Raw genomic sequence first — 454,355 nt, forward strand, 5'->3', positions numbered from 1 at the left:
GATCTGGGAGCAGTGGACCGCAACATCTACGTCGTCACCGTCGTCCTCGGCTCGGCCGCGACCGGCACCCTGATCGCCCCGGTGGCACTGCACCGCTTCGTCACCGGGCACCGGATGAAGCCCCAGACGGTGGAGTGGGCCTCCCGCCTCACCATCACCGGGCTGATCCTGCTGCTGTGCACGGTCACCTGCGCCCTGCTGCTGATCCTGCGCGTGGTGCTGCACGACGGCCTGGCCTGGTGGATAGTCGGCGCGCTGTTCATGTGGTTCGTGGGCGCCTGGTTCCTGCTGCCGGCCTGGGCCCGGCGTGTCGGCCCGCGGCAGGGGGAGCAGAAGGGGCGCGCGTAGCCCCTGCCACCCGTACGGGCCCTCAGGCCGCCTCGGCCCGGGGGCCCTCGTCGTCCGGGCGTCCTTCGAGCGCGGTACGGCGCTCGGGGGCCGGCGGTGTGGAGATCGCGTCGGCCGCGGCGCACGAGGCCAGCAGATCGCGCATCGGCACCGCTCCGGCGCCCGGCGGGCGCCCGGGCGCTCCGGCGCGCGCTTCCTCGGCGGTCGTCCCGGACTCTCGTTCCTCGGCCTCCATGGGTCCTCCCGTGGCTCATGGGGCGGGAGTGGTAAGGCGTACCTAACCACCCTCTCCGGCCTCCATGTGAACACGCCGGAGGCACCGCGCGCAACATCTTGCCGACACGGTGTCGGAACCCGGGCCCTGCCCGGTACGCGCCGCGTGCCGTGCCGTGCGGGGGTGCGGGTACGGGCGGGGGTGCGGGTGCGGGTGCGGTCCGTGCGGGCTCCGGCCCCTACCCGTTCTCCCCCGGCTCCGCGAGGACGGACAGGTCCTGGTCCGCCCAGCGCCCGCCGACGCCGGTCACCGTCACCGTCCGCGCGTCCTCCCCGGAGCCGTCCCCCGCTCCGTCCCCCGCTCCGTCCTCGGCGCCGCCGGCCGTCTCCGACCCCACCGAGCGCTCGATGACCACGTGCAGCCTGTCCTCCGACAGCTCCTCGACCTTCCCCTCGCCCCACTCCACGACCACCACCGACTCCGGCAGCGAGACGTCGAGGTCCAGGTCCTCCATCTCCTCCAGGCCGCCGCCGAGCCGGTAGGCGTCCACGTGCACCAGCGGGGGGCCGTCGCCGAGCGGGGGGTGGACCCGGGCGATGACGAAGGTGGGCGAGGTGACCGCGCCGCGCACGTCCAGCCCCTCGCCCAGCCCGCGGGTGAGGGTGGTCTTGCCCGCGCCCAGCTCACCGGTGAGCAGGACGAGGTCGCCGGGCAGCAGCAGCCGGGCCAGACGCCGGCCCAGCTCCCGCATCCGGTCAGGGGTCGCGACGCGGATCCTCGCGGTCCGCCCGGGGTTCCGGGAGTCCCCGGTCTCCCGGGGACTCGGGGTCTCCCGGGGACTCGGGGTCTCCCGGGGACTCGGGGTCTCCTGGGGACCCGGGGGGTTCTGCCGGCTCTCCGGAACGGCCCCGGGGGTGGCCCCCGCGGCCCGGTGGTGCGGTGTGTCCATGTGGGTGGATGGTACGCGTCAGCAGTTCGGCCAGGCGGTCGTTGACCGCCTCGGGGTGCTCCAGCATCACCAGGTGCCCCGCCCCCTCCACGACCACCAGGTCCGCGTGCGGCAGCGCCCCGGCCATCGCCTCGCTGTGCTCGCGCGGGGTGAGCAGATCGCGGTCGCCGGTGAGGATCAGCGCGGGCCGGCCCTCCTCGAAGGCGGCCAGCGCGGCCGTCTTGTCGTGCTCGGCGAAGGCGGGGTAGAAGTCGGCGACGACGTCGACCGGGACCGACTCGATCAGCCGTTCCGCGAAGCGCGCCACCCCCGGGTCGACGTCGCGGGTGCCGAACGAGTACCGCTTGACCAGCCCCGTGAAGAGGTCGGCGGTCGCCCGCCGCCCCCGCTCGACCAGATCGGCCCGCGCGGCCAGCGTCCTGAGCACCCCCGGCGCCATCCGCCGCAGCGCCCGGGCCCCGGCGGCGGGCAGCCCGTAGGTCACCTCCGTGAGGTTGCCCGCCGAGGTGCCCAGCAGGGCCACCGCGGCGACGCGCTCGGCGACGTACCCGGGGTGCTGGTGGGCGAGCGCCATCATCGTCATCCCGCCCATCGAGTGGCCGACGAGGACGACCGGCCCGGTGGGGACGGCGGCGTCGAGCACCGCCTTCAGATCGCGTCCGAGCCGGTCGATGGTGACCGTCTCGCCCGCCCGCCCGCGCCCGGAGCGGCCGTGGCCGCGCTGGTCCCAGTAGACGGCGCGCAGGGCGGGGGTGGGGGGCGCGGTGGGCTCGGCGCCGCGCAGGGCGGCGCGCTGGAAGTGCCAGACGTCCTGGGCGAGGCAGTAGCCGTGGCTGAAGACGACCGTGGGCGCGCCCTCGGGTATTCCGCCCTCCGGTTCGTCGGCCTCGTAGTACAGCTCGGTGCCGTCGTCGGCCACGGCCCGGCCGGGGGTGCCGCGCAGCGAGCCGTACGGACCGGCCGTGTCCAGGGCCAGGCGCGCCCTGCGGCGCACCGCCCGGTGCACGGTCAGCCGCTCGACGGCCACTCCCGCGGCCACTGTGGCCGCGGTCAGTCCGAGCACCGCGCCGGCCACTCCCGCGCGGCGCGCCCACCCCCTGCCGCCCACGTCCGTCATGCCTGCGTCATGCTTCCGCGTTCAGGTGGACGCGCGGCACCCGGGCGCCGACCCGGGTCACGATCTCGTACCCGATGGTGCCCACCGCGCGCGCCCAGTCCTCAGCCGTCGGCTCACCCGCGTCGCCCGGCCCGAACAGGACCGCCTCGTCGCCCTCCGCGGCCGTGTCGCCGCCCAGGTCCACCACGAACTGGTCCATGGCCACCCGGCCGGCGACCGTCCGCCACTTGCCCGCCACCAGTACCGGTCCGCTCCCCGAGGCGTGCCGGGGGACGCCGTCGGCGTAGCCGGCCGGGACCAGTGCCAGGGTGGTCTCGCCGGGGGTGGTGTAGTGGTGGCCGTAGCTCACCCCGTGTCCGGCGGGCACCCGCTTGACCAGGGCGAGACGGGCGCGCAGGGTCATCACCGGCCGCAGTCCGAAGTCCGCCGGCACTCCGACCTCGGGCGAGGGCGAGAGCCCGTAGACCGACACTCCGGTGCGGACCAGGTCGAAGTGCGCCTCGGGAAGGGTGAGGGCGGCGGGCGAGTTGGCGATGTGCCGCACCTCCGGGTCGAGCCCGGCGCGGGCCGCGGTGGCCAGGGCCTCCCGGAAGACGGCGAGCTGGGCGGCGATGGAGGGGTGGCCGGGCTCGTCGGCGCAGGCGAAGTGCGACCACACCCCGGCGACCCGCACCGTGCCCTCGGTCTCGGCGGCGCGGGCCGCGGCGGTCAGCGCCTCCCAGCCGGCGGGCGGGCAGCCGCTCCGGCCCAGCCCGGTGTCGATCTTCAGGTGGACGCGGGCGGTACGGCCGCAGGCGCGGGCGGCGGCGGTGATCTCCCGCAGCGCCCACGGGTCGCTCGCCGACACGTCGACGTCCGCCTCGATCGCCTCGCGCCAGGGCCCGCCGGGCGTCCACAGCCAGCACAGCAGCCGGCCCCGGTCCCCGGCGGCGCGCAGCGCCAGCGCCTCCTCGGGGGTGGCCGTCCCCAGCCAGCCCGCGCCCGCCTGCCGCGCGGCGCGGGCGCAGGGGATCATGCCGTGGCCGTACGCGTCGGCCTTGACCACGGCCATCAGCTCGGCCCCGGCCGCGCGCTCGCGCAGGGCGCGGACGTTGGCGCGCAGCGCGGCCAGGTCGATCTCGGCCCCGATCCGGTGCAGGCCGGGGCGGGGCCGCGCTGCCGCGCGAGGGGCGGAGGGCTCACTTGCGACGTCCATCGCCCCCAGTGTCTCAGGTCCCCTTCCCGCCGCCGCCCCGCCCGTCCGGCGTGTGCGGCCCGCTCCCGGCGAGGCGCCGGGCGCCCGGGCCGGCCACCGTTCACCGCCGCGAGACCGGGGGCGCCTCCGGCGCCTCAGGTGTCCGAGACGTCCCGCCAGGCCGGGCGCAGTGCCTCGGCCACGTCGAGCGCACTGGTCAGCGGTGCCGCGCGGCGGCCCGCCAGGCCGTGGACGTAGGAGCCCGCCACCGCCGCGTCCACGGGCGCCAGACCGCAGGCGAGCAGCGAGCCGGCCAGCCCGGAGAGCACGTCGCCGCTCCCGGCCGTCGCCAGCCAGCCGGTGCCGGTGGGGTTGACCCGCAGCGGGCCGTCCCCGCCGGGCGGGGCGACCACCGTGGTCGAGCCCTTGAGCAGCACCGCCGCCCCGTACCGCCGCGCCAGCTCCCGCGCCGAGGCCAGCCGTGCCGACTCCACCTCCGCGCGTCCGATGCCCAGCAGGGCCGCGGCCTCACCGGCGTGCGGGGTGAGCAGGACGGGGGCCGTGCGCCCCCGCAGCCGCCCGGCGTCCACCAGCCGCAGCCCGTCGGCGTCCACCAGCACCGGTACGTCCGAGGCCAGCGCCTCGCGCACGCTCTCACGCGCCTCGTCCCCGTCGCCGAGCCCCGGCCCGACGACCCACGCCTGCACCCGGCCCGCCTGCGAGGGCGGGCCGGAGGAGACCAGCGTCTCGGGGAAGCGGGCGATCACCGCTTCGGCCGCGGGTCCGGCGTAGCGCACGGCGCCCGCGCCGCCGCGCAGCGCCCCAGCCACCGCCAGCACCGCCGCGCCCGGGTAGCGGGCGGAGCCGGCCGCGACGCCGACCACGCCGCGCCGGTACTTGTCGCTCTCGGCCGACGGGCGGGGCAGCAGGGCGGCCACATCCGCGTGCTGCGCGGCGCGCACCACCGGCTCGGCCGCCTCCAGATACGGGCCCAGGCCGATGTCGACCAGCCGCAGCGCCCCGGCGTGCTCGCGCGCGGGGTCGACCAGCAGGCCCGGCTTGTACGCCCCGAAGGTCACCGTCGCCGCCGCCCGCACCGCCACACCGCGCACCTCGCCGGTGTCGGCGTCCACGCCGCTGGGCAGGTCCACGGCGACGACGGGCACCCCGGCCGCCACGACGGCGTCGGTGATCTCCACCGCGTCCGGCCGCAGGCCTCCCCGGCCGCCGATGCCGACGATGCCGTCCACCACCAGATCGGCCCGCCGCAGAAGCGCGGGCACGTCGGCGGGCACGCCCTCCAGCACGGTGTGGGCGGTGGGGGACGCGACGGCCCGGCCTCCGGCCGCCCGCAGCGCGGCGAGCCCGCCGGCGTGGACCCTCTCCGGGCTGAGCAGTACGGCGGTCACCCCGGCGCCGCGCCGGGCCAGGTACGCCCCGGCGAAGAGCGCGTCCCCTCCGTTGTCGCCGCTGCCCACCAGCAGGACGATCCGGGTGCCGTAGACGCGCCCGAGCATCCCGGCGCAGGCGGCGGCCAGCCCGGCGGCGGCGCGCCGCATCAGCGTCCCGGCGGGCAGGCGCGCCATCAGCTCCCGCTCGGCGGCCCGTACGGTCTGCACGCTGTAGGCATCTCTCATGCCCTCAGTGTGACCGCCCGCCGCCGGGCCCACCCGGGAACCGGCCGCCCTTCGGCGGCCGGTTCCCGGCGATCGGTCCCCGGTGGCCTGCCCCGGCGTTCTGCCTCCCGCGATCAGCCCTCGGCGATCACGACGGCCGTCGCCACCCCCGCGTCATGGCTGAGGGAGACGTGCCAGCGGCGCACGCCCAGTTCGGCGGCGCGGGCGGCGACGGTGCCGGTCACCCGCAGCAGCGGCTGCCCGTGCTCGGAGGCGTGCACCTCCGCGTCCGTCCACACCAGTCCGCCGGGCGCGCCCAGCGCCTTGGCCAGGGCCTCCTTGGCGGCGAACCGCGCCGCCAGGGAGGCCACCGAGCGCCGCTCCCCGCCGGGCAGGGTCTGCTCGGCGGGGGTGAACAGCCGCTCGGCCATGGCGGGGGTGCGGGCCAGCGCGCCGGCGAAGCGGTCGATCGAGGTGACGTCGATTCCCACCCCGACGATCATCCGCGTCCCCCCGCCCGCCGGGCGCACCCGCTGCGCGCCGTCCGACCGCTGCGCGGGTTCACTCCACCGTCACCGACTTGGCCAGGTTGCGCGGCTGGTCCACCTCGTTGCCGCGGGCCGTGGCCAGCTCGCAGGCGAAGACCTGCAGCGGCACGGTGGCCACCAGCGGCTGGAGCAGGGTGGGCGTGGCGGGGATGCGCACCAGGTGGTCGGCGTACGGCACGACCGTCTCGTCGCCCTCCTCGGCGATGACGATGGTCCGCGCGCCCCGGGCCCGGATCTCCTGGATGTTGGAGACGATCTTGTCGTGCAGCACGGAACGGCCGCGCGGCGACGGTACGACCACCACCACCGGCAGGTCCTCCTCGATCAGCGCGATCGGGCCGTGCTTGAGCTCACCGGCCGCGAAGCCCTCGGCGTGCATGTACGCCAGCTCCTTGAGCTTGAGCGCGCCCTCCAGGGCGACGGGGAAGCCCACATGGCGGCCGAGGAAGAGCACGGTGTCCTTGTCGGCCAGGGAGCGGGCCAGCTCCCGCACCGGCTCCATGGTGGCCAGGACCTTCTCGACCTCCGTGGAGATCTGCGACAGCTCCCGGATCACCGAGTGGATCTCGTCGCCCCACTTGGTGCCGCGCACCTGGCCCAGGTAGAGGGCGACGAGGTAGCAGGCGACCAGCTGGGTCAGGAACGCCTTGGTGGAGGCGACCGCGACCTCGGGCCCGGCGTGGGTGTAGAGCACCGCGTCGGACTCGCGCGGGATCGTGGAGCCGTTGGTGTTGCAGATGGCCAGCACCTTGGCGCCCTGCTCACGGGCGTGGCGCAGCGCCATCAGGGTGTCCATGGTCTCGCCGGACTGGCTGATGGCGATGACGAGCGTGCGCTGGTCCAGGATCGGGTCCCGGTAGCGGAACTCGCTGGCCAGCTCGGTCTCGCAGGGGATGCGCGTCCAGTGCTCGATGGCGTACTTGGCGATCATCCCGGCGTGGTAGGCCGTGCCGCACGCCACGATGACGACCTTGTTCACCTCGCGCAGCACGTGGTCGGGGATGCGCACCTCGTCCAGGGCCAGCCGGCCGGCCTCGTCGATGCGGCCCAGGAGGGTGTCGGCGACCGCCTTGGGCTGCTCGGCGATCTCCTTGAGCATGAAGTAGTCGTAGCCGCCCTTCTCGGCGGCCGAGGCGTCCCAGTCCACGTGGTAGGCGCGGGTGTCGGCGGGGGCGCCGTCGAAGTCGGTGACCGTCACCCGGTCCCGCTTCAGCTCCACGACCTGGTCCTGGCCCAGCTCGATGGCCTCGCGGGTGTGGGCGATGAACGCGGCGACGTCGGAGGCGAGGAAGTTCTCGCCCTCGCCGACACCGACCACCAGCGGCGAGTTCCGCCGGGCGCCGACGACGGTGTCGGGCTCGTCGGCGTGGACGGCGACGAGGGTGAAGGCACCCTCCAGCCGGCGGCACACCTGGCGCATGGCCTCGGCCAGGTCGCCGCAGGAGGAGAAGTTCTCGGCGAGCAGGTGGGCCACGACCTCGGTGTCGGTCTCGGAGGCCAGCTCGTGGCCGCGCTCGGCCAGTTCGGCGCGGAGCGCGGCGAAGTTCTCGATGATGCCGTTGTGGACGACCGCGACCCGCCCGGAGTTGTCCAGGTGCGGGTGCGCGTTGGCGTCGGTCGGTCCGCCGTGGGTGGCCCACCGGGTGTGGCCGATGCCGGTGGCGCCGGCCGGCAGCGGGCGCTCGTCCAGCAGCTTGCCGAGGTTGCCCAGCTTCCCGGCCTTCTTCGCGGCGGCCAGCCCGCCGTCGGCGAGGACGGCAACGCCCGCCGAGTCATAACCGCGGTACTCCAACCGCTTCAGTCCCGCGATGACGACGTCGAGGGCGGACTGCCCTCCTACATAACCAACGATTCCGCACATGCGATGCAGCCTAAGGGCAGTCGGGGGCGGGAAGTGTCAGCGCCCTCGCCCTATTCGTCCGACCGCCCGCTTGACGATCTCCAGGTACTCCGCCTCCTCGCACCCCGGCCTGCCGCCCGGCCGGTAGGTGTCCAGCACGTCGTCCGGGTGCTCTCCCAGGTCCTCTTCGGGCAGCTCGTCCAGGAGTTCCTCCCACGCCCGGGCGTCGCACGCCTCGGCGGAGGTCCGCACGGTGAAGCGGCGCCGCGCTGTGCGGGAGCGCCGGAACGGCAACGGCATACGGATCCCCTCCGGACCGGTGGTACGCGGCCCCGCCGGAGCGGGCAGGAGCCCGCGCGGCGGGTGCACACACATGGAGCAAGCGTGCGAATGCGGTCAACGTATCCGCGCCGGACCGCCACGTACACCCCCCTCGCACACACATCTGTGCTGCTGATCACATGGGAACGGCCGTGAGACCGGCCGCGCGCGGCCCGACAATGGGCCCGTGTCCACCCCCGTCACCGCCTCCTGGCCCTCCGCCGCGTCCGGCGCCCTGCCGCAGCAGCGCCGCGGCCGGCCGTCCGACGCGAGCCCCTTCGTCGACCTGGGACGGGCCGAGTGGAGCGCCCTGCGGGAGAAGACCCCGCTGCCCCTGACCGCCGCGGAGGTGGAGGAGCTGCGCGGGCTCGGCGACGTCATCGACCTCGACGAGGTGCGGGACGTCTACCTGCCGCTGTCCCGGCTGCTCAACCTCTACGTCGGCGCCACCCACGGGCTGCGCGGCGCGCTCAACACCTTCCTGGGCGACGCGGGCGGCGGGCACGGCGCCCAGCGCGGCACCCCGTTCGTCATCGGGGTCGCCGGCAGCGTCGCGGTCGGCAAGTCCACGGTGGCCCGGCTGCTGCGTGCGCTGCTGGCCCGCTGGCCCGAGCATCCGCGTGTGGAGCTGGTGACCACGGACGGCTTCCTGTTCCCGAACGCGGAGCTGCACCGGCGCGGGCTGATGTCGCGCAAGGGCTTCCCCGAGTCCTACGACCGCCGAGCCCTCACGCGGTTCGTCGCGGACGTCAAGTCGGGCCGGGAGGAGGTCACCGCCCCCGTCTACTCGCACCTGATCTACGACATCGTCCCCGGCGAGGTGCTGACGGTGCGCCGCCCCGACATCCTGATCGTCGAGGGCCTCAACGTCCTCCAGCCGGCCCTGCCGGGCAAGGACGGCCGCACCCGGCTGGCCGTGGCCGACTACTTCGACTTCTCCGTCTACGTGGACGCGCGCACCGAGGACATCGAACGGTGGTACCTGGGCCGCTTCCGCAAGCTGCGCGAGACGGCCTTCCAGAACCCGTTCTCCTACTTCCGCAGGTACACGCAGGTGTCGGAGGAGGAGGCGCTGGACTACGCGCGCGGGATCTGGCGGACGATCAACCGCCCGAACCTGGAGGAGAACATCGCCCCGACCCGGGGCCGCGCCGGCCTGATCCTGCGCAAGGGGCCGGACCACAAGGTCCAGCGCCTGTCGCTGCGCAAGCTCTGACCGGACGCCGGACGCGCGACACCGGGAGGCGGGGACGGCCGGTGGCCGCCCCCGCCTCCCGCCGCCGTAGCGGGCCGCGCGCCCGCGCGGACCGCGCCGGACGTCAGCCCAGCGCCGACTTGACCTCGTCCGCCAGCCGCTCCGCCACCGCACGGGCCTGTTCGAGATCGGCCGCCTCGACCATCACCCGCACCAGCGGCTCCGTGCCGGAGGAGCGCAGCAGCACCCGGCCGGTCTCGCCCAGCTCCTTCTCCGCCTGGTTCACGGCGGTGGCCAGCCGGGCCGAGGAGCCGACCCGGGTCTTGTCCACGTCCCGCACGTTGATCAGCACCTGCGGCAGCCGCCGCATGACGCCCGCCAGCTCCGCCAGGGGCCGGCCGGTGGCGGCCACCCGCGCGGCCAGCATCAGACCGGTCAGGGTGCCGTCGCCGGTGGTGGCGTGGTCCAGGGCGATCACGTGCCCGGACTGCTCGCCGCCCAGCGAGTAGCCGCCGCGCTTCATCTCCTCCAGCACATAGCGGTCGCCGACCGCCGTCTGGAGCAGCTCCACGCCCTCGCGCTCCATCGCCAGCTTGAAGCCCAGGTTGGACATCACCGTGGCCACCACGGTGTTCCCCCGCAGCGTCCCGGCCTCCTTCATCCCCAGGGCCAGCACGCTGAGGATCTGGTCGCCGTCGACGTCGTTGCCGTCCGCGTCCACGGCCAGGCAGCGGTCGGCGTCGCCGTCGTGCGCGACGCCCAGGTCGGCGCCGTGCTCGACGACGGCCGCGCGCAGGCCCTCCAGGTGGGTGGAGCCGCAGCCGTCGTTGATGTTGAGCCCGTCGGGCTCGGTGGCGATGGTGACCACCTCGGCGCCCGCCCGCGCGAACGCCTCCGGGGAGACCCGCGCCGCCGCGCCGTGCGCGCCGTCGATGACGACCTTGAGCCCGTCGAGCCGGTTGGGCAGGACGCCGACGAGGTGGGCGACGTACTTGTCGAAGCCCTCGTCGTACTCCTTCACCCGGCCCACCCCGGCACCGGTCGGGCGGTCCCAGGGCTCGCCGGAGGCGTGCTCGCGGTAGGTCCGCTCGATGCGGTCCTCCAGCTCGTCGGCGAGCTTGTGGCCGCCGCGGGCGAAGAACTTGATGCCGTTGTCGGGCATGGGGTTGTGGCTGGCGGACAGCATCACGCCCAGGTCGGCGCCGAGCGCGCCGGTCAGGTACGCCACGGCCGGGGTCGGCAGCACGCCCACCCGCAGCACGTCCACGCCCGCGCTGGCCAGCCCGGCCACCACCGCGGCCTCCAGGAACTCCCCGGACGCGCGCGGATCACGTCCGACCACCGCCACCGGGCGATGGCCCTTGAACGTGCCCGCCTCGGCGAGCACGTGCGCCGCCGCGACCGACAGACCGAGCGCCATTTCGGCGGTCAGGTCGGCGTTGGCGACTCCGCGCACACCGTCCGTACCGAAGAGTCGTCCCACCGTGGTTCCTCCGAGTTCCGAGCTGAGCTCTCCGGGCCTGCCGCGGGCCCGGTCCATCCAGATATACGCCCCTTGGCGGCGGATGCGGCACGGCCGTGCGCCCGGCATGCCGACGGTCGCCCCACCGGACGCGCCGGTCCGGGGACGAGCGGCGGGCCCGAAGACGAGCGCCCCGACGCACCGTGACGGTGCTGTCGGGGCGCTCGCCAGCGGATCCCAGGGGTTCCAGCGGACAGCCGGGCGCGGATCAGCGCTTGCTGTACTGGGTGCCCTTGCGGGCCTTCTTCAGACCGGCCTTCTTCCGCTCGACCGCGCGGGCGTCGCGGGTCAGGAAGCCGGCCTTCTTCAGCGGGCCGCGGTTGTTCTCCACGTCCGCCTCGTTCAGGGCGCGGGCCACGCCCAGGCGCAGCGCGCCGGCCTGGCCGGAGACGCCGCCGCCGCTGATGCGGGCGATGACGTCGTAGCGGTTGTCCAGCTCCAGAACCTTGAACGGCTCGTTGACTTCCTGCTGGTGCACCTTGTTCGGGAAGTAGGCCTCCAGGGTGCGGCCGTTGATCTTCCACTGGCCGCTGCCCGGCACGATGCGCACGCGGGCGATGGCGTTCTTCCGGCGCCCGGTGCCGGCGCCCGGCTGGGGCTCACCGAAACGGGACGCGAGGGACTCGGTGGTGTACTCCTCGACACCCTCGGGGGTCTCGGTGGTGTACTGCTCGACCTCTTCGATCGGGGTCTCGGCGGTGGTCTCGGCCACGGTTCTCCTCAGCTCTCTTCAGTCTTGGTTGTGGCCGGACTACTGCGCGACCTGGGTGATCTCGAACGGGACCGGCTGCTGGGCGGCGTGCGGGTGGTTCTCGCCCGCGTAGACCTTCAGCTTCGAGAGCATCTGGCGGCCCAGGGAGTTCTTCGGGAGCATGCCCTTGATGGCCTTCTCCACGGCCTTCTCCGGGTTGTTCTTCAGCAGGTCGTCGTAGCGGACGGACCGCAGACCGCCGGGGTAGCCGGAGTGGCGGTAGGCCAGCTTCTGGGTCCGCTTGTTGCCGGAGAGGTGCACCTTGTCGGCGTTGATGATGATGACGAAGTCACCAGCGTCAACGTGCGGCGCGTACACCGGCTTGTGCTTGCCCCTCAGAAGGGTGGCGGCCTGGGAGGCCAGACGGCCCAGGACGACGTCGGTGGCGTCGATGACGTGCCACTGGCGCTGGACGTCGCCGGGCTTGGGGCTGTACGTACGCACGGTCGTAGCCTTCGCTTCTTCAGTGAGTGTTTCCTGACAAGGTCACCGGAGATCACGACAGCCCTGACCTCGCGCCGGTGACGCAAGCCGATGCGGGTCGCTGGTCATCGTCCTGGTGGACCAGGCGTAGCGGCCTCTCACGTGAGAACGAGCAAGCCAATACGCACAACGAACCAGCAGGATACCGGCCGTCCTCCGCATGGGTCAAAACGCCCCTCGCCGAGCGCCCCCGCGCCCTCCCGCGAACCCCCTCAGCACGCCCGCGCCACCCGCCCTTCGTCCCTCCCCCATGGCCCTCCGGGCATGGGAGGTGCCCCCATGGGCTCCGGCGCCTCCCGCACCCTGCCGTCCGCGCCGAAGACCAGGAAGCGGTCGAAGGTGCGGGCGAACCAGCGGTCGTGCGTCACCGCCAGCACCGTCCCCTCGTACGCCTCCAGCCCCTGCTGGAGCGCCTCGGCGCTCTCCAGGTCCAGGTCGTCGGTCGGCTCGTCCAGCCCTCCGGCTCCGGGTGGACGGGGGCACCTCCCGGCGGTAGCCGGGAGAGCCTCTGGGCGAAGCGGCCGGGCACCACCCTCGCGCCCAGCTTCCACTGGCCGGTCCGGGCGACGTCAGCGAATAAGATGCGGGGCATGAGCTTTGGGCAGGGGGGGCCGGGCTGGGGCCCGGGAGGACCGTCGGGGCCGTCCGGTCCGCCGGAGCCGTTCGGACGGCCGGGGCCTTCAGGACCACCCGGGCCGTCGGACCCGTCCACACCGGACTGGGCGGCGCTGGCCGAGCGGAGCGAGCGCGCCCGCGCCCGGCGCCGCCGCTGGCTGGTGATCGGCGGCGGGGCGGTGGCCACGGCCGTCGTCGCCGCGATCGTGGCGGTCGCCGTCGTCAACGAGGGCGGCTCGGGCTCCAGGCCCTCCGCCGCCCCCTCCCCGACGCCGTCGGCCGCCGAGGCGCCGCCCGGACCCGAGCAGCCCGAGCCCACCTTCTCCTCCGAGCCCCCTCCCCCGCCGCCGGACCCGCGGGACTTCCTCTCCAGCGCCGAGAAGGACACCGCCCCGCTCGGCGCGGACACGCTCTTCCCCGGCGACTCCATGAAGGCCAACGGCCGCGCCTACGACAGGGGCGCCACGGCCACCACCGAGAGCTGCGCGTCCGGCACCCAGGGCGCGCTCGGCGCGGTGCTGACGGACAACGGCTGCCGCGAGCTGATCCGGGTGACGTACACGCGCGAGGGGGTGGCCGTCACCGTCGGCGTCGCGGTCTTCGACGACGCCGGGGCCGCACGGAAGGCCAAGGAGCAGTCCCGGCCCAACATCGCCTCGCTGCCCGGATCGGGTGTTCCCACCTTCTGCCGGGGCGGCGTGACGTGCCGCACCTCCGCCAACGCGCTGGGCCGCTACGCGTACTTCACCGTCTCCGGCTACACCAGCGGCAAGGACGTCACCGCATCCGAGACCGCCGCCCGCCAGGCCGGCCTGGACGCCGCCGACTTCGCCTTCGCCCGCATCCTCGAACGCGGCCGGGAGCAGGCGGCGGCCTCGGTCACGGGCGGCTGACGGAACGCCGCGCCGCCCCGGGCCCGTCCCGGGGCGGCGCGGGGACGCCGGTCCCGCGACGTCAGTCCTGCTGGGCCCCCGGCGGGAGCGTGCGCAGGGTCACCTTGGTGGCCGTCTTCTGCTGGAAGGCCCAGTCGAGCATCCTCGTCGCGTCCCGGTACCGGTCGGAGCTGTTGAGTATCACGCCGACGACCGTGCGCCCGTCACGCGTCGCCGCGAAGACCAGGCAGGGGCCGGCCTTGGAGCCCGTACCGGTCTTGATGCCGATCACGCCCTTGTACGAGCCGAGCAGCTTGTTGGTGTTGTACCAGGTGTACGTGCGGCCGTTGGTCGCCTTCTGGACGGTCTTGGTCGACTTGACCACCGTCTTGAACGTGGAGTTCGCCAGCGCGTGCCGCGCCAGCTTCGCCATGTCGCGGGGGGTCGAGTAGTTCTCTCCGCTCTTTGAGATGCCGTCGAAGGAGTCGAACTTCGTGTTCTTCATCCCCAGGTCGGCGGCCTTCTTGTTCATCTTGGAGATGAACGACTTGGTGCGGGCGGCCACCGTGCTCCCGCTGCCGAAGGTGTCCGCCAGCGCGTACGCCGCGTCGCAGCCGGAGGGCAGCATCATCCCGTACAGCAGCTGGCGCACCGTGAGCTTGTCGCCCGTCTTCAGGTCCGCGGTGCTGGCCCCGTACCTGGTCACGTAGTCGCGGTAGGCCTTCTTGACCGTGACCTTGCGGTCCAGGTCGACGCCCTTGGTGGTCACCACGACCGCCGCGGCCATGATCTTGGTCGTGCTGGCCATCTCGCGCCGGGTGTCGGCGCCCTTGCCCCACAGGGTCTTGTTGGGACCGCTGTCCAGCAGGAAGGCACCCTTGGCGGCTATCCCGGACGGTCCCCCGGCCGCCTGGGCGGGCGCCGCCGTCGGGCCCGCGAGGAGTACGGCGCAGGCCGCCGCCAGCACCACGCCCGCCCTGCGGATCCCCCTTGTGCGAAGTCTCAATGGATGCTCCGTCATCAGTGGTCGTCGGGCCCGCACGGCGCGGGCCCGACTACTGGACGACCGAGCGGCGGCGGTGGTTGCCCACCGGAACCGGCCAACCGTCAGCAGCACCCCGCCCCGGCCACCGCACCGGCGCCCGGGAGGGTGCGGCGGTTGCGCGCCTCTGCGTTGCGCGCGGCCAGCATCCCGTCGGCCGGGTAGCCGACCTCCTCCAGGGTCAGCCCGTGCGGCCGCACCACGTGCACCGCCGAGTCCCGCACCCCGGCCGCCAGCACCCGTCCCGGCCACGACGGAGGGCGGTGGCCGTCGCCGACGAAGAGCAGCGCGCCCACCAGCGAGCGCACCATGTTGTGGCAGAAGGCGTCGGCGACCACCCGGGCCTCCACGATGCCGTCGGGGCGGCGCCGCCAGCTCAGCTCCCTGAGCGTCCGTATGGTCGTCGCGCCCTCGCGCCGCTTGCAGTAGGCGGCGAAGTCGTGCTCCCCCAGCAGCCGTTCGGCCGCCTCGTTCATGGCTTCCACGTCCAGCGGCCAGTCGTGCCACAGGACGTGACCGCGCTGGAGCGGGTCCACCCCTCCCGGGTGGTCGCAGACGCGGTAGGCGTAGCGGCGCCAGACCGCCGAGAAGCGCGCGTTGAAGTGGGGCGGGGCCTCACCGACTCGGTGCACCCGTACGTCGTGCGGCAGCCGCCCGGCCAGCCGGCGCAGCAGCCGCTCCCGGTGCGCCTCCCACAGCGCGGCGGGCAGATCGACGTGCGCCACCTGGCCGCGGGCGTGGACGCCCGCGTCGGTGCGGCCGGCGACCGTCAGCTCGAAGACCTCCTCCGAGCGGGTCACCACCCGCAGCGCGTCCTCCAGCTCGCCCTGCACGGTGCGCCGCCCGCGCTGCCGCGCCCAGCCGGAGAACTCCCTGCCGTCGTACGACAGGTCCAGCCGGACCCGTACGTACCCGGGCTCCACCTCGTCGCTCACACCGTGATCCTCTCGGAAAGCGCCTGAACGGCGGCGGACCCGCTCCCGGGAGGAGGCGGGTCCGCCGCGTCGTGCTCCGGGTGCCCCGGAGCGGAAGGAGCGCCTCAGGCGTCCTTCTTCTCCTCGGCCGGAGCCTCGGACTCACCGGCGGCCTCGGTCTCGGAGGCCTCGGACTTCTCCTCGGCCGGGGCCTCGGACTCGCCGGCGGCCTCGTCCTTCTTGAGGTCCTTCAGGGCCTCGTCGCCCGCGGCGTCCTTGGCGGAGCGCTTCGTGGCGGCCTCGGCCTCGCCGACGGCCTCCTGCTGCACCGTCAGGGCCTCCACCAGCTCGATGACCGCCATGGGCGCGTTGTCGCCGCGACGGTTGCCGATCTTGGTGATGCGGGTGTAACCGCCGGGGCGGTTCTCGTAGCGCGGGCCGATCTCGGTGAAGAGCGTGTGCACGACGCTCTTGTCGAGGATCGTCCGCATCACCTGGCGGCGGTTGTGAAGGTCGCCCTTCTTCGCCTTGGTGATCAGACGCTCGGCCACCGGGCGCAGGCGGCGGGCCTTGGCCTCGGTGGTGGTGATGCGGCCGTGCTCGAAGAGGGCGGTGGCGAGGTTCGCCAGCATGGCCTTCTCGTGCGCGGCGCCGCCGCCGAGGCGGGCGCCCTTGGTGGGCTTCGGCATGGTTCTTCTCCTCGATGTCTGCACCGGCCGTATCAGGTACCGGTGTCAGTGTCCGTACGGGCTTGTGCCCGCCGGAGCCGGGGCGCGCGACCGCGGTCGTGGCCGGTCGTACGCTCCGGAAAGCGTGGGCCGACCGGGCGCGGGCGGATGCCGCGCCCGGTCGGGATGCCGGTGGGGACCGGCGTCAGTACCGCTCGGTGCCGGTCAGTACTGCTCGGTCTCGACGAAACCGGAGTCCGCGTCGTCGTCGGCGCCGAAGGCGTCCGCGGCGGCGGTCGGGTCGAATCCGGGCGGGCTGTCCTTGAGGGTCAGGCCCATGCCGGCCAGCTTCGCCTTGACCTCGTCGATCGACTTGGCGCCGAAGTTGCGGATGTCGAGCAGGTCCGCCTCGGAGCGGGCCACCAGCTCGCCCACCGAGTGGATGCCCTCGCGCTTGAGGCAGTTGTAGGAGCGGACGGTCAGCTCCAGCTCCTCGATCGGCAGGGCCAGGTCGGCGGCGAGCGCGGCGTCCGTCGGGGACGGGCCCATGTCGATGCCCTCGGCGTCGACGTTCAGCTCGCGGGCCAGGCCGAACAGCTCGACCAGGGTCTTGCCGGCGGAGGCCATGGCGTCGCGCGGGCGCATGGACTCCTTGGTCTCGACGTCGACGATCAGCTTGTCGAAGTCGGTGCGCTGCTCGACACGGGTCGCCTCGACCTTGTAGGTGACCTTGAGGACCGGCGAGTAGATGGAGTCGACCGGGATGCGGCCGATCTCCTGGCCGGCCTGCTTGTTCTGCACGGCGGAGACGTAGCCGCGACCGCGCTCGACGGTCAGCTCCATCTCCAGCTTCCCCTTGCCGTTCAGCGTGGCGAGGACCAGGTCGGGGTTGTGCACCTCGACACCGGCCGGCGGGGCGATGTCGGCGGCGGTGACCAGACCCGGGCCCTGCTTGCGCAGGTACATCACGACCGGCTCGTCGTGCTCCGAGGAGACGACCAGGCTCTTGATGTTGAGGATCAGGTCGGTGACGTCCTCCTTGACGCCCGGCACGGTGGTGAACTCGTGCAGGACCCCGTCGATCCGGATGCTGGTCACGGCAGCACCGGGGATCGAGGACAGGAGCGTGCGGCGCAGGGAGTTTCCGAGGGTGTAGCCGAAGCCCGGCTCCAGCGGTTCGATCACGAACCGGGAACGGAACTCGTCCACGACCTCTTCGGTCAGTGAGGGGCGCTGAGCGATCAGCATGGGGATGTGCCTCCAGTCTTCGGCAACCGCTATTTGATGCCGAGCACCGGGCGGGAGCCCGGTCGTCTACTGCAAGGGTACGGGCGGTGCGGCCCGTGCGGGCCGCACCGCCCGTGACCGTGAGCCGGTACTCCGGATTACTTGGAGTACAGCTCGACGATCAGCTGCTCCTGCACCTGGGTGTCGATCACCTGGCGCTCGGGCAGCGAGTGGACGAGGATCCGCATCTTCGACGGGATGGCCTCGAGCCACGCGGGCACGGTCTTGTCCCCGGCCTCCGCCTGCGCCACCTGGAAGGGGGTCAGGTTGCGGGAGGACTCGCGGACCTCGACGATGTCGTTGGGAACGACGCGGGCCGACGGGATGTCGGTCTTGCGGCCGTTCACCGTGATGTGCCCGTGGCGGACGAGCTGGCGGGCGTGGTCGCGGGACTTGGCGAAGCCGGCCCGGTAGACCACGTTGTCCAGACGGGACTCCAGGATCTGGAGCAGGTTCTCGCCCGTCTTGCCCTGCTTGCGGTTGGCCTCGTTGAAGTAACCGCGGAACTGCTTCTCGAGGACACCGTAGATGCGGGCGGCCTTCTGCTTCTCACGCTTCTGCAGCAGGTACTCGCTGTCCTTGGTGCGCCCGCGTCCGTGCTCACCCGGGGGGTAAGGACGGATCTCGATCGGGCACTTCGCGCTCTCGCACTTGGCTCCCTTGAGGAAGAGCTTCTGCTTCTCCCGACGGCAACGCTTGCAGTCGGCCCCGGTGTAACGCGCCATGTTCGTGTATCTCCTACTTCAGCTGGATCAGACGCGGCGACGCTTCGGCGGGCGGCAGCCGTTGTGCGGGGTCGGGGTGACGTCCTGGATCGAGCCCACCTCGAGGCCGGTGGCCTGGAGGGAGCGGATCGCGGTCTCACGGCCGGAGCCGGGACCCTTGACGAACACGTCGACCTTGCGCATGCCGTGCTCCTGCGCACGCCGGGCGGCCGACTCGGCGGCCATCTGCGCGGCGAACGGCGTCGACTTGCGCGAACCCTTGAAGCCCACGTGACCGGCGGAAGCCCAGGAGATCACGTTGCCGGTGGGGTCGGTGATGGAAACGATGGTGTTGTTGAACGTGCTCTTGATGTGAGCGTGCCCGTGGGCGACGTTCTTCTTCTCCTTGCGGCGCACCTTCTTGGCGCCGGCCGTACGGCCCTTCGGAGGCATAGAAAAATACTCCTATGGAGGTGGTCGGTCCTGCGATCCGGACCACTGGCGGTGTCCGGTGAGGACTACTTCTTGCCCGGCTTCTTCTTGCCGGCGATCGCGCGACGCGGGCCCTTGCGGGTGCGGGCGTTGGTGCTGGTGCGCTGGCCCCGGACGGGCAGGCCGCGGCGGTGGCGCAGACCCTGGTAGCTGCCGATCTCGACCTTGCGGCGGATGTCGGCCTGGATCTCGCGGCGGAGGTCACCCTCGGTGCGGATGTTGGCCTCGACATACTCGCGGATCCTGACGAGCTCTTCCTCGGTCAGGTCGCGGACGCGGGTGTCCGGGTTCACACCGGTGTTCGCAAGCGTCTGCTTGGAGAGCGTGCGACCGATGCCGAAGACATAGGTGAGAGCGACCTCCACGCGCTTGTCGCGCGGGAGGTCGACGCCTTCGAGGCGTGCCATGAACGTGGCTCCTGGTTTCGTTGGAGGTCTTCCGCAGCACCGTTCCCGTAGCGAGTACGAGCCGGGTCCCCGGCCTCCGTCCGGGGGTGTCGTCCCCACCGGCGTTAACAGGTGTCACGGCGGGGGGTCGGGTGTCTGCGTATCTACATGTCGCTTGCGTCGCGCGAAGAACCGCGAGAGGTGCGAGGCGTGGAGGTCTTGCGTCAGCCCTGGCGCTGCTTGTGGCGCAGGTTGTCGCAGATGACCATGACCCGGCCGTGGCGGCGGATCACCTTGCACTTGTCGCAGATCTTCTTGACGCTCGGCTTGACCTTCATGGGATGTGAGGTTCTCCGGGTCAGGCCACCACTCCGCACGGGCGGAGTGAGGGCGAGATCTACTTGTAGCGGTAGACGATCCGCCCGCGCGTCAGGTCGTAGGGGGACAGCTCCACCACGACACGGTCGTCGGGAAGGATACGGATGTAGTGCATCCGCATCTTGCCGCTGATGTGCGCGAGGACCTGGTGCCCGTTCTGGAGCTCCACCTTGAACATCGCGTTCGGGAGAGACTCGACGACGGTGCCCTCGATCTCGATGGCCCCTTGTTTTTTGGCCATGCTTGAGCGCTTCACCTTCCGGGATCGGCTACCTGGGTCAGCCCGTGGGTGCGCGCAGGCACACATGGACCGACGAGCCAGTCTACGGCACGGCTCCGGGAAAGACGAATCGGGGATGTATGCCCATCGTGGGAGATCTTTATGCGGTCCGGAGGAACTTCCCGGGCTCACCGCCCGGCTCACCGCGGGACCGGTGGTGGCGCGGCCGGGGTGTGCGCTCCGTACACCCCGGCGAGGGTGGACGACGGCCGGGGGCCGCGGGGCCCGGGGGCCCGGTCAGTCCAGCGGGTCGGGGGCGGTGGTGATGCCGTACTCCGCCAGCTTCGCCCGGCCGCCGTCCGGCGCCGTCAGCACCAGCGGACCCTGCTCGGTCAGCGCGACGGAGTGCTCCCAGTGGCAGGACCAGGTGCCGTCGTTCGTCTTGACCGTCCACTCGTCCTCGAGGACGTGGGTCTTGGCGGTGCCCAGGCTGACCATCGGCTCGATCGCCAGGCACATGCCCGGCACCAGCTTCGGGCCCCGGCCGCGCCGGCGGTCCACGTAGTTCAGCAGGTGCGGGTCCATGTGCATCTGGCTGCCGATGCCGTGGCCGCCGTAGTCCTCGATGATGCCGTAGCGGCCGGAGGCCGGGCGGGGCTGGCGGCGGATGTAGCCCTCGATCGCCTTGGAGATGTCCACCAGCCGGTTGCCCTTGCGCATCGCCGCGATGCCGGCCCACATCGACTCCTCGGTGACCCGGCTCAGCTCGTGCACCTCGGGCGAGTGGCCCTCGCCGACGAAGACGGTGATCGCCGCGTCGCCGTGCCAGCCGTCGACGATCGCGCCCGCGTCGATGGAGATGATGTCGCCCGACTCCAGCACCGTCTCCCGGTCGGGGATGCCGTGGACGACGACGTCGTTCACCGAGGTGCAGATGTTGCCGGGGAAGCCCCCGTAGCCGAGGAAGTTCGGCTTGGCGCCGTGGTCGGCGAGCACCTTCGCGGCGACCTCGTCCAGGTCCTTGGTGGTCGCGCCGGGCACCGCGGCCTTGCGGCAGGCCGCGTGCATCGCGGCGACGACCAGCCCGGCCGCGCGCATCTTCGCGATCTGCTCGGGGGTCTTGATCTCCACCATGACGGCTGACGCCTTCCAGCTCGCGGTTGTCTGTGGCACATCCGGCCCGGCGCGCTGCCGCCGGGCCCGTTCACTACACGATACGGCCGCGGTGCCCGCCCCGGGCACCGCGGCCTTCTCGCCGTTCCTCGCCGGGGTCAGGCCCCGGGCTGCCCGGCCGCGTGGCCGAGCGCCTCCATCGCGCGCCGGGTGACCTCGGACACCTTGCCGAGCGCCGAGATCGTCACCACCAGGCCCTGGGCCTTGTAGTAGTCGATGATCGGCTCGGTCTCGGTGTGGTAGACCTCCAGGCGCTTGCGGACGGTGTCCTCATGGTCGTCCTCGCGCTGGTAGAGCTCGCCGCCGCAGACGTCGCAGACGCCCTCGGTCTCCGGCGGGGTGTACACGACGTGGAAGATGTGGCCGCTGTCGTTGCGGCACATCCGCCGTCCCGCGATCCGCTTCACGACCTCGTCCTCGGGGACCTCCAGGTCCAGCACGGCGTTCAGCCGGGTGCCGGACTCGCGCAGGATGCCGTCCAGCGCCTCGGCCTGGCCGATGTTCCGCGGGAAGCCGTCGAGCAGGAAGCCGTCGGCGGCGTCGGGCTGCTCCATCCGGTCCCGGGCCATGCCGATGGTGACCTCGTCGGGTACGAGCTTGCCGGCCCGCATGTACTCCTGCGCCTTCTGCCCGAGCTGGGTGCCCTGGCTGATGTTGGCGCGGAAGAGGTCGCCTGTGGAGATGTGCGGAATGGACAGGTTCTCGGCCAGGTACGCGGCCTGCGTGCCCTTGCCCGCGCCAGGCGGTCCGACGAGGACGATTCGCATCAGCGGAGGAACCCTTCGTAATGGCGCTGCTGAAGCTGGCTCTCGATCTGCTTCACGGTCTCCAGACCGACACCCACGATGATCAGGATGCTGGTCCCGCCGAACGGGAAGTTCTGATTCGCGTTGAACAACACCAGCGCGACGGTGGGCACCAGAGCGATCAGACCCAGGTACAGCGAACCGGGCCACGTGATGCGGTTCAGCACGTAGCTCAGGTACTCCGCGGTGGGACGTCCGGCCCGGATGCCCGGAATGAAACCACCATACTTCTTCATGTTGTCGGCAACTTCTTCGGGGTTGAAGGAGATGGCGACGTAGAAGAAGGCGAAGAACACGATCAGCACGAAGTACGTGATGATGTAGTACGGGTGGTCACCCGTGACGAGGTGCCGGTTGATCCAGTCGGCCCAGCCCGCCTGCGAACCGCTGAACTGAACGATCAGCGCCGGGATGTAGAGCAGGGACGAGGCGAAGATGACGGGGATCACACCCGCCTGGTTCACCTTCAGGGGGATGTAGGTGGAGGTGCCGCCGTAGGAGCGGCGCCCGATCATGCGCTTGGCGTACTGCACGGGGATGCGCCGCTGCGCCTGCTCGACGAAGACCACCAGGCCGACCATCGCCAGACCCGCGAGGAGCACCACGCCGAACTCGATCCAGCCGTCCGCCAGGTGGCCCTGCACCTTGATGGCCCACAGCAGACCCGGGAAGCCGGCGGCGATCGAGACGAACATCAGGATCGACATGCCGTTGCCGATGCCGCGGTCGGTGATCAGCTCACCCATCCACATGATCAGCGCGGTGCCGGCGGTCATGACGATCACCATGGTGATCGTGGTGAAGATGGAGTCGTCCGGGATGATCTGGTCACGGACGGTGCACTGCGCGAAGAGGCTGCCGCTGCGGGCCGTCGCCACCAGGCCGGTGGCCTGGAGCACACCGAGCGCCACCGTCAGGTAGCGGGTGTACTGCGTGATCTTCGCCTGGCCGGACTGCCCCTCCTTCTTGAGGGCCTCCAGCCTCGGGATCACCACCACCAGCAGCTGCAGGATGATGCTCGCCGTGATGTAGGGCATGATCCCGAGCGCGAAGACGGTCAGCTGCAGCAGCGCGCCACCACTGAACATGTTGACCAGGCCGAAGAGGCCGGCGCCGGCGCCCTCGGCCTCTTTCACGCACTGGTTGACGTTCTCGAAGCTGACACCCGGGACGGGGATGTGTGCCCCGAGGCGGAAGAGCACCATGATGCCAAGGGTGAACAGCAGCTTCTTGCGCAGGTCGGGCGTCTTGAACGCCCGGGCGAACGCGGTGAGCACGGTGCCTCCTGCGCCCCCCGCGTCGCACGCGAGAGGTTACGGTCGTGAGGATCAACGGATAAAACGGTTCAGATTCCACAGGAGGGGCCCTGTGGAGGTCAATAACGCACGACACCTTACCGGCGACCGTGCCCCCCTTGGAACGACCAACCGGGGACGCCCGTTCCTGGGCGCCCCCGGTTGCTCAGTTCACCGTGCTCAGACGAGCTCGGTGACGGTGCCTCCGGCAGCGGTGATCTTCTCCTTGGCGGAGCCGGAGACCTTGTCCACGGTCACCTGCAGCGCCACGGAGATCTCCCCGTTGCCCAGCACCTTCACGAGCTGGTTCTTGCGAACCGCACCCTTGGCGACCAGGCCCTCGACGGTGACCTCGCCACCCTCGGGGTAGAGGTCCGCCAGCTTGTCCAGGTTCACGACCTGGTACTCGGTGCGGAAGGGGTTCTTGAAGCCCCTGAGCTTGGGCAGCCGCATGTGCAGCGGCATCTGCCCGCCCTCGAAGCTCTCCGGAACCTGGTAACGGGCCTTGGTGCCCTTGGTGCCACGACCGGCGGTCTTGCCCTTGGACGCCTCACCGCGACCGACACGGGTCTTGGCGGTCTTGGCGCCCGGGGCGGGCCGGAGGTTGTGGACCTTCAGCGGCTTCTGCTCCGCCATGTCAGTCGACCTCCTCGACCGTCACGAGGTGGCGGACGGTCTGCACCATGCCGCGGATCTCGGGACGGTCCTCCTTGACGACCGAGTCGTTCACTCGCCTGAGGCCGAGGGAACGCAGGGTGTCGCGGTGGTTCTGCTTGCTGCCGATGTAGGACTTGGTCTGGGTGACCTTCAGGCGTGCCATCAGGCGCTCACCCCAGCCCGCGCCCGCAGCAGAGCGGCGGGAGCAACGTCCTCCAGCGGCAGGCCGCGGCGGGCGGCGATCTCCTCGGGGCGCTGCAGGCCCCGCAGAGCGGCCACCGTGGCGTGCACGATGTTGATCGGGTTCGACGAGCCGAGGGACTTGCTCAGCACGTCGTGGATGCCCGCGCACTCCAGCACGGCGCGCACCGGGCCGCCGGCGATCACACCGGTACCGGGCGAGGCCGGCTTGAGCAGCACGACACCCGCGGCCTCCTCACCCTGGATCGGGTGGGGGATGGTGCCCTGGATCCGGGGGACCTTGAAGAAGTGCTTCTTGGCCTCCTCCACACCCTTGGCGATGGCGGCCGGCACCTCCTTGGCCTTGCCGTAACCGACACCCACGGTGCCGTCACCGTCGCCCACCACGACCAGCGCGGTGAAGCTGAAGCGACGACCACCCTTCACAACCTTGGCGACGCGGTTGATCGCGACGACCCGCTCGACGTACGCGGTCTTCTCGGCGGCCGCGCCACCGTCCCGCCGGTCCCGTCGGTCCCGCCGCTCGCCGCCACCGGCGCCGCCACCGCGGCGCTGGGGTCCAGCCATTGGAATTACCTCTCTCTATGCGTCCGCTTGCGTGGGGACCGGCTCAGAACCTGAGCCCGGCCTCGCGGGCGGCGTCGGCCAGGGCGGCGATCCGCCCGGCGTACTTGTTGCCGCCGCGGTCGAACACGACGGCCTCGATGCCCGCGGCCTTGGCGCGCTCGGCGACCAGGGACCCGACCTGCTTGGCCAGGGCGGTCTTGTCGCCCTCGGCGCCGCGGATCGAGCTGTCCAGCGTCGACGCCGAGGCCAGCGTGTGGCCCGCGATGTCGTCGATGACCTGCGCCACCATGTGACGGTTGGAGCGCGTCACCACCAGGCGCGGACGCTCGGGGGTGCCCGACACCTTCTTGCGGACGCGGATGTGGCGCCGCTTGACAGCGGCGGCCTTGCGCGCGCTGCCCTTCGCGATCTTCACACCGTATGCCATGGCTTACTTACCAGCCTTTCCGACCTTGCGGCGGATGACCTCGCCCGCGTACTTCACGCCCTTGGCCTTGTACGGGTCGGGCTTGCGCAGCTTGCGGATGTTCGCGGCGACCTCGCCGACCTTCTGCTTGTCGATGCCCTCGACGCTCAGCCTGGTCGGGGACTCCACCTTGAAGGAGATGCCCTCGGGAGCCTTCACCGTGATCGGGTGGCTGTAGCCCAGGGAGAACTCCAGGTCGGAGCCCTTCGCCTGGACGCGGTAACCGACACCGCTGATCTCGAGCTGCTTGCTGTACCCCTGGGTCACGCCAGTGATCATGTTCGCCACCAGCGTGCGGGACAGACCGTGCAGGGCCTTGTTCCGGCTCTCGTCGTTCGGGCGGGTGACGTTGATGACGCCGTCCTCACCCTTGGCGACCTCGATGGGCGCGGCGACGGTGTGCGAAAGGTTGCCCTTGGGCCCCTTCACGTTGACCGTCCGGCCATCGATGGTGACATCCACACCGGCGGGAACCTGGATGGGGAGCTTGCCGATACGCGACATGAGCTTTACCTCCGTTCCCTTCCGTTACCAGACGTAGGCGAGGACTTCCCCACCCACGCCCTTCTTCTGAGCCTGCTTGTCGGTGAGGAGCCCGTGGGAGGTGGAGATGATCGCCACGCCCAGGCCGCCGAGCACCTTCGGCAGGTTGGTGGACTTTGCGTAGACCCGCAGACCCGGCTTGCTGATCCGCTTGATGCCGGCGATCGAACGCTCGCGGTTCGGACCGAACTTGAGCTCCAGGACGAGGTTCTTGCCCACCGGGGCGTCCTCGACCTTCCAGCCGGTGATGTAACCCTCCTGCTGGAGGATCTCCGCGATGTGCGACTTGATCTTGCTGTGCGGCATCACGACGGTGTCGTGGTAAGCCGAGTTCGCGTTTCGCAGACGCGTCAGCATGTCTGCGATCGGATCGGTCATGGTCATGTGATGGCCTTCGGCCTCTCTCGCCGGGGTTTCCTGTCTGCTCCGTCCCTCTCCCCGTACGCGGAACGCGACGGGACGGGTGCGGTGCGGGGACCTACGGCGTAGTAAGACGGTCATGGGCGGCGAGCGCCCAACCCACAAGCCTAGGGCACGCGGGGAGGGCGTTCGCCGGCCAGGATGCTCTTACCGAGAGTTCCTGCGGTCCGCTGGCGCGGACTTACCAGGAGCTCTTGGTGACGCCCGGCAGCTCGCCGCGGTGGGCCATCTCACGAAGGCACACACGGCACAGGCCGAACTTGCGGTAGACGGAGTGGGGTCGGCCGCAGCGCTGGCAGCGCGTGTACGCGCGCACCGAGAACTTCGGCTTGCGGGCGGCCTTGGCAATCAGAGCCTTCTTCGCCACGGCTCACGCCTCCTTGAAGGGGAATCCGAGGTGACGCAGCAGGGCGCGACCCTCCTCGTCGGTGTTCGCCGTGGTGACCACGGTGATGTCCATGCCTCGGACCCGGTCGATCTTGTCCTGGTCGATCTCGTGGAACATGACCTGCTCCGTGAGACCGAAGGTGTAGTTGCCCCTGCCGTCGAACTGCTTCGGCGACAGACCGCGGAAGTCGCGGATGCGCGGCAGCGCGAGCGACAGCAGGCGGTCCAGGAACTCCCACATCCGGTCGCCCCGCAGGGTGACGTGGGCACCGATCGGCTGGCCCTCGCGCAGCTTGAACTGCGCGATGGACTTCCGGGCCTTGGTCACGGCCGGCTTCTGGCCGGTGATCGTGGCGAGGTCGCGGATGGCGCCCTCGATCAGCTTGGAGTCGCGGGCGGCCTCGCCCACACCCATGTTGACCACGATCTTGGTGAGACCGGGGATCTGCATGACGTTCTCGTACTTGAACTCGTCACGCAGCTTGCCCGCGATCTCCTCGCGGTAGCGCGTCTTCAGACGCGGCTGCACGTTCGTGGCGGTAGTCATCAGATGTCCTCACCGGTCCGCTTGGCAACGCGGATCTTGTTGCCGTTCTCGTCGAAGCGGTAACCGACGCGGGTGACGACCTTCTTGCCGTCCTTCTCCACGACGAGCTGAACGTTGCTCACGTGGATCGGGGCCTCGGTCGTCACGATGCCGCCGGTCTTCGAACCGCGAGCGGTCTGGCCGGCCTTGGTGTGCTTCTTGACCCGGTTGACACCCTCGACCAGGACACGGTCCTCGCGGGGGTAGGCCTCGATGACCTTGCCCTGCTTGCCCCTGTCCTTGCCGGTGATGACCTGGACCAGGTCGCCCTTCTTGATCTTCATCGGTTACAGCACCTCCGGCGCGAGGGAGATGATCTTCATGAACTTCTTCTCGCGCAGCTCACGGCCCACCGGGCCGAAGATACGGGTGCCGCGGGGGTCGCCGTCGTTCTTGAGGATGACGGCGGCGTTCTCGTCGAAGCGGATGTACGAGCCGTCGGGGCGGCGGCGCTCCTTGACGGTGCGCACGACGACGGCCTTGACGACGTCGCCCTTCTTCACGTTGCCACCGGGGATCGCGTCCTTGACGGTGGCGACGATGACGTCACCGATGCCCGCGTAGCGGCGGCCGGAGCCACCGAGAACACGGATGCAAAGGATCTCCTTCGCGCCCGTGTTGTCGGCGACACGCAGCCGCGACTCCTGCTGGATCACGTCTATCTCCTGATCGTCTGCCGGTTCCCGGCGGGTGCGCGCTCGCCGCGCGCACCCCGCCGAGCCTGGCGGAACTCGTCCCGAGAAGGGATCTCGGGAATTACTTGGCCTTCTCGAGGATCTCGACGACGCGCCAGCGCTTCGTCGCGGACAGCGGCCGGGTCTCCATCAGGAGAACGCGGTCGCCGACACCCGCGGCGTTCTGCTCGTCGTGCGCCTTGAGCTTGTTCGTACGGCGGATGACCTTGCCGTACAGGGCGTGCTTGACGCGGTCCTCGACGGCGACGACAACGGTCTTGTCCATCTTGTCGCTGACGACCAGACCCTCGCGGGTCTTGCGGAAGCCGCGGTTCTGCTCTGCAGTCTCAGTCACATTCGTCTCGCTCATCAGGCGCTCTCCACCGTCTCGATGCCGAGCTCGCGCTCACGCATCAGGGTGTAGATCCGGGCGATGTCCTTGCGGACGGCCTTCAGCCGGCCGTTGTTCTCCAGCTGTCCGGTCGCCGCCTGGAAACGGAGCTTGAACAGCTCCTCCTTGGCCTCGCGCAGCTTCACGACGAGCTCCTCGTCGCTGAGCTCGCGCAGCTCGCTCGCCTTGGTACCGGCCGCCATCACGACTCACCTGCCTCGCGCCGCACGATCCGGCACTTCATCGGAAGCTTGTGAGCAGCGCGGGTGAGCGCCTCACGAGCAATCTTCTCGTTCGGGTAGGACAGCTCGAACATCACCCGACCGGGCTTGACGTTCGCGACCCACCACTCCGGCGAACCCTTACCGGAACCCATGCGGGTCTCGGCGGGCTTCTTGGTCAGCGGACGGTCCGGGTAGATGTTGATCCACACCTTGCCGCCACGCTTGATGTGACGGGTCATGGAGATACGAGCTGCCTCGATCTGCCGGTTCGTCACGTAGGCGCCGGTCACGGCCTGGATGCCGTACTCGCCGAAAGCAACCTCGGTGCCGCCCTTGGCCATGCCCTTGCGCTTCGGGTGGTGCTGCTTGCGGTGCTTGACCCTGCGGGGGATCAGCATGACGGTCAGGCCTCCTTCCCGGCAGAGCCGGTGCTCTCGGCGGCCGGAGCGGCAGCGGCGCCCTCGGCGGCCTTGGGCGCCTCGGTCCGCTCCTGCTGCGGCTTGCGGCCGCGGCCGCCGCGCTCGCCACCGCGGCGCGGGCGGTCGTTGCCACCGCGCGACGGGCGGTTGCCGGCGCGGGCGGCGGCGTTCTCGGCACGGACCTCGGCGATGTTCTTGACGTCGCCCTTGTAGATCCAGACCTTCACACCGATCCGGCCGAAGGTCGTCTTGGCCTCGAAGAAGCCGTAGTCGACGTTGGCGCGCAGGGTGTGCAGGGGGACCCGGCCCTCGCGGTAGAACTCCGAGCGGGACATCTCGGCACCGCCGAGGCGGCCACCGCACTGGATCTTGATGCCCTTGGCGCCGGCCTTCATCGTGCTCTGCATCGACTTGCGCATCGCACGGCGGAAGGAGACGCGGGAGGACAGCTGCTCGGCGACGGCCTGGGCCACCAGCTGAGCGTCCGTCTCCGGGTTCTTCACCTCGAGGATGTTGAACTGGATCTGCTTGCCGGTCAGCTTCTCCAGCCGACCGCGGATGCGCTCCGCCTCGGCGCCGCGGCGGCCGATCACGATGCCCGGACGGGCGGTGTGAACGTCGACGCGGACGCGGTCACGGGTGCGCTCGATCTCCACCTTGGAGATGCCGGCCCGCTCCATGCCCTGCGTGAGCAGGCGGCGGATCTCGACGTCTTCCTTGATGTAGTCCTTGTACAGCTTGTCGGCGTACCAGCGGGACTTGAAGTCCGTGGTGATGCCGAGCCGGAACCCGTGCGGGTTGACCTTCTGCCCCATTACCGGGTTCCTTCCTTGCTGCTGACGACCACCGTGATGTGGCTGGTCCGCTTACGGATCCGGTAGGCGCGGCCCTGGGCGCGCGGCCGGAACCGCTTCAGGGTCGGGCCCTCGTCGACGTAGGCCTCGGAGATGTAGAGGCTGTCGACGTCCGTGTGGTCGTAGTTGTGCGCGGCGTTGGCGATGGCGCTGTCGAGCACCTTGCCGACGGGCACGCTCGCGGCCTGCGGGGCGAAACGCAGGACCGCCTGAGCCTCCGTGGCGTCCATGCCACGGATGAGGTCCACCACGCGGCGGGCCTTCATGGGCGTGACGCGGATGTACCGCGCCTGGGCCCTGGCTTCCATGGTTGTCCCTTCGGTGTCAGTCATTGGTCTTCGCTACTTCCGCAGATCAGCGACGACGCGACTTGCGGTCGTCCTTCTCGTGGCCGCGGAAGGTGCGGGTCGGCGCGAACTCGCCGAGCTTGTGGCCGACCATCGACTCGGTGACGAACACCGGGACGTGCTTGCGGCCGTCGTGCACCGCGATCGTGTGGCCCAGCATGGCCGGGACGATCATCGAGCGGCGGGACCAGGTCTTGATGACGTTCTTGGTGCCTGCGTCGTTCTGTGCGTCCACCTTCTTGATCAGGTGGTCGTCGACGAAAGGCCCCTTCTTGAGACTGCGCGGCATCGAAAACCCGCCTCCTAGCGCTTCTTGTTCGTCTTGCGGCGGCGGACGATGTACTTGTTGCTGGCCTTCTTCGGCGAGCGAGTACGTCCTTCCTTCTTGCCCCACGGCGAGACCGGGTGACGACCACCGGAGGTCTTGCCCTCACCACCACCGTGCGGGTGGTCGACCGGGTTCATGACCACACCGCGGACGGTCGGGCGGACGCCCTTCCAGCGCATACGGCCGGCCTTGCCCCAGTTGATGTTCGACTGCTCGGCGTTGCCGACCTCGCCGACGGTGGCGCGGCAGCGGACGTCGACCAGGCGGATCTCACCGGACGGCATGCGCAGGTGGGCCATGCGGCCCTCCTTCGCCAGCAGCTGCACGGAGGCACCCGCGGAACGGGCGAACTTCGCGCCGCCGCCGGGCCGCAGCTCGATGGCGTGGATGGTGGTACCGACCGGGATGTTGCGCAGCGCGAGGTTGTTGCCCGGCTTGATGTCGGCGCCGGGGCCGTTCTCGACGCGGTCGCCCTGCTTCAGGCCGGCCGGCGCGAGGATGTAGCGCTTCTCGCCGTCGACGTAGTGCAGCAGCGCGATGCGCGCGGTGCGGTTGGGGTCGTACTCGATGTGCGCGACCTTGGCCGGCACGCCGTCCTTGTCGTGACGACGGAAGTCGATCACGCGGTAGGCGCGCTTGTGGCCGCCGCCCTGGTGGCGGACGGTCACACGACCGGCGTTGTTACGGCCGCCCTTGCTGTGCAGGGGGCGGACCAGCGACTTCTCCGGCGTGGACCGCGTGATCTCGACGAAGTCGGCGACGCTGGAGCCACGACGGCCCGGGGTCGTCGGCTTGTACTTGCGGATACCCATTTCTCAGTCCTCGTCCGATATCGGACGGTGCGACCTCCGTTAGGAGACCGGACCGCCGAAGATGTCGATACGGTCGCCCTCGGCGAGGGTCACGATGGCGCGCTTGGTGTTGGCGCGCTTGCCGTAACCGGTGCGGGTGCGCTTGCGCTTGCCCTGGCGGTTGATCGTGTTGACCCCGGTGACCTTGACCGAGAAGACCGCCTCGACGGCCTGCTTGATCTGGGTCTTGTTGGCACGCGGGTCGACGACGAACGTGTACTTGTTCTCGTCCAGCAGCGCGTAGCTCTTCTCGGAGACCACCGGCTTCACGAGGATGTCGCGGGGGTCGGAGAAGGTCTTGCTGGTGACGGTGGTCTCGGCCATCAGGCCTCGCTCCCTTCGTGCTGGGCGGCCTTGCGGCCGGCCACGAAGCTGTCGAGGGCGGCCTTGGTGAAGACCACGTCGTCGGAGACGAGCACGTCGTAGGTGTTCAGCTGGCCCGGCTCCAGGATGTGGACCTGGGGCAGGTTGCGGGCGGACAGCCACGCGGCCTCGTCGCTCCGCTCGGCGACCAGCAGCACGTTCTTGCGCTCGCTGATCTTGCCGAACAGGGTCTTGGCGGCCTTGGTGGAGATCTCGCCCTCGACCACGCCGGTGACGACGTGGACGCGGCCGTGGCGCGCCCGGTCGGAGAGGGCACCGCGCAGGGCGGCGGCCTTCATCTTCTTGGGGGTCCGCTGCGAGTAGTCGCGCGGCACGGGGCCGTGCACGACGCCACCGCCGGCGAACTGCGGGGCGCGGGTCGAACCCTGGCGGGCGCGGCCGGTGCCCTTCTGGCGGTACGGCTTCTTGCCGCCGCCGCGGACCTCGCCGCGGGTCTTGGTCTTGTGCGTGCCCTGGCGGGCAGCGGCCAGCTGCGCGACGACGACCTGGTGGATCAGCGGAACGCTGACCTGCGCGTCGAAGATCTCCGCGGGGAGCTCGACGGTCCCGGCCTTGTCGCCTGCCGGCGAAAGGATGTCAATGGTGCTCATCGGTTACCTCAGGCCCCCTTGGCCGCGGTACGGACCAGGACGAGGCCGCCGTTCGGACCAGGAACCGCGCCCTTGATGAGCAGCAGGCCCTTCTCCGCGTCAACGGCGTGGACGGTCAGGTTCTGGGTGGTGACCCGCTCGTTGCCCATGCGGCCGGCCATGCGCAGGCCCTTGAACACGCGGCCCGGGGTGGCGCAGCCACCGATGGAACCGGGGGAGCGGTGCTTGCGCTGCGTGCCGTGGCCGGCGCCGAGGCCGCCGAAGCCGTGGCGCTTCATGACACCGGCGGTGCCCTTGCCCTTGCTCTTGCCGGTGACGTCGACCTTCACGCCCGACTCGAACACCTCGGCGGTGATCTCCTGGCCGAGCGTGTACTCGCCGGCGTCGGCGGTACGCAGCTCCACCAGGTGGCGGCGCGGGGTGACGTCGGCCTTGGTGAAGTGGCCCTTGAGGGGCTTGTTCACCTTGCGCGGGTCGATCTCGCCGAAGGCGATCTGGACGGCCTCGTAGCCGTCCTTGTCTGCGGTGCGCACCTGGGTGACGATGCAGGGGCCGGCCTTGACGACGGTGACCGGGACGACACGGTTGTTCTCGTCCCAGACCTGGGTCATGCCGAGCTTCTCGCCCAGGACACCCTTGATCTGCTTGGTGGTCATCTCTACCGGGCCTCTCAGAGCTTGATCTCGATGTCGACGCCGGCCGGCAGGTCCAGGCGCATCAGCGAGTCAACGGTCTTGGGCGTCGGGTCGAGGATGTCGATCAGGCGCTTGTGGGTGCGCATCTCGAAGTGCTCGCGCGAGTCCTTGTACTTGTGCGGCGACTTGATGACGCAGTACACGTTCTTCTCTGTGGGCAGCGGCACCGGGCCCGCGACCGACGCACCAGTACGGGTCACCGTCTCGACGATCTTCTTCGCCGAGGTGTCGATGACCTCGTGGTCGTAGGCCTTGAGCCGGATGCGGATCTTCTGTCCCGCCATGGCTACTTCGTAGTCCTGTCTCTCGTCACGCTCTGGGACCCGGCGGGACCACGCTCTCCTCCGACCCACGCGGTCGGGCGTGTCGCATTCCCGCCACCATGGAAATCCTTGAATTTCCCTGCTTGGGGATGCGGTGCGCGAGACCGCGGAACCGGGGGAGGAAACCCACCGGGCGCCTGGTCGGTACCCCGCCCACGCTTCCCGGAAGATTCCCGTACTTCCGCCCCTGACGAGGGGCGACGAATACATTGGGACTCGCTTCCGGTCCTCCCGGCGGGAGGCGCGCAGCATCGGCACTCAACCGAGCAACCCGGACAGTCTGCCACACGGGGCATCGCCGATGCCAATCGGACCCATGACGGTACCCCGCCGGGGCACCGCCGAACCATGCCGGTTCCACCGTCCTCCGGCACGACGGCGGCACACCGGCGGCGCGGCGGCGGCGCAATGGCGGCTCTGCCCCTGTCTCCGCACCCCGCCGTCCGGCCGGGGCCGCCCTCAGCCCACCGGCAGCCAGTCCAGCACCAGCAGCCCCAGCGGCACCGCGCTCCACACCAGCAGCGGCAGCCCGGCCCCCCGTCCCGTGGCCGCGCGCGGCGGGCGCAACGCCGGATGCCGGGCCATCAGCGCGAGACGGTCGGCTGCCCGCTGCCCGGTGGCGGGCAGCCGCAGCAACCGCCGGAGCGCCGGCGGTGCGAACGCCCCGGCGATCACCCTCTCGCCGTCCGCCATCCCGAACTCCAGCGCGCCGTCGCGGCGGTGCTCCACCGTGCGTATCCAGCCCCAGGGCAGCCGGCGCGGCCCGAGCCAGCGGCGCACCAGCACCCCGTCCGCGTCCGCGGTGATCCGCCACAGCGCCATCCGGCAGCACAGCCACGCCCAGACCAGCGCGGCCCACACCCGGGCGATCCAGTCCCCCGGCGACTCCCCGGAGCCCGGCTCCGCACCCCACAGCAGCATGCCCGCCGCGAACGCGGCCCCCGCGGCACGGCCACCCCACCCGGCCCGCAGGACCACCGGTCCGTTCGCGGGCGGCATGTGCGGCAGCAGCTCGGCCAGCCGGCGCTCCCGCTCCAGCCGCCGGGCCCGCCGGGCCTCCCGGGACTTCTGTCGCACCCCCCTCATCGGACGGTCTCCTTCCCCTGCGGCAGCTCGACCCCCGGCGGCGTCAGCTCCTCCTCCACGTACTCCCGGAAGTCCCTCTCCTCGTCCGGGTCCGAGAGGTCGAACAGCGGACTGTCCGGCCACAGCGGCCGCCCGCCGATCCAGGGCACGACGGTGCCGGGTTCGTCGGACGCCCAGCGCAGCTCCGCCGTCCCCTCCAGCGGGAGCCGGGCCGCCGTCGGCGCGCGACGCGGGCCGCGGTCCGCCTCCAGCAGGGCGAACGGCCGCCTGCCACCGCCCGGTTCGAAGAACACCAGTTGCGGTGCGGTGCGCGGGTCCCCGGCGTCGGGCAGCAGCAGGTAGTCGGCGGTCCGGGCGCCGCTCCCGCGGGCCGCCCGCACCAGCCGGCGCAGGCGCCGCGCGGCATGCGCCGCGCACCATACGCCGCGTATCAGCACCAGCGCCGCGACCGTGCCGCTGACCACCAGGCCCTGCCCGAGCCCCTCGTCACCGGCGATGCGGGCCGCCGACGGGGAGTCCACGGCGTACTCCACGGTGACCTCGTCGCCCTCGCGCGGGCCCGGATCCTCGTGCGCGACGTCCGTGGTGACCGTGCGGCCGTCCGCCGTGCGGAAGGCGACCTCGGCGTCGCCCGGTACCAGCCAGGGCCCGAGCGGGGCGTCCTCGTAGCGGTACTCGACGGTGGCCCGTGCGGTCGCCGTCTCCGCGCCCCACAGCCTCACCGCCGAGATCCACCACCAGCCCGAGAGCGCCGCGGCGGCCACCAGGACGAGCAGCCCGATCCAGGGCACCCCGGTCGTCAGCACCATGCCCCGCAGCCGGGGCGAGCGCCACCAGGCGACGGCGCGGACGTCGGGTTCGCGCGGCGGGGTCCGGACGGGGGTGTCCAGACGGGAGCGCAGCAGCCGGGCCAGGGCCATGAGGTGCTCCCGGTCCAGTGGGTCCGGCGTCTCGCCCGGCCGGGACGCGGCCGCCCCCAAGGCCTTCTCCGGGGGCATCGGGGCAGCGGAGGAAACCGGAGATCCGGGAGGGGCCACAGACACGGGAGAGGCCGGGGCGGGCCGGGGGCGTGTGCGGACGCGCGTCGTCAGACCCCGGCCGGACAGCGCACGGCTCGCGACGCCCGCCGCCGCGAGTCCCAGGCAGGCGGCGGTGGCGCCGCCGAGCAGCCAGGGGCTCGCCTCCCGGTCGAACGCCGCGCCGCGCAGCGGCCAGGCCGCCGCGCTGACCTCCAGGGACTGCCCCTCCTCCACCGCATCGTCGTCGCAGTCCACCCCGGCGGTGCGCCGGGTGCCGTCCCAGGGGTCGGTCCAGGCGACGTGGCAGGTGAACTCCTCGGTGCCGGTGACCGTCGCACGCACCGTCGCCCCCGCCCCGTACGCGCAGACCAGCAGGCCGGCGCCGACCAGGCCCAGCGCTCCGGCGGTCGCGCTCCACCACGGCACCACGGCCGCCGCCCGCCGCAGGGCGGACGGCTCGGGGCTCCCGCCGTCGCGCAGATGGCGGCGGAGTCTGCGCAGCCGTGCGGCTCCGCCCAGGGACGCGGAGGCGGTGCCCGCCAGCCCCACCGCGCCGGTGACGGTGAGTGCGAGCGTCAGCATGAACGGCGAGTCCTCCAGATCGGCCGCCTCGCCGCGCAGCGGCCACGGCCGGGCGGCGATCCGCAGGGGGTCGCCGGCGCGCTCGCCGCCGTAGCAGTCGACGCCGGCGGTCCGCGTACCGCCCGTCCAGGGGTCCTCCCAGCGGACCGAGCAGACGCCGTCGCGCCTGCCGGTGACCTCCGCGGTCACCTCCTCGCCCAGGACGAAGGTGTGGAGGCCGAGGACGCCGAGCACGACCGCCAGCCCCAGCCCCGCGGCGGCGACCCCGGGCACCCGGAGCGACCGCCACCACGGGACGCGGAACGCCTCCGGTCCCGCCCGTCCCGCGCCCGGCGCGGCGGTCAGCTCGGCCACCAGGGTGTCCAGCCGGTCGCCCGGCACACCGATGCGCACGGTGCCCGCGCCGCCCGGCATCTCGTAGACCACCGTGGCCCAGTCGGTGCGCAGCAGACCCCCGCCGGCCCGCCCGAAGCGGGCCGCGTCCATCACCCGGCCGCCGCGCGCCACCGCCACCGGAGGCCGTACGCCGCCGACGAAGTACAGCGGACCGCCGTCCCCTCCGGCGGGGAACCACAGGTCGCCCCCGACCCGGCGGGCCGGATACGACACGCCGTTCCCGCTGAACAGGGCGCGTGTCCGCACCGCCTCCGCGCCGCCCGGCGCGCGGCGCGGAGGCCCGTCGCGACGGTCGGCCCAGGCCCCGACCAGCAGGCCGGACAGCACAGCGCACCCCACGAAGACGAAGAACCCCACCCCTGGCATCCGCCCACCCCTGCAAACGACTCCGGCGGAAGCGCCTCGCACCACCTGCCGCACGCTCCGGGAGGAAGAATCCCAGCAGGCCGTATGAGCAGGCAATCTTCTCCCCGCAGTCTCCGCGACGGCTCGCCCCGCCCCGGCGTTCGCCGGACCGTCGCCCGGGTCCGTGGCTCCGGGCCCCCGGAGGTTTCCCGGGAGCTCCGTGTCACCCCTCTGCGGCATGATGACCGTACGGCCACAGCGCGGACTGGCCTATTTGCGGGGGGAGTTGGGCCGTGGGGTATGTGCTGCCCGAGGGCGCCGACGCAATGCTCGACATCATCGGCGTGGGCTGGCCCAACGTCGACGAGGACGACTACCGCGACATGGCCAGGGAGCTGCGGGACTTCGCCGATGGCGTCGACGAGGACGCCCAGGCCGCGCACAAGGGCATGGAGCGGCTGATCTCCTCCGGGCAGAGCGAGGCGCTGAGCGCGCTGAACGGCTACTGGGGCAAGGTCAACGGCAAGCATCTGAAGGATCTGGGCGATGCCGCCCGGGTGCTGGCCGACGCGCTGGACGGGGCGGCCGGCCTGATCGCGGGCCGCAAGGCGGTGGCGGTCGGCGAGCTGATCGCGCTGGCCGCCTCCATCGGCATCGGACTGGCCGCCGCCCCGTTCACCGCCGGACTGTCCACCCTGCTGAGCGCAGGCGCGATCCAGGCGTGCCGCGTCGCGGTCAAGCGGGCGCTGAAGGAGGCCGCGGACCTGGCGGTGGAGGAGATCGTCACCGCGATGTCCGAACCCGCGGTGGCCGCGCTGGAGAACATGGCCGCCGAGCTGGTGGTGCAACTGGCCGCCAACGGGCTGGGCACCCAGGACGGCGTCGACATGGACAAGGTCGGCGACGCGGGCAAGGAAGGGCTCCAGCAGGGGTGGAACCTGGCCTCCGCCGACGGCGGCGGCCCGGGCTCCGGCCTGCCGCGGCTGGGAGGGCTGATCGGCACCCTGGACATCGACGAGGGCGAGCACGACCGGGCCGCGACCAGGCTCAACACCGCCGCCACCTCCCTCAACGGCCGCACCTCCGGCAGGCTGGGCAAGGCGCGCGGGCACCAGGGCCGCACCCGCGGCCGGGACGAGATCTCCAACCTCGTCAACGAGGTCGCCGACCGGGGCATGGACGCCCTGGAGAAGGCCACCAAACAGCTCGGCGACCACCTCGGCGGGGCCCTGCCCAGGGGGGTGCGCGGCATCGCCGACTCCCACAAGGAGAACGACCGCCGCACCAAGGACTCCTTCGACAGGATCAAGACCGGCGACGGCACCGACGGCGGCAGGGGGAAGGGCCCGGGCGGGGGCGGGCCGGGCGGAGGCGGGCCGCCGGGCGGCGGAGGCGGGGACGACGGGCGGCCCGAGCGCCGCCCCATGAACCCGCAGCCCGACTGGCACGGGCGCAGCGCCGGAAAGATGCGGCACCACCGGGGCGACGCGCTGCATGTGGACCACCTGCCCCGGGAAGAGCGCGTACGGGTTCTGGAGGAGGAGTCGCTGACCCTGGCCAATGCGGCGCGCGACGAACCGGTGAGGGAGAAGGGCGACTACCCGGTCGGAAAGGACCGGATCTCCAAGGCATGCTCGGGTAGCCTCCTGCACGACGGGGTCATCACTTCACACACCAGCACCACCAAGAAGCACGGCATGAAGATTCCCGATACCCACCCCGCCGTCGCGGAAGCGTTGAAGCAGGTGGAAACCGAACTCACCGAAAAGGGGAAGAGGACGGGAGCCGGGCATGGCAAGTGCGCTGAGGTGTCACTCATTTCCGACCGGCTGCACCAGATCGATCCTGACGGGGCGAGGATCCGTACGGTGGAGGACGCGCGCGAAGCGCTGTCGGGAGCCATGGTCCACACCCGGCAGATCGGTGAATCCGTGACCTCCGAGGAAAACCTCGCTCATGGTGACTACAAGAAGCCATGTCGTTCCTGTGAGCACATGCTCCCCATCCTCGGGGTGACGGCCCACAAGTGAGGAAAGAGAAAGACGGAGAGGCGATGAGATTTCCTTCGTCTCGGCAAGAGGCCGAGGCATGGTTCCGCCAGTACGGATGGAGTCCTGAGCGCGACATCGGCGCCGAAGCGGACGCACTCGTCCAAAAGGCTCGGGAACAGGCCGCCGAATACGGCGTCTCCTATGTCGTCTCCGAGTATGCGCGTGACTTCATCCGGAGCTTCGGGGGGCTCAGGATTCTCTTTGACGACAGCCCCGAGAACCACTTCGTGGCGAAGCCGGGTTTTGCGTACAAGGGGGACGCCGAAGGAATCGAGGAGTTCTCCGGGGAGCTGGGGGAGAGTCTCTTCCCGTTGGGCTTCGACACCTATGACGGTGCCGTCATGCTGGTGGACGGCAGAGGGCGCTTCTTCCTCATGCACCACACGGGCAACTACTACCTGGGCGATGATGTGCTGCAAGCCGTCACGAATTTCATGACGGCGGACATGCAGGATGCGGAGGACTTCTATGTCTGACGGCGTTCCCGGTGTCGCCGCCTCCCTGCTCGTCCGGGGCACGGTCGTGAGCCAGACGAACCTGACCGGGGACGGGCGGCCCGAACTGCACCCGGCGGTACGGGAGTTCTTCGACTCGCTCCCCCCTGAGCACCGGGAGCCGTTCATCGGCCACTGCGCCGAGTCCGCGCTCGTCTCCGACCAGTTGTGGCGTCTGGACCAGGAGCGCGCGGACGGCCGTACGACCACCCTCGACAAGGCGCTCCCGCACTTCGAGGGCTCGGCGATCATGTCCCGGAAGATCCGCGAGCAGGGCGACCCCGAGCACGGGCAGCCGACCCCGCCTTGTCGTTCGTGCACCGCCCTCCTGGAGAGGCTGTCCGTGCAGATCCTCAGTGCGTGAGGCCGGACCCCGTGGATCTCATGGACGCCATGGACCCCGTGGAGGAGCACCCGGCGCTGCGGGCCGGCGGCTGGAGTCCCGGCCGGGACGTGCAGGATCAGGCGATGACGGCGCTGCTGGAAGTGCTGAGCATGGTCTCCCCTGCTTCGGGCCCGCACCCGGCCCGATGGGAGCTCTTCCCTGCGGCGGAGCGGGCGCTCCGGGAGTTCCACGGCCTGCGTATACCGCCCGCCGGGGCGGGGAGGGACTGTGCGGCCACCGGGGCCGTCGTCGATCCGGCTCTGGCCCGGCACGCCCACCGGACGTTCGGCGAACTGGCCGGGGCACTCGGCCTACGGCTCTTCCCCTTCGGCCGCACGGACGGCGACTCGCTGCTCGCCGTGGACGAGGCGGGCCGCCTGTTCGCCGTGGACCACGGCGGATGGTGGCTGCTGGGCGATTCTCCGGGTGCCGGGCTCGAAGCACTGGCGCACGGGCATGCGCCGCACCGCCTGGAGAGCCGCCGGTGGCGGTGGTGGATTCCCCGCGGCGGGGACGGCCCGGTGGCCGAGGCGCTGCGAGCGGCCATGACCGCCGTCTACGTCCTGCACCGCCACGGCGTTCGCAGCGCCAGGACGCTGGGCGTCCGCGTCACGGCGCTGCGCGGCTTCGGGGCCGTGTCCTTCGATGAGCGGTTCGATCTGCACCCCACCTCGCTGGAGGAGAACGCCGGCCTCCTGGCTCGGGAGGTATCGGGCTCCCTGGAGAATGCCGGGGCCGCCCTGCGCGGGGCGGAACTCGCCGTCCTGGTGCTCCCGCCGCCGGACACGGCGATGCCCCTGGCCTCGGTCGACTGCCGGATCGCCGTGGACGGCTCGGCGGACGCCGCGCCCCTCGCGCTCGACCTGGCCGCCGGCCCCGGGGCGTCCGCCGGCACTGCCGAAGCCGCGGTGTCGGCCGCCGCCCGCGCCTTCGGTGCCTGGGCGGACGCCTGAACAAGGCGGGACGGGCTCTCCCAGCCGTCGCACGGCGACGCGTCCCGCACCCGGCCGGGTGCGGGACGCGTCGCCGTTGAGGTCAGTGCCCTGCCGTGCGCGTCAGGAAGTCGGCCCACGCACCCGGCGCGAAGGCAAGCTGCGGGCCCTGTATGTCCTTGGAGTCGCGAACGTGGACGGCGCCAGGGGTGGCCGCGACCTCGACGCAGTCGTTGTTGTTGCTGCCGCTGTAGCTGCTCTTGACCCACTCCAGCACGGAACCGTCTCCAGCAGAGGGCTTGGGCGTCATGTCATCTCTCCCAGCAGTTTCTCGATGAAGGCCAGCGACTCCCGTGGGCTGAGAGCCTGGGCCCGGATGATCCCATACCGCAGCTCAAGGACCTGCACTTGTTTGGGATCGACCACCAGGCGAGTGCTGAGCTGCGCCTCGGAGTAGCCCACCGCCGTGCCGTCCCTGAGCTTCAGCACCTGAATCTGCCCCGCCATCCCCGCATGGTCCTCGCGGTTCGTCGGCATCACCTGAATCTCGACGTGCCGCAACCGGCCGATCTCCAGCAGATGTTCGAGCTGGCGGCGCAGCACAATTCTGCCCCCGATCGGGCGCCGGAGGGTCACCTCTTCCTGGACAAAAGTCAGAGTTGGCGCGTACTTCCGCACGATGACCTCTTGTCGGGCCATGCGTGCGGCCATGTACCGCTCGAAATCATCCTCGGAGTAGGCGGGGCGACGCATGTCGAACAGTGCGCGGGCGTACTCCTCCGTCTGCAACAGCCCGTGGATGTTGTGCTCGTTGTAGGCGCCCAGCTCGACGGCATCGGCCTCCAGCTTGGCCAGATCCCGCACCTTCTTGGGGTAGCGGGCCTCCTCCACGTCCTTCTTCATCGCGGCGAGCTTGCCGCCCGCGCCCACGACCTCGTCCGCCTTGCCCAGGAACTCCGGGTGCGGCAGGCGCCTGGCCCGTTCGACCGCCGAGACCATGCCCAGGCTGTAGCCGATGGCGTCGCCCAGCTCCTGCTGCGTCAGCCCGGCCGACTCCCGCCACAGCTTGACCTGGCGGCCGGCGGCCTTCACCACCGGCGCGTACTCGTCGTCCCAGTCCGGCTCCCAGGGCGTGCCGTCCGCACTGTCCGTCGTGTGGCTCCCGCGTGCCGCGCCCTCGTTGTCCACAGCCATGTGCACCAGCCCCTCCGTGTTCGCCGTGCCCGTGTCCAACAGCGCCCGAACCGGAGCCGTCACGCCATACAAGCCGCACAGTCCCGTCCCGCATTCGCACAGCCACTCCCCGTTCGAACGCCGTCACCGAGAGTCACATTAGGCACAGGGGGTCCGTTACCGCACTCATCCGGCGGAAAATCCCTCGAACAGGAAATTCCACTTCAGACAGTCGCTCTACCGGAGACGACACGACGGCGAAGCCCCTGCCCGCCGTGCCGGTGGTCGCGTCCACCAGCACTTCGGACAGGGGCCTCAGTGGTCGGCGTCCCCTACCGGGTCACGCCCTACGAGTAGTTCCAGCGCTGCCCGTCGGCGCGCTGCTTGCAGTAGATGATCCGGCCGGCGGAGTTGTGCGTCTGCATACCGAGGTGCTTGTTGGCGCAGAACTGGCCGGCCTGGTAGCAGTTGCCCGCCGGGGAGGTCAGCTCGCACTGGCCGTTCCACTCGGCGGCACCGCCGGTCCCGCCCGGACCGCCCGTGGAACCGGAACCGCCGCCGGAACCGCTGTTGGCCGGAGGCGGCGGGGTGTAGTCGGGGTCGTTCTTCCGGTCCTTGTAGGTGCCCTCGTCCGATGGGCAGGAGCCGCCCTCGACGAGGGTCAGCACCGCCTCGGTGCCGGGCTTGACGTCCTTGCCCGCCGAGGGCGACTGGAAGCAGACCTTGTAACCGTCCGCGTCGCCCTCCACGTCGGAGGCGGAGACGGACACGTCCTTGTACGCCGACTCGACGTCGATGTCGTCCTCGTCCAAGCCCACCTTGGCCAGCGCCTTGACGGCCTTGGCGTAAACCTCTCCGGTGACGTCGGGAATCCGGGGCCAGGTGAGCGGGCCGCCGTCCTTCTTCGGGCAGAGAGCGCCCTCCCGGACGGCTCCGTAGTCGACGGTGCCGTAGCCGATCTCCTCGAAACACACCTTCCATTTCCCGGAAGGCTCGGCGTCGCCCTTGTTGGCGTTGTGGACGGAGACCTCGTAACCGGCGTCCTCGGCGGCTTCCCTGGCTGCCTGCAGGGCCTCGCCCCTCTGGGAGGAGATCCGCTCCGGCTCCGCCGTCACGGTGGCGGTCGCGGTCGCGGTGACGGTGACGGTCTCCTTCGGCTCCGCCCCGGCGCCGCCGTCCGAGCAGGCCCCGAGCACGAACGCGCCGAACACGCCGAAGGCGATGAACCTCCCGCGGATCGCGGCGCGACCCCCCGTCCGCTTTCCCCGTCCCGGAAGACTCCGGATCATCCGCCGATCATGCGCTTGCTGTCCGCGCGATATTTTCCGCGCAGCGTGAAACAACGTCATTCCGCCCCCCTGGCAGTGCCGTTCGTGCGGCGAACGCTAGCCGGGCGGAGCCTCCCGGGGCAGGCGATACGCAAAACCGGTTCTCACCCGTTTCGAGCGCCGAGGGTCGAATGCCGCGCGCAGCGGGGCGGGACGGGTCAGCGCTCACGTACCGGCCGTACAGACCGGTACACGAGCCGGACAGGAAGCTCCTGAGCACGCGTCAGGTCTGGCCGGGGCGGACACGAGTGGACACGCTGGGTGACGTGACTCCAGAGACCACCCGAACCGAGAGCCCCGCCCCGGCCCCCGCCCAGGGCCTCTCCGTGCTCCTCTCCCCCACCCGCCGGGGAGCCCGGCTGGCACGGCTCCTGACCGTCGCGCACCTGGCCGACCAGGGGCTGCCCACCGAGGTGGCCGCGCAGATCACCGCCGAGCTGGCGGGCAACGCCGTCCTGCACGGGCGCGTGCCCGGCCGGGACTTCCGGCTGGGCCTGCGCGTCACCGGGAACGGCGGTGACGGTGGCGGCGTCACACTGCGCATCGAGGTGTCCGACGCTCGCGGCGACCGCCTCCCGGCCGTGCCCGGTCCGCCGGCGCCCGAGGACGCGGAGGGCGGGCGCGGGCTGCTGCTCGTCGAGGCGCTGGCCGACCGCTGGGGCGTGGAGACCTGGCCGCCACCACGCAAGACGGTCTGGGCCGAACTCGATCTCCGCCCCTGACCCCACCGCATGTACCGCACCCGCGCCATCCGCACGTACCGCCCACGCACCGCCATGGACACGTACCCGATGACCAGTGAGACCGCCCGCGCCGCGCGCAACCGCCTCGGCGACCTCATCGACCGCGCGCTGCGCGGCGAGCACACCGTGATCACCCGCAACGGCAAGGAGGCCGCGGCCGTCGTCCCCGTCTCCCTCCTGCGCAGGCTGCGCCTGCTGGAGGACGCAGCCGACCGCCGTGCCGTCCTGGACGCCCTCCACGAGCCCGCCTACGCCCTTGACGAGGTGCTGCGCGAGACGCTGGAGCGCGCCCGATGACGTACGACGTCCGCCTCGCCGCCACCGCCCGCGACCGGCTCCGCGCACTCGACCGGGAACGGGCCCTGCGCATCCTGGGCCGACTCACCGACCTGCTCGCCGACCCGTACGCGCCGGACACCACCGCCCTGCCCGGCTCGTACGAGAGCGAGCGGCGGCTGCACGCGGGCGACCACCGCGTGGTCTACACCGTCCACGACCGCCGGCAGCAGGTGCACGTCGTCCGCATCGCCCACCGCGACGAGGTCCACCGGCCCTCCTGACCCGGCGGCCCGTGCGGCGCCCGCGGGGTCTCCGCTCAGGCGGCGGAGGGGGCGGCCGGTCGGGGCGTTCCCGCCGGACGGGTCGTCGCCGTCGCGGCGCGGGGTGAAGACGAACGCCGCCGTCAAGCCGCCGATGAGCTCACCCAACTGGGCCAGGAGATGGGACTGATCCGAAGCATGGCCTTCGTCGCCCTGTACGACGCCAGCGTGCTGTACCCGAGCACCCTGCGTGACCTGCTCATATCCATAGCGCAGGACGGCCTCGTGCAGGCCAAGTGGACCGATCGCGTCCTCGATGAGACGTTCGGCAACCTGAAGGCCAAGCGACCCGATCTCGACTCCGCCCGGCTCGACCGGACCAGACAGGCGATGATGAGGGCCGTGGGCGACTGCATGGTCAGGGGTTACGAGCCCCTCATCGGGGCCGTCGAGCTCCCCGGCCCGGATGACCGCCACGTCCTCGCGGCGGCCGTCCGGGCCAAAGCCCAGGTCATCGTCACGTTCAACCTCAAGGACTTCCCTTCCGACGTCCTGTCGGCGTGAGACGTGGAGGCCAAGCACCCCGACGCCTTCATCGAGGACCAGATCGACCTGGATCCGGCCGCTGTATATGCGGCGGTGCGGCAGATCGCGGACAGATGGAAGAACCCGCCGGGAACCGTGGAGGACGTGCTCGGACGGCTGGAACGAGACGGCATGGTCGCCGCAGCCGCGGCCCTTCGAGCTCTCTGAACGGGCAACGGCCGTGCCGGCCTTAGCCCGGGCCGGGGGTGGATCGCGGAAGGCGCGGCAGGGCCCTCACTTCACCTTGTGCTTGCAGCCCAGGACGTCCTTGCCGTCCTGGTTGTCGTCGACCTTCTCGCCGTCGACGGTGATGGTGCAGGGTGCGGGCCTGAGCATGCCGTCGTCGCCCGGGACCGAGCCGGGTACGACCGACACCAGGACGCCGACCTCCTGCTCCGCCTTCGTCAGGGAGAGCTCGACCGTCTTCTTCCACGGGAGCGTGACCTGCTCGGTCCTGTTCCCGTCGGCGGTGTAGGCGATCTGCGTCTTTCCGGTGCCTTGGACCTCAAGGGTCACCTCGCGCACCACCTCGCCGCCCTCGCCCGCGCCTCCGCCGCCCGTACCACCGCCCGGCTCCTCGCTCCCGGAGGCCGACGGGGCGGGCTTCCCCTCGGCTCCCCCGTCGTCCCCGCCGCCGCATCCCGTCAGCAGCACACCGGACACGATCAGGGCCAGTCCGGCGGTCGTCCTGCGCATCCCCGCTCCCCTCGCGAATCGGAACCGCCCGGGGCGTCCCCGGACCGCACCGGCGATCCTAGTCAGCCGGGACCGGCCGAACGGCCTTGGAGGGCGGGCCTGTTCGCCGGCCGGAGCAGCAGTGGAACCGGCTCGCGCCGGAAGGGGTCGGCGGGCAACGGAAAGGGCCCGTACGACTCACGTCGTACGGGCCCTTTCGCCGACCGGGAGGTCAGCGGTGCCTCAAGAGGCGGACCGGGTCACTTGACGATCTTGGTGACCTGGCCGGCGCCCACGGTCCGGCCACCCTCGCGGATGGCGAACTTCAGGCCCTCCTCCATGGCGACCGGCTGGATGAGCTCGACCTTCATCTCGGTGTTGTCGCCCGGCATGACCATCTCGGTGCCCTCGGGGAGGGTCACCACGCCGGTCACGTCCGTGGTACGGAAGTAGAACTGCGGGCGGTAGTTGTTGAAGAACGGGGTGTGACGGCCACCCTCGTCCTTCGACAGGATGTAGGCCTGGGCCTCGAACTCGGTGTGCGGGGTGACCGAACCCGGCTTGATGATGACCTGGCCGCGCTCGACGTCCTCGCGCTTGATGCCGCGGAGCAGCAGACCGACGTTCTCACCGGCCTGGCCCTCGTCGAGCAGCTTGCGGAACATCTCGATGCCGGTGACCGTGGTGGAGGTCTTCTCCGGCTTGATGCCGATGATGTCGACGTTCTCGTTGACCTTCAGGACACCGCGCTCGATACGGCCGGTGACGACCGTACCGCGACCGGTGATCGTGAAGACGTCCTCGATCGGCATCAGGAACGGCTTCTCGACGTCACGCTCGGGCTCCGGGATGGACTCGTCCACGGCCTTCATCAGGTCGAGGACGGACTGGGCCCACTGCTCGTCGCCCTCGAGCGCCTTCAGCGCCGAGACGCGGACGACCGGAACCTCGTCACCCGGGAACTCGTACTCGGAGAGCAGCTCACGGACCTCGAGCTCGACGAGCTCCATGATCTCCTCGTCGTCCACCATGTCGGCCTTGTTCAGGGCGACGACGATGTACGGAACGCCGACCTGGCGGGCCAGGAGCACGTGCTCCTTGGTCTGCGGCATCGGGCCGTCGGTGGCGGCGACCACGAGGATGGCGCCGTCCATCTGGGCAGCACCGGTGATCATGTTCTTGATGTAGTCCGCGTGACCCGGGCAGTCGACGTGGGCGTAGTGACGGGACTCCGTCTGGTACTCGACGTGCGCGATGGAGATGGTGATACCGCGCTGACGCTCCTCAGGAGCCTTGTCGATGTTCTCGAACGCCGAGACCTCGTTCAGGTCGGGGTAGGCGTCGTGCAGCACCTTGGTGATCGCCGCGGTAAGGGTGGTCTTACCGTGGTCGATGTGACCGATGGTGCCGATGTTGACGTGCGGCTTAGTCCGCTCGAACTTCGCCTTCGCCACTGGGGTCCTCCTGTGGACTGGTGCTGTACTCCCCCGCGCTCCGCGGAGGGGTTCAGGTGGTCGTGCCGAATCGGTCAGGACCCCGAGGGGACGCCCTTGACCGCTTCGTATCTGGGTGGGCGGGCTGCCGGGGCCCGTCACCGCGCGGCGCGCGCCCGGTGACGGGAGACCCCGAAGGCCTTGTTGTGCTCCAGCCTAATGGGTGGATAGCGCCACGAAACGTGCGCTACTCGCCCTTGGCCTTCGCGATGATCTCCTCGGCGACGTTCCTGGGAACCTCGGCGTAGGAGTCGAACTGCATCGAGTAGCTCGCGCGACCGGAGGTCTTGCTGCGCAGGTCACCGACGTAACCGAACATCTCCGACAGCGGAACCAGGCCCTTGACGACCTTGGCGCCGGCGCGGTCCTCCATGGCCTGGATCTGGCCACGGCGGGAGTTGATGTCACCGATCACATCGCCCATGTAGTCCTCGGGCGTGGTGACCTCGACGGCCATCATCGGCTCCAGCAGGGCCGGGCTGGCCTTGCGGGCGGCCTCCTTGAAGACCATGGAGCCGGCGATCTTGAACGCCATCTCGGAGGAGTCGACGTCGTGGTAGGCGCCGTCCAGCAGCGTCACCCGCACGCCGGTGAGCGGGTAGCCCGCCAGCACGCCGAACTCCATGGCCTCCTGGCAGCCGGCGTCCACCGAGGGGATGTACTCCTTGGGGATGCGGCCACCGGTGACCTTGTTGACGAACTCGTAGCCGTCGCCCTCGAGGGGCTCGACCGCGATCTGCACCTTCGCGAACTGGCCGGAACCACCAGTCTGCTTCTTGTGCGTGTAGTCGACCTTCTCGACGGCCTTGCGCAGGGTCTCGCGGTAGGCCACCTGCGGCTTACCGACGTTCGCCTCGACCTTGAACTCGCGCTTCATCCGGTCGACCAGCACCTCAAGGTGCAGCTCGCCCATGCCCGCGATGATGGTCTGCCCGGTCTCCTCGTTCGTCTTGACCTGGAAGGACGGGTCCTCCTCGGCCAGACGCTGGATGGCGACACCCAGCTTCTCCTGGTCGCCCTTGGACTTCGGCTCGATGGCGACCTCGATCACCGGGGCCGGGAAGTCCATGGACTCCAGGATCACCGGAGCGGACGCGTCGCAGAGGGTCTCGCCGGTGGTGGTCTGCTTCAGACCCATGACGGCGACGATGTCGCCGGCACCCACGCTGTCGATCTCCTCACGCTTGTTCGCGTGCATCCGGTAGATCTTGCCGATGCGCTCCTTCTTGCCCTTCACGGAGTTCAGCACCTGCGTGCCGGACTCCAGGCGGCCCGAGTAGACCCGGATGAAGGTGAGCTTGCCGAGGTGCGGGTCGCTCGCGATCTTGAAGGCGAGAGCGGCCAGCGGCTCGTCCTCGGACGGCTTGCGCTTGATGACCTCGTCGGCGTCGGAGGGGGACTGCCCCTCGATCGCCTCGATGTCGACCGGCGACGGCAGGTAGCGCACGACCGCGTCGAGCAGGGGCTGGACGCCCTTGTTCTTGAACGCGGTACCGGTGAACACCGGGGTGACGGTGGTGCCCTCGCCCTTGCCGGACTCGATGGTGATACGGCGGATCGCCGAGTACAGCTGCTCCTCGGAGGGCTCCTCGCCCTCCAGGTACAGCTCCATCAGCTCCTCGTCGTTCTCGGCGACGGTCTCGAGCAGCTTGCCGCGCCACTCCTGGGCCTGCTCCTGCATGTCGGCCGGGATGTCGACGACGTCGTACATCTCGCCCTTGGCGGCCTCCGCCGACCAGACCAGGGCCTTCATGCGGACCAGGTCCACGACGCCCTGGAAGTCGGACTCGGCGCCGATCGGGAGCTGCATGACCAGCGGCTGCGCACCCAGGCGGCCCACGATCATCTCGACGCAGCGGAAGAAGTCCGCGCCGGTGCGGTCGAGCTTGTTGACGAAGCAGATACGCGGAACGCCGTAGCGGTCCGCCTGGCGCCACACCGTCTCGGACTGGGGCTCGACACCGGCCACCCCGTCGAACACCGTCACGGCACCGTCGAGCACGCGCAGGGAGCGCTCCACCTCGACGGTGAAGTCGACGTGGCCCGGGGTGTCGATGATGTTGATGGTGTGGTCGACGTTGTCGAGCGGCCAGTGGCAGGTCGTCGCGGCCGACGTGATGGTGATGCCGCGCTCCTGCTCCTGCTCCATCCAGTCCATGGTGGCAGCGCCGTCGTGGACCTCACCGATCTTGTAGCTCACACCGGTGTAGAACAGGATCCGCTCGGTGGTGGTCGTCTTGCCCGCGTCGATGTGGGCCATGATCCCGATGTTGCGGACCCTGGCCAGGTCAAGTGAAGTGGTAGCCATAAGGCTCAGTCTTCTCTCGGTTCTCGATGGGGGAAGCGACTACCAGCGGTAGTGCGCGAAGGCCTTGTTGGACTCGGCCATCTTGTGGGTGTCCTCGCGCTTCTTCACGGCGGCGCCGAGCCCGTTGGAGGCGTCGAGCAGCTCGTTCATCAGACGCTCGGTCATCGTCTTCTCACGGCGCGCGCGGGCGTAGCCCACGATCCAACGCAGCGCGAGAGTGGAGGAACGGCCGGGGCGGACCTCGACCGGAACCTGGTAGGTGGCGCCACCGACGCGGCGGGAGCGGACCTCGAGGGTCGGCTTCACGTTCTCGAGCGCGCGCTTGAGCGTGATGACCGGGTCGTTGCCGGTCTTCTCGCGCAGGCCCTCCATGGCGCCGTACACGATGCGCTCGGCGGTGGAGCGCTTGCCGTGCAGCAGCACCTTGTTGATGAGGGAGGTCACCAGAGGAGAGCCGTAGACCGGGTCGATGATGACCGGCCGCTTCGGGGCGGGGCCCTTACGAGGCATGCTTACTTCTCCTTCTTGGCGCCGTAGCGGCTGCGAGCCTGCTTGCGGTTCTTGACGCCCTGGGTGTCGAGGGAGCCGCGGATGATCTTGTAGCGAACACCCGGCAGGTCCTTCACACGACCACCGCGCACGAGCACGATGGAGTGCTCCTGCAGGTTGTGGCCCTCACCCGGAATGTAAGCGGTGACCTCGATGCCGCTGGTCAGACGCACACGCGCGACCTTACGCAGGGCCGAGTTCGGCTTCTTGGGGGTGGTGGTGAAAACGCGCGTGCAGACGCCGCGGCGCTGGGGCGAACCCTCGAGTGCCGGCGTCTTGTTCTTCTCGACCTTGTCCTGTCGGCCCTTGCGGACCAACTGCTGGATCGTAGGCACCGTTTCTCCGGTTTCTGTGTGCCAGTCTCGGTACAACTAACCCGGGCCACTCTCCGACCCACGCGGTCGGGTGTGTCGAAGGCTGCACACTCCCGCGATGCGGGGCCCACTGGGTGAGAAGCATGCAGATTTCGGTGTCCCCGTCCTCACATCCCGCGGCGTCTTGGCGCACACGAGAGCGCAGGGGATACCCCAGGCACAAGGTCAGAGCGTACCTACCGCATCGGCTCCGGTCAAAACAAATGCCCATGCCACCGTAGTGGGCGCGGAGCGGTAGTGGAAGAGCGCCCGAAGTCCCCCGCGACTCCCGCGAACCGCCTTCCGGCTCCCTCTCACGACCCCCTCCGCACAGCGGGCCGGCCCGCCGGAACGCTCACGGCGAGGCGGCCGCGATCACCACGATCGCCAGCAGTACCAGCGCGGCGAACCCGATCGTCAGCCAGCCCAGGACCAGGCCGGCCATGGCCATCCCGTCGCCCTTCTCGCCGGTGCGGCGGATCTCGGCGCGCGCCTTGTGCCCCAGGATCACCGCGGGAATGGCGGTCACCCCGTAGAACGGCGTGAGGACCCCGCAGACCAGGGCTCCGACCGCGGAGTTGTTCGTCTGGGGCGGGGGCGGCAGGAAGGTGCGCGGCACCGCAGGCTGGTACGGCTGAGCGTACTGCGGCGCGGGCGCGGGCACCGCCATCGGCCCCTGCGGCAGATCGGCGATGAGCGCGTGCAACTCCCCGTACGTCTGCGCCTGGTGGGCCCGGCCCATCCGCTGCTCGTACTCGGCGAGGCTCAACCGGCCCTCGGCGTAACCGGCCTTGAGCACGTCCACGGTGCGCTCCCGGTCCGCGTGGGACGCGCGCATCATCGGCAGTTGCGACGCCTGGTGCGCGGCCTGCGAGGGCTGCGGCAGGTGCGGCCCCGCCTGCCTCGGCGGCCCGCCGTACCCGCCCTGCTGACCCGGCTGTCCCCATGGCTGGTACGACACCGGCTCCACCTCCCCACGTTCGGGCTGCCCCCATCATCCATGACGCCGGCGCCCCTTGGGGAGTTCCAGGCCGCCCGGAACACACCGCGCGCACCGGCTGGACCGACCGGAACGGCGGGAACGGCGGGAACGGCGGGAACGGCGGAGAACACCGCGGGGCGGCCCCTCCGAGGAGGGACCGCCCCGCGGGCTTGTCCGACAGCCCGTGTCAACGGGCCGTGTCAACGGACCGCACGGCCTCGCTCAGCCGTTGTACGGGCCGTAGTCGTAGTCCTCCAGCGGGACCGCCTGGCCGGAGCCGGTGCCGAAGGGCGAGTAGTCGATGTCGTCGTAGCCGACGGCCGAGTACATCGCGGCCTTCGCCTCCTCGGTCGGCTCGACCCGGATGTTGCGGTAGCGGGACAGGCCCGTACCGGCCGGGATGAGCTTACCGATGATGACGTTCTCCTTGAGGCCGATCAGGGAGTCCGACTTGGCGTTGATCGCCGCGTCGGTCAGGACCCTGGTCGTCTCCTGGAAGGACGCCGCCGACAGCCAGGACTCCGTGGCCAGCGAGGCCTTGGTGATGCCCATCAGCTGCGGACGGCCGGAGGCCGGCTGGCCGCCCTCCGCCACGACGCGGCGGTTCTCGCCCTCGAACTTCGAGCGCTCGACCAGCTCGCCGGGCAGCAGCTCGGCGTCGCCGGACTCGATGATCGTCACACGGCGCAGCATCTGCCGGATGATGATCTCGATGTGCTTGTCGTGGATCGACACACCCTGCGAGTTGTAGACCTTCTGGACCTCGCCCACCAGGTGCACCTGCACCGCGCGCTGGCCGAGGATGCGCAGCACGTCGTGCGGGTTGGTGGCGCCGACCGTCAGCGGCTGGCCGACGTCGACGTGGTCGCCCTCGGAGACCAGCAGGCGGGCGCGCTTGGACACGCCGTAGGAGGTCTCGTCGGAACCGTCGTCGGGGGTGACGACGATCTTCTTGGTCTTCTCGGTCTCCTCGATCCGCACGCGGCCGGCGGCCTCGGAGATCGGGGCGACACCCTTGGGGGTGCGGGCCTCGAAGAGCTCGACGACACGCGGCAGACCCTGGGTGATGTCGTCACCGGCCACACCACCGGTGTGGAAGGTGCGCATCGTCAGCTGGGTGCCGGGCTCACCGATGGACTGGGCGGCGATGATGCCGACGGCCTCGCCGATGTCCACCAGCTTGCCGGTCGCCAGCGAGCGGCCGTAGCACATGGCGCAGGTGCCGACGGCGGACTCGCAGGTGAGGACCGAGCGGGTCTTGACCGTCTCCACGCCGTGCCGCACCAGCTCGTCGATGAGCACGTCGCCCAGGTCGGTGCCGGCCGGGGCCAGCACCTTGCCGTCGACGGTGACGTCCTCGGCGAGGCAGCGCGCGTACACGCTGGTCTCGACGTCGTCCGCCTTGCGCAGCACGCCGTCCGCGCCCTTGGAGGCGATCACGAGCTTCAGGCCGCGGTCGGTGCCGCAGTCCTCCTCGCGGATGATCACGTCCTGCGAGACGTCCACCAGACGACGGGTCAGGTAACCGGAGTCGGCGGTGCGCAGCGCGGTGTCCGCCAGACCCTTACGGGCACCGTGCGTGGAGATGAAGTACTCCAGCACGGACAGACCCTCGCGGAACGACGCCTTGATCGGCCGCGGGATGGTCTCGTTCTTGGCGTTGGACACCAGACCGCGCATACCGGCGATCTGGCGCATCTGCATCATGTTTCCGCGGGCGCCCGAGTCGACCATCATGAAGATCGGGTTGGTCTTCGGGAAGTTCTCCGCCATGGCCTCGGCGACCTCGTTGGTCGCACGGGTCCAGATGCCGATGAGCTCGTTGGAGCGCTCGTCCTTGGTGATCAGACCGCGCTCGTACTGCTTCTGGACCTTCTCGTCCTGCGCCTCGTAGTTCGCGATGATCTCCTTCTTGGCCTCGGGGACCACGACGTCGGAGATCGCGATGGTGACGCCGGAACGGGTCGCCCAGTGGAAACCGGCCGACTTCAGGTTGTCCAGCGCCGCGGCGACGACGACCTTGGGGTAGCGCTCGGCGAGGTCGTTGACGATCGCGGAGAGCTGCTTCTTGCCCACGGTGTAGTCGACGAACGGGTAGTCCTCGGGCAGCAGCTCGTTGAAGAGCGCGCGGCCCAGGGTGGTGCGCAGCCGGAACGGGTCGCCGGACTGCCACTCCGGCTCGCCCTCCTCCGCGACCGGCGGGGTCCAGCCGCGGGGCGGGACCGAGCCGACGGGGAAGCGGATGTCGATCTTCGCCTGGAGCGACAGCTCCCGGGCGTCGAACGCCATGATCGCCTCGGCGACCGAGTTGAACGACCGGCCCTCGCCCTTGACCTCGCCCTCCACCTCGTCGGTGGTGAGGAAGAACAGGCCCAGCACCATGTCCTGGGTCGGCATGGTGACGGGGCGGCCGTCGGCCGGCTTGAGGATGTTGTTCGAGGACAGCATCAGGATGCGGGCCTCGGCCTGCGCCTCCGCGGACAGCGGCAGGTGCACGGCCATCTGGTCGCCGTCGAAGTCCGCGTTGAACGCGGTGCACACCAGCGGGTGGATCTGGATGGCCTTGCCCTCGACCAGCTGCGGCTCGAAGGCCTGGATGCCCAGGCGGTGCAGGGTCGGCGCGCGGTTGAGCAGCACCGGGTGCTCGGCGATGACCTCTTCGAGCACGTCGTACACGACCGTGCGGCCGCGCTCGACCATGCGCTTGGCCGACTTGATGTTCTGCGCGTGGTTGAGGTCCACCAGGCGCTTCATCACGAACGGCTTGAACAGCTCCAGCGCCATGGCCTTGGGCAGACCGCACTGGTGCAGCTTGAGCTGCGGGCCGACGACGATCACCGAACGCGCCGAGTAGTCGACGCGCTTGCCCAGCAGGTTCTGGCGGAAGCGGCCCTGCTTGCCCTTGAGCATGTCGGACAGCGACTTCAGCGGACGGTTGCCGGGGCCCGTGACCGGGCGGCCGCGGCGGCCGTTGTCGAAGAGCGCGTCGACGGCCTCCTGGAGCATGCGCTTCTCGTTGTTCACGATGATCTCGGGCGCGCCGAGGTCGAGAAGCCGCTTCAGACGGTTGTTGCGGTTGATGACACGGCGGTACAGGTCGTTCAGGTCGGAGGTCGCGAAGCGGCCACCGTCCAGCTGCACCATCGGACGCAGGTCCGGCGGGATGACCGGCACGCAGTCCAGCACCATGCCCTTGGGGCTGTTGCGGGTCTGCAGGAAGGCGGAGACGACCTTGAGGCGCTTGAGCGCACGGGTCTTCTTCTGGCCCTTGCCGGTCCGGATGATCTCGCGGAGCTTCTCCGCCTCCTCCTCCAGGTCGAAGGTCTCCAGCCGCTTCTGCAGCGCGGCGGCGCCCATCGAGCCGTCGAAGTAGGTCCCGAAGCGGTCGCGCAGCTCGCGGTAGAGCAGCTCGTCGCCCTCCAGGTCCTGGACCTTGAGGTTCTTGAAGCGGTTCCAGACCTCGTCCAGGCGGTCGATCTCGCGCTGGGCGCGGTCGCGGATCTGCTTCATCTCGCGCTCGGCGCCCTCGCGCACCTTGCGGCGCACGTCGGCCTTGGCGCCCTCGGCCTCCAGCTCCGCGAGGTCGGCCTCCTGCTTCTTGGCCCGGGCCTCCAGGTCGGCGTCGCGGCGCTGCTCGATCTGCTGGCGCTCCACGGAGACGTGGGCCTCCAGGGAGGGCAGGTCGCGCGTGCGGCGCTCCTCGTCCACCCACGTGATCATGTAGGCGGCGAAGTAGATGACCTTCTCCAGGTCCTTCGGGGCGAGGTCGAGCAGGTAGCCCAGACGGGAGGGCACGCCCTTGAAGTACCAGATGTGGGTGACGGGGGCGGCGAGCTCGATGTGGCCCATCCGCTCACGGCGCACCTTGGCGCGGGTCACCTCGACGCCGCAGCGCTCGCAGATGATGCCCTTGAAGCGGACGCGCTTGTACTTGCCGCAGTAGCACTCCCAGTCCCGGGTCGGACCGAAGATCTTCTCGCAGAAGAGCCCGTCCTTTTCCGGCTTGAGGGTGCGGTAGTTGATGGTCTCCGGCTTCTTGACCTCGCCGTGGGACCACTGACGGATGTCGTCAGCGGTGGCCAGGCCGATTCGCAGCTCGTCGAAGAAGTTGACGTCGAGCACTCTCGTCAATCCCTCTCAGGGTTTGTGCCCCTCGCGTCGGTGGGACCGAGGAGCTCTGTGGTGGTCTGAACGGGGGTCCCGGGGAGGCCGGGGAGCCGCCCTTCCGCCTCGGGCGGGAAGGTGCGGCGCCCCGGCCGGCCCGTCAGACCTCTTCGACGCTGCTCGGCTCTCGCCGGGACAGGTCGATGCCGAGCTCTTCCGCGGCGCGGAAGACGTCCTCGTCGGTGTCGCGCATCTCGATGGACATGCCGTCGCTGGACAGCACCTCCACGTTGAGGCACAGGGACTGCATCTCCTTGATGAGCACCTTGAAGGACTCGGGGATGCCGGGCTCGGGGATGTTCTCGCCCTTGACGATGGCCTCGTAGACCTTCACGCGGCCGGTGACGTCGTCGGACTTGATGGTCAGCAGCTCCTGGAGGGCGTACGCGGCGCCGTATGCCTCCAGCGCCCACACCTCCATCTCACCGAAGCGCTGGCCACCGAACTGAGCCTTACCGCCCAGCGGCTGCTGGGTGATCATGGAGTACGGGCCGGTCGAGCGGGCGTGCAGCTTGTCGTCGACCAGGTGGTGCAGCTTGAGGATGTACATGTAGCCGACCGAGATCGGGTCCGGGAACGGCTCGCCGGAGCGGCCGTCGTAGAGCCGGGCCTTACCCGAGGGCAGGACCATCCGCTCGCCGTCGCGGTTGGGCAGGGTCGCCGTGAACAGACCGGCGATCTCGTCCTCGCGGGCGCCGTCGAACACCGGGGTGGCGACGTTGGTGCCGGGGGCGACGTCGTCGGCGCCGATCGAGGCGAGCCGCTTCTGCCACTCCTCCTCGATCCCCTCGACCTTCCAGCCCTGGGAGGCGAGCCAGCCCAGGTGGATCTCCAGGACCTGGCCCGGGTTCATCCGGGACGGGACGCCCAGCGGGTTGAGGATGACGTCGACCGGGGTGCCGTCCTCCATGAACGGCATGTCCTCGATCGGCAGGATCTTGGAGATGACGCCCTTGTTGCCGTGGCGGCCGGCGAGCTTGTCACCGTCGGTGATCTTGCGCTTCTGGGCCACGTAGACGCGGACGAGCTGGTTGACGCCCGGAGGCAGCTCGTCGCCCTCCTCGCGGTCGAAGACGCGGACGCCGATGACCTTGCCGGTCTCGCCGTGCGGCACCTTCAGCGAGGTGTCGCGGACCTCGCGCGCCTTCTCGCCGAAGATCGCGCGCAGCAGCCGCTCCTCCGGGGTCAGCTCGGTCTCGCCCTTCGGGGTGACCTTGCCGACCAGGATGTCGCCCGCCTCGACCTCGGCGCCGATGCGGATGATGCCGCGCTCGTCGAGGTCGGCCAGGACCTCCTCGGAGACGTTCGGGATGTCCCGGGTGATCTCCTCGGGACCCAGCTTGGTGTCGCGGGCGTCGACCTCGTGCTCCTCGATGTGGATCGAGGAGAGGACGTCGTCCTGGACGAGGCGCTGCGACAGGATGATCGCGTCCTCGTAGTTGTGGCCCTCCCACGGCATGAACGCCACGAGCAGGTTCTTGCCGAGCGCCATCTCGCCCTGCTCGGTCGAGGGGCCGTCGGCGAGGACCTGGCCGGTCACCACGCGGTCGCCCTCGTCCACGACGACCTTCTGGTTGAAGGAGGTGCCCTGGTTGGAGCGGAAGAACTTGGCGACCCGGTACGTGGTGTACGTGCCGTCGTCGTTGGCCACGGTGACGTAGTCGGCGGAGACCTCCTGGACCACGCCGTCCTTCTCGGCCTTGATCACGTCACCGGCGTCGACCGCGCAGCGGTACTCCATGCCGGTGCCGACCAGCGGGGCCTCGGCCCGGATCAGCGGGACGGCCTGGCGCATCATGTTGGAGCCCATGAGCGCGCGGTTGGCGTCGTCGTGCTCCAGGAACGGGATCATGGCGGTCGCGACCGACACCATCTGGCGCGGCGAGACGTCCATGTAGTCGACCTCGTCGCCGGGGATGAGGTCGACCTCGCCGCCGCGGCGGCGGACCAGGACGCGGTCCTCGGCGAACCGCATGTCGTCGGTCAGCGGCGCGTTGGCCTGGGCGATGACGTAGCGGTCCTCCTCGTCGGCGGTCAGGTAGTTCACCTCGTCGGTGACCACGCCGTCGACCACGCGGCGGTAGGGGGTCTCCACGAAGCCGAACGCGTTGACCCGGCCGTAGGAGGCCAGCGAGCCGATCAGGCCGATGTTCGGGCCTTCGGGGGTCTCGATCGGGCACATGCGGCCGTAGTGCGAGGGGTGCACGTCGCGGACCTCGAAGCCCGCCCGCTCACGGGACAGACCGCCGGGGCCCAGCGCGGACAGACGGCGCTTGTGGGTCAGGCCCGACAGCGGGTTCGTCTGGTCCATGAACTGCGACAGCTGGCTGGTGCCGAAGAACTCCTTGATGGAGGCGACGACCGGCCGGATGTTGATCAGGGTCTGCGGCGTGATCGCCTCGACGTCCTGGGTCGTCATCCGCTCGCGGACGACGCGCTCCATACGGGCCAGACCGGTGCGGACCTGGTTCTGGATGAGCTCGCCGACGTTGCGCAGGCGGCGGTTGCCGAAGTGGTCGATGTCGTCGGTCTCGACGACGATCGTCCGGCCGTTCTCACCGACCGTCTCGGTCTCGCCGGCGTGCAGCTTGACCAGGTACTTGATCGTGGCGATGACGTCGTCGACGGTCAGCACGCCGGCGTCCAGCGGCTGGTCGCCGCCGAGCTTCCGGTTGATCTTGTACCGGCCGACCTTGGCCAGGTCGTAGCGCTTGGGGTTGAAGTAGAGGTTCTCCAGCAGCGTCTGCGCGGCCTCGCGCGTCGGCGGCTCGCCCGGACGCAGCTTGCGGTAGATGTCGAGCAGCGCGTCGTCCTGGCCCTGGGTGTGGTCCTTCTCCAGGGTGGCGCGCATGGACTCGTACTGGCCGAACTCCTCCAGGATCTGCTCGGTGGTCCAGCCGAGCGCCTTGAGGAGGACGGTGACGGACTGCTTGCGCTTGCGGTCGATGCGGACACCGACCATGTCGCGCTTGTCGATCTCCATCTCCAGCCAGGCGCCGCGAGACGGGATGATCTTGGCGGAGAAGATGTCCTTGTCGGACGTCTTGTCGATGTTGCTGTCGAAGTAGACGCCCGGCGAGCGCACCAGCTGGGAGACCACGACACGCTCGGTGCCGTTGATGACGAAGGTGCCCTTGTTGGTCATGAGCGGGAAGTCGCCCATGAAGACCGTCTGGGACTTGATCTCGCCGGTCTCGTTGTTGGTGAACTCGGCGGTGACGAACAGGGGCGCGGCGTAGGTGAAGTCGCGCTCCTTGCACTCGTCGATCGAGTTCTTCGGCGGCTCGAAGCGGTGATCGCGGAAGGTGAGCGACATCGACCCGGAGAAGTCCTCGATCGGGGAGATCTCCTCGAAGATCTCCTCCAGACCGGACTTGGTGGGGACATCCTCACCGCGCTCCAGCGCCGCCTCGACGCGAGCCTTCCAGGCGTCGTTGCCGAGCAGCCAGTCGAAGCTCTCGGTCTGCAGCGCAAGGAGGTTCGGAACCCCGAGGGGCTCCTTGATCTTCGCAAAGGAGATACGCAGCGGGGCGGTGCTGGCGCCGTTGTTCGAATGGGCGGTCGAGGCGTTGCGCGAGGCGGCCAAGAGGGGGTCCTTCCGAGGGCTCGGACTCACTACGCGCGCCGTGCCCCTGGTGACGGGCAGGGGACAGTTAATAGGCAGCGCAAAGGGTCAGTGTAGCCACAAGGCCCACTGATGTCCAGTGCGGTATCCGGAGACCGGCACGCGGTACCAATCTCTCCCTCCGGAGGGGCGAGCCCCTCGCCAGTTGTTCAACGCCTGCCGCAAGGTTTCCCACTTCGCCGGCGATCCATGCCTCGGATTGTGGATCGGTGTGACGACGCGTCCTGAGAATTGCGCGCTACGTGCGGTTCGTCAAGGCCCCACCCTCTTCCGAACCACAGGGAGCGTACGGCCCGACGGCGTTGATCACCATACCCGCAGGCCCTCGCCAGGCGATACGGCCATCGCGGAAACGACCGAAGGCGACCACCCGCACGGGTGATCGCCTTCGGAAGGAGGGGAGTCAGCGGACTCCCGAAGTGACCCGGGTCACTCGGTTCACTTGACCTCGACGGAGGCGCCGGCGCCCTTGAGGGACTCGGCGGCCTTGTCGGCGGTCTCCTTGTTGACCTTCTCCAGGACCGGCTTCGGGGTGCCGTCGACCAGGTCCTTGGCCTCCTTCAGGCCGAGGGAGGTCAGCTCGCGCACGACCTTGATGACCTGGATCTTCTTGTCACCGGCGCCGGTGAGGATGACGTCGAACTCGTCCTTCTCCTCGGCGGCCTCGGCCGGGGCGGCGGCACCGGCGCCACCGGCGGCGGCGACGGCGACCGGGGCGGCGGCCTCGACGTCGAACTTCTCCTCGAAGGCCTTCACGAACTCGGAGAGCTCGATGAGGGTCATCTCGCTGAACTGCTCGAGCAGCTCTTCCTGGCTGAGCTTCGCCATGATGGCGGTCCTTCCACTAAGTCGGCTGGTGCCGGGTTGTTCATGTCGGCGGGCGTACAGGGGCCCGCTGCGACCGAGTGCGCCTGGGGCGGGTTACTCGGCCTCGGCGGGAGCCGGCGTACCGGCACCGCCCTGCTCCTGCTTGGCGCGAAGGGCGTCCGCGGTGCGGACGAACTTCGACAGCGGGGCCTGGAAGGTCGCCGCGGCCTTGGCCATGGACGCCTTCATGCCACCGGCCAGCTTGGCGAGCAGCACCTCACGGGACTCGAGGTCCGCGAGCTTCTTGATCTCGTCGGCGCTGAGCGCCTTGCCCTCGAGGACACCGCCCTTGATGACGAGCTGGGGGTTGTCCTTGGCGAAGTCACGCAGACTCTTCGCCGCCTCGACCGGGTCACCGGTCACGAAGGCGACGGCGGTGGAGCCGACGAAGAACTCGTCGAGCTCGGTGACCCCGGCCTCGTTGGCCGCGATCTTGGTAAGCGTGTTCTTCGCCACACGGTACTGAGCGTTCTCACCGAGAGAACGGCGCAGGTCCTTGAGCTGAGCGACGCTGAGACCGGTGTACGCGGTCACAACGGCGGCGTTGGAGTTCTGGAACTTCTCCCTGATCTCCTCGACAGCTGCGACCTTGTCGGGACTCGCCATGAGCCTCGGCCCTCCTTTCCGGGTGATGCGATCCTCGACCGTGCCTTTCGGCAGGGTCATGACGCCGGACCGCCCACGTCGGGCGCACGAGGAAGGGGTTTTGCGCAAAACGAAACGCCCCGGCGCAGGCGCACGGGGCGTGACTCGACCGGCACACACGCCGGGAGTCCTCCACTGTCACCTGCGCAGGTCGCCCGCTCCAAGCGGATCCTTCGGCCACCGGCCCCGGATCTGCGGAAGATCTGGAGCACGGCAACGACCAGCGGTCTTTGGCTTCTGTGGAAGAGTACGCGAACGCCGTCACGGCAGGCAAATCCGAGGGGCCGGACTCCGCCGCCGCCCTTCCCGGAACTCCGCCCACGCCCTCGAAGACCTCCGCCGGGCCGGCCGGGCCGCCCGCCGGAGGCGCCTTCACGGAGAGCGGGGTGACGCAGTCACCGCCTCCTCGCCGACCCGCTCGATGACGGGCGGGGCCGGGAGCAGGGCCGTCTGCCGGGCGGGATCCCGGTCCGCGTCCGGCAGACCGCCCGTCACCGGCTCCGGAGCCCCGCACCGTCCGCGCGAAAGGGCCGGGCCCCGCCTCCCTCTCGGAAGCGGGGCCCGGCCGCCGTACTGGACCGCCCTCGGGGACGCGCGCCGGATCAGGCGGCGACATCCTCCTCGGCGAGGAGGTTCCGGGTGCGGTTGGGGTCGACGGGGACGCCGGGACCCATCGTGGTGCTGATGACGGCCTTCTTGATGTACCGGCCCTTGGCCGCGGACGGCTTCAGCCGCAGGACCTCTTCCAGCGCCGCCGCGTAGTTCTCCACCAGCTGCTTCTCGTCGAACGAGACCTTGCCGATGATGAAGTGGAGGTTGGCGTGCTTGTCGACGCGGAACTCGATCTTGCCGCCCTTGATCTCGGTGACGGCCTTGGCGACGTCCGGGGTGACGGTGCCGGTCTTCGGGTTCGGCATCAGACCACGCGGACCGAGCACACGGCCGAGGCGGCCGACCTTGCCCATCAGGTCCGGGGTGGCGACGACGGCGTCGAAGTCCAGACGGCCCTTGGCGACCTCGTCGATCAGTTCGTCGGAGCCGACGATGTCGGCGCCGGCGGCCTCCGCGGCCGCGGCACGCTCACCGGTCGCGAAGACCAGGACCCGGGCGGTCTTACCGGTGCCGTGCGGGAGGTTCACGGTGCCGCGCACCATCTGGTCGGCCTTGCGCGGGTCGACACCCAGGCGCATGGCGATCTCGACGGTCGCGTCGAACTTGGTCGGGGAGGTCTCCTTGGCGAGACGGACGGCCTCCAGCGGGGCGTAGAGCCGCGTCCGGTCGACCTTGGCGTCCGCGTTGCGGAGAGCCTTGCTGCGCTTCACTTCTGCTCCAGTTTTCTGGTGTACGGAGTCGTGGTCCAGGGGGCCAGCGCCTGACCCTGCCACTTCCATCTGTCTGTGCCCGGCCGCCTGTCCGGCTCGCCCGCCCCGAGGGGGAGGGACAGAACCGGGCGTGCCCGGCGGGTACCGCGAGCGGAGCCGCTCAGCCCTCGACGGTGACGCCCATCGACCGGGCGGTGCCGGCGATGATCTTCTCGGCGGCGTCCAGGTCGTTGGCGTTGAGGTCGGGCATCTTGGTGGTGGCGATCTCACGCACCTGCTCGCGCGTGATCTTGGCGACCTTCTTGGTGTGGGGCTCGCCGGAGCCCTTCTCCACGCCCGCGGCCTTGAGGATCATCTTCGCGGCCGGCGGGGTCTTGGTGATGAAGGTGAAGGAGCGGTCCTCGTAGACCGTGATCTCCACCGGGATGACCCAGCCGCGCTGCGACTCGGTCGCGGCGTTGTAGGCCTTGCAGAACTCCATGATGTTCACGCCGTGCTGACCCAGCGCGGGGCCGACCGGCGGGGCCGGGTTCGCGGCGCCGGCCTGGATCTGGAGCTTGATCAGCCCCGTGACCTTCTTCTTCTTGGGAGGCATGTTCTCTCCGGGTCCTGGTGAGAGGTGTCGAATCCTCCGGCGGGCTGATCCACCCGTACGGAGGCATACCGCACCACGATAGCCCGTATCACGGTGCGGTCGGAAACCGGCCAGGCCGGGCGGCCCCGGAGGGCTGCCCGACCTGGCCGGAAATCGGTGACCGGAAGAACCGCGTCAGTTCTTCTGGATCTGGTCGAAGCTCAGCTCGACCGGGGTCTCGCGGCCGAAGATCTCGACGAGGCCCTTGACCTTCTTCGAGTCCGGGTTGATCTCGTTGATCGTCGCCTGGAGGGTCGCGAACGGGCCGTCGGTGACGGTGACCGAGTCCCCGACCTCGAAGTCCAGCACCTGGACCTCGACCTTGCGGCTCGGCGCCGGCAGACCGGCCTCGGCGGCGGCCTCCGCGGCGGCGCGCTCCTCCGCCTCGGGGGCGAGCATCTTGACGACCTCGTCCAGGGTCAGCGGGTACGGGTCGTAGGCGTTGCCCACGAAGCCGGTGACGCCCGGGGTGTTGCGCACGACGCCCCAGGACTCGTTCGTCAGGTCCATGCGCACCAGCACATAGCCGGGGAGCTTGTTCTGGCGGACGTTCTTGCGCTCGCCGTTCTTGATCTGGACGATCTCTTCCTCGGGGACCTCGGCCTGGTAGATGAAGTCCTCGACGTTCAGCGAGACGGCGCGCTGCTCCAGGTTGGCCTTCACGCGCTTCTCGTAGCCCGCGTAGGTGTGGATGACGTACCACTCGCCGGGGAGGTGACGCAGTTCCTCGCGGAGGGCGGCGACCGGGTCGACCGGCTCCTCCGCCTCCTGTGCCGCCTCGGTCTCGGCCTCGTCGGCGGACTCGGCGGGGGCGGCCGCAGCCTCGGCCGACTCGTCCTCCCCGGCGGCGTCGGCAGCTTCGGCCTGGTCGACGCCGTCCGCCGCCTCGTCCGCCGTCTCGACGGCGTCGGGCGCGGTGTCGTCACCCTCGACGGGGTCGACGGCGTCGTTCAGGTTCGGGTCAGACACGGTGGCTGCTTCTTCCTGGCTTCAAGGGGTCGAACATGCGGAAAAGTGCCCCGGAGGGGCACTCCGCGGGCGGATCAGCCGAAGACGAACTTGACGACCTCGGTGAACCCCCAGTCAATCACGGTCACCAGGCCGATGACGACGAGGACGAAGATGATCACCACGGTCGTGTAGGTGGAGAGCTGCTTCTTGGTGGGCCAGACGACCTTGCGCAGCTCGGCGACGATCTGCCGGTAGAACAGGGCGAGACGGCCCAGCGGGCCCTTCTTCGCGCGCTTGCCACCGCGCCGGGGCTTGTTGTCGTCCTGCGACCGCCCGGGCTCGGGGACCTCGATGGAGTCCGTGATCTCCGCCACTCGTCCTCACCTGATCCGGGTCCTGGCCGCGTGCCGTGCCGCGTCCGGCCCGGCCGTACGGCGGTGCGTCCAGTTACGTACACGTGCACGCATCCCTGGTCCAGATGCGTGAAGCAGGGCCGGAGGGACTTGAACCCCCAACCGCCGGTTTTGGAGACCGGTGCTCTACCAATTGAGCTACGACCCTTTGCCGTTCCCAACCTACCGCATCCGATCGGTGCCGCGGAGTGCGCGGCCCGTCGGTGATCGGCCGGGACCAACGACGGTGAGTGTACGTGCTTCCCGCGCCGCCGTCGAACACGTAACCCGTATCGCCCCCGAACCTCCGGTTCCTCCCGCCCGTCCGCCGGCGTCCTCCGCCGCCCGCTCCCCCTCCGGGCCCCCTCCGGCCCGCGTGCCCCGGCGACCCCCCTTCTGCGACGATGCCCCCATGACCGCTGCAACCCCTTCCAACCAGTCACCCACCGAGCGCCGGGTCTCGGCCCGCGTCGGCTCGATCTCCGAGTCCGCCACGCTCGCCGTCGACGCCAAGGCCAAGGCCCTCAAGGCCGCCGGGCGGCCGGTGATCGGCTTCGGCGCGGGCGAGCCCGACTTCCCGACCCCCGACTACATCGTCGAAGCCGCCGTGGAGGCCTGCCGGAACCCGCGCTTCCATCGCTACACCCCGGCCGGCGGGCTCCCCGAGCTGAAGGAGGCCGTCGCGGCGAAGACGCTGCGCGACTCCGGGTACTCGGTCGAGGCGTCCCAGGTGCTGGTCACCAACGGCGGCAAGCAGGCCATCTACGAGGCATTCGCCGCCATCCTCGACCCGGGCGACGAGGTCATCGTCCCCGCGCCGTACTGGACCACCTACCCCGAGTCGATCCGGCTGGCCGGAGGCGTCCCCGTGGACGTGGTCGCCGACGAGACCACCGGCTACCGGGTCTCGGTGGAGCAGCTGGAGGCGGCCCGCACCGAGCGCACCAAGGTGCTGGTGTTCGTCTCCCCCTCCAACCCGACCGGCGCCGTCTACTCCCGCGCCCAGGTCGAGGAGATCGGCCGCTGGGCCGCCGAGCACGGTCTGTGGGTGCTCACCGACGAGATCTACGAGCACCTGGTCTACGGCGACGCCGAGTTCTCCTCGCTGCCGGTGGTCGTGCCCGAGCTGGCCGACCGGTGCGTGGTCGTCAACGGCGTGGCCAAGACGTACGCCATGACCGGCTGGCGGGTGGGGTGGATCATCGGCCCGAAGGACGTGGTGAAGGCCGCCACCAACCTCCAGTCGCACGCCACCTCCAACGTCTCCAACGTCGCCCAGGCCGCGGCGCTGGCCGCCGTCTCCGGTGACCTGGAGGCCGTGGCGCGCATGCGTGAGGCGTTCGACCGCCGCCGCAGGACGATCGTGCGGATGCTGAACGAGATCGACGGCGTCACCTGCCCCGAGCCGGAGGGCGCCTTCTACGCCTACCCGTCGGTCAAGGGCGTGCTGGGCCGGGAGATCCGCGGCCGGCGTCCGCGGTCGAGCGTGGAGCTGGCCGAGCTGATCCTGGAGGAGGCCGAGGTCGCGGTCGTCCCCGGTGAGGCGTTCGGCACCCCGGGCTACCTGAGGCTGTCCTACGCGCTGGGCGACGAGGACCTGGTCGAGGGCGTCTCGCGGATCCAGAAGCTGCTGGCCGAGGCGAAGGCCTGATCCGGCCTGATCCGGTCTGACCCGGCCCGGGCCCTTGCGGAGCCCCGAACACGCACGGGCGGGCCCGCGGAGCACGGCCTCCGCGGGCCCGCTCGCGTGTTCCGGCCCGCCCCCGATCGTGGCCGGTGACTTCCGGGCGTGTCGCGGGTGCGGCAAAATCTTCGGATGGAAAGCGCTCGTGACGTCCGCAAGCTCCCGAAGGCCCATCTCCACCTGCACTTCACCGGGTCCATGCGCCCGGGCACACTCCTGGAGCTCGCCGACAGACACGGCGTCCACCTCCCGGACGCGCTGAGCAGCGGCCGTCCCCCGAAGCTGCGGGCCACCGACGAGCGCGGCTGGTTCCGCTTCCAGCGGCTGTACGACGCCGCCCGCTCCTGCCTGCGCACGCCCGACGACATCCGCCGGCTGGTCCGCGAGGCCGCCGAGGAGGACGTGCGGGACGGCTCGCGCTGGCTGGAGATCCAGGTGGACCCGACCTCGTACGCGCCGCGCCTGGGCGGGCTGATCTCGACGATGGAGATCATCCTGGACGCGGTGGAGAGCGCGTCCAGGGAGACCGGGCTCGGCATGCGCGTGCTGGTCGCCGCGAACCGCGTGAAGCACCCGCTGGACGCCCGCACCCTGGCCCGGCTGGCCGTGCGCTACGCCGACCGCGGCGTGGTCGGCTTCGGCCTGTCCAACGACGAACGGCGCGGCTTCGCCCGGGACTTCGACCGGGCCTTCGCCATCGCGCGCCGGGGCGGCCTGCTGGCGGCCCCGCACGGCGGCGAGCTGTCGGGACCGGAGTCCGTCGCCGACTGCCTGGACGATCTGCGCGCGGGCCGCATCGGGCACGGGGTGCGTGCCACCGAGGACCCGCGGCTGCTGGCGCGGCTGGCCGCGCAGGGCGTCACCTGCGAGGTCTGCCCGGCGTCCAACGTGGCGCTGGGGGTGTACGACCGGCACGAGGACGTACCGCTGCGGGCCATGTTCGAGGCGGGGGTGCCGCTGGCGCTGGGCGCCGACGACCCGCTGCTGTTCGGTTCCCGGCTGGCCGCGCAGTACGAGATCGCGCGGCGGTACCACGGCTTCACGGACGACGAACTGGCGGAGCTGGCCCGCCAGTCGGTGCGCGGCTCGCGCGCGCCGGAGGACGTCCGGAAGGCGATCCTGGCGGACATCGACGCCTGGCTGGTGGAGGAGCCGGAGCAGGCCCCGCCCTCGCATCCGTCCCTCTCCCCGCACCCGTCGCCGGGAGTCGCCTGAGACCGTCCGGGCAGGGCCCTCAGAGCGAGCAGCCGACGGTCACCGGCTCGTTGACCAGCGTCACCCCGAAGGCCTCGCGTACGCCGTCGCGGACCTCCCGGGCCAGGGCGAGGAGGTCGGCGGTGGTGGCCGAACCCCGGTTGGTCAGGGCGAGGGTGTGCTTGGTGGAGATCCGGGCCGGGCCGTCGCCGTAGCCCCTGGTGAAGCCGGCTCTGTCGATCAGCCAGGCGGCGGAGGTCTTCACCAGGCCGTCCCCGGCCGGATAGGCGGGCGGGACGGTGTCCGGCCCCAGCCGTTCGGCGACACGGGCGAGGAAGGCGGCGTGCTCGGCCTCGGTGAGGACGGGGTTGGTGAAGAAGGAGCCGGCCGACCAGGTGTCGTGGTCCTCCGGGTCGAGCACCATGCCCTTGCCCGCGCGCAGCTTCAGGACGGTCTCGCGGGCCCGCTCCACCGGCACCCGCTCACCGGTCTCCACGCCCAGCGCCCGGGCGGTCTCGGCGTAGCGCAGGGGCGCCGAGAGGCCGCCGGCGTCCTCCAGTTCGAAGCGGACGCGCAGCACGACGAAGCGGGTGGGGTCGGCCTTGAAGCGGCTGTGCCGGTAGGAGAAGCCGCACTCGGCGGCGGGGACGGTGACGGTCTCGCCGGAGCGGCGGTCGTAGGCGACGACCTCGGTGATCGTGGAGGAGACCTCCTGGCCGTACGCGCCGACGTTCTGGATGGGCGTGGCGCCCGCCGATCCGGGGATGCCGGCCATGCACTCGATGCCCGCGAGCCCGGCCTCGACGGTGCGGGCGACGGCCTCGGACCAGTTCTCGCCCGCCGCCAGCTCCAGGCGGGTGCCCTCCAGACGGAAGCCGGTGGTGGCGATGCGCAGGGCGGTGCCGGCGAACCCCTCGTCGGCGATGACGAGGTTGCTGCCGCCGCCGACGACCAGCAGCGGGGTGCCGTCGGCGTCGGCGGCCCGTACCGCCTCGGTCACCTCCTCGTCGGTGGTGGCCGTGACCAGGCGGGCCGCGGGGCCGCCCAGGCGGAAGGTGGTCAGCGGGGCGAGGGGCGCGTCGTGGAGTTCCTGCACGCGCTCAAGAGTACGAGAGCGGCCGTACGCGCGACCGTACGGCCGCTCCTCCCCGGCGTGTACCCGCGGCGGCGGCGCTCAGGTGCGGCGATGCCCCGGCACGGCGGCGCTCAGGCGAGCCGGACCACCGCGCGGGACATGCCCAGCACCTTCTGCCCGGCACTGGTGACCGTGAGGTCCACCCGGACGGTGCGGGCCTCGTCGTCGAGCTTGGCGGCGACCTTGCCCGAGACCTCGATCACGGCGCCCGCGCCGTCGTCGGGGACGACGACGGGCCTGGTGAAGCGCACGCCGTACTCCACGAGCGCGCCGGGGTCGCCGGTCCAGTCGGTCACCACGCGGGCGGCCTCGGCCATGGTGAACATGCCGTGCGCGATGACGTCGGGGAGACCGACCTCACGTGCGAACCGCTCGTTCCAGTGAATCGGGTTGAAGTCGCCGGAGGCGCCCGCGTACCGCACGAGCGTGTCGCGGGTCACGGGGAAGCTCTGTGCGGGCACCTCCGTGCCGACCTCGACGTCCGCGTACGCGATCCTCGCCGTCATCCGCCTCACTCCCCCTGCTTCCCGGCCGTGTCGTCGGCCGCGCGGGCCACCAGCTTGGTCCAGGCGGTCACCACGTGCTCGCCCGCCTCGTCGTGCACCTCGCCGCGGATGTCCAGGACGTCGTTGCCCGCCAGGGACTTGACCGCCTCGATGGTGGAGGTCACCGTGAGCCGGTCGCCGGCGCGCACCGGCCGCGTGTAGGCGAACCTCTGGTCGCCGTGCACCACCCGGCTGTAGTCCAGTCCCAGCTTCGGGTCCGCGACGACCTGCCCGGCCGCCTTGAAGGTGATGGCGAAGACGAAGGTGGGCGGGGCGATCACGTCGGGATGGCCGAGTTCCCCGGCCGCCTCCGGGTCGGTGTACGCGGAATGGGTGTCACCGATGGCCTCGGCGAACTCGCGGATCTTCTCCCGGCCGACCTCGTACGGCGCGGTGGGCGGATAGCTCCGCCCCACGAAGGACTGGTCGAGCGCCATGGCCCGGTACCTCCATACGGCTTGCTGGTGGTTGCTGATCGGACGGCTCGGACGGGCGCAAAGCCGTGAGGCCGCCCCCGCGAACGGGGACGGCCTCACGGCTTTGCGTGTCTGCGCGCGGCGGCCTGGCCGGTCGCGGCGTTTATCGCGTCTCGCGGTGCGCGGTGTGCGCGTTGCAGCGCGGGCAGTGCTTCTTCATCTCAAGACGGTCCGGGTTGTTGCGCCGGTTCTTCTTGGTGATGTAGTTCCGCTCCTTGCACTCCACGCAGGCCAGCGTGATCTTCGGGCGGACGTCGGTGGCAGCCACGTGAGTGCTCCTTGACGGCTGGGACGGGTTTAACGCAGAAAGAGTAGCCGATCGGAGGACCGACCCCGCAATCGGCTACTGGGTTTGGTAGCGGTGACCGGACTCGAACCGGTGACACAACGATTATGAGCCGTTTGCTCTACCGACTGAGCTACACCGCCGCGATGCGGGCACCCCCCGCCTCTCGACGGGGAGCATCACACACCAGAGCCCCAATACGGAATCGAACCGTAGACCTTCTCCTTACCATGGAGACGCTCTGCCGACTGAGCTATTGGGGCGAGCGATGAAGACATTACACGCTCCGGGCTCCGAACGTGAAATCCGTATCGGCCGCACCTCCGTACGGCGGTGCCGTCCGGGGGCTCGCACCCTCCTTCCGGCGTAGCGGAGCGGCCACCGGTACGACTATTGGGTCCCCACGTGATGGCGGCGCGCCCCGGGCCCGCCCTGGTCCTAGGCTTCGGTGCACCCCAGCGATCATGAGCGAAACGCGGGAGCCCCATGCCCGACAGCCAGCCGCAGGAACCGGCGCAGCCCGATCGCGACGCACCCCCTCCCCCGGGCCCTCCCGGCGGCCCCCGCGGCACCGCCCCGGGCGCCGCTCCGGAGGGCGTCCCGCCGCCGGCCTCACTCGTACTGTGCGGCGCCCGGCTCACCGACGGCCGCACCGTGGACGTGCGGATCGGCGGCGGGCGGATCGAGGCGGTCGGCACCGCCGGCAGCCTCTCCTCCCCCACCCCTCCGTGGGCCACCCGGATCGACCTCGACGGCTATCTGCTGCTGCCCGCGCCCGCCGAGCCCCACGCCCACTACGACACCGCGCTGACGGCGGACGGCGACGCGCACGGCGCCCCCGGCGTCTCCCCGTACGGCCCCTGGGACCCGTACGACCCCGGGTGCGTCCAGCGGCGCGCCGCCGAGGCCGCGCTGCTCCAGCTCGGCCACGGCGCGACCGCGGTGCGCACCCATGTACGCGTCGGCGACGTCGCCGGACTGCGCGCCCTGCGGGCCGTGCTGCGGGCCCGGCGCGCCCTGCACGGGCTGACCGACCTCACCGCCGTCGCCGTACCCCGGCTGCTGACCGGCGCGGCGGGGGCGGACGGCCTGGCGATGCTGCGCGAGGCGGTGGGCATGGGGGCAACGGCGGTGGGCGGCTGCCCGGACCTCGACCCCGACCCGGCCGGTTACACGGAGGCCGTGCTGGAGGTGGCGGCCGAGCACGGCTGCGCGGTGGACCTGCACACCGACGGCTCCGACCCCGTCCGGCTGTCCCGCCTCGCCTCGGTGGCCGGCGGGCTGCGGCCCAGGGTGACCGTCGGACCGTGCGACGGCCTGGCCCGGCTGCCCCGGGAGACCGCGGCCCGCGCCGCCGAGGCCCTCGCGGCGGCCGGGATCACGGTGGTCTGCCTGCCGCAGGGCGGCTGCGGCCTGCCGCCGCGGGCGGACCGCGGCCCCGCACCGCGCCGGTGCGGCTGCTGCGAGCGGCGGGGGTGCGGGTCGCCGCGGGCAGCGGCGCCCTGCGCGACACGGCCAACCCGGTGGGCCGCGGCGACCCGCTGGAGGCCGCCTACCTGCTGGCCTCGCACGGCCAGGCCGACCCGGAGGACGCCTACGAGGCGGTGAGCGCGCGGGCGCGGGAGGCCATGGGGCTGCCACGGGTGAGGATCGAGGCCGGCTTCCCGGCGGAGCTGCTGGCCGTGCGCGGCCGCACGCTCGCCGGGACGCTCTCGCTGGCGTACAGCCGCCTGGTCGTCCACCGCGGCCGGGTGGTGGCCCGCACCAGCGCGGTGCGCGAGTACTGCGACGCCACGGACCCGGGCGGCCCCGCGGACACGGCGGCCCCGGAGCCGGGCGGCCCCGCCGCCGAGCTGGGACTCCCCCGCCAGTCGCAGCGCTGACGGCGGCGTACACGGCGGAGGGCGGGTCCGGCGGCGTACGGTCGGGGTATGCGCACAGTCATCGCTGGAGGACACGGTCAGATCGCGCTGCGGCTGGAGCGTCTGCTCGCCGCGCGCGGTGAGGAGGTCGCGGGGCTCATCCGGCGGCCCGAACACGCGGACGACCTGCGCTCGGCGGGAGCCGAGCCGATCGTCTGCGACCTGGAGTCGTCGTCCGCGGAGGAGGTCGCCCGGCACCTGCGGGACGCCGACGCCGCGGTCTTCGCGGCGGGTGCGGGCCCGGGCAGCGGCACGGCCCGCAAGGAGACGGTGGACCGCGCGGCAGCGGTCCTCCTCGCGGACGCCGCCGAACTCGCCGGAGTACGCCGCTTCCTGGTCGTCTCCGCGATGGGCGCGGACGACGAGCCCCCCGCCGACATGGAGCCCGTCTTCGCCGCCTACCTGCGCGCCAAGGGCGCCGCGGACGACGACATCCGCCGGCGCGTCAACCTGGACTGGACGATCCTGCGCCCCGGTCGCCTCACCAACCACCCCGGCACCGGGCGGGTGCGGCTGGAGCCGCACACGGGCCGCGGCGAGATCTCCCGCGACGACGTGGCCGCCGTCCTCCTCGCCCTCCTGGACGACCCGCGCGCGGCGCGGGTGACGCTGGAGCTGGTCTCCGGGGAGGTCCCGATCGACCAGGCGGTCGCGGAACTGGGCTCGGAGGCGACGGAGGTGCCGGACTAGCCTCCACGCCGGGCGGAACGGCGAACGGCCCCCGACCAGTGGACTGGTCGGGGGCCGTCTCCCTCGTGTGGCGGCGCTAGGATTCGAACCTAGGAAGGCTGAGCCGGCAGATTTACAGCCTCCCTTTGGTTGGCCGGACATAGCTACCTTGATCAGCGAAGACACGAGCAGCAACAAGTCGTAGTGGGCCAGTCGTCCACACCTCGTCCATACGACAGCTCCGCCACCGCGCCTAGGCGGTTTCGTCTGGATCATCGGGTGGCCCAGAGGAAGGCGTCTGGCTGTGGCGTCCTGCCAGGTAGATGGTCGTGGTCTTCTCGTAGCGGGTGGCGGTGCCGCGCCACTGCTTATGACGGTTGATGCGCCAGCTTCGGGTGCGCGGCCGAGTTGCTGAGTGGGAGCGGGTGGCGAGCGAGCAGACCGTGGCCGCCGTGCGGGAGCCGTTGCGGGCCTGCTCAGCGGGACTTCAGCTCGGGCCGAAGCGTTCTGCCGGTCGGCCGGACTGCCAAGGGAGCGCGATCAGCTCGGTGCGGGGAGTGGCAGGACGAGGCGGAAAGTGACACCGCAGCCTTGGCCCGGGTCGAGTTCGAGTCGGCCTCCGTGGCCTTCGGCGATGGCCGTGGCGATGGCCAGGCCCAGTCCGGAGCCGCCTCGCGCCCGGGTGCGCGCGGGGTCCGCCCGGTAGAAGCGCTCGAACACGCGCTCCGCGTCGGCGGCCGTCAGCCCCGGGTCGTCGTCCTCGACCTCGATGACGGCGACCCGGGTTCCGGCTGGGAAGGGCGGTGCCATGCTGACGCGTCCCGGCGCGTTGGTGCCACCGGTACGGGTGCCAGCCCGGCCCGCCCCCACGCGGACGTGGATGCGGGTGCCGGGTGAGGTGTGGGTGTGGGCGTTCGACAGCAGGTTCTCGACGATCTGCCGGAGGCGGTGGGGGTCTCCCACGACTTCCACCACATCCAGTTCCCCTTCCCCTTCCCCGGCGTCGGCGGGGCGGTCGGGCAGGGGGACAGGCTCACGGGGTGGCCTGGTCGCTGCAGGGCTGCCGAGCTAACCGCGTCTGCCGCCAGGGACAGCAGGTCCACGTTTTCCTGCTGGTAATCGGGGTGCCGGTCCAGTCCGGCGAGCAGTTGGAGGTCGTCGACGAGCAGGCTCATCCGCTCGGCGTTCTGCGCGATGTGTCGGTCGGCTTCCTGCCGCTCCCTCGCGGTGCGGCGGTCGGAGCGCAGCGCGAGCTGGGCGAACCCCTGGATGGCGGTCAGCGGGGTACGCAGTTCGTGCCCGGCGTCGGCGACGAACCGGCGCAGCCGCCCCTCCGACGCCTCACGCTCTTGCAGGGCCTGCTGCAGTCGGTCGAGCATGGTGTTCGGTACGGCGCCGAGCCGTCCGATCTCGGTCCGCGGATCGGTGTCCGGCAACCGCAGGTCGAGCTGCCCGGCCGTGAGGGCCTCGGCGGCGCGCTCCATCCGGGTCAGCGGCGGCAGGCTCAGCCGGACCACCTCACGGCCCAGCACCCACAGGGCTACCACGGTGACGACGAGCAGCAGGCCGTTCAGCCAGAGGATCTTCGACGTCGCCCCGTCCACGGTGTCGAGCGGCAGCGCGACGACGGTCAGATCGTGTGGTCCGGCCCGGCGCAGGACGCGCCAGTTCCCGTCCCCGGCGTCGGCCGCCACCGAGGCCGGGCTGCCTTCCGTCGGCAGGAGACGGTCGATGCTGTCGGGGAGCCGGGGCCCTGCCTGTCGTCCGAGCCGAGTGTCTGGAGCAGGCGGTTGCCGCGGGCGTCGTAGAAGTAGACGCGGAAGTCCGACGGCAGCGCCCCGGGTTCCGGCTCCCCGGGACGGCGCGTGTCGAGGAAGGCGGGCGCCGGCCGGAAGTCCGCGAGCCACTGGTCGACCCCGTCGAGGAGCCAGGACCGCAGGACGACGAAGCCGATCAGCTCGGCGGCCAGCACGGCCACAGGGTGGCCAGCACGGTGACCCCGAGGAGGAGACGCCGGCGCAGTGAGCGGGGCGTGCGGAGGCCGGCCAACGGTCCGCTGCCCCGTGGCTAGCGCGCGGCCTCGGTCGGCGCGGAGACTCCCGTGTCGGTGCTCCTCACCTGGTAACCGGTGAGGCTCAGCGTCGACTCGAGCAGTGTGCGGATGCTGGGCTCGTCCTCGACGACGAGAAGCCGGTGCTGCCGCTTCTCTTCGGTCCGCTCGGTCATGTCGGCACTACGATCCGTTCTCCCAGCGGGCCCCGGCACTCGCCGTCCCGTCCTGGAGGTGCCCCCGCACCGGGTCTGGTGCGCCGTCGGCGTGTGAGACGCGCCGGGCCCGGTGCGGGGCAAAGCGGGGTCGGCCAGAGGTGTCGTGGCACTTCGCGTGAGGTCAGGACGACGACAGGGTGCCCTTGCGGAGCGTGACCGCCCGGGGGGCCTGCTTGGCTAGGTGGGAGTCGTGCGTGACCATGACGAAGGTGAGTCCGTCCTCCTTGCAGCGGATCTGCAGGACGTCCATGATCTCGTCGCGGGTGGACTCGTCGAGGTTACCTGTCGGCTCGTCCGCGAGTAGTACTTGCGGCTTCTTGACCAGTGCTCGGGCGATGGCCACCCGCTGCTGCTGGCCGCCGGACAGCTCGCTCGGCACGTGGCCCCGCCGCTCTCCCAGCCCGACCGAGGAGAGGGCCTCGGCGGCCAGTTCGTGTCGCTCCTTCGGCTTGATGCCCAGTGGTACGAGGGCCGTTTCGACGTTCTCCTGGGCGGTGAGGGTGGGGATGAGGTTGAAGCTCTGGAAGACGAAGCCGATCTTCTCGCTGCGCAGGCGGGTCAGACGGGCCTCGGGCAGCTTCGCCAGGTCGACACCGTCGAGCAGCACACTGCCGGAGGTCGGCCGGTCGAGGCCGCCGAGCATTTGGAGGAGAGTCGACTTGCCGCCGCCGGTGGGACCCTTGATGACCAGGTAGTCGCCGGTGGCGATGGTGAGGTCCACTCCGGCGAGCGCGTCGACGACGCCCTTGCCGCGGGTGTAGCGCCGGGTGACGCCGGTGAGTTCGTACATGGTGTGGTTGCTCCTGCGGAGAGGGACGAGGACCGGTCAGGCGACGCGGGAGAGGGCGTCGGCGGGGCGGAGCCGGGAGGCACGCCACCCGCCGAAGGCCCCGGCGACGAGGCCGCCCGCGACGGCGAGGCCGACGGCCAGGGTGATCACGGAGAGGCTGACCGGCGCGGTGAGGACCACATCCAGCGTCCGTGCGGCGGTTTCGCGTGCGGCGCCGCCGGGGCCGCCACCGGGACCGCCCATGCCGCCACCTCCACCGGGGCCGCTCATGCCGCCACCGGAAGCGCCCAGCTCCGCGGAGAGCGACGGCCCGAACGCGGTGACCGTCCACGCACCGGCCAGGCCCAGCCCGATGCCCAGCGCACCACCGACCAGGCCCGTCACGACGGCCTCGCCGACGACCTGCCCGGTGACCCGGCGCGAGCGCCAGCCCAGTGCCTTGAGGGTGCCGAACTCCCGGACACGCCGGGCGACGGCGGACGAGGTGAGCAGGCCGGCGACCAGGAACGCCGCGGCCAGGACCACCACGGACAGCCAGCGGCCGACCGTCTCGGCGAGGCCGGACGCGGTGGACAGCGACCCGGAGACGGTGTCCGCCAGGTCCTCGGAGGTGGTCACGGTGGCGTCCGGAACGGCCTTGAGCACTGCGGATTCCACCGCACCGAGCTGCTGCGCGTCGTCGGCCTGCACGTAGACGGTGGTGATCTTGTCCTTGGCGTCGGCCAGGGTCTGCGCCTGGGCGAGCGGCAGGTAGACATTGGCGGCGGCGGCCCCACTGGTCGCCGTGGCCACGCCGATGATCTCGAACTTGGTGTCGCTCACCGTGACCGTGTCACCGGTCGCGAGCTTCTTCTCCTTGGCGTAGGCGTTGTCCACCACGGCCACCTTCGCCGATGTCTCGGACGTCTCGAAGCCGCGTCCGTCGGTGATCTCCGAGGAGGACAGCGGGCCCATCGCCGGATGCGTGACGTCGGTGCCGTACACGGTGAAGCTGTCGATGGAGAAGTCGGCGCCGCCGCCCGTTACCTCACCGTCCGGGCCGCCGCCTGGCCGCTGCTGGAACTGGCCGCGGCTGAACTCGCCGTCGACCTTCACCACATTGAGGCTGAGCCCGCCCACGGCGTTCGCCACACCATCCGCCTCCGCCACGGCGGAGACGGTGGCGGCGTCCAAGGTCTGCAAGCCCTGCACCATGACCCGGTCACTGCTCTGCCGCTCACCGTCCTCCCCGTCACCACGCGCGTCGAAGCGGAACCGCGGCCGCTCGCCACCGGTCTCCGACGGCGGCTCCGGAGCCTTGGTGACGGTCATGTCGGTACCGAGCCCGTAGAGGGATTCCAGTACCTGGTCCTGGGCCTTCCCCATGCCGGTCGAGACAGCGTTGACCACGATGACAAGAGCAATACCGAGAGCCAGCCCCGAGGCGACGACCAGCGCCGACTTCCTCCGGCGGCGCAGCTCGCGGCGCAGATAGGTGAAGAACATGCGCCGCAAGCTAGGCGAGTGGCCTGGCAGCACCGTGAGCGTTGTGTGAGAGAACGCTGAGAGTCTCACCGGGACGGACACTGCTCTTGGCCGGCGGCGAGGGTCAGTTGGATCGTCGGGCGGACCAGAGGAAGATGCCTGCGACGTGGAGTCCGGCCAGGTAAATGATCACGGTCTTCTCGTGGCGGGTGGCGATGCCGCGTCACCGCATGAGGCGGTTGATACACCGCTCGACGGTGTTGCGCTGCTTGTACGCCTCCCGGTCGAAGGCAGGCGGTCTGCCACTGGCTCTTCCGCGCCGCATCCGGTTGGCCCGTTGGACGGCCCGTTCCGGGATCGCCGCGCGGATACCGCGTCTGCGCAGGTGGATGCGGACCTCGCGCGAGGAGTACGCCTTGTCGACCAGGACCACCTCCGGCCTGGCGCGGGGCCGTCCACGGCGGCGAGGCACACGCAGGCTGGCCATCACCTCGGTGAAGGCGGGTGCGTCGCCGGCCTGTCCGGCGGTGAGGACGAACGCCAGGGGCCGGCACCGGCCGTCGGCCGCAGGATGGATCTTCGTGGTCAGTCCGCCGCGGGAGCGGCCTATGGCGTGGTCGTCCGGCTCACCGCCAGGGCCCCTCTTTGCGAGCCCCGGAAGCGTGCCGGTGAGCACGCACGATCGTGGAGTCCACCGAGACCGTCCAGGCCAGGTACTCGTCCGCGTCGGCCTGGGCCACCAGCGCGGTGAACACCCGCTGCCAGATGCCATCGACAGCCGGTTGTAGACGCCCCGTGAGTTGCCGTACCTCTCCGGCGGGTGCACCCATTGGGTACCGGTCTGGAACTTGTAGGCGATCGCGTCGATCACCTCACGATGATCCCGCCACAGCGGCCACCCCGCTTCGGTGTCCGGTCCGGGAGCAACGGCTCGATCCGCGCCCACTGCGCATCGGTCAACGGCACACCCGGACCAACGACCGACTGATCCAAACGAAGAGGAGGTGGATCCGGCGTGCGTGCCGGACCCCGGGCAGGCCGCGAAGCTCTTGGCTTCTGTACGGGACCAAAGTCCCCGTGGCCGCCGCCTGGTCGCCTTCTTCGGCTGCATGTACTACGCGGCGGCACGGCCGGCGGAAGTCATCGGCCTGCGCCTGCAGGACTGCGACCTGCCCCGCCGAGGGTGGGGCACTCTGCGGCTCCGGGAGACTCTCCCGCGCTCCGGGTCGGCCTGGACGGACAGCGGCGAAGCGCACGACCGGCGAGGGCTCAAGCACCGGCCCCGGAAAGCCGTCCGCACCGTTCCGATCCCGCCCGATCTCGTGAACCTGCTTCGGTGGCACGTCACCGCGTACGGCGTCGCCCCCGACGGGCGGCTGTTCCGGACACAACGCGGCGGGCTCATCCAGGACACCGGATACGGCGAGGTGCGGGCGGAAGCCCGTGCGCGTGCTCTCACGCCTGATCAGTGCGCGTCGCTGCTGGCGAAGCGCCCATATGATCTTCGCCACGCCGTCGTGTCCACGTGGCTCAGTTCCGGGGTGGAACCGCAGGAGGTAGCCGCACGCGCCGGCCACAGCGTGGCCGTGCTGTTCCGGGTCTACGCGAAGTGTCTGGACGGCGGCGCCGCCACAGCGAACGCCCGGATCGAGCGGGCGCTGAAGAACGGCAACTAGGAGGGCCGGAAGCTGCCCCACGCCTGCCCCACACGGACTGGTCAGCACCCGAATCAGGGTGAGACACACTGGGAAAAAGCACGCATAGCAGCCAAGGTGCGCCTGTGAACGCCGAAAGGGTCTGCGATCAACATTGCTGCTGGTCACAGACCCTTTCAGTCTTGTGGCGGCGCTAGGATTCGAACCTAGGAAGGCTGAGCCGGCAGATTTACAGTCTGCTCCCTTTGGCCACTCGGGCACACCGCCTGGGATTGCCGCCTCGGGGGCGTTCGCTCCCTGGCAACGCGCACAACCATACCCGATGGTGGGGGGTGGTCCGCCACCTGGTTGTCCGGCAGTGGATCACCGCCGCGGATGACTAGGCTGACGGCGCGGGCCGAGCCGGGCCGCACCCTGACGGATCTACGCACGAGGAGCCAATCCACGATGGCCGACTCCAGTTTCGACATCGTCTCGAAGGTCGAGCGGCAGGAGGTCGACAACGCCCTCAACCAGGCCGCCAAGGAGATCTCCCAGCGCTTCGACTTCAAGGGCGTGGGAGCCTCCATCGCCTGGTCGGGCGAGAAGATCGAGATGCGGGCCAACTCCGAGGAGCGGGTCAAGGCCATCCTCGACATCTTCCAGACCAAGCTGGTCAAGCGGGGCATCTCCCTGAAGTCCCTGGACGCCGGGGAGCCCCAGGTGTCCGGCAAGGAGTACAAGCTCTTCGCGTCGGTCCAGGAGGGCATCTCCCAGGACAACGCCAAGAAGATCGCGAAGATCATCCGCGATGAGGGCCCCAAGGGCGTCAAGGCGCAGGTGCAGGGCGACGAACTGCGCGTCAGCCACAAGAGCCGGGACGCCCTGCAGGAGGTCATCTCCCTCCTCAAGGGCAAGGACTTCGACTTCGCGATCCAGTTCACCAACTACCGCTGAGCACCGGGCCGGCGGTGGACGCCGGCCGCTGGGCGAGGACGGAGGGGCACCCGCCGGACGGCGGGTGCCCCTCCGCGTCCCTCCGGGGCGGCGGGGAGGGCGCCGGGAGATTGGCGGCACCGCACGGCGGGCACCCGGAGACGGGAACTTCCACGCGTACGGGCCCAGGAGGACGTATGGGAAAGAAGGCCGTGCGGGCCGCTCTGCCGGCCGCGTTGCTGTTCGGTGCGCTCTCGCTCTCGGGTTGCGGAGACGGCGGCACCGGGGAGGAGATCTCCGGGACCCTGGCGCGCAACAGCGCGGCCGAATCCGGCGAACTCGCCTTCGACCAGGCCGGGCACGAGATCGACGGCGACCTCACGTGCACCGACGAGGGCACCGGGGAGAACCTGAAGGTCACCTGCGAGGGCACCACCGTGGACGGCGGGCAGGCCCGGATGGTGGCCGACGCCGGCAGCGACCCCCGGATCGAGACGGAGGGCGGCGTCACGTTCGAGGGCTTCACGATCGTCGGCACGGTGGACGGCGAGCAGGTCTTCCGGGAGAACTGCATCGGCGTCGGCTGCTGACCTTCGTGCAGCGGGCCGCTCCCGGCGGCCTGTTGAAACCGGCGGGGCGGGGCAGACGGCAGTGGTGAGCAGTGATGTTCCACGCCGAACCGCCAGGGGGGATCCGCACCGATGGCCGTATCCGCGCGCCGGACGCGTACGCCGGACCGCAAGCCCGTCTTCGACCTGCGGGTGACGGCCCTGGCCTTCGTGCTGGCCGCCGTCGTCCTGCTGGGTGTGTGGTTCGCCGGACGCGTGGCGCTGGACGCGGCCCGGCGGCATCCGGTCGCGGCGGTGGCCGTCTGCCTGATCGCCGTGCCCGCCGCCGTGGCCGGTCTGCGCAGCGGGCGCCGCTTCCGGGCGTCCAGGGCCGCGCGGCGGGCGGCCACGGTCCTGACCGAGGCCGCCGAGACCGCGCTGGACACGCTGGAGGAGGAGGTCCCGGGCGGGCCGGGGAGCGGGGACCGCGCGGGGCGCCCTCCGGAGCCGGCGGAGTACGCGGAAGCGGCGGAGTACGCGGAGCCGGCGGAGTACGCGGAAGCGGGCGGAGGCCCGGGGGCGGCGGTCCGCCCCGGCCGGCCCGACTACGACGCCATGGGGGCGGAGGAGTTCGAGCAGGCGGTCGCGGCCCTGTGCGAGCGGGACGGCTGCCGGGAGGTGGAGGTCGTCGGCGGCGCGGGCGACCTCGGCGCCGACGTCGTCGCCACCGCCCCGGACGGGCGGCGCGTGGTCATCCAGTGCAAGCGCTACAGCGGCACCAACAAGGTCGGCTCGCAGGACGTGCAGCGCTTCGGCGGCACCTGCTACACCGTCCACGAGGCCCAGGTGGCGGCCGTGGTCACCACCGGCGACTTCACCGCGCCCGCCGCGGAGTACGCGGGGCAGTGCGGGATCCTGTGCTTCGACCGGCACGCGCTGGCCGCCTGGAGCGACGGCACCGGACCGGCTCCCTGGGAGGCGGCGCGGGAGGGCGCGGACGAGCCGCCGGCCGGGGCCGGCCGGCACGGCGGCCCGTGCGACGGCGTGTACGGCCGGGACGGCCTGTACGACGAGGGGGCCGCCCGGCCCTGAGGCCCGGCGGAACGGCCTAGCGGGGGGCCGGGCCCCAGCGGTACGACGGGTACGCGGCGTCGCTGCGGACGATCTCGCGGCCCAGCGGCATCAGCGAGACCGGCACCATCTTGAAGTGGGCGATGCCGAACGGGATGCCGATCACCGTCAGGCAGAAGCCGATGCCGGCGGCTATGTGCCCCAGGGTGAGCCAGATCCCGGCGAAGACCAGCCAGACGAGGTTGCCCACGGCGGAGGCGGCGCCCGCGCCGGGCCGCTGGACGACGGTGTACCCGAAGGGCCACAGGGCGTAGACGGCGATCCGGAAGCAGGCGATGCCCCAGGGGATCGTGACGACCAGCAGGAAGCAGACCAGGCCGGCGATCGCGTACCCCAGGGCCAGCCAGAGGCCGGAGAAGACCAGCCACAGGATGTTGAGCAGCGTCCTCACAGGCGCCTCCCGGCCATGCGCTCGAGCCGGGCGATGCGCTCGGCCATCGGGGGGTGGGTGGAGAACATCCTGGACAGGCCGTCCCCGGGGCGGAAGGGATTGGCGATCATCATGTGGCTCGCGGTCTCCAGCCGGGGCTCGGGAGGCAGGGGCAGCTGTTTGGTGCCGGCCTCCAGCTTGGCCAGGGCCGAGGCCAGGGCCAGCGGGTCGCCGGTGAGCTGGGAGCCGGAGGCGTCCGCCTCGTACTCCCGGGAGCGGCTGACCGCGAGCCGGATCAGGGACGCGGCGAGCGGGCCGAGCAGCATGATCAGCAGCAGCCCGACCAGGCCCGGTCCCTCGTCGTCGTCCGAGCGCCCGATCGGGATGAGCCAGGCGAAGTTGACCAGGAACATCACCACCGAGGCCAGCGCGCCCGCGACGGAGGCGATGAGGATGTCGCGGTTGTAGACGTGGCTCAGCTCGTGTCCGAGGACTGCGCGCAGCTCCCGCTCGTCCAGGATGCGCAGGATGCCGTCGGTGCAGCAGACGGCGGCGTTGCGCGGGTTGCGGCCGGTGGCGAAGGCGTTGGGCGCCTGGGTCGGCGAGATGTACAGACGGGGCATGGGCTGACGGGCGGCCGTGGACAGTTCGCGGACCGTCCGGTACAGGCCCGGGGCCTCGAACTCGCTGACCGGGCGGGCTCTCATGGCTCGCAGGGCGAGCTTGTCGCTGTTCCAGTAGGCGTAGGCGTTGGTGCCGAGCGCCAGGACGACCGCGACGAGCAGCCCGGTGCGGCCGAAGAAACCGCCGATGACGATGATGAGTGCGGACAGTCCCCCGAGTAGCAGGGCGGTCTTCAGCCCGTTGTGCCGGCGGTGCACGGTACGCCCTCCAGGTGGTGCGTCAGGGGGGATCCCCCGTGTGGCCCTTCGTTGTGGCGGTGCCTCCGTCCGAAGGCGGATTCGTGGACCCTTCCGATGAGGTCAACGCCACGTGAAGGCGCCGGGTTCCCGGGCCGCCCCGGTCTAAAGCAGCACGTCGGCGGCGAAGCGCAGGGCGAGCTGGGGAGCACCCGAAAGGCCGACGGCGATCAGCCCGGTCAGGGCGATCGCGGCCGTGAGCGGCGCGGCGACGCGTACGGGGGCGGGCGCGGGCGCGGCGGCGAGTGCGGGTGCGGGTGCCCGGAAGAGCTGCGCCGTCCACGCCAGGTAGTAGTACAGGGCGATCACGACGTTCACCGCCATCACCGCCGCCAGCCAGCCCAGTCCCGCGTCCACGGCCGCGGAGAAGACCGCGACCTTGGCGAACAGGCCGATGATCCCCGGCGGCAGCCCGGCCAGGCAGAGCAGGAAGAAGGCGAGGGCGAGGGCGGCCGGGGGGTGGGCGGCGTACAGGCCGCGGTAGTCGGTGATCCGGTTGGCGGCGGCGGTCCGGCCGACGTGGGCGGCCACGGCGAAGGCGCCGAGGTTCACGGCGGCGTACATCAGGGCGTACGCGACGGTCGCGCCGACGGCCCGCCCCGGCTCGTCGGCGTACGCCGCCGCGGCGATCGGCACCAGCAGGTAGCCCGCCTGGCCGACGGAGGACCACGCCAGCAGCCGCACCGCGCTGTGCGCGCGCTCCGGTCGCTGGCGCAGGGCGGCGACGTTGCCGGCGGTCATGGTGAGGGCTGCCAGGACGGCGAGCGCCGGGCCCCAGACGTGGCCGTAGGAGGGGAAGGCCTGGACGGTCACCAGGATCAGCCCGGAGAAGCCGACCGCCTTGCCGATCACCGACAGGTAGGCGGCCACCGGCAGGGGGGCGCCCGCGTAGGTGTCGGGCACCCAGGAGTGGAAGGGGACGGCGGCGGTCTTGAACGCGAAGCCGACGAGGGTGAGGGCGACTCCGGTGGCGGCCAGGGTGTCCAGCCCCGGGGCGGTATCGCGCAGCCTCTCGGCGACCCGGTCCAGGTGCAGGGAGCCGGTCGCGGCGTAGACGAAGCTGACGCCCATCAGGCTGACGGCGGTGGCGGTGACCGAGGAGAGGAAGAACTTCAGGGCCGCCTCGGAGGAGCGCCCGTCCGCGCGGCGCAGTCCGACCAGGGCGAAGGAGGGCAGGGAGGCGACCTCCAGCGCCACGATCAGGGTCGCCAGGTCGCGGGCGGCGGGCAGCAGCGCGGCGCCGGCGGCGGAGGCCAGCAGCAGGAACCAGTACTCGCCGCGCGGCAGCGCCTCGTCCCGTACGGCCGTCATCGACAGCAGGGCGGCGATCAGGGCGGCGCCCAGCACCAGGAACTGGACGGCCAGGGTGAACGGGTCGGCGACGTAGGAGCACACCGCCGGATCGGCGGTGAGGCAGAAGGTGGTGCGGTCACCGCTCCGCAGGGGCAGCAGGCTGAGCGCGGCGAGCGCGAGGACGGCGACGGCGACCGGGCCGAGCAGCGGCTTGCGGCGCTCGGGCAGGAACAGGTCGGCGACCAGGACGGCCAGCGCCCCCAGTGCGGCGAGGGCGGGCGGGGCGATGGTGAGCCAGTCGACGGACTGGACGACCGACCGGACGGGGTCCTGGGCGAGCGCGTTCATCGGCTGACTCCCGGCAGGAGGTTCTGCACGGCCGGATCGGTGAGCCCCAGGAGGACCGCGGGCCACAGTCCGGCCAGGACGGTGAGGACGACGAGCGGGATCCAGGCGGCGAACTCGTGGCCGCGTACGTCCGTCAGGACCGTGCCCGGGGCGGGGGCGGCGCCGGGGGCGTGCGGCGTCCCCATGCAGACCCGGCGCACGACCACCAGCAGATAGGCGGCGGTCAGCAGGGTGCCGAGGGCCGCGAGGGCCATGAAGACCAGGTACGCGGGCCGGCTGAGCCCGTCGGCGGGGTGGTACGCCCCCAGCAGCGCGAGCATCTCGCCCCAGAAGCCGGCCAGTCCGGGCAGGCCGAGGGAGGCGACGGCGCCGAAGGCGAGCAGCCCGCCGAGCCGGGGGGCGCGTCCGTACAGCGCCGCGCCCCCGCCGCGCTCCCCGCCGCCGCCGAGCGCGAGCCGGTCCAGGTCGGTGGTGCCGGTGCGGTCCTTGACCGCGCCGACGAGGAAGAACAGCAGGCCGGTGATGAGACCGTGGGCGATGTTGGCGAACAGCGCGCCGTTGACGCCGGTGCGGGTGAGGGTGGCGACGCCCAGCAGCACGAAGCCCATGTGGCCCACCGAGGAGTAGGCGATGAGCCGCTTGAGGTCGCCTCCCGCACCGGACCGGGACAGGGCGAGGCAGGCCAGCGATCCGTAGATGATGCCGGTGACCGCGAAGGCGGCCAGGTACGGCGCGAGGGTGTGGATGCCGTCGGGGACGACCGGCAGGACGATCCGGACGAAGCCGTAGGTGCCCATCTTCAGCAGGACGCCCGCCAGCAGCACCGAGCCGACGGTCGGGGCGGCGGTGTGGGCGTCGGGGAGCCAGCTGTGCAGCGGCCACATCGGCGTCTTGACGGCCAGGCCGATGCCGATGGCGAGTGCGGCGAGGAGCTGGGTGGTGTGGGTCAGGCCCCGGCCGCCGTCCTCGGCGAGCGCCGTCATGTCGAACGTCGGGCCGCCCTCGGCGCCCAGTCCGACCAGCAGCAGGCCCAGCAGCATCACCACGGAGCCCAGCAGCGTGTAGAGGATGAACCTCCACGCGGCCCGCTCCCGCCCCGCGCCGCCCCAGCGGGCGATGAGGAAGTACATCGGGATCAGGACCGTCTCGAAGGCCAGGAAGAACAGCATCAGGTCCAGCACGGCGAAGGTCGCCAGGGTGCCGGCCTCCAGCAGGAGCACGAGCGCGACGAACGCCTGCGGACGCGGGCCCTCGGGGGGCCGGTGGTAGCTGTACAGGGCGCACAGGAAGGTCAGCAGCGCCGTCAGGACGAGCAGCGGCAGCGAGACGCCGTCGGTGCCGAGGTGGATGCGGACGCCCAGCGCCGGGATCCAGCCGATGTCGGTCTCGGCCTGCATGGTGCCGGGCCGGTCGTGGTCGAAGCCGAGTGCCAGCACCGCGGTGGCGGCCAGTACGGCGCCGGTGACGGTGACACCGTGGCGCAGCACGGCCTGCTCCGGGCTGCGCCCCCGCAGCCCGGGCGGGGCCGGCAGCAGGGCGGCGCCCGCGCCGAGCAGGGGCAGGACGACGACGGCCGCCAGGAGCAGCCGCATCGCGGTGTCGTTCAGGGGGATCACTGGTCACGCTCCGGCGGCGACGAGGGCGGCGGCCACGGCCAGGACGAGGGAGCCGGCGAGCAGGAGACCGAGATAGGTCTGCACGTTGCCGGTCTGGGCGCGGCGCACGGCCGCGCCCAGCAGCCGGGCGGTGCCGCCGGCGCCGCGCACGTAGGTGTCGACGACCTCGCGGTCGAGGAACCGCACCAGCCGTGCCGCGGCCAGGACCGGGCGTACGGCGACGGCCGCGTAGAGGGCGTCGAGGTGGAAGCCGCGGGCGGCGTGGCGGTGCAGCGGGCCCAGGAGGAGCCGGCCGGGGTCGGCCGGGTCGTCGGCGGCGGCGATGTCGCCGTAGACCGCCCGGTGGGTGGCGATGGCCTCGGCCTCGGAGACCGCCGGCTCGGCCTCCGGGTGGGCGGCGACGGCTCCGAGCGGGGCGCGGGCGGCGGCGGTGGCGGTGCTGTGCCGCCAGGCCGCGTACATCACCACGATGCCGGCGGCTGCCAGACCGGTGCCCAGCACGGAGGTGGTGAGGGTGGGGGCGAGGGAGCGGCCGTCGAACCAGTCGGGCAGGGCGCCGTAGAGCAGCCCGGCGGCGATGGTCGGCCCGGCCAGCGCCCACAGCACCGCGTTCATGACCGCCGGCTGCCTGGCGCGGCCGGGCGCGGTGTTCCCGCCGGGCGCGGCGCTCCCCCCGGACGCGGTGCTCTCCCCGGACGCGGCGAAGCCGCGGCCGTGGAAGGCCAGCAGCCACAGCCTGGTGGCGTACGCGGCGGTGAGCGCGGCGGTCAGCAGCCCGGCGAGCAGGACCGTCCAGCCCACGGCGGGCGGGACCGCGTGGGCGGCCCCGCCGGCGGGGTCGAGGGCGGCGTGCTCGGCGGCGGCGAGGACCGCCTCCTTGGAGAAGAAACCGGCGAAGGGGGGCACGGCGGCCAGCGCCAGCAGGGCGACGGTCGTCGTCCAGTAGGCGTCCGGCGCCCGTCCGGCCAGACCGCCGGTGCGGGACATCGCGGCCAGGGAGTTGGTGCCGGCCGCGTGGATGAGCACACCCGCCGCGAGGAAGAGCAGCGCCTTGAACACGCCGTGGGAGATGAGGTGGAAGACGGCCGCGCCGCGGTCGGCGACCGCCAGGGCGCCGGTCATGTAGCCGAGCTGGCCGACGGTGGAGTAGGCCAGGACCCGTTTGATGTCGTCCTGGGCGAGGGCGGCGAGCGCCGAGCCGACCATGGTGACCGCCGCCATCGCGGCCAGGACGGCGAGCGCGGCGGCGGAGGAGGTGAAGACGGGCAGCAGCCGCGCGACGAAGTAGACGCCGGCCGCGACCATGGTGGCGGCGTGGATCAGCGCGGAGACCGGCGTCGGTCCCGCCATCGCGTCCGGCAGCCAGGTGTGCAGCGGGAACTGGGCGGACTTGCCCGCGACGCCCGCGAGCAGCAGCAGCGCGACGACGGTGGGGTGCTCCAGCTCGAAGCCGGACAGCGGAGAGGTCAGCCGGGTCACGATGGTGCTGATCCGGAAGGTGCCGGCCTCGGAGGCCAGCGCCAGGATGCCGATGATGAACGGCACGTCGCCGAGTTTGGTGACGAGGAACGCCTTGAGGGAGGCGGAGCGCGCGGCGGCCGTCTCCCAGTAGTGGCCGACCAGGAAGTACGAGCAGATGCCCATGACCTCCCAGCCGACCAGCAGCACGATCAGGTCGTCGCTGTAGACGACCAGCAGCATCGCGGCCGTGAAGAGGGAGACCAGCGCGGCGTAGGAGGGGTAGCGCGGGTCGTCGCGGAGGTAGCCGGTGGAGTAGATCTGCACGCAGGAGGCGACGGCGGCGACCAGGACGGCCACGAGGGCGGCGAAGCCGTCGAGGTGGAAGGCGAGCTCGACGGGGAGGGCGTCGTTGCCGGTGGGGGCCAGCCGGGTCGAGCCGGTCAGTGCGCCTTCCCCGCCCTGGCGTACGGCGACGGCCGTGGCGAGGGCGGCCGAGGTGAGGGTGGGCAGGACGGCCAGGGGGCGGACGTAGGCGGGGGCGCGGCGGCCGAGGAGGAGCCCGGCGAGGGCGCCGAGGAAGGGCAGCAGCGGGACGAGGACGGCGAGGGTCGTGGTGCTCACGCGGTGGCCTCTCCCCTGGTCAGACGCGTGTCGGTGGGTCTTCCGGCGGGGTCGCGCACAGGGCTGCCGACGGGGTTGTCGGTGGCGTCTGCCACAGTGGTCCCGTCACTCTCGGTAGCGGTCCGGTCGGTTTCGGCGAGGTCGCGGAGTCGGTCGATGTGGGAGGTGCCCCGGTTGCGGTGGACGAGCAGCACGATGGCGAGGCCGATGCCGATCTCGGCGGCGGCGATGGTGATGGTGAAGAGGGTGAGGGCCTGGCCCGCGTGGAGGGTGTCGCGGAGCCAGACGTCGAAGGCGACGAGGTTGAGGTTGACGGCGTTGAGCATCAGCTCGACCGACATCAGGACGAGGATCGCGTTGCGCCGGGCGAGGACGCCGTACAGACCGGTGCAGAAGAGGAGGACCGCCAGGACGGCGGGATAGGCGAGATGCATCAGCGCTCTCCCCCGCCCGCGGCCCGGGTTCCGCTCCCGCCACCGCCGTCGCCGTCGCCGCCGGTCCCGTTCCGCCCGTTCTCGCGGCGGGACAGGACGATCGCGCCGACGAGGGCGGCGAGCAGCAGGACGGAGAGGGCCTCGAAGGGGAGCACCCAGTGCTGGAAGAGGATCCTGCCGGTGACGTCGGTGGTGCCCTGCGGGGCGCCGTCCTCCAGGTCGATCCAGGTGGTGCGGAAGGCGTCCACCACGACGGTGACCAGGACGGCCGCGGCGGTGATGGCGACCGCGAGGGCGACGGGGCGGTTGCCGGAGTCGGCGTCCGGCGAGCGGCCGATGGGCGCCCTGGTGAGCATCAGTCCGAACAGGAGGAGGACGACGACGGCTCCGACGTAGATCAGCACCTGCACCCAGGCGATGAACTCGGCGGACAGCAGCAGGTACTCGACGGCGATCCCGCCGAGCGCCACCACCAGCCACAGGGCGGCGTGCACCAGTTGCCGGGTGGTGACGGCGGTGATCGCGGCGCCGAGGGTGAGGAGGCCGACGAGCAGGAAGAGGATCTCGACACCGGTGGGAGACAGGAAGCCGGGGGTGCCGGAGGCGGCCGAGGCGGAGGCGGCGAGGTTCGCGGTGGCGCTCACGCGTCACCGTCCCGCTGCGGTGTCCCCGGCTGCCCGGTCCTGTGCCGACCGGCCTCTTGCTGCCCGGCCTCACGGCTGCGGGCTCCGGCGGCGAGCTGCTTCTCGGCGGCCTTGCGGGCGGCGGCGATCTCCTTGGGCTCCTCCGCGGCCGGGTCGAGCGGCGGCGGGGCGGGTACGGTCCACATCCACTCGCGCAGCCGGTCCCGCTCGTGGACGAGATCGCGGATGTCCGTCTCGGCGTACTCGAACTCCGGGGACCAGAAAAGCGCGTCGAAGGGGCAGACCTCGATGCAGATGCCGCAGTACATGCACAGGGAGAAGTCGATGGCGAAGCGGTCCAGGACGTTGCGGCTGCGCTCGCGCCCTCCCGGAGCGGCGGGCGGCACCGTCTCCTTGTGGGAGTCGATGTAGATGCACCAGTCCGGGCACTCGCGGGCGCACAGCATGCACACCGTGCAGTTCTCCTCGAACAGCCCGATCACCCCGCGGCTGCGGGCGGGCAGCTCGGGCTGGACGTCCGGGTAGTGCGCGGTTACCGAGCGCCGGGTCATGGTGCGGAGGGTGACGGCCAGGCCCTTGGCCAGGCCGCTGCCGGGGACGGCCATTACTGGATCACCACCTTGACGACGCCGGTGAGCGCGATCTGGAAGAGGGCCAGGGGGACGAGCACGGTCCAGGCGAGCCTCTGGAGCTGGTCCTCGCGCAGCCGGGGGTAGCTCACCCGCAGCCAGATGACGACGAAGGCGAGGACGGAGGTCTTCAGCAGTGTCCACAGCCAGCCGAGGTCGGCGGCGAACGGCCCGTGCCAGCCGCCCAGGAACAGCACCGTGGTCAGGGCGCACAGCACGACGATGCCCGCGTACTCGGCGAGCAGGAAGAGCGCGAAGCGCAGACCCGTGTACTCGGTGTACGCGCCGAAGATGATCTCGGAGTCGGCGATGGGGGCGTCGAAGGGCGGACGCTGGAGCTCGGCGAGCCCGGCCGTGAAGAAGACCAGGGCGCCGGTGATCTGCCACGGCACCCACCACCACTCGAACGCCTCCAGGATGCCGGGCAGCGAGAGCGTCCCGGCGGCCATGGCGACGGAGGCGGCGGCGAGCAGCAGCGGCAGTTCGTACGCCATGAGCTGGGCGGCGGTGCGCAGACCCCCCAGGAGGGAGAACTTGTTGGCCGAGGCCCAGCCGCCCATCAGGGAGCCCAGCACACCGACGCCCATCACGGCGAGCACGAAGAAGATCCCCGCGTCGATCGCCTGGCCGACCATGCCGTCCGGACCGACCGGGATGGCGATCAGCACGAGGAGGTAGGGGATCAGGGCGACGGCCGGCGCGAGCTGGAAGACGCGGCGGTCGGCGTCGGCCGGTACGACGTCCTCCTTCTGCGCGAACTTCACGCCGTCGGCGACGAGCTGGGCCCAGCCGTGGAAGCCTCCCGCGTACATCGGGCCGACGCGGCCCTGCATGTGGGCCATCACCTTGTGCTCGGCCTGGCCCACCACCAGGGGAAGGACGAGGAAGGCGAGCAGGACGGCGAGCAGCCGCCAGGCGACGTCGAGCACGTCCATCAGGCACCGCCTCCCGTCGCTCCGCCCCCGGTGCCGCTGTCACCGGTACCGCTGTCACCGCTGCCGTCATCACCGCTGCCGGTGCCGTCGCTGCCACTGTCGGCGCCGCCGGCGCCGGGCTCCCGCGGGGCCTCGCGTTCCGGTTCCGGGGCGTCGCCCTCGGGGGCGTTCGCCACCGAGGCGCCGCCGCCCTCGCCGAGCGGGACTTCCGTCCGCTCGTCCGTCGCGTGGACGCGGCGGGCGGCCTCGGCCGAGGTCTCGCCGGACGGCTCCACCGGCTTGAGCCAGGGCGCGTCCGTGCTGCGCCGTCCCGGCTCCGCGGCGGCCCGCTGACTGGCCGAGCCCTCCGACGCGCTGCGGGAGCGGCGCGGCGTACGGGCCGCCGGGGCCGACTCCGCCCGCTGACTGGCCGATCCTTCGCTCGCGCTGCGGGAGCGGCGCGGCGCGGCGGCCTCCGGGGAGGCCGCTCCGGCGGCGCGCTGGCTCGCGGAGCCGGCGCTCGCGCTGCGGGTGCGCCGCGGGGGTCGCTCCCCGCGGCGCCCGCCGCCCGGCCGCGTGCCGGGCGGGCGGCGGGCGCGGGGAGCTGCCCCTTGAGCGGACCCCACTCGTTCGGGTCGGGCACACCGGGCGGCAGTGTCTGCCGCCGCCTCGGGCCGCCCTCCGCGGGCTCGCCGGGCTCCTTGGCGCCGGGCCACGCCTTGGCGACACGGGCCGCCAGCACGAAGTCCTTGCGCAGCGGATGCCCCTCGAAACCGTCGGGCAGCAGCAGCGGGGCCGGGTTCGGGTGGCCGGTGAAGGAGACGCCGAACATCTCGTGCGTCTCCCGCTCGTGCCAGGCGGCCCCGGCGTACACACCGGTGGCGGTGGGCAGTTCGGGGCTCTCGTGCGGCACGGTCGTCCGCAGCAGCAGCCGCCGGACCGGTGTGCCCAGCGCGGCCAGGTGCGCGCAGACGCGGAAGCCCTCGCCCGGCTCGTCCACGGCGCTCAGCCAGTCGAAGAACGTGCAGCCCAGCTCGTCGCGCGCGGTGGTCAGCGCCTCGGTCCAGCGGGCGGCCGGCACGTCGGCGGTCAGCAGCCCGTACGCCTCGGCCGCGCTCGCGCCCTCGCCGAAGATCTCCTCGGCGGGCCGGGGCAGCCATCCGGCGGCGGACGGCCGCGGGTCCGGTGGGTTCCGCCCGGTCATGCGCGCCCCTCCCCCGGTGCCGGGCCCGGAGGCGGGGGCGGTGCGACCAGGCCGCTGGTCAGGGCCGCTGCCGAGGGGCCCGGCTGCCCGGCAGGGCCGTCCGGGGCGGCCGGCCCTGCCGGCGCGGGCCCGGCGGCGTTCCCGTAGCGCTCGGCCGTCGACTCGCCGGCGATCTTCTCCTGGAGCTTGAGGATGCCCTGGAGCAGCGCCTCGGGCCGGGGCGGGCAGCCGGGCACGTAGACGTCGACCGGGATGATCTGGTCCACGCCCTTGGTGACGGAGTACGAGTCCCAGTACGGGCCGCCGCAGTTGGAGCAGGCGCCGAAGGAGATCACGTACTTCGGCTCGGGCATCTGCTCGTACAGACGCCTGATCGCCGGGGCCATCTTGTCGGTGACCGTGCCCGAGACGACCATCAGGTCGGCCTGGCGCGGTCCCGGCGCGAAGGGGATGACGCCGAGGCGGATGAAGTCGTGGCGGGACATCGACGCGGCGATGAACTCGATCGCGCAGCAGGCCAGCCCGAAGTTGAAGACCCACAGGCTGTAGCGGCGGCCCCAGTTGAGGACCACCTTCATCGGCTCGGGGGCGAGCCGGGCCAGCCCGCCCAGGCGGCGGGGCTCCGGCGGGGCTGCGGAGACGGGGATGCCGGGTGCGCCGGGGGTGTCGGGGGTCCGGGGGGTCCGGGGGTTCACGTCCATGCCAGAACGCCCTTCTTCCAGGCGTAGAGCAGTCCCACGGCCAGGAAGCCGAGGAAGACGAACATCTCCACCAGTGTCACTCCGCCGAAACCCGGTTCGGCGAAGACCGTCGCCCAGGGGAAGAGGAAGATCGAGTCGACGGCGAAGACGACGTAGAGAAAGGCGTACACGTAGTAGCGGATCTGGGTGTGCGCCCAGCCCTCGCCGACGGGATCCACCCCGCACTCGTAGGTCAGCAGCTTCTCCGGCGTCGGCACCACGGGCCGCAGCAGCCGCCCGGCGCCGAAGGCCGCCGCCACGAAGAGCACCCCGACGACCGCGACCAGTCCGACGACCGCGTAGCCGTGGAAGTAGTCCGGCACGTCCGCCCCTCGCTGTGTGGTGTTCGCATCGGTTACGACGCTCCGTTCGGAAGGGGAGTCTAGGCCCTGGGCCCGCGCACGGGAGCGGGCCTCCACCACACCCGCGCCCGGCCTCGGCCGCGCCCTCGCCCGGTGGTGGGGCCAACCCCACCGCGCACCCCCCACGAACCCCATGGTGGCGCGCCCCCGGCACCCGGCAGTCTTGTGCCCATGACCGCGAGCCCCCCGACCTCCGGCCGCGCCGCGCCCGACGGCCCGCACGCCCCCTACGCCCCTGCCGCCGCGGAGACCGCGGACGCCTCGGAGACATCGGTCACACCGGGTGTGCCGGACACCCCTCACGGCCCGCGGGCCGGCGGGGCCGCCGAGGCCCCCCGCACCGGCGAGGACGACCGGCTGCCCCCGCCGCGGGCCCCGCTCGGCGCACGGACCTGGAAGGAGATCGCGCACCTCCTGCTCAACCTGCCGATGGACATCGCGGGCTTCCTCTACGTCTCCGTGTGGGTCTACTGCGGCCTGCTGCTGTCGGTCACGGTCGTGGGGCTGCCGGTGCTGGCTCTGGGCCTGGCGGGCTGCCGCCTGTTCGGCAGGGCGGAACGGGCCCGCGCGCGGCTGCTGCTCGGGGTGCGGGTCGAGGAGCCGACGCCGATCCGGCACCGGGTGCACGGCGGTTTCTTCCCCTGGCTGTGGACGAGCCTGAAGGACCCGGTCGGCTGGCGGCACGCGCTCTACTCATTCGTCCGCCTGCCCTGGGGCATCGCCACCTTCACCGTCTGCCTCGCCTCGCTCTTCGTCGCCTGGCCCGTCCTGCCGTGGCTGGCGCGCGGGCTGACCCATGTGGACCGGGTGATGGTGCGCTCGCTGCTGTCGCCCTCGGACGAGCTGGAGCGGCGCATCGCGGAGCTGGAGTCGGGCCGGCGGGCGGTGGCCGACACCGCCTCCGCCGATCTGCGCCGTATCGAGCGCGACCTCCACGACGGGGCGCAGGCCCGCCTGGTCTCACTGGCCATGGGCCTCGGGCTGGCCAGGGAGAAGCTGCCGGAGGACCCGCAGGCCGCCGCCAGGATGGTCGACGAGGCACACGGCGAGGTGAAACTCGCCCTCGCCGAGCTCCGCGACCTCGCCCGCGGCATCCACCCCGCCATCCTCACCGATCGCGGCCTGGATCCCGCGCTGTCCGACGCCGCCGCCCGCTGCACCGTCCCCGTGACCGTCTCCGTGGACCTCCCCGCCCGCCCCGCGCCCGCCATCGAGGGCATCGCCTACTTCACCGTCTCCGAACTCCTCCAGAACGTCGGCAAGCACAGCGGCGCCACCGGGGCCTCGGTCGACGTGTGGCGCTCCGGCGACCGCCTCCTCATCCGGGTCGCCGACGACGGCCGCGGCGGGGCCCGCGCCGATCGCGGCACCGGCCTGGCCGGCCTCACCGAGCGCCTGGGCTCCGTCGACGGCCTCCTCCTGGTGGACTCTCCCGACGGCGGGCCCACCACCGTCACCGCCGAGCTGCCCTGGCGCGATCCGGCCGGCGGCTGACCCCGGTTTTCCACAGCCCCCGCGCCGCCGGGTCCCGGTCCTGGGATGCTGTGCACAGGACTCGGACGACGGGGGAGCGGGGAACCGTGGGGGACGTGAAGGACAGGGTGCGGGTGGTCATCGCCGAGGACTCGGTGCTGCTCCGGGAGGGACTGACGCGTCTGCTGGACGACCGCGGCCACGAGGTCGTCGCGGGCGTCGGCGACGGCGAGGCGCTGGTGAAGGTCGTCGGCGAGCTGGCCGACGCGGGCGAGCCGCCGGACGTGGTGGTGGCGGACGTGCGGATGCCGCCGTCGCACACCGACGAGGGGCTGCGGGCGGCCGTCCGGCTGCGCGCCCGCCATCCGGGCCTGGCGGTTCTGGTGCTGTCGCAGTACGTGGAGGAGCAGTACGCCACCGAGCTGCTGGCGGGCTCGGGCCGGGGTGTGGGCTATCTGCTCAAGGACCGGGTCGCCGATGTCCGCGAGTTCGCGGACGCGGTGGTCCGGGTGGCCCGCGACGGCACGGCGCTCGACCCGGAGGTGGTCGCGCAGCTGCTGGGCCGCAGCCGCAGACAGGACGTGCTGGCGGGGCTCACACCGCGCGAGCGCGAGGTGCTGGGGCTGATGGCCGAGGGCCGTACGAACTCCGCGATCGCCCGGCAGCTCGTGGTCAGCGACGGAGCGGTGGAGAAGCACGTCGGCAACATCTTCCTCAAGCTGGGTCTGGCACCGGGCGGCGAGGACCACCGCCGGGTGCTGGCCGTGCTGACGTATCTGAAGTCGTAGTCCGGCGGCGGTCCCGGCCCGGTGGGCGGCGCGGCCGGGCAGGGAACCGCCGCCGGAGGCGCAACCGTGCCGGGGCTCCAGAGGGGCTCCAGGACGCCGCCGGAATATGCGCACGCCCCTGAGTGTCGTCTCATCCGAACGTCCAGCATGTGACCGGCCGCAGGAAGGTCACCCTTACCCACGTACGATGGCTGACGAGCCGCCGCCTCAAGGGAGGTACCAGTCCAGTGACCAGCCAGGTCAGTAGCCCAGCCGATCAGCAGCGCTCACCCGGCTCACCGGCCAAGGAGGTCCGGCGACTGGAGCGGGTCATCATCCGTTTCGCCGGCGACTCCGGTGACGGTATGCAGCTGACCGGTGACCGGTTCACCTCGGAGACGGCGTCGTTCGGCAACGACCTCTCCACGCTGCCCAACTTCCCGGCCGAGATCCGGGCGCCCGCCGGGACGCTGCCGGGGGTGTCGTCCTTCCAGCTCCACTTCGCCGACCACGACATCCTCACGCCCGGTGACGCGCCCGACGTGCTGGTGGCGATGAACCCGGCCGCGCTGAAGGCGAACATCGGCGACCTTCCGCGGGGCGCGGAGATCATCGTCAACACCGACGAGTTCACCAAGCGCGCGATGGCCAAGGTCGGCTACGCCGCCAGCCCGCTGGAGGACGGCTCGCTGGAGGCGTACCGCGTCCACCCGGTGCCGCTGACGACGCTGACGATCGAGGCGCTGAAGGACTCCGGTCTGGCCCGCCGGGACGCCGAGCGGGCGAAGAACATGTTCGCGCTGGGCCTGCTGAGCTGGATGTACCACCGGCCCACCGAGGGCACCGAATCCTTCCTGCGCAGGAAGTTCGCCAAGAAGCCGCAGGTGGCCGAGGCGAACGTGGCCGCCTTCCGGGCGGGGTGGAACTTCGGCGAGACCACCGAGGACTTCGCCGTCTCCTACGAGGTCGCCCCGGCCTCGGCCGCCTTCCCGCCGGGCACCTACCGCAACATCTCCGGCAACCTGGCGCTGTCTTACGGACTGATCGCCGCGTCCCAGCAGGCGGACCTTCCGCTGTACCTGGGCTCGTACCCGATCACCCCGGCCTCGGACATCCTCCACGAGCTGAGCCGCCACAAGAACTTCGGCGTGCGCACCTTCCAGGCCGAGGACGAGATCGCGGGCATCGGCGCCGCGCTGGGCGCCGCCTTCGGCGGTGCGCTGGCCGTGACCACCACCTCCGGTCCCGGCGTCGCGCTGAAGTCCGAGACGATCGGGCTCGCGGTCTCCCTGGAGCTGCCGCTGCTGATCGTGGACATCCAGCGCGGCGGCCCCTCCACGGGTCTGCCGACCAAGACCGAGCAGGCCGATCTGCTCCAGGCGATGTACGGGCGCAACGGCGAGGCCCCGGTGCCGATCGTCGCCCCGGCCACCCCCGGCGACTGCTTCACCGCGGCGCTGGACGCGGCCAGGATCGCGCTGACGTACCGCACCCCGGTCTTCCTGCTGAGCGACGGCTACCTGGCCAACGGCTCCGAGCCGTGGCGGATCCCGGAGCCCGACGAGCTGCCCGACCTGCGGGTGCAGTTCGCGACCGGGCCGAACCACACCACCGAGGACGGCACCGAGGTCTTCTGGCCGTACAAGCGCGACCCGCAGACCCTGGCCCGTCCCTGGGCCGTCCCGGGCACTCCGGGCCTGGAGCACCGCATCGGCGGCATCGAGAAGCAGGACGGCACGGGCAACATCTCCTACGACCCGGCCAACCACGACTTCATGGTCCGCACCCGCCAGGCCAAGGTCGACGGCATCGAGGTGCCGGACGCCGCCGTCGACGACCCCACCGGCGACGCGAGGGTGCTGGTGCTGGGCTGGGGCTCGACATACGGGCCGATCACCGCCGCGGTGCGCCGCCTGCGCGCCGCCGACGAGAAGATCGCCCAGACCCACCTGCGCCACATCAACCCCTTCCCGGGGAATCTCGGCGAGGTGCTTAAGCGCTACGACAAGGTGATCGTCCCCGAGATGAACCTCGGACAGCTGGCCACCCTGCTGCGGGCGAAGTACCTGGTCGACGCCCAGTCGTTCACGCAGGTCCGCGGCCTGCCGTTCAAGGCCGAGCAACTCGCCACCGTTCTGAAGGAGGCCATCGATGGCTGAGACCACGACGGAGGCGCCCACCTTCGAGGCGCTCTCCCTGGTCCCCAAGGCCGACGGCAAGCAGACCATGAAGGACTTCAAGTCCGACCAGGAGGTCCGCTGGTGCCCCGGCTGCGGTGACTACGCCGTTCTGGCCGCCGTCCAGGGCTTCATGCCGGAGCTCGGGCTGGCGAAGGAGAACATCGTCTTCGTCTCCGGCATCGGCTGCTCCTCCCGCTTCCCGTACTACATGAACACCTACGGGATGCACTCCATCCACGGCCGCGCCCCGGCCATCGCCACCGGGCTGGCCTCCTCCCGGCCGGATCTGTCGGTCTGGGTGGTCACCGGTGACGGCGACGCGCTGTCCATCGGCGGCAACCACCTCATCCACGCGCTCCGCCGGAACGTGAACCTGAAGATCCTGCTGTTCAACAACCGGATCTACGGGCTCACCAAGGGCCAGTACTCCCCCACCTCCGAGGTGGGCAAGATCACCAAGTCGACGCCGATGGGCTCGCTGGACGCGCCCTTCAACCCGGTGTCGCTGGCGATCGGCGCGGAGGCGTCCTTCGTGGCCCGCACCGTCGACTCCGACCGCAAGCACCTGACGAGCGTGCTGCGGGCGGCCGCCGACCACCCGGGCACCGCCCTGGTGGAGATCTACCAGAACTGCAACATCTTCAACGACGGCGCCTTCGAGGTGCTGAAGGACAAGGATCAGGCGCTGGAGGCCGTGATCCGGCTGGAGCACGGACAGCCGATCCGCTTCGGCGCGCCGTTCGGGGCGGAGCGGGGAGGTGACGGCCTGGGCTCCAAGGGCGTGGTCCGCGACCAGGCCACCGGAGACCTGAAGGTGATCGACGTCACGGTGGAGGGCACCGACGGTGTCCTGGTCCACGACGCCCACGCCGCCTCCCCGACGACCGCCTTCGCCCTCTCCCGGCTCGCCGACGCCGACACCCTGCACCACACCCCCATCGGCGTCCTGCGCGACGTACGCCGCCCGGTCTACGACAGCCTCATGGCCGAGCAGCTGGAGAAGGCCGTCGTGCAGAACGGCAAGGGCGACCTCGGCGCGCTCCTGTCCGGCAACGACACCTGGACGGTCGTGGGCTGACGGCACATCCGCCCACGTGAGGGGCCGGTCCCGCCTGGCGGGACCGGCCCCTCGGCCGTTCCGGCGGCGCGGGGTCCGGCCGGAGTGCGCCGAGTGTGCGGGGAGGAGCACGATACGTAAGCACCGTATGCCGGAACGGGAATGACAGCAGGGGCGTACGGCGCTACCGTCTTGAGGTCGGCAAGACAGGCCGGTCCGGCCGGACCGGCCGCCCCCGGAGGAGGAACGTTGGAGTCGCAGGGCGAGCAGCGCACGGGATTGTTGTTCGGCTTCGCCGCCTACGGGATGTGGGGCCTGCTCCCCCTGTACTGGGCGCTGCTGGAGCCCGCCGGCGCCACCGAGGTCCTGGCCCACCGGATGGTGTGGTCGCTGCCCACCGCGCTGGTCATCCTGGCCGCGCTGCGCCGCTGGGCGTGGGTGCGCCCGCTGCTGCGCGATCCCCGCAGGCTCGGACTGATAGTCCTGGCGGCCGGGTTGATCTCGGTCAACTGGGGCCTGTTCATCTGGGCCGTGGGGACCGGGAAGGTCATCGAGGCGTCGCTCGGCTACTTCATCAACCCGCTGATATCCATCGCCTTCGGCGTCCTGCTGCTGCGCGAGCGGCTGCGGCCCGCCCAGTGGGTGGCCGTCGGCATCGGGGCGCTGGCGGTGGGGGTGATGACCGTCGCGTACGGCCGGCTGCCCTGGCTCTCGCTCGTCCTGGCCGTCACCTTCGCGCTCTACGGCCTGATCAAGAAGGGCGTCCGGCTGGACGGGGTGGCGAGCTTCGGGGCCGAGACTGCCGTGCAGTTCCTGCCCGCGGCCGCCTTCCTGGTCTTCCTGGGCTCGCGGGGCGAGGCCACCTTCGCCACCGAGGGCACCGGGCACGCGCTGCTGCTCTCCCTCGCCGGACTGGCGACCGCGCTGCCGCTGATCTTCTTCGGCGGGGCGGCCGTACGGCTGCCGCTGTCCACGATCGGCCTGCTGCAGTACCTGGCACCCGCCTCGATGTTCCTGCTGGGCCTGCTGGCCTTCGACGAGGAGATGCCGCCCGAGCGCTGGGCCGGCTTCCTGCTCGTCTGGGCCGCGCTGTGCCTGCTCACCTGGGACGCCCTGCGCACCGCGCGCCGCTCGCGGGCACGGCTGCGGGCGGCGGCCGCGGCGGCGTCCGCACGGACATCGCGGACGGGCGGTGGGAAGGCCGGGGACTCGGAGCCCGAGGAGACCGGGGAGACCGGGGAACCCGGCCGCCGGGCGGACCGCCCGGCGGTGGCCGGTACGCCGTCGGACGCCGCGAAGGGCTGATTCCGGAAGACCCGCCGCGGCCGGTTCCGGCCGTTCCCTCCTTCGGAGAACCTTCGCGGGAGCCCCCGAAGGAGGAACGTCCGGAATCAGCCATTCCGTGATATGCCGCCGACCGGCCGCACGTCAGTACACAATCGTCCGCTATACGGACACTTGTGTCCGAATTCCGCCCTTGACGGCGCATCGACACCACATCAGCATCATGCTCACGTCAACCCCCACAGGAGGCATGATGCCCACTCGCGCTGGACGACGGCTCCCCCGAAGATCCCCCCTCCACCGCGCCGTTCTCGGGGCCGGACTCGCCGGTGCGCTCGCCGCCGGGCTGCTCACCGCGACGACCGCGCCGGCCGCGGCCGGCGCCACCCCGGCCGGTGCCGCCTCGGCCGCGGCGGCACCGGACATCCCGCTCAGCAACGTCAAGGCGCACCTCTCGCAGTTCCAGACGATCGCGAACGCCAACGGCGGAAACCGCGCCCACGGCCGCCCCGGCTACCGGGCCTCGATCGACTACGTCAAGGGCAAGCTGGACGCCGCCGGCTACACCACCACCCTCCAGCAGTTCACCTACAACGGGACCACCGGCTACAACCTGATCGCCGACTGGCCCGGCGGCGACAGCGGCGCCGTCCTCATGTCCGGGGCGCACCTGGACTCGGTCAGCAGCGGTGCCGGCATCAACGACAACGGCTCCGGCTCCGCCGCCGTCCTGGAGACCGCCCTGGCCGTGGCCCGTGCCGGGTACCGGCCCGACAAGCACCTGCGGTTCGCCTGGTGGGGAGCCGAGGAACTGGGGCTGGTGGGCTCGAAGCACTACGTCAACAGCCTCCCCGCCACGGAGCGGTCGAAGATCGACGGCTACCTCAACTTCGACATGATCGGCTCCCCGAACGCCGGTTACTTCGTCTACGACGACGACCCGGCCATCGAGAAGGTCTTCAAGGACTGGTTCGCCGCCAAGGGCATCCCGACCGAGATCGAGACGGAGGGCGACGGACGGTCCGACCACGCCCCGTTCAAGAGCGCGGGCGTCCCCGTCGGCGGGCTGTTCACCGGTGCCGGACGCGTCAAGACCAGCGCTCAGGCGCAGAAGTGGGGCGGCACCGCGGGGCAGGCCTTCGACCGCTGCTACCACTCCTCCTGCGACACCACCTCCAACATCAACGACACCGCCCTGGACCGCAACAGCGACGCCGCCGCCCACGCGGTGTGGACGCTGAGCTCGGGCACCGCCACCCCGCCGCCGGACGGCCGCGTCTTCGAGAACACGGACGACCACCGGATCCCCGACCCGGGCACGGTGGAGTCCCCGATCTCCGTCACCGGCCTCTCCGGCAACGCCCCGGGCGACCTCGAGGTCGGCGTCGACATCAAGCACACCTACCGCGGTGACCTCGTCATCGACCTGGTGGCCCCGGACGGCAGCAGCTACCGGCTGAAGAACAGCTCCTGGGACTCGGGCGACGACGTGATCACCACCTACACCGTCAACGCCTCCTCCGAGGCGGCCAACGGCACCTGGAAGCTGCGCGTCCAGGACGTCTACCGCTCCGACTCCGGCTACATCGACAGCTGGCGGCTCACCTTCTGACCCGTCCGGCCCCCTTCACCTCCCGGGCTCCCCGGACCCCGAGTCCGGGGAGCCCCCGGCCGCCTCCCCCTCCTCGCGGCGGGCGCGCAGCGCCCGGACCTTGTGACGGTTGCCGCAGCGCTCCATCGAGCACCAGCGGCGGCGGCCGGGACGCGAGGTGTCCACGAAGACCAGACAGCAGTCGTCCGACGCGCACTCCCGTACCCGGTGGGCGTACGGGCCGCCGAACAGGTCGACGGCGTCGCGCGCGACGGTCGAGAGCAGATGCGCACCGGTCGCGCCCGGCCCCCACTCCCTGGCCCAGCCCCGCCCGCCGTCCTGCCGCAACCGCACCGGCAGCGGCGGGCGGGACGCGGCCTCGTTGACCGCCGCCACGTCCTGCGGGCGCGGTGCGCGGCCGTGCGCCCGGTCCACCGCCATCCGCCACAGCGCGGCACGCAGCTCCTTGGCCGCGGCCAGCTCCGCCTCCGTCACCTCGATCGAGGGCGCGGGGCGCAGCCGGGAGCGGGCGGCCCAGACCACGAGGTTCGCCGGCTCGTGCAGCACCTCGTGGCGCGCGTACCTCCCGGGTCCGCCCGTCGGCAGCAGCTCGAGGCACAGGGATCCCGGATCGAAGCGGTAGGGCACTCCTTCGGGTGAGTGCAGCACCAGGCCCGTTGCGGACTCCGTCACGTAACCAATATAACTGGTTACAGGCCAGAGGGAAGTCCGGCGAACGGGAGACGGGGCGATGACGGAGACATCGGGCAGGGCGGTCACGGCGGACGAGGCCGCCGCAGCGGGCGGAGCTCAGGAGGTGCTGGGCTGGAAGCTGGTGATCGACTGCGCGGACCCGCACCGGCAGGCCGACTTCTGGGCCGCGGCCCTGGGTTACCGGGTGGAGGACAACAGCACCCTGATCGAGCGCCTGCTCGGCCTTGGCGCCGTGAGCGAGGACATCCTGGTCGAACACCACGGCCGCCGTGCCTGGCGCGACCTGGCGGCGGCACGCCATCCGGAGGACCCGGCCGACCCCGACAGCGGCGCGGGGCTGGGGCGGCGCCTGCTCTTCCAGCGCGTCCCGGAGCCGAAGACGGTCAAGAACCGCCTGCACATCGACGTCCATTCGGGCCCCGGGCGGCGCGAGGAGACCGTCGCCCGGCTGGAGGGCCTGGGCGCGACGGTCATACGGCAGGTGAGAGAGCCGGGTGGCGAGTGGACGGTGATGGCCGATCCCGAGGGCAACGAGTTCTGCGTGGCATGAGTCTGCGTGGCACGAGGAGGCCCGGCCGCCGGCCGGGGCACCACTCAGACCGCGATGTCCCGGCCGGTGAAGCGGGCCCATGCGGCGGAGCCGAAGACGGCCGCGTACAGCCCCTGTAGGCGGAGGTTGTCGAGTAGGTCGTCCCAGTGGACGGGGTCGCGCAGAAGGTCGGCGAAGGACATCCAGTGATGGGGGAAGAGGTAGGGGTGGATCGCGTCCAACTGCGGGATCGCACTGAGGATCTGCACGGTGATCAACAGGCCGACGGTGGTGGCCATGGCGGCGATACCGCTGTTGGTCAGGGTCGAGACGAACAGACCCAGCGCCGCCAGACCGACCAGTGAGACGGCGACGGCGACCGCTATGGCCATCGCTCGCAGCATCCCATCGGCGAGGGAGACCGTGGTCCCGGACAGCAGGGTCACCTCGCCCAGGGGGAAGAGCAGGGCTCCGGTGGCCAGTGCGGAGACCGCCACGGTCAGGGTCGCCGCCAGGCAGAAGGCCAGGATGGCGGTGAACTTGGCGAGCAGCAGCCGCGTGCGGCCGGCCGGAGCGACCAGCAGGTAACGCAGGGTTCCCGCGCTCGCCTCGCCCGCGACCGAGTCACCTGCGACGACCCCGACCGCCATGGGGAGGAAGAAGGGGAGGGTGGCCGCGAGTGCGGTGAAGACCAGGAACAGTCCGTTGTTGGTCACCTGGCCGATGAACGGGGGCCCCTCACCGCCATCTCCGCCCGCCGAGCCGCCGTCCCCGGTCTCGATCCTCACGGCGATCCCGACCAGCAGCGGGACGGCCGCCAGCACGGCGAGCAGCGCCAGGGTGCGCCAGCGGCGGAAGGTGATGGTCAGCTCGCTGCGGAACAGGCCCAGTGTCCACAGCGGAGCGGGGCGGCGCCGGGTCTCATCCAACTCCCGGTCCCGGGCCGGTGCCGGTTCACCGCGCGCCGTCTCGCGCTCCGGAAGCCCTGGAGGCCCTGGGCGGCCAGGGCGCTCCCGGTGCCCCGCACGTCCCGTCTGCTCGTCCTGCGGCAGTTCAGCCCGCGACATCGAAGCCCTCCCCGGTCAGTGCCACGAAGGCGTCCTCCAGGGAGGCGCGCTCGGTGCCGAAGGCCCTCACCCGGACCCCGGCCCGCACCAGGGCGGCGTTGACCTCGGCCGGGTCGGGCGGGTCGGCGGGCGGAAGCTCACCGGTGACGCGGTCGCCGATGACGGTCGGATCGGTCACGCCGTACTCCTTCAGGACCCGTGCGGCGTCCGCGGTGTCCGGGGTGGTGACCGCCAGGCGGCCCCGGGCTCCGGCCGCCAGTTCGGCCACCGGCCCCTGCGTCAGCAGCCGCCCTTGGGCCATGACCGCCGCATGCGTACAGACCTGTTCGATCTCGTCCAGCAGATGTGAGGAGAGGAAGACCGTGGTGCCGTCGCCGGCGAGTTCCCGCACGAGGGAGCGGATCTCGCGCATCCCCTGGGGGTCCAGCCCGTTGGTCGGCTCGTCCAGCACCAGCAGCTCACGCGGCCGCAGCAGCGCCGCCGCCAGACCGAGGCGCTGCTTCATGCCCAGCGAGTACGCCCGTGCCTTCTTCCGGGCGGCGGCCGTGAGCCCCACCCGCTCCAGCGCCTCTCCCACCCGGGCGGCACGGGTGCGGGGATCGGCGGTCGGGTCGGCCGCGTCCAGGCGCAGCAGATTGTCGCGGCCGGAGAGGAAGCCGTACGGCGCCGGGCCCTCGATCAGCGCGCCCACCCGCGGCAGCACCCGCCGGGCCGCGTCAGGCATCGGCTCGCCCAGCAGCCGCGCGCTGCCGCCGCTGGGCCCGATCAGCCCGAGCAGCATCCGGATCGTGGTCGTCTTGCCCGAGCCGTTGGGCCCCAGGAAGCCGAAGACGCTGCCGCGCGGCACCGCCAGGTCGAGGCCGTCCACGGCGAGCTGTCCACCGCGGTACCGCTTGGTGAGGCCGCGGGCCTCGACGACCGCGTCCGAAGCGGGCGATGACTGCATGGTGCTTCCCCGGGTCGAGTGGAGGGTGCGGTGGGGCAGTGCCGCACCGGTCCCGCCGCGCCACCTCGCCGGTGGGCCGCGGGACCGGGCGGCAGGCGCGCTACCTGCCCCCGTCGGCGGAGCCGGCCGCCTTGACCAGGCCCTCGCGGGTGACGGCTCCGACGTACACGGTGCCGTCGTCGGTGATCAGGGCGTTGACGAGGCGGGTGCCGAAGAACCGGCCGGTGCCGAAGTCGCCCTTGACCTCCTCGGTGAGGCCGTCGAGCAGCCTCCGCGCCTCGGGTGCCGCCTCCCGACCGGCGTCCGTACCGGGCACCGGGCCCCCGCCGGGCAGTTCGATCCTGGCGACCGAGCCCCAGCCCTCACCGATGACCTCCAGGCCGGACGGCAGCCCCCCGGCACCGTCCGGGCCCTTGCCGTGGCCTCCCTTGCCATCCTTGTGCGGCATCTCACCGAAGCCGTTCGGTCCGCCGTCGAGCCTCTCCTCGGTGACCTTCGCGCCCTTCGGCGGCTTGAAGTCGAAGGTGCCGGCGTCCGGCTTGGCGAAGTCCACCTCGGTGAAGCCCACGTCGACGGCGGCCTTTCCACCGCCCTTGGGGGTGAGTGTGAACTTCAGCGGCACGCCGCTGTCCGCGTCCACCGCGATCCGCACCGACCCGACCGTGCTCTCCGGCTGCTTCGGCTCGATCAGCAGCTGGTAGGCGTTCTGCCCGGCGACCTTCGCCGTACCGTCGACGGTGACCGAGGTGGTGGCGTCGACGGCCTTGAGGACCTCCTGGGCGGCCTTCTGCGGGGTGGCCTTCTCCAGCCCTCCGGGGGTCTCGCCCCGGCCGGCGCCCCGCTCGGCCTCCTGCGGGAGAACGGTGTGGTGGACGGTTCCGGTGGCGCTGTCGTACGCCCACACGTCGCCGCCGTTGCGGATGAGGCTGTACTCCGCGGCCTTCTCCACGATCGAGAGGCGCTGTCTGTCCGGTCCGTCCACCGCCACGCGCAGGGTGTGGGAGCCGGAGGCCAGCTCGGCGAGCCTTCCGCGCGGGTCGGCGTTCCCGGCGCCGTCCCCGTCGCCCTCCTCCTTGCCGCCGCCGTGACCGCCCGAGCCCATGCCGGGCAGGGCGGGAAGACCGAGATCGGTGGTGATCCTCACCGTCCCGGACAGCTGCTGTGTGTCCGAGGCCGCGATCTTCGCGACCAGTTCCTCGGCGCTGATCTCCGGCAGATCCGGGCTGCCGCCGGAACTGGCCAGTGCCGGTACGAGGCCGACGGCTGCCACCGCCGCTCCGGCCACGGTGGCCGGCACCGCGTAACGCAATGCCTTCTTCATCGGTCGGGTCCGTGCCATGTGTGCCCTTACCTCCGTGATCGGCGGCGGTCGGTCCGTACGTCGCACTCGTCAACCCCTGGCCGCCATTCTCACCCATTCCGGTGCGGGGTGACGGTGTCAATCCCACCAAATTGCTCCGGACAGGGCGTCAGACGACAGGGTCAAGCCGATCTACTCCCGAGGTATGACACCACCGGCGCCACCTCGTCCCACCGGCAGCGCGTACGGCCCGCCGCACCCTCCCCGAGGCGTACGGACCCGGCCGGGCCAGGGGAAACGGGACCCCCGCCGCGATCAGCCCGCGCGGTGGACCACCGAGTCGCACAGATAGGAGAGGGCCTCTTTGGCCGCGCAGTCCGGCAGGGGCGCCAGGGCGTTGCGGGCCTCGTCCGCATAGCGGATCGTGTCGCGCCGCGCCTCCTCCAGCGCCGGATGGGTGCGCAGCCCCGCCAGTGCCTCCGCACGCCGGGCGTCATCGGTCAGATCGCCGTCCAGCAGCGCGCACAGGGCCAGGTCCTCCGGCGAACCGTCGCGGGCCGCGCGGGCGCGCAGGCGCAGGATCGGCAGCGTCACGACGCCCTCCCGCAGGTCCGTGCCGGGTGTCTTGCCGGACTCGTGGGAGTCGCTGGCGATGTCGAGCACGTCGTCGGCCAGCTGGAAGGCGGTGCCGATCCGCTCCCCGTACTGGGTGAGGGTGTCGACGACGTTCTCGTCCGCGCCCGACATCGTCGCGCCGAGGCGTCCGGCCACCGCGATCAGCGAGCCGGTCTTGCCCGCGATCACGTCGAGGTAGTGGGCGATCGGATCGTCGCCCTCCTGCGGTCCCGCCGTCTCCAGGATCTGCCCGGTCACCAGCCGCTCGAACGCCTCGGCCTGGATCCGGACCGCCTCCGGGCCCAGGTCGGCCAGGATGTGCGAGGCCCGGGCGAAGAGGAAGTCGCCGGTGAGGACGGCCACGGAGTTGTCCCAGCGGGCGTTGGCGCTGGCCACCCCGCGCCGCACGTCCGCCTCGTCCATCACGTCGTCGTGGTAGAGCGTCGCCAGGTGCGTCAGCTCCACGACCACCGCCGAGGGGACCACCCCGGGGGCGTGGGGATCACCGAACTGCGCCGCCAGCATCACCAGCAGCGGGCGGAATCGCTTCCCGCCGGCCCGTACCAGGTGCTGCGCGGCTTCCGTTATGAAGGGCACGCCGTTCTTGGTGGCCTCGATGAGGCCCTCCTCGACAGCCGCCAACCCCGCCTGGACATCGGTTTCCAGCGCATGGTCCCGCACGCTCAGCCCGAAGGGCCCGACGACGGTCACGAGGGGTACTCCTGTCTCCGTACGATCAGCGAACGATCACGCGGCTCGTCGCGGCCTTCGCGGTGTGTCGCCGTACCGCCGGGCCACTGTCACCATCATCATCCCTGGCAGCGTAGCCGGTTCCGAGACGATCACAGCCGCCGCGTTGCCTCTGTGACGGAGGCCGCACCCCGGCCCTCCACGGGCCCGCAGCGGGTCGCTTCTGCCGCGGATCACCACCGCGTAGCCTGTTCGCGGCCCTGACCGGCGACGACCTCGAAGGCGAGGCACCTCACCCATGTCCGACGCGACCCCGCTCGAACTGCCCGGAGACCACCTCTTCGGCCCGGACAACCTGCCCTACTGCGTCTTCACCACCGAGGACGACCCCGATCTGCCCCGGATCGGCGTGCGCTACGGCGACTACGTCCTGGACGCGGGCTCCGCGGCCGACGCCTACGGCTCGCCCCACACCGGCCTGCTCCAGAAGCCGAACCTCAACCCCCTGATGGCGGCGGGCCGCCCGGTCTGGCAGGCGGTGCGCGCCGAACTGCGCTCCTGGCTGACCTCCCCCGAGTACGCCGGCACCGTCACGCACAGCCTGGTCCGGCTCGAGGACGTCACCCTCCACCTCCCCTTCGAGGTGGCCGACTACGTCGACTTCTACGCCAGCGAGCACCACGCCACCAACGTCGGGCGGATCTTCCGTCCCGGCGGCGAACCGCTCACCCCCAACTGGAAGCACCTGCCGATCGGCTACCACGGCCGCTCGGGCACCGTCGTGGTCTCCGGCACCCCCGTCGTCCGTCCGCAGGGGCAGCGCAAGGCCCCCGACGAGGCCTCCCCCTCCTTCGGCCCGTCCCGCCGCCTGGACATCGAGGCGGAGGTCGGCTTCGTCGTCGGCACCCCCTCCCGGCTGGGCGAGCCGGTGCCGCAGGCGGCCTTCCGGGAGCACGTCTTCGGCGTCTGCCTGGTCAACGACTGGTCGGCACGCGACATCCAGGCCTGGGAGTACGTGCCGCTGGGCCCGTTCCTGGGGAAGTCCTTCGCGACATCCGTCTCGGCCTGGGTCACCCCCCTGGACGCCCTCGACGCCGCCCGCACCGAGCCGCCGCAGCGCACCCACCCGCTGCTGGGCTACCTGGAGGACTCCGCGGGCGGGGAGCCCGGCGGACTGGATCTGCGGATCTCCGTCTCCCTCAACGGCCACACCATCGCCGAGCCGCCGTTCTCCGCGATGTACTGGACGGCCGCCCAGCAACTCGCCCACATGACCGTGAACGGCGCCTCGCTGCGCACCGGAGACCTCTTCGCCTCCGGCACCGTCAGCGGCCCGGAGGTGCACCAGCGCGGCTGCCTGCTGGAACTGACCTGGTCCGGCCGCGACCCGGTCGAGCTCCCCGATGGCAGGCGGACGTTCCTGGAGGACGGCGACGAGGTCGTCATCACCGCCTGGGCGCCGGGCCCGAACGGCTCCCGCATCGGCCTGGGCGAGGTGTCCGGCCGCATCCACCCGGCCGCCGACCGGTAGCTGTGGTGACGCGGTAGCGCGTCGGCCGGAGCCGGCCGGTGTCCGTCCTCCGGCGGCCGCGGCACGGTGACCGCGCACGGTGACCGGACCGGTCTCCGCCGGAGGGCGCGCCGGTCCGGGATCCGTTCCGGACCGGCGCGCCCTCCGGCCCCACCTGCTAGCTTGACCTGTCCTTGCAATACGCAGTGAACACGCATGGAGGGGGACCACGTGCGCACGTCAGCACGGTACGCGGGAGCGGCCGCCGTCCTGGCCGCAGCCCTGCTGGTGAGCGGCTGCGGAAGCGACGGCGGCTCGGGGGAGACCGAGCCGAAGCCGAGCTCCGAGCAGACCGCCGAGCCCACCGGCAGCCCCGGCGGCGAGGCGGCGACCGGCGGGGTGAACGGCACCTGGAGCGCCGAGGGCGGCGGCAAGGCGATGGTGCTGAGCGTCAGCGGCGACCAGGCGGCGCTGCTGGGCGAGACCACCTGCACGGGCACGGCGGACACCGACGCCGATCCGGTCACCTTCGCCCTCAAGTGCACCGACGGCAGCACCGACCGCACCAAGGGGACGGTCAAGAGCGTGAAGGGCGAGAGGCTCACCGTCGCCTGGGAGTCGGGCACCACCGACACCTTCACCAAGGTCGAGGTCCCCGAAGTGTCCACCGAGATCCCCGAGATCGGCGACCTGCCCAGCGGCCTGCCCAGCGACCTGAAGCTCCCCACGGAGTGAGCGCCCCTGCGGAGCACGGCTCCGCAGGGGCGCCCCCGCGGCGGACCCCACAGCGGGTTCCGGAGCGCGGAACGCCCCCGGCGCGCACGTACGACGGCCGCCCGGCACGGATGCCGGGCGGCCGTCGTACGTGCGCGCGTCCTCAGCGGACGAACACCCCCGCCTGGGAGGCGAGGTCCAGGAAGTACTGCGGGGCCACGCCCAGCACCAGGGTGACCGCCACGCCGACGGCGATCGCCGTGGTGGTCAGCGGGCTGGGCACCGCGACCGACGGTCCCTCCACCTTCGGCTCGCTGAAAAACATCAGGACGATGACCCGGATGTAGAAGAACGCCGCGATGGCCGAGGCGATCACACCCACGACCACCAGCGCCCCCGCGCCGCCCTCCGCCGCCGCCTTGAACACCGCGAACTTGCCCGCGAACCCGGAGGTCATCGGGATGCCCGCGAAGGCCAGCAGGAAGATCGCGAAGACCGCCGCCACCAGCGGTGAACGACGCCCCAGCCCCGCCCACTTGGACAGGTGCGTGGCCTCGCCGCCCGCGTCCCGCACCAGCGTCACCACGGCGAAGGCGCCGAGCGTGACGAAGGAGTAGGCCGCCAGGTAGAACAGCACCGACGAGATGCCGGAGGGCGTCGCCGCGATCACACCGGCGAGGATGAAGCCCGCGTGCGCGATCGAGGAGTACGCCAGCAGCCGCTTGACGTCGGTCTGGGTGATGGCGATGACCGCGCCGACCAGCATCGACACGATCGCGACGCCCCACATCACCGGCCGCCAGTCCCAGGTGAGCCCCGGCAGCACGACGTACAGCAGCCGCAGCAGGGCGCCGAAGGCGGCGACCTTGGTGGCGGCGGCCATGAAGCCGGTGACGGGGGTCGGGGCGCCCTGGTAGACGTCCGGCGTCCACATGTGGAACGGCACGGCGCCGACCTTGAACAGCAGGCCCATCACCAGCAGTGCGCCGCCGACGAGCAGCAGTACGTCGTTGCCCGTCGTCCCGGCGAGCGCCTCGGTCGTGCCGCGGTTGGTGTCCGCGACGACCGAAGCGATCTCCGCGTACTTCACACTGCCCGCGTAGCCGTACATCAGGGCGATGCCGAAGAGCAGGAAGGCGGAGGAGAAGGCGCCCAGCAGGAAGTACTTGAGCGCGGCCTCCTGCGACATCAGCCGCTTGCGGCGGGCCAGCGCGCACAGCACGTACAGCGGCAGCGAGAAGACCTCCAGCGCGATGAAGAGCGTCAGCAGGTCGTTGGCGGCCGGGAAGACGAGCATGCCGCCGACCGCGAAGAGCAGCAGCGGGTAGACCTCGGTGGTGGTGAACCCGGCCCGCACCGCCGCCTTCTCGCCCTCGCCGCCGGGCACGGCCGCGCCCTCGGCGGCGAAGGAGTCCACGTGCCTGCCGTGCGCCCGCGGGTCGAGCCTGCGCTCGGCGAAGGTGAGCACCGCGACCAGCGAGACCAGCAGGATCACGCCCTGCAGGAAGAGTGCCGGTCCGTCGACGGCGAGGGCGCCCATGGCGACCAGCCCCGCCTCGGTGGTGGCCCTCCCGGCGGCGGCCAGCCCGACGACGGCCGCGAAGGCCGACGCCAGGGCCAGGCCCGCCAGCAGCGCCTGGGCGGCGTACCGCGCCCGGCGCGGCAGGAACGCCTCGAACAGGACGCCGACGACGGCGGCGCCGACGACGATCAGCACCGGGGCGAGCTGCCCGTACTCGATGTCGGGCGCGGGGACCATCTCCTGCGCCCGCAGGGTGAGTTCCGTGGTGGTGCTCACTTGGCGGCCTCCACCTCAGGATCGGGGTCGGTCTTCTGCACGTCCGAGAGGGTGTGCTCGACCGCCGGGTTGACGATGTCCGTCAGCGGCTTGGGGAAGACGCCGAGGAGGACCAGCAGGACGATCAGCGGTGCCACCACCGCCAGTTCGCGCTTCCTCAGGTCGGGCATGCGCTCGACCTCGGGCCCGACCGGTCCGGTCATGGTGCGCTGGTAGAGCACCAGCACGTACAGCGCGGCCAGGACGATGCCGAACGTGGCGACGATCCCGGCGGCCGGGTAGCGGGTGAACGTGCCCACCAGCACCAGGAACTCGCTGACGAACGGCGCGAGGCCCGGCAGCGACAGGGTGGCGAGCCCGCCGATCAGGAAGGTGCCGGCCAGCACCGGGGCGACCTTCTGCACTCCGCCGTAGTCGGCGATGAGCCGGGAGCCGCGGCGCGAGATCAGGAAGCCGGCGACCAGCATCAGGGCGGCGGTGGAGATCCCGTGGTTGACCATGTAGAGCGTCGCGCCGCCCTGGCCCTGGCTGGTCATCGCGAAGATGCCCAGGATGATGAAGCCGAAGTGGGAGATCGACGCGTAGGCGATCAGCCGCTTGATGTCGCGCTGCCCGATGGCGAGCAGGGCCCCGTAGATGATGCTGACCAGCGCCAGCACCAGCACCACCGGGGTGGCCCAGGCACTGGCCTCGGGGAAGAGCCCGAGGCAGAAGCGGAGCATCGCGAAGGTGCCGACCTTGTCCACGACGGCGGTGATGAGGACCGCGACCGGCGCGGTGGACTCGCCCATGGCGTTGGGCAGCCAGGTGTGCAGCGGCCACAGCGGCGCCTTCACCGCGAAGGCGAGGAAGAAGCCGAGGAACAGCAGCCGCTCGGTGTTCTGCGCCATCGCCAGCTCGCCGGACTGGCGGGCCTCGATGATCGCCTGGAGGGAGAAGGTGCCCTCGCCCAGCTGGTCGGCGGTGACGGCGTACAGGCCGATGACCGCGGCCAGCATGATCAGGCCGCCGGCGAGGTTGTAGAGCAGGAACTTCACGGCGGCGTAGGAGCGCTGCTTGGCCGCCTCGTCCTCGTCGCGGGCGCCCGCCCGGTCCCCGAAGCCTCCGATGAGGAAGTACATCGGGATGAGCATGGCCTCGAAGAAGACGTAGAAGAGGAAGACGTCCGTGGCCGCGAAGGAGATGATCACCATCGCCTCGACGGCCAGGATCAGCGCGAAGAAGCCCTGGGTGGGCCGCCAGCGCCGGTCGGGCGTCCGGCCTTCGAGGGGATCGGCGTCGTGCCAGCCCGCCAGGACGACGAACGGCACGAGCAGGGCGGTCAGCGCGATCAGGGCGACCCCGATGCCGTCCACGCCCAGTTCGTAGCGGACGCCGAAGTCGGAGATCCACGCGTGGGACTCGGTGAGCTGGTAGCGGTCGCCGCCGGGGTCGAAGCGGAAGGCCACGACCGCGGCGAGGACCAGGGTGGCCAGGGAGACGGCCAGCGCCAGCCACTTGGCGGCGGTGCGCCGGGCGGCGGGTACGGCGGCGGTGGCGACCGCGCCGATCGCGGGCAGCGCGGCCACCGCCGTCAGCAGGGGAAATGACATGGGATCAGACCGCCCTCATCAGCAGGGTCGCGGCGACCAGGATCGCCGCTCCGCCGAACATCGAGACCGCGTAACTGCGGGCGTAACCGTTCTGGATCCGCCGCGACCGGCCGGACAGGCCGCCGACCGCCGCGGCGGTGCCGTTGACGGCGCCGTCGACGACCTTGTGGTCGAGGTAGACCAGTCCGCGGGTGAGGTACTCGCCGGGCTTGACCAGTACCACGTGGTTGAAGTCGTCCTGGAGCAGGTCGCGGCGGGCGGCCCGGGTGAGCAGCGAGCCGCGCGGGGCCACGGCGGGCACGGGCCTGCGCCCGTACTGCAGCCAGGCGGCGCCGACACCGATGAGCAGGGCGACGACCGTGGCCGCGGTGACGGTGAGCGCGCTGACCGGCGGGTGGCCGTGCTCGAAGGGGACGACCGGCTCCAGCCAGTGGACGAACGCCTCGCCCCAGCTGAACAGACCGCCGGCGAAGACCGATCCGAAGGCCAGGACGATCATCGGGATCGTCATGGACCTCGGGGACTCGTGCGGGTGCGGCACCTCGTACTCGCCCCTGGTCTCGGCGGCCGGCTCCACGCCCGGCTCCTTCGGCGAGGGGGTGGGGGCGTTGCGCCAGCGCTCCTCGCCGAAGAACGTCATCAGCATCACGCGCGTCATGTAGAACGCGGTGATGGCCGCGCCCAGCAGGGCCGCGCCGCCCAGGATCCAGCCCTCGGTGCCGCCCTTGGCGAAGGCCGCCTCGATGATCTTGTCCTTGGAGAAGAAGCCGGACAGGCCGGGGAAGCCGATGATCGCCAGATAGCCGAGCCCGAAGGTGGCGAAGGTGATCGGCATGTACTTGCGCAGACCGCCGTAGCGGCGCATGTCCACCTCGTCGTTCATGCCGTGCATCACCGAGCCGGCGCCGAGGAAGAGCCCGGCCTTGAAGAAGCCGTGGGTGACCAGGTGCATGATCGCGAAGGCGTAGCCGATCGGTCCGAGGCCCGCGGCCAGCACCATGTAGCCGATCTGCGACATCGTCGAGCCCGCCAGGGCCTTCTTGATGTCGTCCTTGGCACAACCGACGATCGCACCGAACAGCAGCGTGACCGCGCCGACGGTGACCACCGCGGTCTGCGCGGCGGGGGCGGCGTCGAAGATCGCGCCGGAGCGGACGATCAGGTAGACGCCGGCGGTGACCATCGTCGCGGCGTGGATGAGGGCGGAGACCGGGGTCGGGCCCTCCATCGCGTCGCCCAGCCAGGACTGGAGCGGCACCTGGGCGGACTTGCCGCAGGCCGCCAGCAGCAGCATCAGCCCGATGGCCGTCGCCGTGCCCTCGCTCGTCTCGCCCACCGACTCCAGCACCGGGGAGAAGGCGAAGGTGCCGAACGTGGTGAACATGATCATGATGGCGATGGACAGGCCGATGTCGCCGACGCGGTTGACGATGAACGCCTTCTTCGCCGCCGTCGCCGCGCTGGGCTTGTGCTGCCAGAAGCCGATCAGCAGGTACGAGGCGAGGCCCACGCCCTCCCAGCCGGCGTACAGCAGCAGGTAGTTGTCGGCGAGGACGAGCAGGAGCATCGCCGCGAGGAACAGGTTGAGGTAGCCGAAGAAGCGGCGCCGCCGCTCGTCGTGCTCCATGTAGCCGATCGAGTAGACGTGGATGAGCGTGCCCACGCCGGTGATCAGCAGGACGAAGGTCATCGACAACTGGTCGAGCCGGAAGGCGACGTCGGCCTGGAAGCCGCCGACCGGGATCCAGCTGAAGACGTGCTGGCTCAGGGTGCGGTCCTCGGCCTCGCGGCCGAGCATGTCGGCGAAGAGCACCGCGCCGAGGACGAAGGACGCGGCGGCCAGCGCCGTGCCGATCCAGTGGCCGGTGCGGTCCAGCCTCCGGCCGCCGCACAGCAGCACCGCCGCGCCGAGCAGTGGCGCCGCGACGAGCAGTCCGATCAAAGTCTCCACTGTTCGCTACCCCTTACAGCTTCATCAGACTGGCGTCGTCGACCGAGGCCGAGTGGCGGGAGCGGAAGATCGTCACGATGATCGCCAGTCCGACCACGACCTCGGCGGCGGCGACGACCATCGTGAAGAACGCGATGATCTGGCCGTCGAGGTTGCCGTGCAGCCGGGAGAAGGCGACGAGCGCGAGGTTGGCCGCGTTCAGCATCAGCTCGACGCTCATGAACACGACGATCGCGTTGCGCCGCAGCAGTACCCCGCTGGCCCCGATGGTGAACAGCAGCGCGGCCAGATAGAGGTAGTTGACCGGGTTCACTTGGCGGCCTCCCTGTCACGGTCTCCGTCGCGGTCCCCGTCCCCGTCCACGGCCGGGGAGTCGTCCGAGACGTCCTTGCGTACGTCCGCCGCGTCGCGCACCTCCCGGCCGCCGCCTCCGCCCGGGCCGCCGCGGGCGGTGCTCTCGCCCCGGCCCAGGTACTCCCCGGTGCGCCGCTCCAGCGCCGCCAGGTCGGCCAGGGCCTTGCGGGAGACGTCCCGGACCTGGCCGCGGGAGCGCAGCGTGTCGCTGACGGTGAGCTCGGAGGGAGTGCCGTCCGGCAGCAGGCCGGGGATGTCCACGGCGTTGTGCCGGGCGTACACGCCGGGCGCGGGCAGCGGCGGAAGGTGCTTGCCCTCGCGGACTCGCTTCTCGGCCAGTTCGCGCTGGGTGTCGCGGCGTTCGGTGCGCTCGCGGTGGGTGAGCACCATGGCGGCGACGGCCGCGGTGACCAGGAGCGCGCCGGTGATCTCGAAGGCGAACACGTAGTCGGTGAAGATCGACCGGGCCAGGCCCTGGACGTTGCCGCCCGCGTTGGCCTCGGCCAGGCCGGTGAAGGTGCCGACGGAGGCGTTGCCGATGCCGCCGACCAGCAGGATGCCGAAGCCGAGTCCGCACAGGGCCGCCATCCAGCGCTGGCCCTTGATGGTCTCCTTCAGCGAGTCGGCGGCGGTGACGCCGACGAGCATCAGCACGAACAGGAAGAGCATCATGACCGCGCCGGTGTAGACGACGATCTGCACGATGCCCAGGAAGTAGGCGCCGTTGGCCAGGTAGAACACGGCCAGGACGATCATCGTCCCGGCCAGGCAGAGCGCCGAGTGCACCGACCGCTTCATCAGCACGGTCCCGAGTGCGCCCAGCACCGCGACGGTGCCCAGGATCCAGAACTGCACCGCCTCGCCGGTGGAGGTGGTGGATGCGGCCAGCAGGGTGCCGTTCACTTCTCGCTCACCGCCTCGGAGGCCGGCTCGTCGGGGCCGAAGGTGTCGGCGGCGGCCTGCGGCGCCTCGTTCCCGGGGTTCTTGGAGCGGGCCTCCTGCCGGACCGTCCCCGGAGCGGCCTCGGTGACCAGCCCCCGGTAGTAGTCCTTCTCGGTCATGCCCGGGAAGATCGCGTGCGGGGTGTCGACCATGCCCTCCTCCAGCCCGGCGAGCAGCTCCTCCTTGGTGTAGATGAGCGACTCGCGGGTCCGGTCGGCCAGTTCGTACTCGTTGGTCATGGTCAGCGCCCGGGTCGGGCACGCCTCGACGCACAGGCCGCACAGGATGCAGCGCAGGTAGTTGATCTGGTAGACGCGCCCGTAGCGCTCACCGGGCGAGTAGCGCTCCTCGTCGGTGTTGTCCGCGCCCTCCACGTAGATCGCGTCGGCCGGGCAGGCCCAGGCGCACAGCTCGCAGCCGATGCACTTCTCCAGCCCGTCCGGGTGCCGGTTGAGCTGGTGCCGGCCGTGGAAGCGCGGCGCGGTGGGCTTCTTCTCCTCGGGGTACTGCTCGGTGAGCCGCTTCTTGAACATGGCCTTGAAGGTCACGCCGAAGCCGGCCACCGGGTTCTCGAACTCAGGCATCGTCGGCCTCCCTGGCCTTGCCGGTCTCGCTGGACTCGCCGTCCGCGCCGGCCCCCACGCCCGCGGTCTCCCGCTCGCGGCGCGGCCGCCGGCGCGGTACGGGCGGCAGGGTCTGTCCCGGCAGCGGCGGTACGGGGTAGCCGCCCGCCATCGGGTCGAAGGTCTCGGGTCCGGCCGCCTTCCCGGCCTCCTCCTTCTCCCCGGCGCGCTCGCCGCGTTCGCGGACGGCGTCGTAGACGAAGGACAGCAGGAGCAGCACCAGCGCCGCGCCGGCGACCCAGAGCACGATGTCGCCGAACTCGTAGCCCTCGTTGCGCAGTGCCCGCACGGTGGCCACCAGCATCAGCCAGGCCAGCGAGACGGGGATGAGGACCTTCCAGCCCAGCCTCATGAACTGGTCGTAGCGCACGCGCGGGAGCGTGCCGCGCAGCCAGACGAAGAGGAACAGCAGCAGGTTCACCTTGACGACGAACCACAGCAGCGGCCACCAGCCGTGGTTGGCGCCCTCCCAGTAGGTGCTGATCGGCGCCGGGGCGCGCCAGCCGCCCAGGAAGAGGGTGACCGCCAGGGCCGAGACGGTGACCATGTGGATGTACTCGGCGAGCATGAACATCGCGAACTTGATCGACGAGTACTCGGTGTTGAAGCCGCCGACCAGGTCGCCCTCGGACTCGGGCATGTCGAAGGGCGCGCGGTGCGCCTCGCCGACCATCGCCACCATGTAGATGAGGAACGACACCGGCAGCAGCAGCGCGAACCAGGTGTCGGCCTGCGCTCCGACGATCGTCGAGGTGGACATCGAGCCGGAGTAGAGGAAGACCGCCGCGAAGCTCAGGCCCATGGCGACCTCGTAGGAGATCACCTGGGCCGTGGCGCGCACACCGCCCAGCAGCGGGTAGGTGGAGCCCGACGACCAGCCGGCCAGCACCGTGCCGTAGGCGGCGATGGAGGCGGTGGCCAGGATGTACAGGATCGCCACCGGCAGGTCGGTGAGCTGCATCGCGGTGCGGGTGCCGAAGATCGACACCTCGTTGCCGGGCGGGCCGAAGGGGATCACCGCGATGGCCATGAAGGCGGGGATCGCGCCGATGATGGGGGCCAGGATGTAGACGGCCTTGTCGGCCGCCTTGACGTTGACGTCCTCCTTCAGCATCAGCTTGACGCCGTCGGCCAGCGACTGGAGCATCCCCCAGGGGCCGTGCCGGTTGGGGCCGATGCGCAGCTGCATCCAGGCGACGACCTTGCGCTCCATCACGATGGAGATCAGCACGGTCACCATCAGGAACGCGAAGCAGAACACCGCCTTGAGGCCGATCAGCCACCAGGGATCGGTGCCGAACATCGACAGGTCCTCCTCGGCGAGGACCGTCGCCCCGGTGGCCAGGACGGACGGGCTCATCACGCCTCCACCCCCTTCGTCTCCTCCGGGCCCGCCGCGGCCGGGGCGGTCGCGGGGGCCGCCGACAGCTTCACGAGCCGGCCGGGCACGGTGCCCAGGTCGTCCAGGACGCCGGCTCCCGTGGAGTTCAGCGGCAGCCAGACCACGCGGTCGGGCATCTCGGTGATCTCCAGCGGCAGGGTGACCGTCCCGGCCGGGCCGGTGACGGTCAGCGCCCGGCCGCCCGCGACCCCGACCTCGGCGGCCGTGGCGGCCGACAGCCGGGCGACGGCGGCGTGCCGGGTGCCGGCCAGCGCCTCGTCGCCGTCCTGGAGACGACCCCGGTCGAGCAGCAGCCGGTGGCCGGCGAGCACGGCCTCGCCCGCGGCGGGCCGCGGGACCTGCCGGACGCCGGCCTCCGGCGCGTCGGCGCGGGGACCGTCCCAGACGCCCAGGCGCCGCATCTCGGCGCGGACGGTGCGTACGTCCGGCAGCCCGAGGTGGACGTCGAGGGCGTCGGCGAGCATGTGCAGCACGCGGTGGTCGGACTGGACGAGCCGGCGGGTCATCTGGTCGGGCTTGATGGCGGCCTCGAACGGCCGCGAGCGGCCCTCCCAGTTGAGGAAGGAGCCCGCCTTCTCCACGACCGCGGCGACGGGCAGGACCACGTCGGCCCGCTCGGTGACCTCCGAGGGCCGCTGCTCCAGGCTGACGACGAAGCCGACCTCGTCCAGTGCCCTGCGGGCCAGCTCCGGGTCGGGCAGGTCGGCGACCTCCACGCCCCCGACCAGCAGGGCCGCGAGTTCGCCGTTCGCGGCGGCCTCGACGATCCGGCCGGTGTCGCGGCCGAAGCGGGTCGGCAGAGCGGCCACGCCCCAGACGGCGGCCGTCTCCGCGCGGGCGCTCGGGTCGGTGGCGGGACGTCCGCCGGGCAGCAGCGTCGGGAGCGCTCCGGCCTCGACCGCGCCCCGCTCGCCGGCCCGGCGCGGGATCCACACCAGGCGGGCGCCGGTGGCGGTGGCCGTCCGCAGGGCGGCGGTGAACCCTCCGGGCACGGCGGCCAGCCGCTCCCCGGCGATGATCACCGATCCCTCGGCGCGCAGCGCCTCGGCGGCCTTCTGCCCGGTCTCGTCGAGCCCGACGCCGCCGGCCAGCGCGTCCAGCCACTCGGTCTCGGTGTGGGGCGCGGCCGGCAGCAGTGTGCCGCCCGCCTTCCTCAGGCCCCGGGTGGCGTGGGTGGCCAGCGAGAAGACGCGCTGTCCGTGCTTGCGGTGGGCCTTGCGCAGCCGCAGGAAGACGCCGGGGGCCTCCTCCTCGGCCTCGAAGCCGACCAGCAGCACGGCCGGGGCCTTCTCCAGCGCGGAGTGGGTGACGCCGCTCCCGTCGGCGTCCAGTCCGCGTCCGGCGACGTGGGAGGCGAGGAAGTCGGCCTCCTCGGTGCTGTGGACGCGGGCGCGGAAGTCGATGTCGTTGGTGTCGAGGGCGACCCGCGCGAACTTGGCGTACGCGTAGGCGTCCTCGGTCGTCAGCCGCCCGCCGGTGAGCACGCCGGTGCGGCCGCGGGCCGCGGCCAGCCCCCTGGCCGCGGCGTCCAGCGCCTCGGGCCAGCTCGCGGGCTCCAGCTCACCGGTGTCGGCGTTGCGCAGCAGCGGGTGGGTGAGCCGGTCGCGCTGCTGGGCGTAGCGGAAGGCGAAGCGGCCCTTGTCGCAGATCCACTCCTCGTTGACCTCCGGGTCGTCGGCGGCCAGCCGCCGCATGACCTTGCCGCGCCGGTGGTCGGTGCGGGTGGCACAGCCTGTGGAGCAGTGCTCGCACACGCTCGGCGAGGAGACCAGGTCGAAGGGGCGGGAGCGGAACCGGTAGGCGGCCGAGGTGAGCGCGCCGACCGGGCAGATCTGGATGGTGTTGCCGGAGAAGTAGGACTGGAAGGGCGGTCCCTCTCCGGTGCCGACCTGCTGCAGTGCGCCGCGTTCCAGCAGCTCGATCATCGGGTCGCCCGCGATCTGGTTGGAGAAGCGGGTGCAGCGTGCGCACAGCACGCAGCGCTCGCGGTCCAGCAGCACCTGGGTCGACAGCGGCACGGGCTTGGCGAAGGTGCGCTTGCGGCCCTCGAAGCGGCTGTCGGCCTGCCCGTGGGACATGGCCTGGTTCTGCAGCGGGCACTCGCCGCCCTTGTCGCAGACCGGGCAGTCCAGCGGGTGGTTGATGAGCAGCAGCTCCATCACGCCGCGCTGCGCCTTCTCGGCCACCGGGGAGGTCAGGTGCGTCCTGACGGCCATGCCGTCGGTGCAGGTGATCGTGCAGGAGGCCATGGGCTTGCGCTGGCCCTCGACCTCGACGATGCACTGGCGGCAGGCCCCGGCCGGGTCCAGCAGGGGGTGGTCGCAGAAGCGCGGGATCTCGATGCCGAGCAGTTCGGCGGCGCGGATGACCAGGGTGCCCTTGGGCACGCTGACCTCGATGCCGTCGATCGTCAGCGTCACCGCGTCCTCGGGAGCCTTGGGCGGCTCGGCCTCTCCGCCTCCGGAGGCCTTGGCGTCGGTGGTGACGGTCACGCGTTCACCTCCAGGTGTGCGGTCCTGTCGTCGGCCCACAGGGTCGACTTGGCCGGGTCGAAGGGGCAGCCCCGCCCGGTGACGTGCTGTTCGTACTCCTCGCGGAAGTACTTCAGGGAGGAGAAGATCGGGCTGGCGGCGCCGTCGCCGAGGGCGCAGAAGGACTTGCCGTTGATGTTGTCGGCGATGTCGGCGATCTTGTCGAGGTCGGACATCGACGCCTTGCCGGCCTCGATGTCGCGCATGAGCTGGACCAGCCAGTAGGTGCCCTCGCGGCAGGGGGTGCACTTGCCGCAGGACTCGTGGGCGTAGAACTCCGTCCAGCGGGTCACCGCGCGGACCACGCAGGTGGTCTCGTCGAAGCACTGGAGCGCCTTGGTGCCGAGCATCGACCCGGCGGCGCCGACGCCCTCGTAGTCCAGCGGGACGTCGAGGTGCTCGTCGGTCAGCAGCGGGGTCGAGGAGCCGCCGGGGGTCCAGAACTTCAGCCGGTGGCCGGGGCGCATGCCGCCGCTCATCTCCAGCAGCTGGCGCAGGGTGATGCCGAGCGGCGCCTCGTACTGGCCGGGCCCGGCGACGTGGCCACTGAGGGAGTACAGCGTGAAGCCCGGGGACTTCTCGCTGCCCATCGTGCGGAACCACTCCTTGCCCCGGTTCATGATCGCGGGAACCGAGGCGATGGACTCGACGTTGTTGACGACGGTGGGGCACGCGTACAGGCCCGCGACGGCCGGGAAGGGGGGACGCAGCCTCGGCTGGCCGCGCCGGCCCTCCAGGGAGTCCAGCAGGGCGGTCTCCTCGCCGCAGATGTACGCGCCCGCGCCCGCGTGCACGGTGATGTCCACGTCCAGGCCCGAGCCGAGGACGTCCTTGCCGAGGTAGCCCGCCTCGTAGGCCTCGCGCACCGCGGCGTGCAGACGCCGCAGCACGGGGACGACCTCGCCGCGCAGGTAGATGAAGGCGTGGTTGGAGCGGATCGCGTGGCAGGCGATCACGATGCCCTCGATCAGCGAGTGCGGGTTGGCGAAGAGGAGGGGGATGTCCTTGCAGGTGCCCGGCTCGGACTCGTCGGCGTTGACCACCAGGTAGTGCGGCTTGCCGTCGCCCTGGGGGATGAACTGCCACTTCATGCCCGTGGGGAAGCCCGCGCCGCCCCGGCCGCGCAGACCGGACTCCTTGACGTAGGCGATGACGTCGTCCGGCTTCATCGCCAGGGCCTTGCGCAGGCCCTCGTAGCCCTCGTGCGCCCGGTAGGTCCGAAGCGTCCAGGACGTCGGGTCGTCCCAGAAGGCCGAGAGCACCGGGGCCAGCAGCTTCTCCGCTGATTCGGCGGTCATCACTTGCCCTCCTTCGCCACCGGACCGGCCGGGTTGTCGGGGTCGGAGGCGGCCGTCCTGCGCGGCGCGTCGTGGGAACTGGGGTGGGGGTCGGGCGCCTCGCCGGTCTCGGTGACGGGCTGCCCGGCCGACGCGGGCGCCTCCCCGCCGCGCGGCGAGACCACCTTCGGCCCGCCCTTCTCGCCCTTGGCCAGCCTCAGTCCGGCCAGCGACGCCGGGCCCGCGCTGCCGCTCGCCTCGACGGCGCCGGGCCGCTCGTCGGGGAACCCGGCGAGGATGCGGGCGGTCTCCTTGAAGGTGCACAGCGGGGCGCCGCGGGTGGGCCGCACCTCGCGCCCTGCGCGCAGGTCGTCCACCAGCTTCCTGGCGCTCTCGGGCGTCTGGTTGTCGAAGAACTCCCAGTTGACCATCACCACGGGCGCGAAGTCGCAGGCCGCGTTGCACTCGATGTGCTCCAGCGTCACCTTGCCGTCTTCGGTGGTCTCGTCGTTGCCGACGCCGAGGTGCTCCTGGAGCGCCTCGAAGATGGCGTCGCCGCCCATCACCGCGCACAGGGTGTTGGTGCACACCCCCACCTGGTAGTCGCCCGAGGGCTTGCGCCGGTACATGGTGTAGAAGGTGGCCACCGCCGTGACCTCGGCCGTGGTCAGGTCGAGCATCTCGGCGCAGAACCGCAGCCCGGTGGGGGTGACGTACCCCTCCTCGGACTGCACCAGGTGCAGCATCGGCAGCAGTGCGGAGCGGCTGCCGGGGTAGCGGGCGATGATCTCCTTCGCGTCCGCCTCCAGCCGGGCGCGGACGTCGGCCGGGTAGTCGGGGGCGGGGAGCTGGGGCATCCCGAGCGATACGTCTGTCACCGGTCGACGCCTCCCATCACGGGGTCGATGGACGCGACGGCGACGATGACGTCGGCGACCTGGCCGCCCTCGCACATCGCCGCCATGGTCTGCAGGTTGGTGAAGGACGGGTCGCGGAAGTGGACCCGGAACGGGCGGGTGCCGCCGTCGCTGACCGCGTGCACGCCCAGCTCGCCCTTGGCGGACTCCACCGCGGCGTACGCCTGGCCCGGCGGCACCCGGAAGCCCTCCGTCACCAGCTTGAAGTGGTGGATGAGGGCCTCCATCGAGGTGCCCATGATGTTCCTGATGTGGTCCAGCGAGTTGCCGAGCCCGTCGGGGCCGAGCGCGAGCTGCGCGGGCCAGGCGATCTTCTTGTCGGCGACCATCACCGGGCCGGGCTCCAGCCGGTCCAGGCACTGCTCGACGATCCGCAGCGACTGGCGCATCTCCTCCAGCCGGATCAGGAAGCGGCCGTAGGAGTCGCAGGCGGTGTCGGTCGGGACGTCGAAGTCGTAGGTCTCGTAGCCGCAGTACGGCTGCGCCTTGCGCAGGTCGTGCGGGAGTCCGGTGGACCGCAGGATGGGGCCGGTGGCGCCGAGCGCCATGCAGCCGGCCAGGTCCAGGTAGCCGACGTCCTTCAGTCGTGCCTTGAAGACGGGGTTGCCGGTGCAGAGCTTGTCGTACTCCGGCAGGTTCTTCCGCATCTTCTTCACGAACTCGCGGACCTGGTCCACCGCGCCGGCCGGCAGGTCCTGGGCGAGACCGCCGGGCCGGATGTAGGCGTGGTTCATCCGCAGGCCGGTGATGAGCTCGAAGAGGTCCAGGACCAGTTCGCGGTCCCGGAAGCCGTAGATCATCACCGTGGTGGCGCCCAGCTCCATGCCGCCGGTGGCGATGGCCACCAGGTGGGAGGAGATCCGGTTGAGCTCCATCATCATCACGCGGATGACGCTGGCGCGGTCGGGTACCTGGTCCTCGATGCCCAGCAGCTTCTCCACCGCCAGGCAGTACGCCGTCTCGTTGAAGAACGGCGTGAGGTAGTCCATGCGCGTCACGAAGGTCGTGCCCTGCGTCCAGGTCCGGTACTCGAGGTTCTTCTCGATGCCGGTGTGCAGGTAGCCGATGCCGCAGCGGGCCTCGGTGACCGTCTCGCCGTCGATCTCCAGGATGAGCCGGAGCACACCGTGCGTGGACGGGTGCTGCGGGCCCATGTTGACGATGATCTTCTCGTCGTCGCCCCTGGCGGCGGCGGTGGCGATCTCGTCCCAGTCGCCGCCGGTGACGGTGTAGACGGTGCCCTCGGTGGTCTCGCGGGCGCTCGCCTGCGACGCCGTGGGGTCCGTCGCGTGCGGGGTTGCGTGCGAGGTGCTCATCAGCTGTACGACCTCCGCTGGTCGGGAGCCGGGATCTGGGCGCCCTTGTACTCGACGGGGATGCCGCCGAGGGGGTAGTCCTTGCGCTGCGGGAAGCCCTGCCAGTCGTCGGGCATCATGATCCGCGTGAGCGCGGGATGGCCGTCGAAGACGATGCCGAAGAAGTCGTACGCCTCGCGCTCGTGCCAGTCGTTGGTCGGGTAGACCGAGACGATCGACGGGATGTGCGGATCGCCGTCGGGCACGCTGACCTCCAGCCGGATCAACCGGTTGTGGGTGATCGAACGCAGGTGGTAGACGGCGTGCAGTTCGCGCCCGGAGTCGCCGGGGAAGTGGACACCGCTGACGCCGGTGCACATCTCGAAGCGCAGCGCGGGGTCGTCGCGCAGGACGCGGGCCGTGACCGGCAGGTGGTCGCGGGCGATGTGGAAGGTGATCTCGCCGCGGTCCACGACCGTCTTCTCGATCACCTCCTCCGGCACCAGGCCCTGCTCCTCGAGCGCGCCCTCCAGTTCGTCGGCCACCTCGTCGAACCAGCCGCCGTACGGCCGGCTCGCCGCGCCCGGCAGCCGGACGGTGCGCACCAGCCCGCCGTAGCCGGAGGTGTCGCCGCCCTCCTTGGCACCGAACATGCCGCGGCGGACGTCGATCACCTCGCCCGTCTCACCGCGCGGCGAGGGGACGGCGCCGTTGCCGCCGCCACCGTTGCTCTGCTCGTCGCTCATCGGAGCAGCCCCTTCATCTCGATCGTCGGAAGCGCCTTGAGCGCCGCCTCCTCCGCCTCGCGGGCGGCCTGCTCCCGGTTGACCCCGAGCTTCTCGCCCTGGATCTTCTGGTGGAGCTTGAGGATCGCGTCCAGCAGCATCTCGGGGCGCGGCGGACAGCCGGGCAGGTAGATGTCGACCGGCACGATGTGGTCGACGCCCTGCACGATCGCGTAGTTGTTGAACATGCCGCCCGAGGAGGCGCACACGCCCATGGAGATGACCCACTTGGGGTTCGGCATCTGGTCGTAGACCTGCCGCAGGACCGGCGCCATCTTCTGGCTGACCCGGCCGGCCACGATCATCAGGTCCGCCTGCCTCGGCGAGCCGCGGAAGACCTCCATCCCGAAGCGGGCGAGGTCGTAGCGGCCGGCGCCGGTGGTCATCATCTCGATGGCGCAGCAGGCCAGGCCGAAGGTCGCCGGGAAGACCGACGACTTGCGCACCCAGCCCGCGGCCTGCTCGACGGTGGTCAGCAGGAAGCCACTCGGCAGTTTCTCTTCGATACCCATGTGTACGCCCCTAGTCCCATTCCAGGCCGCCGCGCCGCCAGACGTAGGCGTAGGCGACGAAGACGGTGAGCACGAAGAGCAGCATCTCCACGAGCCCGAACAGCCCCAGGGCGTCGAAGGTGACGGCCCAGGGGTAGAGGAAGACGATCTCGATGTCGAAGACGATGAAGAGCATCGCCGTCAGGTAGTACTTGATCGGGAAGCGCCCGCCTCCCGCTGCCTGCGGGGTGGGCTCGATGCCGCACTCGTACGCCTCGAGCTTGGCCCTGTTGTAACGCTTGGGGCCGACGATCGAGGCCATGACCACGGAGAAGACAGCGAAGGCTGCCCCGAGCGCTCCCAGTACGAGGATGGGCGCGTAGACGTTCACCGCTCCTCGCTCCTTCCAGTCGACGACGCTGCCGGCGGGCCGTTGCGGGCCGTTTTCGGACCGGTGTTCCGTTCACGAAGATCGCGTATATGTGAGGCAGTTCACAAGCCCGAGTCGACTGCATCCTATGCCCGTCCTTCTGTGATCTGCGACACGGGGTCGGCAACAAGTTTGTGATCTCCACCACCTGACGAATGATCATGAAGCCGGATGGACGGCGATCTTCACACGTGAAGCGGCCGACTGATCACCACACGTGACATTCCAGCGCGTCTTCCCTGGTCGGAGTGGGTGGGCCCGTATCAAACGATGCCCGCTACAGGCAAATTTGCCCTGGACATCCGGACTTGGTAAATGGCGCGGAACGCATCTCGGGCGAGACCGGAAGGGGTGACTCCGGAGCTGCCTCCGCACCCCTCCGGGGACCCGGCACGGCAAGATCGTGAATCCGTGCTCAATCTGTGACCTCCACCACGGCCGGCCCCCGCGGCGCGAGCCCGCCTTTGCACGGGGAGGGCCACCCGTGCTAGGCGCGCGGGGCGAAGTGGATCAATCGGACAATGTCATGGTCACGGCCTCTTAACGGGGCAATGATCGACTTCCGGGAGAGGGCACCGGAGCGCCATGCTCCGCCCAAAGTGGGCGCGTACACGCCGAGTGTGGCGTAACACACCTTTGTTGAACGGAACCTCCCACGGCTGATAGCCGTGGTGGCATGTCCCAGACCGCCCACATACCCAGCCACCGGAAACCCCGTCGAGCCGGCAGGAACCCCCTGCTGCGCACGGGCGTCGCCGGTGGCGTCCTCAGCACCCTCGCGGTGACCGCCGCGGCCGCCCCCACCTCCGCCGAGGAGCGGAAGACGGCCGCCGACACCGCGGAGATGCCCGTGCTCGTCCCCGACGCGGCCGCCGGCGCCCTGCAGGCCGCCGACGCCAACCGGACGGTCGCGACCCGGTACGAGACCGAGGCCGCGCGGATCCTGGCCGCCGAGCAGGCCATGGAGCGGGCCGGGGAACTGGCCGAGAGGAAGAAGGCCGAGGCCGAGCGCAGGGCGGCGGAGGCCGCCGAAGCCGCCGAGGCCGAGCGCGAGCGCGCCGCCCGGGAGCGTGCGGCGCGCGACTCCCAGCGCACCACCCTCAGTGCCGCCCCCGCCGCGACCGGCGCCCCCGCCGCCTCCCCACCGGCCGGCAGCGGCAACGTGGCGACCCTGGTCGGCTTCCTGCGCGCGCAGGTCGGCAAGGCGTACGTCCTGGGTGCCACCGGCCCGAGCGCCTACGACTGCTCCAGCCTCACCCAGGCCGCCTTCCGCCAGATCGGGATCAGCCTCCCGCGGACCTCGCAGCCGCAGTCCACGGCGGGCACCCAGGTCTCCCTGAGCAGCGTGCGGCCGGGCGACATCCTCTACTGGGGCAGCGCCGGCAACGCCTACCACGTCGCCGTCTACATCGGTGACGGCCGCTTCGTCGGCGCCCAGAACCCCTCCACCGGCGTCGTCGAGCGCGACATGGGCTACGACATGCCGACGGGCGCGGTGCGCGTGCTCTGACGCCGCTCGGCGCCGGGCACGGCCACGGTCAGGCGCCCAGCGTGCGAAGGGCCGTCCGGGAGACCGGACGGCCCTTCGCACGCTCCTCGGCGCACTCTCCCGGGCGCCGCCGCACGCAGCGGCGCCCGGCGGCGCGCTACGCGCGCGGGGCGACCTTCGTCAGCCCGTTGATGATCCGGTCCATCGCGTCGCCGCCCGTCGGGTCCGTCAGGTTCGCCAGCAGCTTCAGCGTGAAGCGCATCAGCACCGGGTGGGTCAGACCGCGCTCGGCGGCCAGCTTCATGACCTTGGGATTGCCGATCAGCTTCACGAAGGCGCGGCCCAGCGTGTAGTAGCCGCCGTAGGTGTCCTTGAGGATCCTCGGGTAGCGCCGCAGCACCAGCTCGCGCTGCGCCGGGCTCCGCCGGGCGTGGGCCTGGACGATGACGTCGGCCGCGATCTGCCCGGACTCCATGGCGTACGCGATGCCCTCGCCGTTGAACGGGTTGACCATGCCGCCCGCGTCGCCGACCAGCAGCAGCCCCCGCGTGTAGTGCGGCTGCCGGTTGAAGGCCATCGGCAGGGCCGCGCCGCGGATCGGGCCGGTCATGTTCTCGGGCGTGTACCCCCACTCCTCGGGCATCGAGGCGCACCACACCTTGAGGACCTCGCGCCAGTCCAGCTCCTTGAAGGACGAGGAGGTGTTGAGCACGCCCAGACCGACGTTGGAGGTGCCGTCGCCCATCCCGAAGACCCAGCCGTAGCCGGGCAGCAGCCGGTCCTGTGCCCCCCGCCGGTCCCACAGCTCCAGCCAGGACTCCAGATAGTCGTCGTCGTGGCGCGGTGAGGTGAAGTACGTGCGCACGGCCACGCCCATCGGGCGGTCCTCGCGCCGGTGCAGGCCCATCGCCAGCGACAGCCGCGTGGAGTTGCCGTCCGCGGCGACCACCAGCGGGGCGCGGAAGGAGACCGGCGTCTTCTCCTCGCCCAGCTTCGCCTCCACACCGGTGATCCGGCCCGTGCGCCCGTCGGTGATGGGCGCACCGACGTTGCACCGCTCGTACAGCCGGGCCCCCGCCTTCTCGGCCTGCCGGGCCAGCTGCTCGTCGAAGTCGTCGCGCCTGCGGACCAGTCCGTAGTCCGGGAAGCTCGCCAGCTCCGGCCAGTCGAGCTGGAGCCGGGTGCCGCCGGCGATGATCCGCAGGCCCTTGTTGCGCAGCCAGCCCGCCTCCTCGGAGACATCGATCCCCATCGCCACGAGCTGCTTGACCGCGCGCGGGGTCAGCCCGTCACCGCAGACCTTCTCCCTGGGGAAGGCCGTCTTCTCCAGCAGCAGTACGTCGAGCCCGGAACGGGCCAGGTGGTAGGCGGTGGTGGACCCGGCGGGGCCGGCCCCGACCACGATCACATCGGCGCTGTGCTCGGAGGCTGCCTTCGAGGGGGACTCGGTCACGACGGACTCCCGCAAGACTCGGTATTCAACGTGCCGGTCGCGCCGGGCACTGGACGAGTGCAGTGTATGTGGGCGCCTCCGGCCCGCCGGGAAAGGGATGTGCGCGCGAACTCCCCCTCACGCACCGCCGATCGTCTCCCGCGCCCCGCCCCTTTCCCGTTCCCGTTCCCGGTCGCGGTCCTACGGGGCGAACCCCCGGTGCAGGGCGACGATCCCGCCCGTCAGATCGCGCCAGGCGACCTTCTCCCACCCCGCCTCCTGGAGCCGGCGGGCCAGGCCGGGCTGGTCGGGCCAGGCGCGGATGGACTCGGCGAGGTAGACGTAGGCGTCCGGGTTGCTGGACACGGCCCTCGCCACGGGCGGCAGGGCCCGCATCAGGTACTCGGTGTAGACCTTGCGGAAGGGCTCCCAGGTGGGGTGGCTGAACTCGCAGATCACCACCCTGCCACCGGACTTGGTCACCCGCAGCATCTCGCGCAGCGCGGCGTCGGTGTCGTGGACGTTGCGCAGCCCGAAGGAGATGGTGACGGCGTCGAACGCGTCGTCGGCGAACGGCAGTCGGGTCGCGTCCCCGGCCGTGAACGGCATCCACGGCTCGCGCTTCTTGCCCTCCCGCAGCATCCCGAGGGAGAAGTCGCACGGCACGGTGTACGCCCCGGCCGTCGCGAACGGCACCGACGACGTCCCCGTCCCGGCCGCCAGGTCCAGCACCCGCTCCCCCGGCCGCGCGTCCACGGCGCGGGCGACCTCGCGCCGCCACAGCCGGGCCTGCCCGAGGGACAGCACGTCGTTGGTGATGTCGTACCGGGCCGCCACCTTGTCGAACATCGCGGCGACTTCGTTGGGCTGCTTGTCCAGGGATGCGCGCGTCATACGCCCATCCTCCCAGTCCCACCCCCCTGCCCCCGCCCCGGCTCCCCGGCGCACGGGCGCACAGAGCTTTCGGGCACCACCGCGAACCTGCCGGCCACCGCGGGGGCCGCGACCGTTCGGATCCGGCCGATCCGGCCAGGCCACGCCCAAGCCCTTTGCGATGCCACCGACGATTGCGTTACACACTGCTTCCACAGACACACCGAATGCCACCACGGGGGAATCGTGTCGTTCGACGAAGAGTGGGCCCAACTCGTGGCCAAGGCCACACGCGAGCGGGAGGTCCGCACCCGCCTCAACGGGGACAGCGGCGGGGGCGGCGGGGAGAAGCTCCGCGTCACCCCGAGCGAGCTCACCGAACGTGCGGGCAAGGCCGACACCGTCCGAGGCGACCTCGGCAAGGCGGACGACGCCACGATGAGGGAGACGGCACAGGTAGCGGCCGGACTGACCGGTTTCAAGTCCGCAGAAGCCTTCGCAACCTTCACAGAGCGCTGGGAAGAGCAGATGAAGTACCTGCAAGGCCTGCTGAGCGACGGCGTCGCGAAGCCACTGCGCACGGCAGCGAACGACTTCCAACGCGAGGACGAGCACCGGGCCAAGGTGATCGACGGGCTGAAACTCGAAGAAGATGAGACGGGAAAGAAATGACGCTCGGTTACAGCATCGTCAAGAACGCCGATCTCGCCCCGCTGGCCGAGGCTGTCACCAAGTGGCGGAACCTGCCCGGTCAGTTCGACACCATCGCCGCCTCCTTCAGGAACGGGGTGTCCAAGGCTCTGCGCACCTCCGACTGGGATGGGAAAGCGGCGGAAGCGGCCTTCAAGAAGTTCGACGAGGTGGAGAAGCAGTTCAAGAATGCTTCGGAGGAGGCCAAAGACATTCATCGCCTGCTCGACAGCGCGCTGGAGAAATTCCGCTCCGCCCAGAAACGAATCCGTGACGTCACAAACGAGGTTGCCGAGGACAAGAATCTGAAGATTTCCTCCAGCGGCCTGGTGTACCTCGACCCGGATGACAAAAAAGAGCCCGGTCGGCTCGCCACCCTCAAGCAAGCATACGAGGATGTGGTCCGCGGTTACAACGAAAAGATCAAGACGGCGCTCGCTGACGCCACCGAGGCGGATACAGCGCTGCACTGGGCCCTCTCGCAGGACCCCAACGGGCGCTCGTCCGGATTCCACCCTGACATGTTCAACAGTGTCAGGGACGCTCAGCAGGGACGCCGCGAAGCCCGAAAGGACGCCGACACCCTCGTCAAGCTCACTGCTCTCGGAAGGGAAATGACCGACGAGCAACTCACGCAGTTCAACCGTCTGGCCAGGAAACACGAGGGTGATCCCTACTTCGCCGAGCGTTACGCGACCAAGGTCGGCCCCGAGGGAACCCTGCGCTTCTGGCAAGGCATCGCCGATCAGCGGCGCCACTCCGACAAGGACGCGGTGAAGACCCTGGCGGACATCCAGAAGTCCCTGTCCCACACACTCGCCACCGCCTCCCACTCCGAGAGCGACGCCATGCGGGAGTGGAAGAGGGAGATGATCAGGCTCGGGGACGACCGCATCCAATTCACTCATTCAGGCGCGGCAGCGAACCTTCCGAGCCAGGGATCCTACGGTTTTTCCATCATGAGTAGCCTGATGCGCCATGGTGAGTACGAAACCGAGTTCCTCAAAGAGTACGGCAACGAGCTCTACTACTTCGAAAAGGAACACAAGGGCGACCTCAAGGATCTTTGGTATGTCGACGACCACAAAGCCCGCCTCAATTTTGGATCCGACGAAGGCAACGACCCCATGGCCGGCTACTTGGAGGCCCTCGGTCGCAATCCGGAAGCCGCCAAGGCAATGTTCAACTCAGAACCCTGGGCTGCAAACGGAAACCACGAAAACAACCTCAGCCCGTTCCTCGACTACCTGATGCGCGAACGTGACTGGTTCCAGGACCCGACGGCAGGCGAAGACGCTCACAAGGGGTACGGGTACGACGAGTTTGGGCACGCACTGGAGTCGGCAACCCTCGGAATCCCATACGACCGTCCCGATCTCGGCCTGAAACGCGACGACATGACATCGAACATCATGAGCCAAGTTGTCGCAGTCGTCAGCACGGACGTGAGTTTCGCTTCCGACAGGCCCGGAGTGGGAGACAGTTTGGCAAAGATGGGGGCTGGCTACATCGACGACCTGCACTGGGCGATCTCTGACTTCGGGGGCGCGGACTACACAGAAGAAGCAAGAGACTCCGCTTTCCACCACAGAGAAGGGGACGGCCATTTCAGCGTAAATGCCAGCACGGCCGAAAAGTTCCTCGCTTCTGTTGGAGGAAGCGAAGGAGGATACGAAATACTTGCTGCAGCTCAGCAGGAGTACGTCGCCTCCCTGATGAGAGTGCAACCTGAACCGAACGACGAGGCCAAGCTGATCCTCGAAGCAGGATCCAAGTTCAACGGAGTGATTGACGGCGCGCGAACCCTCGAAATCATGAACACATACGGGGACAACAAAGAAGAGGCAGAGCGAAAATTGACCGAGGCTGCAGAGTGGGAAAAATTTGCCGTCAGCCAGGGAATCGGATTGGGCGTCGGGCTTCTAACCCTTCCCTTTGGCGGGCCTACCACTTCTGCGGCGGTAGCTTTCGCGGTTCCCGCCGTGGTGGAAGGGGTGGCGAGTGCCACGGAAACCCAATACGAAGTATCACTGAATCGCCAGCTAAAGGAAAGGATGGATAAATTCGAGGAGGAAAACAGGGTAGATGTCATGGAATTCCACGATCGAGGGAAGGCCCGGTCCGTGGACCCGCTCGACGCTTTCGTGATCGCTCATGGAGTTTCACCAGACAACCCCTGGCTCCAGGAGATCAACCTCGAGGACAGGTACGACACCGGACGCAACGATATTACACCGCTGTTCCGACAGTAGCCTGATCCGCCGACGAAAGAGCCAGTACACGGACAGGCACGGCTCCAAACGGAAGCGCCCGACCAGGCTCCGGCGGGTAAGCAATATTCTCGCCCTGAAGAGAGAACCACCAGAGAGACGACCCGATGGAAAAGAAACTTTTTCGATTGCGCATCGCCTTCGCCTTCGGCAGCATCGCTTTGATGACATCATCTTGCTTCAACGGAGACGGAGGAGATTCAGTCACCGCACAGGACGTATGCGGCGGCCTCTCAGAGACCGCCGCCTCCGCCATGGAAAAGATAACGGCGGCAGAGAAGTTCGGAAAGAGTTCCGTCAGCGACGAAGGGGAGTTCACAGATGCCCTCTTGTCCGACCTGAAGAGAGGAAAGGAAATCAAGGGGAGAGAGTTCTGCCGAGTCCACCCCGAGGGGAAAAAAGAGTCATCCATTCCAAGAATTCACTTCGGGATACGGGATCGAGACGGCATTCCCCCGGACAAAGAAACGGAAGTCATCGGCGAGGAAGATTTCCCGTTCGCTCTGCAGGCGATTTCCACCTACACATCTGCTGACGTATATTTCGAGTGCCGAATCAACAAAGAAAGAAATGACAGAGAACACCCTGTAGTGCATGGAAGGCTTTCCTACGGCCCTCGACTCGTAGGAGGGGAGGGCGGTTTGGATGCAATCCAATTGAATATGGACATACTTCAACATGTGGCGCGCAATGTCGCGGGGGGACTGGGGTGCGAAAACTACGGGGACATCCCCGAGCGGGACGAGCCCTGGTAAGTCAGGCGCGGCGGTGGAGGAGGCGGCCGGCGAGGACCGTGGCGAGGCAGCGGCCGTCGGCGGTGTGGACGGCGAAGTCCGCGCGGGCGCCCGCGGCGAGGGTGGCGGGGCGGGGAGCGGGCAGGACGGTCAGACCAGATCGCTGGACGGCGTTGCGGACCGCGGGGTGACCGAAGGGGCCGACGACGGAGGTGACGCCCTCGCGCAGCAGGCGCTGCAGGCCGCGGCGGGCGCTGTGCCCCCAGCGCACCTCGTCCATCTCCAGGGCGGCCAGAGCCTCGCCCGTCAGCGGTTCGGTGTCGGGGATGCCGGGAAGGCCCACCTCGCGCGGGTCCGGGTGGTAGGCGGCCTCCAGCCACGCCGCCGCGTCCACCGCGCAGCGGCCGGGGGCCAGTTCACCGGGCCAGTGGCGGACGCGGGCGGCCGGGTACGTCCCGGTGAGTTCGTCCGCCGGGCCGATCGCCGCGATCCGGTCGCCCTCGACCGCCACCGCGTACCCGTCCAGCCGCTCGCCGCCCTCGGTGGGGCGGACGGCGAGCGGGGTGTGGATGGTCGGCACGGCGGCGGGCGGGGCGGTCGGCGGGGTCAGCCGGCGTCGATGAGCTTCAGCTCGGGGTGGGCGGTGCCGCCCTCGATCGCGGTGGAGGACAGGTGGGAGACGACGCGGTCGTCCACCGGGTCCTTCGCCGGGTCGTCGTGGACGACCAGGTGCTCGTACGTCGTCGAGCGCTGCGCCGGTACGCGTCCGGCCTTGCGGATGAGGTCGATCAGCTCCATGCGGTTGGAGCGGTGCTTCGCCCCGGCCGAGGAGACGACGTTCTCCTCCAGCATCACCGAGCCCAGGTCGTCCGCGCCGTAGTGCAGGGAGAGCTGGCCGGTCTCCTTGCCCGTCGTCAGCCAGGAGCCCTGGATGTGGGCGACGTTGTCCAGGAAGAGCCGGGCGACGGCCAGGATGCGCAGGTATTCGAAGAGCGTGGCCTGGGTGCGGCCCTTCAGGTGGTTGTTCTCCGGCTGGTAGGTGTACGGGATGAAGGCGCGGAAGCCGCCGGTGCGGTCCTGTACGTCGCGGATCATCCGCAGGTGCTCGATGCGTTCGGCGTTGGTCTCGCCGGTGCCCATCAGCATGGTGGAGGTGGACTCCACGCCCAGCCGGTGGGCGGTCTCCATGATCTCCAGCCAGCGCTCGCCGGACTCCTTCAGCGGCGCGATCGCCTTGCGCGGGCGCTCGGGGAGCAGTTCGGCGCCGGCTCCGGCGAAGGAGTCCAGGCCGGCGTCGTGGATGCGGCGGATCGCCTCCTCCACCGTCACGCCCGAGATCCGGGCCATGTGCTCGACCTCGGAGGCGCCCAGGGAGTGGATCACCAGCTCGGGGAAGCGCTCCTTGATCGCCGAGAAGTGCTCCTCGTAGTACTCCACGCCGAAGTCGGGGTGGTGCCCGCCCTGGAACATGATCTGGGTGCCGCCCAGCGCCACGGTCTCCTCGCAGCGGCGCAGGATGTCGTCCAGGTCCCGCGTCCAGCCCCTCTCCATGTCCTTGGGGGCCGCGTAGAAGGCGCAGAACCGGCAGGCGGTCACACAGACGTTGGTGTAGTTGATGTTCCGCTCGATGATGTACGTGGCGATGTGCTCGGTGCCCGCGTACCGGCGGCGGCGTGCCGCGTCGGCGGCCTGGCCCAGCGCGTGCAGCGGGGCGTGCCGGTAGAGCTCCAACGCCTCCTCCGCGCTGATCCGCCCGCCCCCGGCGGCGCGGTCGAGTACGGACTGGAGGTCGGCGTTATCGGTCACCGGGCGGTCCTCTCGGGCTTGGCGGTCGGGGCGGTCGGGCTTGGCGGCCGGCCGGTCGGCGCGCGGCGGCACGGCGTCCGGTCCAGCGTACGCCAGCGCCTGGGCGGCCTTTCGGCAGGTCAGTCCGGCTCGCCCGGCCCGCCCGGCCGCCGCTCCGGACGGCCCCGGAGCGGTACGGCCTCAGCTCAGCAGATCGACGCGCACGTCGGCCGGGAATCCGGTGGTGGGACCGGTCCGGCGGGCGAACTCGGCGATACCGCCCAGCTGTTCGGGGCCCAGCCGGAAATCCAGGGTGGTGAAGTAGCGCTCCAGCAGTTCGGCGTCGAAGGCCTCCCAGCGGGCCGCCTGCTCGGCCACCTTGCCGACCTCCTCCAGGGACAGGTCGCGGGAGGCGAGGAAGGCCCGGTGGACCTCCCGCACGGTCTCCGGCTCGCGCTCCAGGTAGTCGCGGCGGGCGGCGAAGACGGCGAAGACGAACGGCAGGCCCGTCCACTCCTTCCACATCAGCCCCAGGTCGTGGACCCGGAGGCCGAGCCGGGGCGCGTCGTGCAGGGAGGCGCGCAGCGCGGCGTCGCCGATCAGCACCGCGGCCTGGGCCTCCTGCATCATCAGGCCGAGGTCGGGCGGGCAGGTGTAGTAGTCGGGGGCGAGACCGTGGCGTTCGGCGAGCAGCAGCTGGGCCAGCCGCACCGAGGTGCGGGACGTGGAGCCGAGTGCGACGCGCTCGCCGTCCAGGGCGTCCAGCGGCACCTTGGAGACGATCACACAGGACATCACCGGGCCGTCGCAGCCCACCGCGATATCCGGCAGCGCGACCAGCCGGCCGGCGTTGCGGAGGAATTCCACGAGGGTGATCGGGCCGATATCGAGATCCCCGTTCACCAGCTGTTCACTCAGCTTCTCGGGGGTGTCCTTGGTGAGCTCCAGGTCCAGCAGGGTGCCGGTGCGGGCGAGGCCCCAGTAGAGGGGCAGACAGTTGAGGAACTGGATGTGCCCGACGCGGGGCCGCCTCCGCGGGGGCTCGGCGACGGGCCGGTCAGCGTCATTGGTGTCCACCTTGCGAGGCTATCCCCGCAGGTGCGGCCCACCCCCTCGGGGGTGCTCACCCGGACGGACGCGCCGGAACATGATCACCCTTCCCCTCCGGTGGGCACCGTGCTACGCTCACAGCAAGTTGCAGTTTGGTTTCCCTTGCAGTACAGAGCCTGCGGAGCATGTGACCGCGGGCTCTCGTCGTTTTCAGAGTTCTTAATCGGCTTCTGGAGCAGGGCAACCCTTATAGGCCCAAGGAGGGCTTATGGCTACCGGAACCGTCAAGTGGTTCAACGCCGAAAAGGGCTTTGGCTTCATCGCCCAGGACGGCGGCGGTCCCGATGTGTTCGTTCACTACTCCGCGATCAACGCGAGCGGTTTCCGTTCCCTGGAGGAGAACCAGGCGGTCACCTTCGACGTGACGCAGGGCCCGAAGGGCCCGCAGGCGGAGAACGTCACCGCGGCCTGAGTTGCCCGGCTCGGCCAGACCTCCTGGCCGTGACGGCGTACGGCCGCCCGTGAGGGCGGTACGGCGTCGGCAGACGACCGGATAAGCAGTACCCAAGGAGCCCCCGCCACGGCGGGGGCTCCTGCCTTTCCCGGCCCGGGCCGGGAGGGCCGCCGGCGGGTACGCCGGCGAGCGGTCCTCCGAGGGGCGGGAGCGGGCCGTTCACACCTCCACGCCGGGACGGCCACGGGCCCCTGTCGGCTCCCGGGTGCGGGAGCCGACAGGGGCCCGTGGGCGTTGCGAGCCGCCGGTCAGGCGGTGGCGGGGGCCGGCTCGCCGCCCCGGCGGCCTCCCGTGCCTCCCGTGCCTCCGGCGGAGGCCGCGCCTGAACCGGCGCCGGCATCGGCGTCGGCGTCGGCGATGTCGAAGCTCCGGGCGCTGCGGAAGGCGTCCAGGTCGAGAATCCTCTCGCGGGCCGCGACGACGACCGGGACCACCGCCTGGCCGGCGACGTTGGTGGCCGTCCGGATCATGTCCAGGACCGGGTCGATCGCCAGCAGCAGACCCACGCCCTCCAGCGGCAGACCGAGGGTGGAGAGGGTCAGCGTGGTCATCACGATGGCGCCGGTGAGGCCGGCGGTGGCGGCCGAGCCGATGACCGAGACGAAGGCGATCAGCACGTAGTCGCCGACGCCGAGGGAGACGCCGAAGATCTCCGCGACGAAGATCGCGGCGAGCGCCGGGTAGACCGCGGCGCAGCCGTCCATCTTGGTGGTGGCCCCGAACGGCGCGGCGAAGGACGCGTACTCCCTGGGCACCCCGAGCCGTTCGATGGCCTTCTGGGTCACCGGCATGGTGCCGACCGAGGAGCGGGAGACGAAGCCGAGCTGGATGGCGGGCCAGGCGCCGCGGAAGAACTGCAGCGGGCTGACCCGGGCGGCCAGCGCCAGCAGCAGCGGGTAGACGCCGAACAGCACCAGCAGGGAGCCGATGTAGACGTCGGCGGTGAAGGTGGCGTACTGGCCGATCAGGTCCCAGCCGTACTGGTCGATGGCGCGGCCGATCAGGCCGAGGGTGCCCAGCGGGGCCAGCCGGATCACCCACCACAGGGCCTTCTGCAGCAGGGCGAGGGCCGCCTCGGAGAAGGAGAGCAGCGGTGCGGCCCGCTCACCGATCCGCAGGGCGGCTATGCCGACGACGGCGGCCATGAAGACGATCTGCAGGACGTTCAGCTCGGTGAACGGCGTGACCACGTCGGTGGGGATGATCCCGGTGAGGAAGTCCAGCCAGGAGCCGGCCTGTTCGGGCCGGGCGCCGTCGTTCGGGGACAGCCCGGTGCCGGCGCCCGGGTTCGTGAGCAGACCGATGGTCAGGCCGATCCCGACGGCGATCAGCGAGGTGACCATGAACCACAGCAGGGTTCGGCCTGCCAGCCGGGCGGCGCCCGAGACGTTCCGCAGGTTGGTGATCGAGACGGTGATGGCGAAGAAGACCAGCGGGCCGACGGCCAGCTTCAGCAACTGGACGAAGGTGCCGCCGATCCTGTCGAGGGCGGTGCTGAGCCAGGCGACGTCGCCGCTGCGGGCGACCCAGCCCAGCAGGGCTCCCAGGACCAGGCCGAGGAGTATCTGGGCCCAGAAGGGGACCCTGGAAAGGCCGGTGCGGCGCTTCGGCCCGGTGGAAGCGGCGGGCGCGGTGGAAGCGGTGGAAGCGGTGGACGCGGCGGTCTCGCCGGACTCGCCGGGCGCGCTGGATGGCGTGTTGGAAGACACGGACACACTCCGGTGGGACATGTGACGGGGACTGGATTCTCTGGGTTCTCTGGGTTCTGCGCGTTCTGTGCGTGCGTCGGGACGACGGTGCCGGAGAACCCGGAAAGAGGGAAGGGCGCACCGGAGGGGCCCGGCCGCCGTGGTCGCGCGGGACTCAGCCGATGCGACAGGCCGCGGACAGGCAGCGGCAGAGGTCGACGTGCAGCCGGGCCACGAGCATCGTGCTCCTGGCCTGGGAGGTGGTGCGGGCTGCGGTCGTCATGGTCCTCACGCTAACACCGGGCTCCGGGTCTTCCCGGGGGCCGCCTGGGCGGAACGGTTTCCGCCGACGCACAACGCCCCGCCGGGCAAAGGCATTCCCGGCGGGGCGTCGTGAGGGGGTGTGACGATGGTTACGCGGCGCGAGGGGGACCGGGGCCGGGCCGCGCTTCCGGCCCGGCCGTCCTGCCCGGCCTCCGGCCCGGTCCTCCCGCCTAGTCCTCCTGGCTCTGGTTGGCGGCCAGCTTCCGCTTGGCCCGGTCCACGCGCTCGGCGATCTGCACGGACATCTCGTCGCGCTGCCTGCGCAGCAGCACCAGGCTGAGCGGCGCGGAGACGACCATGGCGAGCATCAGCAGCCACAGCGGGTTGGCCTTGCCGATGGCCTCGGGCAGTACGCCGACGTAGGCGAGCACCGCGACGACCACGAAGCAGGCGAGGAAGACGCCCAGCCGCATGGCCGTGTAGCGGAGCGTCGCGTGCGGCGTGCGGCCCGGCACGGCGCCGGACGCGGTGTCCGGCCCGGCGTCCGGCCCGGTGTTCTTGTTGCCGGTCTCCGAAGTGCTGGTCACGGTGGTGGATCCTTTCGGCGTGGCCGGGTCAGCTGAGCCGGAGCCACATGGTGATGTCGTCCCGGAGGTCGTCGTCCGCGACGCGGATGGCGTCGGGTACGCGTCCGACCTCCTTGTAGCCGCACGAGCCGTAGAAGTGCTCCAGCCCGAGCCCGCCGCGGCAGGTGAGCCGGATGCCCCGGACGCCGTCCATGCCCCGGGCGGCCTCCTCCACGGCGGCCATCAGGGCCCGGCCCTCGCCCCGGCCCTGGCGGTCGGGGCGCAGCATCACGGTGTACAGCCACACCCAGTGTCGCATCAGCCGGTGTGTGTTCGGCGTGAGGAAGGCAGTGCCCGCGACCCGCTCCTCCTCGTCGTACGCCACCAGCAGCCGCGCCCGCCCCTCGGCCATCGCGGTCAGGTGCCGGGTCAGTTCGGGCCGTACGTCCGCGTCGGTCACCGGCGGTACGAAGCCGACGGCTCCGCCCGCGTTGGTCACCTGCGCCCACAGGTCACAGATCCCGTCGATCAGCCGCCGGTCGACGGGAGGGTCGAGTACGTACCGCAGCGTCATCGAGCCGTCCTCACCGGTGTGTTCCGCATCACGTCCGCCGCCGGGTCACAGCCGCATCGGCTGCGGCGACTCGCGCCGCGCCGGGTCCGGGCCGTCGTACTCGCGGACGATCTCGTAGCGGGTGTTGCGCTCGATGGGGCGGAAGCCGGCGTCGCGGATCAGCTCCAGCAGGTCCTCGCGGGTGAGCTTGTCGGGGGTGCCGTAGTTGTCCGCGTCATGGGTGATCTTGTACTCGACCACCGATCCGTCCATGTCGTCCGCGCCGTGCTGGAGGGCGAGCTGGGCGGTCTGCACGCCGTGCATCACCCAGAACACCTTCACGTGCGGCACGTTGTCGAACAGCAGCCGCGAGACCGCGAACGTCTTGAGCGCCTCCGCGCCGGTGGCCATGGTGGTGCGGGACTGGATCCGGTTGCGGACCTTGCCGTCCTTCATGTCCACGAAGTCGTGCTGGTAGCGCAGCGGGATGAATACCTGGAAGCCGCCGGTCTCGTCCTGCAGCTCGCGCAGCCGCAGCACGTGGTCGACGCGGTGGCGGGGCTCCTCGATGTGCCCGTACAGCATGGTGCAGGGCGTCTTGAGGCCCTTGGAGTGGGCGAGGCGGTGGATGCGCGACCAGTCCTCCCAGTGGGTGCGGTGGTCGACGATGTGCTGCCGCACCTCCCAGTCGAAGATCTCCGCGCCGCCGCCGGTGAGCGACTCCAGACCGGCGTCGATCAGCTCGTCGAGGATCTCCGACGCCGGCAGGCCGGAGATCGTCTCGAAGTGGTGGATCTCGGTGGCGGTGAACGCCTTCAGGGAGACGTCCGGCAGCGCCTTCTTCAGCTCCCGCAGCGAGCGCGGGTAGTAGCGCCAGGGCAGGGTGGGGTGGAGGCCGTTGACGATGTGCAGCTCGGTGAGGTTGTCGCCCTCCATCTCCTTGGCCAGCCGCACGGCCTCCTCGATGCGCATGGTGTACGCGTCCTTCTCCCCCGGCTTGCGCTGGAAGGAGCAGTAGGCGCACGAGGCCGTGCACACGTTGGTCATGTTCAGGTGGCGGTTGACGTTGAAGTAGACGACATCGCCGTTGAGCCTCGTGCGCACCTCGTGGGCGAGGCCGCCCAGCCAGGCCAGGTCGTCGGACTCGTACAGGGCGATGCCGTCCTCACGGCTGAGCCGCTCGCCGGCGCGGACCTTCTCCTCCAGCTCGCGCTTGAGCCCAGCGTCCATGCGTCGCCGCCTCCTTGTTCCTGTGTGGGGTCGCGGGTCCTGCGGGCCGTCCTCTGCGGGCGACCCGTCGAGCCTACGCCTGCTCCGCCGCGCGCCCGGGCGGTACCCCGGGCGCACGGCGGAGGCGCTCACTCCTCCTCGGCGGGCAGTACGCCGACCCGGTTCTCCCACTTGGTGGAGAGCACGATGGTGGTGCGGGTCCGCGAGACGCCCTTGGTGCCCGAGAGCCTGCGGATCGTCCGCTCCAGGCCGTCCACGTCGGTGGCGCGGACCTTCAGCATGAAGGAGTCGTCCCCGGCGATGAACCAGCAGTCCTCGATCTCCGCCAGCTCCCTCAGCCGCTCCACCACGTCCTCGTGGTCCACCGAGTCCGAGAGCTGGATGCCGATCAGGGCGGTGACGCCCAGGCCCAGGGAGGGGGCGTCCACGGTCGCGCGGTAGCCGGTGATGACGCCGGCCGCCTCCAGCCGGTTGATGCGGTCGGTCACGCTGGGGCCGGAGAGGCCGACGAGCCGGCCCAGCTCCGCGTACGAGGCCCTGCCGTTCTCGCGCAGCGCCTGGATGAGCTGTCTGTCCACCGCGTCCATGCGTCCTGGTGCCTTCCGTCGTTCGGGCCGTCGTCCGGGCTGTCCGGCTGTCGGATACCGCAAGAGCTTTCCGTAATCGAATCTAAGGCATCCGGGCCCGCCGCCCTACGACTGCCTCTGTGCGCCCCCCAGCTCGCCTTCCCATCGGCGGTAGAGAGCGTGCGGAACGCCCAGTGCGTCCAGCGCACGGCCGGCGACGAAGTCGACCAGTTCCTGGATGTGGGCCGCCCCCGCGTAGAACGCGGGCGAGGCCGGCAGCACCACGGCCCCGGCCTCGTCCAGGGTGACCAGATGCCTGAGCGTCTGGCCGTTCAGCGGTGTCTCGCGCACGGCGACGACCAGCGGGCGGCGCTCCTTGAGCGTGACGCTCGCCGTGCGCTGGAGCAGGTCCTTGGACAGTCCCAGGGCGATGCCCGCCACGGACGCGGTGGAGGCCGGTACGACGATCATGCCCCTGGCCGGGTACGAGCCGGACGACGGCCCCGCGGCCAGGTCTCCGGCGGGCCAGTACCGTACGGTCCCGCCGCCCGTGTCCGTACCCGTCCCCGTGCCCGTCTCCGTGCGGGTGCCCGCCTCCTCGCCCGTCCCCGGGCCGGGTTCGGGGATCGCCACGTCGTACGCGTCCGGGGTGCCGTCCGCTCCCCGGGCCAGCCAGCGCCGCAGGTCCTCGCGCCAGTGGGCGTCGCGGAAGGGGTGGCCGGTCTCGTCCAGCAGGGTCAGCCGGGAGGCCCGGCTGACCACCAGGTCCACGTCCTCGCCCGCCGCGAGCAGCGCGCGGATCACCGACGCGGCGTACGGCGTTCCGGACGCCCCGGACACACCGACGATCCACGGCCGTCGCACACTGTCACTCACGGCACCGAGCCTAACGGCCGCCGCACCGCCCTCCCGCGCCGGCCGGGGCACCCTGGACCCTGGCCGTCTCCGCCCCCGAAGTAGTTGGATCGCCGCATGTCCCGTATGCCCCGCACGCCCACCGAGCACATCGAGCACGTCGAGCACTCCAGGCACGTCCCGGACACCGGCAGCACCCCGCGCACCCGGCGCGCAGGACGCACCCGGCGCACGGGGTGCGCCGGGCGCACCGGGCGCGCGGGCCTGGCGGCGGCCGGCTGCGCCCTCCTGATCGCCGCCTCCACCGCCTGCGGGGGCCCCGGGAGGGCCGACGCCGAGACCAGGGTCCGCCAGTCCGCCGAGAGGCTCGGCGAGTGGGAGACGGTGTCGGTCACCGTGCGCGTCGATGCCCCGGCCGACGAGATACACGCCTTCCTGCGGCGCAACCACGAGCGGGGCATAGGCCCGGCGGTCTCCCGGACCGACGCGCTGCTGCTGTCCCGGATGGAGACGGCGCTCGTGTTCGGCGCGGACAGGCCGCTGAAGGACCTCGGCGAGAAGGACCGGCTCGACACGGCCGCGGCCGTGAACTTCGGCAACCGCGACGTGGCCGCCTACAAGTCGGTGGGCGCCGACTTCTACGTACGCGCCGACTGGACGCGGCTGGCGCACGAGACGAACCGGAGCCGCGACACGGTGGTGCAGGCGGCCGAGCTGGCCCGCTCGGCGGACGAGCTGCCGCCCTCCCTCGCCGCGGCCCGGGACATGTTCGAGGGCCGGTGGGTGCAGATCGATCCCGAGGAGTTCGACCACTTCGCGCGGGCGGTGGGCGGCAAGTACGGCGAGCGCGCCCAGCGGCTGGCCAACAGCGTGGACATCCTGCAGAGCGCGCGGGCCCAGCACCATGTGATCGGCGCGGTGCGCCGGGCCCTGGACGACCACGCCGTCCTGCGGGACGCCGGGCGGGCGGACGGCACCGAGCGGGTCAGGGTGACCCTCCCGGCCCGGGAGGCCGCCGACGGCCTCGCGCGGACGCTGGCCCCGCTGGAGGACCGCTTCGACGGGATCGGGTTCTCCTGGCTGGAGCGGGCGCCGGAGCGGCGGGTCACGGCGGAGCTGACGCTGCGCGACGGCGTCCTGTCGGGAATGACGGTGGACCTGGCGCAGTTCACCGGGGAGACGGGTGCCGGGGAACCGGTGGAGATCCCCCTCGCCATGTCCTTCGCGCCCGGTTCGGCGGTCCCGGTGAAGGCGCCGGAGGGCGCCAGGTGGCTGGCCCCCCAGGACGTGATGGCCGCGGTGCTCTACAAGGAGCTGGGCTCGCCGCGGCCGTGAAGGCTCCGGCCCCCGGGACCCCCGCCCGGAACTCCCGACACGTTCGGTGACGTTCTCAGGATGTACGCGGCGGCGGAACGGGCAGACCGAAGACGGCGCCGTCCGCGGTCGCGGCCGGCGGCCGCGGTGGCAGCGACGGCGACTGCGACTGCGGTATCGAACGGAAGGGACCGGATGGTGTACGGATCTGCGGCCGGGGCGGCCCGCTCCTCACGCGCCTCCAGGGCCGTGTCGGCGGGTGTGCTGATGGTTTCCTGGGTGGCCCTGCTGTGGGTGCTGGAGGCCGTCGACGTGGCCACCGGCAACTCCCTGGACTCCTACGGCATCTCGCCGCGCGAGACGGAGGAGCTGGCCGACGTGGTGCCGGCGGCGTTCCTGCACTTCGGCTGGGACCACGTGGCGGCCAACAGCCTGCCGCTGCTGGTGCTGGGCTTCCTGGCGGCCGTCCGCGGGATAGGCCGCTTCCTGGCCGTCTGCCTGACGATCATCGTCGTCAGCGGCCTCGGCGTCTGGCTCACCGCGCCGGAGAACTCCCTGACGGCGGGAGCCTCGGGCGTGGTCTTCGGCCTCTTCGGCTATCTGCTGGTGCGCGGCTTCGTCGACCGGGACGCACTCGACATCACCGTGGGCATCACGGTCGTACTGCTCTACGGCTCGATCCTGTGGGGCGTGCTGCCCACCGCCCAGGGCGTCTCCTGGCAGGGCCATCTGTTCGGGCTGATCGGCGGGGTGCTGGCGGCGTTCTGGTTCCGCCGCTCGGCACCGGCCGCGCGGGTCCGGCGGCAGATACCCTGACCCGCTCGCCCGGCCGGACGCGCCGCCGGCCGGGCCGCCGCCGCGCCTCACACCGTCAGGCCGCGCAGCACCAGGTCGAGCAGGACGCAGCCGAACAGCGCCATCCCGATGAAGCCGTTGACGGTGAAGAACGCCCGGTTCAGCCGGGACAGGTCGCCGGGCCGCACGATGGAGTGCTCGTAGAGGAACGCCGCCACCACGACCGCCAGCCCGGCCCAGTACGGCGCACCGGCCCCGGTCAGCACTCCGTACCAGGCCAGCAGCGCCACGGTGACGGCGTGGGAGCCGCGGGCCCCGTACAGCGCGGCGGCTATGCCGAATCGGGCGGGGACGGACCGCACTCCGTGGGCCCGGTCGGCGGCCACGTCCTGGCAGCCGAAGATCAGGTCGAAGCCGCCGATCCACACGCCCACCGCGAGGCCCAGGACCACCGCATCCCACGACCAGGCGCCGGTGACCGCGATCCAGGCGCCCACGGGCCCCATGGCCTGCGCGAGCCCGAGTATGGCGTGCGGGAAGTCGGTGAACCGCTTCCCGTACGGGTAGACCACCATCGGCACCACGGCGACGGGCGCGAGCGCCAGGCACAGCGGGTTCAGCAGGGCGGCGGCCCCCAGGAAGGCGGCCAGCGCGGCCAGCGCCCCGGCCCAGGCGGTGCGCACCGAAAGCGCCCCGGTGACCAGCTCGCGCCCCGCGGTGCGCGGGTTGCGGGCGTCGATCTCCCGGTCGATGATCCGGTTGGCGGCCATCGCGAAGGTCCGCAGCCCCACCATCGCGACGGTGACGAGGAACAGCTCCCACCAGTGGACGGTGCCGTCGTCCAGGAACATCGCGGTGAGCGAGGCGATGTAGGCGAAGGGCAGCGCGAAGACCGAGTGCTCGATCATCACCAGCCGCAGGAACGCCCTGACCCTGCCGGCGGGCCGGGCGGGCTGCGGCCCGGCGACGCCCTCGGTGAGGGAGCTCACAGCCCGTACTCCCGCCAGCGGCGGCTGACCTTCTCGGCCGTGTCGGGGTCGGACAGGACCATGTCCGGCCATCCCCCGTCGCGCGTGTAGCCCTCCTCGGGCCACTTGGCGGTGGCGTCGATGCCCGCCTTGCCGCCCCAGAACTGCTGGTAGGAGGCGTGGTCCAGGTGGTCCACCGGCCCCTCGGTGAGGAGGAGGTCGCGGGCGTAGTCGGTGTTGCCCAGGGCGCGCCAGGCGACCTCGTGCAGATCGTGGACGTCGCAGTCGGAGTCCACCACGACGATCAGCTTGGTCAGCGACATCATGTGCGCGCCCCAGATGGCGGACATCACCTTCTGCGCGTGCTTGGGGTACTTCTTGTCGATCGAGATGATCGCGCAGTTGTGGAAGCCGCCCGCCTCGGGGAGGTGGTAGTCCACGATGTCCGGGACGATGATCTTCAGCAGCGGCAGGAAGAAGCGTTCCGTCGCCCGGCCCAGCGGCCCGTCCTCCGTCGGCGGGCGGCCCACGACGATGGACTGGAAGACCGGGCGTCTGCGCATCGTCACGCAGTCGATGGTCAGCGCGGGGAAGTCCTCCTGCGGCGTGTAGAAGCCGGTGTGGTCGCCGAAGGGCCCCTCCGGGAGCATCCTGCCCGGCTCCAGCCAGCCCTCCAGCACCACCTCGGCGCGGGCGGGGACCTGGAGCGGCACGGTCTTGCAGTCCACCATCTCCACCCGCTTGCCCTGGAGGAAGCCGGCGAACAGGTACTCGTCGATGTCGCCCGGAAGCGGCGCGGTGGAGGCGTAGGTGACGGCGGGCGGGCAGCCGAAGGCGATGGCGACCGGCAGCCGCTCGCCGCGGCGCGCGGCGACCTGGTAGTGGTTGCGGCTGTCCTTGTGGATCTGCCAGTGCATCCCGATGGTGCGCCTGTCGTGCCGCTGGAGCCGGTACAGGCCGAGGTTGCGGATGCCGCTGTCGGGGTCCTTGGTGTGGGTCAGGCCCAGGTTGAAGAAGGAGCCGCCGTCCTTCGGCCAGGTGAACAGCGCGGGCAGCTTCTCCAGGTCGACGTCGTCGCCGGTGAGGACCACCTCCTGGACGGGCGCGTCCCTGACCTTCCTCGGCGGTACGTGCGTCATAGCGCCCAGCTTGCCGAACGCCTCGCGCACCCCGACGAAGCCGTGCGGCAGTTCGGGCCGCAGCAGTCCGCCGATCTTCTCGCTGATGTCGTCGTAGGACGACAGGCCCAGCGACTTGAGCATGCGGCGGTCGGTGCCGAAGACGTTCATCGCCAGCGGCATGCCGGAGCCCTTGACGTTCTCGAACAGGAGCGCCGGGCCGCCGGACTTCTGGACCCGGTCGACGATCTCCCCGACCTCCAGGTGGGGATCGACCTCGGTCTTGATCCGTACGAGGTCGCCGTCGCGCTCCAGGGCCCGCAGCAGCGAGCGGAGATCGTCGTATGCCATACGGGCAAGTATCCGACACCGATTACCCTGGGCGTGTCACGGGGCCTCCTCCGACTCCGGCCCGGCACCCCGGACCACGGGCCCGCGCAGGGTCCGGCACCTGCCGCACTACACGCTTCCAGGGGGCGTTGCCCAATGCTCAGGCTTCTTCCGACCGTTCTGATCCTGGCGGTGTGGATCTACGCCTTCATCGACTGCCTGAACACCCCCGAGAACGAGGTCCGCAAGCTGCCGAAGCTGGCGTGGGTCTTCATCATCGTCCTCTTCGGCTCGGTGCTGTTCGGGCCCATCGCCTGGTTCCTGGCCGGGCGGCCGCGCAGGAACGCGCCCTACGGCGCCACCCGTCCCGACGAGCGCCGCTGGGTCGCGCCGGACGACAACCCCGACTTCCTGAAGTCGATCAACGAGCGCGGGCGGCAGCGGCCCGAGGCGCCGGAACCGAAGCAGGAGCAGGAGCCCGGCGAGGAGCACGGCCGGAAGGACGACCGGAAGGACGACCGGAAGAAGGCCAGGGAGGCCGACAAGGAGAACGGCGGGCCGGAGGACACCACTCCGCCCGCCGCCTCCTGAGAGGTCCGCTCCCGCGTCGCACCACGGCGTCACACCACGGCGGGACGGTCACACCCCGCCGTAGGAGTGCAGGCCGTCGAAGAAGATGTTGACGCCGTAGTAGTTGAACAGGAAGCACAGGAAGGCGATCAGCGCCAGGTACGCCGCCCTGCGCCCCTTCCAGCCCGCCGTGGCACGGGCGTGCAGGTACGCCGCGTAGCCGACCCAGGTGATGAACGACCAGGTCTCCTTGGGGTCCCAGCCCCAGTAGCGGCCCCAGGCGTTCTCGGCCCAGATGGCGCCCGCGATGATGGTGAAGGTCCAGAACGGGAAGACGGCGGCGTTGATGCGGTAGGCGAAGCCGTCCAGCGACGCGGAGCTGGGCAGCCGCTCCAGCACGGAGGTGGCGATGGCGCCCGGCCTGCCGCCGGCCTCCAGCTTGGCCTCGTAGCGGTCCCGGAACAGGTACAGCAGCGTGGAGACCGCGCCGAGGTAGAACAGCGCGCCGCACACGATGGCCAGCGAGACGTGGATCCACATCCAGTACGAGTCGAGCGCCGGGACGAGCTGGTCGCTCTCGGTGTAGAAGACCACGATGGCCAGGCCCAGGTCGAGCAGCACGGTGGTGACCAGCGGCAGCCCGATCCAGCGGATGTTCTTCTTCGCCACCAGGAAGGCCAGGTAGGCGCCGACGGCGACCATCGAGAAGGCCGTCGAGAACTCGTACATGTTGCCCCAGGGGGCGCGCTGCACCGACAGGGCGCGGGTGAGCACCGCGCCGAAGTGCAGCAGGAAGGCCAGCACGGTGAGCGAGACGGCGATCCGGCCGTACAGGTCGCCCTGCTCGTCGCCGCCGGCCGCGCCCGGACCGTCCGGCACGCCGGCCCGGCGGCCCGGGGCGGAGCGGGTGACGACCCTGGGGCGCTCCAGCACCTCCGTGCCGCCGGAGGTGCGCACGGTGACGGAGACCTTGCCGGCCTCCTTCCCTCCGGCGCTCGCGGGGTCCCCGGTCCTGCCGGCGCCCTGGGCGCCCGGGGTGGTCAGCGCGGCGGCCGTGCGGGCCACCTTGCTGCGGCTGCCGAACACCCACTCCACGATGTGCGCGACGAAGGCCAGGGCGTACACGGCCATCGCCGACTTGATCAGCAGGTTGCTGAACTCGGCGAGGCTCTCGTTCGCTGCGACGGCGATGTCCACTGGGTTCACTGGTTCTCTCCTCGTGACGAGGGGCCGGCGTCCTCGGTGGCAGCCGGTACGTCTTCTGCGGTCCCCCCCGTGCTCCCCCCGGTGCCCTGCCCGGCAGCCGGGTCCTGCCCGTCCGGATCCCCCTCACCCGGATCCGCCGCGGGCGGCGCGTCGTCCTGGAGGGCGAAGGCCAGGTCGCCCAGCTCCTCGGGGAGCCGTGCGGACTCGCTGCGGCCCAGCCCGGCCATCTCCACCACGGTGACACCGTCCGCGCCGCGCCGGGCGCGGACCCACACCCTGCGGCGCCGCACGAACAGCGAGCCGGCCAGGCCGAGCACGGCGGCGGTGGCCCCGGCCAGCGCCCAGCCCTCCCCGGGCTCCTGGGAGACCTGGAAGCTGGCCCACTGCTCGACGCGGTCGAACGTCAGCGTGCCCGCGCCGTCCGGCAGCTCCACCGACTCCCCGGGGCGCAGGTCGGCCCGGAACAGGTCGCCGTCCTCGGACCTGAACTGCTCCATCTTGTCGGTGTCGAGCTGGTAGACGTTCTGCGGGAGCCCGGCGTTGACGCCCAGGTCGCCGTGGAAGGCGTTGAGGGAGAGCACCGGGTAGTCCAGCTCGGGGAAGGTCGAGTGCGGGCCGCGTTCGGCGTCGATCCCGTAGGTGGGCGTGAAGATGCCCTGGAAGCCCAGCTGCTCCTTCTCGCCGTCCTTGTTCCGGTAGTCGGTGACCTTGATGACGCCCGTGGAGGTCAGGCCCAGGCTCTCCTGCGGCAGGAACGGCACCGGGCCCCGGTACGCCGTCTTCCCCTGCCCGTCGGTGACGGTGACGACCGGCGCGTAGCCGTGGCCGACCAGGAAGACCTTGGAGTCGCCGACCTTCAGCGGGTGGTTGACCTCGATGGAGGTCTTCTTCTCCGCGCCGTCCGTGCCCTCCCAGTACGAGACGTCGGCGCGGAAGGTGCGCGCGGTGCCGCGCTGCGGGCCGGTGCGCTCGAAGGAGGCGTGGAACTCCTCCAGCGTGAAGCCGAAGACGTCCAGGTCGTCGGTGTCGTACAGCGAGCCGGAGGTGAAGTCGTCGTAGTGGACGAGCGTGTTGGAGAACCCGTCGCCCTCCACGACGAGCTTGCCGCCCTCGGAGTTCCACAGCTGCCCCGCCGCGAAGGCGAGCAGCATCACGATCAGCGAGACGTGGAAGACGAGGTTCCCGGCCTCGCGCAGATAGCCCTTCTCGGCGGCGACCGACCCCCCTGGACCGGACCCGCCGGCTCCGCCGGAACCGTCCGGCCCGCCGGGCTCCTCGGTCAGGGACGTGCGGAAGCGGCGCCCGCGCAGCAGCGTCCGCGCCGCCCGGAGCACCCGCTCCGGCTCGGCGTCGGTGCGCCAGGTGGTGTGGGCGGGCATCCTGGTCAGCCGGCGCGGCGCGCGCGGCGGACGGGAGCGGAGCTGGCCGACGAACTGCCAGCTGCGCGGGACGATGCAGCCGATGAGCGAGACGAACAGCAGGATGTAGATCGCGGAGAACCACACCGAGCTGTAGACGTCGAAGAGCTGGAGCTTGTCGTAGACCTCCGCCAGCGTCCCGTTGCGCTCCTTGAAGTCCCGCACGGCGAAGGCGTTCGCGCTGTTCTGCGGGACCAGCGAGCCGGGCACGGCGGCGAGCGAGAGCAGGAAGAGCAGGATCAGCGCGACCCGCATCGAGGTGAGCTGCCGCCAGAACCAGCGGGCCCAGCCCACCGGTCCCAGGGCGGGTACGTCGGTGCCCGGGTCCTCGCGGGGGGCGGTGGAGATCCGGCCGCCCGCCTCCTGCTCGTCGGCGCCGGTCCGGGTGTTCTCGGGAGCGTTCCCGACATCGGCTGTGGGCATCTCAGATCCCTACGGTGAAGCTGTCGGTCCAGGTGCGCATCTCGGTCAGCAGCAGGTCCCACACCCCGGTGAGCATCAGGACCCCCAGCGCGATCAGCATCCCCCCGCCGATCCGCATGACCCACGCGTAGTGCCGCTTGACCGCGGCGAAGGCGCCGATCGCCCGCCGGAAGGCCACCGCCGCCAGTATCAGCGGCAGCCCCAGGCCCAGGCAGTAGGCGACCGTCAGCAGCGCTCCCCGCCCCGCGCTCGCCTCGCTGAGCGCCAGCGCGTTGACGGCGGTCAGCGTGGGCCCCAGGCACGGGGTCCAGCCGACGCCGAAGAGCACGCCGAGCACGGGGGCGCCGGTCAGGCCCACGGCCGGTCTGCGGTGGAAGCGGAACTCGCGCTGCCCGACCCCCTTCAGCAGGCCCGCGAAGAGCAGGCCCATCGCGATCAGGACCACGCCCAGGACGCGGCTGATCGTCTCCTGGTGCTCCAGGAGCGTCTGGCCGAAGTATCCGAAGAGGGCTCCGCCCGAGACGAAGACCGCCGTGAAGCCCGCGACGAACAGAGAGGCGCCGAGCGCCATCCGCCCCCGGCGCGCCTCGGCCAGGTCCGCGCCGCCGATTCCCGTGACGTAGGAGAGGTAGCCGGGGACGAGCGGCAGGACGCACGGGGAGAAGAACGACACCAGCCCGCCCAGCAGCGCGACGGGGATCGCCAGCAGCAGACCGCCCGACAGGACGGTCTCGTTGATCCCCGTGGCGGAGGCGAGGTGGAGCATCCGCCTCACTTCTCCTTGGCCAGGGGGTCGATGATGGAGCGGAGCTCCTCCTCACCGAGCGGCTTCAGGGCCCGGGCCGCGATCCTCCCCTCCCGGTCGAGGACGAGGGTGGAGGGGATGGCCTGCGGGTTGAGGCTGCCCTTGGGGAAGCGCAGCAGGAGCTTGCCCGAGGGGTCGTAGAGGCTGGGGTAGGGGACCTCGTACTCCTCCTCGAAGCGCTGGGCCGGCACCCGGTCGAGGTCCCGGGTGTTGATCCCGACGAACCGCACCCCCTGGTCCTCGGTCTCCTCGGCCACCTTCACCAGATGCGGCATCTCGGCGCGGCAGGGCGGGCACCACGATCCCCAGACGTTGAGGACCACGACCTCGCCCCGGTAGTCGGCGACGTCCAGCCGTTCCCCGTCGACCGTCTCGCCGGAGAGCTCGGGGGCGGGCTCGCGGTCGGCGGGCTTCACCCTGGTGACCGCGCCCGTCCCCTCCACGTAGTTCTTGCCGGAACCGCCGCTCTGCTGCTGACCGCCGTCCCCGCCGCAGCCCGACAGGAGCAGCGCGCAGGCCACCGCGGCGGTGACGGCCGCGGACAGCCGGGAGCGGCCCGGAGAGCCGATGGAGCGAAGAAACATGTGAAAAGTTTCCCATGCGCCCCGCGCGGACGTTCCCCCGCCCCCGTCAAAAGGCCCCACCGGGCGATAACCCGACAACTCCCCCCTCCCTGACGTGATCCGCCTCACACCAGGCGGGCGTCGCCGGACGGCCGCGGACCTCTCCGCCACCGCCCCGCGGCCTCCCGCCGGACGGCGGCGCGAGCCGCTCAGGCCCCGAACCCCGGGCCGTTGCCCCCCGCCTGCCCCCTGGCCGGCTTCGCCCCGGCCCTCAGGTGCGGCGGCACCAGATCGCGGGCGGGCTCGCTGTAGCCGACCGAGACGATCCGGTCCCCGACGAAGGTGAAGGTGGTCAGCGACGCCAGGGTGCACTGCCGCCTGCGCGGGTCGTGCCACAGCCGGCGGCGTTCGACGAAGCTGCGCACCGTCCAGATCGGCAGCTGGTGGCTGACGCACAGCGCCTCGTGGCCGCGGGCGGCGTCCCGGGCGGCCTCCAGCGCCGCCATCATCCGCACCACCTGGTCGATGTACGGCTCGCCCCACGACGGGCGGAAGGGGTTGCGCAGGTGCGGCCAGTTCGCGACCCGCCGCAGGGCCCCGTCCCCGACGCCGAAGGTCTTGCCCTGGAAGATGTTCTCCGCCTCGATCAGCCGCTCGTCGCTGGCCACGTCCAGACCGTGGGCCTTGGCGATCGGCGAGGCGGTCTCCTGGGCGCGCTCCAGCGGGGAGGCGACGACATGGGTGATGTCGCGCCCGGCCAGGTGCTCGGCGACCCGCTCGGCCATGCGGCGGCCCAGGTCGGAGAGGTGGTAGCCGGGCAGGCGCCCGTAGAGGATCCCTTCGGGGTTCTCCACCTCGCCGTGCCGCATCAGGTGGACGACGGTGCGCTTCCCGCCGCCGTGCTGCTCGCGCTCCCCCGCCGTCTCGCCGGTGACCGCCACGTCCGCCGGGTCCGTCATGCCCGCGGGGTCCGCGGACTCCGCCGGGTTCGGGGCGCCCGCCTTCGGCTCGTCCGTCATGCCCCCTCCTCCCCGGCGGTGGCCCGCGCGGCGGCGCGTGCGGCCGCCGGCAGGGCGGCGGCGATCCGCTCGACGGCCCGGTCGTCGTGGGCGGTGGAGACGAACCAGGACTCGAAGGCCGAGGGCGGCAGGTAGACGCCCCGGGCCAGCATCTCGTGGAAGAAGGCGGTGAAGCGGAACGACTCCTGGCGCCTGGCCGCGTCGTAGTCCGCCACGTCCTCGTCGGTGAAGAAGACCGAGAACATGTTGCCCGCGTTCTGCAGCCGGTGGGCCACGCCCGCCTCGGTGAGCGCCTCGGCGACCAGGGCGCGGATCCGCGCCGAGACGGCGTCCAGCCGCTCGTACGCCGCGTCGTCCAGCAGGCGGAGCTGGGCGAGGCCGGCGGCGGTGGCGACCGGGTTCCCGGAGAGGGTGCCGGCCTGGTAGACGGGCCCGGCGGGGGCGAGGTGCGCCATCACGTCGGCCCGGCCGCCGAAGGCCGCGGCCGGGAAGCCGCCGCCCATCACCTTGCCGAAGGTCATCAGGTCCGGCACGACGCCGTCCAGGCCGTACCAGCCGGCCTTCGAGACGCGGAAGCCCGTCATCACCTCGTCCGAGACGTACAGCGCCCCGTTCTCCTCGCACAGGCGCTTGAGCCCGGCGTTGAAGCCGTCGCGCGGCGGCACGACGCCCATGTTGCCCGGCGACGCCTCGGTGATCACGCACGCGATCTCGCCGGGGTGCGCGGCGAAGGCGGCGGCGACCGAGTCCAGATCGTTGTACGGCAGCACCAGCGTGTCCCCGGCCTGCGCGCCCGTCACACCGGGGGTGTCGGGCAGGGCGAAGGTGGCCACGCCCGAGCCGGCGGCGGCCAGCAGGGCGTCGACGTGCCCGTGGTAGCAGCCGGCGAACTTGACCACCTTGGCCCGCCCGGTGAAACCGCGCGCCAGGCGGATCGCGGACATCGTGGCCTCGGTGCCGGAGGAGACCAGCCGTACCTGGTCGACGGGGGCGATGCGGGCGACGATCTCCTCGGCCAGCTCGACCTCGCCCTCGCCGGGCGTGCCGAAGGACGTGCCGCGCGCGACCGCCGCGCGCACCGCCTCCACAACGGCGGGGTGGGCGTGTCCGAGGACCATCGGGCCCCAGGAGCACACGAGGTCCACGTACTCACGGCCGTCGGCGTCGGTGAGGTACGGACCGGCACCGGACACCATGAAGCGGGGCGTACCGCCCACGGCGCGGAAGGCGCGCACCGGAGAATTCACGCCTCCGGGCGTCACGACGGCGGCACGGTCGTACAGCGACTGCGATACTGGGGCATCGTACGGATAGCTCACGCAAGCCATGGTCTCAGAGCCTCGCGCGCATGTGCGGCCGGGCGTTTCACAGCCCGCCAGAAGGGGAGGTCTCTGGAAGTCTCTGAGACGATGATCTGGTTGCGCGGCGGGGGCCGCAAGTGGTCGGGTGGTGACATGCAGCGCGGTGGCGGACTGGGCGAGGGCACGGGGGACCTGGGCCGGGGGCCCAGGCGGGCGCGGGGCCGTCACCGGCGGGACCGCGACGCGAGAGCGGTCGGCGAGACCGCCGGGGCCGGGACCGCCGGAGCCGCCGGGGCCGAGAGCACGGAGACGAGGAGCAGCAAGGGTGGCCGGGTGGGGGTGACCTACAAGTACTTCGGCGCGCCGGACGGCGCCACAGCCGCCCGGGTGCCCATCACGATGCGCCCGGACGAGCTCGGCGGGGACGAACTGGGCCACGGGATGTTCACCAGGATCAAGCCGGAGACGGTGGCCGCCATGGTCCTCACCGGCATCGAGGGCGTCCCCCTGCACAAGGTGCCGCCGCTGGAACTGGTCGTGCTCCACTCCGACTACGCGGTGGTCAGGCTCCCCATGACGGTCGTCGACCCGCTGCGCGGCATCGGGGAGGAGTCGGTGGGCGCCGCCGCATTCATCTGGTCCACCGTCCCCGACCGGGGCGGCCCGCGCGACGCCTTCGACGTCTACCGGCTCCTGCACGAGTGGCAGGACTTCTCCCACCGGCTCCACGAGGCCGGCCACCAGCCGTACTGCCTGGTCTGGCCCTGACGGGCCGGCACCGGTACCGGCCCGCGCTCCCGTGTCCGTCGCACGCTCCGTCCTGCTGTTCGCCCTCGCCGCCCTTCTGGAGATCGGCGGGGCCTGGCTGGTGTGGCAGGGGGTGCGCGAGCACCGCGGCTGGGCCTGGATCGGCGCCGGGGTGATCGCGCTGGGCGCCTACGGCTTCGTCGCCACCTTCCAGCCGGACGCGAACTTCGGCCGTGTGCTGGCGGCGTACGGCGGGGTCTTCGTCGCGGGCTCCCTGACCTGGGGCATGGTCGTGGACGGTTTCCGGCCGGATCGCTGGGACGTCGCGGGGGCGCTGGTCTGCCTGGCCGGGGTCGCACTGATCATGTACGCGCCGCGGGGCGGGTGAACCGGCCGGGGTCCGGGGGCGCCCCCGGGACGGCACAGCATGTACGCGCCGCGGGGCGGGTGAACCGGCCGCCCGTCCTGCGGGGACCCGGCCGGGGATGCCGCCGCGGCACCCGCCACCATGTTCATCCGCGTTCATCCGCGTTCATCCGCACGTGGCACCACCACGTCCACCGCCCTGCGAGGAGCCCTTCATGACCCTGCCCGCCGAGCAGCAGCCCACCGCCGTCGTCACCGGCGCGAGCAGCGGCATCGGTGCCGCCACCGCGCGCCGGCTGGCCGCCGCCGGCTACCGCGCCGTGCTCACCGCCCGCCGCGCCGACCGCGTGGAGGAACTCGCCGCCGAGCTGAACGGTGACGGTCACCGGGCCGAGGCACACCCCCTGGACGTCACCGACCGCGCCGCCGTGGACGCCTTCGCCTCCCGGCTCGGCCCCCTCGCCCCCGGCAGCGTGCTGGTCAACAACGCCGGCGGCGCCCTGGGGCTGGACCCGGTGGCCACCGCCGACCCCGCCGACTGGCGGTCGATGTACGAGGTCAACGTGCTGGGCACGCTGCACATGACGCAGGCCCTGCTCCCGGCACTGACCGCCTCCGGTGAGGGCACCGTGCTCGTGCTCTCCTCCACCGCGGGCCACGGCACCTACGAGGGCGGCGCCGGATACGTCGCCTCCAAGCACGGCGCCCACGTCCTGGCCGAGACCCTCCGCCTGGAGCTGTGCGGGCAGCCGGTGCGCGTCATCGAGATCGCGCCCGGCATGGTGCGCACCGAGGAGTTCTCCCTCACCCGCTTCCGCGGCGACGCCGACAAGGCGGCGAAGGTCTACGAGGGCGTCGCCGAGCCGCTGACCGCCGAGGACGTGGCCGACACCGTCGTCTGGGCCGTCACCCGCCCTCCGCACGTCAACGTCGACCTGCTGGTCGTCCGCCCCCGCGCCCAGGCGTCCAACACCAAGGTGCACCGCGAGCGGTGAGCGGCTGAACGTCCGGGCGCCGCACGAGACGGGCACGGGCGCCCGCCCCGCTTCCGCGGGGCGGGCGCCCGTGCCCGGCCGTTCCGGTCCGTACGCCTCAGAGCCGCTCGGGGGTGCGGATGCCCAGCAGCGCCATGCCCTGCCGCAGGGTGCGGGCCGTCAGGTCGCACAGGAAGAGCCTGTTCTCCCTGACCGCCTCCGACTCGGCCCGGATCACCGGGCACTGGTCGTAGAACGTGGTGTAGAGCGAGGCGAGCTGGTACAGGTAGGCGGCCAGCTTGTGCGGCTCGTACGTCTCGGCCACGCCCGCCAGCGTCTCGGCGAACTCGTCCAGGTGCAGGCCCAGCGCCCGCTCGGCCGGGGCCAGCCCCACCTGCGGGTGCGCGGCGGGCTTCGCGTCGCCCGCCTTGCGCAGGATCGACTGGATCCGGGCGTAGGCGTACTGGAGGTAGACGCTGGTGTCGCCGTTGAGGGAGACCATCCGGTCCAGGTCGAAGACGTAGTCGCGCGACATGGACGTCGACAGGTCGGCGTACTTCACCGCGCCGATGCCCACCTGGGCGCCGCGCTCGGCGATCTCCTCCTCCGTCAGCTCCAGACCGCCCTGCTCCGCCTTCTCCCGCACCACGGCCGTGGCCCGCTCGACCGCCTCGTCCAGCAGGTCCACCAGCCGGACCGTCTCGCCCTCACGGGTCTTGAACGGCTTGCCGTCCTTGCCCAGCACCGTGCCGAAGGCGAGCTGCCGCGCGGCGTCCTCGGGCAGCCAGCCGGCCCGGCGCGCGGTCTCGAAGACCATCCTGAAGTGCAGCGCCTGCCGGGCGTCCACCACGTACAGCAGGGTGTCGGCGCCCAGCTTCCCGACCCGGTCGCGGATGGCCGCCAGGTCGGTGGCGGCGTAGCCGAAGCCGCCGTTGGACTTCTGCACGATCAGCGGGACGGGCTTGCCGTCGGGGCCCTTGACGTCGTCGAAGAACACGCACAGCGCGCCCTCGGAGCGGACCGCGACGCCGCTGTCCTCCAGCTCCTTCACGACCTGCTGGAGATCGTCGTTGTAGGCGCTCTCGCCGACCACGTCCTCGTCGCGGATCTCCACGTCGAGCTGGTCGTAGACCGCGTGGAAGTAGATCATCGACTCGCCGACGATCCTCCGCCACATCTCCAGCGTCGTCCCGTCCCCGCTCTGCAGGAGCACCACCCGGTCGCGGGCGCGCGCCTTGAACTCCTCGTCGGAGTCGAACAGCGTCCGGGACGCCTTGTAGAGCCGGTTCAGCCGGGACATCGCGGCCTCGCCGGACGCGCCGGGGCCGCCGGCCTCCTCGCCGGAGGAGTGGTCCAGCTCGTGCGGGTGCTCGACCAGGTACTGGATGAGCATGCCGAACTGCGTGCCCCAGTCCCCGATGTGGTGCCGCCGGATCACCTTCTCGCCCCGGTGCTCCAGGATCTGCACGATCGCGTCGCCGATCACCGTCGAGCGCAGGTGCCCGACGTGCATCTCCTTGGCCACGTTGGGCTGCGAGTAGTCGATGACCGTCGTGCCCGGCCGCTCCGCGTACGGCACGCCCAGCCGCTCGTCGGCCGCCCGTGCCGCCAGCGTCCGCACGATCGCGGCGTCGGAGACGGTGATGTTGAGGAAGCCGGGCCCGGAGACCTCGATGCCGGCGATCTCGTCCGTCTCCGGCATCGCGGCGACGACCCGGCCCGCCAGCTCCCGCGGGTTGCCCTTGAGCCTCTTGGCCAGCGCCAGCATCCCGTTGGCCTGGAAGTCCGCCCGGTCGCTGCGTCGCAGCAGCGGATCCGCGGAGGCGGCCTCCGGCAGGGCTGCCGAGAGGGCGTCCGCGACGCGCTGGTGGACGGTTGCGGCAAGAGAGGGGACCGAGGCCATGAAGGAGTGCCGTTCCTCTGAGTGGGGTTTTCCGGATCGGTCCAGTATCCCACGCGGCCCACCGCCGGGGCGCGCGCGTTCATCACGGGCGCACGGCCGGCACCGCGTCTGAAACAATGGGACCACCGCCCCCGTGGGCCGCCGTCCCGGGCGCGGAAGCAGGCGACCGGCGCGCGAAGCAGCGCGGGGAACAGCCGAGAACGATCAGGAACAGCCAGGAACAGCCAGGAAAGGGACGTGCCGACCGTGGCTCAGAGCACAGAGGCCGACTGGGTCTCCCGCATCGCGGACGAGGTCATCGCCGAGGCGGAGCGCCGCGCCCCCGGCAAACCGGTCGTCTGCGCCTCGGGCCTGAGCCCCTCCGGCCCCATCCACCTGGGCAATCTCCGCGAGGTGATGGTGCCGCACCTCGTCGCCGACGAGATCAAGCGGCGCGGTGTGCCCTGCGAGCACATCCTGTCCTGGGACGACTACGACCGCTTCCGCAAGGTCCCGGCGGGCATCGAGGGCGTCGACGCCTCGTGGTCCGAGCACATCGGCAAGCCGCTCACCCTGGTGCCCGCGCCCCCCGGCAGCGAGCACCCGAGCTGGGCCGAGCACTTCAAGGCCGCCATGGTGCGGGCGCTGGAAGAGCTGGGCGTCGAGGTGCGCGGCATCAGCCAGACGGAGATGTACACCTCCGGCGCGTACGGCGAGCAGATCCTCTTCGCCATGCGCGAGCGCGCCCGCATCGACGCCGTCCTGGACCGCTACCGCACCAAGGTCACGCCCGAGAGCGCGGCCAAGGCCGCGAAGAAGCAGAGCAGGCCGAAGGACGCCGAGATGTCCGCGGCGGAGATCGAGGCCGCCGAGGGCTCGGGCGCCGCGGGCGAGGACGACGGCAGCGCGGGCGGCGCCGGGTACTTCCCGTACAAGCCGTACTGCTCCGTCTGCGACCGCGACCTGACGACGATCACCGCGTACGACGACGAGAGCACGCGGATGACGTACGTGTGCCGGTGCGGCAACGAGGAGACGGTGCTGCTGTCGGAGCACCGCCGCGGCAAGCTGGTCTGGAAGGTCGACTGGCCGATGCGCTGGGCGTACGAGGGCGTGGTCTTCGAACCCTCCGGCGTGGACCACCAGTCCCCCGGCTCCTCCTACGTCGTCGGCGGGCAGCTGGTGCGGGAGGTCTTCGGCGGCGAGCAGCCCATCGGCCCGATGTACGCCTTCGTCGGCATCAGCGGCATGGCGAAGATGTCCAGCTCGAAGGGCGGTGTGCCCACCCCGCTCGACGCGCTGGAGATCATGGAGGCGCCGCTGCTGCGCTGGCTGTACGCCCGCCGCCGCCCGAACCAGTCCTTCAAGATCGCCTTCGACCAGGAGATCCAGCGGCTCTACGACGAGTGGGACGCCCTGGAGCGCAAGGTCGCCGAGGGCACCGCGCAGCCCGCGGACGCCGCCGCGTACCTCCGCGCCACCACCACGGCCGCCGGCGAACTGCCCCGCACCCCGCGCCCGCTGCCGTACCGCACGCTGGCGTCGGTGGCGGACATCACCACCGGGGACGAGGCGCAGACGCTGCGCATCCTGAGCGAGCTGGACCCGGACAACCCGGTCCGCTCCCTGGACGAGACGCGTCCGCGCCTGGACTGCGCGCAGCGCTGGATCAGCACCCACGTACCGGCCGAGCAGCGCACCCGGGTGCGCGAGGAGCCGGACACCGAGCTGCTGGCCTCGCTCGACGACGACGCGCGCGAGTCGCTGCGGCTGCTGCTGGACGGCCTGGACGACCACTGGTCGCTGGACGGGCTGACCACGCTGGTATACGGCGTGCCCAAGGTCCGGGCGGGCCTTACGCCGGAGGCCAAGCCGACACCGGAGCTGAAGGTGGCCCAGCGCGCCTTCTTCGCGCTGCTGTACAGGCTGCTGGTGGGCCGCGACACCGGCCCGCGGCTGCCCACGCTGCTGCTGGCCGTCGGCGCGGACCGGGTCCGCAAGCTGCTGGGCGCGTAACCCGCCGGCCCGCGCCGTACGCGCCGGGCGGCACCGGAAGGACGCGGACGGGCCTGGTGGGCGGTCAGCCCCCCAGGCCCATCTCGTCGTTGTACCGTTCCCGGAACTCCCGCAGGTACGGGCGGAGGTGACCCTCGCTCAGCAGGCTGCCGTCGGCGTCGGTGACGTTGTGGTGCTCGTGGAGGGCACGGGCCAGTTCCCGGGCGTTGGGGCGCCGGCCGTGCTCGGCCATGAACTCCCGGAACGCGTGGTAGTACACCTCCGTGTACTGGGTGCCGCTGGGCATGCCGGTCGGCCTGGTGGCGTCCGGCTCCGGCGCCGCCTCCCGGCGCGGCGCCGGCACGGGGGCGGGCGCGGTCCGGACGTCGGCGCCGGAGCCGGGGCGGCCCATCGGGCGGCGGCGGCCCCCCTCGTTGACCGGCACCGTCACCCCGTTCCGGGCCGCCGCCTCGGCCGCGTACACGGGGGCGGATGCCTCGGTCGGCACCTCAGCCGGCGCCTCAACCGGCACGGCCCGCGCGTCCTGTACGGCCGCCTGCGCAGCGGTCTCCCACGGCACCGGACCGGGGTGCGGCTGTGCGGCCGCCTCCCGCACGGCCGCCTCCTCCTCGGCGGACCTCCAGGAAGGGGGCAGGATCTCGTGCCCGTCCCGCACGGCCGCCTCCACCGGGACCGCCTCCTGCCCGACCCCCTCGCCGGGCGCCTCCGCGCCCCGGGACGCCCTGCCGGGCGCGGGCTCCTGTTCCGCGGACGTCCCCGGAGGCAGCGCCTCGACCGTGGCGGCCTTCCCGCCCGTGACCGCGCCCCCCTCGCCCGTGGCGGCTGCCTTCCCGCCCGTGGCCGCTGCCTTCCCGCCCGTGGCCGCTGCCTTCCCGCCCGTGGCGGGGAGTCCCTGCGGGTCGATGCCGGCAGCGGCCAGCCCGGCCGGGCCGGTCTCCGCCAGCGGCACCCCGTACCGCGCCAGCCGCAGCGGCATCAGCGCCTCCACCGGCGCCCGCCGCTTCCAGCCGCGCCCGTAGCGCGCCCGCAGCCGCGCCTCGTAGATGAGGCGGTCCTGCTCCATGCGGATCACCTGGTCGTAGGAGCGCAGCTCCCACAGCTTCATCCGGCGCCACAGCCGGAAGGTGGAGGGGAAGGCCAGCAGCCAGCGCGAGATCCGCACGCCCTCCATGTGCTTGTCGGCGGTGATGTCGGCGATCCGGCCGACCGCGTGCCGCGCGGCCTCGACCGCGACGACGAACAGCACCGGGATCACCGCGTGCATCCCGACCCCCAGCGGGTCGGGCCAGGCGGCGGCGCCGTTGAAGGCGATGGTGGCGGCCGTCAGCAGCCAGGCGGTCTGCCGCAGCATCGGGAAAGGGATGCGGATCCAAGTCAGCAGCAGGTCCAGGGCGAGCAGCACCACGATCCCGGCGTCGATGCCGATGGGGAAGAACGGCGCGAAGCCGCCGAAGCCCTTCTGCTCGGCGAGGTCGCGGACGGCGGCGTACGATCCGGCGAAGCCGATCGCCGCGATCACCACCGCCCCGGCGACGACCACGCCGATCAGTATTCGGTGAGTGCGTGTCAGGTCCACTGCTGTGTCCTCGCGAGATCGTCGTCGGCGCCGGTGCCCGCCGCCCGGCCGGGGCGGCGGGAGGGGCGGCGGAAGGGACGGGGAGCGGCAGGTCCCCGAGGGGAAGACAGGTTACGCGCGGCGGGTGGCGGATACGGAGGGCCCCGGCCCGGTCGGCCGCGTCAGCCCGGTCGGCCCGGTCACTTGACGGCCTTGACGGCCTCCTTCGCCGCCTTCTCCGCGCCCTTGCGGATGTCCTCGGCCTTCGGCGTCTTGCCGGTCTCGAAGCCGGCGCCCTGGTAGTCCACGGTCACCACGACGTTGCCGGTGACGGCGACGATCCGCTGCTCGCGGTACTCCTCGGTCTTCTCGCCGTCCTTCTTCTCCGTCTCGAAGGCTATGGACGTCGCCTGGTCGCCGACCCCGTCGAGCGGGGTTTCCTCGACCTTCTTGTTCTCCTCGTCCTGCGAGACGGCGGCCACCTGCCGACCCGCGTACTCGGCTGCCCGCTCGCTGCCGCTGCCGAGCGTCACGTCGGAGTCGAACCGCTTGAGGGAGACGGTCAGCGCCCGGTACTGGTAGTCGTCCAGACCGCTCCACAGGCAGGTGCCGTAGCCGTCGGCGTCCTTGGAGCCGAGGTTCTTGCCCTTCTTCTTCGCCTCGGGCACCACGTCGCCGACCGTGTCCCCCGAGAGGGTCTCGCAGGGGTCGGGCAGGGTGGTGAACTTCACCGGCGCCGGGGTCGGGGACGCGCTGGAGGCGGAGGCGCTGGGCGAGGGCCTGGCGGAGTCTTCGCCATCGGAACCGGAGGAGCAGCCCGCGACCAGCAGCATGGGCACGGCGGCGCAGGCGAGGGTGCGGACGGCGGTGCGCGTGGCGTTACGGTGCATGGTTCCTTCGCTTCCGGATGTGCTGGGCGCCGGGCACGCCCTGTCGGACGGCACGACGGTACGCCACTCGGGCGACGACACCGCAGCAGCCTAGGACGGCCGCGGTCTCCGGAGGGCGGCGCCGGGGCCGGGTGTGTCCGTCGTCTCAGTCCGTCGTCCCGGTCCGTCGTCTCAGTACGTCGTCCCGGTCCGTCGCCCCGGTTCCGTCCCGGCTCCGGCGGGGCGCCGGGCGGGCCCGCGAACGGGCGTCAGTCCCGGAACACCCCGGCGAGCTGGCCGGCCAGTTTCAGCGCCTTCTCCTGCAGTTCGGCGCTGTCGGGCAGCCTGCGCTTGTCCGTCACCCACTGCTCGTACTCGACGGTGACGATGACGTTCCCGGTGCGGAAGACCAGGGTGATGTCCCGGTGGACGCCCGAGTCCGCGGTGACCAGCTCGTCGTCGATGTACGCGGCGTCCCCGACGGCCTCCAGGGGACGCGGGGCCAGCGCCGCGCTGGGCGCGGGCTGCGGTACGGCCGTCCCCGGCTCGCCGCCGGCGTCCTCCCCGCCGCCGTCACCTTCCTCGCCGTCACCGCCGCCGCTTCCGGCGGGCGCGCCGCTCTTCTTCGACGCCCTGCCGGAGTCCTCGCCCCCGTCCCCGGCCTCCTCCGCGCCGGCCTCGTCCCCGTCCGCCCCCTCCCCGGGGCCGGAGGACTCCCCGCCCGCGGGCGGGGAGCTGGGGATGCCGGCCTCCAGCGCCATGTCCTCGTACAGGCGCACCGCACGCTCGTCGTCGCTGACGGCGGGGTCGTACGACACGACCCGCTCGAAATCGACCAGGAGGTGGCGGCTGCCCATGCCGGTGGAACTCTTCCAGCGGCAGCCGACCCGGCGGTCGTTGTCGTAGGTGACGGTCTGTTCGCCCTCGTAGGCCGCCGGGGTCCCGTCGCCGCTCTCCGCGCCGTCCTTCGGGGAGGCGCTCTCCGCGCCCGGCAGCATCGCCCGCAGGAGGCCGGCGTCGACCGCGCCGCAGGGCTCGGGCAGATCGCGGTAGGTGCCGGGCGGAGCCGTGGCGGCGGCGCCGACCGTGCCGGGCTTGCTGTCGGCCGCGGCGCCGCCCGTGCCGGAGCCGCCGGTGCAGCCGACGGTCCCGACGGCCAGCACGGCGACGAGCGCCGTGCCGGTGGCGTATGCCTTCCGCTGCACTGCCCAACTCCCTCGTCCGCGCGAACGCTCGAAAACACGTTGCCGCCGTACGACCACGGCGGAACACAATGTCTATCGCACGATGTCCGTCACGCGCGCCGCGGGACCTACGCTCATCGGTGCATATGCAGTAATACGTCCGCCTTGTGTGCACGGACGTACGCGGTTCGCACCCGATCCGTACGCGATTCGCACGCATGTGGCAGGGCGTGCCCGCACTTCTTCGTCAGGGGGATGAACGAACATGTCGTACACCGAGGTTCCCGGGGCACGGGTGCCGATCCGGATGTGGGCCGACCCGTCCGGCGTCGAGGACGGCGCGATGCGGCAGCTGCGCAACACCGCGACGCTGCCGTGGATCAGGGGCCTGGCGGTCATGCCCGACGTCCACTACGGCAAGGGCGCCACCGTCGGCTCGGTCATCGCCATGGAGGGCGCGGTCTGCCCCGCGGCGGTCGGCGTGGACATCGGTTGCGGCATGTCGGCGGTACGGACCTCCCTGACCGCGAACGACCTGCCCGGCGACCTCTCCCGGCTGCGCTCGCGCATCGAGCAGGCCATCCCGGTCGGTTTCGGCATGCACGACGACCCCGTCGACCCGGGCGGCCTGCCCGACGCCCCCGCCTCCGGCTGGGATGCCTTCTGGTCCCGTTTCGACGGCGTCACCGAGGCCGTCCACTTCCGCCGGGAGCGGGCCGCGCGGCAGATGGGGACGCTCGGCGGCGGCAACCACTTCGTCGAGGTCTGCCTGGACGAGGACGGCGCCGTCTGGCTGATGCTCCACTCCGGCTCCCGCAACATCGGCAACGAGCTGGCCGAGTACCACATCGGCGTGGCCCGCGGGCTGCCCCACAACCAGGGCCTGGTCGACCGCGACCTGGCCGTGTTCGTCGCCGGCACCCCCCAGATGGAGGCCTACCGCAACGACCTGTTCTGGGCGCAGGAGTACGCCAAGCGCAACCGGGCGGTCATGATGAGCCTGCTCAAGGGCGTGATCCGCAGGGAGTTCAGGAAGGCGGCCCCCTCTTTCGAGCCGGTCATCTCCTGCCACCACAACTACGTGGCCGAGGAGCGCTACGACGGCATGGACCTGCTGGTCACCCGGAAGGGCGCCATCCGCGCGGGCGGCGGCGAGTACGGCATCATCCCCGGCTCGATGGGCACCGGCTCCTACATCGTGCGCGGCCTGGGCAACACCGCCTCCTTCAACTCCGCCTCCCACGGCGCGGGGCGGCGGATGAGCCGCAACGCGGCGAAGAAGCGGTTCACCGCGCGGGATCTGGAGGAGCAGACCAGGGGTGTGGAGTGCCGCAAGGACTCCGGCGTCGTCGACGAGATCCCGGCCGCCTACAAGCCGATCGAGCAGGTCATCGAGCGGCAGCGCGATCTGGTCGAGGTGGTCGCGAAACTGCGGCAGGTCGTCTGCGTCAAGGGCTGACGCGTCCGCGCGGCACGGCCGGGCGGCACGGCTCCGCATCCGGGCCTCGCCCGGGTCCGGGCGCACCCGGCGGCTCAGCGCAGCCGCCGGGCCGCCTCCGTGGCCCAGTAGGTCAGGATCACGTCCGCGCCGGCCCGCCTGGCGCCGGTGAGCGTCTCCATGATCGCCCGGTCCCGCTCGATCCAGCCGCGCTGCGCGGCGGCCTCGACCATCGCGTACTCGCCGGAGACCTGGTAGGCCGCCACAGGCACGTCCACCGCGTCCGCCACCCGGCGCAGCACGTCCAGGTAGGGCAGCGCGGGCTTGACCATCACCATGTCCGCGCCCTCGGCGAGGTCGAGCGCCAGCTCGCGCATCGCCTCCCGCCCGTTGGCCGGGTCCTGCTGGTAGGCCTTGCGGTCGCCCGTCAGCGAGGAGTCCACCGCCTCGCGGAAGGGGCCGTAGAACGCGGAGGCGTACTTGGCCGTGTAGGCCAGCAGCGCCACGTCCTGGTGGCCGGCCTCGTCCAGTGCGCGGCGGACGAAGGCGACCTGGCCGTCCATCATCCCGCTGGGTCCCAGCACGTGCGCACCCGCCTCGGCCTGGACGCACGCCATCTCGGCGTACCGCTCCAGCGTGGCGTCGTTGTCCACCCGGCCGCGCTCGTCCAGGACGCCGCAGTGGCCGTGGTCGGTGAACTCGTCCAGGCACAGGTCGGACATGACGACCAGGTCGTCCCCGACCTCCGCGCGCACGTCGCGCAGCGCCACCTGGAGGATGCCGTCCGGGTCGGTGCCGCACGACCCGGTCGCGTCCTTCTTCCCCTCCTCGGGCACGCCGAAGATCATGATTCCGCCCACGCCCGCCGCCACGGCCTCGGCCGCCGCCTTGCGCAGGGTCTCGCGGGTGTGCTGGTACACGCCCGGCATCGACGAGATCTCGACCGGCTCGGTGATGCCCTCCCGCAGGAAGACGGGCAGGATCAGATCGGCCGGGTGGAGCCGGTGCTCGGCGACCATCCGGCGCATCGCCGGGGTGGTGCGCAGCCGCCGGGGGCGCACCACGGGAAAGTCCCCGTAGCCGCCGCGCCCCCCGTCGTAGCCGCTGCCGTAGGTGCTCTTGCCGATCGTCACGATGTCCGTGCCCTCCTCCTGGTCGGACGCTTCTCGCTGGGCCGCTGCACCGCCTCGCCGGCCTCGAGCATCGCGTCCCGGCGCCTGGCGCCGAACTCCGCCAGCGCCTCGGCCAGCTTGTGCACCGACGGCTCCGGCGCCATGACGTCCACGCGCAGCCCGTGCTCCTCGGCGGTCTTCGCCGTCGCCGGGCCGATGCAGGCGATCACCGTCACGTTGTGCGGCTTGCCCGCGATCCCCACGAGGTTGCGGACGGTGGAGGAGGAGGTGAACAGCACGGCGTCGAACCCGCCGCCCTTGATCGCCTCCCGTGTCTCGGCCGGCGGCGGCGAGGCGCGCACCGTCCGGTAGGCGGTGACGTCGTCGACCTCCCAGCCCAGTTCGATCAGGCCCGCCACCAGCGTCTCGGTGGCGATGTCGGCGCGCGGCAGGAAGACGCGGTCGATCGGGTCGAAGACCGGGTCGTAGGGCGGCCAGTCCTCCAGCAGCCCGGCCGCGGACTGCTCGCCGCTGGGCACCAGGTCGGGCTTGACGCCGAAGTCGACCAGCGCCTTCGCGGTCTGCTCGCCGACGGCCGCGACCTTGATCCCGGCGAAGGCGCGGGCGTCCAGGCCGTACTCCTCGAACTTCTCGCGCACCGCCTTGACCGCGTTGACCGAGGTGAAGGCGATCCACTCGTAGCGCCCGGTGACCAGGCCCTTGACCGCGCGCTCCATCTGCTGCGGGGTGCGCGGGGGCTCCACCGCGATGGTGGGCACCTCGCTGGGCACCGCGCCGTAGGAGCGCAGCTGGTCGGAGAGCGAGGCGGCCTGCTCCTTGGTCCGGGGCACCAGCACCTGCCAGCCGAACAGCGGCTTGGACTCGAACCACGCGAGCCGGTCGCGCTGCGCGGCGGCGCTGAGCTCGCCGACCACGGCTATCGCCGGCCGGGAGCCGTTCGCCGCGGGCAGCACCTTGGCGGCCTTGAGGGTCTGGGCGATGGAGCCCAGCGTCGCCGTCCAGGTGCGCTGCCGGGTGGTGGTGCCGTCGACGGTGACGGTCAGCGGGGTGTCGGGCTTGCGGCCCGCCGTGACCAGTTCGGCGGCGGTGGCGGCGACCGCCTCCAGGGTGGTGGAGACCACCAGGGTGGCGTCGCTGGCGCCGACCTCGTTCCACGCCTGGGCGTCGGCGGTCCGCGCGTCCAGGAACCGCACGTCCGCGCCGTGGCCGTTGCGCAGCGGCACACCGGCGTAGGCCGGCACCCCCACGGCGTTGGCGACGCCCGGCACGACCTCGAAGGTGACCCCCTCGGAGGCGCAGGCCAGCATCTCGCTCGCCGCGTCCGCGTCGAGCCCGGGGTCGCCGGCGACCGCACGGACGACCCGCTTGCCGCCGCGCACGGCCCGCATGACAAGATTTACGGCATCGTCGGCACCCGCGGATGCTGTTGACGTGTCGTCACCTGCTGTCTGGAGCGGGGTGTCGACACCTGCCCGCACGTGCGCCCGCACGACGTCGTAAACCTGCGGGTCGGCGATCAGTACATCGGCCTGCGCCAGCGCCTCGACGGCGCGAAGCGTCAGCAGTCCCGGGTCCCCGGGCCCGGCGCCGAGGAAGGTGACGTGCCCGTGGGCGCCGTACGAGTGATCGGTGGTGGGGTTCAATGTGCTCGCTCCCCCATCAGACCGGCCGCGCCCTTGGCGAGCATCTCGTCGGCGAGTTCGCGCCCCATGGCCTGGGCCAGGGAGAGCGCCTCACCGGCGGACGCCGGTACGCGACCGGTGGTGGACAACTGCACCAGTGTGGTGCCGTCGGTCGTGCCGACGACACCGCGCAGACGCAGTTCGGTGACATCCTGCCCCTCCTCCGGGATGTCGGCCAGTGCGCCGACGGGCGCGCTGCAACCGGCTTCCAGAGCTGCGAGCAGGGTTCGCTCGGCGGTCACGGCGGCCCGCGTGCGCGGGTCGTCGAGCTCGGCGAGCAGGGCTGCGAGGTCCGTGCGCGAGGCGGCGCACTCGATGGCCAGCGCTCCCTGGCCGGGTGCGGGGAGCACCGCGCCGGGGTCGAGCAGTTCGGTGGCCTCGCCGATCAGGCCGACGCGCCTCAGGCCGGCGGCGGCGAGGACGACCGCGTCCAGTTCCCCGGAGCGCACGTACCCGATGCGGGTGTCGACGTTGCCCCGGATCGGCACGATCTCGATGTCCCGGCCCAGCGACCGGGCCCAGGCGGCCAGCTGCGCCATGCGGCGCGGCGAGCCGGTGCCGACCCGCGTCCCGTCGGGCAGCTCCTCGAAGGTGAGGCCGTCACGGGCGACCAGCGCGTCACGGGGGTCCTCCCGGACGGGCACGGCCGCCAGCGCCAGCTGTTCGGGCTGGGTGGTGGGAAGGTCCTTCAGCGAGTGAACGGCGAAGTCGATCCCGCCGCCGAGCAGCGCGTCGCGCAGCGCGGAGACGAAGACCCCTGTGCCGCCGATCCGGGCGAGGTGCTCGCGGGAGACGTCGCCGAAGGTGGTGATCTCCACCAGCTCGACGGGCCGGCCCGTGAGGCGCCGGACCCGCTCGGCCACCTGCCCGGACTGGGCCATGGCGAGTCGGCTGCGGCGGGTGCCCAGCTTCAGCGGCGGGGGTGCGTTGGTGCTCATTGCCGCTCCTGTTCGGGGTTACTGACAGCCGCGACGGTCTGCGGGTCGAGGTCGAAGAGCTCTCGCAGCGCGTCGGCGTATCCGGCGCCGCCCGGTTCGCCGGCGAGCTGCTTCACGCGCACGGTCGGCGCGTGCAGCAGCTTGTCGACGACCCGGCGCACGGTCTGGGTGATCTCGGCGCGCTGTTTGGCGTCGAGTCCGGGAAGGCGCCCGTCCAGGCGCGCCATCTCGGCCGCGACCACGTCGGCGGCCATGGCGCGCAGCGCGACCACGGTGGGCGTGATCGTCGCGGCCCGCTGGGCGGCGCCGAAGGCCGCGACCTCGTCGGCGACGATGCCGCGCACCTTGTCGACGTCCGCGGCCATGGGGGCGTCGGCGGAGGCCTCGGCCAGCGACTCGATGTCCACCAACCGTACGCCTTCGAGGCGGTGCGCGGCGGCGTCGATGTCACGGGGCATGGCCAGGTCGAGCAGCGCCATCGGCTCCTCGCGGGAGCCGCGGGACTCGGCGCGCGCGGCGAGCGCCGCCGCCAGGTCGTCGGCCGTCAGCACCAGCCCGGTGGCGCCGGTGCAGGAGACGGCGACGTCCGCGTGCGGGAGCTCGGCGGGCATGTCGTGGGCGGGCACGGCGCGCGCGGTGAGCCCGCCGCCGTGGAGCCCGGCGGCCAGGCGCCGGGCGCGCTCCAGCGTCCTGTTGGCGATCACCAGTTCGGTGACGCCGGCGCGCGCGAGCACCGTCGCGGCCAGGGAGGACATCGAGCCGGCGCCGATCACCAGGGCACGCCGGCCGCGCACCCACTCGGCGACCGGGCGCCCGGCGGCGAGCTGCTCCAGGCCGAAGGTGACCAGGGACTGCCCGGCCCGGTCGATGCCGGTCTCGCTGTGCGCCCGCTTGCCGACCCGCAGCGCCTGCTGGAACAGGTCGTTCATCAGCCGCCCGGCGGTGTGCTGGTCCTGCGCCACGGCCAGCGCGTCCTTGATCTGGCCGAGGATCTGGCCCTCGCCGACGACCATCGAGTCCAGCCCGCAGGCCACCGAGAACAGGTGGTGGACGGCCCGGTCCTCGTAGTGGACGTACAGGTACGGGGTCAGCTCCTCCAGGTCGACGCCGCTGTAGCGGGCCAGCAGGGAGGACAGCTCGGCGACGCCGGCGTGGAACTTGTCGACGTCGGCGTAGAGCTCGGTGCGGTTGCAGGTGGAGAGCACCGCGGCCTCGGAGGTGGGCTCGGCGCCGACCGCGTCCTGCAGGAGCTTGCCGCGCACCTCGGGCGCCAGCGAGGCCCGCTCCAGGACGCTCACCGGTGCGCTGCGGTGGCTCAGCCCCACTACCAGCAGACTCATGCGCGTCCTCCGCTCCGCTCGGACCGTACGGCGTGCGGTGCGCGCGTGACGTGTCTCACGGTCGCTCGTTCGTTCATGCGGGCATCACGGCGGGCACGTCCCCGTCAGGCCCCGGTTCGCTTTCCTCGCCGCGGCGGCGCACGGCCGCGGCGGGCGGGGTGGTGTCGGCACCGCCCTCGCCGGGCGCCTCCTCACCGGCCTTGCGCTGCTCGTGGAAGGCGAGGATCTGCAGTTCTATGGAGAGGTCGACCTTGCGCACGTCCACACCGTCGGGCACGGACAGCACGGTCGGCGCGAAGTTGAGGATGGAGGTCACCCCGGCGGCCACGAGCCGGTCGCAGACCTGCTGGGCGGCTCCGGCGGGGGTGGCGATGACGCCGATGGAGACGCCGTTCTCCTCGATGATCGCCTCGAGGTCGTCGGTGTGCTGCACCGGTATGCCCGCGACCGGCTTCCCGGCCATCGTCGGGTCCGCGTCGATCAGCGCGGCGACCCTGAATCCCCTGGAGGCGAAGCCGCCGTAGTTGGCGAGCGCGGCCCCCAGGTTTCCGATGCCGACGATCACGACGGGCCAGTCCTGCGTCAGGCCCAGCTCGCGGGAGATCTGGTAGACGAGGTACTCGACGTCGTAGCCCACACCGCGTGTGCCGTACGAGCCGAGGTAGGAGAAGTCCTTGCGCAGCTTGGCGGAGTTGACGCCGGCGGCGGCCGCCAGCTCCTCCGAGGAGACCGTGGGCACCGAGCGCTCGGAGAGCGCGGTGAGCGCCCGCAGGTACAGCGGAAGCCGGGCGACGGTGGCCTCGGGGATCCCTCGGCTACGGGTCGCCGGTCGGTGTGTTCGGCCAGTTGCCACAGTGCTCCTGCCGTCTGCGCGAAACGGTGAGCGGCCCCGCTGGACACCCGCTGGACATGCGTCCGGACCGCTCCGTCCCGACCAGGCTATGTCTTTGTGAACGTGTGCACAAAGACGGTGTCCGCTTTGTCCGGCCAAAGTGACCGGTGCCACACGCGCCGGACGGAACCGGATCCCGCCCGGCACACCTCCCACGTATACGCCCGCCGGCCGTGGAACGTCCTGAGAAGCGGTCGAGACGCGGTCGAACCCCCTGCCGCGGACCCTCCCCGCACAGGCCCCGGCAGCGGCTCCCCGCCGCGGTCAGGCCTCCAGCGCCGCGCGCAGCCGCCGCGGGTCCACCCGCCAGAAGTCGTGCTGCGCGCCGTCCACGAGCACCACCGGGATCTGCTCCCAGTACCTGCGGTACAGCTCCTCGTCCTGCGTGATGTCCTTCTCCTCCCAGCGCGCGCCCAGTTGCGCGCACACCTCGCTGACCACCGCGCGTGCGTCGTCGCACAGATGACATCCGGGCCTGCCGATGAGGGTGACGGTCTTCATGACCGCCATTGTGCCGCCGCGCACTCCCCCCGCCGCACCCGCTCCCGTCCCCGGGCCGCGCCCTCTCCGGCGCCCTCTCCGGAAACTTCCTCCAGAATCCCCTTCCGGCACCGCGCGCGGGCGCCCTCCGCGGGCCCGGGGCGCCGGAGGGGACGGGGCCGCCGGCCGGACCCGGAACGCGCTTTCCCCGGTTGGCGCAGTCACCGCCCTGCCGACACCCCTCCGTCACCGGAACCCCACGGAACACTGGCTATGCTCGCGGCATGGCCGCACTTGGATGGCTCGTTCCCCGCAGGCGTTCGGCGACGGCTCGCAGCGTTCTCGCAGGCGAGGCCGCCGCCGAGGCGGCGCGCAAGACCTCGCGGGAGGTCGACGCGCTCGCCCCCGGCGAGGCGGGGAAACCGGCGGAGCCGGAGTTCCCGGTCCACGGGGACACCAGGGCCGCGGCCTTCTTCGACCTCGACAACACGATCATGCAGGGCGCGGCCCTGTTCCACTTCGGCCGCGGCCTGTACAAGCGGAAGTTCTTCCACAAGCGCGAACTGTTCCGCTTCGCCTGGCAGCAGGCCTGGTTCCGGCTCGCGGGCTCGGAGAACGCCGAGCACATGCAGGACGCCCGCGACAGCGCGCTGTCCATCGTCAAGGGCCACCGCGTCTCGGAGCTGATGGAGATCGGCGAGGAGATCTACGACGAGTACATGGCCGGCCGGATCTGGCCGGGCACCCGCGCGCTCGCCCAGGCGCACCTGGACGCGGGCCAGAAGGTGTGGCTGGTCACCGCCGCCCCAGTGGAGACCGCCACGATCATCGCCCGCAGACTGGGGCTGACCGGCGCCCTGGGCACGGTCGCCGAGTCCGTCGACGGCGTCTACACCGGGCGCCTGGTCGGCGAGCCGCTGCACGGCCCGGCGAAGGCGGAGGCGGTGCGCGCGCTGGCCGCCGCCGAGGACCTGGACCTGTCCCGCTGCGCCGCCTACAGCGACTCGGCCAACGACATCCCGATGCTCTCGCTGGTCGGGCACCCGTACGCCATCAACCCCGACAGCAGGCTGCGCGCCCACGCGCGCGAGCGGGGCTGGCGGCTGCGCGACTACCGGACCGGCAGGAAGGCCGCGAAGGTGGGCATCCCGGCCGCGGCCGGGGTGGGCGCGGTGGCCGGAGGCGCCGCCGCGGCCATGGCGATCCAGCGCCGCCGCCGCTGAGGCGGCCCCCGGCACGGCCGCACCGGTCGCCAGTTCGGCCGGGGACCGCCCTCCGGGCACAAGCGAACCGCCGATCGATCAGGAAGTGACACGAACCGGTCGGATCGACATCCCGGTTCGCCGCCCGGGCAACCGTAAACGCATAACAGAGCAAACCTAACCGGCGATTTCGGCAACTAGGTGTAGCACGGTCTGTACGAAGCGTTATTCTCCTCAGACGCAATCCGGTGTCCACACGCCCTTGTGACGGGCGGACGGTCCCGCACTGCACGTGATGGAAGCTCTGCCTCTGGGAGTCCCGTGTACCCACACGTCGGGGTTGACGCCTCGGGCCTGGCTGCGCTGCGCACGCTGGTCATCGACCAGCTGCGCGTCCTCGTCCCCTCCGCGCACGCCGTCCCCGCCCTCGCCGCACCTGTCCCCGCAGGCCCCGTCTACGCCCTGGCCGAGGGAGCCGCCGGCACCGCCGCGGTGGGCCGGCGCGCCCGCACCGCGGCCGCCCCGGGCACCGCCCGGCGTCCGGTGGACGGCGACAGCCGCCGCATGATGGACCTCGTCGAGCGCGCCCAGGGCGGCGAGGCCGAGGCCTTCGGGCACCTCTACGACCAGTACTCCGACACCGTCTACCGCTACATCTACTACCGCGTCGGCGGCCGGGCCACGGCCGAGGACCTCACCAGCGAGACGTTCCTGCGCGCCCTGCGCCGGATCGGCACCTTCACCTGGCAGGGCCGGGACTTCGGCGCCTGGCTGGTCACCATCGCGCGCAACCTGGTCGCCGACCACTTCAAGTCGAGCCGCTTCCGCCTCGAGGTGACCACCGGCGAGATGCTCGACGCCAACGAGGTGGAGCGCAGCCCGGAGGATTCGGTCCTGGAGTCCCTCTCGAACGCGGCCCTGCTGGAGGCCGTTCGCCGGCTCAACCCGCAGCAGCAGGAGTGCGTGACGCTCCGCTTCCTCCAGGGCCTGTCGGTCGCCGAGACCGCGCGGGTCATGGGGAAGAACGAGGGCGCGATCAAGACCCTCCAGTACCGGGCGGTGCGGACCCTGGCCCGACTGCTGCCGGAGGACAGTCGATGACATGCGGTGACGTGCGGTGACTTTCCGTTTCGCGGGAGCCGGCGGGGCGATCGCGCCCCCCTCGGGGCGTAACCCCGTCGGCCGGTGGTCGTTGTGCGGTTTGCAGACTCCCCGCGGCCCGTCGCGTCCGGACTGCGGCGCCCGAGCCGCCGCTCCCGTACGGCCGCGCAACCCTCCTGTGGGGCAGGGAGTCGACTGTGCTGACGAGAGGAGGTGCCGCCCGTGATGGGAGCCGTATCGCCGAGCCGGCGGGCAAACGCCTTCGCCCAGGCCCTCGACGAGCGCGAGTCCGAGGGTACGGCGGCCGACCGGTCCGGGGGTGCCACCCCCGTCTCCCCCGCTGCCCCGGCCGGGGCGGCGGGGGAGACGAGAGCCGGAGCCGCGCTGACGGGCGGACCGTCCGAGGAGCCGACGGCACTGCTGGCGCTGGCCGACAGGCTCGGCGCCCTGCCGAAGCCGGTCATGGACCCCGATGTCAAAGCCGCCCAGCGGGCACAGCTCCTCGCCGCCGTGGAGAACGCCTTCGCCGGAAGCGGCGAGGGCGCCCCGGTCCCCGGCCCGCGTTCCGCCCGCACGGGTCGCGGCGGGGCCCACCGGGCCTCCCCGCCGGGTCCGTTGAGCAGACTGCGTCCCAGGACGAGGCTCACCAAGGGGCTGGCGGCGGGCGGTCTGGGCTTCGGTGTCGCGGCGGGCGCCCTCAGCGGAGCCGCCGTGGCCAGCACCGACGCCCTGCCCGGTGACACCCTCTACGGCCTCAAACTGGGCATGGAGGACCTCAAGCTCGGCATGGCGGGCGACGAGGCCGACCGCGGCAGGGTCCATCTGAACCACGCCTCCACGCGGTTGAACGAGGCCCGGCGTCTGCTGGAGCGCGGCCGGTCGGGCCCGCTGGACCACGAGTCGCTCGGCGACATCCGCAGGACGCTCTCCCTCATGCGCGACGACGTCTCCGAGGGCCACCGGCTGCTCAGCCAGGCGTACGAGCGCGAGGGCGATGTCGCGCCGATCCGCTCGCTGTCGTCCTTCTCCCAGTCCCACCGATCCAAGTGGGACGAGGTACGCGCGGGCCTTCCCGTCCAGCTCACCGACGTCGGCGACGAGGTCAGTTCGCTCTTCGACGCCATAGAGGACGAGGTCGGCCCGCTGAGGCCCCTGCTGGACTCCGGGCAGGAGGATGCGGACTCCGCCGCCGGCACCGACGGCGGCGACCGGCCGGGCACCGGCCGTACGGTCCCGCCGTCTTCGCCCGTACCCGGCGGGAGCGGCGCGGACGGCACGCAGGAGGGTGACCGGGACGGCGAACGGCGGCCCAGTCCGTCCGGTTCGTCCGGCTCCGCCGAGCCGGGCGGGGAGAGGCTCCTGCCCGCCCCCGGCGACCTGCTGGAACCCTCACCCGGTGAGGACGGCGCGTCGGCGTCACCGGACGGCGCCCCCCGGCTCCCCGAGCCGGACATCACCATCCCGCCGCTCCTCCCGAACCTCCTGCCGGGACTGGGCATCGAGGCGGGCGACGACTCCGACTAGCGGACGGGCGGCCGGTGTTCGCGGGAGCACCGGCCGCCCGAAGCGCACACCGCGGGAAGAGGTACCGCCGAGGCGCGCGCCACCGGGGCACGCACCGCCGCGGCACCGCTCAGAAGAACACCGAACGCCGCCTCACCAGCAGCCTGTAGAGGGTGTGCTGGATCGTCTCGCGCACCTGGTCGGTGAGGTTGAACATCAGCATCGGATCGTCGACCGCCTCCGGCGGGTAGTCGTCCATCGGGACCGGCTCGCCGAACTGGATCGTCCACTTCGTCGGCAGCGGCACCATCCCCAGCGGTCCCAGCCAGGGGAAGGTGGGCGTGACCGGGAAGTACGGAATGCCCAGCAGCCGCGCCAGCGTCCTGAAGTCGCCCACCATCGGGTAGATCTCCTCCGCCCCGACGATCGAGCACGGCACGATGGGCGCCCCGGCCCGCAGCGCCGTGGAGACGAAGCCGCCGCGCCCGAACCGCTGGAGTTTGTAGCGCTCGGAGAATGGTTTCCCCAGTCCCTTGAAACCCTCCGGCATCACCCCGACGACCTCGCCCCGCTCCAGCAGCCGCTGGGCGTCCTCCGCGCACGCCAGGGTGTGCCCGGCCTTCCGGGCCAGCTCGTTGACGACCGGCAGCATGAAGACCAGGTCGGCCGCCAGCAACCGCAGGGCCCGCCCCTCCGGGTGGTGGTCGTGCACGGCGACCTGGAGCATCAGCGCGTCCAGCGGCAGGGTCCCGGAGTGGTTGGCGACCACCAGCGCGCCGCCCTCGGAGGGGATGTTCTCGATGCCGAGCACCTCGACCCGGAAGTACTTCTCGTACATCGGCCGCAGCATCGACATCAGCACGTGGTCGGTGAGGTCGGCGTCGTAGCCGAACTCGTCGACCTCGTAGTCCCCGGTGATCCGCCGCCGCAGGAAGGCCAGCCCCTCGGCGATCCTGCGGTCCCAGTCGCCCCGGCCCGCCCGGCCCTCCGCGGGCGCCTCGGGCGCCTCCCGGCCCCCCGCCCCCGTCACGGAAGCGCGCGCCGGACCGGCCTGCGGACCGGCCTCCGGCACGGCCGCGAGCGGCGTCTGCGCGCCGCCCCGTTCCTCCTGGGCGGTACGGCCGCCGTCGCCCCCCGTACGGCGCCCACCGCCCGTCGTCCGCCCCCGGGCGGTCCGTCCCGGGCCGCCGCGCGACCGGTCCTCGTCGAAGGGAATGACCTTGGCGTCAGTCATGGCGGACGACCTCCTCGATGCGGTCCACCGCTTGTGCGAGTTTCTCCGGCGGCAGCAGCCCCGGGCCGCATGCGCGCGCGAAGTCGGCGAAGGTCCCGGCCGTGGTGTACCGCGGCTCGAAGCCGAGGACCTCGCGCATCTGTGTGGTCTCCACGACCCTGCCGTGCGTCAGCAGCCGGATCTGCTCGGCCGAGAAGTCCGTGACACCGACCGTGCGCAGCGCGGTCCCGGTCCACCGGATCGCCGGCAGCAGCAGGGGCAGCGTGGGCCGTCCCAGCCGCCGCGCGGCCTGGGACAGCAGGAGTACCCCGTCGCCCGCGATGTTGAACGTCCCCGAGTTGAGCGTGCCGCGCCGCGGCTCCCCGGCCGCCAGCCGCAGCACCTCGACGACGTCGTCCTCGTGGACGAACTGCAGCCGCGGGTCGTACCCGAGGACGGTCGGCAGCACCGGCAGCCGGAAGTACTCCGCCAGCGGCGTGTCCGCGTCCGGGCCGAGGATGTTGGCGAAGCGCAGCACGGCCACCGCCACGTCGGGGCGGCGGCGGGCGAACCCGCGCACGTACTCCTCGACCTCCACGATGTCCTTCGTGAAGCCGCCGCCGGGCAGCGCCTTGGCCGGCGTGGTCTCGGTGAACACCGCCGGGTCGCGCGACGAGGAGCCGTAGACGTTCGTGCTGGACTTCACCACCAGCCGCTGCACGGACGGCGCCTTCTGACACGCGCCCAGGAGCTGCATGGTGCCGATGACGTTGGTCTCCTTGACCGACGCACGGCTGCCGGGCAGGAGCTGCACCCCGCTGACGTCCAGGTGCACGACGGTGTCCACGTCGTGTTCGGCCAGCACCCCGGCGACCGAGGGCTGCCGGATGTCGGCACGGACGAACTCGGCCCCGCCGAGGTGGTGTCCGGGCGGCACGGCGTCCACCCCGACGACCCGGTCGACGTCGGGCTCGCGCAGGATCCGCCGCACGAAGCGCCCGCCGAGCCGGCGGGCGACGCCTGTGACGAGCACGACCTTGCCCAACGTTGCTCCCTCTCAGCGCGCGGTGGGCCGCCTCCGGGAGGCCCTGCCACGGGTCCCGGCAGCCCTCCGTACTCCTCGTCGTTCCTCGCAGCCCGTCACCCGAACCGGTTGCGGGCGGGTTTCCGGCCACCGTATCGGCTGGCCGCCCCTCCCCGGTGGAACGCCACCGCCCTCCCACCGACACGGCGGTGGGAGGGCGGTGGTCAGTGTGCGGCGCGCCCGCTCACTTCTTGTTGCGGCGCTGAACGCGCGTGCGCTTGAGCAGCTTGCGGTGCTTCTTCTTGGCCATCCGCTTGCGCCGCTTCTTGATAACAGAGCCCACGACTTACCCTCGCTCACTTCGTCACTCGGTGCGGGGCGTCCGAGCCCACACGACCTACGTCGGCCCAGCCTACCCGGCGCCGGGTAGTGCTCGTGACACGAGGGGGCGACAAGCCCGCCGCTCTGCGGTTACGCGCTTTTCTCCGCCTCCACGTACGACCCGCGGAGGTACTCGTGGACGGCCTGCTCCGGCACCCGGAAGGACCTGCCCACCCGGATCGCCGGCAGATGACCGCTGTGCACCAGGCGGTACACGGTCATCTTGGACACTCGCATCACCGAGGCGACTTCCGCCACGGTCAGGAACACGACCTCGTTCAGAGGCCTCTCGGCAGCAGCCATGTCACACCTGAACCTTCCGCACATGTCGGGCACCGGCTTCCCCTCCGGTGTCTCCTGCTCGCATGCGCGCTCCTCCCCAGATTAGGGGCGGGTGATGCAAGTGGGGAAGAGGAGCAGCCATCGGGCTCCTAATGTGACAGACAGGAACGATTGAGCACATAGCGAGCAAGCGGACGGTAGCCGTCCGACGTCTTGCGGTCACCAGCCGGGGCGGCCGTCCGTGCCCGCCCCTCCACTCCGGCGACGCACACCGCGGGATCGCCCCTGCCGCTCGGCCCCGTCTCCCATCGCCCGGCTGACCTGCCCCGCAGCCCGTTCACACCCCCCGGCGGCCGGCCCCGCCGCGGCCTCCGGCCGTCACCGCGGCGTCGAGGACCGTGCGCACGGGGGAGAGCGAGCGGGAGCGCGCGCCCGGCGCACCGGGCGAGGGGCGCGCTCCCTACACCCGGATCAGCGCGACCCCCCGTACGCACCGGAGGAGACGAGGACGTACCCCGAACCGGGTCGCCATGTCGACACATCTCCCCCGCACCGGTGCGAGGGCGGGGGGTCCTCCCGCCGACGGGGTACCGGACAGGGAGCGTAGAAGCCCGGGAACCCGCGGGGCGCGCCCGGTGTCCGGCAGTGCCGGGACACGGCTCGGAACCGGCCCCGCGGCTGCTCAGGGCAGCAGTCCGTGCGCCGGGTACACCGAGCGCCGCGCGGCCAGCACGGCCTGGTCCAGGACGCTCGCCGGGTCGTAGCCGGCCTCCCAGTCCGACCACACCGGCTCGCGCCCGTCCGTCATCCGCCGCGGAGCGTCCTGCCGGGTGCGTGCGTACACCTGCCGCCGCCAGTCCTCCGGGATCACGGTCTTCGGGGCGATCGGCTCGCCCGCCGCGATCGCCACCAGATGCGTCCAGGAGCGCGGTACGACGTCGACGACCGCGTAACCGCCTCCGCCGAGCGCGACCCAGCGCCCCTGCGCGTACTCGTGCGCCCAGTCGTGGCAGGCCTCGGCGGCCACCCGCTGGGCGTCGACGGTCACCGCCAGATGTGCGAGAGGGTCCTCGATGTGCGTGTCGGCGCCGTGCTGGGTCACCAGCACCTGCGGCCGGAAGGAGCGCAGCAGTTCCGGCACCACCCCGTGCAGCGCCCGCAGCCATCCGCCGTCGGACGTGCCGGGCGGGAGCGCGATGTTGACCGCGCTCCCCTCCGCCTTCTCCCCGCCGGTCTCCTCCGGCCAGCCGGTCCCGGGGAAGAGCATGCGGGGATGCTCGTGCAGCGACACCGTCAGCACCCGCGGATCGTCCCAGAAGGCCGCCTGGACTCCGTCCCCGTGGTGGACGTCGACGTCCACGTAGGCGACCCGTTCGGCGCCCAGCTCCAGCAGCCGGGCGATGGCCAGGGAGGCGTCGTTGTAGACGCAGAAACCGGCCGCCCCGCCCGGCATCGCGTGGTGCAGTCCGCCGGCGAAGTTCACGCCGTGGAGGACGTCCCCGCGCCACACCGCCTCGGCGGCTCCGACCGACTGCCCGGCGATCAGGGCCGAGACCTCGTGCATCCCCTCGAAGGCCGGGTCGTCCTCGGTTCCGATGCCGTACGACCCGTCCGCCGACCGGGGGTCCGCGGAGATCCTGCGCACGGTGTCGATGTAGTCGGAACGGTGCACGAGCCTGAGCGTGGAGTCCCCCGCGGACGCCGCGGCGACCACCTTCAACCCGGAGGCGCCGGGCAGCCCGAACGCCTCGACGAGTTCCATGGTCAGCTTCAGGCGCACCGGGTCCATCGGATGCCCGGGCCCGAAGTCGTATCCGGTGACCGCCTCGTCCCACATCAACTGTGCGCCGCCGCTCATACCCGCCACCGTATCGGGAGGCCCGGGGAAACCACACAGCCGCCCGCACCGCCGCGTCCGGGGCCTTCCCGGCCTGCCCCGGAGGGCACCGGCCGGCTCAGGCCAGGAGGAGCGCGGGCAGTTCGTCCATCGTGGAGAACAGCGCCGTCGCCCCCGACAGCCTCTCCCCCGGCGTCATGGCGGTGAATCCGTACACGTCCATCCCCGCCGCTACGGCCGCACGCACCCCCAGCGGGCTGTCCTCGACCACGGCGCAGCGCCCGGCCGGCACTCCCATCGCCTCGGCGGTGTGCAGGAAGAGGTCCGGTGCGGGCTTCCCCCGCCCGACGTCCTGTGCGCTGAACACACGCTTCTCCCCGAATCGCTCGTACAGCCCCGTCTTCCCCAGCGCCACCCGGATCCGCTCATGGCCGCCGGACGAGGCGACGCAGTACGGCACGCCTTCGGCATCGAGGTTCCGCAACACCTCGCTGACACCGGGCACGGGCAGCAGATCACGCCGGAAGGCCTCGAAGACGCGGCCGTGGAAGACGGAGTCGAAGTCATCGGGCAGCCGCTGCCCGGAACGCTCCAGGACCAGGTCGTGGATCCGGTGCATGGCGGAACCCATGTAGTCCCGGATGGATTCCTCGTACGTGGTCGAGTGCCCCAGCTCCGTCAGATAGGCGGCGAGAATCCGGTTGGATATCGGCTCGCTGTCCACGAGGACACCGTCGTTGTCGAAGATCACCAGGTCATAACGCATACGCCACCCAACCCGAACACACCAGAAGTTCCGTGAACGTGAAAAAGCCTCGGTCTCCGAGTCGAAACTCGAAGACCGAGGCTGAACAATCGTTCGGCGGCGTCCTACTCTCCCACACGGTCCCCCATGCAGTACCATCGGCGCTGAAAGGCTTAGCTTCCGGGTTCGGAATGTAACCGGGCGTTTCCCTCACGCTGTGACCACCGAAACACCATGACACACACGCACCGCCGGCCAGACGGGTCGTGGTCTCAGAACCCACACAGTGGACGCGAACATCTACGGACAAGCCCTCGGCCTATTAGTACCAGTCAACTCCACCGGTCACCCGGCTTCCATCTCTGGCCTATCAACCCGGTCGTCTCCCGGGAGCCTTACCCCCTTCAAGGGGTGGGAGTCCTCATCTCGAAGCAGGCTTCCCGCTTAGATGCTTTCAGCGGTTATCCCTCCCGAACGTAGCCAACCAGCCATGCCCTTGGCAGAACAACTGGCACACCAGAGGTTCGTCCGTCCCGGTCCTCTCGTACTAGGGACAGCCCTTCTCAAGACTCCTACGCGCACAGCGGATAGGGACCGAACTGTCTCACGACGTTCTAAACCCAGCTCGCGTACCGCTTTAATGGGCGAACAGCCCAACCCTTGGGACCGACTCCAGCCCCAGGATGCGACGAGCCGACATCGAGGTGCCAAACCATCCCGTCGATATGGACTCTTGGGGAAGATCAGCCTGTTATCCCCGGGGTACCTTTTATCCGTTGAGCGACGGCGCTTCCACCAGCCACCGCCGGATCACTAGTCCCGACTTTCGTCCCTGCTCGACCCGTCAGTCTCACAGTCAAGCTCCCTTGTGCACTTACACTCACCACCTGATGACCAACCAGGCTGAGGGAACCTTTGGGCGCCTCCGTTACCCTTTGGGAGGCAACCGCCCCAGTTAAACTACCCACCAGACACTGTCCCCGATCCGGATCACGGACCCGGGTTAGACATCCAGCACGACCAGAGTGGTATTTCAACAACGCCTCCACACACACTGGCGTGCATGCTTCACCGGCTCCCACCTATCCTACACAAGCCGAACCGAACACCAATATCAAGCTGTAGTAAAGGTCCCGGGGTCTTTCCGTCCTGCTGCGCGAAACGAGCATCTTTACTCGTAGTGCAATTTCACCGGGCCTATGGTTGAGACAGTCGAGAAGTCGTTACGCCATTCGTGCAGGTCGGAACTTACCCGACAAGGAATTTCGCTACCTTAGGATGGTTATAGTTACCACCGCCGTTTACTGGCGCTTAAGTTCTCAGCTTCGCGGCGCCGAAGCACCACTAACCGGTCCCCTTAACGTTCCAGCACCGGGCAGGCGTCAGTCCGTATACCTCGCCTTACGGCTTCGCACGGACCTGTGTTTTTAGTAAACAGTCGCTTCTCGCTGGTCTCTGCGGCCACCCCCAGCTCACCGTGCAAGACGGATCACCAGGCGTGGCCCCCCTTCTCCCGAAGTTACGGGGGCATTTTGCCGAGTTCCTTAACCATAGTTCACCCGAACGCCTCGGTATTCTCTACCAGACCACCTGAGTCGGTTTAGGGTACGGGCCGCCGTGCAACTCGCTAGAGGCTTTTCTCGACAGCATAGGATCATCCACTTCACCACATCGGCTCGGCATCAGGTCTCAGGCTCTCGTGCCAGACGGATTTACCTACCTGGCGCCCTACACCCTTACCCCGGGACAACCACCGCCCGGGCTGGACTACCTTCCTGCGTCACCCCATCACTCACCTACTACCGGATCGGGCCGTCGGCTCCACCAGCACCGCACCCCGAAGGATGCGGGCGGCTTCACGGACTTAGCATCACCGGGCTCGGCCCTTGCGCTCCACAGCGGGTACCGGAATATCAACCGGTTATCCATCGACTACGCCTGTCGGCCTCGCCTTAGGCCCCGACTTACCCTGGGCAGATCAGCTTGACCCAGGAACCCTTGGTCAATCGGCGCAGGAGTTTCCCACTCCTGTATCGCTACTCATGCCTGCATTCTCACTCGTGAACCGTCCACCACTGCCTTCCGGCGCGGCTTCACCCGGCACACGACGCTCCCCTACCCATCGACACCCTCGTTGGAGGTCCATGTGCCGATGACACGACGTCGGCGGTGTGCTTGAGCCCCGCTACATTGTCGGCGCAGAATCACTTGACCAGTGAGCTATTACGCACTCTTTCAAGGATGGCTGCTTCTAAGCCAACCTCCTGGTTGTCTCTGCGACTCCACATCCTTTCCCACTTAGCACACGCTTGGGGGCCTTAGTCGATGCTCTGGGCTGTTTCCCTCTCGACCATGGAGCTTATCCCCCACAGTCTCACTGCCGCGCTCACACTTACCGGCATTCGGAGTTTGGCTAAGGTCAGTAACCCGGTAGGGCCCATCGCCTATCCAGTGCTCTACCTCCGGCAAGCAACACGCGACGCTGCACCTAAATGCATTTCGGGGAGAACCAGCTATCACGGAGTTTGATTGGCCTTTCACCCCTAACCACAGGTCATCCCCCAGGTTTTCAACCCTGGTGGGTTCGGGCCTCCACGACCTCTTACAGCCGCTTCACCCTGCCCATGGCTAGATCACTCCGCTTCGGGTCTTGGGCACGCTACTCAGTCGCCCTGTTCGGACTCGCTTTCGCTACGGCTTCCCCACACGGGTTAACCTCGCAACATACCGCAAACTCGCAGGCTCATTCTTCAAAAGGCACGCAGTCACGACACACCGGCAAGCCGGCGTGCGACGCTCCCACGGCTTGTAGGCACACGGTTTCAGGTACTATTTCACTCCGCTCCCGCGGTACTTTTCACCATTCCCTCACGGTACTCTCCGCTATCGGTCACCAGGGAATATTTAGGCTTAACGGGTGGTCCCGCCAGATTCACACGGGATTTCTCGGGCCCCGTGCTACTTGGGTGGTCCTCAAACGAGCCGCAGGAATTTCGGCTACGGGGGTCTTACCCTCTACGCCGGGCCTTTCGCATGCCCTTCGCCTATCCCTACGGTTTCTGACTCGTCCAGCCGCCGGCAGACGACTGCAGAGAACTCCCACAACCCCGACCACGCAACCCCTGCCGGGTCTCACACGTGACCGGTTTGGCCTCATCCGGTTTCGCTCGCCACTACTCCCGGAATCACGGTTGTTTTCTCTTCCTGCGGGTACTGAGATGTTTCACTTCCCCGCGTTCCCTCCACACTGCCTATGTGTTCAGCAGCGGGTGACAGCCCATGACGACTGCCGGGTTTCCCCATTCGGACACCCCCGGATCACAGCTCGGTTGACAGCTCCCCGGGGCCTATCGCGGCCTCCCACGTCCTTCATCGGTTCCTGGTGCCAAGGCATCCACCGTGCGCCCTTAAAAACTTGGCCTATAGATGCTCGCGTCCACTGTGCAGTTCTCAAACAACGACCAGCCACCCGCCACCCCCACCAGACGGTGGAGTACACCGGGGCCGGCACCGAAGACCCGGCCGGTGCGGCCGTGCCCTCAGACACCCAACAGCGCGCCCGACACCCCCGACCCCCAGCGGTCTGCGGTCCACGCCCCTGAAGAGGGGCAGTACTGGCAGCCACTGCCGATCGGCAGCATCGACTAGTCAACGTTCCACCCATGAGCAACCAGCACCGGACGTGCGCCGATGTACTGGCCCCTTGGCCGGCCCCCTCACGGGACACCGGCAAGAAGTGCTCCTTAGAAAGGAGGTGATCCAGCCGCACCTTCCGGTACGGCTACCTTGTTACGACTTCGTCCCAATCGCCAGTCCCACCTTCGACGATTCCCTCCCCACAAGGGGGTTGGGCCACCGGCTTCGGGTGTTACCGACTTTCGTGACGTGACGGGCGGTGTGTACAAGGCCCGGGAACGTATTCACCGCAGCAGTGCTGATCTGCGATTACTAGCGACTCCGACTTCATGGGGTCGAGTTGCAGACCCCAATCCGAACTGAGACCGGCTTTTTGAGATTCGCTCCACCTCACGGCATCGCAGCTCATTGTACCGGCCATTGTAGCACGTGTGCAGCCCAAGACATAAGGGGCATGATGACTTGACGTCGTCCCCACCTTCCTCCGAGTTGACCCCGGCAGTCTCCTGTGAGTCCCCGTCACCCCGAAAGGCACGCTGGCAACACAGAACAAGGGTTGCGCTCGTTGCGGGACTTAACCCAACATCTCACGACACGAGCTGACGACAGCCATGCACCACCTGTACACCGACCACAAGGGGGCGACCATCTCTGGCCGTTTCCGGTGTATGTCAAGCCTTGGTAAGGTTCTTCGCGTTGCGTCGAATTAAGCCACATGCTCCGCCGCTTGTGCGGGCCCCCGTCAATTCCTTTGAGTTTTAGCCTTGCGGCCGTACTCCCCAGGCGGGGCACTTAATGCGTTAGCTGCGGCACGGACGACGTGGAATGCCGCCCACACCTAGTGCCCAACGTTTACGGCGTGGACTACCAGGGTATCTAATCCTGTTCGCTCCCCACGCTTTCGCTCCTCAGCGTCAGTATCGGCCCAGAGATCCGCCTTCGCCACCGGTGTTCCTCCTGATATCTGCGCATTTCACCGCTACACCAGGAATTCCGATCTCCCCTACCGAACTCTAGCCTGCCCGTATCGAATGCAGACCCGGGGTTAAGCCCCGGGCTTTCACATCCGACGCGACAGGCCGCCTACGAGCTCTTTACGCCCAATAATTCCGGACAACGCTCGCACCCTACGTATTACCGCGGCTGCTGGCACGTAGTTAGCCGGTGCTTCTTCTGCAGGTACCGTCACTTGCGCTTCTTCCCTGCTGAAAGAGGTTTACAACCCGAAGGCCGTCATCCCTCACGCGGCGTCGCTGCATCAGGCTTGCGCCCATTGTGCAATATTCCCCACTGCTGCCTCCCGTAGGAGTCTGGGCCGTGTCTCAGTCCCAGTGTGGCCGGTCGCCCTCTCAGGCCGGCTACCCGTCGTCGCCTTGGTGGGCCGTTACCCCACCAACCAGCTGATAGGCCGCGGGCTCATCCTGCACCGCCGGAGCTTTCCACCCTCCAGGATGCCCTGGAGAGTCGTATCCGGTATTAGCTCCGGTTTCCCGGAGTTATCCCAGAGTGCAGGGCAGATTGCCCACGTGTTACTCACCCGTTCGCCACTCTTCCCCACCGAAGTGGTTCATCGTTCGACTTGCATGTGTTAAGCACGCCGCCAGCGTTCGTCCTGAGCCAGGATCAAACTCTCCGTGAATGCTGTCCCGGAACTCCGGGGCACATCGCGCAGAGCGGCACCGGCGGAAAGGAATGGTCTCCGCGGTGCGCAGCGTCCTCGCTGTGTGTTTCAAAGGAACCTCATCGACTCCTCCGGACCGGAGGAGCGACGGGGTATCAACATATCTGGCGTTGACTTTTGGCACGCTGTTGAGTTCTCAAGGAACGGACGCTTCCTTCGGCACCCCTCCCGGGGCCCCTCCGGGCGCTTCCCTTCGGTGTCTCCGACTCTATCAGATCCCTTTTCGGTCTCCGCATCCCCGGCCGGCGGGGTCCTGCTCTATTTCCTCTCGCGCCGTTTCCGGCGCTTCCACCACCGTAGCGGATTTCCCGTCCGGCTCCTAATCGAGCCGCCCGGACCCGAATTCCGGCACGCCGGAATTCACCCCCGGAAGGGATTCACGCTGAGTGAGTGGCCGCCACCGAAGGCGACAGAAGAGCTGCCCGGTGTCGGATCGACTCCGTGGCAGCTCGGAGAACAGTACACGACCGCGAGCGGTCCATCAAACAGCCCTAGCCGTTGCCGCCGGAGGCCAGCTCCCGGCTGCGGTCGCGGGCCGCTTCCAGGGCCGCGATGAGGGCGGCGCGTACGCCGTGCCGCTCCAGCTCGCGGATGGCGCTGATCGTGGTGCCCGCCGGGGAGGTGACCGCCTCGCGGAGCTTGACCGGGTGTTCACCGCTGTCCCGGAGCATCACCGAGGCGCCCACGGCGGCCTGGACGATCAGGTCGTGCGCCTTGTCCCGGGGGAGGCCGAGCAGGATGCCCGCATCGGTCATGGCCTCCACCAGGTAGTAGAAGTACGCCGGGCCCGAGCCGGAGAGCGCCGTGGCGGCGTCCTGCTGGGACTCCGGAACGCGCAGCGTCTTGCCGACCGGCTGGAAGATCTCCTCCGTGCGGACGAGGTGGGCCTCGGTGGCGTGGGTGCCGGCGGAGATGACGGACATGCCCTCATCCACCAGTACCGGGGTGTTGGGCATGACGCGGACGACCGGAGCACCCTGGGCGAGGCGTTCCTCGATGAAGGCCGTCGGAATGCCGGCAGCGGCGCTGACGACCAGGCGGTCGGCGGGGACGTGGGGAGCCAGCTCGTCGAGCAGGGCCGCCATGTCCTGCGGCTTGACCGTCAGGATGAGCGTGTCGGCCGTCTTGGCCGCCTCGGCGTTCGTGACCGCGGTCACGCCGTGGCGGGTGCGCAGTTCCTCGGCGCGCTCCGGTCGGCGGGCGGTGACCAGGAGGTCGGACGGGGACCAGCCGGCGCGGATCATGCCCGACAGCAGGGCCTCACCGATCTTGCCGGCTCCGAGGACGGCGATCTTCTGGGTCATGGGACGGCTCACCTTGTCCGGGTCCAGTGCGTGCGTGCTGCACTCGGTGCGTGCTGCGCTGCAATCCTCGCACTCTCGGCGGCGCCTCCGCCGGTCCGTCCATCTGGCGGTCAGGGGGTGCGGCGGCGGAGGGTGGCAGCGCCGAGGAGGAGGACGAGGAGGGCGCTTCCGGCGACGATCGCGATGTCGCGGACGAGGTCGCCGGTGACGCCGGAGTTGCGCAGCACCTCGTTCATGCCGTCCACCGCGTAGGACAGGGGCAGGACGTTCGAGACGGCCTCCAGGACGGGCTGCATGGTGTCGCGCGGTGTGAGCAGGCCGCAGAGCAGGAGCTGCGGCAGGATCAGCGCGGGCATGAACTGGACGGCCTGGAACTCGGTGGCGGCGAAGGCGGAGACGAACAGGCCCAGTGCCGTGCCGAGCAGGGCGTCGAGCAGGGCGATGAGGAGCAGCAGCCAGGGGGAGCCCGCGAAGTCCAGGTCCAGGAACCAGATGGTCACCCCGGTGGCCAGGGCCGCCTGGGCGACGGCCAGCAGACCGAAGGCCAGTGCGTACCCCAGGATCAGGTCGGCCTTGCCCAGCGGCATGGACAGCAGTCGCTCCAGGGTGCCCGAGGTGCGTTCGCGCAGGGTGGCGATGGAGGTGACCAGGAACATCGTGATCATCGGGAAGACGCCGAGCAGCGAGGCACCGATGCGGTCGAAGAGCTCGCGGTCGTCGGCGTAGACGTAGTACAGCAGGACCGTCAGCAGCACGGGGACGAGCAGCAGCAGCGCGATCGTGCGGGGGTCGTGCGCGAGCTGGCGCAGTACGCGGCGGGCGGTGGCCAGGGTTCGGGTCGCGCTCACCGGTTCTCCTCCGTGTCGGTCCTCTCGTCCTTCCCGCCCTCGCCGTCCCCGCCGTCCCCGTCGCGGGCGGTGTCGACCAGACGGAGGAAGGCGTCCTCGACGCTCCGGGTGCGGGTGCGGGCCCGCAGGGCGTCGGGGGTGCCGTCGGCCAGGAGGCGGCCGGCGCGCATCAGCAGCAGGCGCTCGCAGCGGTCGGCCTCGTCCATGACGTGGGACGAGACGAGCAGGGTGGTGCCGCGTTCGGCCGCGAGGCGGTGGAAGAGGCCCCACAGGTCGCGGCGGAGGACGGGGTCGAGGCCGACGGTGGGTTCGTCGAGGACGAGCAGCTCGGGGGAGCCGAGCAGGGCGACGGCCAGGGAGACCCGGGAGAGCTGCCCGCCGGAGAGGTTGCCGGCGAGGGCGTCGGCGTGGGAGGTGAGGTCGACGTCGGCGAGGGCGCGTTCGACCTGTCCGCGGCGTTCGGCGCGGGGCAGGCCCAGGACGGACGCGAAGTACTCCAGGTTCTGGCGGGTGGTCAGGTCGGTGTAGACGGAGGCGGCCTGGGTGACGTATCCGACGCGGGAGCGCAGTGGTGCGGCTCCGGCCGGGTGGCCGAGCACGTCGAGGGTGCCGGTGACCTTCGCCTGGGTGCCGGCGACGGCGCGCATCAGTGTGGTCTTGCCGCAGCCGCTGGGGCCCAGCAGACCGGTGACGGTGGAGCGTGGGACCTCGAAGGAGAGGCCGTCGACGACGGTGCGGCCACCGCGGACGACGGTGAGGCCGTCGGCCCGGACGGCAGGCCCCGCATCAGAATTCACCATGCGTTGAATAATGCTCTCGCGCCGGCCCGGGCGTCAAGCGGGGTGGGACCGGACATGCCGGCGCCCCCGTCCGGGACGGACGGGGGCGCTGTGGTGGTGCCGGGGAGTGGGTCACCCGGGGCGGGCACCCGGGGCGCCGCCGGAGAAGCCGGGGGAGCTGCGTGAGGGACCGCGACCGCTCACGTGCCCCGGTCGCGGTCTCCGTCAGCGCCTGCGGCCGGGCCTCCCGGAGCCGCGGCGGGCGGCCGGGTTGCCGCGGCGCGCGGCACGGACGGCATCGCGGCGCTCGTGCCGCGCGACGGCCCGGTCGTACTCGGCGCGCCGCAGCTTCTCGCCGGGGGCCTCGACCAGACTGCGCGCGGCGTAGGCGAGCAGGACGCCGAGGAAGCCGATCATCTTGATCGGGCGCATCGCCGCGTCGTCGGAGCGGGCCTCGCCGGGTTCGCGGGTGTAGTCGGTGAGGGTTCGGCTGAAGGCCATGGAGCTGGACAGTCCCAGGGCGACCACGAGCAGGACGCCGACCACGCCGCCGCCCGCGAAGGTGCTTCCCTCGTACGCCAGCCGCAGCGTCCAGGCTCCGGCGGCGGCCAGCAGCAGCGCGCCGAGTCCGAGCGCGATCCGGCGCAGGAGGTAGCCACCGGAGTGGTCCACCCAGGTGGTGCCGTAGAACCGGATCGGCTCGGGCTCGGGGCGCTCCCGCTTCTCGCTCATGGTGTCGATTATGCGCGCGGGGGCCCGGGGGGGTGCCGGGGGCGGGGTCAGCCGAGCTTGGTGACGTCCCGCACCGCGCCCTTGTCGGCGCTGGTGGCCATGGCCGCGTAGGCGCGCAGGGCGGCGGAGACCTTGCGGTCGCGCGCCGCCGGTGCGTACCGGCCGCCGAGCGCCTCGCGGCGGGCGGCGAGGGTGGCCTCGTCGACCTTCAGCTCGATGGTGCGGGAGGGGATGTCGATGCTGATCAGGTCGCCGTCCTCGACCAGGGCGATGGTGCCGCCCGCGGCCGCCTCCGGGGAGGCGTGGCCGATGGACAGGCCCGAGGTGCCGCCGGAGAAGCGGCCGTCGGTGATCAGCGCGCACTTGGCGCCCAGGCCGCGGCCCTTGAGGAAGGAGGTCGGGTAGAGCATCTCCTGCATGCCGGGGCCGCCCCTGGGGCCCTCGTAGCGGATGACGACGACGTCGCCCTCCTTGACCTGCTTGCCCAGGATCTTCTCGACGGCCTCCTCCTGCGACTCGCAGACCACGGCCGGGCCGCTGAAGGTCAGGATGGACTCGTCGACGCCGGCGGTCTTCACCACGCAGCCGTCGACGGCGAGGTTGCCGTGCAGGACGGCCAGTCCGCCGTCCTTGGAGTAGGCGTGCTCCACGTCGCGGATGCAGCCGCCGGCCGCGTCGGTGTCCAGGGACTCCCAGCGCTCGGACTGCGAGAAGGCGCTGGCGGAGCGGACGCAGCCGGGGGCGGCGTGGAACAGCTCGACGGCCTCGGGGGACGGGGAGCCGCCGCGGATGTCCCAGGTCTTGAGCCATTCGGCCAGGGAGTCGGAGTGGACGGTGCGGACGTCCTCGTTGAGCAGGCCCGCGCGGTACAGCTCGCCCAGGATGGCGGGGATGCCGCCGGCCCGGTGGACGTCCTCCATGTAGTACGAGCCGTTGGGCGCGACCTTGGACAGGCACGGCACGCGGCGCGAGATGGCGTCGATGTCGGTCAGCCCGAAGTCCAGCCCGGCCTCCTGGGCGGCGGCGAGCAGGTGCAGGATCGTGTTGGTGGAGCCGCCCATGGCGATGTCGAGGGCCATGGCGTTCTCGAAGGCGGCGCGGGAGCCGATGGCGCGCGGCAGGACGGTCGCGTCGTCCTGCTCGTAGTGGCGCCTGGTGATCTCCACCACCGTGCGGCCGGCGTTCTCGTACAGCGCCCGGCGGGCGGTGTGGGTGGCCAGCACCGAGCCGTTGCCGGGCAGGGAGAGGCCGATGGCCTCGGTGAGGCAGTTCATCGAGTTGGCGGTGAACATGCCCGAGCAGGAGCCGCAGGTGGGGCAGGCGTTCTCCTCGATGAGGGCCATGTCCTCGTCCGAGACGGCGTCGTTGGCCGAGTCGGCGATGGCGCTGATCAGGTCGAGCTTGCGGACCGTGCCGTCGACGAGGGTGGCGCGGCCGGACTCCATCGGCCCGCCGGAGACGAAGACCGTGGGGATGTTCAGGCGCATCGCGGCCATCAGCATGCCCGGGGTGATCTTGTCGCAGTTGGAGATGCAGATCAGGGCGTCGGCGCAGTGGGCCTCGACCATGTACTCCACGGAGTCCGCGATCAGGTCGCGGGAGGGCAGGGAGTAGAGCATGCCGCCGTGGCCCATGGCGATGCCGTCGTCCACGGCGATGGTGTTGAACTCGCGCGGGACGCCGCCCGCCTCCTTGATCGCCTCGCTGACGATCCGGCCGACCGGCTGGAGGTGGGTGTGCCCGGGCACGAACTCGGTGAAGCTGTTGGCCACCGCGATGATCGGCTTGCCGAAGTCCTCGCGCGCTACGCCGGCGGCCCGCAGGAGGGCGCGGGCGCCCGCCATGTTGCGGCCGTGGGTGACGGTGCGGGACCTCAGCTGGGGCATGGTGCTCCACTCCTTCGTGAACCGTGGGAAGACCGTCGGGCGCGGCCTTCGGGCCATGGCTGACGAGCGTACGCCTCCCGCTCAAGATCTGGACGAAAAGTCCGGATCGTAAGACATGAGGGGCGCTGGATTCACCCTCCGCGCGGTTGTTCGCCGAGGGGTGCGGCGGGTCCGGAGGGGCCGGTCAGATGGTGCTGGACGGCCGGCGCGAGGCGGGCGACCAGGTCCTCGGGCTCCGCGGAGGCCAGCGGCTCGATCCCCAGGACGTACCGCATGATCGCCACGCCCACCATCTGCGCGCCGGCCAGCTCCACCCGCAGCTCCCGGTCCGGGGCGTCCAGACGGCGCGCCACCCGGGCCATCAGCTGCCGCGTCACCATGCCCCGGAAGATCCGGGCGGCGGTCTCGTTGCTGAGCGCCGAGCGGACGACGGCCAGCAGCGGCGCACGGCTGGCCGGGTTCTCCCAGACGCCCAGGAAGAAGCGGACCAGCTCCTCGCCCAGGCCCTCCGGGCCGCGGGGGGCGAGACGGCCCAGCCCCTCGGCGGCGGGGGCGAAGGAGACCTCGGCGGCGGCCTCGAAGACCTGCTCCTTGGTCCCGAAGTAGTGGTGGACCAGAGCCGGGTCCACCTCCGCGCCGCGGGCGATGGAGCGGATGGACGCCTTGTCGTAGCCGCGCTCGGCGAACTCCGCCCGGGCCGAGGCCAGGATGCGGTCGCGCGCCGCCTTCCCGGCCCCGGCCCGGTCGGCCGACGCCGGGCGGCCGCGGCGGCGCGCTGGACGCGGGGCGTCCTCCGCGGACCGGGCCGCGCCCTGCGCGGGCCGGGCGCCGGCGTCCCGCCCGCTCACGGGCCGGCCTTCCGGGGCACGGAGGCCAGGTGGCGGCGGGTGAAGGCCAGGGCCTCGGCGAGGTCGGCCTCGCGCTCGGCCGGGGACATCGCGCGGCGGGTGTTGACCTCGACCACCACGTGCCCGTCGAAGCCGCCCGCCGCCAGGTGCTCCAGGACCTCCGCGCACGGCTGGTCGCCGCGCCCGGGGACGAGGTGCTCGTCCTTGGCGGAGGCGGTGCCGTCGGCGATGTGGATGTGCGCCAGGCGGTCGCCCATGCGGTCCACCATCGCCAGGGTGTCGTTGCGGGCGGTGGCGGTGTGGGAGAGGTCGAGGGTGAAGTGGCGGTAGTCGTCCTCGGTCGGGTCCCAGGCGGGGGCGTAGGCGAGCATCTCGCGGTCGCGGTAGCGCCAGGGGTACATGTTCTCCACGGCGAAGCGGACGTCGGTCTCGTCCGCCATCCGCCACACGCCGCGCACGAACTCCCGCGCGTAGGAGCGCTGCCAGCGGAACGGCGGGTGCACCACGACCGTGCTCGCGCCCAGCTTCTCGGCGGCCTCGCGGGACCGCTGGAGCTTGGTCCAGGGGTCCTTGGACCACACGCGCTGGGTGATCAGCAGGCAGGGGGCGTGGACGGCGAGGATCGGGACGCCGTGGAAGTCGGAGAGCCTGCGCAGCGCCTCGACGTCCTGGCTGACCGGGTCGGTCCACACCATGACCTCCACCCCGTCGTAACCCAGGCGTGCGGCGATCTCGAAGGCCGTCGCCGTGGTCTCCGGGTAGACGGAGGCCGTGGAGAGGGCGACCTTCGGTACCGGGAGGGACATCGCTGGATCGGCCACGCACAACAGCCTACGGCGAGCGGGAGGGCGTTACGGAGGGCGTCACGGGGCCTGCGGGGCGGGGTGTGGGGAAGGTCACGGGTTTCCGTTGCCGGACAGGGCGTCCAGCCGGCGCAGGATGACGCCCTCGCGCAGCGCCCAGGGGCAGACCTCCAGCCGCTCCACACCGAACAGGTCCATGGCGCCCTCCGCCACCAGCGCGCCCGCCAGCAGCTGCCTGGCCCGGCCCTCGGAGACGCCGGGGAGGGCGGCGCGTTCGGCGACGGGCATGGAGGCCAGTTTCGGCACCCACTCCTCCAGCGACGCCCGTACCAGCTCGCGCTGGGCGTAGGGGCCCTCGGCTGAGCGGGGGGCGCCCGCCAGCCGGGCGAGCTGTTTGAAGGTCTTGGAGGTGGCGACCACGTGGTCGGGGGCGCTCAGTCTGCTGAAGTCCCCGACGACCCGGGCGATCTCGTGCCGCACATGGCGGCGCAGCGCGCGGACGTCGGCCGGGTCGGGCGGATCGCCGGGCAGCCAGGAGTTGGTGAGGCGGCCGGCGCCCAGCGGCAGCGAGGCGGCGGCGTCGGGCTGCTCGTCGATGCCGTACGCGATCTCCAGCGAGCCGCCGCCGATGTCCAGGACCAGCAGCCGACCGGCCGACCAGCCGAACCAGCGGCGGGCCGCGAGGAAGGTCAGCCGCGCCTCGTCCTCGCCGGAGAGCACCTTCAGCTCCACACCCGTCTCGGCGGCGACCCGCTCCAGCACGTGGTCGGCGTTGGCGGCGTCCCGCACGGCGGAGGTGGCGAACGGCAGCAGGTCCTCCACGCCTTTGTCCTCGGCGACGACCATCGCCTCCCGGACGGTCGCGGAGAGCTTCTCGACGCCCGCCGGGCTTATGGACCCGTCCTCGTCGAGGAGTTCGGCCAGGCGCAGTTCCGCCTTGTGGGAGTAGGCGGGCAGGGGGCGGGCGCCCCGGTGTGCGTCCACCACCAGCAGGTGAACGGTGTTGGAACCCACGTCGAGGACACCGAGTCTCATGGGGAGCCACGCTACTGCGGCCGGACGGTGTCCTGGAGCCCGGCCCGTGGTGCATACCCTGGGTGCGTGGCGAAGACGAAAACGGTGAAGCCGGACAAAGAGGCGAATGCGGGTGGGGAGCGGCGGCGGGCCGCGGGCGAGGAGGTCGAGCTGGACCACGCCCGGATGTGGGTGGAGTTCCCGGACCCGGCGGACGACGAGCAGGTGTTCCGGTGCGACCTGACCTGGCTGACCTCCCGCTGGGGCTGCATCTTCGGCCAGGGGTGCCAGGGCATCAGCGCGGGGCGCGCGAGCGACGGCTGCTGCACGCTGGGCGCGCACTTCTCGGACGAGGACGACGAGAAGCGCGTGGCGGCGCACGTGGCCCGGCTCACGCCCGAGAGCTGGCAGTTCCACGCGGAGGGCGCCTCCGAGCGCGGCTGGGTCGAGGTGAACGAGGACGGTGAGCGCCAGACGCGGCTGCACCGGGGCGCGTGCATCTTCCTCAACCGCCCCGGCTTCCCCGGGGGCATCGGCTGCGCGCTGCACACCATGGCCCTGCGGGAGGGGCGCGAGCCGCTGGAGACCAAGCCGGACGTGTGCTGGCAGCTTCCGGTCCGGCGGACGTTCGAGTGGGTGGAGCTGCCGGACGGCGAGCAGCGGCTGTACGTGTCGATCGGCGAGTACGACCGCCGCGGCTGGGGGCCGGGCGGGCACGACCTGCACTGGTGGTGCACCGGCGCGCCGTCGGCGCACGGGGCCGGTGAGCCGGTGTACGTCTCGTACCGGCCGGAGCTGACGGAGCTGATGGGCCCGGCCGGGTACGCGCGGCTGGCCGAGCTGTGCGAGGAGCGGCTGGCGGCGGAGCTGCCCATGGTGGCCCCGCACCCGGCGGACGGGCCCGCGGGCGGCGTCGCGGCGGGTGCCGCGGGGCCTCCGGCGGGCCGTAACGAGCCGGGGCACGCGGAGCCGGGGCACACGATGCCCGGGTGAGCGGCGCCCGGGTGCACGCCGCCCGGCGGCGCCGGCCCGGCCGCTAGTCCGGCTGCCCCGCCGGGGGCGGTGAGGGCTCCGGCGGGGGTGTGCTCGACGGCGGCTCGGGGGCCGGTTCGGGCGCGGGCGGCTCGGAGGGCTCCGGCTCCGGGGGCTCGGAGGGGCGCGGTTCGGCGGGCGCCTCGGCGCCGTGCCCCTGGAGGGTGATCACCGCCTTCGCCGGGGCGATCGAGATGCGCGCGGTCCACGCGCCCGCCGGCTCCCGCAACCGGTCGACGGTGACGGCGAAGGCGGCGGACTCGCCGGGCCGCAGCGTCCCGTGCGTACGGTCCAGCCGCAGCCAGGAGGCGTCCGCCGAGGCCGTCCAGCGGACCGGGGAGCCGCCGGAGGCGGTGAGGGTGACGACGGTGGCGTCCCCGGACGGCTGGGCCTCGACCGTCAGCCGGCCCGGTCCCGTGCCGTCCTCCCCGCGCGGCGGGCCCTCCCCGTCCGCGCCGTCCGGGCGGTCCGTGCCGGAGGACGGGGCGCCCCGCCCTTCCGCACCGTCCGTGCCGGTCACGTCGATACGGAGGCCGGACCCGTCGCGGGAGGCTCCGGCGCCCCCCGCCCGGCCCCCGTCGCCCCGGGGGCCGCCGTACAGGCCGCCCGGATCCCGGCGCTCGGACGCCGAGACGGGGGCGCCGCCCGGGCCGCCGTCCGCCAGCGGCGCGCCGCGGTACGCGGCCCACAGCGCCAGCAGCGGCGCGGCGACGACGGTGGCGACGACCGTGGTGGTCACCGCGCGGCTTCGCAGCCGGTCGAAGCGCTCGGCGCGGTCCCGGGTGGTGACGGGGAAGCCGCGCCGGTCGAAACGCGGGGTGTGCTGGGCCCGCGCGCGCTGCGCGGCGAGCATCGCGGCGTGCACCTCCGCGCGCGGTGCGGGCAGCACGGTGAGCGCGCCGACGTCCGCGGGGGCGGTGCCCGGCCAGGGGCCGCCCGCCAGCACCCGTTCGGCGGTGCGGCGGCACTCGGGGCACTCGTCCACGTGCCGCACCAGCTCCCGGCGGAGCGCGCTGCCCAGCAGCACCTCCCGGTCCCCGGCGAGCCGGGCGACGGCCGGACAGCCGCCCCGGTCGACGACGGCGAGCGCGGTGCGGGTGCGCTCCACCTCGCAGGCGGCGCTGGACAGCAGCAGCTCCGTGCCGTCGTGGTCCGTGCCCAGGACGGCCGCGACCTCGTGGACCGGCAGATGGTGGCGTACTGCCAGCTCCAGGGCCTCGCGCTGCTCGGGGCCGGTGCCGGCGGCCTCCGGCCAGGCCAGCGCGGCCAGCTCGCGGCGGCGCGCGGTGGCCAGGGGGCCGGGGAGCTCCGGGGGCTCGGGGCGGACGCCCTGCCGCTCGGCCAGGAGCCGCAGGCAGGACCAGCGGGCCAGCGCGTACAGCCAGGGCCGGTGCAGCGCCGTGTCGGCGGGGGTGCGGCCGCGGCGGCGCTGCCGCTCGGCGACGGCCAGGGCCTCGCCGAGGACGGAGATGGCCGCCTCGTGCTCGCACATGACGGACAGGCAGTAGGTGAACAGCCCGTCCAGATGGTCCCGGTAGGGATCGACGGGCGCCGGCGGCCGGGCCGCGGCGCGGTGCGTGCCACGGTGCGCCCGGTGTACGCCGGTGGTGTGCGTGGGGTGCTCGCGCCGAGTGCTCATCACCCAGCCGACCGTAGGCGGAAGGCCGGGCATCGCTGGTGATGCTTGCACGGGTTTAACCCTTACGGGTGACGATCTGCGGTAAAACGCACAAACGCTCAGTGGTGGGCGGCAGGGGGTTGCGCGAGGGCGCACGGGGACCGGGCCCGTGCGGCGTCCGCCCCACCGGTCCGCCGCGCCCGTCCGCCCGGTCCCGCCGCCCGGTCCGCCCCGCGCCCGCCGGGGCCCGGTTGTCAGAGGCTCCGGCTACCGTGAGGCCCATGGCTGCCCGCAAGTCGTCCGCCAAGGACCGCCCCGCCTACCGCTGCACCGAGTGCGGCTACACCACCGCCAAGTGGCTCGGCCGCTGCCCGGAGTGCCACGCCTGGGGCACCGTCGAGGAGACCGGCGGCACCCCGGCCGTCCGCACCACCGCGCCCGGCCGGGTCTCGTCCCCCGCGCTGCCCATCGGCCAGGTGAACGGGCAGGTGGCCACCGCGCGCAGCACGGGCGTGCCCGAGCTGGACAGGGTGCTGGGCGGCGGTCTGGTGCCGGGCGCGGTGGTGCTGCTGGCGGGCGAGCCCGGAGTGGGCAAGTCCACGCTCCTGCTGGACGTCGCGGCCAAGGCGGCCGACGCCGACCGCCGCACGCTCTACGTCACCGGCGAGGAGTCGGCCGGGCAGGTGCGGCTGCGGGCGGACCGGATCGGGGCGATAAGCGACCACCTGTACCTGGCGGCCGAGACGGACCTGTCGGCCGTCCTGGGCCATCTGGACGAGGTGAAGCCCTCGCTGCTCGTCCTGGACTCGGTGCAGACGGTCGCCTCCCCCGAGATCGACGGCGCGCCCGGCGGCATGGCCCAGGTGCGGGAGGTGGCCGGGGCGCTGATCCGGGCCTCCAAGGAGCGCGGGATGTCCACGCTGCTGGTGGGCCACGTCACCAAGGACGGTGCCATCGCCGGTCCGCGCCTGCTGGAGCACCTGGTGGACGTGGTCCTGCAGTTCGAGGGCGACCGGCACGCCCGGCTGCGGCTGGTGCGCGGTGTGAAGAACCGCTACGGCGCCACCGACGAGGTGGGCTGCTTCGAGCTGCACGACGAGGGCATCACCGGTCTGGCCGACCCGTCGGGCCTCTTCCTCACCCGCCGGGACGAGCCCGTGCCCGGCACCTGTCTGACCGTCACCCTGGAGGGCCGCCGCCCGCTGGTGGCCGAGGTGCAGTCGCTGACGGTGGACTCCCAGATCCCCTCCCCCCGGCGCACCACGTCCGGGCTGGAGACCTCGCGCGTGTCGATGATGCTGGCCGTGCTGGAGCAGCGGGGCCGGATCAACGCGCTGGGCAAGCGGGACGTCTACACCGCCACCGTCGGCGGGGTGCGGCTGTCGGAGCCCGCGGCCGACCTGGCGATGGCGCTCGCGCTGGCCAGCGCCGCCAGCGACACCCCGCTCCCGAAGAATCTGGTGGCCATCGGCGAGGTGGGGCTGGCCGGCGAGGTCAGGCGGGTGACGGGCGTGCAGCGCCGGCTGGCGGAGGCCGCGCGGCTGGGCTTCACCCACGCTCTGGTGCCCACCGATCCGGGCAGGGTGCCGGCGGGGATGCGGGTGCGGGAGGTGGCTGACATAGGGGAGGCGCTGCGGGTCCTGCCCGCCCGGCCGGCGCGGTCGGAGCGGTCGGAGCGGTCCGGCCGCGACGGGCCCGAACAGCCCGGCCGCGACGGGTCCGACCGGAGCACGCCACACGAGGGCCGGAGCCGCCGGTAGACTTTGCCCTGGTCTCGCCCGTACGTACGCACGACCCGAAGGAGTGCCGTGGCAGCCAACGACCGGGCAGCAACCGGCGCCGACGGCCTGTTGCGCGCCTCACTGAGCGCGGTCGCGCCTGGTACGGCCCTGCGCGACGGCCTGGAGCGCGTCCTGCGGGGGAACACCGGCGGGCTCATCGTCCTGGGCATGGACAAGACCGTCGAGGCGCTGTGCTCCGGCGGTTTCGTGCTGGACGTGGAGTTCAGCGCGACGCGGCTGCGCGAGCTGTGCAAGCTGGACGGCGCGCTGATCCTCGACAGGGACATCACCAAGATCGTGCGGGCGGGCGTGCAGCTCGTGCCGGACGCCTCGATCCCCACGGAGGAGACGGGCACCCGGCACCGCACCGCGCAGCGGGTGTCGATCCAGACCGGTTTCCCGGTGGTGTCGGTGAGCCAGTCGATGCGGCTGATCGCGCTGTACGTGGACGGCCAGCGGCGCGTGCTGGAGGACTCGGCGGCGATCCTGTCCCGGGCCAACCAGGCGCTGGCGACGCTGGAGCGGTACAAGCTTCGCCTGGACGAGGTGGCGGGCACGCTCTCCGCGCTGGAGATCGAGGACCTGGTGACGGTCCGGGACGTCTCCGCGGTGTCGCAGCGCCTGGAGATGGTGCGGCGGATCGCCACGGAGATCGCCGAGTACGTGGTGGAACTGGGCACGGACGGGCGGCTGCTCTCCCTCCAGCTCGACGAGCTGATCGCGGGTGTGGAGCCCGAACGCGAGCTGGTCGCCCGCGACTACGTGCCCGAGCCGACCGCCAAGCGGTCCCGCACCGTCACCGAGGCGCTGACCGAGCTGGACCGGCTGACCCACACCGAGCTGCTCGAACTGCCCACGGTGGCCAAGGCGTTGGGGTACAGCGGATCGCCGGAGACACTGGACTCGGCCGTCTCGCCGCGCGGCTACCGCCTGCTGGCGAAGGTGCCCCGGCTGCCGAACACCGTGATCGAGCGGCTGGTCGAGCACTTCGGCGGACTGCAGAAGCTGCTGGCCGCGAGCGTGGACGACCTGCAGACCGTCGACGGGGTGGGCGAGGCGCGGGCCAGGTCGGTCCGCGAGGGCCTGTCGCGGCTGGCGGAGTCGTCGATCCTGGAGCGGTACGTCTGACGCGTACGCCCGGCCTCCGGGCGGCACGGCGGCCCTGGTCCGCCCGGCCCTGTTCAGCCCGGCCCGGCTCTCTCCGGCTCCGTCCGGCCCCCTTCGGCCCCCTCGGTCAGCGGCGCGGGCGGCTCAGTCCTTGGTGAGGACGAACGAGGTGCGCAACTTCTCCAGGCCCTCCACCTCGGCCTCGACCAGATAGGTACCGGCCTTCGCCCGGGCGCCCGGCGTGCCGCACTCGGGAGTGCTGTGCCTGCGGTCCCACTCCAGGGTGCGCACGGCCGTACCGCCCGCCGGGACCTTGTAGAGGGCCGAGCGGGCGCCCTTCGGGCAGTGCTCGGACTTCCAGACCTTCTCGTCGCCGTCCTCGGTCTCGATGATGGTGAAGGCCGTGGCGCCGGTGCCGAAGTCGACCTTGCAGGCGCCGCCGCCCCCGTTCCGCACGGTCAGCCGGAAGACGGGCTCCTCGCCGGGCGCGTAACGGTTCTTCTCGCTGCGCAGCGTCACCTCGACCGAGCCGGGGCGGCAGTCGGGGAGGGTAGAGTCGGCCGGCACGGCCTCGACCCCGCCCGAGGCGGCGCCGGCGGGGCCGCCGCCCGCTCCTCCGGCGCCCGAACCGCCCGAACCGGAACCGGAACCGTTCGCGCCGCCTTCGCCCTCGCCGTCCGCGCCCCCGCCGCCGGACCCGGTGCCGGCGGACCCTGCCGTGTCGCCGCCGGTGCCGTCCGCGTCTCCCGACCCGCCCGGTCCACCCGAGCCGCCGGTGCCGCCGTCGGACTCCTCGCGCCCGCCGGGGCGTTCGCTGATCAGGGACTCGGAGGAGGACGGCCCGGGGGTGATGGTGCCCGGCACCTCGCTGCCGCCCTGCTTCCCGCCCTGGTCGCTCCCGCCGTCGCCGCCCGGCCCTCCGGACCTGACGGCCCATATGACGAGCAGTGCCAGGACCAGCAGGAGCGCAAGCACGACCGCCCTTCGCCTCCAGTAGATGGAAGAGGGAAGGGGCCCAACCGGATTGCGCAGAGATCCCACGCGCAAACCTTACGAGACATCAAGTGCCCCGTACGGTCTTACCCGCCGCGCAGGAGGTCAACTTTTATGATGAACGGTCCTGCGGGGCCGACGATCGTCGGGGGCGACGCCCGGTGATCGCAGAAGGTGATCGACCGGTTTCCTTCCGTACCGTTCACACATGAGCAGTGATCTCCGAAGCGAAGCCCCCGGCACACCAGTGGACGGCTCCCGGGACGGCCTCCACAGCGAGCTCTACCGGGGCGTCACCGATTTCGCCCGCGACACCCCCGGCTGGGCGCACTCGCTCGCCGAGTACGGCACCGAGGGCGGGCTGCTGGTCCTCCTCGCGCTGCTGGCGGCGGCGTGCTGGCGGGTCCGGCGTGCCGAGCCGGGGGTTCTGGCGCGGGCCCTGCTGGGCGGGGCGGCGGTGGCGGTGGCGTACGGCGCCAGCGAGGCCGTCAAGCTGACCGTGCGGGAGGAGCGGCCGTGCCGTGCCGTGGCGGGCGCACCGGCCCCGATCGCGCCCTGCCCGGAGCCGGGCGACTGGTCCTTCCCCAGCAACCACGCCACCATCGCCGCCGCCGCGGCGGTGGCCGTCGTACTGGCCTGGCGGGCGACGGCCTGGCTGGTGCTGCCGCTGGCGGCGCTGACGGCTTTCTCCCGGGTGTTCATCGGGGTGCACTACCCGCACGACGTGGCGGCGGGCGCACTGCTGGGCGCGGCCGCGGTACTGCTGGTGACCCGGTCGGCGGCCGGGCCCGCGACCGTGCTGACGGACCGGGTGCGGGCCGGGCTCGGACGCGCCGGCCCCGCCTCGTAGGCGATGGCCGCCGGCGGTCCGCGCTCCCACCGGAAGCCGGATATCGCTCCCCTCGGATGAAAGGGGCACATCGGGACGGGTGGTGCCTGCCGCCCATCGGCGCGGGCCGCTTCGCTGCCGCGCTCCTCCGTGTCAGGATCGGAGACGCCATGACTGCGACCACATCCGAGCACAGCGCCACCGGTCTGACCGCGACCGGCTTCCGTCCCCCCGAGTCCCCCGCCCCCTCCGACCTCCACGGACCGGTCATCGACTGGTTCGGCGAGCACGCCCGCGACCTGCCCTGGCGCCGCCCCGAGGCGGGCGCCTGGGGTGTGATGGTCAGCGAGTTCATGCTCCAGCAGACGCCTGTCAGCCGGGTGCTGCCCGTGTACGAGCAGTGGCTCGCCCGCTGGCCCCGCCCCGCCGACCTGGCCGCCGAGCCGCCCGGCGAGGCGGTGCGCGCCTGGGGCCGGCTGGGCTATCCGCGCCGGGCCCTGCGGCTGCACGGCGCCGCCGCCGCCATAACGGAACGGCACGGCGGCGACGTGCCCAAGGAGCACGCACAGCTCCTGGCCCTGCCGGGGGTGGGCGAGTACACGGCGGCGGCCGTGGCCTCCTTCGCCTACGGGCAGCGGCACGCGGTGCTGGACACCAACGTCCGGCGGGTCTTCGCCCGCGCGTTCGGCGGCCGCGAGTTCCCGCCGACCGCCACCACCGCCGCCGAGCGCAGACTCGCCCGGGCCGTCCTGCCCGAGGAGGACGCGACGGCGGCACGGTGGGCGGCGGCCACGATGGAGCTGGGCGCCCTGGTGTGCACGGCCCGCAAGCCGGACTGCGAGAACTGCCCGATCATGGACCTGTGCGCCTGGCGCCGCGCCGGTTCGCCGGCGCACGACGGTCCGCCGCGCCGCGGCCAGAGCTACGCGGGCACCGACCGCCAGGTGCGCGGCAGGCTGCTGGCCGTGCTGCGCGACGCGGTGGGGCCGGTGCCGCAGGCGACGCTGGACGCGGTGTGGGACGAGCCGGTCCAGCGGGCGCGCGCGCTGGACGGGCTGGTCGCGGACGGGCTGGTCGAGCCGCTGGAGAACGGCGTCTACCGGCTGCCCCAGGGCCGCAGCCCGGCCATGTGAGGCGGGGTGCGGCGGACCGCCGTGCGCGGGCGGGCCGCCGCACCCCGCACACGCTCCCCGCCGTGCCCGTACCCGCCGCCGTTCCGGCGGCTCCGCGATCCCTCCGGGCCCGCCCGCACCCGCGGCGGGACCGACGGGGCGGAGCACCGGCCGGCGGGCGCGGGTCAGTCGCAGACCTCCGACCACTCCCGGCTCAGGACCGGCCCGCTCCCGCGCTCCTCGGCCAGCGAGTACCGGTTGCCGGACTCGTCGCGGAAGACCGCCTCGGTGCCGTGCGGTCCCTCGCGCGGCTCCTGGAGGAACTCCACGCCCCGCTCCACCAGCCACTCGTACGCGGAGCGGCAGTCGTCCGTCCGCAGTACGCCCGCTCCCAGGATCCCCTTGCGGACCAGCCCGGCCAGCGCCCGGGCCGAACCGGAGTCGATGCCGGGGCCGTCCGTCGGCACCAGCGTCAGCCCGACGTCCGGCTGGTCCTTGGCCCCGACGGTGATCCGGCGCGTTCCGCCCTCGGTGACGTCGCCGCGCACCTCGAAGCCGAGCTTCTCGGTGAAGAACCTCAGGTCCCGCTCCTGGTCGGTGGACCAGACGGTGGCTGCGGCCAGACCCTTGATCATGGTGCCTCCCATGGTCGCGGACGTGCGGTCCCACCGTGGGCAGCGCGCCCACCGGCCCGTCCCTCCAGGATCGCGCCGTGCGCGGCGGTCCGTCCACAGTGCGGCGCGGCACGGGGCCGTCGGGGGCCGGACGGAAAGCCCGCGCGGGATCCCCGCGCCCGTGTTGCCGCCGTGCGGCTCGGCGATGCCGTGCGCCGCTCCCGCCGGCCGGCGGGAGCGCCTCACACGTCCTTACGCCTCACGCCTCCTTGGAGAGGTTCGGGCCGCCGCCCGCCGCCGACTCCACCGGAGGTGCGTCGGGCAGGGCCGACTTCTCCTCGCCGCGGAAGGTGAACTTCTTCGCCTCGCCCTCGCCCTCGGTGTCGACGACCACGATGTGACCGGGGCGCAGCTCGCCGAAGAGGATCTTCTCCGACAGCACGTCCTCGATCTCCCGCTGGATCGTCCGGCGCAGCGGCCGGGCGCCCAGGACGGGGTCGTAGCCCTTCTTGGCGAGCAGCTTCTTGGCGTCCCCGCTGAGCTCGATGCCCATGTCGCGGTCCTTGAGCCGCTCGTCCACCTTGGCGACCATCAGGTCGACGATCCGGATGATGTCTTCCTCGGTGAGCTGGTGGAAGACGACGGTGTCGTCGACGCGGTTGAGGAACTCGGGCCGGAAGTGCTGCTTGAGCTCCTCGTTGACCTTGGCCTTCATCCGCTCGTAGCCGGTCTTGACGTCGCCCTGGGCGGCGAAGCCCAAGTTGAAGCCCTTGGAGATGTCCCGGGTGCCGAGGTTGGTCGTCATGATGATGACGGTGTTCTTGAAGTCCACGACCCGGCCCTGGGAGTCGGTCAGACGACCGTCCTCCAGGATCTGCAGCAGCGAGTTGAAGATGTCCGGGTGTGCCTTCTCGACCTCGTCGAACAGGACGACCGAGAACGGCTTGCGGCGCACCTTCTCCGTGAGCTGGCCGCCCTCCTCGTACCCCACGTAGCCGGGGGGCGAGCCGAAGAGCCGCGAGACGGTGTGCTTCTCGCTGAACTCCGACATGTCGAGGGAGATCAGGGCGTCCTCGTCGCCGAAGAGGAACTCCGCCAGCGTCTTGGACAGCTCGGTCTTACCGACACCGGACGGGCCGGCGAAGATGAACGAGCCACCGGGGCGCTTGGGGTCCTTCAGACCGGCCCGCGTACGGCGGATGGCCTGGGACAGCGCCTTGATGGCGTCCTCCTGCCCGATGACGCGCTTGTGCAGCTCGTCCTCCATGCGGAGCAGGCGCGAGGACTCCTCCTCGGTGAGCTTGAAGACCGGGATGCCCGTGGCCGTGGCCAGGACCTCGGCGATCAGCTCCTCGTCCACCTCGGCGACGACGTCCATGTCGCCGGCCTTCCACTCCTTCTCCCGCTTGGCCTTGGCAGCCAGGAGCTGCTTCTCGGTGTCGCGGAGGGAGGCCGCCTTCTCGAAGTCCTGCGAGTCGATCGCGGACTCCTTCTCCCGGCGCACGTTCGCGATCTTCTCGTCGAACTCGCGCAGGTCCGGCGGTGCGGTCATGCGGCGGATGCGCATCCGCGAGCCGGCCTCGTCGATCAGGTCGATCGCCTTGTCCGGCAGGAAGCGGTCCGAGATGTAGCGGTCGGCGAGCTGCGCGGCGGCCACCAGGGCGGCGTCCGTGATGGACACCCGGTGGTGCGCCTCGTAGCGGTCGCGCAGACCCTTGAGGATCTCGATGGTGTGCGGCAGCGACGGCTCGGCGACCTGGATGGGCTGGAAGCGGCGCTCCAGGGCCGCGTCCTTCTCCAGGTGCTTGCGGTACTCGTCCAGCGTCGTCGCGCCGATGGTCTGGAGTTCCCCGCGGGCCAGCATCGGCTTGAGGATGCTGGCGGCGTCGATCGCGCCCTCGGCGGCGCCCGCACCCACCAGGGTGTGGAGCTCGTCGATGAACAGGATGATGTCGCCGCGGGTGCGGATCTCCTTGAGGACCTTCTTCAGGCGCTCCTCGAAGTCACCGCGGTAGCGGGACCCGGCGACCAGGGCGCCCAGGTCCAGCGTGTACAGGTGCTTGTCCTTGAGCGTCTCGGGCACCTCGCCCTTGACGATGGCCTGGGCCAGGCCCTCGACGACCGCCGTCTTGCCGACGCCGGGCTCGCCGATGAGGACCGGGTTGTTCTTGGTGCGGCGGGACAGCACCTGCATGACCCGCTCGATCTCCTTCTCGCGCCCGATGACCGGGTCGAGCTTGGACTCGCGGGCCGCCTGGGTGAGGTTGCGGCCGAACTGGTCCAGCACCAGGGAGGTCGAGGGGGTGCCCTCGGCGGGGCCGCCCGCGGTGGCCGCCTCCTTGCCCCCGGAGTAGCCGGAGAGCAGCTGGATGACCTGCTGCCGCACCCGGTTGAGATCGGCGCCGAGCTTGACGAGGACCTGGGCGGCGACGCCCTCGCCCTCGCGGATCAGGCCGAGCAGGATGTGCTCGGTGCCGATGTAGTTGTGGCCGAGCTGAAGGGCCTCGCGGAGCGACAGCTCCAGGACCTTCTTGGCACGGGGGGTGAAGGGGATGTGGCCGGACGGGGCCTGCTGGCCCTGGCCGATGATCTCCTCCACCTGCTGGCGGACCGCCTCGAGCGAAATCCCGAGGCTCTCCAGTGCCTTAGCGGCGACACCCTCACCCTCGTGGATCAGGCCCAGGAGGATGTGCTCGGTGCCGATGTAGTTGTGGTTGAGCATCCGGGCTTCTTCCTGAGCCAGGACGACAACCCGCCGCGCGCGGTCGGTGAACCTCTCGAACATCGTTAATCGCTCCTCAGAGCGGTCAGGCAGTAAGGGGTCGGTCCCCTCCCTGTCCTTCCGCAGCTTAGTCCCGCAAGCGGGGACCGCTCATTCCAACTGCCGACACCCGTCCGGATCGCTCCCGCGCTGGCGGGGAGGAGAGCCCGTTACCTCTCGCCCTCGTCCCGAACAGCCGACAACAGTTCCAACCCGATGGTGCGAGACGATGTTCCCGCAGGCCAGACATATCCGCCCGCTTCCACTACGCCGACGGCGAACGCTCCTGGGCCGCCACGTCCGTCCACCGCTCCATCGCCGGTGCCGCACCCCCGTTCCACGTGGGATTTCTTCACCGACTTCTTACCCCGGGACACCGACAGTCCATGCCGGGCAGGGCGGGGGCATCCGCTACTGGCGAACACTCTTGCGTGACGCACGGCACCTTCCCCACCCGCTCGACGGGCACTCGGAGTAGCGGTGCGCGACCCTCTGTGAACGGAGCGCGGGCCGGTGGCCGTTCCGCGCACGGCGCATGTGACGTACGCGACCGACGCACGCGGCGCACACGGGGCGCCCCGGAACACCCGGCCGCCCCGGCCGCAGACGTCCCCGGGGAGGCCGCGGCACGGCTGCGGCCTCCCGGACGGGGCGCGAGGCGGATCCCGCCGGTCCGGTGAGCGCGGCGGCGACGGAGCGCTCACCGCACACTGCTCGCCCGCGCGCCTCAGGCGTTCGCCTTCTCGTAGGCCTCGCGGATGTTGGCGGGGACGCGGCCGCGGTCGTTGACCTCGTAACCGTTCTCCTTCGCCCATGCGCGGATCTTCGCGGTGTCCTGGCTCGCGCCGCCGGCGGACGGGCGGGACTTTCCGCGAGCCGAACGGCCACCGGTGCGACGACCGTTCTTGACGTAAGGCTCCAGCAGATCGCGGAGCTTGTCCGCGTTGGCGGTGGTGAGGTCGATCTCGTAGGTCTTGCCGTCGAGAGCGAACGTCACGGTCTCGTCGGCCTCACCGCCGTCGATGTCGTCGACAAGAAGGACCTGAACCTTCTGCGCCACCGGTTACTCCCATTCGTCGTGTGTGGTCAGTCACCGAAAACCGATTACTGATACTGACGACGAAAGCAAACCGCTTTTCCCGGGAAAACACAAACCCTCGGGGAACATTGCCGGGCCGGTCCGGCCGGATTGGAGGGATCTTTCGGACATAGGGCGCACGGCGTGGGCGCCTCATAGGTGCAGCAGCATCCGAGTGTTGCCCAAGGTGTTGGGTTTCACTCGTTCGAGCCCCAGGAACTCGGCCACACCTTCGTCATAGGAACGCAGCAGCTCGCTGTAGACATCCCCGTCCACCGGTGTCTCGCCGATCTCGGTGAAGCCGTGCCGGGCGAAGAAGTCCACTTCGAAGGTGAGGCAGAAAATGCGCCGGACTCCCAGCCAGCGTGCGGTCTGCAGCAACTTCTCCAGCACCAGGTGTCCCACTCCCGTGCCCCTGAGCGCGGGGTCGACCGCGAGCGTGCGGACCTCGGCCAGGTCCTCCCACATCACGTGGAGGGCCCCGCAGGCGACGACCTCGCCGTCGTGGTCGCGTTCGGCGACCCAGAACTCCTGGATGTCCTCGTAAAGCGTCACCGTCGCTTTGTCGAGGAGGATGCGGTCGCGCGCGTAGGCGTCGATGAGACGGCGCACGGTGCGCACATCGCTTGTTCTCGCCCTGCGGACGGTGACCTCGCTTACGGGGCTTGCGGGGCTTACGCGACTTACGGCTTCTGGCATGTCGGGGACGCTATCGCTCCGGAGAACCGGGGCTCTCGGCGGGGGCGCCGGGGTGCGTGTCGTCGAGATGTGCGACGCGCAAGGCGTCCCGCAGTGCCTCCGTCTGTTCCGGCGACATCATCCCGAAGAAGGCCACCAGTGCCGCCGCGGGGTTGTCGCTCGCCGCCCAGGCTTCGTTCATGAGTGCCGCGGAGTAGGCGGCCCGGGTGGAGACGGCCTCATATCGATAGGCCCGGCCTTCGCGCTCTCGCCGCAGCCATCCCTTCTCCCGCAGGTTGTCCATTACGGTCATGACGGTGGTGTAGGCGATCGGCCGTTCACGCCTGAGGTCGTCGAGCACTTCTCTCACCGTGACCGGGCGGTTCCACTGCCATACCCGCGTCATCACCGCGTCTTCCAGCTCTCCCAGTGGCCGAGGCACACCAAGAACGATAGCCGCATATGAACGGTATTGAGCGCTTTGTTTTGGCCGGATGGTAAACAAAGAGGAGCGCACACCGGGGAGATGAACCTCCCGGCGCGCGCTCCCGCGCCGCCGCGGCATCCGCCGTCCGGCGGTACACGCCGCCGGTGCGGGCCGCTAGGCCCTGGGCGCGCCGTCGGCCGATGACGCGCCGCGCGCGGCCTCGGCACGCGCCAGGGCGCCGTCCACCGCGGCGTCCTCCTTGGACTTGTTGGCACCGCCCTGGCTCTTGACGATCGTCACGATGAGGGCGGTGAAGGCCACGGCCATCACCACGGACGGGGTGAGTGCGGCGATGTACTCCATGCCGGATCAGCCTCCTTGGATACCGGACCTCCAGCGTACCGGCGGCTCCGCCGGACCCCCGGCGGGGGCCCGGCCGCGCGTCAGGCCGGCAGCGCCCGGCGGCACGCCGGGTACGGGCCGCGGGGCGGGAAGACCTCGGCCGGGGTGGGGACCGGGCGCGGCACGGCCATCGGCCGGGCACGGCCCGGGGGCTCGGGGCCGCGGCCCGGGGACCCGGCGGCACGGGAGCGCTCCGAGGACGCCGCCAGCCGTTCGCAGCGCCGCAGCAGCCCGGCGCGGCGCTCCCCCTCCGCCTCGCCGGACCCGTGGCCGCACAGCTCGCGCAGCACCCTCAGATCCTCCGTGCGCGGCGTACAGCCCAGCGCGACGGCCTCCTCCAGCCGCGCGAGGTACCCCGGGGCCGAGCCCGGCAGCGCGGCGCGGTAGCGGTCCAGGTCCGCCCGCAGGAAGGCCCTCAGCCGGTCCGCCTCACGGCTCGCCTCGTCCAGTGCGTCGGCCAGCCACAGACACGCGCGCACCGCCTCGGCACGCTCCTCCTCCGGCCCCTGCGGCCGCCGCCCGCCGGCGCGCGGGGACGGCCGGGCGCGGGCGGGCTGGAGGACGAGGGCGAGGGCGCTGCGCAGGACGCGCAGCTCGTCCGGGCTGAGGACCATGGCGCCTCGGGAACCGTAGGGCGTGGGCATACGGTGACATTACGACAGAAGTCGGCAAAGCCGACATACCACCACATCACTGTGTCCCGGCCCGTGTTCGGTCCCGCGCCCGGCCCGTTCCCCCGCCCGCTCCCTGCCCCCGTCCCCGGCCCCGCGCTCAGCCCCGCGCCATGTTCCGCTCGTAGACCAGGCGCAGCCCGATCAGCGTCAGCCACGGCTCGTGCTCGTCGATCTCCGTCGCCTCGCCCAGCACCATCGGGGCCAGGCCTCCGGTGGCGATGACGGTCACGTCGTCCGGATCGTCGGCCAGTTCGCGGGCCATCCGCTCCACCACGCCGTCCACCTGTCCGGCGAAGCCGTAGAGGATGCCGGACTGCATCGCCTCGACGGTGTTCTTGCCGATGACGCTGCGCGGCCTGGCCAGCTCGATCTTGCGCAGCTGCGCGCCGCGCACGCCGAGCGCCTCGACGGAGATCTCGATGCCCGGGGCGATGACGCCGCCGGTGTACTCCCCCCGCGCGGAGACCGCGTCGAAGGTGGTGGCCGTGCCGAAGTCCACGACGATGCTCGGGCCGCCGTACAGCTCGACAGCCGCCACCGCGTTGATGATCCGGTCCGCGCCGACCTCCTTGGGGTTGTCCATCAGGATGGGCACCCCGGTCTTGACGCCCGGCTCGACGAGGACGGAGGGGATGTCGCCGTAGTGGCGGCGCGTCACCTCGCGCAGCTCGTGCAGGACGGAGGGGACGGTGGAGCAGATGCAGATGCCGTCGACACCGTCGCCCAGGTCCTCGCCGAGCAGCGGATGCATGCCCATCAGGCCCTGGAGGAGGACGGCCCACTCGTCGGCGGTGCGGCGGGGGTCGGTGGAGATCCGCCAGTGCTCGACGATCTCGTCGCCGTCGAACAGGCCGAGGACGGTGTGGGTGTTGCCGACGTCGATCGTGAGCAGCATCAGTCGCGCCCCTGTCCGTCCGCGCCGCCGCGGGCCTCGTCGCGCAGGTCCAGGCCGATGTCGAGGATCGGGGAGGAGTGGGTGAGCGCTCCGACCGCCAGGTAGTCCACGCCGGTGTCCGCGTACGCGCGGGCGTTCGCCAGGGTGAGGCGGCCGGAGGACTCCAGCTTCGCCCGGCCGGCGACCAGCGCGACCGCCTCGGCCGTCTGCCCGGGGGTGAAGTTGTCCAGCAGGATCAGGTCGGCGCCCTCGGCGAGGACGGGCTCGATCTGGTCCAGCCGGTCCACCTCCACCTCGATCGGCACGCCGGGGAACTCCTCGCGCACCCGCCTGAACGCCTCGGCCACCCCGCCCGCGGCGATCACGTGGTTGTCCTTGATCAACGCGGCGTCCGACAGCGACATCCGGTGGTTGACCCCACCGCCGCAGCGCACCGCGTACTTCTCCAGGGAGCGCAGCCCCGGGGTGGTCTTGCGGGTGTCGCGGACCTTCGCGCCGGTGCCCTCGAGCGCGTCGGCCCAGGCGCGGGTGGCGGTGGCGACACCGGACAGCCGGCACAGGATGTTGAGGGCGCTGCGCTCGCCGGTGAGCAGATCACGGGTACGGGCGCGCACCGACAGCAGGCACTGCCCCGCCTCGACGCGGTCGCCGTCCTCGACGTGCCGCTCGACCTCGAACTCCTCGGTGCAGACCACCGACAGGACCGCCTCGGCGATCCGCAGCCCGGCGACGGTGCCCGCCTCCCGGGCGGTGAAGTCGGCGGTGGCGACGGCGTCCTCGGGGATGGTCGCGACGGTGGTGACGTCCACGCCCTGGTCGAGGTCCTCCTCGATCGCCATGTGGGCGATGTCCTCGACCTGCACCGGATCCAGGCCCGCGTCCGCCAGCAGCGCGGCCAGGTCCGGGTCCAGGCCGCACTCCAGCGGATCCAGGTCGGGACCGTCGTCCGCACCGCCGCAGCCGCAGGCGTCGCCGCAGCCCCCGCCGGTGCCGTTCACCGCCTCGCCGGGACGGCCGAAACCGATCTGGAGCAGCGGAAGTTCGTCGGGCTTGGGGGTGGTCACTGTGTCTCCTCGTGGGCTTCTCCGCCCACGCGGCCACAGCGCGGGCTCCTGATGACATGCGGCCCGGCGGCCGCGCGTGCGACGCTCAGAGCATCTTTTCCGTGAGCTTCTCCGCCCGCGCGGCCACAGCGCAGGCTCCTGATGACATGCGGCCCGGCGGCCGCGCGTGCGACGCTCACCATCTCCTCGTGAGCTTCTCCGCCCGCGCGGCCACAGCGCAGGCTCCTGATGACATGCGGCCCGGCGGCCGCGCGTGCGACGCTCATGGTGTCCCTCCGCCCGTGACCGGGGGAAACGCGGTCGAGTCGGTCGTACCGACGGCGAGCTCGGAGCCCCCGGCGGTGGGACGCAGGGCGACGACCAGGTGCCGGCGCCAGGACTCGTCGTCCCGTTCGGGGTGGTCCTCGCGCCAGTGGCAGCCGCGGGTCTCGGTACGGCGCAGGGCGGCGGCGACCAGGACGCCGGCGACGAGGTGGAGGTTGGCCGCCTCCCAGGTCTCGACACCGGGCTCGGCCGGCTTGCCGGTCCCGTCCGGCGCCAGCGCCGCCAGCTCCTCCGCGGCCCGCGCCAGGCTCTCCGCGGAACGCAGCACCCCGGCGCCGGCGGTCATGGTGCGCTGGATCGCGTGCCGCGCCTCGGCGGGCGGCAGCGGAACGGTCCGCGTGTCCGCGAGGTCGCCGGGGTCCGCGGGAACCGGGGTCCGCACGGGGGTGCGGGCGATGTCGGCGGCGATCCGCTCGGCGAAGACCAGGCCCTCCAGCAGGGAGTTGGAGGCCAGCCGGTTGGCGCCGTGCACGCCCGTGCAGGCGACCTCGCCGCACGCGTACAGGCCGGGCACGGTGGTGCGGCCCGCCAGGTCGGTGCGCACCCCGCCGGAGGCGTAGTGCGCGGCGGGCGCCACCGGGACCGGCTCGGTGACCGGGTCGATGCCGTGGGCGCGGCAGGCGGCGAGGATGGTGGGGAACCGCTCCTGCCACATCCGGGCGCCGAAGTGCCGGGCGTCCAGGTACATGCAGTCGGCGCCCCGCTCGCGCATCCGCCGCATGATGCCCTTGGCGACGATGTCGCGCGGTGCCAGCTCGGCCAGTTCGTGCTGCCCGGCCATGAAGCGCTCGCCTTCGGCGTCGACGAGGTGCGCGCCCTCGCCGCGCACGGCCTCCGACACCAGCGGCTGCTGGCCCTCGCTGCCCGGGCCCAGGTAGAGCACGGTCGGGTGGAACTGGACGAACTCCAGGTCGGAGACCTCCGCGCCCGCCCGCAGCGCCAGCGCGACGCCGTCGCCGGTGGAGACGGGCGGATTGGTGGTCGCGGAGAACACCTGGCCCATCCCGCCGGTGGCCAGCACCACCGCCGGGGCGTGGACGGCGCCCACGCCGTCGTGCCGCCCTTCGCCCATCACGTGGAGGGAGACGCCCGCGGCGTGCCCGCCGGCGTCCTTGAGCAGGTCCAGGACGAGGGCGTTCTCCACCGTCTCTATCCCGGCGTCGCGTACGGCCGCCACCAGGGCGCGGGATATCTCCGCGCCGGTCGCGTCGCCGCCCGCGTGGGCGATGCGGCGGCGGTGGTGGCCGCCCTCGCGGGTCAGGGCGATCCGGCCGGTCTCGGCGGAGGTGTCGAACCGCGCCCCGGCGGCGATCAGCCGCCGTACCGCGTCCGGCCCCTCGGTGACCAGGGTGCGCACCGCCTCCTCGTCGCACAGGCCCGCGCCCGCGACCAGGGTGTCGTCCAGGTGCTGGCCGGGGGTGTCGCCCTCGCCCAGCGCGGCGGCGATCCCGCCCTGCGCCCAGCGCGTGGAGCCGGCGTCCAGCCGGGCCTTGGTGACGATCACCGTCTTGCGGCCGGAGGCCGCGCAGCGCAGCGCGGCGGTCAGGCCGGCCACTCCGGAGCCGACCACCACCACGTCCGCGGCGATGGCCCAGCCGGAGCGCGGCGCGTCCAGCCGCAGGCCTGCCGTCATCCCGTTCACCGAACCCCTCCGGGGCGTCCGAGGCGCAGCCGGACGTTGTCGATCAGTCGTGTGGTGCCCACCCGCGCCGCGACCGCGAGCACGGCCTCGCCCTCGTAGGCGCCGGGCTCCGCCGGGACCTCCGTGAAGTGGGCCGGGTCCACCAGCGCCAGGTAGTCCGGCACCAGCGGCGGCCGTGCCCGCCCGGCCTCCGCCAGTACGGCCTCGGCGGCCTGGCGCACCTCGCGCGGACCCGCCCCGCCCGCGGCCACCGCGTCGCGCCCGGCGAACAGGGCGCGCGAGAGGGCCAGGGCGGTGGTGCGCTCGGCCTCCGACAGGTAGCGGTTGCGGCTGGAGAGGGCCAGTCCGTCGGGCTCGCGCACGGTGGGGACGCCCTCGATCTCCACGGGGAAGTTCAGATCGCGCACCATCCGGGTGATCAGGGCGAGCTGCTGGGCGTCCTTCTCCCCGTAGAGCGCCAGGTCGGGGGCGGTGAGGTGGAGCAGCTTGGCGACGACGGTGAGCATCCCGTCGAAGTGGCCGGGCCGGCTGGCGCCCTCCAGGCGCTCGCCCATCGGGCCCGCGCTGATCCTCACCTCCGGCTCCCCGCCGGGGTACACCTCCTCCACCGGCGGCGCGAAGACGGCGTCGGCGCCCGCGCCCGCGGCCACCACGACGTCCGCGTCCAGGGTGCGCGGGTAGCGGTCCAGGTCCTCGCCCGCGCCGAACTGCAGCGGGTTGACGAAGACGGTGACCACCACCTGCCCCTCGGCCCCGGCCCTCTCCCGGGCGGCGCGGACCAGGGCCGCGTGGCCCTCGTGCAGGGCGCCCATCGTCATCACCACCGCCCGCCGCCCCCGGCGCGGCAGGGCGCGCAGCTCGGCGGCGGTGTGCAGGACGGGTACGGGTGTGGGCGCGGGCACGGCTGGGCTCCTGTGGTCGGCGGTCGGTCCGGTCACCGGGTACCCCCGTCGGAGAGGACCTCCAGCAGATCCTCGGCCAGTTCCGGCCTGAGCAGTCCGCCGGCCAGGGCCCGGTCGGCGGTGGTGCGGGCCATCGCGAGGTAGCCCGCCACCGCCTGCGGGGCGTGGCGGCGCAGCTCGGCGATGTGGGCGGCGACCGTACCGGCGTCGCCCCGGGCGACCGGGCCGGTCAGCGCGGCGTCGCCGGAGCGCAGGGCGTTGTCCAGGGCCGCGCCGAGCAGCGGGCCGAGCATCCGGTCGGGTGCGGAGACCCCGGCGGTGCGCAGCAGTTCCATGGCCTGGGCGACCAGTGTGACCAGGTGGTTGGCGCCGAGGGCCAGGGCCGCGTGGTAGAGCGGGCGGGCCTCCTCGGCGATCCACTCCGGTTCCCCGCCCATCTCGATGACCAGGGCCTCGGCGGCCAGGCGCAGTTCCTCGGGCGCGGTGACGCCGAAGGAGCAGCCCGCCAGCCGCTGCACGTCCACGGGCGTGCCGGTGAACGTCATCACCGGGTGCAGCGCCAGCGGCAGTGCCCCGGCCCGCGTCGCGGGGCCGAGGACGGCGGTGCCGTAGCGGCCCGAGGCGTGCGCCAGCAGCTGTCCGGGGCGTACGGCGCCGGTCTCGGCCAGGCCCGCGGCCAGGGCGGGCAGGGCGTCGTCGGGGACGGTGAGCAGGACGAGGTCGGCGCGGGCCAGGACCTCGGCGGGCTCCACCAGCGGCACCCCCGGCAGCAGGGCATCGGCCCGGCGGCGGGAGGCGTCGGAGACGCCGGACGCGGCCACCGGGCGGTGCCCGGCCAGGGCCAGGGCCGCGGCCAGGGCGGGGCCGACGCGGCCCGCGCCGACGACGCCGACGGTCAGGCGCGCGGGACGGTCCCCGGCGGCGCCGGAGGGGGGTTGGTTCACGTGAGCTCGGCCTTCCGTTCCAGTCCGCAGGACCCGGTACCGGACGATTGCTGCCATGCTACGCGGACTCACCGGCTCCCCGTCCCGCCCGCCCACCGGGCGGGACGGGCGCGGGACGGGCCGGCGCGGGGCTCGGGGCCTCGCCGGGCCGGCGGGGGCCGCCGGGGACCGGCGGGGAAAAGACCGGCGCCGGGCCTGCGCGGTGGGGGATCATCGGGCGCATGACCGCTGACGAGGCAACCGGGGAAGCAGAGGAAGCGCGCGGAGGCACCGGGTCAGGGGGCTCCGGTGCCGGGGACGCCGAGGCCAGGGATGCCGAGGCCGGGGACGCCGAGGCCAGGGATGCCGAGGCCGGGGATGCCGAGGCCGAGCGGGCCCGCAGGCTCGCGGCGTGGACCGCGGCGCGGCGGAAGCTGTCCGACGGCCCGGTGGACGGCACGCTCGCCGGGCGGCTGGCCCGGCTGGCGGAGGAGGGCGCCGAGGTGTACGACCTGGACGGCAGCCCCGACATCTACGGCGACGGGATCGTCACCCGCCTGGAGGAGCGCACCGCCGCCGCGCTGGGCCGCGAGGCCGCCGCGTTCTTCCCCACCGGCACCATGGCCCAGCAGGTCGCCCTGCGCTGCTGGGCGGGCCGTACCGGCAACCCGGTCGTCGCCCTGCACCCGGCGGCGCACCCCGAGCGCCACGAGCGGGGCGCGCTGGGGCGGCTGAGCGGGCTGGGCACCGTGCACCCCACCACCGAGCCGCGCCCGCCCACCGCCGAGGAGGTACGGGAGCTGGAGGAGCCCTTCGGCACGCTGATGCTCGAACTCCCGCTGCGCGACGCCGGCTTCGTGCTGCCGACGTGGGACGAGCTGGTGGCGGTGACCGAGGCCGCGCGGGAGCGGGACGCGGTGGTGCACTTCGACGGCGCGCGGCTGTGGGAGTGCACCGCGCACTTCGGGCGCACGCTCCCGGAGATCGCCGCTCTGGCCGACAGCGTGTACGTGTCCTTCTACAAGTCCCTCGGCGGCCTCTCGGGCGCCGCCCTGGCCGGGCCCGCGGACTTCGTGGCGGAGGCGCGCGCCTGGCGGCACCGCTACGGCGGGCAGGTCTTCCAGCAGTGGCCCGCCGCGCTGTCCGCCCTGGTGGGGCTGGAGCGGGAACTGCCCCGGCTGCCCCGGTACGCCGCCCACGCCACGATGGTCGCGGCGGCGCTGCGGGAGGGGCTGGCGGAGGCCGGGATGCCGTGGTTCCGGATCCATCCGGCCGAGCCGCACACCCACCAGTTCCAGGTGTGGCTGCCGTACGGCGCCGACGGGCTGACGGAGGCGGGGGTGCGGCAGGCCGAGGAGGACGGGACGGTGCTGTTCCGCGTCTGGGACGCGCCGGGTGCGCCCGGTCCGCCGGGGACGGCCGTGACCGAGGTGACGGTGGGCGCTCCGGGGCTGCGCTGGGGTCCGCAGGACGTGCGCGACGCGCTGTACGGCTTCCTCGCCCGCGTCCCGGAGCGGGGTGCGGCCGGCGGGGGCCCGGGGGCCGCCGGTGCCTGAGATCTCCCGGGTCCGGGCCCCCGGGCCCGGGATCTTCCGGGAGCGCCGGCCCTCAGACGCCCCCGCCGCCCGCCCGCACCAGCCCCGTCTCGTACGCCAGCACCACCGCCTGCACCCGGTCGCGCAGCTCCAGCTTGGTGAGGATGCGGCCCACGTGCGTCTTGACGGTGGCCTCCGAGAGCACCAGGCGCCGGGCGATCTCGCCGTTCGACAGCCCCTGGGCCACCAGCAGCAGCACCTCGCGCTCGCGGTCCGTCAGCCGCTCCAGCTCCTTGGGGGCGGGCCGCTCGGAGGCGGCGGGCAGCAGGGAGGCGAAGCGGTCGAGGAGGCGGCGGGTGGTGGAGGGCGCGACCACCGCGTCGCCGCTGTGGACGGCGCGGATGGCGGCCAGCAGCTCGCCGGGCGGCACGTCCTTGAGGAGGAAGCCGCCGGCCCCGGCCCGCAGGGCGGAGAAGGCGTACTCGTCCAGGTCGAAGGTGGTCAGGATCAGCACCCGGGGGCTGCCGGGGCCGCCCTCGCCCCCCTCGCAGATGCGGCGGGTGGCCTCGACCCCGTCGAGGCGGGGCATACGCACGTCCATCAGCACCACGTCCACGGCCGTGGCACGGAGCTTCTCCAGCGCCTCGGCGCCGTCCCCGGCCTCGGCGACGACCTCCATGTCCGGCTGGGCGTCCAGCACCATGCGGAAGCCGGTGCGCAGCAGCGCCTGGTCGTCGACGAGCATCACACGGACGGTCATGGTCTCCCCTGGGGCTGTTCGGTCGGGCAGGACGGCGCGGCGGGCGGTGCCGTCGGACGGCGCGGCGGCGCGGCGGCGGCGGGCGGTGCGCTCCGCGCGGGGCCGTTCACCCGGTGCTCTTCAGCGGCAGCACCGCGCTGATCCGGAAGCCGCCGCCGGGCCGCGGCCCGGCGTCCAGGCTGCCGCCGACCATGCCGACGCGCTCGCGCATCCCGATCAGCCCCTGGCCGAGGCCGTCCAGCCCGCCGACCTCGTACAGCTCGCGCTGCGCGCCGCGGCCGTCGTCCTCGGCCAGCAGGGTCAGGTCGTCGGCGCCGTAGGTCAGCCGCACCGTCGCGCCGACGTCCGGGCCGCCGTGCTTGCGGGTGTTGGTCAGCGCCTCCTGCACGATGCGGTACGCGGTCAGCTCGACGCTGCTGGGCAGCGGCCGGGGGGTGCCCTCGACGCGGAAGTCCACGGTCAGGCCCGCGCCGCGCACCTGCTCGACGAGGTCGGCGAGCTGCTCGACACCGGGCTGGGGCACGTACTCGCCGCTCTCGGAGTGCTCCCCGGTGCGCAGCACGCCCAGCAGTCTGCGCATCTCCGACAGCGCCTGGCGCCCGGTGCCGGAGATGGTCTCCAGCGCCTGCCGGGCCTGCTCGGGCGCGGTGTCCATGACGTAGGCGGCGCCGTCGGCCTGGACGACCATCACCGAGACGTTGTGCGCGACCACGTCGTGCAGCTCGCGCGCTATCCGGGCGCGCTCGGCGGCGACGGCGACCTTGGCCTGCGCCTCGCGCTCCCGCTCCAGGCGGGCGGCCCGCTCCTCCAGCTGCGCGTAGTACGCGCGCCGGGTGCGCAGCGAGTCGCCCAGCACCCAGGCCAGCAGGAAGGTGGCGGTGAGGAAGACCGTGCCCAGCACCGCGGCGGCGGTGCCCTGGCCCTCGTTGGGCCAGCGCAGGGTGTGGACGGTGGGCGCGGTCAGGGCTCCGGCGAGGGCGAAGCGGGAGGCCCAGCGGATGTTGCCGGAGGCGTTGGTGAAGACGATCGCCAGCAGGGCGAAGTTGGCCGGCACCGGGAACGCGCCCGTCACCACCTCCGCCAGCCCCGCCCCGGTGGCCAGCAGCAGCATCTTCTCCGGCGCCCGGCGGCGCAGGGCCACCACGGTGCACAGCGCGAGGGCGATCGGGACGGAGGCGGCCTGCTGCACGCCCCCCTGCCCCAGCGACTCGGCCGACGACGGGTGCGCCATGATCCCGACGAGCCACATGGCCGACATCACCAGCAGGACGGCGGCCCACGCCCCGTCGACCAGGGTGGGATGCCTGCGTAGGAACTCGTAGAGCCGGTGCACATAACCCAGCGTAGGCAGACCGGGCACGCGCCGGGGTCAACCGGACGGCCGATCCCCCGCCTCCCCGTGTACTCCCCAGGGTGGAGGCAGCGGGGCCCCGCGGGGCTGGAGCAGCCAGGTGAAGGCGCCCAGGCCCGCCGGGTCGGTCAGCTCGGCGGCCTCGCCCGCGCGGCCCAGGAGCCGCACGTACCCGGCCGGGTCGCTCGACGCCAGGGCGAGCGGCGGCCGTGCGCCGCTCACGCCCAGGGCGTGCAGCGCCTCGCGCTGGGAGAGCGGCAGACCCGGGCCGGTCCCCGGGGCGCCGGCGCGCTCGGCCGCCGCCGCGCACGCGTCGAGGGCCACGTGGGCGGTCAGATCGCACCGGCCGTCGGGGACGGGCCGCACCTCGCGGCCGTCGCGGTAGCCGGTGAGGGTGCCCAGCGGGGGGCGGGCTGAGCGGGTGTGGGCGTAGTCGACGGCGACGGCCAGCCCGCGCTCCAGGCAGGACACCGCCCGCGCCCAGGCCGCGTCGCGGGGGCGGCCGATCTCCGCGCGCAGTCCCGGTTCGGGCGGCAGCGGCCACCAGCGGGCCAGCCACTCGGCGTCCTCGCCGGTCACCGGCCCGCCCAGGCGCTCGGTGCCGTCGGCGTCCACCAGGACGTGGCGGGGGACGCCGTCCCCGCCGGTCTCGGCGACGTCCACGGGGACGTCGTCCAGCCACTCGTTGGCGAACAGCAGCCCGCTCACGCCGCGCGGGGGGTCGGCGGACCAGGCGATGGCCGGGTCGAGCCCGTCCGGGCGCCGGGCGCGTTCGACGGCGTGGGGGCGCACCCGGGCCGCCAGCGAGCCGGGCCGCCCGGACAGCGCCGCCAGCACGCCGGTCAGCAGCTCGCCGCGGCCGGCCCCGTAGTCGATCAGCGCCAGTTCGCCGGGGTGCCCCAGCACCTCGTCCACGCGCCGCAGCAGCTCGGCCACCGCGCCCGCGAACAGCGGCGAGGCGTGCACGGAGGTGCGGAAGTGGGCGGCGGGGGCGTGGCGCACGAAGAAGCCCTCCGGACCGTAGAGCGCCTCCTCGGCCGCCTCCCGCCAGCGCCGCGGCCCCTTCACCGGGCCCTTCACCGGGCCCTTCGCCGCCCCCCTCGCCGGGCCCGTCACTTGTCGATGTCGCCGACGACGAAGAACATCGACCCCAGGATCGCCACCATGTCGGCCACCAGCGTGCCCGGCAGCAGCTCGGACAGCACCTGGACGTTGTTGTACGAGGCGGAGCGGAGCTTGAGCCGGTACGGGGTCTTCTCCCCCTTGGAGACCAGGTAGTAGCCGTTGATGCCGAGCGGGTTCTCCGTCCAGGCGTAGGTGGCGCCCTCCGGGGCCTTGAGCACCTTGGGCAGCCGCTGGTTGACCGGGCCGGGCGGCAGGCCGGCGAGGCGGTCCAGGCAGGCGTCGGCGAGGTCGAGGGAGTTGCGGGTCTGCTCCAGCAGCACCTCGAAGCGGGCCAGGCAGTCCCCCTCGGCGCGGGTGACGACCCGCAGCACGTCCGCCAGCTCCCCGTACGCCAGGTAGGGCTCGTCGCGGCGCAGGTCGAAGTCCACGCCGGAGGCGCGGGCGATGGGGCCGCTCACCCCGTAGGCGTGGACGGCCTCGGGGGTGAGCACGCCCACGCCGCGGGTGCGGCCGCGGAAGATCTCGTTGCCGAGGACGAGCCGGTCGTAGGTGCCCAGCTTCGCGCGGACGGCGGCCACCGCCTGCCGGGTGCGGCCGAGCCAGCCCGCCGGGAGGTCCTCCTTGAGGCCGCCGACCCGGTTGAACATGTAGTGGATGCGCCCGCCGGAGACCTCCTCCATGACGCGCTGGAGGTCCTCGCGCTCGGTGAAGGCGTGGAACATGGGCGTGATGGCGCCCAGCTCCAGCGGATAGGAGCCGAGGAACATCAGGTGGTTGAGGACCCGGTTCAGCTCCGCCAGCAGGGTGCGCGCCCACACGGCCCGCTCGGGGACCTCCATGCCCAGCATCCGCTCGACGGCCATGACGACGCCGAGTTCGTTGGAGAAGGCCGACAGCCAGTCGTGGCGGTTGGCCAGAACGATGATCTGCCGGTAGTCGCGTGCCTCGAACAGCTTCTCCGCGCCGCGGTGCATGTAGCCGATCACCGGCTCGGCCGCGCTGATCCGCTCGCCGTCCAGTACGAGCCTCAGCCGCAGCACGCCGTGGGTGGAGGGGTGCTGGGGACCGATGTTGAGCACCATGTCGGTGCTCTCCGCCGCGCCGCCGATGCCGACGGTGGTCACGGCGGCGGCGCTGCCGGGGCGCTCGGCGGACGCGGCGGGCTCGGCGTTGGTACCGGGATCGCTCATGGTCCTCAGTCTGGCAGCTCCGCCGGGAGGGCGGCCCCTCTCCCCTTCCCCTCCCCGGTCCCACCGCCCCGCCCCCTCCTCCCCGCGGTGGATACGCACCGTCACCACCGCCGCCTACCCTTGTCCCATGAGTCAGCTGACAGGGGGGCCGTCCGACGGGGAGACCGACCGGACCGGGCAGGCCGGGCAGGCCGCGCGGACCGGGGAGCCGGAGGGCGCCGAGCGGTGGCGCGGCGTCGAGCGCGGGCTGCTGCGGATGCGCAGAACGCTGCTGGCGGCCGTGTCCGTGCCGCTCGCCGCGGTGCTGGGGCCGGTCCTGTGGCTGGCCGCCGGTCCGTGGTGGGCCGTCCTCGCCGCGGCGCCGGCGGCGGTCGCGCTGTGGGGATGGAGGGCGATCGCCCGCAACTGGGCCTCCTGGCGGTACGCCGAGCGTGACGACGACCTGCTGATCGCCCGCGGGGTGATATGGCGCGAGCTGACCGTCGTGCCCTACGGCCGGATGCAGCTGGTGGAGGTCACCTCGGGGCCGCTGGAGCGGCACTTCGGGCTGGCCCGGGTGCAGCTGCACACCGCCGCGGCGACGACCGACGCGCACATACCCGGACTCGCCCCCGAGGAGGCCGAGCGGCTGCGCGACCGGCTCACCGAGCTGGGCGAGGCCCGTTCGGCGGGGCTGTGATGGCACTGCTCCAGCGCCCGGAGGGCAGGCGGCTGCACCCGGTCACCCCGTGGCGGCGGGCGTGGGCGCCGCTGGCCGCGCTGTTCGCCTTCGCCGCGCAGGACCCGGAGCGGGCCCGGCAGGGCGTGGAGTCCCTGACGGCCGGCCGGCTGCTGGCGGTCCTGGCGCTGCTGCTGCCGGCGACGGCCGCGTACGGCTTCCTGTCCTGGTGGATGACGAGCTACACCGTCACCGAGACCGAGCTGCGCATCCGCACGGGCCTGCTTTTCCGGCGCGTGGCCCACATCCGGCTGGACCGTCTCCAGGCGATCGACGTGGGGCGCCCCCTGCTGGCCCGCGTCGTGGGCGTGGCCAAGCTCAAGCTGGACGTGGTCGGCACGGCCAAGAAGGACGAGCTGGCGTTCCTGGGCGAGCGGGACGCCGTCGCGCTCCGCGCCGAGCTGCTGGCGCGGGCCGCGGGGATGGCCCCCGAGGCGGCGGCGGAGGCGGGCGAGGCGCCCGCCCGGGAGCTGGTGCGGGTCGGCACGCGGATGCTGGTCGTCTCACTGCTGCTGCTCGGCAGCGTCTGGGGCACGCTGGCCGCGGCGGTGGCCGTGCCCGCGCTGGTCTGGTGGGCGAGCGGCAGCCTCTGGCCCGGCCTGGCGGTGGCGGTGCCGCTGCTCAGCGGTGTGTGGCGCAGCGGTGTGGGCCGCTTCCTCACCGAGTTCGACTGGGTCGTCGCCGAGTCGCCGGACGGGATGCGGCTGGACCACGGGCTGCTGGACCGCGCCCACGCCACCGTCCCGCCCGGCCGCGTCCAGGCCGTCCGGATCGTCGAGCCGTGGCTGTGGCGGCGGCGCGGCTGGGTGCGGGTGGAGCTGGACGTGGCCGCCGGGGGCAACGAGGGCGGCCTGCTGCTGCCGGTCGCCACCCGTGAGACGGCCCGGGGCGTACTGGCGCGGGTGCTTCCCGGCGTCGACCCGGCCGAGGCGGCGGCGTCCCTGGCGCCGGTGCCGCGCCGGGCCCGCTGGGTCGTCCCGCTGTGGTGGCGGGGATACGGCCACGGGGTGACCGAGACGGTGTTCGCCTCCCGCAAGGGGCTGCTGTGCCGCACGCTGTCGCTGGTCCCGCACGCGAAGGTGCAGAGCGTACGCCTCACCCAGGGCCCCTGGGAGCGGGCCTTCGAGCTGGCGGACGTCCACGTCGACCACGGTGCGAACGGCACGGTGGCGGCCCGGCTGCGGGCGGTGGGGGAGGCCCGTGCGGTGGTGGCCGCCCAGGCCGAGCGCTCCCGCACCGGGCGCCGCCGGGCGCGGCCGGAGCGCTGGCTGACCTAGGTGCCGGCCGGGCGGGGCGGCCCGGCGGGCGGCCGGGTGAGCGGCCGGGTCAGGCGGGCCGGGCGCGGCGCAGGCCCCTGGCCGGGCCCGCATGCCGCGACGTACCGCCGTCTCCGTCTCCGTCCGCGGGAGGGGAGCTCCCGTCCTCGCTCTCGTCGCCGCCGGGTTCGCCCAGGTCGATGACCTTGCCCGCGACAGCGGGCGAGGCGGCGCGGGCCGTGGTTCCGGGGTGCGTGCTCCCGGGGGCGGAGCCGTCGTCCGGGCCGCCGTCGCCGGGGGTGCCGCCGAGGGTGCCGCCCCGGCCCCGGTCGTCCTCCTGTTCGGAGGAGCCGGCCGCGGGGTCCTGCGTCTCCGGCGCCCTGCGCCGCTTCCGGGCGCCCTGGGTGCCGAAGAAGTCGAATCCGCCGCGCTTGGGGGCGCCGCTCCCGCGGCTCCCGGGGCCCTGCCCGTACGGCTCCCCCGCTCCCGCCGTACCGCCCCGCTGCGGCGTCCGGGGCCGCGGGGCCGGCTGCGACGCCGGCTGCGACCGCGGTGGTGCCGTACGGGGCGGCACCGACAGGGGCGGCTCGGGCGATCGCGGGGCGTCCGGCTCGGCGGCCGTCACGGCCGCGGCCTCCCGCGCCGCCCCGCCCCGGCCGCGCTCCTCCCGCTCCCGCTGCCGGGCGGCGTTGACCCGCAGCCGCCTGAGCGCCTCGTCCGCCTGGAGGTAGGTGAGCGGTGTGGGCGCGCCCGACGCCCTGCGGTGGTCGGCCGCCCCGGTGGTGAGCGCCTTCGCGGGCCCGGCGGCCTCCAGGGCGAGCTGCCGCCGCCCCTCCAGGGCGCTGGCCCGCTCGGTCTCGGCGGTGGCGTACCGGCGCAGCAGCGCGGCGTGCTCGGTGCGCAGCCTCTCCAGTTCGGTGCGCTTGCGCCGGAGCGTGTCCTCCGTCTTCCGGCGTATCTCCAGGGACTCCTCCAGTTCGGTCTCCAGCTCGGCCTGGCGTTCCTCGGCCCGCCACTCGGCCGTGGCCTTGGCCGCCCTGACCTCGCCGACCCGCCGGCCGGCCTCTCTGTCCCACCGCCGCAGCAGCACGGCCCCGGTGACGGCCGCCGCGGCGGCCGCCGCGGCCAGGAGGCGCAGTACCACCACGCCGGGATCGGCCGTGTCGCCGATCAGCCATGAGGCCCCCGCGCTGACGAGTGCGACGGCCGCCACGGCGGACGGCACGAGCATCCGGTGCAGGGGCGGCGCGTGGCGGTGGCGTCCTCGTGGCATGGCCTGGAATTTACCTTGTACGCCGCCTCCCGAGGCACTGTCCGTCCCTCATTCGTTATCGGGGGAGCACCGGTCGTCACGGTCGCGCCCCCGGGCCGGCGGCCACCGGACGGCCCGGGTTCACTCCCGGCGCCGTACCGCCAGCGAGGAGACCACCACGACCACGGTGAGCACGGCGATGGTGCTGACCACGGTCAACCGCGCCGCCGGGCCCAGGGTGTTGTTGGCCTCGTGGGCGAAGTCGTACCAGACCAGCACGGACTGGAAGAGGGCGATCGCCGTGAAGACGAACAGCAGCCGGTTGCGGCGCTCGTCGCGCCGGTACTGCGTCATGTTGCGGTGGAAGTCGAGGATGTCGCGCAGCGACTGGAGCTGGACCTCCAGCACCCCGCGCTCGCGCTCCATCGCCCACCGCTCCATGGCCGCGTCCACCACCACCGCGCCCGCGTTGACGGTGTAGCGGCTCTCCTCCAGCCGCACCATCTCGCGCAGGGCCAGGTCCTTGCTGAGCTTGAGGGAGGCGGTGAACTGCCGGTCCACGTCGGCCACCCGGTCCCAGCGGGTGTCGTTGAGCCGGAGCATCCGGGCCGACACCAGGCGGTTGGCCTCGTCCACCGCGATCCACTCGCTGGTGGCCGCCATCACGCCCTCCAGCACCTCGTTGATCCGGTGTCGGGGCAGGCGGACGAGGGTGGTGAAGCCGTCCCCGAAGCGCAGGTGCGCTTCGTCGTGGATCTTGCGCTCCACGCCGTAGACGCGGGTGGCGCCGGGCTCCTGGCCGCGCGGCGGGTCCATCAGGACCCGGTGCCACCACAGCAGCCGGCCGGGGTCCATCTCCGCCCCGTCCACGGGGTCGACCAGCCCGGTGGCGAGCATGCGCTCCGATACGCCCTCCGTCCACCGCGCTATGTGCGGGTTGACCCGCTCCACCAGTTCGCGTTCGCGGCGGTGCATCTCCCCCTTGTCCGGCACCTCCACGGTCTGCATGACGTAGCAGTAGCCGCTGGGCTCGAAGCGGCACCACAGCAGCCCGGCGCCCTCCACCTCGACCGTGCCGACGGTCCTCTTGCCGCTGAGCCGGGAGCCGCCGGTGGACATGTGGTAGTCGAACAGCAGCGGGGAGTCCGGCCCCTCGGCCTGGGGCGAGAAGCCCGGCACGGCATCGGCGACCGCCTCCCTCAGCGCCCTGCCGACCTCGCCCCCGAAGGTGTTGGCGCACAACCGGAACCGCATGAGGAACGGCGCGATGAGTACCACCTGCACGACGACCAGGCCCCCTGTGTCCCCCGTTCACGTCCGGACCGTGCGTACGGCGCCCGGCGCACGGACAGCCTGCGCGGCGCGTACGGCGTGCCCGGCGCGTACGGCCCGGGGCTCACCCGGGCGCGGTGAACAGCGTCCACTCCCCGTGCCCGGCGCGACCGCCCTCGGCCGTCCATCCCCCGCCCAGCAGCCGGTGCATCCGCTCCGGCGGTACGTACAGCGGTGTCCCCGCGCGGAAGGACGTGCACCACAGCAACTGGCCGCCGGGCCTGACCACCCGCACGATCTCGGAGGGGTTGAAGACCCCGTTGAGCGACACTACCAAGGGAACACGCCCCGTTCCCAGGGGTAGTGACCGCACGTCGGCCGCCACCCAGCGCACCCCGGGCACGTCCACGCGGCGGCGCAGCATCTCCAGGCTCAGGTCGCAGGCGACCACCGACGGCACGGCGCCGGCGACCGCCTCCGTGGCCTCGCCGGTGCCGCAGCAGATCTCCACGGCCCACTCGGCGGGGCGGACACGGCGCAGCCCCTCACGGACGGGGAGGTCGTATCCGCGCTGCTCGTCGGTCCACTCCCGCCACTCCTCGGCCATCCGGTCGTAGGAGGCGCGCAGGCCCTGCCAGGCCGCCCGGTCTCCCGGGTCCTCCAGCAGTCGCTCCTGGAAGCGGCGGCTGGGGTGGGCCTCGGCCTTCAGGTCCGGTGGTTCCAGGATGTCCTCCACGTAGGGACCATAACCGGGGGCGCGCACCATTGGACAGGTGGTGCCCCGGCACCGGTTCACGCCCCCCGGGGCGGAAGTGCCCGCAGGCCCGCGCCCTCGGCCGCCCGCACCACCGAGGCGAGCAGCGCCTCCCCTCCCCTGGCGGCCGTGATCTGGAGCCCGGCCGGGCAGCCGTCGCCGGTGAAACCCGCCGGGACGCTGACCGCCGGATGGCCGCTGAGGTTGAAGGACCAGGTCAGCGCCGTGCTGTACCGGTCACCCGGACCGTCGTGGCCGTGGGGCCGGTTGGGGGTGGCCGGGGTCAGCAGCAGCCGGGCGCCGGCGAGGAGCGCGTCGAGGCGCGCGCCGTTCTCCGCCCGCGTCCGCTCCGCCGCCGCCCGGTCCCCGCCCGGGGAGCGCAGGGCGAGCCACGCCGGGCCGGGGTCCGGCAGCACGGCCTCCGCCGCCGGGGGCCCCAGGCGTACGGCGCCCGCCGCGGCCAGCCGCTCCGCCGCCGCCCTCGCCACCCGGACGACCTCCGGGTCGCTCCCGGCGAACCCCAGGTCCGGCGACCACACCGCCGCCAACGGCCCGCCGGCCCTCTCCCCGGCGCTGCCGCCCACGCCCCGGGCGCGTACACCGGGCACGCACTCCAGCCATGCCTCCAGGTCCGCGGCGCACCGGACGAGGACACCGGGCGCGGCCAGGCCCGAGCGGTCCGCCACGGGCAGCAGCCCGTTGGTCGTCTTCAGCCCGAGCACCCCGCACCACGCCGCCGGGATGCGCACCGAGCCGGCGCCGTCGGTCCCGGTGGCCATCGGCACCATCCCGGCCGCGACCGCCACCGCCGAACCCGCGGACGACCCCCCGGGCGACCGGTCCCGGCGCCAGGGGTTGACGGTGCGGCCGCAGGCGCCCAGGCCCCAGGTCCGCCACGGCGTACCGGGCCCGGGCACGGAGGTCGCCCCGACCGGTACGCATCCGGCCGCCAGCAGCCGCCGGACCGGCTCGGCCGGTTTCCCGCCCGGGCCTCCCGCCCCCGCCTTCACCCCGATCGGCACTCCCGCCAGCGGCAGCCGCTCGCCCGCCGCGACCCCGCGGTCCACCTCGGCCGCCCGCGCCCGCGCCCCGTTCGCCCACACCTCCCGGAAGGCGCACAGCGCCGGTTCCAGCCGGGCGATCCGGCCCAGGGCCGCCTCCACCACCTCGGCGGCGGACGTCTCGCGCCGCGTCACCGCACGGGCGATCGCCACCGCCGGCAGTTCCGCGTACACGTCCTCGTCCATCACCCGTCCGTCCCCCCGGGGGCCCGGGTCCCCAGGCCCCCGGGTCCCCAGGTCTCCCGGAGTCCTCAGGCCGCCGCGGCGGCCGGGGGCGGGGGCTCCTCGTCGTTCTCCGGGAGCCTGCACACCCGCTGCAGGAAGACGGCGGCCGCCACCACCGCCGCGCCCGCCAGCACCGACAGGCCCGCGTAGACCGCCTGGTCCCGGCGGGCGGGCACGTCCATGGCACCGAGGAGCAGATAGAGGCCCGCGCCGCCGTACGCGCCCGCGGCCAGGGCGGCCACCAGCGCGCTGGCCTGGCCCAGGACGACGGCGCGTGCGGCCATCATCGGCTCCACGCCCTTCGCACCGGGCCGCCGCTCGCGCTGGGCGCGCAGCCGGGCGCGGATCGACAGCGCGGTGGCGGTCAGGACCGTGGCGATCACCGCCAGCACGATCGGGGCCGCGACGGGCACGGCGGGCAGGGTGCCCAGCGCGTCCCACATCCGGGCCCCTGCCCAGGACAGCACCAGCGCGAGCGCGAAGATGCCGGCCAGCGTCCTGATACGTAGCTCCCTCACGGGACTCCCCACGTCACTCGGCGCCCCCTGGGGGCGGCACCGCCCAAACAGCATCGTCGAAACCGCGTCGAAGCCGCCGGAGAACCTTGCCCGTACGGCGCCGTCCACACTCCCGGAGCCCGTACCCGCCGGGCCCCGGCCGCGCCGCGGCCGGTCACTCCGGCAGGCTCAGTTCCAGGTCCCCCCGGCGCACCACGCCCTCCCGGCCCACGGCGCCGAGGAGGTCCGCCACCGGGCCGTGCCCGGGGACCTCGGCCCCGGGGTCCACATCGTGCCACGGCGCCAGGACGAAGGCGCGCTCGTGGCACCGGGGGTGGGGCAGGGTCAGTCCCGGGTCGTCGGAGACGACGTCCTGGTACGCCACGATGTCCACGTCGATCGTCCGCGGCCCCCAGTGCTCGTCGCGGACCCGCGCGTAGGCCTCCTCGATGGCGTGGGCCCGCTCCAGCAGCGAACCGGGCGGCAGGGTGGTCCTGAGCAGGACGACGGCGTTGAGGTAGGAGGGCTGGCTGCCCGGCTCCACGCCCCACGGCTCGGTCTCGTACACCGGCGAGACGGCCCTGACCCTCACCCCCGGGGTCTCCTCCAGCGCGTCGATCGCCCCCTGGAGCGTCTCCATGCGGTTGCCCAGGTTGCTCCCGAGCGCCACGACGGCACGCTTGGGGTTGTGCAGGGTCACATCGGCCGCGTCCACCTGGTGCACCACCGAGGCGGGCACCGGCTGTACGGTCGGGTCGCTGTTCGGCGTCATACGCGGCTCCGCTTGATGGTGATGGTCACGTCGTCGAACGGGACGGTGACGGGGGCCTCGGGCTTGTGGACGGTGACCTCCACCTCGCGCACCGCGTCGTGCGTCAGGCACTGGTCGGCGATCCGCTGGGCGAGGGTCTCGATCAGGTCGACAGGCTCGCCCCCGACGATCGCGGCGACCTCCTCGGCGACGATGCCGTAGTGCACCGTCTTGGCGAGGTCGTCCCCGGCGGCCGCGGGGCGGGTGTCCAGGCCCATCGCCAGGTCCACCACGAAAGTCTGTCCCTGCTCCCGTTCCCGCTCGAACACCCCGTGATGCCCGCGGATCCTCAGTCCGCGCAACGCGACACGGTCCACGCGCTCTCACTCCCGTCGGTCGTACGGATGCGGCGGCGGGCCGGTGGCCTCCGCGCCCCGCGCCCTCGTGTCCGGTGGGACCGGCACCGGCCGGAGCCGGTGCCGGTCCCACCGGACACGAGGCCACTCTCTCAGACCGGCGCTCAGAGCAGGGTCCCGCCCTCGCCGCCGACACCGTCGATGCCCTCGTCCCCGCCGGCCGCGTCGTCCTCTTCCTCCTCCACGAGGACCGGGGAGCCGTGGTGGGCCCACACCCGCCACCGGCCGTCCTCCGTCCTGCGGAAGACGTTGGTGGCGACCACCAGGCCGCCGACCAGGGGGCCGGCCGAGCCGTCCTCCTCGGCGGGGCCGCCGCTGAGGATGTTCTCGGTGCAGGTCACCAGGGCGGTGTCCCCCGCCACGGAGACCTCGACGTCGGTCAGGAAGAACTGGATGTACTCGGTGTTGGCCATGATCAGCGCGTAAGAGCGCAGCACCTCGTCGCGCCCGGTGAGCACCGGCCAGCCCGGGTGCACGACGCTGATCTCGCCGCCGAGCCAGCTGTCGGCCAGGGCGTCCAGGTCGCCGCGCTCCACCGCGTCGTACAGCGCGGCGTTGGCCGCCTCCACGGCCTCGACGTCCGTACGGGCCTCTCCGCTCACCTGGCTCCCTCCAGGGCCCGGGCCACCCGGACCGCGTCCGCGCTCGCCCGCACCTCGTGCACCCGTACCGCCCAGGCGCCCTCGCGCGCCACGAGCGCCGAGACCGCGGCGGTGGCCGCGTCCCGTTCCCGGGCGGGCGGCGCCTCGCCGCCGTCGCCCGCCAGCACCCGGCCCAGGAATCGCTTCCGGGAGGCCGCGACCAGCACCGGCCGCCCCAGCTCCCGGCGCAGCCGGGCGGTGGCGTCCACCAGGGCCAGGTCGTGGACGGCCTGCTTGGCGAAACCCAGCCCGGGATCGACCACGATCCGCTCCGGGGCGATCCCGCCGGCCACCGCCTGGTCCAGGGCGGCGCGCAGCTCGCCGATCACCTCGGCGACGGTGTCGGTGTAGACGGCCCGGTCGTTCATGTCGATGCTCTGGCCGCGCCAGTGCATCACCACGTACGGCACCCCGGCGGCGGCGACCACCGGGACCATGCGCGGATCCGCGCGCCCGCCGCTGACGTCGTTGACCAGCCGGGCGCCGGCCTCCACCGCCCGCTCGGCGACGGACGCCCGCATGGTGTCCACACTGATCACCGCGCCCTCGCGGGCCAGTTCGCGGACCACCGGGATCACCCGGCGCAGCTCCTCGGCCTCGTCCACTCGGGTCGCGCCGGGCCGGGTGGACTCGCCGCCCACGTCGACCAGGTCGGCGCCCTCGGCGATCAGGGCCAGACCGCGCTTGACCGCGGCCCCGGCGTCGAACCAGCGGCCTCCGTCGGAGAAGGAGTCCGGCGTGACGTTGACCACGCCCATGACCGCGCACCGGTCCCATGCCGGCAGTCCGGCCACTTCCCCGCGGGGGACGCGCAAGGTACTCATGCAGTCCAGCGTAGGCGTTCCACGGGCCCCTCCCCGCCGACGCCCCGTCGGGCGGCGCGCGGTCAGCGGGCCATGATCAGGCTCATCGCCTCGGCACGCGTGGCGGAGTCGCGGAGCTGGCCGCGGACCGCGGAGGTGATGGTCTTGGCCCCGGGCTTGCGGACGCCGCGGACCGTCATGCACATGTGCTCGCACTCGATCACGACGATCACGCCGCGCGCCTCCAGGATCTCCATCAGCGAGTCCGCGATCTGCGTCGTCAGGCGCTCCTGGACCTGGGGGCGGCGGGCGAAGACCTCCACCAGCCGGGCGAGCTTCGACAGGCCGGTGATCTTGCCGGAGTCGGCCGGGATGTAGCCGACGTGCGCCACTCCGTGGAAGGGCAGCAGGTGGTGCTCGCAGGAGGACAGCAGCTCGATGTCCTTCACCAGGACCATCTCGTCGTGGCCGAGGTCGAAGGTGGTGGTCAGGACGTCCTCCGGCCGCTGCCGCAGGCCCGCGAATATCTCCCGGTAGGCCCGGGCCACCCGGGCCGGGGTCTCGCGCAGTCCTTCGCGGTCGGGGTCCTCGCCGACCGCGATGAGCAGCTCCCGTATGGCGTTCTCGGCGCGCTTCTCGTCGAACTCTCCGACGGAGCCCTCGCCCTCCAGCGTCACCGGGTCGATCATGTGGTCCTCTTTCTCGATTGCGGGTGGCGAAAAGCCGCGCCCCTCCGGTAGTCAACCGGAGGGGCGCGGCGGGCATTCCTCGGGGCCTCACCGCCGGCCCGGGGGCCGGCGCCGGGGAGGCGCGGTCAGCTCTCCGGCCGGGGCTCGTCGGACGGCAGACGGGCCTCCTTGGAGAGCGCCGTGTCCGTCGGGCCGATCTCCTTGCCCTTCTCCTGGCCCGGCTGCGAGCCGTTGGTCAGGGCCAGTTCCTTGGGAGTGGAGACCGGCGGGCGGGTGGAGGGCATCCGGCGCGCGGAGCCCGTCCAGGCCGGGCGCGGCGGGCGCTTGACGACCGGGCGGAAGATCTCGGCGATCTCCTCCTTGCCGAGGGTCTCCTTCTCCAGGAGGGCCAGCACCAGGTTGTCCAGGACGTCCCGGTTCTCGACGAGGATCTCCCACGCCTCGTTGTGGGCGGTCTCGATCAGCTTCTTGACCTCCTCGTCCACCAGCCCGGCGACCTCCTCGGAGTAGTCGCGCTGGTGGCCCATCTCCTTGCCCAGGAAGGGCTCGGAGTTGTCGGAGCCGAACTTGATCGCGCCCAGCCGCTCGGTCATGCCGTACTGCGTGACCATGGCGCGGGCCGTGGCGGTCGCCTTCTCGATGTCGTTGGCGGCGCCGGTGGTCGGGTCGTGGAAGACCAGTTCCTCGGCCGCGCGCCCGCCCAGCATGTACGCGAGCTGGTCGAGCATCTCGTTGCGCGTCGTGGAGTACTTGTCCTCGTCGGGCAGGACCATCGTGTAGCCCAGCGCCCGGCCGCGGGAGAGGATGGTGATCTTGTGGACGGGGTCGGAGTTCGGCGAGGCCGCCGCGACCAGGGCGTGGCCGCCCTCGTGGTACGCGGTGATCTTCTTCTCCTTGTCGCTCATGATCCGGGTCCGCTTCTGCGGTCCGGCCACGACGCGGTCGATCGCCTCGTCCAGGAAGTGGTTGTCGATCAGCTTCTTGTCGCTGCGCGCGGTGAGCAGCGCCGCCTCGTTGAGCACGTTGGACAGGTCCGCGCCGGTGAAGCCGGGGGTGCGGCGGGCGACCGCGGACAGGTCCACGTCGGGCTCCATCGGCTTGCCCTTGGCGTGCACCTTGAGGATCTCCAGACGGCCCTGCATGTCGGGGCGGTCCACGGCGATCTGCCGGTCGAAGCGGCCCGGGCGCAGCAGCGCCGGGTCGAGGATGTCCGGGCGGTTGGTGGCGGCGATCAGGATGACGCCGCCCTTGACGTCGAAACCGTCCATCTCGACCAGGAGCTGGTTCAGCGTCTGCTCGCGCTCGTCGTGGCCGCCGCCCATGCCGGCGCCGCGGTGGCGGCCGACGGCGTCGATCTCGTCGACGAAGACGATCGCCGGGGCGTTCGCCTTGGCCTGCTCGAACAGGTCGCGCACACGCGAGGCGCCGACGCCGACGAACATCTCGACGAAGTCGGAGCCGGAGATCGAGTAGAACGGGACGCCCGCCTCGCCCGCGACGGCGCGCGCGAGCAGCGTCTTGCCGGTGCCGGGCGGGCCGTAGAGCAGCACGCCCTTGGGGATCTTCGCGCCGACGGCCTGGAACTTGGCGGGCTCCTGGAGGAACTCCTTGATCTCGTGGAGCTCCTCGACCGCCTCGTCCGAGCCGGCGACGTCCGCGAAGGTCGTCTTGGGGGTGTCCTTGGTGATCAGCTTCGCCTTGGACTTCCCGAAGTTCATCACCCGGGAGCCGCCGCCCTGCATCTGGTTCATCAGGAACAGGAAGACGATCACGATCAGTACGAACGGCAGCAGCGAAAGCAGCATCCCGAGGAACGGGTTCTGCTTCTGCGGCGAGACGGTGTAACCGTCCTTGATCTGCCCGTCCTGGTACTTGGACTGCAACTGCTTGGCCAGATCGACGCCCTGGTCGCCGATGTAGCTGGCCTTGATCTTGTCACTGCCCTCGATCTTCGTGCCCTCGGCGAGCTCGACCTTGACGGTCTGCTCGTCGCCGGTCGTCAGCTCGGCGGACCTGACCTTGTTCTCGTTGATCGCCTGCACGACCTGGCCGGTGTCCACCGTCTTGTAGCCGCCGGACGAGCCGACGACGTTCATCAACACGACCACGGCGAGGGCGGCCAGCACGATCCACATGACGGGACCACGGAAGTAGCGCTTCACGTCCATCCACACGGGGCGGCGCGCGCCCCGTCCCTCCTGCCACAGTGAGGCACCGCGACCCCGGGTGAGGTCGCCTGTGCGTACGGTGTATTACTCCGGCTTGCTCGGCCTACGAACAGATTGCCTCAACAGACCGACCTTCGGACGGTACCCCAGGATCACGGCCCGAAGCACCGCCGAGGCGGGCGCCGCCGGCGGACGGCTGGGTGTCCCGTCCGCCCTTTCCAACGCCGGGAGGCCCCCCGAACGTTCCCGTGCGGCGCCCCGGGCCCGCCCGGGGCCGTCAGCCTCCGTAGACGTGCGGCGCCAGTGTCCCGACGAACGGCAGGTTGCGGTACTTCTCCGCGTAGTCCAGGCCGTAGCCGACGACGAACTCGTTGGGGATGTCGAAGCCGACCCACTTCACGTCGATCGCCACCTTCGCCGCGTCCGGCTTGCGCAGCAGGGTGCAGACGTTCAGCGAGGCGGGCTCGCGCGAGCCGAGGTTCGACAGCAGCCAGGACAGCGTCAGGCCGGAGTCGATGATGTCCTCGACGATCAGGACGTGCCGCCCCTTGATGTCGGTGTCCAGGTCCTTGAGGATCCGGACCACACCGGAGGACTGGGTGCCCGCGCCGTAGGACGACACCGCCATCCAGTCCATGGTGACCGGCGAGGACAGGGCCCGGGCGAGGTCCGCCATGACCATCACCGCGCCCTTGAGGACCCCGACCAGGAGCAGGTCCTCGCCCTCGTACTCCGCGTCGATCGCCTCCGCCAGCTCGGCCAGCTTCGCGTCGATCTCTTCCTTGGTGATGAGCACCGACTTGAGGTCGGCGCCCATGTCCTTGTCGTCCACCCTGCTGCTCTCGGTCGGGGATCACACTTGCCGGATGACCAGTGTGCCACCCTGCCGCAGGGCGGCCACCCGGCCGGGCAGGCTGATGGCCCGCTGGCCGTGCCAGCCGGTGACCAGCCGGTCCACCTCCTCGATGTGACGGGCGAACAGCGAGCCCGCCGGGGAGCCGGACGCGACCGCCGCGCGGCGCAGCACACGCCGGCGGACGGCGGGCGGCAGGGCGCCGAGCCGGGCGACGTCCAGGGCGGATCCGGATCCCCCTGTGAGATTCACGACATTCGCGACATCACCGCCCCTGCCGCCTCCGCCGTCCCCGTCCGCCCGGGACGGCGGGAGCTCCGCGCGGACCTCCCGCTCGGCCTCGCGGGCCCAGGCGTCGAGGGCGTCGGCGTCGTCGCGCGCGAGCTGCGCGGTGCGGGCCAGCGCCTCGACCACGCCCTTGCCGAGCGCCTTCTCCAGGGCGGGCAGGGCGTCGTGGCGCACCCGGGAGCGGGTGAACGCGGGATCGGCGTTGTGCGGGTCGTCCCAGACCGGCAGCGACTGCACCATGCACGCCTTGCGGGTGGTCTGCCGGTCCACGGCGAGGAACGGCCGCAGATAGCGGTGCCGGACGCCCCGGCGCCCGGCCGGCGAGCCGGAGACGGCGGCCATCCCGGACAGCGAGCGGGTGCCGGAGCCCCGGGCCAGACCGAGCAGGACCGTCTCGGCCTGGTCGTCGCGGGTGTGCCCGAGGAGGACCGCGGCGGCGCCGAGGCGGTCGGCGGCCTCGTCGAGGGCGGTGTAGCGGGCGGTGCGGGCGGCGGCCTCGGGGCCGCCGTCGCGGCCGACCGCCACGGTCAGGGCCTCGGCCGGTTCGAGGGAGAGTTCGGCGAGGCGGGAGACGACCTCCCGGGCCCGGTCGTCGGAGCCGGGCTGGAGGCCGTGGTCGACGGTGAGGCCCCCGGCCCGCAGACCGAGGCGGGGGGCTTCGAAGGCGAGGGCGGAGGCGAGCGCCATCGAGTCGGCGCCGCCGGAGCAGGCGACGAGTACGAGCGGAGGGCGCCGGCGCGGGGCGAGGGGGCCGGGAGAACCCGGGGAACCGGGGGAATCGGGGGAACCGCCGGGGACGTCCTGGAGCACGTCACGGAGTGTGCGGCGAACCGCCAGGCGTATCGCGGCGACCGCGGGATGGGGACCCATGTCCGTTCACTTCCTCGGGGAGTCGTGACCGCGCAGTCGGTGACTACGCTGAGTGCGTCGATGGTGACAGAGAAGTGCTGTATCCCTGAGCATCGCACGCGCGCCCGTCGCCGACGGTCCCTCGCAAGAGTGATTGTCCCGGCGTTCGGCGGTCATCAGTCCGCTTTCCGGTGCACCCTCGCGATCCACTCCTCCGGCTCGGCGATCTCGGCCCTGGTGGGCAGTGTGTTGGGGGAGGTCCACACACGGTTGAAGCCGTCCATCCCGACCTCCTCCACCACCGCCCGCACGAACCGCTCGCCGTCGCGGTACTGGCGCAGCTTGGCGTCGAGTCCCAGCAGCCTGCGCAGCGCCTGGTCGAGGCGGCCGGCGCCGGCCGCGCGGCGCTTCTGGAACTTCTCGCGGATCTCGGCGACCGACGGGACCACCTGGGGCCCGACGCCGTCCATCACGTAGTCCGCGTGCCCCTCCAGCAGCGACATCACGGCGGTGATGCGGCCGAGGACCTCGCGCTGCGCCGGGGTCTGCACCAGCTCGACGAAGCTTCGCCCCCCGTCCCGCTCCCCGTCGTCCCCGGACTCCGGGCGGCCGCCCCCGGCCAGCGACTGGAAGGCCTCGCGCAGCCGCTCCAGCAGCGCGGAGGGCTCTATGTCGGTCTCCCCGAGGAAGGCGTGGATCTCCCCCTCGATGTGGTCGCGCAGCCACGGCACCGCGGAGAACTGGGTGCGGTGGGTCTCCTCGTGCAGGCACACCCACAGCCGGAAGTCGTGCGGGTCGACGTCCAGCTCGCGCTCGACGTGCACGATGTTCGGCGCGACCAGCAGCAGCCGCCCGCCGCCCTCGCCCGGGGCGCCCGGCAGGTCGCGGGTGGGCGGGGCGAAGGTCTCGTACTGGCCCAGGACGCGCGAGGCCATGAACGACAGCAGCATCCCGACCTCGACGCCGGTCACCTTGCCGCCGACCGCGCCGAGCACCGCGTTGCCGGGGCCGTCTCCGCGCCGCGCCCGCATCTTGCCCAGCAGGGGCGACATCAGCTCGCGGAAACCGGCCACGTTGGCCCGGATCCAGCCGGGCCGGTCCACGACGAGCACGGGGGTGTCCGCGGCGCCGTCGGGCGTCATCCGTGTGAAGCCGCGCACGTGCTCCTCGGCCGCCGAGGCGTGCCGCCGCAGCTCGGCCACGGCCTCCCGCGCCTCCTCACGGCTCACTTCGGGCCCGGGCTTCACGAGCCGGGTCGCGGTCGCCACCGCGAGATTCCAGTCGACCATCTCCACACCACCGAGGCTCGTCATGACTTCACCGTACGTGCCGGTGCCCCCGAACGGGAGCGGACCGGTGCCCGGGCAAGGGTGCCCGCGTGGCGGCGGGTCACGCCTGACCCGGACGGCGGCACCGGACGGCGGGGCCCGTGGGACCGCCGGCCGGTCAGCGGCAGCCGCAGCCGGCCAGGACGGCGGCGAGGCGGTCCAGGGCCTCGTGGGCACCCTGGCGGTCGGTGGTGCCCGACGCCGTGAACGCGAAGGCCAGGAGTCTGCCGTCGGCGTCCACGACCGTGCCCGCCAGGGTGTTGACCCCGGTCAGCGTGCCGGTCTTGGCGCGGACCAGGCCCGCGCCGGTGCGGGTCGCCTCGCCGTCGTAACGGCCGCCGAGCGTGCCGCTGAAGCGGGCCACGGGCAGCCCCGTCAGCACGGGCCGCAGCTCGGGGCGGGCGGGGTCGGCGGCGAGGGCCAGCAGCCGGGTCAGCAGTCCCGCGGAGATCCTGCCGCTCCGGTCGAGCCCGCTGCCGTCGGCGAAGCGGGCGCCCTTGAGCGGCAGCGCCCCGCCGTATCCGGCGAGCTGTGCGCGCACCGCGCGTCCGGCGCCGGTGAAGCTCGCGGGCTCGCCGCGCGCGACGGCGGTCTGCCGGAAGAGGGCCTCGGCGATGTCGTTGTCGCTGTGGAGCAGCATCCGCTCGACCAGTTCGGCCAGCGGCGCGGAGCGGTGCACCGCCAGCTCGTCGGCGCCCTTCGGAGCCTTGCGGGCGCGCCCGGGGTGCTCGGGGTGCTCGACGTCGACGCCGCGCTCGCGCAGGCGGTCGGCGAAGACCTCGGCGGCGTCCCGGGCCGGGTCGTCCGAGCGGGGGGCGGGCCCGCGGGTGCTGTCGTCGAGGCGGCCCGCGTTCACCATCAGCGCGCTGACCGGCGCGATGTTCTCGTTCGGTCCGATCGGATGGCGGGCGGGGCCGGAGTAGAGCGAGGTGTCGTGGGCCAGTGCGATCCGCTTCGCGCCGCGTTCCGCCAGTTCCCGGGCGGTGGCGTCGGCCAGCCTCCGCAGGGCGGCGGGGGTGACCGTGGGGTCGCCGCCGCCGACCAGGAAGACCCGCTCGCCCTCCGCGTCCCACACCGCCCGGGTGGGGATGCGGTGGTCCGGTCCCAGGGCCGACAGCGCGGCGACCGCCGTGGCGACCTTGACGGTGGAGGCGGGTACGACGCCCCGGTCGGCCCTGGCCCCGTACAGCTCCCGCCCGGTGGCCACGTCCAGCACCGAGGCGGTGCGGAGCGTGCCCAGGGCGCCGTCCTCCAGCAGCGGATGGAGGGCGTCGGCGAGCGCGGCGGGCGCGGGGACGGGGGCCTCGCCCGGGTCCGGCGCGTCCTTCCCTCCCCGGCCGCCCCGGCCGTCCCCGCCGCTCCCGCCCTCACCGGCGGGCGCGGCGCCCAGCGCGGTGAGCACCTCGGCGGCGCTGGGCGCCGGGGCGGGGCCGCCGGGGAGGCCCGCGCCGATGTGCTCCGCGCCACTGTGGCGGTCCCAGTGGGCGGCGCGGGCCCGCTCGGCCGTACGCTGGCCGGAGTCCCAGGGTCCGGCGGCGGCCACAGCCGTCACCGCGACCGCGAGTCCGGCGGCGGCGGAACCGGCCGCCACCCGCCATGTGTCCCGCACCTCGGACCAGCCCCTTTCGCGACCACACGCCTGCGTGAGGGACACTTAACCACCACATCGCCGCTCTCCGGGGGAAGCCCCCGGGCCACTGACGAGTGCTGAAGCATACGGAGGAGTCTCCCTTGGAGTTCGACGTCGTCATCGAGATCCCGAAGGGTTCGCGGAACAAGTACGAGGTGGACCACGAGACCGGTCGCATCCGGCTCGACCGGCACCTGTTCACCTCCACCGTGTACCCGGCCGACTACGGCTTCGTCGACAACACCCTGGGTGAGGACGGAGACCCGCTGGACGCGCTGGTGCTGCTGGAGGAGCCGACCTTCCCCGGCTGCATCATCAAGTGCCGGGCGATCGGCATGTTCCGCATGACGGACGAGGCCGGCGGCGACGACAAGCTGCTGTGCGTGCCCGCGTCCGACCCGCGCATGGAGCACCTGCGCGACATCCACCACGTGAGCGAGTTCGACCGGCTGGAGATCCAGCACTTCTTCGAGGTCTACAAGGACCTGGAGCCCGGCAAGTCGGTCGAGGGCGCGGACTGGGTCGGCCGTGCCGAGGCCGAGGCCGAGGTCGAGGCCTCGATCAAGCGCCTGGAGGCGTCGGGCGGCGGCCACCACTGAGCCGCCGGCACCGAGCCGCCGGGCCCGGCCCCCGCGTGCCCCGGGACGAACACGGCCGCCGCGCCGCGTACGTCCCGGGGCGCGTTCCGTTTCGGGGTACGCCCCGGGCCGTACGCGTCCCGCGGGGCGTACGTCCCGGGCCGGGTCAGAAGCCGCGGGTGCGCTTGGCCGCGCGCCGCCCCGGCAGCGGGCTCTCCTGCCCCGGCGCCTTGATGAACAGGCGGGCCAGCTCGTTGCCCAGGTTGACGCCGATCGCGATCGCCAGCGCCAGGGCCGCGGCCCGCGACAGGTTCTGCAGTCCGTGGTCCAGGTCGCCCTGGGCGATGCCGATCAGCCCGAAGTAGATGGCGCTACCGGGCAGCAGCGGGCCGATCGCCGCCGTGATGTACGGCAGCGCCGAGACGAACTGGTAGCGCGACATCAGCTGCCCGAACAGGCCCACCAGGCCCGCCGCGGCCGCGGTCGCCGCGACGGGGTCGATCCCGCCGGTGTCGGCCATCGCGCCGTACACCAGCCAGGCGACGCCGCCGTTGAGCGTGGCGAGCAGCACGGTGGAGCGCTCCTGCTGGAGGAGGACGCAGAAGGTCAGGGCCAGCAGCATCGCCGCCAGGAGCTGGAGCAGCGGCCGGCTGCGGATGTCCAGGCCCTCCGGGTCGAACTGGGCGCCCATCTCGGCGCCGATGTAGAGCACCAGCAGCACGCCGCAGACGATGCCGACGACCAAGTAGACGACCTCCAGCAGGCGGGCCGAGGCCGTGATGTAGAAGCCGGTCAGCCCGTCGTGCACGGCGGCCACCAGCGCTCTACCGGGGATCAGCGGGAACAGGCCGCCGGTGACGACCGCGGAGGCCCTGATGGCCAGGCCGAGGTCCGCCGCGAACAGCTGGACCAGCACCCCCAGCACCGCGGGCGGCATCGCCGCGGCCACGAACTGGTAGAACTCTGGCATTCCGCGCTGGGAGAAGAACCAGGCGAGCCGGTCGCCGAGCATCGCGCCGAGCGCGGCCAGGAGGAAGACCACCCAGCCACCGCCCACCAGGGTGGACGCCGCGCCCGCCAGCAGACCGCTGGCCACGGTGAGCGTGCCCTTGGAGTACGGGTGGCGGTTGCGGCGGATCTCGGCGAGGCGGCCGTACGCCTCCTCCAGCGTCACGTCGCCGTCGGTGATGTCGGCCACCAGGCGGTAGACCGCCGACAGCCGGTTGTAGTCGGTGCCGCGGCGGCGGACCGTACGGCTCAGCGAGACCGGGTCGTCCACCAGCGACGGCTGGTAGGTGATCGTCAGCAGGGTGAAGGTGACCGTCGGCTCGCAGCGGTCCAGCCCGTACGCGTGGGCCACCCCGAACATCGCCGCCTCGACGTCCTCGGCGCCCTCGCCGCCGGCGAGCAGCAGTTCGCCGATGCGCAGGGTCAGGTCGAGTACGCGCGGCGCCGACGGCCCGGTGTCGGTGTCCTCCTCGTCGGTGCGCCGGGGGCGCTCGGGCACCGGCCGCTCGCCCAGCGGCATCCGGACCATGGTGCGCATCCGGTCCTGCCAGGGCGCGCCCGGCCGCACCAGGTTGTCGATCACCGGGATGCCGTCGGGCGGGGTGAAGGCGGACCCGGGCTCGGGGGACGCCGCCCTGCGCACGCCCTCGGGCACGGCGAACTCGGAGGTGGGGTGCTCGTCCTCCGGTGGCGGCGCGGGAGGCCTCAGCCCCTCGGGCACGGCGAACTCGGAAGTGGGGTGCTCGTCCTCGGAGTACGGGGACGACAGCGGTACGCCGGAGGGCGGGGCGAAGGCGCTGTGGCTCTCCTCCGGTGCGGACCTGCGGTCCTCCGGACGGACGGTCTCGGTCACCGTGCTGTTCCTCGTGGTCTCCGGGGCCAAACTCGCCGCTCCTCACGCCTCCAGTCGTCTTCTCGCACGGACCTCGGATTTCCCGATCACGGCGGGAGATGTCCGTTTCCCTCAGCGAGGATACGGCCGGGCGCCCTGCCGGGAGGGGACGTGGAGGTGTCCGTCCGGTGTGAGATGCGTTGCAGCCGCCGGGGCCCGGCGGCCGGCCCCGCCGTCACCCGCGGGGGCGGTCGTGCGGACGCCCGGCGCGCGGGTCGTCCGCGTCTGCGGGCAGCACCTCCACCGACCGCTCGCCCTCGCCCGCCATCACGTACGCGCCGCCCTCCAGGCGCTCGATCAGGCCCCGGGTCCACTCCGCGCCGCTGGCGGCGTTGTGCACCCACAGCCTCATGATCTCGCCGATGTGGCCCCACTCGTCCGGGGCGCCCGGGGGCGTCCACTCCCCGGCGACCTCGGCGCTCCACTCCTCCAGCGCCGCCACGCGCCGCCTGAGCAGTTCGATCGCCTCCCGGCGGGGCAGGTCGACGATGAAGCCGACCCCGGCCGTGAGCACGTCCGGCTTCTCGTCGTGCGCCGTGAGCGCCCAGCGCAGCAGCCGGTGGTACTCGGCCTCGCCGGCGCCGGTCAGCTCGTACTCGGTGCGCGGCGGGCCGCCGGCCGTGCTCGGCTCGGTGTCGTGGGCGGTCAGCAGGCCCTGCTTCGCCATCTGCTTGAGCGCGTGGTAGATCGAGCCCGGCTTGGCGTTGGACCACTGGTGCGCGCCCCAGAACTCCAGGTCGTTGCGGACCTGGTAGCCGTGCGCCCGCCCGTGCTGGCGGACAGCTCCCAGCACCAGCAACCGGATCGCCGACACCGCCGACCTCACCGTTCCCTTCCGGGCCTTGCCCGTACCCGCCGCCGACCAGCGTAGACGGGCGGCGGCGGGCACCGGCAGGCCGCCGGGGGAGGCAGGTCGCCGGACGGCAGGTCACCGGAAGGACGACCAGTCCGGTTCCGGCAGCGCACCCGTCTCGAAGACCAGGTCGAAGGCGCCCTTGCCGTCGATCGTCTCGCGGATGACGTCCGCGTGCCCGGCGTGCCGGGCGGTCTCCTCGATCTGGTGGAGCAGGCCCCAGCGCCAGGAGCGGGGTCCGCCCTCGTCCCAGGGCATCTTGGGGGCCGAGAAGGTGTCGTCGAGGGAGGGCACCGACCGGACCGCCTCCTCGGTCTCGCGCGCCACCCGCGCGTAGAGGTCCAGCAGCTCCTCGACCGTCTCGTCGTCCCTGACGGCCAGGCCGTCCTCCCAACGCTTCACGCCGGCCTCGAAGTCGAAGGGCTCGCCGCGCATCGTCGCCAGCGCGCTCTGCTCGCCCACCGCGACGTGCTTGAGGATGTCGGCCAGGGAGAACGCGCTCACGGTCGGCCTGCTGCGCGCCTGCTCGTCCGTGAGGCCGTGGAGGGCCCGGCGGATGCCGCCGCGCTGGGCGTCCAGATAGGCGAGCAGGGCTCCGCGCTCGTCGCCGCGGTTCTCGGAAACGACAGGAACGGGCATGGGTGGTTCTCCTCACAGGTCGGTCGTCGGGCCGCCTTCCGGCCCTTCACCGACAACGACGCTATGAGCCCTTGAGGACGGATTCTGTCCTCAAGGCCCTCCCGGCGCTTTTTCCGACGGCTCCTTTTTCCGTTTTCCGTTTTCCGTTTTCCGGCACCGGAGCCGGAGCCGGCGGCGTCCCGTGCGCCCCGGCCGGGACGCCGTCCGCCGGACGGGCCGGTCAGATCTCCTTGCGGACCTCGTGGAGGAGCGCGCGGGTGTCCTCCGGGCCGAGGCTGTCCCGCAGGAGGCGGTCGAGGACGTCCTCGTACTGGGCGACCTCCTCCGGCTTGTCGACGTAGAGGGCGCTGGTGAGGTGCTCCAGGTAGACGATGTCGGAGATCTCCGACTCGGGGAAGCGCAGCAGCGTGAACGCCCCGCTCTCGGCCGGGTGCCCGCCGGTGTCGAACGGCATCACCTGGAGCGTGACGTGGGGCAGCTCGGAGAGTTCCGCCAGGTGCCGCAGCTGGGCGTCCATCACCTCGCGGCCGCCGTAGGGGCGGCGCAGCGCGGCCTCGTCCAGCACACAGCGGAATGTGGGGGCCTGCTCGGACAGCAGCAGCTTCTGCCGCTCCAGGCGCAGTGCGACGCGGCGGTCGACCTCCTCCCGCGACAGCCCCGACCGGTGGCCGCTGGTGACGACCGCCCGCGCGTAGTCCTCCGTCTGGAGCAGCCCGGAGACGAACTGCACCTCGTAGACGCCGATGTGCGAGGCCGCGCCCTCCAGTCCGACGTACGTCTGGAACCAGTTCGGCAGCACGTCGCTGTAGTTGTGCCACCACCCCGCCACGCTGGACTCGCGGGCGAGGCTCAGCAGCGGCTCGCGTTCGGCGTCGTCGGTGATGCCGTAGAGCGTGAGCAGGTCCGCCACGTCCCGCGCCTTGAAGCTCACACGCCCCAACTCCATGCGGCTGATCTTCGATTCGGAGGCCCGGATGGAATATCCGGCCGCCTCGCGGGTGACTCCGCGGGACTCGCGCAGCCGCCGCAGCTGGGAACCGAGCAGGATGCGGCGCACCATGGACCCACTCGACCCGTTGGCCCCGTTCACTCCGTTTTTCACCGGGAATGCTCCTGTTTGTATTCAGCTCTCCACCCCTGCACCAGCAGCAGTCTGCCACCAATGCCTTCGTTGCGTGCCCAGGCGGTTACACACAATCGAAAGTCGCTCGTGCACGTGCATCTGCCCTTGCATCTGCTGTGGGCATTGGGAACCATGGGGAAAGCACAAGTGCACGCGGGGTCAGGGCACTTGCGCATGTACACGATCCACCGATGCAGCGCAACGAGCGGAACGCGATACGGAGCACCACCGCTGACGGGGTCCGCCAGGGCCATGACCGCCGCAATGCCAGGAGTGTCTCGTCATGGGGACCGAAGGACCGACCGTGCTCGACCGGTTATGGCATGACTTCCCGTCGCTCGACCCCGACACGCTCTCCGGCTCGGCCTCCTGCGCGCTCCAGCCGCGCTACGAAGCGGTCAAGACCGCCCGTGAGTTCACCCGGAACGTACTGCTGCGCTGGCGGTTGGCCGGGAACTTCGACACCGTGGCCCTGGTGGTCTCGGAGCTGGTGACCAACGCCCTGCGCCACGGCGTGCCGGGCGCCGTCCCCGGCGAAACCCTGGATCCGCCCGTGCGGCTCCATCTGATGCACTGGTCCGGCCGCCTGGTGTGCGCCGTGCGCGACCCCAGCGGAAAGGCGCCCGTGGCGAAGAGGCCCGGCGGGGACCTCAGCGGGCGACTCGGCGGCATCGGCTGCGATTTCGGCGATGATCTCGGCGATCTCGGCGATCTCGGCGATCTCGGCGACGAGTTCCCCGGTGCGCTCTTCGACGACACGGCGGAGTCCGGGCGCGGCCTCTTCCTCGTCGAGTCCTTCAGCGACGACTGGGGATGGCAGCCGATGGCCGGTGCCATGCCCGGAAAAGTGGTCTGGGCACTGTTCAGACTGAACCCCGAACGGGGCGCCGGCGTCAGTCCTGTATGAGGTGGTCGAACTCGCCGTCCTTGACGCCGAGCAGCATCGCCTCGACCTCGGCCGGGGTGTAGACCAGCGCGGGGCCGTCCGGATAGCGCGAGTTCCGCACGGCCACCTCTCCTCCGGGGAGCTTGGCGAACTCCACGCACGCTCCCTGCGAGTTGCTGTGTCTGCTCTTCTGCCAGAGGACCCCCTGGAGGTCCCTGGCTGCCATGCCGTTGTATGCGTGGGGCATCGGACTCTCCCGGCTGTGCGGTCGGGGGCGGTCGGGTGCGGTCAGGGGCTGAATCGGTCGACCAGCCCGGATCATAACGCCGTTCACGTGCCGATGCACGTGAAGATGCACGTGCACGACAGCCTGTCACAGTGTCATGACAACCTGTCGAAAGGCCGGTTCGCGTGCGGGCGGCGGGGCCGGGCGCACACCGCGCCCGGCCGCCGCACGCGCGTCGGCCGCGCCGTTCACACGCCGGGGTCGCCGGACCCCCTCTCCAGGAGACCGCGCAGGTCCCCCAGGTCCCCCATCCCGCGCCAGAACCGCTCGTACGGGCTCAGCCAGTGCTGCACCTCGCTGAGCGGTCCGGCCTCCAGCCGGTAGTGCCTCTCCCTCCCCTTGCGCCGTTCGCTGACCAGGCCGGCCTCCCGGAGCACCTTCAGGTGCTCCGAGAGGCTCGGCCTCCGCATGTCGAAGTGGTCGGCCAGCCGCTGCACGGGCTGCGGCCCCTCCACCCGGAGCAGCCTCAGCACCTCGCGCCGGGTCGGGTTGGCGAGGGCGGAGAAGAGCCGGTCCTCACGGAGCCGGTCCTCGGGTACGTCGATGGCGCTCATGTTTCCCCCTTGCGAGCCAGTGGTCAGTTGGCAGTGGCGGAGAGGAGGGAAGCCGGCGCCGCCGGTCGGCGGCGCCGGGCCGCTCGCAGTCCGCTTGTATCGGTGGTCACCGAATGATCCCCCGGCGGGCGCCCGTAGCGGAACCCTGTCCCACCCGCTGAACGGCGGCGTCCGGCTCCACCCGCCCTTGACCTCAAGTCGACTTCAGGTCCTAACGTCCTGATCACCGCAACGACGACGTGAGGATCCGCGATGAGTATGGAATCCGCCGCGTGGAACGCCCTGTACCAGGCGCGCCACGCCCCGCAGGGGCGACAGGGCTCCTCCTCCGCGCTGTCCCGTGCCACCCTGCGCCGCATCGCGGGCTTCGCCCGCCCGCACCGGCGGCGGCTGGCACTCTTCCTGCTGCTCAGCACCGCCTCGGCGGCGCTGGCCGTGGCCACCCCCGTGCTCGCGGGCCGGGTGGTCGACGCGATCGTCGAGGGCGCGGCGGCCGGCACGGTGGGCCGGCTCGCCGTCCTGATCGCGTTCGTGGCGGTGGCCGAGGCGGCGATCGGACTGCTGGCCAGGTGGCTGTCCGCGCGCATCGGGGAGGGGCTGATCCTGGACCTGCGCACCGCCGTCTTCGACCACGTCCAGCGGATGCCGGTCGCCTTCTTCACCCGCACCCGCACCGGCGCGCTGGTCAGCCGGCTGAACAACGACGTCATCGGCGCCCAGCGGGCCTTCAGCAACACCCTGTCCTCGGTGGTCGGCAACTTCGTCACCCTGCTGCTCACCCTGGTGGTCATGATGCGGCTGTCCTGGCAGGTCACACTGCTCGCCCTGGTGCTGCTGCCGGTGTTCGTGCTGCCCGCGCGGCGCATGGGCTCCCGGCTGGCCCGCCTCTCGCACGAGGCCGCGGCCCACAACGCGGCCATGGGCACGCAGATGACCGAGCGCTTCTCCGCCCCCGGCGCCACCCTGGTCAAGCTGTTCGGACGGCCGCGGGAGGAGTCGGAGGAGTTCGCGGCGCGGGCCCGGCGGGTGCGCGACATCGGGGTGCGCACCGCCATGGTCCAGCACGTCTTCTTCACCGCTCTGACCGTCGTCTCCGCCCTGGCGCTGGCCCTGGTCTACGGGCTCGGCGGCTGGTACGCGCTGCGCGGCCGGCTCGACCCCGGCGCGGTGGTGGCCCTGGCCCTGCTGCTCACCCGGCTCTACGCCCCGCTGACCGCGCTGGCCGGCGCACGGGTGGAGGTGATGAGCGCGCTCGTCAGTTTCCAGCGCGTCTTCGAGGTACTGGACCTCAGGCCGCTGATCGAGGAGCGCGAGGACGCCCGCGAGGTGCCCGACGGCCCGGTGTCGGTGGAGTTCGACAGCGTGGACTTCGCCTATCCGTCGGCCGAGAAGGTCTCCCTGGCCTCCCTGGAGGAGGTCGCCGTCCTCGACGCGCGCGGCGGCGAGCAGGTGCTGCACCAGGTGTCCTTCCGCGCCGAGCCGGGGCGGATGGTGGCGCTGGTCGGCTCCTCCGGCGCGGGCAAGTCCACCATCGCCCAGCTCGTGCCGCGGCTCTACGACGCCGACGGCGGCGCGGTGCGGCTGGGCGGCGTGGACGTACGGGACCTGACCTTCCGTTCACTGCGCGCCACGCTGGGCATGGTCACCCAGGACGGCCACCTCTTCCACGAGTCGATCCGCTCCAACCTGCTGTTCGCCCGGCCCGGCGCGAGCGAGGACGAACTGTGGGACGTACTGCGCCGCGCCCGGCTCGACGAGCTGGTCGCCTCCCTGCCCGACGGGCTGGACACGGTCGTCGGCGAGCGCGGCTACCGCCTGTCCGGCGGCGAGCGGCAGCGGCTGACCATCGCCCGGCTGCTGCTGGCCCGGCCGCGGGTGGTGATCCTCGACGAGGCGACCGCGCACCTGGACTCCACCTCCGAGGCGGCCGTCCAGGAGGCGCTGGCCGAGGCGCTGCGCGGCCGCACCTCCGTGGTGATCGCCCACCGCCTCTCCACCGTCCGGGCCGCCGACCTGATCCTGGTGGTGGAGGGCGGCCGGATCGTCGAGCGCGGCACCCACGAGACGCTGATGGCGGCGGGCGGGCGCTACCGGGAGCTGTACCGCACCCAGTTCGGCGCGCAGTCCGGCGCCTCCTCCCGGGAGTTCTCCGGCGGACCCTCCCACGGGCCCTCCGGCGGCCCGGACGGCAAGCCGCCCGGACGGGGCGCCGGGGAGCCCGCCGTGCCCGGCTCCGTCTCCTGACCGGCCATCACCTTCCCGGCGGTACGCGGAACTCGGCGGCCGCGGCACCCGTGGCGGCCCTCGCCCATCCGGATCAGTCCAGCGCGCGGGACCGCCGTCCGGCCCCCACGATGAGGAGCGGGGCCGCCGGGCGGCGGCCCGTATCGAGCCATGTCCGGGGAGATGCCGCTGTGACCGTCAGTCTTGAGCAACTGAGCCGCTGTTCCGTAGCCGTCGACCTCGGCGCGGCCAGGACCCGGGTCTACCTCAAACGGTTCGGCGTCATCGTGGACGCGCCGTCGGCCGTCGCCGTCAACACCCGCTCCGGAGCCCTGATCGCGGTCGGCGCCCCGGCCGAGCGGATGGTGGGCCGCACCCCCGAGCACATCCGGGTGGTGCGGCCGGTGTCGGGCGGGACCGTGGTGGACATCGACATGGCCCGGCGGATGCTGCGCGCCCTGGTGGGCGACCGCATCCGCCGGGCCTGGCGGCGCAAGCCGATGCTGCGCGCCGCCGTGTGCATCCCGCACGACGCCGAGCCGCTCGTCCAGCGCGCCGCGATCGAGACGCTCACCGGGATGGGCGCGCGGCGGGTCGAACTGGTGGACAGCCTCATCGCCGCGGCCGTCGGCTCCGGGCTGCCCGTGGAGGAGCCCGAGGCCACCATGATCGTGATGTGCGGCGCGGCCACCTCGCACGTCGCGGTGCTCTCGCTGGGGTCGATCGTCGCCTCCGAGACGGTGCCGGTCGGCGGCGAGATCATCGACCGCGCCGTCATCCAGCATCTGCGCAACCAGCACGAACTGATGCTCCCCAACCAGGCGGTCCACCCCCTGCACCTGGCGATGTCCGTCGCCCCGCCCGGGCAGACCGAGGCCGAGGTGTACGGCCGGGACGTGTCCACCGGGCTGTTCCGCACGGTGAACGTGGACACCGAGAGCGTGCGCGCCGCCATCCGGCCCCCGCTGACGGCGATGGTGGACGCCATCCGCGGCGTGCTGCGCCAGTGCCAGCCCGATCTGGTGGCCGACCTCGCCGACCGCGGGATCATGCTGGTGGGCGGCAGCGCGATGCTGCCGGGGCTGGACTCGATGCTGCGGCAGGCCACCGGGATGCCGGTGCACGTCGCCGAGCAGCCGGCCGTCTGCGCGGTGGAGGGCCTGGGCGCGATGCTGGAGGGACGGGTGCGGCTGCTGCACCGCGATCCGCTCAGCCGCTGACGGGCCGCCGGCCCGCCGGCTCCTCCGCACAGGGCGCACCGGCACCGGGTGTACGGGACGCACGGCGGTCCCGCGCCGCCGCCACCGCCCGGAGCGCCACCGCGTACAGCGGCAGGGCGAGCGCCGCCCCGGCGCCCGCGCCGAACAGCACGGTGGGCACGTACCCTTCCCACGGGACCGCCTCCGGCTCCGCCCCCGCCCGCCTCGCGCAGCGGTGGACGGCGCCCGCCACCGCCGCCGCGCCCAGCAGCGCCACCGCGCCCGCCCGCCCGCGCGCGGGCAGGACCGAGAACACGGACAGCGCGGGCGCCGGGGAGTGGGGCAGCCGGCGCCACGCCCGGACCAGGAAGGCCGCGACGGCCACCAGGGCCACGGCGGAACCGCCGTACTGGAGCTGGTGGTAGAGCGGCACGCCCAGCACCCGATCGTCCAGCACCGGGATCCACCGCACGCCCCACCGGTCCATGTGCGTGAACGAGTCCCAGAGGACATGGGTCGCGGCCCCGAGCGCCGCGGACACCCAGCACCACGGCAGGAGGCCGGCGAGCGGACGGCCGCGCCAGGGACGACCGCGGGTGAGCGCGTACGCCCGCCCCCGCGCCCCCTCGGGCAGCAGGGCCAGCAGCGGCTCCCGCAGCAGCAGCCACATCCCCAGCAGCGCCGCGAGCAGGACGTCCACGGTGACCGTGCCGAGCGCCGAGTGGGTGTACTCGCCCAGCCGCATGATCCGCGGGTCGGCGCTGGCCGCGTAGTACAGCGTGTCCGGGGCGAGCGTCCCGGCGACCAGCGCGGACGCCACCAGCGGGCCCCGTCCCCTTCCGTCCGCGCGGATCCCCGGCAGCGCGGCGGCGACGTGGCTGAGTGTGAACGGCATCCATCCCCCCGGGCCGTCTCGGTGCTCCCGGCCGCACCCTATCCGTACCGCCCCGGCCGCCCCGGCCGCCCGGGGCGGCCGGGGCGGTCGGGGCGGCCGGGGCGGCCGGGGCGGCCGGGGCGGCCGGGGCGGCCGGGGCGGTCAGCCGTTCGGGGCCGGGAAGCGGAAGCGGCGCGCGGAGCGGGGCGGCCGGGGGGATACGGACGGCAGCGGACCGGCGCCCCGGTCCCAGGCCGCCCCGGCGGGATCCCGCCCGGAGTCGCCGCCGGCCGGGCCGCTGCCCGCGGCGGAGCCCACCTCCTCGGTCACGGCCGCCTCCGCCTCCCGCTCCCCCGCGCCCGTCAGCCGCTCGTACAGCGCCTGTGCGTCAGCCGGCAGATCACGCCGCCATCCGCACGCCACCACCGGCCACAGCAGCACCATCGCGCCCCCCAGCGCACACCTCACCCCCACCTCCACCCGGCATCCGCCCCCCTCCCACGGCCACAGCCGGAAGTCGAACCGCGGCACCTGCCATCCCAGCGGCGTCCACATCCGCTGCCCCTCGAACGACACCCTCGCCGGCGGCTCGCACACCACCCGGCGCAGCACGCACTCCCGCCGCCGCCCCGGGAACCGGTACCGGTACTCCCCCTCCCGGGTATCCACCGGACGCGCCGAGACCACGCCCGAGTGCCAGGCCGCCAGCCCGCACCCGTCGGCCAGGCGCCAGAACACCTCCTCCACCGGCAGCGGTATGGACACGTACACCCGCACCTGCGGCATCCGGCACCTCCAGCGAGCGACAGCGCCGGCCGCGCGATCGGCCGAACACCCCGGCCCGTCCGGGCCCACCTCTACACAGCCAGGCTGGAGGCGTGCGCTCCCGGTGTCCTGCGGTCGGGAGCCGTTCGGGTTACGTCCGCGGGAGCTCCGCCGGCCGGGGGACGCCGGGGACGCCGCGACCACCGGGGACGTCGGGGACGTCGGGGAGGAGCCAGCCGTGGTGGCCGGGTGCCGGGAGCGCGAGGTGGGGCGGGGGTGTCCAGGCGTTCCCCGCCGCGGCCAGCGACCGGTACACGCCCCACCAGATGCTCGCCGGGGCCGTACGGGTGCTCATACGGCCGTCAGTGGCCGGCGCCCCTCGAAGCGGCCGTCCGCCGCGGAAGCCTCCGGACCGGGTTCCTCCGGTGCGGGCGGGGCGTCGGCGCTCCAGTTCCACAGGCGGCTCACCGCGTCCAGGTCCAGGGAGTGCCCCTCCTCCCACAGCCGGGCCGCGGCGGTGAGCACCGACCGCCGGTCCTCCTCCGGACCGGCGGGGCGGGCCGGCAGCATCGGCACCACGGCGCTGGCCTTCAGCCGCACCGCCTGGTGGCGGCGGGCGAACGCGGTGAGGGTCTGCCGGGGGCCCGCCTCGACCAGCAGCATGTCGTCGGCCGCGAGCAGTTCGTCCAGCGCGGGCCTGAAGTACACGGTGTCGGTGAGCTGACGGGCCCAGAAGTCCGGCCGCAGGGCGTCGTCGGGGCCGAGCGGGCCCCCGGTGTAGCCGGAGTAGAGGGGGAGCGCGGGCGGGCGCAGCCGTACGCCCCGGTAGGCGCGCTCGACGGCCTCGGACGCCGGCGCCATCGCCGGGCAGTGGAACGGGCTGGTGGCGGGGACGGCGACGACGGTGTGGCCGTCGGCGCGCAGCCGCGCCGCCACCTCGTCCAGCGGCGCGCAGGAGCCGGCCAGCATGGTCTGCCGGCCCGCGTTGACCGCGGCGATGGCGACGTCGCCGCGCAGGTACGGGCGCAGCTCCTTCTCGGAGGCGGCGACCGCGAGCATCCCGCCGGGCGGGATCTCCACCGCGTACCGCACCCGCTCGCGCATCATGCCGACGGCGTCCGGCAGCGACACCACGCCCGTGAAGACCGCGGCGACCAGTTCGCCGGCGCTGTGGCCGAGGAAGGCGGTGGGGCGCACGCCCCAGCCGAGGACGGTGCGGCCGAGCGCGTAGTCCACGGCGAACAGCAGCGGCTGGGCGCGGCGCACGTCGTCGATGCCGATCCCGGGCGTGCGGGTGGTCCCGTCGGCGAGCCAGTCGGCCCGGACGTCCTCGCCGTCCTCGCCGAACAGGTCGAGCACGGCGTCCACGGCGGCGGTGAACACCGGCTCCCGGCCGTACAGCCCGGCCGCCATCGCGGTGTGCTGGGAGCCCTGCCCGGGGAAGAGGAGGGCGACCGGGCGCGGCCGGCCGGTGGCGACGGCCTTGGCCCCGAGCACGGCCCGGGCGGCCCGGTCGGCGGTGGTGACCGCCGCGGCGCGCACCGGGCCGGGCTCCTGTCCGCAGGGCACCGCGGTGGGCAGGACGGGGAAGGCCTCGGGGAAGAGCCGGTCGACCATGGGGCGCAGCTCACCGCGCACCCGGGCCTCGTCGGCCTCGTCCCGGCCGGACCACAGCAGCAGCCGTACGCCGCCGGGGTCGGTGCTCCGGCCGCCGTGCCGCAGGGGGCGGACCACTGGTTCGCCGTCAGAGGTGTCGAGAGCGCCGGAGGCATCGGAGGCGCCGGGGACGCCGGGGAGGTCCGGTACGTCCAGTACGCCCAGCACGCGGTCGCCGTCCGCGACGGCTTCGGCCGCGCGCCGCACGGCGTGGACGGTGACCGCCTCCGACCGGGGCTCGCCGAATCCGGCGACGAGCGCGAGGTCGACGTTCTTGGCGAGGAGTTCGCGGTGCGCTCGGCGCAGCGCGCTGCCGGGCGAGGACGCGGTGTGCACGGGAAAGCCCTCGTGCTCCGTGCCGAGGCCCTCGGCGGTGCGGGCGGCGCCGACGAAGACCGCCGTACGCGCGGGCAGGTCCTCCGGCGAGCGGCCGAAGGCGCGCAGCACCGCGGAGACGGCGGCGGCGGTGGCCGTGACCGGTTCGCCGCGGCCGGCCTCCCCGGCCGGTGCGCCCTTGGTGCTGACCACGAGTCTGCGGACCACGGCGGTGTGTTCGGTGAGCGGCATGGGCCCTCCTGTCGGCGGCCGGATCCCCGGCGGCGGATGGCTTCGGAAAGCGGGAGGCGGACGGCTGGCGGCGGGCGGCTGGCGGCGGGTGTCAGGAGCGGTGCGGGAGAACGGGGTGCGGGAGAGCGGAACGCGGAGAGCCGGGGCGGCCGCCCTGCCGGAGAGCGTTCGGCAGGGCGGCCCGGGGCCGGCTCAGGCGGGGGAGGCCTGGCCGGAGTTGATGAGGTCCAGCAGGGCGTGCGGGGTCTCGGCGTCGACGACCGCGTCGTCCGGTATCGCGATCCCGTACTCGCGCTGGATCTGGCCGATGACCTGGAGCAGGGCGAGGGAGTCGTAGCCGAGGTCGATGAAAGGGGTGTCCAGGACATCGCCGTCCAGGTCCACGCCCTCCTCCTCGCCGGCGCTCTCGCGCAGCATCCGGGTCAGGTCGGCCAGGGTCACCTCGGTCTTCGTGGTGGTCGTGGACATGTTGGTTCCTCTCTGTGATGTGCGTGGATGCGGTGGTGCGTGTGTGGGGGGCGGGGGGCCGGTGGGTACGGCCTTGGCGGGTACGGCCCGGCGGGCCCGGCTCGGTCGGCGCGGCTCAGTCGGCGCGGCGCAGGACGAGCGCCGCGTTGAAGCCGCCGTGGCCGCGGGCCAGCACCAGCGCGGTGCGCAGGTCGGCCTCGCGGGCGCCGGTGACCAGGTCGATCCGGTGGCCGGGGTCGGCCTCGGCGACGCCCGCGGTCGGCGGGATGACGCCGTCGCGCAGTGCCAGCAGCGCGGTGGCCGCGTCCAGCGCGGCGCCTCCGGCGAGCAGCCGCCCGGTCATGCTCTTGGGCGCGGTGACCGGTACGCCGCGGGCGCCGAAGACCTCCTCCAGCACCCTGGCCTCGGCCCGGTCCAGTTCGGGGGTGCCCGCCGCGTCGGCGAAGACGACGTCGACGTCCGAGGGGACCAGTCCGGCGTCGGCCAGGGCGTTCTCGGCGGCCCGGCGCAGCGCGGACGGCCGTCCGCTGCCGGGCGCGGGGTCGAGGGTGGCCGCGTAGCCGGCGACGGTGCCGTAGACCTGCCCGGCACCGCGCTCCCGGGCGGACTCGGCGTCCTCCACGATGAGGATCGCACCGCCCTCGCCCGGCACGTATCCGCTCGCCTCCGCCGAGAAGGGCAGGTAGGCGCGGGAGGGGTCGGACTCGGTGCTCATCAGGCCGGAGGCGATCTGCGGGACCCAGCCCCAGGGGCACAGGGCCGCGTCGACGCCGCCGGTGACGACCACGGGCACGCCCTTGCGGACGTGGCGGCGGGCGTGGCCGATGGAGTCGACGCCGCCGGCCTGCTCGGTCAGCAGCACCCCGCTGGGGCCGCGCATCTTGTGGCGAATGGAGATCTGGCCGGTGTTGACGGCGTAGAACCAGGCGAAGGACTGATACGCGCTGACGTACTCCTTGCCCTGGCTCCACAGGTTCTGCAGCTCGCGCTGGCCGAACTCCACCGCCCCGCCGGAGGCGGCGGTGACCACGCCCATGCCGTACTCGGGCAGGTCGCCGGGGACGATCCCGGCGTCGGCCACGGCCCAGTCGGCCGCGGTGAGCGCCAGGCGGGTCATGTGGTCGGTCTGCGGCATCAGCCGGCTGGGGATGTGCTCCTCGGCGACGTAGCCGGGCACCTCCCCGCCGACGGTGGAGGGGTACTGGGACGGGTCGAAGCGGGTGACGCGCCCCAGGCCGCTCTCGCCGGCCAGGGTGGCCCTCCAGTAGTCCTCGGTGCCGAGGCCGTTGGGGGCGGCGATGCCCAGGCCGGTCACGACCGCGGTGGTCCGTACGGCCGGCGCGGTCGCCGCCGCGGGCCGTACCGCGGGCGCCGTCGGTGATGCGGTCATCGGACACTCCTCTCCGGCCGGGCGAGCAGCATGGCGCTCTGGAAGCCGCCGAAGCCGCTGCCGACGCTGAGCACCGTGTCGGTCTTCCTCTCCCGGGCGGTCAGCGGGATGTAGTCGAGGTCGAGTTCGGGGTCCGGCTCGTGCAGGTTGGCGGTGGGCGGCAGGACGCCGTGCTCCATCGCCAGCGCGCAGGCCGCGATCTCCAGGGAGCCGATGGCGCCCAGCGAGTGGCCGATCATCGACTTGATGGAGCTGATGGGGGTGGCGTACGCGTGGTCGCCCAGGCTGCGCTTGAAGGCGCCGGTCTCGTGGCGGTCGTTCATCTTGGTGCCGGAGCCGTGGGCGTTGATGTAGTCGATCGCCGTCGGGTCGAGGCGGGCCTCGTCCAGGGCCGCGTCGATGGCCTCGGCCATCTCGCGGCCGTCGGGCTTGAGGCCGGTCATGTGGTACGCGTTGCAGCGGGCGGCGAAGCCCGCGATCTCCGCGTAGATGTGGGCCCCGCGCCTGCGGGCGCTCTCCAGCTCCTCCAGGACCAGGATCGCCGCGCCCTCGCCCAGGACCAGGCCGCTGCGGGTCCGGTCGAAGGGGCGGCAGGCGCTCTCGGGCGTGTCGTTGCGGGGCGTGGTGGCGTGGATGGCGTCGAAGCAGGCCGAGGTGATGGGTGAGATCGGCGCCTCCGTCGCGCCCGCGATCATCACGTCGCAGGTGCCCTCGCGGATCAGCTCGACCGCGTGGCCGAGCGAGTCCAGGCCGGAGGTGCAGCCGGTGGAGACCACCGCCGCCGGGCCCTCGGCGCCGGCCTCCTGCCCCACCTCGGCGGCCATGGAGCTGGGCACGAAGTGGCGGTACAGCTCGGGCACCGCGTACTCGTGGTCGACGTTCCACTTGCGGCCGCCGTCGCTGACCACCACGTACTCGCGCTCCAGGCTGGTGGTGCAGCCCACCGCGCTGCCGAGCGAGGTGCCGATCCGGGACGGGTCCAGGGCGGAGACGTCCAGGCCGCTGTCGGCCAGCGCCTCGCGGGTGGAGACCACGGCGAACTGGGCGGCCCTGTCGAGCCTGCGGATCTCCTGCGGGCTCAGGCCCGCGGCCGCGGGGTCGAAGTCGCACTCGGCGGCGACCCGCGAGCGGAAGGGGGAGGCGTCGTAGAAGGAGATCGCGCGGGTCGCGGTGCGTCCCGCGGTGAGCAGCTCCCAGTACTCCTTGACGCCGACCCCGCCGGGGGCAACGACGCCCAGACCTGTGATCACGACTCTGCGTACCACCGCTTACCTCCCCTTCGACGGGACCGGATGCCGCTTTCGGCATCCGGCGGTTGGAACTGTGCGGGCCACTGCCGTTCCCTTCGTCCGTGACGCTCTCGTGGCGTTTGCTGAGGGTTTCGGCGGCCGGGGCGGTTCGGGGTTCGGTCCCTTGCCGCCCCGGTGCCGGGCCGGGCGACCGCCCGCTCGTGACGCGCCGCCGCTTCCGGTGACCCCATGGTTGAAGCCGTCCCTAGACGGGGACTCGCGCCCCTCTGGACGGACCGGCGGCCACCGCTTCCGGGGGCCTTCGGGCGCTAGAGCGGGACGTTGCCGTGCTTGCGTTCGGGCAGGTCGGCCTGTTTGCGGCGGAGCATGGCCAGGGAGCGGGCCAGGACCCGCCGGGTGTCGGCGGGGTCGATGACGTCGTCGACCAGGCCGCGCTCGGCCGCGTAGTAGGGGTGCATCAGCTCGGCCTTGTACTCCTTGACCAGCTCCGCCCGGGTGGCCTCGGGGTCGTCGGCGGCGGCGATCTGCCGCCGGAAGACGACGTTCGCCGCGCCCTCGGCGCCCATCACCGCGATCTCGTTGGTCGGCCAGGCGTAGGTCAGGTCCGCGCCGATGGACTGGGAGTCCATCACGATGTACGCACCGCCGTAGGCCTTGCGCAGCACGACGGAGACGCGCGGCACGGTGGCGTTGCAGTACGCGTACAGCAGCTTCGCGCCGTGCCGGATGATCCCGCCGTGCTCCTGGTCCACCCCCGGCAGGAAGCCGGGCACGTCGATCAGGGTCACCAGCGGGATGTTGAAGGCGTCGCAGGTGGAGACGAAGCGGGCGGCCTTCTCGGAGGCGTGGATGTCCAGCACCCCGGCCAGCTGCTGGGGCTGGTTGGCCACCACGCCCACCACCTGGCCGTCGATGCGCGCCAGCGCGCACACCACGTTGCGCGCCCAGGCCTCGTGCACCTCGAAGTACTCGCCGTCGTCGACGATCTCCTCGATCACCGCGCGCACGTCGTAGGCCCGGTTGCCGTCGGCCGGCACCAGGCCGGCCAGCGCCTCGCAGCGCCGGTCGGCCGGGTCGCCGCCGCGGACGGCGGGCGGCAGCTCGCGGTTGTTGGACGGCAGCAGGGACAGCAGGTAGCGCACGTCCTCCAGGCACTCGGTCTCGTCGTCGTGTGCGAAGCCGGCGACCCCGGAGGCCGCGGCGTGCGCGTCGGCGCCGCCCAGCCCGTCGTGGGTGATCTCCTCGCCCGTCACCGCCTTGACCACGTCGGGGCCGGTGATGAACATCTGCGAGGTCTCGCGGACCATGAACACGAAGTCGGTCAGCGCCGGGGAGTACGCCGCCCCGCCCGCGCACGGGCCCAGCATCACCGAGATCTGCGGGATGACGCCGGAGGCGGCGGTGTTGCGGCGGAAGATGCCGCCGTAGCCGGCCAGCGCGGTCACGCCCTCCTGGATGCGGGCGCCGGCCCCGTCGTTGAGGGAGACCAGCGGCGCGCCCGCGGCCCGCGCCAGGTCCATCACCTTGTGGACCTTGGCGGCGTGGGCCTCGCCCAGGGCGCCGGCGAAGACGCGGAAGTCGTGGGCGTAGGCGAAGACGGTGCGGCCGTGGACGGTTCCCCAGCCGGTGACCACCCCGTCGCCGTGCGGCTTGCGGTCCTCCAGGCCGAAGCCGGTGGCGCGGTGGCGGCGCAGCGGCTCGATCTCGGTGAAGGTGCCCTCGTCGAAGAGGACCTCCAGCCGCTCGCGGACGGTGAGCTTGCCCTTGGCGTGCTGCCGGCGGGTGGCCTCCGGATCGGGGCCCCGGCCCACCTCCTCCTTGAGCCGGAGCAGTTCGGCGGTGGCCCGGCGCAGGTCGGGACCGGGTTCCACCACCTGGTCCGGGGCGGTCCGCGATGCCGGTGCGCTCGTCGTGATGTCGTCGAGGATCGTCATCGGCCGAACGTAGGAACGCCGCCTAGAGGTCGGCTGGAGCAGCCGGGCCGCTTTCCGCCCCGGCCGCGCCGGTCAGCGCGCCGCGTGCGCCGTGGCGTCGAGCTGCGGGTCGCCGGAGAGCACCGCGTGGTGCAGCCGCTGGAGCTTCGGCGAGGGCTCCATGCCCAGCTCGTCGATGAGTGTGCTGCGCAGCCTCTGGTAGGACTCCAGGGCCCGCCAGGAGTTGCCCGAGCGGTGCAGGGCCACCATCAGCTGGGCGCAGAAGTTCTCGTGCATGGGGTGACGGGCCGACAGCACCCGCAGTTCGGGAACGAGTTCGGTGTGCCGGCCGAGCCGCAGGTCGGCGTCGACGCGGCGCTCCAGGGCCGCCATCCGGTCCTCCTCCATGCGCAGGACCTCCAGCTCCAGGACGCTTCCGACCCTCACGTCCACCAGTGCGGGGCCGTGCCACATCTTCAGCGCGCGACCCAGCAGCTCGGAGGCCGTGCGGTCGTCGCCGGCGTCGTAGGCGGCCCGGCCGGACGCGGCGAGCTGCTCGAACTCCTGGACGTCCACCTGGCCGGGCTGCACCTGGAGCAGATAGCCGCCGTGCTGGGTGATCAGCACGTCCTTGGCCTCCCGCGCCGGGTCGTCCTCCAGGGCCACCGCGATCCTGCGGCGCAGCTGGAGTATGTAGGTCTGCAGGGTGGTGGCGGCGCTGCGCGGGACGTTCTCGCCCCAGATCTCCTCCATCAGGGTCGGCACGGTCACCACGTGGTCGGCCTGGAGGGCGAGCAGTGCGAGGATCTGCCTCGGTTTGGCGGCGCTCGGAACCACAGACACTCCCCGCTCCACCGCCGCGAGCGGACCCAGAACCTTGATCTCCATGGTGTGCTCTCCCCTTGTCGAGCCTTACCCGCCGGCAATCCGCCTGGCGGTTCCTCTCGGAGCATTGAGTGAGGCTCGCACGGTGCGGGAGCGGCGCACAGTGAGGCGCTCATGAGCGCGGTCGTGAAAATCTCATGGGTCGGTGGTGAACGCCGCACTGGGCTCCCCGGTGGCATGGATCACACAATCATCACGATTGATTCGAACGCCCGGTCGTCCGACTCATATGGGGGTCTTCAGATGCGAACCAACACGCCCGCCACCGCCTCGACGGAGCACACCGGTACGGAGGACCGGCGCTTCGCCGAGCTGGCCGTCCGCACCGGGCTGGAGCCCGGCCTGGAGGCCCGCTACACCGCCGACCCGGTCGCGGTGCTGGCCGAGTTCGGCCTGTCCGCCGCCGAGACGCCCTACGGCGGCGTGCCGGACTCCGTGGCGATCCTCGCGGAGCTCGGCCTGTGCGCCTCCGAGCCGGTCTACGCCGGCGATCCGCTGCTCATCGAGGACCTGGAGCAGCTCGACACCCGTGACGCCGAGCAGCTGGCCTGCTTCGGCTGCACCCGCGCGGACGCCTTCCACCTGGAGGTTCCGGGAACGGTGGGGGCGTGAGACAACGCGAAGAGGCTGCCGACGGCGGCCCCTTCGTGGGCTTCCGTCGCCATCTGCGGGCCGAGGTGGTGCCCGGCGAGGCGGTGTACCTGCTCTCGCCGCGCGGGGTCAGGGCGCTGTACGGCAGCCGGGCCGAGGTGCTCGCCCCGCTGCTGGACGGCACCCGCACGGTGGCCGGGGTGCTGCGCGAGGCCGGCGCCCTGGTCCCTCCGGCGGAGGCCGGGCGGATCATCGGGGAACTGGCGCGGGCCAACCTCGTCGGCTACCGGTCCGCTCCGGGGGAGGGGACCGACGTCTCGGCGGCGGCCTACTGGGAGCTGGCCGGCCTGGACGGCGGCGCCGCGGACGCGGCGCTGGCCCACACCGACGTACGGCTGGTCACCGTCGGCGGCGTGGACGGTGACCAGGCCCGCGCGGCCTGCGAGGAGTCCGGTCTGAGGGTGCTGGGTCCGCTCCCCGCGCCGGAGGGGGGACCGGGCGGCGCCGACGGCGACAGCGGCAGTGACGGCGGGTCCGGCAGTAACGTTTTCTCGCTGGTGCTCTGCGACGACTACCTGGCCCCCGGGCTGCGGTCCGTGGACGCCTGGCACCGCGAGCGGGGGCTGCCCTGGCTGCTGGCCGGCCCGTACGGCCCCGAGCCCTGGGTGGGGCCGGTGTTCCGGCCGGACTCGGGGCCCTGCTGGTCCTGCCTGGCGCACCGCATCCGCATCCACCGCCGCTCGGAGGTGCCGCTCCAGCGGGCCATCGGCAGCGATGCGCCCCTGCCCCGCCCGTCCGCCTCGCTGGCGGCCGGGCGCGGGATGGGACTGCGGATGGCGGTGCTGGAGGCGGCGAAGTGGCTGGCGGGGGTGCGCAACGAGGGCCAGGACGCCGTCCGCGTACTGGACACCCTCACCCTGCGCACCGGCCAGCACACGGCGCACCGGCGCCCCCAGTGCCCGGAGTGCGGCGACCCGTCGCTGGTCTCCGGCCTGGTACGGCGGCCGGTCGCCCTGGCGGCCCGGCCGAAGGCGGCGCGGAGCGGGAGCAACGACCGCGCCCTCACTCCCGAGCAGGTCCTGAAGCGGTACGGGCACCTGGTGGACCCGGTCACCGGGATCGTGCGCGAGGTGCGGCGGGACGCCCGGCTGCCCGACGGCCTCAACTCCTACGTCTCGGGCCACAACCTGGCGCTGGACGCCCACACGCTCGCCGATCTCCGCGGCGGGCTGCGCAGTCTCAGCGGCGGCAAGGGCGTCACCGCGCTGGAGGCCGAGGTCGGCGCACTGTGCGAGGCGGTGGAGCGCTACTGCGCCACCCGCCAGGGCGACGAGCCCGTGGTGTACGACAGTCTGCGGGGCCTGGGGGAGCGGGCGATCCACCCCAACGCGTGCCAGCTCTTCGACGAGCGGCAGTTCCGGGACCGGGAGCGCTGGAACGCCACCGCCTCCCCCTTCCACCAGGTGTGCGCGCCCTTCGACGCCGACCGCCCGGTGGAGTGGACGCCCGTGTGGTCCCTGACGGACCGGGTCCACCGGCTGCTGCCCACCTCCATGCTGTATTTCGGCCACCGCACCTCCCCCGGCTCGGGCGAGCCCCGCGCCGACTCCAACGGGAACGCGGCGGGCGGCAGTCTGGAGGACGCCGTCGTCCAGGGCTTCCTGGAACTGGTCGAGCGCGACGCGGTGGCCCTGTGGTGGTACAACCGCACCCGCCAGCCGGCCGTGGACCTGGACGCCTTCGACGAGCCCTGGCTCGCCGGGCTGCGGGACGTCTACGCGCGGATGAAGCGGAAGCTGTGGGTCCTGGACCTCACCGCCGACCTGGGCATTCCCGTGATGGCGGCGCTGTCGCGACGCACGGACAAGCCCGCGCAGGACATCGTCCTGGGGTTCGGCGCCCACTTCGATCCCCGGCTGGCGCTGCGCCGCGCGCTGACGGAGATGGGGCAGCTGGCCGCCTCGGTGGCCCGCGTCGGGGAGAACGGGGCCGGGTACGGTGCCGCACCTCCCGAGCTGTTGTCGTGGTGGACCCGTGCGACCGTAAGGAATCAGCCATATTTGGCTCCGGACCAGTCAACGACACCGTTGATCCCTTCCGACTACACGCACACCCCTCGTCACGATCTGTACGACGATGTGGAGACAGCCCGGTCCCTCCTCCAAGCCCTTGGGACGGAGTTGCTGGTGCTCGACCAGACACGTCCTGACGTGGGTGTTCCGGTGGTCAGGGTGATCGCTCCCGGTCTGCGCCACTTCTGGGCGCGTTTCGCGCCGGGCCGTCTGTTCGACATACCGGTGACACTCGGCCGACTCACACGCCCGACGGCCTACGAGAATCTGAACCCGATCCCACTGTTCGTCTGATTTCGGACGCTGCTCCTCCTTGGTGGCCAGAGTCAAGCCATGGCCAATACGATGCGGTCAACTCATGGTTCAACTCATGGCTTCTGACCGAGGAGCAGCCAGGTGCACGACACCCCGGACAGTGCCTCCTCCCTCCGGGCTCCCGCTCAAGCGGGAGCCCGGAGCACGTATTCACGGTGGTCGCAGGCACGCCACCGGGAACTGCCCGCACCGAAGCTGGCCAGGACCATCGCGGTCGCCACGCTGGTGTACTACTCGGGGATCTCGCTGCTCAACGTCCTGCGCAGCGGCGCCGAGCGGAGCCAGGTGCTGCTGTGCCTGGGGTGTGTGGCCGCGGTCTTCGTCTTCCAGTTCCTCCACATATCCCCCCGGGCGCAGCGCTGGTCGCTACGGCGGCGCTGCGCGACCCTGCTGACGCAGGCCGTGCTGACCTATCTGCCGTTCCTCTTCTTCGGCCTCAACTGGGGGAGCATGGCCGGCCCGCTGGCCGGTTCGATGCTGCTCCTGCTGCCCGGCCGGGTGGCCTGGCCCTCCTACGCCGTGATCGCGTGCACCATGCTGGCCATGACCGTCTCGGCCGGTCTGGACTGGGTGACGATCGCCTATCTGACGACCTCGACCATGATGGCGGGGCTGATCCTCTACGGGACGGCGAGGCTGAGCGACCTGGTGGCCGAGGTCCAGGCCTCACGGGCGGAGATGGCCCGGATGGCGGTCACCGAGGAGCGCCTGCGGTTCGCCCGCGACCTGCACGACCTGCTGGGGTACAGCCTGTCGGCCATCACGCTCAAGAGCGAGCTGATCTACCGTCTGGTGCACTCCCGGCCCGACCGGGCGCGTGAGGAGATCGCCTCCGTCCTGGAGGTTTCCCGGCAGGCGCTGTCGGACGTACGGCTGGTCGCCAGCGGCTACCGCGACATGTCGCTGGCCGCGGAGGCGGAGTCGGCCGCCGCCATCCTCGCGACGGCCGACATCCGGGCGGAGACGGACGTCCCCTGCGGCCGGCTGCACCCGGTCACCGACACCGTGCTCGCGACCGCGCTGCGGGAGGGCGTCACCAACATCCTCCGCCACAGCAAGGCCCAGACCTGCGTGATCTCGGTCGAGTCCGACGGGGAGACGGTGGTGCTCCGTCTGGTGAACGACGGGGTGGCCGGGCAGCGCCCGGACCGCTCCCCGCACAGCGGCAGCGGTCTGGGCAACCTCCGCACCCGGCTCGCGGCGATCGGCGGCGGGGTGGAGGCGGGTGTCCGCGAGGACGGCCGGTTCCACCTCGTCGCCCGGGCGCCCGCGCACCCCGCCGCGGCGGCGCATACGCCGGAGGCCGGGGGGCTGGGCACGGCGGACGCCGCGAGATACGCGGCCTGACACGAGCGTTCCGGTCCGGGGGCCGGACACCATCCTGGTCTGGGGGGCCAATGCTGTCGGTGAAGATCCTGCTCGCCGAGGATGTGCACATGATCAGGGGGGCGCTGGTCGCCCTGTTGGAGCTGGAACCCGACTTCAGCGTCGTGGCCGCCGTGGACCGCGGGGACGTCGTCGTGGAACGCGCCCTGGAGACCCGGCCCGACGTGGCCGTTCTGGACGTCGACCTCCCCGGTGTCGACGGACTCACGGCGGCGGCCGAGCTGCACGAGCGGCTTCCCGACTGCCGGACCCTGATCCTCACCAGCCTGGGCCGCCCGGGCACCCTGCGCCGGGCCCTGGCCGCGCACGTCACCGGGTTCCTGCTGAAGGACGCCCCCTCCGACCGGCTCGCCCACGCCGTGCGCTCCGTGGCCCAGGGCCAGCGCGTCATCGACCCCCAGCTGGCCCTGTCCGCCTGGGACTGCCCCGACAACCCCCTCTCCCCCAGGGAGCTGGAGGTGCTGCGGCTCGCCGCGCAGGGTGCCGACGCCGCCGAGATCGCCGGCACCCTCTACCTGTCCAAGGGGACCGTCCGCAACTACCTGACGACCATCGTCGCCAAGCTCAACGCCCGCAACCGCATCGACGCCGTGCGGATCGCCGAGGAGGCCGGCTGGATCCCCTGAAGCCGCGCCCCCCCGGGTACCGGCCGTTCACGCCCGCGCCCCGGGGGCGGCCGGCGGAGCCGCCGCGCCGAGCAGCGCGTCGAGGAGGCCGGCGTCCAGGGCGGTGCGCACCGACAGGTCGGAGGCCTCGCCGAACCCGGAGTCGCACACGGCGGTGCCGACCACGTACTCCCCGGTGTCCCCCGTGTCCCCGGCGTCTCCACCGCCGTTCCGGTCGCCGCCCAGCACGCCGGTGCCGAACGTCCACTCGCCGCCGCCCGCCGGAGTGCCGTCGGGCCGCACCAGCCGGATCCGGTCCGCGCCCAGGTCGAAGCCGAACTCGGTGAACCGGAAGCGCAGCCCCTGGCCGAGCGCCTTGCTGTACGCCTCCTTCAGGGTCCACAGCCGCACCAGTGTGGCGTTGCGGGCGCCCGCCTCCCCCTCGTCCAGCCGGGCCAGCTCGTACGGGGTGCAGCCCTGGGACTCCGAACCGGTGCCGGCCATCCGGCGGTCGGCCGACTCGACGTCCACCCCGATCCGTCCCCTGCGGGTGATCCCGACGACCAGCGTCTCGCGGGTGTGGCTCAGGCTGACGTCGATCTGGTCGCAGCCGCGCACATACGGCCGCCCGCCGGGCTGGTACGCCAGGTCCACCCGCTCCGGAGCCGTGTCGATCGCCGCGGCGACCACATGCCGCAGCAGCAGCCGGGACGCGGCGAAGCGTTCCTTCATGAGGGGCCGCGACATCGCCTCGTAGCGGTGCCAGTCCCGGCCCAGCATCCGGCGCAGCGCCGCGTCCCCGCCCGGCGGCCGCCAGTCGGGCAGCCGTCCGGTCACCACCGCGCTCCCCCGGTGCGCCAGTTCCCCGCGGACCCCTTCCCAGAGACCGCGGGGGCCCGCGGCCTTCAGGAGGACCGGCGCCCCTCCCCCGTGCTCCCCGCTTCCCGCGGCCTCCGCGGAAGGCGCCATCTCAGCCCTCCGCCAGGGACGCGGAGAGCGGACCGGCGTCCAGCTCGGACAGCACTCCGGCGAGGTCCACCGCGTTGCTCTCCGGCCCGCGGCACACGGCCAGGCAGACCGGCCCCCGGCTGCCGCCCATGCGCCGCACGAAGGGGGTGAGGACCGCCTTGGGGCCGATCTCGACGACATGGGTCGGGGTCTGCTGGGCGAGCAACTGCCGGGCGGCGTCGGCGAACCGCACCGTGGAGGTGATCTGGAGGGACCAGTAGGGGGCGTAGAGCGGCTCGCCGGTGTAGCCGCCCCGCACCGTGGAGTAGAACGGCACCCGCGGCGCGCCGCCGGGCAGCCTCCGGGCCACCTGCTCGAACCGCGGCAGGACCGGCGCCATCAGCGGGGAGTGGAAGGCGTGCGTGACCTTCAGCGGGGTGGCGGCGATACCGCGCGCGGCCAGCTTCTCCTGGACCCGCTCCAGACCGGCGAGTTCACCCGACAGCACGGTGGCCTTCGCCGCGTTGACCGCCCCGATGCTCACCCCGGGCTCGTCGGACAGCAGCTCGGCGGCCTCGTAGGCGGGGGCGCAGGTGGCCGTCATCCCCCCGCCGGAGGGCAGGTACTGCATGAAGGCGCCCCGCAGCGCCACCAGTTGGGCGGCGGCCTCCAGCGTCAGCGCCCCGGCGGCGGTGGCGGCGGCGAACTCGCCGATGCCGTGCCCCAGCACCGCCACCGGGCACACCCCCGACTCCTCCAGCGTGCGGGCCAGGGCGTACTCGACGGCGAACAGGGCGGGCTGGGCGAACGCCGTCTGGTGGATCCGCGCGTCGCCGCTGAGGATCAGGTCGACGACCGACAGGCCGGTGTAGGGCAGCAGCGCGTCGGCCGCTTCGTCCAGATGCGTGCGGTAGCCCGTGGAGTGCAGGTACAGGCCGGCGGTCATGCCGGGGTGCTGGGAACCCTGCCCGGTGAAGACGAACGCCGCGCGCACCCGGCCGTCCCCGCCGGGCCGGGGATCCCGCAGCGCCAGGTACCGCGCCAGGGCGCGCACGGTCGGGTACGCCCAGATGTCGGTGGGGTCGATCAGCGGGCCGAACCTCTCCTCGATGTCGCCGTAGAGGCTGAGCGCGGCCACGGAGTCCAGGCCGTGCTCGGTGAACGACACGGCCTCCTCCACCGGCCGGTCGAGGTAGTGGGCCAGGCGCTCGGTCAGCCAGTCCGCGTACGCCTGCTCGCGCACCCGGCGGGGGGGTACGGACATCTCGCGCTCCTTTTCAGCGGCTCGAAGGGGGGTGGCGCGGGGGGCGGTCAGGCCAGGTCCGTGCCGTAGAGGTCGTAGCTGCGCCGTCCGTGCAGCCGTGCCAGGGCCTCGGCGAGCACCCGGCTCTCGCACGCGGCCGGACGCTCCGGGAGCGGCAGGCCCAGCCGCCGGCACAGGCGGTAGAGGGCCGCGGTGGGCCAGGCGGGATCGGCGAGGAACGCGCCGGCGGGCCCGCCGGCGCCGGACCGCTGCTCCCGCCACACGCCGAGGCAGGCGGCGGCGGCCAGCACCAGGGCGTACCGGTCGGCCAGCGCGAAGCTGCGCGGATCGACCAGGGCGGCCCGGTCGTCCACCCCGATCCCGGCGAAGGCCGTGCGCAGCTCGCCCAGTTCGGCGACGAGGGTCCGGGTGAGCGCGCCGAGCGCCCCCCGGTCCCCCCGGGCGTCCCCGGGCAGGTCCGCGGAGCCCAGCAGGCCGTCGGTGGCCACCAGGGTGGCGGCGAGCGGGTCGCTGTCGCCCAGCAGGGCGGCCCCGGCCGGGTCCAGCGGCGGCAGGTCGCCGTGGAGCCGGAACAGGGCGGCGGGCGCCTCGGCGTCGGTGAACCACACATGCCGCGCGAAGAAGGGCAGTTGGGGAAGGAGGCTGACCTGGCGGCCCGCGCTGCCGGCGTGGCCCAGCGAGGTGACGGGCAGGTCGCGCAACTGCTTGGCGAACATCGCGTACGCGCCGTCCTGGGCGAGGCTCTCCTCGCCCAGGACCGCGGACATCTCGTCCATCGACTCCGCGATGATCTTCGGAGCCAGATACGCCGCCGCGGCGGCGTACGCGCTGGTCTGCCGGGGCATCAGATGCAGTCCGCGGGTGGCCACCAGGGCCAGGCAGTCGCTCAGCAGCAGGTCGAGGAAGGCGCCGGTGAGGACGTCGCGCACGTGCTGGACGTCCAGTGGGGAGCGCCCCCCGGCCCGGCGGCGGACCGCGAACCGGGCCACCGTGCGCAGCGCGGTGTCCGCCCCGGCCAGCACGATGGACGGGATCAGGCCCCGGATGAGCAGCGAGGAGCGCAGGGACAGCTCGTAGCCGCCGCCGAGCCCGCCGACCAGCGCCCCGGCCGGCACCGGGCAGCCGGTGGCCCGAAGCCCGCCGAACTCGGTGCCGCGCATCCCGTTGGTGGAACGCCGGGCGAGGTCGGTCAGCCGGCCCTCGGGCAGCCCGGCCCGGTCCAGCAGCAGCACCGAGTGGCTGCGTCCGCCACCCCCCTCGGAGGTGCGGGCGAAGACGACGAGCCCGGCGGCCCGCGAGGCGTTGGCGATCACCGGCTTGCTGCCGTCGAGCAGGAACCCGCCGCCGGCGGCGGGCCGGGCGGTGAACTCCTCGCGGACGAAGTCGTTGCCGTGCGCCACCTCGTGCCGCACCACGGCGACGCGGCGGTCCTCCAGCAGGTGCCCGGCCACCTCGGCCCGCTGCCGGGCGCTGCCCCCGATCCAGACGGGGGCGGCGGCGAAGAAGCAGTTGAGCCCGTACCCGAAACCGAGCGAGGCGTCCCGGCGGAAGACCGGCCGCAGCACCCGGCCCAGGCCGTCCATCCGCGACAGCGCGCCGCCCAGCTCCACGGGCACGAACTCGGCGTTGAAGCGGTGGGCGTCGAGGACCTCCTCCGCCCCGGCCGGCGTCCTGCCCGCCGCGTCGGCGGTCAGGATCGCCTCCCGGCCCAGCGGGTTGGCCGGGTCGTCCAGCGGGCCGAAGGCGCGCTCCAGCGCGTCGGCGCGGTCCTCGTACGCCCCCATCACCGTGCCCCGGCCGTCATCAGTTCCCTGACCTCGGGCAGGATCTCCTCGTGCAGCGGCCGCAGTTCGCCGCGGAGGAACAGGCCGCGCATCGCGGCGCGCTCCACCTTGCCGCTGGTGGTGCGGCGCACCGTGCCGGGGCGGACCAGCAGCACCCCGCCGGGGCGCACCTCGAACTCCTCGGTCAGGCGGTTGCCCACCGCCGCGGTCAGCGCGGCCAGGTCTATGTCGTACCGGCCGCGGGCGCGCAGCTCCTGGACGACGACGATCCGGTCCCGCTCGCCGGGCACCGCGAACGCGGTGGCGGCCCCGAACAGCGAGCTGACCCGCTGCACCGTGCGCTCCAGGTCCTGCGGGTAGAGGTTGCGGCCGGCCACCACGATCATGTCCTTGAGCCGGCCGGTGACGTACAGCTCGCCGTCCACGACGGTGCCCAGGTCCCCGGTGCGCAGATGGCCGCCGTCCCCGTCGGCGGTGCGCCCGCCGAAGGTCAGCGCGGTCTCCGCCGGGCGGCTCCAGTAGCCGCGGGCGACGCCGGGGCCGCGCAGCCAGATCTCCCCGATGCGGCCCTCGGGCAGCACCTCGCCGCTCTCGGGCTCCACGACGCGCAGTTCGCCGTCGGCGGCGGGGCCGCAGGAGACCAGGGTGCGCCGCGCGGCGCCGGGGGCCGGGGCGCGCAGTTCGTGGCGTTCCAGCGCGGCGGCGTCCGCGACGATCCGCGCGGGCTCCCCGCCGGGCCCGCACACGGCGCCGGTCGCCAGCAGGGTGGCCTCGGCCAGCCCGTAGCAGGGGGTGAGCGCCTCGGACCGCAGCCCGGCCGGGGCGAACCGCTCGGCGAAGGCGCGCAGGGTCTCGGCGCACACCGGCTCGCCGCCGGTGACGGCGGTCTCCCAGCCGGACAGGTCCAGGTCCGCGAGCTGCTCGTCGGTGATCCGGCGCAGGCACAGGTCGTACGCGAAGTCCGGGGCGCCGCTGACGCGCACGCCGTACCGGGAGATCGCCTCCAGCCAGCGCACCGGCCGCTTGACGAAGGCGGCGGGGGTCAGCAGAACGGCGGTGCCGCCCAGCCACAGCGGGTGCAGGAGCTGGCCCACCAGCCCCATGTCGTGGTGGAAGGGCAGCCAGCCGCCCAGCCGGTCGCCGGGCCGGGTGCGCAGTGCGCGGCCGATCGCCGCCTGGTTGGCCATGATGTTGCCGTGGGTGACCACCACGCCGCGGGGGTCGCGGGTGGAGCCGGAGGTGTACTGGAGGAAGGCCACCGAGTCGGGGCCGAGGTCGGGCCTGTGCCACGGCCCCGCCCCGGGGACGGCGTCCACCGGCAGGCAGGCGACGTCCCCGTACCCGGCGCGGGCCAGCAGCCGCGAGACCTCGGGGGCTTCGGCGGCCTCGGTCAGGGCGATCCGCACGGCGGCGTCCTTGACGATGCCGGTCACCCGCTCCTCGTGGTGGCGGCGGCCGCCCGCGGGCGGTACGGGGACCGCGACGGCCCCCGCGTACAGGCAGGCCACCAGGCTGACGGCGAACAGCCGCCGGCAGGACTGCAGGACCAGCACCCGCTCGCCCCGCGCCCCGTGCTCCTGGAGCCAGCCGGCCAGCGCCCTGGCCTCCCGGTCCAGCTCCCCGTAGGAGACGGTCCGGGCGGCGGTCTGCCCGCCGCCGGGGCCACCGGCCTCGTCCAGCAGGACGAGCGCCGCCCGTCCGGGCGTCTCCTGGGCCCTGGACAGAATGAGATCGGTGAAGCTCCGGTAACCGTTCATCGCCTCCCCCTCGCGTGCCGTCGCGGCCGCCGCTCCTGCGGCACCGGCCCGTGTGACTCTTCCGGGAAGGTACGAACACCCTCTCGAACCGGGCTCGACATCCCCCGGACCGACGGGTCCGCGCCCCGTCATGCCCGCGACCATGCCGTGGGCGGGCGGTAGCCGGCCCGCCCGGTGGACCAGGCGGCGCGGTCCGCGGAAGCCTCCGGACCGCCGGCGTCCGCCGCGGCCTCCGGTCCCCGCGGATCGCCCGCGTCCGCCGGGTCCCGGTGGGCCGACAGCGCCAGCAGTACGGCGGTGACGGCGGCCAGCTCTCCCGCGTCGGGGTTCCCCCGTACGACGGTCAGCAGGGCCTGTCGTGTGTCGTTGGCCATGCGGGCAGGGTGCGCCCCGCGGCTAGAGGGAGGCTCGCGGAACGGACGCGGACGCGGAACGGGCAGGACGGGCAGGACGGACCGGGCCCCCGGGAGGGCCCGGCCCGTCCGTACCGGTGTGCCGTGCTCAGCCGGTGAGGACGCGCTCGTAGGCGATGTGCCGGGTGCGCTCGACGCGCAATCGCGCCACCCGGGACAGCCCGTCGTACGCCCCGTCGCGCTCGGCCCCGGCCAGGGCCCGGTCGCAGGCGGCGGTGTCGGTCCACCACACCATGCCCAGGTACCGCTGCGGCCGGAAGGTCGAGCGCAGCAGGTCGAAGCCCCCGAAGCCCTCGGTGCGGGCCAGGCCCCGGGACAACTCGCGGGCCTCCTTCTCGAACTCCCGGACCCCGCCCAGCACCGTGCACGACAGCAGCACCACGTTGTCGTGCCCGGGCCGCGCGTTGCGCACCAGCAGGCGGTCGACGCTGACCGCCTGGTCGGCCTCGGTGTCCACCATGGGCTCCAGGCACCGCACGTGTTCGAGGAAGGTCTCGGTGTGCACGGTCTCGATGAAGCCCTCCAGACTCCGCCAGTGCCCCACGTGGACGTAGGAGGCCGGGGAGTCCAGCAGCCGCACGGTCACCAGATAGGAGAAGTCCCGCCGGCGGCGCAGGTACTGGGAGTGCTCCCGGAACTCCCGCTCGAACCGGTGCGGGTCCCCCTTGACGGTGAACCGGTGGACTGTGGTCAGCGGACTGCTGAGGTCACGGTCGGTCATGGAGGTTCTCCGCGAACCGCTTGGCGTGCCGGAGGGTGGTGGTGCTGTTGGCGCCCAGGGCCTGCCGGACCTTGGCCCGCGCCTCGGCGAGCGTGGCCTCGGGGCCCAGCAGCTGCCGCACGCCCTCGGGGTCGAGGGTGACGGTGTGCCAGGAGGTGGCGCGTACGCCCTTCCCGTGGGGCTCGATCTCCCAGCGGCCGGTGTGCCCGCTCATCACCACCGGGACCCTGAGCTGCTTGTAGACGATGACGGCCCGGTCGGGGAAGCACACCCGCACGGACATGGTGTTGTGCAGGGAGCCGTCCGGGCTGCGGGTGTCCATGTCCATGCGCTGGACGGTGGAGCCGCCTCCGTCGGAGGGGGACTCCTCCAGGCCGATGCGGGCGACGTGGGGCAGGCGCTCGGGCCACAGGTCGGCGCGGTCGAGGAAGGCGAAGACGTCCTCGGCCGAGCCGTTGACGTCCACCGAGTCGCAGAAGGTGAAGCGCAGCCCGCCGTCCTCCGCGCCGTCCTCCCCGCCGCTCTGCTCGGCGGCGTTCTTCAGTGCCGTCAGCTCGGCGCGGCTGTTGCGGTCCACCGCCCGCTCGATCAGCTCGACCGCCGCCGGGTCGTCGTCCACGGCGGTGTAGTCGTGCAGCAGGACGACGCGGCTGCCGCCGTCGTCGTTGGGCTCCACGAGCCACTTCCCGCCCATCGACGCCACCGGGGGCGCGGAGACCACCTGGCGGAAGGAGACGGTGCGGGCGCGGCTGTCGAGGATGCGGTGCGAGGTCCACGAGCGGACCTGGTCGTTGGCCGTGGCCCAGATCCGCAGGAGCTGCTCGTCGGCGTGCTCCTCCAGCACCTCGACGTGGATCGTGGGGCCGAAGACCTGCGGCCACGCCGAGACGTCGGCCACCAGGCCGTAGACGGTGTCCGCGGGCGCGTCGACGACGACGGTGTGCTCGGTGACATGGGTCCGTGCGGTTCCGGCGGTTTCGGCGACGGCGGTAGCGGGGTTCGGCACCACGGCGGATCTTCCCTTCGGGTCGCGCCGCTCGCACGGCGCCTGTGTCAGGTTGGCAGGGAGCGCTCGAGCAGGGCTGGAGCGCCGGAAGAGGGGGGTTCGAGCCCGCCGGCGGATCACCGGGCGGGAGTCGCGGGCCGGGCGGCGCCCGGCCGCTGCGCCGGGGGCTCGGACGGCTCGCGCCGCCGTGCCCGGGCGGTGCGTTCAGGCGGCGTGCGCCCAGTCGGGCCGGTCCAGGATCTCCACGACCGCCGAGCCCCAGCTGTAGCCGGCGCCGACGCCGACCAGCAGGCAGCGGTCGCCGGGCTCCGCCCGGCCGGAGACGACCAGGTGGTCCAGGCTCGCGAACTGGTCGCCCGCGCCCAGGTGCCCGACCGTGCGGCTCCACTCCCAGGCCGTGCGGGCCGGGTCGATGCCGAACGGCTGGTAGTAGATCGACTGGAGCCGGCGCCGCCCGAAGTGCGGCAGCACCACCCAGTCGACGTCGCCGAGTTCCAGGTCGGCGTCGGCCAGCGCCTGCTTGAGGACGGTCTGCTGCCCGGCGTGGGCGCGGGTGACGGCGTACGACATGCCCACCCGGGCCACGAACGAGCGCTTGGCCTCCTCGAAGTCCACCGGAATGCGGTGCGAGAAGGGCGCCCGCCCGAACGGCTCGTCGCCGCGGTGCAGGGGCTCCAGCTCCGGGTCGGCGAGCATCGCCAGGGAGCGCAGCCGGGCGTACCCGCCGCGCCGGGAGAGCACCAGCGCGGTGGCTCCGTCGGCGTACGGGGTGCCCGGGTCGGTGTGCCAGCGGTCGATGCCCGGCTCGCAGAACCGGTCGGCGGTGGTCAGCAGCGCGTCGCGGCGCCCGGGGACGGCCGTGAGGTAGGAGTGGGCGAGGTCCAGGGCGGCCATGCCGCCGTTGGACATCTGCCGGATCTCGATGGCCGGGCAGTTGTTGCCGAGTGTCTCGCGCTGCACGTAGGAGGCGACGGGCCACAGGTCCTGGCCCTGGTGGTAGGTGTCCGCGTGCAGGATCAGATCGGTGTCGCCGCCGCTGCCGCCCGCCCTCTCCAGGGCGGTGCGGGCGGCGTGCACGGCCATCTCGGCGGCGGACTCGCCGGGCGAGTACGCCACCGAGACCATGCCCGTGGCCGCGGCCACCCGGGCCGGGCAGTCGCCCGACGCCACCGCGTCGGCCACCGGCAGGGACGCGGGGAGCCGCACTCCGGTCCCCCGTATGTAGAGGTCTTCCACTCGCACGGTCCACTCCCTGTCTCGTCCGGGTGTCGTCGGTGCCGTCCGGGGCGGCGCGGTCAGCCCGCGACCGCCACCGCGGGGGCGGCCGCGGCGGGAGCCGCGTCCGTACGGCGTCCGGCGCGGTGGTCGGCCCCGCGCTCGGTCAGCAGGACGTAGCGGACCGCGTCCAGCAGGGCCCGCCAGGAGGCGGCGACGGTGTTCCCGTCCACGCCGACGGTGCCCCAGCGGCGGCGGCCGTCGGTGAAGGTGATCAGTACGCGCGCGGCGGCGGCGCTGCCCGATCCGTTCCCCAGCACCCGGACCTGGTAGTCGGCCAGTTCCAGCCGGGCCAGCTCGGGGAAGAACGGGTCGAGCGCCTGGTGCAGCGCCCGGTCCAGGGCGTTGACGGGCCCGTTGCCCGTGCCGGTCGCGGCCAGCGGCGCGCCGTCGATCCGCAGCCGCACCGATCCCTCGGTGCGCACCTCGCCGCCGGACCGCTCCTCGACGCCGACCTTCCAGGCGTCCACCTCGAAGGGCTGCTCCAGACCGCCGCCGGCCAGCTCCTCCAGCAGCAGCAGTTCGAAGGAGGCGTCGGCGGACTCGAAGCTGTAGCCGCGCCCCTCCAGCTCCTTGACCCGGGCGGCGGCCCGCGCCACCGGCTCGGAACCGGCCGAGACCTCGTAGCCCAGCTCCCGGGCCTTCAGCTCGATGGAGGAGCGCCCGCCCATGTCGGAGACCAGGGTGCGCATGGCGTTGCCCACCCGGGCCGGGTCGATGTGCTGGTACAGGTCGGGGTCCACGCGCAGGGCGGAGGCGTGCAGCCCGGCCTTGTGCGCGAAGGCGGAGGCGCCGACGTACGGGGCGGCCGGGTGGGCGTGCACCCCGGTCAGCTCGCCGATGGCGCGGCCCGTCTCGGCCATCTCCCGCAGCCGTTCGGCGGGGACGACGTCCCCGCGGCCCCGCTTGAGGACCAGGTTGGCGGCGACGGTGAACAGGTTGGCGTTGCCGCACCGCTCCCCGTAGCCGTGGGCGGTGCCCTGCACGTGGTCGGCGCCGGCGTCCACGGCGGCCAGGGTGTTGGCCACCGCGCAGCCGGAGTCGTCGTGGCAGTGGATGCCCAGGCGCGCGCCGGTGGCGGTGAGGGTGTCGGCCACCACGGCGCCGATGCCGTCCGGCAGCGAACCGCCGTTGGTGTCGCACAGCACGACCGCCTCGGCGCCGGCCTCGGCGGCGGCGCGGACGACCTCCAGGGCGTACTCGCGGTTGGCGAGGTGGCCGTCGAAATAGTGCTCGGCGTCGACGAAGACGCGGCGGCCTGCCCGCACCAGATGCCGCACGGTGCTGCCGATCATCGCCAGGTTCTCGGCGAGTGTGGTGCGCAGGGCGAGTTCGACGTGCCGGGTGTGGCTCTTGGCCACCAGGGTCACCACCGGGGCCTCGGCCTCCAGCAGCGCCCGCACCTGCGGGTCGGTGGTGACCAGGGTGCCGGGCCTGCGGGTGGCGCCGAAGGCCGCCAGTTCGGCGTTGTGCAGGGTCAGTTCGGTGCGCGCCCGGCGGAAGAACTCGGTGTCCCTGGGGATGGCTCCGGGCCAGCCTCCCTCGATGAAGCCCACCCCGAAGGCGTCCAGGTGGCGTGCGACGGCGAGCTTGTCCTCGACCGTCGGCGCCAGGCCCTCCTGCTGTGTTCCGTCGCGCAGGGTCGTGTCGTAGAGCTGGAAGCGCCGATCGGCCATCGTCCCTCCCTCGTCGTGCCCCGGCAGCCGAACGGCGCCGTGGGAGGTGCCACCGTCCGGCGACGGGCTGGAGGAACGCTCGAGCACGGGTCGTCCGTGCGGACCGGGCCGCACCGGACGGTGAGCGCACGGGTCCGGTGCGCATACGCTGGTCGGCCATGTCCACTCATGCGTCATCGGTTCCGGTACTCGGCCGGCGCGCTCTCAACCGCGCCCTGCTGACACGTCAACTGCTTCTCCAGAAGGCCGGGATGACCGCCCTGGAGGCGATGGAACACCTGGTCGGCCTGCAGGCGCAGTCGCCCAAGGCCCCCTACGTCGGCCTGTGGACGCGGCTGAAGGACTTCCGCCACGACGAGTTGTCCGAACTGCTGACCTCCCGCAGGGCGGTGCGCATCGCCCTGATGCGCGGAACGGTCCACCTGGTCAGCGCGCGCGACTGCCTGACACTGCGTCCCCTGCTCCAGCCGCTGTTCGACCGCGGCGTCCTGCCGACGTACGGCAGGGACCTCGCCGGCCTGGAGCCCCGCGAGGTCGCCGACGCGGGCATGGCCCTGCTCGCGGACGGCCCGCGCAGCGCGGCGGAGCTGGGGAAGCTGCTGCGGGAGCGGTGGCCCGACCGGTCGCCGTCCGTGCTGGCCAACGTCTTCCGTTTCGCGGAGGCGCTGGTGCAGACTCCGCCGCGCGGGGTCTGGGGGGCCTCCGGGCAGCCGGTCTACGCCCACGCCGAGGACTGGCTGGGCAGTCCTCTGGACGACGGGGCCTCACCGCACTCCATGGTCCTGCGCTACCTGGCCGCCTTCGGCCCGGCCACCGTGCAGGACATCCAGACCTGGTCGGGGCTCACCCAGTTGCGGGAGATCACCGAGGAGCTCCGTCCCCGGCTGCGGACCGCCCGCACCGAGGACGGCGCCGAGCTCCTGGACGTGCCCGGCGCTCCGCTCCCCGACCCCGACACGCCCGTACCGCCGCTCCTGGTCGCCGAGTTCGACAACCTGATCCTGTCCCACGCCGACCGCTCCCGGGTCATCAGCGACAGCGCCCGCAAGGCGATATACACCAAGAACGCCCAGATCCCGGGGACGTTCCTGGTGGACGGCTTCGTCCACGGCAAGTGGAAGATCACCCAGCAGAGGCGCGCGGCGACCCTGACCCTCACCCCGTTCTCGCCCCTGCGGGAGAGCGACGCGGAGGCTCTGACCGCCGCGGGCGCCGAACTGCTCGCCTTCGCCGCCGACCGGGCCGAGACCTTCGACGTCCGAATCGAACAGCCGCCGGGCTGATCCCCCGGACGGGTCCGCCCACGTGTCCGTCGAGTGCCGCTCAAGCGCCTCACGGAAGTCTCGCGACGGCACCTTCGTTCCGACCAGGCCGACCAGGAAGCCCGATCCATGACCACCGAAGCCGTTCCCCCCGCCCCGGCGGGGAGCTCTCGGGGGAAGGACTCCGAGATCGCCGGGCCCCCGGTCCGCGGTCCCGGGGACGGCGGCCGGGCCGGCGACAGCCTCGGCGGCTTACCGCGCCCGGACATCATGACCGCCGTCGTGCGGCAGATCTCCATGCGCCCCTTCGCCGCCTACCACACCCCCCGGGCGGATCCGGGCGTGGAACCAGCAATTCAGCAACTGGCTGCGGGAGGGGAAGTCCGTCTTCCCGCACACGATCACCGAGGGCGGCCTCACCGAGGCGCCCAACGCGCTGACGGCGATGCTGGCCGGCGAGTACACCGGCAACGTCGTGGTCAAGATCTCCTGAGACCGGAGGGTCACACCATGCCGATGCCCCAGCCCACCGAAGAACTGGGCGCGTTCCTCTCCCAGCCGCTCCGGTGGTCGCCGAGCGACACCGAGGAGGGCCTCGAACTCGCCTCCGTGGAGGTGCCGCTGGACTACGCCGACCCCGGCGGCCGCCGCATCTCGATCGCGGTCAGCAGGCGCCGGGCCGCGGACCCCGCCCGGCGGCGGGGTGTCCTGCTGTCGGTCCACGGCGGGCCGGGCGGTGACAACGGCCACGGCCGGATGATGCCGGTCGAGCTCCACCGGACCACCCCGCTGAACGAGGTCTACGACCTGATCGGCTTCGACCCGCGCGGCACCGGCGCCTCGACCCGGCTGGACGGCGAGGACACCCCCGCGCGGGCGGTCTTCGACTCGCGCCCGCCGGACTCGGCGTTCGCCCTCCTCACCGAGGACATGCGGGCCCGCGAGGAGGGGTGCCGGCGTGCCGGGGGCGAGCTGCGCCCGCACGTCAGCACCCGCAACACCGCCCGAGACATGGACCTGCTGCGCGCCGTCCTCGGCGAGGAGCGGATCAGCTTCGTCGGCTACGCCTACGGCACGCTCGTCGGCGCGGTCTACGGCACCATGTTCCCCGCGCGCCTGGACCGCAGCGTGCTGGACTCCTCCGTCCACCCCGGCTGGGACTGGCGGCGGCAGTTCATGGCACAGGCCCTGGCCGTCCGGGAGAACGTGGACGCGTGGGCGGCGTGGGCCGGCGAGCGCAACAGCCGCTACGGCCTGGGCACCGACGCCGCGCAGGTGCTGGCCTCCGTCGAGGAGACCGCTTCCCTGCTGGCCGGCCGCACCCCGGACGCGTCGCTGCGCACCTCCTTCGACGGGATCATGGGCACCCTCGCCCCGCTGCGTCCGCGCTGGGACGTGCTGGCCCTGCTCGTCGGCGACCTGCACAAGGCCGCCGCTTCGGGGAGCACCGAGCAGGCCCGGGAGCTCCTCGCCGGGCAGTCGGCCTGGCGCCCCGGCTCGGCCGCCGGCCAGGTGCGGGAGGCCGTGCTGGAGGCGGTGACCTGCGAGACCGACTGGCCCGCTGACCTGGAGGTCTACTACCGGGACATGCGGCGCTTCCGGGAGGAGTGCCCCTACGGCTACGGCGTGCTGCGCGCCCAGCCGTGGGTGGGGACGTTCCGCTCGTTCACCCCGGCCGAGGAGGCCACCCGGGTGCGGCGCGAGGGGTATCCGGCCGGTCTGGTGGTCCAGGCCGACGGCGACCCCCTGGACCACCACGAGGGCGCGACGGCCATGGCCGAGCGGCTGGGGCACCGGCTGGTCCTCGTGACCGACTCCGGCGCCCACGAGATCTACGGATTCGGCGGCAACGCCCTCGTGGACGAGCACGTCAACCGCTATCTGCTGGAGGGCGTCCTGCCCGGCGGCACGGTCCGCTGCCCGGGCGAGCCGCGGCCGGACGTCCCGGCGGACGCGGACGCGGTGTAGGCGGTGCGGGCCGCCCCTCGCGGCGGCCCGCACACGCGCGGCACGGGGAGCGGGGAGGGGGAGGGGGAGGCACCGGGGCCGCCACGCCCGAAGGCGTGGCGGCCCCGGCGCCCTGCGGTGCGCGCCCGCGTCCTCGCGCCCTCGCGGGCCTGGGGCGGCCCGGTCTCCGCGTCACCCCGTCCTTCGTCCTTCTTCACCGGTGTGACGGGGGACGGCTCGTTGTCCGTGTGGTCCTGACCGCCTCGTGCCCCGCGTCCGCACGCACCGTGCGGACGCGGGGCGCGGAACGCGCGGAGCACGGAGAACACCGGAAAGGGGGCCGGTCCGGGAGTTCCGCACTCCCGGACCGGCCCCCTCGGCGGAGACCGTTCAGCATGTGGGGGTGGTGCTCACCCGCTTGACCGAGACCTCGGCCTCCACGCTGGTGAGGTAGGTGCCGGCCGCGTCGTACACCCGGGAGGTGCCGGAACTGTCGAACGCCCCGCTCTGCTGGACGGCCTTCTGGTTGACGTCCACATAGCCCACGGTGGTGCCGTCGGCTTTGAACATCCTCTCCACGAGGCGGTAGGTGAAGGTGCCGTCGCCGGTCTGGTTCCATATGCCCAGGCCCTGGCCGCCGCCGTCCGAGCCGTCGCCGGCGGTCAGGCACACCAGGCCGCCCCTGTGGAAGGAGACGGTGATCTGGCCGGATCCGTCACCGTGGTCGACGGTGCCCCGCCAGGTGCCGACCGGGGTGGTGGTCGTGGCGGTGCCCGTGGCGGTGCCCGTGGTGGTGCCCGCGGTGGCGGCCCCAGGCGCCATGACACCTACGGTCGCGGCCAGTCCGAGGACCGACAGCACGTTTCTGATCTTCCTGTTCACGGTGTTCCCCGTTCTCTCTGTTCGGCGGCGCCGGTTCCCGGCGCCTTCGCATGGGGGGGGGTTGGACGCGGCCGGGACCGCGGTGTGGGGGGAGTTCGGTGCTCCGCCGCACGTCAGCGCAGGGTGCGGCGGAAGGTGCGGAGCTCGGCGGCCAGGACCTCGGGCCGCTCCAGGGCCGGGAAGTGGCCGCCGTCCTCCAGGTCGCGCCAGTGGCGCAGGTCGGTGAAGCGCTCGCGGGCCCACGCCCGGGGCAGCCAGGCGTCCTTGGGGAAGACCGAGCACCCGGTGGGCACGTCCGTCGGGCGCATCGGCTCCTTGTCGAAGCTCTCCCAGAACAGCCGGGCCGAGGAGGTCCCGGTGTTGGTGAGCCAGTACGTCGTGACGATGTCCAGCAGCCGGTCGCGCGGCACGGCCTTCTCCAGGTCGCCGTCGTGGTCGGCCCACTCCCAGAACCTGTCGGTGATCCAGGCGAGCTGCGCGGCCGGCGAGTCGGCCAGCCCGTAGCCGAGTGTCTGGGGGCGCGTGCCCTGGATGGCGGCGTAGCCGGAGCGGTTCTTCCCGAACCCGGCCATGCGAGCCATGGCGGTCCGGTCCCGCTCGTCCAGCTCGACCTCCCGCTCCGGGGGCCTGGCCAGGGGCATGGTGAGGTGGATGCCGGCCAGGTGCCCGGCGTCGGTGCTGCCCAGCGCGGCCGAGACCCATGAGCCCCAGTCGCCGCCGTGCGCGATGTACCGGTCGTGGCCGAGCCGGGCCATCAGCTCTGCCCAGGCCTCGGCGGTGCGCTGGACCGTCCAGCCGGTGCCCTCCGGCCGGTCGCTGAACCCGTGGCCGGGCAGGGAGGGGCAGACGACGTCGAAGGCGTCCGCCGGGTCCTCCGGCTCGGTGAGCGCGGTGATGATGTCGAGGAACTCCACCACCGAGCTGGGCCACCCGTGGGTCATCAGCAGCGGCGTGCTCCCCGGATGGGGCGAGCGCACGTGCAGGAAGTGGATGCCCACACCGCCGATCTCGGTGCGGAACTGCGGCAGCGCGTTCAGCCGCGCCTCGGTGGCCCGCCAGTCGTACTCCTCGGCCCAGTACCGGCACAGCTCCCGGACCTGCTCCAGCGGGGCGCCCTGGGACCAGTCGTCCACGGTCTCCGCGTCCGGCCAGCGGGTTCCGGCCAACCGCCGGCGCAGGTCGTCCAGAGCCGCCTGCGGGATCTCCACCCGGTAGGGCTCGATCACTGCGTTCACCCTTCCGCCTCCTCTCCGCCGCGGCCTCTTTCCGGTGCGGCCCTCGTCACGGCGTCTCGTCACGGCTTCTCGTACGGGGAAGCTAGAAGGAGCGGCTACAGCCCCGGTCGAGTCGGCGGGGACGGCAGCAGCCGTCCGATCTCCGCCTCGGACAGTCCGCTTTCGGCCAGGACCTCCCGGGTGTGCTCACCGCAGCGCGGCGCCGGGCCCGGCAGCCGCGCCGCCGTCCGGCCGAACCGCGGCGCGGGTGCGGGCTGGAGCAGCCCGCCGGCCTCGCGGTACGTGCCCCGGGCCCGGTTGTGGGGGTGCCCGGCCGCCTCCGCCAGGGTCAGCACGGGGGTCACGCACGCCTGGGTGCCGTCGAAGACCTCCGTCCACTCCCGCCTGGTCCGGGACGCGAAGCGGCGCGCGAACTCCCTTCGCAGGACGGGCCATTCACCCGGGTCGCCGCGGTCGGGCAGCTCCTCCGGATCCAGGCCGAGCCCTGCCAGGAACTCCAGGTAGAACCGTTCCTCCAGGGCCCCGACCGCCATGTGGCCGCCGTCGGCGCACTCGTAGACGTCGTAGAAGGGGGCGCCCGTGTCGAGCAGGTTGCCGCCCCGCTCCCGGCTCCACAGACCGGTCCCTGCCATCGCCGTCAGCATGCCCAGCAGCGACGCGGCGCCGTCCACGATCGCGGCGTCCACGACCTGCCCGAGCCCGGAGCGCTGCCGCTCGTACAGCGCCGCCAGGATCCCCACGGTCAGCGGCAGCCCGCCGCCGGCGAAGTCCCCGAGGAGGTTCAGGGGGGGTACGGGCGGGCCGCCGGCCCGCCCGACGGCGTCCAGGGCGCCGGTCAGCGCGATGTAGTTGATGTCGTGCCCGGGGGCGGCGGCCAGCGGGCCGGTCTGCCCCCAGCCGGTCATCCGGGCGTACACCAGGCGCGGATTGCGGGCGCGGCACTCCACCGGCCCGACGCCCAGCCGCTCGGCGACGCCCGGGCGGAAGCCCTCCACCAGGACGTCGGAGTGCTCCACGAGCCGCATCAGCGCTTCGGCGGCCGCGGGATCCTTCAGGTCCAGGGCGACCGACCGGCGGCCCCGGTCGAGCACCCGGTGCCAGCTCCCGAACGGCCGGTCGCCGCCGGGCCGGTCGACCCGGATCACCTCGGCCCCCAGGTCGGCCAGCACCATGCAGGCGAAGGGCGCGGGGCCGATGGCGGCCAGTTCCAGGATCCGCAGCCCGCTCAGCGGTCCGCCGCCGGTGTCTGTCTCCATGGCCGCGACGCTAGGAACCCCTTCTGCAGCCGCCCTTGAGCCGGCCTCGTACCGCCCGCGCGGGCGCGGGCGGTACGAGGCGGACCGTCCGCCGCGATTCGACCTGTGCCCTAGCCGCCGTCCCTAGCCTCGGCCCACCCGTCTTCCCGCTGCCGCCCGTCACCGCGACGGGAGGGCGGGAAGGCCGTCAGCCAGCTGATCAGCAGGAGGAACCCCGGATGACCACCAGCGCGATCGAAACCGGCGGCGAAGCCGAGACCGAGGCCAAGACCTTCCCCTACCAGCGCGCCTGCCCCTTCAGCCCGCCGCCCGAGTACACGGAGATGGTCCAGGAGGACGTCTCCCAGGTCACCCTGACGGGCTCCGGTCTGCGCATCTGGACGGTCACCGGCTACCACACCATCCGCCAGCTGCTGACCGACCCCAGGGTCAGCGCATCGCGCAAGCACGCGAACTTCCCCTTCTACTTCATCGCTCCGCCCGAGTTCCGCACCGAGACCTCGTTCATCGGCTACGACGGCCAGGAGCACGTCAACACCCGGCGCAAGGCCGCCCTCACCTTCACCAGCCGGCAGGTGCGCAAGCTGCGCCCGCGGATCGAGGAGATCGTCGACGAGCACATCGACAAGATGCTGTCGATGTCCCCGCCCGTCGACATGCACCGGGTGTTCTCGCTCTCCGTGCCGATGACCGTCATCTGCGAACTGCTGGGCATCCCCCAGGACAAGCACGACTTCTTCATCAAGCACGGCACCGCGCTGCTGGGCGGCCACAGCTCGGCCGAGGAGCGCCAGGCGGCCATCGTGGAGGTCAACGCCTACGTCGACGACCTCATCCAGCTCAAGAAGCGCGAGCCGGGCGACGACCTGCTCAGCAGGGCGATGGCCGACTACGCCTCCTCCGGCGAGGAGTACACCGACCGCGACCTGTTCAACATGGTCCGGCTGCTGATGAACGGCGGCCACGAGACCACCGCGAGCCAGATCTCCCTGGGCACCGCCTGCCTGCTGGAGAACCCCGACCAGCTCGAACAGCTCAAGGCGGACCCGGACCTGGTCAAGCCCGCGGTCGACGAGCTGATCCGGATCGCCACCATCGGCGACACCGCCGTCCCCCGCGTCGCCCTGGACGACATCGAGATCGGCGGCAAGGTCATCCGCAAGGGCGACGGCATCCTCTGCCTGGGGATGGCCGCCAACCGCGACCCGGAGATCTTCCCGGAGCCCGACAAGGTCATCCTCAGCCGCGGCAGCCGCAAGCACCTGGGCTTCGGCCACGGCGTGCACCACTGCATCGGCGCGGACCTGGCCCGTCTGGAGCTGGAGATCGTGTGGAGCAGGCTGTTCCACCGCATCCCGACGCTCCGGCTGGCCAAGCCCTTCCTGGAGATCCCCCGCAAGGAGGGCGCGGTCATCTACGGCCTGTGGGAGCTGCCGGTCGCCTGGTGACCCACCGCGGTCCCGCGCACACCGGCGACAGCCCGACGAGTCGAGTCCGAAGAGCCCGAGGAGAGATCCATGGCCAAGATCACCTACAAGCACCCCAACGGCACCGACACCGTGGTCGACGTCCCGTCCCCGAACACGGTGATGCGCGGGGCGAAGATCAACAACATCGACGGCATCGAGGCCCAGTGCGGCGGTTCGGCCCAGTGCGGCACCTGCCACATCTACGTCGACGAGGCCAACACCCTGCCGCTGCCGCCGATGCACGAGTCCGAGGACGACGTGCTGTACGGGACGGCGTGCCCCCGCCGCCCCAACAGCCGGCTGAGCTGCCAGCTGCCCGTCACCGACGAGATCGACGGCCTGGTGGTGCACCTGCCGGAGGCCCAGTCCTGATGGCGGGGTCTCCGGCGCCCCCGGCACCCCCGGTGTCGTCCGTCGTCATCGTCGGGGCGGGACAGGCCGGTGCGGACGCGGCCGCGGCCCTGCGCGGCCGCGGCTTCTCCGGCCGCATCACCCTGGTGGGGGAGGAGGAGGCACTCCCCTACCGGCGCCCGCCCCTGTCCAAGGGCTACCTCGGCGGCACGGTGGGCGCCGGGGACCTGGAACTGCTGCCCGCCTCCTCCTACGCGGACCAGGGGATCGATCTGGTGCTCGGCGACCGGGCCGCACGGATCGACCCCGAGGAGCGGTCCGTCGTACTGGACTCGGGCACACGGCTGTCCTACGACCGGCTCGTCCTGGCCACCGGCGCCCGCCCCCGGCGGCTCCCCGTGCCCGGCGCGGACCTGGACGGGGTCATGACCCTGCGCGGTCTGGCCGACGCCGACGCCCTGCGGGAGGCCCTGCGCGCGGCCCTGCGCGGGGGCGGGCACCTGCTGGTCGTCGGCGGCGGCTTCGTCGGCCTCGAACTGGCCGCGACCGCACGGGGGATGGGGCTGGAGGCCACGGTGGTGGAGGTGGGGCCGCGGCTGATGGCCCGCGCCGTGAGCCCCGGCATGTCGGAGCACCTGCGCGCGGAGCATCTGCGGCAGGGCGTCCGGGTCCTCCTGCGCCGCGAGGTGACGGCCCTGCGGGGCGACGCGTCCGGGCGTGTGAGGGTGGCGGAACTGGACGGCGGGGAGCGTGTACAGGCCGATCTGGTGGTGTTCGGCGTAGGGGTGCGGCCCGGCGCCGAGCTCGCCGCCGCCGCCGGTCTGGAGGTCGGCGACGGCATCCTCGTCGACCGGTGGCTGCGCACCAGCGACCCGGCGGTCCACGCGATCGGGGACTGCGCCCGCTTCCCCAGCGCGCGCTACGGCCGGCAGTTGCGTCTGGAGTCGGTGCAGAACGCCTCCGACCAGGCCCGCTGCGCCGCCGCGGCGATCTGCGGGGATCCGGCGCCGTACGAGGCCGTCCCGTGGTTCTGGACGGAGCAGTACGCGACCAGGCTGCAGATCGCGGGCATCACCGACGGGCACGACCGCACGGTGACCGTGGGGGACCCCTCCGGTGGCCGCTTCTCGGTGCTGTGCTTCCGCGGGGAGCGGCTGCTGGGCGCCGAGTCGGTCGGCCGGTCCGCGGACCACATGATCGTCCGCCGGCTCCTGGCGGCGGAGGGCGGCCCCGGCCTCTCCCCCGGGGAGGCGGCGCGTCCCGGTTTCGATCTGAAGGAGTACCGGGGCAGGTCGCGGCAGCCGGCCTGATCCACCGCGCCGTCCGTCCCTCCGGGCCGGGCGGCGCGGAACCGGTCGTACGCAACGGCCGCGCGCAACGGCCGCGCGCAACGGCCGGGCACAGCAGGGGGACAGCAGGCGACCGCCGGAGCGGAACACGGAGGGGGCCGGGGTCCGTTCGGACCCCGGCCCCCTCCGGCCGTACCGGCGGACGCCCGCCGCTACCCCTGCGCCGGGCCGAGCAGCGCCGTCGCGTAGCTGCCGCGTGCCGAGGTGTCGTACTGCAGCGCCACATGGCTGGCCGCCACGGTGACGTCCCGCCAGAAGCGCTGGAGGGGCTGCGCCGGCGCCAGGCCGCCGGTCCCGGCCCCGTGGACCAGCAGGTCCACGGCCTCGGTGAGGAGTTCGGCGGCGGTGGCGGCGTTCCGCTCGCTGTGGGCCAGGAGTTCCCGGGTGAACACGCCGCCGTCGGCTGTGGCGGCGTTCCGCTCGATCAGGAGCCGGGCGGCGTCGATCCGGCCGGAGGCGCGGACCAGCTTCGTCTCGGCCGTCTGCGTGCGCCGCCGCCCCGTCAGCGTGGCGGCGAAGGCGTCGAGCGCCCCGGCCGCGGCGCCCGCCGCCGGAGCGGCGAAGGCCAGCCCCGCGGCGGCCGGCAGCGGGACGTTGTGGACGGCCCCGGCGGAGTGCGCGTTGCGCCCGGAGAGCACCTCCATGCGGTCGAAGGACAGGTGCTCGGGCACCAGGACGTCCTCGACCACCACGGTGTGGCTGCCGGTGGCGCGCATACCGATGCTGTCCCAGGTGGGGTGGACGGTGCACGCCTGCCTGCGCACCGCGAAGAAGCGCATCGCGGGCGGGCCCCCGGCGGGCCCCCCGGCCGCGGGCCCTCCGGCGGCGGGCGCCATCGCGCACAGCAGGACCCAGTCGGCGTGCTCGACGCCGCTGACGTAGCCCCAGCTTCCGCTCAGCCGCCATCCGCCGTCCGCGGGGACGGCCCGGCCCGCCGGGGGCAGGCCGGCGGCGACGACGGTGTCGGGTCCGCCGCCCCAGAGCTCGCGCCGGCCCTCCTGCGGGAGGTGGGCCGCGAACCGCGCCGAGTGGGCGGTGAGCGAGGCGATCCAGGCGGTGGCCGGGCAGCCCCGGGCGATCGTGAGGACGGCTCCGGTCAGCTCGCCGAACGTCCCCTCGGCACCGCCCCACGCGGCGGGTACGAAGTGCCGGGCGAACCCGTGCGAGCGCACCGCGCCGACGACCTCGGGGGCGAGGGCGCCGCTGCTGTCGGCCGCGGCCGCGTGCCCGGCCGCGAGTTCGCGCAGTTCCTCCGCTCCCGCCGCCACACCGGCGGCGGGGCGGGTCCCCGTCCCGGCGGTCACCGCTGGACGGCCTTCGCGAACAGCTCGAGCGTCTCGCCCGGGCTGGGGCCGTCCAGCGCGCGGTGGATCGCCTGGGCGTCCGGACCGTGCTTGTGCAGCTTCACATGGGCCAGTTCGACCCTGGTCGTGGTCGCGTCGACGGGGGTGATCGTCACCTCGATCTCGCTGGCGCGCTCGTCGTCGGGGATGGACTGCCAGCGGCCGTCGATCCGCCAGGTCATCGAGAGGCCGCGGGGAGGCTCCCAGGTGAGGACGCGCCCCCAGTCGATCTCGTTGCCCTCCGCGTCCCACTCGTAGTAGCGCCCGCCCTCGCCCGGCTCGAAGGCGAGTCCGACGCGCTCGTTCTTCAGCAGGACGTGCGTGGGCGGCCACCAGTCCTCGGGCCGCTCGGTGAAGACCTTGAAGCAGTGCTCGGGCGTGGCCGCCACCGTCACCGACTTCCGTACGTCCGGGACTGACTGCTCGGGCTGATCGGCCATGTGGGGCCTCCTCGCTGCGTGTCTTGCGCACATCGGACGCGCACCACCGTCGCGGTCCGGGCTCGACGGGGTGTCGAGCCCGGCTCGAAGAAACGTGCGGCGCGCGTCCGGGCCACGCCGGGCGGTTCGAGGGGGAATCGAGATCCGCGCAAGGCGCAGGGGTCACGGTCGTCGTCACCCAGGCCACCTCACGGAGAACGGGAGAGCACGATGACAGATGCAGGACGGCGGGTCGCCTTCGTCACCGGCGCCACCAGCGGTATCGGCCTCGCCGTGACCGAGCTGCTGGCCCGGCAGGGCATGGCGGTGTTCGGCGTGGCGCGCTCCGAGGAGAGCGTGAAGGCCATGGTCAAACGGCTCCGCGCGGAGGGCGCGGAGGTCTCGGGCGCGGTGTGCGACGTCTCCTCGACCGAGCAGGTGCGCGACGCCGTGGCCGCGGCGGTGCGCGAGTACGGGCGCGTGGACGTCCTGGTCAACAACGCCGGCCGGGGCGGCGGCGGGGTCACGGCCGAGATGTCCGACGCCCTCTGGCTGGATGTGGTCGACACCAACCTCAACGGCACCTTCCGCGTCACCCGCGAGGTGCTGGCGAACGGCCGGATGCGGGAGGGAGGCTGGGGACGGATCGTCAACATCGCCTCCACCGGCGGCAAGCAGGGCGTCGAGCTCGCCGCGCCGTACTCCGCCTCCAAGCACGGGGTCATCGGCTTCACCAAGGCCGTCGGCAAGGAACTGGCCAAGAGCGGCATCACCGTGAACGCCGTCTGCCCCGGGTACGTCGAGACCCCCATGGCCCAGCGGGTGCGCCAGGGCTACGCGGGCCACTGGGGTGTGACGGAGGAGGAGGTGCTGGAGAAGTTCGAGGCGAAGATCCCGCTGGGCCGCTACTCCACCCCGGAGGAGGTCGCCGGCATGGTCGGCTACCTGGTCTCCGACACCGCCGCGTCCATCACCGCCCAGGCGCTCAACGTCTGTGGCGGCCTCGGCAACTACTGACCCGGTCGGCGCACCGAGACCTTGGAGCCGCAACCATGAGGCCTGACAGCACCACACTGACCCCCGAGTCGGACATCGCGGCCTTCCGGTCGGCCATGGGGTGCTTCCCGACCGGGGTGGCGCTGCTCTCCCGGGGAAGCGGCGCCGGGGCGTCCGTCGTCACCGTCAACAGCCTGACCTCCGTGTCCCTCGACCCCCTGCTCCTGCTGGTCTGCCTCAAGTCGGACAGCCGGATGGTCCGGCGGGTCTCGGAGGCCGGGAGCTTCGCGGTGAACGTGCTGGACGAGACCCAGCGGGACCTGTCGGCCCTGTTCGCCCGCTCCGACCGCCCGTCGGGGGAGTCCGCCATGCGGCTGCTGGACGCCGTGGAGGGCGCCACCGGGAACGCGGTGCTGCCCTCCGCCGCCGCCTTCTTCGAGTGCCGGCTGTACGCGGAGCACGCGGGCGGCGACCACGTGGTGTTCCTGGGCCGGGTCGTCGCCCTGCACCGCTCGACACCGGACCGCCGTCCGCTGCTGTTCCACCACGGCCGGTACGCGGCGCTCGCCTGAGACGTCCGCCGGCCCACGACCGCACGGGAGACCGCATGACCCTGTCCACCGGCACCGGCGCCCTCGGCGCCGGCACCCTCGACCCCGCCGCCTCCCCGGCCGCCGGCGTCCCGGCCGCCGGCGCGCCCTTCCTGGAGGAGGTCGCCGACGGCGTCCACGCCTTCGTCCAGCCGCCGGGCGGCTGGTGCCTGAACAACGCGGGCCTGGTGACGGGCCGGCCCGGCGGCGAGGGCCCGCCCGTCCTGATCGACACCGCGGCCACCGAGGCCCGCGCCCGGCTGCTGCGCCGGGAGGTGGAGCGGGTCGTCCCGGACGGGCCGGGCATCGTCGTCAACACCCACTTCCACGGCGACCACACCTTCGGCAACAGCCAGTTCACGCCGCGGGCGGTGGTCGTCGCGCACGAGGGCACCCGCGCCGACAGCGCCGAGGCGGGGCTGGGGCTGTGCGGACTGTGGCCGGACGTGGAGTGGGGCGAGATCCCGCTGACCCTGCCGACCCTGACCTTCCGCGACGGGCTCACCCTCCGCGCCGGGGGTCTGCGCGTGGAGCTGCTGCATCTGGGCCCCGCGCACACCGCCGACGACACGGTGGCGTGGGTGCCCGAGCGCGGTGTGCTGTTCACCGGCGACCTGGTCTGGTCGGGGGTGACGCCGTTCGTGCTGATGGGCTCCGTGACCGGTTCGCTGCGGGCGCTGGAGCGGATGCGGGCCCTCGCCCCGCGCGTCGTGGTCCCCGGTCACGGGCCGGTGGGCGGCCCGGAGCTGCTGGACGCCACCGAGGCGTATCTGCGGTGGCTGCTGCGGATCGCACGGGAGTCCGTACGCGACGGACTCCCGCCGCTGGAGGCGGCGCGCCGCGCGGACCTGGGCGGCTTCGCCGGCCTGCTCGACCCCGAGCGCCTGGTCGGAAACCTGCACCGGGCCCGCGCGGAGCTGGAGGGGCTGCCGCCGGGGGCGCGGATGGACGTGGCCGGTCCCTTCGGGGAGATGGTCGCGTACCACGGAGGACTGCCGGACTGCCACGCCTGAGGCGGCGTGCCGGATCCGGCGGGGAGGAGATGACGATGATCACCGATGCGCCGGAGCGTGAGCCCCTGGAACACGACTTCCGGGACATCCCCGTTCCCCTGCTGGCCGGAGAGGAGGAGGACGCATCCGAGCCGCACATCTGGCGGGGCATCGACTGACGGGCCCTTCGGCACCTCGGAACGGAGCGACGCACAGGCGGTACACGCGGCACCACGGCGGTGGCCCCCCGGATCCCACCGGGGGCCACCGCCGTGGTGCCGCGCGCGGCCCGGCGCGGAGCGCCGCGCCGCGGGAGGCGCGTCATCAGGGGGCGGGGAGCTCCACGGGGGTGTCGCGGTGGATGACCCGCGACCGCGTGAGCAGTTCGCCGTCGCGCCGCACCAGCACGTCGTCGACGGTGAAGGTCGGCTGGAAGGAGACCTTCCCCTCGCGGTCGGTCTGGGTGACGAGCGTGTAGTACGACACCCGCAGGGTGTCCTCGTCCGCGGGGTCGGTCTCGATCAGCAGGTGGTCGAACCAGTGCCGGACGGCGATGTCCCGGTAGCGCGGCAGGTTCGCCCGCATCCCCGCGATCATCCGCTCCCGGCCCTGCGCCCGCTCGCCGTTGGCGTGCACCACCACTCCGTCGTCGGTGAAGGTGTCCGCGAAACCCTCGATGTCCAGGGCGTCGACGCGGCGCATCTGCCGCGCGTAGAACGTCTGCACCTCCGCGTAGAGGTCCCCGGTGACCTTGCTCCTGGTTGCCTGGACCGCCTGAGACACGGCGACTCCCTTCGATGACGGCCTGCGCCGCCGAAGGCCGGCGGCGCGATCGCCACCACGCTGCCGCGCCCGGCTTCAGCACCGCTGGAGACCGGCTCGTACGGGCCGGGTCAGGCGGTCCGGGCCGGTCGAATCGGGTCGGGCCGGCCGGGCCGGTCCGGGCGGGTCACTCGTCGCGCACCGCCACGGCGAGCTGCGCCCGGCCGCGGACGCCGAGCTTGCGGTAGATGCGAGTCAGCCGGGCCTCGACGGTCTTGACGCTGAGGAAGAGCCTGGCCGCCGCCTCCTGGTTGCTCGCCCCCTGCCCGACGAGCAGGGCGAGCCGCCGCTCCGCCTCGGTGAGCCGCTCGGCTGGCTCGGCGGACCCGCCGGGGAACGGGTCTGTCCCGTCGCGCGGCGGGGCGCCGCCGGCCAGTCGCGCCCAGGGCCGGGCCCCGACACGGTCGAACACCCCGGCCGCCTCGCGCAGTACGGCCTGCGCCGACGCCCGGCGCCTGCGGCGGCGCTCGATGCGCGCCAGCGCCAGCAGGGTGCGTCCCGCCTCGATGGGCAGCCCGTGCCCGGTGAAGCGGTCGGCGGTCTCCCGCAGCAGCTCCGCCCCCGCGTCCGGGTCGCCGGTGGCCGCCAGGTACTGGCCGCGGACCCGGTCCAGCGCCGTCAGCACGGTGGTGCGCCCCAGTCGCCGCGCCACCGGGACGGTGTCCGCCAGCAGGGCGGCGGCCTTCTCCGGCTCCCCGCCGGCCACGTACGCCTCGGCCAGTTCCTCGTGCCAGCGCAGGACGGACGGGTCGGTGGTCAGGGCGGTGATCGGCAGGTCGCGGATTCGGCCGAGCGTCTCCAGGGCCAGGGCCGTCTCGCCCATGGCCAGCTGTACGCGCCCGAGCGCGTACAGGGAGCAGTGCAGGAAGACCTGGTCGCCCTCCTCCAGGGAGGCGCGCAGGCTGCGGCGGGCGTAGTCCGCGGCCCGCCGGAAGCTGCCGCCCGCGGTCTCGGCCAGTGCCGCGCTGTACCACAGGGGGCCCGGGGAGAACCCGGCCTCCAGCGCGATGGACACCGCGCGCCGGGCGTGGGCGAGTGCCGCGGCGCACTGCCCCTGGCGGGCCTCGGCCTCGGCCAGGGAGCGCAGCGCCGCCACCAGGTCCTCGGTGCTCCCGAGCCGTTCGAGCTCGGGCAGCAGGGCGAGCAGTCCCTCGCGCGCCTCGGTGAGCCGGTCGTCGAACAGGGCGTGGCGCAGGGCGAGCAGCCGCGGCCCGTTGCGCAGCGCGGGCGGGAGCCCCTCCCGCCACACGGTGAGCGCCTCCTCGGTGTGCGCCGCGGCCTCGGGCTCCCCCAGGGCGCGGCTGGTGCGGGCGCGGGCCGTGGCCGCCAGTACGGCGGTCTCCCGGTCGCCGGCGGCCAGGGCCAGGCGGTACGCCTCCTCGGCGGTGGCGCGTGCCGCGGCGCTGTCGCCGTCGGCCAGTTGCTGCTTCCACACCAGCCGGACCAGCACGGCCGCGCGCATCGACGGGTCGTCGCCGGCGTCGGCCAGGGCGTGGGAGAAGGTCTCGTCCAGGTCGGTGAGGCCCTGGAAGGCGGTGTCCAGGATGGCGAGCCGGGCCCTCAGCCGGGCGGCGGGCGGGACGTCGCGGGCGAGGATGGCGTCCGCGGCCCGTTTGGACAGGTCGGGCCGGGCGGCGCGGGCCGCGTCGGCGGCGGCCCCCAGCAGCCGCGTCACCTCCTCCTCGGGGCGTCCGGCGGGGGTGCGTTCGGCGGCGAGCAGGCCGAGTTCGGCGGCCAGGGCGTGGTCCCCGCGGCGGCGGCAGGATTCCACGGCCCGGTCGAGTTCCGCGGCCAGTTCCGCGCCGGCGCCGCGGGGGTCGGCGGCCAGTGCCCGGTGGCGTACGGCCTGTACGGGGTCGCCCACGGCCCGGGCCAGGGCGGTGTGGCAGTCGGCCCGCTCGGCCCAGTCCGCCTCGGCCGCCAGGGTCGCGGGTACCACTCCGGCGGTGAAGGCGACCGCGCCGTTCTGGCCGACGGTGACCAGTCCCGCCCGTTCGGCGGCCGCGAGGTCCGCCTCGGCCGAGGCTCGTCCCGCCCTGCGCAGCACGGTCGTGGTCGGCCCGGTGGCCAGCGCGGCGAGCAGCAGGGTGGGGTGCGCCCCGGCGGGCACCTCGGCCAGCATGTGGCGGGCGGCGGCCCGCGCCTCGCCGCCCAGCGGCAGTTCGTCGGCGTGGTGGACGAAGGTGCGGGCGCCCGCCAGGGAGCGGCCGATGGCCAGGGCGAGCCTGGGGTTGCCGCCGCTGGCCCGGTGGATGCGGCCGGCCAGGCGGGCGGGGAGTTCGTGGTCGGCCAGCAGCGCGGCGACGTGGTCGGCGCCGAGCGGCGGTACGGGGACGACGCGGGGACCGATGTGGCCGAAGAGGTTCTCCGCGTGCAGCGGGCTGGTGTGCTGCCGTTCGGCCACCAGGGCCCGTACGGCCGGCGGCGCCTTGTGCAGGGCGAAGCGGAGCAGGGCGGAGCTGTCGGGGTCCAGCCACTGGGCGTTGTCCACCACGAGCAGCACGGGCCCCTCGGCGGCCAGGAGGCGCAGTACCTGGGCCACGGCCAGCCGCAGGGCGACGCGGTCCTGTCCGGCGGCGGGCGCCTCCGTCTCGCGGCGGGCCACGGCGACGGCGGTGCGCTGCGGCCGGGGCAGCTCCCGTACGGCGGTCTCGGGCACGTCGTCCAGCAGTCCGGCCGCGCCGGCGCCGGGGATGCCCCGGTCCTCCTCCTCCGGGGCCAGCCACAGGACGGTCTCCCCCCGTGCCCGGCGTTCCTCCGGTCTGACCACGGCGGCGACCAGGGCCGTCTTGCCGATGCCCGGCGGGCCGGCGAGGGCGGCCCTGCCGTGGTCGCGCAGCGTCTTCTCCAGGTGGTCCAGCAGATCGCCGCGCCCGACCAGCGCCGGACGGGGGGTCTCCCGCTCCAGCCCCATAAACCGCCTCCGGTCGTGTTCATGCCCGTGCTCCGCGAGGATACGGAGGACATGGGCTACCGGTCGATGGTCTTCGGCGTGGACGTTCGACGGAATTTCGACGGAGGTCTCGGCGGGGGTCTCGACGGAGGTCCGGGCGGGCTTCCCGGTGGAGGTCTCGGTGGGCGCGGGGGATTCCGCGCCGGAAGCCGTCAGGGCCTGCCGTCGGGTGCAGCGCCGGCAGGCCCTGGTTCTCCGGCCGGTCCGGACCGGTGGGGGTCCGGACCGGTGGGGGTCCCCGGTGGGGGGCGGGGGCCCCCGGGAGCCCGCCCCGTCAGGAGGACGGGCCCCGGTCCGGCGGCCGTCCGGGCCGGGTGGTCCCGGCCCGTCCGGTCACGTTCGGTTCGCTCAGAAGGTCAGGCTCCAGGAGTCGATGTAGCCGGTGTCCCCGGAGTAGACGTCCTTGACCCGCAGCCTCCAGGTGCCGTTGGCGAGCGCCGAGGAGGCGTCGACGGTGTACGTGGCGATCACGTTGTCGGCGCTGTCGGAGGCGGAGGACTGCTTGAGGGTGGCGTAGCGGCCGTCGGGGGCGACCAGTTCGACGACCAGGTCGCCGCGGTAGGTGTGCTTGATGTCGACGGCGACCTGCAGGTCGGCCGGCGCGTTGCCGCTGCGGCCGCTCACCGCGATCGGGGAGGTGACGCCGGTGGTGTTGCTGTCCGGGATGGCGACGTTGGTGCCGTTGGTGTAGGTGTCGCCAGCCGGGGGCTGCTCGCCGCCGCCACCGCTGTCGCCGCCGACGGCCGCGACGGTCGCGGCCGCGTCGGCCAGGCCGGCGCCGCAGCCGCCGCTGCACGTGCCGGGCAGGGTGCGGGCCTTGGACTTGATCAGCTGCTCGATCCGGGCCGGGCTCAGCGAGGAGTCGGCCGACTTCATCAGCGCGGCCAGGCCGGCGATGTGCGGGGCGGCCATGCTGGTGCCCTGGTAGTAGGCGTAGGTCTCACCGGCGGGCCGGGTGGAGCCGGAGTCCACCGTGGAGAGGATGCCGTTGGTCCGGATCGCGGTCTCACCACCGGGGGCGGCGATGTCGACGACCGAGCCGTAGTTGGAGTAGGAGGCCCGGTTGCCCTCGCGGTCGCCGGCGGCGACGGTGACGACGTTGTTGCAGCTCGCGGGGGTGAAGTTGGCGGCGTTGGCGTTGCTGTTGCCCGCCGCGACGACGACCGTGGTGCCGCGGCCGACGGCGCCGTTGATCGCGTTCTGGTAGGTGCTGGAGCAGGTGCCGCCGCCGCCCAGGCTCATGTTGATGACGTGGGCCGGGGTGGGGTTGGCCGGGACGCCGTGGACGGTGCCGCCGGAGGCCCAGGTGATGGCGTCGGCGATGTCGGCGGTGGTGCCGCCGCACTTGGCGAGCACGCGGACGGGCTGGATCTTCGCGTTGTACGCGACGCCCGCGATGCCCTTGCCGTTGTTCGCCGCCGCGGCGACGGTGCCCGCGACGTGGGTGCCGTGCCAGGAGGAGGGGCTGTCGTAACTGGCCCCGCACTCACCGGCGTTGAACCAGTCGCCCTCGTCGGCGGGGTTGCTGTCGCGGCCGTTGCCGTCCCGCGCGTTGGTGGCGTCGGAGACGAAGTCGTAGCCGGAGACGATGTTGGCGGCGAGGTCGGAGTGCGCGATGTAGCCGGTGTCCAGGACGGCTACGACCGTGCCCTGGCCCGTGGAGCGGTCCCAGGCGCCGGGCACGCGCATGCCGGCGGTGGACTCGAAGAGGTCCCACTGGCTGCTGTACTGCGGGTCGTTGGGGGCCGCCATCGCGTACATACGCGTGTTGGGCTCGGCGTAGGCGACGTCCGGGTCGCTCTCGAAGGCCTCGACGACCTCGTCGATCTCGGCCCGGGAGGTCTTGCCCTCCACCTCGTACAGGGCCGCGCCCGTGGCCAGGCGGCGCTCGAACTTCAGCTTCTGCCCGGTCTTCTTCCCCTTGGCGGTGGCCTCGGCCCTGGCCGCGGAGTCGGACTCGGCCGCGCTCGGGGAGGCGTTGGCCGCCTTGGTCCCGGTGCGGTTGCGGTAGGCGACGATGACGCCGTCCGCGGGCGCCTCGGGGAGTCCGGTCCGCTGCTCGCCGGCCCTGGGGGCGGTCTCGCCGGCCTGGGGCGCCGCGGTGGCGACGGACGCGGTGGCGGCTCCGGTCACGAGGGTGGCGGTCGCCGCCAGCACGGATATCAGTCTTCGCCTTGGGGCCTTCACGGGGGGGTCCTCTCGAAGCTGCCCGGACAGGCCGGGCAGTGGGGGTGCCTGGTGCGGGGGTCGCGCCGAGGTTCCGGGCGGTGTGGGGTATGACGTCGGCTCCGCCCGGAACCCCGGTGCCGCCGACCATAGGAACGCCCCGACCGGCCCCGATACGGGGAAAACCCTTGCGTCCCCTCCCCGGTCCACCGCCCGCCGGCCCGCAGGGCGGGAAACGGGGGTCGTACGTCCGGAAAAGCCCGGATGCCGACGACAGGTCTCCTCCGTGACGATCCGCCGGACATCCGGTGAATTCGCGCCGGTCCGCGCTCCTGCCCGGACTCCTGTCCGCGCCCGTCCGGTGCGCGGGCGCGAGGGGGCGCCCGGACCGGGCGCCGGACGCGGGCCGCATGCCTCACCGCACCTCACCCAACTCCCCCGTACGAGTGAATGCGCGACCGGTCTTCCGGGTCATCGCGGCCGAGGTCGCCGACGCGTCCCGCCTCGTCTTCCGAGGCCAGCCGCCCCCTCCTCGCCCCATGCACGGAACGCGGGAAACCGCAAGACCGACTAAAAGCGCATATGCACATCCATCGGTGTGTTCGTAACGTCGTCTGTGAGGCCGCCCACACCGGGCGGTGACACCCACCTGGCATCCCACCGAGGAGGACCCAGATGCTCACCCACACCACGGGAACCACCCTTGCCCCCGCCGCTCCGGCCGAGCGCGACATGGTCGCCGACCTGATGACGACGCGCGAGGCCCCGGTCAGCGACGCGCCCGTGTGGGCGCCGGAGGCGATCGGCCTGCTGCTGCTCGCGCTCCTGCTCTCCCCCAGGGAGCCGCGGGAGAAGTGACGCGACCGCTCTCCACAGCGGGATGCGACAGGAAGCGGCATGATGCGACAGAAACGAACAGAACCGGCATAACATGACATACCGAACCAGAGAGGTAGGTCACTGATGCCGAATCCGGACACCCCATCGCGCACGGACTACGCCGCGGCGGTGGAGGGTCTGGCCGACCGCGTCCTCGGTGCCCTGCGGGGCACCGGGGATCCGGCGGTGGATCCGGCGGTGGTGGCCTCCCAGGTGGACGAGGCCCCCGACCCCAAGGTCGCGCTGGCGGCCGTACGGGTCCTGGGACCCGACGTGTTCGCCCCCGCGCTGCTGGCCGGAGTGCCCTTCGGGCCCGGCGACGCCCGGGCGGTGGCCGAGTCCCTCCGAATCTTTCCGCCCGCTCCGGACGCCGCGCCCGAGGCCGCGTGGCGCGACTGGACGACCGTGCGGCTCCTCGCGCGGTACGGCGGTGGCTCCCCCGACAGCACCCTCACCGACACCCCCGAGGACACCCTGGGGGTACGCGAACCGGCACCCCCGGGCGGCACCGATTCCCCGGGCTCCCCCGGTCTCTCCTGGCGCGACCTGTCCCTGAGCATGGCGCAGCTCTCCCCGCTCGCCCTGCCGGACGTCGACGGCCCCGTCCACGAGACCGCCCTGAGCCGACTGCGCGATCTGAGCCGGGGCACGGCCCGCGCGATGCTGCGCCGCGACTACCCGACCGCGGCCCGGCTGGCGCGCTGGCTCGCCTGCGCACTGCACCGCGGCGCGCGCCCGGACCTCGACACGGCCGCCGTGGTGCGGCACCTCGAACTGCACTGCGGGGGCGGCGGGCGCACCGCGCTGGACACCGCCGTCGCCCGCGGCCTGCTGGACCGTTCGCAGCCGCAGAGGCCGGGAGGGCCGACCGCATGAGCACACCCCGTACGACCGCCGCGGCCCCCGTCCCCGTGGGGCGGTCGGCGCACCGGGTGGCCACCCGCGCACTCGGCTGGCTGCGCCGCCACTGCGAGCTGGGCACCCTGCCGCCGGGCACCACCTCGGACATGGCCGATCCCGACAGCATCTACAAGCCGCTGGGCGAGACGGCCCTGGCCGCCTCCCTGGTCCTGCGCGAGGGACTGGCCTCCGCTCAGGAGGAGCGCACCGCCCGCGAGCTGCTCGACTTCGCCTGGTGGGAGCTGCGCGGCGGCGACATGCTCTACGAGCGCCAGTTGCGCTACATGATGATGGTCGACCCGCTGGAGCTGTACGCGCACTTCGTCCGCGCCGGCTACCGCCACCGGCGTCTGGAGGCGCTGCTGGACCACCTCGGCGGCCTGGTCACGATGGACGCCGTCGAGCAGGTGCCCAACCGCCGCCTCGCCGTCGCCAACGCCGCACGCCTGACGGGCCTGGCGCGCGAGACCGACTGGAAGCGGCTCACCGACGCCACCTGGCTCGGCAACACCCCCGAGCCGTGGGTGATCGACTGGATGACGGCGTACTGCGTGACGCACACCGTCTTCCACATCACCGACTGGGGGGCCCGCCCCGGCGACCTGCCGCCGCACCTGGAGGAGTACCTCCAGCTGTGGCTGCCGGTGTGGCTGGACGTGTGGCGTGAGGTCCAGGAGTGGGACCTCGTCACCGAGCTGCTGATCGTCGGAAGCTGCCTGCGCGAGCCCTACGCCGACCCCGTCCTGTGGGAGGAGCTGGCCTCGGTGCAGCACGAGGACGGGCTGATGCCGCGGGACGGCAAGGAGGTCGAGGGGGACGCCGCCCAGCGCTTCCGGGACCACCACCACCCCACCGTCGTCGCGGCCGTCGCCGGCACCCTGGCGCTCTCCCGCGCCGCGGAGCGGTGAGCCCGGTGAGCTCCGCCACGGCCCCCCGCCCGGGTCCCGAACGGGACCCCGGCTCCGAGACCGGTGCCGGCCTCGGCACCGAAGCCGGTACCGGACCGGAGACCGAAGCCGGCACCGAAGCCGGCACCGGACCGGAGACCGAAGCCGGCACCGACAGCACCACCCCCACCGCACGGCCCGAGTCCGCCCTCTCCCTCCCCCTGGAGACGGTCGCCGCCGCCGCGCCCGGCCCCGCGGTGGCGGTCGTGGCGGTACGGGCGGGTGAGTCCAGGCTGCTGTGCCGGGGCGCGTCCGCCGCCACCCGCTTCGAACTCGGCTCGGTGACCAAGACGTTCACCGCCCTGCTGCTGGCCGAGGCGGTGGCGCGTGGCGAGGCGGGCCACGACGACCCGATCGCCGGCCGCCTCCCCGCGGCCGCCGTGCCCGAGGGGTACGGCGACCGGATCACCCTCGCCCATCTGGCCTCGCACACCGCCGGGCTGCCCGTGCTGCCGCCGGGGCTGCTGCTGAGGGCCGTGCCCCGCTTCTACACCAACCCCTACGAGGACTTCACCCCCGAACACCTGCTGCACGCCCTCTCCCAGACCCGGGTGCGCCGACCGCCCGGGGAGCGGGTGCGCTACTCCAACTTCGGGGTCGGGCTGCTGGGCAGGCTGCTGTCGGACGCGGCCGGCGCCCCGTACGGCGAGGTGCTCGCCACCCGGGTCCTCACGCCGCTGGGGCTGGCGGACAGCACCTGCGACCCCGGGCTGCCCCAGGCCACCGGCCACTGGCACGGCCGCCCCCGCCCGCCCTGGCGCATCCCGGGCCTGCCGGGCGCGGGTGCGCTGCGCTCCAGCGCCCGCGACCTCCGGCGCTACCTGGAGGTCCTGCTCTCCCCGCCGCCGGAGGCCGGAGAGGCCCTGCGCACCGCCCTCCACGACGTCACCCGCCCGCGGGCGACCGCGCCCGGCGGCGACCGGATGTGCCTGGCCTGGAAGGCGCGCACCCACACCGCCCGCGACGGCGGCGCCTTCGAGCTGCTGTTCCACTCCGGCGGCACCCGCGGCTTCACGTCCTTCGCCGGCTTCTGCCCGGCCGCCCGCACCGGCCTGGCGGCGGTGACCAACAGTTCCCCCACCCTGCGCGGCACCTTCATCCGCACCGCCTACCGCACCCTGCGCGACCTCTCGGCCGAAGCCCCCACCCGCTGACCCTCCGCCCACCGGCCCGCGCCGGGCCGGTCCCCTCGACCACCCGGCGGGGCGCACAGGGGCGGGTTCGGGTGGCGTGGCCCACGAGCCGCCCTGCGCCCTGCGCACCCGCGTCGGCGGCGGCGAGGTGACGCGGGAACGGCTCCACCACCGCCCGCCGCCCGGGCCGGCTTCGTCGCGCACGCCGCCCGCGCGTGACCCGGTGCCCGGCCGCCCGGTGGGGCCGGTCGGCCGGGCACACCGGGCGCGCGGTCAGCCGAGGTCGGCGAGCTTGCGCTCCAGCACCGTCCGCTCGCGTTCGTTGCCGCACAGCCGCACCGCGCGCTCCAGTTCGGCGCGCGCCTCGTCGGTGCGCCCCAGGCGGGCGAGGAGTTCCCCGCGGACGTTCGGCAGCAGATGGGAGCCGGACAGCTCCTTGGCACCGGCCAGCCCGTCCACGACGGTCAGGGCCGCCGCCGGCCCCTGCGCCATGCAGACCGCCACCGCCCGGTTGAGGTCGACCACCGGTGAGGGCGCGAGCCGGCCGAGCGCCTCGTAGAGGAGCACGATCCGTTCCCAGTCGGTCTCCTCGACCGAGGGGGCGGCGGCATGGCACTCGGCGATCGCCGCCTGCAGGCCGTAGGCGCCCAGCCCCCGGCCGGTCCGCTCGGCGCGGGCCAGGGCGGCCCGCCCCCGGCGGACCGCGGCGCGGTCCCAGTGGCGGCGGTCCTGGTGCTCCAGCAGCACCGGCTCGCCGTCCGGCCCGGTACGGGCGGGGAAGCGCGCCGCGGTCAGCTCCAGCAGCGCCAGCAGGCCGTGGACCTCGCCCTCGTCCGGCATCAGCCGGCTGAGCACCCGGGCCAGGCGCTGTGCCTCGCCCGCGAGGTCGAACCGGATCAGGTCCTTCCCCGAGCTGGCCGAGGAGCCCTCGGTGAAGATCAGGTAGACGACGCTGAGGACCGAGCCGAGCCGTTCGGCCCGTTCGCCGGCCGCCGGAGTCCCGAACGGGACGCGGGCCGCCTTCAGGGTCTTCTTCGCCCGGGTGATCCGGGCCTGCACGGTGGCGGTCGGCACGAGGAACGCCCTGGCGATCTCGTCGCTCGTCAGACCGCCGACCACCCGCAGGGTGAGCGCCACCCGCGCCTCCCTCGACAGCACGGGATGGCAGGAGAGGAACATCAGCGCGAGCACGTCGTCGTCGATGCGGTCCGGGTCCCACAGCACGTCCTCGGCCTCCCTGACCGGATCGGGGGGCGCACCCCCCGAGGCGCCTCCCGAGACGATGCCGCCCTCGCCCAGGCCGTGGGCGAGGGCGGCGTACCTCTCGCCGAGGGCGGAGCGCCGGCGGAACGCGTCGATCGCGCGGCGCCGGCCGACGGTCAGCAGCCACCCCGCCGGGTCGCGGGGCGCGCCCTCGCGCGGCCAGTTCACCAGCGCCTCGGCCAGCGCCTCCTGGGCGCAGTCCTCGGCCAGCGCGAAGTCGCCGGTGTACCGCGCGAGCGCGCCGACGATCCGTGCGGACTCGATCCGCCAGACGGCGGCGACGGCCTCACGGCCGGTCGGATCGGCCATCCGCTGTCGCTCCCCTCAGAGCTGGCCGGTGGCCTCGCGCCACGCCCGCTCCTTCTGGATCCACTCGTTGTCCTGGGGGAACTCGTCGATCGTGGTGACCCGGCGGATCTCGGTCTTCAGGCCCGGGCCGCTGAACGGCGCCCGCCTGGCCCACTCGACGGCCTCCTCCTTGGACGCCACGTTGAGGATGTAGAAGCCGCCGAACAGCTCCTTGGTCTCGCCGTAGGGGCCGTCGGTGACCACGGGCGGCTCGGAGGAGTGGTCGACCACCACGCCCTCGGCGGCGTCGTCGAGCCCCTCCGCGGCAACCAGCACACCGGCCCGGATCAGCTCGTCGTTGTACCGGCCGATGGTCTCGAGCATCTGGCCGAAGTCGACGTCCGCCATCCCCGCGAGGGCCTCGTCGGTGGCGCGCATGATCAGCATGTACTTCATGACTCTTCTCCCTGGGCGGTTCCGGGGCCTCTCCCGGCCCCTCTCACCCATAGGTCGAACGGGGACGGCGCGGATCAACACGGCCGCCGATTTTTTTTCGGGGGAACTCCGGCAGCGTATGGCACGTCCCGGTGATCCCTGCGGAGATCGCGTGCGACTGCGTCGAGGGGCCGTGCGTTTGCGGCCCCGGCCCGCCTCGCATGGCCGGAAGCGCTCACGGCGCGGTGGGCGGTTCGGCGCGGTAGGCGCGGTGGAGCAGGTCCGTGAAGGCCGGGGCGACGGGCAGGGACACGGAGCCGACGCGGTGTACGGCGATCCCCGGCGTCCACGAGTTCATGACCACGGCCCCGGCCAGTTCCGGCAGGTCGGCGAGGGTGATCTCCCGGACGCGCTGGGGTACGCCCAGGCGGTCCAGTTGCCGGCGTACGACGCCCATCGTGACCCCGGCCAGCACCTCGGCCTCGGGCCACACCACCGCCGAGCCGTCCCAGAAGGCCAGGTTCCAGATCGTCGCCTCGCCGATCCGGCCCCGGCGGTCGGTGAAGGCCGCGTCGTCGAAGCCCCGCGCGACGGCCCGGCGCAGCAGGTACGTCTTGGCCGCCTCGCCGACGAGCTTGACCGACGGCAGGAACCGCTCGTGCTCGAACGCCGCCAGCGCCAGCGGCCCTCCGGGCCCGGAGGCGGGCGGCCCGGTGCGGACCAGCACCTCCGGATCGGCGTCCGCCGCCGTGAACTCGCCCGCCGGGGAGTACACCACCGCCGTCAGCGACACGTCCTGCGGCCCGCCCTCCAGCGCCGCGCGCAGGCAGGACCGCACCCGGTCGTCGGGCAGCGCCCGGCCGTACAGCTCCAGCGAGGCGGAACGCAGCCGCGCCAGATGGAGGTCGAGCCCCCGGACCCGGCCGCCGCGCACCTGCATGGCGGTGAAGTGGGCGTGGCCCGCGAAGGCGAGCGGCGCCAGCTCGCCGGCGGTGGCCGTACGGCCGTCGCGGTGGACGACGTAGGAGGTCATGTGTCGCTCCGAAGCTCGGGTTCCGGGATTCCGGGGGAGGTCGGGGGGAGGCGCGGCGGGCGCGGAATGCCCGCTCGCGGGGCGACGTTAGGGCTTCACACCGGTGTGAAGGTCAACTCCCGGGAGGAACAAGGCACATGCTGATCGGGGAGCTGTCCCGGCGTACGGGGGTCAGTACACGGCTGCTGCGGTACTACGAGGAGCAGGGGCTGCTCACCCCTGAGCGCGGCCCGAACGGCTACCGCGAGTACGGCGAGGACGCGGTGCTCACCGTGCGGCAGATCCGAGCCCTGCTGGACGCGGGCCTGACCACCGAGGTGATCCGCTCGGTACTGCCGTGCGCCCGGGGCTCGGAGCCGGATTTCGACTGGTGCGCGGACCTGCGGGGCGCGCTGGAGCGGGAGCTGGCGGCGTTGGACGAGCGCATCGGCGAGCTGACGCGCAGCCGTGACGCGCTCGCCGCCTACCTCGCGCGCCCCTGAGGCGCCGTACGGACCGCCGGTCGGGGGCGGGGTTCCTGAGGCGCCGGGCCCCGTGGGCCGTGATCCGGGCGATGGTGCGGGCGTTGTCCTCGTGCGGCTGCCCGTGCATGCCGAACTCCCGCGCGGCCTCGACGTCCTCCAGTACGCCGCCTATGTCGAGGACGACGCAGCGCGATTCCACGGCCCCCTCCCTCTCCGCTCCGGTATGCCGGACGGGAGGGGGGAAGGCGCGGCGCGGGCCGCCGGTTCCCGGTCCACGGGCCGCCGGGCGGTGTGTCACCGCCCCCTGAGGGCCGGGGATCCGGCCCGGAGCCCGGGTGCCGGGGGCCGGTCCCGGTCTTCGGCTGACGGATCAGCCGCCCAGGCTGAGCGGGATCTCCTCGGCTCGCAGCTCCGCGACGGCCGGGCCGTACATCCGGGACTTGATGGTGCCCAGGGTGGGGCTCGCCTTGGCGGTCAGGGACGCGGCGAGCTCGATCGCGGTGGACCGGACGGCGTCCTCCCCCACCGCGCGGTCGACGATCCCGGCGGCCAGTGCGTCCTGCCCGCCGTAGCGGCGGGCGGTGGTCATGGACTCGTGGGCCGTCTGCGGGGTCAGCCGGGCCTGGATGAGGGCGGACATGCCGGGGGTGAAGGGGATGTGGATGTCGGCTTCGGGCAGGCACCAGAAGCCCCGGTCGGCGCGCATCACACGGAAGTCGTGGGCCAGGGAGAGCATCGCGCCGGCGGCGAAGGTGTGGCCCTGGAGGGCGGCCACGGTGATCAGCGGCAGGGTCAGCACCCGGGCGAAGAGTTCCTGGACGCTCGCGGCGTACTCGGCGGCCTTGCCGGTGTTGGCCAGCAGCCACTCGAGGTCGAGGCCGTTGGAGAAGAACTTGCCGGTCGCCGCGGTGACCAGGGCGCGCGGCCCCTCGGCCTTCTCCACCTCGTCCAGCAGGGCGTTGACGGAGGCGAGCCAGTCGGGGTGGAAGCGGTTCTCGCCGTCCCCGAGGTCGAGGACGAAGACGTCGCCTTGGCGGTCGAGCGCGGGCATGGCTGCTCCTTCGGGCGGGAGTGGAACCGGCCGTGGCTTCCCGGGGGCGTCCCCGACCGGGAAGCTACCGACCAGTAACGGCGATGGCCGCATGCTATCCGGCCGCCTCGCGGACAGCACCCCCGGCACCGGACCGCTGAACAGCGCTCATCGAACAAAAGGGTCTTAGCATATGCCTTGTGAGGTGCCACCGGAGAGGAACCGGCCACTCCTTCCCGGCGGAGATCACGATCGGGTGGCGTGCCCGGCCCACAGCGACGAGGAGACCCGATGGAACACGGCCAAGGGGCGCAGCGGAACGGGCAGTGGTCTCCCCCGGTCCCGCCGGCCGCCCCGGACGCCGGAGCCGGCCGGGCCACCGAGGCCGCCGAGTTCACCGACATCACCGACATCACCGAGCAGCTCCGGTCGCTGACCCGCGCCCAGCAGCGGCTGCACAGCCTGCTCGACGCCGTGCTGGCCATCAGCAGCGAGCTGGAGCTGCCCGTGGTGCTGCGCCGCATCGTCACCACGGCGATGGAGCTGGTGGACGCCCGCTACGGCGCGCTCGGCGTGCTGGACGAGAGCGGTGAGAGGCTGGAGCAGTTCATCCCCGTCGGGCTGAGCGAGGAGGAGGAGGCCGCGCTCGCCGGTGTGGAACTCCCCCGGGGCCACGGTCTGCTCGGGCACCTGATCCACAACCCCGAACCGCTGCGGGTCGAGCACATCGGGGCCCATCCCAACTCCTCGGGCTTCCCGCCCGGGCACCCGCCGATGCGCACCCTGCTCGGCGTGGCGATCAGCGTCCGGGGCGAGATCTACGGCGACCTGTACCTGACCGACCGGCGCGACGGCCTCCCCTTCGACGCCCAGGACGAGAACATCGTCGTCGCGCTGGCGGGCGCCGCGGGCGTGGCGATCGAGAACGCCCGCCTGTTCGAGCAGCTCCGCTCCGGCGCCGAGAGCTTCCAGCGCCTGCTGCTGCCCCGGCTCCCCGACCTTCACCCGTTCAGCGGGTCGGCCGTCTACCGGCCCGCGACGGCGCCCGGGCAGCTCGGCGGCGACTGGTACGACGCCATACTGCTGCCCGACCGTTCCTGCGCGGCCGTCATCGGGGACGTCGTCGGGCACGACCTCATGGCCGCGGCCACCATGGCCCAGACCCGCAACATGCTGCGCGCGCTGCTGTACGACCGGCGCACCCCGCCGAGTCTGGTCCTCTCCCAGCTCGACCGCACCCTCCACGCGATCACCGAGAGCCCCGTCACCACCGCCTGCCTGGCCCGCATCGAGCCGGAGGGGGACGGCTGGTGCCTGCACTGGAGCACCGCGGGCCATCTGCCGCCGCTGGTGATCACACCGGACCGGAAGGCGGCCTATCTGCACGCCGACCCCGGCGTGCCGCTCGGTGTAGACACCCGGCAGCCCCGCCCCGACCACACCCACCCCCTGCCGGGCGGTACCACGGTGGTCTTCTTCACGGACGGGCTGGTGGAGCACCCGAAGCGCCCCCTGGACGTGTGCATGGACGAGCTCGCCGAGCTCGCCGTCGCCCACGCCGGGGAGCCGCCGGACAAGCTGTGCCGGATCCTGGCCGACAACCACACCAGCGACGGCCACGACGACCTGGCCGTCCTCGTCCTGCGCACCCCGGACGCCCCTGAGGACCCGGACGCCCCGGGGGGTCCGTCCGTGTCCGCCTGACGGGCGGGCGGGTCGGCTGCCGCGCCTCACACCGGCCGGCCGGCCTGACGGTGACGGTGTCGACGTCCACGCCGGGCGGCTGCCCGATCCCCCACACGATGGACGCGGCGATCTGCCCGGCGGTCAGCAGCATGCCTTCCGGGAGGCCGCCCGCGCCCTCCCGGAAGGGCGTCTCCACGCGCCCCGGGGCTATCAAGGTCACGCCCACACCGTCGCCGGTCACCATGCGCCGGGTGTTCTCGGCGAGGCCGGTCACCGCCCACTTCGTCGCGCCGTAGAGATTGCCCGGGGTGGGGACGAGGCCCGCCACGCCGCCGACGAGGACGACGCGCCCGCGCGACTCCCGCAGCGCGGGCAGCGCCTCCCTGATCAGCAGGGCCGGGCCCAGGACGCTGGTCAGCACCATCTCGCGCCACCGGGCGGGGTCGCCGTAGGCGACGGTGCCGCCGTCCGTGATCAGCGTGACGGGGCGCCCCGCCGCGCTCCGTGCTCCGTTCCGTGTCCCGTTCCCGGTCATGCCCGGCCGTGTGCTCGGTCATGTCTCCCCCAGCGGTCTCGGGGCGCCGCCCGGTGCCGCCCGGCGTCGGACAGCGGGGAGTCCATCACTTGGAGCGCTCTCGACGGCACGCACCGCCGGGCGGTGCGTGCGCGCACGGCCGGCGGGCGTGCCCGGACGCCCGCCGGCCGTGCGGCGATGGGCCGCGGCTCAGCCGAAGTTCACGTCACTGCAGATGTAGTAGACCTGGTCCGCGTGCGAGGCCTTCCAGATCGTGTAGACGACGTGGTGCCCGCTGCGGCCGGGGGCGCTGACGTTCACCCTGATGTCCGAGGTGGGGGCGTACCTGCCGGTCGTCCTGATCAGTTCCAGGTCGCCCCAGCCCAGGCGCTGGGTGGTGGGGTCGAAGCCCTGGCGGGTGACGTAGATCTGCAGGTAGTCCGCGCCGTGCTGGGCCTGGTCGCGCAGGTGCACGGTGAAGTCGCGGCCGACGTTCGTCTTCTTCCACTGGCCGGGGACGTCCATCGCGCGGTAGCGGCCGTCACTCGTGTGCCCGGCGCTGCACAGCTGGCCGTCGGGGATGAACGCCCGGTGGTTGCCGCCGACGTTGTCGCGGTACAGGCCGTTCCAGTTCCACATGGCGTTGGTGTCGGTCTGCCACGCCTGCCAGCACATCGGGTCTTCCCGCTGCATGGCCGGGTTCTGGAAGTCGCTGCCCCAGCGGAGCCAGCAGCCGTAGTTGCGGGAGGCGGGATCGATGACCGAGCCGTGGGCGGAGGCGGTCCCGGCCCACGGGAGCATGCCGAGCAGCACGGCGGCCAGCACGGCGAGGAGGCGGGCCGTCCAGCGGCCCCCTAAGACGCGATCATGACAAGTCATTGCGGACACTTCGCTTTCGGGTGTGAGGGGATACAGCCTGGGAGCGCTCCCAGTCCGTCATTCGTGCGTTCCCCCACGGCAATCGGGCCGAAACACATTCGACAGAAATTCGACAGAAATCCACTTCCGGATCATCGGACGCGGTCGCCCCGGGCCGCCGGAGCCGCCGGAGCCGCCGGAGCCGCCAGGGTCGTCGGTACCGTGGCACCGTCGGAGCCGTGCCCTTCGACCACAACGACCACTACCACCGACTGCTGCTGCGCCAGGTGCCTCCGGGCTGCCGTACCGCCCTCGACGTCGGCTGCGGGACCGGGCGCTTCGCCCGGCTGCTCGCGCGGCGGGGGATCGACACCGACGGGATCGACGCGTCGACCGAGGTGATCGAGACCGCCCGCGCGGCATCGGCCGGCCTGCCGCGGCGGCACCGGCCGCGCTTCCGCCACGCGGACGCCACCCGCGCCGAACTGCCGCACGGACACTACGACCTCATCTCCTGCCTGGCCTCCCTCCACCACATGCCGTTCGGCACGGTCGCCGTGCTTCGGGACGCACTGGCGCCCGGCGGCGTCCTGGCCGTGCTGGGCTGCTACCGGGAGACGTCCCCGACGGACCGGGCCTGGAGCCTGGCCGCCGTACCCGCCAACGCGGCGGCCCGGCTCGCGGTCGCCGCACGGGAGGCGGTACGCCCGCCCGGCGGCAGCGAACCGGGCCCGCCGTCCACCGTCGCGCCGGTGAGGCGGCCGGAGGCGACTCTGGAGGAGATACGGCGGGAGGCGGACGTACTGCTGCCCGGATCGACCCTGCGCAGACTGCTGTTCTGGCGCTACCTGCTGGTCTTCCGCGAACCCGCCGGCTCCGCCTGACCGCGGGCCGGCCGCCCGCCGCCCGGCACCCGCACGCCCCTCCCCGCGGCCTACTCGCCCCCGTACAGCCGGTCGAGGCCGACGAGCACCACCTCGCCGTCCGCCTCCGCCGCGCGCAGGGCGGGGGTGAAGCCCGCGCCGGAGTAGCAGGCGGGACGGGTGCGCGCGGTGTCCTCGCCGTGGGCGGCGAGATGGGCGATCAGCCGGCGCAGCCGCTCAAGGTGGGCCACGTCCAGCACCTCCCCCCAGCGCGCCAGCCCGACCGACAGCAGCGCACCGGGGCGTTCCCCGGCCGGCCCCCGCACCACCACCTCGGCGGCGGGGGCGGCGTCCGGCGGCGGATGGGCCGGGGAGCCGCGGAGAGCCGTGGCGGGCGCCTCCCCGAAGACGCCGGGGCCGGCGTACTCCGACGCCCAGTCCCGGCACACCTGGGCGAAGTGCGGCGCCGCCACCTCCGTCTCGAAGACGGGGCGCGCCCGGCGCCACAGGGCGTCGGCGTCCTCCCGCTCCGCCGACGACCGCCGCGGCCGGACGACCGCGTACTCGAAGGCGAGCAGCGGCTCGGCGATCCGCAGCCGGATGACGTTCGGGCGCAGCGCGTCGGGTTCGGCGCCCAGCAGTCCGCTCTCGTGCAGCAGTTCCAGGCAGCGGGAGACGTCGGGCAGCGGGGCGTCGAGGAACTCGGCGATCTCCCCGGACGTGGAGTGCCCCGAGGCGACGGCGGCGAGCGCGGAGTGGCACAGGGCGCGGTCGAGGTGGTCGGTCTCCTCCAGCAGCAGCAGCCGCGCCTCGCGGTACAGGGGGGTGCCGGGGTCGAGGACCGTCCGGCGCACCCAGGCGCCGAAGTCGTCCGGCCCGCCGGGTGTGTCGCCCCGGACGTGGTCGTACCGGTAGGCGGGGGTGCCGCCCACGACGGCGTGCACCAGGAACGCCAGGCGGGGGTCGTCCAGGCCCCACAGGCGCGCGGCCTGCCGGAAGTCCGGCGGCCGCACCTCCAGTTCCAGGTCCGCCAGCCCGTGCAGCGGCGAGGGGCCGCTGAACAGCCGGCGCATCACCGGCAGGTCGCTGCCGCACAGCAGCAGCCGGGGCCGGGCCCCGCCGTCCTCTCCTGCCGCCGCGCTCCGGCGGTGCAGGGCCGCGCAGATCACGGACGGCAGCGACGGGCTCTGCCGCACCAGACGGGGGAACTCGTCGACCACGACCGGCAGCGGCCGCCCCTCCCCCAGCCCCAGCAGGGCGTCCACGGCCGCCTCCCAGTCGCGCGGGCGGTTCCGCGCGGGTGCGCCGGTGTACTCGGCGACCTGCTCGCCCAGCATGCGCAGGGACTCCGACCGCACCGCCTCCTGCGCGCCGAACCAGAAGCCGCCGGCGGCCTCTGTGAGCGCCCGGAGCAGATGCGTCTTGCCCTGCCGAAGCCGCCCCGAGACGACGCCGAGGCCGGGCCCGGGGCGGGGGTCGGAGGCGAAGGCGGTGAGCGCCTCCCACTCGGCATCGCGGCCGAGGACCGTATCCGGCTTGGCGTACCGGAGGGCGTCGGTGCGGGACACGGGCCGCTCCCATCGGTCGGTAGCGCTCCTCGTCCCATTACACCTCCGGCCGCCCGCCGCCGCGACGCGCGTACGCCCGCCCGCCGGGCGACGATGGGAACGGCGGGCCGGACGGGTGCCGGGAGCCGGGGAGCCGAGGAGGGCGGAACCATGGCACGAGACGGGAGCGCCGCGCGGCACAGCGGCCCCCGGGGCGGGCACCGTTCCGTCCCGCACACCGCCGACCTGCGGGTGGAGGCGTGGGCCCCGACCCGCGAGGAGTGCCTGGCGCACGCGGTGCGCGGCGTCTGCGAGTCGTTCGTGGACCTGTCGGGGGCCGTCGGCCGGCGCCGCCGGGACGTCGAGGTGCGGGCGGAGACGGACGAGGACCTGCTGGTGGCGCTGCTGGACGAGGTGGTCTACCGGCTCGACGCCGACGGCGAGGTGCCGGTGGACACGGAACCGGCCGCCGTGCCCGGCGGGGTGCGGGCCGTGCTCCACATGGCCGACGCCGACACGCTCGCGGAGACGGGCGCGGCGCCGAAGGCCGTCACGCTGCACGGGCTGAACTTCGGCCGCGGAAGGCGCGGGTGGGAATGCTCGGTGACGCTCGACGTCTGAGCGGGAGTACCGGGCGGCCGGGCGAGCGGGCCGAGCGGGTGACCGCGCGGGCCGCCCGCAATACCATGGATCCAGGACAGGGACGAAACGGACTTCTCCGGTCACCGGTTCCGTACGGCCGTCCCGCGGCGCCCCGCGGCGCCACGACCTCTTTCTCCGAGGGGGAAGATCCATGTCCGCCACGCACGCTGCCGAGTTCGAGCACGTCATCCACACCGCGAACATCTGGCTGAAGGCGGTGTCCGAAGCCCTGGGGACCGAGGACCGGCACCTGGCCAACCGCGTCCTGCGCACCTGGCTGCACACCCTCCGCGACCGGCTCACCGTCGACGCCGCCGCCCACTTCGCCGCCCAGCTCCCCGAACTGCTGCGCGGCGTCTACTACGACGGCTGGGTCCCCAGCTCCGCGCCGGTCAAGTACGACCGCGAGGCCTATGTGAACCGCTTCGCCCAGGAGGCCCTGGTGAGCACCGAGGCCGTCCCCCGGATCGCCCCGGCGGTGACCGAGGCCGTACGCGCGCACCTGTCGCCCGGCCAGCTGGAGCGCGCGCTCGACCAGCTGCCGCACGACGTCCGCGCCGTCCTCGAACCGGCGCCGGTCCCGGCCCCCGCCGGCTGAGCGGTGCCGGTGCGCACCGATGCGCACCGGCGCGCACCGGCGCGGACAGCCCGGCCACCGGAACGCACCCGGAGGGGACCGTGGACATCACCCTGGTCGAGGAGAGCCCGTTCCGCTTCCGCATCGAGCGGCGGGGCGCGATGCGCGTGCCCGGCACCGTGTTCGCCACCCGCGCCCTGCTGCCCGAGGCGGCGGGCGACCAGGCGCTGGAGCAGGTGGCGAACGTGGCCACCCTGCCCGGCGTCGTCCGCGCCTCCTTCGCCATGCCCGACGTCCACTGGGGGTACGGGTTCCCGATCGGCGGGGTGGCCGCCACCGACGCCGAGGCGGGCGGCGTGGTCTCGCCCGGCGGCGTGGGCTTCGACATCTCCTGCGGAGTGCGCCTCCTGGCCGCCGGCATCGACCGCGACGCACTGGAGCCCCGCCTGCGTGGGCTGATGGACCTCCTGGGCGACACCGTCCCGCGCGGCACCGGCCCCGGCGGCCTGTGGAAGCTCTCCGGGCGCCCGCAGATGGAGGAGGTGCTGACCGGTGGCGCCGGATACGCCGTCGAGCAGGGCCACGGCGTACCGCGCGACCTGACCTTCTGCGAGGACTACGGCGCCCTGGAGGAGGCCGACCCCTCCCAGGTGGGGGCGCGGGCCGTGGAACGCGGCCTCCAGCAGGTCGGCAGCCTGGGCTCGGGCAACCACTTCCTGGAGGTGCAGGCCGTGGACCGGGTCCACGACGAGAAGGCCGCCGCCGCCTTCGGGCTGCGCCCCGGCGGGGTGTGCGTGATGATCCACTGCGGCTCCCGGGGCCTGGGCCACCAGGTGTGCACCGACCACGTCCGCGTCATGGACCGCTCGCTGCGCCGCTTCGGCATCTCCCTGCCGGACCGGCAGCTCGCCTGCGCGCCGGTCGTCTCCCCGGAGGGGCGGGCGTACCTGGGGGCCATGGCCGCCGCCGCCAACTACGGCCGCGCCAACCGCCAGTTGCTCACCGAGGCCGTGCGCCGCGCCTTCACCTCGGCGGCGGGGGCGGAGGTGGACCTGGTCTACGACGTCTCCCACAACATGGCGAAGACCGAGACCCACGAGGTGGACGGCGTACCGCGCCGCCTGTGCGTCCACCGCAAGGGCGCCACCCGCGCGCTGCCGCCCGGCCACCCGGACCTGCCCGAGGAGCTCTCCGGCGCCGGGCAGCCGGTGCTGATCCCCGGCACCATGGGCACCGCCTCCTACGTCCTGGTCGGCGAACCCGGCAACGACGCCTTCCTCTCCACCTGCCACGGCGCCGGCCGGGTCTGGAGCCGCCACCAGGCGCTGCGCCGGGTCCGCGGCGAGGAGCTGCGCGGCCGCCTGGAGTCCGAGGGCATCGCCGTCCGCCCGTCCTCCTGGCGCGGCCTGGCCGAGGAGACCCCGGAGGCCTACAAGGACGTCGACGCGGTGGCCGCCGCCACCGAGGGCGCGGGCCTGGCCCATCTGGTCGCCCGCCTGGTGCCGCTGGGCGTCGTCAAGGGATGAGAACCGCAGGCGCACTCGCCCACGCGGACGGAACGGCCGGCCGGGTTGCCCCGCCCTTTCCCACCGTGACGCCGTCGACCCTGAGACCGTGCTCGGCTGCCCGCCGTGGAAGGAGGGCGAGGGTCACGGTGTGCGGTCGCGCCCGTCCCGCGGGGCGAAGGTCCCGAGGGCTTCCGCATCGGTGGCGCGGGCGTGCAGGAAGTAGTCCGCCCACTCGGTGGCTCCGGGGTAGGCCGAGTCCCGGCCCACCTGGATGACGGCTGCCCCGATGTCGAAGTCCGTGGTCCGCAGTTCGACCCCGGGGCCCAGAAGGGCCCAGTGTGCTCCGGTTCTTCCGTAGGGCATGCCCACGCTGCCGGGGTTGACGACGAGACGGCCGTGGGCCAGCCGGACGAACGGCATGTGGGTGTGGCCGCAGACCACGGTGCGGACATCGCCGTCGAGTCCGTCGAAGACCTCCTTCCAGCGGTCGAGCCGGGAGTCGACCAGGACGACCTCCTCGTCGTCGCGGGGGGTGGCGTGGCAGAACAGCACCCGCCCCAGGCCGCGTACGGGCAGGGAGAGGGAGCGCGGCAGCGAGCCGAGCAGGTCGAGATGGTCCTCGCGCAGCTGCTCGGCGGCCCAGGGCGCGATCGGATCGGGGATCGTGTCGCGTCGCCCCCGGCGGTACTCGAGGAGTTCGCGGTCGGCGTTCCCGCCGATCCAGGCGGCGCGGTCGCCGAGAGCGGTCAGCAGGTCGAGAACCCGGGTCGGTTGCGGTCCGGCCGCGATGTCGCCGGTGAGCACGATCCGGTCGGCGGCGCGCACGTCCGGTTCGGCGAGCACGGCCTCCAGGGCCGGAAGGACTCCGTGGATGTCGGAGAGAACGGCCACTCGGTTCGGCATGCTCCCACTGTGAGGCGAAGACCGCCCGGGAGCGGGGATGTTCGCCCGACGCGCAACCGGGGGGGGAGAGCGTTCCGGTACGCCCGCCGCCGTACCGCCGCCGGCCCCCTCCGCCGGTCTCCACGAGAGTTCCGGACTTTCTTCCTCGTGGAACGAAACCGCGGGTCGGAAGAGATGAGTACGGATCTTCCCGTGGTGTCGCGAGGCGCCTGCCGGACGGACTACGAGCGCGTTCACCTCGCCCGCACCTGGCGGGTGTCCTCCCGGATCGGCGCCCATGACGCCACCGAGGACGTCACCGACCAGGCGGCAGCACTGTTGCGCGGCCATCGCGCACCCCTCGCCGGGACCGGTCACCGTCCTCGCCTCCGGCTCAGTGAGCTCTTTCAGAGTGGCCACTGATCGGGTGACCGGCCGGCGTCCCGCAACGCACGAGGCTCCTGTGCCGTTGAGAGAGGTGTTCGACGTCCCAACTCATCAGCTCAGGAGCCTCGTTGGTTCCCTATCCTGCCTCACTCGACCTGCCGCACGCCCTGGTCGAGTGGGTCACCATGCTCATCGTCACCCGTGAGGGTGACCGCCGCTGCAAGCTCCGGCCGCATCAGCGTGCTCCCGTCGCCCTGATCTACCTCCGCCGACATGACCCGCTCACACACATCGCTGCCGGCTTCGGCATATCCGTCGGCACCGCCCACGCCTACGTCACCGCCGCCGTCGGCCACCTCGCCCGCCGGGCGCCCGGCCTACTGCGGGTCCTGCGGGAAGCCGATCCCGATCACGTCCTGCTCGACGGAACACTCGCCGAGTGCGACCGGGTCGGCGACAGCCGGGCCGACTACTCCCAGAAGCACCGCCGCCACGGCGTGAACGTGCAGGCCGTCGCCGATCCTACGGGCAAGCTGCTGTGGATCTCGCCCGCCCTGCCCGGCCGCGCCCACGACCTGACCGCGGCCCGCACCCACCGCATCATCCGGATCTGCGAACGCCAGGGAGTGCCCGTCCTCGCCGACCGCGCCTACCTCGGGGCCGGCTCCTGGGTGACCACACCGATCAGGCGCCTTCCGCACCAGGACCTCACCGCGACCCAGCGGACGATCAACCGGGCCCTGTCGGCGGCACGAGCACCCGTCGAACGAAGTGTCGCGCGACTGAAGTCCTGGCGCATCTTCCGCAGAGCTCGCTGCAGTCCCAACCGCATGACCGCCATCGCCGCCGCCGTCCTCACCCTGGAGAGGCAACGATGAAAGAGCTCAGTGAACTCCGCCGGGCGGAAGACGTCGAGCGACGTACCCCGCACCTCCTGGTTCCGCCCTATAGAGCACAGGGACGGCGCTACGAGCGGGCGAGCATGCGAAAAGCGTCCGCGCCAGCCGTCCGCCGTTCCGAGACGCTCGATGACCCTCACGAAAGATCGAGGTTAGCCGCAATCACCCAGGCATCGGGTGAGGCCGATGCCTGGCTGGTTGCCAACATAGATCGCACCGACAACAAGGCGCGCGACCGCCGACGTGGAGTGTCGAGACGTGTGCTGACAATCGCGTTCCCAGTGGACAGTAGAGTAAAATTTAAGTAAAGATGCGGAGCCCTCTTGGCTGTCGTGCGCTACCCTCCGTGACCGTAGGTCAGCGTAGCAACGGAGGGTAGCGCACGACAGCGTGACCAGGACCGACGCTCGCTACTACCTGTCATAGGCGCACCTCAGAAACTGTGCTCGGTGACGGCCGCCCGTAGGCGGTCCGGGTATAGACAGCTCGTCCCACTTGACTTGGAGACCCAAGCCCGTGAGACTGCGATTGGAGAGTGCTGGAGCTTGGTTAACTTGGCATAGGGCCCAAGGAGACCGGGCGTGAGTAGACGATCAGCTTCATGACGCTGGGCCACTGACGCACAGTAGGTGGCCCACTAGGCGAAGTGGGGCCCCTGCGGGGAAGCATGGTCGGTTACTAGCTGTCGCCGGTGCTACATCCATAAATGTTGGCTTAGGCCGCGGTCCCGCCATGCGGGACCGCGGCCTAGCTCACTGCTGGAGTAGCTTATGACGACGAGTTCTCACTCTGTCCCGCAGGCGTCTACGCCTGCTTCTAACGCGCCGAGTGACGTTCAGGCCGAGGAAAAAGCCGCCGCCTTCAACGTTCTCGCTGACGCTATTGCTTCCTTGTCTCAGGCCGGCCCGTCACCAGTAACCGGTAGCGCGGTGCGGCTAGAGATGGGGCGACGTACCTACGGGGGATTCGATCCCAAACGCGTGGGCTACAAGCGATTTCGAGATTTCTTGGATGACGCCGAGGCGCGAGGCTACGTTGAGATTGATCGTGACCGTCCCGGCGACGTATCGGTGGCGATTCCCGGAGCGGCCACTGAGGCTGGTTCTACTGCAAGGATGCGCTCCGACCTCTGGAAAGCATTCGCGGATTGGAACCCGCGGACTTCGCGGTTCTATGCTCTGGATGAGGATCGAGTCGTAACGCTGCCAACAGAGCCTGCGCCGCTTGAACCGACTCGGTACGCGGAACTGCGAACAAAGATTTCCGAGAATCCATCGGGTTTTATTGAGATCAAACCAATCTCGCGCCAGCAACAACTGGATTGGATGAGGGATTTTGCCCTCCTCGTTACAGATCCAGAAGTGAGCCGCGTTCTCACTGAGGCGCTAAAGAGTGAACACCCCGCCAGGTACTTCGTGGTTGTTCTTCGCAGCTTTCCTAATCTGCTGAACCGGTGGCATAACACCCTGCGTGAAAGGGTCTATAGGGAGGCGCTCAAGTGGCGGGACTCCGATAGTCGTCTTACGTCAGTCCAGATCAACCAATTTCCCCTCTCAGCTCAACAAGCAGTTTCACAGAAGCCCGAAGAGGAAGAGGTAGCGGCTGCTGCCAAGGCATCTAATAGGCGTGTAACAGAGATTCCGCAGAAGCATACGCATGATCGCGATGTTGTGCAGTTCTTCACTGGGCAGGCGTCGAAGAGCGCAGCGTATGCAGGGGCTACACTACGGCAACGGCTACATGAAGCAATTGAGCGCATGCCGGAGTCTGAACTCCGCAAAATTTGCATCCCGGTCGGATACCTCTTCGAAGAGTAGTGGTGCGTTGTGCATACGCTAAGGGATCTCATTGAGCGTAAGCAGATTCATGCGCCTGCTCCAGCCGATCCGAACGAGTGGCCGAGAGCCGTAGTTCCCAAAAAGAAGCTATATGTGCCGGGTGAGAGTCCGTTGGTTCTTCCTGGCGATATGGAAGGGCTAAGGCGGGCTTATGGGGATATCGATGGCCTGTCGGAACTTGGTGCTGATTCTCGGGGGCGTCGCGCGCTCCTCCTTGGAAATCCGGCGATGGTCTTTCCCATGCAGCGGCCTGACGATGGAGAACTTGTAGGACTTGGGAGTCGGCCGGACAAGTTTCGTCGCGAGAGCCCGCGAGCCCTCGGCCTTGCCGTTGGGGTCAAGTATTCCTCCGGTTCGACGATCTTTGGGGTGGCGAGACTTGTTGCAGTTGAACATGGCTTGAGGTTTGGAAGTACGCAGCTTCTTTCGCTCTCGGATAAATGGTTCGAGAGTCTAGAGGAGGCGGAATCTGAAATTGTTCGACTATTTAAAATGGCTGCTATCGGCTTTCAAGCACAACCTGAGCCTGGGGGAAAGCCTTGGAAGAAGGTGGTTGCCCTCCTCGGGGGATCTAAGGATGAAAGTTCCCCAAGGATGCACTGGAAACGAGAAATGAGACTCGTGGCCGGACTCCGTGAGGTTGATTTGGATATTAGGCCAAATCCCGAATCTTCCATCCCGCAGGTCGTTAAAGAGTTGAAGAGTAAACCCCCTAGTGCGCTACTGGTGTGGGTTGACTGGGTTGCAAATCCTGAGGTATTCACTGCACCCTATTTGGCGGCGAAGCCAGGTGCTAAGGCAGACCTTCTTGGCACAAGAAGTGCCGAGATGTCATTCGATGAACATCTCGCAGAGCTGTCAATGCATTTGGTCGAAATTTCCCCCATGGAGGGGCGCGACTCCCGGGTCCCAGACGTTGCGAATTGGACTGATGCTGCCGATCGAATCAGTGATCTAATTGGCCCTCATTTTGTGCTGACGGATCGAGCGCTCAAAATGTTGCCCGGTAACCCCTACCCGAACCCCGCCCGAATGCTTGACTTTGTCTCCAAGCTCGAACGTTTGGCTGACTCCTATTTCACTCTAAAGGGACAGCTAGGTGCAGCCTTAACGGATTTTTCCATGGCTCAATTCGGAATCGAGATAGCTCTTTTTGATACAAAGCTCTCCCCGAGTGATGTCGTAGTTGACGGTCGATCCGTAAAAGGGCTGAAGGCCATCCCGCATGTCAAGGTCGATGACGCGAAGGATCCTGCCCATTGTGGGCGAATCTACTTTGCTATCGATGGAGTGAATTTCAGGTTTATTGTGGATCATATTGGGCTGCATGACTACCGGTGAGCGCGCTTTGTGAGGGAGATCCGTGAGGTTGGCGGAGCGGCTTTGGGGTGGCGCTGCTTTGGCGCGAGTGATCATGGCCCCGTAAGCTTCCGGCGCGCCGGGCAGTCTGTGGACCTGCCCGGTAAAGCACGACGTTGGGGCCATGATCTGCGAGACTCGCGCCAAAGTGGCTCCGTAAAGCCGCAGGAGCCGACCGCCCCAGCCACGACGGCGTCCGGTCAGCAACCTGGGTGCTCGCTGCTGGCGCGCGGTCGGCGGACGCCGGGGCGGAGACAGGAGCGGCGCCCCCGGCGGTGAGCCGGGGAGCGCGCGGCGAGCGGAGCGAGCCGCCTTGACCGCGTAGAGAAGGTTGTTACTCAGACACCGGTCGTGAGTTTGTCCGGTCCCGGTAGATGCTTGACACTTCGATCCCAGCTGATGCTTGACGGTGGCCGTGATCGGTTTTTCTGTGCACGTCGTTGCGGCGTGTGGCAGGAGGCCGGGATTGGCGCTGGTGGAGTTGTCGGTTGTCGAGCAGCGGTATCGGGCTGTGCTTGCGGTGCTGGTGGGTGCGACGGTGACGGAGGTCGCCGCGTCGCTGGGGGTGTCGCGGCAGACGGTGAGCGGGTGGAAGTCCCGGTATGAGGCCTCCGGTCTGGCTGGGTTGGTGGACCGGTCGCGTAGGCCGGCGTCGTGTCCGCATCAGGCCTCTGCTGAGGTGGAGGCGGCGGTGTGTGAGCTGCGGCGTAAGCATCCGAGGTGGGGTCCGCGGCGGATCGCGTTCGTGCTGGAGCGGTCCGGGGACGTGACGCCGGTGCCGTCGCGGATGACCGTGTATCGGATCCTGGTCCGTCATGGGCTGGTGGAGCCGGGGGCTCGGCGTCGGAAGCGGTCGGATTACAAGCGCTGGCAGCGGGACCGTCCGATGCAGTTGTGGCAGATGGACATCGTGGGCGGCGTGATGCTCGTCGACCCGGTGACGGGTGAGCTGGCCGAGGCCAAGATCGTGACCGGGGTGGACGACCATTCCCGGTACTGCGTGATCGCGTCGGTGGTGGAGCGGGCGACCGGTCGGGCGGTTTGCGCGGCGTTCGCCGGGGCCTTGCAGAGGTTCGGGGGGCCGGAAGAGGCGCTGACCGACAACGGCAAGCAGTTCACCGACCGGTTCGGGCAGGGCGGTGAGGTGCTGCTCGACCGGATCTGCCGGGAGAACGGGATCGCCCACCGGCTGACCCAGCCGGCGTCCCCGACCACGACGGGCAAGGTCGAGCGGTTCCACCAGACGCTGCGGCGCGAACTCCTTGACGACTGCGGTGCGTTCGAGAGCGTCGAGCAGGCTCAGGCGGCACTGGATCGCTGGGTGCAGGAATACAACTGCGTGCGTCCGCATCAGGCGCTGGACAGGCAGTCTCCCGCCGACCGGTTCGCCCCGGTGCCCGAGCAGGAGCGGGACATGCTGGGTCTGAGGGTGCCCGGGATGCTTGCGGTGGTGCCTTCGCAGCGGACGCCTGTCTCGGAGCCGGAACCGGTCGACGTGCCGCCGGTGCCGGCCGGCCTGCCCGAGCTGGTGCTGGCGGAGCCGGGCGGGCCGGTGGAGTTCGAGCGGGTGGTGCCGACGAGTGGGAATCTGCAGGTCGCGGGCAAGCAGTTCTGGCTGGGTCCGGCCCGCTCAGGCTTGACGGTGACGTTCTGGGCGGACACGCGGGTGATCCATCTGCTGATCGCGGGGTCGCGGATCAAGTCGGTGCGGTCGCATCTGTCCGTGGCGGACCTGGGACGGCTGGCGGCCCGGGGTGGTCGTGCGGCCGGATCACCGCCACTGCCGGCCGGTGACGGGGCGGCGTTCGAGGTGGACCGGGTGGTGAACAACAGCGGCCTGGTAGGCCTGGGCGGGCACCAGGTGCTGGCGGCGGAGATCCTCGGCGGCCGCCAGGTGGGCATCCGCATCGACGACGAGACGCTGTCGTTCTTCGACCCGTCCTCACGGGAACTGCTGCGAGTGCGAACCAACCCGCTGACCAGCGAAGAAGTCCGCGGGCTGCGGGGTCTGCGTCCGGCCGGACCGCCACCGCGGCCCCGGGTGGAGCCGGTGCGGGTGCAGCGGCGGGTCAGCGCGGTGGGCACGGTCATGGTCTGCCGCCAGGTCGTCTCCCTCGGCCGCCCGTACGCAGGGCAGACGGTGACCGTGCACGTGTCGGACACGACGATCACCGTCGAGCTGGACGGCCAGATCCGGGTCATCCGGCGCACGACCGACGTCCCGGTCCGTAACGTGAACAACAAACCCCGTGAAGTTTCCGATGTTGTCTAGGCCCAGCGTCAAACATCACCTGGGACCAAACCGTCAGGCATCACCTGGGACCCGACATGGGCCTAGAGGCCGGGCACCTGAAGACGTGGTGGCAGCTCCAGCGGCTCACGTGGCGGCACGGCTGCGAGGACCCGCACCGGTGCGGTGAGCGGCTGCACCGCTTCGAGCCCTGCCCGCCCGGCTGCACCGTGCACAAGCACTACAAGCGCGGCTGCCCGGCTCCCTGTCCGCCGAAGTGCACCCGGCACGCCAGCACGTGCCCGCAGCGGCAGGGCGGCGGGCTGGTCTTCACCCGGCCCAAGACCAAGAAGAGCCGCCGCATCGTGCCCATCCCGCCGCCGCTGATCCCGCTCCTGGTCGAACACCGCGCCCGGCAGGAGGAGGCGCGGGCCGCGGCCGGGGAACTCTGGGAGGAGCACGACATGGTGTTCGCCCGACCGGACGGCCGCCCCATCGACCCGCGGCACGACTGGCAGGAGTTCAAGGATCTGCTGAAGGAGGCCGGCGTCCGCGACACCCGGCCGCATGACAGCCGCCACACCGCTGGCACGATCCTGAACGAACTCGGGGTGGACATCCGGACCATCATGGAGATCCTCGGCCACTCCCAGCTCAGCGTGACCCGCCGCTACGTGCACGCCACGACGCCGCTCACCCAGGAGGCCGTACGGCGCATGGGTGACGCTCTCTGGCCGCAGACTGAGACCAGAACTGAGACCAGCCCCACCAAGGCGGCACGCGCCCGGCGCCGCCGCAGGATCAGGTAACGCGGAAGGGCCCAGGTCACAGAAGTGACCTGGGCCCTTCCCAGAGTGAGCCGCCTAAGGGAATCGAACCCTTGACCTACGCATTACGAGTGCGTCGCTCTGGCCGACTGAGCTAAGGCGGCGATGCGTGCGGCGAACCGCAGCGCGCTCAAGTCTACACAGTGCCCGGGGGTGCCCCGTACCGGATTCGGTACGGGGCGGGGATCAGGGGTCAGGGGATCAGGAGCACTTCTCGCCGTCGGCGGGGACCTTGCCCCGCAGCAGGTAGGCGTTGACCGCCGAGTCGACGCAGTCGCTGCCGCGCACGTACGCCGTGTGGCCGTCGCCCTCGTACGTCAGCAGGGTCGCCGAGGAGAGCTGCTCGGCAAGGCCCTGGGACCACTTGTACGGGGTCGCCGGGTCGCGGGTGGTGCCGACGACCAGGATGGGGGCGGCGCCCTTCGCCTCGATGCGGTGGGGCTCACCGGTGGGCGGGTGCTGCCAGTACGTGCAGTTCAGGGCCGCCCAGGCGAAGTTGCGGCCGAAGACCTCGGACGCCTTGCGGAAGTCCGGGACGGCCTTCTCCGCCTCGGCCGGGCTCCCGAAGGGGGCGGGCAGGTCGAGGCAGTTGACGGCGGCGTTGGCGTACATGATGTTGCCGTAACCGCCGTCGGCGCCGCGCTCGTAGTAGTCGTCGGCCAGCGACAGCAGTTCCGCGCCGTCGCCCTTCTGCGCGGCGGTGAGCGCCGAGCGCAGCTTCGGCCAGTAGTACTCGGTGTACATGGCGTTCAGCACGCCGATCGTGGCCAGCGACTCGGTCAGCTTCCGCGACTCGCCCGTGGCGATCGGCCTGGCGTCCGTCTTCTCGAAGAAGTCGCTCAGGCGCTCGCCCGCCTCCTTCGTGCTCCCGTTGCCCAGGGGGCAGTCGTCGAGCTTGACGCAGTCCTCGGCGAAGGCGGTGAAGGCCGTGTCGAACCCCGCGGTCTGGTCGAGGTTGAGCTGCTCGGAGGTGAGCGAGGGGTCCATGGCGCCGTCCAGGACGAGCCGGCCGACGCGGGAGGGGAAGAGTCCGGCGTAGGTGGCACCGAGGTAGGTGCCGTAGGAGGCGCCGACGTAGGTCAGCTTGTCGTCGCCGAGCACCTGGCGCAGGACATCCATGTCGCGGGCGGCCTCGACGGTCGAGACATGGCCGAGCAGCTCGCCCTCCCGCTTCTCGCAGCCCTTGGCGAACTTCTCGAAGGCCGCCGCCAGCTTGTCGATCTCACCCTCGTCGTCGGGGGTGGCGTCGGTGCGGACGTAGTCGTCCATCTCCTTGTCGGTCAGGCACTCGATGGGCTCGCTGCGGGCCACGCCGCGCGGGTCCATGCCGACGATGTCGTACCGGGCGCGCACCGGGGCCGGATAGCCGACGCCCGCCGCGAGCTGGACGTAGTCGACGGCGGAGCCGCCCGGGCCGCCCGGGTTGACGTGCAGGGCGCCCAGCCGCCCGCCGGGGCCGGAGGCCTTCTTGCGGGTGACGGCCAGTTTCAGGTCCTTGGACTCGTCCGGTGCTGCGTAGTCCAGCGGCACCTTCAGCTCGGCGCACTGGAAACCGGAGACACCGCACTCCTTCCAGCTCAGCTTCTGCCCGTAGTACCGCTTGAGGTTCGCCGGGACCGCCTCGGGCAGCGGTTCGAGCGGCTTGGCCGGGCTCACCGCGCGGTCGTCCGAGGGGCGTGACGACGAACGGGAGGGCTCGGCGCCGCGCTCGGGCTCCGGATCGTCCGAACCGGAGCAGCCCGACAGCAACAACGCGGCCGTCGCGAACGCGACGCCACCGGTACGGAGCAGACGCCTGGTGTCCATGACCTTGGAGCGTATACGGGCCGGAGCCGCCAGGGTGTGAGCCGCCGCCGGAGTCCGCAGTGGTGGAGGAGGAGGTCAGCCCGCGCGGAGCGCCACCGCCATCGCCTCAACGGCCAGCAGGGGGGCCACATTGCGCTCGACGGCGCGGCGGCACTCCAGTACCGCCTCCATGCGGCGCAGCGTCTGCTCCGGACGGGTGGACGCGGCGATCCGCTCCACCGCGTCGCGGACGTCCTCGTTGGCGATCGCCACCTGTGAGCCGAGCTGGCGGACCAGCACGTCGCGGTAGAAGGCGGTCAGATCGAGCAGGGCGAGGTCGAGGGAGTCGCGCTGGGCGCGGGTGGCGCGGCTCTTCTGCCGCTTCTCCAGGTCCTTCATCACTCCCGCCGTACCGCGCGGGAGGCGCCCGCCCTCGGAGGCGCCGAGCGCGGCGCGCATCTCCTCGGTCTCCCTGGCGTCCACCTCCTCGACTGCCTCCTTGGCGTCCTCGCCGGCCGCGTCGACCAGTTGCTGGGCGGCCCGGAGCGCGTCGCCGATGTCCTCCATCCGGGTGGGCAGGGCGAGGACGGCGGCACGGCGCGTACGGGCCCGCGCGTCGGTGGCCAGACGCCGGGCCCGGTCGATGTGGCCCTGGGTGGCGCGGGCGGCCGCCACGGCCGCCTCCGGCTCGATGCCGTCGCGCCGGATCAGCATGTCGGCGACGGCGTCCACCGGCGGCGTGCGCAGCACCAGATGGCGGCAGCGGGAGCGGATCGTGGGCAGGACGTCGTCGGCGGAGGGCGCGCACAGCAGCCACACCGTGCGGGGGGCGGGCTCCTCGACGGCCTTGAGGAGGGCGTTGGCGGCCTGCTCGGTGAGCCGGTCGGCGGTCTCGTGGACGACCACCTGCCAGCGGCCGCCGGACGGGGAGAGCTGGGCGCGGCGCACCAGGTCGCGGGTGTCGTCGACGCCGGTGCTGAGTCCGGACGCGCGGACCACCTCGACGTCGGCGTGCGTGCCGATCAGCGCCGTGTGGCAGCCGTCGCAGAAGCCGCAGCCGGGCGCGCCGCCCAGGGCGCGGTCGGGGCTGACGCACTGCAGGGCTGCGGCGAAGGCGCGGGCAGCGGTCGCCAGGCCGGAGCCGGGCGGGCCGGTGAACAGCCAGGCGTGGGTCATCGCCGAGCCGGAGAGCCCGGACGACCCCGGCGATCCGGACGACCCCGGCGGCCCCGGGGGCGCCGCCCGGCCCACCTCCCCGCCGGAGGCGGCGGCCGTGACGTACGCGTCGGCGTCGCGCGCCGCCGCGGTGAGCTGCTCCACGACCCTGTCCTGCCCGACCAGGTCGTCCCATACGGCCATGGCCCCGTCGCCCTCCCTCCGCGCGCCGCCCGGTCCGTCCGGTGCCTGTCCGCCGTCCGGCGCCGCCGCGTGCTGCTCGGCGCCGGACGGCGTTTCCGCCATTGTTCCGCACGGCTGTGACAGCCGCGGACGGCCGGCTCGCGGCAGGGTGCGGCCCGCCGGGCGTCAGCCCCGGCGGCCGCGCCGGCGGCCGTCCTCCTCGTCCTCGGCGAACTCCTGGTGGGGGCCCAGGAGTTCGTCCGCGAGGGTGGGCAGGTCGTCCATCGGCGTCTCCTCCGCCCACTCGGGGCGGCGGCGGGGACGGCCCGCCTCGTCCACCTGCGGCAGTTCCCGGGTGCGCTCCTCCCCCGCCGCGGGCGGGGCGGCCGGGGGCTCGGCACCGGACTCGTCCTTGCGCAGCGACCACGACGGCGCCCGGTCCCCGGGTCCCGTCCGCGGCAGCGGGGCGGTCTCGTCCCCGGGGGCCGCGGTCGCCCCCGCCGGAGGAGCCGGAGGAGCCGGAGGAGCCGGAGGAGCCGACGGCGCCTGCTGCGGCAGGACGACCGTCTCCTCCGCGTCCGGCGACACCCGCGGCAGGACGGCGGTCTCGTCGGCCTCGCTCCCGGTGCTTCCGGCGCTCGCGGCACCGGCACCGGCACCCGGAGCCTCGTCCTTGCGCAGCGAGTGCCTCTGCCGTGCCTCCCGGGACTCGCGCTCCTCCCGCTCCCGGCGGGCCGCCTCCTCCGCCTCGGCGGCCCTGCGGGCCTGCTCGGCGCGGAGCAGGGCCTCCTCGGCCTTGCGCTGCTTCTCCAGCCGGCGCTCCTCGGCCTCGGCCCTCAGCCGGGCCTCCTCCTCGGCCAGACGGCGCCTGCGCTCCTCCTCCTCGCGGCGGGCGCGTTCCTCGGCCTCGCGCCGCCTGCGCTCCTCCTCCGCCAGGCGGCGGGCCTCCTCGGCGCGCTGCCGGGCCTCCTCGGCCCTGCGCAGCTCCTCGCGGCGCCGGGCCTCCTCCTCCTCGCGCTTCCTGCGCTCCTCCTCCTCGGCGCGCAGCCGCTCCAGACGCTCCTGGCGCTCGCGCTCCAGGCGCTCCTCCTCGGCCTTGCGCGCGGCCTCTTCCTCGGCACGCCTGCGTGCCTCCTCCTCGGCCCTGCGGCGCGCCTCCTCACGGGCGGCGATCTCGGCCTCGGACAGCGGCAGCATCTGGTCGAGCCGGTGCCGTACGACCGTGGTGACGGCCTCGGGCTCCAGGCCCGCGTCCACCACCAGGTAGCGGGTGGGGTCGGCGGCGGCCAGGGTGAGGAAGCCGGAGCGGACCCGCCGGTGGAACTCGGCGGACTCCGACTCCAGCCGGTCGGGCGCCTCGGTGAACCGCTCGCGGGCGGTCTCCGGCGAGATGTCCAGCAGGACGGTCAGATGGGGTACGAGCCCGCCGGTGGCCCAGCGGGAGATCCGGGCGACCTCCGTCGGCGACAGGTCGCGCCCGGCTCCCTGGTAGGCGACGGAGGAGTCGACGTACCGGTCGGTGATGACGACCGCGCCGCGCTCCAGGGCGGGGCGTACGACCGAGTCGACGTGCTCGGCCCGGTCGGCGGCGTAGAGCAGGGCCTCGGCGCGGTGCGACAGGCCGGCCGAGGAGACGTCCAGCAGGATCGAGCGCAGCCGCTTGCCGATCGGGGTCGCGCCCGGCTCGCGGGTGACGACGACCTCGTGGCCCTTGGAGCGGATCCACTCGGCCAGCGCCTCCACCTGCGTGGACTTGCCCGCGCCGTCGCCGCCCTCCAGGGCGATGAAGAAGCCGGTGGGCGAGGGGGCCTGGAGCGGCTCGGAGCCGCCGCCGAACGCCTCGCGCAGATCGCGCCGCAGCGGCACGCCCTGCCGGTCGTCGAGGCGGACCAGGACGAGGGCCGCCACCGGCAGCAGCAGCGCGCCGACCAGCATCAGCGTGAAGGCCGCGCCGCCGTGGGCGAAGACGAAGTCGCCGTTCTCGACCCGGTGCGGGCCGATGAGGGCCGCCAGCACGGGCGCGGCGACGGCCGCGAGCGCGACGGCGACGCGCACGGACGCGTGCAGGTGGTCGGTCATCCGGGCGCGGCGGGACTCCTCGGTCTCCTCGTCCAGGAGGGTGTGCCCGGTGTTCGCGGCGACTCCGGCGGACAGGCCCGCGAGCAGGAGCAGCAGCAGTACGGCGGTGGTGTCGGGGGTCAGCCCGGCCGCGAGCAGGGCCAGGCCGGCCAGCGCGACGGACAGGGCGAGCAGCCGCCTGCGGGACAGCGCGGGCAGTACGCGCGGGGCCCGGCGGACGCCCGCGGCGGTGCCGCCGGTCAGCGCCAGGACGAACAGCCCGAACAGGACCGGGCCGCCGTCCAGGTCCATGGCGTGCAGCGCCGCGAGCGCGGCGGCCGCGGCGACGGCGGCGGCCACGCAGGCGCCGGTCAGGACGAGCAGCGGGGCCGCGCCGGTGCGGCCCCTGTCCACGGCCTTGCGGACGGTCTTGCCGTCCGCGCCCTTCTCCGGCCTGCCGGTGCGGGGGCGGCGCAGGCCCTCCAGCGGGGAGCGGGGGCGCGGGGTGCCGCCGCCGGGCAGGTGCAGGAAGTACAGCAGGGCGATCGACGCGGCGAACAGACCGGCCGCGGCGTAGGACGCCAGTGCCGCCTGGTGGGTGGTGAACCACTCGATGCCCGCGCCCAGCAGGTTGCCGACCAGGGTGATCGCGACCAGCCCCGCGGCGGCCGCCGGGATGGCGAGGAAGCCCGTGCGCAGCCACAGGCGGCGCAGCGCGTCGTGGTGGTCCGGCAGGGGGCGCACCGCCGCGCCCTCGGGGGGCGGCGCGGGCAGCAGCGTGGGGGCGGCGCTGTCCTTGGCCACGCCCCGGACCCGTTCGGCGACTCCGGTGAGGAAGACGGTGACCAGCAGGAACGCGAACGCCTGGTCGGGGGTCCAGTCGATCCACAGCGGCGCGACGATCATCAGCGCCAGCCGTACGCCGTCCGCCCCGATCATGGTCCAGCGGCGGTCGAGCACGCCGCCGGAGTCCGCGGTCAGGGAGGAGAGCGGGCCCAGCAGCACGGCGCCGAAGAGCAGGGTGGCCAGCAGCCGGACGGCGAACACGGCGGCGACGGCGAGCGCCACGCCGCGGTAGCCGCCGCCCAGGACGGGGGCGCCTCCCATGGCCGGTACGGCGACGGCGGCCTGGAGTGCCAGCAGCACCAGGACCAGCAGGGCGAGGGCGTCGCCGACCCCGCCGGCGAGCTGTGCGCCCCACAGCCGGCGCAGGGGGGCATGCCTCAGCAGGGCCCGTACGGCGCGCTCGCGGGAGTCCGCGGCCAGGGCTTCGGAGGTGGTGGACACGACCGGTGGCTGCTCTGCACGCGTCATCCCGTCAGCCTATCGGTCGGGGGTACGGGGGCTGCGATGCGGCCGGACGAGCGGCCGGGGAAGCTGTTACGGACGGACACGTGCGGAAGGTTCCCGCACGCGCCGCCCGTATGCCTACCCCCGCGCGCCTACTCCGCGTCGGCCGGCGCGGTCTTCTTCGCGGCCGTCTTCCTGGTCGCGGCCTTCTTGGTGGTGGTCTTCTTCGCTGCCGTCTTCTTGGCGGCCGTCTTCTTGGCCGCGGTCTTCTTCGCGGCGGCCTTCTTGGCCGTCTTCTTCGCCGGCCCCTTGGCGCGCTTCTCCGCCAGCAGTTCGTACGCGCGCTCCGGCGTGATCGTCTCCACGTCGTCGTCGCGGCGCAGCGTGGCGTTGGTCTCGCCGTCGGTGACGTACGGACCGAAGCGGCCGTCCTTGACCACCACCGGGCGCTCACTGGCCGGGTCGGTGCCCAGCTCCTTCAGCGGCGGCTTGGCCGCGGCCCGGCCGCGCTGCTTGGGCTGGGCGTAGATCGCCAGCGCCTCGTCCAGGGTGATGGTGAAGATCTGCTCCTCGCTCTGGAGCGAGCGGGAGTCGGTGCCCTTCTTCAGGTACGGGCCGTAGCGGCCGTTCTGCGCGGTGATCTCCTGGCCGCTCTCGGGGTCGGTGCCGACCACCCGCGGCAGGGAGAGCAGCTTCAGGGCGTCGTCGAGGGTGACGGTGTCCAGGGACATCGACTTCAGCAGCGAGGCCGTGCGCGGCTTCACCGCGTTCTTGCCGGTCTTCGGCGTGCCCTCGGGCAGCACCTCGGTGACGTACGGCCCGTAGCGGCCGTCCCTGGCCACGATGGGGCGGCCCGTCTCCGGGTCGGTGCCCAGCTCGAACTCGCCGCTGGGCTTGGCCAGCAGCTCCCGGGCGTACTCCACCGTCAGCTCGTCCGGCGGCAGGTCGGCGGGTACGTCGGCGCGGCGGCCGGATTCGCCCTCGGCGGCCGGCGGCTCCTCGACGTAGGGGCCGTAGCGGCCCACCCGCAGCACGATGCCCTCGCCGACGGGGAAGGAGGAGACGCCCCGGGCGTCGATCGCGCCGAGATCGGAGACCAGGTCCTTCAGCCCGCCGAGGTGGTCGCCGTCGCCGTTCCCGGCCGCCGCCGCGGCCGTGCCCTCCGCCCCCGGCTCGTCGGTGCCGAAGTAGAAGCGGCGCAGCCACGGCACGGCCTCGGCCTCGCCGGCGGCGATGCGGTCGAGGTCGTCCTCCATCTTCGCGGTGAAGTCGTAGTCGACCAGGCGGCCGAAGTGCTTCTCCAGCAGGCCGACGACGGCGAAGGAGAGGAAGGAGGGGACGAGCGCGGTGCCCTTCTTGAAGACGTAGCCGCGGTCGAGGATGGTGCTGATGATCGACGCGTACGTCGAGGGGCGCCCGATCTCGCGCTCCTCCAGCTCCTTGACCAGCGTGGCCTCGGTGTAGCGGGCCGGGGGCTTGGTGGCGTGGCCGTCCACCGACATCCCGGTGGCGGCCAGCCGGTCGCCCTCGTCGACGCGCGGCAGGCGGCGCTCGCGGTCGTCGAGGTCGGCGCCGGGGTCGTCGGCGCCCTCGACGTAGGCCTTGAGGAAGCCGTGGAAGGTGATGATCTTGCCGGAGGCGCTGAACTCGGCGTCCCGGCCGTCCGTACCCCGCCCGCCGACCTTGACCGTGACGGACTGGCCGGTGGCGTCCTTCATCTGGGAGGCGACGGTCCGCTTCCAGATCAGCTCGTACAGCCTGAACTGGTCGCCGGTCAGGCCCGTCTCGGCGGGGGTGCGGAAGCGGTCGCCGGAGGGGCGGATCGCCTCGTGGGCCTCCTGCGCGTTCTTGACCTTGCTCGCGTAGGTGCGGGGGCGGTCGGGCAGGTAGTCGGCGCCGTAGAGCTGGGTGACCTGTGCGCGGGCGGCGGCGACGGCGGTGTCGGACAGGGTGGTGGAGTCCGTCCGCATGTAGGTGATGAAGCCGTTCTCGTACAGCTTCTGCGCCACCTGCATGGTCGCCTTCGCGCCGAAGCCGAGCTTGCGGCTGGCCTCCTGCTGGAGGGTGGTGGTGCGGAAGGGCGCGTACGGCGAGCGGCGGTACGGCTTGGACTCCACCGAGCGGACGGTGAAGTCGGCGCCCTCCAGGGCGGCGGCCAGCGCGCGGGCGGCGGTCTCGTCCAGGTGCAGGACGCCCGCCCTGTCGCCGGAGCCGCCCTTGAGCAGCCCGTCGGGACCGAAGTCGCGGCCCTGGGCGACGCGGCGGCCGTCCACGGCGCTCAGCCGGGCGGTGAAGGAGGCGGGGTCGGCGGCGTCGCCGGCCCCGTGGGCACCGCCGGTGGCGAAGGTGCCGGTCAGATCCCAGTACTCGGCGGAGCGGAACGCGATGCGCTCGCGCTCGCGCTCGACGACCAGGCGGGTGGCGACGGACTGCACGCGGCCCGCCGACAGGCGCGGCATGACCTTCTTCCACAGCACCGGGGAGACCTCGTAGCCGTAGAGCCGGTCGAGGATGCGGCGTGTCTCCTGGGCGTCGACCAGGCGCTGGTTCAGCTCGCGGGTGTTGGAGACGGCGGCCCGGATGGCGTCCTTGGTGATCTCGTTGAAGACCATCCGGCGCACCGGGACCTTGGGCCTGAGCACCTCCTGGAGGTGCCAGGCGATGGCCTCGCCCTCGCGGTCCTCATCGGTGGCCAGGAACAGCTCGTCGGACTCCGCCAGGAGCTGCTTGAGCTTTTTGACCTGGTCCTTCTTGTCGCTGTTGACGACGTACAGCGGCTCGAAGTCGTGGTCGACGTCGACGCCGAGCCGGGCCCAGGGCTCGCCCTTGTACTTGGCGGGGACCTCGGCGGCTCCGTTCGGCAGATCGCGGATGTGCCCGACGCTGGCCTCGACCACGTAGCCAGGACCGAGGTAGCCCTTGATCGTCTTGGCCTTGGCCGGCGACTCGACGATCACGAGTCGGCGCCCGCCGTCTGCGGTCTTGCTGGTCGGGGACAACTTCTTCTCGCTCTTCTCCGGTCGGTGGTCCCGCTTCGTCGGGTCGGTCTGCTATCGGCGTGTTTCACGCTTTCGTGCGGCTGCGCTCTCGCTGCGGAGTGTGACGGTACCTCCCGCCCCCGTGTCAAACGGGAAAAGTCCGCAACGCCACTCGAACGGTAACCCGATGAGATAACCATCTCCCCGTGTTCGCCGGATCCGCCGCCCGGACCCCGGCGGCGTACCCGCCGGAGCGCGGAGGCGGGCCGGTGCCCGGAGCTCCGGGCCGTCCGGCGGAGCCTTCACCGCTCGGTTACTCGAACGGTAACCCGACGGCCACCATTCCTGCGCCCCGCACCGGCTGGCAAGATGTGGCCGTCTGTCTGTCCCAGCCACACACCGGGGGAACCTCCCATGTCCGACTCCAGCCAGCAGAACCCTTACGGCCAGCCCCAGCAGCCGCAGAACAACCCCTACGCCCAGCAGCCGGGCCAGCCCGGGCAGCCGGGGCAGCCCGCGTACGGGTACCCCCAGCAGCCCGGCCAGCCCGGACAGCCGGGATACGGGTACCCCCAGCAGCCCGGCCAGCCGGAGTACGGCTACCCGCAGCAGACCCCGCCGCCCGGCCCGGGCGGCTACACCGGCGACCCGAACGCCCCGTACGGCTACGACCCCTACGGCCGCCCGTACTCCGACAAGTCCAAGGTCGTGGCGGGCGTCCTCTCGCTCTTCCTGGGCGGCTTCGGCATCGGACGCTTCTACACCGGCCACACCGGTCTGGCCCTCGGCCAGCTGTTCACCTGCGGCGGCTGCGGCATCTGGTCGCTGATCGACGGGATCATGCTGCTCACCCAGGACAGCCCCACGGACGCGCAGGGCCGCGTGCTGCGGAGCTGAGCGCGATGACCGCGGTGACCGGAAGGACGGAAGCGGGCACGGAAGCGAACACGCAAGCGGGCGCGGAAGGGGCCGAAGGGGTGGACGGGAGCCGGGGCGGCCGGGGCGCCGGAGCGTTCGCCCGGGCCGTGCGCACCCTCCGCACCCACCCCGCCGCGCCGCCGCTGGGCGCGCTCGCCGCCGGGCTGGCCGGGGCGGCGTACCTGTGGGGGACCAATCCGCACCAGGCCGGGCAGTGGCTGCCGCGCTGCCCGTTCAACCTGCTGACCGGGCTGCTGTGCCCGGCGTGCGGCGGCACCCGTATGACGTACGACCTCATGCACGGGGACGTCGTCGCGGCCTTCCACGACAACGCGCTGCTGCTGACCCTCGGTGTCCCGGCCGCCGCGTACTTCGGCGGGCGCTGGCTGGTGGAGGGGCTGCGCGGGCGCCGCTACCGGCCGAAGCTGGGGAGGGTCGGCACGGCGGTGGTGCTGGGGACGGCCGTGGTGTGGGCGGTGGTGCGGAACCTGGTCGGCTGAGCCCGGCCGCCCGCCCGCACCGGGTGCCGGGGCGTCCGGATGCCGGGGCGTCCAGGTGCCGAGGTGCCGGGAGTTTCCGCAGGTCCGTGACGCTTCGTCGGATCACTGTTCGATCACGACTGCGGAGATGCCGCAACCCTTGCCGGGCCCCGGAGGTCTGGGATTCCGCCACGGCACGTCTGGTACATGACATCAGCGACCGCGGCGTGTCCCCATCTGAAGCACGAAGGAGCCACCCATGGCGTTCTCCGGCACCGCGCCCAACGGCCAGCCGTACTCCGACAAGTCCAAGATCACCGCTGGTCTGCTGCAGATCTTCCTGGGTGGCCTGGGCATCGGCCGTTTCTACACCGGCCACACCGGCATGGCGATCGCCCAGCTCCTGACCTGCGGCGGTCTGGGCTTCTGGTCGCTGATCGACGGAATCCTCTTCCTCACCAGCAAGGACCGCACCGACAAGCAGGGCCGCGTCCTGCGCGGCTGACGACCTGCCGGTGACCGGGCGCCGCGAGGGCGCGCGCACCCCGCGGCCCGCGCCTCCCGCCGTCGGGAGGCACGGGCCGCTGCCGCTCTCCAGGGCCCGGGGCCCGGGGCGGAACGGTTCAGAGGCGCGTGAACGCCCAGAGCCCCGCGGCCAGGAAGGCCGCGCCGAACACCGAGGCGAGCACGGCCGCGGTGACCTGCTCGGCCCCCTCTGCCACCGGCTCGCGCAGCCGTACGCGCACCGAGGTCCACAGCAGCAGTCCGGCGCCGAACAGTGTGAAGGCCGCTCCGGCGAAGACGGCGGGTCCGCTTTCCATGCGGAGCACGGTGGCACCCGCGGGGATCGCGGGGGCGAACGCCGGGTGAACGCCGCCCGGACAGCCGGACGAGCACCGGCCAAACGTCCGCCCGTCCGGCCCGTACCGACCGTACCGACGGTCCCGTCCCCGCTCCGCCCCCGCCCCGTCTACGCGTTCCCCGCGGGCAGCAGGAAGCCCTGCTCGACCAGGAGCCGGATGGACTCCGGGGTGCGGTCGCGCAGCCCCACCGGGTCCTCGCCGAGGAGCTGGGCGATGGCGTCGAGGATGCGGCCGGCCGGAAGCGATCCGTCGCACACGCCGGCGAAGCCCGCGCCGACCGTGTCCACCCTCGTCGCGCGCCGCATGCCGCGGTTCTGACGGAGCACCACGTACTCCGGGTCGTCCGCGCCGGGCCTGCCGATCTGCTCCTGGGCGACCTCGTCGGCCAGCACGAAGCGGGTGGCGAGCAGGGCCGCGTCGTCCGCGGCGTGCAGGAAGTCCCGGCGTTCGAAGTGGGCGCGCACCTCCTCCCCGAGCGGCTGCTCCACCGGGTGCGGCCACTCCTCGACGGTGACCGACGGGTGCCGCGCGCCCGACTTGCGCAGGGTGATCCAGCCGAAGCCGACGCCGGTGGTGCCGCCGGCCTCGAACTCCTCCAGCCAGGCGTCGTAGTGCGCGGCGTAAGCGGCCGGGTCGCCCAGGTGCTCGCCGGCGTCGCGCAGCCACAGCTCGGCGTACTGGGCGACGTCCTGCACCTCGCGCTGCACGATCCAGGCGTCGCAGCCCTCCGGCACCCAGGAGGCCAGCCGCTCGCTCCAGTCCCGGCCCTCGATGTGCCGCCAGTTGGCGAGGAGTTGGCAGTAGCCGCCGTCGGCGAGGTGGGCGGCGGAGCGCTCGACGAGGGTGCGGCACAGGTCGTCGCCGCCCATGCCGCCGTCGCGGTAGGTCAGGCGGGTGCCGTCCGCGGCACGGGGGGAGATGACGAAGGGCGGGTTGGAGACGATCAGGTCGTAGGGCGCCTCGCCCTCGACCGGTTCGAAGAGGGAGCCCTCGCGCAGATCGGCCCCGGGCGCGCCGGAGAGGGCGAGGGTGAGGCGGGCCAGGCGCAGGGCGCGGGGGTTGAGATCGGTGGCGGTGACGGATTCGGCGTGCCGGGCGGCGTGCAGGGCCTGGACGCCCGAGCCGGTGCCCAGGTCCAGGGCGCGGGCCACGGGGGTTCGCACGGTGATGCCCGCCAGGGTCGTCGAGGCGCCGCCGACGCCGAGGACGAGCTGCGAGCGGTCGGCCGCGCCCGTACCGGCGCCCTCGGCCGTACGGATGCCGCCGGCGCCGCCGACCGCGCAGCCGAGATCGGAGACGATCCACCAGTTCAGCCCCTCCGGACCGGCGTACGGGCGGACGTCCACGGTGGCGGAGACGGCGTCGCCGCTTCCGCCCGCGTCCGTATCGGCCGCGGTGCGGCGGCGCAGCCAGCCGTCGGTGAGCGCGTCGTCGGCCGGGAGCGCCGAGCGGGCCCGCTCGTAGGGCACCGGTCGCTGGAGCAGGAACAGCCTCACCAGCGTCTCCAGCCGTCCGCCGCCGCGCGTGGCGCGCAGCGCGGGGACGGTCTCGTTGCGGGCGAGGGCCGCGTAGGCGGGGGCGCCGAGCAGTTCCAGCAGTCCGTCGGGGGTGAAGCCGGCGGCGAGGAAGGCGTCGCGCAGTCGGGGGAGGGCGGGTCCGGGGGTGGGGAGGCGGTCACTCACCTCCCCATTGTCACGCGGCGCGCCCCGGCGTACGCAGCCCCCCGCGCGCTCCCTGCTCCCGGGCTGCCCCGGCCTCCGGCCTCCCCGGCTCCTCGCTACGCCGCCGAGGCGGACGGCGCGGGCGACGGCTTGCGGCAGCCTTCCTGGCCCGCTATCGCCTTCTGCAGGTCGCCCTGCCGGAACTCGCCCAGCGCCTTCTCCACTTCGCCGAACTGCTTGGGGAGCTTCTCCATCTCCCCGGCGATGTCCTGCAGCCCGTCGGCGAACTCCGACCGGTCCTTCTCGTCCAGGGCCTCGGCCCGCTCACGGAGGTCCGCGTACGTGGCCGACAGCTCATCGAGCCGGCCGATCGCGTTCTTCTGGATCCGGGGACCGTCCTCCAGCGGCGGGACACCCGCCTTGCGCACGGCGGCGGACAGGGCCTTGTAGGCGGTGGAGAGGTCACCGAAGGCTTCCACGTCGGTCTTCTTGACCTCCTCGGGGGACTTGTCCCCCTCGGTGATCCGCGCGAGTGCCTGGTTGGCGCCGTCGATGGTCTTGTTCTGCTTCTGCAGCGAGCCGCAGTACTCCTGCGCCCATCGCTCGGCCTTCTCGTTGCCCTCGTCGCCGCACCCGCTCAGGGCGAGCACGAGCACCGCGGTGCCGGACAGCGCGGCAGCAAGCTTCTTGTTCACTCCGGATCGATCCCTTCGTGGGTGTTCGGCCCGGAACATACACGCAGGAGGTTCACCGGCCGTGGACCGGTAGGGTGAATAGATCGTATTTAGGTGCTTGGATCCATATTTGCGTTGAGCACATCTCACATGCCCCTCCCCGGCGCATGGCGGTGGGCGGTGCCTCGGTGCACCGCCCACCGCCATGCGCCGGGGCTGCCCTACGGGGTCCCGCCCGCCCCGCTACGGCGCCGCCACCGGAGTTCCCGGGTCCGAGGGGCCTGACGGGTCCGACGAGCCCGACGGGCCTGACGGGCCTGACGGGCCTGACGGGCCCGGCCTGTGCGAGGAGCCGGAGGAGCCCGGCGCCCCGGAGGTGCGCCCGGCGGCGCCGCCGGTTCCCTTCTCGTCGCCATCCCCGCCGACCGCGATGCCGCGCCGCTTGGAGGCGTAGACCGCGCCGACGATGATCGCGATGGCGAGGACCGCGATGGCGGCCCGCGCGCCGGCATTGGCGTCGTCGCCGTGGCCAAGCTGCACCACGGCGGGCGCGATCAGCAGCGCCACCAGGTTCATCACCTTCAGCAGCGGGTTGATCGCGGGGCCCGCGGTGTCCTTGAACGGGTCGCCGACCGTGTCGCCGATGACCGTCGCGGCGTGCGCGTCGCTGCCCTTGCCGCCGTGGTGGCCGTCCTCGACCAGCTTCTTGGCGTTGTCCCAGGCCCCGCCGGAGTTGGCGAGGAAGACCGCCATCAGCGTGCCCGCGCCGATGGCGCCGGCGAGGAAGGAGCCGAGCGCGCCGACGCCGAGCGTGAAGCCGACGGCTATGGGCGCCATGACGGCCAGCAGGCCCGGGGTGGCCAGCTCGCGCAGCGCGTCCTTGGTGCAGATGTCCACCACCCGGCCGTACTCGGGCTTCTCGCTGTAGTCCATGATCCCGGGCCGCTCGCGGAACTGGCGCCGCACCTCGAAGACCACCGAACCCGCCGACCGGGAGACGGCGTTGATCGCCAGCCCGGAGAAGAGGAAGACGACGGCGGCGCCGAGGATCAGGCCCACCAGGTTGTTCGGCTGCGAGATGTCCAGACTCAGGCCCAGCTCCCCGGCCCTGGCGCCCACGTCCGACACGGCGCCGGCGATCGCGTCGCGGTAGGCGCCGAAGAGGGCGGCGGCGGCCAGCACCGCAGTTGCGATGGCGATGCCCTTGGTGATGGCCTTGGTGGTGTTGCCCACCGCGTCGAGGTCGGTGAGCACCTGGGCGCCCGCGCCCTCGACGTCGCCGGACATCTCGGCGATGCCCTGGGCGTTGTCGGAGACCGGGCCGAAGGTGTCCATGGCGACGATGACGCCGACGGTGGTGAGCAGGCCGGTGCCCGCCAGGGCGACGGCGAAGAGCGCCAGCATGATGGAGGCGCCGCCCAGCAGGAAGGCGCCGTAGACGCTGAGCGCGATCAGCAGCGCCGTGTAGACCGCGGACTCCAGACCGATGGAGATGCCGGAGAGGACCACGGTGGCGGGGCCGGTCAGCGAGGTCCTGCCGATGTCGCGCACGGGCCTGCGGCCCGGTTCGGTGAAGTAGCCGGTGAGCTGCTGGATCAGCGCGGCGAGCACGATGCCGATGGCGACCGCGACCAGCGCGAAGACGCGCGGGTCGCCGTCGTGGCCGGCGATGGCGGTGTCGGTGACGCCCTCCAGCTCGCCGAAGCTGCCCGGCAGGTAGGTGAACGCCGCGACGGCCACCAGGACCAGGGAGATCGCCGCGGAGATGAAGAAGCCGCGGTTGATGGCGGTCATGCCGCTGCGGTCGGCGCGGCGCGGCGCGACCGCGAAGACGCCGATCATGGCGGTCAGAACGCCGATCGCCGGGACGAGCAGGGGGAAGGCCAGCCCCGAGTCGCCGAAGGCGACCGTGCCCAGGATGAGCGCGGCCACCAGGGTGACGGCGTAGGACTCGAAGAGGTCGGCGGCCATGCCCGCGCAGTCGCCGACGTTGTCGCCGACGTTGTCCGCGATGGTGGCGGCGTTGCGCGGGTCGTCCTCGGGGATGCCCTTCTCGACCTTGCCGACGAGGTCCGCGCCCACGTCGGCGGCCTTGGTGAAGATGCCGCCGCCCACTCGCATGAACATCGCGATCAGGGCGGCCCCCAGGCCGAAGCCCTCCAGCACCTTGGGCGCGTCGGCGGCGTAGACGAGCACCACGACTGCGGCGCCGAGCAGGCCGAGGCCGACGGTGAACATGCCGACGACCCCGCCCGTACGGAAGGCGATCTTCATCGCCCGGTGGGAGACCTCGGTCAGGTCCTTCGCGGGTTCTCCCTCACCGGGAGTCGCCTCCCGGGCGGCGGCCGCGACCCGTACGTTGCTGCGTACGGCCAGCCACATGCCGATATAGCCGGTGGCCGCCGAGAAAGCCGCACCGACCAGGAAGAACGCCGAGCGTCCGATTCGCTGACCCATACCGTCGGCCGGGAGCAACATCAACAGGAAGAAGACCACGACGGCGAATATGCCGAGGGTGCGCAACTGCCGTGCGAGGTAGGCGTTCGCGCCTTCCTGCACGGCGGCCGCGATCTTCTTCATGCCGTCGGTTCCCTCGCCGGCGGCGAGCACTTGACGTACCAGCACCACGGCGACCGCCAGGGCTGCCGCGGCGACGAGCGCGATCACCAGCACCAGGCCGCGATTGCCGCTGGTGAGCACGGCTTCGGCCAGTTGTAGCCGGTTCTGGGAAGGGGTGTGGTGCCCCGCCATTCGTCCTCCTTGACGTTTGGCACATGGGCGCGCGCAAGCACGCTCAGGCGTCCTGCTGCAAAGATGTGGACGGATTGTAGGGAGCTGCTTCGGCTCACAACAGAGTGCGGTATTTCTCGTCGATCCGCACCCGCAAAGATCGAATAGCGGGCACCAAAAATAATTCCCCTGAACGGCCGATATATTCCTGTTCAGCGGCGCGAAAGAAAGGATCTCGGAATACCTGGAGAGATCCCGGCCGGGCGCGGAGGCGGGTGATGCGCAGGCCGGCCGCGGCGCGAGGCCGGAGCCGGGACCGGGACCGGGCAGGGTGGGGACAGGACGGGCCGGCGGTGCCGGACATGAGTGAGGCGCCCCGGGAGGGGCGCCTGGGCCGGCTCGGAAGGAGCCGCGGGAGCGGGCCTGCCGCGCGGGCGGGCCCGCGCGGGATGGTCAGGCGAGCGGCTCGGCGTTGGTCGGCCAGCTCATCCGGATGAGGCCGCCGCGCTCGTCGGCGGTCACCTCGACATCGTCCACCAGCCCGCTGATCACCGCGAGCCCCATGTCGACCTCGTCGTCGGCCTCGGCTCCGTCCCCGCTTCCGGGAGAGCCGTGGGCCGCGCCCTGCGGTCCCTGGGGGGCATCGTCGCCCACCTCGATGCGGAACGCCTTCTCGTCCTCGGTCAGTGCCACCCGGACGGGTGTGTCGAGACCGTGGCCGATGTGGAGACCGACCGCTCTGCTGCACGCCTCACCCACCGCGAGCCGTACCTCGTCCAGTACGGCGTCGTCGACACCTGCCCGGCGCGCGACGGCGGCCGCCACCAGGCGCGCCGTCCTCACATGCTCGGGCAGCGCGCTGAAGCGCAGTTCGACGGTGGCCATGCCATCCCCCTCGGTAATGCCTGTGCCTGTGGTCACCCGGTGACCTGATGCCTGACGGCCGCCCAGGGGCGCCGGACCGGTCCGGTGCCGGTCCGGCGCCCCTGGGCGCCTTGTACGGGCTCGTTCGGCTCGGCTCTCAGTCGGTGGCCGCCACGGCCTCGTCGACCGAGGTGTGGATGGGGAACACCTTGGTCAGGCCGGTGATACGGAAGATCTTGAGAATGCGCTCCTGGTTGCAGACCAGGCGCAGCGAGCCCTCATGGGCGCGCACGCGCTTGAGTCCGCCGACGAGCACACCGAGGCCGGTGGAGTCGAGGAAGTCAACGCCCTCCATGTCCACGACCAGGTGGTAGCTGCCGTCGTTCACCAGCTCGACCAGCTGCTCACGCAGCTTGGGCGCGGTGTATACATCGATCTCGCCACCCACCGAGACGATCGTGCGATCGCCGACGGTACGGGTCGACAGGGACAGGTCCACAGATCCTCCAGCACCTTGCTATCGAGCGGTCCGCCCCCTTGGCACCTCCCCACCGGAGGTGGGGACGGGCCATCCCCACCGGACGTGGGGAGGTGTCTCCCCGCCGAAGGTAGAGGACGGATCGGCAGCCGCAGAAGCATTCAATCACTTACCCGGGGGCCTGCACGACGCCTTGCGACCATTGTCCGTCGCGCCGGTGACACACTCGATCCCGATGGCCACCAACCACCGCGCGACGTCTGCAGGCGCACGTCCCTCGCCTCCGTCTCCCCGAACGGTCCTCGAAAGCCTTGCCGCGGGGGCGGACCGGGCCGTGCGCATCACCCATGTGGAGCACCTGCCCCCACGGAACGGTCGTCATGCGGACTGGCCTGGTCAGATTCGGCCGGAAGTGGTCGACGCGATCCGCGCAGCCGGCATCGACCGTCCGTGGGAGCACCAGGCCCGTGCCGCCGAGCACGCGCTGCGGGGGGAATCGGTGGTGGTCGCCACCGGCACGGCGTCGGGCAAGTCCCTGGCCTACCTGGCCCCGGTGCTCAGTGTGCTGCTGGAGGGCGCGCAGGCCCTGAACGGGCGCGGCGCCACCACCCTCTACCTCGCCCCGACCAAGGCGCTGGCCGCCGACCAGCGGCGGGCCGTGAGCGAACTGGCCGCCCCGCTGGGCAGTGCCGTCCGTCCGGCGGTCTACGACGGCGACACCCCCGTCGAGGAGCGCGAGTGGGTGCGGCAGTACGCCAACCACGTGCTCACCAACCCCGACATGCTGCACCGCGGGATACTCCCCGCCCACCCCCGCTGGTCCTCCTTCCTGCGCGCTCTGCGCTACGTGGTCGTCGACGAATGCCACACCTACCGCGGCGTGTTCGGCTCCCACGTCGCCCAGGTGCTGCGCCGGCTGCGGCGCGTGTGCGCCCGTTACGGCTCCGAGCCGGTCTTCCTGCTGGCCTCCGCCACCGCCGCCGAGCCGGGCGAGGCCGCCACCCGCCTCACCGGCCTGCCCGTCACCGAGATCACCCGGGACTCCTCCCCGCGAGGCGAGGTGGTCTTCGCCCTCTGGGAGCCCCCGCTGACGGAGATGCACGGCGAACGCGGCGCCCCGGTACGGCGGACCGCCACCGCCGAGGCCGCCGACCTCCTCACCGACCTCGCCGTCCAGGGCGTGCGGACCGTCGCCTTCGTGCGCTCCCGGCGCGGCGCCGAGCTGATCTCGGTGATCGCCCGGGAGCGGTTGTCCGAGGTGGACCGCTCCCTGGCCGGGCGGATCGCCGCCTACCGGGGCGGCTACCTGCCGGAGGAGCGTCGCGCCCTGGAGCGGTCCCTGCACTCCGGCGAGCTCCTCGGGCTGGCCGCCACCACCGCCCTCGAACTCGGCATCGACGTGTCCGGTCTCGACGCCGTGATCCTGGCCGGCTACCCCGGCACCCGCGCCTCCCTGTGGCAGCAGGCCGGGCGCGCCGGACGGGCGGGCCAGGGCGCCCTGGCCGTCCTCGTCGCCCGGGACGACCCGCTGGACACCTACCTCGTCCACCACCCCGACGCGATCTTCCGCCGCCCCGTGGAGTCCACCGTCCTGGATCCGGACAATCCCTACGTCCTCACCCCCCATCTGTGCGCCGCGGCGGCGGAGGCACCCCTCACCGAGGCGGACTTCGAGCTGTTCGGGCCGGCCGTGCCCGGGCTGATGCCGCTTCTGGAGCGGCGCGGACTGCTGCGACGACGGGGGACGGGCTGGTACTGGACCCGCCGCGAGCGGGCCACCGACCTCACCGACATCCGCGGCCAGGGCGGCCGGCCCGTCCAGGTGGTGGAGGACGGCACCGGGCGGCTGCTGGGCACGGTCGACGCCGCGGCGGCCCACACCACCGTCCACGACGGCGCGGTCCACCTCCACCAGGGCCGCACCTACGTGGTCCGCCGCCTCGACCTGGAGGACTCGGTCGCCCTGGTGGAGGAGACGAGCCCGCCCTGGACGACGATGGCCAGGGACACCACCTCGGTCTCCGTGCTGGAGACCGACACCGAGATCCCCTGGGGCGAGGCGCGGCTGTGCTTCGGTTCGGTCGAGGTCACCAACCAGGTCGTCTCCTATCTGCGCCGCAGGCTCGTCACCGGCGAGGTGCTCGGCGAGTCCAGACTGGACCTGCCGCCGCGCACCCTGCGCACCCGCGCGGTGTGGTGGACGGTCACCGAGGACCAGCTCGACGCCGCCCGGATCGGCCCCGAAGTGCTGCCCGGCGCCCTGCACGCCGCCGAGCACGCCTCCATCGGCATGCTGCCGCTCTTCGCCACCTGCGACCGCTGGGACATCGGCGGCGTCTCGGTGCCGCTGCATCCCGACACCCTGCTGCCGACGGTCTTCGTCTACGACGGGCACCCCGGCGGCGCCGGCTTCGCCGAACGCGCCTTCCACACCGCCCGCGACTGGCTGACCGCGACCCGCCGGGCCATCGCCGCGTGCGAGTGCGACAGCGGCTGCCCGTCGTGCATCCAGTCGCCCAAGTGCGGCAACGGCAACGACCCCCTGCACAAGCGCGGTGCGGTACGGCTCCTCACGGAGCTGCTGCGGCAGGCCCCGCCCGAGCCCTCACCCCGGCGGAGTACGGACCCGCCCGCACCCGCACCGTGAGGTCCGCGATCTCCTCACGCACCCGGCAGCGCACCACCCTCGCCCGCTGTGCGGCGGCCACCCGCCGCGCGGCGGCGCATGCCTCCTCAGCGCCCCGAAGGGCGTGATCGGCCGCCGCGAGCGCTGCCGCGTCCGCCGCCGCGCCGGCGCGGTGGCGTGTGACGACGGCCTGCCCCAGCGCCAGTACGCCCGCCGCCACCGTGCACAGCACCAGTCCGCACAGCGCGGCCCACACCGTGGCCGAGCCCCGTTCCGCGGGGCGGACGCCACCGCGGGGTGGCAGGCGATCACCCCGGTTCCGCATACGCCACCGCCTCGGCCTCCAGTTCCACGCCCAGCGGGCCGGGGCCGGCCGCCCTCGCCGAGACCCGTACCCGTACCAGCTCGCCCTCCCGGGACGTCTCCAGCCCCGCTCCCCGCGGCGCGACCTGCCGCACGGCCCGGCTGATCCTCTCGGGCGGCTCGCCCCTCGCCGCCGCCCGCGCCCCCGCGCCCGCCGCGTCCACACAGCGGATCTGTGCGACCACCGCCGCCCCGCCCCACAGCAGCAGCCCGAGCAGTGCGACCAGGGAGGGCACCACCACAGCGGTCTCCGCGGTGACATAGCCCCGCTCCCGCCCTTCAGAAGCCCGCATCGAGCGCCCGCTCGATCAGTTGCCGCATCGCCGTGGAGACCGGGCCACTGGTGACGATCTTGTAGAGCACCGCCGCGAAACCCGCGGCGGCGATCGTGCCCACCGCGTACTCCGCGGTGCTCATCCCGGCCTGTGCGTCCCGGCCCCGGGCTCCGCGCGCCATCCGGCCGGTCCACACCGCCATCCGCCCCTGCCCGCCCCGCCCCGCCCACGCACCGTTCGCCCCTGCACCGTTCGCCCCTGCACCGCTCGTCCTCCCGTCACTCGTCCCCGCATGGTCTGTCCCTCCATCTCGCCGTCCCTCCGTCTCGCCGTCCGTCCTGTCACCCGCGCCCGTTCCGGATGCGGCCCGTACCGCGCGGTTCACAGCAGCGACCGCGCCAGACCGATGACCACCGGGACCACACCCGCCAGCAGGAAAGCGGGCAGGAAGCACAGACCCAGCGGCCCGGTGACCAGAACCGCGGCCCTCCGTGCCCGCTCCGTGGCCGCCCGCGCCCTCTGTGCCCGGCACTCGGCGGCCAGGCGGCCCACAGGTTCCACCGCGGGCACACCGGCCGTCCCCGCCCGTTCCAGGCACCGGGCCAGCCCAGCCGCCCCCGGCAGCTCACCCAGCCGAGCCCAGACGGCCACCGGGTCGCCGCCGAGCCGCAGTTCGGCCGAGGCCCGCACCAGTCCCGCGCCGAGGGGACCGCCCACCGAGCCGCCCACCGCACCGGCCGCCTCCCCGGGCGCCGACCCGGCCGCCAGGCAGGCGGCCAGCAGTTCCGCGGTGATCGGCAGCTGTCCGGTCACCGACGCACCGACCTCCAAGGGCCCCGATTCATTCGGATTGCCCGTATATGATCGATTCGCGGCATTTCCCCATACCTTCCTGTCGCGCGACAGGCGCCGCACGCCGTACGCCGCGACCACCCCGAGCAGACAGCCGGCCGGGCCTCCGACCAGGGCGACCCCCAGGGCGGCGGCCCCGGCCATCACGGTCGCCTCCCGGGCCGGTGATCGCCGCGCCCCGGCCGCGCACGGCACCCTTCGCACCCCGGCCCCAACTCCCGCACCCGCGGCGGCACCCGCACCCAGCAACTCCGCCGACCGGCGTCGGCGGCGCCGCACCCGGCCGGCCGCCGGCACCCCGCCGACCAGACACAGCGCGGTGGCCGACAGGGACAGCACGGGCAGCGTTGGCGACGGAAGCGACACGGCAGACTCCGCACACGTTGTCCACATGCTGTGGACAACTTCGCCGTTCATTTCCTCCCGCCCTCCTCCGCCCTCCGGACGACCCGGGAAACCCACGCCAGTCCGGCCCACTCCAGCAACCCGGCACCGGCCAGACAGGCCCAGCCGGCCGGGCCGTGGAGCAGCACGTGCAGCGGCCTCGCCCCCATCGCACCGCCCAGCAGCAGTCCGAAGACCGGCAGCAGGGCCAGGACCAGCGCCGTGGACCGCGGCCCCGCCAACTGGGCGCGCAGTTCCTCCCGCTGGTCGCGCTCCGCCCGCAGCGAACCGGCCACCCGGTCCAGCCCGTCCGCGAGGCCCGCTCCCCCGTCCACCGCCACCTGCCAGCAGGCGGCCATCCCGCCGAGCCCTTCCGCTCCCTCCTGCCGGGCCACCTGACGCAGCGCCCCCGGTACATCCCCTCCGAACCGGGCCGCTGCCAGCACCACCGCTCCCGTGTCACCGAAGCCGGGCATGCCGGTCGCCAGCAGGGCCCGCTCCGGCGTACGGCCCGCCCGCAGCTCACCCGCGACCGCCGAGCACAGGGCGATGACGGCGGCCTGCCTCGCCTCTCCCGCACGGCGCCGCTCCCGTACGCGCAGCCGGCGGCCGAGCAGCGGCACCGCCACCACACCGGCCAGCAGCGGCAGCACCGACTCCCCCAGCAGCGCCAGCAGGGCACCACCCACCGGGCACCACCCCGCGGGGCCCACCCGGGCCCCGAGTCCGCGCACCGTCCGGGCGACGGCCTCCACGGCGCCACCTGCCAAGCCGCCCCACCGGGGCACCGGCTCGGCTCCGTCGGCACACAGCAGCCGGGCCCTCCGGCCCTCCCCGGAGCGGCCCAGCAGCCGGCTCATCGCTCCGGCGCACACCATCGCCGCGCACACCGAACCCGCGTACACCACCTCGGGCTGTGCTCCGGCCTGTGCTCCGACCGCCGTCACAGCGCACCACCGCCCCGCGCGCACAGCCGCTCCAGGCGCGGCCAGCCCCGCTCGCGCACGAAGCCGCCGTCCGGCCCCCGGACGGCGGCGGGCACCGTCACCACCAGGCCGTACCGGTCCTGCTCCAGCACATGGATCTCGGCGATCCGCCTCCGCCCCCTGCGATCCCGCACCAGATGGATCACCACCGACAGCGCCGCCGCGAGCTGGCTGTGCAGCGCCGCCCGGTCGAGTCCCGCCGTGGTGCCCAGTGCCTCCAGCCTGGCCGGTACGTCGGCCGCCGCGTTGGCGTGGACCGTCCCGCAGCCGCCCTCGTGCCCCGTGTTCAGTGCGGCCAGCAGATCCGTCACCTCCGCGCCGCGGACCTCACCGACCACAAGCCGGTCCGGCCGCATGCGCAGCGCCTGCCGCACCAGGTCCCGCAGGGTGACCCGGCCCGCGCCCTCCTGGTTGGCCGGGCGCGTCTCCAGCCGCACCACATGCGGGTGGTCGGGGCGCAGCTCGGCGGAGTCCTCGGCCAGGACGATCCGCTCCCCCGGCCCCACCAGCCCCAGCAGGCTGGACAGCAAGGTCGTCTTCCCCGATCCCGTGCCACCGCTGACCAGGAACGACAGCCTGGCGTCCAGGACCGCCCGCAGCAGCGCGTCTCCGCCCGGAGGCACCGTGCCGGCCGCCACCAGTTCCGGCAGGGCGAAGGCCCGCGGCCGTACCACCCGCAGGGACAGGCATGTGCAGCCGACCGCCACCGGGGGCAGCACCGCGTGCAGCCGGGTGCCGTCCGGGAGCCGGGCGTCCACCCAGGGGCGGGCGTCGTCCAGCCGCCGCCCCGCCGAGGTGGCCAGCCGCTGGGCGAGTCTGCGCACCGCCGCCGCGTCGGGGAAGCGGACGGCGGTACGCTCCACTCCGCCGCCACGGTCCACCCAGACCTCGTCCGGAGCGGTCACCAGGACGTCCGTGACCTCCGGCTCGGCCAGCAGCGGCTCCAGCGGGCCGGCGCCGACCATCTCCGACCGCAGCGCCTCCACCACGCCCAGCACCGCGCTGTCCCCGAGCAGCCGCCCCTGAGCCCGCAGCGCCGCCGCGACCCGGGCGGGAGTGGGTTCCGCACCGGCTTCCGCCAGCCGCAGGCGCACCGCGTCCACCAGCGTCCGCGGGGCGGGCGCCCCGCCGTACGCATCCGCTCGCGCACGCGCGCCCGCTTCCCCGCGCGCGTCCCTCCGCGCGTCCGTACGCGCGCTCACGCGGCCACGCTCCCCCGGCCGCCGGCAGGCCGTGCCCCGCCGCCCTCCGGCAGTGCGCGGGCCCAGAACTCCGTGCAGAACCGGGCCAGCGGACCGCGTGTGTCCGCGCCGGGCGGCCGGCCCGCGTCCACCGCGGCCGACAGCCCTTCCTCGGAGGGCATCTCGCCGGCGAGCCGCATCCCCAGCAGACGGGCGATCTCCTCGCCGTCCAGCCCCCGCCCGAAGGGGCCGCGCACCACCGCCCGCAGGTCCCGCAGCACCAGGTCCACCCGGGAGGCGATCCGCTGCGCCGCCGCGACGGCCCGCAGCTCGGCGGGTACGACCAGCAGGCCGAGGTCGAGTTGCGCCAGCACCTCGGCGACCGTCTCGTCCAGCCGCCGCGGCAGGTCCACCACGACCACTCCACCGCGCCGCCTGGCCGCCCCCAGGACCGCGCGCACCGCCTCCGGCGGGACGGCCGCGCTCTCCCCCCTGTCCCAGCTGAGCAGCCGCAGACCGTGCAGCCTGGGCAGGGACTCCTCCAGCGCCGCACCACCGACCCGGCCGCGCGAGTCGGCGAACGCGGGCCAGCGCAGGCCCTCCGCCCGCTCCCCTCCGAGCAGGACGTCGAGCCCGCCGCCGAGCGGATCGCCGTCGACGAGCATCGTGCGGTGTCCGGTACGTGCGGCCGTGAGGGCCAGCGCGCAGGCCAGGGTGGAGGCCCCGGCCCCGCCGCGGCCGCCCACCACACCGACGGTCAGGGCCTGCCGCCCGACGCCCTCGGCCGCGTCGGCGATCCGGCCGGTGAGCCACGACTCGCCGTCGGGCAGCAGCACCACGTGCTCGGCTCCGACCCCCACACCGCGCCGCCAGATGCCGGGGTCGTCCAGGTCCCGGCCGACGAGCAGCACCCCCGGCCGACGCGCGGGCGCACGCGCCGACCGGGACAGCGCATCGGCCCGGTCGTCACCGACCAGCACCAGCGGGGCGCTCTCCCACCGCCCGGGGGCCGGCGGCGCCCCGTGCGCCACCTCCGCCTCGGCCCCGGCCGCCGCGCACAGGCGCAGCAGATCGTCCAGCAACTTCTCGTCCTCGGTGACGATCAGGATGCTTCCGGTCACGTCCCGTTCCCCTTCCGGATTCTCGCTCTCCAGTTCGCGATGGGTCCGCGAACTCCGCGCTCAATCACCGTGCCGGGGAACGGAAAAACTCGATGATCTTGGTCTAAATACGTGGACAACTCGGCAGTTGTGAATAACTCGCTCACCCAAACGAGCGACTCCGCATGAGCAGACCGACGAATACGGAGAGTGACGGATCACGAGGGGGAAGGGACCGGGCCGCCGGAGACCGGAAGACAGGGGAGGAAGAGGGTCCGACGGCGCAAAAAGCGTCCGGACATGCGACGACCCCCGCCGGGGGGGAGAGCGGGGGTCGTCTCCACGGCCGACTCGGGGGGGGAGGAGCCGGACCGGGGTAGCACGGTCGCGAACGATCCGTGACTTCCATGGTGTACCCGAGAGCCTTCTCAGGCAAACCCACGCGCCCCACCTTACGCCGAATGGTGGGCGCATATGCTCAGCTCGTGGAAAACCACTCGCTGCCGCGCACCGCTGCCTTCTTCGACCTGGACAAGACGGTCATCGCGAAGTCGAGCACGCTCACCTTCGGCAAGTCCTTCTACCAGGGCGGGCTGATCAATCGGCGCGCCGCACTGCGCACCGCGTACACGCAGTTCGTGTTCCTCGCCGGAGGCGCCGACCACGACCAGATGGAACGGATGCGCGCCTATCTGTCCGCGATGTGCCGCGGCTGGAACGTCCAGCAGGTCAGGGAGATCATCGCCGAGACCATCCACGAGCTCATCGACCCGATCATCTACGACGAGGCCGCCTCCCTCATCGAGGAGCACCACCTCGCCGGGCGCGACGTCGTGATCGTGAGCACCTCCGGCGCGGAGGTGGTGGAACCGATCGGCGAACTGATAGGCGCCGACCGTGTCGTGGCGACGCGCATGGTCGTCGAGGACGGCTGCTTCACCGGCGAGATCGAGTACTACGCGTACGGCCCGACCAAGGCGGAGGCCGTGCGCGAACTGGCGGAGTCCGAGGGGTACGACCTCTCGCGCTGCTACGCCTACAGCGACTCGGCCACCGACATCCCCATGCTGGAGGCGGTCGGCCACCCGCACGCCGTCAACCCCGACCGGGCGCTGCGCAGGGAGGCGGTGGCCCGCGACTGGCCGATCCTCACCTTCCAGCGCCCGGTCCGCCTCAAGCAGCGGGTGCCGTCGCTCGCCATGCCGCAGCGCCCGGCGCTGGCCGCCGCGGTGGCGGTGGGAGCGGCGGCGGCGACCGCCGGCCTGGTCTGGTACGCGAGCCGGCGGCGCGCCCGTCTCCACGCGGTGTGAACACCGCCGCCCCCCGAAGGTCCCTATGGCCCCTATGGGGTTCCATGGGGCCTTCAGGGCGTTTGAAGGGGAAAGTAAAGCTCCGCGGGGAGAGGTTCCGCTTCGTCCCCGCGTGGGGTACAAAGGAGTCAACGGCCCGCGAGACCTGGTCGATCTCATCCGGAAGGAGGGTCGGCGCAGACGAAGGCCCACGGACCGAGCATGGAAGCCGGGAACCCACGCGCAGCAGACCCGCGATAGGGCCGGCCGCACCAGGGTCGGGCGAAGTCCCCCCTGATGACGGCGATACCGTGCACGCCTGGTACCCCGGCGGACGTGCCAGCGGCGACACCGACCTCGCGCCGGTGCCGCCGCATCACTGTGCCGTCGCCGCGCACGGGCCGCTCGGGCGCTTCCCCTCGAACCTCCGGCCCCCGCCGGGGTCCTGGTGTCAGGCCGCTCCGCGCTGGAGCGCCTCGCAGACCGCCGTGCTCTCCCGCGCGCCCAGTCCCACCGCCCGGCCGCAGTGGCCGATCCACCCCGCCACTCCCTCCGGAGTGCCGGAGACGTACCCCTTCAGAGCCTCCACGTAGGCGTCGGCGCCCTGCTCGGCGTGGCCGACCTCCGAGGGGCAGACGGACTTCGGGTCCAGACCGCCGCCGATCAGCACGATCCGCTCCGCCGCCCGGGCGACCAGGCCGTTGTACGTACCGAAGGGCCGCAGGGCCATCAGCTCGCCGTGCACCACCGCCGCCACCACCAGCGCGGGCGCGGAGGTGCCCGCGACGACGAGCTGCGCCAGGGCGTCCAGCCGGGCCGAGACCTCGGCGGCGTCCGGCAGCGCCAGTCCGGACGCCAGCGGCTCCTCCACCGGTTCGCCCGCCAGCCGCGGCCGGCCCACCCGCTCACCGTCCGCCTCGCCGCCCGCCGCCACCAGATGGAGCCTGGCCAGCACCCGCAGGGGCGACTGCCGCCACACGTCCAGCAGTTGGCCGGCCTCCGCGGTCGCCCGCAGGGCCGCGCCGACCGTACGCGCCTCGGCGTCCGCGCCGAAGTCGCTGCGGCGGCGCACCTCCTCCAGCGGCCAGTCGGCGCCTCCGAGCGCCGCCGAGGCGCGGGCGCCCCGCAGCACCGCCTCGGCGGTGACCTCGCTGCTGCGCCGCCGCATCACCCGGTGCCCGTACACCCGGTCCACGGCCTTGCGCACCGATTCGACGGAGTCGGCGACACCGGGCAGCGCGCCCAGTGCGGCGAGGGGATCAGCAGTCGTAGACATGCCTAGACCCTACGCACCCCCGACGGCGTGAACGCCCCACGATCGAGTGGTCTTCTTCACGCGATCCCCCTCAGTACCGCGGGCGCCCCACTACGCTTCCGACTATGAAAATCGCTTTCGTAGGAAAGGGCGGCAGCGGCAAGACGACGCTGTCCTCGCTGTTCGTCCGTCATCTCGCCGCCCAGCACCTCCCCGTCGTCGCCGTGGACGCCGACATCAACCAGCACCTGGGCGTCGCGCTGGGCCTGGACGAGGAGGAGGCGGCCGCCCTGCCCGCGATGGGCGCCCGTCTCCCGCTGATCAAGGAGTATCTGCGCGGCACCAACCCCCGGATCGCCTCGGCCGAGACGATGATCAAGACGACTCCGCCCGGCGAGGGGTCCCGGCTGCTGCGGATCACCGAGGACAACCCCGTGTACGACGCCTGCGCCCGCCGCGTCCGGCCCGGCGGCGTTCCCGACGGCGGCGACGTACGGCTGCTGGCGACCGGCCCCTTCACCGAGGCGGACCTGGGCGTGGCCTGCTACCACTCCAAGGTCGGCGCCGTCGAGCTGTATCTGAACCACCTGGTCGACGGGCGCGGGGAGTTCGTGGTCGTCGACATGACGGCGGGCTCCGACTCCTTCGCCTCCGGGATGTTCACACGCTTCGACATGACGTTCCTGGTGGCCGAGCCGACCCGCAAGGGCATGGCGGTCTACCGGCAGTACAAGGAGTACGCCCGGGACTACGACGTCCAGCTGCGCGTGGTGGGCAACAAGGTGCAGGGCCAGGACGACCTGGACTTCCTGCACGCGGAGGCCGGGGACGACCTGCTGGTGACCGTCGGGCACTCCGACTGGGTGCGCGCGATGGAGAAGGGCCGGGTCCGGCCCTTCTCCGAGCTGGAGGACGCGAACCACAAGGCGCTGCGCATGATGCAGGAGACGGCGGACGCGTCGTACGGCCTGCGCGACTGGGAGCGCTACACCCGGCAGATGGTGCACTTCCACCTGAAGAACGCCGAGAGCTGGGGCAACGCGAAGACGGGCGCCGACCTGGCGGCCCAGGTCGATCCCGCCTTCGTGCTCCGCGAGGAGCCGGTCCGGGCCTCCCGGCCCGTCTGAGCCGGCTCCCGTCCCACCTCTCCGGTCCCGGCCGCCGCGTCGTACGGTCGGCCCGTCGTACGGTCGGCGCGCCCGGTGCGCCGGGCGCGCCGACCGTACCGCGTGTGCACGAGGCCGCCGCGGCGGGGACGCCGGGCCGGGAGGCCGGGGTCTACGCTCCGCCGGGCGACCGGGAGGAGGCCGTCGCCGGGGGAGCGGTCAGGAACTTCTTCCAGCCGCCCTCGGGGGCCTGACCCACTCCGAGGGTGCGCAGCCTCTCCAGGATCCGGGGGTCCTGGGCGTCGAGCCAGTCGACGAGTTGCCGGAAGGATACGCAGTGCACGTCGGCCATGGGGCACACCTTCTTGATGACGTCCTCGACGGCCTTCATGTAGACGCCGCCGTTCCAGCCCTCGAAGTGGTTGCCGATGATCAGCGGCGCGCGGTTGCCGTCGTACGCGCGGTCGAAGCCCTCCAGCAGGCCGTCGCGCATCTGGCGCCCCCAGGCCTCGCGCTGCGCCGGATCCCCGTTGACCGTCCCCGACTGGTTGGCCAGGAAGTTGTAGTCCATCGCGAGCGTCTCGAAGGAGCGCCCGGGCATCGGCACCTGCTGGAGCGGCAGGTCCCACAGGCCGCCCTCCTTGTCGGGCCAGACCTGGGTGCCGTTGCCGGAGGAGTCATAGCGGAAGCCCATCTCCTTCGCGGCCGGGAGGAGGTTCGTGCGGCCCTCCAGGCAGGGGGTGCGGCCGCCGACCAGTTCCCGGTCGTAGTCGAAGGGGAGGGGCTCCAGGTCCTTCCAGCCGGTCGTGGTCCTCCAGTTCTTCACGAACCACTTGGCCTGTTCTATCTCGCTCTTCCACTGCTCGGGCGTCCAGCTGCCGACGCCGTTCGGCCCGCAGAAGTGGCCGTTGAAGTGGGTGCCTATCTCGTTCCCCTCGAGCCAGGCGCCGCGGAGCTGCTCCAGCGTGGCCCGTATGTTCTCGTCCTTGAGGTAGCCGATGTCCGAGGCGCCGCGGCCGCGGCCGGGCGGCTCGTAGCGGTGGGCCTCCGCCTCGGGCAGCACGTACACGCCGCTGAGGAAGTACGTCATGTGGGCGTCGTACTTCCTTCCCACCTCGCGGAAGCGCGAGAAGAGCTTCTTGCTGTCCTCCCCCGCGCCGTCCCAGGAGAAGACGACGAACTGCGGAGGCTTGTCACCGGGCTTCAGACGCCCGAAGTCGGGCTGGTTCGGCTGGGGGCCTATGTAGGCGGTGGAGCCGTCGCCTATGAGCTCGACTCCGCCCGCGGGCTTCCCCTTCCGCGCGTCCTTGTTCGCACGGCCCTCTTCCTTCGACACGCTCGGGGACGAGCTCGAACAACCGACCGCCAGTACGACCAGTACGGCCGCTCCCGCGACGCCTCTGGTCAGCCTCCGCGCGACTCCCATGTTCTCCACCTCATCGCTTCCGTTGTCGCTTCTGCCTCTTTCGGCCGATGAGTTCGGCCTGCGACCAACCTCACACGCACTGTGAGAGGCGCAAGCGAGGAGACCGGTTCCTATGACTTATTCACCCCCGGGTGTGAACAGTGAGCCCGACTGCCCGCCCCCCTCCCTTGATCCTTCAAGCGACACGGCGATTCGCTTACCGAAACCTCCAGTAGTCAAGCGCGTGCGGAGCGTGACTCGATCTCGCGGCGGGGACGGATACGTCCGCCTGCGCCGCTCACCGCGCGGAGCGGCCCGGACGGCGCCCGCACACCGCCGACCCGTCTGCCTCCGTGTACGCCTTCCTCATCGCGCCGCCCCTTTCGCCGGGCATCGCCCTGGCCACCGGGGCGCCCCTGCAGGCCGGACCGGTGGCCGCGGCCGTCGGCGGCATCGTCGCCGGGCGGTTCGACGGCGCCCCGCTCCGGGTCAGCGGTCCCGCGGCAGGCCCGACGATCGCCCTCGCCCGGCTCCACATCGTGCCCGGCGGGAGTCCGGGGGCTCCGCCGTCGCCAACGCGCTCGCCCTGCCCGGGCAGCTCGCCGACCCGCGCTCCGGTGGCCGAACCCCGTGAGGCCGACGAACCGGAGGCGCTCTGCCCGGCCGACGTGGTGCAGCGGTTCGACCACCTGCGGGCCCGTCCGTGTGCGGCCCGGCGGCTGTCCGAGGGTTCGCCGGAGCTGCGCGGAATGTACTTCCACGTCGGTGAGGAACAGGCGTGCGTACTGGACGAACCGGGCAACGGGAACGGAGGCGGGGCGCCGGCCTTCACCCCCGTGCACCCCGGCGCGGCGGTCGCCTGAACGGTCCCGCGCACGGCGGGGGAACGGCAGCCGGCAGCGGGGCGAAGATCACGGAAACAAGCCGCTCGACCGCTCGTCGGCCGCTCACCGACAGGCGCCGACCCCTGAGCGCAAGAGGTCTACACCACTTGACGGACAACCCTTGTCAGGGGGCGACAAGGGCTGGTCTGCTATGACGCGGGACACACCAGACACCCTGGGAAAGGGAGATGTCGTGAGCAACGAAAGCCTGGCCAACCTGCTCAAGGAGGAACGGAGGTTCGCGCCGCCCGCCGAGCTGGCAGCGAACGCCAACGTCACCGCGGAGGCGTACGAACGGGCGAAAGCGGACCGGCTGGGCTTCTGGGCCGAGCAGGCCCGCCGACTGAGCTGGGAGACCGAGCCGACCGAGACCCTGGACTGGTCCAACCCGCCCTTCGCCAAGTGGTTCAAGGACGGCCGGCTCAACGTGGCCTACAACTGCGTCGACCGCCATGTCGAGGCGGGTCTGGGCGACCGGGTCGCCATCCACTTCGAGGGCGAGCCGGGCGACACCCGCGCGATCACCTACGCCGATCTGCGGCGCGAGGTCTCCAAGGCCGCCAACGCCCTGATCGAACTGGGCGTGCGGACCGGTGACCGGGTCGCGATCTACATGCCCATGATCCCCGAGACGGTCGTGGCGATGCTGGCCTGCGCCCGCATCGGCGCCCCCCACTCCCTGGTCTTCGGCGGCTTCTCCTCCGACGCCCTGGCCACCCGCATCCAGGACGCCGACGCCCGCGTCGTCATCACCGCCGACGGCGGCTACCGGCGCGGCAAGCCCAGCGCCCTGAAGCCCGCCGTCGACGAGGCCCTGACCCAGCCGGGCACCGAGAAGGTGCGCAACGTCCTGGTCGTCCGCCGCACCGGTGAGGAGACGGCCTGGACCGAGGGCCGGGACGTGTGGTGGCACGAGCTGGTGGACCGCCAGTCCGAGGAGCACGCCCCGCATGCCTTCGAGGCCGAGCACCCGCTGTTCATCCTCTACACCTCCGGCACCACGGGTAAGCCCAAGGGCATCCTCCACACCTCCGGCGGCTACCTCACCCAGGCGGCCTACACCCACCACGCCGTCTTCGACCTCAAGCCGGAGACGGACGTCTACTGGTGCACCGCCGACGTCGGCTGGGTCACCGGCCACTCGTACATCGTCTACGGCCCGCTGGCCAACGGGGCCACCCAGGTGATCTACGAGGGCACCCCCGACACCCCGCACAGGGGCCGCTGGTGGGAGATCGTCGAGAAGTACAAGGTCACGATCCTCTACACCGCTCCGACCGCCATCCGCACCTGCATGAAGTGGGGTGACGACATCCCGGCGAAGTTCGACCTGTCCTCGCTGCGGGTGCTGGGCTCGGTCGGTGAGCCGATCAACCCCGAGGCCTGGGTCTGGTACCGCCACAACATCGGCGGCGACCGCACCCCGGTGGTGGACACCTGGTGGCAGACCGAGACCGGCGCCATCATGATCAGTCCGCTGCCCGGCGTGACCGAGGCCAAGCCCGGCTCGGCGCAGGTGCCGCTGCCCGGCATCTCCGCCACGGTCGTGGACGACGAGGCCAACGAGGTGCCCAACGGCTCCGGCGGCTACCTCGTCCTGACCGAGCCGTGGCCGTCGATGCTCCGGACGATCTGGGGCGACGACCAGCGTTACCTGGACACCTACTGGTCGCGCTTCCAGGACCGCTACTTCGCGGGCGACGGCGCCAAGAAGGACGAGGACGGCGACATCTGGCTGCTGGGCCGGGTGGACGACGTGATGCTGGTCTCCGGCCACAACATCTCCACCACCGAGGTCGAGTCCGCCCTCGTCTCGCACCCGAAGGTGGCCGAGGCGGCGGTCGTCGGCGCCACCGACCCGCAGACCACCCAGGCCATCTGCGCCTTCGTCATCCTGCGCGGCAGCGCCGCCGAGGACGAGGGGCTGGTGGAGGAGCTGCGCGGCCACGTGGCCAAGCACCTCGGCCCGATCGCCAAGCCCAAGCGCATCCTGCCGGTCGACGAGCTGCCCAAGACCCGCTCGGGCAAGATCATGCGCCGGCTGCTGCGCGACGTCGCCGAGAACCGGGACCTGGGGGACGTCACCACCCTCACCGACTCCACGGTGATGACCCTCATCCAGTCCAAGCTGCCGGGCGCCGCCTCCAGCGAGGACTGACCGGCACCGGGCCCGTTCGGCAGGGGCGCCCGGCCACCGCGTGCGCGGCGGCCGGGCGCCCCTGTCCGTTGCGGCCGCGTGCACTCGCAGACGGCTCGCCGACACCGTGTGCGGCGGCGGGCACCGCGGTCCGGCATGATGCAGACCCTGGCGCAGAGCCACCGACCGCCACGACGAGAGGGAGCATGAGATGAGCCCAGCCGACGACGGCCGCAGCATCGGTCAGCTGGTCGCCTCGGCGACGACCGAACTGTCCGCACTGGTCCACGAGGAGATCGCGCTGGCCAAGGCCGAGCTGCGGCAGGACGTCAAGCGCGGCGCGATCGGCAGCGGCGCGGCCATCGCCGCGGGCGTCCTGGTGCTCTTCTCGCTGCCGGTCTTCAGCTTCGCCGCGGCCTACGGCATCCACAACCTGGGAATCGGGCTCGCCTGGTCGTTCACCATCGTGGGGGGCGCGTACCTGCTGGTCGCGCTCGTGCTCCTGCTGCTGGCGAAGGCCAAGCTGTCCAAGGTCAAGCCGCCCAGGCGCTCGATCGCCTCGGCCAAGCAGTCGGCGGCCGTGCTGTCGGGCGTCAAGCCCCACCCCAGGACCGTCCCGGGTGCGCGGACGGAGCCCAGGGCCGTCGGGGCGGAAGCCATGGCCGTCGAGCACGTGACACGCTCTTCCACATGACGGACGGCAGAGACGGCACGGACGGCGCGGGCGGCACGGGCACGGCAGGCGCAGAGGGCACGGCAGAGATGAGCGACACGACGGGTACGACAGGCGTGAACCACTCCGGCACCCCCTCCTCCGTCGTCCGGATGGACGGCCCCTGGACACACCGGGACGTCGCCGCCAACGGTGCGCGCTTCCACATCGCCGAGATGGGCGAGGGCCCGCTGGTGCTGCTGCTGCACGGCTTCCCGCAGTTCTGGTGGGCCTGGCGGCACCAGCTGCCCGCCCTCGCCGACGCGGGCTACCGCGCGGTCGCGATGGACCTGAGAGGCGTGGGCGGCAGCGACCGCACCCCCCGCGGCTACGACCCGGCCAACCTCGCACTCGACGTCACCGGTGTGATCCGCTCCCTGGGCGAGCCGGACGCCGCTCTCGTCGGCCACGACCTGGGCGGTTACCTGGCGTGGACGGCGGCGGTGATGCGCCCGAAGCTGGTCCGGCGCCTGGCCGTGGCCTCGATGCCGCACCCGCGCCGCTGGCGCGCCGCCATGCTGGGCGACCTGCGGCAGACGGCGGCCGGGGCGTACGTGTGGGGCTTCCAGAGCCCCTGGCTCCCCGAGCGGCGGCTGGTGGCGGACGACGGGGCGCTGGTCGGACGCCTGCTGCGGGAGTGGTCCGGGCCCCGGCCTCCGGAGGACGACGCGGTCGAGGTCTACCGGCAGGCGATGTGCGTCCCCTCCGCAGCGCACTGCTCGATCGAGCCGTACCGGTGGATGATCCGCTCCCTGGCGCGCCTGGACGGGTTCCAGTTCAACCGCCGCATGAAGCGGCCGGTGCGTGTCCCCACCCTCCATCTGCACGGTTCGCTCGACCCGGTGATGCGCACCCGCAGCGCGGCGGGCTCGGGCGAGTACGTGGAGGCCCCGTACCGCTGGCGGCTGTTCGACGGGCTGGGCCACTTCCCCCACGAGGAGGACCCGAAGGCGTTCACCGGCGAACTCGTCGACTGGCTGAAGGACCCCGAACCCGACCGCTAGGAACGGCCCCGGGCGCGACCGCGCGCCCGCCCCGGCCGGGGTCGGGGCCCGGGATCCGGGGCCGCCTCCGGAACGGCACGGCCATCACCGGGGGAATCCGGAGGCGTTCACGGGCGGGCCCGTCGACCGGCTGGAACACCCCGGAACCGGCCGATGATAAGAGCACGTGACGCCCGCATAGGCCAATTGACGGACCATTGGGCGATTACCGACCATGGGGCACGGGCAGAGTCCGGAGTATGGGTTGGACGCACGACTACCGTGACGTGTCACGCGACATCCGGGAACAGAGCAGCGCGCAGGGCTCGCCCCCGCGCTCCGCGCGGGACCACCGCGATCTCGGCGATCTCCGCGATCCCCGGCTCGGCATCCCTCACATCCTGCGCCGCCGCGCCCGCTGGGTCGGCGCGCGGCTGCGCCATACGCGCGGCTGACGCCGCGCACACGCACACCGCACACGCACACCGGGCATCCGCCGCACCGCCCGCCTCCCCCCGGCTCCTGCCGCCGTCCGGCCTCCGAAGCCGCGACCGGCGGCGGGACCGGCCCGGAGGCCCGGTCCCGGGTGACCGGGCCTCCGGGGCCACGGGGGAGCGGGGCCGGACGCGAACCGGGTCCGGGGCGCCGGCCCGGGCGGAAACCGGTCCTCACATCGCGCATCCCTGGCTGTCCACCGGCCCCCGGGACGCCCGCCCCTGCAGGACGTCCTGGCGGATCTCGTCGTTGGTGAGCGCGTAGCCGGTGTTCTCGTCCTCCAGGGACTTGGCGAAGATGACGCCGTAGACCCTGCCGTCGGGCGTCAGCAGCGGGCCGCCGGAGTTGCCCTGCCGGACCACGGCGTGCAGGGAGTAGACGTCGCGGCGCACCGTGCCCCGGTGGTAGATGTCGGGGCCGGTGGCCTGAATACGGCCGCGTACCCGCGCGGAGCGGACGTCGAACCCGCCGTTCTCCGGAAAGCCCGCGACGATCGCGTCGTCGCCGGTCTCCGCGTCGTCCTCCACGAACCGCAGCGCCGGAGCCCGCAGTGACGGCACGTCGAGTACCGCGATGTCGCGCTCCCAGTCGTAGAGGACGACCGTGGCGTCGTGGAGCCGGCCCTCGCCGCCGACCTGCACGGTCGGCTCGTCGACGCCGCCGACCACGTGCGCGTTGGTCATCACCCGGCCGCGGTCGAAGACGAAACCGGTGCCCTCCAGCACCTTGCCGCAGCTCTGTGCGGTGCCCAGCACCTTGACGATGGACCGCTTGGCGCGGGCCACGGCCGGGCTGCCGGCCAGGGCCGGGTCCGGAGGCTCCACCGAGGTGATCGGCTCGTTGGCGAACGGCGAGAAGACCTGTGGGAAGCCGTTCTGGGCCAGCACCGAGGTGAAGTCGGTGAACCAGGTGTCGGCGCTGTCCGGCAGCGCCCGGGAGACCCCGTGCAGCACCGCGGAGCCGCGCACCTCCCGGGCGACGACGGGCACGGCCGTGGAGGCCAGCAGCGAGCCGATCAGCCAGGCGACCAGCAGCATGGCCACGACGTTCACCAGGGCGCCGCCGGACGCGTCCAGGGCCCGGGCGGGCGACCAGGTGATGTGCCGGCGCAGCCGGTTGCCCAGATGGGTGGTGAACGCCTGGCCGACCGAAGCGCACACGATCACCACCGCAACCGCCGCGATCGCGCCCGCCGTCCCCGGCGACGCGCCGTCGGTGAACTCGTTCCAGACGAGCGGCAGCAGGTAGACCGCGGCGAGCCCGCCCCCGAGGAAACCGGCGACCGACAGCACGCCGACCACGAAACCCTGTCGGTAGCCCACGACCGCGAACCAGACCGCGGAGAGCAGCAGCAGTACGTCCAGCACGTTCACGTCGCCCACCGTCTCATGCACGCCAGTCGAGGGGGACGCTGCGGTCGGTGTCCCACGGCCGCTCCCAGCCGGCGAAGTGCAGGATCCGGTCGATGATCCCGGCCGTGAACCCCCACACCAGCGCGTCGTTGACGAGGAAGCACGGACCGCGGTAGCCGCTGGGATGTCTGGCCGTGGCACGGTTCGCCGGATCGGCGAGGTCGGCCACGGGCACGGTGAAGACCCGGGCCGTCTCCGCCGGGTCCACCGGCGCCACCGGGCTCGGCTCCCGCCACCACCCCAGTACGGGCGTGACGACGAATCCGCTCACCGGGATGTAGACGCGCGGCAGCCGCCCGAAGACCTGTACCCCGGACGGGTCGAGCCCGGTCTCCTCCTCGGCCTCCCGCAGCGCGGCGCGCAGCGGCCCGTCGCCCTCGGGGTCGCCGTCCTCCGGATCGAGGGCGCCGCCGGGGAAGGACGGCTGCCCGGCGTGCGAGCGGAGACTGGAGGACCGCTCCATCAGCAGCAGTTCCGGCCCGGTGCCCGCGCCGCTTCCCCCGTTCCCGCCGTCTCCGCCGCCCTCGCCGAAGAGCACCAGGACCGCGGACTGCCGTCCGCCCCCGTCCCTGGGCGGCAGGAAGCGGCTGAGCTGCCGCGCCCGCACCGTCGACGCCACGTCGGCCACCGGGCGCAGCCAGTCCGGCAGCCCCCGGTCGGTGACGGCGACCGGACCGGCGGCCGGGCCGGCGATGGGGGCCCGGTGCTTCTCCTGTGCTTCCCTCATCCGCGCTCCGCTCAGGCGCCCGGCGAAGGCGCGGGCTGCCCGGGATAGTCCGCGGGGGGCTTGAGCCGCTGGCCGGGCATGCCCCCCATCTCGTACTTCAGCAGCTTCTTCGCCTTCTCCGGGTCCGTCTCGCCCTCGCCGTACGAGGGGCACAGATGCGTGATCGGGCAGGCGCCGCACGCGGGCTTGCGGGAGTGGCAGATGCGGCGGCCGTGGAAGACGACCCGGTGCGAGAACATCGTCCACTCGCTCTTGGGGATGATCCCGGCGATCTCGGCCTCGACCTTCTCCGGGTCGGTCTGCTCCGTCAGCCGCCAGCGGCGCACCAGCCGCCCGAAGTGGGTGTCCACCGTCAGACCCGGCCTGCCGAAGGCGTTCCCCAGCACCACGTGTGCCGTCTTACGGCCGACGCCGGGCAGGGAGACCATGTCCTCGAGATTGTCCGGTACCTCGCCGCCGAAACGGTCGCGCAGGGCGGTGGAGAGCCCCAGCAGCGACTTGGCCTTGTTGCGGAAGAAACCGGTGGGCCGGATCAGCTCCTCCAGCCGCTCGGGGTCGGCCGCGGCCATCTCCTCCGGGGTGGGGTAGGCGGCGAAGAGGGCGGGGGTGGTCTGGTTGACCCGCAGGTCGGTGGTCTGGGCGGAGAGGACGGTGGCGACCAGCAGCTGGAAGGGGTTCTCGAAGTCCAGCTCGGGATGCGCGTAGTAGTACACCTCGGCCAGCTCGCGGTTGATGCGCCGGGCGCGGCGGACCATGGCGAGCCGCGTCTCCGGCTTGCCCCCTGCGCTCCTCTTTCCTCCCCCGGCCGCTCTCGGCGGCTTCGTCTCCGTTACCCGTTCGGCGGACTCTCGTTCGCCCACGGCGGAATCCTGGGATGAGCCACGGGACACCGTCACCCGTACGCCCCCTTTCCGTCCGGCCTCACCGGCGTGTTGGACACCCGGCCAGCGTACGGGGGCGCGCCGACATCCGCCCCGCTCACCGCCGATTCGGGGCCCAATCGGACCCCTGGCGCACGCACCGCACGCCGGGTGCGTCAAACTTGTGACTGATCGCACTGTTTCACCGTCCGGCATCATGGGGGCGACAGACCCGTGGGCACGTGGACAAGGAGAGAACTCGTGGACGACGTTCTGCGGCGCGCCCCGCTCTTCGCGGCGCTTGACGACGAGCAGGCTGCCGAGCTGCGTGCCTCCATGACGGAGACGACGCTCGCACGGGGTGAGGCCCTGTTCCACGAGGGCGACCCGGGGGACCGGCTCTACGTCGTGATCGAGGGCAAGGTCAAGCTCCACCGCACCTCCCCGGACGGCCGGGAGAACATGCTGGCCGTGCTCGGCCCCGGTGAGCTGATCGGCGAGCTGTCCCTGTTCGACCCGGGCCCCCGTACGGCCACGGCCACGGCGCTGACCGAGGTCAAGCTCTTCGGTCTGGGGCACGGCGACCTCCAGCCCTGGCTGAACGCCCGCCCCGAGGTCGCCACCGCGCTGCTGCGCGCCGTCGCCCGGCGGCTGCGCCGCACCAACGACTCGATGTCCGACCTGGTCTTCTCCGACGTCCCCGGCCGCGTCGCCAAGGCGCTGCTGGACCTGTCGCGCCGCTTCGGCGTGCAGTCCGAGGAGGGCATCCACGTGGTGCACGACCTCACCCAGGAGGAGCTGGCCCAGCTCGTCGGCGCGTCCCGCGAGACCGTCAACAAGGCGCTGGCCGACTTCGCCAGCCGCGGCTGGCTGCGGCTGGAGGCCCGTGCGGTCATCCTGCTGGACGTGGAGCGGCTGGCGAAGCGCTCGCGCTGAGCCCCCGGGACCCACGAGGGTCCCTGCCGACGCCGGCGCGGCCGCCCGGACGGGCCCCGTCCAGCGGGGGCACGTCCGGAGCGCGGCCCGCGGGCACGACCCGTCACACCAGGCCGTGCTCCTCCAGGTACTCCAGCTGCGCCCGCACCGACAGCTCGGCGGCGGGCCACAGCGAGCGGTCCACGTCCGCGTAGACGTGCGCCACGACCTCCCCCGGCGTCCGGTGGCCCGCCTCCACCGCCGTCTCCACCTGCGCCAGACGGCTCGCCCGGTGCGCCAGGTAGTACTCGACGGCCCCCTGCGCGTCGTCCAGCACCGGCCCGTGTCCGGGCAGCACCGTGCGCACACCGTCGTCCACGGTCAGCGAGCGCAGCCGCCGCAGCGAGTCCAGGTACTCGCCCAGCCGCCCGTCGGGGTGGGCCACCATCGTCGTGCCGCGCCCCAGGACCGTGTCGCCGGTCAGCACCGCGCCGTCGGCGGGCAGATGGAAGCTGAGCGAGTCCGAGGTGTGCCCCGGCGTGGGCACCACCCGCAGCTCCAGGCCGCCCGTGGTCACCACGTCCCCGGCCGCCAGGCCCTCCTCCCCCAGCCGCAGCGCCGGGTCGAGCGCGCGTACGGCCGTCCCCGTCAGCTCGGCGAAGCGGGCGGCGCCCTCGGCGTGGTCCCAGTGGCCGTGGGTGAGCAGCGTCAGCCCCACCCGCCGGCCCGACCGCTCGACGGTGTCGATCACCTGGCGCAGATGCCCCTCGTCCAGCGGGCCGGGGTCCACGACGACCGCCAGCGGCGAGTCCGGCTCGGCGACGATCCAGGTGTTGGTGCCGTCCAGCGTCATCGGCGAGGGGTTCGGCGCGAGCACGCACACCGCACGGGCGGTGCCCGTGCCGTCGATGGGGCCGCCGCGCGGCTGCCCGGGCAGGGCGGACGCGTCGGTCACGGCGCACCCCCCGCCGTCCGCCGGGCCGTGGGCACGTGCTTGGTGAACTCCTCGTGCCCCGGCCAGCTCAGCACCACCCGCCGGCCGCCGGCCCCGTCGTCCTCCAGGCTCGCCCGGGCCAGTACGGGCGTCAGGTCCCGCTGCCCGGACGCGGCCAGCGCCGCGGCGGCGTCGGCGTACGGCGCGAGCTGCCGCAGGGTGGCGATCGTCGGGGGCATCATCGTCAGCTCGCCCCGGTCGTAGGCGGCGGCCGCGTCCGCCGGGCGGATCCACACCGTGCGGTCGGCCTCGCCGGAGACGTCGCGGGTGCGCTGCCCCTCGGGCAGGGCGGCGACGAAGAACCAGGTGTCGTAGCGCCGCGCCTCGAACTCCGGGGTGATCCAGCGCGCCCAGGCGCCCAGCAGATCGCTGCGGAGGACCAGTCCCCGGCGGGTGAGGAAGTCGGCGAAGGACAGCTCGCGGGCCACCAGGGCCGCCCGGTCCGCCTCCCAGTCGTCGCCGGTGGTGTCGGCGACGACGGTGTCCGGGTCGGGGCCGGCCAGCAGGACGCCCGCCTCCTCGAAGGTCTCGCGCACGGCGGCGCACACGACGGCCTGCGCGACCGCCTCCTCCACCCCGAGCCGCCGTGCCCACTCCCCGCGCGCCGGGCCGGCCCAGGCGACCGTGCCCTCGTCGCGGGGGTCCACGCCGCCGCCGGGGTAGGCGTACGCCCCCGCGGCGAAGGCCATGGAGGCGCGCCGGCGCAGCATGTGGACGGCCGGGCCGCCCTCGGCGTCCCGCAGCAGCATCACGGTCGCCGCCCGGCGCGGGGGCACGGGCGTGAGCCGCCCCTCGGCCAGGGCGCGGATGCGCTCGGGCCACTCGGGCGGATACCACTGCCCGTCGCGCGGGGGCGTGTGGGACGTGGGCTGCGGCGGCGTTGACGGCATGGCCGGATCGTACGGCCGCGGGCCGCGATGTTCGAGTGCGGGCCTCGAACACCGCGGCCCGCACCGGCCCGTCCGGTGCCCGTCCGGCAGTCCGGCGGCGGCTCAGTCCGCCAGTTCGACCTGGATCTCGACCTCGACCGGTGCGTCGATCGGCAGCACCGCGACACCCACCGCGCTGCGCGCGTGCACGCCCCTGTCGCCCAGCACCTCGCCCAGCAGCTCGCTGGCGCCGTTGACCACGCCGGGCTGGCCGGTGAAGTCCGGAGCGGAGGCGACGAAGCCGACCACCTTGACCACCCGGGCGATCCGGTCCAGATCGCCGGCGACCGACTTCACGGCCGCCAGGGCGTTCAGCGCGCAGACCCGGGCCAGCTCCCTGGCCTCCTCCGGCGTCACCTCGGCGCCGACCTTGCCGGTCACCGGCAGCCTGCCGTCGACCATCGGCAGCTGTCCGGCGGTGTACACGTAGGAACCGGAGAGCACCGCCGGGACGTACGACGCCAGCGGCGCCGCCACCTCCGGCAGGGTCAGACCCAGCTCCGCGAGCCTGGACTCGACGGAGCCGCGCGCCTCGCTCACTGCTTCTCCCGCTTCAGGTACGCCACGAGCTGCTCCGGGTTGTTCGGGCCGGGCACCACCTGGACCAGTTCCCAGCCGTCCTCGCCCCAGGTGTCCAGGATCTGCTTGGTCGCGTGCACGAGCAGCGGCACGGTCGCGTATTCCCACTTCGTCATGGGGCCGACCTTAGCCCCTCCCCGGCGCCCTTCCGCGCGCCCTCCCCCCTCCGGTTCCCCGCCGCCCCGGCCCGCCCCCCGCGCACCGGGGCGCACCTCCATGGCCCATCCGCAGGCGTACTCCCCTCGTCCGGTGGTTAGGCTCCGAAGGGTGAGCAGGCTGCATGTGGTGACCGGCAAGGGCGGGACCGGAAAGACGACGGTCGCCGCCGCACTGGCGCTCGCCCTCGCCGAGGAGGGCAAACGCACGCTTCTGGTCGAGGTGGAGGGGCGGCAGGGCATCGCCCAGCTCTTCGAGACCGAGGCGCTGCCGTACGAGGAGCGGAAGATCGCCGTGGGACCGGGCGGCGGCGAGGTGTACGCGCTGGCCGTCGACGTGGAGAAGGCGCTGCTGGACTACCTGCAGATGTTCTACAAGCTCGGCGGCGCGGGACGGGCCCTGAAGAGGATCGGCGCGATCGACTTCGCCACCACCATCGCGCCCGGTGTGCGCGACGTCCTGCTGACCGGCAAGGTCTGCGAGGCGGTGCGCCGCCGCACCCGCGCCGGCGGCTTCGTCTACGACGCGGTGGTCATGGACGCGCCGCCCACCGGCCGGATAACCCGCTTCCTCGGCGTCAACGACCAGGTGGCCGGGCTGGCCCGGGTCGGCCCGATCCACAACCAGGCCCAGGCCGTGATGCGGGTGCTCAAGTCGTCCGAGACCGCCGTGCACCTGGTGACCCTGCTGGAGGAGATGCCCGTCCAGGAGACCGTGGACGGCGTCGCCGAGCTGCGCGCCGCCGGGCTGCCGACCGGCTGCGTGTTCGTCAACATGACGCGGCCGGCGGTACTGGACCGGACGGCGGTGCGGGCCGCGGAGGAGTCCCGCACCGAGATCGCCAAGGCGCTGTCCCGGGCGGGCCTGGGCGGCGCGCGGCGCGGCGGCAGGGCCGATCAGCTGGTCGGCCCGCTGCTGCGCCAGGCCCACGAGCACGCCGAACGGCTGGCACTGGAGGGCGAGTTGCGCTCGGAGATAGCCGGGCTGGAACTGCCCGCGTACGAACTGGAACTGCTGGCCGAGGGCGCCGACCTGCCCGGCGTCTACCTGCTCGCCGGCGAACTGCGCGAACAGGGGGTGGCGAGGTGACGGCACGGGCGGCCGAAGCCGGCACGGCACAGGCGCGCGGCCTGGGCACGCTCCCGGTGCTGGACGTCGACGCGCTGATCGACGATCCCGGCACCCGGATCGTGGTCTGCTGCGGCGCGGGCGGCGTGGGCAAGACGACGACGGCCGCGGCCCTGGGCGTACGCGCGGCCGAGCGCGGCCGGAAGGTCGTCGTCCTCACCATCGACCCGGCCCGCCGGCTGGCCCAGTCGATGGGCCTGACCGAACTGGACAACACTCCGCGCCGGGTGAAGGGCGTCGACGGCGCGTCGGGCGGCGAACTGCACGCGATGATGCTCGACATGAAGCGGACCTTCGACGAGATCGTCGAGGTCCACGCCGACCCCGAGCGGGCCCGCGCGATCCTGGAGAACCCCTTCTACCAGTCGCTGTCGGCCGGTTTCGCGGGGACGCAGGAGTACATGGCCATGGAGAAGCTCGGCCAGCTCCGCGCGGACGACGAGTGGGACCTGATCGTCGTGGACACCCCGCCGAGCCGTTCCGCGCTGGACTTCCTGGACGCGCCCAAGCGCCTGGGGTCGTTCCTGGACGGGCGGTTCATCAGGCTGCTGACGGCCCCGGCGAAGGTCGGCGGCCGGGCGGGTCTGAAGTTCGTGAACCTGGGCGTGTCCGGGCTGTCGGTGTTCACCGGGCTGCTCAACAAGCTGCTGGGTACGGGGCTGCTGCGCGACATGCAGACGTTCGTGGCGGCGATGGACACGATGTTCGGCGGCTTCCGCACCCGCGCCGACGCCACGTACCGGCTGCTCCAGGCACCGGGCACGGCGTTCCTGGTGGTGGCGGCCCCGGAGCGCGACGCGCTGCGCGAGGCGGCGTACTTCGTGGAGCGGCTGGCCGCGGACCGGATGCCGCTGGCGGGGCTCGTGCTGAACCGGATGCACGGCAGCGAGGCCGCCCACCTCAGCGCGGAGCGGGCGCTGGCCGCCGCGGAGAACCTCGAGGAGGACGGCATTGTCGATCATCCCACCGGGAAGGGTGGTGATGGGCGGCCCGCCCCGCGGTCCGCTTCCGGCTCCGGCTCACATTCCGGTGACGGCTCCGGCACTGACGCCGGTGCCGACTCCGAAGGCTTCCCCGAGGAGGACTCCCCCTCCTCCCCCACGGCGGCCGAGCGGCTGGCCGCGGGCATGCTGAGGCTGCACGCGGAGCGGATGCACGTGCTGGCGCGCGAGCGGCGTACGCGCGACCGCTTCGCCGCGCTGCACCCGGAGGTGCCGGTGGCCGAGGTCGCCGCGCTGCCGGGCGATGTGCACGATCTGGACGGACTGCGGGCGATCGGCGGGCGGCTCGCGGAGCAGCCCGGCGTCGAGCCCGCCTAGCCGTACCGCCGGCCGTGCCGGTGTCCCCGGGCCGGGGACCGGGCTCGGGGCCCGAGTTCTCAGCGCCCCGGTCTCAGCCCTGGGCTCAGCCCGGGTCTCAGCCCGGGTCTCAGCCCTGGTTCAGCCGGCCGCGGCGTAGTCGCCGCTGTACGGCCGCGCGTCGTGCTCGCGCATCTCGACCTCCACGGGCAGCAGGCCCGCGCTGCGCTCGTACTCGGTGCGCGCGGTCTCCAGCAGCCGCCGCCAGGAGGTGACCGTCGGGCGGCGGCGCAGCAGCGCTCTCCGCTCCCGCTCGGTCATCCCGCCCCAGACGCCGAACTCCACACGGTTGTCGAGGGCGTCGGCCAGGCACTCGGTGCGCACCGGGCACCCGGTGCAGACCGCCTTGGCGCGGTTCTGGGCCGCCCCTTGTACGAACAGTTCATCCGGATCCGCAGTGCGGCAGGCCGCCTGCGCGCTCCAGTCGGTAACCCAGCTCATGCCGGCGCCGTCCTCTCCCGAATCGAGGCTCCCCCACGGCGGCAGACGGCATATTCACCGCTGCCAGTGCAGGACGTTACGGAAGGCGGCCAGGGCGCAACACCCCCGACGGGCCCAATCTTGAATGGCCCGAACGGACTATGGGTGCGCGGCAGATCACCCAACGGAGTGACCGGAGGACGATACCGAACTTTCGCTCAAATACGGGCATTGCGCCCATATTCCAAGGAGCCGGGACCGGAGGTTTCCTGACACGGGATTGCAATTCGGTCACATCTCAACGCTCGATGGAGTGAACCGCGAGTTGACAAGGAACCGAACGACCGTGTCAGACGTGATACAGCGTAGGCGAACACACGCACACCTGTCCGGCGATTGAGAACGTAGGCTGCCCTCATGCCAAACAAGCGCTCGGGTGGCGGGCTGTCCGGGACCCAGCAGGCCGCCAAGTTCCTCGGCGTCAGCGTGCTCGCGGGAGCAGTGCTGGCGGGCATCGCGCTGCCCGTAGCAGGCGGCCTCGGGCTGGCCGCCAAGGGCACCGTCGAGAGCTTCGACGAGATCCCCATCGACTTCAAGCGCCCCCCGTTGAGCCAGAAGAACCAGATCCTCGACTCCGAGGGCAATCTGATCGCGACCGACTACTACCGCGACCGCACGGTGGTGCCGCTGAAGAAGATCAACCCGATCATGCGGAAGGCGATCGTCGCGATCGAGGACTCCCGCTTCTACGAGCACGGCGCGATCGACCTCAAGAGCGTGATGCGCGCGCTGAACAAGAACGCGCAGGAGGGCGGGGTCGCCGAGGGCGGCTCCACCCTCACCCAGCAGTACGTCAAGAACGTCTTCGTGGAACAGGCCGGTGACGACCAGGAGAAGGTCGCCGAGGCCACCCAGCAGACCATCGGCCGCAAGATCCAGGAACTGAAGTACGCGATCAGGATCGAGGAGGAGCTCAGCAAGGAGCAGATCCTCGAGAACTACCTCAACATCACGTTCTTCGGCCAGCAGGCGTACGGCATCGAGGCGGCGGCCCGGCGGTACTTCTCCAAGAACGCCGCCGACCTGGAGCTGCACGAGGCCGCGCTGCTGGCCGGCCTCGTCCAGTCCCCCACCTACTACGACCCCGTCAACTACCCCGACCGGGCCGTCAAGCGCCGCAACATCGTGCTCAACCGCATGGCCGAGACGGGAGCGGCCTCGAAGGGGGACGTCGCGGCGGCCAAGAGGAAGGACCTGGGCCTCAAGATCAGCAAGCCCAGGAGCGGCTGCATCACAGCCACCGACAAGGCGGGCTTCTTCTGCGACTACGTCCGCAAGATCATCCTGACCGACCCGGTCTTCGGCAAGACCGAGCAGGAGCGCAAGGACCTCTGGAAGCGCGGCGGCCTGACGGTCCGCACCACGCTCTCGCCCAAGGCGCAGAAGGCCGCCGCGGAGGCCGCCACCGGCAAGGTCTACGAGAACGACCCGGTGGCCGCCTCCGTCGTCCAGGTGGAGCCGGGCACCGGCAAGATCCTCTCGATGGCCCAGAGCCGCCCGTACGGCCTGGACCAGAACGAGAACCAGACCCTGCTCAACCTCGCGGTCGACAACGCCATGGGCGGCAGCACCCACGGCTTCCAGGTCGGCTCCACCTTCAAGCCGATCATCGCCGCCGCCGCGATGGCCGACGGCATCAGCCCAGCGAGCACCTACAGAAGCGACTGGAAGACCTCATTCAGCCTCGGGGACTTCAAGGTCTGCGGCAACAAGCCCTACGGCAACGGCAGCTGGGACGTCCAGAACGAGCTGGAGTCCGAGAAGGGCACCTGGGACATGACCGGCGCCCTCAGCAAGTCCATCAACACCTACTTCGTCGATCTGGGCCAGAAGGTCGGTCTGTGCGACGTCGTGGAGATGGCCGGGAAGATGGGCGTCCGCCTCGGCAGCGGCAAGCCCGTCGAGCAGAAGCCGGCGACACTCCTGGGCGGCCAGAACATCAGCCCGCTGTCCATGGCCGCCGCGTACGCCACGTTCGCCGACCGCGGCACCTACTGCTCGCCGGTCGCGATCGAGAAGGTCACCGACGCCGACGGCAAGAAGCTGTCGGTGCCCAAGACCAAGTGCGAGCGGGCGATGTCCGAGCACATCGCGGACTCCATCAACAAGATGCTCAAGGGCGTGGTGGAGGACGGCACCGGGACGAGGGCCGGCCTGACCGACCGCGACAACGCGGGCAAGACCGGTACGACGGACGGTCGCAAGGACGCCTGGTTCGTCGGCTACACCCCGAACCTCTCCACCGCCGTCTGGGTCGGCGACGACATCGGCGATCCGCAGGAGATGTACGACATCACCATCGGCGGGCAGTTCTACGACAAGGTCTGCGGTGGGTGCCTGCCCGGTCCCATCTGGAAGACCGCGATGACCGGCGCCCTCCAGGGCGAGCCCGTCGAGTCCTTCAACGACGTCCAGGTGCCGCGGGCCGCCACCGACGACGAGAAGGACCGGGGCCGCGGCGGGGACGACGACAAGCCAGGTGACCGCCGTCCCGGCAACCCGTTCCCCGACATCACCCTTCCGCCCGGCGTCATCGGCGGAGGCGGCAACGGGGGCCCGGGTGGAGGCGGAGGCGCCAGCACCATGGGCGGCACCACCGACGGCACCACGGTCGGCACCACCACCGGCGGCGGCGCCACCGGCGGTGACACCGGCGGCGACAGCGTCGGCGCCACCTCCACCACCGGAGGCTGGAACATCGGCGGCGGCAACGGCACGAACGGCAACGGGGGTTGGCAGACCTCCGGTCAGGACGGCGGCTGGACACCGCGGTAGCCGGCGCGGCGCACACCGAGACGCACGCGAGCATGCGGAGGGGCCCCGGAAACCGGGGCCCCTCCGCATGCTCGCTTCGCTTCCCTCCGGCCCGCGGGCCTGCGGTCAGCCCGCCAGGTGCTTCTTGACGGCGGCGGCCACCCGGCCGCCCTCCGCACGCCCCGCCACCTTCGGGTTCACGATCTTCATCACGGCGCCCATGGCCCTCGGCCCCTCGGCCCCGGCCGCCTTCGCCTCCGCCACGGCCTCGGCCACCAGCGCGTCCAGCTCCTCATCGGTGAGCTGCTTGGGCAGGTACTCGGCGAGCACCTCGCCCTCCGCGCGCTCCCGCTCGGCCTGCTCGGCACGCCCGCCCTTGGCGAACGCGTCCGCCGCCTCGCGCCGCTTCTTGGCCTCACGGGTGATGATCTTCTCGACCTCGGCGTCGGACAGTTCACGGGCGCTCTCGCCCGCCACCTCCTCCTTCTGGATCGCGGTCAGCGTGAGACGGAGGGTGGAGGAGCGCAGTTCGTCGCGCGCCCTGATCGCCGCGGTGAGGTCGTCCTGGAGCCGGGTCTTGAGCGTGGTCATGTCGGAAGTGTGCCAGGACGCGGAGCCCGACGCCCACTGCATTGTGCCGCGCCGTCCCCTCCCCGCCCCCTCCGCCACTCCTGGCACGGTCCCCGGCCCGGATCCGTTCCCTTCGCCGGGCCCGTTCCATTGCCGGACCTGAACCCGCCACCCGTGCGTCCGCACCCCGCCCGCGTGTCTGCGACGATGGGCCCATGCGTGCGCGATACCCGCTCTCCCTCAGAATCCCCCTCGGCGTCACGGCGGTCGGCGCGGCCTGCCTGGCCTACTCGGCGGGCATCGAGGCCCGCTCATTCCGCCTCAGGCGCGTCACGGTGCCCGTACTGCCGCGCGGGATGCGGCCGCTGCGCGTACTCCAGGTCTCCGACATCCACATGGTCGGCGGCCAGCGCAAGAAGCAGCGCTGGCTCCAGTCCCTGGCCGGGCTGCGCCCCGACTTCGTGATCAACACCGGCGACAACCTCTCCGACCCGGAGGCCGTCCCCGAGGTCCTGGACGCGCTCGGCCCGCTGATGGAGTTCCCCGGCGCGTACGTGTTCGGCTCCAACGACTACTACGGCCCCCGGCTGCGCAACCCCGCCCGCTACCTGATGGAGAAGGCCAGCGGCCGCCACGGCCTCAACGGCAACCCTCCGGTCGTCGGCGCCGTCCACAACCCGTGGGAGGGGATGCGCGACGCCTTCGACTCGGCGGGCTGGGTCGGCCTGTCCAACACCCGGGGCCGCATCAAGCTCGACGGCGGCGAGGAGATCGCCCTCACCGGTCTGGACGACCCGCACATCAAGCGCGACCGCTACGACGAGGTGGCCGGCGGCCCCGAGCACGACGCAGACTTCCCCCTCGCCGTCGTCCACGCCCCGTACCTGCGCGTCCTGGACGCCTTCGCCGCCGACCGCTATCCGCTGATCCTGGCCGGCCACACCCACGGAGGCCAGCTCCGGGTCCCCTTCTACGGCGCCCTGGTCACCAACTGCGACCTGGACACCGACCGGGCCCGCGGACTGTCCCACCACGAGGCGGACGGCCACCGCTCCTACCTCCATGTCTCGGCGGGCTGCGGCGCCAACCGCTACACCCCCTTCCGGTTCGCCTGCCCCCCGGAGGCCACCCTCCTCACCCTGATCGAGCGCCCCTGACCGCGCCCGCCACACCTCCGCCACGCCTCCGCAGCACCCCGGGAAACCGGATTTCTCCTGAGCGCGGGCGTGGGCTAAAGTAGTCCTCGTTGCACACGGGGTGTGGCGCAGCTTGGCAGCGCGCTTCGTTCGGGACGAAGAGGTCGTGGGTTCAAATCCCGCCACCCCGACAGCCGAAACACCGGTCAGGGGTCCGGTCCGCTCAGCGGACCGGACCCCTGACCGGTTGTGGGCCGTGAACCGTCTCGGAAGTCGAACCCGGACGGCTCCCGGACAACTCCCGAGGACCCTCGCAAGGTGATCTCGCCGCGCCCCGTCGGAGGGCCCGGGAAGCACCGGGCGAACTGTTCCGGCCGCTCCCGGGCGAATTCACGGTCCTTCTCGTGCGGGGCGGAGCACCTCCGGCTCGGTGAGGTCGCGCACGGCGACCGGTCCGGCGCCCATCCGCCGCTCCCGTTCCCCGGTCGTCCGGCGGGACGGAAACACGGATCCGGGCCGAAGGGGCCGCGGGTCAGTCCGCTGCGGCTCCACCGGGCCGGCCGGCGGCCGCGTCGCGCAGCGCCCTCAGCAGGCCGCGCAGGGCGGGCTGTTCGAGGGCGGTCTCCCGTACGGCCGCCGAGATCACCCTGACCGGTTCGGGGTTGCGGACCGGGCGTACGACGACGCCGGGATGCCGGACGCGCAGTCCCAGCCCCGGCATCAGGCCGACGCCGATGCCTGCCGCGACGAAGCCCTGCGCGGTGGCGTAGTCCTCGCTCCTGACGGCGAAGTCGGGGCTGAAACCGGCCGCCGCGCAGGAGTCGGTCACCGGCTCCAGGCAGGGCCCGGGCGGTTCACTGCCGACCCACTGCTCACCGGCGAGTTCGTGCAGGCCGACGGTCTCCCTGTCCGCGAGCGGATGGCCGAGGGGCAGCACGGCGGCGTACGGATCGTCGAGGAGGTGGACGATCCGGAAGCCGTCACCGCCCCGGTCGCCCGCCCGTACGACCACGGCCAGGTCGGCCCGGCCCCGCGCCACCTCCTGGAGCGGGTCGTCCGGGTCGGTGAGTTCGAGGTCGACGCGGACGCCGGGGTACTCAGCGCGCATCCGGGCCAGGGCCGGAGCCACCAGCGTGGAGCCCGCCGTGGCGAAGTAACGGACCGACAGGCTGCCGGTGCGTCCGGCGCGGAGGTCGGCGAGGGCGGTCTCCGCCCGGGCGACCGCCGAGCCGATCAGGGCCGCGTGCTCGGTGAGCAGCAGGCCTGCCGCGGTGGGCCGCACACCGCGGCCGACGCGTTCGAGCAGTGCGGTACCGGCCTGCCTCTCCAGCGCCGCCACCTGCTGGCTGACGGCGGACGGCGTGTAGCCGAGGTGGGCCGCTGCGGCGGTGACCGTGCCGCTGGTGACCACCGCGCGCAGGACCTGCAGTCTCCTCACATCGAGCATGCAGTACAGCTTAACGCTCACCATGGAAACGTTTGATTGTTCTGAATACTCTTCTCGGGCATCGTCGAAGTGACGGGACCGGGCGAACCCCCCGGTCCGACGACGGAACCGGCCGGCGGGCGGTGCGCCGGACGAACAGGGGAAACGGAGGAACGCCGTGGGAAGCAGCGCGCGGGCTCTGCGGGGCGGACTGCGGGTGGCCGTGCTCGCCCTGCTGTGGGGATCGACCTTCCTGTGGATCGAACTGGCGCTGCGCGGGCTCTCCCCGCTCCAGGTCACGTTCGCCCGCTGCTTCCTCGGCGCGCTCGTCCTGACCGTCGCCTGCCGTGCGACGGGGCGGCGCATGCCACGGGGCGCCGCCGTCTGGCGCCGCATCCTCGTCGCGGCCTTCTTCTGCAACGCGCTTCCCTTCGCGCTGTTCAGTCTGGGGCAGCAGACCGTCGACTCCGGTCTCGCCGGAGTCCTGAACGCCACGACCCCGCTCTGGTCGGTCGTCCTCGGACTCGCTCTCGGCTCGGAGCGCGGACTCCGCCCGGCCCGTCTGGCGGGACTCCTGCTCGGCTTCGCCGGCACGGTCGTCATCCTCGCCCCGTGGCGGTCGGCCGGAGCCGTCGGATGGGGGGCGCTCGCCATCCTCGGCGCGGCCGCCAGCTACGCGGTCGCGTTCACCTACATGGGCCGCACCCTGGCCGGCAGGGGCACGCCCACCATCTCGCTCTCCGCCGCCCAGCTCGTCGCCGCGAGCGGACTGACCGCCGTCGTGATGCCGTTCGGCGGCCTGGAGGCGATCGACCCCGGCCCTGCCGTCCTGACCGCGGCCGTCGTCCTCGGTGTCCTCTGCACCGCGGTCACCTTCCACCTCACCTACCGGATCATCAACGACGAGGGCGCCACCAACGCCGCGGTGGTCGGCTACCTGCTGCCCGTGGTCTCCGTCCTCCTCGGCGCGGTCCTCCTGGACGAGCACCTGAGCCTCCGGGTGGTGCTCGGCATGGCCGTGGTCCTCGTGGGTGTCGGGATGACGCGGCGGACCGGGGCGACGGCCGGAAAGCCGGCCACCGAGGGCGTGACCGGGGACGTGACCGCCGACGCCCCGGCCGCCCTCCGCCACCCGGAGGACACGCGATGACCCCCCGCCGGTGTGCCACGTGCTCCTCACAGCCGTCGCCTGGCCTTCTCCAGGGCCTTGGCGTAACCGGCCAGCTGTTCGCGGTACTTGTCGGCCATGGGTTGCTCGATCGTGCGCTGGGCGTCCGAGACCGCCTTCCACAGCCCGCTCTCCCGCTGGCAGCGGGCGTCGTTCCGCGCCACGGCGAGCTCGTACTCGGCCGCCGACCGCAGCGCTCCCCCGTCCCCGTCCGCGGCGCGGGCCTTCGCCGCGTCCGTCCGCCTGCCGACCAGTTCCGCGGCGGCGGACCCGTCGGAGGCGGGATGCCCGGCATCGGCCATGCACGAGGCCCACAGTCCCCTGGCCCGCCTGACCTCCCCGGTCCGTTCGACGTTCTCGACGACCCGGTTCGCGAGGAACTGGTAGGTGTACATCAGCCGGTCCCAGTCCCGGCCGTACAGCTCCTCGCCGGCCCGGAACTGGCACCCGTCGGTGTTGACCGTGAAGGATTCCCCCGTGGGCAGGCGGACCGTCCTGCGGTGCTCCTCGGTGCCGGTCAGCGCCCTCCCGAACGCCTCCTCGTCGTCGCCGATGTCCCGGTCCGGCTCCGCCTGGAGGGAGGGGTCACCCCGGAGCACCGGACCGGTGATGCCGTAGCCCTCCTTGGCGGCGTAGTCCTCGGTGAGCAGTCCGTACGGGTTCCAGGCGGGCGTCTCGTGGCTGACGGCGGGCGGTGACGGGAGATCCAGCGGCTCGACTCCGACGCCCTTGCCGGCCATGCAGTCGTCCACCAGCCGGCGCTCCGTCCGGTCCAGCAGGCTCTGCTCGCCGTTCGTCAGGGCCGGCACGGAGTCCCCGAAGGGGACCACGACGTCCGTCTGCGGGCCGGCCGCGGGCGTACGGGAGCCGCCGCAGGCGACGGTCGTGGCGCCCGTCAGGACGAGCAGGAGCACGGCTTGTCCGATACGGGTCCTCATACGGCCTCCTCTGGCTCCTCTGGCTCCTCTGACTCCTCTGGCTCCCTCGGCTGCCCGGGCTCCCCCGGCTGCTCGGGTTGCCCGGTGCCGGCGGCGCCCGGCCCGGCCGCCCCGTTGCGCGGCCGGGCCGGGCGCCGTCCGGTCGGCGGATGCGACCGGTCAGCACCAGCGGTTCGAGCCGGCACCGTTCTTGAGAACGCTGTTCGAGGTGTCGTGCAGCTGGTAGCCGATCTTGAAGACCGTGGAGGAGCCCGTGTAGTTGGTCCCCGCCCAGACGCGCACGCTGCAGCTCGTGCCGTTGTTGTACATGGAACGGGAGTTGGCGAACTTGTAGTACTGACGCAGGTCGGAGTTGTCATAGGCCACCTTGCCGGGGAGGCCCGAGAAGTTCGTGGTGGCCCACGAGCACAGGTACGTCTTGGGGCAGTCCGACTTCGCCGCCTGCGCGGTGCCGGCCGTGGCCAGAATTCCGCCGCCCGCGAGGGCGATGGTGGAAGCGACCGCGGCAATCCGAGTGCTGAACCGCATGCGTGATTCCTCTCCTGTGATCCGGGAATTGCCCCCGGGCCGATCGGCCGGCGGCACGGAATGAAGCTATGGGCCCCGCTCCCGTCCATGGAAGCGTCTTACGAGGTCCCGGGCGGGAATGGGACGTCCCGGGACACGTCACGCCTCTGACCTCTCAACCCGTTGGAGCTGCGGCCGGACCTGGGAAAGAATGGGGTTCCCCGTCTCGCGCCACCCCCAGGGAAGGGGAATTCTCATTCCATGACAGACACTCATGAAAAGGGCGAGCAGTACCACGAGGAACACGGCTCCCTGGCGGAGCGGTTACGCTTCCTCCGCACGCACAGCGGCCTGACCATCAGCGCTCTGGCCGAGCGGACCTCCTACAGCAGGTCCTCCTGGGAGCGCTACCTCAACGGCAAGTCCCTGCCCCCGAGGACGGCGATCACCGAGTTCGCGGCGGTCGTCGGCGTCCCTCCGCAGCCTCTCCTGCGGCTGAGGACGGAGGAGGGGCACCGGGGAGCGGCGCCCCCGCGCCGGCTCCCGCACCGCGGACCGGCGACGCACGGGAGTCCGGGGGAGACCCCGCCGCGCGGCAGTCCGGTGCCCGGAGAAGAGCCGACCGGGAAAAGACCCGCCCCGGCAGAGCCCGGGACCGACACCTCCCGGAATTCGGGGGAAACAGGGATACCGGCGCCGGAGAACACCTCCGCACCGGTTCAGGGGCACCAGACGAGAACGACGCTGGTTTCCGCGTCCCTCATTTTCGTGGCACTGGTCACCGGAATACTGATCGGAGGCTGGTTCTTCAGCGGGAATGACGCGGACGGACAGGTCCGGCAGGGGGCGGAGAGAGAACCCGGGTGTACGGAGTACGAATGCCGGGACAAGGATTCGCAGCGGCTGGGCTGCCACATAGGAGCGTGGACCGCCGCGGCCACATGGTCCGGCCGCACTTATGTCGAACTGCGCTACAGCCCGCGGTGCCGAGCCGCCTGGGCCCGGATCACGGACGCGGAGGTCGGTGACACCGCCAGGGTGGAGGGGCCCAAGGGCGTGCACAACCAGCGTTCGGTGACCTACGAGAACGACACCTACTCACCCATGGTCGAGGCGCCCTATCCGGCCGCCGCACGGGCCTGCGGGGTGGTGGGGGGCAAGGAGGTCTGCACCCCGCAGGGCGGTTCCTCGCCTCTGCCGCCCGCGCTCACCGACGAACGCGAGCCGGCCCGCAAGGCCGCACCGCCGGAGAGCGGCACGGAGACGGGGGCGGGCGGGTAGCCGTCGCCGGACGGGCGGTCCGCCGGGAGGAGCCGTGCCCTCGCGAGGTGCCGGGCCGCCCCGCTTCCCGGGTTCGCCGGACGGTCCCGTGTTCGGGGAAGCAACGGTCGCGCGTGGCGGCTGATGGCTTGAAATCGACGCTGTGGCAAGGATTTTGACGATGCATATGTGATGTGCATGTGCTTTGGCAAGGCTGTTCCAGCCGACGGATGATCAATACCCTGAGCCTGTCTGCCCGTCACGTCTTCGATGGAGCTCGCCTTGTCCGGTACGCAGCAGTTCCCCGACATACTCTCGCCCGAGTTCGCCGCCGATCCCTACAGCGCCTACCGCGTGATGCGCGAGAGCGCGCCGCTGATCTGGCACGAAGCCACCCGCAGCTACATCGTCTCCCGGTACGAGGACGTGGAGCGGGCGTTCAAGGACGGAACGTCGTTCACCACCGACAACTACGAGTGGCAGATCGAGCCGGTGCACGGGAAGACGATCCTCCAGCTCAGCGGCCGCGAGCACGCGGTGCGCCGGGCCCTGGTGGCTCCCGCCTTCCGGGGCAGCGACCTGCAGCACAAGTTCCTGCCGGTCATCGAGCGCAACTCGCGCGAGCTCATCGACGCCTTCCGCCACACCGGCAGGGTGGACCTGGTGGACGCCTACGCCACCCGCTTCCCCGTCAACGTCATCGCCGACATGCTGGGCCTGGACAAGGCCGACCACCCCAGGTTCCACCGCTGGTACACCTCGGTGATCGCCTTCCTGGGCAACCTCTCCGGCGACCCGGAGGTGATCGCGGACGGCGAGCGCACCCGGGTGGAGTTCGCCGAGTACATGATCCCCATCATCCGGCAGCGCCGCGAGAACCTGGGCGACGACCTGCTGTCCACGCTGTGCGCCGCCGAGGTGGACGGCGTGCGGATGAGCGACGAGGACATCAAGGCGTTCTGCAGTCTGCTGCTGGCCGCCGGCGGGGAGACCACCGACAAGGCGATAGCCGCCATCTTCGCCAATCTGCTGGCCCACCCCGAGCAGTTCGCCGCCGTGCGGGAGGACCGCTCCCTGATCGACCGGGCGTTCGCCGAGACCCTGCGCTACACCCCGCCCGTCCACATGATCATGCGGCAGACCGCGCAGGACGTGGAGGTCAGCGGCGGCACGATCCCGGCCGGGGCGACCGTCACCTGCCTGATCGGCGCCGCCAACCGCGACCCGGGCCACTACAAGGAGCCCGACTCCTTCGACATCTTCCGCGACGACCTGACGGCCACCACCGCGTTCTCCGCCGCAGCCGACCACCTGGCCTTCGCGCTGGGCCGGCACTTCTGCGTCGGGGCGCTGCTGGCCAAGGCCGAGGTCGAGACCGGCGTCAACCAGCTGCTGGACGCCATGCCGGACATGCGGCTGGCCGACGGCGCCGAGGTCGTCGAGCAGGGTGTGTTCACCCGCGGCCCCAAGGAGGTGCCGGTGGTGTTCACCCCCGCCGCCTGACCGGCTGAGCCGGAGGGCGGGAGCGGCGAACGAGAACGGCGAACGGCAGCGGAAACGGCCGTGCCGCAGCCGGAGCGGAGGGCTCCGGCTGCGGCACGGCCGGCCGTACGGGGCCGGCGTACGGCCCGGCGCGGGGGCTGCCGCAAAGGTTGCCGCGGAGAGGGCTACACCACGGGGGTGAAGGCGACCGGCAGGGAGGTCAGGCCCCGCATCCAGATGGACGGCCGCCAGGTCAGCTCCTCCGGTTCCACCGCCAGGACGATGTCCGGCAGCCGTTCCAGCAGCGTCTCCACCGCGGTGCGGGCGATGACGTCGGCCAGCTGGGGGGCGGGGTACGGGCAGCGGTGCTCGCCGTTGCTGAAGCTCAGATGGGCGGAGTTGACCTGCGCCCCCACATGCCCCTCGGGCCAGATCTGCGGGTCGGTGTTGGCCGCGGCCAGTCCCAGCACCAGGCAGTCGCCGGCCCTGATCTGCCGGCCGCCGAGCTGGATGTCGCGGACCGCCCAGCGGCCGATGAAGTTCTGCGTGGGGGTGTCCAGCCACAGCACCTCGTTGAGCGCCTGGCCCACGCTCACACGGCCGCCGGAGACGTTGACGGCGAAGCGGTCGTCGGTGAGCAGCAGCCGCAGGGTGTTGCCGATCCAGTTGCCGGTGGGCTGCTGGGCGGCGGCGATGACGGAGATCAGGTCCTGCACGATCTCCTCGTCGGTCAGCCCGGCCGGGTCGGCGATCATGCGGGAGGTGACGTCCGGGCCGGGATCGGCGCGCTTCTCCGCGACCAGCCGCTGGATGCGCTCCTGGACGCGGACGTAGGCGGCGACCGGGTCGTCGCCCTCCGAGGCGTCCAGGGACATCCGCAGGTCCTCCACCAGGTCCTCGGTGTCGGACCCGGTGAGCGGCATGCCGCACATCCGGACCGCCGCGCGCATCGGCAGGGCGTGGGCGTACGCGGACATCAGCTCCGCCTGCCCGCTGCCCGCGAACTCGGCGAGGAGCTGCGTGGCGATCTCCTGGCAGTCCTGGGAGAACTCCAGCTGGTCGACCTCCTCCAGCGCCGCGCTGATGACGCCCGCCCGGCGCTGGTGCTCGGCGCCCTCGGTGAACAGCACCGACGGCTGGTAGCCGACGAACGGCAGCAGCGGCCAGTCGGCGGGGATGGCGGGCCACTGGTTCCAGCGCCGCGAGTCCCGGGCGAACAGCTCGTCGTGGCTGGTGACGTAGGAGACCTCGGCGTATCCGAGCACCAGCCAGGCGGGGATGCCGCCCTCCAGCAGCACGGGGGCGACCGTGCCGTGGTCGCGGCGCAGCGCGCGGTAGAGCTGGAAGGGCGTCTGCTGGTACTCCAGGCCGCTCAGGGGAACGGCGTCGGGATGGGCCGCGGGGCAGCCGGAGGGCGGGGCGGCTGTCTCCTGGGCGGACTGGGCGGGCTGGTCGGGCTGGTCGGTCATGCGGTCATCTCCCGTGCCAGTGCCTGCTGGTAGAGGTGGTCGACGAGGGTGATCAGCACGTTCTTGCCGGACTCGCGCAACCGGGCGTCGCAGTCGACCAGCGGCACGTCCTCCGGCAGGTCCAGCGCCTGGCGGATCTCGTCCAGGGAGAAGCGCGAGGCGTCGTCGTCGAACCGGTTGACGGCCACCACGAACGGGGTCCGGTGGTGCTCCAGGCGGTCGATCGCGTACCAGGAGTCGGCCATCCGCCGGGTGTCCACCAGCACCACCGCGCCGAGCGTCCCGGAGAACAGCCGGTCCCACAGGAACCAGAACCGCTCCTGCCCGGGCGCCCCGAAGAGGTAGAGCACGGTCTGCTCGTTGAGGCTGATCCGGCCGAAGTCGAACGCCACCGTGGTGGTGGTCTTGTTCCGCAGGCCGGCGGTGTCGTCCACCCCCGCGCCGGCCTGGGTCATGACCTCCTCGGTGTTCAGGGGGCGGATCTCGCTGACGGATCTGACCAGCGTCGTCTTCCCGACACCGAAGCCGCCCACTATGACGATCTTCAGTCCGGTCTCGGCGGCGTCCGCGAGCGGCGTGCGCGCCGGGGCCTCAGAGGTTGCGGAGTCCAATGAGCACCTCCTTCAACAGGGCGGATTCGGGCGCGTCGCCGTGCGCTGCGGACGGACGCGGGTTCCGTGCGGTGATGCGTCCGGCGGCCAGCAGGTCGCCGAGGAGGATCTTCACCACGGTGATGGGCAGGCGCAGATCGGCCGCGATCTCGACCACCGCGGTGGGGTGGGCGCACAGCTCCAGGATCCGTACGTGCTCCGACTGCATGCCCTCCGTCGGCCGGCACTCGCTGACGATGAGCGTGACCAGGTCCAGCCCGGCCTCCTCGCCCCGGCTGCGTCCGCCGGTGACGGTGTAGAGCCGGTGGGGGTCGCCGATGTCGACGGGTTTGCGGATCATGACGGGACGCCGCCCTCGGCCGGCTTGCGCGGCTCGGCTCGCAGGTGCTCGCCGATCTGCTCGACCAGTTCGTCCATCTGGTGGCCGACCACGCCGGGGTCCGCGGTGTCGTCGGCGACGACGGCCAGATGGGCGCCCTCCCCGGCCTCGACGATGAACAGGAGGCCGCCGTGGAACTCCGTCATCGAGTGCCGCACCCCTCCGCTCCCGTCGCCGAACTCCACGGAGGCTCCCTGCGCCAGGGCCTGCATCCCGGAGGAGATGGCCGCGAGCTGGTCGGCCCGGTCCAGGGTCAGACTGCTGCTCCAGCACAGCTTGAGCCCGTCGCGGGAGAGCACCAGGGCGTGTCGGGTCCCGGGAGTGCGGTTGAGCAGGCTCTCGAGAAGCCAGGTCAGGCTGTTGTCGGTGGTCTCCATGATCTGCATCGGGCGTTTCGGGCCGGCTGTCCGGCCACCGGCCCGTGCCTCCAATCTCACGGTCTTCGCTGGGGTGGGGCGCCCGCTGGTCGGGCGGGCGCCCCGGGTGGGTCGGAGGGGCGCGCCTACTCGGAGGGGTTCTCGGGGCGCCTGGAGCGGTGGAACGCCCCGAAGCTCGCTCCGGCGTCACGGGCGGGGCGCTTCCGCTGCGGAAGATCGGCGGAGGCGTCGGCCGCCTGTTCGCGGGCGCGGTCGGCCCGGGCCAGGGTGCGGCCCCGGGGCCGCACCGGCAGCCCGTGGGCGGTTTCCCCGGCCGCGGGGGCCGGGGTCCCGGCGGGGTCCGGCGGGGCGGGCGCGGCGGCGGCCGTACCGGCCGGGGTGGCGGCGGGGAGGGCGGACCCGGCCCCGGACGCGGAGACCTCACGCGGAGCCCGGGCCCCCGGCACCGCGGTCGCGGGCGGGACCTCGGCGCGCTGCTGGGCCAGCAGGTGCGGCGGCAGCAGGACCACCACACCGGTGCCGCCCCGGGAGGACGGCCGGTAGCTCACGGAGATGCCGTACTTGCGGGCCAGCAGTCCGACCACGGCCAGGCCGAGCCGGGTGCCCTGGAGGTGGGCGAGGTCGGTCGACTCGCCGGAGACGGCCTTCTCCGCGCGGCGCATCGCCGCGTCGGACATGCGCAGTCCGCTGTCCTCGATGGTGACCACGAGGCCCGCGGTGCGCTCCTCGACGTAGACGTTGACCTCGTCGATGGGCGGGGAGAAGTTCGCCGCGTTGTCGATGAGCTCGGCGAGCAGGTGCATCACGCCCTCGGCGGCGAACCCGGCGATCGCGGTGCCGCTGGCGCAGTGCATGCGGACCCGCTGGTAGGCGGCGATGCGTCCCACCGCGCCGCGCAGGATGCTCTCCATGACGATCGGCTTGTTCCAGGCCCGGCTGGCGCGTCCGCCCATCAGCAGGGCCAGGCGGTCGGTGAGCAGTCCGATCTGCGAGGTGCTGTGGTCCAGCCTGAGCAGGTCGCCGAAGACCTCCTCGCCGTGGCGCTCCTGCATCTCGCGCAGGTCGGCCAGCATGCCCACGGCCGCCGCCTGCACCCGGCTGAGGGCCTTGGTGCCGGCCGTCCGGGCGGCGGCGGACCGCCGCTCGCTGGTCGCGTACTCGCGGATCACGAACTCCGTCAGGGCGGCCAGCCGCTCGTCCTCGGGACGCGGCACCCCCGCCAGGGTGGTGCCCGCCGAGGCGCCGCCGCGCAGTCGCGCGAAGGCATCGGGCAGGACGGTGGAGAGAAGGCCGTCCACCCCCTCCGCCAGCGCCCGGGCCTGCCGGACCGCCTCGTCCCGCTCGGCCTGCGCTGACAGCCGCTGCCCGGTGGCGGAGGAGACCTCGTGCGCGAAGGAGTGGAGGAGCCGCCGCAGCGGCAGGTCCTCCGGAACGGGCATTCCGGTCAGCGCCTCCTCCGCCCGCGCGCCGGTCCGCAGCCGCTCGGCGACCACCGGCAGCACGGAGTCGGCCAGGTGCGCGGTGTGCGCCTGCCGGTACTCGGCCTGCCCGCGCAGCGCCGCGGCCTCGGCAGCCGCGTTCGCGGCGGCGGCGGCCGTCCGCCGCACCGTCAGGAGGACGGCGAGAAAGGCCGCGACGGCCACGGCTCCGGCCACCGCGACCACCCCCAGCACCCAGGGGCGCGTGCCGTCGGGGGCCGCGGCGGCGCCCGCAGCACCGCCCGCGACGAGCGCCGTCAGGCAGACGGCGAGTAAGACGAGGGGGAGGCGTCCTCCGGGCACTCGTCGCTGGCCGGAGGCGGCAGGATCTGACATCGCGCAATCCCTGTGGCTGTGTGGGGGCGGTGATGCGGTTCGGAAGACAAACGACGGCCGAAAGCCCGCTGGAAGAAGGGGAGTTGCCTTCTCGTGCGATTGCCTTCGTCATAGTAACCATGCATCACGCAGCGCGTGCGCCGAGCCGAGGTTCGACCACAGGAAGCAGCGGTGGGTCCGCGAGGAGGGCGGCCGGCGGTACGACGGCTGCTGAGCCCGCTCCCGTCACGGCGCCCGCCGGGCCCAGGGCCCCGGGCCGTCCCCGGCCGTCCCCGTGACGCGGCCGGGGACGGAGGTCACCGCAGGGGGCCGGTCGCGTCGTTGCGGGCCAGGACGGTGCCGCCGGGGCCGTACGCCGTCACGGTGGCGCGGGTGCCGAGCCCGGCGCCGGGCGCCGCGTCCGCGGGGGACGTACGCCGTTCCTCGTCGTCATGACTCGGACGTGGAGGGAGGGCGGAATCCACGTCAGGGCGCGGACCTCTCCCCGGACGGGGAGCCGGCGCCGGCCGCGGCGGTCCCCTCCCGCGCCGGGGAGGGAACGGCGGACGAGGACGGTCCGGCGGGCGGGGACGGCTCGGCGGGCGCCTCGATGCCGAGTGCGAGATCGCGGGCGGTCTCCGTCTCGCGGCGGAACAACCGGTACCACATGAAGACCACGAAGCCCGCGAAGACGAACCACTGCGCGGTGTATCCCAGGTTCTGGAACGCCTTCAGGTCCAGCCCGGTGCCCGCCGCCGCGACCGGCGGCACCGCCTCCATCGGCTTCTGCGCGCGCTGGACGGTGACCCACGCGTCGTGCACCTCGTAGGGCACCAGGTTGACCAGCGTGGCCGCGCTGATGATGCCGATCCGGCCCTGCGGCAGGGCGCCGCCGACGGCGCCCGGGGAGCTCTGGCTCTCCGGCGCCTGGAGCACTCCGGTGACGCTCACCTCGCCGGCCGGCGGTGGGGGCACCCGCGCGGGATCGGCCTCGCCCGGCAGCCAGCCGCGTACGACGGGCAGGGCCCGGCCGTCACCGGTGCGCAGCGGGGTCAGCACGTAGAAGCCCTCGCGGTCGCCGAGACGGCGGCCGGGCACCAGGAACTCGTGGCCGCCGTCGTAGCGGCCGGTGGCCAGGGCGGCCTGCCCGACGGTCTCCTGGGTGAGGGGCAGCAGGTCGTCCAGCGGCCTGGCGTCGGCCTCGGTGATCCCCTCGGCCGAGCGCTCCTGCCGGGCCTGGTGGGAGTCCACGCGGTCCTCGAAGCGGCTGAGCTGCCAGCTCCCCATGAGGAGGCAGACGGGGATCGACAGCAGCACGAAGAGGTTGATCACCCACCAGCGCGGGGTCAGCAGGAACCGGTACACGCCCTCAACGGTACGGGGGCGGGCCGGGGACGGCCCACTCGCCCCCGCCCCGCGCCGCCGCCCGTTCGCCTTCCGCGCGTGCGCGGGCCCGCCGTGCGCGGGCCCGCCGTACGTCAGCCCTCGGGGATGGGACCGGTGCGGTACACCGTCCCGGCGCAGGCCCCGGCGATCTCGATCTTGCCGATGCGCGGTTCACCCGCCGCCGGCACATAGCGCAGGACGACCGAGGCCGCCGCGGTGCCCGATCCGGTGCCGCCGGTGTCGTAGGCGAACTGGGGGCTGATGCCGCTGCTCTCGGTGGGCTCCTCGACGGTGTCGCCGCCCTCACCGCTCTGGCCGCCGTCGGGGGATGTCGTGCCGCCGCCGATGCCGCCGCTTCCGCCTCCGGTGCCGGTGCCGCCGGAGGAGTCCGTGCCGCCGCTCCCGCCTCCGGTGCCGGTGCCGCCGGAGGAGTCCGTGCCGCCGCTCCCGCCACCGGTGCCGGTGCCGCCGGAGGAGTCGCCGGGGGCCGTCGGACCCGGGCCGGGGGTCGCCGGGCAGCCGGTGGTGCCGCCGCCCTCGCGCGGCACCCAGGCGAACCGCACCAGGTACGACTGGCCCGGCCCCAGGACGAACGACCCGGGTTCGAGCTGCGGGTCGGGCAGCTTGGAGGCCCTGCCGCCGGAGGTGTGGGCGACGACGCTGAAGCCGGTCGGGTCGGCGGCGCCCTCCGGGGTGGCGGTGACGGTGTCGGATCCGTTCACGAGGCAGGAGGCGTCCGAAGTGTTCGTGACCCTGAAGGCCCCGTACACATGGCCTTCCCCGTCGGCGGGGCTCACCGTGGAGCCGCCGTCGCCGATCTGGGAGCGCAGGCAGCTCGGGGAGGTGGGGCCGAGGGTGTCACTGGTCTCGGGGGAGGCGGTGCCGTCCCTGCCGGAGCCGTTGCGCGACCCGGCCGCGTCCTCCCTCGCACTGCCTCCGGAGTACTGGTCGGCGCCCTGGTTCGCGGCGTCGCCGCTCTGGCCGCCCGCCCCGGCCCCCTCCTGCCGGTCGTGGGTGCTGGCGGCGTTGGTGGTGTTGCCGTCCAGAACCCGGGTGATGACGCCGCTCTGCACCAGGGCGGGAGTGGCCACACCGATGACGAGGGCGGCCGCGGCCGTCCCGACCACGAGCTGCCTGCGGCGGGCACGGCGGGCGGGTACGGCGTGGTGGAGGCGTTCGAGGGCGTCCGGGGCCGGCGCGACGTCCTCGACGGCGCCGCGCAGCATCAGCCGCAGCGAGCGCTCGTCCAGGTCGGCCGGGTCCACCGGGACGCCCGGATCGGCCGAAGCGTCCGGCCCGGCCGTCCGGCCCACCGGATCCTCGCCCGCCCGGTCCCCGTTCGCCGAGTCTCCGTCCACCGGGCCGCTCGCGTCCACCGGGCCGCTCGCGTCCGGCTCCCGCCCACCCCGCCCCTCCCCCTCGTCACGGTCGCCGGAAGCCCGGCCGGAAGGGCCCGGCTCCGGCTCCGTCGACTTCCGCTCACCGCCCGGGCCGTGTCCGGCTCCGGGTCCCCCTTGCGGGTCGCGCTGTTCCTCGTGCCGTCCGTCGCCGCTCATGCGGGCGCCTCCATCGCGACCCGCAGGGCGGCGATGCCCCGCGAGCCGTAGGCCTTCACCGAACCGAGCGAGATGCCGAGCGTCTCGGCGACCTGCGACTCGGTCATGTCCGCGAAGTACCGCAGGACCAGTACCTCCCGCTGGCGGCGCTGGAGCTTGCGCAGCGCCTTCTTCAACTCGTCCTGCTCGATGCGCGCGTACGCGCCCTCCTCCGCGCTGGCCATGTCCGGCATCGGCTTGGAGAGCAGCTTCAGCCCCAGGATGCGGCGGCGCAGCGTGGAGCGGGAGAGGTTGACGACGGTCTGGCGCAGGTACGCCAGGGTCTTCTCCGGCTCCCGCACCCGCCTGCGCGCCGAGTGTACGCGGATGAACGCCTCCTGCACCACGTCCTCGCAGGACGCCGTGTCGTCGAGCAGCAGGGCGGCGAGTCCGAGCAGGGAGCGGTAGTGGGCCTGGTAGGTCTCGGTGAGGTGGTCGACGGTGGTGCCCGCCACTGTGGTGCCTGCCGCCATCGTGCCGTCAGCGTCCCTCGCCTGCGAGGGGAGCTGTGCGGGACGGGACGCCGACCAGGGAGCGATCACGGGCATGCCCCTGCCGGGCGTGCCGCCGCCCGCGGGGACCCGTACGGGCGCCGTTGCGATTCCGAGTGCCTCTGCCACGCCTGTTGGACACGCTGCCCCCCGTCAGGGTTGTACGCGTGGAGCGTCGTTCTTTCCGGCGAGCCGGACGACCGCATGCGCACCACCTCTTCCTCTCCGCCGCCGAACAGGCGCCTTCGGCTTCCGGCAGTGGAACGGGAGACGCCCGCGCCCGGACCACGGTTCCGGGCATGCGAGGGGAAATCCTCATCCAGAAGGCTGGTCCGGATCAAGCGGTTACCAGGTATGACTTCATCACAGGTCCTTCACAATCGGTACCGGGGTCCGGATCCGGCCATCGGCACCGGGGCGCACGCCCCGCGCATCCGCCGCCCCGAGCCCGCCGGAGGACAGGCCCGGAGCCCGCGAGACGGCCGCCGGGGGCCTTCGGCAGCGGCGGGGCCGCATCCGGAACCGCCGCGGCCGGCGCGGCCGACGGCTGTTTCCGGCCAACCACCGTGAACCCCCGTCAGTCCTCGGCGGTCCCGTCGGTCCCCGTCAGTCCTCGGCCCGCTCGGCCGCGACCAGTTCGCCGATCTGCGCCATGTTGAGCGCGGCGCCCTTGCGGAGGTTGTCGCCGCACACGAACAGTTCCAGCGCCCGCGGGTCGTCCGGCGAGCGCCGCACCCGCCCCGCCCAGACGGGATCGGTGCCGACCGCGTCGGCGGGGGTGGGGAACTCGCCCGCCGCCGGATCGTCGCACACCACCACGCCCGGCGCGTTCGCCAGGATCTCGTGCGCCTTGCCCACCGAGACCTCGCTCTCGAAGCGGGCGTGCACCGACACCGAGTGGGTGGTGACGACGGGTACGCGCACACAGGTGGCGGTGGCGCGCAGCCCCGGCAGGCCCAGGACCCTGCGGGTCTCCTCGCGGACGGCCAGCTCCTCGGTCGTCCAGCCGTCCTCGGCCGGCGTCCCGGAGAAGGGCACCACGTTGAGCGCGATCGGCGCCGCGTACGGGCCCGTGTCGCCCACCGCGCGCCGTACGTCGCCGGGGTGGACGCCCAGCTCGGTGCCGGCCACGGCCGCGAGCTGCTCGCGCAGGGCCTCCACACCCCGCCGCCCGGACTCGGAGACGGCCTGGTAGGTGGAGACGACCAGCTCCTCCAGGCCCCACTCCGCGTGCAGGGCCCCCAGCGCCACGATCATCGTCAGGGTGGCGCAGCCGGGACCGGCGACGATGCCGCGGGGCCTGTTCCGCGCCGCGTGGGCGTTGACCTCGGGGACGACCAGCGGTACGTCCGGATCCGCCCGGAACGCGCCGGAGTTGTCCACCACCACCGCGCCCCGGGCCGCCGCCACCGGCGCCCAGTGGGCCGCGACCTCGGCGGGCACGTCGAACATCGCGACGTCCACGCCGTCGAAGACCTCCTCGCCCAGCGCGAGGACCTCGACCTCCTCGCCGCGCACCGCCAGCTTGCGGCCGGCCGAACGCTCCGAGGCGACCAGGCGGATCTCCCCCCAGACGTCCGCGCGCTCCGACAGCAGCCCCAGCAGCACGGTGCCGACGGCCCCGGTCGCGCCGACCACGGCCAGGGTGGGCCGGTCGGCGCGACCGATCGGGGCTCGGGGGAAACCCCCGGCGGGGGTCATCGCCCGGTGCCCCCGTAGACGACCGCCTCGTCGCTCTCGCTGTCCAGGCCGAACGCGGTGTGCACCGCGCGGACGGCCTCGTTGACGTCGTCCTTGCGGGTGACGACCGAGATGCGGATCTCGGAGGTCGAGATCAGCTCGATGTTGACCCCGGCGCCCGACAGCGCCTCGAAGAAGGTGGCGGTGACGCCCGGGTTGGTCTTCATGCCCGCGCCGACCAGGGAGATCTTGGCGATCTGGTCGTCGTAGCGCAGGGAGTCGAAGCCGATGCCGGCCTTCGCCCGCTCCAGCGCCTCGATGGCCCGGCGGCCGTCGGTCTTGGGCAGGGTGAAGGAGATGTCGGTCAGACCGGTGGACGCGGCGGAGACGTTCTGCACCACCATGTCGATGTTCAGCTCGGCGTCCGCGATGGCCCGGAAGATCTTCGCGGCCTCGCCCGGCTTGTCCGGCACTCCGACGACCGTGATCTTCGCCTCGGAGGTGTCGTGTGCGACACCGGAGATGAGCGCCTGCTCCATCGGCTGGTCCCCTTGCGGCTGGTTGCTGACCCACGTGCCCCGCAGCCCGGAGAAGGAGGAGCGGACGTGGATCGGGATGTTGTAACGGCGTGCGTACTCCACGCACCGGTGCAGCAGCACCTTGGATCCGGAGCTGGCCAGCTCCAGCATGTCCTCGAACGAGATCCAGTCGATCTTGCGGGCCTTCTTCACGACCCGCGGGTCGGCGGTGAAGACGCCGTCGACGTCGGTGTAGATCTCGCAGACCTCGGCGTTCAGCGCGGCGGCCAGCGCCACCGCGGTGGTGTCCGAGCCGCCCCGGCCCAGGGTGGTGATGTCCTTCTTGTCCTGGGACACGCCCTGGAAACCGGCGACGATGGCGATGTTGCCCTCGTCCAGCGCGGTCTGGATACGGCCCGGGGTGACGTCGATGATGCGGGCCTTGTTGTGGACGGAGTCGGTGATGACGCCGGCCTGGCTCCCCGTGAACGACTGCGCCTCGTGGCCGAGGGATTTGATCGCCATGGCCAGCAGGGCCATGGAGATCCGCTCTCCGGCGGTCAGCAGCATGTCGAACTCGCGCCCCGACGTGACCGGGGACACCTCTCCGGCGAGATCGATCAGCTCGTCCGTCGTGTCGCCCATCGCCGAAACCACGACGACCACCTGGTGGCCGTTCTTCTTGGCTTCGATGACTCGCTTGGCAACGCGCTTGATGCCCTCGGCATCGGCAACGGAGGAGCCGCCGTACTTCTGCACGACAAGGCCCACGTGCGCTCCTCGTAATCTGTCTTCCGGGGCTCCCGTACAGGAACCCAGCGGTCGCTTCAGTTTACCGAGCAGGCCTTTCCGACCCCGCCCCTACCACATCGTGAGATGTACCGCCCACAAGCAGCGCGGCGCGGCGCCACGTCGCACCGGCTCAGCGGGCACCCCTGCCCGCTCACGGCCTCTTCACACGGGAACGTTGCGCAGCTCACACCCGCCGCGCGACCGCGGCCAGGTCGATATCCACCGGAAACGGGACATCCGTTTTCAGCCGCTCGTGGTGGATGCCGGTCACGGCGCAGGTACGGGTGGCGGGCTCCAGCTCGAAGACGTACACGACGGGGCTCCAGCCGCCGTCCGGGGTCTTCTCCACGAACGGGATCCTCACCGGTCACGGCGGCACGGACGAGCCGCTGCCCGACCTTCACTCGTACGGGTGAACACCGGCCCGCCCGGCCGACCCGGTCCGGCCCGCGCATGGCCGCCGCCGTCCGGGGGTACTCCGGACAGCCCGGCAACGACGGCAACGACGGCAACGACGGCAGACGGAGCGGGAGGCGGAAGGCTATGAACCAACTGGCACGCACGGCGCTGGCCCTCGCGGGCGCCGGAGCGGGCGCGGCGGTCCTGCGCAAGGCCGTGTCCGCACGGCGCAGGGCGCGGGAGGACGGCGAGCGCTGGATGGTCGTGACCATCGACCGCGCGCCGACCGATGTGATGCCCCACGGCGACCCGCCCAGCCCTCTGGACGAGTTCGGCGACGCGCTGGAGATCACCGTGCGGCCCGCCCCCGGCGACCGCGGCACCGAGCTGGCCGCCCGGCTGCGCGAACCCGCGTCGCCCGCCTCCACCTCACTGCCGTCCCGGCTCGCGGGGAAGGACCCGCGCCAGGGGGTGCGGCGCGCGCTGCGCGAGGCCAAATCCCTGCTGGAGGCCGGTGAGGTGATGCTGCCGGACGCGCCGCCGACCGGACGCGGCGACACGGTCGGAGGCAAGGTCGTCGGACTGGCCTCCAGGCGAGCGGGCGGGGAGGGAGTGCTGTGAGGGCTCTGTGCTGGGAAGGCGTCAACAAGCTGTCGGTCGAGCAGATCCCCGAACCGGAGATCCGCAACGACCAGGACATCGTCGTACGGCTGCTGCTGAGCACCACCTGCGGCTCCGACCTGCACATCATCGGCGGCTACATCCCCGCCATGCAGCCCGGTGACGTGATCGGGCACGAGTTCGTCGGCGAGGTGGTCGAGACCGGTTCCGGGGTGCGCCGCCACAGGGTCGGCGACCGGGTCGTGGTGTGCTCCTTCATCGGCTGCGGCCGCTGCTGGTACTGCCGGAACGACATGTGGTCGCTGTGCGACAACACCAACACCAACCCCGGCATCGGCCAGGCCCTCTTCGGCTACGAGACCGCCGGGATCTTCGGCTACTCGCACGCCATGGGCGGCATCCGCGGCAGCCACGCCGAGTACGTGCGCGTCCCCTTCGCCGACTACGGGGCCTTCTCCGTCCCCGAGGGCGTCGACGACCTCAGCGCGCTGTTCGCCTCCGACTCCGTGCCCACCGGCTGGATGGGCGCCGACCTCGGCGGGGTGAAGCCCGGCGACGTGGTGGCGGTGTGGGGCTGCGGCGCGGTCGGCCAGATGGCGGCGCGGGCGTCCCTGCTCAAGGGCGCCGAACGCGTCATCTGCATCGACCGGATCCCCGAGCGGCTGGCGATGACCGAGACGTACATCGGAGCCGAGACCATCGACTACACCTCCACCGACGTCGCCGCCGAGCTGCGCGAGCGCACCGGCGGCCGGGGCCCGGACGTGTGCATCGAGGCCGTCGGCATGGAGGCCCACAGCAGCGGCCCCGGTTACCTGTACGACCAGGCCAAGCACCAGCTCCGCCTCCAGACCGACCGCCCCACCGCCGTGCGCCAGGCCATCCACGCCTGCCGCAAGGGCGGCACGGTCTTCGTGCTGGGCGTCTTCGCCGGAGCGGTCGACAAGTTCCCGCTCGGCATGGTCGTCAACAAGGGGCTGACGCTGCGCGGCGCGCAGATGCACGGCCAGCGCTACATCCCGATGCTGCTGGAGCGCATCGCCGCCGGTGAGATCAGCACCGCGCACCTGGCCACCCACACCATGTCCCTGGACCGGGCGGCCAAGGGCTACGACATGTTCAAGCACAAGAAGGACGGCTGCGTACGCGCGGTCTTCCACCCGTAGCCCGCCGGGCACGTCAGGCGCAGTCCTCGAGCTTCTCCGTCCGCAGCGTGGTCCCGACCGGATCGGGGATCTCCACCACGGCCCGTACGGCCGCGTACGGCCGCTCCGGTGCGTGCCGCCCTCCGGCTCGGAGTACACGGTGGCGCTGCGGTCGTCGCGGTCGACGGGGAGGTGGACGGAGATGCCTGCCTCCGCATAGCCGTTCCACTTCTCCACCCGGTCGCGCCGGTCGGTGTCCGGATCGTACGAGGTGACCTCGACGGTCATCAGCACGCCGTCGGGCTCGGCCCACTCGCCCCGGCGCGACTCCCGCTCTCCCGGTGGACTTTCCGCGCACACGCCCATGCCCCCCGGGTCTCGGGTCACGAGCGCCGGGCGCGCCCCAGCAGCAGTTCGCGTTCACGCTCGTTGTGCGTCAGGGACGCGGCGCGTTCGAACTCCGCGCGCGCCTCCTCCCCGCGCCCCAGGCGCTCCAGCAGGTCGCCCCGGACGCTGGGCAGCAGGTGGTAGCCGCGCAGGGCGGGCTCACCGGTGAGGGAGTCCACCAGCCTCAGACCGGCCTCGGGCCCCTCGGCCATGGAGACGGCCACCGCCCGGTTCAGCTCCACCACCGGCGAGGGCGTCAGCACCGCCAGCCGCCCGTACAGCGCGGCGATCATCGCCCAGTCCGTGTCCTCGTACCGCGCCGCCCGCGCGTGGCAGGCGGCGATCGCCGCCTGGAGGCAGTACGGGCCGTACGGGCCGCTCCCCGCGCGCCGCAGGGCCTCCAGGCCCCGGAGGATCAGCATGCGGTTCCACTTGGCGCGGTTCTGGTCGGCGAGCAGCACCGGCTCGCCACCCGGGCCCGTACGCGCCGGGATGCGGGACGCCTGGAGCTCCAGCAGCGCCGCCAGTCCGTGCACCTCGGGCTCCTCCGGCATCAGCCCCTCCAGCACACGGGCCAGGCGCAGCGCGTCCTCGCACAGCGCCGGGCGGCACAGGTCGTCGCCGGCCGTCGCCGAGTAGCCCTCGTTGAAGACCAGGTAGACGACCTCCAGCACGGACGGCAGCCGCCCGGCCCGCTCGTCGCCGTACGGCGCCTCGAAGGGCACCCCCGCCGCGGCCAGCTTCCGCTTGGCGCGCACGATCCGCTGGGCGACGGTCGCCTCGGAGGTCAGGAACGCGCGGGCGATCTCCTGCGTCGTCAGCCCGCCCAGCAGCCGCAGCGTGAGGGCGGTACGGGCCTCCGCGGAGAGGACGGGGTGGCAGGCGGTGAAGACCAGCCGCAGCAGGTCGTCGTCGATGTCGTCCGGATCGGCGGGCTCGGGCGGCGGCGGGGCGTCCTCCAGCGTCCGCCCGACCTCGGCCAGCTTGCGCGCGTACGTCTCCCTGCGGCGCACGAGGTCGATCGCGCGCCGCTTGGCGATGGCCGTGAGCCAGGCGCCCGGCCGCTCCGGCACGCCTGACTCCGGCCACTGCTCCAACGCCGCCACCAGGGCGTCCTGCGCGATCTCCTCGGCCAGTCCGACGTCCCGCACGACGCGGGCCACGGCGGCGATGATCCGCGCGGACTCGATCCTGAACACCGTCTCGACCGTCTCGGCCGTCGTACCGGCGGCCGTAGTGGTCGCGTCCGTTCCCGTCACAGCCACCCATCAGAGCAGCCGCACGGCGTCAGGGGCAAGGAAGCTCGGACGAACCCTCCTGGATCTCGCGGACCTCGGCGGTGACGTCCCAGTGCTCCGGGTGGGCCTCCAGGAACCGCCTGGTCCACTCCAGGGCCTCGGCCCTGTCCCTGACCTGCATGATCGCGTAGCCGCCGACGACCTCCTTGGTCTCGGTGAAGGGACCGTCGGTGTGGCTGACCTTCCCCCCGGACCAGGTGAGCCGGGTGCCCTGGGAGGTCGGGGCGAGCCCGGCCGTGTCCAGCATGACCCCGGCCTTGGTGATCTCCTCGAAAAGCGCGCCCATGCGCTTGTCGAAGTCGGGGTCGGGGGCCTGGGAGGGGAGGTTCTGCTCGTCGACGCGGATCAGCGACATGAAGCGGGGCATGGTGGCTCCTCGGTTCGGTTCCGGTGGCGGAGGCGGGCTCTCTTCCCGCCTCTCACCCATGCGTCGATCGGGAGACGGCCGGATCGACAGCTCTCCGGACTTTTCCCGGAAATCTTTTTCCGGCCCGGTCCCGCCTCAGAGCCGGCCGCCCCTGACGGCCGCCACGAACGGCCCCCAGCCCTCGGCGGGGAACACGACCACCGGGCCGGACGGCCGCTTGGAGTCGCGCACGGGTATCAGGCCGGGCACGCCGTCCGCGACCTCGACACAGTTGTTGTTGTCCGAGCCGCTGTAGCTGGACTTGCGCCAACTCGCCTTGCCCAGATCACGCATGAGCCTCACGTTCGTACTCCTCCGCCATCGTCCGGATCAGGTCCAGGGACTCTCGCGGCGGCAGCGCGGCAGCCCGTACGTGATCGTAGGAGGCCTCGCACCGGGCGACCAGCGCCGGATCGTCCAACAGCTGTCCGCTGTAGGGGCCCTCGGTGTACGCCACCGGCGGCGCGTCGTCGAAGGTCATCAGGGTCATGCTGCCGTCCAGTAGTGCGTGGGCACCGGAGGAGTACGGAAGGATCTGCACCAGGACACGGCGCCCCATCCCCATGGTCTCCATGTGCCTCAGTTGCTCCGCCATGACGCCGGGACCGCCGACCGGGCGCCGCAGTACACCCTCGTCCAGGATCACCCACAACTTCGGGCTTGTCGGGCCCCTCAGCAGTCGCGTCCGGCCCATCCGGGTCTTCACGCGCTGCTCGATCTCCTCCTCCGGCTCGAACGGCAGCCCCGCCTCCACCACAGCACGCGCGTACCCCTCGGTCTGGAGCAGCCCCGGCACCAGCGTCGGAGAGAACTCGCAGATCGTGGTGGCGAGGGTCTGGAATTCCGCCGCCTCGGCGAAGTAGTCGGCGAACGGCGAACTGTTGATCAGCTCCTCGCACATCCGGGAGAAGTAGCCGTCCGTGTCCAACTCCTCGTCGAAGCGGCGGGCCAGCTCCAACTGCGGCTTGCGGACAGCCGACTCGAACTGCCCGATGTACGAGCCCGAGCAGAACACCCGCTCACCCAGCTCCTGTTGGGTGACGCCCGCCGCCTCACGACGGCGTCTGAGCTCGGAGCCGAAGAACTCCCAGCCGATCTTCGGCCGCCCGGGACGGCCCGGTCCGCTTCCACCACTGGCCATGGCGTCACTCCCCAGCAAGGGTCACTGCAATGGTCTAACCCTGGCGAGCGTAGCCGTCAGCGGCCACTCTGGGTATCCATTCGGGGACTCTCGGAACACGGAGGAGGTCAGGCGTGGTCGTGACAGGGCGGCAGGCCGATCATGAACGGCTCGGCGTCGCGGAGGAAGCGGTGGACGAACTGCGGAAGGCGCTGAGCGGCGCGGGCGTCACGCTTCCGTCGCTGCGCGTGGACCTGGTCTCGTACGCGGGCGACACGGCCGATCCGCCGCTGGTGGAGCTGGGCCGCTGCACCCCCGCCACGGCGCGGCGGCTGGCCGCCGCGCTCATGCGGGCGGTCACGGAGGGTGAGGGACGGTGAAGCCCGTCGTCGGTTCGTACGTCGTGGACAGCCGCAGCGACCGGGTGGGGCAGGTGACGGGGACGGTGGGCGGGCTGGTGCGGCTCCGGCCGCCCGGCGGAGGGCTGGAGTGGGACTGCCCGGCCGACGCGCTGCGGCCGGCCGGGACGTGCGAGGAGCTACGTGCCCGGGTGACCGAGATCAACCGCGACCGTACGAGGAGGCTGCCGTGAGCATGCGCAGTGTGATCCGTTTCGCGAGCTGGACGCTGGAGCCCGACCGGGAGCCCGACGCCGAGCCCGTCACGTACGCGATGGAGTGCGCGGTGTGCGGACGGCGCTCGGGGGCGGGCGTCGACTTCCAGGACGCCCAGCGCTGGGCGTTCGCCCACGCGGGCCGCAACCCCTCCCACCACACCTACCGCGAGATCATCCACCGGCCCTGGCGCGCGTGGATGCGCTGACGGCCGTTCGGCGGGTCCGGTGGAGTCGCGTATGCACGGACGGGGGCGGGGAGGGGCGCCCACCGGCCTGCCGTACGGCACCGCGGCCCGACCGGGGCGCGGGCCGGGCTGCGGTGCCGTGAGCGCCGGGGCGATCGGCACGTCCCGGCGCTCCCGTACAACCCTCGGGTTCCTTCAGCGGTCTTCCAAGGGCCGCACGCCCGTGTCCCCTGCGTCATGTCCCCCACCGGACAGGGGTGTCGGGCGGAAAGCACCCCCATCGACCGGGGCCGCGCCATGCCCCCGCAGACAGCAGGAGTGTTCCCGCATGCCCCCGCACGCCCGTCTCGCCCTGGCGACGGCCACCGCGCTCTCGCTGGCGACCGGCCTGCTCGCCCTCGGCCCCGCCGCCCCGCAGGCCTCGGCCGCGGTGGCCAAGCACTACGACGACTTCAACGGCGACGGCTACCGCGACATCGCGTACGGCGGCGCTCCCGGTCTCGGTGTCCTCGGCGGCGCCGTCACGATCACGTACGGCACCGCCCGGGGTCTCGACACCTCCCGCACCCAGACGATCCACCAGAACAGCCCCGGCGTCCCCGGCGCGAACGAGGAGGACGACCAGTTCGGCACGAGCATGGCGAGTGCCGACCTGAACAAGGACGGCTACGCGGACCTCGTCGTCGGCAACCCCACGGAGCACGTGGGCGACTACGAGTACCGCGGCTCGCTGACCATCCTGTGGGGCTCCTCGTCCGGCCTCTCCGGGGGCAGGACCCTCCCGGTGAAGAACGTTTCGAACAGCCACTACGGCACCGACGTGGCCACCGGCGACTTCAACGGCGACGGCTCCCCCGACGTGGCGGCCGTCGGCGGCAGCGACACATGGCTGTACCGGGGCGCCTTCACCAAGTCCGGCGGCAGGGGCACGATCAGCAGGATCGACAAGGAGGGCGCCGGCTGGTACTCGGCCGGCCTGGCCGCAGGCCGGGTCACCGGCGACGGGAAGACGGACCTGGTCATCACCGGCATCCAGGCCTACGGCACCGAGTGGAAGGTCCGCGCCTGGTTCCTCAAGGGCACCTCCGGCGGTCTGTCCTCGGGCGCGTCCAAGACGCTCGCCGCCGGATACGGCAGCTTCGGGATCAACGCGGTCATCGGTGACTTCGACAAGGACGGCTACGGCGACATCGCCATCGGCGAGCCGGACGAGAGCAGCGGCAAGGGCGCGGTGAACATCTGGTACGGCGCCTCATCCGGCCCCAGCGGCACCCGCTCGGCGAAGTTCACGCAGGCCAGCTCCGGTGTCGCGGGCACGCCCGAAGCCGAGGACAACTTCGCCTACGCCCTGTCGGCAGCCGACTCCAACGGCGACGGCTACGCGGACCTGGCGGTCGGCGTCCCGCACGAGGACGTGAGGGGCATGGAGGACCAGGGCACCGTCCACGTCTTCCGCGGCGGTTCCGGAGGGCTGTCCGGCTCCCGGTCCCTCCTGGTCCCGCAGACCGTCGCGGGTGCCGCTCCCCGGGACCACGAGTCCTTCGGGCACAGCCTCCGGCTGCGCGACGTCAACGCCGACGGCCGCGCGGACCTCGCCGTCGCAGCGGCCACCGCCGATCGCCTCCTGCCCGGCTCGCCCACCGGGCCGACGGCCGAAGGCTCGTACCCGCTGCCCGGCGTGGACGGCCCCTTCGTGGACTGAACCGACCGCCGGGCACGGCGGGACTCGGCGGAACGGCCCCGGGCCGGGCGCGGGATGCGCCCGGCCCGGGGCCGTTCCCGGTGCGGGAGCCGCCCTGCGGGCGGGCCGTACCCGGGCCGTCGGTCGTGGGCCGTCAGTCGTGCGTCGGCTTGATGCCCAGCGGGGCGGCGATCTCCGCCGCCATCACCGCGCCGGCCTCCCTCTCCAGCTGGAGGTCGTCGGCGTCGGTGTCCGTGTCCAGGCCCTCCAGCTCGTCGAGGGGGGTGTCGAGCCGGACGTGGGCCACCAGCGACTGGAGGGCGCGCAGGGACGCGGACGCGGTGGGACCCCAGTTGGACAGGTAGGAGAACTGCCACCACCACAGCGCCTCGCTGATCCGCCCGGCCCGGTAGTGGGCCATGCCGTGGCGCAGGTCGGTGACCACGTCGGCGATGTCGTCGGAGATGCGGCAGGCGACCGGGGCGCTGCGCGCGTACGGGTCGAAGACCTCCGAGTAGACGTCCACCGGGTCCAGCAGCCGGGCGAGCCGCATGCGCAGCTCGTCGACGTCCGGCTCCGGGCCGGTGTCCGGCTCGTACCGCTCCTCCGGGACGATGTCCTCGTGTGCGCCCAGGCGCCCGCCCGCGAGCAGCAGCTGGGACACCTCCAGCAGCAGGTACGGAACGGCGCTGTCCGGCTCGTCCCCCTTGGCCACCTCGGTGACCGCCACGAGGAAGCTCTCGACCTGGTCCGCGATCTGCACCGCGAAGTCGTCCGGGCTGCGCTCCTGGCCGCGGTCCGGGGTACGGTCCTCGTCGCGGTCCTGGCCGCGGTTCTCGGGCTTGGCTTCAGACATCGAGCAGTCTTCTCCCCTCGAAGGCACGTCCCAGCGTGACCTCGTCGGCGTACTCCAGGTCTCCTCCGACGGGGAGGCCGCTGGCCAGCCTGGTCACACGCAGGCCCATGGAGGACACCATGCGCGCGAGGTAGGTGGCCGTCGCCTCCCCTTCGAGGTTCGGGTCGGTGGCCAGGATGAGCTCGGTGACGGTGCCGTCGGCGAGCCTGGCCAGCAGTTCCCTGATCCGCAGATCGTCCGGGCCCACGCCCTCGATCGGGCTGATCGCACCGCCGAGGACGTGGTAGCGCCCCCGGAACTCGCGCGTCCGCTCGATGGCCACGACGTCCTTGGGCTCCTCCACGACGCAGATGACCGACGGGTCGCGGCGCGGGTCCTGGCAGACCCTGCACCGCTCGGCCTCCGCGACGTTGCCGCAGACCTCGCAGAACCGGACTTTCTCCTTCACCTCGGTCAGCGCGTGGGCGAGCCGGCGGACGTCCGCCGGTTCGGCCTGCAGGATGTGGAAGGCGATCCGCTGCGCGCTCTTGGGACCGACGCCGGGCAGCCTGCCCAACTCGTCGATGAGGTCCTGAACCACGCCTTCGTACACGGCCGCCTACTCCACTCTTCCTGCTCTGCCCTTGTCGCTCCCGCACGGTCCCCGCACTGACCGTACGCTCGTTTCCGCTTTTCGGTGCACCATGCACCCGGCGCGCGGTCCGCGCCGGGCCGCCGTCAGAAAGGCAGGCCCGGCATGCCGCCCAGCCCCTGGGCGAGGGGGCCGAGCTTCTGCTGCTGGAGCTCCTGCGCGGCGGAGTTCGCGTCGCGGACGGCCGCGAGGACCAGGTCGGCGAGGGTCTCGGTGTCCTCCGGGTCCACCGCCTTGGGGTCGATCACCAGGCCCTTGAGCTCGCCGGCGCCGGAGACCGTGGCCTTCACCAGGCCGCCGCCCGCCGACCCCTCGACATCGGCCTCGGCCAGCTCCTGCTGGGCCGCAGCGAGGTCCTGCTGCATCTTCTGGGCCTGCTGAAGCAACTGCTGCATGTTGGGCTGGCCACCACCGGGAATCACGGGATTCGCTCCTGGCTCGCTCGACGACGTGTACGTGTGCGCACGTGTGCTCGCCGCGTACGCACCCGCTTTGTACTCCGTACCCCTGAGCGTACGCGCTCCCCCGGCCTGTTGGCCTCGTCAGGTCCGGACGATCCCGTACGCCGCCGGCATGCGGGCGGAGGGGGCTCGGAGCGGGCGGGCGTCACTCGTGGTACAGCTCCTCCAGCACCGTCGCGCCCAGCTCGCGCACGATCAGGTCGTGGCCGGACAGGGCGGTGTCGTCCAGGTCCGGGTCGTCCTCGGCGGGCATGTCGTCCTCCGGCGCCACGGGGGGCGGGGGCGGCGGGTCCGCCTCGCCGTACGGTGCGGGCGCCGGGGGCCCTTGCGGCCGGGAGTGCTGCGGCTGGGACTGCTGGTGCTGCGGCCGGGCCGGCTGCTGCTGCCCGTACGGCGCGGAGGGGGAGGGCTGGGCGGCGGGGGGCGCCGCCACGGCGGCCGACCGGAAGCCACCCGGGCCGCCGGAGGAGTGCGGGGACTGCGAGGCCTGCGCGGACTGCGGAAACTGCGGGGACTGCCCCTGCGGCGGCGCGGAGCCGCCGGAGGGATCGACGACGGACTCGATCCGCCACTGCACGCCGAACGCGTCGGCCAGCGCGGCGCGCAGCACGTCCTCGCTGCCGCCGTTGGCGAAGCTGTCGCGGGCTCCCTGGTTGGAGAAGCCGAGACGGAGCGTCGTCCCGTCGAACCCGGCGACGTGCGCGTTCTGGCTGAGCAGGATCCAGGTGAAGCGGCGGCGGCCCTTGACCGCGTCCAGGATGCCGGGCCACATCTGCCGTACCTGCGCGACTCCCTGCCCGCCGTCGACGCCGCCCTGGGGCGTCGCGGGGGCCTGGGCATGGACCGGAGGCGGAGGGGCCGGGGCCTGGGGCTGCGGCGCGGAGGCCGCGGAGGCCGCGGGGGCGGACGCCGGAGTGGGCCATGCGCCGGGGCGCCGGCCGTCGTCCTGCGGCTGGGCGGGCGACTGGGCCGGCTGGGCCGACTGCTGCCCGGGCCACGCTCCGGGGCGGGCCTGCGGCTCCCCCTGGCCACCGCCGGGTGCCTGGCCGCCGGGTGCCGCCGCCGGCCAGGCGCCGGGCCGGCGGTCCGCGTCCGGGGCGGGCCCGCTCTCCGGAGCGGGCCGGGCCGCCGGCTGCGCGGGCGGCGGGCCCTGCGGCGCGGGCGCGCCCTGCTGCCCTGCCAGGGCCGTACGGGCCTCCGCCGGGCCGCCACCCGGCGCCGGGGGCGCTCCCACGGGGGCTCCGCCCACCGGACCCGCGCCCACCGGACCCGCGCCGGCCGCACCCCCTCCCGCCGCCAGGCCGCCCGCGAGGCTCGCACCCCGCTCCAGACGGTCCAGGCGGGCCTGGAGGGAACGCTCGTCGCCGTACGCCGCGGGCAGCAGCACCCGGGCGCAGATCAGCTCCAGTTGCAGCCGCGGCGAGGTCGCGCCGCGCATGGCCGTCAGGCCCTCGTTGACGATGTCCGCCGCCCGGCTCAGCTCGGCCGGGCCGAAGACCGACGCCTGGGCCGTCATCTTCTCCACCACGTCGGCGGGGGCGTCGATCAGGCCCTTCTCCCCGGCGTCGGGCACGGCGGCCAGGATCACCAGGTCGCGCAGCCGCTCCAGCAGGTCGGCGACGAAGCGCCGCGGATCGTGCCCGCCCTCGATCACCCGGTCGACCACCTCGAAGGCCGCCGCCCCGTCGCCCGCCGCGAAGGCGTCCACCACCGAGTCCAGCAGCGCGCCGTCGGTGTAGCCCAGCAGCGCCGTGGCCATGGCGTACGTCACGCCGTCCGGGCCGGCGCCCGCCAGAAGCTGGTCCATCACCGACATCGAGTCACGCACGGACCCGGCCCCGGCGCGCACCACCAGGGGCAGCACCCCGTCCTCGACGGGGATGGCCTCGCGCTCGCACACCTCCGCCAGGTAGTCGCGCAGGGTGCCCGGCGGCACCAGGCGGAACGGGTAGTGGTGGGTGCGCGACCGGATCGTGCCGATGACCTTCTCCGGCTCGGTCGTCGCGAAGATGAACTTCAGGTGCTCCGGCGGCTCCTCGACCACCTTCAACAGGGCGTTGAAGCCCTGCGGGGTGACCATGTGCGCCTCGTCGATGATGTAGATCTTGTACCGGCTGGAGGCGGGGCCGAAGAACGCCTTCTCGCGCAGGTCGCGGGCGTCGTCCACACCACCGTGCGACGCGGCGTCGATCTCGATGACGTCGATCGAGCCCGGCCCGTTGCGCGCCAGGTCCAGGCAGGACCGGCACTCCCCGCACGGATCCGGCGTCGGGCCCTTCTCGCAGTTCAGGCAGCGGGCGAGGATACGGGCGCTGGTCGTCTTGCCGCAGCCGCGCGGCCCGCTGAAGAGGTACGCGTGGTTGACCCGGTTGTTGCGGAGGGCCTGCTGGAGGGGGTCGGTGACATGCTCCTGCCCGATGACCTCGGAGAAGGCCTCGGGGCGGTAGCGGCGGTACAGCGCGAGGGACGACACGTCTCCGACGATATAGGCCGCCGCCGACAACCGTGCCCCCCGCGGGGGCGGGGCGGCACGGTCGTCGGCGTGGGGAAAATCAGGCGCCCCCCACGCACCCGCCAGAGCTCACCTACCCTTGCTGCCTTCCGGCCCTGGGGGAGTTCAGCGAGATGGCGCCACGTGAGGGGCTGCGCCAAGCCTACCGGATGCCGGAGGGTGGTCGGGCCCGTCCCCCGGGTCCGCCGCCCGGCCCGTCCGGCCCCGGGGAGCGGCCGGGGAACGGACCGGGGGCACCGGCGGTCCCGCCCGGGGATCGGGTTCGCAACCACTCCCCCGCGTCATGTAATGTTTCCGGCGGAGGATTCGCCTAGAGGCCTAGGGCGCACGCTTGGAAAGCGTGTTGGGGGCAACCCCTCACGAGTTCGAATCTCGTATCCTCCGCCAGTGCCTCACCGGGCACGATGTCGAAGGGCCCCACCGTCCGCGGTGGGGCCCTTCGACGTACTCGGCCTCAGTCGGCCTTCAGCCGACTTCGAGCGGCTCCCGGATGGCGCCCACGGGTTGTTCCGCGACTCTCCGGCGCGCCGGAGCCGTGACGTGCGTGTGATGAGCCCGCATCCGGACGGCTCCCCCAGGCTCTCGGCACATGTGCTCTCCCGGCCCTCGCCCGGCGCGGTACACCGGTCTCGCGGACCGGCAGCGCGGCCACCGCCGCGGTGTTCGCACATCCGCCACGGCGGCCCGCGTATCCCGCCTGCTCGGCTACCAGCCGCGTGTGCCCCGGGCCGGCCCGTCCGTAGTTCGTCAGCCGGGCCGCTGGGTACGGCTCTCGTGGGCGAGCCCGTCCGGGCGGGCAGCCGCGCGCGGCCCGAGAGGAAGGACCAGGGCCCGCAGCCGCACGGGGTCGGACGGCCGAAGAACCGCCGGGGCCGACGGTCGGCGGATCACCCCGATGTCCTGCCATCCCCACGACAGGAAGGCGTCGAGGACCGCGGAGTCGGCTTGATCCACCAACGTCGCCCCGAGCGAGACGTGTTGGCCGGCGAGCAGGCGCTGCTGGAGTCGGCGGGCGAGGCCCCTGTCGTCCGTATGCGGGTGCACCACGATCTCGGTGATCGCGAAGACGTGTCCGGATGCGGTGAGCTGCTCGACACTCTGCGTGAGGGGTCCGTCGAAGCCCCGCCACCACGTCCCCTCGCGCTGTACGGGGAACCCGTAGGCACACCCTGCGAGGGCCGGGTCCTCCGCGATCAGCAGGGCGAATCCGGGCCGCCGGATGTCACCGGTGAGCCGCCGCAGAAACGCCTCCCGGCCCCGGTACTCCTCGCCCGCCTGCGCGCGGGAGGACTCCACGTACAGGTCGGCCAGGTCCTCTCGCAGGGTCTCGGCCTGCCAGCGGCTCAGCCTGCGCAGGCGTACCGCGTTCGCGGGGGACGGTGTGTCTCCCCCACCGCGCGGCGGCTGTTCCCGCCGGGGCGGGGTCGTCACAGCGCACCGCCCGCGGCAGCGGGGGTCCGGTGCGCCGGTGCTTGAGCGACATGGGCCGGGTGGAGCAGGAAGCCGGAACCGGTGATCTCGGCGATCCGGGCCATGGCCGGCGGCGGGTAGTGCAGTCGCAGGGTCGTTCCGGCATCGGCGGCGAGCCGGAACGCCGCAAGGAAGGCGTTGAGTCCGCTGCCGTCGCAGAAGGTGACCGCCGTGAGGTCGACATCGACGACGCGGATGCCGTCACGCAGGCATTCGGCCAGCACGATACGCACCAGCGGGGCTGTGACCAGGTCGATCTCTCCTGCGAGGGTGATCAGTGCGCGAGTGCTGTGGTCGTGCCGGTAGACGTTCAGTTGTGGAAGGGCCATGGCTCCTCGGTTCGGACGGCCCGTCGCAGAGCGCCGCGAGGCAGGGCCGGGTCGGCCCTCATGGCGTGCCGCCGATACGGGGGTGTGCGCGGTGACGGGGTGAACCGGCCGGTCCGGCAGCCCGGGTTCCTGAACGCGGTGGCCGGCCCGGCCGTACGGGGATGCACCGGGGACCGGGCGGAAAGCCCGCTCCCGCGGGCATCGTGTCCATGCGGTGGTGTGCCGCCGGGGTCCGGAACGTCCTGTCGGAAGCACGCGGCACAGGACACGCGCCGCTCCGGCACACGGTTTCGCCGCCGCCTTCCCGGCTCCGGTGTTCCAAGAGGCGGAGCATCCCGCCGGAAACGGCATGAGCAGGGTGCCGTCCTTCTCCGCGGGGATGTCCACCACGGTCTGCGGCAAGCGCGGCCGGAGTACGTCCGGCGTCTCGCCCCAGGCGCTCGCGCCGAGGCCGGCGCGAGCGTGGGGATCCGGCCGGGCGGTCAGCGCGGTGAGCGGGCGGGACGGCTCTCGCCGGGTCGGGTGACCGCGGCCACCGCGCGCCGTCGAAGGTCCCTGCGCATTTGGGGATACCGTCTCCGCCCGCAGGACCGCGGTCTCGGGTAATACCGGTTCACCACTGGTTTCGGCCGGAAGTCCGACGCGGGGCACGAGGCTCACCCCGCTCCTGTCCGGGTGCGGCGCCGGGGCCGTCCCCCGTCGCGGCGGTGGCTGCCGGGGTCCGTGGACGTGCGGCCGGGGCCGCGGGCTTCATACCCCCTTCGGAGTCCCAGACCGCTTCCACGGCCCGGTCGGCCTCGGCCACCGTCCGCAGGCGCGCCGCCTCCTCCATCAACCGGCTCGCGGTCGACGTGCCCAGCGGGTCGCTCGCGGCGGCCATCAGCCAGGCGGCCGAGACGGGAGTCGTCTGCGGCGGCACCACCAGCAGGGTCCAGTGGCCCACGCGGTACGAGAGCAGCAGCAGCCCGTGCGGGTCCTGCTCGGCCAGGAACCAGCCCACCTTCACCACATGCCCGGCGACGGTCACCTTGCGCGGGACGGTGGGCCAGTGGGTGGGATTCACCGTGACCCGGGTTATCCGCCCCCACAGCGGATCGAGCACGGCCGTCAGTGCGGGGAGTTCCGCCCCGAGATCGCGGGAGCGTGGCCACCAGGCGCCGTCCAGCGGAGCTGGTGCGGAACCGGCGGGAACCAGCGACAACCGCGGAGGAGGGGGGGAGGGCCGGTCTTCGTGTGTCGGCGGGTGATGGATGGTCGCAGTCATGACGCGAGCCCTGCCCCGGGCCGGTCGCAACCGGCCCGGCGTATTCGATCGCCGAAAACGACACGGGCGTGGAGGCCGATGTGCGAAGTGTCCTCGGTATCTTCAGCGTACTCCTCGGACGAGCCGAACGGACCGTGCGGCCGACGGATGAACCGATCCCCCGCGCCCCTCCCCGGAACCATCGCTTCCAAGGCCACGTCCAGGACACACGGGCCCGGGAACACACGCGGATTCGCGAGCACTGCCGGCCCACCGCCGCCCGGTACGTCCGTGGTTGCGGTTCCGGTCGCGTCCGCCGCTGTCCAGCACCGTCCGCCACCTGCCCCCGACCCCGTTCCGCCATAGGCCAGGACACCGCCGATCGATCCAGGAACCCCGAGCGAACACTCGGAAAGCGGGTTGGGGCAGGCAACCCCTCACGAGTCCGAGCCCCATATCCTCCGCGGCGCCCACCGGGGCGAACACAAGGCCCCGGCCGATCACGGCCGGGGCCTTCCGCCGTGCCGCGCGGTGCCGCCGGTCCGGTCGCACGGGACCGGCGGCACGGCCGCCCCCGGGTCCGTCAGCGGGTGGCGAGGAGTTCGAGGGTGTCGATCACGCGGTTGGAGAAGCCCCACTCGTTGTCGTACCAGGCGACGACCTTGATGTGGCGGCCGTCGACGCGGGTGAGGGCCGAGTCGAAGACCGACGAGGCCGGGTTGCCCGTGATGTCGGACGACACCAGCGGGTCCTCCGAGTACTCGAGGATGCCGGCGAGCGGCCCCTGCGCCGCGGCGCGGTACGCCGCCAGCACCTCCTCGCGCGTCACGTCGCGGGCGACGGTCGTGTTCAGTTCGACGATCGAGCCCACCGGGACCGGCACGCGGATCGAGTCGCCCGACAGCCTGCCGTCGAGGTTCGGCAGCACCAGGCCGATCGCCTTGGCGGCGCCCGTCGTGGTCGGCACGATGTTGACGGCGGCGGCGCGGGCCCGGCGGGCGTCGCGGTGCGGGCCGTCCTGCAGGTTCTGCTCCTGCGTGTAGGCGTGCACCGTCGTCATGAAGCCGTGCTCGATGCCGGCGAGTTCGTCGAGCACCGCGGCCAGCGGCGCGAGCGCGTTGGTCGTGCACGAGGCGTTCGAGACGATGGTGTGCGCGGCCGGGTCGTACGCGCCGGTGTTGACCCCGAAGGCGAGGGTGACGTCGGCGCCGTCCGACGGCGCGCCGACGAGCACCTTCCTCGCGCCCGCGTCGAGGTGGGCGCGGGCGGCCTCGGCCGAGGTGAAGCGGCCGGTCGCCTCGAGCACGATGTCGACGCCGAGCCCGGCCCAGGGCAGCTTCGCCGGTTCGCGCTCGGCGAGCACCGCGATGCGGCGGCCGTCGACGACGATGGCGTCCCCGTCGGCGCTCACCGGGCGGCCGAGCCGGCCGGCCGTGGTGTCGTAGGCGAGCAGCCGGGCGAGGGCGGCGGGTTCCGTCAGGTCGTTGACGGCGACGACCTCGAGGGTTTCGAGGGCGCTGTCCCGTTCGAGCAGTGCGCGCAGCACATTGCGGCCGATGCGGCCGAATCCGTTGATGGCGATACGGGTCACGGATGACCTCCCTCCGGTCGCCACCAGCGTCGCGTGCGGCCTCCGCCCGTGACAGCGGCGCGATCGCCAGGGTTCGCGAGGATCGCGCCACGCGGCGGCGGGCCGCCCGCGCTACCCGCCCCGGGCGAAGGTGCGCCGGTACTCGCTCGGCGTGGTGCCCAGGACGCGCCGGAAGTGCAGCCGCAGATTGGCGCCGGTGCCCAGGCCGGCGTCGGCGGCGATCCGCTCCACGCTCCGCTCCGAGCGTTCCAGCAGCTCACGGGCCATGTCGACGCGGGCGCGCGTGACCCACTGCATCGGCGTGTACCCCGTGTCCTCGGCGAAGCGCCGCGAGAAGGTGCGCGGCGAGACGCCCGCGTGCCGGGCGAGGAGTTCGAGGGTGAGGGGCTCGCCGAGCCGGTGCAGCGCCCACTCGCGGGTGGCTGCGAACCGCTCGCCGAGCGGTTCGGGCACGCTGCGCGGCACGTACTGCGCCTGGCCGCCGCTGCGGTAGGGGGCCGCGACCAGGCGCCGGGCCGCGTGGTTGGACGCGGCCACCCCGAGGTCGCCGCGCAGGATGTGCAGGCACAGGTCGATGCCCGAGGCGGCCCCGGCCGACGTCAGCACGCTGCCCTCGTCGACGAACAGGACGTTCTCGTCGACGAGGACGGACGGATGCCTCGCCGCGAGCGCCCGTGTGTAGTGCCAGTGCGTCGTGGCGCGCCTGCCGTCGAGCAGGCCGGTGGCGGCGAGCGCGAAGGCGCCCGTCGAGATGGCGGCCAGCCGCGTGCCCCGGGCGTGGGCGTCAAAGAGCGCGTCGACGACGGCCGGCGGCGGATCGTCGCGGTCGGGGAAGCGGTAGCCGGGGATGAAGACGGTCTCGGCCCACGCGAGCGCGTCGAGGCCGTGGACGACGTGGTAGGACAGGCCGTCGCCGCCGGTCACCGGGCCGGGCGCCGCCCCGCACACCCGCACCTCGTACGGCATGCTCGCCCGGGTGGTGAACACCTGCGCGGGGATGCCGACGTCCAGGGGCTTGGCGCCCTCGAGGACCAGGACGGCGACACGGCGCAGACGGGGGGACGGCACGGGGAAAGGGTACGAGGGGGTGCCGGCGGCCGGTCCCGCCGTCCCGCCCGGCGGCACGGCCCCGGCGCGCCGGAAACCTCCGGAGGCGCGGAAGCCCCGAAGCCCCCGCGCCGCGTCAGTCGCGCAGCAGCCCGTCCAGGGCCGCCGCCGCGTCCGACGCCGCGGCGGCGAAGGGCTCGATGACCAGATCGACGTCCTCGGCGCGCAGCTGCTCGGCGGCGCGCCGGTTGTAGGCGGTGACGGCCGTGGCTCCCCGGTACCCGTGGTGGCGCAGCCCGTGCAGCAGCGCCCGGTTGGTGTCCACCACCGGGATGGCACTGACCACGCACCGGGCCCGGTCCAGCGGCAGGGACTCCAGGAAATGGGCGTCCTCGGCGCTGCCGAAGACGGCGCTCACCCCTTCCCGGTCGTTGCGCGCCACCCGGTGCGGGTCGTAGTCCACCGCCAGGACCCGGTGCCCGGCCCGGCTGAGCCGGTCGGCCAGCAGACCGCCGAAGCGGCCGAGCCCGTAGAGGACGACGTCGGCGTCGTGCCTGCCGTCGGCGGGGCCGGCGTGGCGGGCGCCGGTCCGCTCGAACCTCGCCAGCCGGCGTTCCAGGCGCCCGTAGATCTGCTGGGAGTAGAGGATCAGATAGGTGGATGCGCCGATGGTGACCAGGCCGACGACGGTGATCAGGCTGACGGTGGCGCCGGTGATGTGCCCGAGGCTGTACCCGAGGGCGGCGAGGATGAGGGAGAACTCCGAGATCTGGGCGACCGTCAGGCCCGCCAGGAATCCCACCCGGACCGGGTAGCGCATGGCGACCATGATCACGAGGACGATCAGCGGATTGCCGACGAGCACGAACACCGAGAACACCAGCGCCTCGGCGATCCGGGCGCCCGCCTCGCCGAACTCCAGCCGCGCTCCCAGTTCCAGGAAGAAGAAGAGCAGCAGGAAGTCGCGCAGGCTGACCAGCCGGGCCCCCAGGGCGTCCCGGTAGGGGGTGCCGGCCAGGGAGACCCCGGCCAGGAACGCGCCGACCTCGGAGCTGAAGCCGAGCCACTCGCTCAGCGCGGCCACCGACACCGCGTAGGCCACGCCGAAGAGCACCAGCAGGTCCTGGGAGCGTGCGACGCGGTGCAGCAGACCGGGCAGGACGTAGCGCATCAGCACGGCGACGCCCGCCAGCAGGCCCAGGCCCTTGGCGAAGACCAGGGCGATGTCCAAGGCCATGCCCGCACCGCTGCCGACCCGCTGCCCGAACGCGGTCAGGGCGATCATGACCAGCACCACGACGATGTCCTGCACGATCAGGAACCCCACCGCGATGCGCCCGTGGAGCTGCTCCAGCTCGCGCTTGTCGGACAGCAGCTTCACGATGATGATCGTGGAAGAGAAGGTGAGCGCGACCGCGACGTAGAGCGCCGTCACGGTGTCCATGCCCAGCGCGAGCGCGATCAGGAAGCCGATCACCGAGGTGAACAGGACCTGGCCGAGCCCGGTGGCCAGCGCGATGGGCCCGGTGGTGCGGACCAGGTGCAGGTCGAGCCGGAGCCCCACCAGGAACAGCAGCACAGCGATGCCCAGCCGGGCGAGCAGTTCGACGGTGCCGTCGGCCTCCACCCAGCCGGTGCCCGCGGGACCGACCAGGATGCCGACGCCGATGAAGGCGACGATCAGCGGCTGCCGCAGCAGCGTCGCCAGCAGGCCCGCGACGGCGGAGAGCGCGAGGACCGCGGCGACGAGGGGGAAGTCGTACGGATCCATGGCCTGGCCCGATCAACGGCTCGTTCGCTGAGGGAAGGCGGTCGTCGCCCCGGGCCCGGGACGGCGGGTACGCCGCGCGGCCCACGGCTTCCCCGGCGGGCTCGGGGAGGCCGGTGACCGCCGGTGCGTGCCGGGCGGCGGTGAGTGCACCGGCATCACCGTCCCCGGTCGACCGGCTCCCATGCCAGATTAGTCCCCTTCGCGCCTCCCGTGCCTTCCGGGAACGCGCTCCCGGGCCACTTCCGGGCCACTTCCGGGGCGCCTCCGAAGCGGCTCCGAAGCGGCCCCGGAGCGGCTGCAGGACACCTCCGGAGCAGCCCGTACGACGCCGCGCGTCAGCAGGTTTCAGCGTCCTTTCCCGCGGACACCCGCGCATTCTCACCGGCGAGAATGCGAAGTATGAGTGGAATACACCACATGTGACGCGCGCCGCGACGGCGCCCTCACGGACCGTGCGCGCCACGCCGCGCCGCAAGGAGGCAGCGATGAAAGCCGTCGTCTACAAGGAACCTTTCAGCGTCGACGTCGAGGAGGTCGAGGACCCCCGGATCCAGGACCCCACGGACGTGATCGTCAAGGTCACCACGTCCGCCATATGCGGTTCCGACCTGCACATGTACGAGGGCCGCACCGGTGCGGAGCCGGGCATCGTGTTCGGCCACGAGAACATGGGGGTCGTGGAGGAGACCGGCCCCGGGGTCGCCACGGTGAAGAAGGGCGACCGGGTCGTCATGCCGTTCAACGTGGCGTGCGGCTTCTGCAAGAACTGCCTGGCGGGGCGGACGGGCTTCTGCCTGACCGTCAACCCCGGTTTCGCCGGCGGCGCCTACGGCTACGTGTCGATGGGCCCCTACACCGGCGGCCAGGCGCAGTACGTGCGGGTGCCGTTCGCGGACTTCAACTGCCTGCAGCTCCCCAAGGGCACCGAGCACGAGGACGACTTCGCCCTGCTGGCCGACATCTTCCCCACCGGTTACCACGCCACCGAGCTGGCGCAGGTCTCCCCCGGGGAGACGGTGTGCGTGTTCGGCGCCGGACCGGTCGGCCTGATGGCGGCCTACTCCGCGGTCCTGCGCGGCGCCTCCCGCGTCTTCGTCGTCGACAAGCAGCCGGACCGGCTCCGCCTCGCGGGCCGGATCGGCGCGACCCCGATCGACTACAGCAAGGGGGAGGCCGCCGAGCAGATCAAGGAGCAGACCGGCGGGGAGGGCACCGACAAGGGCATCGACGCCGTCGGCTACCAGGCCACGGTCCCCGAGGGCGAGGAGCAGCCGGCGATGGTGCTCAACACCCTGGTCGAGGCCGTACGCCCCACCGGGATGCTCGGAGTGGTCGGGCTGTACGTGCCCTCGGACCCCGGAGGCCCCAGCGAGAGCGCCAAGAAGGGCGAACTGCTCTTCCGGATCGGCAGGTTCTTCGAGAAGGGCCTGCGGATGGGGACCGGTCAGGCGAACGTCAAGTCGTACAACCGCCAGCTGCGCGACCTGATCATCTCGGGCCGTGCCACTCCCAGCTTCGTGGTCTCCCACCGGGTCCCGCTGGACCAGGCCCCGGAGGCCTACCAGCACTTCGACCGGCGCGACGAGGGCTGGACCAAGGTGCTCCTCAAGCCCGAGATGGGCAACGGGCACAGGAAGCAGGAGGCCGCGGTGTAACGGCGGAGGCGGGGCCGCGCGAAAGGCGGTGGGGCGGTCCGCGTACGGGCCGCCCCGCCGTCCGCCCTGCCCGGCTCCGCCCGCTCCCGTCCGGCTCCGTCGGACCTCATCCGGTTCCGTCCGGCTCCGTCAAGCCTCATCGGGCTCGTCCGGCTCCGGGAAACCGCAGGCGGACGGCGAGTCCCGACGCGGGGTCTTGACGGCCCCCCTCCGGGCCCATACCGTCGCGCCCGCTCCTTGAAACGAATCAATTGAAACGTATCAAAGGCGCACGGCAACGTATCCACACGGCCCTCCCGATCCTCCCGGGTCCGGCCGAGGGCGGGAAGGACCGCGCGATGAGACGACTCCTCCGGCAATCCGGACGACCCCGGCCCCCACGGCGGCACCCGGCGCCCGGGCCGCGGCGGCGGACGTCCGCGCTGCTGGCCGGCGTGCTGCTCGCCACCGGCGCCCCCGCGGCCCAGGCGGCCCAGGCGGACCCCCTCTCCGGCGAGGGGCACGGCGGCGGGCGCGGCGAGGGGCGGTCGGTCCAGCTCGAGAAGCTCGACCGCGGCCTCGTCGCCGTCGCCACCGGCGAGGGCGTCTTCCTCAGCTGGCGGCTGCTCGGCACCGAGACCACCGGCTCCACCGCCACCGGCATGGCCGGTCCGGACTTCCGCGTCTACCGGGACGGCGAGCCCGTCGCGACCGTCACCGACAGCACCAACTTCCTCGACCGCGGCGCCCCGCCCGACTCCGAGTACCGCGTCGTCCCCGTCGTCGGCGGCCGCGAGGTGAGGGACGGCGGACGCGGCCGGACGGTCGCCCCCTGGTCGGAGTCGTACGCCGAACTGCCGCTGCGCAGGCCACCCGACGGCGTCACCCCCGCCGGGGAGAGGTACACCTACTCCGCCAACGACATGAGCGTCGGCGACGTGGACGGCGACGGGAGCTACGAGTACGTCGTCAAGTGGGACCCGTCCAACTCCAAGGATGTCTCCCAGAAGGGCTACACCGGCAACGTCTACATCGACACCTACCGCTTCGACGGCACCCTGCTGCACCGCCTCGACCTGGGCGTCAACATCCGCGCGGGCGCCCACTACACCCAGTTCCCCGTCTACGACTTCGACGGCGACGGGCGCGCGGAGATGATGGTCAAGACCGCGCCCGGCACGAAGAGCATCCGCTACGACCGGCACGGCCGCGTCGTCTCCGAGCGGTACGTCACCATGCCGCGCGAGGACGTCCGCGCCGGCCACTCCCACCGCGACGACCACCGGATGAGCGCCGCGGACTACCGCGAGCACATCGTGGAGACGTTCCTCGGCTGGCACGGGCACCCCGAGGTGGCCGCCGGGCGGTGGCCCGCCACCCTGGAGGCGGCCTTCGGCATCGAGCGGCGCCACGACTACCCGCTCTCCCGCGCCGCCGCCGAGGACCTGGCCGACCACTTCATCGACGTCTACGCCCCCTCCCGCAGCTCCCGCAACGACCTGCGCGCCTTCGAGGGCTTCGTCCTCACCGGCCCCGAGTACCTGACGGTGTTCGACGGCGCCACCGGCCGCGAGCTCCAGACCGTCCGCTACGAGCCCGGACGGCACGACGACGGCCTGATGTGGGGCGACTACGCCATGAGCCGCATCGAGCCGGGCAACCGCGTCGACCGCTTCCTGGCGGGCGTGGCCTACCTCGACGGCGAGCACCCCTCGGCCGTCTTCGCCCGCGGCTACTACACGCGCGCCACCCTGGCCGCCTACCGCTGGGACGGGAGGCGCCTGAAGCGCCAATGGCTCGCCGACAGCGGCTGGACGCCCATGTCCAACCCCTTCGACGACTCCCCGCACGGCGTGGACGGCACCGACCCCGAGTACGGCACCCTCACCACCCAGGGCTTCCACTCCCTGAGCGCGGCGGACGTGGACGGCGACGGCCGCCAGGAGATCGTCTACGGCGCGGCCACCCTCGACGACGACGGTTCCCTGCTCTACAGCTCCTTCGCCGAGGCCCCGCCCGAGAGCGCCGTGCCGGGGCAGAGCGTGCGGCTCGGCCACGGCGACGCCATACACGTCGCCGACATCGACCCGGAACGGCCCGGCCTGGAGATCCACACCGTCCACGAGGGCGGGCGCTGGGCCCCCTACGGCCACGCGCTGCGCGACGCCGCCACCGGCGAGGTGCTGTACGGCGGCTACACCGGCGTGGACACCGGCCGCGGCATGGTCGGCGACATCGACCCGGCTCAGCCGGGCCTGGAGACCTGGGGCTCGGGCGGCGTCGGCCTGTGGAGCGCGGACGGGCGGCGGCTCGGCGACGCCACTCCGGGCACCGACATGAGCATCCGCTGGGCGGCCGACATGACCACGCAGATCGTGGAGGGCGCCGGCGAGAACACCCCGGTGATCAGGGACTGGCGGCGCGGCGCGCTGCTGACCGCCGGGGGGACCCGCACCAACAACGGCACCAAGGGCAACCCCTCGCTGGTGGCCGACGTCCTCGGCGACTGGCGCGAGGAGCTGCTGGTGCGCACCGCCGACAGCTCGGCGATACGGCTCTACACCAGCACCGAGGTGACCGACCGCAAGCTGTACACGCTGATGCACGACCCGCAGTACCGGGTCGAGGTGGCGCGGCAGCAGACGACGTACAACCAGCCCGCGTACCCGTCCTTCCACCTGGGGTCGGGCACGGACTGGTCGCGGGTGCCCGTGCCCGGCGCGCGCGTGCCCGGCCGCCGGTAGGCCCCCGGCCGCTCAGCCGTGCCAGACACCGGCCACGGCCCGCGCTTGGGCGGCGGCCTGCGCACGTCCCGCACGTGCGCAGGCCGCCCGGCGGGAGGCGTCCAGGGGGTTGCGGCCGAACGCCCGGCGGGCGGCGGCGTCCGGAACGAGCAGCGCGACCTCAGCCCCCTCGGCGCGCAGCAGGGCGGCGAGCCGCTCGGCCCTCGGCCCCGGCCCGAACGCCCTGGGCAGCGGGGCGAGCACCACCACCCGCCGGTGGCCGAGCGCCAGGTCGGCGTTGGTCGTCGACCGCACGCCGCCGTCGATCCACCATCGCCCGCGCAGGGCGACCGGCGGCCACAGACCCGGCATCGCGCAGCTCGCGGCGACCGCCCGGAGCAGGTCGGCGCCGCTGCCGGAGTGGAATGCCTCCAGCGCCCCGGTGTGCGCGTCCACGGCGGTCACGCGCAGCGAATCCGGCCACTCCCGTACCGGCAGCAGGGCGGCCATCGCCTCCAGCACCCCCTCGCCGGAAGCCGTGCGCGCCCCCAGCGCCATCCGCCCCAGCCGCCGCGCCACCGCCTCCGGGGTGCGCCGGCCGAGCTGCGCCCGCAGGAACCCCAGTGCCGCGCCGGGGGTGATCCGCGCCTCCGGGCCGGCCGCCTCCACCTCCGACTGCCGCCGGTGGAGTTCCTCCGGATGCTCCCCGGCCGCCAGCCGGGCGCCGACCACGGCCCCCGCCGAGGTGCCGATCACCGTGTCGGCGCGGGCGAGGTCCACACCGGCGGCGGCCAGCCCGGCCAGCACCCCCACCTGCCACGCCCCGCCCGCGTGCCCACCGCTGCCCAGTACGAGCGCTCTCTCCGCCACGGTACCGGCCTCCTCCCTCTCCCCCGCCCTCGCGCCGCCCTCCTCCGTCGGCCGTTCCCGCCTACCCACCGCCGCCTGCCGGAAGCCGCCGTCTCCCCACCGCCGCCTCCGCCGCTCCCCGCCCCCGCACCGGCCGTCGCACCGGTGGCATACGCTCGCACGGCCGATCGATCCCACAAGGCTGGAGACCCCATGGCCGCGACGCCGACCAAGCCGACCAACTGGGCCGGGAACGTCGAGTTCGCCGCCCGGACCCTGCACCGCCCGGCGACACCGGACCGGCTCCGGGAGATCGTCGCGGCGTCCGACCGCGTACGGGTGCTGGGCTCGGGCCACTCCTTCAACCGGATCGCCGACACCACCGGCGATCTGGTCACCCTCGACGAACTGCCCCGCGCGATCGAGGCGGACCCGGCCTCCGGCACCGTCCGGGTCGCCGGCGCGGTCCGGTTCGGCGAGCTGTGCCCGGTGCTGCGGCGGCACGGGCTCGCCCTGCCGAACCTGCCGTCCACCCCGCACTTCACCCTCGCCGGGGCGTACGCCACCGGCACCCACGGCTCGGGGCACACCGGCGGCACGCTGGCCGCCGCCGTACGGTCGGTGGAGCTGGTCACGGCGGACGGCTCGCAGGTCACCGTCTCGCGCGGCGACGAGGGCTTCGAGGGGGTCGTGGTCTCGCTCGGCGCCCTGGGCGCGGTCACCGCCCTCACCGTGGAGGCGTGCCCGGCGTTCGAGGTGGAGCAGTACGTCCACGAGGGGCTGCCCTGGTCGGTGCTGACGGAGCACCCGGAGGAGGTGTTCGGCGCCGCGTACAGCGTCAGCGTCTTCACCGACTGGGCCGGTCCGGCGCGGGTGTGGGTCAAGCGCCGCACCGTCGATCCGCTGCCCGACCTCGCCCGGACCGGCGCCCGGCCCGCCGACGGCCCCCGTCACCCGATCGAGGGGATGCCGACGGAGAACGCCACCGAGCAGCAGGGCGTGCCCGGGCCGTGGGACGAGCGGCTGCCGCACTTCCGCTCCGGCTTCATGCCCAGCGCCGGGGACGAGCTCCAGTCGGAGTACTTCGTGCCCGCCGACCGCGCGGGCGAGGCCTTCGCGGCGCTGCGGGAGCTCGGACCGCTGCTCGCCCCCGTGCTGCAGGTCTCCGAGATACGCACCGTGGCCGCCGATCCGCACTGGCTCAGCCCCGCCCACGGCCGCGACAGCGTCGCCCTCCACTTCACCTGGACGTCCGACGCCGCCGCCGTCGCCCCCGTGCTGCTCCGCGTCGAGGAGGCGCTCGCGCCCTTCGACGCGCGCCCCCACTGGGGGAAGCTGTCGTCCATGGAGGCGGAGGCGCTGAGCGCCTCGTACGCGCGCTGGGAGGACTTCCGGGCGCTGCTGGAACGCTTCGACCCGGAGGGCGTGTTCCGCAATGCGCTGATCGACCGTTGCTTTCCCCGCAACCGGTAGCCGGCGGCGGGCAGTCGACGGCCGGTCAGCGGGCGGGCGGCCGTCGGCCGAAGACGGCGACGGCCGCCGGCCGGGGAAGGGAGCGGCGGCGGGCGGCGTGAGGCCTGTGTCCCGCATTCCCGGGATCGGACGGGTTTGCCCCCGGCGTGCGGGCGGATCACTTCCCCCAAAACGGGCCAGTTGCGCCGGGAACATTCCCTCAGCGCCGCCCAGTCGCTACCTTCCCTTCCACCGCGTCCGTAACCCGGACACGTAATCCCCCACGTCGAACAGCCCGTCCCAGCTGTCCGCACCGGAAGGATCCTCCCGTGCACGCACCTCTCCGCAGAGGCAGGAAGCGCAGAATCATCGCGGCCACCGCCGCCGCGTCCCTCGCCACCCCCCTGCTGCTCGCCGCCTCCGCCACCTCCGCCGTGGCCAAGCCCGATCCCGGCAAGCAGGGTGAGAAGCTGGCGAGGCAGCTGGTCGAGAAGGCCAGCGCCGACGGCGCCATGAGGCACCTGCGGGCGTTCCAGGCGATCGCCGACGCCAAGAACGACAACCGCGCCGCCGGCTCCGCCGGCTACGACTGGTCGGCGAAGTACGCCGGCACCCTGCTCAAGCTCGCCGGCTACGAGGTCACCTACCAGAACTTCGACTTCGTCTACCGCGAGACGCTCGCGGAGAAGCTGTCGGTCCTGAGCCCCACTCAGCGCGACGTCCCCGTCAAGCTGATGACGTACACCGCGAGCACCCCCGAGGGCGGCATCGAGGCCGCTCTCGCGGCCGTGCCCGTGGACGCCGACGGCACCACCGGCTGCACCGCCGACGACTTCGCCTCCGGCGACTTCACCGGCAAGATCGCCCTGATCAAGCGCGGCGGCTGCACCTTCGCCGACAAGCAGGCGAACGCCGCCGACGCCGGCGCGGTCGGCGCGATCATCTACAACAACACCGAAGGGGACCTCAACGGCACCCTCGGCGACGCCTCCGCCGGCCGCATCCCCACCGGCGGCATCACCCAGGAGGCCGGTGAGGCGCTGGCGGCCGAAGCCGCCCAGGGCACCGTCACCGTCGCCATGGAGATCCGCGAGTTCCACGAGACCCGCTCCACGCCCAACGTCATCGCCGAGACCCGCGGCGGCGACGAGGACAACGTGGTGATGTTCGGCGCCCACCTGGACTCCGTCGCCGACGGACCGGGCATCAACGACAACGCCTCCGGCTCCGCCGGCATCCTGGAGGCCGCCCTCCAGCTCGCCAAGGCCGACCGCAAGGGCAAGCACGCCAACAAGGTGCGCTTCGCGCTGTGGTCCGCCGAGGAGGTGGGTCTGCAGGGCTCCGAGCACTACGTGACCAGCCTGCCGGAGGCCGAGCGCGAGAAGATCGCCCTCTACCTCAACTTCGACATGATCGCCTCGCCGAACTACGGCCTGTTCGTCTACGACGGCGACGACTCCGACGGCGTCGGCGCCGGCCCGGGCCCCGAGGGCTCGGCGCAGCTGGAGCACGCGATCAACACCTTCATGCGCTCGCAGGGCCACGAGCCGCGCGGCACCGACTTCACCGGCCGCTCCGACTACGGTCCGTTCATCGAGGTCGGCATCCCCTCCGGCGGCACCTTCACCGGCGCCGAGGGCCTCAAGAGCGAGGAGGAGGCCGCTCTGTGGGGCGGCAAGGCCGGCGTCGCGTACGACGAGTGCTACCACCAGGCTTGCGACGACATGGGCAACGTCAGCAAGAAGGCGCTCGGCATCAACGTCGACGTGATCGCGAACGCCGTGGGCAACTACGCCTGGGACACCTCCTCCCTGACGAAGGACGTGCCCTTCGAGCCCACCAAGGGCACCGCGGGCAGCGGTGGCGGTCTGCACGACCACGACCACGAGCTGGCCTCCTGACGGGCACCCGCCGGGAATCCCGCGTACGTCCCACGGACGTACAGCCGTAAGGCACCCCGCCGCGGGCGCCGGGGCACATGCCCCGGCGCCCGCGGCGCCTTTCCGCGCCGTGTGCCCCGGCGGCGCGCAGACCGGCGCCCGGCGGCGCGCGAAGCCGGAACACGCCCCGACCCTCCGCCGGAAGGCTGCGCCCCGCGCCGCCGGGCCGGTAGGCTTTCCGTGTGATCTTCAAGCGAATCGGAAACGGGCGGCCGTACCCCGACCACGGCCGGGAGAGCACCCGCCAGTGGGCGGATGTCGCCCCACGCCCGGTGCGTCTTGACCAGCTCGTCACCACCAAGGGCCAGCTCGACCTGGAGACCCTGCTCGCCGAGGACTCCACCTTCTACGGCGATCTGTTCGCGCACGTCGTGAAGTGGAACGGGGACCTCTATCTGGAGGACGGCCTCCACCGCGCCGTACGCGCGGCCCTCCAGCAGCGGCAGGTGCTGCACGCCCGGGTACTCGAACTCGACTGACGCCCCGGGCCACGCCGTGCGGGGCGCGTTGGCCCTTTCGGGGCCGACTGCGGTGGGCGCATTGATCGTTTAGTAGGCATTACGCCGTCTCCGCACTACGCTGCGCCCATGAGCATGCTCACTCCCCCCGGCATGGGCGGCAAGTACCGCATCACGGGTGACAGCTACCCGCGGATGCGGCGCCCGCGCAGGCGCCGCAGGATCGTCGCCGCCTCGGTCGCGGCGACCGCCGCCCTCGGTGTGCTCTCCTGGGGGACGGTGCAGCTCCTCGACGCCTTCACGGGCGGCGGCACGAAGGTGCGGGCGGCGGCCGACGGCCGCGGCTGCGAGCCCTCCGGCGAAGGGACCGGCGGGAGCGGGAAGGACGGCGGGAGCGGCGTCGCGGCGCGCTCCGCGGACGGCTCCGGCGCCGCACCGAGCGCCCTGCCGAAGCCGTCCGCCGTCACCGTCAACGTCTACAACGCCACCACCCGCAGCGGCCTGGCCAGGAAGACGGCGGACGCGCTGGAGAAGCGCGGCTTCACCATCGGCGAGGTGGCCAACGCCCCGGCCTCCCTCGACAAGAAGGTGAAGGAGACCGGGCTGCTGATGGGCCCGCCCGCCGCGTACGGGAACGGCGCGTTCGACGTCCTGCTCGCCCAGTTGCCCGGGGCGGAGGTCAGGGCCGTCGAGCGCGGGGCCGCCGAAGACGCCGGGAGGAGCCAGGACGCCGGAAGCGGGAGGAAGGACCCCGGCAAGGGCGCCGGGAAGACCGAGATCGACCTGGTGATCGGCAAGGCGTTCAAGGCCCTGGCGGAGGAGAAGGAGGTGCGCAAGGCCATGGCGGCCCTCGCCTCCCCCTCCCCCTCGCCCTCCCCCTCGGGCTGCCGGTAGGCGTCCCGGTGGGCGTCCCGGTGGGCGGGCACGGCGGGCGGCGCGGCGGCCGGGTCAGCCGGCCGTCCCGTACATGCGGTCGCCCGCGTCGCCCAGGCCCGGGACGATGTAGCCGTCCTCGTTGAGCCGCTCGTCGACCGAGGCGGTCACCACCGTCACCGGCGTGCCCGCCAGCTCGCGCTCCATCAGCTCCACACCCTCGGGCGCCGCCAGCAGGCAGAGCGCCGTGACGTCGTCGGCGCCGCGCCGGATCAGCTCCCGGATCGCCGCGACCAGCGTGCCGCCGGTGGCCAGCATCGGGTCCAGGACGTACACCTGGCGCCCGGAGAGGTCGTCGGGCATCCGGGTGGCGTACGTGGACGCCTGGAGGGTGCGCTCGTCGCGGATCATGCCCAGGAAGCCCACCTCGGCGGTCGGCAGCAGCCGCACCATCCCGTCGAGCATTCCCAGCCCGGCCCGCAGGATCGGCACCACCAGGGGGCGCGGGTGGGACAGCCGCACACCCGTGGTGGCCGTCACCGGGGTCCTGATGTCGACCGGCTCGATGCGCACGTCCCGGGTGGCCTCGTAGGCGAGCAGGGTCACCAGTTCGTCGGCGAGGCGCCGGAAGGTCGGGGAGTCGGTGCGCTCGTCGCGCAGCGTGGTGAGTTTGTGCGCCACCAGCGGGTGGTCGACGACGTGAATCCGCATGCCGTCGACAGTAGCCGAGGCCCTTTTCCCGCTCGCACTGGCGTACAGGCGCCTTTTCGGGGGACAGTGAACAGGTACGACCGGAGGTGGGCCGTATGACCGGACCGAGGCAGCACGACGACACGCCCGACGACCGTCGGGCGCTCATACGCGAGGACCAGCGGAGCCAGAACCAGCGGGGCCCGGACCAGCGGGACCGCCGGGCGTCCGGGGAGCGCCTCACGGGCGCCCGGGCCACCGGGAGCCCCGCGACCCCGGTGGCCCCGGACAGCGACGCGGAGCGGCGCCGCCGCCGGGCGGTCTTCCTGCGCGAACTGAACGAGGCCAAGGCCCTGCGCGAACGGGTGCAGCCGCGCCGCGCCCGCACCGCACGCATGCGCCAGGCGATGCGAATGAGGACATTCCGCTGGTAGTCCGGCGCAACACCCACGCGACGCACGGTCGAAGACCTCTCGCGGAGCGCCGGTTTCTGCCACGATTCCGATTGGGCGGGGCGCGGTCCCGTCAGCACTCGGGCACCTGAAACCAGTGGGAGAGTCACGGTGTACTTCGCCGCACTGCTCGCGCGCACCGAAGACGGGTGGGAAGCGAGCGACACGGAACTCGACGAGGTCGAGACCCTGGCCGATCTCGCCGACCTGGCCCGGGAGGCCGCCGAGGACGATGAGCCGGTCCTGGTCTGCATCGAACAGGAGGGCGCCTGGTTCGGCGTCGTCCGGGTGGAGGGCGAGGAGGATCCCCGCATCTTCGTCTCGGACGCGGCCGCGGCCGCGCGCAGCTCCTACGGGGAGATCCTGCTCACCGACGAACTCCTCGGCCGCGAGCCGGGCGGCGAGGAGGACCTCGACCTCCTCGTGGACCTCGACGGCACGGAGGACGGCGAGCCGCCGAGCGGCAGGGAGGACGACGAGGACGTGGATGCCGGGGACGGCGGGGGCGACGACGAGGACACGGCGGCGCGGGCCGGTGCTCCGGCGGGGCCGGTCGGCGACGTCGAGCTGCTGGCCGACTTCGGCGTGGACGGCACGGCGCTGCTCTCGCTGACCTCCGAGGACGCGCTGACCGAGATCGCCGACGCGCTCGGCTGCACGGACATGCTGGAGGCCGTCCGGTAGCCGGGGCCCCCGCACCCGGCCCTCCGCCCCCTTACGTCTCGTACGCCCCGCACCCCCGGCCCCGCGCGTCCCGCGGGGCCCCGTCGCCGTGCCCGCCCGCCCTGCGCGGGGCCGGGGCGGGGACACTGGGCGCATGAGCGTTCCGCCGGACCCGCGGGCCCCTTCCCCGGGCCCCTCCGACTCCCGGGGCTCCCCCGCCCCTCAGAGCCCCCAGGACCCCCAGGACCCTCCGACCCTCCAGGGCTTCCCCGACGGGACGGCCGACCCGCTGCGCGACCCGTGGCGGGCGGCCATGCGCCGCGCCCTGGCCGAGGCCGTACGGGCCCCCGGGACCGGTGACGTGCCCGTCGGCGCGGTCGTCCTGGGCCCGGACGGCGCGGTCCTGGGGCTGGGCCGCAACGAGCGCGAGGCGACCGGCGACCCCACCGCGCACGCGGAGGTCGTGGCGATCCGCGAGGCCGCCCGGGCGGTCGGCGAGTGGCGGCTGTCGGGCTGCACCCTGGTGGTGACGCTGGAGCCGTGCACGATGTGCGCGGGTGCGATCGTGCTGTCCCGGCTGGAGAGGGTCGTCTACGGAGCGGTGGACGAGAAGGCGGGCGCGGCGGGTTCCCTGTGGGACGTCGTGCGCGACCGCCGGCTCAACCACCGGCCCGAGGTGGTCTCGGGAGTGCTGGCGCGGGAGTGCGGGGCGCTGCTCACCGACTTCTTCCGCGCCTCCTCCCGTACGCCGTCCCGTACGCCGCGGGGGGCCGCGGAGGGCCGGAACGGCACTCCCCCCGGAACCGATTTCGGCGCACGCCCGACCATGGGCTAGGCTTCCTCCCGGTAGCGTGTCCGAGCGGCCGAAGGAGCTCGCCTCGAAAGCGAGTGTGGGGGCAACTCCACCGTGGGTTCAAATCCCACCGCTACCGCGGCAGTCGAAGGGCCCCCTCCCCGAGGGGGCCCTTCGCCGTGTCCCGCCCCCGCCCGCCCTGCTCCCTCTCCGCTCCCGCCGCGCCGCACGGCGCGGCCCGCGCAACCCCTGGGAGCGCCGGTCGCAGCCGGTTAGACTCTCGCAACCGCTTGGGCGGTTCTGTGTTCGGGGACACCCGGGATGTTCGGGGATGTTCGGGGAGAGGCAAGCGCCGTGGACGTGAAGAAGGTCGTGCTCTACATACTCCTCGTCTTCATCCTGTACTCGATCATCGTCTCCCCCGACCGCTCCGCCGATCTCGTCGGCATCGGCTTCGAGGGCATCTCCAGCGCCGCGAAGGGCGTCGGGACCTTCATGACCGAACTGGTGAACTGAACGGACCGCCCGTACGAGTTCACCCGTACGTGCCCCGCCCCCGTCATTCCGGAGGCACCCCCCGGACGGCCGTCCGCCGTGCGCGCACCGCAACAACACGAAGTTATGCGGTGCTTGCCCACAGTGCATATACCTTGTGATGCTATGACCGCTTTTGCCGGATGAGACAACCGTAAAGGGGTTGGACGAACGGTGGCGGCCACGCAGACCCTTCCCCGGATCCCGACGGGGGCAGCCCCCAGCCGTCGGAGCGCGGAGACCCGCGCCCTGACCCAGGTGCTCTTCGAGCGGCTCTCCGGCCTGGAGCCCGGCTCCTCCGAGCACGACCGGGTGCGCGGGGCCCTCATCGAGGCCAACCTCCCCCTCGTCCGCTACGTCGCCGCCCGCTTCCGCAGCCGCAACGAACCGATGGAGGACATCGTCCAGGTCGGCACCATCGGCCTGATCAACGCCATCGACCGCTTCGACCCCGGGCGGGGGGTGCAGTTCCCCACCTTCGCCATGCCGACGATCGTCGGCGAGATCCGGCGCTACTTCCGCGACAACGTCCGCACCGTGCACGTGCCGCGCCGGCTGCACGAGATGTGGGTGCAGGTCAGCAGCGCGACGGAGGACCTGACCGTGCTGCACGGCCGCTCCCCCACTACCGCCGAGATCGCCGAGCGGCTGCGGATCGCCGAGGAGGACGTGCTGGCCTGCCTGGAGGCCGGGCGCGCCTACCGCGCCACCTCCCTGGAGGCCGCCCAGGAGCGCGACGACGGCATGCCCGGGCTGATCGACCGGCTCGGCTACGAGGACCCGGCCCTGGACGGCGTGGAGCACCGCGATCTGGTGCGGCACCTGCTCGTCCAGCTCCCCGAGCGGGAGCAGCGGATCCTGCTGCTGCGGTACTACCGGAACCTGACGCAGTCGCAGATCAGCGCGGAGCTGGGTGTGTCGCAGATGCACGTGTCCCGGCTGCTGTCGCGGAGCTTCGCCCGGCTCCGTGCCGCAAACTCAATCGACGCGTAACCCTTTCGGGTGACACCCGTACGGGCGCATCACCATCCCGAGCTGTGCAGTTTTATCGACAAGGGGCTACGTCGTGTTGCTGACTTGTGACATTCTGCGAGAAGTGCGTTTGCCGCGACGGCGCCGCCGGTATTGACCGGGAGGTGCCTCCCTCACACCCGAGGGTGCCGCCGCGATCCGTCCGCGACCTCAAGGGGGTGGCATGTCCGTAGAACTGGGCAGCTCGAAGGTGCTCGCCGAGCCCGACACCAAGGCCGACGACGCACCGTACGTTCCCTCAGACTGCGACGCCATCGACACCCGGACCCTCTCCCGCTCCCTGTTCCAGCGGCTCGCCACGCTCGACGCCGACAGCCCGGAACGCGTCTACGTCCGAGACACCCTCATCGAGTTGAACCTCCCGCTCGTGCGGTACGCGGCGGCCCGCTTCCGCAGCCGCAACGAGCCGATGGAGGACATCGTCCAGGTCGGCACCATCGGCCTGATCAAGGCCATCGACCGCTTCGACTGCGAACGGGGCGTGGAGTTCCCGACGTTCGCGATGCCGACGGTCGTCGGCGAGATCAAGCGCTTCTTCCGGGACACCTCCTGGTCGGTGCGCGTCCCCCGGCGCCTGCAGGAGCTGCGCCTGGCGCTCACCAAGGCCGGCGACGAACTGTCGCAGAAGCTCGACCGCTCCCCGACGGTGGCCGAACTGGCCGCCGCCCTCGGGGTGTCCGAGGAGGACGTGGTGGACGGGCTGGCCGTGGGCAACGCCTACACGGCCAGCTCCCTGGACTCCCCCGCCCCGGAGGAGGAGGGCGGCGAGGGCTCCCTCGCGGACCGGCTGGGGTACGAGGACAGCGCGCTGGAGGGCGTGGAGTACCGCGAGTCGCTCAAGCCTCTGCTCGCCAAGCTCCCGCCGCGCGAGCGGCAGATCATCATGCTGCGCTTCTTCGGGAACATGACGCAGTCGCAGATCGGTGAGCGGGTCGGCATCTCCCAGATGCACGTCTCGCGCCTGCTGACCCGTACGCTCGCGCAGCTCAGAGAGGGTCTGATCTCGGAGGAGTGACGGTCCGCCCCCGCGCGGGGCGGACCGGCGCGAAAGCGCTGCGCGAAGACGCGACACGAAGACCGACACGAAGACGCGGACAGCCGCCGGGACGGTACGACACCGTCCCGGCGGCTGTCCGCGTTCACTTCCGTCTCCTCCGCGGCCCCCGTCTCCGGTCGCCCGCGGAGCGGCGCGGCACGGGGCCCCGCCCGGAAGCGCTCAGGAGAGGGCGAACCAGACGACCGCCGCGATGACCGCGAGGACCGCGACGATCCCCACGATCAGACCGACCCTGGGGCCGGAGGACGGAGTCGCGGCGGGCGGGCGCGGCCCGTCCTCGTCGACGAAGGCGCGGAACATCTGGGTGCTGCCGGCCGGGTCGTGGCCGCCTGCCGGACCCTGGGGTGCATGAGGGTTGTGAGCCATGCCTCCGGACCCTAGCGAACGGGCCCGGCGCCGGTCACCCCCGGTCGCGCACCCGCTCCGCCGGCACGACGGCCGCCGCGGCGCTTGACGTACGGCACACCTGCTCTTGGGGAACTGTTTGCCCCCTCACATCCGATTTTATTTGCTTGAGGCAACCAACGAACATATGCTTGCACTAAGCAACGATCTCTGCGGCCGTGAGGAGGACCCGGTGACAGCACACACCTTCTACGAGGACCTGGCCCGGGAACTGGGCTCCGTCGGCACCGTCCGGCGCGAGCTGGCCCGCAACCTGCCGCACGACTGCCCGCCCGCGCCCGCGGTCGTGCTGACACTGCTGGGGCGGCACGGTGAGCTGCGGATGACACAGCTCGCCGATCTGATGGCCATCGACATGTCCGTCACCAGCCGCCATGTCGCGTACGCGGTCGAGCGCGGCTGGGTCGACCGCCGGCCCGATCCCCTCGACGGCCGGGTCCGGCTGCTGCGGCTGACCGGGAGCGGCGAGCGGATGCTGGCCGAGATGCACCGCCGCACCAGCGACACGCTCGCGCACCTCCTCGGCGACTGGCCGGAAGAGGATGTGGCCCGTCTCACCGAGCTGCTGGCGCGACTGCGCGCGAGCTTCGGCGACTGCGGCTGCGGCTGCCGTACCGCCCGCGGCACCCGCCACCTCCCTCCGCAGCACGCGGCCGCCGCGCACGACTGATCACCCGCGCACCTCACGTACCGCACGTACCCCCACGCACCTCAAGCACCACCGGGCCCGAACCGCCGAACCGCTGTACCGCCGAGGCCCGCCCCGCCGTGCCCGGGCACAGGCCGCCCGGACCGCAGACCCACGGCGTGCCGTGACACGCCGCCCGACGCCGGAAGAGACACGGAAAGCAAGGAGCGCATGGCAACGTCCACACCCTCGGAGGCACTGAAGGGCGACACCGCCCGTACCGCCCCGGGCGCCGAACAGGTGCCCATGACGCACCGCCAGATCATGGAGGCGCTGTCCGGGCTGCTGCTCGGCATGTTCGTCTCGGTCCTGTCCTCGACGGTCGTCTCCAACGCCCTTCCCCGGATCATCTCGGACCTGGGCGGCGGCCAGAGCGCGTACACCTGGGTGGTCACGGCGGCGCTGCTGACCATGACCGCCTCCACCCCGCTGTGGGGCAAACTCGCCGACCTCTACAGCAAGAAGATGCTGGTCCAGTCGGCCCTGGTGCTCTTCGTCCTGGCCTCCGCCGGGGCCGGCCTGGCCCAGGACACCGCCACCCTGATCGCCTTCCGGGCGGTACAGGGCCTGGGCGCGGGCGGTCTGGCCGCGCTCTCCCAGATCATCATCGCCGCGATGATCCCCCCGCGTGAGCGCGGCCGCTACAGCGGCTACCTGGGCGCGACCTTCGCCGTCGCCACCGTCGGCGGGCCGCTGCTCGGCGGTGTGATCACCGACGCCTCCTGGCTCGGCTGGCGCTGGTGCTTCTACGTCGGCGTGCCCTTCGCCGTCCTCGCCCTGATCGTGCTCCAGAAGACGCTGCACCTGCCCGTGGTGAAGCGCGAGAACGTGAAGGTGGACTGGCTGGGCGCCTCCCTCGTCACCGCCGCCGTCTCCCTGCTGCTGATCTGGGTGACCCTGGCCGGGGACCGGTACGACTGGCTGTCCTGGCAGACGTACACGATGGTCGGCGCCGCGCTCCTGCTGACCCTGGCCTTCATCCTCACCGAGTCGCGCGCCGCCGAACCGATCATCCCGCTGAGCCTGTTCCGCAACCGCACGATCACGCTCACCGCGCTGGCCTCGCTCTTCGTCGGCATCGCGATGTTCGGCGCGACCGTCTTCCTCAGCCAGTACTTCCAGCTCGCCCGCGGCGAGTCGCCGACGATGTCCGGCGTGCTGACGATCCCGATGATCGGCGGGCTGTTCCTCTCCTCCACCGTCTCCGGCCTGGTCATCACCCGTACCGGCCGCTGGAAGGCGTGGCTGGTGGCCGGCGCTGTCCTGCTGACGGCCGGGCTCGGCCTGCTGGGCACCATGCGGTACGACACCCCGTACTGGCGGATCGCGCTCTTCATGGCCCTGCTGGGCACCGGCGTCGGCATGATGATGCAGAACCTCGTCCTGGCCACCCAGAACCAGGTCGCCCTGGCCGAGCTCGGCGCGGCCAGCTCCGTACTCGCCTTCTTCCGCTCCCTCGGCGGTGCGGTCGGCGTCTCGGTGCTGGGCGCAGTGCTCGCCCACCGCATCACCGACTACGTCACCGACGGCATGACGAAGCTGGGCATCCGGCCCGAGGGCGCGACCGGCGGCAACGGCAGTGCCATCCCGGATCTGGACGCCCTCCCGGGCCCGGTCCGCACGGTCGTCGAGAGCGCATACGGCCACGGCGTGGCCGACATCTACCTCTACTCCGCGCCGATGGCGGTGATCGCACTGCTGCTGGTGCTGTTCGTCAAGGAGGTGCCGCTGCGCACCCGGCTCGACGGGCAGACCGACGCCGGGGAGGAGGAGCGGCAGCCGGAGAAGGCCACCGCCACCACCGGCCGGACCGTCTGACTCCCGCCACCCGGCAGTCCCCGCAGGGCCGGAACCGCGTACGCGGTTCCGGCCCTGCTCGGGGCGCTCACCCTGCCGGGGCGTCGGCCGGACGGGTCCCGATGTTTCCCGTGAAACATCGCGGTACGACAAATCCCCGCTCCGGGCGAACGACTGCCTCCCGGCGGGCTATCGCGGGCAGCAGGTCCCAAGCCCCCTCGCCTCCGGCGCACATGCGAGAGGCCCCGCCGTACCCGGCAGGGCCTCTCACTGCTGCGCGCTCGGCAGGATTCGAACCTGCAACCTTCTGATCCGTAGGCGGGTGTCAGCTCACCGTGCCCCCTACGGGAAGTAGACGCTCGCCAGCTCGCAAAGCCAACGAGTTCACCAGTGTCGCTCGCGGTACGTGGACGTTGATGTCAGCAGTTGATGTCAAGCGCTCCTACCAGGACAGCGCTAGCACCTCACTCACCACCAGGGTCAAGCCCCCTGAAGCTCCCGCGATGTTCGATTAAAAACATCATGATTTGGAGAACTAAAACAGCATATGACCTGCTAAGTTAGTGTTGTCTCATCCCTTCGATCGAACAGAGTGGGGCGCTGGACGGTGAGTGAAATTTGGGGTACAAATATTCCTCATGGGATCACCCCTCATGCTTCGCATCATGGCGAGCGAGTACGAGACGGAGCTGTCTTTGCTTCGTCACCTTCTGGACGACGCCGTCCAGAAGGTGGCGTTGATGAACAGCGATGCAGCGCAGCCACCAAACGGGCCGGCGATGTCGGCCCTCGCCCGGACCGAGTTGATCGCTGCTTCTCAGTCATCGCTCGCCGTTCGCAGGTCTCGTATGGAGATCCGCGAGATGGGAACCGCATGGGTGCGCGTGCGACTCGACGGCGCCCCGGTGCAGCCCCGACTGAGGATGCGGCCCCCGGCCGCGAAGCAGGTGGAAGCCTTCCTGTTCGACGAGGAGACGCTGCGAGGACCCGCCGGGTCCATCGTCCTGCTCTGGAATTGGGACGGATTCGCCTCTTTGCGCTCTCTGACCCTAAGTCGAGTGAAGTCCATGAAGCGTTGGGGTATCTCCTGCGACATCCTGGAGGAGATTCAGATCCCTGCGCTGTCGGCTGGTACGGTCGAGAGCCCCTTGGTCGGCATTCCACACGGATCGCGCAACGAGGACGACGACCTGAAGGATGTCGTCAGCGTATGGGACAACGAAGAGGATACTCGGTCGGAACAGGAAGTGTCCGACACCCGCGACGAGGACAACCGCGATGACGACGAAGGCAACTCCACTCTGGGGGGACAAGCCTGACGTAGAAATTTATGGGGAGCGACTGCGAGATGCCCGGCTTATTCAACGCCTGCGATCTGGTGAAGTAGCGGAAGAGGCCGGCATCTCGCAATCGTGGTACTCAAAGCTTGAGCATGCCATCTCTACAACAGTGGAGTGGAAAAAGGCCAGCGACCTAGCTCAAGCCCTTGGGTTCCCCGTAAATTTTTTCGCATCACCACCGGTCACCGCAGTGCAGCGCGGAAGTTTGCTGTTTCGCGCGAAGAAAAGCCTGTCCAAGTCGGAAGAAGATCAGCTTGTGTCTTGGTCACGCCTTGTAGGGGACCTCGTCCATGCAGCTGAGCCACGCCTCCGCCTGCCCCTCCTGCGAGTACCTCGGATTCCCGCCGAGATGCCTCCAGCCGATGCCGCGCGTGCAGTCCGTCAGAATCTCGGCTTCTCTCGTGATGAGCCCATTCCTCACCTAATAAGAGCCTTGGAGAGAGGTGGCGTATACGTCGCCACTATCGACTTTGACGGTGATTTGCACGCTAAGAACCACGACGCATTCTCAACGTGGATTGGAGCGATGCTCGATCGGCCGTTGATTGGCATTCGAGCAAGTGACTCTTGGGAACGCACGAGAATGTCAGTTGCTCACGAATTGGGACACTTGGCGATGCATCAGGCTCGCCGCGAGGGTGATCTCGAAGCCGAGGCATACTCGTTTGCCGCAGAGCTTCTAATGCCATTCGATGTACTAAAACGTGAGTGGCCAAGGAGCGTGACTCTTATGTCACTCCTCCCCCTAAAGAAGATCTACGGTATGTCCCTGGCTTCTCTCATCGAACACGGATACCGAAACAGTCTCCTCTCAAGCACGCAGAGGACTAGCCTGTACAAGCAGCTGTCCAATAGGAGAGACCCACTATCTGGCGAGCGTATGCGAGTACGTGAGCCTGGATGGCGCGACCGGGAAGTCGAGCGACCAAAACTGGTCGCCACAGTTGCAGAAAAGGCTTTCGGGTCTGACCTCACTATCGAAATGCTGGGGGATAAGGTCTTCTCGTGGAGGGTCGACTTTTTGAGGACTCTATTGAGCGGACAGGTTACCGAGTGGGCCAAGAAAGTCAGCAAGATAGAAGACGAGGGGGCTTCATTTAACTCCTCGCTAGCTGATGTAATTCCCCTCGATTCTCGATTCCGCGCAAGGGCCCAATAAAGCAATTTGAAGGTAGATCACTGCCTGCCACCCTGCGGTATCTAAGATCGCGGGGTGGCAGGCAGAGGACGGCTAGCCTAAGTTTCGGTCTGCTCCAGAATCTCGTTCGATCGTCAATCAGACCGGGCGCTGGAATAGGGCCCCTGACCTGCGATGAGGAAGGTCCACGATGCGCACGAGAGTGAAACCAACGGCCTTGTAGTACTGGTGCAGTCCTTCGTTGTCCTTCCAGGCGTCCAGACGAAGCCAACGCTTCCCTTGTACTGCGGCACGATCTGCGGCCCATTCCAACAATTTTCCACCGACTCCAGTACCGGCCGCTTCGCGACTCACGGCCATACGGTGCACATAGAGTGCAGCCCCCGGCTCGTCGTCTGGGCTCCAGAATTCCGGATCCGCGAAGTCATCTACCTGGATAGTCGCGATCGGCTCGCCGTCCTCGAACGCAAGGAAACACACACCCTGCTCCAACGCAGCCACGATGCGGTCACGGTGCGGCGGGTACTGCCACTGATCGATACCTCGTGAGGCGAGCCAGGAGGATGCCCCGCGCAACAACGATTCCACGGTGCCAAGTTCGTCAAGGCGACCGGGGCGAATGATCAGGTTTGTCATGCGTCCTCGTTTGGCGCTTCGCGTTGCCGCTCGTAAGAGATGACATGCCGGTCGCCCGGGAGCACGGTGACAGCAACGCGCACAGGCTGACCCTCGACCGTGTATCCAGTGAGCACGTGGACGCCGACCGGTGTCCCAGGGCCGAGATCCAGACGGCGCACCTGCTCCGGGGTGGGCATTCGGATATACAGCTCATCCAGTGCCCGAACCTGCCGATAGCCAAGTTCCGCCAGTACCTCGTTGGCACCACGGCCGATGTCCTCGGGACGCATGATTTCCGAGTCCCGCACGATCGCAAGCGGGTAGTAGCTGTCATTGATGTTGAACGGCTCGCCGTCCAGGTAGCGGACCCGCTTCCGTACGGCGACAAGCTCACCCGGCTCCAGGCGAAGCCGTTTGGCGACTTCCTCAGGTGGCTCCACGATCGCCACCTCGATCTGCTGGCGCGGCTCACGCCCCTCTGCCGAGTACTCGGTCATGAAGGCGTCCATCTCCGGCGAGTACGGCCGCTTCCGGAACTCGGCTTGAGGACGGAACACCATCGGCCGGCGACGCCGGACGAAGTGACCCTGCGGGCGAGCTGAGATGACAAGCCCCTCGTTCACGAGCTGAGCGAGCGCCTTGCGCACAGTCTCCCGGGACACGCCGTACTGATCGCGCATCTCCGCTTCCGTCGGAAGCTTTGCATCTGGCGCAAGCTCCCCGGACGTGATCTGCTCTCGCAGCGCGTCCGCAATCTGCTGATACATCGGGTTTCGTCCGAGTCTGGTCACTGCCATACCTCCCATAGAAGCCGCAGGCTGAGCGCATTGTCCAGTCAATGCAGCCAATGCCCTTGCGGTCAGACGGGCGCTCTGCCAACATCCTGTCTGTAGCCATTGTACGGACAATGGCTACAGCGCTTCGGGCATTCCTGTGCTCTCTCGCAGGGGTGCGCGGAGTGAAGGGCCCCGGGACAGAGCGGGGCGAGGGACCCGGACCCCTGGTCAACCGGAGGGCGAGACCGAAAGGTCACCGTCTCGCACGCCTGAAACGGGAGCACGCTCCCGAAGGCGAGACACCTTCTCACCTGACCGCAGCACCTCGTGTGCTGCGGCCGGTTGCCTCCGCTGCTCGTCTCGTACGAGCAGCGTGGAGGGGAGCCGGACACCCTTTCCGCTCTACGGCCTGCGGCCCCGGTGCTGGAACACCGGGGCCGCCTTGCTGGGCCGTTCCACCTGCTAGGGAGATCACGACCCATGAAGCACATCGCTGCACTTCGGGCGGTTGTTACCGCCGATGCGGCCGGCGGGGAGCCGTCGGCCGCCGAGCTGGACGCGATCGAGCGCGAGATGCCGCTGATTCTGGCGGAGGTCGAGCTGCTGGACGCGCACATCACCACCCTGGACCGCACCCCGTCGGAGCTGGACGCCCGCCGCATCCGCCGGGCCCGGCGCCGGGTGCTGGCCGCCCGCGCCGCGCTGGCCAACCGCACCACCGAGACCGCCGGAGGTGCCGCGTGAGCGCCACCGAACGCACTCTGGTCGCCGCGCATGCGGAGGTGAAGGCGGAGATCGCGCGGACCGACACCAAGACCGGTCTGCTGCTGGCGTTCGTCGGCGCCGTCTTCGCCGGAGCCTGGACGGTCGCCCGTGACGTGCCGCTGAACTGGCCCGCCGTCGTGGTGGGCGGTTACGGTCTGGCGCTGCTGCTGGCGGCGGCCGGTCTGCTGCTGCGGTCGGTCCGCCCGAACCTGCGCGGTCGGCACGGCTTTCCGCTGTGGGCCACGCTCACGGCCGAGGAGATCACCACCGCTGTGGAACGGGACCTTGCGGCCGACATCGCCGGGCTGTCCCGGCTGGCGGTCGCCAAGTTCACGAACCTGCGCCGCGCGGTCGACCTCACCCTGACCGGCGGCGCGATGCTCGTCCTCGCCGCGCTGCTCACGGCGGGAGGTGCGCTGTGAAGACGCTGACCGCGCAGATGGCGAGCAACGGCGGGGCGTGGCGCCTGTACGTCGTGGTGTACGGCGAGAGCCAGTGGCCCACCGTGCGGTGGGAGTCCGGCCCGGTGCCCACCGGGGCGCAGCGCCGGGAAGCTCTGGCCTGCCTGGGGTACGAGGTCGCGCCCGGCGCGGCGTGGTCCTGGGAGGAGTACAGCCAGGAGCACGGCGACGACAGCACTCCGGTCGTCCTGATCGCGGCCGTGGACGTGCGCGAGCAGGAAGGGGCCACCGCATGAGCGCCAAGACCGTGCTGCCGGCCGTCGCGATGACGGCCGTGTCCATGGTGCTGACCCTGGCCGTGGTGGTGATGTGGCTGGGCAAGGCCGTGCCCTGGCCGGTGGCGGTGGTCGTCGGGCTGGGCATCGACGGCGGATGGCTGGCCACCCTCGCCTACGAGCGCCGCCTGGCCGCGCAGGGCGACCACAACCGCACCGTGACCGCCGTGGGCTGGTCCTTCGGCCTTCTCGCCACCGCCGTCCTGGTCGCCCACGCGGTCACCGCCGAGCACTCCGCCGGGGCGTGGCTGGCCGTGGCCTGGCTGCCGCTCGCCGCCAAGGCTCTGTGGCTGGTCCATGCGATGTGGGAGCGCACCGCCCTGACCCCGAACGCGCTGGACGCCATCCGGGGCATCCAGCAGGAGGCGCGGGATGAGGCGGCGGTGGCCCGCGCCCGGCTGCGGGCCGAAGCGTCCACCGAGGAGACCCGTCTGACGGCCGTGACGGCCGCCGGGGCCCGCGTCGCCCGCGTCCAGGCCAAGACCGCGCAGACCCTTGCCGGGGCGTGGTCGACGCTGGAGACGGCCCGGCAGGGCGAGGACACCGGCCGGGCGCTGACCAGCGTGACGACCCCCGTCACACCCGACGACACGGCCCGCTGGGAACTGCCCGTGTGGGGCCCGACCGAGCCGGTTCCGGCGCTGGAGACGGCCGCCCCGGCGCTCACCGATGAGGCGCTGGACGCGCTGGTCCACCAGATCCGGCACAGCCAGACCCCGCCCCTGTCCTACCGGGAGATGGCCACCCGCTTCCGCGCGGCCGGCCACTCCGCCTCCGAGGTCCGGCTACGGGCCGCCTGGAAGCGCGTCGCGTGATGGCCGCGCTGCCGGTGTTCCGGTGGCGCCTGGCCCCGGACGGCTACGCCACCCGCCGCCAACTCCGCGCCGCCGGTCTGCGGCCCGGCGGTCAGGGCGTAGCCGCGCAGCTTGAGCGGCCGCGCCGCCGCCGGGGGCCGCTGGTCGCCTACCTCTACCGCGTCGACCTGGCCAAGCCGGTGCGGCCGATGACCCCGGCGAGGTGGGCGGCGCTCGCAGCGGCGAACGCCGCCCGCCGCCTCTGCCCCGCCTGCCGGACCGATGCGGGCTATGTCATCCCCGCCTCACTCGGCATGTGCGTGCCGTGCGCCTACCCCGACCCCGCCGACCCTCCGAGGAGTACCTGACCATGCGCAACGCCGACATCCGTCGCCTGGACCGCGCGATCCAGTCGACCGTGAAGAAGCTCGAAGCGGTCCGCCGGGGCGAGTGGTGGCCGCTGAACCGCAGTGAGCGCCGGGCGATGGCCCGCGCGCTGGCCAGTGGCGCCTACACGGTGGCCCGGGGCCGCAGCGCCGACCGCGCCGAGCAGCGCATGGACACCACCGGCAACGCGGCCGAGATGCGGCTGACTGCGGAGTTGACCGCGCTGCACGGCGAGCGGCAGCGGCTCATCACCGAGGCCGCCCGCGCCAAGGCCCAGCGGAAGTCGTCCGGCTGGTTCTGACCAGCCGCCCCTGCCCGCCGGGGTGGCCGCTCTTTCCACGGACCCAGCCACCCCGGCTCTCTCTTACTCCCGCCCCCGCTGGGGGCAGTCAGGAGCACGTCCAGCATGTCTGAGAACGTCGTCCCCCTCCACAAGCCCACCGACCCCCCGACCGACGGCACCGCCCCCACCGTGCTCACCGTGGTGCCGGACGCGCCGCCGGCCCGGCCCGTGCCGCTGTGGGTCCGCTCCGGACGCGCGGTGAAGAGGGCCGTCACGCACGAGCGCACGCGGTCGGCCGTCCGCGCAACGGCCCGGCACAGCCTCTACACCCTCAACGGCGGGCGGATCGTGGCCCGCCGCACCTGGGACGGCCGCACCGGCGCCCGCTATGAGCGGATGATCCGGGCGGCGGAAGCCGCGGGGAACCTGGAAGCGGCCGAGGAGTGGGAGGAGCGGCTCACCCGCTTCCGCGCCGCCCGCCACCACCGCCGCATGGACCTGCTCCACTCGCCGGTGGAGGCCGCCAGGGGCGTGGCCGTCGGCGCCGGCATGAGCATCGGTGTGCTGGTCGCCCTCGGCGTCGCCATGGCCCTCCACACCGGCCACGTCGGCGACATCATCACCCCGCTGTCGGCGACCATCGACTTCATCGCCCTGCTCATCCGCATCGTGCAGATCGTGTGGGGACCGGCGCTCACCATCGCCCCGCTCCTGGCCCTGCTGGCCCTGTGGTCGGTCGGCCGCAAGCAGCACGCCGCACCCGCCTGGGCCCTGCCCGCGAACGTGCGGTCGGGTGAGGGTGAGCCGATCACGCCGTCCATCGTGGTCAAGGCCCTGCGCGACCTCGGAGTCCCCGCCCTGACCAGGGCCATCAAGGAGATGGGCGACGCCGGTGCGTCGATGCTGGGGCCGATCACCATTGCCGGATGCGGCGTGGAGGTCGACGTGACGCTGCCGTCGGGGGTGTCGACCAACGAGGTGCAGAACCGGCGGCGGAAGCTGGCGGAGAACCTGACCCGGCATGAGCACGAGGTGTTCATCACCATCCCCACCGCCGCCCGCACCGTCAGGTTGTGGATCGCGGACTCCGGCGCGCTGGATGAGCCGATCGGCCCGTCCCCGCTGGTCACCGACGAGACGATGACCGCCGACTACAAGAAGGGCAAGGCGCCGTGGGGGCAGGACCTGCGCGGCGACGCCGCCGCCCTGTCCCTCTACCAGCGGCATCTCCTGATCACGGGGCTGTCGAACCAGGGCAAGACCGTGGCGCTGCGCTCCCTGGCCCTGTGGCTGGCGCTGGACCGGTCGGTGCAGTTCCTCATGGGCGACCTCAAGGGCGTGGGCGACTGGGCCATGTTCGACGGCCTCGCGGACGTGCTGATCCAGGGCCCGACCGATGAGCACGTGATCCAGGTGACCGAGATGGTCGAGAGCGCAGTGGAGGAGATGAACCGCCGCATCCAGGCCCCGCCCGGAACGCAGTTCCCGCCGCTGATCGTGCTGGTCGACGAGGCGCAGGTGGCGTTCATGTGCCCGGCCAAGGACGAGGACAAGCGGCCCTATGGCGGCTCGAAGGCCAACTCCCGGTACTTCATGGCCGTCCGCAAGATCCACAACCAGGGCCGTGCGGTGAACGTGCTGATGTGGCAGGGCACCCAGGACCCGACCAACGAGAACCTCCCCAAGCTCGTCCGCGAGGGCGCCCACACCCGCGCCTCCCTCGCCCTGGGCACCGAATCCCAGGCCCGCATGGCGCTGGGAGACAAGGCGGTCGACGGCGGGGCGGCCCCGAACCTGCTGCGCCCCGGACTGGACCGGGGCACCCTGGTCGTCGCCTCCGACGGCATCGCCATCCCCGCCGGACAGTCCTCCATCACGGTGCGCACCCACTACATCGACGACGACGCCGCCAAGGCCATCACCGACCGGGCCAAGGCCCTGCGCGACGGCGTGACCACCCTGCACGCCATCGAACAGAGCGCGGACCACGACCCGCTGGCCGACATCGCCGCCGTCATCGGCGACGCCCCCCGCGTGCGGACCAAGGACGTGCTGGCGCGGCTGGCCACGCGGAACGCCGACGCCTACGGCGGCTGGTCGTTCATCGACCTCAAGCGCGTCCTGGACGACGCCGACGCCCAGCCCTACAAGTCCGACGGCGTGATGGTCGTCTCCCGCGACCGGGTCGCCCGCGCACTCGCCAACCGCGACACCGACGGTTCCGCTTCCGCCGACTGACGGCAGGGAGCGCACCGCCGACGGGTCAGGGAGGCAGGGAGAACTCCCTGACCCCCTCCCTGGCTCGCCTCCCTGGCCCTGACCTGCACGAATGATCGTTCAGGGAGTCAGGGAGGCACCCAGGTCAGACCCCCGAAACACCCCTCCACACGGCACCCCGAAGGGGGTGCCGTCGCCTCCCTGGCCACGCGCCGGAAGGGATTCCGCATGTACCCCGAGAACGCTCCGCACGTGCCCGTTCAGCGGGCCGTGGAAGTCCACCAACCCACTCCGCTCCCGCCCACCGTCACCGCCCCGGCGCCGGTCGTCCCCGTCCAGCCGGGCACCGTTCCGGCGGTCGCGAGCATCGTCCTCCCGGACGGCCGCATCGTCACCGGCTACGCCATCGAGCACCCGCAGCCCGCCCCGGTCGCGGCCAAGCCGGCCGTCTCGCGGACGGCGGTGAACGTCGCCCTCGGCGGCGTCGGCTTCCTGGCGGTGTGCGGCGGGCTGCTGCTGCTCACCTCGTTCATCGCCGCGCTCACCGCGTTCATCACCCAGCTCATCGTCCTGGCCGCCGTGATCTTCGGGGGCTGGATCGCCGTGCAGCTCTTCGGCGCGAGCGGCCACCGGGGCGGCACGACCGTGCACATCCGTAAGGCCGTGATCAAGCGCAACCACTTCCACGGCTAGCCACGCCAAGAGCGGCCCGCGTCTCGCCAAAGCCTCGGGCCGCTCTTGCCCAACCGTCCTCAACAGACCTGTTGGAGGTCTCCCAGCATGACGCAACCCGCCCCCTTCCGGCGAGTGCCCGGCGACCGGCCGCGGCTGCTGGATCTGTACTCCTGCGCCGGCGGCGCCGCCATGGGCTACGCCCGCGCCGGTTTCGCCGTGGACGGCGTCGACATCGCCGACCGGCCCAACTACCCCTTCCCCCGCCACCGGGGCGACGCGCTCGCCTACCTCACCCGCCTGATCGCCACCGGCGAGATCCGCCGGTACGCGTTCGTCCACGCCTCCCCGCCCTGCCAACACGGTTGCGCGCTGACGGTGGGCACCAACCGCTCGCAGGGCTGGGGCCGTGCGCACGTCGACCTCGTGGCCCCCACGCGAGAGCTGCTGGACGCCACCGGCCTGCCCTACGTCATCGAGCAGCCCAACGGCCGCGCCGAGATCCGCAAAGACCTCACCCTGTGCGGCGAGATGTTCGGACTCAAGGTGATCCGGCACCGCAACTTCGAACTCGGCCGCTGGACCATCACCCGACCGGCGCACCGCCCGCACCGGGGCCGCGTGCGCGGCTGGCGGCACGGCCGCTTCTACGACGGCCCGTACGTGGCCGCCTACGGCAACGGCGGCGGCAAGCCCACCATCGGTGAGCTGCAAGCGGCGATGGGCATCGACTGGACCGACGTACGCGAGGAACTCACCGAAGCCATCCCGCCCGCCTACACCGAGCACATCGGCACGGCGTTCCTCACCACCACCGCGCTGGAGGTGGCGGCATGAACACCGCGACCAACACCCTGCACGCTGCCCTCGCCCTCGCGGCGTCCGGGGTGCCCGTGCTGCCCCTGCGCCGGGGCAAGGTCCCGTTCGGCAACTGCCCCGCGTGCGCGGACAACGCGTGCGGCGGCCGACTGAACATGAAGACCCCGGGCCCGTGCCGCTGCCCTCGGGTGTGCCACGGATGGGCCGCCGCCACCACCGACCCGGCCGTCATCGCCTCGCCCGCATGGGCGGCGGCCTGGCGCCGGGCGGTGTGCGTCGGCTACCACCCCGGCGGTGCCGGGCTGACCGTGGTGGACCTGGACGACGCGGACGCCATCGCCTGGGCCCGCACCGCTCTGCCCGCCACGCGGACCGTGGAGACGACGCGCGGCGAGCACTGGATCTACCGGGGCACCATGGCCTCCCGCAACGCGGTCCGGCCCGGCGTGGACGTCAAGTCGGCCATGGCCTACGCCCGCTGGCTCGGGCCCGGCACCGGCCGTCTGACTGACCTGCCCGATGCCGTGCGCGTGCTGGCCGTGAAGGAGCCGTCCACGGCCCGGTCGGCGCCGCACGCCGTCACCGTGCCCGCAGGAGCCGGGGACGGGGAGTGCCCGCACCGCACGCCCACCTACCTGGAGCGTGGCATCGCCATGGCCGAGCAGCGCATCACCGCCGCCCGCAGCGCGATCCACGCCACCGTGTACCGCACCTTCCTGGCCGTGCTGTCCCGGCACGGCCGGTGCGGCTGCCTCACCGACACCCACGTCACCCGCCTGTTCACCGCTGCGCAGGCCAAAGGGGAGACGGCCCGGCACTGCATGGATGCGTGGACCAACGCCCGCACCCGGTTGGGACTGTGATCATGTCCGACGACGAGAAGAACCCCGCGCGCGAGATCATCACCGACTACGCACAATCCCACTTCCGGTACTTCCGCACCGCCGACGGCACCGTGTACGCGCAGAAGAACGGCCACCCCGTGGCCCGACCGATCCGCTCCCAGGGCACGACAGGCAGCCACCGGCAGGAACTCATGGTCGGCCTCTTCCGCGACGGGCTGGGCGTGTTCAACGGCACCGCGCTCAAGGAGGCGCTGGACCTGATCGAAGCGCTCGCGCTGACCGAGGACGTCCAGCCCGTCCACATCCGCGTTGCCCCCGGATTCGACGGGGCCACCTGGCTGGATCTGGGACGGGCCGACGGGCAGTCCGTGCGGATCCACCCCACCGGCTGGGACATCGCCATCCCCGACCCGCGCGAGGTGTGCTGGCGCCGCACCCAGCTCACCGGCGAGCTGCCCCTGCCGGCCAAGGACACCGACGGCAAGGGCATCGACGCACTGCTGCGGCTGTGCAACTTCGCCGGCGCCGAAACCGAGTGCCTGGCCATCGCCTGGCTCATCGGCTGCCTCACACCGTCCGTCCCGGTCCCCGCCCCCTTCCTCACCGGCCCCCAGGGCGCGGGCAAGTCCACCGGCGGACGCATGCTCATCAGGATCATCGAGGGCATGACCGGGGACCTGCGCCGGGCACCGAAGGACGAGGAGAACCTGATCGCGGCCGTGGCAGCAGGGTGGGTCACTGCCCTGGACAACCTCTCCCACATGACCCCGGACCTGTCGGATGCGATGTGCTGCATCGTCACCGGCGCCGAGAACGTCAAACGCGCCCTGTTCACCGACGGGGACGTCTTCCGCGCCCGCTACCGCCGTCCCCTGCTCCTGACCGGCATCGACGTCGGCGTCATCCGCCCCGACCTCGCCGAACGGCTCCTGCCCCTGCGCCTGGAGCGGCCCCGGGTGCGGCGCACCGAAGCGGAGCTGTGGACGGAGTACGCGGAAGCCCTGCCCGTGATCCTCGGATCTCTGCTGGACCTCACGGTGAAGGTCCGCGCGGTCGAGGCGGAGACGCCGACCGACCTGCGGATGGCCGACTTCGCGCACCTGTGCGCGCAGCTCGACGCCGCCACCGGCCTCGGAGCACTCACCGCCTACCGGAGCAGTCTGGACGACCTCAACGACGACGTGATCGAGGGCGACCTGCTGGCGCAGACCGTCCTGCGGCACGCCGCCGACATCGAACCGGGCACGGCGCAGCGAATGACCTCCACGGAGTGGCTGCACTGCCTCACCCGCCTCTACACCGGCGAGGACTTCCGCCCCCTGCCCAAAGGCTGGCCGACCACCGGCAAGGTCCTCTCCGACCGCCTCAAGCGTCTCCAGCCCACCCTCGCGGCCCGGGGCGTCCTCATCGACACGGGCCGCACCAAAGAGGGCCGCTACCTCGAAATGACCCGCTCACCGGCCACACCGCCGCACGAGCAACAGGCGTTCTGACCGACACTGTCGCGGACCGTACAAGCAAGAGGAGCACCACCGGCCAGGCGTGCTCCTCTTGCTGTTCGGCGGCGGAGCCGCCCTGCGATGGTCGCGTCGCGAAGCGGCTCCCTCTTCACGCCCTGAGCCGCACCACACCACCACAGACGCCCTCTCTTTTCCTAAGTAGAGGAACGCTGCGTCACCTGCGTCACCAAAGACCGAAAGACGGCCCATGACCTGCGCTGACAGGGGTGACGCAGAGCCGGAAGGCTGCGTCACCCCTGCGTCACCTGCGTCACCCGTGACGGACAGCCCGCGTCACCGGTGACGCACCCACGCCGCTCTGCGTCACCCGAAAACCGCAGCTCAGACAGCATGGATGACGCAGGTGACGCGGTGACGCAGAAATCCGCACCTCGGACAGACGAAGGCTCCAGAGAGGTCCCCCACTCCGTTCGCAGGCCACCCCAGAGGAGTCACCACATGAACTCCCCCCTGCCCACAAGTCACCAGGCCCTGACCGTCCCCGAAGTCATGAGCGCGCTCCGGATGAGCCGTTTCAAGGTCTACGACCTCATCCGCTCCGGCGCCCTGCCCAGCTACACCGAGGGCCGATCCCGGCGCATTCCCGCCGAAGCGCTCCGCACGTACATCCAGACCAAGCTCCAGGAGGCTGCCTGATGGCCAAGCGCCGCGCCAATGGCGAAGGCACCATCACCAAGCGCAAGGATGGCCGCTACCACGCTGCCGCCTACGTCTACCGTCCCGACGGGACGCGGGTGCGCAAGTTCGTCTACGGCAAGACCCGCGAGGAGGTGAGCGGGAAGCTCACCGAGATGCAGGAGAAGACGCGGCACGGCATTCCCGCCGCCACCTCGGCGATGCCCTTCGGGGACTACCTGACGTACTGGCTGGCCGTCATCGCACCGACACGACTCAAGCCCGCGACACTCAACAGCTACGAGGGGCTTTCCCGCCTCTACATCAGTCCGGCGCTGGGCAGGAAGCGACTCAACCGGCTGTCCCCCACAGACATCCGGCTGTTCCTCGCCGAGTTCAAGTCCGGCTGCCTCTGCTGTCTGCGTGGTGCCGACGCGGCCCGCGCCGAGGAGGAGCGCACGTGCTGCGCCGTGGGCCGCTGCTGCAAGCGTCGGCCGTCTGCGCGCACGGTCCAGTACGTGCATGCCGTCCTGCGGTCCGCTCTACAGCAGGCGGTCCGGGAGGAACTGATCGCCCGGAACGTCGCCCGGATCGTGGAGACTCCTACCGTCGAGCGCCAGGAGGTTCGCCCCCTGGACGCTGGCGAGGTGCGGCTACTCCTCAGAACGGCCCGCTCCCACCGGCTGTACGCCCTGTGGCTGCTGCTCGTCTCCACCGGTCTGCGCCGGGGGGAAGTTCTGGGACTGACCTGGTCGGACATCGACCTTGCCACCGGACAGCTACGGGTCCGGCGCAACCTCCAGCGCATCAAACGGGAGCTGATCTTCGGCACGCCGAAAACCGCACGGTCCATCCGCACGGTCTCGCTCCCGAAGCGCTGCGTGGATGCGCTCAGAGCCCACCAGGAGCGGCAGGCGCAGGAGCGGAAGGTGGCCGGCGAGAAGTGGAAGCCGCTCCCCGAGCAGCCGAGCGGACTCGTCTTCACGACCGCCACCGGTCGACCGACGGACCCCCGCAGCCTGAACCGGATGCTCACCATCCTGTGCCGTGACGCCAAGGTCCGACGGGTGCGCGTCCACGACCTCCGGCACACGTGCGCATCGCTGTTGCTCGCGCAGGGCGTCGACGCCCGCACGATCATGGAGACACTGGGGCACAGCACGATCACCATGACCCTGGACACCTACGCACACGTCATGCACACGACGCTGCAGGCCGCCGCCGACCGCATGGACGAGGCGCTGGGAGGGGAGGAGGCGACGCCGGACGAGGACGGACCGGGCCCCGAAACGGCGGTGTGATTCCTTTAGCAGAAGACGTTGATGTCACCCGCTGATGTCAAAGGCCCCTTGGGATGATCCCAAGGGGCCTTTGACCTGTGCGCGCTCGGCAGGATTCGAACCTGCAACCTTCTGATCCGTAGTCAGATGCTCTATCCGTTAAGCTACGAGCGCTTGGCTTCCCGGCTGTTTTCTTGCCGGTCGGCGTTGCGGGAACAACATTACATGACCTCCGCCCAGAGGTGAAATCCATTCGGTCAACACTGCCTGACCTGCGGTGATGCCCGACAGAAGGCACTCGCGGACCCTGGCCGCCGGCCCCCGGCGGACCTCTGGCGCCCCTCGGCGAACCCCTGGAACGGAGGAAGCCCCGGCCGTGCGGGCCGGGGCTTCGGTGATCATGATGATCGAAGCGGAGGCTGAGGGATTTGAACCCTCGATGGGCTTTAAGGCCCAAACCGCATTAGCAGTGCGGCGCCATAGACCAGACTAGGCGAAGCCTCCCCACGCGCCGCGTCACCGCGACGTGTGTGTGCTGATGATGGCACAGCCCGGGGGCTGTCTCCAATCGCAGCCTACGTTACCCGGCTGGCGGGTCCCCCGGCAAAGGGCTTTGCCCCTGGTGGCGGCACCGGTGGTGCGGCGGGCGGGTGGAGGTGCGCAACGGCGTGCGCGGTGGCGCGTTGGAAGGGGCAGGGAAGAACCCGCAGCCGCGCGGGTCCGCCCGCACCACACCTTCCGGGAGCCGCCATGCCGCGCCGCCGTACCGCCGCAGTCCTCGCCGGGGCCGCCGTACTCGCCACCGTGCTGACCCCCGCGTCCGCCCCCGCCGCCGTAGCCGCCTCCGCGCGCCCCTGGCCCGTGCCCATGCCCGAGCCCATGCCCGAGCCCGTCATGCCGGCCGCCCGGCAGGACCAGCTCACCATCACCGTCTCCACCTCCCCGGAGGGCGTAGCGGCACCGCACACGGCACCGCGGGGAGTACGCGGGGGCGGGGCGCCGACCCGGCGGACGCACACCCTCGACTGCCACCCCGCGGGCGGCACCCACCCCGACGCCCCCGCCGCCTGCGACGCCCTCGACCGGGCCTCCCAGGGACCGCGCGACCCCTGGCAGCCCGTCCCCGCGGACGCGATGTGCGCCCAGATCCACGGCGGCCCGGCCACCGCCCGCATCACCGGGGTGTGGCGCGGGCAGCGGGTGGACGCCTCGTTCCGGCGTACGGACGGCTGCGAGATCGCCCGCTGGAACGCCCTCGTGCCCGCCCTCCCCGGCCCTGGGGAACTGGGAGAGTGACGGACCTCATACGCCGGCCCGGCCCCGGGCCGGCGTTCTCCCCACCCTCCCCACGCATCCGCCGTCGCTTCCGCCACCGCTGGCCGTAGACTTCCCCTCTAGTGGCATGCGCGGGAGAGCGGCGCACCGGTCCGGTTCCGGCCCGGTCCCGGCACCGGTCCCGGTTCACCAGTCCCGGCCCGGTCCCGGCACCGCCACTGTGCACCAGCTGGTCAGCAGGGAGGATGCGTCGTCGTGAGCAGCAGGCCATCCCGAGGCGCTGCTCGCCTCGCAGCCATACTCGACGCACTGCCGGACGCGTTGCTCCTCGTGAACTGCAACGGCACGGTCGTCAACGCCAACAGCATCGCCCTGGAGGTCTTCGAGTCCCCGGGCACGGCCCTGGTCGGGCGCGGACTGCTCGACCTGCTCCCGGACTTCGACTCCAAGCTCATCCCCGGCTCGATGCGCCGCCCCGACGACGCCCCCCAGCCCCGCACCAAGCCGACGCGGATGGTGGCCCGGCGCACCGACGGGACCCAGTTCATGGTCGAGGTGACCAGCGCCAACCTGGAGGACGGGCGCACCCCCTACGAGTCGTCCTTCGAGGCCGCCTTCGCCGACCACGGCAACAGCTACACCGGCGACGAGCTGCTCATGCTCGTCGTCCGCGACCTCACCGGCACCGTCGACACCGAGGCCGAGCTGGCCCGGCAGCAGCGCCAGACCGAGATGATCCTGCGCGCCGCGGCCGAGGGCGTGGTGGGCGTGGACACCGAGGGCCGGGTCGTCCTGGTCAACCCGGCCGCCGCGCAGATCCTCGGCTACCGGGCCGGCGAGCTGGGCGGGCAGAAGCTCCACCCGCTCGTCCACCACTCGCGTCCCGACGGCAGCCAGCTCCCGTGGGAGGAGACGCCGCTCGCCGACAGCCTGCGCTCCGGGCGCAAGCACCGGGTGCGCGGTCAGGTGCTGTGGACCAAGGACGGGCGCGCGGTGCCGGTCGACATGACGACCGCGCCGGTGCGCGACGGCGACCAGCTCGTCGGCGCGGTGCTCGCCTTCACCGACCGCACCGCCTACGACGCCCTCGCCGCACGCCACGAGCAGCTCCTGGCCGTGCTGGAGAGCGGGCTGCGCGGGCCGCTGGAGCAACTCCGCGGCGAACTGGGCGGACTGGCGGCCGATCCGGCCGGGCAGCTGTGGCCGGAGGCGAACCAGACGCTGCACTACCTGGCCGCCGGCTACGCGCGCATGACCACGCTCGTGGACAACGTGCTGGGCTACCAGCGGCTGGACGCGGGCGCCGAGCGGCTCGCGCGCGAGACGGTGTCGCTGGACGAGGTGGTCTCGGCCGGCGTGGAGGGCGCGATCGAACTGATCGGGCCCGGACGCGCGCAGTTCGCGGTGCACGCCCCGCCGGTCGAGGTGGAGGTGGACCCGGTGCGGCTGGCACAGGCGCTGGCCCATCTGGTCGCGGACGTGGCCGGCGTGGACGCGACCGGCAACGCGCAGGGCCCCGCCTCCGGCGACTCGACGATCGTGGTCGCGGCGGCGCAGCGCGGGGACGTGGTGCGCATCGAGGTGCGCGGCCCGTACGGCGGCGGCAGCCCGGTGCACGAGCCGCTGGTGCGCGGGATCGTGCGGCGGCACGGCGGAGTGCTCCAGACCCACCAGGTGCCCGGGGCGGGAGGCGGCAGCGCCTACGTCCTGGAGGTGCCGGTCGGCTCCCCCGACCCGGCGAAGGCGGCGGCCCGGCGGAAGCAGGGCGCCCGGGAGCAGAGCACCGGGGAGCAGGACGCCCGGAAGGCGCGGGGCTCCCAGGACACGCAGGGCGCCCTGGACGCACACTCCACCCAGGGCGGGGGCGAGACGACGGTGATGCCCGTGCCGTCGCAGCCGGTGCGCGGCACGCCCGCCGCGCACGCGGCGGGTGCGGCGGAGGCCGCCGGCGGGGCGATCGCCCTGCCGCCCGGCCCGCAGGGCCGGGCGGAGAGCGCCGCGCCGGACGACGGCAGCGGCGCCGGGGCGGTCCCGCCCGGCGGCGGGCGCCGCCGGGCGCGGCGTGCGCTGGCCCAGGGCGGCGAGCGTACGGAGGACGCCGGGGACAGCGGCGAGCACTCGCTGCCGTCCGTACAGCCGGCCTCCGCGCAGCAGCCGTCCGCGAACGGCGCGGGCGCGTCCGCGCTCCCCCAACTCCCCCAGCAGAGCACCGGACGGCGTGCCCGCCGGGCCGCCGGGCCCGAGACGCCGGCTCCGGCCGCTCCCGCACAGGCGCCGGGGCGTACGGCGTTCGCGCTGCCCCCCGGCCCGACCCCGGCCGCGCACCCGGCCCCGGCTCCGCAGCCCGCGCAGCCCGCGCAGCCGCGGTTGCAGCCCGTGCAGCCACAACAGCCGGGGCAACCCCAGCCCGTACAGCCACAGCCCGTACAGCCTCAGCCCGCTCAGCAGCCAGAGGCCGCGGCCGTCCAGGAGGACCGGCCGACCGGCCGGCGCCGCCGCGTGCCGCCGCCCGAGGAGGCACCGCAGCAGGCTCCCGCCGCTGCCGAGCCGCATGCCTCCGGGCCCGAGCAGCACGCCCCCGCCGTTCAGCACGCCCAGCACTCCGGGCACACCCGGCACCCCGAACACGGCGGCACCGAGGGCGCGGGCGGTGCGGAGCAGCACGCCCAGGCCGACCTCACCGTGGTCGCGGCCAGCCCCATCCTGGGCGGCTCGGTGCCGCCCGAGGCGGCGCCCCGGCAGCGTGCGCTGCCGATGCCGGGCAGCGAGACGGCGCCGTCGGAGCAGACCTCCGGCGTCAGCGTGCGCACCCTCGGCCAGGGCGTGCCCTTCGCCCGGCAGACGGGCGAGCAGCACACCGGCCAGCACGCGGTCCAGCCGCCCGCACCGCAGGTGCCCGCCGCACCCCCCGCGCCTGCCGCGCCTCCCGCACCGCCTGCGCCGCAGCCCCCGGCCCAGGCACCCGTACCGCCCGCGCCCGGTCCCGCGCCCACCCCCACCTCCACGCCCGCGCAGACCAGCGCCGGGCCGGGGCGCCGCCGCAAGCTCGCGGCCCCGCCGGCGGAGAAGGAGCGCGCCGCCGAGGCGGCCGCCGCCGCCGTCACCGCACCGCCGCAGGCTCAGCCCCAGTACCCGTCGGCCCAGCAGTCCCTGGGCGGGCGGGAGTTCGCGATCGGCGCGCCCGAGGCCGGGGCCGAGGGGCCGGAACACCTGGACGGTCCGGGCGGCGCCGTGGAGGTCACCGGCGGCAGCGGTCAGGTGCCGCCGCCGGCCGACGACGAACTGCCGCCCGAGCCCCTGGACAACCCCCGGCGGCTGCTGGTGTGGCCCGAGCCGGACGTCTCCACCCAGCAGGCGCTGACCGACCGCGGCTACCGCCCCGTCATCGTCCACTCCCGCGAGGAGGTGGACGCCCAGATCGCGGCGTACCCGGCGGCCCTCTTCGTGGACCCGCTGACCGGCCCCATCACCCGCACCGCCCTGCAGTCGCTGCGCCAGGCGGCCGTCGCCGCCGAGGTGCCGGTACTGGTGACGGCCGGGCTGGGGCTGGCCTCGCGCGAGGCGGCGTACGGCGCGGACCCGGCCGTACTCCTCAAGGCCCTCGCGCCGCGCGACAGCGAGCAGCACCCGCCGCGGGTACTGCTGGTGGAGGAGCACGCGGCCATCGCGGAGGCCATGGCCGCGACGCTGGGGCGGCGCGGCATGCAGACCGCGCACGCCCCCTCGGACGCGGAGGCGGTGCAGCTCGCGGCGCAGATCCGGCCGAACCTGGTGGTGATGGACCTGATGCAGGTGCGCCGCCGCCGCGCCGGGATCATCGACTGGCTGCGGGTGAACGGCATGCTCAACCGCACGCCGTTCGTCGTCTACACCTCCGCCTCCATCGACCACGCGGAGCTGCCCGGCCTGGCGTCCGGCGAGACGGTCCTCTTCCTCGCGGAGAGGTCCACGAGTCCGGAGGTGCAGTCGCGCATCGTGGACCTGCTGGCGAAGATAGGCACCAACTAGGCGCCGGCCGGGTGTACCCCGCCATGAGGCCGGTCGCGGCCGGCTGACCGGCGGCCCGCGCACCGGTGGGCCCGCGCACCGGCGGGCCGCGTTCTACCGCCAGGTCGCGGTGCCGGGGTCGATGCCGTGGGCCCGCGCACTGGCGTCGACGATGCGGCGGAACCATGCGGCGAGGCCGGGGCGGATGCCGTCGTAGTGGGCGGCGAACCCCGGATCGGCCTCGTACATGCGGCCGAGACAGACCTGCATCCGCCTGGTGAGGGGGAAGTACGCGGCGAAGACCTCGCGGTGCCGCTCGACGAGCCGGTTCGCCTCCGGACTGCCGGGTGCGACGCCGGCGTCCATCGCATCCCCGAGGGCGCGCTCCAGGCCGGCGACGGCGTCGGCGACGGCCTGCCACTCCTCAGGGCCGCGGGAGGCCGAGCGTTCGGCGTACTGCCGCCACTGCTCCGTGCCCCCGTAACGCTCACGGGCCTGGGCCGGCCACTCCGGGTTCCACCGGGGGCCGAAGATCGCGGCCTGCTGCTCGGCGGTGAGCAGCGGGCCGCGATCGTGGGCGTCGATCATCCGGTCCAGCCCGGCGCCGAGCTGCCGGAGGCGGTCGATCCGCTCGGTGATCCGGGCGCGCTGCTCGCGCAGCGTGCCGGGGACGTCCGCGGCCGAGTCGTCCAGGACGGCCCGGATCGCGTCCAGGCCGAGGCCGAGTTCGCGGTAGACGACGATGCTGTGCAGGCGTTCCAGGTCACCGGCGGTGTAGAGCCGGTATCCGGCGGCCGTGCGCAGCGACGGCCGCGCCAGGCCGACCTCGTCCCAGTGGTGCAGCGCACGGACCGTCACGCCCAGCCGCGCCGAGACCTGGCCGACGGTCAGACCGCCGGCTTCAGCGGCGTCGGCGTCGGCGTCGGTGTCGGCGGCATCAGGCATGCTCCCCATTGTCGCCGCGGCCGTCGCCCGGCGGGGTGATACCGACGGCTTCAAGGTTCCGTGCCTCCTGACTGTCCGGATCGAAGGGCTTCGCCGCGGTGAGGACGATCCGTGCGTTCTCGGGGGTGGTCACCGTCACATCGCGGGTGTTCCAGGGGGTGTCCCGCGGACCGTCGACCGAGTCCGGGCGCAGCGCACGGCAGGACTCGACCAGGGAGTCGACCTGGCCGAGCACGCACGCGAAGCTGAGGCTCACCGCCGACGGCTGCTGCGGAACGCTTTCCGCCGGTACGAGGAGCACGTCCTGGAACGCCCACCGGCGCAGATGCACGACCCTGCCGGGGATGCCGAACAGCTCAATGAACCCGAGCCCGCGGACCCAGAAGTCCACCGACGCCGCCAGGTCGTCCGTGGGTATCGTCGCGAACGCGGGCATCCCGTAGATGCCGCGGAACGGCTCCGGCGGAACCGCGTCCGGGCCGGGAACGGGCACGGGACTCATCTCGAACGCGTTGTAGTAGTCGCTCATGCGCCCCACCCTCCGGCCTCACGCGGCGTGAGGGTCAAGCCGGGCCCGTGAAATCCCGCCCCGATCCCGGCAGGGGCTCCCGGAGCCGTACGCACCGCACGCGGCGGCGGCCCGGACGGGAGTCCCGTCCGGGCCGCCGCAACCCGTGCGACCCGTGCGCGGTCAGAGCTGGGTGACGTCCAGCTCCCCCTGCGCGTACTGCGCCCGGATCACCTTCTTGTCGAACTTGCCCACGCTCGTCTTCGGCACCGCCGGGATCACCGCCCACCGCTCGGGAAGCTGCCAGCGGGCGACCTTGCCGGCGAGGAACTCGCGCAGTTCCTCGTACGACACATCGCCGGCGCCCTCCTTGAGGACGACCGTGGCCAGCGGGCGCTCGCCCCACTTCTCGTCGGGCACGGCCACGACGGCGGCCTCGGCGACGGCCGGGTGGCCCATGAGCTGGTTCTCCAGCTCCACCGAGGAGATCCACTCGCCGCCGGACTTGATGACGTCCTTGGCGCGGTCGGTCAGCGTCAGGTAGCCGTCGGGGGTGACCACGCCGACGTCGCCGGTGCGCAGCCAGCCGTCGGGGCTGAACTTGTCCTCGGGGCGCAGGGGTTCGGCGTCCGCGCCCCCGTAGTACGCCCCGGCGATCCAGGGGCCGCGCACCTCCAGCTCACCGGCGGACTCGCCGTCCCACGGCATCTCGCTGCCGTCCGGGCCGATCAGCCGCGCCTCGACGGAGGCCGGGAAGCGGCCCTGGCTGATGCGGTACGGCCACGCCTCCTCCTCGTCGAGCCCGGCCGGCGGGTGGGCGACGGTGCCCAGCGGGGAGGTCTCGGTCATGCCCCAGGCGTGGGTGACCGTGACCCCGTACTTCTCGCCGAACTCCCGCATCAGGGAGGGCGGGCAGGCCGAACCGCCGATGGTGACGTTCTTCAGGGAGGAGATGTCGCGCGGGTTGGCGGCCAGCTCCGCCAGCAGCCCCTGCCAGATGGTGGGCACGGCCGCCGAGTGGGTGGGCTTCTCGGCCTCGATCATCGCGGCGAGCGGGGCCGGCTGGAGGAAGCGGTCGGGCATCAGCAGGTTGACGCCGCTCATGAAGACCGCGTGCGGCAGGCCCCAGGCGTTGACGTGGAACATCGGCACCACGGGCAGGGTGGTGTCGGCGTCGGTCAGACCCATCGACTCGCCCATGTTGACCTGCATGGAGTGCAGGTAGATGGAGCGGTGGGAGTAGACGACGCCCTTGGGGTCGCCGGTGGTGCCGGAGGTGTAGCACATGGCCGCGGCCTCGCGCTCGTCCAGCTCGGGCCAGTCGTACGAGGTCGGCCGGCCCTCGATCAGTGCCTCGTACTCGTGGACGGCCGGGCGGCAGCCCTCCAGTACGGAGGTGTCGCCGGGGCCGACGACCACGATGTGCTCGATCGGCTCCAGCTTGGGCAGCAGCGGCGCGATCAGCGGCAGCAGCGAGCCGTTGACCAGGACGACCTTGTCGGCCGCGTGGTTGACGATCCACGCGAGCTGCTCGGCGGGCAGCCGGAGGTTGAGGGTGTGCAGGACCGAGCCCATGGACGGGATGGCGAAGTACGCCTCGACGTGCTCGGCGTTGTTCCACATCAGGGTCGCCACGCGGTCGCCCGGGGCCACGCCGAGCTCGTCGCGCAGGGCGTGGGCGAGCTGGGCGGAGCGGGCGCCGACCTCGGCGAAGGTCCTGCGGTGCGGTTCGCCTTCCCCGGTCCAGGTCGTGATCCGCGACTTTCCGTGCACCGTGGTTCCGTGTCGCAGAATGCGCGAGACGGTCAGCGGTACGTCTTGCATCGTGCTCAGCACCGGGGCCTCCCGTGAACGAGATATACGTGCGCCGCCACGAGCGGGCGGCGCTGTCGTTGCCCGGAAGCCTGCCACCGACCGGTCGGTATGTCACTAGGCCGGACCCGGATATGTCGCCGTCTTTCCACCCCCCGCGCCGCCGGCCGCTCCTCCCCGGACCGGCTAGGCGGCGACCGCCGTCTCCTCCCGGAGATCCCCCGCGCCCCTCAGCTCCCTGAGGTCACCTCCGCCTCTCCCGGCACTCACCCGTGCCCCTCGGACCCCTCTCGCCCCCCGCGTCTCCTTCACGCCCTGCACTCTCCCCTCCGTCCCGCCGCCCGACACGTCCGCCGCACCGCCCGGCACGGCCGCCCCGCCGCCCGGCATCTCCGTCCCGCCCAGCACGTCCGCCAGGAGCCGCGGGTCCTCGCGGAGCTTGGCCAGCGCCCGCGACACCGCGCTCTTGACCGTGCCGACCGAGACCCCGAGCACCGCGGCGGTCTGCGCCTCGCTCTGGTCCTCGTAATAGCGCAGGACGACCATGGCCCGTTGCCGCTCCGGGAGTGCCAGCACCGCCCGCCACACCGCGTCGCGCACGGCCTGCCGCTCGGCGGGGTCGGGGCCGGGCACCGGCTCGGGCTCCGGCAGCTCCTCGCAGGAGTACTCGTCCACCCGGCGCTTGCGCCACTGCGAGGTGCGCGTGTTCACCAGCGCGCGGCGCACGTAGCCGTCGAGCGCGCGCTGGTCCTCGATGCGCTCCCACGCCAGATAGGTCTTGGTCAGCGCGGTCTGGAGCAGGTCCTCTGCGTCGCTCGGGTTGGAGGTGAGCGAGCGCGCCGTGCGCAGCAGCACCGGCCCGCGGGCCCGTACGTACGAGGTGAAGGTCAGCGGCGTCACGGTCGCGGCCGCCCCATGCGTGGTCATGGCCCAACGCTAGGAGCCGCGTCCCCCGTCCCGGATCGGCCACAGGTCCCGATGCCGGGTCCCTCTCAGGGTGGAGGCGGGACGCCTCCTCCACCCCCGGGAGGGGGAGAAGCCCCCGTGCCGCCTCGGGGTCGCGTACCGCCTCGGGGTCGCGTACGGCCTCGGGGGCGCCCCGGTGATCGTCCGAGCCGCACGACAGCAGAGCGGCCGCACCGAGTGCGGCCGCTCTGCCCCATCCCTTCTCCCGGGACACCGGCCGGTTCCCCGCCCGGCCGGCGCCCGTCGGCTCATCCGAGCCCGTGAAGCGCGTGCACCACCACGGCCCCGAACCGGGTGATGCGGGTACGTGCCATGTTCTGTCCTTCCGGAGCGTGTGCCTGAGGTTGTCGCAGCGACGTCGCGAGATCAGACTGCCCGCCGAAAACCCGGCGAACCACCCGCAACGCCTCATCCACTCGCAAGAATGACGACGTGTCGATAAACCTCCCATGCAACCGCATAACCCCTTCCCACCCGTCCGCAGCAGGGCGGGCGCCAACGGCACGCCTCCCGCACGCCCGTACGCGCCCCCGCCGCACAGCACCCGCGCCGCCGCTGCGCGCCCAGAATCGGGAGCCAAGCGCCCCCACCGGCCAACAGTGGAACGGCACGGCCTCCGGGGGGCGTCGTCCCTCCGAGGGCGCACGACGAGCGCGTCCCGGAGGGGGAGACCACACATGGACACGAGCGGATTCGCGGGGTGGGTAGAGCGGTTCGAGGACGAGCGCGAGCGCAGACGCGTCCAGGGCGACCCCGACTGGGAGCGGGGCGCCGTCCTCCACCCGGCCGTGAGGAGCAGCGTCCAGCGCTTCCAGGTGGGCGAGGACGGCGACGGCTCCAACCTGATCGCCAAGGCGGACCGGGCCGGGGACCCCGACTACGCGCGGGCGGTGCGGCTGTTCGTCGCCGAGGAGCAGAACCACGCCCGCCTGCTCGCCCACCTGCTGGCCGCGGGCGGCGCACCGGTGCTGAACGGCCACTGGAGCGACAGGGCCTTCGTACGGCTGCGGCGCCTGATGGGGCTGCGCGTGGAACTGCTGGTGCTGATGGTCGCGGAGGTAGTGGCGCTGCGCTACTACCGCGCCCTGCGCGACGGCGCCGGCGACCCGCTCGCCTCGGACGTGGCGGGCCGCATCCTGGCCGACGAGCAGCGCCACGTACCGTTCCACTGCGAGCGCCTGCACGCCTCCCTCGCCCGGCTGCCCCGCCCGCTGCGCCGACCGGTGATGAGCCTGTGGCGGCTCCTGCTCCTCGCCGCGTCCCTCGTCGTCGCCGCCGACCACGGCCCGGCGCTGCGCCGACTCGGCCTCGGGCGTCGGCGCTTCGTCGCGGACGTCATGGCCTCCTCCCGCACGGTGGTCTCCGCGGTACTGGCCCCGCGTACGGCCGCCCGTTCGGGCACACGGCCGGGCACCCGATCGGACACGGCCTGACGCCGAGCATCGGCCGCAGACCGCCCGGCGACCGTCAGTTCAGCGACTTCTCGATGGCCTCGAAGATGTCCGCGTCGGTCTCCTTCTGCCAGTCGGGCAGGTCGGTCCAGTCGGCCACGTATCCCGGCTTCGGGTCCTCGAAGTGCTTGAACATCTGGGCGATCCAGCACGTGGCGACGTAGCGGCCCTTCTGCTCCCGGGTGAGTCGCGAGGCGTGCCCGCCGCTGAGTTCGAGAAACTGCCGCACCTGCTCGTAGACGGCCCCGGCTGCCTCGCGCTCCCACTGCGGGGTCTCCTCCCAGGGCGTCACATAGCCGGGCTTCGGCTCGCCGGGGAAGTGCTCGCGAACGCCTGCGATCCAGGACTCGCGGAACAGCCTCGCGCCCTCGACCTGGGTCATACCTGCCCCTTCCGTCACGCCGTGCCCTGTGGCACGTTCTTCCCCTTCACAGCCGCCACCTGCCGGGCCCGCTCGTCGAGTTCACGAACCGCGCGCAACTTCCGGCGGGGCGCGATGCGGCGGCGCATGGTCTCGAAGTGCTCGTCCCCCCGCGCCGTGGACAGCATCGCGTAGTCGTCGAGGAACGCGTGCCAGGTGGCGCAGGCCTCCTCTACGTGCCCGTACTCGAACTGCCGCTGCGCCAGCACCGCGTTCGCGTGGAGGCGCCCCTGCCGCTCCTGCGCGGGCTTCGCCCGGAGCGCGGCCTTCAGCGCCGCGATGGACCCCGGCAGGTCCCGCGTCTCGTACAGGACGTGCGCGACGTGGAACTGGTAGGCGGAGGTGTCGTAGCCACCGATCGACTCCCGTCGCGAGTCCGCCTTCGACAGGGCCGTCTCCGCCTCCCCGAGCCGCTGGAACGCCTGCCGTCTGTCGCCCACCATGGAAGCGGCGTGCGCCTGCTGGCCCCGGAGGAAGGCCACCAGGCGCGGCCCCGCCTTGGGCGCCGCCTCGGCCGCCGAGTCGGCCAGCTCCAGCGCCTTCCTGCCGTACCGCAGGTTCGAGGCCTGCAGGCTCATGCCGCGCAGCGTCCGGCAGTACGTCACATGGTCGCCGGCCTCGCGGGCGAGGTTCAGCGCCTGTAGGTAGTACTTCTGCCCGAGCCCGTGCTGACGCTCGTACATGGCCATCCAGCCCGCGAGGTACGTCAGGTCGGACGTGGCGGAAAGCAGGTCCTTGCGGACGGCCTCCGTCGCCGATGCCCGCAGATACGGTGCGACGGTGTTGACCAGGAAGGCGGCGGCCATGGGCCGTGCGTGACCGCCGCCCAGCTCGTCGAGGATGTCGGCGATGCGATCGGTCATGGTCCGCACGGTCGCCACCTCGCCCTCGCCGATACGGGTCGTCGGCCGGGTGGGACGCGCGCGTTCCTCCGCGTGTGCCTGATCCGAGAACAGGGGGACGGCGAGCGTGGCGGAGTACAGCCCTGCGGTGAGCACACCGCGGCGACTCGGTTCCATGTCGGTCCTTCCGAGATCCAGGAGAGATTCGGCGGTGTCTCCGCTTTCCGCGTCCTTCTGATTCCTCGGTCGCCGAAAGCCCGCTTCCGCGTACGTCACAGGCCTTCCGAGCCTGCGCCCCAGAACCTCAAGGACGACGGGCCTGACCTGCTCCCTCGGTTGCGTTCCGCGAAGCCAGTGGGAGACCGCCGACTGGTCGTACTTCAGCGTCAGGCCGACCTCGGCGCCCGCGCGGTTCACGGCGTGAGCGAACTGCGTCCCGGACCATCGCGCCTGTTCGAGCAGGTTTTCAAGCCCCGAGTTGCGACCGCCGTGGGATGCCTCGGCCACGCCGACCCCCCGCATGTTCATGGGTTTCATGGTCCTGCCTCCCTTCAACCGTACCCGGACAGGCACCCCGCGCAGTTGGCTGTGCACAGAACGCGATCGGTTTCGGCCTTCCGTCCGCCGGGCGATGCGGCGCGCACGGGAAGGAGCGAGGGAGCTTGGAGAACATGGCCACGGACGAGCCCGCCAAGGGCGACGCGCTCTACGACGAGATCCGCAAGACCGTGGGCGAGTTCCAGGACAGGGACGCCGCGTACTACCTCCTGCGCCCCATCGGCGGAGGCCGCGAGTGGGCGGCCATGCCCGAGGTGCTGCGCCCGGCCACGCAGGCCGAGTTGCTGAGCGCCCGTGTGAAGGCCGCCAACCGCGCCGGCCGGATGCCGTGACACGGGCCGCCACCTGGATGCGCTTCTGGTGCGAGCTGTCGGCGAGCGCCCCCGGCCGGCCGTCCCGGATCGTGCTCGGCCTGCACCTGGCCCCCACCCCGCGCCTCGCGGTGCGGTGGATGCGCGGGCAGGCGGAACGCGTCGCCAGGGCGCTCGACCCCGGCCCCGACACCCCGTGGCTGCCCCCGGCCTGCCTGCGTCCCGTCCGGGCGAGGGGCGTCCCCGACCCCGGCTCGGCCATACGGGAGTGGGCGCGCGCCGAGGCGGAGCGGGAGAACGCCCTGGAGGTGCTGCGGGAGGGCTGGTCCTACACCGTCGCGGTCCACGACGAGACGGCCCACTACCGCCTGACGGCCTGGCCGCTGGTGCTGCCGCCCGCCGGAGAACTGCGGGTGTACCGGCGCACCCACGCGGCCGCATAGGTCGCCCCACGGACTCCGCCCCGGCCGCGTCCCGCAGGACGGCCGTGACCGGGGCGGAACTCCCCGGCCTCCACCAAGCCGGGGCTGCCAGTGCAAGTGCGCACCAGTCATCCGATCAAGGGAGATCGCACGATGAGCACAGCAACCGAACCGAAGGTCACCATCCGTGACCCGCGGATCATCCTCAACGCGCTGGAGACGCACGTCCCCCACCTCGTCGCCGATGTCGGCGTGACCGACCTGTGGGAGCGAGAGATCGCGCTTCTCCTGCGCGACGGCGTGGCCGTCCGCAGCCTGGCCGAGCGCATCCTCGGCCAGGGCATCGCCTACCTGATCACCGCCATGGAGAACCCCGGCGTGGACATGGGCGTCGGCAAGACCGTGGACATCGGCGTCCACCAGCTCATCCTCGACACCCCGCTGTACTTCGCTCTCTGCGACGCCTACAACGGAGGTCACTACAAGCACCACGCGCCGCTGGTAGAGCGCCGCCGGGACGGCACGGTCATGCGCACGGCCGAGCTGATCCGCGCGAACGGTTTCGAGGTGGACGACGAGCTGTGGGCCGTGGACGCCTCCGACTGCTCGCCCTGCGACAACAAGGTGCCGGACAGCCACTGATGCCTACCGCGCACCAGTAGAGTGCCCGTCCCCGCCCGCATACCCCGGGGCGGGGACGGGTGCCAACTACACCACCAAGGAACCGAGTTGCCCGTACAACACGACATCGCGGCCGAGCGCGACCTCTGGGACGCCTACGCGAGCAGCACCCGCAATGATTTGACCGGTGCCGAGCCCGTCTTCAATTGGACGCAGTACCAGGGCCACGGGCCGGGGACCGAAATCCTCGGGAACCCGGCCAGTGTGCTGGAGATCGGCTGCGGCACCGGCCGGGCGCTCGCCCACCTCGCTCAGCGGGGCGTCAAGGCGAAGGGCGTGGACCTCTCACCCGTCATGGTCGGGAACACCACGAAGCGGTGGGGGCCGCTGGGGGTGGAGTTCGTGTGCGCGGAGGTGCTGGAGTTCCTGGCCCACGACCGGGCGACCTACGACGCGGTGTACTCGGTCTTCGGCGCCGCCTGGTTCACCGACCCCTCCCGCCTCTTCCCGCTGGTCGCCGCCCGGCTGAACCCGGGCGGCGTCTTCGCCTTCTCCCACCCGCCCGCCATCCCCGGCGCCTACGGCCCGCAGGGCATGTACAAGGGCGGCTTCGCCGGCCCGGCCATGTTCACCTACCGCTACAGCTACAAGCCGCAGGTGTGGACGCGCTTCCTGACCCGCGCCGGCTTCCGCGACGCCGAGGTCCGCATCCTCGACGCCCCCACCCCGGGCCACATCGGCACCCTCCTCGCCACCGCCGTCAAGCCCTGACCGCACGCTCCCCGTCAGCGGAGGAGCGCCCTACGGCAGAGGCCCCAGAAACCAACCCGCTCCGCGACCACCGCACGGGCCGACCCTCTCTGGCCGCTGTCCCGACTGTCGGTCCCTGGTGCTAAAACACGCGCATGACGTACAGATTCACGGCGCGGGTCGCCTGCGGGCTGGATGACCCCAACGAAGACGACTGCATGATGGCGGGCGTGGCCGAGTCGAACGACGAGGACGCGTTCTCCCTGCTGTTCATGTGCGACTTCGACGAGCCTGATGCGCAGGAAGTGTCCCTGGGCATGGATACGCATTGCCTCGTCACGCCCGACCAGGGCACCGCCTACGGCTGTGTACGCGAAGTGGAGCTGAGCGGCGACGTACTGCGGGTGACCTTGGACCCCGCGTCCTTGGAAGATCTCGATCTGACCGACCCCATCATCGAGGCCCTGCTCCGCGCACCGGCAGCGGACGTGGCGCGCATGCGCGAAGTCTTGCCACGCAT

Annotated in this window: 426 protein-coding genes, 10 tRNA genes, 3 rRNA genes, 1 other RNA gene and 13 pseudogenes (2 of these 453 only partly in view); 151 read left to right on the forward strand and 302 right to left on the reverse strand. The window is 72.4% G+C overall.

The window, feature by feature from the left end; all coding sequences use genetic code 11:
* Positions 1–348, forward strand: partial view of a DUF6328 family protein gene (locus QPK52_RS10080; protein ID WP_410537080.1) — the 3' portion only. Its footprint begins 177 nt before the window's first position; 348 of the gene's 525 nt are visible here — the last part of the coding sequence; its start codon lies beyond the left edge, outside the window; its stop codon occupies positions 346–348.
* Positions 349–370: 22 nt separating this feature from the next.
* Here QPK52_RS10080 and QPK52_RS10085 read toward each other — a convergent pair whose 3' ends face one another.
* The 8 genes from QPK52_RS10085 to QPK52_RS10120 form a co-directional block, all read right to left on the reverse strand.
* Complete coding sequence (locus QPK52_RS10085) at positions 371–583, reverse strand: hypothetical protein (protein WP_410537082.1); 213 nt, start codon at positions 581–583, stop codon at positions 371–373.
* 217 nt (positions 584–800) lie between these two features.
* Positions 801–1,313 carry a tRNA (adenosine(37)-N6)-threonylcarbamoyltransferase complex ATPase subunit type 1 TsaE gene (tsaE, locus tag QPK52_RS10090; protein WP_410537084.1) on the reverse strand — a complete coding sequence of 171 codons (513 nt, stop codon included), beginning with the start codon at positions 1,311–1,313 and terminating at the stop codon, positions 801–803.
* 4 nt (positions 1,314–1,317) lie between these two features.
* Positions 1,318–2,628, reverse strand: coding sequence for an alpha/beta fold hydrolase (locus QPK52_RS10095; RefSeq protein WP_410537086.1), 1,311 nt, complete (start codon positions 2,626–2,628; stop codon positions 1,318–1,320).
* Between the two features lie 7 nt (positions 2,629–2,635).
* A complete protein-coding gene (alr, locus tag QPK52_RS10100) occupies positions 2,636–3,823 on the reverse strand; it encodes an alanine racemase (RefSeq protein WP_410537088.1) in 1,188 nt (395 codons plus the stop codon).
* A 134-nt stretch (positions 3,824–3,957) separates the two neighbouring features.
* On the reverse strand, positions 3,958–5,439 hold the full coding sequence (locus QPK52_RS10105) for an NAD(P)H-hydrate dehydratase (RefSeq protein ID WP_410537090.1): 1,482 nt from the start codon (positions 5,437–5,439) through the stop codon (positions 3,958–3,960).
* Between the two features lie 113 nt (positions 5,440–5,552).
* Positions 5,553–5,921 carry a holo-ACP synthase gene (locus tag QPK52_RS10110; protein WP_410537092.1) on the reverse strand — a complete coding sequence of 123 codons (369 nt, stop codon included), beginning with the start codon at positions 5,919–5,921 and terminating at the stop codon, positions 5,553–5,555.
* A gap of 58 nt (positions 5,922–5,979) precedes the next feature.
* A complete protein-coding gene (glmS, locus tag QPK52_RS10115) occupies positions 5,980–7,827 on the reverse strand; it encodes a glutamine--fructose-6-phosphate transaminase (isomerizing) (RefSeq protein ID WP_410537094.1) in 1,848 nt (615 codons plus the stop codon).
* A 36-nt stretch (positions 7,828–7,863) separates the two neighbouring features.
* Entirely contained in the window at positions 7,864–8,106 is a 243-nt protein-coding gene (locus tag QPK52_RS10120; RefSeq protein ID WP_410537096.1) for a hypothetical protein, read from the reverse strand.
* Between the two features lie 256 nt (positions 8,107–8,362).
* Between QPK52_RS10120 and coaA the strand changes: the two genes are divergently transcribed.
* Positions 8,363–9,343, forward strand: coding sequence for a type I pantothenate kinase (coaA, locus tag QPK52_RS10125; RefSeq protein ID WP_410540275.1), 981 nt, complete (start codon positions 8,363–8,365; stop codon positions 9,341–9,343).
* Positions 9,344–9,446: 103 nt separating this feature from the next.
* On the opposite strand, the gene glmM is transcribed toward coaA, so the two are convergent.
* The 4 genes and pseudogenes from glmM to QPK52_RS10145 all read right to left on the reverse strand — a co-directional run.
* Positions 9,447–10,805: a phosphoglucosamine mutase gene (gene glmM / locus QPK52_RS10130; protein WP_410537097.1), complete on the reverse strand. Its 1,359-nt coding sequence runs from the start codon at positions 10,803–10,805 to the stop codon at positions 9,447–9,449.
* Between the two features lie 247 nt (positions 10,806–11,052).
* Positions 11,053–11,556, reverse strand: coding sequence for a 30S ribosomal protein S9 (gene rpsI, locus QPK52_RS10135; protein ID WP_093851435.1), 504 nt, complete (start codon positions 11,554–11,556; stop codon positions 11,053–11,055).
* 39 nt (positions 11,557–11,595) lie between these two features.
* Positions 11,596–12,039: a 50S ribosomal protein L13 gene (gene rplM / locus QPK52_RS10140; RefSeq protein WP_093660647.1), complete on the reverse strand. Its 444-nt coding sequence runs from the start codon at positions 12,037–12,039 to the stop codon at positions 11,596–11,598.
* 251 nt (positions 12,040–12,290) lie between these two features.
* A pseudogene (locus tag QPK52_RS10145) lies at positions 12,291–12,649 on the reverse strand (hypothetical protein); the annotation flags it as partial.
* Between the two features lie 19 nt (positions 12,650–12,668).
* Here QPK52_RS10145 and QPK52_RS10150 point away from each other — a divergent pair.
* On the forward strand, positions 12,669–13,586 hold the full coding sequence (locus QPK52_RS10150; RefSeq protein ID WP_410537099.1) for a hypothetical protein: 918 nt from the start codon (positions 12,669–12,671) through the stop codon (positions 13,584–13,586).
* Between the two features lie 61 nt (positions 13,587–13,647).
* On the opposite strand, the gene QPK52_RS10155 is transcribed toward QPK52_RS10150, so the two are convergent.
* The 35 genes from QPK52_RS10155 to QPK52_RS10325 all read right to left on the reverse strand — a co-directional run bounded on the left by QPK52_RS10155 (position 13,648) and on the right by QPK52_RS10325 (position 36,286).
* Positions 13,648–14,586, reverse strand: coding sequence for a D-alanyl-D-alanine carboxypeptidase family protein (locus QPK52_RS10155; RefSeq protein WP_410537100.1), 939 nt, complete (start codon positions 14,584–14,586; stop codon positions 13,648–13,650).
* A gap of 86 nt (positions 14,587–14,672) precedes the next feature.
* Positions 14,673–15,542 carry a tRNA pseudouridine(38-40) synthase TruA gene (gene truA, locus QPK52_RS10160; protein ID WP_410537102.1) on the reverse strand — a complete coding sequence of 290 codons (870 nt, stop codon included), beginning with the start codon at positions 15,540–15,542 and terminating at the stop codon, positions 14,673–14,675.
* Positions 15,543–15,646: 104 nt separating this feature from the next.
* Complete coding sequence (gene rplQ / locus QPK52_RS10165) at positions 15,647–16,210, reverse strand: 50S ribosomal protein L17 (protein WP_093660639.1); 564 nt, start codon at positions 16,208–16,210, stop codon at positions 15,647–15,649.
* Positions 16,211–16,414: 204 nt separating this feature from the next.
* Positions 16,415–17,437 (reverse strand): DNA-directed RNA polymerase subunit alpha, encoded by a 1,023-nt coding sequence (locus QPK52_RS10170; RefSeq protein WP_093660637.1) that lies wholly within the window; start codon positions 17,435–17,437, stop codon positions 16,415–16,417.
* A 137-nt stretch (positions 17,438–17,574) separates the two neighbouring features.
* A complete protein-coding gene (gene rpsD, locus QPK52_RS10175) occupies positions 17,575–18,201 on the reverse strand; it encodes a 30S ribosomal protein S4 (protein WP_093660635.1) in 627 nt (208 codons plus the stop codon).
* Between the two features lie 27 nt (positions 18,202–18,228).
* Positions 18,229–18,633, reverse strand: a complete 405-nt coding sequence (gene rpsK, locus QPK52_RS10180; RefSeq protein WP_004571845.1) for a 30S ribosomal protein S11 — start codon at positions 18,631–18,633, stop codon at positions 18,229–18,231.
* Positions 18,634–18,698: 65 nt separating this feature from the next.
* Complete coding sequence (gene rpsM / locus QPK52_RS10185) at positions 18,699–19,079, reverse strand: 30S ribosomal protein S13 (protein WP_093660633.1); 381 nt, start codon at positions 19,077–19,079, stop codon at positions 18,699–18,701.
* A gap of 203 nt (positions 19,080–19,282) precedes the next feature.
* On the reverse strand, positions 19,283–19,396 hold the full coding sequence (gene rpmJ, locus QPK52_RS10190; protein ID WP_003956441.1) for a 50S ribosomal protein L36: 114 nt from the start codon (positions 19,394–19,396) through the stop codon (positions 19,283–19,285).
* A gap of 59 nt (positions 19,397–19,455) precedes the next feature.
* Positions 19,456–19,677, reverse strand: coding sequence for a translation initiation factor IF-1 (gene infA / locus QPK52_RS10195; protein WP_003948620.1), 222 nt, complete (start codon positions 19,675–19,677; stop codon positions 19,456–19,458).
* 276 nt (positions 19,678–19,953) lie between these two features.
* Positions 19,954–20,790: a type I methionyl aminopeptidase gene (gene map, locus QPK52_RS10200; protein ID WP_410537112.1), complete on the reverse strand. Its 837-nt coding sequence runs from the start codon at positions 20,788–20,790 to the stop codon at positions 19,954–19,956.
* A gap of 137 nt (positions 20,791–20,927) precedes the next feature.
* Positions 20,928–21,596, reverse strand: a complete 669-nt coding sequence (locus tag QPK52_RS10205) for an adenylate kinase (protein WP_410537114.1) — start codon at positions 21,594–21,596, stop codon at positions 20,928–20,930.
* Positions 21,596–22,912: a preprotein translocase subunit SecY gene (gene secY, locus QPK52_RS10210; protein ID WP_410537116.1), complete on the reverse strand. Its 1,317-nt coding sequence runs from the start codon at positions 22,910–22,912 to the stop codon at positions 21,596–21,598. The genes QPK52_RS10205 and secY overlap by 1 nt, the downstream gene beginning before the upstream one ends.
* A gap of 198 nt (positions 22,913–23,110) precedes the next feature.
* Entirely contained in the window at positions 23,111–23,566 is a 456-nt protein-coding gene (gene rplO, locus QPK52_RS10215) for a 50S ribosomal protein L15 (protein ID WP_093660625.1), read from the reverse strand.
* A gap of 1 nt (position 23,567) precedes the next feature.
* Positions 23,568–23,750 (reverse strand): 50S ribosomal protein L30, encoded by a 183-nt coding sequence (gene rpmD / locus QPK52_RS10220; protein ID WP_093660623.1) that lies wholly within the window; start codon positions 23,748–23,750, stop codon positions 23,568–23,570.
* Positions 23,750–24,355 carry a 30S ribosomal protein S5 gene (gene rpsE, locus QPK52_RS10225; RefSeq protein WP_093660621.1) on the reverse strand — a complete coding sequence of 202 codons (606 nt, stop codon included), beginning with the start codon at positions 24,353–24,355 and terminating at the stop codon, positions 23,750–23,752. The genes rpmD and rpsE overlap by 1 nt, the downstream gene beginning before the upstream one ends.
* 43 nt (positions 24,356–24,398) lie before the next feature.
* Positions 24,399–24,782, reverse strand: a complete 384-nt coding sequence (rplR, locus tag QPK52_RS10230; protein WP_093660619.1) for a 50S ribosomal protein L18 — start codon at positions 24,780–24,782, stop codon at positions 24,399–24,401.
* A 3-nt stretch (positions 24,783–24,785) separates the two neighbouring features.
* On the reverse strand, positions 24,786–25,325 hold the full coding sequence (gene rplF / locus QPK52_RS10235) for a 50S ribosomal protein L6 (protein ID WP_093660617.1): 540 nt from the start codon (positions 25,323–25,325) through the stop codon (positions 24,786–24,788).
* Positions 25,326–25,349: 24 nt separating this feature from the next.
* Positions 25,350–25,748: a 30S ribosomal protein S8 gene (rpsH, locus tag QPK52_RS10240; RefSeq protein ID WP_093660615.1), complete on the reverse strand. Its 399-nt coding sequence runs from the start codon at positions 25,746–25,748 to the stop codon at positions 25,350–25,352.
* Positions 25,749–25,965: 217 nt separating this feature from the next.
* The gene (locus QPK52_RS10245) at positions 25,966–26,151 is read right to left on the reverse strand and encodes a type Z 30S ribosomal protein S14 (RefSeq protein WP_014144326.1); all 186 of its coding nucleotides are present in this window, start codon (positions 26,149–26,151) and stop codon (positions 25,966–25,968) included.
* 3 nt (positions 26,152–26,154) lie between these two features.
* Positions 26,155–26,718 (reverse strand): 50S ribosomal protein L5, encoded by a 564-nt coding sequence (rplE, locus tag QPK52_RS10250; RefSeq protein ID WP_206348893.1) that lies wholly within the window; start codon positions 26,716–26,718, stop codon positions 26,155–26,157.
* On the reverse strand, positions 26,718–27,041 hold the full coding sequence (gene rplX / locus QPK52_RS10255) for a 50S ribosomal protein L24 (protein ID WP_093660609.1): 324 nt from the start codon (positions 27,039–27,041) through the stop codon (positions 26,718–26,720). Before rplX ends, rplE begins: the two co-directional genes overlap by 1 nt.
* Positions 27,042–27,044: 3 nt before the next feature.
* A complete protein-coding gene (gene rplN, locus QPK52_RS10260) occupies positions 27,045–27,413 on the reverse strand; it encodes a 50S ribosomal protein L14 (protein WP_055718836.1) in 369 nt (122 codons plus the stop codon).
* A 100-nt stretch (positions 27,414–27,513) separates the two neighbouring features.
* Positions 27,514–27,801, reverse strand: coding sequence for a 30S ribosomal protein S17 (gene rpsQ, locus QPK52_RS10265; RefSeq protein ID WP_093660607.1), 288 nt, complete (start codon positions 27,799–27,801; stop codon positions 27,514–27,516).
* Positions 27,801–28,025 carry a 50S ribosomal protein L29 gene (gene rpmC, locus QPK52_RS10270; protein ID WP_031510591.1) on the reverse strand — a complete coding sequence of 75 codons (225 nt, stop codon included), beginning with the start codon at positions 28,023–28,025 and terminating at the stop codon, positions 27,801–27,803. Before rpmC ends, rpsQ begins: the two co-directional genes overlap by 1 nt.
* Positions 28,025–28,444: a 50S ribosomal protein L16 gene (gene rplP / locus QPK52_RS10275; protein WP_031510592.1), complete on the reverse strand. Its 420-nt coding sequence runs from the start codon at positions 28,442–28,444 to the stop codon at positions 28,025–28,027. Before rplP ends, rpmC begins: the two co-directional genes overlap by 1 nt.
* Before the next feature lie 5 nt (positions 28,445–28,449).
* Positions 28,450–29,280, reverse strand: coding sequence for a 30S ribosomal protein S3 (rpsC, locus tag QPK52_RS10280; protein WP_410537120.1), 831 nt, complete (start codon positions 29,278–29,280; stop codon positions 28,450–28,452).
* Positions 29,280–29,627, reverse strand: a complete 348-nt coding sequence (gene rplV, locus QPK52_RS10285) for a 50S ribosomal protein L22 (RefSeq protein ID WP_028420772.1) — start codon at positions 29,625–29,627, stop codon at positions 29,280–29,282. The genes rpsC and rplV overlap by 1 nt, the downstream gene beginning before the upstream one ends.
* A 46-nt stretch (positions 29,628–29,673) precedes the next feature.
* The gene (gene rpsS, locus QPK52_RS10290) at positions 29,674–29,955 is read right to left on the reverse strand and encodes a 30S ribosomal protein S19 (protein WP_093660601.1); all 282 of its coding nucleotides are present in this window, start codon (positions 29,953–29,955) and stop codon (positions 29,674–29,676) included.
* A 14-nt stretch (positions 29,956–29,969) separates the two neighbouring features.
* Positions 29,970–30,806 carry a 50S ribosomal protein L2 gene (gene rplB, locus QPK52_RS10295; protein ID WP_093660599.1) on the reverse strand — a complete coding sequence of 279 codons (837 nt, stop codon included), beginning with the start codon at positions 30,804–30,806 and terminating at the stop codon, positions 29,970–29,972.
* Positions 30,807–30,845: 39 nt separating this feature from the next.
* Positions 30,846–31,169 carry a 50S ribosomal protein L23 gene (gene rplW / locus QPK52_RS10300; protein WP_093660597.1) on the reverse strand — a complete coding sequence of 108 codons (324 nt, stop codon included), beginning with the start codon at positions 31,167–31,169 and terminating at the stop codon, positions 30,846–30,848.
* Entirely contained in the window at positions 31,169–31,819 is a 651-nt protein-coding gene (rplD, locus tag QPK52_RS10305; RefSeq protein ID WP_093660595.1) for a 50S ribosomal protein L4, read from the reverse strand. Before rplD ends, rplW begins: the two co-directional genes overlap by 1 nt.
* A gap of 8 nt (positions 31,820–31,827) precedes the next feature.
* On the reverse strand, positions 31,828–32,475 hold the full coding sequence (rplC, locus tag QPK52_RS10310) for a 50S ribosomal protein L3 (protein ID WP_410537123.1): 648 nt from the start codon (positions 32,473–32,475) through the stop codon (positions 31,828–31,830).
* Between the two features lie 14 nt (positions 32,476–32,489).
* Entirely contained in the window at positions 32,490–32,798 is a 309-nt protein-coding gene (gene rpsJ / locus QPK52_RS10315) for a 30S ribosomal protein S10 (protein ID WP_004571821.1), read from the reverse strand.
* 498 nt (positions 32,799–33,296) lie between these two features.
* On the reverse strand, positions 33,297–33,923 hold the full coding sequence (locus QPK52_RS10320) for a PH domain-containing protein (RefSeq protein ID WP_410537125.1): 627 nt from the start codon (positions 33,921–33,923) through the stop codon (positions 33,297–33,299).
* Positions 33,920–36,286 carry a hypothetical protein gene (locus QPK52_RS10325; RefSeq protein WP_410537127.1) on the reverse strand — a complete coding sequence of 789 codons (2,367 nt, stop codon included), beginning with the start codon at positions 36,284–36,286 and terminating at the stop codon, positions 33,920–33,922. Before QPK52_RS10325 ends, QPK52_RS10320 begins: the two co-directional genes overlap by 4 nt.
* A 272-nt stretch (positions 36,287–36,558) precedes the next feature.
* On the opposite strand from QPK52_RS10325, the gene QPK52_RS10330 reads away from it, so the two are divergent.
* Genes QPK52_RS10330 through QPK52_RS10345 form a run of 4 tightly spaced genes read left to right on the forward strand, consistent with a single transcriptional unit; the run spans position 36,559 to position 40,148 of the window.
* Positions 36,559–38,295, forward strand: a complete 1,737-nt coding sequence (locus tag QPK52_RS10330) for a YwqJ-related putative deaminase (protein ID WP_410537129.1) — start codon at positions 36,559–36,561, stop codon at positions 38,293–38,295.
* Positions 38,296–38,318: 23 nt separating this feature from the next.
* Positions 38,319–38,792, forward strand: a complete 474-nt coding sequence (locus tag QPK52_RS10335) for an SUKH-3 domain-containing protein (RefSeq protein ID WP_410537131.1) — start codon at positions 38,319–38,321, stop codon at positions 38,790–38,792.
* Entirely contained in the window at positions 38,785–39,174 is a 390-nt protein-coding gene (locus QPK52_RS10340; RefSeq protein WP_410537132.1) for a YwqJ-related putative deaminase, read from the forward strand. Before QPK52_RS10335 ends, QPK52_RS10340 begins: the two co-directional genes overlap by 8 nt.
* Positions 39,171–40,148: an SUKH-3 domain-containing protein gene (locus QPK52_RS10345; RefSeq protein ID WP_410537134.1), complete on the forward strand. Its 978-nt coding sequence runs from the start codon at positions 39,171–39,173 to the stop codon at positions 40,146–40,148. Before QPK52_RS10340 ends, QPK52_RS10345 begins: the two co-directional genes overlap by 4 nt.
* 82 nt (positions 40,149–40,230) lie before the next feature.
* On the opposite strand, the gene QPK52_RS10350 is transcribed toward QPK52_RS10345, so the two are convergent.
* From QPK52_RS10350 to QPK52_RS10360, 3 genes are all read right to left on the reverse strand, one after another.
* The gene (locus tag QPK52_RS10350) at positions 40,231–40,437 is read right to left on the reverse strand and encodes a DUF397 domain-containing protein (protein WP_410537135.1); all 207 of its coding nucleotides are present in this window, start codon (positions 40,435–40,437) and stop codon (positions 40,231–40,233) included.
* Entirely contained in the window at positions 40,434–41,321 is an 888-nt protein-coding gene (locus QPK52_RS10355; RefSeq protein ID WP_410537136.1) for a helix-turn-helix domain-containing protein, read from the reverse strand. The genes QPK52_RS10350 and QPK52_RS10355 overlap by 4 nt, the downstream gene beginning before the upstream one ends.
* A gap of 326 nt (positions 41,322–41,647) precedes the next feature.
* Positions 41,648–42,511: a PASTA domain-containing protein gene (locus tag QPK52_RS10360; protein ID WP_410537138.1), complete on the reverse strand. Its 864-nt coding sequence runs from the start codon at positions 42,509–42,511 to the stop codon at positions 41,648–41,650.
* Positions 42,512–42,894: 383 nt separating this feature from the next.
* On the opposite strand from QPK52_RS10360, the gene QPK52_RS10365 reads away from it, so the two are divergent.
* From QPK52_RS10365 to QPK52_RS10385, 5 genes are all read left to right on the forward strand, one after another.
* Positions 42,895–43,350, forward strand: a complete 456-nt coding sequence (locus QPK52_RS10365) for an ATP-binding protein (protein WP_410537139.1) — start codon at positions 42,895–42,897, stop codon at positions 43,348–43,350.
* A 69-nt stretch (positions 43,351–43,419) separates the two neighbouring features.
* Positions 43,420–43,668, forward strand: coding sequence for a type II toxin-antitoxin system Phd/YefM family antitoxin (locus QPK52_RS10370; RefSeq protein WP_410537141.1), 249 nt, complete (start codon positions 43,420–43,422; stop codon positions 43,666–43,668).
* Positions 43,665–43,931: a type II toxin-antitoxin system RelE family toxin gene (locus QPK52_RS10375; RefSeq protein ID WP_410537142.1), complete on the forward strand. Its 267-nt coding sequence runs from the start codon at positions 43,665–43,667 to the stop codon at positions 43,929–43,931. Before QPK52_RS10370 ends, QPK52_RS10375 begins: the two co-directional genes overlap by 4 nt.
* A 159-nt stretch (positions 43,932–44,090) precedes the next feature.
* Positions 44,091–44,474: a PIN domain-containing protein gene (locus QPK52_RS10380; RefSeq protein ID WP_410537144.1), complete on the forward strand. Its 384-nt coding sequence runs from the start codon at positions 44,091–44,093 to the stop codon at positions 44,472–44,474.
* 3 nt (positions 44,475–44,477) lie between these two features.
* A complete protein-coding gene (locus QPK52_RS10385; protein WP_410537145.1) occupies positions 44,478–44,663 on the forward strand; it encodes a hypothetical protein in 186 nt (61 codons plus the stop codon).
* A gap of 66 nt (positions 44,664–44,729) precedes the next feature.
* Here the strand turns inward: QPK52_RS10385 and QPK52_RS10390 are convergent, their stop codons facing one another.
* The 15 genes from QPK52_RS10390 to QPK52_RS10460 form a co-directional block, all read right to left on the reverse strand.
* Positions 44,730–45,191, reverse strand: a complete 462-nt coding sequence (locus QPK52_RS10390; RefSeq protein ID WP_410537147.1) for a hypothetical protein — start codon at positions 45,189–45,191, stop codon at positions 44,730–44,732.
* A 239-nt stretch (positions 45,192–45,430) separates the two neighbouring features.
* A complete protein-coding gene (tuf, locus tag QPK52_RS10395; protein ID WP_093660568.1) occupies positions 45,431–46,624 on the reverse strand; it encodes an elongation factor Tu in 1,194 nt (397 codons plus the stop codon).
* Between the two features lie 226 nt (positions 46,625–46,850).
* Positions 46,851–48,971, reverse strand: a complete 2,121-nt coding sequence (fusA, locus tag QPK52_RS10400) for an elongation factor G (protein ID WP_410537149.1) — start codon at positions 48,969–48,971, stop codon at positions 46,851–46,853.
* 39 nt (positions 48,972–49,010) lie between these two features.
* Positions 49,011–49,481 carry a 30S ribosomal protein S7 gene (gene rpsG / locus QPK52_RS10405; protein WP_093660564.1) on the reverse strand — a complete coding sequence of 157 codons (471 nt, stop codon included), beginning with the start codon at positions 49,479–49,481 and terminating at the stop codon, positions 49,011–49,013.
* A 2-nt stretch (positions 49,482–49,483) separates the two neighbouring features.
* Entirely contained in the window at positions 49,484–49,855 is a 372-nt protein-coding gene (rpsL, locus tag QPK52_RS10410; protein ID WP_003948652.1) for a 30S ribosomal protein S12, read from the reverse strand.
* A gap of 373 nt (positions 49,856–50,228) precedes the next feature.
* On the reverse strand, positions 50,229–50,711 hold the full coding sequence (locus tag QPK52_RS10415) for a DUF1707 and DUF4190 domain-containing protein (RefSeq protein ID WP_093660729.1): 483 nt from the start codon (positions 50,709–50,711) through the stop codon (positions 50,229–50,231).
* Positions 50,712–51,077: 366 nt separating this feature from the next.
* A complete protein-coding gene (locus QPK52_RS10420; protein ID WP_410540276.1) occupies positions 51,078–54,977 on the reverse strand; it encodes a DNA-directed RNA polymerase subunit beta' in 3,900 nt (1,299 codons plus the stop codon).
* A 142-nt stretch (positions 54,978–55,119) separates the two neighbouring features.
* Entirely contained in the window at positions 55,120–58,605 is a 3,486-nt protein-coding gene (rpoB, locus tag QPK52_RS10425; protein WP_410537157.1) for a DNA-directed RNA polymerase subunit beta, read from the reverse strand.
* 477 nt (positions 58,606–59,082) lie between these two features.
* Positions 59,083–59,472 carry a 50S ribosomal protein L7/L12 gene (gene rplL / locus QPK52_RS10430; protein ID WP_410537159.1) on the reverse strand — a complete coding sequence of 130 codons (390 nt, stop codon included), beginning with the start codon at positions 59,470–59,472 and terminating at the stop codon, positions 59,083–59,085.
* 93 nt (positions 59,473–59,565) lie between these two features.
* On the reverse strand, positions 59,566–60,117 hold the full coding sequence (gene rplJ / locus QPK52_RS10435) for a 50S ribosomal protein L10 (protein WP_093660556.1): 552 nt from the start codon (positions 60,115–60,117) through the stop codon (positions 59,566–59,568).
* Positions 60,118–60,758: 641 nt separating this feature from the next.
* Positions 60,759–61,478 carry a 50S ribosomal protein L1 gene (gene rplA / locus QPK52_RS10440; protein WP_093660554.1) on the reverse strand — a complete coding sequence of 240 codons (720 nt, stop codon included), beginning with the start codon at positions 61,476–61,478 and terminating at the stop codon, positions 60,759–60,761.
* A gap of 160 nt (positions 61,479–61,638) precedes the next feature.
* Positions 61,639–62,073 carry a 50S ribosomal protein L11 gene (gene rplK, locus QPK52_RS10445; protein WP_093660552.1) on the reverse strand — a complete coding sequence of 145 codons (435 nt, stop codon included), beginning with the start codon at positions 62,071–62,073 and terminating at the stop codon, positions 61,639–61,641.
* A 174-nt stretch (positions 62,074–62,247) separates the two neighbouring features.
* A complete protein-coding gene (gene nusG, locus QPK52_RS10450) occupies positions 62,248–63,081 on the reverse strand; it encodes a transcription termination/antitermination protein NusG (RefSeq protein ID WP_093660550.1) in 834 nt (277 codons plus the stop codon).
* 74 nt (positions 63,082–63,155) lie between these two features.
* Complete coding sequence (gene secE, locus QPK52_RS10455) at positions 63,156–63,437, reverse strand: preprotein translocase subunit SecE (protein ID WP_410537161.1); 282 nt, start codon at positions 63,435–63,437, stop codon at positions 63,156–63,158.
* A gap of 114 nt (positions 63,438–63,551) precedes the next feature.
* Positions 63,552–63,624, reverse strand: a tRNA-Trp gene (locus tag QPK52_RS10460).
* A gap of 243 nt (positions 63,625–63,867) precedes the next feature.
* Between QPK52_RS10460 and QPK52_RS10465 the strand changes: the two genes are divergently transcribed.
* Positions 63,868–65,106, forward strand: coding sequence for a pyridoxal phosphate-dependent aminotransferase (locus tag QPK52_RS10465; protein WP_410537163.1), 1,239 nt, complete (start codon positions 63,868–63,870; stop codon positions 65,104–65,106).
* A gap of 165 nt (positions 65,107–65,271) precedes the next feature.
* Positions 65,272–66,354 (forward strand): adenosine deaminase, encoded by a 1,083-nt coding sequence (locus tag QPK52_RS10470; RefSeq protein WP_410537165.1) that lies wholly within the window; start codon positions 65,272–65,274, stop codon positions 66,352–66,354.
* A 19-nt stretch (positions 66,355–66,373) separates the two neighbouring features.
* Here QPK52_RS10470 and QPK52_RS10475 read toward each other — a convergent pair.
* The 6 genes and pseudogenes from QPK52_RS10475 to QPK52_RS10500 form a co-directional block, all read right to left on the reverse strand.
* A pseudogene (locus QPK52_RS10475) lies at positions 66,374–67,444 on the reverse strand (UDP-N-acetylmuramate dehydrogenase); the annotation flags it as partial.
* A 95-nt stretch (positions 67,445–67,539) separates the two neighbouring features.
* On the reverse strand, positions 67,540–67,974 hold the full coding sequence (locus QPK52_RS10480) for a MaoC family dehydratase (RefSeq protein WP_410537167.1): 435 nt from the start codon (positions 67,972–67,974) through the stop codon (positions 67,540–67,542).
* A gap of 5 nt (positions 67,975–67,979) precedes the next feature.
* Positions 67,980–68,450 (reverse strand): MaoC family dehydratase N-terminal domain-containing protein, encoded by a 471-nt coding sequence (locus QPK52_RS10485; protein ID WP_410537169.1) that lies wholly within the window; start codon positions 68,448–68,450, stop codon positions 67,980–67,982.
* A gap of 142 nt (positions 68,451–68,592) precedes the next feature.
* Positions 68,593–68,757, reverse strand: coding sequence for a 50S ribosomal protein L33 (rpmG, locus tag QPK52_RS10490; RefSeq protein WP_003948671.1), 165 nt, complete (start codon positions 68,755–68,757; stop codon positions 68,593–68,595).
* 85 nt (positions 68,758–68,842) lie between these two features.
* Positions 68,843–68,918: transfer RNA gene (locus QPK52_RS10495), tRNA-Met, on the reverse strand.
* A gap of 47 nt (positions 68,919–68,965) precedes the next feature.
* Positions 68,966–69,038 (reverse strand) — tRNA-Thr (locus tag QPK52_RS10500).
* A gap of 223 nt (positions 69,039–69,261) precedes the next feature.
* Here QPK52_RS10500 and QPK52_RS10505 point away from each other — a divergent pair.
* Together QPK52_RS10505 and QPK52_RS10510 are read left to right on the forward strand one after the other, a co-directional pair.
* Positions 69,262–70,658: pseudogene (locus QPK52_RS10505) on the forward strand (hydrolase).
* 48 nt (positions 70,659–70,706) lie between these two features.
* Positions 70,707–71,387 carry an NAD(P)H-binding protein gene (locus QPK52_RS10510; RefSeq protein WP_410537173.1) on the forward strand — a complete coding sequence of 227 codons (681 nt, stop codon included), beginning with the start codon at positions 70,707–70,709 and terminating at the stop codon, positions 71,385–71,387.
* Between the two features lie 519 nt (positions 71,388–71,906).
* Here the strand turns inward: QPK52_RS10510 and QPK52_RS10515 are convergent.
* The 7 genes and pseudogenes from QPK52_RS10515 to QPK52_RS10545 form a co-directional block, all read right to left on the reverse strand.
* Complete coding sequence (locus tag QPK52_RS10515) at positions 71,907–72,341, reverse strand: sensor histidine kinase (RefSeq protein WP_410537175.1); 435 nt, start codon at positions 72,339–72,341, stop codon at positions 71,907–71,909.
* A 224-nt stretch (positions 72,342–72,565) separates the two neighbouring features.
* Positions 72,566–72,850, reverse strand: a pseudogene (locus QPK52_RS10520) (histidine kinase dimerization/phospho-acceptor domain-containing protein); the annotation flags it as partial.
* Between the two features lie 146 nt (positions 72,851–72,996).
* Complete coding sequence (locus tag QPK52_RS10525; protein WP_410537177.1) at positions 72,997–73,338, reverse strand: hypothetical protein; 342 nt, start codon at positions 73,336–73,338, stop codon at positions 72,997–72,999.
* A 95-nt stretch (positions 73,339–73,433) separates the two neighbouring features.
* Positions 73,434–73,592, reverse strand: coding sequence for a hypothetical protein (locus QPK52_RS10530; RefSeq protein WP_410537179.1), 159 nt, complete (start codon positions 73,590–73,592; stop codon positions 73,434–73,436).
* Positions 73,593–73,755: 163 nt separating this feature from the next.
* A complete protein-coding gene (locus tag QPK52_RS10535) occupies positions 73,756–74,424 on the reverse strand; it encodes an ABC transporter ATP-binding protein (RefSeq protein WP_410537181.1) in 669 nt (222 codons plus the stop codon).
* Positions 74,425–74,460: 36 nt separating this feature from the next.
* Entirely contained in the window at positions 74,461–75,909 is a 1,449-nt protein-coding gene (locus QPK52_RS10540; RefSeq protein ID WP_410537183.1) for an ABC transporter permease, read from the reverse strand.
* Between the two features lie 202 nt (positions 75,910–76,111).
* Positions 76,112–76,999, reverse strand: a complete 888-nt coding sequence (locus QPK52_RS10545) for an IS5 family transposase (protein WP_410540277.1) — start codon at positions 76,997–76,999, stop codon at positions 76,112–76,114.
* On the opposite strand from QPK52_RS10545, the pseudogene QPK52_RS10550 reads away from it, so the two are divergent.
* Positions 76,887–77,564, forward strand: a pseudogene (locus tag QPK52_RS10550) (site-specific integrase); the annotation flags it as partial. The gene QPK52_RS10545 and the pseudogene QPK52_RS10550 sit on opposite strands and share 113 nt — an antisense overlap.
* 164 nt (positions 77,565–77,728) lie before the next feature.
* On the opposite strand, the gene QPK52_RS10555 reads toward QPK52_RS10550, so the two are convergent.
* Positions 77,729–77,810 (reverse strand) — tRNA-Tyr (locus QPK52_RS10555).
* A 180-nt stretch (positions 77,811–77,990) separates the two neighbouring features.
* Between QPK52_RS10555 and QPK52_RS10560 the strand changes: the two genes are divergently transcribed.
* The 3 genes from QPK52_RS10560 (at position 77,991) to QPK52_RS10570 (ending at position 80,098) form a co-directional block, all read left to right on the forward strand.
* Positions 77,991–78,479, forward strand: a complete 489-nt coding sequence (locus QPK52_RS10560) for a YajQ family cyclic di-GMP-binding protein (RefSeq protein WP_410537185.1) — start codon at positions 77,991–77,993, stop codon at positions 78,477–78,479.
* Positions 78,480–78,655: 176 nt separating this feature from the next.
* On the forward strand, positions 78,656–79,048 hold the full coding sequence (locus QPK52_RS10565; RefSeq protein WP_410537187.1) for a hypothetical protein: 393 nt from the start codon (positions 78,656–78,658) through the stop codon (positions 79,046–79,048).
* 111 nt (positions 79,049–79,159) lie between these two features.
* On the forward strand, positions 79,160–80,098 hold the full coding sequence (locus tag QPK52_RS10570) for a restriction endonuclease (protein ID WP_410537189.1): 939 nt from the start codon (positions 79,160–79,162) through the stop codon (positions 80,096–80,098).
* A gap of 16 nt (positions 80,099–80,114) precedes the next feature.
* Here the strand turns inward: QPK52_RS10570 and QPK52_RS10575 are convergent, their stop codons facing one another.
* From QPK52_RS10575 to QPK52_RS10630, 12 genes and pseudogenes are all read right to left on the reverse strand, one after another.
* Positions 80,115–80,528, reverse strand: a complete 414-nt coding sequence (locus QPK52_RS10575) for a YccF domain-containing protein (RefSeq protein ID WP_410537191.1) — start codon at positions 80,526–80,528, stop codon at positions 80,115–80,117.
* Positions 80,525–81,388 carry a zinc metalloprotease HtpX gene (htpX, locus tag QPK52_RS10580; RefSeq protein WP_093660518.1) on the reverse strand — a complete coding sequence of 288 codons (864 nt, stop codon included), beginning with the start codon at positions 81,386–81,388 and terminating at the stop codon, positions 80,525–80,527. The genes QPK52_RS10575 and htpX overlap by 4 nt, the downstream gene beginning before the upstream one ends.
* A 144-nt stretch (positions 81,389–81,532) precedes the next feature.
* Entirely contained in the window at positions 81,533–83,068 is a 1,536-nt protein-coding gene (locus QPK52_RS10585; protein ID WP_410537193.1) for an NADH-quinone oxidoreductase subunit N, read from the reverse strand.
* Positions 83,065–84,660, reverse strand: a complete 1,596-nt coding sequence (locus tag QPK52_RS10590) for a complex I subunit 4 family protein (RefSeq protein WP_410540279.1) — start codon at positions 84,658–84,660, stop codon at positions 83,065–83,067. The genes QPK52_RS10585 and QPK52_RS10590 overlap by 4 nt, the downstream gene beginning before the upstream one ends.
* 27 nt (positions 84,661–84,687) lie before the next feature.
* Positions 84,688–86,766 carry an NADH-quinone oxidoreductase subunit L gene (locus QPK52_RS10595; protein ID WP_410537195.1) on the reverse strand — a complete coding sequence of 693 codons (2,079 nt, stop codon included), beginning with the start codon at positions 86,764–86,766 and terminating at the stop codon, positions 84,688–84,690.
* On the reverse strand, positions 86,763–87,200 hold the full coding sequence (gene nuoK / locus QPK52_RS10600) for an NADH-quinone oxidoreductase subunit NuoK (protein ID WP_410537197.1): 438 nt from the start codon (positions 87,198–87,200) through the stop codon (positions 86,763–86,765). The genes QPK52_RS10595 and nuoK (QPK52_RS10600) overlap by 4 nt, the downstream gene beginning before the upstream one ends.
* The gene (locus QPK52_RS10605) at positions 87,200–87,844 is read right to left on the reverse strand and encodes an NADH-quinone oxidoreductase subunit J (protein WP_410537199.1); all 645 of its coding nucleotides are present in this window, start codon (positions 87,842–87,844) and stop codon (positions 87,200–87,202) included. The genes nuoK (QPK52_RS10600) and QPK52_RS10605 overlap by 1 nt, the downstream gene beginning before the upstream one ends.
* On the reverse strand, positions 87,841–88,449 hold the full coding sequence (locus QPK52_RS10610) for a NuoI/complex I 23 kDa subunit family protein (RefSeq protein WP_410537201.1): 609 nt from the start codon (positions 88,447–88,449) through the stop codon (positions 87,841–87,843). Before QPK52_RS10610 ends, QPK52_RS10605 begins: the two co-directional genes overlap by 4 nt.
* Complete coding sequence (locus QPK52_RS10615; RefSeq protein WP_410540280.1) at positions 88,449–89,411, reverse strand: complex I subunit 1/NuoH family protein; 963 nt, start codon at positions 89,409–89,411, stop codon at positions 88,449–88,451. The genes QPK52_RS10610 and QPK52_RS10615 overlap by 1 nt, the downstream gene beginning before the upstream one ends.
* Positions 89,408–90,591: pseudogene (locus QPK52_RS10620) on the reverse strand (NADH-quinone oxidoreductase subunit C). The gene QPK52_RS10615 and the pseudogene QPK52_RS10620 overlap by 4 nt, the downstream one beginning before the upstream one ends.
* Positions 90,588–91,292 carry an NADH-quinone oxidoreductase subunit B gene (locus QPK52_RS10625; protein ID WP_410537203.1) on the reverse strand — a complete coding sequence of 235 codons (705 nt, stop codon included), beginning with the start codon at positions 91,290–91,292 and terminating at the stop codon, positions 90,588–90,590. The pseudogene QPK52_RS10620 and the gene QPK52_RS10625 overlap by 4 nt, the downstream one beginning before the upstream one ends.
* On the reverse strand, positions 91,283–91,654 hold the full coding sequence (locus tag QPK52_RS10630) for an NADH-quinone oxidoreductase subunit A (protein ID WP_093660500.1): 372 nt from the start codon (positions 91,652–91,654) through the stop codon (positions 91,283–91,285). Before QPK52_RS10630 ends, QPK52_RS10625 begins: the two co-directional genes overlap by 10 nt.
* A 210-nt stretch (positions 91,655–91,864) precedes the next feature.
* On the opposite strand from QPK52_RS10630, the gene QPK52_RS10635 reads away from it, so the two are divergent.
* The 6 genes from QPK52_RS10635 (at position 91,865) to QPK52_RS10660 (ending at position 100,066) form a co-directional block, all read left to right on the forward strand.
* Complete coding sequence (locus QPK52_RS10635) at positions 91,865–93,187, forward strand: sensor histidine kinase (protein ID WP_410537204.1); 1,323 nt, start codon at positions 91,865–91,867, stop codon at positions 93,185–93,187.
* A gap of 95 nt (positions 93,188–93,282) precedes the next feature.
* Positions 93,283–93,954, forward strand: coding sequence for a response regulator transcription factor (locus tag QPK52_RS10640; protein WP_410540281.1), 672 nt, complete (start codon positions 93,283–93,285; stop codon positions 93,952–93,954).
* Positions 93,955–94,181: 227 nt separating this feature from the next.
* Positions 94,182–96,092, forward strand: coding sequence for a 2-oxoacid:acceptor oxidoreductase subunit alpha (locus QPK52_RS10645; RefSeq protein WP_410537206.1), 1,911 nt, complete (start codon positions 94,182–94,184; stop codon positions 96,090–96,092).
* Positions 96,085–97,191 (forward strand): 2-oxoacid:ferredoxin oxidoreductase subunit beta, encoded by a 1,107-nt coding sequence (locus QPK52_RS10650; protein ID WP_410537207.1) that lies wholly within the window; start codon positions 96,085–96,087, stop codon positions 97,189–97,191. Before QPK52_RS10645 ends, QPK52_RS10650 begins: the two co-directional genes overlap by 8 nt.
* A gap of 285 nt (positions 97,192–97,476) precedes the next feature.
* The gene (gene rarD, locus QPK52_RS10655; RefSeq protein WP_410540283.1) at positions 97,477–98,475 is read left to right on the forward strand and encodes an EamA family transporter RarD; all 999 of its coding nucleotides are present in this window, start codon (positions 97,477–97,479) and stop codon (positions 98,473–98,475) included.
* A gap of 232 nt (positions 98,476–98,707) precedes the next feature.
* Positions 98,708–100,066: a M28 family metallopeptidase gene (locus tag QPK52_RS10660; protein WP_410537209.1), complete on the forward strand. Its 1,359-nt coding sequence runs from the start codon at positions 98,708–98,710 to the stop codon at positions 100,064–100,066.
* Positions 100,067–100,081: 15 nt separating this feature from the next.
* Here QPK52_RS10660 and QPK52_RS10665 read toward each other — a convergent pair whose 3' ends face one another.
* Positions 100,082–100,738 (reverse strand): CGNR zinc finger domain-containing protein, encoded by a 657-nt coding sequence (locus QPK52_RS10665; protein WP_410537211.1) that lies wholly within the window; start codon positions 100,736–100,738, stop codon positions 100,082–100,084.
* A gap of 58 nt (positions 100,739–100,796) precedes the next feature.
* Between QPK52_RS10665 and QPK52_RS10670 the strand changes: the two genes are divergently transcribed.
* On the forward strand, positions 100,797–101,309 hold the full coding sequence (locus QPK52_RS10670) for a VOC family protein (protein ID WP_410537213.1): 513 nt from the start codon (positions 100,797–100,799) through the stop codon (positions 101,307–101,309).
* Between the two features lie 44 nt (positions 101,310–101,353).
* Here QPK52_RS10670 and QPK52_RS10675 read toward each other — a convergent pair whose 3' ends face one another.
* The 4 genes from QPK52_RS10675 to QPK52_RS10690 form a co-directional block, all read right to left on the reverse strand.
* Entirely contained in the window at positions 101,354–102,355 is a 1,002-nt protein-coding gene (locus tag QPK52_RS10675; RefSeq protein WP_410537215.1) for an ABC transporter permease, read from the reverse strand.
* Positions 102,342–103,301, reverse strand: a complete 960-nt coding sequence (locus QPK52_RS10680; protein ID WP_093660486.1) for an ABC transporter ATP-binding protein — start codon at positions 103,299–103,301, stop codon at positions 102,342–102,344. Before QPK52_RS10680 ends, QPK52_RS10675 begins: the two co-directional genes overlap by 14 nt.
* Before the next feature lie 100 nt (positions 103,302–103,401).
* A complete protein-coding gene (locus QPK52_RS10685; RefSeq protein WP_410537217.1) occupies positions 103,402–104,640 on the reverse strand; it encodes a LolA family protein in 1,239 nt (412 codons plus the stop codon).
* A gap of 276 nt (positions 104,641–104,916) precedes the next feature.
* Entirely contained in the window at positions 104,917–105,927 is a 1,011-nt protein-coding gene (locus tag QPK52_RS10690; RefSeq protein WP_410537218.1) for a polyprenyl synthetase family protein, read from the reverse strand.
* A gap of 277 nt (positions 105,928–106,204) precedes the next feature.
* Here QPK52_RS10690 and fahA point away from each other — a divergent pair, with 277 nt between their 5' ends.
* Both fahA and QPK52_RS10700 read left to right on the forward strand, forming a co-directional pair.
* Positions 106,205–107,437, forward strand: coding sequence for a fumarylacetoacetase (fahA, locus tag QPK52_RS10695; protein WP_410537220.1), 1,233 nt, complete (start codon positions 106,205–106,207; stop codon positions 107,435–107,437).
* Positions 107,438–107,647: 210 nt separating this feature from the next.
* Entirely contained in the window at positions 107,648–108,151 is a 504-nt protein-coding gene (locus QPK52_RS10700) for a hypothetical protein (protein WP_410537222.1), read from the forward strand.
* Between the two features lie 142 nt (positions 108,152–108,293).
* Here the strand turns inward: QPK52_RS10700 and nuoN are convergent, their stop codons facing one another.
* The 14 genes from nuoN to QPK52_RS10770 are packed head-to-tail and all read right to left on the reverse strand — an operon-like array spanning position 108,294 to position 124,479.
* Entirely contained in the window at positions 108,294–109,889 is a 1,596-nt protein-coding gene (gene nuoN / locus QPK52_RS10705) for an NADH-quinone oxidoreductase subunit NuoN (protein WP_410540284.1), read from the reverse strand.
* A 35-nt stretch (positions 109,890–109,924) separates the two neighbouring features.
* On the reverse strand, positions 109,925–111,520 hold the full coding sequence (locus tag QPK52_RS10710) for an NADH-quinone oxidoreductase subunit M (RefSeq protein WP_410537224.1): 1,596 nt from the start codon (positions 111,518–111,520) through the stop codon (positions 109,925–109,927).
* 4 nt (positions 111,521–111,524) lie between these two features.
* Positions 111,525–113,471: an NADH-quinone oxidoreductase subunit L gene (gene nuoL, locus QPK52_RS10715; protein WP_410537226.1), complete on the reverse strand. Its 1,947-nt coding sequence runs from the start codon at positions 113,469–113,471 to the stop codon at positions 111,525–111,527.
* Between the two features lie 13 nt (positions 113,472–113,484).
* Positions 113,485–113,784 (reverse strand): NADH-quinone oxidoreductase subunit NuoK, encoded by a 300-nt coding sequence (gene nuoK, locus QPK52_RS10720; protein ID WP_093660472.1) that lies wholly within the window; start codon positions 113,782–113,784, stop codon positions 113,485–113,487.
* A complete protein-coding gene (locus tag QPK52_RS10725) occupies positions 113,781–114,728 on the reverse strand; it encodes an NADH-quinone oxidoreductase subunit J (RefSeq protein ID WP_410537228.1) in 948 nt (315 codons plus the stop codon). The genes nuoK (QPK52_RS10720) and QPK52_RS10725 overlap by 4 nt, the downstream gene beginning before the upstream one ends.
* Positions 114,725–115,351, reverse strand: a complete 627-nt coding sequence (gene nuoI, locus QPK52_RS10730; protein WP_410537230.1) for an NADH-quinone oxidoreductase subunit NuoI — start codon at positions 115,349–115,351, stop codon at positions 114,725–114,727. The genes QPK52_RS10725 and nuoI overlap by 4 nt, the downstream gene beginning before the upstream one ends.
* Entirely contained in the window at positions 115,344–116,750 is a 1,407-nt protein-coding gene (nuoH, locus tag QPK52_RS10735) for an NADH-quinone oxidoreductase subunit NuoH (protein ID WP_410537232.1), read from the reverse strand. Before nuoH ends, nuoI begins: the two co-directional genes overlap by 8 nt.
* Entirely contained in the window at positions 116,750–119,284 is a 2,535-nt protein-coding gene (locus tag QPK52_RS10740; RefSeq protein ID WP_410537233.1) for an NADH-quinone oxidoreductase subunit G, read from the reverse strand. The genes nuoH and QPK52_RS10740 overlap by 1 nt, the downstream gene beginning before the upstream one ends.
* On the reverse strand, positions 119,281–120,621 hold the full coding sequence (nuoF, locus tag QPK52_RS10745) for an NADH-quinone oxidoreductase subunit NuoF (RefSeq protein WP_093660464.1): 1,341 nt from the start codon (positions 120,619–120,621) through the stop codon (positions 119,281–119,283). Before nuoF ends, QPK52_RS10740 begins: the two co-directional genes overlap by 4 nt.
* Positions 120,621–121,457, reverse strand: a complete 837-nt coding sequence (gene nuoE / locus QPK52_RS10750) for an NADH-quinone oxidoreductase subunit NuoE (protein ID WP_093660462.1) — start codon at positions 121,455–121,457, stop codon at positions 120,621–120,623. The genes nuoF and nuoE overlap by 1 nt, the downstream gene beginning before the upstream one ends.
* Positions 121,458–121,474: 17 nt before the next feature.
* Positions 121,475–122,833, reverse strand: coding sequence for an NADH-quinone oxidoreductase subunit D (locus tag QPK52_RS10755; RefSeq protein WP_410537234.1), 1,359 nt, complete (start codon positions 122,831–122,833; stop codon positions 121,475–121,477).
* The gene (locus QPK52_RS10760) at positions 122,833–123,558 is read right to left on the reverse strand and encodes an NADH-quinone oxidoreductase subunit C (RefSeq protein WP_093660458.1); all 726 of its coding nucleotides are present in this window, start codon (positions 123,556–123,558) and stop codon (positions 122,833–122,835) included. The genes QPK52_RS10755 and QPK52_RS10760 overlap by 1 nt, the downstream gene beginning before the upstream one ends.
* Positions 123,555–124,109, reverse strand: a complete 555-nt coding sequence (locus tag QPK52_RS10765; RefSeq protein WP_093660456.1) for a NuoB/complex I 20 kDa subunit family protein — start codon at positions 124,107–124,109, stop codon at positions 123,555–123,557. Before QPK52_RS10765 ends, QPK52_RS10760 begins: the two co-directional genes overlap by 4 nt.
* A gap of 10 nt (positions 124,110–124,119) precedes the next feature.
* A complete protein-coding gene (locus QPK52_RS10770) occupies positions 124,120–124,479 on the reverse strand; it encodes an NADH-quinone oxidoreductase subunit A (RefSeq protein ID WP_093660454.1) in 360 nt (119 codons plus the stop codon).
* Positions 124,480–125,194: 715 nt separating this feature from the next.
* On the opposite strand from QPK52_RS10770, the gene QPK52_RS10775 reads away from it, so the two are divergent.
* The gene (locus QPK52_RS10775) at positions 125,195–126,028 is read left to right on the forward strand and encodes a C40 family peptidase (protein WP_410537235.1); all 834 of its coding nucleotides are present in this window, start codon (positions 125,195–125,197) and stop codon (positions 126,026–126,028) included.
* Between the two features lie 136 nt (positions 126,029–126,164).
* Here QPK52_RS10775 and QPK52_RS10780 read toward each other — a convergent pair whose 3' ends face one another.
* On the reverse strand, positions 126,165–127,460 hold the full coding sequence (locus QPK52_RS10780) for a geranylgeranyl reductase family protein (protein WP_410537236.1): 1,296 nt from the start codon (positions 127,458–127,460) through the stop codon (positions 126,165–126,167).
* A 180-nt stretch (positions 127,461–127,640) separates the two neighbouring features.
* A complete protein-coding gene (locus tag QPK52_RS10785) occupies positions 127,641–128,333 on the reverse strand; it encodes a demethylmenaquinone methyltransferase (protein ID WP_410537237.1) in 693 nt (230 codons plus the stop codon).
* Between the two features lie 225 nt (positions 128,334–128,558).
* Here QPK52_RS10785 and QPK52_RS10790 point away from each other — a divergent pair, with 225 nt between their 5' ends.
* From QPK52_RS10790 to QPK52_RS10800, 3 genes are all read left to right on the forward strand, one after another.
* Complete coding sequence (locus QPK52_RS10790) at positions 128,559–128,984, forward strand: type VII secretion target (RefSeq protein ID WP_410537238.1); 426 nt, start codon at positions 128,559–128,561, stop codon at positions 128,982–128,984.
* On the forward strand, positions 128,981–131,254 hold the full coding sequence (locus tag QPK52_RS10795) for a hypothetical protein (RefSeq protein ID WP_410537239.1): 2,274 nt from the start codon (positions 128,981–128,983) through the stop codon (positions 131,252–131,254). Before QPK52_RS10790 ends, QPK52_RS10795 begins: the two co-directional genes overlap by 4 nt.
* Before the next feature lie 125 nt (positions 131,255–131,379).
* Positions 131,380–132,027 carry a hypothetical protein gene (locus QPK52_RS10800; RefSeq protein WP_410537240.1) on the forward strand — a complete coding sequence of 216 codons (648 nt, stop codon included), beginning with the start codon at positions 131,380–131,382 and terminating at the stop codon, positions 132,025–132,027.
* A 1-nt stretch (position 132,028) separates the two neighbouring features.
* Here the strand turns inward: QPK52_RS10800 and QPK52_RS10805 are convergent, their stop codons facing one another.
* The 3 genes from QPK52_RS10805 to QPK52_RS10815 all read right to left on the reverse strand — a co-directional run bounded on the left by QPK52_RS10805 (position 132,029) and on the right by QPK52_RS10815 (position 134,868).
* Positions 132,029–132,586 (reverse strand): imidazolonepropionase-like domain-containing protein, encoded by a 558-nt coding sequence (locus QPK52_RS10805; protein ID WP_410537241.1) that lies wholly within the window; start codon positions 132,584–132,586, stop codon positions 132,029–132,031.
* 26 nt (positions 132,587–132,612) lie between these two features.
* Entirely contained in the window at positions 132,613–133,812 is a 1,200-nt protein-coding gene (mqnC, locus tag QPK52_RS10810) for a cyclic dehypoxanthinyl futalosine synthase (protein ID WP_410537242.1), read from the reverse strand.
* 180 nt (positions 133,813–133,992) lie between these two features.
* Positions 133,993–134,868: a menaquinone biosynthetic enzyme MqnA/MqnD family protein gene (locus QPK52_RS10815; RefSeq protein ID WP_410537243.1), complete on the reverse strand. Its 876-nt coding sequence runs from the start codon at positions 134,866–134,868 to the stop codon at positions 133,993–133,995.
* A 241-nt stretch (positions 134,869–135,109) separates the two neighbouring features.
* On the opposite strand from QPK52_RS10815, the gene QPK52_RS10820 reads away from it, so the two are divergent.
* On the forward strand, positions 135,110–135,313 hold the full coding sequence (locus QPK52_RS10820) for a cold-shock protein (RefSeq protein ID WP_031511278.1): 204 nt from the start codon (positions 135,110–135,112) through the stop codon (positions 135,311–135,313).
* 290 nt (positions 135,314–135,603) lie between these two features.
* On the opposite strand, the gene QPK52_RS10825 is transcribed toward QPK52_RS10820, so the two are convergent.
* The 6 genes from QPK52_RS10825 to QPK52_RS10850 all read right to left on the reverse strand — a co-directional run bounded on the left by QPK52_RS10825 (position 135,604) and on the right by QPK52_RS10850 (position 141,098).
* Entirely contained in the window at positions 135,604–136,920 is a 1,317-nt protein-coding gene (locus QPK52_RS10825) for a dicarboxylate/amino acid:cation symporter (protein WP_410540285.1), read from the reverse strand.
* A 617-nt stretch (positions 136,921–137,537) separates the two neighbouring features.
* The gene (locus QPK52_RS10830; RefSeq protein ID WP_410537244.1) at positions 137,538–137,894 is read right to left on the reverse strand and encodes a DUF4229 domain-containing protein; all 357 of its coding nucleotides are present in this window, start codon (positions 137,892–137,894) and stop codon (positions 137,538–137,540) included.
* A 28-nt stretch (positions 137,895–137,922) separates the two neighbouring features.
* Positions 137,923–138,447 (reverse strand): GNAT family N-acetyltransferase, encoded by a 525-nt coding sequence (locus QPK52_RS10835; protein WP_410537245.1) that lies wholly within the window; start codon positions 138,445–138,447, stop codon positions 137,923–137,925.
* 45 nt (positions 138,448–138,492) lie between these two features.
* Complete coding sequence (gene mqnE / locus QPK52_RS10840) at positions 138,493–139,656, reverse strand: aminofutalosine synthase MqnE (RefSeq protein ID WP_410537246.1); 1,164 nt, start codon at positions 139,654–139,656, stop codon at positions 138,493–138,495.
* Positions 139,657–139,784: 128 nt separating this feature from the next.
* Entirely contained in the window at positions 139,785–140,243 is a 459-nt protein-coding gene (locus QPK52_RS10845; protein WP_093660428.1) for an Lrp/AsnC family transcriptional regulator, read from the reverse strand.
* Positions 140,244–140,348: 105 nt separating this feature from the next.
* The gene (locus QPK52_RS10850) at positions 140,349–141,098 is read right to left on the reverse strand and encodes a UbiX family flavin prenyltransferase (protein ID WP_410537247.1); all 750 of its coding nucleotides are present in this window, start codon (positions 141,096–141,098) and stop codon (positions 140,349–140,351) included.
* A gap of 96 nt (positions 141,099–141,194) precedes the next feature.
* Between QPK52_RS10850 and QPK52_RS10855 the strand changes: the two genes are divergently transcribed.
* Both QPK52_RS10855 and QPK52_RS10860 read left to right on the forward strand, forming a co-directional pair.
* Positions 141,195–142,412: a hypothetical protein gene (locus tag QPK52_RS10855; RefSeq protein WP_410537248.1), complete on the forward strand. Its 1,218-nt coding sequence runs from the start codon at positions 141,195–141,197 to the stop codon at positions 142,410–142,412.
* 174 nt (positions 142,413–142,586) lie between these two features.
* Entirely contained in the window at positions 142,587–143,207 is a 621-nt protein-coding gene (locus tag QPK52_RS10860; RefSeq protein ID WP_410537249.1) for a rhomboid family intramembrane serine protease, read from the forward strand.
* Positions 143,208–143,254: 47 nt separating this feature from the next.
* Here QPK52_RS10860 and mqnP read toward each other — a convergent pair whose 3' ends face one another.
* On the reverse strand, positions 143,255–144,175 hold the full coding sequence (mqnP, locus tag QPK52_RS10865; RefSeq protein ID WP_410537250.1) for a menaquinone biosynthesis prenyltransferase MqnP: 921 nt from the start codon (positions 144,173–144,175) through the stop codon (positions 143,255–143,257).
* Positions 144,172–145,623: a menaquinone biosynthesis decarboxylase gene (locus tag QPK52_RS10870; protein ID WP_410537251.1), complete on the reverse strand. Its 1,452-nt coding sequence runs from the start codon at positions 145,621–145,623 to the stop codon at positions 144,172–144,174. Before QPK52_RS10870 ends, mqnP begins: the two co-directional genes overlap by 4 nt.
* 135 nt (positions 145,624–145,758) lie before the next feature.
* On the opposite strand from QPK52_RS10870, the gene QPK52_RS10875 reads away from it, so the two are divergent.
* Complete coding sequence (locus tag QPK52_RS10875; protein WP_410537252.1) at positions 145,759–146,193, forward strand: PLD nuclease N-terminal domain-containing protein; 435 nt, start codon at positions 145,759–145,761, stop codon at positions 146,191–146,193.
* A 48-nt stretch (positions 146,194–146,241) separates the two neighbouring features.
* On the opposite strand, the gene ccsB is transcribed toward QPK52_RS10875, so the two are convergent.
* From ccsB to hemL, 6 genes are all read right to left on the reverse strand, one after another.
* A complete protein-coding gene (gene ccsB / locus QPK52_RS10880; protein ID WP_410540287.1) occupies positions 146,242–147,369 on the reverse strand; it encodes a c-type cytochrome biogenesis protein CcsB in 1,128 nt (375 codons plus the stop codon).
* A 5-nt stretch (positions 147,370–147,374) separates the two neighbouring features.
* Positions 147,375–149,219: a cytochrome c biogenesis protein ResB gene (locus QPK52_RS10885; protein ID WP_410537253.1), complete on the reverse strand. Its 1,845-nt coding sequence runs from the start codon at positions 149,217–149,219 to the stop codon at positions 147,375–147,377.
* A gap of 1 nt (position 149,220) precedes the next feature.
* A complete protein-coding gene (locus QPK52_RS10890; protein ID WP_093660410.1) occupies positions 149,221–149,985 on the reverse strand; it encodes a cytochrome c biogenesis CcdA family protein in 765 nt (254 codons plus the stop codon).
* Between the two features lie 5 nt (positions 149,986–149,990).
* Entirely contained in the window at positions 149,991–150,608 is a 618-nt protein-coding gene (locus QPK52_RS10895; RefSeq protein WP_410537254.1) for a TlpA family protein disulfide reductase, read from the reverse strand.
* A 188-nt stretch (positions 150,609–150,796) separates the two neighbouring features.
* Positions 150,797–151,456, reverse strand: a complete 660-nt coding sequence (locus QPK52_RS10900; RefSeq protein ID WP_410540288.1) for a histidine phosphatase family protein — start codon at positions 151,454–151,456, stop codon at positions 150,797–150,799.
* 146 nt (positions 151,457–151,602) lie between these two features.
* Positions 151,603–152,934, reverse strand: coding sequence for a glutamate-1-semialdehyde 2,1-aminomutase (gene hemL / locus QPK52_RS10905; RefSeq protein ID WP_410537255.1), 1,332 nt, complete (start codon positions 152,932–152,934; stop codon positions 151,603–151,605).
* Between the two features lie 126 nt (positions 152,935–153,060).
* On the opposite strand from hemL, the gene QPK52_RS10910 reads away from it, so the two are divergent.
* The 3 genes from QPK52_RS10910 (at position 153,061) to QPK52_RS10920 (ending at position 155,015) form a co-directional block, all read left to right on the forward strand.
* Positions 153,061–153,675, forward strand: coding sequence for a hypothetical protein (locus QPK52_RS10910; protein WP_410540289.1), 615 nt, complete (start codon positions 153,061–153,063; stop codon positions 153,673–153,675).
* Between the two features lie 31 nt (positions 153,676–153,706).
* Positions 153,707–154,042 (forward strand): YnfA family protein, encoded by a 336-nt coding sequence (locus QPK52_RS10915; protein WP_101256365.1) that lies wholly within the window; start codon positions 153,707–153,709, stop codon positions 154,040–154,042.
* Between the two features lie 193 nt (positions 154,043–154,235).
* Positions 154,236–155,015: an SDR family NAD(P)-dependent oxidoreductase gene (locus QPK52_RS10920; protein ID WP_410537256.1), complete on the forward strand. Its 780-nt coding sequence runs from the start codon at positions 154,236–154,238 to the stop codon at positions 155,013–155,015.
* A gap of 97 nt (positions 155,016–155,112) precedes the next feature.
* Here the strand turns inward: QPK52_RS10920 and argS are convergent, their stop codons facing one another.
* A complete protein-coding gene (gene argS / locus QPK52_RS10925) occupies positions 155,113–156,897 on the reverse strand; it encodes an arginine--tRNA ligase (protein WP_410537257.1) in 1,785 nt (594 codons plus the stop codon).
* A gap of 246 nt (positions 156,898–157,143) precedes the next feature.
* Between argS and lysS the strand changes: the two genes are divergently transcribed.
* Complete coding sequence (gene lysS, locus QPK52_RS10930) at positions 157,144–158,892, forward strand: lysine--tRNA ligase (protein ID WP_410537258.1); 1,749 nt, start codon at positions 157,144–157,146, stop codon at positions 158,890–158,892.
* A 64-nt stretch (positions 158,893–158,956) separates the two neighbouring features.
* Here the strand turns inward: lysS and QPK52_RS10935 are convergent, their stop codons facing one another.
* From QPK52_RS10935 to QPK52_RS10945, 3 genes are all read right to left on the reverse strand, one after another.
* The gene (locus QPK52_RS10935) at positions 158,957–160,462 is read right to left on the reverse strand and encodes a DUF2637 domain-containing protein (protein ID WP_410540291.1); all 1,506 of its coding nucleotides are present in this window, start codon (positions 160,460–160,462) and stop codon (positions 158,957–158,959) included.
* Between the two features lie 185 nt (positions 160,463–160,647).
* On the reverse strand, positions 160,648–161,337 hold the full coding sequence (locus tag QPK52_RS10940; protein WP_410537259.1) for a DUF3558 family protein: 690 nt from the start codon (positions 161,335–161,337) through the stop codon (positions 160,648–160,650).
* A gap of 248 nt (positions 161,338–161,585) precedes the next feature.
* Positions 161,586–162,521: a hypothetical protein gene (locus QPK52_RS10945; RefSeq protein WP_410537260.1), complete on the reverse strand. Its 936-nt coding sequence runs from the start codon at positions 162,519–162,521 to the stop codon at positions 161,586–161,588.
* A gap of 244 nt (positions 162,522–162,765) precedes the next feature.
* On the opposite strand from QPK52_RS10945, the gene QPK52_RS10950 reads away from it, so the two are divergent.
* Positions 162,766–163,959: an RtcB family protein gene (locus QPK52_RS10950; RefSeq protein ID WP_410537261.1), complete on the forward strand. Its 1,194-nt coding sequence runs from the start codon at positions 162,766–162,768 to the stop codon at positions 163,957–163,959.
* Positions 163,960–164,033: 74 nt separating this feature from the next.
* Here the strand turns inward: QPK52_RS10950 and hemB are convergent, their stop codons facing one another.
* The 6 genes from hemB to QPK52_RS10980 all read right to left on the reverse strand — a co-directional run bounded on the left by hemB (position 164,034) and on the right by QPK52_RS10980 (position 170,424).
* Entirely contained in the window at positions 164,034–165,065 is a 1,032-nt protein-coding gene (gene hemB / locus QPK52_RS10955; RefSeq protein ID WP_410540292.1) for a porphobilinogen synthase, read from the reverse strand.
* Positions 165,066–165,067: 2 nt separating this feature from the next.
* On the reverse strand, positions 165,068–166,714 hold the full coding sequence (locus QPK52_RS10960) for a uroporphyrinogen-III synthase (protein WP_410537262.1): 1,647 nt from the start codon (positions 166,712–166,714) through the stop codon (positions 165,068–165,070).
* Positions 166,711–167,691: a hydroxymethylbilane synthase gene (hemC, locus tag QPK52_RS10965; RefSeq protein WP_410537263.1), complete on the reverse strand. Its 981-nt coding sequence runs from the start codon at positions 167,689–167,691 to the stop codon at positions 166,711–166,713. The genes QPK52_RS10960 and hemC overlap by 4 nt, the downstream gene beginning before the upstream one ends.
* Entirely contained in the window at positions 167,688–169,031 is a 1,344-nt protein-coding gene (locus QPK52_RS10970; protein ID WP_410537264.1) for a glutamyl-tRNA reductase, read from the reverse strand. Before QPK52_RS10970 ends, hemC begins: the two co-directional genes overlap by 4 nt.
* 73 nt (positions 169,032–169,104) lie before the next feature.
* Positions 169,105–169,884, reverse strand: a complete 780-nt coding sequence (locus QPK52_RS10975) for a redox-sensing transcriptional repressor Rex (RefSeq protein WP_410537265.1) — start codon at positions 169,882–169,884, stop codon at positions 169,105–169,107.
* A 303-nt stretch (positions 169,885–170,187) separates the two neighbouring features.
* On the reverse strand, positions 170,188–170,424 hold the full coding sequence (locus tag QPK52_RS10980; RefSeq protein WP_410537266.1) for a glutaredoxin family protein: 237 nt from the start codon (positions 170,422–170,424) through the stop codon (positions 170,188–170,190).
* Positions 170,425–170,687: 263 nt separating this feature from the next.
* Between QPK52_RS10980 and QPK52_RS10985 the strand changes: the two genes are divergently transcribed.
* The 3 genes from QPK52_RS10985 (at position 170,688) to QPK52_RS10995 (ending at position 174,230) form a co-directional block, all read left to right on the forward strand.
* Positions 170,688–171,626: an HAD family hydrolase gene (locus QPK52_RS10985; protein WP_093660380.1), complete on the forward strand. Its 939-nt coding sequence runs from the start codon at positions 170,688–170,690 to the stop codon at positions 171,624–171,626.
* Between the two features lie 300 nt (positions 171,627–171,926).
* Positions 171,927–172,706 (forward strand): ECF subfamily RNA polymerase sigma factor, BldN family, encoded by a 780-nt coding sequence (locus QPK52_RS10990; protein ID WP_410537267.1) that lies wholly within the window; start codon positions 171,927–171,929, stop codon positions 172,704–172,706.
* A gap of 222 nt (positions 172,707–172,928) precedes the next feature.
* On the forward strand, positions 172,929–174,230 hold the full coding sequence (locus tag QPK52_RS10995; RefSeq protein ID WP_410537268.1) for a DUF5667 domain-containing protein: 1,302 nt from the start codon (positions 172,929–172,931) through the stop codon (positions 174,228–174,230).
* Between the two features lie 109 nt (positions 174,231–174,339).
* On the opposite strand, the gene QPK52_RS11000 is transcribed toward QPK52_RS10995, so the two are convergent.
* The 17 genes from QPK52_RS11000 to QPK52_RS11080 all read right to left on the reverse strand — a co-directional run bounded on the left by QPK52_RS11000 (position 174,340) and on the right by QPK52_RS11080 (position 193,243).
* On the reverse strand, positions 174,340–175,443 hold the full coding sequence (locus QPK52_RS11000; RefSeq protein ID WP_410537269.1) for a lysophospholipid acyltransferase family protein: 1,104 nt from the start codon (positions 175,441–175,443) through the stop codon (positions 174,340–174,342).
* Positions 175,436–176,467 carry an NAD-dependent epimerase/dehydratase family protein gene (locus QPK52_RS11005; protein ID WP_410537270.1) on the reverse strand — a complete coding sequence of 344 codons (1,032 nt, stop codon included), beginning with the start codon at positions 176,465–176,467 and terminating at the stop codon, positions 175,436–175,438. Before QPK52_RS11005 ends, QPK52_RS11000 begins: the two co-directional genes overlap by 8 nt.
* Positions 176,468–176,690: 223 nt before the next feature.
* The gene (locus QPK52_RS11010; RefSeq protein WP_003948845.1) at positions 176,691–176,789 is read right to left on the reverse strand and encodes a 30S ribosomal protein bS22; all 99 of its coding nucleotides are present in this window, start codon (positions 176,787–176,789) and stop codon (positions 176,691–176,693) included.
* A 128-nt stretch (positions 176,790–176,917) separates the two neighbouring features.
* Positions 176,918–177,130 carry a helix-turn-helix domain-containing protein gene (locus QPK52_RS11015; RefSeq protein WP_177214038.1) on the reverse strand — a complete coding sequence of 71 codons (213 nt, stop codon included), beginning with the start codon at positions 177,128–177,130 and terminating at the stop codon, positions 176,918–176,920.
* A gap of 661 nt (positions 177,131–177,791) precedes the next feature.
* A complete protein-coding gene (locus QPK52_RS11020; protein WP_410537271.1) occupies positions 177,792–178,967 on the reverse strand; it encodes an acetoin utilization protein AcuC in 1,176 nt (391 codons plus the stop codon).
* Between the two features lie 97 nt (positions 178,968–179,064).
* Positions 179,065–179,712, reverse strand: a complete 648-nt coding sequence (locus tag QPK52_RS11025) for an HAD family hydrolase (RefSeq protein ID WP_410537272.1) — start codon at positions 179,710–179,712, stop codon at positions 179,065–179,067.
* A gap of 91 nt (positions 179,713–179,803) precedes the next feature.
* Positions 179,804–179,920: ribosomal RNA gene (gene rrf / locus QPK52_RS11030) — 5S ribosomal RNA — on the reverse strand.
* Between the two features lie 73 nt (positions 179,921–179,993).
* A 23S ribosomal RNA gene (locus QPK52_RS11035) occupies positions 179,994–183,112 on the reverse strand.
* A gap of 326 nt (positions 183,113–183,438) precedes the next feature.
* A 16S ribosomal RNA gene (locus tag QPK52_RS11040) occupies positions 183,439–184,966 on the reverse strand.
* Together the 16S, 23S and 5S rRNA genes form the textbook arrangement of a ribosomal RNA operon.
* Before the next feature lie 533 nt (positions 184,967–185,499).
* Positions 185,500–186,312, reverse strand: coding sequence for a pyrroline-5-carboxylate reductase (gene proC / locus QPK52_RS11045; RefSeq protein ID WP_410537273.1), 813 nt, complete (start codon positions 186,310–186,312; stop codon positions 185,500–185,502).
* Between the two features lie 110 nt (positions 186,313–186,422).
* Positions 186,423–187,160: an ABC transporter permease gene (locus QPK52_RS11050; RefSeq protein WP_410537274.1), complete on the reverse strand. Its 738-nt coding sequence runs from the start codon at positions 187,158–187,160 to the stop codon at positions 186,423–186,425.
* Positions 187,157–187,960 (reverse strand): ABC transporter ATP-binding protein, encoded by an 804-nt coding sequence (locus QPK52_RS11055; protein WP_410537275.1) that lies wholly within the window; start codon positions 187,958–187,960, stop codon positions 187,157–187,159. The genes QPK52_RS11050 and QPK52_RS11055 overlap by 4 nt, the downstream gene beginning before the upstream one ends.
* 204 nt (positions 187,961–188,164) lie before the next feature.
* Positions 188,165–188,671, reverse strand: a complete 507-nt coding sequence (locus tag QPK52_RS11060) for a hypothetical protein (RefSeq protein WP_410537276.1) — start codon at positions 188,669–188,671, stop codon at positions 188,165–188,167.
* 47 nt (positions 188,672–188,718) lie between these two features.
* Complete coding sequence (gene ilvD, locus QPK52_RS11065; protein ID WP_410537277.1) at positions 188,719–190,557, reverse strand: dihydroxy-acid dehydratase; 1,839 nt, start codon at positions 190,555–190,557, stop codon at positions 188,719–188,721.
* Positions 190,558–190,688: 131 nt separating this feature from the next.
* Entirely contained in the window at positions 190,689–191,405 is a 717-nt protein-coding gene (locus QPK52_RS11070) for a TetR family transcriptional regulator (protein WP_410537278.1), read from the reverse strand.
* Positions 191,402–192,211: a sugar phosphate isomerase/epimerase family protein gene (locus tag QPK52_RS11075; protein WP_410540294.1), complete on the reverse strand. Its 810-nt coding sequence runs from the start codon at positions 192,209–192,211 to the stop codon at positions 191,402–191,404. The genes QPK52_RS11070 and QPK52_RS11075 overlap by 4 nt, the downstream gene beginning before the upstream one ends.
* A gap of 90 nt (positions 192,212–192,301) precedes the next feature.
* A complete protein-coding gene (locus QPK52_RS11080; protein WP_410537279.1) occupies positions 192,302–193,243 on the reverse strand; it encodes a Ppx/GppA family phosphatase in 942 nt (313 codons plus the stop codon).
* Between the two features lie 66 nt (positions 193,244–193,309).
* Here QPK52_RS11080 and QPK52_RS11085 point away from each other — a divergent pair, with 66 nt between their 5' ends.
* Complete coding sequence (locus QPK52_RS11085) at positions 193,310–194,215, forward strand: hypothetical protein (RefSeq protein WP_410537280.1); 906 nt, start codon at positions 193,310–193,312, stop codon at positions 194,213–194,215.
* Between the two features lie 43 nt (positions 194,216–194,258).
* Here QPK52_RS11085 and QPK52_RS11090 read toward each other — a convergent pair whose 3' ends face one another.
* On the reverse strand, positions 194,259–195,893 hold the full coding sequence (locus QPK52_RS11090; protein WP_410537281.1) for a BACON domain-containing protein: 1,635 nt from the start codon (positions 195,891–195,893) through the stop codon (positions 194,259–194,261).
* Between the two features lie 260 nt (positions 195,894–196,153).
* Between QPK52_RS11090 and radA the strand changes: the two genes are divergently transcribed.
* Both radA and disA read left to right on the forward strand, forming a co-directional pair.
* Positions 196,154–197,632 carry a DNA repair protein RadA gene (gene radA / locus QPK52_RS11095; RefSeq protein ID WP_410537282.1) on the forward strand — a complete coding sequence of 493 codons (1,479 nt, stop codon included), beginning with the start codon at positions 196,154–196,156 and terminating at the stop codon, positions 197,630–197,632.
* A gap of 48 nt (positions 197,633–197,680) precedes the next feature.
* Positions 197,681–198,781 carry a DNA integrity scanning diadenylate cyclase DisA gene (gene disA / locus QPK52_RS11100; RefSeq protein ID WP_410537283.1) on the forward strand — a complete coding sequence of 367 codons (1,101 nt, stop codon included), beginning with the start codon at positions 197,681–197,683 and terminating at the stop codon, positions 198,779–198,781.
* A 123-nt stretch (positions 198,782–198,904) separates the two neighbouring features.
* On the opposite strand, the gene QPK52_RS11105 is transcribed toward disA, so the two are convergent.
* Positions 198,905–199,735: a hypothetical protein gene (locus QPK52_RS11105; RefSeq protein WP_410537284.1), complete on the reverse strand. Its 831-nt coding sequence runs from the start codon at positions 199,733–199,735 to the stop codon at positions 198,905–198,907.
* Positions 199,736–199,961: 226 nt separating this feature from the next.
* On the opposite strand from QPK52_RS11105, the gene QPK52_RS11110 reads away from it, so the two are divergent.
* Entirely contained in the window at positions 199,962–200,603 is a 642-nt protein-coding gene (locus QPK52_RS11110) for a phosphatase PAP2 family protein (RefSeq protein ID WP_410537285.1), read from the forward strand.
* Between the two features lie 149 nt (positions 200,604–200,752).
* A complete protein-coding gene (locus QPK52_RS11115) occupies positions 200,753–201,715 on the forward strand; it encodes an A/G-specific adenine glycosylase (protein ID WP_410537286.1) in 963 nt (320 codons plus the stop codon).
* Between the two features lie 164 nt (positions 201,716–201,879).
* Here the strand turns inward: QPK52_RS11115 and QPK52_RS11120 are convergent, their stop codons facing one another.
* From QPK52_RS11120 to QPK52_RS11175, 12 genes are all read right to left on the reverse strand, one after another.
* The gene (locus tag QPK52_RS11120) at positions 201,880–202,329 is read right to left on the reverse strand and encodes a VOC family protein (RefSeq protein ID WP_410537287.1); all 450 of its coding nucleotides are present in this window, start codon (positions 202,327–202,329) and stop codon (positions 201,880–201,882) included.
* Positions 202,330–202,567: 238 nt separating this feature from the next.
* On the reverse strand, positions 202,568–205,093 hold the full coding sequence (locus QPK52_RS11125) for an ATP-dependent Clp protease ATP-binding subunit (protein WP_410537288.1): 2,526 nt from the start codon (positions 205,091–205,093) through the stop codon (positions 202,568–202,570).
* Between the two features lie 703 nt (positions 205,094–205,796).
* Positions 205,797–206,129 (reverse strand): histone-like nucleoid-structuring protein Lsr2, encoded by a 333-nt coding sequence (locus tag QPK52_RS11130; RefSeq protein ID WP_093657704.1) that lies wholly within the window; start codon positions 206,127–206,129, stop codon positions 205,797–205,799.
* Positions 206,130–206,300: 171 nt separating this feature from the next.
* Complete coding sequence (locus QPK52_RS11135; protein ID WP_410537289.1) at positions 206,301–206,846, reverse strand: amino-acid N-acetyltransferase; 546 nt, start codon at positions 206,844–206,846, stop codon at positions 206,301–206,303.
* Between the two features lie 10 nt (positions 206,847–206,856).
* A complete protein-coding gene (locus QPK52_RS11140; protein ID WP_410537290.1) occupies positions 206,857–207,267 on the reverse strand; it encodes a BlaI/MecI/CopY family transcriptional regulator in 411 nt (136 codons plus the stop codon).
* Positions 207,268–207,426: 159 nt separating this feature from the next.
* On the reverse strand, positions 207,427–207,615 hold the full coding sequence (locus QPK52_RS11145) for a hypothetical protein (protein ID WP_410537291.1): 189 nt from the start codon (positions 207,613–207,615) through the stop codon (positions 207,427–207,429).
* Between the two features lie 80 nt (positions 207,616–207,695).
* Entirely contained in the window at positions 207,696–208,298 is a 603-nt protein-coding gene (locus tag QPK52_RS11150; RefSeq protein ID WP_410537292.1) for a hypothetical protein, read from the reverse strand.
* A 127-nt stretch (positions 208,299–208,425) separates the two neighbouring features.
* Complete coding sequence (locus tag QPK52_RS11155; protein ID WP_410537293.1) at positions 208,426–209,223, reverse strand: type III pantothenate kinase; 798 nt, start codon at positions 209,221–209,223, stop codon at positions 208,426–208,428.
* A complete protein-coding gene (gene nadC, locus QPK52_RS11160; RefSeq protein WP_410537294.1) occupies positions 209,223–210,287 on the reverse strand; it encodes a carboxylating nicotinate-nucleotide diphosphorylase in 1,065 nt (354 codons plus the stop codon). Before nadC ends, QPK52_RS11155 begins: the two co-directional genes overlap by 1 nt.
* A 262-nt stretch (positions 210,288–210,549) precedes the next feature.
* On the reverse strand, positions 210,550–212,244 hold the full coding sequence (locus QPK52_RS11165) for an L-aspartate oxidase (RefSeq protein WP_410537295.1): 1,695 nt from the start codon (positions 212,242–212,244) through the stop codon (positions 210,550–210,552).
* A gap of 5 nt (positions 212,245–212,249) precedes the next feature.
* Positions 212,250–213,155: a pantoate--beta-alanine ligase gene (panC, locus tag QPK52_RS11170; RefSeq protein WP_410537296.1), complete on the reverse strand. Its 906-nt coding sequence runs from the start codon at positions 213,153–213,155 to the stop codon at positions 212,250–212,252.
* A gap of 32 nt (positions 213,156–213,187) precedes the next feature.
* Complete coding sequence (locus QPK52_RS11175; protein WP_410537297.1) at positions 213,188–214,099, reverse strand: Rossmann-like and DUF2520 domain-containing protein; 912 nt, start codon at positions 214,097–214,099, stop codon at positions 213,188–213,190.
* A gap of 221 nt (positions 214,100–214,320) precedes the next feature.
* On the opposite strand from QPK52_RS11175, the gene QPK52_RS11180 reads away from it, so the two are divergent.
* Complete coding sequence (locus QPK52_RS11180; protein WP_410537298.1) at positions 214,321–215,634, forward strand: threonine aldolase family protein; 1,314 nt, start codon at positions 214,321–214,323, stop codon at positions 215,632–215,634.
* 52 nt (positions 215,635–215,686) lie between these two features.
* Here the strand turns inward: QPK52_RS11180 and QPK52_RS11185 are convergent, their stop codons facing one another.
* The 4 genes from QPK52_RS11185 to QPK52_RS11200 form a co-directional block, all read right to left on the reverse strand.
* Positions 215,687–216,373 carry a response regulator gene (locus QPK52_RS11185; protein ID WP_410537299.1) on the reverse strand — a complete coding sequence of 229 codons (687 nt, stop codon included), beginning with the start codon at positions 216,371–216,373 and terminating at the stop codon, positions 215,687–215,689.
* A gap of 106 nt (positions 216,374–216,479) precedes the next feature.
* Complete coding sequence (locus tag QPK52_RS11190) at positions 216,480–217,706, reverse strand: sensor histidine kinase (protein ID WP_410537300.1); 1,227 nt, start codon at positions 217,704–217,706, stop codon at positions 216,480–216,482.
* Positions 217,707–217,742: 36 nt separating this feature from the next.
* The gene (locus tag QPK52_RS11195; protein WP_410537301.1) at positions 217,743–218,804 is read right to left on the reverse strand and encodes an SAM-dependent methyltransferase; all 1,062 of its coding nucleotides are present in this window, start codon (positions 218,802–218,804) and stop codon (positions 217,743–217,745) included.
* Positions 218,805–218,836: 32 nt separating this feature from the next.
* Positions 218,837–219,931: an NADH-quinone oxidoreductase subunit D gene (locus QPK52_RS11200; RefSeq protein ID WP_410540296.1), complete on the reverse strand. Its 1,095-nt coding sequence runs from the start codon at positions 219,929–219,931 to the stop codon at positions 218,837–218,839.
* Positions 219,932–220,166: 235 nt separating this feature from the next.
* Between QPK52_RS11200 and QPK52_RS11205 the strand changes: the two genes are divergently transcribed.
* Both QPK52_RS11205 and QPK52_RS11210 read left to right on the forward strand, forming a co-directional pair.
* Complete coding sequence (locus QPK52_RS11205) at positions 220,167–220,718, forward strand: PH domain-containing protein (protein ID WP_410537302.1); 552 nt, start codon at positions 220,167–220,169, stop codon at positions 220,716–220,718.
* On the forward strand, positions 220,718–222,034 hold the full coding sequence (locus QPK52_RS11210; protein WP_410537303.1) for a PH domain-containing protein: 1,317 nt from the start codon (positions 220,718–220,720) through the stop codon (positions 222,032–222,034). The genes QPK52_RS11205 and QPK52_RS11210 overlap by 1 nt, the downstream gene beginning before the upstream one ends.
* A gap of 49 nt (positions 222,035–222,083) precedes the next feature.
* On the opposite strand, the gene QPK52_RS11215 is transcribed toward QPK52_RS11210, so the two are convergent.
* From QPK52_RS11215 to dacB, 15 genes are all read right to left on the reverse strand, one after another.
* Positions 222,084–223,286 (reverse strand): hypothetical protein, encoded by a 1,203-nt coding sequence (locus QPK52_RS11215; RefSeq protein ID WP_410537304.1) that lies wholly within the window; start codon positions 223,284–223,286, stop codon positions 222,084–222,086.
* A 120-nt stretch (positions 223,287–223,406) separates the two neighbouring features.
* Positions 223,407–224,549: a hypothetical protein gene (locus QPK52_RS11220; protein WP_410537305.1), complete on the reverse strand. Its 1,143-nt coding sequence runs from the start codon at positions 224,547–224,549 to the stop codon at positions 223,407–223,409.
* 112 nt (positions 224,550–224,661) lie between these two features.
* Positions 224,662–225,273, reverse strand: a complete 612-nt coding sequence (locus QPK52_RS11225) for a class I SAM-dependent methyltransferase (RefSeq protein WP_410537306.1) — start codon at positions 225,271–225,273, stop codon at positions 224,662–224,664.
* A 56-nt stretch (positions 225,274–225,329) separates the two neighbouring features.
* On the reverse strand, positions 225,330–226,538 hold the full coding sequence (locus tag QPK52_RS11230) for an amidase family protein (protein ID WP_410537307.1): 1,209 nt from the start codon (positions 226,536–226,538) through the stop codon (positions 225,330–225,332).
* A gap of 65 nt (positions 226,539–226,603) precedes the next feature.
* On the reverse strand, positions 226,604–227,095 hold the full coding sequence (locus tag QPK52_RS11235) for a DUF3180 domain-containing protein (protein WP_410537308.1): 492 nt from the start codon (positions 227,093–227,095) through the stop codon (positions 226,604–226,606).
* Between the two features lie 154 nt (positions 227,096–227,249).
* The gene (gene folK / locus QPK52_RS11240; RefSeq protein WP_410537309.1) at positions 227,250–227,846 is read right to left on the reverse strand and encodes a 2-amino-4-hydroxy-6-hydroxymethyldihydropteridine diphosphokinase; all 597 of its coding nucleotides are present in this window, start codon (positions 227,844–227,846) and stop codon (positions 227,250–227,252) included.
* Entirely contained in the window at positions 227,843–228,202 is a 360-nt protein-coding gene (folB, locus tag QPK52_RS11245; protein WP_093657660.1) for a dihydroneopterin aldolase, read from the reverse strand. The genes folK and folB overlap by 4 nt, the downstream gene beginning before the upstream one ends.
* Before the next feature lie 143 nt (positions 228,203–228,345).
* Positions 228,346–228,843 (reverse strand): nuclear transport factor 2 family protein, encoded by a 498-nt coding sequence (locus QPK52_RS11250; protein ID WP_410537310.1) that lies wholly within the window; start codon positions 228,841–228,843, stop codon positions 228,346–228,348.
* Complete coding sequence (gene folP, locus QPK52_RS11255; protein WP_410537311.1) at positions 228,840–229,706, reverse strand: dihydropteroate synthase; 867 nt, start codon at positions 229,704–229,706, stop codon at positions 228,840–228,842. The genes QPK52_RS11250 and folP overlap by 4 nt, the downstream gene beginning before the upstream one ends.
* A gap of 62 nt (positions 229,707–229,768) precedes the next feature.
* On the reverse strand, positions 229,769–230,374 hold the full coding sequence (gene folE / locus QPK52_RS11260) for a GTP cyclohydrolase I FolE (RefSeq protein WP_410537312.1): 606 nt from the start codon (positions 230,372–230,374) through the stop codon (positions 229,769–229,771).
* Between the two features lie 125 nt (positions 230,375–230,499).
* Entirely contained in the window at positions 230,500–232,542 is a 2,043-nt protein-coding gene (gene ftsH / locus QPK52_RS11265) for an ATP-dependent zinc metalloprotease FtsH (RefSeq protein ID WP_410537313.1), read from the reverse strand.
* 277 nt (positions 232,543–232,819) lie between these two features.
* Entirely contained in the window at positions 232,820–233,359 is a 540-nt protein-coding gene (gene hpt / locus QPK52_RS11270; RefSeq protein ID WP_093657861.1) for a hypoxanthine phosphoribosyltransferase, read from the reverse strand.
* 36 nt (positions 233,360–233,395) lie between these two features.
* Positions 233,396–234,553, reverse strand: coding sequence for a tRNA lysidine(34) synthetase TilS (gene tilS / locus QPK52_RS11275; protein WP_410537314.1), 1,158 nt, complete (start codon positions 234,551–234,553; stop codon positions 233,396–233,398).
* A 155-nt stretch (positions 234,554–234,708) separates the two neighbouring features.
* On the reverse strand, positions 234,709–235,845 hold the full coding sequence (locus QPK52_RS11280) for a zinc-dependent metalloprotease (protein ID WP_410537316.1): 1,137 nt from the start codon (positions 235,843–235,845) through the stop codon (positions 234,709–234,711).
* A gap of 133 nt (positions 235,846–235,978) precedes the next feature.
* On the reverse strand, positions 235,979–237,469 hold the full coding sequence (gene dacB, locus QPK52_RS11285; RefSeq protein WP_410537317.1) for a D-alanyl-D-alanine carboxypeptidase/D-alanyl-D-alanine-endopeptidase: 1,491 nt from the start codon (positions 237,467–237,469) through the stop codon (positions 235,979–235,981).
* Positions 237,470–237,591: 122 nt separating this feature from the next.
* Between dacB and QPK52_RS11290 the strand changes: the two genes are divergently transcribed.
* On the forward strand, positions 237,592–238,089 hold the full coding sequence (locus tag QPK52_RS11290) for an inorganic diphosphatase (RefSeq protein WP_410537318.1): 498 nt from the start codon (positions 237,592–237,594) through the stop codon (positions 238,087–238,089).
* A 145-nt stretch (positions 238,090–238,234) separates the two neighbouring features.
* On the opposite strand, the gene QPK52_RS11295 is transcribed toward QPK52_RS11290, so the two are convergent.
* The 4 genes from QPK52_RS11295 to QPK52_RS11310 all read right to left on the reverse strand — a co-directional run bounded on the left by QPK52_RS11295 (position 238,235) and on the right by QPK52_RS11310 (position 242,520).
* Complete coding sequence (locus QPK52_RS11295) at positions 238,235–239,929, reverse strand: threonine/serine exporter family protein (protein ID WP_410537319.1); 1,695 nt, start codon at positions 239,927–239,929, stop codon at positions 238,235–238,237.
* 214 nt (positions 239,930–240,143) lie between these two features.
* Positions 240,144–240,782: a PadR family transcriptional regulator gene (locus tag QPK52_RS11300; RefSeq protein ID WP_410540298.1), complete on the reverse strand. Its 639-nt coding sequence runs from the start codon at positions 240,780–240,782 to the stop codon at positions 240,144–240,146.
* A 114-nt stretch (positions 240,783–240,896) separates the two neighbouring features.
* Positions 240,897–241,460 carry a DinB family protein gene (locus QPK52_RS11305; RefSeq protein ID WP_410537320.1) on the reverse strand — a complete coding sequence of 188 codons (564 nt, stop codon included), beginning with the start codon at positions 241,458–241,460 and terminating at the stop codon, positions 240,897–240,899.
* A gap of 220 nt (positions 241,461–241,680) precedes the next feature.
* On the reverse strand, positions 241,681–242,520 hold the full coding sequence (locus QPK52_RS11310) for a helix-turn-helix domain-containing protein (protein ID WP_410537321.1): 840 nt from the start codon (positions 242,518–242,520) through the stop codon (positions 241,681–241,683).
* A gap of 346 nt (positions 242,521–242,866) precedes the next feature.
* Between QPK52_RS11310 and QPK52_RS11315 the strand changes: the two genes are divergently transcribed.
* On the forward strand, positions 242,867–243,490 hold the full coding sequence (locus QPK52_RS11315) for an ATP-binding protein (RefSeq protein WP_410537322.1): 624 nt from the start codon (positions 242,867–242,869) through the stop codon (positions 243,488–243,490).
* On the opposite strand, the gene QPK52_RS11320 is transcribed toward QPK52_RS11315, so the two are convergent.
* Positions 243,477–243,716: a DUF397 domain-containing protein gene (locus QPK52_RS11320; protein WP_410537324.1), complete on the reverse strand. Its 240-nt coding sequence runs from the start codon at positions 243,714–243,716 to the stop codon at positions 243,477–243,479. The genes QPK52_RS11315 and QPK52_RS11320 overlap by 14 nt on opposite strands.
* Positions 243,717–243,943: 227 nt before the next feature.
* Complete coding sequence (locus tag QPK52_RS11325) at positions 243,944–244,309, reverse strand: ArsR/SmtB family transcription factor (RefSeq protein WP_410537326.1); 366 nt, start codon at positions 244,307–244,309, stop codon at positions 243,944–243,946.
* 252 nt (positions 244,310–244,561) lie between these two features.
* Between QPK52_RS11325 and QPK52_RS11330 the strand changes: the two genes are divergently transcribed.
* Together QPK52_RS11330 and QPK52_RS11335 are read left to right on the forward strand one after the other, a co-directional pair.
* The gene (locus QPK52_RS11330; RefSeq protein WP_410537327.1) at positions 244,562–246,553 is read left to right on the forward strand and encodes an ABC transporter ATP-binding protein; all 1,992 of its coding nucleotides are present in this window, start codon (positions 244,562–244,564) and stop codon (positions 246,551–246,553) included.
* Positions 246,554–246,723: 170 nt separating this feature from the next.
* Positions 246,724–247,752 carry a rod shape-determining protein gene (locus tag QPK52_RS11335; protein ID WP_093657628.1) on the forward strand — a complete coding sequence of 343 codons (1,029 nt, stop codon included), beginning with the start codon at positions 246,724–246,726 and terminating at the stop codon, positions 247,750–247,752.
* Here QPK52_RS11335 and QPK52_RS11340 read toward each other — a convergent pair.
* From QPK52_RS11340 to QPK52_RS11380, 9 genes are all read right to left on the reverse strand, one after another.
* Positions 247,742–248,626 carry a DUF4184 family protein gene (locus tag QPK52_RS11340; RefSeq protein ID WP_410537329.1) on the reverse strand — a complete coding sequence of 295 codons (885 nt, stop codon included), beginning with the start codon at positions 248,624–248,626 and terminating at the stop codon, positions 247,742–247,744. The genes QPK52_RS11335 and QPK52_RS11340 overlap by 11 nt on opposite strands.
* A 141-nt stretch (positions 248,627–248,767) precedes the next feature.
* Complete coding sequence (locus tag QPK52_RS11345) at positions 248,768–249,391, reverse strand: SRPBCC family protein (RefSeq protein WP_410537330.1); 624 nt, start codon at positions 249,389–249,391, stop codon at positions 248,768–248,770.
* Between the two features lie 130 nt (positions 249,392–249,521).
* Positions 249,522–249,725 carry a hypothetical protein gene (locus tag QPK52_RS11350; RefSeq protein WP_410537332.1) on the reverse strand — a complete coding sequence of 68 codons (204 nt, stop codon included), beginning with the start codon at positions 249,723–249,725 and terminating at the stop codon, positions 249,522–249,524.
* On the reverse strand, positions 249,722–251,593 hold the full coding sequence (locus tag QPK52_RS11355; RefSeq protein WP_410537334.1) for an acyltransferase domain-containing protein: 1,872 nt from the start codon (positions 251,591–251,593) through the stop codon (positions 249,722–249,724). The genes QPK52_RS11350 and QPK52_RS11355 overlap by 4 nt, the downstream gene beginning before the upstream one ends.
* Positions 251,594–251,785: 192 nt before the next feature.
* Positions 251,786–252,061, reverse strand: coding sequence for an acyl carrier protein (locus QPK52_RS11360; RefSeq protein ID WP_093657622.1), 276 nt, complete (start codon positions 252,059–252,061; stop codon positions 251,786–251,788).
* 115 nt (positions 252,062–252,176) lie between these two features.
* Positions 252,177–253,451 carry a ketosynthase chain-length factor gene (locus tag QPK52_RS11365; RefSeq protein WP_410537335.1) on the reverse strand — a complete coding sequence of 425 codons (1,275 nt, stop codon included), beginning with the start codon at positions 253,449–253,451 and terminating at the stop codon, positions 252,177–252,179.
* Positions 253,448–254,716 (reverse strand): beta-ketoacyl-[acyl-carrier-protein] synthase family protein, encoded by a 1,269-nt coding sequence (locus QPK52_RS11370; protein WP_410537336.1) that lies wholly within the window; start codon positions 254,714–254,716, stop codon positions 253,448–253,450. Before QPK52_RS11370 ends, QPK52_RS11365 begins: the two co-directional genes overlap by 4 nt.
* Positions 254,717–255,009: 293 nt before the next feature.
* Positions 255,010–256,635: an acyl-CoA carboxylase subunit beta gene (locus QPK52_RS11375; protein ID WP_410537337.1), complete on the reverse strand. Its 1,626-nt coding sequence runs from the start codon at positions 256,633–256,635 to the stop codon at positions 255,010–255,012.
* A gap of 72 nt (positions 256,636–256,707) precedes the next feature.
* Positions 256,708–257,502, reverse strand: a complete 795-nt coding sequence (locus tag QPK52_RS11380; RefSeq protein WP_093657614.1) for an AfsR/SARP family transcriptional regulator — start codon at positions 257,500–257,502, stop codon at positions 256,708–256,710.
* Between the two features lie 240 nt (positions 257,503–257,742).
* Between QPK52_RS11380 and QPK52_RS11385 the strand changes: the two genes are divergently transcribed.
* The 4 genes from QPK52_RS11385 to QPK52_RS11400 all read left to right on the forward strand — a co-directional run bounded on the left by QPK52_RS11385 (position 257,743) and on the right by QPK52_RS11400 (position 262,489).
* Positions 257,743–258,111 (forward strand): hypothetical protein, encoded by a 369-nt coding sequence (locus QPK52_RS11385; RefSeq protein ID WP_410537339.1) that lies wholly within the window; start codon positions 257,743–257,745, stop codon positions 258,109–258,111.
* Entirely contained in the window at positions 258,108–260,456 is a 2,349-nt protein-coding gene (locus QPK52_RS11390; RefSeq protein ID WP_410537340.1) for a TOMM precursor leader peptide-binding protein, read from the forward strand. The genes QPK52_RS11385 and QPK52_RS11390 overlap by 4 nt, the downstream gene beginning before the upstream one ends.
* A 102-nt stretch (positions 260,457–260,558) precedes the next feature.
* Positions 260,559–261,824 carry a sensor histidine kinase gene (locus QPK52_RS11395; RefSeq protein WP_410537342.1) on the forward strand — a complete coding sequence of 422 codons (1,266 nt, stop codon included), beginning with the start codon at positions 260,559–260,561 and terminating at the stop codon, positions 261,822–261,824.
* Between the two features lie 50 nt (positions 261,825–261,874).
* Positions 261,875–262,489, forward strand: coding sequence for a DNA-binding response regulator (locus tag QPK52_RS11400; protein WP_410537343.1), 615 nt, complete (start codon positions 261,875–261,877; stop codon positions 262,487–262,489).
* A 27-nt stretch (positions 262,490–262,516) separates the two neighbouring features.
* Here the strand turns inward: QPK52_RS11400 and QPK52_RS11405 are convergent, their stop codons facing one another.
* The 9 genes from QPK52_RS11405 to cimA all read right to left on the reverse strand — a co-directional run bounded on the left by QPK52_RS11405 (position 262,517) and on the right by cimA (position 273,312).
* Positions 262,517–263,437, reverse strand: coding sequence for a 4'-phosphopantetheinyl transferase family protein (locus QPK52_RS11405; RefSeq protein ID WP_410537344.1), 921 nt, complete (start codon positions 263,435–263,437; stop codon positions 262,517–262,519).
* 1 nt (position 263,438) lies between these two features.
* Positions 263,439–264,680 (reverse strand): acyltransferase domain-containing protein, encoded by a 1,242-nt coding sequence (locus tag QPK52_RS11410; RefSeq protein WP_410537345.1) that lies wholly within the window; start codon positions 264,678–264,680, stop codon positions 263,439–263,441.
* Positions 264,681–264,727: 47 nt separating this feature from the next.
* Positions 264,728–266,464, reverse strand: a complete 1,737-nt coding sequence (locus tag QPK52_RS11415; protein ID WP_410537346.1) for an acyl-CoA dehydrogenase family protein — start codon at positions 266,462–266,464, stop codon at positions 264,728–264,730.
* Positions 266,464–268,221, reverse strand: a complete 1,758-nt coding sequence (locus tag QPK52_RS11420; protein ID WP_410537347.1) for a fatty acyl-AMP ligase — start codon at positions 268,219–268,221, stop codon at positions 266,464–266,466. Before QPK52_RS11420 ends, QPK52_RS11415 begins: the two co-directional genes overlap by 1 nt.
* 128 nt (positions 268,222–268,349) lie before the next feature.
* On the reverse strand, positions 268,350–268,595 hold the full coding sequence (locus QPK52_RS11425) for an acyl-CoA carboxylase subunit epsilon (RefSeq protein WP_410537348.1): 246 nt from the start codon (positions 268,593–268,595) through the stop codon (positions 268,350–268,352).
* Positions 268,596–268,722: 127 nt separating this feature from the next.
* Positions 268,723–269,355, reverse strand: a complete 633-nt coding sequence (locus tag QPK52_RS11430) for an antibiotic biosynthesis monooxygenase family protein (RefSeq protein ID WP_410537349.1) — start codon at positions 269,353–269,355, stop codon at positions 268,723–268,725.
* Positions 269,342–270,361 (reverse strand): aromatase/cyclase, encoded by a 1,020-nt coding sequence (locus tag QPK52_RS11435; protein ID WP_410537350.1) that lies wholly within the window; start codon positions 270,359–270,361, stop codon positions 269,342–269,344. Before QPK52_RS11435 ends, QPK52_RS11430 begins: the two co-directional genes overlap by 14 nt.
* A 204-nt stretch (positions 270,362–270,565) precedes the next feature.
* Positions 270,566–271,603 (reverse strand): ketoacyl-ACP synthase III family protein, encoded by a 1,038-nt coding sequence (locus QPK52_RS11440; RefSeq protein ID WP_410537352.1) that lies wholly within the window; start codon positions 271,601–271,603, stop codon positions 270,566–270,568.
* A gap of 53 nt (positions 271,604–271,656) precedes the next feature.
* A complete protein-coding gene (gene cimA, locus QPK52_RS11445; RefSeq protein ID WP_410537353.1) occupies positions 271,657–273,312 on the reverse strand; it encodes a citramalate synthase in 1,656 nt (551 codons plus the stop codon).
* 251 nt (positions 273,313–273,563) lie between these two features.
* Here cimA and QPK52_RS11450 point away from each other — a divergent pair, with 251 nt between their 5' ends.
* The gene (locus tag QPK52_RS11450) at positions 273,564–274,595 is read left to right on the forward strand and encodes a winged helix DNA-binding domain-containing protein (RefSeq protein ID WP_410537355.1); all 1,032 of its coding nucleotides are present in this window, start codon (positions 273,564–273,566) and stop codon (positions 274,593–274,595) included.
* A 489-nt stretch (positions 274,596–275,084) separates the two neighbouring features.
* Complete coding sequence (locus QPK52_RS11455; RefSeq protein ID WP_410537356.1) at positions 275,085–276,542, forward strand: alpha/beta fold hydrolase; 1,458 nt, start codon at positions 275,085–275,087, stop codon at positions 276,540–276,542.
* 369 nt (positions 276,543–276,911) lie between these two features.
* On the opposite strand, the gene QPK52_RS11460 is transcribed toward QPK52_RS11455, so the two are convergent.
* From QPK52_RS11460 to QPK52_RS11470, 3 genes are all read right to left on the reverse strand, one after another.
* Positions 276,912–277,343 carry a hypothetical protein gene (locus QPK52_RS11460; protein ID WP_410537357.1) on the reverse strand — a complete coding sequence of 144 codons (432 nt, stop codon included), beginning with the start codon at positions 277,341–277,343 and terminating at the stop codon, positions 276,912–276,914.
* A 173-nt stretch (positions 277,344–277,516) separates the two neighbouring features.
* Positions 277,517–278,638, reverse strand: a complete 1,122-nt coding sequence (locus QPK52_RS11465) for an epoxide hydrolase family protein (RefSeq protein ID WP_410537358.1) — start codon at positions 278,636–278,638, stop codon at positions 277,517–277,519.
* Between the two features lie 95 nt (positions 278,639–278,733).
* Positions 278,734–279,894: a CaiB/BaiF CoA transferase family protein gene (locus QPK52_RS11470; protein ID WP_410537359.1), complete on the reverse strand. Its 1,161-nt coding sequence runs from the start codon at positions 279,892–279,894 to the stop codon at positions 278,734–278,736.
* 218 nt (positions 279,895–280,112) lie between these two features.
* Between QPK52_RS11470 and QPK52_RS11475 the strand changes: the two genes are divergently transcribed.
* The 3 genes from QPK52_RS11475 (at position 280,113) to QPK52_RS11485 (ending at position 283,024) form a co-directional block, all read left to right on the forward strand.
* Positions 280,113–281,342 carry a cytochrome P450 gene (locus QPK52_RS11475; RefSeq protein WP_410537360.1) on the forward strand — a complete coding sequence of 410 codons (1,230 nt, stop codon included), beginning with the start codon at positions 280,113–280,115 and terminating at the stop codon, positions 281,340–281,342.
* A gap of 69 nt (positions 281,343–281,411) precedes the next feature.
* A complete protein-coding gene (locus tag QPK52_RS11480) occupies positions 281,412–281,735 on the forward strand; it encodes a 2Fe-2S iron-sulfur cluster-binding protein (RefSeq protein WP_410537361.1) in 324 nt (107 codons plus the stop codon).
* Positions 281,735–283,024 (forward strand): NAD(P)/FAD-dependent oxidoreductase, encoded by a 1,290-nt coding sequence (locus tag QPK52_RS11485; RefSeq protein ID WP_410537362.1) that lies wholly within the window; start codon positions 281,735–281,737, stop codon positions 283,022–283,024. Before QPK52_RS11480 ends, QPK52_RS11485 begins: the two co-directional genes overlap by 1 nt.
* Positions 283,025–283,215: 191 nt before the next feature.
* On the opposite strand, the gene QPK52_RS11490 is transcribed toward QPK52_RS11485, so the two are convergent.
* Positions 283,216–284,367 (reverse strand): acyl-CoA dehydrogenase family protein, encoded by a 1,152-nt coding sequence (locus QPK52_RS11490; RefSeq protein ID WP_410537363.1) that lies wholly within the window; start codon positions 284,365–284,367, stop codon positions 283,216–283,218.
* Positions 284,364–284,846: an SRPBCC family protein gene (locus QPK52_RS11495; protein WP_410537364.1), complete on the reverse strand. Its 483-nt coding sequence runs from the start codon at positions 284,844–284,846 to the stop codon at positions 284,364–284,366. The genes QPK52_RS11490 and QPK52_RS11495 overlap by 4 nt, the downstream gene beginning before the upstream one ends.
* A 210-nt stretch (positions 284,847–285,056) precedes the next feature.
* Between QPK52_RS11495 and QPK52_RS11500 the strand changes: the two genes are divergently transcribed.
* The 4 genes from QPK52_RS11500 to QPK52_RS11515 are packed head-to-tail and all read left to right on the forward strand — an operon-like array spanning position 285,057 to position 287,582.
* Positions 285,057–285,842, forward strand: a complete 786-nt coding sequence (locus QPK52_RS11500; RefSeq protein ID WP_410537365.1) for an SDR family NAD(P)-dependent oxidoreductase — start codon at positions 285,057–285,059, stop codon at positions 285,840–285,842.
* Positions 285,843–285,877: 35 nt separating this feature from the next.
* On the forward strand, positions 285,878–286,393 hold the full coding sequence (locus QPK52_RS11505; RefSeq protein ID WP_410537367.1) for a flavin reductase family protein: 516 nt from the start codon (positions 285,878–285,880) through the stop codon (positions 286,391–286,393).
* A 35-nt stretch (positions 286,394–286,428) separates the two neighbouring features.
* A complete protein-coding gene (locus QPK52_RS11510) occupies positions 286,429–287,424 on the forward strand; it encodes an MBL fold metallo-hydrolase (RefSeq protein WP_410537369.1) in 996 nt (331 codons plus the stop codon).
* 35 nt (positions 287,425–287,459) lie between these two features.
* Positions 287,460–287,582, forward strand: a complete 123-nt coding sequence (locus QPK52_RS11515; RefSeq protein WP_410537370.1) for a hypothetical protein — start codon at positions 287,460–287,462, stop codon at positions 287,580–287,582.
* A 145-nt stretch (positions 287,583–287,727) separates the two neighbouring features.
* On the opposite strand, the gene QPK52_RS11520 is transcribed toward QPK52_RS11515, so the two are convergent.
* The 3 genes from QPK52_RS11520 to QPK52_RS11530 form a co-directional block, all read right to left on the reverse strand.
* Entirely contained in the window at positions 287,728–288,186 is a 459-nt protein-coding gene (locus tag QPK52_RS11520) for a nuclear transport factor 2 family protein (protein ID WP_410537372.1), read from the reverse strand.
* A 166-nt stretch (positions 288,187–288,352) separates the two neighbouring features.
* Complete coding sequence (locus tag QPK52_RS11525) at positions 288,353–291,139, reverse strand: AAA family ATPase (protein ID WP_410537374.1); 2,787 nt, start codon at positions 291,137–291,139, stop codon at positions 288,353–288,355.
* 387 nt (positions 291,140–291,526) lie between these two features.
* A complete protein-coding gene (locus QPK52_RS11530) occupies positions 291,527–293,365 on the reverse strand; it encodes a S8 family serine peptidase (protein ID WP_410537375.1) in 1,839 nt (612 codons plus the stop codon).
* A 654-nt stretch (positions 293,366–294,019) separates the two neighbouring features.
* On the opposite strand from QPK52_RS11530, the gene QPK52_RS11535 reads away from it, so the two are divergent.
* From QPK52_RS11535 to QPK52_RS11550, 4 genes are all read left to right on the forward strand, one after another.
* The gene (locus QPK52_RS11535; protein WP_093657563.1) at positions 294,020–294,202 is read left to right on the forward strand and encodes a hypothetical protein; all 183 of its coding nucleotides are present in this window, start codon (positions 294,020–294,022) and stop codon (positions 294,200–294,202) included.
* A 105-nt stretch (positions 294,203–294,307) separates the two neighbouring features.
* Entirely contained in the window at positions 294,308–295,099 is a 792-nt protein-coding gene (locus tag QPK52_RS11540; protein ID WP_410537376.1) for a hypothetical protein, read from the forward strand.
* Positions 295,096–296,031 (forward strand): DUF6895 family protein, encoded by a 936-nt coding sequence (locus QPK52_RS11545; protein ID WP_093657559.1) that lies wholly within the window; start codon positions 295,096–295,098, stop codon positions 296,029–296,031. Before QPK52_RS11540 ends, QPK52_RS11545 begins: the two co-directional genes overlap by 4 nt.
* Before the next feature lie 5 nt (positions 296,032–296,036).
* The gene (locus tag QPK52_RS11550; protein WP_410537377.1) at positions 296,037–297,224 is read left to right on the forward strand and encodes a serine hydrolase domain-containing protein; all 1,188 of its coding nucleotides are present in this window, start codon (positions 296,037–296,039) and stop codon (positions 297,222–297,224) included.
* A 252-nt stretch (positions 297,225–297,476) separates the two neighbouring features.
* Here the strand turns inward: QPK52_RS11550 and QPK52_RS11555 are convergent, their stop codons facing one another.
* The 3 genes from QPK52_RS11555 to QPK52_RS11565 form a co-directional block, all read right to left on the reverse strand.
* Positions 297,477–298,775 (reverse strand): RNA polymerase sigma factor, encoded by a 1,299-nt coding sequence (locus tag QPK52_RS11555; protein WP_410537378.1) that lies wholly within the window; start codon positions 298,773–298,775, stop codon positions 297,477–297,479.
* Positions 298,776–298,790: 15 nt separating this feature from the next.
* On the reverse strand, positions 298,791–299,210 hold the full coding sequence (locus tag QPK52_RS11560) for a YciI family protein (protein WP_093657555.1): 420 nt from the start codon (positions 299,208–299,210) through the stop codon (positions 298,791–298,793).
* Between the two features lie 214 nt (positions 299,211–299,424).
* Positions 299,425–300,222 (reverse strand): aminotransferase class IV family protein, encoded by a 798-nt coding sequence (locus QPK52_RS11565; protein WP_410537379.1) that lies wholly within the window; start codon positions 300,220–300,222, stop codon positions 299,425–299,427.
* Between the two features lie 137 nt (positions 300,223–300,359).
* Between QPK52_RS11565 and QPK52_RS11570 the strand changes: the two genes are divergently transcribed.
* Positions 300,360–300,704, forward strand: coding sequence for a MerR family transcriptional regulator (locus tag QPK52_RS11570; protein ID WP_410537380.1), 345 nt, complete (start codon positions 300,360–300,362; stop codon positions 300,702–300,704).
* A 352-nt stretch (positions 300,705–301,056) separates the two neighbouring features.
* Here the strand turns inward: QPK52_RS11570 and QPK52_RS11575 are convergent, their stop codons facing one another.
* A complete protein-coding gene (locus QPK52_RS11575; protein WP_410537381.1) occupies positions 301,057–301,737 on the reverse strand; it encodes an enoyl-CoA hydratase-related protein in 681 nt (226 codons plus the stop codon).
* Positions 301,738–302,007: 270 nt separating this feature from the next.
* Here QPK52_RS11575 and QPK52_RS11580 point away from each other — a divergent pair, with 270 nt between their 5' ends.
* Entirely contained in the window at positions 302,008–303,420 is a 1,413-nt protein-coding gene (locus tag QPK52_RS11580; RefSeq protein ID WP_410537382.1) for a PP2C family protein-serine/threonine phosphatase, read from the forward strand.
* A gap of 31 nt (positions 303,421–303,451) precedes the next feature.
* On the opposite strand, the pseudogene QPK52_RS11585 reads toward QPK52_RS11580, so the two are convergent.
* Positions 303,452–303,862 (reverse strand): annotated as a pseudogene (locus QPK52_RS11585) (SDR family oxidoreductase); the annotation flags it as partial.
* A gap of 264 nt (positions 303,863–304,126) precedes the next feature.
* Complete coding sequence (locus QPK52_RS11590) at positions 304,127–304,795, reverse strand: lytic polysaccharide monooxygenase (protein WP_410537383.1); 669 nt, start codon at positions 304,793–304,795, stop codon at positions 304,127–304,129.
* A 218-nt stretch (positions 304,796–305,013) separates the two neighbouring features.
* Between QPK52_RS11590 and QPK52_RS11595 the strand changes: the two genes are divergently transcribed.
* Positions 305,014–305,658 carry a class I SAM-dependent methyltransferase gene (locus tag QPK52_RS11595; protein WP_410537384.1) on the forward strand — a complete coding sequence of 215 codons (645 nt, stop codon included), beginning with the start codon at positions 305,014–305,016 and terminating at the stop codon, positions 305,656–305,658.
* A 50-nt stretch (positions 305,659–305,708) separates the two neighbouring features.
* Here QPK52_RS11595 and QPK52_RS11600 read toward each other — a convergent pair whose 3' ends face one another.
* The gene (locus QPK52_RS11600; protein WP_410537385.1) at positions 305,709–307,205 is read right to left on the reverse strand and encodes an AAA family ATPase; all 1,497 of its coding nucleotides are present in this window, start codon (positions 307,203–307,205) and stop codon (positions 305,709–305,711) included.
* Positions 307,206–307,355: 150 nt separating this feature from the next.
* Here QPK52_RS11600 and QPK52_RS11605 point away from each other — a divergent pair, with 150 nt between their 5' ends.
* From QPK52_RS11605 to QPK52_RS11615, 3 genes are all read left to right on the forward strand, one after another.
* Complete coding sequence (locus tag QPK52_RS11605) at positions 307,356–307,805, forward strand: archease (RefSeq protein WP_410537386.1); 450 nt, start codon at positions 307,356–307,358, stop codon at positions 307,803–307,805.
* A gap of 172 nt (positions 307,806–307,977) precedes the next feature.
* Complete coding sequence (locus tag QPK52_RS11610; protein WP_410537387.1) at positions 307,978–308,424, forward strand: DUF2267 domain-containing protein; 447 nt, start codon at positions 307,978–307,980, stop codon at positions 308,422–308,424.
* 80 nt (positions 308,425–308,504) lie between these two features.
* The gene (locus tag QPK52_RS11615; RefSeq protein ID WP_410537388.1) at positions 308,505–309,929 is read left to right on the forward strand and encodes an RtcB family protein; all 1,425 of its coding nucleotides are present in this window, start codon (positions 308,505–308,507) and stop codon (positions 309,927–309,929) included.
* 123 nt (positions 309,930–310,052) lie between these two features.
* On the opposite strand, the gene QPK52_RS11620 is transcribed toward QPK52_RS11615, so the two are convergent.
* On the reverse strand, positions 310,053–310,814 hold the full coding sequence (locus tag QPK52_RS11620) for a metallophosphoesterase family protein (RefSeq protein WP_410537390.1): 762 nt from the start codon (positions 310,812–310,814) through the stop codon (positions 310,053–310,055).
* A 494-nt stretch (positions 310,815–311,308) separates the two neighbouring features.
* Between QPK52_RS11620 and QPK52_RS11625 the strand changes: the two genes are divergently transcribed.
* The 5 genes and pseudogenes from QPK52_RS11625 to QPK52_RS11645 form a co-directional block, all read left to right on the forward strand.
* Entirely contained in the window at positions 311,309–312,058 is a 750-nt protein-coding gene (locus tag QPK52_RS11625; protein WP_410537391.1) for a transposase, read from the forward strand.
* 791 nt (positions 312,059–312,849) lie between these two features.
* The gene (locus QPK52_RS11630; protein ID WP_410537392.1) at positions 312,850–313,896 is read left to right on the forward strand and encodes a UPF0158 family protein; all 1,047 of its coding nucleotides are present in this window, start codon (positions 312,850–312,852) and stop codon (positions 313,894–313,896) included.
* 249 nt (positions 313,897–314,145) lie between these two features.
* The gene (locus QPK52_RS11635; RefSeq protein WP_410537393.1) at positions 314,146–315,258 is read left to right on the forward strand and encodes a hypothetical protein; all 1,113 of its coding nucleotides are present in this window, start codon (positions 314,146–314,148) and stop codon (positions 315,256–315,258) included.
* A gap of 499 nt (positions 315,259–315,757) precedes the next feature.
* The gene (locus QPK52_RS11640) at positions 315,758–317,548 is read left to right on the forward strand and encodes an IS481 family transposase (RefSeq protein WP_410540299.1); all 1,791 of its coding nucleotides are present in this window, start codon (positions 315,758–315,760) and stop codon (positions 317,546–317,548) included.
* A gap of 62 nt (positions 317,549–317,610) precedes the next feature.
* Positions 317,611–318,315, forward strand: a pseudogene (locus QPK52_RS11645) (tyrosine-type recombinase/integrase); the annotation flags it as partial.
* Between the two features lie 48 nt (positions 318,316–318,363).
* Here the strand turns inward: QPK52_RS11645 and QPK52_RS11650 are convergent.
* From QPK52_RS11650 to topA, 5 genes are all read right to left on the reverse strand, one after another.
* Positions 318,364–318,437, reverse strand: a tRNA-Thr gene (locus tag QPK52_RS11650).
* Between the two features lie 97 nt (positions 318,438–318,534).
* Positions 318,535–320,139: an alpha/beta hydrolase gene (locus QPK52_RS11655; RefSeq protein WP_410537394.1), complete on the reverse strand. Its 1,605-nt coding sequence runs from the start codon at positions 320,137–320,139 to the stop codon at positions 318,535–318,537.
* A 75-nt stretch (positions 320,140–320,214) separates the two neighbouring features.
* Positions 320,215–321,477: a DNA polymerase III subunit delta' gene (locus QPK52_RS11660; protein WP_410540300.1), complete on the reverse strand. Its 1,263-nt coding sequence runs from the start codon at positions 321,475–321,477 to the stop codon at positions 320,215–320,217.
* Between the two features lie 165 nt (positions 321,478–321,642).
* Positions 321,643–324,828 carry a dTMP kinase gene (tmk, locus tag QPK52_RS11665; protein WP_410537395.1) on the reverse strand — a complete coding sequence of 1,062 codons (3,186 nt, stop codon included), beginning with the start codon at positions 324,826–324,828 and terminating at the stop codon, positions 321,643–321,645.
* Positions 324,829–324,956: 128 nt separating this feature from the next.
* Positions 324,957–327,803 (reverse strand): type I DNA topoisomerase, encoded by a 2,847-nt coding sequence (gene topA, locus QPK52_RS11670; RefSeq protein WP_410537396.1) that lies wholly within the window; start codon positions 327,801–327,803, stop codon positions 324,957–324,959.
* 393 nt (positions 327,804–328,196) lie between these two features.
* Here topA and QPK52_RS11675 point away from each other — a divergent pair, with 393 nt between their 5' ends.
* The 3 genes from QPK52_RS11675 to QPK52_RS11685 all read left to right on the forward strand — a co-directional run bounded on the left by QPK52_RS11675 (position 328,197) and on the right by QPK52_RS11685 (position 329,684).
* Complete coding sequence (locus QPK52_RS11675; RefSeq protein WP_410537397.1) at positions 328,197–328,679, forward strand: TM2 domain-containing protein; 483 nt, start codon at positions 328,197–328,199, stop codon at positions 328,677–328,679.
* 80 nt (positions 328,680–328,759) lie between these two features.
* The gene (locus tag QPK52_RS11680) at positions 328,760–329,200 is read left to right on the forward strand and encodes a DUF2752 domain-containing protein (protein ID WP_410537399.1); all 441 of its coding nucleotides are present in this window, start codon (positions 328,760–328,762) and stop codon (positions 329,198–329,200) included.
* Between the two features lie 238 nt (positions 329,201–329,438).
* The gene (locus QPK52_RS11685; protein ID WP_093657501.1) at positions 329,439–329,684 is read left to right on the forward strand and encodes a TM2 domain-containing protein; all 246 of its coding nucleotides are present in this window, start codon (positions 329,439–329,441) and stop codon (positions 329,682–329,684) included.
* A 118-nt stretch (positions 329,685–329,802) separates the two neighbouring features.
* Here the strand turns inward: QPK52_RS11685 and QPK52_RS11690 are convergent, their stop codons facing one another.
* The 6 genes and pseudogenes from QPK52_RS11690 to bldG all read right to left on the reverse strand — a co-directional run bounded on the left by QPK52_RS11690 (position 329,803) and on the right by bldG (position 336,470).
* Entirely contained in the window at positions 329,803–330,000 is a 198-nt protein-coding gene (locus tag QPK52_RS11690; RefSeq protein WP_237881248.1) for a hypothetical protein, read from the reverse strand.
* 149 nt (positions 330,001–330,149) lie between these two features.
* Positions 330,150–331,724: a methyltransferase gene (locus QPK52_RS11695; RefSeq protein ID WP_410537401.1), complete on the reverse strand. Its 1,575-nt coding sequence runs from the start codon at positions 331,722–331,724 to the stop codon at positions 330,150–330,152.
* Between the two features lie 95 nt (positions 331,725–331,819).
* Complete coding sequence (locus QPK52_RS11700; RefSeq protein WP_410537402.1) at positions 331,820–332,398, reverse strand: small secreted protein; 579 nt, start codon at positions 332,396–332,398, stop codon at positions 331,820–331,822.
* 369 nt (positions 332,399–332,767) lie between these two features.
* A pseudogene (locus QPK52_RS11705) lies at positions 332,768–335,128 on the reverse strand (sodium-translocating pyrophosphatase); the annotation flags it as partial.
* Between the two features lie 432 nt (positions 335,129–335,560).
* Positions 335,561–335,992 (reverse strand): ATP-binding protein, encoded by a 432-nt coding sequence (locus QPK52_RS11710; protein ID WP_410537403.1) that lies wholly within the window; start codon positions 335,990–335,992, stop codon positions 335,561–335,563.
* Positions 335,993–336,128: 136 nt separating this feature from the next.
* Entirely contained in the window at positions 336,129–336,470 is a 342-nt protein-coding gene (gene bldG / locus QPK52_RS11715) for an anti-sigma factor antagonist BldG (protein WP_093657489.1), read from the reverse strand.
* A 160-nt stretch (positions 336,471–336,630) separates the two neighbouring features.
* Between bldG and QPK52_RS11720 the strand changes: the two genes are divergently transcribed.
* Entirely contained in the window at positions 336,631–339,096 is a 2,466-nt protein-coding gene (locus tag QPK52_RS11720; protein ID WP_410540301.1) for a DEAD/DEAH box helicase, read from the forward strand.
* Here the strand turns inward: QPK52_RS11720 and QPK52_RS11725 are convergent.
* The 7 genes from QPK52_RS11725 to ssd all read right to left on the reverse strand — a co-directional run bounded on the left by QPK52_RS11725 (position 339,020) and on the right by ssd (position 344,237).
* Complete coding sequence (locus QPK52_RS11725; RefSeq protein WP_410537404.1) at positions 339,020–339,400, reverse strand: Rv3654c family TadE-like protein; 381 nt, start codon at positions 339,398–339,400, stop codon at positions 339,020–339,022. The genes QPK52_RS11720 and QPK52_RS11725 overlap by 77 nt on opposite strands.
* A complete protein-coding gene (locus QPK52_RS11730) occupies positions 339,384–339,731 on the reverse strand; it encodes a TadE family type IV pilus minor pilin (protein WP_410537405.1) in 348 nt (115 codons plus the stop codon). The genes QPK52_RS11725 and QPK52_RS11730 overlap by 17 nt, the downstream gene beginning before the upstream one ends.
* Entirely contained in the window at positions 339,718–339,855 is a 138-nt protein-coding gene (locus QPK52_RS11735) for a DUF4244 domain-containing protein (protein WP_241713936.1), read from the reverse strand. The genes QPK52_RS11730 and QPK52_RS11735 overlap by 14 nt, the downstream gene beginning before the upstream one ends.
* Before the next feature lie 239 nt (positions 339,856–340,094).
* Positions 340,095–340,526 carry a type II secretion system F family protein gene (locus QPK52_RS11740; RefSeq protein ID WP_410537406.1) on the reverse strand — a complete coding sequence of 144 codons (432 nt, stop codon included), beginning with the start codon at positions 340,524–340,526 and terminating at the stop codon, positions 340,095–340,097.
* Positions 340,527–340,978: 452 nt separating this feature from the next.
* The gene (locus QPK52_RS11745; RefSeq protein WP_410537407.1) at positions 340,979–341,896 is read right to left on the reverse strand and encodes a type II secretion system F family protein; all 918 of its coding nucleotides are present in this window, start codon (positions 341,894–341,896) and stop codon (positions 340,979–340,981) included.
* On the reverse strand, positions 341,893–343,041 hold the full coding sequence (locus tag QPK52_RS11750; protein WP_410540302.1) for a TadA family conjugal transfer-associated ATPase: 1,149 nt from the start codon (positions 343,039–343,041) through the stop codon (positions 341,893–341,895). Before QPK52_RS11750 ends, QPK52_RS11745 begins: the two co-directional genes overlap by 4 nt.
* Before the next feature lie 92 nt (positions 343,042–343,133).
* Positions 343,134–344,237, reverse strand: a complete 1,104-nt coding sequence (gene ssd, locus QPK52_RS11755) for a septum site-determining protein Ssd (RefSeq protein ID WP_410537409.1) — start codon at positions 344,235–344,237, stop codon at positions 343,134–343,136.
* A 440-nt stretch (positions 344,238–344,677) separates the two neighbouring features.
* On the opposite strand from ssd, the gene QPK52_RS11760 reads away from it, so the two are divergent.
* Entirely contained in the window at positions 344,678–345,526 is an 849-nt protein-coding gene (locus tag QPK52_RS11760) for an HAD family hydrolase (RefSeq protein ID WP_410537411.1), read from the forward strand.
* 430 nt (positions 345,527–345,956) lie between these two features.
* Here QPK52_RS11760 and QPK52_RS11765 read toward each other — a convergent pair whose 3' ends face one another.
* Positions 345,957–346,781 (reverse strand): oxidoreductase, encoded by an 825-nt coding sequence (locus QPK52_RS11765; RefSeq protein ID WP_410537413.1) that lies wholly within the window; start codon positions 346,779–346,781, stop codon positions 345,957–345,959.
* Between the two features lie 104 nt (positions 346,782–346,885).
* Between QPK52_RS11765 and QPK52_RS11770 the strand changes: the two genes are divergently transcribed.
* Positions 346,886–347,887, forward strand: coding sequence for an ATP-binding protein (locus tag QPK52_RS11770; protein ID WP_410537414.1), 1,002 nt, complete (start codon positions 346,886–346,888; stop codon positions 347,885–347,887).
* Positions 347,888–348,038: 151 nt separating this feature from the next.
* Here the strand turns inward: QPK52_RS11770 and QPK52_RS11775 are convergent, their stop codons facing one another.
* Positions 348,039–349,292, reverse strand: a complete 1,254-nt coding sequence (locus QPK52_RS11775; RefSeq protein ID WP_410537415.1) for a hypothetical protein — start codon at positions 349,290–349,292, stop codon at positions 348,039–348,041.
* A 332-nt stretch (positions 349,293–349,624) separates the two neighbouring features.
* Here QPK52_RS11775 and QPK52_RS11780 point away from each other — a divergent pair.
* From QPK52_RS11780 to QPK52_RS11805, 6 genes and pseudogenes are all read left to right on the forward strand, one after another.
* A pseudogene (locus QPK52_RS11780) lies at positions 349,625–349,890 on the forward strand (transporter); the annotation flags it as partial.
* On the forward strand, positions 349,889–350,134 hold the full coding sequence (locus QPK52_RS11785; protein WP_410537416.1) for a hypothetical protein: 246 nt from the start codon (positions 349,889–349,891) through the stop codon (positions 350,132–350,134). The pseudogene QPK52_RS11780 and the gene QPK52_RS11785, both read left to right, overlap by 2 nt.
* 214 nt (positions 350,135–350,348) lie before the next feature.
* The gene (gene acs, locus QPK52_RS11790) at positions 350,349–352,313 is read left to right on the forward strand and encodes an acetate--CoA ligase (protein ID WP_410537417.1); all 1,965 of its coding nucleotides are present in this window, start codon (positions 350,349–350,351) and stop codon (positions 352,311–352,313) included.
* Between the two features lie 190 nt (positions 352,314–352,503).
* Positions 352,504–352,986, forward strand: a complete 483-nt coding sequence (locus tag QPK52_RS11795; RefSeq protein WP_410537418.1) for a phage holin family protein — start codon at positions 352,504–352,506, stop codon at positions 352,984–352,986.
* A 68-nt stretch (positions 352,987–353,054) separates the two neighbouring features.
* Complete coding sequence (locus QPK52_RS11800) at positions 353,055–354,008, forward strand: alpha/beta fold hydrolase (protein WP_410540304.1); 954 nt, start codon at positions 353,055–353,057, stop codon at positions 354,006–354,008.
* Between the two features lie 239 nt (positions 354,009–354,247).
* The gene (locus QPK52_RS11805) at positions 354,248–354,442 is read left to right on the forward strand and encodes a hypothetical protein (protein ID WP_410537419.1); all 195 of its coding nucleotides are present in this window, start codon (positions 354,248–354,250) and stop codon (positions 354,440–354,442) included.
* 213 nt (positions 354,443–354,655) lie between these two features.
* Here QPK52_RS11805 and QPK52_RS11810 read toward each other — a convergent pair whose 3' ends face one another.
* The 3 genes from QPK52_RS11810 to nth are packed head-to-tail and all read right to left on the reverse strand — an operon-like array spanning position 354,656 to position 357,481.
* A complete protein-coding gene (locus tag QPK52_RS11810) occupies positions 354,656–355,855 on the reverse strand; it encodes a MarP family serine protease (RefSeq protein WP_410540305.1) in 1,200 nt (399 codons plus the stop codon).
* Between the two features lie 13 nt (positions 355,856–355,868).
* On the reverse strand, positions 355,869–356,621 hold the full coding sequence (locus QPK52_RS11815) for an NUDIX hydrolase (RefSeq protein ID WP_410537421.1): 753 nt from the start codon (positions 356,619–356,621) through the stop codon (positions 355,869–355,871).
* An 11-nt stretch (positions 356,622–356,632) separates the two neighbouring features.
* On the reverse strand, positions 356,633–357,481 hold the full coding sequence (gene nth, locus QPK52_RS11820; protein WP_410537422.1) for an endonuclease III: 849 nt from the start codon (positions 357,479–357,481) through the stop codon (positions 356,633–356,635).
* 261 nt (positions 357,482–357,742) lie between these two features.
* Between nth and QPK52_RS11825 the strand changes: the two genes are divergently transcribed.
* Positions 357,743–358,417: a Crp/Fnr family transcriptional regulator gene (locus QPK52_RS11825; protein WP_093657459.1), complete on the forward strand. Its 675-nt coding sequence runs from the start codon at positions 357,743–357,745 to the stop codon at positions 358,415–358,417.
* A gap of 103 nt (positions 358,418–358,520) precedes the next feature.
* Here QPK52_RS11825 and QPK52_RS11830 read toward each other — a convergent pair whose 3' ends face one another.
* From QPK52_RS11830 to QPK52_RS11845, 4 genes are all read right to left on the reverse strand, one after another.
* Positions 358,521–359,351, reverse strand: a complete 831-nt coding sequence (locus QPK52_RS11830) for an MBL fold metallo-hydrolase (protein WP_410537423.1) — start codon at positions 359,349–359,351, stop codon at positions 358,521–358,523.
* Positions 359,348–360,280, reverse strand: coding sequence for an NUDIX hydrolase (locus QPK52_RS11835; RefSeq protein ID WP_410537424.1), 933 nt, complete (start codon positions 360,278–360,280; stop codon positions 359,348–359,350). Before QPK52_RS11835 ends, QPK52_RS11830 begins: the two co-directional genes overlap by 4 nt.
* A 102-nt stretch (positions 360,281–360,382) precedes the next feature.
* Positions 360,383–360,859: a RidA family protein gene (locus QPK52_RS11840; RefSeq protein ID WP_410537425.1), complete on the reverse strand. Its 477-nt coding sequence runs from the start codon at positions 360,857–360,859 to the stop codon at positions 360,383–360,385.
* Positions 360,856–361,014: a DUF4177 domain-containing protein gene (locus QPK52_RS11845; RefSeq protein ID WP_003991873.1), complete on the reverse strand. Its 159-nt coding sequence runs from the start codon at positions 361,012–361,014 to the stop codon at positions 360,856–360,858. The genes QPK52_RS11840 and QPK52_RS11845 overlap by 4 nt, the downstream gene beginning before the upstream one ends.
* 151 nt (positions 361,015–361,165) lie before the next feature.
* On the opposite strand from QPK52_RS11845, the gene QPK52_RS11850 reads away from it, so the two are divergent.
* Together QPK52_RS11850 and QPK52_RS11855 are read left to right on the forward strand one after the other, a co-directional pair.
* The gene (locus QPK52_RS11850; protein WP_410537426.1) at positions 361,166–362,143 is read left to right on the forward strand and encodes an ArsA-related P-loop ATPase; all 978 of its coding nucleotides are present in this window, start codon (positions 361,166–361,168) and stop codon (positions 362,141–362,143) included.
* Complete coding sequence (locus QPK52_RS11855) at positions 362,140–363,501, forward strand: ArsA family ATPase (protein ID WP_410537427.1); 1,362 nt, start codon at positions 362,140–362,142, stop codon at positions 363,499–363,501. The genes QPK52_RS11850 and QPK52_RS11855 overlap by 4 nt, the downstream gene beginning before the upstream one ends.
* A gap of 120 nt (positions 363,502–363,621) precedes the next feature.
* Here the strand turns inward: QPK52_RS11855 and QPK52_RS11860 are convergent, their stop codons facing one another.
* A complete protein-coding gene (locus QPK52_RS11860; RefSeq protein WP_410537428.1) occupies positions 363,622–363,981 on the reverse strand; it encodes a WhiB family transcriptional regulator in 360 nt (119 codons plus the stop codon).
* A 396-nt stretch (positions 363,982–364,377) separates the two neighbouring features.
* On the opposite strand from QPK52_RS11860, the gene QPK52_RS11865 reads away from it, so the two are divergent.
* Positions 364,378–366,795, forward strand: a complete 2,418-nt coding sequence (locus tag QPK52_RS11865; protein ID WP_410537429.1) for a transglycosylase domain-containing protein — start codon at positions 364,378–364,380, stop codon at positions 366,793–366,795.
* 105 nt (positions 366,796–366,900) lie between these two features.
* Here the strand turns inward: QPK52_RS11865 and QPK52_RS11870 are convergent, their stop codons facing one another.
* Positions 366,901–367,365, reverse strand: coding sequence for a GatB/YqeY domain-containing protein (locus QPK52_RS11870; RefSeq protein ID WP_410537431.1), 465 nt, complete (start codon positions 367,363–367,365; stop codon positions 366,901–366,903).
* A gap of 194 nt (positions 367,366–367,559) precedes the next feature.
* Here QPK52_RS11870 and QPK52_RS11875 point away from each other — a divergent pair, with 194 nt between their 5' ends.
* Complete coding sequence (locus QPK52_RS11875; RefSeq protein ID WP_093657444.1) at positions 367,560–368,501, forward strand: metallophosphoesterase; 942 nt, start codon at positions 367,560–367,562, stop codon at positions 368,499–368,501.
* A 96-nt stretch (positions 368,502–368,597) separates the two neighbouring features.
* Positions 368,598–368,671, forward strand: a tRNA-Pro gene (locus QPK52_RS11880).
* Positions 368,672–369,012: 341 nt separating this feature from the next.
* Here the strand turns inward: QPK52_RS11880 and QPK52_RS11885 are convergent.
* The gene (locus QPK52_RS11885) at positions 369,013–369,927 is read right to left on the reverse strand and encodes a LysR family transcriptional regulator (protein WP_410537432.1); all 915 of its coding nucleotides are present in this window, start codon (positions 369,925–369,927) and stop codon (positions 369,013–369,015) included.
* A 157-nt stretch (positions 369,928–370,084) separates the two neighbouring features.
* On the opposite strand from QPK52_RS11885, the gene QPK52_RS11890 reads away from it, so the two are divergent.
* Positions 370,085–371,056: a DMT family transporter gene (locus QPK52_RS11890; protein WP_410537433.1), complete on the forward strand. Its 972-nt coding sequence runs from the start codon at positions 370,085–370,087 to the stop codon at positions 371,054–371,056.
* A gap of 26 nt (positions 371,057–371,082) precedes the next feature.
* Here QPK52_RS11890 and QPK52_RS11895 read toward each other — a convergent pair whose 3' ends face one another.
* Together QPK52_RS11895 and QPK52_RS11900 are read right to left on the reverse strand one after the other, a co-directional pair.
* Positions 371,083–372,012 (reverse strand): hypothetical protein, encoded by a 930-nt coding sequence (locus QPK52_RS11895; protein ID WP_410537435.1) that lies wholly within the window; start codon positions 372,010–372,012, stop codon positions 371,083–371,085.
* Positions 372,013–372,171: 159 nt separating this feature from the next.
* On the reverse strand, positions 372,172–372,540 hold the full coding sequence (locus QPK52_RS11900; protein WP_410537436.1) for a peptidase inhibitor family I36 protein: 369 nt from the start codon (positions 372,538–372,540) through the stop codon (positions 372,172–372,174).
* Between the two features lie 240 nt (positions 372,541–372,780).
* Between QPK52_RS11900 and QPK52_RS11905 the strand changes: the two genes are divergently transcribed.
* Together QPK52_RS11905 and QPK52_RS11910 are read left to right on the forward strand one after the other, a co-directional pair.
* Entirely contained in the window at positions 372,781–373,800 is a 1,020-nt protein-coding gene (locus tag QPK52_RS11905) for a helix-turn-helix domain-containing protein (RefSeq protein ID WP_410537437.1), read from the forward strand.
* 261 nt (positions 373,801–374,061) lie between these two features.
* A complete protein-coding gene (locus tag QPK52_RS11910; protein ID WP_410537438.1) occupies positions 374,062–375,282 on the forward strand; it encodes a cytochrome P450 in 1,221 nt (406 codons plus the stop codon).
* Between the two features lie 164 nt (positions 375,283–375,446).
* Here QPK52_RS11910 and QPK52_RS11915 read toward each other — a convergent pair whose 3' ends face one another.
* From QPK52_RS11915 to QPK52_RS11970, 12 genes are all read right to left on the reverse strand, one after another.
* Entirely contained in the window at positions 375,447–376,730 is a 1,284-nt protein-coding gene (locus QPK52_RS11915) for a cytochrome P450 (protein WP_410537439.1), read from the reverse strand.
* Entirely contained in the window at positions 376,727–377,341 is a 615-nt protein-coding gene (locus tag QPK52_RS11920; protein WP_410537440.1) for a GTP-binding protein, read from the reverse strand. The genes QPK52_RS11915 and QPK52_RS11920 overlap by 4 nt, the downstream gene beginning before the upstream one ends.
* Positions 377,322–377,681, reverse strand: a complete 360-nt coding sequence (locus QPK52_RS11925; RefSeq protein ID WP_093657386.1) for a DUF742 domain-containing protein — start codon at positions 377,679–377,681, stop codon at positions 377,322–377,324. Before QPK52_RS11925 ends, QPK52_RS11920 begins: the two co-directional genes overlap by 20 nt.
* Positions 377,678–378,097 carry a roadblock/LC7 domain-containing protein gene (locus QPK52_RS11930; protein ID WP_093657819.1) on the reverse strand — a complete coding sequence of 140 codons (420 nt, stop codon included), beginning with the start codon at positions 378,095–378,097 and terminating at the stop codon, positions 377,678–377,680. The genes QPK52_RS11925 and QPK52_RS11930 overlap by 4 nt, the downstream gene beginning before the upstream one ends.
* Before the next feature lie 125 nt (positions 378,098–378,222).
* A complete protein-coding gene (locus QPK52_RS11935) occupies positions 378,223–379,911 on the reverse strand; it encodes a sensor histidine kinase (RefSeq protein WP_410537441.1) in 1,689 nt (562 codons plus the stop codon).
* Between the two features lie 296 nt (positions 379,912–380,207).
* Positions 380,208–380,375 (reverse strand): hypothetical protein, encoded by a 168-nt coding sequence (locus tag QPK52_RS11940; protein WP_410537442.1) that lies wholly within the window; start codon positions 380,373–380,375, stop codon positions 380,208–380,210.
* Between the two features lies 1 nt (position 380,376).
* A complete protein-coding gene (locus QPK52_RS11945) occupies positions 380,377–381,255 on the reverse strand; it encodes an SURF1 family protein (RefSeq protein ID WP_410537444.1) in 879 nt (292 codons plus the stop codon).
* Positions 381,256–381,368: 113 nt separating this feature from the next.
* Complete coding sequence (locus QPK52_RS11950) at positions 381,369–382,832, reverse strand: hypothetical protein (RefSeq protein ID WP_410537445.1); 1,464 nt, start codon at positions 382,830–382,832, stop codon at positions 381,369–381,371.
* On the reverse strand, positions 382,829–383,419 hold the full coding sequence (locus QPK52_RS11955; RefSeq protein WP_093657373.1) for a SigE family RNA polymerase sigma factor: 591 nt from the start codon (positions 383,417–383,419) through the stop codon (positions 382,829–382,831). Before QPK52_RS11955 ends, QPK52_RS11950 begins: the two co-directional genes overlap by 4 nt.
* A 549-nt stretch (positions 383,420–383,968) precedes the next feature.
* Positions 383,969–385,063 (reverse strand): aspartate-semialdehyde dehydrogenase, encoded by a 1,095-nt coding sequence (locus QPK52_RS11960; RefSeq protein ID WP_410537446.1) that lies wholly within the window; start codon positions 385,061–385,063, stop codon positions 383,969–383,971.
* A complete protein-coding gene (locus tag QPK52_RS11965) occupies positions 385,060–386,331 on the reverse strand; it encodes an aspartate kinase (protein ID WP_093657369.1) in 1,272 nt (423 codons plus the stop codon). The genes QPK52_RS11960 and QPK52_RS11965 overlap by 4 nt, the downstream gene beginning before the upstream one ends.
* Positions 386,332–386,536: 205 nt before the next feature.
* On the reverse strand, positions 386,537–386,701 hold the full coding sequence (locus QPK52_RS11970; RefSeq protein WP_410537447.1) for a hypothetical protein: 165 nt from the start codon (positions 386,699–386,701) through the stop codon (positions 386,537–386,539).
* A gap of 194 nt (positions 386,702–386,895) precedes the next feature.
* On the opposite strand from QPK52_RS11970, the gene QPK52_RS11975 reads away from it, so the two are divergent.
* Both QPK52_RS11975 and QPK52_RS11980 read left to right on the forward strand, forming a co-directional pair.
* Positions 386,896–387,372 carry a hypothetical protein gene (locus tag QPK52_RS11975; protein WP_410537448.1) on the forward strand — a complete coding sequence of 159 codons (477 nt, stop codon included), beginning with the start codon at positions 386,896–386,898 and terminating at the stop codon, positions 387,370–387,372.
* Entirely contained in the window at positions 387,369–388,538 is a 1,170-nt protein-coding gene (locus QPK52_RS11980) for a zinc-dependent alcohol dehydrogenase (protein WP_410537449.1), read from the forward strand. Before QPK52_RS11975 ends, QPK52_RS11980 begins: the two co-directional genes overlap by 4 nt.
* A gap of 165 nt (positions 388,539–388,703) precedes the next feature.
* Here the strand turns inward: QPK52_RS11980 and QPK52_RS11985 are convergent.
* From QPK52_RS11985 to QPK52_RS12005, 5 genes and pseudogenes are all read right to left on the reverse strand, one after another.
* Positions 388,704–388,883, reverse strand: a pseudogene (locus QPK52_RS11985) (hypothetical protein); the annotation flags it as partial.
* A gap of 17 nt (positions 388,884–388,900) precedes the next feature.
* The gene (locus tag QPK52_RS11990) at positions 388,901–390,163 is read right to left on the reverse strand and encodes an RNA polymerase sigma factor (protein WP_410537450.1); all 1,263 of its coding nucleotides are present in this window, start codon (positions 390,161–390,163) and stop codon (positions 388,901–388,903) included.
* Between the two features lie 28 nt (positions 390,164–390,191).
* Positions 390,192–390,569, reverse strand: a complete 378-nt coding sequence (locus tag QPK52_RS11995; RefSeq protein ID WP_410537451.1) for a YciI family protein — start codon at positions 390,567–390,569, stop codon at positions 390,192–390,194.
* Positions 390,570–390,704: 135 nt separating this feature from the next.
* Complete coding sequence (locus QPK52_RS12000; RefSeq protein WP_410540306.1) at positions 390,705–390,902, reverse strand: DUF397 domain-containing protein; 198 nt, start codon at positions 390,900–390,902, stop codon at positions 390,705–390,707.
* On the reverse strand, positions 390,895–391,749 hold the full coding sequence (locus QPK52_RS12005; protein WP_410537452.1) for a helix-turn-helix domain-containing protein: 855 nt from the start codon (positions 391,747–391,749) through the stop codon (positions 390,895–390,897). Before QPK52_RS12005 ends, QPK52_RS12000 begins: the two co-directional genes overlap by 8 nt.
* A gap of 113 nt (positions 391,750–391,862) precedes the next feature.
* Between QPK52_RS12005 and QPK52_RS12010 the strand changes: the two genes are divergently transcribed.
* The 4 genes from QPK52_RS12010 (at position 391,863) to QPK52_RS12025 (ending at position 394,231) form a co-directional block, all read left to right on the forward strand.
* On the forward strand, positions 391,863–392,108 hold the full coding sequence (locus tag QPK52_RS12010; RefSeq protein WP_410537454.1) for a hypothetical protein: 246 nt from the start codon (positions 391,863–391,865) through the stop codon (positions 392,106–392,108).
* Positions 392,105–392,320, forward strand: coding sequence for a hypothetical protein (locus QPK52_RS12015; RefSeq protein ID WP_410537455.1), 216 nt, complete (start codon positions 392,105–392,107; stop codon positions 392,318–392,320). Before QPK52_RS12010 ends, QPK52_RS12015 begins: the two co-directional genes overlap by 4 nt.
* A 2-nt stretch (positions 392,321–392,322) precedes the next feature.
* Positions 392,323–392,550 carry a hypothetical protein gene (locus QPK52_RS12020; protein ID WP_410540307.1) on the forward strand — a complete coding sequence of 76 codons (228 nt, stop codon included), beginning with the start codon at positions 392,323–392,325 and terminating at the stop codon, positions 392,548–392,550.
* Positions 392,551–392,857: 307 nt separating this feature from the next.
* Positions 392,858–394,231, forward strand: a complete 1,374-nt coding sequence (locus QPK52_RS12025) for an FG-GAP-like repeat-containing protein (protein WP_410537456.1) — start codon at positions 392,858–392,860, stop codon at positions 394,229–394,231.
* 133 nt (positions 394,232–394,364) lie between these two features.
* Here QPK52_RS12025 and QPK52_RS12030 read toward each other — a convergent pair whose 3' ends face one another.
* The 5 genes from QPK52_RS12030 to ffs form a co-directional block, all read right to left on the reverse strand.
* On the reverse strand, positions 394,365–395,066 hold the full coding sequence (locus QPK52_RS12030; RefSeq protein WP_410537458.1) for a DUF5063 domain-containing protein: 702 nt from the start codon (positions 395,064–395,066) through the stop codon (positions 394,365–394,367).
* Complete coding sequence (gene recR, locus QPK52_RS12035) at positions 395,059–395,658, reverse strand: recombination mediator RecR (RefSeq protein ID WP_093657343.1); 600 nt, start codon at positions 395,656–395,658, stop codon at positions 395,059–395,061. The genes QPK52_RS12030 and recR overlap by 8 nt, the downstream gene beginning before the upstream one ends.
* Positions 395,659–395,783: 125 nt before the next feature.
* Complete coding sequence (locus QPK52_RS12040) at positions 395,784–396,119, reverse strand: YbaB/EbfC family nucleoid-associated protein (protein ID WP_410537459.1); 336 nt, start codon at positions 396,117–396,119, stop codon at positions 395,784–395,786.
* Positions 396,120–396,303: 184 nt separating this feature from the next.
* Positions 396,304–398,631, reverse strand: a complete 2,328-nt coding sequence (locus QPK52_RS12045) for a DNA polymerase III subunit gamma and tau (RefSeq protein WP_410537460.1) — start codon at positions 398,629–398,631, stop codon at positions 396,304–396,306.
* 78 nt (positions 398,632–398,709) lie between these two features.
* Positions 398,710–398,806, reverse strand: an RNA gene (ffs, locus tag QPK52_RS12050) — signal recognition particle sRNA small type.
* A gap of 163 nt (positions 398,807–398,969) precedes the next feature.
* On the opposite strand from ffs, the gene QPK52_RS12055 reads away from it, so the two are divergent.
* A tRNA-Ser gene (locus tag QPK52_RS12055) sits at positions 398,970–399,057 on the forward strand.
* A gap of 360 nt (positions 399,058–399,417) precedes the next feature.
* Here QPK52_RS12055 and QPK52_RS12060 read toward each other — a convergent pair.
* From QPK52_RS12060 to QPK52_RS12085, 6 genes are all read right to left on the reverse strand, one after another.
* Positions 399,418–400,101, reverse strand: a complete 684-nt coding sequence (locus QPK52_RS12060; RefSeq protein ID WP_177213930.1) for a hypothetical protein — start codon at positions 400,099–400,101, stop codon at positions 399,418–399,420.
* Entirely contained in the window at positions 400,098–400,469 is a 372-nt protein-coding gene (locus tag QPK52_RS12065) for an STAS domain-containing protein (protein WP_410537461.1), read from the reverse strand. Before QPK52_RS12065 ends, QPK52_RS12060 begins: the two co-directional genes overlap by 4 nt.
* Before the next feature lie 613 nt (positions 400,470–401,082).
* Positions 401,083–401,733, reverse strand: a complete 651-nt coding sequence (locus QPK52_RS12070) for a DUF5994 family protein (protein WP_410537462.1) — start codon at positions 401,731–401,733, stop codon at positions 401,083–401,085.
* Between the two features lie 562 nt (positions 401,734–402,295).
* The gene (gene gap / locus QPK52_RS12075; RefSeq protein WP_410537464.1) at positions 402,296–403,303 is read right to left on the reverse strand and encodes a type I glyceraldehyde-3-phosphate dehydrogenase; all 1,008 of its coding nucleotides are present in this window, start codon (positions 403,301–403,303) and stop codon (positions 402,296–402,298) included.
* A 111-nt stretch (positions 403,304–403,414) separates the two neighbouring features.
* On the reverse strand, positions 403,415–404,371 hold the full coding sequence (locus QPK52_RS12080; RefSeq protein WP_410537465.1) for a GlxA family transcriptional regulator: 957 nt from the start codon (positions 404,369–404,371) through the stop codon (positions 403,415–403,417).
* 115 nt (positions 404,372–404,486) lie between these two features.
* The gene (locus tag QPK52_RS12085) at positions 404,487–406,121 is read right to left on the reverse strand and encodes a cation:proton antiporter (protein ID WP_410537466.1); all 1,635 of its coding nucleotides are present in this window, start codon (positions 406,119–406,121) and stop codon (positions 404,487–404,489) included.
* Positions 406,122–406,606: 485 nt separating this feature from the next.
* Between QPK52_RS12085 and QPK52_RS12090 the strand changes: the two genes are divergently transcribed.
* Both QPK52_RS12090 and QPK52_RS12095 read left to right on the forward strand, forming a co-directional pair.
* Entirely contained in the window at positions 406,607–407,776 is a 1,170-nt protein-coding gene (locus tag QPK52_RS12090) for a glutathione-independent formaldehyde dehydrogenase (RefSeq protein WP_410537468.1), read from the forward strand.
* 434 nt (positions 407,777–408,210) lie between these two features.
* Entirely contained in the window at positions 408,211–410,499 is a 2,289-nt protein-coding gene (locus tag QPK52_RS12095; protein ID WP_410537469.1) for a rhamnogalacturonan lyase, read from the forward strand.
* A 12-nt stretch (positions 410,500–410,511) separates the two neighbouring features.
* On the opposite strand, the gene QPK52_RS12100 is transcribed toward QPK52_RS12095, so the two are convergent.
* Positions 410,512–411,348 carry a patatin-like phospholipase family protein gene (locus QPK52_RS12100; RefSeq protein ID WP_410537470.1) on the reverse strand — a complete coding sequence of 279 codons (837 nt, stop codon included), beginning with the start codon at positions 411,346–411,348 and terminating at the stop codon, positions 410,512–410,514.
* Positions 411,349–411,540: 192 nt separating this feature from the next.
* Between QPK52_RS12100 and QPK52_RS12105 the strand changes: the two genes are divergently transcribed.
* The 4 genes from QPK52_RS12105 (at position 411,541) to QPK52_RS12120 (ending at position 416,071) form a co-directional block, all read left to right on the forward strand.
* Positions 411,541–412,800, forward strand: a complete 1,260-nt coding sequence (locus tag QPK52_RS12105; protein WP_410537471.1) for an FAD-binding protein — start codon at positions 411,541–411,543, stop codon at positions 412,798–412,800.
* Between the two features lie 308 nt (positions 412,801–413,108).
* Complete coding sequence (locus tag QPK52_RS12110; protein ID WP_410537472.1) at positions 413,109–414,680, forward strand: M28 family metallopeptidase; 1,572 nt, start codon at positions 413,109–413,111, stop codon at positions 414,678–414,680.
* Between the two features lie 221 nt (positions 414,681–414,901).
* Positions 414,902–415,198 carry a type II toxin-antitoxin system VapB family antitoxin gene (locus tag QPK52_RS12115; RefSeq protein WP_031508611.1) on the forward strand — a complete coding sequence of 99 codons (297 nt, stop codon included), beginning with the start codon at positions 414,902–414,904 and terminating at the stop codon, positions 415,196–415,198.
* Positions 415,199–415,306: 108 nt separating this feature from the next.
* Positions 415,307–416,071 carry a LytR C-terminal domain-containing protein gene (locus tag QPK52_RS12120; RefSeq protein ID WP_410537473.1) on the forward strand — a complete coding sequence of 255 codons (765 nt, stop codon included), beginning with the start codon at positions 415,307–415,309 and terminating at the stop codon, positions 416,069–416,071.
* A gap of 54 nt (positions 416,072–416,125) precedes the next feature.
* Here QPK52_RS12120 and upp read toward each other — a convergent pair whose 3' ends face one another.
* Positions 416,126–416,761: a uracil phosphoribosyltransferase gene (gene upp / locus QPK52_RS12125; RefSeq protein WP_093657319.1), complete on the reverse strand. Its 636-nt coding sequence runs from the start codon at positions 416,759–416,761 to the stop codon at positions 416,126–416,128.
* Between the two features lie 95 nt (positions 416,762–416,856).
* On the opposite strand from upp, the gene QPK52_RS12130 reads away from it, so the two are divergent.
* The 7 genes from QPK52_RS12130 to QPK52_RS12160 all read left to right on the forward strand — a co-directional run bounded on the left by QPK52_RS12130 (position 416,857) and on the right by QPK52_RS12160 (position 421,229).
* On the forward strand, positions 416,857–417,174 hold the full coding sequence (locus QPK52_RS12130) for a hypothetical protein (RefSeq protein WP_410537474.1): 318 nt from the start codon (positions 416,857–416,859) through the stop codon (positions 417,172–417,174).
* A gap of 129 nt (positions 417,175–417,303) precedes the next feature.
* The gene (locus tag QPK52_RS12135; RefSeq protein WP_410537475.1) at positions 417,304–417,876 is read left to right on the forward strand and encodes a hypothetical protein; all 573 of its coding nucleotides are present in this window, start codon (positions 417,304–417,306) and stop codon (positions 417,874–417,876) included.
* 292 nt (positions 417,877–418,168) lie between these two features.
* Entirely contained in the window at positions 418,169–418,690 is a 522-nt protein-coding gene (tadA, locus tag QPK52_RS12140; RefSeq protein WP_410540308.1) for a tRNA adenosine(34) deaminase TadA, read from the forward strand.
* Between the two features lie 10 nt (positions 418,691–418,700).
* Positions 418,701–418,787, forward strand: a tRNA-Ser gene (locus QPK52_RS12145).
* A 182-nt stretch (positions 418,788–418,969) separates the two neighbouring features.
* On the forward strand, positions 418,970–419,164 hold the full coding sequence (locus tag QPK52_RS12150) for a hypothetical protein (RefSeq protein WP_410537476.1): 195 nt from the start codon (positions 418,970–418,972) through the stop codon (positions 419,162–419,164).
* A gap of 192 nt (positions 419,165–419,356) precedes the next feature.
* Positions 419,357–420,175: an RNA polymerase sigma factor SigF gene (locus QPK52_RS12155; protein WP_410537477.1), complete on the forward strand. Its 819-nt coding sequence runs from the start codon at positions 419,357–419,359 to the stop codon at positions 420,173–420,175.
* A 202-nt stretch (positions 420,176–420,377) separates the two neighbouring features.
* Positions 420,378–421,229, forward strand: a complete 852-nt coding sequence (locus tag QPK52_RS12160; RefSeq protein WP_410537478.1) for an RNA polymerase sigma factor SigF — start codon at positions 420,378–420,380, stop codon at positions 421,227–421,229.
* Positions 421,230–421,430: 201 nt separating this feature from the next.
* Here the strand turns inward: QPK52_RS12160 and QPK52_RS12165 are convergent, their stop codons facing one another.
* The gene (locus QPK52_RS12165; protein ID WP_410537480.1) at positions 421,431–421,637 is read right to left on the reverse strand and encodes a hypothetical protein; all 207 of its coding nucleotides are present in this window, start codon (positions 421,635–421,637) and stop codon (positions 421,431–421,433) included.
* 211 nt (positions 421,638–421,848) lie between these two features.
* Between QPK52_RS12165 and QPK52_RS12170 the strand changes: the two genes are divergently transcribed.
* The 4 genes and pseudogenes from QPK52_RS12170 to QPK52_RS12185 all read left to right on the forward strand — a co-directional run bounded on the left by QPK52_RS12170 (position 421,849) and on the right by QPK52_RS12185 (position 426,660).
* Positions 421,849–422,346: a MarR family winged helix-turn-helix transcriptional regulator gene (locus QPK52_RS12170; RefSeq protein WP_410537481.1), complete on the forward strand. Its 498-nt coding sequence runs from the start codon at positions 421,849–421,851 to the stop codon at positions 422,344–422,346.
* Positions 422,347–422,535: 189 nt separating this feature from the next.
* A pseudogene (locus QPK52_RS12175) lies at positions 422,536–424,460 on the forward strand (MFS transporter); the annotation flags it as partial.
* A 366-nt stretch (positions 424,461–424,826) separates the two neighbouring features.
* Positions 424,827–425,480, forward strand: coding sequence for a hypothetical protein (locus tag QPK52_RS12180; RefSeq protein WP_410537482.1), 654 nt, complete (start codon positions 424,827–424,829; stop codon positions 425,478–425,480).
* The gene (locus QPK52_RS12185) at positions 425,440–426,660 is read left to right on the forward strand and encodes a helix-turn-helix domain-containing protein (RefSeq protein WP_410537483.1); all 1,221 of its coding nucleotides are present in this window, start codon (positions 425,440–425,442) and stop codon (positions 426,658–426,660) included. Before QPK52_RS12180 ends, QPK52_RS12185 begins: the two co-directional genes overlap by 41 nt.
* Positions 426,661–426,777: 117 nt before the next feature.
* Here QPK52_RS12185 and QPK52_RS12190 read toward each other — a convergent pair whose 3' ends face one another.
* Both QPK52_RS12190 and QPK52_RS12195 read right to left on the reverse strand, forming a co-directional pair.
* A complete protein-coding gene (locus QPK52_RS12190; RefSeq protein WP_410537484.1) occupies positions 426,778–427,275 on the reverse strand; it encodes a GNAT family N-acetyltransferase in 498 nt (165 codons plus the stop codon).
* Positions 427,272–428,054, reverse strand: coding sequence for a GntR family transcriptional regulator (locus QPK52_RS12195; RefSeq protein WP_410537485.1), 783 nt, complete (start codon positions 428,052–428,054; stop codon positions 427,272–427,274). Before QPK52_RS12195 ends, QPK52_RS12190 begins: the two co-directional genes overlap by 4 nt.
* A gap of 459 nt (positions 428,055–428,513) precedes the next feature.
* Here QPK52_RS12195 and QPK52_RS12200 point away from each other — a divergent pair, with 459 nt between their 5' ends.
* The 13 genes from QPK52_RS12200 (at position 428,514) to QPK52_RS12260 (ending at position 438,987) form a co-directional block, all read left to right on the forward strand.
* Positions 428,514–428,777 carry a DUF6284 family protein gene (locus tag QPK52_RS12200; protein ID WP_410537486.1) on the forward strand — a complete coding sequence of 88 codons (264 nt, stop codon included), beginning with the start codon at positions 428,514–428,516 and terminating at the stop codon, positions 428,775–428,777.
* Positions 428,774–429,220, forward strand: coding sequence for a Pycsar system effector family protein (locus QPK52_RS12205; RefSeq protein ID WP_410537487.1), 447 nt, complete (start codon positions 428,774–428,776; stop codon positions 429,218–429,220). Before QPK52_RS12200 ends, QPK52_RS12205 begins: the two co-directional genes overlap by 4 nt.
* Positions 429,217–429,495, forward strand: a complete 279-nt coding sequence (locus tag QPK52_RS12210; protein WP_410537488.1) for a DUF6303 family protein — start codon at positions 429,217–429,219, stop codon at positions 429,493–429,495. Before QPK52_RS12205 ends, QPK52_RS12210 begins: the two co-directional genes overlap by 4 nt.
* Positions 429,492–430,349 carry a protein spdB gene (locus QPK52_RS12215; RefSeq protein WP_410537490.1) on the forward strand — a complete coding sequence of 286 codons (858 nt, stop codon included), beginning with the start codon at positions 429,492–429,494 and terminating at the stop codon, positions 430,347–430,349. The genes QPK52_RS12210 and QPK52_RS12215 overlap by 4 nt, the downstream gene beginning before the upstream one ends.
* Complete coding sequence (locus QPK52_RS12220; RefSeq protein WP_410537491.1) at positions 430,349–430,696, forward strand: RRQRL motif-containing zinc-binding protein; 348 nt, start codon at positions 430,349–430,351, stop codon at positions 430,694–430,696. Before QPK52_RS12215 ends, QPK52_RS12220 begins: the two co-directional genes overlap by 1 nt.
* A gap of 2 nt (positions 430,697–430,698) precedes the next feature.
* Positions 430,699–431,016 carry a hypothetical protein gene (locus QPK52_RS12225; RefSeq protein ID WP_410537492.1) on the forward strand — a complete coding sequence of 106 codons (318 nt, stop codon included), beginning with the start codon at positions 430,699–430,701 and terminating at the stop codon, positions 431,014–431,016.
* A 105-nt stretch (positions 431,017–431,121) separates the two neighbouring features.
* Positions 431,122–433,236: an FtsK/SpoIIIE domain-containing protein gene (locus QPK52_RS12230; protein ID WP_410537493.1), complete on the forward strand. Its 2,115-nt coding sequence runs from the start codon at positions 431,122–431,124 to the stop codon at positions 433,234–433,236.
* Between the two features lie 207 nt (positions 433,237–433,443).
* Positions 433,444–433,908, forward strand: a complete 465-nt coding sequence (locus tag QPK52_RS12235; protein ID WP_410537494.1) for a hypothetical protein — start codon at positions 433,444–433,446, stop codon at positions 433,906–433,908.
* Positions 433,909–433,995: 87 nt separating this feature from the next.
* Positions 433,996–434,724, forward strand: a complete 729-nt coding sequence (locus tag QPK52_RS12240) for a DNA methylase (RefSeq protein ID WP_410537496.1) — start codon at positions 433,996–433,998, stop codon at positions 434,722–434,724.
* A complete protein-coding gene (locus QPK52_RS12245; protein WP_410537497.1) occupies positions 434,721–435,569 on the forward strand; it encodes a bifunctional DNA primase/polymerase in 849 nt (282 codons plus the stop codon). Before QPK52_RS12240 ends, QPK52_RS12245 begins: the two co-directional genes overlap by 4 nt.
* Before the next feature lie 2 nt (positions 435,570–435,571).
* A complete protein-coding gene (locus QPK52_RS12250) occupies positions 435,572–437,044 on the forward strand; it encodes an ATP-binding protein (RefSeq protein ID WP_410537498.1) in 1,473 nt (490 codons plus the stop codon).
* A gap of 465 nt (positions 437,045–437,509) precedes the next feature.
* Positions 437,510–437,707 (forward strand): helix-turn-helix domain-containing protein, encoded by a 198-nt coding sequence (locus tag QPK52_RS12255; RefSeq protein WP_410537499.1) that lies wholly within the window; start codon positions 437,510–437,512, stop codon positions 437,705–437,707.
* A complete protein-coding gene (locus QPK52_RS12260; protein WP_410537500.1) occupies positions 437,707–438,987 on the forward strand; it encodes a tyrosine-type recombinase/integrase in 1,281 nt (426 codons plus the stop codon). Before QPK52_RS12255 ends, QPK52_RS12260 begins: the two co-directional genes overlap by 1 nt.
* An 80-nt stretch (positions 438,988–439,067) precedes the next feature.
* Here QPK52_RS12260 and QPK52_RS12265 read toward each other — a convergent pair.
* Positions 439,068–439,140 (reverse strand) — tRNA-Arg (locus QPK52_RS12265).
* 239 nt (positions 439,141–439,379) lie between these two features.
* Positions 439,380–439,470, reverse strand: a tRNA-Ser gene (locus QPK52_RS12270).
* A 246-nt stretch (positions 439,471–439,716) separates the two neighbouring features.
* Between QPK52_RS12270 and QPK52_RS12275 the strand changes: the two genes are divergently transcribed.
* Both QPK52_RS12275 and QPK52_RS12280 read left to right on the forward strand, forming a co-directional pair.
* Positions 439,717–440,262 (forward strand): SSI family serine proteinase inhibitor, encoded by a 546-nt coding sequence (locus tag QPK52_RS12275; RefSeq protein ID WP_410537501.1) that lies wholly within the window; start codon positions 439,717–439,719, stop codon positions 440,260–440,262.
* Positions 440,263–440,496: 234 nt separating this feature from the next.
* On the forward strand, positions 440,497–444,249 hold the full coding sequence (locus tag QPK52_RS12280; protein ID WP_410537502.1) for a PAS domain-containing protein: 3,753 nt from the start codon (positions 440,497–440,499) through the stop codon (positions 444,247–444,249).
* Between the two features lie 93 nt (positions 444,250–444,342).
* Here the strand turns inward: QPK52_RS12280 and QPK52_RS12285 are convergent, their stop codons facing one another.
* The 4 genes and pseudogenes from QPK52_RS12285 to QPK52_RS12300 form a co-directional block, all read right to left on the reverse strand.
* Positions 444,343–445,182 carry a MerR family transcriptional regulator gene (locus QPK52_RS12285; RefSeq protein ID WP_410537503.1) on the reverse strand — a complete coding sequence of 280 codons (840 nt, stop codon included), beginning with the start codon at positions 445,180–445,182 and terminating at the stop codon, positions 444,343–444,345.
* A complete protein-coding gene (locus QPK52_RS12290) occupies positions 445,166–445,702 on the reverse strand; it encodes a VOC family protein (RefSeq protein ID WP_410537505.1) in 537 nt (178 codons plus the stop codon). The genes QPK52_RS12285 and QPK52_RS12290 overlap by 17 nt, the downstream gene beginning before the upstream one ends.
* 162 nt (positions 445,703–445,864) lie before the next feature.
* Entirely contained in the window at positions 445,865–447,517 is a 1,653-nt protein-coding gene (locus tag QPK52_RS12295) for a long-chain fatty acid--CoA ligase (protein ID WP_410537506.1), read from the reverse strand.
* 393 nt (positions 447,518–447,910) lie between these two features.
* A pseudogene (locus QPK52_RS12300) lies at positions 447,911–448,420 on the reverse strand (SigE family RNA polymerase sigma factor); the annotation flags it as partial.
* A gap of 716 nt (positions 448,421–449,136) precedes the next feature.
* Here QPK52_RS12300 and QPK52_RS12305 point away from each other — a divergent pair.
* Positions 449,137–449,892 (forward strand): ferritin-like domain-containing protein, encoded by a 756-nt coding sequence (locus tag QPK52_RS12305; RefSeq protein ID WP_410537507.1) that lies wholly within the window; start codon positions 449,137–449,139, stop codon positions 449,890–449,892.
* Between the two features lie 34 nt (positions 449,893–449,926).
* Here the strand turns inward: QPK52_RS12305 and QPK52_RS12310 are convergent, their stop codons facing one another.
* Both QPK52_RS12310 and QPK52_RS12315 read right to left on the reverse strand, forming a co-directional pair.
* Positions 449,927–450,292, reverse strand: coding sequence for a hypothetical protein (locus QPK52_RS12310; RefSeq protein WP_410537508.1), 366 nt, complete (start codon positions 450,290–450,292; stop codon positions 449,927–449,929).
* A 14-nt stretch (positions 450,293–450,306) separates the two neighbouring features.
* A complete protein-coding gene (locus tag QPK52_RS12315) occupies positions 450,307–451,695 on the reverse strand; it encodes a hypothetical protein (protein ID WP_410540309.1) in 1,389 nt (462 codons plus the stop codon).
* A gap of 149 nt (positions 451,696–451,844) precedes the next feature.
* Here QPK52_RS12315 and QPK52_RS12320 point away from each other — a divergent pair, with 149 nt between their 5' ends.
* The 5 genes from QPK52_RS12320 to QPK52_RS12340 all read left to right on the forward strand — a co-directional run.
* Complete coding sequence (locus QPK52_RS12320; RefSeq protein ID WP_410537509.1) at positions 451,845–452,063, forward strand: hypothetical protein; 219 nt, start codon at positions 451,845–451,847, stop codon at positions 452,061–452,063.
* Entirely contained in the window at positions 452,060–452,485 is a 426-nt protein-coding gene (locus tag QPK52_RS12325; RefSeq protein WP_410537510.1) for a hypothetical protein, read from the forward strand. Before QPK52_RS12320 ends, QPK52_RS12325 begins: the two co-directional genes overlap by 4 nt.
* 132 nt (positions 452,486–452,617) lie before the next feature.
* A complete protein-coding gene (locus QPK52_RS12330; RefSeq protein WP_410537511.1) occupies positions 452,618–453,106 on the forward strand; it encodes a hypothetical protein in 489 nt (162 codons plus the stop codon).
* Between the two features lie 87 nt (positions 453,107–453,193).
* The gene (locus tag QPK52_RS12335) at positions 453,194–453,856 is read left to right on the forward strand and encodes a class I SAM-dependent methyltransferase (protein WP_410537512.1); all 663 of its coding nucleotides are present in this window, start codon (positions 453,194–453,196) and stop codon (positions 453,854–453,856) included.
* Positions 453,857–453,990: 134 nt separating this feature from the next.
* Positions 453,991–454,355, forward strand: partial view of an Imm10 family immunity protein gene (locus QPK52_RS12340; protein WP_410537514.1) — the 5' portion only. Its footprint extends 49 nt past the window's final position; 365 of the gene's 414 nt are visible here — the first part of the coding sequence; its start codon is at positions 453,991–453,993; its stop codon lies off the right edge, out of view.

This window comes from Streptomyces sp. KL2 (genome assembly GCF_046529545.1).
GTDB classification, from domain to species: Bacteria; Actinomycetota; Actinomycetes; order Streptomycetales; family Streptomycetaceae; genus Streptomyces; species Streptomyces radiopugnans.

Coding starts and splice junctions, on each gene's coding strand:
- QPK52_RS10085 (WP_410537082.1), bottom strand. CDS start 583: ATGGAGGCCGAGGAACGAGAGTCCGGGACGACCGCCGAGGAAGCGCGC.
- tsaE (WP_410537084.1), bottom strand. CDS start 1,313: ATGCGGGAGCTGGGCCGGCGTCTGGCCCGGCTGCTGCTGCCCGGCGAC.
- QPK52_RS10095 (WP_410537086.1), bottom strand. CDS start 2,628: ATGACGGACGTGGGCGGCAGGGGGTGGGCGCGCCGCGCGGGAGTGGCC.
- alr (WP_410537088.1), bottom strand. CDS start 3,823: ATGGACGTCGCAAGTGAGCCCTCCGCCCCTCGCGCGGCAGCGCGGCCC.
- QPK52_RS10105 (WP_410537090.1), bottom strand. CDS start 5,439: ATGAGAGATGCCTACAGCGTGCAGACCGTACGGGCCGCCGAGCGGGAG.
- QPK52_RS10110 (WP_410537092.1), bottom strand. CDS start 5,921: ATGATCGTCGGGGTGGGAATCGACGTCACCTCGATCGACCGCTTCGCC.
- glmS (WP_410537094.1), bottom strand. CDS start 7,827: ATGTGCGGAATCGTTGGTTATGTAGGAGGGCAGTCCGCCCTCGACGTC.
- QPK52_RS10120 (WP_410537096.1), bottom strand. CDS start 8,106: ATGCCGTTGCCGTTCCGGCGCTCCCGCACAGCGCGGCGCCGCTTCACC.
- QPK52_RS10150 (WP_410537099.1), top strand. CDS start 12,669: ATGAGCTTTGGGCAGGGGGGGCCGGGCTGGGGCCCGGGAGGACCGTCG.
- QPK52_RS10155 (WP_410537100.1), bottom strand. CDS start 14,586: ATGACGGAGCATCCATTGAGACTTCGCACAAGGGGGATCCGCAGGGCG.
- rplQ (WP_093660639.1), bottom strand. CDS start 16,210: ATGCCGAAGCCCACCAAGGGCGCCCGCCTCGGCGGCGGCGCCGCGCAC.
- QPK52_RS10170 (WP_093660637.1), bottom strand. CDS start 17,437: ATGCTGATCGCTCAGCGCCCCTCACTGACCGAAGAGGTCGTGGACGAG.
- rpsD (WP_093660635.1), bottom strand. CDS start 18,201: ATGGCGCGTTACACCGGGGCCGACTGCAAGCGTTGCCGTCGGGAGAAG.
- rpsK (WP_004571845.1), bottom strand. CDS start 18,633: ATGCCTCCGAAGGGCCGTACGGCCGGCGCCAAGAAGGTGCGCCGCAAG.
- rpsM (WP_093660633.1), bottom strand. CDS start 19,079: ATGGCACGCCTCGAAGGCGTCGACCTCCCGCGCGACAAGCGCGTGGAG.
- rpmJ (WP_003956441.1), bottom strand. CDS start 19,396: ATGAAGGTCAAGCCGAGCGTCAAGAAGATCTGCGACAAGTGCAAGGTG.
- infA (WP_003948620.1), bottom strand. CDS start 19,677: ATGGCCAAAAAACAAGGGGCCATCGAGATCGAGGGCACCGTCGTCGAG.
- map (WP_410537112.1), bottom strand. CDS start 20,790: ATGGTGGAGATCAAGACCCCCGAGCAGATCGCGAAGATGCGCGCGGCC.
- QPK52_RS10205 (WP_410537114.1), bottom strand. CDS start 21,596: ATGCGAATCGTCCTCGTCGGACCGCCTGGCGCGGGCAAGGGCACGCAG.
- rplO (WP_093660625.1), bottom strand. CDS start 23,566: ATGGCGGAGCAGAAGCCGCTGAAGGTCCACAACCTCCGGCCCGCCCCG.
- rpmD (WP_093660623.1), bottom strand. CDS start 23,750: ATGGCACGCCTGAAGGTCACCCAGACCAAGTCCTACATCGGCAGCAAG.
- rpsE (WP_093660621.1), bottom strand. CDS start 24,355: ATGGCTGGACCCCAGCGCCGCGGTGGCGGCGCCGGTGGCGGCGAGCGG.
- rplR (WP_093660619.1), bottom strand. CDS start 24,782: ATGGCATACGGTGTGAAGATCGCGAAGGGCAGCGCGCGCAAGGCCGCC.
- rplF (WP_093660617.1), bottom strand. CDS start 25,325: ATGTCGCGTATCGGCAAGCTCCCCATCCAGGTTCCCGCCGGTGTGGAT.
- rpsH (WP_093660615.1), bottom strand. CDS start 25,748: ATGACCATGACCGATCCGATCGCAGACATGCTGACGCGTCTGCGAAAC.
- rplE (WP_206348893.1), bottom strand. CDS start 26,718: ATGACTACCGCCACGAACGTGCAGCCGCGTCTGAAGACGCGCTACCGC.
- rplX (WP_093660609.1), bottom strand. CDS start 27,041: ATGAAGATCAAGAAGGGCGACCTGGTCCAGGTCATCACCGGCAAGGAC.
- rpsQ (WP_093660607.1), bottom strand. CDS start 27,801: ATGAGCGAGACGAATGTGACTGAGACTGCAGAGCAGAACCGCGGCTTC.
- rpmC (WP_031510591.1), bottom strand. CDS start 28,025: ATGGCGGCCGGTACCAAGGCGAGCGAGCTGCGCGAGCTCAGCGACGAG.
- rplP (WP_031510592.1), bottom strand. CDS start 28,444: ATGCTGATCCCCCGCAGGGTCAAGCACCGCAAGCAGCACCACCCGAAG.
- rpsC (WP_410537120.1), bottom strand. CDS start 29,280: ATGGGGCAGAAGGTCAACCCGCACGGGTTCCGGCTCGGCATCACCACG.
- rplV (WP_028420772.1), bottom strand. CDS start 29,627: ATGGAAGCCAGGGCCCAGGCGCGGTACATCCGCGTCACGCCCATGAAG.
- rpsS (WP_093660601.1), bottom strand. CDS start 29,955: ATGCCGCGCAGTCTCAAGAAGGGGCCTTTCGTCGACGACCACCTGATC.
- rplB (WP_093660599.1), bottom strand. CDS start 30,806: ATGGGTATCCGCAAGTACAAGCCGACGACCCCGGGCCGTCGTGGCTCC.
- rplW (WP_093660597.1), bottom strand. CDS start 31,169: ATGGCCGAGACCACCGTCACCAGCAAGACCTTCTCCGACCCCCGCGAC.
- rplD (WP_093660595.1), bottom strand. CDS start 31,819: ATGAGCACCATTGACATCCTTTCGCCGGCAGGCGACAAGGCCGGGACC.
- rplC (WP_410537123.1), bottom strand. CDS start 32,475: ATGACCACCAAGCAGATCAAGGGTGTCCTGGGCGAGAAGCTCGGCATG.
- rpsJ (WP_004571821.1), bottom strand. CDS start 32,798: ATGGCGGGACAGAAGATCCGCATCCGGCTCAAGGCCTACGACCACGAG.
- QPK52_RS10320 (WP_410537125.1), bottom strand. CDS start 33,923: ATGAGGGGGGTGCGACAGAAGTCCCGGGAGGCCCGGCGGGCCCGGCGG.
- QPK52_RS10325 (WP_410537127.1), bottom strand. CDS start 36,286: ATGCCAGGGGTGGGGTTCTTCGTCTTCGTGGGGTGCGCTGTGCTGTCC.
- QPK52_RS10335 (WP_410537131.1), top strand. CDS start 38,319: ATGAGATTTCCTTCGTCTCGGCAAGAGGCCGAGGCATGGTTCCGCCAG.
- QPK52_RS10340 (WP_410537132.1), top strand. CDS start 38,785: ATGTCTGACGGCGTTCCCGGTGTCGCCGCCTCCCTGCTCGTCCGGGGC.
- QPK52_RS10350 (WP_410537135.1), bottom strand. CDS start 40,437: ATGACGCCCAAGCCCTCTGCTGGAGACGGTTCCGTGCTGGAGTGGGTC.
- QPK52_RS10355 (WP_410537136.1), bottom strand. CDS start 41,321: ATGGCTGTGGACAACGAGGGCGCGGCACGCGGGAGCCACACGACGGAC.
- QPK52_RS10370 (WP_410537141.1), top strand. CDS start 43,420: ATGACCAGTGAGACCGCCCGCGCCGCGCGCAACCGCCTCGGCGACCTC.
- QPK52_RS10375 (WP_410537142.1), top strand. CDS start 43,665: ATGACGTACGACGTCCGCCTCGCCGCCACCGCCCGCGACCGGCTCCGC.
- QPK52_RS10380 (WP_410537144.1), top strand. CDS start 44,091: ATGGGACTGATCCGAAGCATGGCCTTCGTCGCCCTGTACGACGCCAGC.
- QPK52_RS10390 (WP_410537147.1), bottom strand. CDS start 45,191: ATGCGCAGGACGACCGCCGGACTGGCCCTGATCGTGTCCGGTGTGCTG.
- fusA (WP_410537149.1), bottom strand. CDS start 48,971: ATGGCTACCACTTCACTTGACCTGGCCAGGGTCCGCAACATCGGGATC.
- rpsG (WP_093660564.1), bottom strand. CDS start 49,481: ATGCCTCGTAAGGGCCCCGCCCCGAAGCGGCCGGTCATCATCGACCCG.
- QPK52_RS10415 (WP_093660729.1), bottom strand. CDS start 50,711: ATGCGCGCGTCCCACGCGGACCGGGAGCGCACCGTGGACGTGCTCAAG.
- rplL (WP_410537159.1), bottom strand. CDS start 59,472: ATGGCGAAGCTCAGCCAGGAAGAGCTGCTCGAGCAGTTCAGCGAGATG.
- rplJ (WP_093660556.1), bottom strand. CDS start 60,117: ATGGCGAGTCCCGACAAGGTCGCAGCTGTCGAGGAGATCAGGGAGAAG.
- rplK (WP_093660552.1), bottom strand. CDS start 62,073: ATGCCTCCCAAGAAGAAGAAGGTCACGGGGCTGATCAAGCTCCAGATC.
- QPK52_RS10465 (WP_410537163.1), top strand. CDS start 63,868: ATGACCGCTGCAACCCCTTCCAACCAGTCACCCACCGAGCGCCGGGTC.
- QPK52_RS10470 (WP_410537165.1), top strand. CDS start 65,272: ATGGAAAGCGCTCGTGACGTCCGCAAGCTCCCGAAGGCCCATCTCCAC.
- QPK52_RS10480 (WP_410537167.1), bottom strand. CDS start 67,974: ATGACGGCGAGGATCGCGTACGCGGACGTCGAGGTCGGCACGGAGGTG.
- QPK52_RS10485 (WP_410537169.1), bottom strand. CDS start 68,450: ATGGCGCTCGACCAGTCCTTCGTGGGGCGGAGCTATCCGCCCACCGCG.
- QPK52_RS10510 (WP_410537173.1), top strand. CDS start 70,707: ATGCGCACAGTCATCGCTGGAGGACACGGTCAGATCGCGCTGCGGCTG.
- QPK52_RS10530 (WP_410537179.1), bottom strand. CDS start 73,592: ATGACCGAGCGGACCGAAGAGAAGCGGCAGCACCGGCTTCTCGTCGTC.
- QPK52_RS10535 (WP_410537181.1), bottom strand. CDS start 74,424: ATGTACGAACTCACCGGCGTCACCCGGCGCTACACCCGCGGCAAGGGC.
- QPK52_RS10540 (WP_410537183.1), bottom strand. CDS start 75,909: ATGTTCTTCACCTATCTGCGCCGCGAGCTGCGCCGCCGGAGGAAGTCG.
- QPK52_RS10545 (WP_410540277.1), bottom strand. CDS start 76,999: ATGCAGCCGAAGAAGGCGACCAGGCGGCGGCCACGGGGACTTTGGTCC.
- QPK52_RS10560 (WP_410537185.1), top strand. CDS start 77,991: ATGGCCGACTCCAGTTTCGACATCGTCTCGAAGGTCGAGCGGCAGGAG.
- QPK52_RS10565 (WP_410537187.1), top strand. CDS start 78,656: ATGGGAAAGAAGGCCGTGCGGGCCGCTCTGCCGGCCGCGTTGCTGTTC.
- QPK52_RS10570 (WP_410537189.1), top strand. CDS start 79,160: ATGGCCGTATCCGCGCGCCGGACGCGTACGCCGGACCGCAAGCCCGTC.
- QPK52_RS10585 (WP_410537193.1), bottom strand. CDS start 83,068: ATGAACGCGCTCGCCCAGGACCCCGTCCGGTCGGTCGTCCAGTCCGTC.
- QPK52_RS10590 (WP_410540279.1), bottom strand. CDS start 84,660: ATGCGGCTGCTCCTGGCGGCCGTCGTCGTCCTGCCCCTGCTCGGCGCG.
- nuoK (WP_410537197.1), bottom strand. CDS start 87,200: ATGCATCTCGCCTATCCCGCCGTCCTGGCGGTCCTCCTCTTCTGCACC.
- QPK52_RS10610 (WP_410537201.1), bottom strand. CDS start 88,449: ATGGCCGTCCCCGGCAGCGGCCTGGCCAAGGGCCTGGCCGTCACCCTC.
- QPK52_RS10625 (WP_410537203.1), bottom strand. CDS start 91,292: ATGGACGTGAACCCCCGGACCCCCCGGACCCCCGACACCCCCGGCGCA.
- QPK52_RS10635 (WP_410537204.1), top strand. CDS start 91,865: ATGACCGCGAGCCCCCCGACCTCCGGCCGCGCCGCGCCCGACGGCCCG.
- QPK52_RS10650 (WP_410537207.1), top strand. CDS start 96,085: ATGGCTGAGACCACGACGGAGGCGCCCACCTTCGAGGCGCTCTCCCTG.
- rarD (WP_410540283.1), top strand. CDS start 97,477: ATGTGGGGCCTGCTCCCCCTGTACTGGGCGCTGCTGGAGCCCGCCGGC.
- QPK52_RS10660 (WP_410537209.1), top strand. CDS start 98,708: ATGCCCACTCGCGCTGGACGACGGCTCCCCCGAAGATCCCCCCTCCAC.
- QPK52_RS10670 (WP_410537213.1), top strand. CDS start 100,797: ATGACGGAGACATCGGGCAGGGCGGTCACGGCGGACGAGGCCGCCGCA.
- QPK52_RS10675 (WP_410537215.1), bottom strand. CDS start 102,355: ATGTCGCGGGCTGAACTGCCGCAGGACGAGCAGACGGGACGTGCGGGG.
- QPK52_RS10680 (WP_093660486.1), bottom strand. CDS start 103,301: ATGCAGTCATCGCCCGCTTCGGACGCGGTCGTCGAGGCCCGCGGCCTC.
- QPK52_RS10685 (WP_410537217.1), bottom strand. CDS start 104,640: ATGGCACGGACCCGACCGATGAAGAAGGCATTGCGTTACGCGGTGCCG.
- fahA (WP_410537220.1), top strand. CDS start 106,205: ATGTCCGACGCGACCCCGCTCGAACTGCCCGGAGACCACCTCTTCGGC.
- nuoN (WP_410540284.1), bottom strand. CDS start 109,889: ATGGTCCCCGCGCCCGACATCGAGTACGGGCAGCTCGCCCCGGTGCTG.
- QPK52_RS10710 (WP_410537224.1), bottom strand. CDS start 111,520: ATGTCATTTCCCCTGCTGACGGCGGTGGCCGCGCTGCCCGCGATCGGC.
- nuoI (WP_410537230.1), bottom strand. CDS start 115,351: ATGCCTGAGTTCGAGAACCCGGTGGCCGGCTTCGGCGTGACCTTCAAG.
- nuoH (WP_410537232.1), bottom strand. CDS start 116,750: ATGAGCCCGTCCGTCCTGGCCACCGGGGCGACGGTCCTCGCCGAGGAG.
- nuoF (WP_093660464.1), bottom strand. CDS start 120,621: ATGACCGCCGAATCAGCGGAGAAGCTGCTGGCCCCGGTGCTCTCGGCC.
- nuoE (WP_093660462.1), bottom strand. CDS start 121,457: ATGCCCCAGCTCCCCGCCCCCGACTACCCGGCCGACGTCCGCGCCCGG.
- QPK52_RS10755 (WP_410537234.1), bottom strand. CDS start 122,833: ATGAGCACCTCGCACGCAACCCCGCACGCGACGGACCCCACGGCGTCG.
- QPK52_RS10760 (WP_093660458.1), bottom strand. CDS start 123,558: ATGAGCGACGAGCAGAGCAACGGTGGCGGCGGCAACGGCGCCGTCCCC.
- QPK52_RS10765 (WP_093660456.1), bottom strand. CDS start 124,109: ATGGGTATCGAAGAGAAACTGCCGAGTGGCTTCCTGCTGACCACCGTC.
- QPK52_RS10775 (WP_410537235.1), top strand. CDS start 125,195: ATGTCCCAGACCGCCCACATACCCAGCCACCGGAAACCCCGTCGAGCC.
- QPK52_RS10785 (WP_410537237.1), bottom strand. CDS start 128,333: ATGACGCGCGCATCCCTGGACAAGCAGCCCAACGAAGTCGCCGCGATG.
- QPK52_RS10795 (WP_410537239.1), top strand. CDS start 128,981: ATGACGCTCGGTTACAGCATCGTCAAGAACGCCGATCTCGCCCCGCTG.
- QPK52_RS10800 (WP_410537240.1), top strand. CDS start 131,380: ATGGAAAAGAAACTTTTTCGATTGCGCATCGCCTTCGCCTTCGGCAGC.
- QPK52_RS10820 (WP_031511278.1), top strand. CDS start 135,110: ATGGCTACCGGAACCGTCAAGTGGTTCAACGCCGAAAAGGGCTTTGGC.
- QPK52_RS10835 (WP_410537245.1), bottom strand. CDS start 138,447: ATGACGCTGCGGTACGTACTCGACCCTCCCGTCGACCGGCGGCTGATC.
- mqnE (WP_410537246.1), bottom strand. CDS start 139,656: ATGGACGCTGGGCTCAAGCGCGAGCTGGAGGAGAAGGTCCGCGCCGGC.
- QPK52_RS10845 (WP_093660428.1), bottom strand. CDS start 140,243: ATGGACGCGGTGGACAGACAGCTCATCCAGGCGCTGCGCGAGAACGGC.
- QPK52_RS10855 (WP_410537248.1), top strand. CDS start 141,195: ATGTCCCGTATGCCCCGCACGCCCACCGAGCACATCGAGCACGTCGAG.
- QPK52_RS10860 (WP_410537249.1), top strand. CDS start 142,587: ATGGTGTACGGATCTGCGGCCGGGGCGGCCCGCTCCTCACGCGCCTCC.
- QPK52_RS10870 (WP_410537251.1), bottom strand. CDS start 145,623: ATGGCATACGACGATCTCCGCTCGCTGCTGCGGGCCCTGGAGCGCGAC.
- QPK52_RS10875 (WP_410537252.1), top strand. CDS start 145,759: ATGCTCAGGCTTCTTCCGACCGTTCTGATCCTGGCGGTGTGGATCTAC.
- QPK52_RS10885 (WP_410537253.1), bottom strand. CDS start 149,219: ATGCCCACAGCCGATGTCGGGAACGCTCCCGAGAACACCCGGACCGGC.
- QPK52_RS10890 (WP_093660410.1), bottom strand. CDS start 149,985: ATGCTCCACCTCGCCTCCGCCACGGGGATCAACGAGACCGTCCTGTCG.
- QPK52_RS10895 (WP_410537254.1), bottom strand. CDS start 150,608: ATGTTTCTTCGCTCCATCGGCTCTCCGGGCCGCTCCCGGCTGTCCGCG.
- QPK52_RS10900 (WP_410540288.1), bottom strand. CDS start 151,456: ATGCGGCACGGCGAGGTGGAGAACCCCGAAGGGATCCTCTACGGGCGC.
- hemL (WP_410537255.1), bottom strand. CDS start 152,934: ATGGCTTGCGTGAGCTATCCGTACGATGCCCCAGTATCGCAGTCGCTG.
- QPK52_RS10910 (WP_410540289.1), top strand. CDS start 153,061: ATGCAGCGCGGTGGCGGACTGGGCGAGGGCACGGGGGACCTGGGCCGG.
- QPK52_RS10920 (WP_410537256.1), top strand. CDS start 154,236: ATGACCCTGCCCGCCGAGCAGCAGCCCACCGCCGTCGTCACCGGCGCG.
- argS (WP_410537257.1), bottom strand. CDS start 156,897: ATGGCCTCGGTCCCCTCTCTTGCCGCAACCGTCCACCAGCGCGTCGCG.
- QPK52_RS10940 (WP_410537259.1), bottom strand. CDS start 161,337: ATGCACCGTAACGCCACGCGCACCGCCGTCCGCACCCTCGCCTGCGCC.
- QPK52_RS10950 (WP_410537261.1), top strand. CDS start 162,766: ATGTCGTACACCGAGGTTCCCGGGGCACGGGTGCCGATCCGGATGTGG.
- hemC (WP_410537263.1), bottom strand. CDS start 167,691: ATGAGCACCAACGCACCCCCGCCGCTGAAGCTGGGCACCCGCCGCAGC.
- QPK52_RS10970 (WP_410537264.1), bottom strand. CDS start 169,031: ATGAGTCTGCTGGTAGTGGGGCTGAGCCACCGCAGCGCACCGGTGAGC.
- QPK52_RS10980 (WP_410537266.1), bottom strand. CDS start 170,424: ATGAAGACCGTCACCCTCATCGGCAGGCCCGGATGTCATCTGTGCGAC.
- QPK52_RS10985 (WP_093660380.1), top strand. CDS start 170,688: ATGGCCGCACTTGGATGGCTCGTTCCCCGCAGGCGTTCGGCGACGGCT.
- QPK52_RS11000 (WP_410537269.1), bottom strand. CDS start 175,443: ATGACTGACGCCAAGGTCATTCCCTTCGACGAGGACCGGTCGCGCGGC.
- QPK52_RS11015 (WP_177214038.1), bottom strand. CDS start 177,130: ATGGCTGCTGCCGAGAGGCCTCTGAACGAGGTCGTGTTCCTGACCGTG.
- QPK52_RS11020 (WP_410537271.1), bottom strand. CDS start 178,967: ATGAGCGGCGGCGCACAGTTGATGTGGGACGAGGCGGTCACCGGATAC.
- QPK52_RS11025 (WP_410537272.1), bottom strand. CDS start 179,712: ATGCGTTATGACCTGGTGATCTTCGACAACGACGGTGTCCTCGTGGAC.
- proC (WP_410537273.1), bottom strand. CDS start 186,312: ATGACCCAGAAGATCGCCGTCCTCGGAGCCGGCAAGATCGGTGAGGCC.
- QPK52_RS11055 (WP_410537275.1), bottom strand. CDS start 187,960: ATGGTGAATTCTGATGCGGGGCCTGCCGTCCGGGCCGACGGCCTCACC.
- QPK52_RS11060 (WP_410537276.1), bottom strand. CDS start 188,671: ATGAGCGAGAAGCGGGAGCGCCCCGAGCCCGAGCCGATCCGGTTCTAC.
- ilvD (WP_410537277.1), bottom strand. CDS start 190,557: ATGCCCCAGCTGAGGTCCCGCACCGTCACCCACGGCCGCAACATGGCG.
- QPK52_RS11075 (WP_410540294.1), bottom strand. CDS start 192,211: ATGTCCCTCCCGGTACCGAAGGTCGCCCTCTCCACGGCCTCCGTCTAC.
- QPK52_RS11080 (WP_410537279.1), bottom strand. CDS start 193,243: ATGAGACTCGGTGTCCTCGACGTGGGTTCCAACACCGTTCACCTGCTG.
- QPK52_RS11090 (WP_410537281.1), bottom strand. CDS start 195,893: ATGAGCACTCGGCGCGAGCACCCCACGCACACCACCGGCGTACACCGG.
- radA (WP_410537282.1), top strand. CDS start 196,154: ATGGCTGCCCGCAAGTCGTCCGCCAAGGACCGCCCCGCCTACCGCTGC.
- QPK52_RS11110 (WP_410537285.1), top strand. CDS start 199,962: ATGAGCAGTGATCTCCGAAGCGAAGCCCCCGGCACACCAGTGGACGGC.
- QPK52_RS11115 (WP_410537286.1), top strand. CDS start 200,753: ATGACTGCGACCACATCCGAGCACAGCGCCACCGGTCTGACCGCGACC.
- QPK52_RS11120 (WP_410537287.1), bottom strand. CDS start 202,329: ATGATCAAGGGTCTGGCCGCAGCCACCGTCTGGTCCACCGACCAGGAG.
- QPK52_RS11125 (WP_410537288.1), bottom strand. CDS start 205,093: ATGTTCGAGAGGTTCACCGACCGCGCGCGGCGGGTTGTCGTCCTGGCT.
- QPK52_RS11135 (WP_410537289.1), bottom strand. CDS start 206,846: ATGCCAGAAGCCGTAAGTCGCGTAAGCCCCGCAAGCCCCGTAAGCGAG.
- QPK52_RS11145 (WP_410537291.1), bottom strand. CDS start 207,615: ATGGAGTACATCGCCGCACTCACCCCGTCCGTGGTGATGGCCGTGGCC.
- QPK52_RS11150 (WP_410537292.1), bottom strand. CDS start 208,298: ATGCCCACGCCCTACGGTTCCCGAGGCGCCATGGTCCTCAGCCCGGAC.
- QPK52_RS11155 (WP_410537293.1), bottom strand. CDS start 209,223: ATGCTGCTCACGATCGACGTCGGCAACACCCACACCGTCCTCGGCCTG.
- QPK52_RS11165 (WP_410537295.1), bottom strand. CDS start 212,244: ATGACGGCAGGCCTGCGGCTGGACGCGCCGCGCTCCGGCTGGGCCATC.
- QPK52_RS11180 (WP_410537298.1), top strand. CDS start 214,321: ATGACCGCTGACGAGGCAACCGGGGAAGCAGAGGAAGCGCGCGGAGGC.
- QPK52_RS11185 (WP_410537299.1), bottom strand. CDS start 216,373: ATGACCGTCCGTGTGATGCTCGTCGACGACCAGGCGCTGCTGCGCACC.
- QPK52_RS11200 (WP_410540296.1), bottom strand. CDS start 219,931: ATGGTGCTCAACATCGGTCCCCAGCACCCCTCCACCCACGGCGTGCTG.
- QPK52_RS11205 (WP_410537302.1), top strand. CDS start 220,167: ATGAGTCAGCTGACAGGGGGGCCGTCCGACGGGGAGACCGACCGGACC.
- QPK52_RS11210 (WP_410537303.1), top strand. CDS start 220,718: ATGGCACTGCTCCAGCGCCCGGAGGGCAGGCGGCTGCACCCGGTCACC.
- QPK52_RS11215 (WP_410537304.1), bottom strand. CDS start 223,286: ATGCCACGAGGACGCCACCGCCACGCGCCGCCCCTGCACCGGATGCTC.
- QPK52_RS11230 (WP_410537307.1), bottom strand. CDS start 226,538: ATGGACGAGGACGTGTACGCGGAACTGCCGGCGGTGGCGATCGCCCGT.
- folK (WP_410537309.1), bottom strand. CDS start 227,846: ATGACGCCGAACAGCGACCCGACCGTACAGCCGGTGCCCGCCTCGGTG.
- folP (WP_410537311.1), bottom strand. CDS start 229,706: ATGAGTACCTTGCGCGTCCCCCGCGGGGAAGTGGCCGGACTGCCGGCA.
- folE (WP_410537312.1), bottom strand. CDS start 230,374: ATGATCGACCCGGTGACGCTGGAGGGCGAGGGCTCCGTCGGAGAGTTC.
- ftsH (WP_410537313.1), bottom strand. CDS start 232,542: ATGGACGTGAAGCGCTACTTCCGTGGTCCCGTCATGTGGATCGTGCTG.
- hpt (WP_093657861.1), bottom strand. CDS start 233,359: ATGGGCGCCGACCTCAAGTCGGTGCTCATCACCAAGGAAGAGATCGAC.
- tilS (WP_410537314.1), bottom strand. CDS start 234,553: ATGGGTCCCCATCCCGCGGTCGCCGCGATACGCCTGGCGGTTCGCCGC.
- QPK52_RS11280 (WP_410537316.1), bottom strand. CDS start 235,845: ATGACGAGCCTCGGTGGTGTGGAGATGGTCGACTGGAATCTCGCGGTG.
- QPK52_RS11305 (WP_410537320.1), bottom strand. CDS start 241,460: ATGCCCGTTCCTGTCGTTTCCGAGAACCGCGGCGACGAGCGCGGAGCC.
- QPK52_RS11310 (WP_410537321.1), bottom strand. CDS start 242,520: ATGGTGCGCCGCATCCTGCTCGGTTCCCAGCTGCGGCGGCTGCGCGAG.
- QPK52_RS11315 (WP_410537322.1), top strand. CDS start 242,867: ATGGGGACCGAAGGACCGACCGTGCTCGACCGGTTATGGCATGACTTC.
- QPK52_RS11320 (WP_410537324.1), bottom strand. CDS start 243,716: ATGCCCCACGCATACAACGGCATGGCAGCCAGGGACCTCCAGGGGGTC.
- QPK52_RS11325 (WP_410537326.1), bottom strand. CDS start 244,309: ATGAGCGCCATCGACGTACCCGAGGACCGGCTCCGTGAGGACCGGCTC.
- QPK52_RS11330 (WP_410537327.1), top strand. CDS start 244,562: ATGAGTATGGAATCCGCCGCGTGGAACGCCCTGTACCAGGCGCGCCAC.
- QPK52_RS11340 (WP_410537329.1), bottom strand. CDS start 248,626: ATGCCGTTCACACTCAGCCACGTCGCCGCCGCGCTGCCGGGGATCCGC.
- QPK52_RS11345 (WP_410537330.1), bottom strand. CDS start 249,391: ATGCCGCAGGTGCGGGTGTACGTGTCCATACCGCTGCCGGTGGAGGAG.
- QPK52_RS11350 (WP_410537332.1), bottom strand. CDS start 249,725: ATGAGCACCCGTACGGCCCCGGCGAGCATCTGGTGGGGCGTGTACCGG.
- QPK52_RS11355 (WP_410537334.1), bottom strand. CDS start 251,593: ATGCCGCTCACCGAACACACCGCCGTGGTCCGCAGACTCGTGGTCAGC.
- QPK52_RS11360 (WP_093657622.1), bottom strand. CDS start 252,061: ATGTCCACGACCACCACGAAGACCGAGGTGACCCTGGCCGACCTGACC.
- QPK52_RS11365 (WP_410537335.1), bottom strand. CDS start 253,451: ATGACCGCATCACCGACGGCGCCCGCGGTACGGCCCGCGGCGGCGACC.
- QPK52_RS11375 (WP_410537337.1), bottom strand. CDS start 256,635: ATGACGATCCTCGACGACATCACGACGAGCGCACCGGCATCGCGGACC.
- QPK52_RS11380 (WP_093657614.1), bottom strand. CDS start 257,502: ATGGAGATCAAGGTTCTGGGTCCGCTCGCGGCGGTGGAGCGGGGAGTG.
- QPK52_RS11385 (WP_410537339.1), top strand. CDS start 257,743: ATGCGAACCAACACGCCCGCCACCGCCTCGACGGAGCACACCGGTACG.
- QPK52_RS11400 (WP_410537343.1), top strand. CDS start 261,875: ATGCTGTCGGTGAAGATCCTGCTCGCCGAGGATGTGCACATGATCAGG.
- QPK52_RS11405 (WP_410537344.1), bottom strand. CDS start 263,437: ATGGCGCCTTCCGCGGAGGCCGCGGGAAGCGGGGAGCACGGGGGAGGG.
- QPK52_RS11410 (WP_410537345.1), bottom strand. CDS start 264,680: ATGTCCGTACCCCCCCGCCGGGTGCGCGAGCAGGCGTACGCGGACTGG.
- QPK52_RS11415 (WP_410537346.1), bottom strand. CDS start 266,464: ATGGGGGCGTACGAGGACCGCGCCGACGCGCTGGAGCGCGCCTTCGGC.
- QPK52_RS11420 (WP_410537347.1), bottom strand. CDS start 268,221: ATGAACGGTTACCGGAGCTTCACCGATCTCATTCTGTCCAGGGCCCAG.
- QPK52_RS11425 (WP_410537348.1), bottom strand. CDS start 268,595: ATGGCCAACGACACACGACAGGCCCTGCTGACCGTCGTACGGGGGAAC.
- QPK52_RS11430 (WP_410537349.1), bottom strand. CDS start 269,355: ATGACCGACCGTGACCTCAGCAGTCCGCTGACCACAGTCCACCGGTTC.
- cimA (WP_410537353.1), bottom strand. CDS start 273,312: ATGGCCGATCGGCGCTTCCAGCTCTACGACACGACCCTGCGCGACGGA.
- QPK52_RS11450 (WP_410537355.1), top strand. CDS start 273,564: ATGACCGCCCTGGAGGCGATGGAACACCTGGTCGGCCTGCAGGCGCAG.
- QPK52_RS11455 (WP_410537356.1), top strand. CDS start 275,085: ATGCCGATGCCCCAGCCCACCGAAGAACTGGGCGCGTTCCTCTCCCAG.
- QPK52_RS11460 (WP_410537357.1), bottom strand. CDS start 277,343: ATGGCGCCTGGGGCCGCCACCGCGGGCACCACCACGGGCACCGCCACG.
- QPK52_RS11470 (WP_410537359.1), bottom strand. CDS start 279,894: ATGGAGACAGACACCGGCGGCGGACCGCTGAGCGGGCTGCGGATCCTG.
- QPK52_RS11475 (WP_410537360.1), top strand. CDS start 280,113: ATGACCACCAGCGCGATCGAAACCGGCGGCGAAGCCGAGACCGAGGCC.
- QPK52_RS11480 (WP_410537361.1), top strand. CDS start 281,412: ATGGCCAAGATCACCTACAAGCACCCCAACGGCACCGACACCGTGGTC.
- QPK52_RS11485 (WP_410537362.1), top strand. CDS start 281,735: ATGGCGGGGTCTCCGGCGCCCCCGGCACCCCCGGTGTCGTCCGTCGTC.
- QPK52_RS11495 (WP_410537364.1), bottom strand. CDS start 284,846: ATGGCCGATCAGCCCGAGCAGTCAGTCCCGGACGTACGGAAGTCGGTG.
- QPK52_RS11500 (WP_410537365.1), top strand. CDS start 285,057: ATGACAGATGCAGGACGGCGGGTCGCCTTCGTCACCGGCGCCACCAGC.
- QPK52_RS11505 (WP_410537367.1), top strand. CDS start 285,878: ATGAGGCCTGACAGCACCACACTGACCCCCGAGTCGGACATCGCGGCC.
- QPK52_RS11510 (WP_410537369.1), top strand. CDS start 286,429: ATGACCCTGTCCACCGGCACCGGCGCCCTCGGCGCCGGCACCCTCGAC.
- QPK52_RS11515 (WP_410537370.1), top strand. CDS start 287,460: ATGATCACCGATGCGCCGGAGCGTGAGCCCCTGGAACACGACTTCCGG.
- QPK52_RS11525 (WP_410537374.1), bottom strand. CDS start 291,139: ATGGGGCTGGAGCGGGAGACCCCCCGTCCGGCGCTGGTCGGGCGCGGC.
- QPK52_RS11535 (WP_093657563.1), top strand. CDS start 294,020: ATGCTCACCCACACCACGGGAACCACCCTTGCCCCCGCCGCTCCGGCC.
- QPK52_RS11540 (WP_410537376.1), top strand. CDS start 294,308: ATGCCGAATCCGGACACCCCATCGCGCACGGACTACGCCGCGGCGGTG.
- QPK52_RS11545 (WP_093657559.1), top strand. CDS start 295,096: ATGAGCACACCCCGTACGACCGCCGCGGCCCCCGTCCCCGTGGGGCGG.
- QPK52_RS11555 (WP_410537378.1), bottom strand. CDS start 298,775: ATGGCCGATCCGACCGGCCGTGAGGCCGTCGCCGCCGTCTGGCGGATC.
- QPK52_RS11560 (WP_093657555.1), bottom strand. CDS start 299,210: ATGAAGTACATGCTGATCATGCGCGCCACCGACGAGGCCCTCGCGGGG.
- QPK52_RS11565 (WP_410537379.1), bottom strand. CDS start 300,222: ATGACCTCCTACGTCGTCCACCGCGACGGCCGTACGGCCACCGCCGGC.
- QPK52_RS11570 (WP_410537380.1), top strand. CDS start 300,360: ATGCTGATCGGGGAGCTGTCCCGGCGTACGGGGGTCAGTACACGGCTG.
- QPK52_RS11575 (WP_410537381.1), bottom strand. CDS start 301,737: ATGCCCGCGCTCGACCGCCAAGGCGACGTCTTCGTCCTCGACCTCGGG.
- QPK52_RS11580 (WP_410537382.1), top strand. CDS start 302,008: ATGGAACACGGCCAAGGGGCGCAGCGGAACGGGCAGTGGTCTCCCCCG.
- QPK52_RS11590 (WP_410537383.1), bottom strand. CDS start 304,795: ATGACTTGTCATGATCGCGTCTTAGGGGGCCGCTGGACGGCCCGCCTC.
- QPK52_RS11605 (WP_410537386.1), top strand. CDS start 307,356: ATGGCACGAGACGGGAGCGCCGCGCGGCACAGCGGCCCCCGGGGCGGG.
- QPK52_RS11610 (WP_410537387.1), top strand. CDS start 307,978: ATGTCCGCCACGCACGCTGCCGAGTTCGAGCACGTCATCCACACCGCG.
- QPK52_RS11620 (WP_410537390.1), bottom strand. CDS start 310,814: ATGCCGAACCGAGTGGCCGTTCTCTCCGACATCCACGGAGTCCTTCCG.
- QPK52_RS11630 (WP_410537392.1), top strand. CDS start 312,850: ATGACGACGAGTTCTCACTCTGTCCCGCAGGCGTCTACGCCTGCTTCT.
- QPK52_RS11635 (WP_410537393.1), top strand. CDS start 314,146: ATGGTCTTTCCCATGCAGCGGCCTGACGATGGAGAACTTGTAGGACTT.
- QPK52_RS11655 (WP_410537394.1), bottom strand. CDS start 320,139: ATGGACACCAGGCGTCTGCTCCGTACCGGTGGCGTCGCGTTCGCGACG.
- QPK52_RS11660 (WP_410540300.1), bottom strand. CDS start 321,477: ATGGCCGTATGGGACGACCTGGTCGGGCAGGACAGGGTCGTGGAGCAG.
- tmk (WP_410537395.1), bottom strand. CDS start 324,828: ATGACGCGTGCAGAGCAGCCACCGGTCGTGTCCACCACCTCCGAAGCC.
- QPK52_RS11675 (WP_410537397.1), top strand. CDS start 328,197: ATGTCCGACTCCAGCCAGCAGAACCCTTACGGCCAGCCCCAGCAGCCG.
- QPK52_RS11685 (WP_093657501.1), top strand. CDS start 329,439: ATGGCGTTCTCCGGCACCGCGCCCAACGGCCAGCCGTACTCCGACAAG.
- QPK52_RS11690 (WP_237881248.1), bottom strand. CDS start 330,000: ATGGAAAGCGGACCCGCCGTCTTCGCCGGAGCGGCCTTCACACTGTTC.
- QPK52_RS11710 (WP_410537403.1), bottom strand. CDS start 335,992: ATGGCCACCGTCGAACTGCGCTTCAGCGCGCTGCCCGAGCATGTGAGG.
- QPK52_RS11725 (WP_410537404.1), bottom strand. CDS start 339,400: ATGCGGAACCGGGGTGATCGCCTGCCACCCCGCGGTGGCGTCCGCCCC.
- QPK52_RS11730 (WP_410537405.1), bottom strand. CDS start 339,731: ATGCGGGCTTCTGAAGGGCGGGAGCGGGGCTATGTCACCGCGGAGACC.
- QPK52_RS11735 (WP_241713936.1), bottom strand. CDS start 339,855: ATGAGCACCGCGGAGTACGCGGTGGGCACGATCGCCGCCGCGGGTTTC.
- QPK52_RS11760 (WP_410537411.1), top strand. CDS start 344,678: ATGGTGGGCGCATATGCTCAGCTCGTGGAAAACCACTCGCTGCCGCGC.
- QPK52_RS11765 (WP_410537413.1), bottom strand. CDS start 346,781: ATGTCTACGACTGCTGATCCCCTCGCCGCACTGGGCGCGCTGCCCGGT.
- QPK52_RS11770 (WP_410537414.1), top strand. CDS start 346,886: ATGAAAATCGCTTTCGTAGGAAAGGGCGGCAGCGGCAAGACGACGCTG.
- QPK52_RS11775 (WP_410537415.1), bottom strand. CDS start 349,292: ATGGGAGTCGCGCGGAGGCTGACCAGAGGCGTCGCGGGAGCGGCCGTA.
- QPK52_RS11795 (WP_410537418.1), top strand. CDS start 352,504: ATGAGCCCAGCCGACGACGGCCGCAGCATCGGTCAGCTGGTCGCCTCG.
- QPK52_RS11800 (WP_410540304.1), top strand. CDS start 353,055: ATGAGCGACACGACGGGTACGACAGGCGTGAACCACTCCGGCACCCCC.
- QPK52_RS11805 (WP_410537419.1), top strand. CDS start 354,248: ATGGGTTGGACGCACGACTACCGTGACGTGTCACGCGACATCCGGGAA.
- QPK52_RS11815 (WP_410537421.1), bottom strand. CDS start 356,621: ATGAGGGAAGCACAGGAGAAGCACCGGGCCCCCATCGCCGGCCCGGCC.
- QPK52_RS11835 (WP_410537424.1), bottom strand. CDS start 360,280: ATGCCGTCAACGCCGCCGCAGCCCACGTCCCACACGCCCCCGCGCGAC.
- QPK52_RS11845 (WP_003991873.1), bottom strand. CDS start 361,014: ATGACGAAGTGGGAATACGCGACCGTGCCGCTGCTCGTGCACGCGACC.
- QPK52_RS11860 (WP_410537428.1), bottom strand. CDS start 363,981: ATGAGCTGGGTTACCGACTGGAGCGCGCAGGCGGCCTGCCGCACTGCG.
- QPK52_RS11865 (WP_410537429.1), top strand. CDS start 364,378: ATGCCAAACAAGCGCTCGGGTGGCGGGCTGTCCGGGACCCAGCAGGCC.
- QPK52_RS11870 (WP_410537431.1), bottom strand. CDS start 367,365: ATGACCACGCTCAAGACCCGGCTCCAGGACGACCTCACCGCGGCGATC.
- QPK52_RS11875 (WP_093657444.1), top strand. CDS start 367,560: ATGCGTGCGCGATACCCGCTCTCCCTCAGAATCCCCCTCGGCGTCACG.
- QPK52_RS11885 (WP_410537432.1), bottom strand. CDS start 369,927: ATGCTCGATGTGAGGAGACTGCAGGTCCTGCGCGCGGTGGTCACCAGC.
- QPK52_RS11895 (WP_410537435.1), bottom strand. CDS start 372,012: ATGAGGACCCGTATCGGACAAGCCGTGCTCCTGCTCGTCCTGACGGGC.
- QPK52_RS11900 (WP_410537436.1), bottom strand. CDS start 372,540: ATGCGGTTCAGCACTCGGATTGCCGCGGTCGCTTCCACCATCGCCCTC.
- QPK52_RS11905 (WP_410537437.1), top strand. CDS start 372,781: ATGACAGACACTCATGAAAAGGGCGAGCAGTACCACGAGGAACACGGC.
- QPK52_RS11915 (WP_410537439.1), bottom strand. CDS start 376,730: ATGACCGACCAGCCCGACCAGCCCGCCCAGTCCGCCCAGGAGACAGCC.
- QPK52_RS11925 (WP_093657386.1), bottom strand. CDS start 377,681: ATGATCCGCAAACCCGTCGACATCGGCGACCCCCACCGGCTCTACACC.
- QPK52_RS11930 (WP_093657819.1), bottom strand. CDS start 378,097: ATGGAGACCACCGACAACAGCCTGACCTGGCTTCTCGAGAGCCTGCTC.
- QPK52_RS11935 (WP_410537441.1), bottom strand. CDS start 379,911: ATGTCAGATCCTGCCGCCTCCGGCCAGCGACGAGTGCCCGGAGGACGC.
- QPK52_RS11950 (WP_410537445.1), bottom strand. CDS start 382,832: ATGAGCGGCGACGGACGGCACGAGGAACAGCGCGACCCGCAAGGGGGA.
- QPK52_RS11955 (WP_093657373.1), bottom strand. CDS start 383,419: ATGCCCGTGATCGCTCCCTGGTCGGCGTCCCGTCCCGCACAGCTCCCC.
- QPK52_RS11960 (WP_410537446.1), bottom strand. CDS start 385,063: ATGACCCCCGCCGGGGGTTTCCCCCGAGCCCCGATCGGTCGCGCCGAC.
- QPK52_RS11975 (WP_410537448.1), top strand. CDS start 386,896: ATGAACCAACTGGCACGCACGGCGCTGGCCCTCGCGGGCGCCGGAGCG.
- QPK52_RS11995 (WP_410537451.1), bottom strand. CDS start 390,569: ATGCCCCGCTTCATGTCGCTGATCCGCGTCGACGAGCAGAACCTCCCC.
- QPK52_RS12000 (WP_410540306.1), bottom strand. CDS start 390,902: ATGCGTGATCTGGGCAAGGCGAGTTGGCGCAAGTCCAGCTACAGCGGC.
- QPK52_RS12005 (WP_410537452.1), bottom strand. CDS start 391,749: ATGGCCAGTGGTGGAAGCGGACCGGGCCGTCCCGGGCGGCCGAAGATC.
- QPK52_RS12020 (WP_410540307.1), top strand. CDS start 392,323: ATGCGCAGTGTGATCCGTTTCGCGAGCTGGACGCTGGAGCCCGACCGG.
- QPK52_RS12025 (WP_410537456.1), top strand. CDS start 392,858: ATGCCCCCGCACGCCCGTCTCGCCCTGGCGACGGCCACCGCGCTCTCG.
- QPK52_RS12030 (WP_410537458.1), bottom strand. CDS start 395,066: ATGTCTGAAGCCAAGCCCGAGAACCGCGGCCAGGACCGCGACGAGGAC.
- QPK52_RS12065 (WP_410537461.1), bottom strand. CDS start 400,469: ATGGCCCTTCCACAACTGAACGTCTACCGGCACGACCACAGCACTCGC.
- QPK52_RS12070 (WP_410537462.1), bottom strand. CDS start 401,733: ATGACTGCGACCATCCATCACCCGCCGACACACGAAGACCGGCCCTCC.
- QPK52_RS12085 (WP_410537466.1), bottom strand. CDS start 406,121: ATGGATCCGTACGACTTCCCCCTCGTCGCCGCGGTCCTCGCGCTCTCC.
- QPK52_RS12090 (WP_410537468.1), top strand. CDS start 406,607: ATGAAAGCCGTCGTCTACAAGGAACCTTTCAGCGTCGACGTCGAGGAG.
- QPK52_RS12105 (WP_410537471.1), top strand. CDS start 411,541: ATGGCCGCGACGCCGACCAAGCCGACCAACTGGGCCGGGAACGTCGAG.
- QPK52_RS12120 (WP_410537473.1), top strand. CDS start 415,307: ATGAGCATGCTCACTCCCCCCGGCATGGGCGGCAAGTACCGCATCACG.
- upp (WP_093657319.1), bottom strand. CDS start 416,761: ATGCGGATTCACGTCGTCGACCACCCGCTGGTGGCGCACAAACTCACC.
- QPK52_RS12130 (WP_410537474.1), top strand. CDS start 416,857: ATGACCGGACCGAGGCAGCACGACGACACGCCCGACGACCGTCGGGCG.
- tadA (WP_410540308.1), top strand. CDS start 418,169: ATGCGCCGCGCCCTGGCCGAGGCCGTACGGGCCCCCGGGACCGGTGAC.
- QPK52_RS12150 (WP_410537476.1), top strand. CDS start 418,970: ATGTTCGGGGATGTTCGGGGAGAGGCAAGCGCCGTGGACGTGAAGAAG.
- QPK52_RS12160 (WP_410537478.1), top strand. CDS start 420,378: ATGTCCGTAGAACTGGGCAGCTCGAAGGTGCTCGCCGAGCCCGACACC.
- QPK52_RS12165 (WP_410537480.1), bottom strand. CDS start 421,637: ATGGCTCACAACCCTCATGCACCCCAGGGTCCGGCAGGCGGCCACGAC.
- QPK52_RS12180 (WP_410537482.1), top strand. CDS start 424,827: ATGGCGAGCGAGTACGAGACGGAGCTGTCTTTGCTTCGTCACCTTCTG.
- QPK52_RS12185 (WP_410537483.1), top strand. CDS start 425,440: ATGACGACGAAGGCAACTCCACTCTGGGGGGACAAGCCTGACGTAGAA.
- QPK52_RS12190 (WP_410537484.1), bottom strand. CDS start 427,275: ATGACAAACCTGATCATTCGCCCCGGTCGCCTTGACGAACTTGGCACC.
- QPK52_RS12195 (WP_410537485.1), bottom strand. CDS start 428,054: ATGGCAGTGACCAGACTCGGACGAAACCCGATGTATCAGCAGATTGCG.
- QPK52_RS12200 (WP_410537486.1), top strand. CDS start 428,514: ATGAAGCACATCGCTGCACTTCGGGCGGTTGTTACCGCCGATGCGGCC.
- QPK52_RS12215 (WP_410537490.1), top strand. CDS start 429,492: ATGAGCGCCAAGACCGTGCTGCCGGCCGTCGCGATGACGGCCGTGTCC.
- QPK52_RS12220 (WP_410537491.1), top strand. CDS start 430,349: ATGGCCGCGCTGCCGGTGTTCCGGTGGCGCCTGGCCCCGGACGGCTAC.
- QPK52_RS12225 (WP_410537492.1), top strand. CDS start 430,699: ATGCGCAACGCCGACATCCGTCGCCTGGACCGCGCGATCCAGTCGACC.
- QPK52_RS12230 (WP_410537493.1), top strand. CDS start 431,122: ATGTCTGAGAACGTCGTCCCCCTCCACAAGCCCACCGACCCCCCGACC.
- QPK52_RS12235 (WP_410537494.1), top strand. CDS start 433,444: ATGTACCCCGAGAACGCTCCGCACGTGCCCGTTCAGCGGGCCGTGGAA.
- QPK52_RS12240 (WP_410537496.1), top strand. CDS start 433,996: ATGACGCAACCCGCCCCCTTCCGGCGAGTGCCCGGCGACCGGCCGCGG.
- QPK52_RS12245 (WP_410537497.1), top strand. CDS start 434,721: ATGAACACCGCGACCAACACCCTGCACGCTGCCCTCGCCCTCGCGGCG.
- QPK52_RS12250 (WP_410537498.1), top strand. CDS start 435,572: ATGTCCGACGACGAGAAGAACCCCGCGCGCGAGATCATCACCGACTAC.
- QPK52_RS12255 (WP_410537499.1), top strand. CDS start 437,510: ATGAACTCCCCCCTGCCCACAAGTCACCAGGCCCTGACCGTCCCCGAA.
- QPK52_RS12260 (WP_410537500.1), top strand. CDS start 437,707: ATGGCCAAGCGCCGCGCCAATGGCGAAGGCACCATCACCAAGCGCAAG.
- QPK52_RS12275 (WP_410537501.1), top strand. CDS start 439,717: ATGCCGCGCCGCCGTACCGCCGCAGTCCTCGCCGGGGCCGCCGTACTC.
- QPK52_RS12285 (WP_410537503.1), bottom strand. CDS start 445,182: ATGGGGAGCATGCCTGATGCCGCCGACACCGACGCCGACGCCGACGCC.
- QPK52_RS12290 (WP_410537505.1), bottom strand. CDS start 445,702: ATGAGCGACTACTACAACGCGTTCGAGATGAGTCCCGTGCCCGTTCCC.
- QPK52_RS12305 (WP_410537507.1), top strand. CDS start 449,137: ATGGACACGAGCGGATTCGCGGGGTGGGTAGAGCGGTTCGAGGACGAG.
- QPK52_RS12310 (WP_410537508.1), bottom strand. CDS start 450,292: ATGACCCAGGTCGAGGGCGCGAGGCTGTTCCGCGAGTCCTGGATCGCA.
- QPK52_RS12315 (WP_410540309.1), bottom strand. CDS start 451,695: ATGCGGGGGGTCGGCGTGGCCGAGGCATCCCACGGCGGTCGCAACTCG.
- QPK52_RS12320 (WP_410537509.1), top strand. CDS start 451,845: ATGGCCACGGACGAGCCCGCCAAGGGCGACGCGCTCTACGACGAGATC.
- QPK52_RS12330 (WP_410537511.1), top strand. CDS start 452,618: ATGAGCACAGCAACCGAACCGAAGGTCACCATCCGTGACCCGCGGATC.